The organism is Enterococcus sp. AZ170, assembly GCF_050545135.1.
In the GTDB taxonomy this organism is placed as follows: domain Bacteria; phylum Bacillota; class Bacilli; order Lactobacillales; family Enterococcaceae; genus Enterococcus_L; species Enterococcus_L ureilyticus.
In genome coordinates, this window is record NZ_CP172947.1 from 1,268,773 (window position 1) to 1,730,145 (window position 461,373).

The 461,373-nt window shown below is 36.3% G+C and carries 425 protein-coding genes, 15 tRNA genes, 3 rRNA genes, 2 other RNA genes, 9 pseudogenes, 2 riboswitches and 1 other annotated feature (1 of these 457 only partly in view); of the genes and pseudogenes, 345 read left to right on the top strand and 109 right to left on the bottom strand.

Translation table 11 applies throughout. The annotated features are described in order from the left end of the window. Nucleotides 1–22 precede the first annotated feature (22 nt). The 6 genes from IGJ55_RS06110 to IGJ55_RS06135 form a co-directional block, all read right to left on the bottom strand. Nucleotides 23–223, bottom strand: coding sequence for a cold-shock protein (locus IGJ55_RS06110; protein WP_010760878.1), 201 nt, complete (start codon nt 221–223; stop codon nt 23–25). A 488-nt stretch (nt 224–711) separates the two neighbouring features. Beyond that, complete coding sequence (locus tag IGJ55_RS06115) at nt 712–1,842, bottom strand: hypothetical protein (protein ID WP_207120756.1); 1,131 nt, start codon at nt 1,840–1,842, stop codon at nt 712–714. A gap of 918 nt (nt 1,843–2,760) precedes the next feature. After that, complete coding sequence (locus IGJ55_RS06120; RefSeq protein WP_429950772.1) at nt 2,761–2,946, bottom strand: hypothetical protein; 186 nt, start codon at nt 2,944–2,946, stop codon at nt 2,761–2,763. Between the two features lie 852 nt (nt 2,947–3,798). Further along, on the bottom strand, nt 3,799–4,158 hold the full coding sequence (locus IGJ55_RS06125; RefSeq protein ID WP_429950773.1) for a hypothetical protein: 360 nt from the start codon (nt 4,156–4,158) through the stop codon (nt 3,799–3,801). Nucleotides 4,159–4,289: 131 nt separating this feature from the next. Continuing rightward, a complete protein-coding gene (locus IGJ55_RS06130; RefSeq protein WP_430607745.1) occupies nt 4,290–4,580 on the bottom strand; it encodes a hypothetical protein in 291 nt (96 codons plus the stop codon). A gap of 149 nt (nt 4,581–4,729) precedes the next feature. Then, nucleotides 4,730–5,080, bottom strand: a complete 351-nt coding sequence (locus IGJ55_RS06135) for a hypothetical protein (protein ID WP_207120760.1) — start codon at nt 5,078–5,080, stop codon at nt 4,730–4,732. A 202-nt stretch (nt 5,081–5,282) separates the two neighbouring features. Between IGJ55_RS06135 and IGJ55_RS06140 the strand changes: the two genes are divergently transcribed. Continuing rightward, a complete protein-coding gene (locus IGJ55_RS06140) occupies nt 5,283–6,056 on the top strand; it encodes a CPBP family intramembrane glutamic endopeptidase (protein WP_069638682.1) in 774 nt (257 codons plus the stop codon). A gap of 55 nt (nt 6,057–6,111) precedes the next feature. On the opposite strand, the gene IGJ55_RS06145 is transcribed toward IGJ55_RS06140, so the two are convergent. The 3 genes from IGJ55_RS06145 to IGJ55_RS06155 form a co-directional block, all read right to left on the bottom strand. Further along, entirely contained in the window at nt 6,112–7,119 is a 1,008-nt protein-coding gene (locus IGJ55_RS06145) for an IS30 family transposase (protein WP_430607747.1), read from the bottom strand. A 1,102-nt stretch (nt 7,120–8,221) separates the two neighbouring features. Then, nucleotides 8,222–8,899 carry an ImmA/IrrE family metallo-endopeptidase gene (locus IGJ55_RS06150; protein ID WP_430607749.1) on the bottom strand — a complete coding sequence of 226 codons (678 nt, stop codon included), beginning with the start codon at nt 8,897–8,899 and terminating at the stop codon, nt 8,222–8,224. Nucleotides 8,900–8,903: 4 nt separating this feature from the next. Beyond that, a complete protein-coding gene (locus tag IGJ55_RS06155) occupies nt 8,904–9,281 on the bottom strand; it encodes a helix-turn-helix domain-containing protein (protein WP_069638679.1) in 378 nt (125 codons plus the stop codon). A 309-nt stretch (nt 9,282–9,590) separates the two neighbouring features. Here IGJ55_RS06155 and IGJ55_RS06160 point away from each other — a divergent pair, with 309 nt between their 5' ends. The 3 genes from IGJ55_RS06160 (at nt 9,591) to IGJ55_RS06170 (ending at nt 10,795) form a co-directional block, all read left to right on the top strand. Continuing rightward, the gene (locus tag IGJ55_RS06160; RefSeq protein ID WP_277990878.1) at nt 9,591–9,722 is read left to right on the top strand and encodes a hypothetical protein; all 132 of its coding nucleotides are present in this window, start codon (nt 9,591–9,593) and stop codon (nt 9,720–9,722) included. A gap of 92 nt (nt 9,723–9,814) precedes the next feature. Further along, complete coding sequence (locus IGJ55_RS06165; protein ID WP_083244269.1) at nt 9,815–10,234, top strand: ArpU family phage packaging/lysis transcriptional regulator; 420 nt, start codon at nt 9,815–9,817, stop codon at nt 10,232–10,234. A 177-nt stretch (nt 10,235–10,411) separates the two neighbouring features. Next, complete coding sequence (locus IGJ55_RS06170; protein WP_069638830.1) at nt 10,412–10,795, top strand: phage holin family protein; 384 nt, start codon at nt 10,412–10,414, stop codon at nt 10,793–10,795. Nucleotides 10,796–10,871: 76 nt separating this feature from the next. Here the strand turns inward: IGJ55_RS06170 and IGJ55_RS06175 are convergent, their stop codons facing one another. Then, nucleotides 10,872–12,314, bottom strand: coding sequence for an MFS transporter (locus IGJ55_RS06175; protein WP_430607752.1), 1,443 nt, complete (start codon nt 12,312–12,314; stop codon nt 10,872–10,874). 484 nt (nt 12,315–12,798) lie between these two features. Here IGJ55_RS06175 and IGJ55_RS06180 point away from each other — a divergent pair, with 484 nt between their 5' ends. From IGJ55_RS06180 to IGJ55_RS06205, 6 genes are all read left to right on the top strand, one after another. Further along, nucleotides 12,799–14,121 carry a DRTGG domain-containing protein gene (locus IGJ55_RS06180; protein ID WP_069638678.1) on the top strand — a complete coding sequence of 441 codons (1,323 nt, stop codon included), beginning with the start codon at nt 12,799–12,801 and terminating at the stop codon, nt 14,119–14,121. Between the two features lie 11 nt (nt 14,122–14,132). Next, a complete protein-coding gene (locus tag IGJ55_RS06185) occupies nt 14,133–15,083 on the top strand; it encodes a DHH family phosphoesterase (RefSeq protein ID WP_430607754.1) in 951 nt (316 codons plus the stop codon). A gap of 203 nt (nt 15,084–15,286) precedes the next feature. Next, complete coding sequence (locus IGJ55_RS06190) at nt 15,287–16,129, top strand: histidine phosphatase family protein (RefSeq protein ID WP_429950780.1); 843 nt, start codon at nt 15,287–15,289, stop codon at nt 16,127–16,129. 117 nt (nt 16,130–16,246) lie between these two features. After that, a complete protein-coding gene (locus IGJ55_RS06195; RefSeq protein WP_069638675.1) occupies nt 16,247–16,591 on the top strand; it encodes a zinc ribbon domain-containing protein YjdM in 345 nt (114 codons plus the stop codon). A gap of 352 nt (nt 16,592–16,943) precedes the next feature. Beyond that, entirely contained in the window at nt 16,944–18,239 is a 1,296-nt protein-coding gene (locus IGJ55_RS06200) for a serine hydrolase domain-containing protein (RefSeq protein ID WP_430607755.1), read from the top strand. Nucleotides 18,240–18,283: 44 nt separating this feature from the next. Then, nucleotides 18,284–18,736 carry a hypothetical protein gene (locus IGJ55_RS06205; protein ID WP_429950784.1) on the top strand — a complete coding sequence of 151 codons (453 nt, stop codon included), beginning with the start codon at nt 18,284–18,286 and terminating at the stop codon, nt 18,734–18,736. Nucleotides 18,737–18,989: 253 nt separating this feature from the next. Here IGJ55_RS06205 and IGJ55_RS06210 read toward each other — a convergent pair. Beyond that, a pseudogene (locus IGJ55_RS06210) lies at nt 18,990–19,404 on the bottom strand (cytidine deaminase family protein). Between the two features lie 134 nt (nt 19,405–19,538). After that, nucleotides 19,539–19,862: a hypothetical protein gene (locus IGJ55_RS06215; RefSeq protein WP_429950785.1), complete on the bottom strand. Its 324-nt coding sequence runs from the start codon at nt 19,860–19,862 to the stop codon at nt 19,539–19,541. Nucleotides 19,863–20,046: 184 nt separating this feature from the next. On the opposite strand from IGJ55_RS06215, the gene IGJ55_RS06220 reads away from it, so the two are divergent. Together IGJ55_RS06220 and IGJ55_RS06225 are read left to right on the top strand one after the other, a co-directional pair. Further along, on the top strand, nt 20,047–21,222 hold the full coding sequence (locus tag IGJ55_RS06220; RefSeq protein WP_429950786.1) for a VanZ family protein: 1,176 nt from the start codon (nt 20,047–20,049) through the stop codon (nt 21,220–21,222). 66 nt (nt 21,223–21,288) lie between these two features. Next, entirely contained in the window at nt 21,289–22,641 is a 1,353-nt protein-coding gene (locus IGJ55_RS06225; RefSeq protein WP_069638663.1) for a DEAD/DEAH box helicase, read from the top strand. A 28-nt stretch (nt 22,642–22,669) separates the two neighbouring features. Here the strand turns inward: IGJ55_RS06225 and IGJ55_RS06230 are convergent, their stop codons facing one another. Further along, nucleotides 22,670–23,104, bottom strand: a complete 435-nt coding sequence (locus IGJ55_RS06230; RefSeq protein WP_430607758.1) for a GNAT family N-acetyltransferase — start codon at nt 23,102–23,104, stop codon at nt 22,670–22,672. A gap of 127 nt (nt 23,105–23,231) precedes the next feature. On the opposite strand from IGJ55_RS06230, the gene IGJ55_RS06235 reads away from it, so the two are divergent. The 38 genes from IGJ55_RS06235 to IGJ55_RS06420 all read left to right on the top strand — a co-directional run bounded on the left by IGJ55_RS06235 (nt 23,232) and on the right by IGJ55_RS06420 (nt 69,688). After that, entirely contained in the window at nt 23,232–24,338 is a 1,107-nt protein-coding gene (locus IGJ55_RS06235; protein WP_069638661.1) for a DUF7278 family profilin-like fold-containing protein, read from the top strand. Nucleotides 24,339–24,532: 194 nt separating this feature from the next. Continuing rightward, nucleotides 24,533–25,246, top strand: coding sequence for a shikimate kinase (locus tag IGJ55_RS06240; protein ID WP_204638586.1), 714 nt, complete (start codon nt 24,533–24,535; stop codon nt 25,244–25,246). Nucleotides 25,247–25,309: 63 nt separating this feature from the next. Beyond that, complete coding sequence (gene alaS / locus IGJ55_RS06245) at nt 25,310–27,952, top strand: alanine--tRNA ligase (protein ID WP_430607761.1); 2,643 nt, start codon at nt 25,310–25,312, stop codon at nt 27,950–27,952. A gap of 268 nt (nt 27,953–28,220) precedes the next feature. Beyond that, a complete protein-coding gene (glgB, locus tag IGJ55_RS06250; RefSeq protein ID WP_430607763.1) occupies nt 28,221–30,110 on the top strand; it encodes a 1,4-alpha-glucan branching protein GlgB in 1,890 nt (629 codons plus the stop codon). 108 nt (nt 30,111–30,218) lie between these two features. Next, a complete protein-coding gene (locus tag IGJ55_RS06255; protein WP_069638657.1) occupies nt 30,219–31,361 on the top strand; it encodes a glucose-1-phosphate adenylyltransferase in 1,143 nt (380 codons plus the stop codon). Further along, nucleotides 31,351–32,505 (top strand): glucose-1-phosphate adenylyltransferase subunit GlgD, encoded by a 1,155-nt coding sequence (gene glgD, locus IGJ55_RS06260; RefSeq protein ID WP_069638656.1) that lies wholly within the window; start codon nt 31,351–31,353, stop codon nt 32,503–32,505. Before IGJ55_RS06255 ends, glgD begins: the two co-directional genes overlap by 11 nt. Then, nucleotides 32,502–33,932, top strand: a complete 1,431-nt coding sequence (glgA, locus tag IGJ55_RS06265) for a glycogen synthase GlgA (RefSeq protein ID WP_429950793.1) — start codon at nt 32,502–32,504, stop codon at nt 33,930–33,932. Before glgD ends, glgA begins: the two co-directional genes overlap by 4 nt. Before the next feature lie 383 nt (nt 33,933–34,315). After that, a complete protein-coding gene (locus tag IGJ55_RS06270) occupies nt 34,316–36,220 on the top strand; it encodes an endonuclease MutS2 (protein ID WP_430607765.1) in 1,905 nt (634 codons plus the stop codon). 148 nt (nt 36,221–36,368) lie between these two features. Further along, nucleotides 36,369–37,079: a tRNA (adenine(22)-N(1))-methyltransferase gene (locus IGJ55_RS06275; RefSeq protein WP_429950797.1), complete on the top strand. Its 711-nt coding sequence runs from the start codon at nt 36,369–36,371 to the stop codon at nt 37,077–37,079. Next, a complete protein-coding gene (locus IGJ55_RS06280; protein WP_429950800.1) occupies nt 37,069–38,187 on the top strand; it encodes a Nif3-like dinuclear metal center hexameric protein in 1,119 nt (372 codons plus the stop codon). Before IGJ55_RS06275 ends, IGJ55_RS06280 begins: the two co-directional genes overlap by 11 nt. A gap of 22 nt (nt 38,188–38,209) precedes the next feature. Further along, complete coding sequence (gene pepT / locus IGJ55_RS06285; protein WP_207120783.1) at nt 38,210–39,439, top strand: peptidase T; 1,230 nt, start codon at nt 38,210–38,212, stop codon at nt 39,437–39,439. A gap of 196 nt (nt 39,440–39,635) precedes the next feature. Then, complete coding sequence (locus IGJ55_RS06290; RefSeq protein ID WP_069638651.1) at nt 39,636–40,547, top strand: diacylglycerol/lipid kinase family protein; 912 nt, start codon at nt 39,636–39,638, stop codon at nt 40,545–40,547. Between the two features lie 76 nt (nt 40,548–40,623). Further along, entirely contained in the window at nt 40,624–40,920 is a 297-nt protein-coding gene (locus IGJ55_RS06295; protein ID WP_069638650.1) for a DUF1294 domain-containing protein, read from the top strand. Between the two features lie 12 nt (nt 40,921–40,932). After that, complete coding sequence (locus IGJ55_RS06300) at nt 40,933–41,979, top strand: lysylphosphatidylglycerol synthase transmembrane domain-containing protein (RefSeq protein WP_069638649.1); 1,047 nt, start codon at nt 40,933–40,935, stop codon at nt 41,977–41,979. 261 nt (nt 41,980–42,240) lie between these two features. Beyond that, entirely contained in the window at nt 42,241–42,609 is a 369-nt protein-coding gene (locus IGJ55_RS06305) for a GntR family transcriptional regulator (protein WP_429950806.1), read from the top strand. Beyond that, the gene (locus IGJ55_RS06310; protein ID WP_069638647.1) at nt 42,606–43,304 is read left to right on the top strand and encodes an ATP-binding cassette domain-containing protein; all 699 of its coding nucleotides are present in this window, start codon (nt 42,606–42,608) and stop codon (nt 43,302–43,304) included. Before IGJ55_RS06305 ends, IGJ55_RS06310 begins: the two co-directional genes overlap by 4 nt. 326 nt (nt 43,305–43,630) lie before the next feature. Continuing rightward, on the top strand, nt 43,631–44,002 hold the full coding sequence (locus IGJ55_RS06315; RefSeq protein ID WP_239574073.1) for a hypothetical protein: 372 nt from the start codon (nt 43,631–43,633) through the stop codon (nt 44,000–44,002). After that, a complete protein-coding gene (locus IGJ55_RS06320; protein WP_429950808.1) occupies nt 44,003–44,734 on the top strand; it encodes a hypothetical protein in 732 nt (243 codons plus the stop codon). Nucleotides 44,735–44,737: 3 nt separating this feature from the next. Continuing rightward, complete coding sequence (locus tag IGJ55_RS06325) at nt 44,738–45,652, top strand: ABC transporter ATP-binding protein (protein WP_069638644.1); 915 nt, start codon at nt 44,738–44,740, stop codon at nt 45,650–45,652. A gap of 1 nt (nt 45,653) precedes the next feature. Then, nucleotides 45,654–46,466 carry an ABC transporter permease gene (locus tag IGJ55_RS06330; RefSeq protein WP_429950810.1) on the top strand — a complete coding sequence of 271 codons (813 nt, stop codon included), beginning with the start codon at nt 45,654–45,656 and terminating at the stop codon, nt 46,464–46,466. Nucleotides 46,467–46,745: 279 nt separating this feature from the next. After that, nucleotides 46,746–48,188, top strand: coding sequence for an APC family permease (locus tag IGJ55_RS06335; protein ID WP_429950812.1), 1,443 nt, complete (start codon nt 46,746–46,748; stop codon nt 48,186–48,188). Between the two features lie 87 nt (nt 48,189–48,275). Next, nucleotides 48,276–48,851, top strand: coding sequence for a transposase (locus IGJ55_RS06340; protein ID WP_430606831.1), 576 nt, complete (start codon nt 48,276–48,278; stop codon nt 48,849–48,851). Then, complete coding sequence (locus tag IGJ55_RS06345; protein ID WP_430608100.1) at nt 48,821–49,696, top strand: IS3 family transposase; 876 nt, start codon at nt 48,821–48,823, stop codon at nt 49,694–49,696. The genes IGJ55_RS06340 and IGJ55_RS06345 overlap by 31 nt, the downstream gene beginning before the upstream one ends. A 323-nt stretch (nt 49,697–50,019) precedes the next feature. Continuing rightward, nucleotides 50,020–51,567 carry a hypothetical protein gene (locus IGJ55_RS06350; protein WP_430607767.1) on the top strand — a complete coding sequence of 516 codons (1,548 nt, stop codon included), beginning with the start codon at nt 50,020–50,022 and terminating at the stop codon, nt 51,565–51,567. A gap of 855 nt (nt 51,568–52,422) precedes the next feature. Beyond that, nucleotides 52,423–53,136, top strand: a complete 714-nt coding sequence (locus tag IGJ55_RS06355; protein ID WP_069638639.1) for a YcjF family protein — start codon at nt 52,423–52,425, stop codon at nt 53,134–53,136. Nucleotides 53,137–53,263: 127 nt separating this feature from the next. After that, nucleotides 53,264–53,974 (top strand): SDR family NAD(P)-dependent oxidoreductase, encoded by a 711-nt coding sequence (locus tag IGJ55_RS06360; protein ID WP_204638587.1) that lies wholly within the window; start codon nt 53,264–53,266, stop codon nt 53,972–53,974. A 212-nt stretch (nt 53,975–54,186) separates the two neighbouring features. Continuing rightward, nucleotides 54,187–54,363, top strand: coding sequence for a hypothetical protein (locus IGJ55_RS06365; RefSeq protein ID WP_429950985.1), 177 nt, complete (start codon nt 54,187–54,189; stop codon nt 54,361–54,363). A 240-nt stretch (nt 54,364–54,603) separates the two neighbouring features. Continuing rightward, nucleotides 54,604–57,372: a helicase C-terminal domain-containing protein gene (locus IGJ55_RS06370; protein ID WP_430607769.1), complete on the top strand. Its 2,769-nt coding sequence runs from the start codon at nt 54,604–54,606 to the stop codon at nt 57,370–57,372. A 76-nt stretch (nt 57,373–57,448) separates the two neighbouring features. Then, nucleotides 57,449–57,955: a DUF5590 domain-containing protein gene (locus tag IGJ55_RS06375; RefSeq protein ID WP_069638636.1), complete on the top strand. Its 507-nt coding sequence runs from the start codon at nt 57,449–57,451 to the stop codon at nt 57,953–57,955. A 103-nt stretch (nt 57,956–58,058) separates the two neighbouring features. Further along, complete coding sequence (locus IGJ55_RS06380; RefSeq protein ID WP_429950817.1) at nt 58,059–59,249, top strand: pyridoxal phosphate-dependent aminotransferase; 1,191 nt, start codon at nt 58,059–58,061, stop codon at nt 59,247–59,249. 49 nt (nt 59,250–59,298) lie between these two features. Next, nucleotides 59,299–60,597, top strand: a complete 1,299-nt coding sequence (gene asnS / locus IGJ55_RS06385) for an asparagine--tRNA ligase (protein ID WP_069638828.1) — start codon at nt 59,299–59,301, stop codon at nt 60,595–60,597. 180 nt (nt 60,598–60,777) lie between these two features. Further along, entirely contained in the window at nt 60,778–61,677 is a 900-nt protein-coding gene (locus IGJ55_RS06390; RefSeq protein ID WP_069638634.1) for a hypothetical protein, read from the top strand. Nucleotides 61,678–61,894: 217 nt separating this feature from the next. Further along, the gene (murC, locus tag IGJ55_RS06395; RefSeq protein WP_207120790.1) at nt 61,895–63,232 is read left to right on the top strand and encodes a UDP-N-acetylmuramate--L-alanine ligase; all 1,338 of its coding nucleotides are present in this window, start codon (nt 61,895–61,897) and stop codon (nt 63,230–63,232) included. Nucleotides 63,233–63,366: 134 nt separating this feature from the next. Further along, the gene (locus tag IGJ55_RS06400) at nt 63,367–63,849 is read left to right on the top strand and encodes a MaoC family dehydratase (RefSeq protein ID WP_069638632.1); all 483 of its coding nucleotides are present in this window, start codon (nt 63,367–63,369) and stop codon (nt 63,847–63,849) included. Continuing rightward, nucleotides 63,842–64,522, top strand: coding sequence for a Bax inhibitor-1/YccA family protein (locus IGJ55_RS06405; protein WP_069638631.1), 681 nt, complete (start codon nt 63,842–63,844; stop codon nt 64,520–64,522). The genes IGJ55_RS06400 and IGJ55_RS06405 overlap by 8 nt, the downstream gene beginning before the upstream one ends. Before the next feature lie 354 nt (nt 64,523–64,876). Next, nucleotides 64,877–66,034, top strand: a complete 1,158-nt coding sequence (gene argJ / locus IGJ55_RS06410) for a bifunctional glutamate N-acetyltransferase/amino-acid acetyltransferase ArgJ (protein WP_430607773.1) — start codon at nt 64,877–64,879, stop codon at nt 66,032–66,034. A gap of 149 nt (nt 66,035–66,183) precedes the next feature. Then, nucleotides 66,184–68,541, top strand: a complete 2,358-nt coding sequence (locus tag IGJ55_RS06415) for an ATP-dependent DNA helicase (RefSeq protein ID WP_429950820.1) — start codon at nt 66,184–66,186, stop codon at nt 68,539–68,541. A 181-nt stretch (nt 68,542–68,722) separates the two neighbouring features. Then, a complete protein-coding gene (locus IGJ55_RS06420; protein WP_069638628.1) occupies nt 68,723–69,688 on the top strand; it encodes an asparaginase in 966 nt (321 codons plus the stop codon). Nucleotides 69,689–69,735: 47 nt separating this feature from the next. On the opposite strand, the gene IGJ55_RS06425 is transcribed toward IGJ55_RS06420, so the two are convergent. Beyond that, nucleotides 69,736–70,230, bottom strand: coding sequence for a YajQ family cyclic di-GMP-binding protein (locus tag IGJ55_RS06425; RefSeq protein WP_069638627.1), 495 nt, complete (start codon nt 70,228–70,230; stop codon nt 69,736–69,738). 268 nt (nt 70,231–70,498) lie between these two features. Here IGJ55_RS06425 and IGJ55_RS06430 point away from each other — a divergent pair, with 268 nt between their 5' ends. The 15 genes and pseudogenes from IGJ55_RS06430 to IGJ55_RS06500 all read left to right on the top strand — a co-directional run bounded on the left by IGJ55_RS06430 (nt 70,499) and on the right by IGJ55_RS06500 (nt 85,556). After that, on the top strand, nt 70,499–71,434 hold the full coding sequence (locus IGJ55_RS06430; protein ID WP_207121864.1) for a YitT family protein: 936 nt from the start codon (nt 70,499–70,501) through the stop codon (nt 71,432–71,434). Between the two features lie 219 nt (nt 71,435–71,653). Then, nucleotides 71,654–73,267: an alpha-glucoside-specific PTS transporter subunit IIBC gene (locus IGJ55_RS06435; protein ID WP_430607777.1), complete on the top strand. Its 1,614-nt coding sequence runs from the start codon at nt 71,654–71,656 to the stop codon at nt 73,265–73,267. Nucleotides 73,268–73,289: 22 nt separating this feature from the next. Beyond that, nucleotides 73,290–74,621, top strand: a complete 1,332-nt coding sequence (locus IGJ55_RS06440) for a 6-phospho-alpha-glucosidase (RefSeq protein ID WP_430607779.1) — start codon at nt 73,290–73,292, stop codon at nt 74,619–74,621. Nucleotides 74,622–74,748: 127 nt separating this feature from the next. Further along, nucleotides 74,749–75,525, top strand: a complete 777-nt coding sequence (locus IGJ55_RS06445; RefSeq protein ID WP_207121861.1) for a MurR/RpiR family transcriptional regulator — start codon at nt 74,749–74,751, stop codon at nt 75,523–75,525. Further along, nucleotides 75,522–75,731 (top strand): hypothetical protein, encoded by a 210-nt coding sequence (locus IGJ55_RS06450; protein WP_430607781.1) that lies wholly within the window; start codon nt 75,522–75,524, stop codon nt 75,729–75,731. The genes IGJ55_RS06445 and IGJ55_RS06450 overlap by 4 nt, the downstream gene beginning before the upstream one ends. Before the next feature lie 58 nt (nt 75,732–75,789). Next, the gene (locus IGJ55_RS06455; protein ID WP_430607783.1) at nt 75,790–75,975 is read left to right on the top strand and encodes a hypothetical protein; all 186 of its coding nucleotides are present in this window, start codon (nt 75,790–75,792) and stop codon (nt 75,973–75,975) included. A 215-nt stretch (nt 75,976–76,190) separates the two neighbouring features. After that, entirely contained in the window at nt 76,191–77,057 is an 867-nt protein-coding gene (locus tag IGJ55_RS06460) for a class II fructose-bisphosphate aldolase (RefSeq protein WP_010760933.1), read from the top strand. Nucleotides 77,058–77,345: 288 nt separating this feature from the next. Beyond that, a complete protein-coding gene (locus IGJ55_RS06465; protein ID WP_430607785.1) occupies nt 77,346–78,626 on the top strand; it encodes a UDP-N-acetylglucosamine 1-carboxyvinyltransferase in 1,281 nt (426 codons plus the stop codon). Next, nucleotides 78,623–79,915, top strand: a complete 1,293-nt coding sequence (gene rho, locus IGJ55_RS06470) for a transcription termination factor Rho (protein WP_069638621.1) — start codon at nt 78,623–78,625, stop codon at nt 79,913–79,915. Before IGJ55_RS06465 ends, rho begins: the two co-directional genes overlap by 4 nt. Nucleotides 79,916–80,013: 98 nt before the next feature. After that, a complete protein-coding gene (locus IGJ55_RS06475; protein WP_025870994.1) occupies nt 80,014–80,283 on the top strand; it encodes a type B 50S ribosomal protein L31 in 270 nt (89 codons plus the stop codon). A 178-nt stretch (nt 80,284–80,461) separates the two neighbouring features. Further along, nucleotides 80,462–81,517, top strand: coding sequence for an aldose epimerase family protein (locus IGJ55_RS06480; protein ID WP_430607787.1), 1,056 nt, complete (start codon nt 80,462–80,464; stop codon nt 81,515–81,517). 40 nt (nt 81,518–81,557) lie between these two features. Next, nucleotides 81,558–81,668: pseudogene (locus tag IGJ55_RS06485) on the top strand (fructokinase); the annotation flags it as partial. A 236-nt stretch (nt 81,669–81,904) separates the two neighbouring features. After that, nucleotides 81,905–82,513 (top strand): alpha/beta hydrolase, encoded by a 609-nt coding sequence (locus IGJ55_RS06490; protein WP_430607789.1) that lies wholly within the window; start codon nt 81,905–81,907, stop codon nt 82,511–82,513. Nucleotides 82,514–82,601: 88 nt separating this feature from the next. Then, entirely contained in the window at nt 82,602–82,856 is a 255-nt protein-coding gene (locus IGJ55_RS06495; RefSeq protein WP_069638619.1) for a CsbD family protein, read from the top strand. 306 nt (nt 82,857–83,162) lie between these two features. Next, on the top strand, nt 83,163–85,556 hold the full coding sequence (locus IGJ55_RS06500; RefSeq protein ID WP_430607792.1) for a MucBP domain-containing protein: 2,394 nt from the start codon (nt 83,163–83,165) through the stop codon (nt 85,554–85,556). Between the two features lie 125 nt (nt 85,557–85,681). On the opposite strand, the gene spxB is transcribed toward IGJ55_RS06500, so the two are convergent. Further along, nucleotides 85,682–87,409, bottom strand: coding sequence for a pyruvate oxidase (spxB, locus tag IGJ55_RS06505; RefSeq protein WP_430607794.1), 1,728 nt, complete (start codon nt 87,407–87,409; stop codon nt 85,682–85,684). A 160-nt stretch (nt 87,410–87,569) separates the two neighbouring features. On the opposite strand from spxB, the gene IGJ55_RS06510 reads away from it, so the two are divergent. Further along, nucleotides 87,570–88,388 (top strand): ZIP family metal transporter, encoded by an 819-nt coding sequence (locus tag IGJ55_RS06510; protein WP_430608134.1) that lies wholly within the window; start codon nt 87,570–87,572, stop codon nt 88,386–88,388. A gap of 170 nt (nt 88,389–88,558) precedes the next feature. On the opposite strand, the gene IGJ55_RS06515 is transcribed toward IGJ55_RS06510, so the two are convergent. Both IGJ55_RS06515 and IGJ55_RS06520 read right to left on the bottom strand, forming a co-directional pair. After that, nucleotides 88,559–89,017, bottom strand: coding sequence for an S-ribosylhomocysteine lyase (locus tag IGJ55_RS06515; protein WP_069638616.1), 459 nt, complete (start codon nt 89,015–89,017; stop codon nt 88,559–88,561). 93 nt (nt 89,018–89,110) lie between these two features. Next, on the bottom strand, nt 89,111–90,757 hold the full coding sequence (locus IGJ55_RS06520) for an alpha-keto acid decarboxylase family protein (RefSeq protein ID WP_430607796.1): 1,647 nt from the start codon (nt 90,755–90,757) through the stop codon (nt 89,111–89,113). Nucleotides 90,758–91,128: 371 nt separating this feature from the next. Between IGJ55_RS06520 and IGJ55_RS06525 the strand changes: the two genes are divergently transcribed. From IGJ55_RS06525 to IGJ55_RS06555, 7 genes are all read left to right on the top strand, one after another. After that, nucleotides 91,129–92,184: an aspartate-semialdehyde dehydrogenase gene (locus IGJ55_RS06525; RefSeq protein ID WP_430607798.1), complete on the top strand. Its 1,056-nt coding sequence runs from the start codon at nt 91,129–91,131 to the stop codon at nt 92,182–92,184. A 140-nt stretch (nt 92,185–92,324) separates the two neighbouring features. After that, nucleotides 92,325–93,197, top strand: a complete 873-nt coding sequence (gene dapA / locus IGJ55_RS06530; protein WP_207121850.1) for a 4-hydroxy-tetrahydrodipicolinate synthase — start codon at nt 92,325–92,327, stop codon at nt 93,195–93,197. 31 nt (nt 93,198–93,228) lie between these two features. After that, nucleotides 93,229–94,917: an RNase J family beta-CASP ribonuclease gene (locus tag IGJ55_RS06535; RefSeq protein WP_207121849.1), complete on the top strand. Its 1,689-nt coding sequence runs from the start codon at nt 93,229–93,231 to the stop codon at nt 94,915–94,917. 237 nt (nt 94,918–95,154) lie between these two features. Continuing rightward, entirely contained in the window at nt 95,155–96,336 is a 1,182-nt protein-coding gene (locus IGJ55_RS06540) for an AI-2E family transporter (protein WP_069638611.1), read from the top strand. Nucleotides 96,337–96,536: 200 nt separating this feature from the next. Continuing rightward, complete coding sequence (gene amaP, locus IGJ55_RS06545; RefSeq protein ID WP_429950842.1) at nt 96,537–97,100, top strand: alkaline shock response membrane anchor protein AmaP; 564 nt, start codon at nt 96,537–96,539, stop codon at nt 97,098–97,100. 12 nt (nt 97,101–97,112) lie between these two features. Further along, entirely contained in the window at nt 97,113–97,346 is a 234-nt protein-coding gene (locus IGJ55_RS06550) for a DUF2273 domain-containing protein (RefSeq protein ID WP_069638609.1), read from the top strand. 27 nt (nt 97,347–97,373) lie between these two features. Then, nucleotides 97,374–97,796 carry an Asp23/Gls24 family envelope stress response protein gene (locus IGJ55_RS06555; RefSeq protein WP_069638824.1) on the top strand — a complete coding sequence of 141 codons (423 nt, stop codon included), beginning with the start codon at nt 97,374–97,376 and terminating at the stop codon, nt 97,794–97,796. Nucleotides 97,797–97,911: 115 nt separating this feature from the next. Here IGJ55_RS06555 and IGJ55_RS06560 read toward each other — a convergent pair whose 3' ends face one another. Further along, nucleotides 97,912–98,370 (bottom strand): methylated-DNA--[protein]-cysteine S-methyltransferase, encoded by a 459-nt coding sequence (locus IGJ55_RS06560; protein WP_429950844.1) that lies wholly within the window; start codon nt 98,368–98,370, stop codon nt 97,912–97,914. 91 nt (nt 98,371–98,461) lie between these two features. Between IGJ55_RS06560 and IGJ55_RS06565 the strand changes: the two genes are divergently transcribed. From IGJ55_RS06565 to IGJ55_RS06595, 7 genes are all read left to right on the top strand, one after another. After that, entirely contained in the window at nt 98,462–99,841 is a 1,380-nt protein-coding gene (locus IGJ55_RS06565; protein WP_069638607.1) for a bifunctional metallophosphatase/5'-nucleotidase, read from the top strand. Between the two features lie 34 nt (nt 99,842–99,875). After that, complete coding sequence (locus tag IGJ55_RS06570; protein ID WP_069638606.1) at nt 99,876–100,535, top strand: YutD family protein; 660 nt, start codon at nt 99,876–99,878, stop codon at nt 100,533–100,535. 6 nt (nt 100,536–100,541) lie between these two features. Continuing rightward, the gene (locus IGJ55_RS06575) at nt 100,542–101,312 is read left to right on the top strand and encodes a TIGR01457 family HAD-type hydrolase (RefSeq protein ID WP_429950846.1); all 771 of its coding nucleotides are present in this window, start codon (nt 100,542–100,544) and stop codon (nt 101,310–101,312) included. A gap of 1 nt (nt 101,313) precedes the next feature. Then, a complete protein-coding gene (locus IGJ55_RS06580; protein WP_429950848.1) occupies nt 101,314–101,961 on the top strand; it encodes a TIGR01906 family membrane protein in 648 nt (215 codons plus the stop codon). A gap of 188 nt (nt 101,962–102,149) precedes the next feature. Next, nucleotides 102,150–102,779, top strand: a complete 630-nt coding sequence (locus IGJ55_RS06585) for a MarR family winged helix-turn-helix transcriptional regulator (protein ID WP_069638603.1) — start codon at nt 102,150–102,152, stop codon at nt 102,777–102,779. Nucleotides 102,780–102,920: 141 nt separating this feature from the next. Next, entirely contained in the window at nt 102,921–103,490 is a 570-nt protein-coding gene (locus tag IGJ55_RS06590; RefSeq protein WP_069638602.1) for a DUF1836 domain-containing protein, read from the top strand. After that, entirely contained in the window at nt 103,483–104,340 is an 858-nt protein-coding gene (locus tag IGJ55_RS06595) for a DegV family protein (RefSeq protein ID WP_069638601.1), read from the top strand. The genes IGJ55_RS06590 and IGJ55_RS06595 overlap by 8 nt, the downstream gene beginning before the upstream one ends. Before the next feature lie 459 nt (nt 104,341–104,799). On the opposite strand, the gene IGJ55_RS06600 is transcribed toward IGJ55_RS06595, so the two are convergent. After that, nucleotides 104,800–105,567 carry an SDR family NAD(P)-dependent oxidoreductase gene (locus IGJ55_RS06600; RefSeq protein ID WP_207121305.1) on the bottom strand — a complete coding sequence of 256 codons (768 nt, stop codon included), beginning with the start codon at nt 105,565–105,567 and terminating at the stop codon, nt 104,800–104,802. A gap of 94 nt (nt 105,568–105,661) precedes the next feature. On the opposite strand from IGJ55_RS06600, the gene IGJ55_RS06605 reads away from it, so the two are divergent. Continuing rightward, entirely contained in the window at nt 105,662–106,027 is a 366-nt protein-coding gene (locus tag IGJ55_RS06605) for a MerR family transcriptional regulator (protein ID WP_069638599.1), read from the top strand. A gap of 57 nt (nt 106,028–106,084) precedes the next feature. Here IGJ55_RS06605 and IGJ55_RS06610 read toward each other — a convergent pair whose 3' ends face one another. Further along, nucleotides 106,085–107,044 carry a S66 family peptidase gene (locus IGJ55_RS06610; RefSeq protein WP_430607803.1) on the bottom strand — a complete coding sequence of 320 codons (960 nt, stop codon included), beginning with the start codon at nt 107,042–107,044 and terminating at the stop codon, nt 106,085–106,087. Nucleotides 107,045–107,230: 186 nt separating this feature from the next. On the opposite strand from IGJ55_RS06610, the gene yycF reads away from it, so the two are divergent. The 7 genes from yycF to IGJ55_RS06645 all read left to right on the top strand — a co-directional run bounded on the left by yycF (nt 107,231) and on the right by IGJ55_RS06645 (nt 114,781). Then, complete coding sequence (yycF, locus tag IGJ55_RS06615; protein ID WP_069638823.1) at nt 107,231–107,935, top strand: response regulator YycF; 705 nt, start codon at nt 107,231–107,233, stop codon at nt 107,933–107,935. Between the two features lie 6 nt (nt 107,936–107,941). Then, nucleotides 107,942–109,771: a cell wall metabolism sensor histidine kinase WalK gene (gene walK, locus IGJ55_RS06620; RefSeq protein WP_430607805.1), complete on the top strand. Its 1,830-nt coding sequence runs from the start codon at nt 107,942–107,944 to the stop codon at nt 109,769–109,771. Beyond that, a complete protein-coding gene (locus tag IGJ55_RS06625) occupies nt 109,768–111,075 on the top strand; it encodes a YycH family regulatory protein (protein ID WP_430607807.1) in 1,308 nt (435 codons plus the stop codon). The genes walK and IGJ55_RS06625 overlap by 4 nt, the downstream gene beginning before the upstream one ends. Continuing rightward, entirely contained in the window at nt 111,075–111,953 is an 879-nt protein-coding gene (locus IGJ55_RS06630; RefSeq protein ID WP_430607809.1) for a two-component system regulatory protein YycI, read from the top strand. The genes IGJ55_RS06625 and IGJ55_RS06630 overlap by 1 nt, the downstream gene beginning before the upstream one ends. A 55-nt stretch (nt 111,954–112,008) precedes the next feature. Next, nucleotides 112,009–112,815 carry an MBL fold metallo-hydrolase gene (locus IGJ55_RS06635; RefSeq protein WP_430607811.1) on the top strand — a complete coding sequence of 269 codons (807 nt, stop codon included), beginning with the start codon at nt 112,009–112,011 and terminating at the stop codon, nt 112,813–112,815. 203 nt (nt 112,816–113,018) lie between these two features. After that, on the top strand, nt 113,019–113,924 hold the full coding sequence (locus IGJ55_RS06640) for a permease (protein WP_069638592.1): 906 nt from the start codon (nt 113,019–113,021) through the stop codon (nt 113,922–113,924). A 14-nt stretch (nt 113,925–113,938) separates the two neighbouring features. Continuing rightward, complete coding sequence (locus IGJ55_RS06645) at nt 113,939–114,781, top strand: TIGR03943 family putative permease subunit (protein ID WP_069638591.1); 843 nt, start codon at nt 113,939–113,941, stop codon at nt 114,779–114,781. Between the two features lie 71 nt (nt 114,782–114,852). Here the strand turns inward: IGJ55_RS06645 and IGJ55_RS06650 are convergent, their stop codons facing one another. The 3 genes from IGJ55_RS06650 to IGJ55_RS06660 form a co-directional block, all read right to left on the bottom strand. Beyond that, nucleotides 114,853–115,281 carry a GNAT family N-acetyltransferase gene (locus IGJ55_RS06650; RefSeq protein ID WP_207121301.1) on the bottom strand — a complete coding sequence of 143 codons (429 nt, stop codon included), beginning with the start codon at nt 115,279–115,281 and terminating at the stop codon, nt 114,853–114,855. A 90-nt stretch (nt 115,282–115,371) separates the two neighbouring features. Further along, the gene (locus tag IGJ55_RS06655) at nt 115,372–115,848 is read right to left on the bottom strand and encodes a threonine/serine exporter family protein (RefSeq protein ID WP_069638589.1); all 477 of its coding nucleotides are present in this window, start codon (nt 115,846–115,848) and stop codon (nt 115,372–115,374) included. Between the two features lie 53 nt (nt 115,849–115,901). After that, nucleotides 115,902–116,654, bottom strand: coding sequence for a threonine/serine exporter family protein (locus tag IGJ55_RS06660; RefSeq protein ID WP_207121300.1), 753 nt, complete (start codon nt 116,652–116,654; stop codon nt 115,902–115,904). Nucleotides 116,655–116,905: 251 nt separating this feature from the next. Here IGJ55_RS06660 and IGJ55_RS06665 point away from each other — a divergent pair, with 251 nt between their 5' ends. From IGJ55_RS06665 to argF, 6 genes are all read left to right on the top strand, one after another. Beyond that, complete coding sequence (locus IGJ55_RS06665; RefSeq protein WP_207121299.1) at nt 116,906–117,604, top strand: DUF554 domain-containing protein; 699 nt, start codon at nt 116,906–116,908, stop codon at nt 117,602–117,604. A gap of 83 nt (nt 117,605–117,687) precedes the next feature. Then, the gene (locus IGJ55_RS06670; RefSeq protein ID WP_207121298.1) at nt 117,688–118,077 is read left to right on the top strand and encodes a GyrI-like domain-containing protein; all 390 of its coding nucleotides are present in this window, start codon (nt 117,688–117,690) and stop codon (nt 118,075–118,077) included. 292 nt (nt 118,078–118,369) lie between these two features. Beyond that, complete coding sequence (gene argC / locus IGJ55_RS06675) at nt 118,370–119,401, top strand: N-acetyl-gamma-glutamyl-phosphate reductase (protein ID WP_207121297.1); 1,032 nt, start codon at nt 118,370–118,372, stop codon at nt 119,399–119,401. Between the two features lie 52 nt (nt 119,402–119,453). After that, nucleotides 119,454–120,206 carry an acetylglutamate kinase gene (argB, locus tag IGJ55_RS06680; protein WP_069638584.1) on the top strand — a complete coding sequence of 251 codons (753 nt, stop codon included), beginning with the start codon at nt 119,454–119,456 and terminating at the stop codon, nt 120,204–120,206. Next, nucleotides 120,203–121,372: an acetylornithine transaminase gene (locus IGJ55_RS06685; protein ID WP_207121296.1), complete on the top strand. Its 1,170-nt coding sequence runs from the start codon at nt 120,203–120,205 to the stop codon at nt 121,370–121,372. The genes argB and IGJ55_RS06685 overlap by 4 nt, the downstream gene beginning before the upstream one ends. 15 nt (nt 121,373–121,387) lie before the next feature. Then, on the top strand, nt 121,388–122,323 hold the full coding sequence (gene argF, locus IGJ55_RS06690) for an ornithine carbamoyltransferase (protein ID WP_430607813.1): 936 nt from the start codon (nt 121,388–121,390) through the stop codon (nt 122,321–122,323). 36 nt (nt 122,324–122,359) lie between these two features. Here argF and IGJ55_RS06695 read toward each other — a convergent pair whose 3' ends face one another. Further along, a complete protein-coding gene (locus IGJ55_RS06695; protein ID WP_207121294.1) occupies nt 122,360–122,983 on the bottom strand; it encodes a class I SAM-dependent methyltransferase in 624 nt (207 codons plus the stop codon). A 255-nt stretch (nt 122,984–123,238) separates the two neighbouring features. Here IGJ55_RS06695 and IGJ55_RS06700 point away from each other — a divergent pair, with 255 nt between their 5' ends. The 5 genes from IGJ55_RS06700 (at nt 123,239) to IGJ55_RS06720 (ending at nt 125,832) form a co-directional block, all read left to right on the top strand. Further along, entirely contained in the window at nt 123,239–123,508 is a 270-nt protein-coding gene (locus IGJ55_RS06700) for an IreB family regulatory phosphoprotein (protein WP_069634732.1), read from the top strand. Beyond that, a complete protein-coding gene (gene ruvX, locus IGJ55_RS06705) occupies nt 123,505–123,933 on the top strand; it encodes a Holliday junction resolvase RuvX (RefSeq protein WP_069638580.1) in 429 nt (142 codons plus the stop codon). Before IGJ55_RS06700 ends, ruvX begins: the two co-directional genes overlap by 4 nt. Before the next feature lie 45 nt (nt 123,934–123,978). Continuing rightward, nucleotides 123,979–124,281 (top strand): DUF1292 domain-containing protein, encoded by a 303-nt coding sequence (locus IGJ55_RS06710; protein ID WP_069638579.1) that lies wholly within the window; start codon nt 123,979–123,981, stop codon nt 124,279–124,281. A 321-nt stretch (nt 124,282–124,602) separates the two neighbouring features. After that, nucleotides 124,603–124,980: a hypothetical protein gene (locus IGJ55_RS06715; RefSeq protein WP_207121293.1), complete on the top strand. Its 378-nt coding sequence runs from the start codon at nt 124,603–124,605 to the stop codon at nt 124,978–124,980. A 66-nt stretch (nt 124,981–125,046) separates the two neighbouring features. Continuing rightward, the gene (locus tag IGJ55_RS06720) at nt 125,047–125,832 is read left to right on the top strand and encodes a hypothetical protein (RefSeq protein WP_207121292.1); all 786 of its coding nucleotides are present in this window, start codon (nt 125,047–125,049) and stop codon (nt 125,830–125,832) included. Nucleotides 125,833–125,907: 75 nt separating this feature from the next. On the opposite strand, the gene IGJ55_RS06725 is transcribed toward IGJ55_RS06720, so the two are convergent. From IGJ55_RS06725 to IGJ55_RS06735, 3 genes are read right to left on the bottom strand one after another with little or no spacing between them, the layout of a single operon-like run. Then, complete coding sequence (locus IGJ55_RS06725; protein ID WP_430607817.1) at nt 125,908–127,089, bottom strand: FtsW/RodA/SpoVE family cell cycle protein; 1,182 nt, start codon at nt 127,087–127,089, stop codon at nt 125,908–125,910. Further along, the gene (locus tag IGJ55_RS06730) at nt 127,086–128,267 is read right to left on the bottom strand and encodes an FtsW/RodA/SpoVE family cell cycle protein (RefSeq protein WP_207121290.1); all 1,182 of its coding nucleotides are present in this window, start codon (nt 128,265–128,267) and stop codon (nt 127,086–127,088) included. Before IGJ55_RS06730 ends, IGJ55_RS06725 begins: the two co-directional genes overlap by 4 nt. Next, nucleotides 128,264–129,190, bottom strand: a complete 927-nt coding sequence (locus IGJ55_RS06735; protein WP_429950879.1) for an LCP family protein — start codon at nt 129,188–129,190, stop codon at nt 128,264–128,266. The genes IGJ55_RS06730 and IGJ55_RS06735 overlap by 4 nt, the downstream gene beginning before the upstream one ends. Nucleotides 129,191–129,448: 258 nt before the next feature. Beyond that, nucleotides 129,449–129,618: riboswitch (M-box (ykoK) riboswitch) on the bottom strand. A 363-nt stretch (nt 129,619–129,981) separates the two neighbouring features. Here IGJ55_RS06735 and IGJ55_RS06740 point away from each other — a divergent pair. The 3 genes from IGJ55_RS06740 (at nt 129,982) to budA (ending at nt 134,864) form a co-directional block, all read left to right on the top strand. After that, nucleotides 129,982–132,204 carry a glycoside hydrolase family 3 N-terminal domain-containing protein gene (locus IGJ55_RS06740; protein WP_430607820.1) on the top strand — a complete coding sequence of 741 codons (2,223 nt, stop codon included), beginning with the start codon at nt 129,982–129,984 and terminating at the stop codon, nt 132,202–132,204. A gap of 268 nt (nt 132,205–132,472) precedes the next feature. Further along, the gene (alsS, locus tag IGJ55_RS06745) at nt 132,473–134,137 is read left to right on the top strand and encodes an acetolactate synthase AlsS (protein WP_430607822.1); all 1,665 of its coding nucleotides are present in this window, start codon (nt 132,473–132,475) and stop codon (nt 134,135–134,137) included. 13 nt (nt 134,138–134,150) lie between these two features. Further along, nucleotides 134,151–134,864: an acetolactate decarboxylase gene (gene budA, locus IGJ55_RS06750; RefSeq protein ID WP_069638571.1), complete on the top strand. Its 714-nt coding sequence runs from the start codon at nt 134,151–134,153 to the stop codon at nt 134,862–134,864. Nucleotides 134,865–134,905: 41 nt separating this feature from the next. Here budA and rnhC read toward each other — a convergent pair whose 3' ends face one another. Further along, entirely contained in the window at nt 134,906–135,835 is a 930-nt protein-coding gene (gene rnhC / locus IGJ55_RS06755) for a ribonuclease HIII (protein ID WP_430607823.1), read from the bottom strand. 479 nt (nt 135,836–136,314) lie between these two features. Between rnhC and rimP the strand changes: the two genes are divergently transcribed. From rimP to dnaJ, 15 genes and pseudogenes are all read left to right on the top strand, one after another. Further along, the gene (rimP, locus tag IGJ55_RS06760) at nt 136,315–136,788 is read left to right on the top strand and encodes a ribosome maturation factor RimP (protein WP_429950889.1); all 474 of its coding nucleotides are present in this window, start codon (nt 136,315–136,317) and stop codon (nt 136,786–136,788) included. Between the two features lie 124 nt (nt 136,789–136,912). After that, the gene (gene nusA / locus IGJ55_RS06765) at nt 136,913–138,094 is read left to right on the top strand and encodes a transcription termination factor NusA (protein WP_429950892.1); all 1,182 of its coding nucleotides are present in this window, start codon (nt 136,913–136,915) and stop codon (nt 138,092–138,094) included. Between the two features lie 18 nt (nt 138,095–138,112). Next, the gene (gene rnpM, locus IGJ55_RS06770) at nt 138,113–138,409 is read left to right on the top strand and encodes an RNase P modulator RnpM (protein ID WP_069638567.1); all 297 of its coding nucleotides are present in this window, start codon (nt 138,113–138,115) and stop codon (nt 138,407–138,409) included. Beyond that, the gene (locus IGJ55_RS06775; RefSeq protein ID WP_069638566.1) at nt 138,402–138,704 is read left to right on the top strand and encodes a YlxQ-related RNA-binding protein; all 303 of its coding nucleotides are present in this window, start codon (nt 138,402–138,404) and stop codon (nt 138,702–138,704) included. Before rnpM ends, IGJ55_RS06775 begins: the two co-directional genes overlap by 8 nt. Before the next feature lie 12 nt (nt 138,705–138,716). Continuing rightward, a complete protein-coding gene (gene infB, locus IGJ55_RS06780) occupies nt 138,717–141,326 on the top strand; it encodes a translation initiation factor IF-2 (RefSeq protein WP_430607826.1) in 2,610 nt (869 codons plus the stop codon). Nucleotides 141,327–141,359: 33 nt separating this feature from the next. Beyond that, a complete protein-coding gene (gene rbfA / locus IGJ55_RS06785; protein ID WP_069638564.1) occupies nt 141,360–141,710 on the top strand; it encodes a 30S ribosome-binding factor RbfA in 351 nt (116 codons plus the stop codon). 236 nt (nt 141,711–141,946) lie between these two features. After that, nucleotides 141,947–143,191 carry a PcsB-like coiled-coil domain-containing protein gene (locus IGJ55_RS06790; RefSeq protein WP_430607828.1) on the top strand — a complete coding sequence of 415 codons (1,245 nt, stop codon included), beginning with the start codon at nt 141,947–141,949 and terminating at the stop codon, nt 143,189–143,191. A gap of 223 nt (nt 143,192–143,414) precedes the next feature. Then, a complete protein-coding gene (gene truB, locus IGJ55_RS06795; protein WP_069638562.1) occupies nt 143,415–144,335 on the top strand; it encodes a tRNA pseudouridine(55) synthase TruB in 921 nt (306 codons plus the stop codon). 17 nt (nt 144,336–144,352) lie between these two features. Continuing rightward, nucleotides 144,353–145,288 carry a riboflavin biosynthesis protein RibF gene (gene ribF / locus IGJ55_RS06800; protein ID WP_069638561.1) on the top strand — a complete coding sequence of 312 codons (936 nt, stop codon included), beginning with the start codon at nt 144,353–144,355 and terminating at the stop codon, nt 145,286–145,288. Nucleotides 145,289–145,534: 246 nt separating this feature from the next. After that, nucleotides 145,535–146,015, top strand: a pseudogene (locus IGJ55_RS06805) (magnesium-translocating P-type ATPase); the annotation flags it as partial. Nucleotides 146,016–146,266: 251 nt separating this feature from the next. Continuing rightward, nucleotides 146,267–147,427 carry a radical SAM family heme chaperone HemW gene (hemW, locus tag IGJ55_RS06810; protein ID WP_069638559.1) on the top strand — a complete coding sequence of 387 codons (1,161 nt, stop codon included), beginning with the start codon at nt 146,267–146,269 and terminating at the stop codon, nt 147,425–147,427. A gap of 192 nt (nt 147,428–147,619) precedes the next feature. Continuing rightward, the gene (gene hrcA / locus IGJ55_RS06815) at nt 147,620–148,663 is read left to right on the top strand and encodes a heat-inducible transcriptional repressor HrcA (RefSeq protein ID WP_207121288.1); all 1,044 of its coding nucleotides are present in this window, start codon (nt 147,620–147,622) and stop codon (nt 148,661–148,663) included. Nucleotides 148,664–148,725: 62 nt separating this feature from the next. Beyond that, entirely contained in the window at nt 148,726–149,268 is a 543-nt protein-coding gene (grpE, locus tag IGJ55_RS06820; RefSeq protein ID WP_069638557.1) for a nucleotide exchange factor GrpE, read from the top strand. Between the two features lie 74 nt (nt 149,269–149,342). Continuing rightward, entirely contained in the window at nt 149,343–151,172 is a 1,830-nt protein-coding gene (gene dnaK / locus IGJ55_RS06825) for a molecular chaperone DnaK (protein ID WP_069638556.1), read from the top strand. Between the two features lie 204 nt (nt 151,173–151,376). Continuing rightward, nucleotides 151,377–152,546, top strand: a complete 1,170-nt coding sequence (gene dnaJ / locus IGJ55_RS06830; protein WP_430607831.1) for a molecular chaperone DnaJ — start codon at nt 151,377–151,379, stop codon at nt 152,544–152,546. Between the two features lie 64 nt (nt 152,547–152,610). On the opposite strand, the gene IGJ55_RS06835 is transcribed toward dnaJ, so the two are convergent. Then, nucleotides 152,611–153,546: a helix-turn-helix transcriptional regulator gene (locus tag IGJ55_RS06835; protein WP_069638554.1), complete on the bottom strand. Its 936-nt coding sequence runs from the start codon at nt 153,544–153,546 to the stop codon at nt 152,611–152,613. A gap of 280 nt (nt 153,547–153,826) precedes the next feature. On the opposite strand from IGJ55_RS06835, the gene IGJ55_RS06840 reads away from it, so the two are divergent. From IGJ55_RS06840 to IGJ55_RS06865, 6 genes are all read left to right on the top strand, one after another. Then, the gene (locus IGJ55_RS06840; RefSeq protein WP_429950906.1) at nt 153,827–154,714 is read left to right on the top strand and encodes an energy-coupling factor transporter transmembrane component T; all 888 of its coding nucleotides are present in this window, start codon (nt 153,827–153,829) and stop codon (nt 154,712–154,714) included. Continuing rightward, nucleotides 154,687–156,363 carry an ABC transporter ATP-binding protein gene (locus IGJ55_RS06845; RefSeq protein ID WP_430607833.1) on the top strand — a complete coding sequence of 559 codons (1,677 nt, stop codon included), beginning with the start codon at nt 154,687–154,689 and terminating at the stop codon, nt 156,361–156,363. Before IGJ55_RS06840 ends, IGJ55_RS06845 begins: the two co-directional genes overlap by 28 nt. Beyond that, nucleotides 156,344–157,033, top strand: coding sequence for an ECF transporter S component (locus IGJ55_RS06850; RefSeq protein WP_430607834.1), 690 nt, complete (start codon nt 156,344–156,346; stop codon nt 157,031–157,033). Before IGJ55_RS06845 ends, IGJ55_RS06850 begins: the two co-directional genes overlap by 20 nt. A gap of 24 nt (nt 157,034–157,057) precedes the next feature. Next, on the top strand, nt 157,058–157,441 hold the full coding sequence (locus IGJ55_RS06855; RefSeq protein ID WP_069638551.1) for a DUF4430 domain-containing protein: 384 nt from the start codon (nt 157,058–157,060) through the stop codon (nt 157,439–157,441). Nucleotides 157,442–157,533: 92 nt separating this feature from the next. Continuing rightward, on the top strand, nt 157,534–157,962 hold the full coding sequence (locus tag IGJ55_RS06860) for a pyridoxamine 5'-phosphate oxidase family protein (RefSeq protein WP_430607837.1): 429 nt from the start codon (nt 157,534–157,536) through the stop codon (nt 157,960–157,962). Nucleotides 157,963–157,977: 15 nt separating this feature from the next. Next, on the top strand, nt 157,978–158,388 hold the full coding sequence (locus tag IGJ55_RS06865; RefSeq protein WP_430607838.1) for an EVE domain-containing protein: 411 nt from the start codon (nt 157,978–157,980) through the stop codon (nt 158,386–158,388). 64 nt (nt 158,389–158,452) lie between these two features. Here the strand turns inward: IGJ55_RS06865 and IGJ55_RS06870 are convergent. The 4 genes and pseudogenes from IGJ55_RS06870 to IGJ55_RS06885 all read right to left on the bottom strand — a co-directional run. Further along, a pseudogene (locus IGJ55_RS06870) lies at nt 158,453–158,824 on the bottom strand (ABC transporter permease); the annotation flags it as partial. Between the two features lie 168 nt (nt 158,825–158,992). After that, nucleotides 158,993–159,676: pseudogene (locus IGJ55_RS06875) on the bottom strand (ABC transporter permease); the annotation flags it as partial. 14 nt (nt 159,677–159,690) lie between these two features. Continuing rightward, a complete protein-coding gene (locus IGJ55_RS06880) occupies nt 159,691–160,383 on the bottom strand; it encodes an ABC transporter ATP-binding protein (protein ID WP_430607840.1) in 693 nt (230 codons plus the stop codon). An 11-nt stretch (nt 160,384–160,394) separates the two neighbouring features. Next, nucleotides 160,395–161,255, bottom strand: coding sequence for an efflux RND transporter periplasmic adaptor subunit (locus tag IGJ55_RS06885; protein ID WP_069638546.1), 861 nt, complete (start codon nt 161,253–161,255; stop codon nt 160,395–160,397). Between the two features lie 194 nt (nt 161,256–161,449). Between IGJ55_RS06885 and IGJ55_RS06890 the strand changes: the two genes are divergently transcribed. From IGJ55_RS06890 to IGJ55_RS06935, 10 genes are all read left to right on the top strand, one after another. Then, on the top strand, nt 161,450–162,184 hold the full coding sequence (locus IGJ55_RS06890; protein ID WP_429950915.1) for a metallophosphoesterase: 735 nt from the start codon (nt 161,450–161,452) through the stop codon (nt 162,182–162,184). Between the two features lie 125 nt (nt 162,185–162,309). Further along, nucleotides 162,310–164,502 (top strand): Tex family protein, encoded by a 2,193-nt coding sequence (locus tag IGJ55_RS06895; RefSeq protein WP_430607842.1) that lies wholly within the window; start codon nt 162,310–162,312, stop codon nt 164,500–164,502. Nucleotides 164,503–164,504: 2 nt separating this feature from the next. Then, nucleotides 164,505–164,993, top strand: coding sequence for a SprT family protein (locus IGJ55_RS06900; protein ID WP_069638543.1), 489 nt, complete (start codon nt 164,505–164,507; stop codon nt 164,991–164,993). A gap of 86 nt (nt 164,994–165,079) precedes the next feature. After that, entirely contained in the window at nt 165,080–165,805 is a 726-nt protein-coding gene (locus IGJ55_RS06905; protein ID WP_207121283.1) for an ElyC/SanA/YdcF family protein, read from the top strand. Nucleotides 165,806–165,925: 120 nt separating this feature from the next. Further along, nucleotides 165,926–166,008: transfer RNA gene (locus IGJ55_RS06910), tRNA-Leu, on the top strand. A gap of 455 nt (nt 166,009–166,463) precedes the next feature. Further along, nucleotides 166,464–167,225, top strand: a complete 762-nt coding sequence (locus IGJ55_RS06915; RefSeq protein WP_430607845.1) for a tandem-type lipoprotein — start codon at nt 166,464–166,466, stop codon at nt 167,223–167,225. 400 nt (nt 167,226–167,625) lie between these two features. After that, nucleotides 167,626–168,387: a tandem-type lipoprotein gene (locus IGJ55_RS06920; RefSeq protein WP_207121281.1), complete on the top strand. Its 762-nt coding sequence runs from the start codon at nt 167,626–167,628 to the stop codon at nt 168,385–168,387. Continuing rightward, nucleotides 168,380–169,654, top strand: coding sequence for a hypothetical protein (locus tag IGJ55_RS06925; RefSeq protein ID WP_430607847.1), 1,275 nt, complete (start codon nt 168,380–168,382; stop codon nt 169,652–169,654). The genes IGJ55_RS06920 and IGJ55_RS06925 overlap by 8 nt, the downstream gene beginning before the upstream one ends. Nucleotides 169,655–169,660: 6 nt before the next feature. Then, nucleotides 169,661–170,032: a hypothetical protein gene (locus IGJ55_RS06930; protein ID WP_207121279.1), complete on the top strand. Its 372-nt coding sequence runs from the start codon at nt 169,661–169,663 to the stop codon at nt 170,030–170,032. Continuing rightward, nucleotides 170,025–170,312, top strand: coding sequence for a hypothetical protein (locus tag IGJ55_RS06935; protein WP_207121278.1), 288 nt, complete (start codon nt 170,025–170,027; stop codon nt 170,310–170,312). The genes IGJ55_RS06930 and IGJ55_RS06935 overlap by 8 nt, the downstream gene beginning before the upstream one ends. Nucleotides 170,313–170,451: 139 nt before the next feature. On the opposite strand, the gene IGJ55_RS06940 is transcribed toward IGJ55_RS06935, so the two are convergent. Next, the gene (locus IGJ55_RS06940; protein WP_430607848.1) at nt 170,452–171,027 is read right to left on the bottom strand and encodes a hypothetical protein; all 576 of its coding nucleotides are present in this window, start codon (nt 171,025–171,027) and stop codon (nt 170,452–170,454) included. 274 nt (nt 171,028–171,301) lie between these two features. Between IGJ55_RS06940 and IGJ55_RS06945 the strand changes: the two genes are divergently transcribed. Next, on the top strand, nt 171,302–172,042 hold the full coding sequence (locus tag IGJ55_RS06945) for a glucose 1-dehydrogenase (RefSeq protein ID WP_207121276.1): 741 nt from the start codon (nt 171,302–171,304) through the stop codon (nt 172,040–172,042). Nucleotides 172,043–172,430: 388 nt separating this feature from the next. After that, entirely contained in the window at nt 172,431–174,080 is a 1,650-nt protein-coding gene (locus tag IGJ55_RS06950; RefSeq protein WP_069638535.1) for a glycoside hydrolase family 13 protein, read from the top strand. Between the two features lie 50 nt (nt 174,081–174,130). On the opposite strand, the gene IGJ55_RS06955 is transcribed toward IGJ55_RS06950, so the two are convergent. After that, nucleotides 174,131–174,670, bottom strand: a complete 540-nt coding sequence (locus IGJ55_RS06955; RefSeq protein ID WP_429950932.1) for an STM3941 family protein — start codon at nt 174,668–174,670, stop codon at nt 174,131–174,133. Between the two features lie 172 nt (nt 174,671–174,842). On the opposite strand from IGJ55_RS06955, the gene IGJ55_RS06960 reads away from it, so the two are divergent. Then, complete coding sequence (locus IGJ55_RS06960; RefSeq protein WP_069638533.1) at nt 174,843–176,060, top strand: pyridoxal phosphate-dependent aminotransferase; 1,218 nt, start codon at nt 174,843–174,845, stop codon at nt 176,058–176,060. Nucleotides 176,061–176,163: 103 nt separating this feature from the next. On the opposite strand, the gene IGJ55_RS06965 is transcribed toward IGJ55_RS06960, so the two are convergent. After that, nucleotides 176,164–176,340 carry a hypothetical protein gene (locus IGJ55_RS06965; protein ID WP_167351657.1) on the bottom strand — a complete coding sequence of 59 codons (177 nt, stop codon included), beginning with the start codon at nt 176,338–176,340 and terminating at the stop codon, nt 176,164–176,166. A gap of 191 nt (nt 176,341–176,531) precedes the next feature. Between IGJ55_RS06965 and IGJ55_RS06970 the strand changes: the two genes are divergently transcribed. Together IGJ55_RS06970 and nagA are read left to right on the top strand one after the other, a co-directional pair. Beyond that, nucleotides 176,532–177,359: a helix-turn-helix domain-containing protein gene (locus tag IGJ55_RS06970; RefSeq protein ID WP_069638532.1), complete on the top strand. Its 828-nt coding sequence runs from the start codon at nt 176,532–176,534 to the stop codon at nt 177,357–177,359. Nucleotides 177,360–177,462: 103 nt separating this feature from the next. Then, complete coding sequence (gene nagA, locus IGJ55_RS06975; protein WP_069638531.1) at nt 177,463–178,611, top strand: N-acetylglucosamine-6-phosphate deacetylase; 1,149 nt, start codon at nt 177,463–177,465, stop codon at nt 178,609–178,611. A gap of 45 nt (nt 178,612–178,656) precedes the next feature. Here nagA and IGJ55_RS06980 read toward each other — a convergent pair whose 3' ends face one another. Next, nucleotides 178,657–179,040, bottom strand: a complete 384-nt coding sequence (locus IGJ55_RS06980; protein ID WP_430607851.1) for a hypothetical protein — start codon at nt 179,038–179,040, stop codon at nt 178,657–178,659. A 23-nt stretch (nt 179,041–179,063) separates the two neighbouring features. Beyond that, nucleotides 179,064–179,732 (bottom strand): DNA/RNA non-specific endonuclease, encoded by a 669-nt coding sequence (locus tag IGJ55_RS06985; RefSeq protein WP_430607853.1) that lies wholly within the window; start codon nt 179,730–179,732, stop codon nt 179,064–179,066. A gap of 198 nt (nt 179,733–179,930) precedes the next feature. Here IGJ55_RS06985 and IGJ55_RS06990 point away from each other — a divergent pair, with 198 nt between their 5' ends. The 4 genes from IGJ55_RS06990 to IGJ55_RS07005 all read left to right on the top strand — a co-directional run bounded on the left by IGJ55_RS06990 (nt 179,931) and on the right by IGJ55_RS07005 (nt 186,403). Further along, a complete protein-coding gene (locus tag IGJ55_RS06990; RefSeq protein WP_069638528.1) occupies nt 179,931–180,632 on the top strand; it encodes an ABC transporter ATP-binding protein in 702 nt (233 codons plus the stop codon). Further along, nucleotides 180,633–184,067 carry an FtsX-like permease family protein gene (locus tag IGJ55_RS06995; protein WP_430607857.1) on the top strand — a complete coding sequence of 1,145 codons (3,435 nt, stop codon included), beginning with the start codon at nt 180,633–180,635 and terminating at the stop codon, nt 184,065–184,067. It begins immediately after the preceding gene. 312 nt (nt 184,068–184,379) lie between these two features. Next, nucleotides 184,380–184,904 carry a hypothetical protein gene (locus IGJ55_RS07000; RefSeq protein WP_430608135.1) on the top strand — a complete coding sequence of 175 codons (525 nt, stop codon included), beginning with the start codon at nt 184,380–184,382 and terminating at the stop codon, nt 184,902–184,904. 20 nt (nt 184,905–184,924) lie between these two features. Then, nucleotides 184,925–186,403 (top strand): flotillin family protein, encoded by a 1,479-nt coding sequence (locus tag IGJ55_RS07005; RefSeq protein WP_069638525.1) that lies wholly within the window; start codon nt 184,925–184,927, stop codon nt 186,401–186,403. Nucleotides 186,404–186,645: 242 nt separating this feature from the next. Here IGJ55_RS07005 and IGJ55_RS07010 read toward each other — a convergent pair whose 3' ends face one another. After that, nucleotides 186,646–187,254, bottom strand: a complete 609-nt coding sequence (locus IGJ55_RS07010; protein ID WP_069638524.1) for an FUSC family protein — start codon at nt 187,252–187,254, stop codon at nt 186,646–186,648. Between the two features lie 116 nt (nt 187,255–187,370). On the opposite strand from IGJ55_RS07010, the gene IGJ55_RS07015 reads away from it, so the two are divergent. Continuing rightward, the gene (locus tag IGJ55_RS07015; protein WP_430607860.1) at nt 187,371–188,330 is read left to right on the top strand and encodes an aromatic acid exporter family protein; all 960 of its coding nucleotides are present in this window, start codon (nt 187,371–187,373) and stop codon (nt 188,328–188,330) included. 183 nt (nt 188,331–188,513) lie between these two features. Beyond that, entirely contained in the window at nt 188,514–189,017 is a 504-nt protein-coding gene (locus IGJ55_RS07020; protein ID WP_069638522.1) for an HD domain-containing protein, read from the top strand. Nucleotides 189,018–189,067: 50 nt separating this feature from the next. Here IGJ55_RS07020 and IGJ55_RS07025 read toward each other — a convergent pair whose 3' ends face one another. Then, nucleotides 189,068–190,435, bottom strand: coding sequence for an MATE family efflux transporter (locus IGJ55_RS07025; protein ID WP_430607863.1), 1,368 nt, complete (start codon nt 190,433–190,435; stop codon nt 189,068–189,070). 259 nt (nt 190,436–190,694) lie between these two features. Here IGJ55_RS07025 and IGJ55_RS07030 point away from each other — a divergent pair, with 259 nt between their 5' ends. The 5 genes from IGJ55_RS07030 to recQ all read left to right on the top strand — a co-directional run bounded on the left by IGJ55_RS07030 (nt 190,695) and on the right by recQ (nt 197,197). Continuing rightward, complete coding sequence (locus IGJ55_RS07030; RefSeq protein ID WP_430607866.1) at nt 190,695–191,963, top strand: voltage-gated chloride channel family protein; 1,269 nt, start codon at nt 190,695–190,697, stop codon at nt 191,961–191,963. Between the two features lie 56 nt (nt 191,964–192,019). Further along, nucleotides 192,020–192,298, top strand: a complete 279-nt coding sequence (locus IGJ55_RS07035) for a UPF0223 family protein (protein WP_429950950.1) — start codon at nt 192,020–192,022, stop codon at nt 192,296–192,298. A 1-nt stretch (nt 192,299) separates the two neighbouring features. Continuing rightward, entirely contained in the window at nt 192,300–193,079 is a 780-nt protein-coding gene (locus IGJ55_RS07040; RefSeq protein WP_207121599.1) for an inositol monophosphatase family protein, read from the top strand. 237 nt (nt 193,080–193,316) lie between these two features. Then, entirely contained in the window at nt 193,317–195,152 is a 1,836-nt protein-coding gene (gene typA / locus IGJ55_RS07045) for a translational GTPase TypA (RefSeq protein WP_069638518.1), read from the top strand. 257 nt (nt 195,153–195,409) lie between these two features. Next, nucleotides 195,410–197,197, top strand: coding sequence for a DNA helicase RecQ (recQ, locus tag IGJ55_RS07050; RefSeq protein ID WP_430607870.1), 1,788 nt, complete (start codon nt 195,410–195,412; stop codon nt 197,195–197,197). Nucleotides 197,198–197,349: 152 nt separating this feature from the next. On the opposite strand, the gene IGJ55_RS07055 is transcribed toward recQ, so the two are convergent. Next, nucleotides 197,350–198,129, bottom strand: a complete 780-nt coding sequence (locus IGJ55_RS07055) for an ABC transporter ATP-binding protein (protein WP_069638516.1) — start codon at nt 198,127–198,129, stop codon at nt 197,350–197,352. Nucleotides 198,130–198,285: 156 nt separating this feature from the next. Between IGJ55_RS07055 and IGJ55_RS07060 the strand changes: the two genes are divergently transcribed. The 22 genes from IGJ55_RS07060 (at nt 198,286) to IGJ55_RS07165 (ending at nt 209,960) form a co-directional block, all read left to right on the top strand. Beyond that, nucleotides 198,286–198,855: a YceD family protein gene (locus IGJ55_RS07060; RefSeq protein ID WP_429950957.1), complete on the top strand. Its 570-nt coding sequence runs from the start codon at nt 198,286–198,288 to the stop codon at nt 198,853–198,855. A gap of 56 nt (nt 198,856–198,911) precedes the next feature. Further along, nucleotides 198,912–199,091: a 50S ribosomal protein L32 gene (gene rpmF / locus IGJ55_RS07065; protein ID WP_010763436.1), complete on the top strand. Its 180-nt coding sequence runs from the start codon at nt 198,912–198,914 to the stop codon at nt 199,089–199,091. A gap of 244 nt (nt 199,092–199,335) precedes the next feature. Beyond that, nucleotides 199,336–200,757 carry an NADP-dependent phosphogluconate dehydrogenase gene (gene gndA, locus IGJ55_RS07070; RefSeq protein WP_069638514.1) on the top strand — a complete coding sequence of 474 codons (1,422 nt, stop codon included), beginning with the start codon at nt 199,336–199,338 and terminating at the stop codon, nt 200,755–200,757. A 148-nt stretch (nt 200,758–200,905) separates the two neighbouring features. Beyond that, on the top strand, nt 200,906–201,592 hold the full coding sequence (locus tag IGJ55_RS07075) for a response regulator transcription factor (RefSeq protein ID WP_010765234.1): 687 nt from the start codon (nt 200,906–200,908) through the stop codon (nt 201,590–201,592). A gap of 11 nt (nt 201,593–201,603) precedes the next feature. Next, the gene (locus IGJ55_RS07080; protein ID WP_069638820.1) at nt 201,604–203,106 is read left to right on the top strand and encodes a sensor histidine kinase; all 1,503 of its coding nucleotides are present in this window, start codon (nt 201,604–201,606) and stop codon (nt 203,104–203,106) included. Nucleotides 203,107–203,734: 628 nt separating this feature from the next. Continuing rightward, a 16S ribosomal RNA gene (locus IGJ55_RS07085) occupies nt 203,735–205,295 on the top strand. An 83-nt stretch (nt 205,296–205,378) separates the two neighbouring features. Continuing rightward, nucleotides 205,379–205,451: transfer RNA gene (locus IGJ55_RS07090), tRNA-Ala, on the top strand. Between the two features lie 178 nt (nt 205,452–205,629). Beyond that, a 23S ribosomal RNA gene (locus IGJ55_RS07095) occupies nt 205,630–208,541 on the top strand. Nucleotides 208,542–208,638: 97 nt separating this feature from the next. After that, nucleotides 208,639–208,754: ribosomal RNA gene (rrf, locus tag IGJ55_RS07100) — 5S ribosomal RNA — on the top strand. Together the 16S, 23S and 5S rRNA genes with 14 tRNA genes alongside form the textbook arrangement of a ribosomal RNA operon. 7 nt (nt 208,755–208,761) lie before the next feature. Continuing rightward, a tRNA-Asn gene (locus tag IGJ55_RS07105) sits at nt 208,762–208,835 on the top strand. 47 nt (nt 208,836–208,882) lie between these two features. Next, a tRNA-Ser gene (locus IGJ55_RS07110) sits at nt 208,883–208,971 on the top strand. A 15-nt stretch (nt 208,972–208,986) separates the two neighbouring features. Beyond that, nucleotides 208,987–209,058 (top strand) — tRNA-Glu (locus tag IGJ55_RS07115). A gap of 12 nt (nt 209,059–209,070) precedes the next feature. After that, nucleotides 209,071–209,143, top strand: a tRNA-Val gene (locus tag IGJ55_RS07120). A 9-nt stretch (nt 209,144–209,152) separates the two neighbouring features. Continuing rightward, nucleotides 209,153–209,226, top strand: a tRNA-Asp gene (locus IGJ55_RS07125). Nucleotides 209,227–209,239: 13 nt separating this feature from the next. Further along, nucleotides 209,240–209,312: transfer RNA gene (locus IGJ55_RS07130), tRNA-Phe, on the top strand. 3 nt (nt 209,313–209,315) lie between these two features. Next, nucleotides 209,316–209,396 (top strand) — tRNA-Tyr (locus IGJ55_RS07135). Between the two features lie 10 nt (nt 209,397–209,406). Next, a tRNA-Trp gene (locus tag IGJ55_RS07140) sits at nt 209,407–209,477 on the top strand. Nucleotides 209,478–209,490: 13 nt separating this feature from the next. After that, a tRNA-His gene (locus IGJ55_RS07145) sits at nt 209,491–209,563 on the top strand. A gap of 32 nt (nt 209,564–209,595) precedes the next feature. Next, nucleotides 209,596–209,668 (top strand) — tRNA-His (locus IGJ55_RS07150). 14 nt (nt 209,669–209,682) lie between these two features. Next, nucleotides 209,683–209,754: transfer RNA gene (locus IGJ55_RS07155), tRNA-Gln, on the top strand. 35 nt (nt 209,755–209,789) lie between these two features. Beyond that, nucleotides 209,790–209,860 (top strand) — tRNA-Cys (locus IGJ55_RS07160). A 16-nt stretch (nt 209,861–209,876) separates the two neighbouring features. Then, nucleotides 209,877–209,960, top strand: a tRNA-Leu gene (locus tag IGJ55_RS07165). A 219-nt stretch (nt 209,961–210,179) separates the two neighbouring features. Here IGJ55_RS07165 and IGJ55_RS07170 read toward each other — a convergent pair. Continuing rightward, nucleotides 210,180–211,085 (bottom strand): transposase, encoded by a 906-nt coding sequence (locus IGJ55_RS07170; protein WP_430607875.1) that lies wholly within the window; start codon nt 211,083–211,085, stop codon nt 210,180–210,182. A 245-nt stretch (nt 211,086–211,330) separates the two neighbouring features. Then, complete coding sequence (locus IGJ55_RS07175) at nt 211,331–213,994, bottom strand: sigma 54-interacting transcriptional regulator (protein ID WP_430607879.1); 2,664 nt, start codon at nt 213,992–213,994, stop codon at nt 211,331–211,333. A gap of 255 nt (nt 213,995–214,249) precedes the next feature. Between IGJ55_RS07175 and IGJ55_RS07180 the strand changes: the two genes are divergently transcribed. The 12 genes from IGJ55_RS07180 (at nt 214,250) to IGJ55_RS07235 (ending at nt 225,061) form a co-directional block, all read left to right on the top strand. Continuing rightward, nucleotides 214,250–214,585 (top strand): PTS lactose/cellobiose transporter subunit IIA, encoded by a 336-nt coding sequence (locus IGJ55_RS07180; protein WP_069640234.1) that lies wholly within the window; start codon nt 214,250–214,252, stop codon nt 214,583–214,585. A 25-nt stretch (nt 214,586–214,610) separates the two neighbouring features. After that, nucleotides 214,611–214,913 (top strand): PTS sugar transporter subunit IIB, encoded by a 303-nt coding sequence (locus IGJ55_RS07185; RefSeq protein ID WP_069640239.1) that lies wholly within the window; start codon nt 214,611–214,613, stop codon nt 214,911–214,913. Between the two features lie 24 nt (nt 214,914–214,937). Then, nucleotides 214,938–216,197 carry a PTS sugar transporter subunit IIC gene (locus IGJ55_RS07190; protein WP_207121837.1) on the top strand — a complete coding sequence of 420 codons (1,260 nt, stop codon included), beginning with the start codon at nt 214,938–214,940 and terminating at the stop codon, nt 216,195–216,197. 12 nt (nt 216,198–216,209) lie between these two features. Beyond that, nucleotides 216,210–217,253, top strand: coding sequence for a tyrosine-protein phosphatase (locus tag IGJ55_RS07195; protein WP_430607884.1), 1,044 nt, complete (start codon nt 216,210–216,212; stop codon nt 217,251–217,253). 264 nt (nt 217,254–217,517) lie between these two features. Beyond that, the gene (gene licT, locus IGJ55_RS07200; RefSeq protein WP_430607885.1) at nt 217,518–218,354 is read left to right on the top strand and encodes a BglG family transcription antiterminator LicT; all 837 of its coding nucleotides are present in this window, start codon (nt 217,518–217,520) and stop codon (nt 218,352–218,354) included. Nucleotides 218,355–218,556: 202 nt separating this feature from the next. Further along, nucleotides 218,557–220,437, top strand: a complete 1,881-nt coding sequence (locus IGJ55_RS07205) for a beta-glucoside-specific PTS transporter subunit IIABC (RefSeq protein ID WP_430607888.1) — start codon at nt 218,557–218,559, stop codon at nt 220,435–220,437. 41 nt (nt 220,438–220,478) lie between these two features. Next, nucleotides 220,479–221,909, top strand: a complete 1,431-nt coding sequence (locus tag IGJ55_RS07210; RefSeq protein WP_429949994.1) for a 6-phospho-beta-glucosidase — start codon at nt 220,479–220,481, stop codon at nt 221,907–221,909. Between the two features lie 571 nt (nt 221,910–222,480). After that, complete coding sequence (locus IGJ55_RS07215) at nt 222,481–222,960, top strand: GAF domain-containing protein (protein ID WP_069639658.1); 480 nt, start codon at nt 222,481–222,483, stop codon at nt 222,958–222,960. A gap of 164 nt (nt 222,961–223,124) precedes the next feature. Next, nucleotides 223,125–223,457, top strand: coding sequence for a VOC family protein (locus IGJ55_RS07220; RefSeq protein WP_430607892.1), 333 nt, complete (start codon nt 223,125–223,127; stop codon nt 223,455–223,457). 111 nt (nt 223,458–223,568) lie between these two features. Beyond that, nucleotides 223,569–223,892 (top strand): DMT family transporter, encoded by a 324-nt coding sequence (locus tag IGJ55_RS07225; protein WP_069639707.1) that lies wholly within the window; start codon nt 223,569–223,571, stop codon nt 223,890–223,892. 141 nt (nt 223,893–224,033) lie between these two features. After that, nucleotides 224,034–224,401: a transfer-messenger RNA gene (gene ssrA / locus IGJ55_RS07230) on the top strand. A 327-nt stretch (nt 224,402–224,728) separates the two neighbouring features. After that, the gene (locus IGJ55_RS07235; RefSeq protein WP_430607894.1) at nt 224,729–225,061 is read left to right on the top strand and encodes a hypothetical protein; all 333 of its coding nucleotides are present in this window, start codon (nt 224,729–224,731) and stop codon (nt 225,059–225,061) included. 272 nt (nt 225,062–225,333) lie between these two features. On the opposite strand, the gene IGJ55_RS07240 is transcribed toward IGJ55_RS07235, so the two are convergent. Next, nucleotides 225,334–226,203, bottom strand: a complete 870-nt coding sequence (locus tag IGJ55_RS07240) for a LysR family transcriptional regulator (RefSeq protein ID WP_207121450.1) — start codon at nt 226,201–226,203, stop codon at nt 225,334–225,336. A 125-nt stretch (nt 226,204–226,328) separates the two neighbouring features. Here IGJ55_RS07240 and IGJ55_RS07245 point away from each other — a divergent pair, with 125 nt between their 5' ends. Further along, on the top strand, nt 226,329–226,907 hold the full coding sequence (locus IGJ55_RS07245; protein WP_069639660.1) for a DapH/DapD/GlmU-related protein: 579 nt from the start codon (nt 226,329–226,331) through the stop codon (nt 226,905–226,907). A 400-nt stretch (nt 226,908–227,307) separates the two neighbouring features. Here the strand turns inward: IGJ55_RS07245 and IGJ55_RS07250 are convergent, their stop codons facing one another. From IGJ55_RS07250 to IGJ55_RS07260, 3 genes are all read right to left on the bottom strand, one after another. Continuing rightward, the gene (locus tag IGJ55_RS07250; RefSeq protein WP_429949988.1) at nt 227,308–228,951 is read right to left on the bottom strand and encodes a YfhO family protein; all 1,644 of its coding nucleotides are present in this window, start codon (nt 228,949–228,951) and stop codon (nt 227,308–227,310) included. Nucleotides 228,952–229,218: 267 nt separating this feature from the next. Next, entirely contained in the window at nt 229,219–230,133 is a 915-nt protein-coding gene (locus IGJ55_RS07255; protein ID WP_207121452.1) for a helix-turn-helix domain-containing protein, read from the bottom strand. A gap of 496 nt (nt 230,134–230,629) precedes the next feature. Beyond that, nucleotides 230,630–230,941, bottom strand: a complete 312-nt coding sequence (locus IGJ55_RS07260) for a hypothetical protein (RefSeq protein WP_430607899.1) — start codon at nt 230,939–230,941, stop codon at nt 230,630–230,632. Between the two features lie 191 nt (nt 230,942–231,132). Here IGJ55_RS07260 and IGJ55_RS07265 point away from each other — a divergent pair, with 191 nt between their 5' ends. The 10 genes from IGJ55_RS07265 (at nt 231,133) to IGJ55_RS07310 (ending at nt 240,559) form a co-directional block, all read left to right on the top strand. Further along, nucleotides 231,133–231,450, top strand: coding sequence for a hypothetical protein (locus tag IGJ55_RS07265; RefSeq protein WP_069639663.1), 318 nt, complete (start codon nt 231,133–231,135; stop codon nt 231,448–231,450). A gap of 159 nt (nt 231,451–231,609) precedes the next feature. Beyond that, nucleotides 231,610–231,657 (top strand) — a sequence feature (sodium ion sensor (DUF1646 type); this cis-regulatory element may regulate processes involved in with the transportation of sodium ions). Nucleotides 231,658–231,815: 158 nt separating this feature from the next. Continuing rightward, on the top strand, nt 231,816–232,142 hold the full coding sequence (locus IGJ55_RS07270) for a hypothetical protein (RefSeq protein WP_207121455.1): 327 nt from the start codon (nt 231,816–231,818) through the stop codon (nt 232,140–232,142). Then, nucleotides 232,129–234,132 carry a V-type ATP synthase subunit I gene (locus IGJ55_RS07275; RefSeq protein WP_430607904.1) on the top strand — a complete coding sequence of 668 codons (2,004 nt, stop codon included), beginning with the start codon at nt 232,129–232,131 and terminating at the stop codon, nt 234,130–234,132. Before IGJ55_RS07270 ends, IGJ55_RS07275 begins: the two co-directional genes overlap by 14 nt. Before the next feature lie 16 nt (nt 234,133–234,148). Further along, nucleotides 234,149–234,622: a V-type ATP synthase subunit K gene (locus IGJ55_RS07280; protein WP_069639666.1), complete on the top strand. Its 474-nt coding sequence runs from the start codon at nt 234,149–234,151 to the stop codon at nt 234,620–234,622. Between the two features lie 13 nt (nt 234,623–234,635). Further along, the gene (locus IGJ55_RS07285; protein WP_069639667.1) at nt 234,636–235,217 is read left to right on the top strand and encodes a hypothetical protein; all 582 of its coding nucleotides are present in this window, start codon (nt 234,636–234,638) and stop codon (nt 235,215–235,217) included. A 108-nt stretch (nt 235,218–235,325) separates the two neighbouring features. Next, nucleotides 235,326–236,327: a V-type ATPase subunit gene (locus IGJ55_RS07290; protein WP_069639668.1), complete on the top strand. Its 1,002-nt coding sequence runs from the start codon at nt 235,326–235,328 to the stop codon at nt 236,325–236,327. Then, nucleotides 236,317–236,628: a V-type ATP synthase subunit F gene (locus IGJ55_RS07295; RefSeq protein ID WP_069639669.1), complete on the top strand. Its 312-nt coding sequence runs from the start codon at nt 236,317–236,319 to the stop codon at nt 236,626–236,628. The genes IGJ55_RS07290 and IGJ55_RS07295 overlap by 11 nt, the downstream gene beginning before the upstream one ends. Before the next feature lie 144 nt (nt 236,629–236,772). Further along, a complete protein-coding gene (locus IGJ55_RS07300) occupies nt 236,773–238,554 on the top strand; it encodes a V-type ATP synthase subunit A (protein WP_430607910.1) in 1,782 nt (593 codons plus the stop codon). Further along, nucleotides 238,547–239,923: a V-type ATP synthase subunit B gene (locus IGJ55_RS07305; RefSeq protein ID WP_069639671.1), complete on the top strand. Its 1,377-nt coding sequence runs from the start codon at nt 238,547–238,549 to the stop codon at nt 239,921–239,923. The genes IGJ55_RS07300 and IGJ55_RS07305 overlap by 8 nt, the downstream gene beginning before the upstream one ends. Nucleotides 239,924–239,929: 6 nt before the next feature. Continuing rightward, nucleotides 239,930–240,559, top strand: coding sequence for a V-type ATP synthase subunit D (locus tag IGJ55_RS07310; RefSeq protein ID WP_430607914.1), 630 nt, complete (start codon nt 239,930–239,932; stop codon nt 240,557–240,559). 345 nt (nt 240,560–240,904) lie between these two features. Here IGJ55_RS07310 and IGJ55_RS07315 read toward each other — a convergent pair whose 3' ends face one another. Continuing rightward, the gene (locus IGJ55_RS07315; RefSeq protein ID WP_430607916.1) at nt 240,905–242,353 is read right to left on the bottom strand and encodes a lectin like domain-containing protein; all 1,449 of its coding nucleotides are present in this window, start codon (nt 242,351–242,353) and stop codon (nt 240,905–240,907) included. A 178-nt stretch (nt 242,354–242,531) separates the two neighbouring features. Beyond that, complete coding sequence (locus tag IGJ55_RS07320) at nt 242,532–243,473, bottom strand: serine hydrolase (protein ID WP_430607918.1); 942 nt, start codon at nt 243,471–243,473, stop codon at nt 242,532–242,534. 332 nt (nt 243,474–243,805) lie between these two features. Here IGJ55_RS07320 and IGJ55_RS07325 point away from each other — a divergent pair, with 332 nt between their 5' ends. Both IGJ55_RS07325 and IGJ55_RS07330 read left to right on the top strand, forming a co-directional pair. Then, nucleotides 243,806–245,335, top strand: coding sequence for an ABC transporter permease (locus tag IGJ55_RS07325; protein ID WP_430607921.1), 1,530 nt, complete (start codon nt 243,806–243,808; stop codon nt 245,333–245,335). Between the two features lie 15 nt (nt 245,336–245,350). Then, a complete protein-coding gene (locus tag IGJ55_RS07330; protein WP_069639675.1) occupies nt 245,351–246,010 on the top strand; it encodes an ABC transporter ATP-binding protein in 660 nt (219 codons plus the stop codon). A gap of 54 nt (nt 246,011–246,064) precedes the next feature. On the opposite strand, the gene IGJ55_RS07335 is transcribed toward IGJ55_RS07330, so the two are convergent. From IGJ55_RS07335 to IGJ55_RS07345, 3 genes are read right to left on the bottom strand one after another with little or no spacing between them, the layout of a single operon-like run. After that, nucleotides 246,065–247,957, bottom strand: a complete 1,893-nt coding sequence (locus tag IGJ55_RS07335; protein ID WP_429949967.1) for a fructose-1,6-bisphosphatase — start codon at nt 247,955–247,957, stop codon at nt 246,065–246,067. A 15-nt stretch (nt 247,958–247,972) separates the two neighbouring features. Then, complete coding sequence (locus IGJ55_RS07340) at nt 247,973–248,785, bottom strand: pyruvate, water dikinase regulatory protein (RefSeq protein ID WP_069639677.1); 813 nt, start codon at nt 248,783–248,785, stop codon at nt 247,973–247,975. 51 nt (nt 248,786–248,836) lie between these two features. After that, complete coding sequence (locus IGJ55_RS07345; RefSeq protein WP_430607924.1) at nt 248,837–249,472, bottom strand: helix-turn-helix transcriptional regulator; 636 nt, start codon at nt 249,470–249,472, stop codon at nt 248,837–248,839. A gap of 171 nt (nt 249,473–249,643) precedes the next feature. On the opposite strand from IGJ55_RS07345, the gene ppdK reads away from it, so the two are divergent. From ppdK to IGJ55_RS07375, 6 genes are all read left to right on the top strand, one after another. Next, nucleotides 249,644–252,250: a pyruvate, phosphate dikinase gene (ppdK, locus tag IGJ55_RS07350; RefSeq protein WP_430607927.1), complete on the top strand. Its 2,607-nt coding sequence runs from the start codon at nt 249,644–249,646 to the stop codon at nt 252,248–252,250. 155 nt (nt 252,251–252,405) lie between these two features. Then, the gene (locus tag IGJ55_RS07355; protein ID WP_430607929.1) at nt 252,406–253,497 is read left to right on the top strand and encodes a serine hydrolase domain-containing protein; all 1,092 of its coding nucleotides are present in this window, start codon (nt 252,406–252,408) and stop codon (nt 253,495–253,497) included. Nucleotides 253,498–253,587: 90 nt separating this feature from the next. Beyond that, nucleotides 253,588–254,889 carry a diaminopimelate decarboxylase gene (gene lysA / locus IGJ55_RS07360; protein ID WP_430607931.1) on the top strand — a complete coding sequence of 434 codons (1,302 nt, stop codon included), beginning with the start codon at nt 253,588–253,590 and terminating at the stop codon, nt 254,887–254,889. 185 nt (nt 254,890–255,074) lie between these two features. Further along, nucleotides 255,075–256,043, top strand: coding sequence for an alpha/beta hydrolase (locus IGJ55_RS07365; RefSeq protein ID WP_430607933.1), 969 nt, complete (start codon nt 255,075–255,077; stop codon nt 256,041–256,043). A gap of 16 nt (nt 256,044–256,059) precedes the next feature. After that, nucleotides 256,060–256,428, top strand: a complete 369-nt coding sequence (locus IGJ55_RS07370; RefSeq protein ID WP_069639683.1) for an EamA family transporter — start codon at nt 256,060–256,062, stop codon at nt 256,426–256,428. Continuing rightward, nucleotides 256,425–256,772, top strand: coding sequence for an EamA family transporter (locus tag IGJ55_RS07375; protein WP_069639684.1), 348 nt, complete (start codon nt 256,425–256,427; stop codon nt 256,770–256,772). Before IGJ55_RS07370 ends, IGJ55_RS07375 begins: the two co-directional genes overlap by 4 nt. A gap of 377 nt (nt 256,773–257,149) precedes the next feature. On the opposite strand, the gene IGJ55_RS07380 is transcribed toward IGJ55_RS07375, so the two are convergent. Next, nucleotides 257,150–257,491: a metal-sulfur cluster assembly factor gene (locus tag IGJ55_RS07380; protein WP_069639685.1), complete on the bottom strand. Its 342-nt coding sequence runs from the start codon at nt 257,489–257,491 to the stop codon at nt 257,150–257,152. Nucleotides 257,492–257,676: 185 nt separating this feature from the next. Beyond that, entirely contained in the window at nt 257,677–258,246 is a 570-nt protein-coding gene (locus IGJ55_RS07385) for a helix-turn-helix domain-containing protein (protein ID WP_429949959.1), read from the bottom strand. Between the two features lie 289 nt (nt 258,247–258,535). Between IGJ55_RS07385 and IGJ55_RS07390 the strand changes: the two genes are divergently transcribed. From IGJ55_RS07390 to IGJ55_RS07405, 4 genes are all read left to right on the top strand, one after another. After that, nucleotides 258,536–259,600: a dipeptide epimerase gene (locus tag IGJ55_RS07390; protein ID WP_069639709.1), complete on the top strand. Its 1,065-nt coding sequence runs from the start codon at nt 258,536–258,538 to the stop codon at nt 259,598–259,600. Between the two features lie 16 nt (nt 259,601–259,616). Next, the gene (locus IGJ55_RS07395; protein WP_430607940.1) at nt 259,617–260,987 is read left to right on the top strand and encodes a transglutaminase domain-containing protein; all 1,371 of its coding nucleotides are present in this window, start codon (nt 259,617–259,619) and stop codon (nt 260,985–260,987) included. Nucleotides 260,988–261,017: 30 nt separating this feature from the next. Next, nucleotides 261,018–262,688 carry a peptide ABC transporter substrate-binding protein gene (locus IGJ55_RS07400; RefSeq protein ID WP_069639688.1) on the top strand — a complete coding sequence of 557 codons (1,671 nt, stop codon included), beginning with the start codon at nt 261,018–261,020 and terminating at the stop codon, nt 262,686–262,688. Nucleotides 262,689–262,931: 243 nt separating this feature from the next. Further along, nucleotides 262,932–264,533 (top strand): CTP synthase, encoded by a 1,602-nt coding sequence (locus IGJ55_RS07405; RefSeq protein WP_069639689.1) that lies wholly within the window; start codon nt 262,932–262,934, stop codon nt 264,531–264,533. 53 nt (nt 264,534–264,586) lie between these two features. Here the strand turns inward: IGJ55_RS07405 and IGJ55_RS07410 are convergent, their stop codons facing one another. Next, nucleotides 264,587–266,914, bottom strand: a complete 2,328-nt coding sequence (locus IGJ55_RS07410; protein ID WP_430607943.1) for a PBP1A family penicillin-binding protein — start codon at nt 266,912–266,914, stop codon at nt 264,587–264,589. Continuing rightward, nucleotides 266,904–267,545, bottom strand: coding sequence for a Holliday junction resolvase RecU (gene recU, locus IGJ55_RS07415; protein WP_069639691.1), 642 nt, complete (start codon nt 267,543–267,545; stop codon nt 266,904–266,906). Before recU ends, IGJ55_RS07410 begins: the two co-directional genes overlap by 11 nt. 61 nt (nt 267,546–267,606) lie before the next feature. Between recU and IGJ55_RS07420 the strand changes: the two genes are divergently transcribed. From IGJ55_RS07420 to nth, 7 genes are all read left to right on the top strand, one after another. After that, nucleotides 267,607–268,149 (top strand): DUF1273 domain-containing protein, encoded by a 543-nt coding sequence (locus tag IGJ55_RS07420; protein WP_429949953.1) that lies wholly within the window; start codon nt 267,607–267,609, stop codon nt 268,147–268,149. 93 nt (nt 268,150–268,242) lie between these two features. Further along, a complete protein-coding gene (gene gpsB, locus IGJ55_RS07425; protein WP_069639693.1) occupies nt 268,243–268,674 on the top strand; it encodes a cell division regulator GpsB in 432 nt (143 codons plus the stop codon). Between the two features lie 22 nt (nt 268,675–268,696). Then, an RNA gene (gene rnpB / locus IGJ55_RS07430) (RNase P RNA component class B) lies at nt 268,697–269,072 on the top strand. 124 nt (nt 269,073–269,196) lie between these two features. Continuing rightward, nucleotides 269,197–270,360 carry a THUMP domain-containing class I SAM-dependent RNA methyltransferase gene (locus IGJ55_RS07435; protein ID WP_207121470.1) on the top strand — a complete coding sequence of 388 codons (1,164 nt, stop codon included), beginning with the start codon at nt 269,197–269,199 and terminating at the stop codon, nt 270,358–270,360. Between the two features lie 10 nt (nt 270,361–270,370). Next, on the top strand, nt 270,371–271,870 hold the full coding sequence (locus IGJ55_RS07440) for a carboxypeptidase M32 (RefSeq protein WP_430607948.1): 1,500 nt from the start codon (nt 270,371–270,373) through the stop codon (nt 271,868–271,870). Nucleotides 271,871–271,905: 35 nt separating this feature from the next. Continuing rightward, the gene (locus IGJ55_RS07445; RefSeq protein ID WP_069639696.1) at nt 271,906–272,622 is read left to right on the top strand and encodes a DnaD domain protein; all 717 of its coding nucleotides are present in this window, start codon (nt 271,906–271,908) and stop codon (nt 272,620–272,622) included. An 11-nt stretch (nt 272,623–272,633) separates the two neighbouring features. Continuing rightward, nucleotides 272,634–273,281 carry an endonuclease III gene (gene nth, locus IGJ55_RS07450; RefSeq protein ID WP_430607952.1) on the top strand — a complete coding sequence of 216 codons (648 nt, stop codon included), beginning with the start codon at nt 272,634–272,636 and terminating at the stop codon, nt 273,279–273,281. A gap of 42 nt (nt 273,282–273,323) precedes the next feature. Here the strand turns inward: nth and IGJ55_RS07455 are convergent, their stop codons facing one another. Continuing rightward, on the bottom strand, nt 273,324–275,126 hold the full coding sequence (locus IGJ55_RS07455; RefSeq protein ID WP_069639698.1) for a glycerophosphoryl diester phosphodiesterase membrane domain-containing protein: 1,803 nt from the start codon (nt 275,124–275,126) through the stop codon (nt 273,324–273,326). A gap of 91 nt (nt 275,127–275,217) precedes the next feature. After that, nucleotides 275,218–275,607: pseudogene (locus tag IGJ55_RS07460) on the bottom strand (TVP38/TMEM64 family protein); the annotation flags it as partial. 501 nt (nt 275,608–276,108) lie between these two features. Here IGJ55_RS07460 and IGJ55_RS07465 point away from each other — a divergent pair. From IGJ55_RS07465 to IGJ55_RS07520, 12 genes and pseudogenes are all read left to right on the top strand, one after another. After that, nucleotides 276,109–277,476, top strand: coding sequence for an Nramp family divalent metal transporter (locus tag IGJ55_RS07465; protein WP_430608137.1), 1,368 nt, complete (start codon nt 276,109–276,111; stop codon nt 277,474–277,476). Between the two features lie 118 nt (nt 277,477–277,594). Continuing rightward, nucleotides 277,595–278,119 carry a ribosome maturation factor RimM gene (rimM, locus tag IGJ55_RS07470; protein ID WP_069639700.1) on the top strand — a complete coding sequence of 175 codons (525 nt, stop codon included), beginning with the start codon at nt 277,595–277,597 and terminating at the stop codon, nt 278,117–278,119. Next, entirely contained in the window at nt 278,109–278,846 is a 738-nt protein-coding gene (gene trmD, locus IGJ55_RS07475; protein WP_069639701.1) for a tRNA (guanosine(37)-N1)-methyltransferase TrmD, read from the top strand. The genes rimM and trmD overlap by 11 nt, the downstream gene beginning before the upstream one ends. Before the next feature lie 39 nt (nt 278,847–278,885). Beyond that, nucleotides 278,886–279,539 (top strand): annotated as a pseudogene (locus IGJ55_RS07480) (CatA-like O-acetyltransferase). Between the two features lie 134 nt (nt 279,540–279,673). Beyond that, nucleotides 279,674–280,021, top strand: a complete 348-nt coding sequence (rplS, locus tag IGJ55_RS07485) for a 50S ribosomal protein L19 (RefSeq protein ID WP_010761540.1) — start codon at nt 279,674–279,676, stop codon at nt 280,019–280,021. A 437-nt stretch (nt 280,022–280,458) separates the two neighbouring features. Beyond that, nucleotides 280,459–280,686 (top strand): annotated as a pseudogene (locus IGJ55_RS07490) (hypothetical protein); the annotation flags it as partial. 244 nt (nt 280,687–280,930) lie between these two features. Then, nucleotides 280,931–281,299 carry a winged helix-turn-helix transcriptional regulator gene (locus IGJ55_RS07495; RefSeq protein ID WP_429949946.1) on the top strand — a complete coding sequence of 123 codons (369 nt, stop codon included), beginning with the start codon at nt 280,931–280,933 and terminating at the stop codon, nt 281,297–281,299. A gap of 45 nt (nt 281,300–281,344) precedes the next feature. After that, nucleotides 281,345–281,989, top strand: coding sequence for an endonuclease III domain-containing protein (locus IGJ55_RS07500; RefSeq protein WP_429949945.1), 645 nt, complete (start codon nt 281,345–281,347; stop codon nt 281,987–281,989). 103 nt (nt 281,990–282,092) lie between these two features. Then, nucleotides 282,093–282,623: a YbhB/YbcL family Raf kinase inhibitor-like protein gene (locus IGJ55_RS07505; protein ID WP_430607955.1), complete on the top strand. Its 531-nt coding sequence runs from the start codon at nt 282,093–282,095 to the stop codon at nt 282,621–282,623. A 29-nt stretch (nt 282,624–282,652) separates the two neighbouring features. Next, nucleotides 282,653–283,735: an L-dopachrome tautomerase-related protein gene (locus IGJ55_RS07510; RefSeq protein ID WP_430607958.1), complete on the top strand. Its 1,083-nt coding sequence runs from the start codon at nt 282,653–282,655 to the stop codon at nt 283,733–283,735. Nucleotides 283,736–283,911: 176 nt separating this feature from the next. After that, a complete protein-coding gene (locus IGJ55_RS07515; protein WP_430607960.1) occupies nt 283,912–284,955 on the top strand; it encodes a zinc-binding alcohol dehydrogenase family protein in 1,044 nt (347 codons plus the stop codon). A 277-nt stretch (nt 284,956–285,232) separates the two neighbouring features. Beyond that, nucleotides 285,233–285,364 carry a hypothetical protein gene (locus tag IGJ55_RS07520; protein ID WP_430607962.1) on the top strand — a complete coding sequence of 44 codons (132 nt, stop codon included), beginning with the start codon at nt 285,233–285,235 and terminating at the stop codon, nt 285,362–285,364. Here IGJ55_RS07520 and IGJ55_RS07525 read toward each other — a convergent pair. Further along, entirely contained in the window at nt 285,361–285,672 is a 312-nt protein-coding gene (locus tag IGJ55_RS07525) for a hypothetical protein (RefSeq protein WP_207121540.1), read from the bottom strand. The genes IGJ55_RS07520 and IGJ55_RS07525 overlap by 4 nt on opposite strands. 482 nt (nt 285,673–286,154) lie before the next feature. Between IGJ55_RS07525 and IGJ55_RS07530 the strand changes: the two genes are divergently transcribed. The 7 genes from IGJ55_RS07530 (at nt 286,155) to IGJ55_RS07560 (ending at nt 294,513) form a co-directional block, all read left to right on the top strand. Beyond that, entirely contained in the window at nt 286,155–286,997 is an 843-nt protein-coding gene (locus IGJ55_RS07530; protein WP_207121541.1) for an efflux RND transporter periplasmic adaptor subunit, read from the top strand. After that, nucleotides 286,994–287,680: an ABC transporter ATP-binding protein gene (locus IGJ55_RS07535; protein ID WP_069641254.1), complete on the top strand. Its 687-nt coding sequence runs from the start codon at nt 286,994–286,996 to the stop codon at nt 287,678–287,680. Before IGJ55_RS07530 ends, IGJ55_RS07535 begins: the two co-directional genes overlap by 4 nt. Continuing rightward, on the top strand, nt 287,670–288,881 hold the full coding sequence (locus tag IGJ55_RS07540; protein WP_069641255.1) for an ABC transporter permease: 1,212 nt from the start codon (nt 287,670–287,672) through the stop codon (nt 288,879–288,881). Before IGJ55_RS07535 ends, IGJ55_RS07540 begins: the two co-directional genes overlap by 11 nt. Nucleotides 288,882–289,230: 349 nt before the next feature. After that, the gene (locus IGJ55_RS07545; RefSeq protein WP_429949936.1) at nt 289,231–290,166 is read left to right on the top strand and encodes an ABC transporter ATP-binding protein; all 936 of its coding nucleotides are present in this window, start codon (nt 289,231–289,233) and stop codon (nt 290,164–290,166) included. A gap of 13 nt (nt 290,167–290,179) precedes the next feature. Beyond that, nucleotides 290,180–290,923 (top strand): ABC transporter permease, encoded by a 744-nt coding sequence (locus tag IGJ55_RS07550; RefSeq protein ID WP_429949934.1) that lies wholly within the window; start codon nt 290,180–290,182, stop codon nt 290,921–290,923. Beyond that, the gene (locus tag IGJ55_RS07555; protein WP_430607966.1) at nt 290,920–291,888 is read left to right on the top strand and encodes an ABC transporter permease; all 969 of its coding nucleotides are present in this window, start codon (nt 290,920–290,922) and stop codon (nt 291,886–291,888) included. The genes IGJ55_RS07550 and IGJ55_RS07555 overlap by 4 nt, the downstream gene beginning before the upstream one ends. Before the next feature lie 51 nt (nt 291,889–291,939). Continuing rightward, complete coding sequence (locus IGJ55_RS07560) at nt 291,940–294,513, top strand: LuxR C-terminal-related transcriptional regulator (RefSeq protein ID WP_430607968.1); 2,574 nt, start codon at nt 291,940–291,942, stop codon at nt 294,511–294,513. A 154-nt stretch (nt 294,514–294,667) separates the two neighbouring features. On the opposite strand, the gene IGJ55_RS07565 is transcribed toward IGJ55_RS07560, so the two are convergent. Beyond that, nucleotides 294,668–297,085, bottom strand: coding sequence for a hydroxymethylglutaryl-CoA reductase, degradative (locus IGJ55_RS07565; RefSeq protein WP_430607969.1), 2,418 nt, complete (start codon nt 297,083–297,085; stop codon nt 294,668–294,670). 184 nt (nt 297,086–297,269) lie between these two features. Between IGJ55_RS07565 and IGJ55_RS07570 the strand changes: the two genes are divergently transcribed. From IGJ55_RS07570 to IGJ55_RS07580, 3 genes are all read left to right on the top strand, one after another. Next, nucleotides 297,270–298,421 (top strand): hydroxymethylglutaryl-CoA synthase, encoded by a 1,152-nt coding sequence (locus IGJ55_RS07570; RefSeq protein WP_069641257.1) that lies wholly within the window; start codon nt 297,270–297,272, stop codon nt 298,419–298,421. A 619-nt stretch (nt 298,422–299,040) separates the two neighbouring features. Next, entirely contained in the window at nt 299,041–299,469 is a 429-nt protein-coding gene (locus IGJ55_RS07575) for a MarR family winged helix-turn-helix transcriptional regulator (protein ID WP_069641258.1), read from the top strand. A gap of 34 nt (nt 299,470–299,503) precedes the next feature. Next, nucleotides 299,504–300,409, top strand: coding sequence for a magnesium transporter CorA family protein (locus IGJ55_RS07580; protein ID WP_069641259.1), 906 nt, complete (start codon nt 299,504–299,506; stop codon nt 300,407–300,409). Between the two features lie 240 nt (nt 300,410–300,649). Here IGJ55_RS07580 and IGJ55_RS07585 read toward each other — a convergent pair whose 3' ends face one another. Further along, on the bottom strand, nt 300,650–301,306 hold the full coding sequence (locus IGJ55_RS07585) for a DUF998 domain-containing protein (RefSeq protein ID WP_430607972.1): 657 nt from the start codon (nt 301,304–301,306) through the stop codon (nt 300,650–300,652). A gap of 244 nt (nt 301,307–301,550) precedes the next feature. On the opposite strand from IGJ55_RS07585, the gene IGJ55_RS07590 reads away from it, so the two are divergent. After that, nucleotides 301,551–302,999, top strand: a complete 1,449-nt coding sequence (locus tag IGJ55_RS07590) for a DEAD/DEAH box helicase (RefSeq protein WP_430607974.1) — start codon at nt 301,551–301,553, stop codon at nt 302,997–302,999. 209 nt (nt 303,000–303,208) lie between these two features. Here IGJ55_RS07590 and IGJ55_RS07595 read toward each other — a convergent pair whose 3' ends face one another. Beyond that, complete coding sequence (locus tag IGJ55_RS07595) at nt 303,209–304,045, bottom strand: oxidoreductase (RefSeq protein ID WP_430607976.1); 837 nt, start codon at nt 304,043–304,045, stop codon at nt 303,209–303,211. Nucleotides 304,046–304,174: 129 nt separating this feature from the next. Between IGJ55_RS07595 and IGJ55_RS07600 the strand changes: the two genes are divergently transcribed. Together IGJ55_RS07600 and IGJ55_RS07605 are read left to right on the top strand one after the other, a co-directional pair. Then, nucleotides 304,175–304,570, top strand: a complete 396-nt coding sequence (locus tag IGJ55_RS07600) for a MerR family transcriptional regulator (RefSeq protein WP_430607978.1) — start codon at nt 304,175–304,177, stop codon at nt 304,568–304,570. A 128-nt stretch (nt 304,571–304,698) separates the two neighbouring features. Further along, complete coding sequence (locus IGJ55_RS07605; protein ID WP_430607980.1) at nt 304,699–306,510, top strand: penicillin-binding transpeptidase domain-containing protein; 1,812 nt, start codon at nt 304,699–304,701, stop codon at nt 306,508–306,510. Between the two features lie 85 nt (nt 306,511–306,595). On the opposite strand, the gene efbA is transcribed toward IGJ55_RS07605, so the two are convergent. After that, nucleotides 306,596–308,317, bottom strand: coding sequence for a fibronectin-binding protein EfbA (gene efbA, locus IGJ55_RS07610; RefSeq protein WP_430607981.1), 1,722 nt, complete (start codon nt 308,315–308,317; stop codon nt 306,596–306,598). Nucleotides 308,318–308,703: 386 nt separating this feature from the next. On the opposite strand from efbA, the gene IGJ55_RS07615 reads away from it, so the two are divergent. Beyond that, nucleotides 308,704–309,648: a haloacid dehalogenase-like hydrolase gene (locus IGJ55_RS07615; protein ID WP_429949918.1), complete on the top strand. Its 945-nt coding sequence runs from the start codon at nt 308,704–308,706 to the stop codon at nt 309,646–309,648. A gap of 48 nt (nt 309,649–309,696) precedes the next feature. Here IGJ55_RS07615 and IGJ55_RS07620 read toward each other — a convergent pair whose 3' ends face one another. Further along, nucleotides 309,697–310,818 (bottom strand): 5-methyltetrahydropteroyltriglutamate--homocysteine S-methyltransferase, encoded by a 1,122-nt coding sequence (locus IGJ55_RS07620; RefSeq protein WP_429949917.1) that lies wholly within the window; start codon nt 310,816–310,818, stop codon nt 309,697–309,699. 19 nt (nt 310,819–310,837) lie between these two features. Further along, on the bottom strand, nt 310,838–311,956 hold the full coding sequence (locus IGJ55_RS07625) for a 5-methyltetrahydropteroyltriglutamate--homocysteine S-methyltransferase (protein WP_430607983.1): 1,119 nt from the start codon (nt 311,954–311,956) through the stop codon (nt 310,838–310,840). Between the two features lie 529 nt (nt 311,957–312,485). Between IGJ55_RS07625 and IGJ55_RS07630 the strand changes: the two genes are divergently transcribed. The 5 genes from IGJ55_RS07630 to IGJ55_RS07650 all read left to right on the top strand — a co-directional run bounded on the left by IGJ55_RS07630 (nt 312,486) and on the right by IGJ55_RS07650 (nt 316,896). Continuing rightward, nucleotides 312,486–313,145, top strand: a complete 660-nt coding sequence (locus IGJ55_RS07630; protein ID WP_429949914.1) for a hypothetical protein — start codon at nt 312,486–312,488, stop codon at nt 313,143–313,145. Nucleotides 313,146–313,256: 111 nt separating this feature from the next. After that, complete coding sequence (locus tag IGJ55_RS07635) at nt 313,257–313,844, top strand: GNAT family N-acetyltransferase (RefSeq protein ID WP_429949913.1); 588 nt, start codon at nt 313,257–313,259, stop codon at nt 313,842–313,844. Nucleotides 313,845–314,224: 380 nt separating this feature from the next. Next, a complete protein-coding gene (trpX, locus tag IGJ55_RS07640; RefSeq protein WP_429949911.1) occupies nt 314,225–315,214 on the top strand; it encodes a tryptophan ABC transporter substrate-binding protein in 990 nt (329 codons plus the stop codon). A gap of 12 nt (nt 315,215–315,226) precedes the next feature. Further along, nucleotides 315,227–316,114, top strand: coding sequence for an ABC transporter permease (locus IGJ55_RS07645; RefSeq protein ID WP_207121651.1), 888 nt, complete (start codon nt 315,227–315,229; stop codon nt 316,112–316,114). Further along, nucleotides 316,111–316,896: an ABC transporter ATP-binding protein gene (locus tag IGJ55_RS07650; RefSeq protein ID WP_207121650.1), complete on the top strand. Its 786-nt coding sequence runs from the start codon at nt 316,111–316,113 to the stop codon at nt 316,894–316,896. Before IGJ55_RS07645 ends, IGJ55_RS07650 begins: the two co-directional genes overlap by 4 nt. 131 nt (nt 316,897–317,027) lie before the next feature. On the opposite strand, the gene IGJ55_RS07655 is transcribed toward IGJ55_RS07650, so the two are convergent. Beyond that, nucleotides 317,028–317,486, bottom strand: a complete 459-nt coding sequence (locus IGJ55_RS07655; RefSeq protein ID WP_207121649.1) for a threonine/serine exporter family protein — start codon at nt 317,484–317,486, stop codon at nt 317,028–317,030. A 12-nt stretch (nt 317,487–317,498) separates the two neighbouring features. Then, nucleotides 317,499–318,260, bottom strand: coding sequence for a threonine/serine exporter family protein (locus tag IGJ55_RS07660; protein ID WP_207121648.1), 762 nt, complete (start codon nt 318,258–318,260; stop codon nt 317,499–317,501). Between the two features lie 243 nt (nt 318,261–318,503). Between IGJ55_RS07660 and IGJ55_RS07665 the strand changes: the two genes are divergently transcribed. Then, complete coding sequence (locus tag IGJ55_RS07665) at nt 318,504–318,692, top strand: hypothetical protein (RefSeq protein WP_069641275.1); 189 nt, start codon at nt 318,504–318,506, stop codon at nt 318,690–318,692. A gap of 39 nt (nt 318,693–318,731) precedes the next feature. Here the strand turns inward: IGJ55_RS07665 and IGJ55_RS07670 are convergent, their stop codons facing one another. Further along, the gene (locus IGJ55_RS07670; RefSeq protein WP_069641276.1) at nt 318,732–319,505 is read right to left on the bottom strand and encodes a Cof-type HAD-IIB family hydrolase; all 774 of its coding nucleotides are present in this window, start codon (nt 319,503–319,505) and stop codon (nt 318,732–318,734) included. 150 nt (nt 319,506–319,655) lie between these two features. On the opposite strand from IGJ55_RS07670, the gene IGJ55_RS07675 reads away from it, so the two are divergent. Together IGJ55_RS07675 and IGJ55_RS07680 are read left to right on the top strand one after the other, a co-directional pair. Further along, nucleotides 319,656–320,375 (top strand): response regulator transcription factor, encoded by a 720-nt coding sequence (locus tag IGJ55_RS07675; RefSeq protein WP_069641277.1) that lies wholly within the window; start codon nt 319,656–319,658, stop codon nt 320,373–320,375. Next, nucleotides 320,376–321,845, top strand: coding sequence for a sensor histidine kinase (locus IGJ55_RS07680; RefSeq protein WP_069641278.1), 1,470 nt, complete (start codon nt 320,376–320,378; stop codon nt 321,843–321,845). Between the two features lie 38 nt (nt 321,846–321,883). Here the strand turns inward: IGJ55_RS07680 and IGJ55_RS07685 are convergent, their stop codons facing one another. The 3 genes from IGJ55_RS07685 to IGJ55_RS07695 form a co-directional block, all read right to left on the bottom strand. Continuing rightward, nucleotides 321,884–322,435: a hypothetical protein gene (locus tag IGJ55_RS07685; RefSeq protein WP_069641425.1), complete on the bottom strand. Its 552-nt coding sequence runs from the start codon at nt 322,433–322,435 to the stop codon at nt 321,884–321,886. 4 nt (nt 322,436–322,439) lie between these two features. Continuing rightward, nucleotides 322,440–323,150: a hypothetical protein gene (locus tag IGJ55_RS07690; protein WP_430607989.1), complete on the bottom strand. Its 711-nt coding sequence runs from the start codon at nt 323,148–323,150 to the stop codon at nt 322,440–322,442. 107 nt (nt 323,151–323,257) lie between these two features. Beyond that, nucleotides 323,258–325,366: an LTA synthase family protein gene (locus tag IGJ55_RS07695; RefSeq protein WP_430608138.1), complete on the bottom strand. Its 2,109-nt coding sequence runs from the start codon at nt 325,364–325,366 to the stop codon at nt 323,258–323,260. Between the two features lie 295 nt (nt 325,367–325,661). On the opposite strand from IGJ55_RS07695, the gene IGJ55_RS07700 reads away from it, so the two are divergent. Next, nucleotides 325,662–326,834, top strand: coding sequence for a class I SAM-dependent rRNA methyltransferase (locus tag IGJ55_RS07700; RefSeq protein ID WP_429949903.1), 1,173 nt, complete (start codon nt 325,662–325,664; stop codon nt 326,832–326,834). Nucleotides 326,835–326,872: 38 nt separating this feature from the next. Here the strand turns inward: IGJ55_RS07700 and IGJ55_RS07705 are convergent, their stop codons facing one another. Beyond that, nucleotides 326,873–327,769 (bottom strand): LysR family transcriptional regulator, encoded by an 897-nt coding sequence (locus tag IGJ55_RS07705; RefSeq protein ID WP_207121643.1) that lies wholly within the window; start codon nt 327,767–327,769, stop codon nt 326,873–326,875. A gap of 335 nt (nt 327,770–328,104) precedes the next feature. Between IGJ55_RS07705 and IGJ55_RS07710 the strand changes: the two genes are divergently transcribed. From IGJ55_RS07710 to ybaK, 5 genes are all read left to right on the top strand, one after another. Beyond that, on the top strand, nt 328,105–330,162 hold the full coding sequence (locus IGJ55_RS07710) for an FAD-dependent oxidoreductase (RefSeq protein ID WP_207121642.1): 2,058 nt from the start codon (nt 328,105–328,107) through the stop codon (nt 330,160–330,162). 16 nt (nt 330,163–330,178) lie between these two features. Continuing rightward, on the top strand, nt 330,179–331,051 hold the full coding sequence (locus tag IGJ55_RS07715; RefSeq protein ID WP_069641283.1) for a shikimate dehydrogenase: 873 nt from the start codon (nt 330,179–330,181) through the stop codon (nt 331,049–331,051). A gap of 34 nt (nt 331,052–331,085) precedes the next feature. Continuing rightward, nucleotides 331,086–332,288, top strand: a complete 1,203-nt coding sequence (locus tag IGJ55_RS07720; protein ID WP_069641284.1) for an MFS transporter — start codon at nt 331,086–331,088, stop codon at nt 332,286–332,288. Between the two features lie 13 nt (nt 332,289–332,301). Next, on the top strand, nt 332,302–333,057 hold the full coding sequence (aroD, locus tag IGJ55_RS07725) for a type I 3-dehydroquinate dehydratase (protein ID WP_430607991.1): 756 nt from the start codon (nt 332,302–332,304) through the stop codon (nt 333,055–333,057). Nucleotides 333,058–333,193: 136 nt separating this feature from the next. Beyond that, nucleotides 333,194–333,646, top strand: coding sequence for a Cys-tRNA(Pro) deacylase (gene ybaK, locus IGJ55_RS07730; RefSeq protein ID WP_069641427.1), 453 nt, complete (start codon nt 333,194–333,196; stop codon nt 333,644–333,646). A 7-nt stretch (nt 333,647–333,653) separates the two neighbouring features. Here the strand turns inward: ybaK and IGJ55_RS07735 are convergent, their stop codons facing one another. Further along, a complete protein-coding gene (locus tag IGJ55_RS07735; RefSeq protein ID WP_430607993.1) occupies nt 333,654–334,049 on the bottom strand; it encodes a ribonuclease HI family protein in 396 nt (131 codons plus the stop codon). 82 nt (nt 334,050–334,131) lie between these two features. Between IGJ55_RS07735 and IGJ55_RS07740 the strand changes: the two genes are divergently transcribed. Beyond that, complete coding sequence (locus tag IGJ55_RS07740) at nt 334,132–334,575, top strand: EbsA family protein (RefSeq protein WP_430607995.1); 444 nt, start codon at nt 334,132–334,134, stop codon at nt 334,573–334,575. A gap of 38 nt (nt 334,576–334,613) precedes the next feature. Here IGJ55_RS07740 and IGJ55_RS07745 read toward each other — a convergent pair whose 3' ends face one another. Continuing rightward, nucleotides 334,614–334,814 (bottom strand): cold-shock protein, encoded by a 201-nt coding sequence (locus IGJ55_RS07745; RefSeq protein ID WP_025869040.1) that lies wholly within the window; start codon nt 334,812–334,814, stop codon nt 334,614–334,616. A 308-nt stretch (nt 334,815–335,122) separates the two neighbouring features. On the opposite strand from IGJ55_RS07745, the gene IGJ55_RS07750 reads away from it, so the two are divergent. The 17 genes from IGJ55_RS07750 to IGJ55_RS07830 all read left to right on the top strand — a co-directional run bounded on the left by IGJ55_RS07750 (nt 335,123) and on the right by IGJ55_RS07830 (nt 352,129). Continuing rightward, nucleotides 335,123–335,506 carry a hypothetical protein gene (locus IGJ55_RS07750; RefSeq protein ID WP_069641288.1) on the top strand — a complete coding sequence of 128 codons (384 nt, stop codon included), beginning with the start codon at nt 335,123–335,125 and terminating at the stop codon, nt 335,504–335,506. Beyond that, nucleotides 335,506–336,207 (top strand): CBS domain-containing protein, encoded by a 702-nt coding sequence (locus tag IGJ55_RS07755; RefSeq protein ID WP_069641289.1) that lies wholly within the window; start codon nt 335,506–335,508, stop codon nt 336,205–336,207. Before IGJ55_RS07750 ends, IGJ55_RS07755 begins: the two co-directional genes overlap by 1 nt. A gap of 5 nt (nt 336,208–336,212) precedes the next feature. Next, on the top strand, nt 336,213–336,689 hold the full coding sequence (lspA, locus tag IGJ55_RS07760) for a signal peptidase II (protein WP_069641428.1): 477 nt from the start codon (nt 336,213–336,215) through the stop codon (nt 336,687–336,689). Then, nucleotides 336,676–337,581 (top strand): RluA family pseudouridine synthase, encoded by a 906-nt coding sequence (locus IGJ55_RS07765; RefSeq protein ID WP_069641290.1) that lies wholly within the window; start codon nt 336,676–336,678, stop codon nt 337,579–337,581. The genes lspA and IGJ55_RS07765 overlap by 14 nt, the downstream gene beginning before the upstream one ends. A gap of 415 nt (nt 337,582–337,996) precedes the next feature. Further along, complete coding sequence (gene pyrR, locus IGJ55_RS07770) at nt 337,997–338,554, top strand: bifunctional pyr operon transcriptional regulator/uracil phosphoribosyltransferase PyrR (RefSeq protein ID WP_069641292.1); 558 nt, start codon at nt 337,997–337,999, stop codon at nt 338,552–338,554. A gap of 34 nt (nt 338,555–338,588) precedes the next feature. Then, a complete protein-coding gene (locus IGJ55_RS07775; RefSeq protein WP_069641293.1) occupies nt 338,589–339,875 on the top strand; it encodes a solute carrier family 23 protein in 1,287 nt (428 codons plus the stop codon). 77 nt (nt 339,876–339,952) lie between these two features. Beyond that, nucleotides 339,953–340,879, top strand: a complete 927-nt coding sequence (locus IGJ55_RS07780; RefSeq protein ID WP_069641294.1) for an aspartate carbamoyltransferase catalytic subunit — start codon at nt 339,953–339,955, stop codon at nt 340,877–340,879. 9 nt (nt 340,880–340,888) lie between these two features. Beyond that, nucleotides 340,889–342,172, top strand: coding sequence for a dihydroorotase (locus tag IGJ55_RS07785; protein ID WP_430608140.1), 1,284 nt, complete (start codon nt 340,889–340,891; stop codon nt 342,170–342,172). 2 nt (nt 342,173–342,174) lie between these two features. Continuing rightward, on the top strand, nt 342,175–343,254 hold the full coding sequence (locus IGJ55_RS07790; RefSeq protein WP_429949898.1) for a carbamoyl phosphate synthase small subunit: 1,080 nt from the start codon (nt 342,175–342,177) through the stop codon (nt 343,252–343,254). Continuing rightward, nucleotides 343,254–346,433 carry a carbamoyl-phosphate synthase large subunit gene (carB, locus tag IGJ55_RS07795; RefSeq protein ID WP_430607998.1) on the top strand — a complete coding sequence of 1,060 codons (3,180 nt, stop codon included), beginning with the start codon at nt 343,254–343,256 and terminating at the stop codon, nt 346,431–346,433. The genes IGJ55_RS07790 and carB overlap by 1 nt, the downstream gene beginning before the upstream one ends. 125 nt (nt 346,434–346,558) lie before the next feature. Beyond that, complete coding sequence (locus tag IGJ55_RS07800; RefSeq protein WP_430607999.1) at nt 346,559–347,341, top strand: dihydroorotate dehydrogenase electron transfer subunit; 783 nt, start codon at nt 346,559–346,561, stop codon at nt 347,339–347,341. After that, nucleotides 347,341–348,267 carry a dihydroorotate dehydrogenase gene (locus IGJ55_RS07805; protein ID WP_430608001.1) on the top strand — a complete coding sequence of 309 codons (927 nt, stop codon included), beginning with the start codon at nt 347,341–347,343 and terminating at the stop codon, nt 348,265–348,267. The genes IGJ55_RS07800 and IGJ55_RS07805 overlap by 1 nt, the downstream gene beginning before the upstream one ends. Further along, entirely contained in the window at nt 348,264–348,983 is a 720-nt protein-coding gene (gene pyrF / locus IGJ55_RS07810; protein ID WP_207121635.1) for an orotidine-5'-phosphate decarboxylase, read from the top strand. Before IGJ55_RS07805 ends, pyrF begins: the two co-directional genes overlap by 4 nt. Further along, nucleotides 348,980–349,615 (top strand): orotate phosphoribosyltransferase, encoded by a 636-nt coding sequence (pyrE, locus tag IGJ55_RS07815; protein WP_069641301.1) that lies wholly within the window; start codon nt 348,980–348,982, stop codon nt 349,613–349,615. The genes pyrF and pyrE overlap by 4 nt, the downstream gene beginning before the upstream one ends. A 182-nt stretch (nt 349,616–349,797) precedes the next feature. Further along, a complete protein-coding gene (locus IGJ55_RS07820) occupies nt 349,798–350,499 on the top strand; it encodes a carbonic anhydrase family protein (protein ID WP_069641302.1) in 702 nt (233 codons plus the stop codon). A gap of 14 nt (nt 350,500–350,513) precedes the next feature. After that, a complete protein-coding gene (locus tag IGJ55_RS07825; RefSeq protein WP_069641303.1) occupies nt 350,514–351,404 on the top strand; it encodes a LysR family transcriptional regulator in 891 nt (296 codons plus the stop codon). A gap of 110 nt (nt 351,405–351,514) precedes the next feature. Beyond that, nucleotides 351,515–352,129 (top strand): hypothetical protein, encoded by a 615-nt coding sequence (locus tag IGJ55_RS07830; protein ID WP_069641304.1) that lies wholly within the window; start codon nt 351,515–351,517, stop codon nt 352,127–352,129. Nucleotides 352,130–352,203: 74 nt separating this feature from the next. Here IGJ55_RS07830 and hisC read toward each other — a convergent pair whose 3' ends face one another. After that, nucleotides 352,204–353,262: a histidinol-phosphate transaminase gene (gene hisC, locus IGJ55_RS07835; protein ID WP_430608005.1), complete on the bottom strand. Its 1,059-nt coding sequence runs from the start codon at nt 353,260–353,262 to the stop codon at nt 352,204–352,206. 221 nt (nt 353,263–353,483) lie between these two features. Between hisC and IGJ55_RS07840 the strand changes: the two genes are divergently transcribed. Both IGJ55_RS07840 and IGJ55_RS07845 read left to right on the top strand, forming a co-directional pair. Next, nucleotides 353,484–354,656, top strand: a complete 1,173-nt coding sequence (locus IGJ55_RS07840) for a pyridoxal phosphate-dependent aminotransferase (RefSeq protein ID WP_207121630.1) — start codon at nt 353,484–353,486, stop codon at nt 354,654–354,656. A gap of 161 nt (nt 354,657–354,817) precedes the next feature. After that, nucleotides 354,818–355,726 (top strand): phosphate ABC transporter substrate-binding protein PstS family protein, encoded by a 909-nt coding sequence (locus IGJ55_RS07845; RefSeq protein WP_069641307.1) that lies wholly within the window; start codon nt 354,818–354,820, stop codon nt 355,724–355,726. Between the two features lie 49 nt (nt 355,727–355,775). Here the strand turns inward: IGJ55_RS07845 and IGJ55_RS07850 are convergent, their stop codons facing one another. Together IGJ55_RS07850 and IGJ55_RS07855 are read right to left on the bottom strand one after the other, a co-directional pair. Continuing rightward, nucleotides 355,776–357,536: an ATP-binding protein gene (locus IGJ55_RS07850; RefSeq protein ID WP_430608007.1), complete on the bottom strand. Its 1,761-nt coding sequence runs from the start codon at nt 357,534–357,536 to the stop codon at nt 355,776–355,778. After that, nucleotides 357,533–358,246 carry a response regulator transcription factor gene (locus tag IGJ55_RS07855; RefSeq protein ID WP_430608009.1) on the bottom strand — a complete coding sequence of 238 codons (714 nt, stop codon included), beginning with the start codon at nt 358,244–358,246 and terminating at the stop codon, nt 357,533–357,535. The genes IGJ55_RS07850 and IGJ55_RS07855 overlap by 4 nt, the downstream gene beginning before the upstream one ends. 144 nt (nt 358,247–358,390) lie before the next feature. On the opposite strand from IGJ55_RS07855, the gene IGJ55_RS07860 reads away from it, so the two are divergent. The 4 genes from IGJ55_RS07860 to ffh are packed head-to-tail and all read left to right on the top strand — an operon-like array spanning nt 358,391 to nt 361,318. Continuing rightward, nucleotides 358,391–358,861 carry a DUF523 domain-containing protein gene (locus tag IGJ55_RS07860; protein WP_430608011.1) on the top strand — a complete coding sequence of 157 codons (471 nt, stop codon included), beginning with the start codon at nt 358,391–358,393 and terminating at the stop codon, nt 358,859–358,861. After that, the gene (locus tag IGJ55_RS07865; protein ID WP_430608012.1) at nt 358,862–359,506 is read left to right on the top strand and encodes an NUDIX hydrolase; all 645 of its coding nucleotides are present in this window, start codon (nt 358,862–358,864) and stop codon (nt 359,504–359,506) included. It abuts the gene before it with no gap. Nucleotides 359,507–359,556: 50 nt separating this feature from the next. Continuing rightward, nucleotides 359,557–359,895, top strand: a complete 339-nt coding sequence (locus IGJ55_RS07870) for a putative DNA-binding protein (protein WP_430608013.1) — start codon at nt 359,557–359,559, stop codon at nt 359,893–359,895. A 4-nt stretch (nt 359,896–359,899) separates the two neighbouring features. After that, complete coding sequence (ffh, locus tag IGJ55_RS07875) at nt 359,900–361,318, top strand: signal recognition particle protein (RefSeq protein WP_430608015.1); 1,419 nt, start codon at nt 359,900–359,902, stop codon at nt 361,316–361,318. A 68-nt stretch (nt 361,319–361,386) separates the two neighbouring features. On the opposite strand, the gene IGJ55_RS07880 is transcribed toward ffh, so the two are convergent. From IGJ55_RS07880 to IGJ55_RS07890, 3 genes are read right to left on the bottom strand one after another with little or no spacing between them, the layout of a single operon-like run. Continuing rightward, nucleotides 361,387–362,553: an ABC transporter permease gene (locus IGJ55_RS07880; RefSeq protein ID WP_430608017.1), complete on the bottom strand. Its 1,167-nt coding sequence runs from the start codon at nt 362,551–362,553 to the stop codon at nt 361,387–361,389. After that, nucleotides 362,550–363,449: an ATP-binding cassette domain-containing protein gene (locus IGJ55_RS07885; protein WP_430608018.1), complete on the bottom strand. Its 900-nt coding sequence runs from the start codon at nt 363,447–363,449 to the stop codon at nt 362,550–362,552. Before IGJ55_RS07885 ends, IGJ55_RS07880 begins: the two co-directional genes overlap by 4 nt. After that, complete coding sequence (locus IGJ55_RS07890; RefSeq protein ID WP_207120518.1) at nt 363,446–363,832, bottom strand: GntR family transcriptional regulator; 387 nt, start codon at nt 363,830–363,832, stop codon at nt 363,446–363,448. The genes IGJ55_RS07885 and IGJ55_RS07890 overlap by 4 nt, the downstream gene beginning before the upstream one ends. Nucleotides 363,833–363,933: 101 nt before the next feature. Here IGJ55_RS07890 and IGJ55_RS07895 point away from each other — a divergent pair. Next, nucleotides 363,934–364,529 (top strand): annotated as a pseudogene (locus IGJ55_RS07895) (DNA-3-methyladenine glycosylase I). A gap of 56 nt (nt 364,530–364,585) precedes the next feature. Here IGJ55_RS07895 and IGJ55_RS07900 read toward each other — a convergent pair. Continuing rightward, entirely contained in the window at nt 364,586–365,137 is a 552-nt protein-coding gene (locus tag IGJ55_RS07900) for an NADPH-dependent FMN reductase (RefSeq protein WP_430608019.1), read from the bottom strand. A gap of 272 nt (nt 365,138–365,409) precedes the next feature. Here IGJ55_RS07900 and IGJ55_RS07905 point away from each other — a divergent pair, with 272 nt between their 5' ends. The 3 genes from IGJ55_RS07905 (at nt 365,410) to IGJ55_RS07915 (ending at nt 367,026) form a co-directional block, all read left to right on the top strand. Beyond that, nucleotides 365,410–366,246: a GNAT family N-acetyltransferase gene (locus IGJ55_RS07905; protein ID WP_430608022.1), complete on the top strand. Its 837-nt coding sequence runs from the start codon at nt 365,410–365,412 to the stop codon at nt 366,244–366,246. Between the two features lie 247 nt (nt 366,247–366,493). After that, nucleotides 366,494–366,769, top strand: coding sequence for a 30S ribosomal protein S16 (rpsP, locus tag IGJ55_RS07910; protein ID WP_010761445.1), 276 nt, complete (start codon nt 366,494–366,496; stop codon nt 366,767–366,769). Between the two features lie 11 nt (nt 366,770–366,780). Then, nucleotides 366,781–367,026 (top strand): KH domain-containing protein, encoded by a 246-nt coding sequence (locus IGJ55_RS07915; protein WP_069641319.1) that lies wholly within the window; start codon nt 366,781–366,783, stop codon nt 367,024–367,026. 153 nt (nt 367,027–367,179) lie between these two features. On the opposite strand, the gene IGJ55_RS07920 is transcribed toward IGJ55_RS07915, so the two are convergent. Further along, nucleotides 367,180–367,518: a hypothetical protein gene (locus IGJ55_RS07920; protein ID WP_429949871.1), complete on the bottom strand. Its 339-nt coding sequence runs from the start codon at nt 367,516–367,518 to the stop codon at nt 367,180–367,182. Beyond that, the gene (locus IGJ55_RS07925) at nt 367,496–368,824 is read right to left on the bottom strand and encodes a DUF1576 domain-containing protein (protein WP_430608024.1); all 1,329 of its coding nucleotides are present in this window, start codon (nt 368,822–368,824) and stop codon (nt 367,496–367,498) included. The genes IGJ55_RS07920 and IGJ55_RS07925 overlap by 23 nt, the downstream gene beginning before the upstream one ends. Before the next feature lie 197 nt (nt 368,825–369,021). Here IGJ55_RS07925 and IGJ55_RS07930 point away from each other — a divergent pair, with 197 nt between their 5' ends. After that, entirely contained in the window at nt 369,022–369,576 is a 555-nt protein-coding gene (locus IGJ55_RS07930; RefSeq protein ID WP_430608025.1) for a TetR/AcrR family transcriptional regulator, read from the top strand. A gap of 215 nt (nt 369,577–369,791) precedes the next feature. After that, a complete protein-coding gene (locus IGJ55_RS07935; RefSeq protein ID WP_069641323.1) occupies nt 369,792–370,163 on the top strand; it encodes a YxeA family protein in 372 nt (123 codons plus the stop codon). Nucleotides 370,164–370,237: 74 nt separating this feature from the next. Here IGJ55_RS07935 and IGJ55_RS07940 read toward each other — a convergent pair whose 3' ends face one another. From IGJ55_RS07940 to IGJ55_RS07950, 3 genes are all read right to left on the bottom strand, one after another. After that, a complete protein-coding gene (locus tag IGJ55_RS07940; protein WP_430608026.1) occupies nt 370,238–370,453 on the bottom strand; it encodes a hypothetical protein in 216 nt (71 codons plus the stop codon). A 104-nt stretch (nt 370,454–370,557) separates the two neighbouring features. Continuing rightward, entirely contained in the window at nt 370,558–371,064 is a 507-nt protein-coding gene (locus IGJ55_RS07945; protein WP_207121426.1) for a hypothetical protein, read from the bottom strand. Nucleotides 371,065–371,120: 56 nt separating this feature from the next. Beyond that, nucleotides 371,121–371,885 (bottom strand): peptidylprolyl isomerase, encoded by a 765-nt coding sequence (locus IGJ55_RS07950; RefSeq protein ID WP_430608029.1) that lies wholly within the window; start codon nt 371,883–371,885, stop codon nt 371,121–371,123. A gap of 177 nt (nt 371,886–372,062) precedes the next feature. Here IGJ55_RS07950 and IGJ55_RS07955 point away from each other — a divergent pair, with 177 nt between their 5' ends. The 10 genes from IGJ55_RS07955 to IGJ55_RS08000 all read left to right on the top strand — a co-directional run bounded on the left by IGJ55_RS07955 (nt 372,063) and on the right by IGJ55_RS08000 (nt 381,128). Then, nucleotides 372,063–373,157: a DUF871 domain-containing protein gene (locus tag IGJ55_RS07955; protein WP_429949864.1), complete on the top strand. Its 1,095-nt coding sequence runs from the start codon at nt 372,063–372,065 to the stop codon at nt 373,155–373,157. A gap of 131 nt (nt 373,158–373,288) precedes the next feature. Further along, nucleotides 373,289–373,918: an NUDIX hydrolase N-terminal domain-containing protein gene (locus IGJ55_RS07960; RefSeq protein ID WP_430608031.1), complete on the top strand. Its 630-nt coding sequence runs from the start codon at nt 373,289–373,291 to the stop codon at nt 373,916–373,918. Between the two features lie 120 nt (nt 373,919–374,038). Continuing rightward, nucleotides 374,039–374,971, top strand: coding sequence for an alpha/beta hydrolase (locus IGJ55_RS07965; protein WP_430608033.1), 933 nt, complete (start codon nt 374,039–374,041; stop codon nt 374,969–374,971). 169 nt (nt 374,972–375,140) lie between these two features. Then, complete coding sequence (gene xerD / locus IGJ55_RS07970; RefSeq protein WP_069641330.1) at nt 375,141–376,031, top strand: site-specific tyrosine recombinase XerD; 891 nt, start codon at nt 375,141–375,143, stop codon at nt 376,029–376,031. Between the two features lie 29 nt (nt 376,032–376,060). Further along, a complete protein-coding gene (locus IGJ55_RS07975; RefSeq protein ID WP_069641331.1) occupies nt 376,061–376,423 on the top strand; it encodes a GNAT family N-acetyltransferase in 363 nt (120 codons plus the stop codon). Between the two features lie 44 nt (nt 376,424–376,467). Then, nucleotides 376,468–377,247, top strand: coding sequence for a segregation/condensation protein A (locus IGJ55_RS07980; RefSeq protein WP_069641429.1), 780 nt, complete (start codon nt 376,468–376,470; stop codon nt 377,245–377,247). Then, nucleotides 377,244–377,861, top strand: a complete 618-nt coding sequence (scpB, locus tag IGJ55_RS07985; RefSeq protein WP_069641332.1) for an SMC-Scp complex subunit ScpB — start codon at nt 377,244–377,246, stop codon at nt 377,859–377,861. Before IGJ55_RS07980 ends, scpB begins: the two co-directional genes overlap by 4 nt. After that, nucleotides 377,862–378,578, top strand: a complete 717-nt coding sequence (locus tag IGJ55_RS07990) for a pseudouridine synthase (RefSeq protein WP_430608037.1) — start codon at nt 377,862–377,864, stop codon at nt 378,576–378,578. 172 nt (nt 378,579–378,750) lie between these two features. Continuing rightward, a riboswitch (FMN riboswitch) is annotated at nt 378,751–378,875 on the top strand. A gap of 638 nt (nt 378,876–379,513) precedes the next feature. Continuing rightward, nucleotides 379,514–380,122, top strand: coding sequence for an ECF transporter S component (locus IGJ55_RS07995; RefSeq protein ID WP_069641334.1), 609 nt, complete (start codon nt 379,514–379,516; stop codon nt 380,120–380,122). Nucleotides 380,123–380,402: 280 nt separating this feature from the next. After that, nucleotides 380,403–381,128 (top strand): alpha/beta hydrolase, encoded by a 726-nt coding sequence (locus IGJ55_RS08000; protein ID WP_069641335.1) that lies wholly within the window; start codon nt 380,403–380,405, stop codon nt 381,126–381,128. Nucleotides 381,129–381,204: 76 nt separating this feature from the next. On the opposite strand, the gene IGJ55_RS08005 is transcribed toward IGJ55_RS08000, so the two are convergent. Next, on the bottom strand, nt 381,205–381,417 hold the full coding sequence (locus tag IGJ55_RS08005) for a ferredoxin (RefSeq protein ID WP_069641336.1): 213 nt from the start codon (nt 381,415–381,417) through the stop codon (nt 381,205–381,207). A 39-nt stretch (nt 381,418–381,456) separates the two neighbouring features. Here IGJ55_RS08005 and IGJ55_RS08010 point away from each other — a divergent pair, with 39 nt between their 5' ends. The 5 genes from IGJ55_RS08010 to rpsA all read left to right on the top strand — a co-directional run bounded on the left by IGJ55_RS08010 (nt 381,457) and on the right by rpsA (nt 386,719). After that, entirely contained in the window at nt 381,457–382,485 is a 1,029-nt protein-coding gene (locus IGJ55_RS08010; protein WP_430608039.1) for a helix-turn-helix domain-containing protein, read from the top strand. Further along, nucleotides 382,485–383,927: a RecQ family ATP-dependent DNA helicase gene (locus IGJ55_RS08015; RefSeq protein ID WP_430608041.1), complete on the top strand. Its 1,443-nt coding sequence runs from the start codon at nt 382,485–382,487 to the stop codon at nt 383,925–383,927. The genes IGJ55_RS08010 and IGJ55_RS08015 overlap by 1 nt, the downstream gene beginning before the upstream one ends. A 79-nt stretch (nt 383,928–384,006) precedes the next feature. Then, nucleotides 384,007–384,525, top strand: a complete 519-nt coding sequence (locus tag IGJ55_RS08020) for an SAG1386/EF1546 family surface-associated protein (protein ID WP_207121433.1) — start codon at nt 384,007–384,009, stop codon at nt 384,523–384,525. 102 nt (nt 384,526–384,627) lie between these two features. Then, the gene (gene cmk, locus IGJ55_RS08025; protein ID WP_430608044.1) at nt 384,628–385,296 is read left to right on the top strand and encodes a (d)CMP kinase; all 669 of its coding nucleotides are present in this window, start codon (nt 384,628–384,630) and stop codon (nt 385,294–385,296) included. A 211-nt stretch (nt 385,297–385,507) separates the two neighbouring features. Further along, nucleotides 385,508–386,719, top strand: coding sequence for a 30S ribosomal protein S1 (gene rpsA, locus IGJ55_RS08030; RefSeq protein ID WP_430608046.1), 1,212 nt, complete (start codon nt 385,508–385,510; stop codon nt 386,717–386,719). A gap of 110 nt (nt 386,720–386,829) precedes the next feature. On the opposite strand, the gene IGJ55_RS08035 is transcribed toward rpsA, so the two are convergent. Beyond that, nucleotides 386,830–387,606 carry a helix-turn-helix transcriptional regulator gene (locus tag IGJ55_RS08035; RefSeq protein WP_069641342.1) on the bottom strand — a complete coding sequence of 259 codons (777 nt, stop codon included), beginning with the start codon at nt 387,604–387,606 and terminating at the stop codon, nt 386,830–386,832. 284 nt (nt 387,607–387,890) lie between these two features. On the opposite strand from IGJ55_RS08035, the gene IGJ55_RS08040 reads away from it, so the two are divergent. From IGJ55_RS08040 to IGJ55_RS08065, 6 genes are all read left to right on the top strand, one after another. Continuing rightward, a complete protein-coding gene (locus IGJ55_RS08040) occupies nt 387,891–389,231 on the top strand; it encodes an aldehyde dehydrogenase family protein (protein ID WP_069641343.1) in 1,341 nt (446 codons plus the stop codon). Nucleotides 389,232–389,422: 191 nt separating this feature from the next. Beyond that, nucleotides 389,423–390,733, top strand: a complete 1,311-nt coding sequence (gene der, locus IGJ55_RS08045; protein ID WP_069641344.1) for a ribosome biogenesis GTPase Der — start codon at nt 389,423–389,425, stop codon at nt 390,731–390,733. A 248-nt stretch (nt 390,734–390,981) separates the two neighbouring features. After that, complete coding sequence (locus IGJ55_RS08050) at nt 390,982–391,257, top strand: HU family DNA-binding protein (protein ID WP_010761417.1); 276 nt, start codon at nt 390,982–390,984, stop codon at nt 391,255–391,257. 460 nt (nt 391,258–391,717) lie between these two features. Then, entirely contained in the window at nt 391,718–392,764 is a 1,047-nt protein-coding gene (locus IGJ55_RS08055) for a hypothetical protein (RefSeq protein WP_069641345.1), read from the top strand. Between the two features lie 3 nt (nt 392,765–392,767). Beyond that, nucleotides 392,768–394,027, top strand: coding sequence for a tetratricopeptide repeat protein (locus IGJ55_RS08060; RefSeq protein WP_430608049.1), 1,260 nt, complete (start codon nt 392,768–392,770; stop codon nt 394,025–394,027). A gap of 8 nt (nt 394,028–394,035) precedes the next feature. Beyond that, a complete protein-coding gene (locus IGJ55_RS08065) occupies nt 394,036–394,569 on the top strand; it encodes a ReoY family proteolytic degradation factor (RefSeq protein WP_069641347.1) in 534 nt (177 codons plus the stop codon). Between the two features lie 58 nt (nt 394,570–394,627). Here the strand turns inward: IGJ55_RS08065 and IGJ55_RS08070 are convergent, their stop codons facing one another. Then, nucleotides 394,628–395,518 carry a YitT family protein gene (locus IGJ55_RS08070; protein WP_204638598.1) on the bottom strand — a complete coding sequence of 297 codons (891 nt, stop codon included), beginning with the start codon at nt 395,516–395,518 and terminating at the stop codon, nt 394,628–394,630. A gap of 151 nt (nt 395,519–395,669) precedes the next feature. Here IGJ55_RS08070 and IGJ55_RS08075 point away from each other — a divergent pair, with 151 nt between their 5' ends. From IGJ55_RS08075 to IGJ55_RS08185, 23 genes are all read left to right on the top strand, one after another. Beyond that, on the top strand, nt 395,670–396,017 hold the full coding sequence (locus IGJ55_RS08075; RefSeq protein WP_069641348.1) for a nucleotide pyrophosphohydrolase: 348 nt from the start codon (nt 395,670–395,672) through the stop codon (nt 396,015–396,017). Next, complete coding sequence (dapB, locus tag IGJ55_RS08080) at nt 396,010–396,798, top strand: 4-hydroxy-tetrahydrodipicolinate reductase (protein WP_207121438.1); 789 nt, start codon at nt 396,010–396,012, stop codon at nt 396,796–396,798. The genes IGJ55_RS08075 and dapB overlap by 8 nt, the downstream gene beginning before the upstream one ends. Next, a complete protein-coding gene (locus tag IGJ55_RS08085; RefSeq protein ID WP_430608052.1) occupies nt 396,795–398,006 on the top strand; it encodes a CCA tRNA nucleotidyltransferase in 1,212 nt (403 codons plus the stop codon). Before dapB ends, IGJ55_RS08085 begins: the two co-directional genes overlap by 4 nt. 5 nt (nt 398,007–398,011) lie before the next feature. Further along, complete coding sequence (locus tag IGJ55_RS08090; protein WP_069641351.1) at nt 398,012–398,383, top strand: thioesterase family protein; 372 nt, start codon at nt 398,012–398,014, stop codon at nt 398,381–398,383. 83 nt (nt 398,384–398,466) lie between these two features. Further along, complete coding sequence (locus IGJ55_RS08095; protein WP_010772458.1) at nt 398,467–398,919, top strand: hypothetical protein; 453 nt, start codon at nt 398,467–398,469, stop codon at nt 398,917–398,919. A 74-nt stretch (nt 398,920–398,993) separates the two neighbouring features. Beyond that, nucleotides 398,994–399,974 carry an NAD(P)H-quinone oxidoreductase gene (locus tag IGJ55_RS08100; RefSeq protein WP_430608053.1) on the top strand — a complete coding sequence of 327 codons (981 nt, stop codon included), beginning with the start codon at nt 398,994–398,996 and terminating at the stop codon, nt 399,972–399,974. Nucleotides 399,975–400,420: 446 nt separating this feature from the next. Next, entirely contained in the window at nt 400,421–401,290 is an 870-nt protein-coding gene (aroE, locus tag IGJ55_RS08105) for a shikimate dehydrogenase (protein WP_207121440.1), read from the top strand. Nucleotides 401,291–401,318: 28 nt separating this feature from the next. Then, a complete protein-coding gene (gene aroF / locus IGJ55_RS08110) occupies nt 401,319–402,341 on the top strand; it encodes a 3-deoxy-7-phosphoheptulonate synthase (RefSeq protein WP_430608055.1) in 1,023 nt (340 codons plus the stop codon). Nucleotides 402,342–402,392: 51 nt separating this feature from the next. Continuing rightward, entirely contained in the window at nt 402,393–403,454 is a 1,062-nt protein-coding gene (aroB, locus tag IGJ55_RS08115) for a 3-dehydroquinate synthase (RefSeq protein ID WP_207121442.1), read from the top strand. An 11-nt stretch (nt 403,455–403,465) separates the two neighbouring features. Continuing rightward, nucleotides 403,466–404,632, top strand: a complete 1,167-nt coding sequence (aroC, locus tag IGJ55_RS08120; RefSeq protein WP_430608057.1) for a chorismate synthase — start codon at nt 403,466–403,468, stop codon at nt 404,630–404,632. A gap of 30 nt (nt 404,633–404,662) precedes the next feature. After that, entirely contained in the window at nt 404,663–405,760 is a 1,098-nt protein-coding gene (locus tag IGJ55_RS08125; protein ID WP_069641358.1) for a prephenate dehydrogenase, read from the top strand. 42 nt (nt 405,761–405,802) lie between these two features. Further along, the gene (gene aroA / locus IGJ55_RS08130) at nt 405,803–407,086 is read left to right on the top strand and encodes a 3-phosphoshikimate 1-carboxyvinyltransferase (RefSeq protein WP_069641359.1); all 1,284 of its coding nucleotides are present in this window, start codon (nt 405,803–405,805) and stop codon (nt 407,084–407,086) included. Between the two features lie 14 nt (nt 407,087–407,100). Further along, entirely contained in the window at nt 407,101–407,604 is a 504-nt protein-coding gene (locus IGJ55_RS08135; protein ID WP_069641360.1) for a shikimate kinase, read from the top strand. Between the two features lie 8 nt (nt 407,605–407,612). Further along, on the top strand, nt 407,613–408,461 hold the full coding sequence (gene pheA, locus IGJ55_RS08140) for a prephenate dehydratase (protein WP_430608060.1): 849 nt from the start codon (nt 407,613–407,615) through the stop codon (nt 408,459–408,461). Between the two features lie 111 nt (nt 408,462–408,572). Further along, nucleotides 408,573–409,703, top strand: a complete 1,131-nt coding sequence (locus IGJ55_RS08145; RefSeq protein ID WP_069641362.1) for an LCP family protein — start codon at nt 408,573–408,575, stop codon at nt 409,701–409,703. A gap of 76 nt (nt 409,704–409,779) precedes the next feature. Next, entirely contained in the window at nt 409,780–410,628 is an 849-nt protein-coding gene (locus IGJ55_RS08150) for a DegV family protein (RefSeq protein WP_069641363.1), read from the top strand. A 224-nt stretch (nt 410,629–410,852) separates the two neighbouring features. Next, nucleotides 410,853–411,044 carry a hypothetical protein gene (locus IGJ55_RS08155; protein WP_025868968.1) on the top strand — a complete coding sequence of 64 codons (192 nt, stop codon included), beginning with the start codon at nt 410,853–410,855 and terminating at the stop codon, nt 411,042–411,044. Between the two features lie 77 nt (nt 411,045–411,121). Next, nucleotides 411,122–411,604 carry a hypothetical protein gene (locus IGJ55_RS08160; RefSeq protein ID WP_083244425.1) on the top strand — a complete coding sequence of 161 codons (483 nt, stop codon included), beginning with the start codon at nt 411,122–411,124 and terminating at the stop codon, nt 411,602–411,604. 178 nt (nt 411,605–411,782) lie between these two features. Further along, nucleotides 411,783–412,061 carry a hypothetical protein gene (locus IGJ55_RS08165; RefSeq protein WP_069641364.1) on the top strand — a complete coding sequence of 93 codons (279 nt, stop codon included), beginning with the start codon at nt 411,783–411,785 and terminating at the stop codon, nt 412,059–412,061. A gap of 19 nt (nt 412,062–412,080) precedes the next feature. Next, nucleotides 412,081–414,135, top strand: coding sequence for a cation:proton antiporter (locus IGJ55_RS08170; RefSeq protein WP_430608063.1), 2,055 nt, complete (start codon nt 412,081–412,083; stop codon nt 414,133–414,135). A gap of 65 nt (nt 414,136–414,200) precedes the next feature. After that, nucleotides 414,201–416,087 (top strand): ribosomal protection-like ABC-F family protein, encoded by a 1,887-nt coding sequence (gene abc-f, locus IGJ55_RS08175; protein ID WP_430608065.1) that lies wholly within the window; start codon nt 414,201–414,203, stop codon nt 416,085–416,087. Between the two features lie 12 nt (nt 416,088–416,099). Beyond that, nucleotides 416,100–417,047, top strand: coding sequence for a thymidylate synthase (locus tag IGJ55_RS08180; protein ID WP_069641367.1), 948 nt, complete (start codon nt 416,100–416,102; stop codon nt 417,045–417,047). Nucleotides 417,048–417,065: 18 nt separating this feature from the next. After that, nucleotides 417,066–417,566: a dihydrofolate reductase gene (locus IGJ55_RS08185; protein WP_430608068.1), complete on the top strand. Its 501-nt coding sequence runs from the start codon at nt 417,066–417,068 to the stop codon at nt 417,564–417,566. Between the two features lie 70 nt (nt 417,567–417,636). Here the strand turns inward: IGJ55_RS08185 and lexA are convergent, their stop codons facing one another. Further along, nucleotides 417,637–418,266, bottom strand: coding sequence for a transcriptional repressor LexA (lexA, locus tag IGJ55_RS08190; protein ID WP_100630371.1), 630 nt, complete (start codon nt 418,264–418,266; stop codon nt 417,637–417,639). 298 nt (nt 418,267–418,564) lie between these two features. Here lexA and IGJ55_RS08195 point away from each other — a divergent pair, with 298 nt between their 5' ends. The 3 genes from IGJ55_RS08195 to IGJ55_RS08205 all read left to right on the top strand — a co-directional run bounded on the left by IGJ55_RS08195 (nt 418,565) and on the right by IGJ55_RS08205 (nt 422,147). Beyond that, nucleotides 418,565–418,807 (top strand): DUF896 family protein, encoded by a 243-nt coding sequence (locus IGJ55_RS08195; protein ID WP_069641370.1) that lies wholly within the window; start codon nt 418,565–418,567, stop codon nt 418,805–418,807. Between the two features lie 98 nt (nt 418,808–418,905). Continuing rightward, entirely contained in the window at nt 418,906–420,900 is a 1,995-nt protein-coding gene (gene tkt / locus IGJ55_RS08200) for a transketolase (RefSeq protein WP_430608070.1), read from the top strand. 383 nt (nt 420,901–421,283) lie between these two features. After that, complete coding sequence (locus IGJ55_RS08205; RefSeq protein ID WP_069641372.1) at nt 421,284–422,147, top strand: glucosaminidase domain-containing protein; 864 nt, start codon at nt 421,284–421,286, stop codon at nt 422,145–422,147. 51 nt (nt 422,148–422,198) lie between these two features. Here IGJ55_RS08205 and IGJ55_RS08210 read toward each other — a convergent pair whose 3' ends face one another. Beyond that, complete coding sequence (locus IGJ55_RS08210; RefSeq protein WP_429949823.1) at nt 422,199–423,194, bottom strand: 4-hydroxy-3-methylbut-2-enyl diphosphate reductase; 996 nt, start codon at nt 423,192–423,194, stop codon at nt 422,199–422,201. A gap of 679 nt (nt 423,195–423,873) precedes the next feature. Here IGJ55_RS08210 and cysK point away from each other — a divergent pair. The 13 genes from cysK (at nt 423,874) to IGJ55_RS08275 (ending at nt 436,255) form a co-directional block, all read left to right on the top strand. Continuing rightward, nucleotides 423,874–424,803, top strand: a complete 930-nt coding sequence (gene cysK / locus IGJ55_RS08215) for a cysteine synthase A (RefSeq protein WP_069641374.1) — start codon at nt 423,874–423,876, stop codon at nt 424,801–424,803. A 202-nt stretch (nt 424,804–425,005) separates the two neighbouring features. After that, a complete protein-coding gene (perR, locus tag IGJ55_RS08220) occupies nt 425,006–425,452 on the top strand; it encodes a peroxide-responsive transcriptional repressor PerR (protein WP_429949821.1) in 447 nt (148 codons plus the stop codon). 4 nt (nt 425,453–425,456) lie between these two features. After that, nucleotides 425,457–425,840, top strand: coding sequence for a RidA family protein (locus IGJ55_RS08225; protein WP_069641432.1), 384 nt, complete (start codon nt 425,457–425,459; stop codon nt 425,838–425,840). A gap of 251 nt (nt 425,841–426,091) precedes the next feature. Next, entirely contained in the window at nt 426,092–427,444 is a 1,353-nt protein-coding gene (locus IGJ55_RS08230) for an NADH oxidase (protein ID WP_430608073.1), read from the top strand. 260 nt (nt 427,445–427,704) lie between these two features. Then, nucleotides 427,705–428,346, top strand: coding sequence for a YczE/YyaS/YitT family protein (locus IGJ55_RS08235; protein WP_069641377.1), 642 nt, complete (start codon nt 427,705–427,707; stop codon nt 428,344–428,346). A gap of 342 nt (nt 428,347–428,688) precedes the next feature. Continuing rightward, nucleotides 428,689–428,757: an LPXTG cell wall anchor domain-containing protein gene (locus tag IGJ55_RS08240; protein ID WP_430608141.1), complete on the top strand. Its 69-nt coding sequence runs from the start codon at nt 428,689–428,691 to the stop codon at nt 428,755–428,757. Between the two features lie 190 nt (nt 428,758–428,947). Next, nucleotides 428,948–429,883: a homoserine O-acetyltransferase MetA gene (metA, locus tag IGJ55_RS08245; protein WP_430608075.1), complete on the top strand. Its 936-nt coding sequence runs from the start codon at nt 428,948–428,950 to the stop codon at nt 429,881–429,883. Between the two features lie 278 nt (nt 429,884–430,161). Then, complete coding sequence (locus tag IGJ55_RS08250) at nt 430,162–431,517, top strand: citrate transporter (protein ID WP_430608077.1); 1,356 nt, start codon at nt 430,162–430,164, stop codon at nt 431,515–431,517. Between the two features lie 26 nt (nt 431,518–431,543). Then, nucleotides 431,544–432,767: an amidohydrolase family protein gene (locus tag IGJ55_RS08255; protein ID WP_430608079.1), complete on the top strand. Its 1,224-nt coding sequence runs from the start codon at nt 431,544–431,546 to the stop codon at nt 432,765–432,767. 231 nt (nt 432,768–432,998) lie between these two features. Next, nucleotides 432,999–434,342 carry an FAD-dependent oxidoreductase gene (locus IGJ55_RS08260; RefSeq protein WP_069641382.1) on the top strand — a complete coding sequence of 448 codons (1,344 nt, stop codon included), beginning with the start codon at nt 432,999–433,001 and terminating at the stop codon, nt 434,340–434,342. 102 nt (nt 434,343–434,444) lie between these two features. Further along, a complete protein-coding gene (locus IGJ55_RS08265) occupies nt 434,445–434,921 on the top strand; it encodes a GNAT family N-acetyltransferase (RefSeq protein WP_083244426.1) in 477 nt (158 codons plus the stop codon). Nucleotides 434,922–434,954: 33 nt separating this feature from the next. Beyond that, on the top strand, nt 434,955–435,404 hold the full coding sequence (locus tag IGJ55_RS08270; RefSeq protein WP_242551084.1) for a nucleoside deaminase: 450 nt from the start codon (nt 434,955–434,957) through the stop codon (nt 435,402–435,404). 50 nt (nt 435,405–435,454) lie between these two features. Continuing rightward, nucleotides 435,455–436,255, top strand: coding sequence for an alpha/beta fold hydrolase (locus IGJ55_RS08275; RefSeq protein WP_430608081.1), 801 nt, complete (start codon nt 435,455–435,457; stop codon nt 436,253–436,255). 863 nt (nt 436,256–437,118) lie between these two features. On the opposite strand, the gene cls is transcribed toward IGJ55_RS08275, so the two are convergent. Next, nucleotides 437,119–438,579: a cardiolipin synthase gene (cls, locus tag IGJ55_RS08280; RefSeq protein WP_069641384.1), complete on the bottom strand. Its 1,461-nt coding sequence runs from the start codon at nt 438,577–438,579 to the stop codon at nt 437,119–437,121. Between the two features lie 189 nt (nt 438,580–438,768). On the opposite strand from cls, the gene IGJ55_RS08285 reads away from it, so the two are divergent. Beyond that, the gene (locus tag IGJ55_RS08285) at nt 438,769–439,308 is read left to right on the top strand and encodes a DUF2179 domain-containing protein (protein ID WP_100630374.1); all 540 of its coding nucleotides are present in this window, start codon (nt 438,769–438,771) and stop codon (nt 439,306–439,308) included. A gap of 86 nt (nt 439,309–439,394) precedes the next feature. Here the strand turns inward: IGJ55_RS08285 and IGJ55_RS08290 are convergent, their stop codons facing one another. From IGJ55_RS08290 to IGJ55_RS08320, 7 genes are all read right to left on the bottom strand, one after another. Further along, nucleotides 439,395–440,330 (bottom strand): DUF1803 domain-containing protein, encoded by a 936-nt coding sequence (locus tag IGJ55_RS08290; protein WP_429949808.1) that lies wholly within the window; start codon nt 440,328–440,330, stop codon nt 439,395–439,397. Nucleotides 440,331–440,434: 104 nt separating this feature from the next. Next, nucleotides 440,435–441,361 (bottom strand): manganese-dependent inorganic pyrophosphatase, encoded by a 927-nt coding sequence (locus IGJ55_RS08295; protein ID WP_430608084.1) that lies wholly within the window; start codon nt 441,359–441,361, stop codon nt 440,435–440,437. Nucleotides 441,362–441,457: 96 nt separating this feature from the next. Then, complete coding sequence (gene pflA, locus IGJ55_RS08300; RefSeq protein ID WP_207120344.1) at nt 441,458–442,222, bottom strand: pyruvate formate-lyase-activating protein; 765 nt, start codon at nt 442,220–442,222, stop codon at nt 441,458–441,460. Nucleotides 442,223–442,287: 65 nt separating this feature from the next. Further along, on the bottom strand, nt 442,288–444,534 hold the full coding sequence (gene pflB / locus IGJ55_RS08305; RefSeq protein ID WP_069641389.1) for a formate C-acetyltransferase: 2,247 nt from the start codon (nt 444,532–444,534) through the stop codon (nt 442,288–442,290). A gap of 287 nt (nt 444,535–444,821) precedes the next feature. Further along, the gene (parC, locus tag IGJ55_RS08310; protein WP_430608085.1) at nt 444,822–447,293 is read right to left on the bottom strand and encodes a DNA topoisomerase IV subunit A; all 2,472 of its coding nucleotides are present in this window, start codon (nt 447,291–447,293) and stop codon (nt 444,822–444,824) included. A 12-nt stretch (nt 447,294–447,305) separates the two neighbouring features. Further along, the gene (parE, locus tag IGJ55_RS08315; RefSeq protein WP_069641391.1) at nt 447,306–449,384 is read right to left on the bottom strand and encodes a DNA topoisomerase IV subunit B; all 2,079 of its coding nucleotides are present in this window, start codon (nt 449,382–449,384) and stop codon (nt 447,306–447,308) included. A gap of 122 nt (nt 449,385–449,506) precedes the next feature. Next, nucleotides 449,507–449,932 carry a CoA-binding protein gene (locus IGJ55_RS08320; RefSeq protein WP_069641392.1) on the bottom strand — a complete coding sequence of 142 codons (426 nt, stop codon included), beginning with the start codon at nt 449,930–449,932 and terminating at the stop codon, nt 449,507–449,509. Between the two features lie 116 nt (nt 449,933–450,048). Between IGJ55_RS08320 and plsY the strand changes: the two genes are divergently transcribed. Next, nucleotides 450,049–450,708 carry a glycerol-3-phosphate 1-O-acyltransferase PlsY gene (gene plsY, locus IGJ55_RS08325; RefSeq protein ID WP_069641393.1) on the top strand — a complete coding sequence of 220 codons (660 nt, stop codon included), beginning with the start codon at nt 450,049–450,051 and terminating at the stop codon, nt 450,706–450,708. Nucleotides 450,709–450,742: 34 nt separating this feature from the next. On the opposite strand, the gene IGJ55_RS08330 is transcribed toward plsY, so the two are convergent. From IGJ55_RS08330 to ylqF, 10 genes are all read right to left on the bottom strand, one after another. Then, the gene (locus IGJ55_RS08330; RefSeq protein ID WP_429949802.1) at nt 450,743–451,618 is read right to left on the bottom strand and encodes an aldose 1-epimerase family protein; all 876 of its coding nucleotides are present in this window, start codon (nt 451,616–451,618) and stop codon (nt 450,743–450,745) included. 12 nt (nt 451,619–451,630) lie between these two features. Beyond that, nucleotides 451,631–452,422: a GTP-sensing pleiotropic transcriptional regulator CodY gene (gene codY, locus IGJ55_RS08335; protein ID WP_069641395.1), complete on the bottom strand. Its 792-nt coding sequence runs from the start codon at nt 452,420–452,422 to the stop codon at nt 451,631–451,633. A 161-nt stretch (nt 452,423–452,583) separates the two neighbouring features. Beyond that, nucleotides 452,584–453,987, bottom strand: a complete 1,404-nt coding sequence (gene hslU / locus IGJ55_RS08340; RefSeq protein ID WP_429949800.1) for an ATP-dependent protease ATPase subunit HslU — start codon at nt 453,985–453,987, stop codon at nt 452,584–452,586. A 16-nt stretch (nt 453,988–454,003) separates the two neighbouring features. Continuing rightward, complete coding sequence (gene hslV / locus IGJ55_RS08345; protein ID WP_429949798.1) at nt 454,004–454,552, bottom strand: ATP-dependent protease subunit HslV; 549 nt, start codon at nt 454,550–454,552, stop codon at nt 454,004–454,006. A gap of 117 nt (nt 454,553–454,669) precedes the next feature. After that, complete coding sequence (xerC, locus tag IGJ55_RS08350) at nt 454,670–455,569, bottom strand: tyrosine recombinase XerC (protein WP_430608087.1); 900 nt, start codon at nt 455,567–455,569, stop codon at nt 454,670–454,672. A 224-nt stretch (nt 455,570–455,793) separates the two neighbouring features. After that, nucleotides 455,794–457,119 carry an FADH(2)-oxidizing methylenetetrahydrofolate--tRNA-(uracil(54)-C(5))-methyltransferase TrmFO gene (trmFO, locus tag IGJ55_RS08355; RefSeq protein ID WP_429949795.1) on the bottom strand — a complete coding sequence of 442 codons (1,326 nt, stop codon included), beginning with the start codon at nt 457,117–457,119 and terminating at the stop codon, nt 455,794–455,796. Between the two features lie 55 nt (nt 457,120–457,174). Then, nucleotides 457,175–459,253, bottom strand: a complete 2,079-nt coding sequence (gene topA, locus IGJ55_RS08360; protein WP_069641400.1) for a type I DNA topoisomerase — start codon at nt 459,251–459,253, stop codon at nt 457,175–457,177. A 120-nt stretch (nt 459,254–459,373) separates the two neighbouring features. After that, the gene (gene dprA, locus IGJ55_RS08365) at nt 459,374–460,255 is read right to left on the bottom strand and encodes a DNA-processing protein DprA (protein ID WP_429949794.1); all 882 of its coding nucleotides are present in this window, start codon (nt 460,253–460,255) and stop codon (nt 459,374–459,376) included. A 66-nt stretch (nt 460,256–460,321) separates the two neighbouring features. Further along, nucleotides 460,322–461,089 carry a ribonuclease HII gene (locus IGJ55_RS08370; RefSeq protein WP_429949793.1) on the bottom strand — a complete coding sequence of 256 codons (768 nt, stop codon included), beginning with the start codon at nt 461,087–461,089 and terminating at the stop codon, nt 460,322–460,324. Beyond that, nucleotides 461,079–461,373, bottom strand: the 3' end of a protein-coding gene (ylqF, locus tag IGJ55_RS08375; RefSeq protein WP_069641403.1) for a ribosome biogenesis GTPase YlqF. 569 nt of this gene lie beyond the right edge of the window; the window shows 295 of its 864 coding nt (coding positions 570–864); the start codon falls outside the window, past its right edge; the stop codon is at nt 461,079–461,081. Before ylqF ends, IGJ55_RS08370 begins: the two co-directional genes overlap by 11 nt.

Consider the following 461,373-nt stretch of genomic DNA (forward strand, 5'->3'; position numbering starts at 1 on the left):
GAATTTACTAATGTTAAGTTGATTATGCTTTGTTAACGTTAGTAGCTTGAGGACCACGTTGGCCTTCTTCAACGTCGAAAGTCACTGCTTGACCTTCTTCTAAAGTTTTGAATCCGTCGCCTTGGATAGCTGAGAAATGTACGAATACATCGTTACCATTTTCTGCAGTGATAAATCCAAAACCTTTGTCTGAGTTAAACCATTTTACTGTACCTGTTTCCATAATAAAAATCCTCCTTGTGATAAACACATATTTTGCAATTACTTGAAAGGTGAAAATGTGGAAGATGTTTATTTGAAACAGCTACACATATATTACCGAACAAAAACTACACTCTTAATATACCATATTTAACGCTACTTGACTAGTAATATCTCTCTTTAAACTAAAAATTTGTTAAGAAATAGAGATTAATTGTCAAAAAAAACTTATTTCTGTTATAGTATAGGAGTATTGAGCGTTAAATATGAAAGTAATGATAGATTTATATTGTAGAAATCTATTCCGAAGGCGCAGCCGTGGAGCTGCATAGATTTGAAAGTAGGAAGGGTTCAGATTGTTTAGATGAGAATAAGGTTATCCTTACTAATAGATAGTTTTACATGGTTTTATAGCTAACAAAATATTTAATCAACTTAATTAAAGAGCCACTCGACAAATTTGTCGAGTGGCTCTTGTCCATTATTCTACTCTAGCTAGATGTTATTCGTTTAATAACGTAGCACGGCTAATAACGATTTTTCATCAGGAGCCGCTTTTTGATCTAATACAAAAACGTTCCCGCCAGTTTTAAGAACATTATCGGTAATTTTGTTCAAGACTTTGCGACGATCAAACTCTTCTGTGGACATCTCTGTTGTTTCATTAACAAGATTAGCCGTTGAAATAAAGAAGTGTGAAATTTTACCTTCATCTGATGCAGGTACGATATCAACAAGTTGATCGACAAATTTTTTGTCTAATAAGTGATTGTAACTAGCTGTTTCGAGCGCTTCTAATTCTTGATTGATCTTCAATGCTCCTTTTTCTATCTCTTGAAAAGAAACCTGTGCAGGAGATAGTGTGATAGAAGCATCAGTCACTAAATAAGGATTTTTAGCAATTTTTTTGAACAAGGTTTGATTTTCTGACAGCGCATATAACCGGATTGGCAGATTATCAGAGTTTACAAATGTATCTTTCAAATAGTTATCGATTGCTTGGTAATAATTTGTCCAGTCGATTTTGACTTCTTCATCTTTCGTATTAACACCGTGATAAGCGACGCCTTCTTTAGAGGAACCATTGTAGCCAGCTCCACCTTGAATAGAATAATTCATACTACCGCCCGTTAGCTCGTCACCTAATGTGCTGACTAAATCGGTTGGTGCATCTTCTGGTAAAGCTACAGCAGTCACACGATCCTTCTCAACGAGATAAAGTTGCATAGAATCTCGGTTCAAAGCCATTAAGTAATAACGATAATTAAATTGATTATTTTTAATGATACCTAGGAGATAAGGTCGATCATCAACATAGTATTGATTGTCTACAGGGACACTTAATCGGTGAATAAAAATGTCCTTCTCGCTAATAATGATGGATACACTTTTAGTAGCATTTCGCCAAAATGAAGAGTCTGCCAGCAAGGCATCGATTTTCTCTTGAAAAGGTGCCCAAGTTAGCTCTGTATATTTTTTTTCAAAACGAACTTTCGCTGCTTTGGCAAAATTTTTAAGGGCTAGAGAATCTTTTTCGACATCTTGATGCGCGACATGAGTATTTAGAATAAATGTTACAAAGGGACCTTGAACTTCGTCAGAGAATAGAACAGATAAATTGTCTTTTTCTTGATCTAGCATAATACATTCCTCCTAAATTTTAAAGCGGAACAAATCGGTGGATCCTTTAGAAAGTTAGCATGAAAACGTTGGTTGTTTCATTGAAAGCTTATTTACGTTCTAAAGGATTGATTTGGACAGCTATCTATAATTTAAAAACTGAATTTCAAGGAGCAAGATAATGATTGAATACATTTCATTGCTACTAATAAAAGTGTAGCACAGGCATAAAAATGTTGGAACTAATAAGATTTGAAAGAATAAGAACTAAATGAAAACGCAAAAAGTTACTCTATGAGTAATTCCTCATGATTTTTTTATGAAATACAAAATGGGCGTTCATTTTCATTTTAAATAGAGATGCTAATATGTCCTCATGCCAATTATCCCGAATTGGTTTTTCATACTTACTCCTACCAAGAGTAAATAACAACCTTCATTTCCACCACAGACGACGGTCGTGGTGGTTTTTTTGTGTTATTAAAAGCTAATTTTAACGACTTTTGTTTATGTTTAGTAGTTATTTTATACTTGTTTATTTATTTGCCAAAAATTACTTTTCCACAAATTTTCCAAAGTAAAGGATAAAAAAATTAAAGCCTATCAAGGATTTCACCGAACATATCACCTGTTTCAGTTTCTTTGTTTTTCAATAGGAGAGAATACGCATCTAATGTTGTGGTAATTTTCTTGTTGCCTAATCGTTCCGATACATATTTTGGATATGCTCCTTCAGCAAGTAAAAAAGGAGCATGAGTGTACATCAAATCATGGGTAGTGATATTTCTTATTAAAGTCTTTTTATTTTAATCATTTATTGTAGTGATGATTCTGTCGAAAGCATATCGAGCATTAACCGGACTATATGGATTAAGTATAGAGCGTGGCTAATCAAGACTGAAAATATGTATAAAGCTATCTGAAGATAGCCAGAAATTATTATTTCTTTTTTTGTAAAAATGCAATGATGAAGAATAACATTGGGAATAGGATTGCGCTAAGAACGGTACCAATATTGTATGCAAATGGGTCTGTTGGACTAGTTAATGAACCATTTAGAAATCGGTAAATTGAATTAACAGTAAATAGAATACCAATAACAAAAGCGGGTTTACATTTAATCATACTTTCACCTCCGTAAAAAAGTATATCAAATAAAAAAAATACACAACTTCATAATCGGCTAAATCACCAGTTAGAATTACTAAATGAGGTGGAGTGAATACAGTTACTCGGCTTCCTTTAAAAGCTCATTTGCATGACTGCGACTAATGATAATTAGGGACAGTAATGGATTTAAAACGCAATAACTCATACCTGTAACTGATATAAGAGTGGTTTCAATTAGACGAGAAGAGTCTGGGATACCGTTGAAAATGTACATCATGAAGAATAACAAAAATAAGGGAACCGAAAATATTATTAAAAATATAAATAAAATAGCAAGAAAGAAAAACTGATTATACTTTAACAAAGTATAGAAAATTGAAAGCCAAGTCAACGCTCCTATTACTAGCGTCAAATTAAAGATAGAGATTCCTGAATATAAAGAGACTGTGCAAAATAGAAGGTTAACAAAAAATATGGAAATGTATAAAGATCTATTTAACAAAATATAACAACTCCTTTATGCATTAATTATAGCATAAAGTGATCGTTTTAAATGATTGAAAGTGTAGATGAGGATTGAGATGCAGTTGTGAATTACAACCAAGAAGGACCTTTATCAACGAGAGACTATAAATGCAAAGGTGCTCTTTACCTTGACCTCATCCAAACAGCCGAAAAACTGCAGGTGGTTGAAAATAAAAAAGAGCCCGATTAAAGGCTCTTAAGGGAATTAAATCCATGCTGAATAAAAAATTGACGTTTTTTCAATTACATTTTCACTAGTTCCAAATCTCGAAACTGGCAGTTTATAACTATATCTGTAAGTAATTTTAACAAGTCTGTGCATTTCGTTATTGTAAAAATTTGTTACGCTAATATTTCCATCAGTATCAAGTATTTCTTCTGATGGCACATCAATCCACTCTGAATCATCCGCATATAAGAAGACTTTATCTGAAATGTCATATCAAAAACAGCAGGTTCTACAGAATTTCCATTAGGATCAGTCACATTGGTAATAGCTGATTTAGGGTCGAATATACGGTCTTTTAGGTTGGCTGAAGAGATGACTTCCAAACTAGCTTTGTCATCTACTTGTCGCGAGCTTGAACCGATTAAATCCTTGATGTCAATAGCGCCAGTCGCCAATGCAACCGTTGTGCCAGCAAGTAAAACAACTAAAGTACTAAGAACAACAAGAATACCAACAAATTTCTTTTTTAACATAATTTAACAACCTTTATAATTTATAACAAAATTATATCGTAAATATATGACAAAAGATATAAAAAGTAACTTAATGGAAAGGAATGGATAAGGATGAAAGTAAGGACGAATATCACTAAGGAAAGTAGGGATCAAGCTATGCTTGTCATAGGTTTTAAAACAAACTCACGAACAAAGCTGTCAGGATTTTTAACAGTAAATTTCTTGATCACAAATTGCTTGCGATCGTTGTAATGACCAAAGGTAGCAAGTTCAAACTTTCCGTCCTCAAGAAAAAGAATAAGGTTAGCTAGTTCTTTTTTGCTGACTAAGCAATTTATGTCAGCAGAAGGAGTGTGTAGTGTGAAACGCACTAGCATACCAGGGAATGACTTTATAACTCTAATCTTGTCAATTACACCTACATAACTATTTTTCTGCATAATATTTGTCCTCCTCAGCGTTTAAATAAAAAACAAATTTATCTAATCCAACATTGTTAATTAAACGTTGGCCACAACCCCATATATAATTTTGGAACTCCTTGTAAGTTGGTAGTCTAGCCTCGTATTCATCAATTAAATTCATCATGTCACTTCCGTTCATCGTAATTCCACTGATCAAATATATATTCCACACGCCTTGTTTCCATTTTGAAATCAGTCAGTTTATAGTTTTTTTTACTCGATAAAGTCAAATATTGATAGGGATCGGTATATTCTAAAACAAGAAAGTGGTCGATCTTTTCAAGCGGGAATGCTGCTAAATAGTCTTTTTTCTTTATCTTAGGAAATGACCATAGATTATAAATCGTTCCCTCTATGTATAGGCGCTTAGAGGACACTTTGTGAAATGGCACAAGTTGTAACGAGTAAAAGTATTGTGCTGGTCGTAGATGCTCCTTTAAATGTACTGTTTTTACATATCTCATTTTCATCACCATGACTTTTGCTCAAGAATATTATACGAACAATCGTTCTGTTTGTCCACTAGAATTATCAAATTAAGTGCAACATTTGATTTGTAGGCTAGAATTTCCTCAAGAATTCAGTCCTAAGTCTCACATTTTTTAAATCTGATTATGATAAAATACTAGAAGGAAAATAAAACATAATAAAAAAATTACTTAATTAGGAGATTTAATTATGAATTGGAAAAATTTTTTTAGAACTATTGTAGTAATGTGGGGAACTTTTTTACTCTATAAAACAGTTACGTTAAGTCTCTTGTATACTCTACCAAATTTACAAAGTAAACCTTACTATGAATTTATTTATTTCTTAATCGTAACTGTAATTTCTATCTTTATTGTTAGATTGGCTAAAAATTTATTTGGTATTGAAATAAATTTCTCTCCAGTAATCAAAAAGCGTAAGAAGACTATCTTTATTTTCGTGATTCCTTTTATTCTTTATGGAATTGATTTTATTGGTGGAATTGCTGATATTTTTAGACAACCAATCTACCTTATCATCGTCTCTTTTGCTAGTGCGTTAGGTGCAGGCCTATTCGAGGAAATAAGGGATAGGGGGTTTGGTACTATAGGATTTAATAACTCTTTCCCTAATTCAAAGTGGAAACCCCTAATAATTGCCTTTTGTACTTCATTTCTATTTTGTACGACACACTATTTAAACTTACTGATGCCAATAGCTCCTTCTCTGGAGGCTGTAAATCAACAAGTAATTTATACTTTCTTCCTAGGCATGGTTTTTTCTGTGCTATCAATGAGAACAGGTACAATATTTTATGCTATTCTATTTCATTCTATGAATAATCTGGTCCCTTGGACACCTACATCAGATTTGTCCTCTGTTAGCTCGTGGTCTAACTTACTTATTATATATGGGCTAGTTCCTCTTCTGTACACACTATGGTGCTTGCGGCCAAGTAAAGAAATTCAAATTAATAATTCATAAACATAGAAGGTAAAAAAATCCTATTGATTTATGTTGGGAAAAATTTAGAAATCATTTAGTAATCTCGCTTAGTTAAAAATAATGACTTATTATAAAATATCTCATAAGGTGTTTTCCAATTTAAGCATTTTCTAGGTCGATTATTTAACTTATTAGCGACAGTCTCAATATATTCTTCTGAGATAGGTGTCATATCTGTACGCTTTGGTAAGTATTCACGTATCAATCCATTTGTATTTTCATTTGTTCCACGTTGCCATGGAGACCAAGGATCTACAAAATAACAATCAATACCGCACAATCTACTGAAATACTTGTACTTTGCAAATTCTGGTCCCCTGTCTGGCGTAATAGTTTTGCGTTGCTTTTTATTTAGAGGAGACAATAATTTTACAATCATATCCCGTACACAAATTGAATCATTTTTAGGAATTCTCCCAGTTAGTAAAAACCGAGATTTTCGATCAACTAATGTTACAAGACAGGATTTTCCTCGGTGGCCCAATACAGTATCCGCTTCCCAGTGTCCCAGTTCTTCTCGATTTTCGGCTTTTATTGGGCGTTCATGTATCGTTTTCACATCAGTAAATCTTCCACGACGATCACCGATTCTTTTATTCACTGATTTTCTTCCTTTTCGTCGCAGTATTTTTCGAGCTCCAGGGCTTCCTTCTGGAAAAACCTGATCAAATAGACCCTTGTAAATAGAGCGATAAATAGTAGGATAGCTGATAATAGATTCATTATTCTCTAAGTTAATTCTATTCGCTATCTGTTCTGGAGACCATTGCTCTTCAAAAAGTAGTTTACGAATGATTTCTTTGTAAGGTGACTGATCCAAAATTCTCTTTCTCCCGCATTTCTGCTTGTTCTTATGATACGATTTTTGTGCTAGAGAAGGAGAATATGTTCTAAACTTTGTAGTATTCCTTTTAAGTTCCCTCATAACAGTTGACGGACTTCTTTTGATCAAGCGCCCAATTCTACGAATAGTAAATCCAAAACCATGATAAAGAAAAATCATTTCCCGCTCGCGTATAGTAAGGTGTGTGTATGAAGTCACAACTGAATACCTCCTAGTAGATATAATTCGTCAACACCATCATAGCAGGCTTTTTCACCTTCCATTTTTAGTGTTGCACTTAAATTATACATTCTAGCAGAATGAGCGACTTAACCTATTGATTATAAAAATAACCACAGAATTTTCCGCACTCTGCGGTTAATTGGATGTTAGTTGAAGTAAATAGTAATGTTAAAATCTTAATTTGACGGCATTTTACATCGTTATAAAGAGCAAGGAAATAACTACCAAGAGTAAATAACAACCTTCATTTCAACTACAGACGACGGTCGTAGTGTGTTTTTACGTTTAGATATTATGAATTGATAGGATGGCTTTTGTGTGTTTAATAGTGGGGGAATTTATCTTTTATAGAAGAAGGGAATTCTTATAGCAACTATATTGTCTTATATAGGGTGATAATATATTTTTAACGAATCAACCTGAGATTAACGTAGGTTTAATAAAATAGAGATTAGAATCTAGTTAATATTTTTATTTTTGGATAGGTAAATAAGTTGGAACAGCTCCTAATTATTACGAAATCTATGGAGTGTTCCAACTTAAAGTGTTAGTTTGTCGTTTTGAAACGTTTCTAACAATTAAAAATCATTTTAATTATATTAAGGTGATCAGCGCAGTATCAATTGCTTTCATTCTTAATGCTTTACCAATTGTTTGGACATTTTGTAACCAGCCTGTCCATTTTTGCCTTGGATATAAGTTCTATACATCACTCTATACCAACCGAAGCTCTGCATTTGTACGTTACCATATAAATTGCCATAGAGTCCTCTTTGCAAACCTGATAGCTCCTCAAGCTTATAGTCCTTTGGAATCGCATTCATTAATTCCTGCTGTTCTGTGGAAGTTCTACTAATAGTTTGGATAGGCGATTCCTCTGCTTTACTTTCATCTGAAAAAAAAGCACACAAAATAATCCAACAAACAATCCGTATAAACAGTGGGAGCAGAAGCAATCCCGAGAAATAAGTAGGAATTCACGAAAATTGCTCTTCAAATTTTTGTGAATTTCAGCTTATTTCTCGGGATTTAACACTCTTGTCCCAAGCTCTTTTTATTCAATAAAACTCATAATAGATCACAATGCCTCAATAAAACGATTTGTCCTAAATAACCGTGCTTCTAAATTAGTTCCAAGTTCAATAGCAGCATGTTGGCCTTTACCGCTAAACTTATACCGAATAGCATCTGCATTTGTTTTAGCAGCAACATAAGACACACCAAAATTTGCCTGCATTGTATGGATCAAACGAACATACAGAGCGCTTTCTGATATGCCGAAACGATTGGAAAGTTGAGATAAGTTCCAACCTTCTTTTAAAAAACGAAAGAAAACAACATCCGGCACAAGAATCGCAGAAGCCCCAATATTGGCTTGAAATTCATGAAGCACTTCATTATAGGAATAATGTAAACTGCGAGCTGTGTCAGTAAAAATCGTCTCATTATCAGTCATATGGAATAAATAGTGAGTGATTTCATGACTGATAGTAAAGTTCTTTCTTTTCTCACTCATGTTTTGATTATAACCAATCGTTGTCTCTAAGGAGTCTTTAACAATCATACCGGAAATACGATCTCTTGCTACACCATTGAATGGAAAACTACGCATTGAAACGCCCTTAGATTTTACGAAATCCCAAAGATATGAACAGTCATAATTTTCATAACCGATATTATGTGCGACCATTATCGCTGAGATATAATCGTTTATTTTATCTGAAAAACTAAGATATTCATCAATTTGCTCTGTCATCCAATCACGCCTTGTCGTCTTGTTTTAATTCCCGTTCTCGTTCGATCTCAGATCTTCTAAAACGAAGAAAACGATCGACTTCATCTTTCAATTCATCCACTTCATTTTCAGATAAACCATCAGTGTTCATCCGAAACATGATTTGTGAAGAAAGATTTTCTTCTTGAGGGGGTTCTTTAATAGAAGGAACCTCAGATCTTCCTAATAAATAATCTGTAGAGACATCAAAGTAATCAGCTACTTTTTGGATATTTTCTATTTTAGGAGATGAAGTGTCCCAACGACGAATCTGTCCATTTGAAATCCCAGTATTTCGTTCGATTTCTGCAAAAGTAACCTTTTTCTTGTCTGCAAGTTCTTTTATTCTGTAAGTTAAACTCATGTTTTTCAACCTTTCATAAGCTCAAATGAAAAAGATATTAGCTTTTAAGCTATTTTTAGTTGACAATTAGCTTTTAAGCTATTAAAATGTTCTTATAAGCTAATTTATCAGTGAATAGTTAGCGAAGCCTTTTTAGTAGTCCTTTTCAGAAAGAAGAAAGTGACAAACGTAGAAGAGCGCTTATTTAACTATACTTATATAATAGCGTAAATGCTAATTCTAGTCAATTGTTTTCTCATGTATTAGCTAATTTACTAAATAAGGAAATAGAATCGCTGCACATTTTTTTAAGGGAGGTAGGAAAAAGGGATGAAACGCAAACAAAAAAGCAAACTGCTTACTTATTATTTGAATCTAGCGGAGTTGGGAGATCAACAAGCTGCTAAAAAGGCGGAATTACTTGCTAAGACAATTTTTCAAGAAAAGAAAAAAACGAAATAATTCATTAGAAACAAAGCATTCGTATAGCTAAGAAGGAACTTTTGAAAATTTGTAAGTAGTTGACTATTGAGAGAAAAGGAGAGGATAAAATAATGCTATTATTTCCCGAGATTGATCGAAAAAAAACTAGAAAAACGGTTCATGACCTATTAAAAACATATCGTTCTTTAGTCAGAATCGCTGGTGAAAAACATTCACCTAAAGTAACGGCTGCCTATACCTTTGAAATGAACGGCAGTGAAGTAGAGTTCTCCCATAAAACAGAACAGATGATGGATCGAAAGTATTTAGCTGAAACAGAATTAATGAAGATCATAAATGCTATGAATCAACTAGATTCTTATGATCGGCAACTTTTATATGACAAATATATGGATCGGAATTTTACAACAAATATTGCGATCTATATGAAGCATCATATGAGCGAAAGTAAGTTTTATCGAGAATTGGACAAAGCCTTGATTCGATTTGGGGAGTCTTATGAAAGTGGACAACTATTGATAGAAAAGTGACATTTTTATGGGAGAAGAACGCAAGTTTTACGAATAAACTATCGGCTAAACTAAAGTTGTACCGTTAGTTGAAATAGTGTTCAATCGAAAATGAAAAGAGACAGTTAGAAGAAACTATCGGAGGAAGTTACAACGCAACATCAGGTAAAAAATAGTGAAAAGGTGGTAATTATGAAGATGTTTGAGTATCTCGATCGATTTTTAGTAGATGCAGATCACAAAGCCATTTACGTTTTGACATTGATTTGTATTGCAATGATCATTGATTTTTTAAGTGGTAGCTTAGCGGCTAAAATCAATCCCAAAATTAACTTTTTAAGCAAAGTAGGAATCAACGGTATCTTACGAAAAGTAGCTAGTATGGTACTATTGATGTTTTTTATTCCCTTGGCGCCATTGATTCCAGGAGGAGCGGGTGTTGGACTGATTTATGTTTTATACGTAGGGTATCTACTAATGGAACTAAAATCGATTCTTGAGAATTATAAAAAAATGGGCATTGGTACGGAGTTATTTGAAGAATTTATCAAGAATATCAAAAGTGGCAAAGAGGATGAGTAAGCGAAAGTAAGCTGTTTTTTAGCTAAGTAAAAAATGAAACTGAGCCATTAGATTCTGTACTCAGTTTCATTTTTTATTAAGTATTATTTTTTTCAGCTTTTAATGCGCGGAATAACGTCAGCGCTAAAGCTGTTAAGCATAAAATAAAGGAACCAAAGAATGTGATTCTCATCCCTGCAATAAAGATGTCGGGACGCTCGCTTATATAGGTGGTCACACGTTGTCCGTAAAAAACACTCATCGCGTTATATAAAATTGTCGTAGCCAAAGCAATCCCTAACACCATTCCTAAATTCCGAGCAAAAGAGTTCATACTCCCTGCAACTCCTAAATTTTTCTTGGAAACACTGCTCATGACAGTTGTATTGTTAGGAGATTGAAACAGTGCATTGCCTAGTCCCATAATACCAGTTGCTAAAATATAGTACCAAAGAGGGGTTCCTTGATTTAAAAACATATACATCAAAGATGTAATCGATAATAAAATCAGTCCAGAAAAAGTTAACAGCTTAGTCCCGATTTTATCTGTTAAAAATCCACTGACTGGTGACCCGACAACCATCAACAAAGGAAAGACCATCATCAATAAGCCCGCTTTGCTCGCCGGTAATCCCCGAGCGTTTTGTAAATAAAAAGGGATCACAACATTGACAAAAAAGTTAGATGAAAAAATCAACACTGCGGTGAGCAAACTCATCGTAAAAACGTTGTTTTTAAAAATTGAAAAAGTGATCAATGGCATACTGACACGTTTTTCCACTAAGATAAAAATGATAAAAGAAAGTAGTGCAAAACCAAATAATAGTATAGATAAAGTCGCGTTAAAGCCGATCTCTTGACCGATAAAAATACTACCAAAGAACGTCATAATAAAGATAGCGAATAAGCTAAAACCAAGTAAGTCCACTTTTTTTCCACTTTTGGTAATATCTTTTGGCAAGAATTTCTCACCTATCAAAATAGTGAGGATGCCAATAGGAACGTTGATCCAAAAAATATAAGGCCAAGAAAATTGTGAAAGAATCAAGCCGCCGATGCCAGGTCCGGCAATGGAACCTAAAGAGACAAAAGCACCAATTGAGCCTAACGCTCGCCCTCGTTCTTTAAAAGGAAAGACTTCGGTAATAATACCAGAATTTGTGGCCATCGTCATACTTGAACCAATCCCTTGAACGATACGTGCAAACAATAAAAAACTCAATGATTGATTGAAGCCGCATAGTAATGAACCAATCGTAAAAATGATTGTACCGATCCGATACACTTTGATTTTTCCCAAACTATCTCCGATTTTTCCAAAAAGCAATAAACAGGAACAGACGACCATCAAATAAATCGAAACGATCAATTCGGATTGATTCATCGGAACATTCATGTCCTTTGAAATTGTCGGTAAAGCTATATTAACAATGCTGGCATCTAAGGTAGACATAAACGTAAACATAGCGACCGAGACTAAAATCCACCAGCGATTTTTTTGTACTTTAGCATTTTCTTGAAAACTATTCACGGTTTCCATCCACTCATCTCCTTAAAAAAATGTAAATAATCCGCTATTATCATACTCCTTTTTTAAAAAAAATGTCAGTAAAATGAGAAAAAACTAGTCGGAAATACTATCTTTATATTTGGAATATAGCACTGGCTTAATCCAATTTAAAAAAAGATCATTTCCTATAAGAAAAAGTTGCTTCGTTTATTTTTAACTTCTGTTACAATAGAAGAAGAATAACTGTACTAAAATAACTAATTTTTTGTTATACTTTTTAAGTGAAGTCAATCAACAAGAATGCTAAAGCTGTCTTAGTAATGATTTTCAATGAATTAAAACAGAATGGCGCTACAGAAACGCATTACGTTTTTTAAATATCTAGTTGCTCGGGTTAGAGACGATACTCTAAAAGTCTTAGAAAAAAAGAAAAAGTCTATATGTTGAAAATAAAAAGCATGACAATCGATTTTTCCTATAGAGCCCATTACGCTTTTAAAACAAGGAGGATATTATGGCTACGAAACATGATCAAATATTAAAATACATTGAAGGATTACCGATTGGGGACCGTATCTCAGTTCGAAGCATTGCAAAAAATCTTGGTGTGAGTGAAGGAACAGCGTATCGGGCAATTAAAGATGCCGAAAATATCGGCTTAGTGTCAACGATTCAGCGCGTTGGAACAATTCGAATCGAGCGCAAATTAAAAAAACATATTGAAAAACTAACCTTTGGGGAAGTCGTTCGTATTATTGAAGGTGACATATTGGGTGGCTCAGCAGGATTAGATAAAGTTCTCAATAAGTTTGTGATCGGTGCGATGACTGAAAAAGCGATGACGCGTTACATAACACCAGGTTCATTAATGATTGTGGGGAATCGTCAAGGCGTACAAAAATTAGCACTAGAAAATGGTGCAGCAGTCTTAATCACGGGTGGTTTTGAAACAGAAAGCGAAATAGCTGATTTAGCTGATGAACTGGAAATGCCGGTTTTAAGAACAACATACGATACATTTACGGTCGCAACCATGATCAATCGGGCATTGAGTGATCAATTGATTAAAAAGGATATCATGTTGGTTAGCGATATTTATACGACCTTGGAAAAAACCAATTATCTATTTTCAACGAATACAATTACTGATTATCAAAAACTTTCTGAAAAGACGCATCATTCACGTTTTCCAGTAGTGAATAAGAACTTGCGTTTAGTTGGGATCGTCACGGCCAAAGATGTTTTAGGGAAAAGTGAAACCTTAACGATGGATAAAGTGATGACAAAAGATCCAATTGTTGTCAAAAAAATGATGAGTGTGGCTAGCGTCAGCCATCAAATGATTTGGGATGGTTTAGAAGTGATGCCGGTGGTCGAAGATGATTTATCTTTAGTTGGTTTTGTATCTAGACAAGATGTAATGAAGGCAATGCAACTGGTTCAACGTCAGCCACAGATTGCAGATACAATTTCTGACCAAATCTCAGGTGAAGTGATGCCAATAGAAGAGAATGGTAAAGCAGATGGCTCACAATTTAAGTTTTCGGTTACGCCGCAAATGGTCAATAGCGTAGGAACCATTTCTTTTGGTGTATTAAGTGAGATTATCGCCAATGTGACCCAACGTACGATGATCACCAATCAAAGAAGAAATGTACTGATTGAGCAAATGAGTTTGCATTACTTGCGTTTGATTCAATTGGAAAGTGAATTAGATATCCGGCCAAGAGTTTTAGAAATCGGTCGTCGCTCGGCCAAACTAGATATTGAAATTTATTTGGAAAATGCGTTGGTTGCCAAAGCAATCGTCGTTTGCCAAGTAATGGAACGGACTTAGGAGGAAATAACATGAACGTCGTAAAAGACATTTTAGAAAAAATCAAAGCCTACCAAACAATCATCATTCATCGCCATCAACGACCAGATCCAGATGCAATTGGATCACAAGTTGGACTGGCAGAAATTTTGAGAGCAAGTTTTCCTGACAAGCAAGTATATCAAGCTGGAGGACCTGTTGAAGGGTTAGAGTTTTTAGCAGAGATGGATGATGTATCGGATGAAATGTATCAAAATGCGTTAGTTATTGTCACGGATACTGCGAATTCACCTAGAATCAGTGATAATCGTTACCAATTAGGTGCTGAATTGATTAAAATTGATCATCATCCTAACGATGATCCCTATGGAGATTTAGTCTGGGTCAATCCAAAAGCAAGTAGCTGTAGTGAAATCATAGCTGATTTTTATCATCTTTATCAAGAGGAATTGAGCATGAATAATAATGCAGCTCGTTTGCTGTATGCTGGAATTATTGGTGACACGGGTAGATTTTTATACCCGTCAACCACGCCTCATACTTTAGAGATAGCAGCCAAACTGATGACATATGAATTTAACGCAGCTGAACTGAATCGTGAATTAGAACAAATCCCAATGAGTGTTGCCAAATTAGCTGGATATGTATATCAAAATATTGAAGTAGATGAGCATGGCGCTGCTATGGTGATGTTGCCGCAATCTTTACTTACTGAATATGGCATCGTAGATTCAGAAACAGCTGCGATCGTTTCTTTACCTGGAGTGATCGACGAGGTTTTAGCATGGGGGATTTTTGTAGAGCAACCAGAAGGGTATTATCGTGTTCGTTTACGTTCAAAAGGACCAGTGATCAATGAGTTAGCAAAAAAACATCATGGGGGCGGACATCCTCTGGCTAGTGGTGCTAATGCTAAAAATCAAACAGAAGTCGATGAAATCTACAATGAAATTCAACTGTTATGCAAAGAATATAAAAAATAACAACTGAAAGCATTTACATTTAGAATGACATCCGTTATACTAAAATCAGTTAAATAGTGGATAGTGATTGTCTTAGACAAGCTAAACCTGATTATACCAACTAGTTTTATTTGGTATAGTTAGGTTTTTTCTTTTTTCTGTTAATCAAATGATCCCAATATTATTTAACTAAAAATAAGGAATAGTGTGGAGGAGAAAGTGTTATGAAATTGAAAAAGATAGTTGTTGGTGTAGCAATGTTATCGATGTCTTTAATTGGGTGCAGCAATAATGCCGCCAATGAAGAAAAGAAAGCTGACACAAAAGAAAAGGATAATTCAGAAGTAGTGATCTACCTTGCTCGTCATGGTAAAACGATGTTGAATACTGTCGACCGTTCTCAAGGATGGATCGATGCACCGCTGACACCAGCTGGCGTTGAAGTAGCTGAACAATTAGGTAAAGGGCTGTCGGATGTTAAATTTGATAAAGTAGTGACGAGTGACAGTGGCAGAGCAATTGAAACGGCTGAATTAGTCTTGAAAAATAATGGACAAGAAAAGTTAACAAAGGAAATGACAAAAGACAAACGTTTAAGAGAGTATAATTTTGGCACCTATGAAGGCCTGATGAATGAAGAGATGCTGACAGCAGTAGCAAAAGAACAAGGCAAGACCTATGAAGAATATAATGAATGGATGAAAGAAGTTGGTTTCTATAAAGGAATCATTGAATTTGCTGATGTATTATCTGACTTAGATAAGAAAAATGTTGAAGAAGGCGTCAACTGGCCAGCAGAAGATAGTAAAACAATCGTCGCTCGTTTAACAGCTGGATTAGATGATATTGTGAAGGATGCTGAAAAAGAAGGTGCAAATAATGTCTTGGTCGTGTCTCACGGAATGAGTATTATTACCTTGTTAGGTGAATTAGATGCAAATGCAGACCTACCAGATGGCGGATTGAAAAATGCGAGTGTCTCAAAAGTAACGTATAAAGATGGGAAATACACAATCGATAGCGTAAATGATCTTTCTTATGTAGAACAAGGGAAAGAAAGTAAATAGCGCTGACTTACCTTACTATTTGTAAATATAATAATTCTTTTCTTTCGTTTAGAAGTAGGATAAAATGAAGTGATAACACTTTAAAAGAGAACGATAATGAAGGAGAGTTTAAGCTAAATGGAAAATTTACCAAGTTGCCCTGAATGTGGCTCAACATACACTTACGAGGATCGCGGCATGATGATTTGTCCTGAGTGCGGACACGAATGGTCACCAACAGATGCTACAGAGGACACAACGGCTGTCATCAAAGATTCAAATGGCAATGTGTTAGCTGATGGTGATAACGTGACAGTTATCAAAGACTTAAAAGTCAAAGGGGCAAGTGGTGCGATCAAACAAGGAACCAAGGTTAAAGGCATTCGTTTAGTGCTTGATGCGGCAGATGGTCATAATATCGATTGTAAAGTCGATGGGTTTGGTCCGATGAAGTTAAAATCTGAGTTTGTGAAAAAGAATTAAAAGATACGCGAAGTTAATGCAAGTTGCTCATTTTTATAAAGTGTCGGAATTATATTTCTGGCACTTTTTTTAGATGGTAGTATGTTCGTCAGACGTTTTGTTGAATGAAGTGAAGATAATTTACTAACATTCTTTTTTATTTTATGTCTGAACAAAACCTTGAAGTGCTAGTAGATAAACGAAAGAAGCAAAAAGAATCTCCCTTTAAAAATTACTGCCAAAGCGTTATAAAGATAAAGAGACAGGAGCCTCTCATAAGGTTTCTTTTTTTCTAAACATATTAAATTTCTTTAAATGATAAAGATTTTTTTGAAACAACCTATCAAAAAAGAACGAAATGGAGGGGACAAAATTGAGCCATGAACACTTTCATGCATTTATTGACTATTATGAAAAAAACAATTATTTACAAGGAAATCTATTAATTTGGCATAAGGGTAACATTATACATAATAGCAGCTATGGATCAGCAAATATAGAAATGAATGTACCTCATGATGATAGAAAACGCTTTAAGATTGCTTCTTTAACAAAAGCTTTTACCGCAATGCTAGTGTTTTGTTTACATGATAAAGGTTTATTAAATATCTATGACTCAGTAAAGAAATATCTTCCTCTTTTGGAAAAGTATAAATCGGTTACACTATATCATTGCCTAACTTGTTCCTCTGGAATTCCAGATTTTGCAAGTAAGTCTGATTATTGGGATAAAAACATGAGGATACCACAAGATATAAGTAATGTTATTGAAGAAATTTATCAAGATGAGTTGAATTTTACTCCTGGTACTGCTTATGAGTATTCTTCAACAGGGTATTTAATTATCACAAAAATTATTGAGAGCGTAACAAAATTAAGCTATGATGAGGCACTTAAAAAATATATTTTAATTCCTTTAGAGTTGAAGGATACAGGTTGTATGAATAATGTTGATGTTGTGCCTAATCTGGTTGACAGTTATGGATTTTGGGTTGAGGACATTCAAGCTGCAAAAACAGATATGTCGTTTCCAACAGGAGCGGCAGGTATGTATTCCACAACCAATGACCTGTCGAAATGGGGAAGAGCTATTATTGACAAACGGTTAATCCCAGAAGCGCTCTATCAAATTTATGAGACTGCTTATAAAGCAAGCTATGCATGTTGCTGGGACGTGACGACCATTGAACAAAAGGAAGTTATACAACATCAAGGGGACTTAGATGGTTTTGCTACAAGTATCAAAATTTGTCGTGAAGAAGAGATAGTAGTCGTTTTTCTTTCTAATCAAGAAATTATCCCAGTCACGAATATTACTAAAAGAGCTGTGGCACATCTATTAGGCAACCGTTTTTTAATAACACCCTTAAAAAAAGTAAGTATTTCAAAAGAAATTTTATTAAAACTAACGAATAGCTATCACTACTACGATTCTACACATTCGATTCATAAAGAATTAGAAGTTGCTTTGGAAGGTGAACAGTTATTTTTATACTGCTTTAAACGATATGATATTCAGTATAAATTTAGGCTAAATTCTTTTTTGGATGAAGATGAAAATGTTGTCTTAAAAGCGGAAAAAATCGATGAAAGAATCATTTTTATGCCAAATGAGAATCCAACATATATCACGTTCAATGATGAAAAATTTAGTTTAGAACAATTGTAGCGAGACAAAAAATTCCCCAAAAAATGATCAGAAAGGGTGATAGAATGAAAAAATGTAGATATATATTCATGATTGTAGGAGTTATCTTACTATCAGGCTGTACTAAAAGAGAGGAAATCAAAGAAATTTCGTATACAACTTCGGGCTTTGGGATTATATTGAAGGCAATTACAGTCAATACAGAGGAACGGACTAAAAAAATATTTATAAATGATGATTATACTAAAGGAGGAGCGCCAAGAGAAATGAGTGAGATTCCAGAGAAGGAGTTTGACGTTTATGATATCAACGATGTTGAAACGTTGATGAAAGAAATGAATAAAGCAAATATTCTTCATTGGAAAGATAGATATGATAATAAGAATATCATGGATGGCGAGCAATGGTCGTTAACGGTTACATACAAAGAAGGGAAGACGAAGTCGATTTACGGCAGTAATGATAAGCCTAGGAAGTTAGATGAATTGATCCGTGTATTGTTTGATACAGAAAAGTAATGTGCCTCAATTTATGAAAAAGGATACCAAATTACAAATAATGGGTAATTTACTATCTGTCCTTAATACTGTAGGATAATAAAAAATAGAGAAAATCTAACCATAAACTGATTCATTTCTATGCTAGAATAAATTCGTAAAGAGGATATGCGCTAATCTATCCTTTTCGACAGAGCCGTTTAAGACAGTAACCAGATTAGATTATTTTTTCTATTTGGAATCGACTATTTTCAATAATGGTCTAAACAGTTATCTATTCATACCTCATCCAACCCCACCAATTTGGAACGAGTTCTTCAAGCGTAATCGTTTCTCGTTTCTGATAATCAACCATGATTTCTGTCTCTTTATTCTTCGGAGAAAACTGTAGCAATAATTCTCTACAAGCGCCACAGGGCATTCCACCCAGTCCTTCAGGTGCTTCACTGCGAAAGGTGATGATACGTTTTATAACAGTTTGATCACTATTTATAAACATATTCAATACGGCGATCCGCTCAGCACATAAATCCAGCACGCCACTGCAACTTTCAATACAAAAACCAGTGTAAATTTCACCGTTTTCACTTTCTAAAGCACTGACTACATGGTGCGTATAAATAAATGGTGTGACTTCTGTGGGATAATATTTTTTTCGCTTTTTCATACAAGGGTTCCCAGATATCCATAAATTTACCTCCGTTGCTTAGTAATAGTCTTAATTATAGCAAGGGGTTACTATAACAGACAGTGAAGGTTTATAATAAAAAATGCTGAAATGAAGATATATCTTCATTCCAGCCACATACTCTCTATCTATTCTTTAATTGGATTCTTCCCGAAAAGACTTCACTCTCTTTACCCCTCTCCAAAGGTTGAGAATTGCCAACACTGCACCTAAAATAAGTGGAATCCATAGTATTTCTGGCGCATAGCCTAATTTTTCTAGTTGTGCAGTAGCATGACTCTCTTCCAAAGTCCATAGCCCCTGTAATACTTGAAAACTAAAAGTCATCATAAATGTAGCAATCAATAAAAGGACGAAACCGATATAATGAAGACTGCTTTTTCTTCGAATAAGCGCAAATACGATATATAAAAAGAGTAGAAAAATGGGAACGCCAAAAGCAAAGTATGGATTTAACATAATAAAACCTCCGTATTTAAAAGTTGCTGCGTGATTATTAGGGAATTTGGTTGTTGAAGCGCTACAATTCAATCATACTGCAATTTTTCTGATTTGCAAAATATATTTTTTGCTAAAGGAGTGGCTATCTTAAATGACAAAGTGCTTATTTTTTACTAAACTAAAGTAGAAGGGGGAGTGTTTTATGTCAGCTTATGCTGCACCAATCAAAACAGCCTTGATTGTATTTCCATTTTTAGCTTTTGCCATTTCATTTATTCTTGTTATTCGTGAATATCGGAAATACGGTACTTTTTTATTTAGACGGGCGCTTATTTTATATTCATTTATTTTCTATTTACTCTGTGCGTATTTTTTGGTTATTTTACCATTGCCGCCTCGAGCTGAGGTAGCGCAATATACGAGCCAAGTTTTAGAATTGCGGCCATTTTATTTTGTCAGTCGCTTTTTACAAGATACGGTATTGAATAGCCATGATCCAAGTACGTTTATCCCAGCACTTAGACAAAGTGTTGTGTTAGAGCCTGTGTTCAATGTCTTGTTGCTCGTGCCATTTGGGGTCTATTTACGTTATTATTACAAGTTATCATTCAAAAAAGTAGTGCTGGCCAGTTTTCTCTTGTCGTTGTTTTTTGAGTTAACGCAGTTGAGTGGGTTGTATTTTATTTATCCTAGACCTTATCGGTTAGCGGATGTAAATGATTTGATCAATAATACATTTGGTGGGATGGTTGGTTATGCGATCACACCGATGTTGACCTTTTTATTTCCAACAAGAGACGAGTTGGATGAAGCCGCCTATGAAAAAGGGCAGTCTGTTAGTCTATTTCGGCGTTTTGTGGCTTTTTTGATTGATTGGTTTGTGATTTCGATCGTGCAAGCGATCGGGCTGCTTATGCTCAATTTAATCCCAGAATACAGACAATGGTTTATAGGATATCCTGCATTAGAACAACGTCTTTGGTTCTTTATTATGGTCTTTTTAGTCTTTATGGTATTACCAAAGCTTACCAATGGAGAAACACTTGGTAAAAAGGTTGTCCGAATTCAAGTAGTAGAGGAAGGACATGAAAAAATTCGTTTTAGAGCTTTATTTATCCGTTATGGTTATTTGTATGTTGTGTATGGTTTGATCAGTTCTTACATGACTAGTTCAGCTGATTTGCTCAATTCTAGTAATCGGATGTTGCAGCTGGTAAGTTTTATGTTATTTCTATTTTGTTCATTTTTATTATTGCTGTTTATCGTTAATATTATTTACGTATTGGTCAGAAGAAAACGTCGTTTGTTCTATGAAAAAGCAAGTCATACTTATACGGTCAGTACAATAAAAAGAGAGGAAAATACAGAAAATCAATAAGAATTTACCCTTTTTGTGGTATAATGCATGAGGACTTACACAACAAGTTTGAAAGAGGTGAGGTAAATGAGTTCATTTAAACAATTTCAGTTCAACGATTTTATCATGGAAGCACTAGCAGATAAAGGGTTTGAGCAACCAACAGAAGTACAAGAAAAATTGATCCCTGTCATTAAAAAAGGTAAGAGTGTGATTGGTCAATCACAAACCGGAAGCGGTAAGACCCACACCTTTTTATTACCATTGATGAATAAAGTAAATCCTCAATTGGATGAAGTACAAATTCTAATTACGGCCCCTAGCCGAGAGTTAGCGAATCAAATTTATCAAGAAGCGATTCAAATCGCTAAATTCAGTCAACCAGAAATGCGTGTGACAAATTTTGTGGGTGGAACGGACAAACAACGACAAGTTGCGAAGCTGAAAAAACAACAACCCCATGTGGTGATTGGAACGCCGGGACGTATTTTAGATTTGATGAATGAACAAGCGTTAAAAGCACATACGGCATTTGCTTTCGTTGTCGATGAAGCGGACATGACGTTAGATATGGGCTTTTTAGAAGAGGTCGATCAGATTGCTGGGCGTTTACCAGACAAATTACAAATGCTGGTTTTCTCCGCAACGATTCCTGAAAAGTTAAAACCCTTCTTAAAAAAATATATGGAAAACCCTGTTATCGAGCATATTAAACCTAAAAATATCATTTCCGAAACGATTGATAATTGGCTGATTTCTACAAAAGGAAAAGATAAAAATCGTTTGATTTATCAATTATTAACGATTGGTCATCCGTATTTAGTGATTATATTTGCGAATACGAAACAACGTGTGGATGAAATTACTGATTACTTAAAAGATCAAGGCTTGAAAGTCGCAAAAATTCATGGGGATATTTCTCCTAGAGAACGTAAACGTGTGATGCGCCAAGTTCAAGATCTAGAATTTCAATATGTCGTTGCGACGGATTTAGCTGCGCGTGGAATTGACATTGAAGGTGTTTCTCACGTGATCAATGCAGAAGTTCCAAGTGATTTGGATTTCTTTATTCATCGAGTAGGTAGAACTGGGCGTAACGGATTAGACGGAACCGCCATTACGTTGTATTCACCAGCTGATGAAGAAGCAATTTCTGAGGTTGAGGACTTGGGTATCAAGTTCCAACCAAAAGAAATCAAAAATGGCGAGATTATTGATACGTATGATCGTAATCGTCGAACAAAACGTGAAAAGTCTAAAGATGCCTTAGAAGACCCAACATTGATTGGTTTGGTCAAAAAGAAAAAGAAAAAAATCAAACCAGGGTATAAAAAGAAAATTGAATGGGCAATTTCAGCTAGCAATAAGCAAAAGCGTAAAGTTGAACGCCGTCAACAAACTAGAACAGCGAAAAAGTCTAAAAAAAATAGTTATAAATAAAAATCAGCAGCAAGATGAGCAAGTCATCTTAGCTGCTGATTTTTTTGATCATTTCTACACAAACAAGGCCGTCTTCTATGTACTCATCAGAGTTTACTTCGTAGTTCAACGATTGGTAAAAAGATACAGCGGTTTTTTCTGCAGATAAAATACTGAATATAAAGCCTTCTTTCGTAGTTTTATCTTCTAATAGTCGAAGTAATGTTCGACCAATTCCCTTGTTGCGATGCTCTTTTCTTACACAAAAACGGTCTGGTTGAATTGTGTCCCCATCTTTTTTCTGATAACGAATGGTTGCGACTGCTAGTGAGTGGTCATAAACAACAAAATAATTTCGCTCTGGTGTATCTAGTTCATCAAATTCATCTTGTAATGAAATGCCTTGTTCTAAAACAAAAACATCATAACGCAAAGCAAATGCTGCCGCCTGATGCCAGCGTTCACAGCCAAAGTGAGTGTGCATATAAGCCCTCCAGATAATTTTCTTAGTGAAAGATTCATTCAATGGTATACTTAATCATAACAGATAGATTTGATGTCATCTAGCAATACTTGCTAGCTCTGCTTTTAAAATACGAGGAGGGTTTAACTTGGACCTATTTGAACAAATTGAGTGGGCAAATTGGAAGAACTTAAAAGATGCTGAAAAAGAAATACTTTTACACCAACTATTGATGTATTTTGTTCCGCCAACAATAGAAGTTAATACAATTGAATTAGTAAATTTTGAACTATATGGCATTAAATGCCGCACCTTTGAATTGGAATTAAACGGTGAACTATTTGTTTTCATTCCAGGCAATAACGAAGCGATCCTTGGCTGGAATTTAGGGGCAGAAGGCTTAAGAGCACATGAATTGTTAGGGTTTGATGTAGAGCATTTAGCAAAGAATACATTTAAAACAACATTGACGAACGAAGCAATTGATTCTGCCGCTGAGTGGAATGAAGCAGAAATGAGCTATGATTTAACTTCCTTAGAAGGGATTTCTGATTACATAAATGAGCATACGACCGATTTAAGAAAAGTTAAAATTCCTGCTATGTTTGTTCAAAAATACGCATTACCGGCAGGAACAGAATTTTTGGGGATTTTTGATACCGTCACAGGAACGTTTGAAGGAGAAATAGAACAATTTTTCCCCCATGAAAAGCAGATTTGCGAAAAATTATTTCCAAGGCTATCAGCTGCTGAAAGTCTTAGTTGGTCATTTCCAAAAACACTTTTGGAGAAAGACAAATTTTATTTAGAATTTTTACCTGAGTCTGATTATTATTTTGTTTATAGCCATTCAGATTGTACTCATGCGGAATTAAAATTATCGCTTAAACGAGAGGGATTTGGTTTATTATCAGAAGATCAATGGGAATTTGCTGTAGGTGCGGGAACCAGACGCTTATTCCGTTGGGGCAATGAATTGCTCATTCAAGAAAATGAATCCGGCCGCCATATTAAAAGTAAAATGGATGGTGCGAATATGTTCGGTTTAGTGATCGATACGCAAAGGGATCGTTATGAATTGACGTCTAATCCGACCGCTATAAAGTTGACTCAAAAAGGATCGAATCAGAGTAGCTTGATTGAAGAGATGCTGCCGTTATCGACTTATTTTACTTCAGATCATGTTATTTTACCTGAACAAAAATTAGGCCCAACCGACTATTTGTATCGAAAAGCGATTCTAATTGAAAATTAAAATAGAAAGCATTGACTTTTTTTTGTTCTTTCCTTATAATTTGTAGGGAATCTAAAGGATATGATTCGTTTTTTAGTGTTTACAGAAAGTTCTTCAGTGCTGAAAGAAGAATAGCACGGAAATGTAATTGCTCCCTTTACATAAGTTTTGATAGAAATATCAACGAGACTCTGCGTTATGGAGATTAAGAGGTAATGATAAACATCATTGCAATCAAGGTGGTACCGCGAGCATTCGTCCTTGACTGCAATGATGTTTTTGCGCGTTTTATACTAGTTTGGCAGAACAGTATAAAAAGAGACGGCTGGAGCATGAAATCATTATCTAGAGAAAGGAGTAGTTCTTTGAAAGTATTTTTCATTTTTGGTCCTCAGGCTGTTGGGAAAATGACTATTGGAGAAATTATTGCAGATAAATTAAGGCTTCCATTACTTCATAATCATATGACTTTGGAGTTGCTTCAACCCTTATTTGGCTGGACTCCTGCGACTTTCAGTCTTTCAAGAGAATTTCGTGAAGCCATCTTTAGTAAGATTGCAAAAGAGTCAATTGGAAATGGTTTAGTCTTTACTTTTGTTTTGGGGTTTGATTTAAAAGAGGACATTGAAGAATTTAATCAATATAAGGCAATTTTTTCTGATAAAGGAATCGACATTTATTTTATCGAACTAGAAGCTGAACTAGAAGAACGAGTGTACAGAAACAAAACAGAATATCGTTTGAGTAAAAAAGCTTCAAAGCAGAATGTCGCTCATTCGGAAAAAGAACTTTTATTAGCTAATGAACAGCATCGATTGAACTCGTTTCCAGGTGAAATTGATGAAAAATATTATTATCGACTAGATGTTACAAAGCTGACGGCCCAGCAAGCGGCTGATCAAATTTTAGAACAGTTTGAATTAAATTAAAGTAGAATAATGTTTTGTTTTATAAAATACCAATCACTTATTTTAGAAAGTAGGAATCGAACAATGAAACAATTATCAAGTAGTCAAGTTCGTCAAATGTATTTAGACTTTTTCAAATCAAAAGGACATTCTGTGGAGCCAAGTGCGTCTTTAGTGCCTGTCAATGATCCAACCTTATTATGGATCAATTCAGGTGTTGCAACGTTGAAGAAATATTTTGATGGCTCAGTCGTTCCAGAAAATCCAAGAATCACGAATGCGCAAAAATCGATTCGGACCAATGATATTGAAAACGTTGGGAAAACAGCGCGTCACCATACCATGTTTGAAATGTTAGGGAACTTCTCGATCGGTGATTATTTTAAAACAGAAGCGATCCATTGGGCATGGGAATTTTTAACGTCTCCTGAATGGATGGCCTTTGATCCTGAAAAATTATATGTCACAGTTTACCCAAAAGATACGGAAGCAAAACGGATTTGGCATGAAGAAGTTGGGTTATCAATGGATCATATCATTGATATTGAAGATAATTTTTGGGATATCGGTGCGGGGCCTTGTGGTCCAGATTCAGAAATTTTCTATGATCGTGGGGAGTCGTTTAACGATGTTGCAGAAGATGATCCAGAAAATTATCCTGGTGGTGAAAATGAACGTTATTTAGAAATTTGGAACTTAGTATTTTCTGAGTTTAACCACCAAGCAGATGATACTTACGAGCCGTTACCGCATAAAAATATTGATACGGGCATGGGCTTAGAGCGCATGGTTTCCATTGTTCAAAATGCACCGACGAACTTTGAAACAGATTTATTTATGCCGATCATACACGCAGTAGAAAAATTAAGCGGACAAGTAACCTATGGCCAATCACCGCAAACGGATATTTCATTTAAAGTCATTGCTGACCATATCCGTGCCTTATCGTTTGCAATCGGTGATGGAGCGTTACCATCAAATGAAGGTCGTGGCTATGTCTTGCGTCGTTTATTACGTCGTGCGGTTATGCATGGTAAAAAATTAGGAGTTAACGAAGCTTTCTTGTACAAACTAGTTCCGGTAGTTGGCGAAGTAATGGTAAGTTATTATCCAGAAGTACTACAACAAAAAGAATTCATCGAAAAAGTAGTGCGCACAGAAGAAGAACGTTTCCATGAAACAATCAATGAAGGATTAGATATTTTAAATGAGTTAATTGAAAAAGTAAAAGCGACTAGTGAAGATACGTTAAATGGAAAAGATATCTTCAAATTGTACGATACGTATGGTTTCCCTGTGGAATTAACAGAAGAAGTTGCAGAAGATTCAGGCTTGAAAGTAGATCATGCTGGATTTGAAAAAGAAATGGAAGCTCAAAGAGCACGGGCTCGTTCTGCTAGAAGTAAAGCAACATCAATGGGTGTTCAATCGGCTGTTCTAACGGATATTAAAGTTGAGAGTAAATTTGTCGGGTATAGTCATTTAGAAGCGACAAGCAAACTTTTAATTATTTTAAAAGAGGAAGAAATTATTAGCGAGCTTTCAGAAGGGACAGCTCAACTGATCTTTGCTGAAACGCCTTTCTATGCGGAAATGGGAGGACAAGTTGCCGATCACGGAACAATCAAAGATCAAAACGGCACCATTGTAGCTCACGTAGAAAATGTCTTAAAAGCACCAAATGGCCAATTTTTACACACGGTTCAAGTAACAGGAAAATTAACTGAAGGTGCAACGTATGAACTACACGTTGATGAAAAAATGCGTAATCGTATTTTGAAAAATCATACAGCAACACACCTATTGCATCGTGCCTTGAAAGATATTTTAGGGGATCATGCCAATCAAGCTGGTTCATTAGTTGCTCCAGGACATTTACGTTTTGACTTCACTCATTTTGGTCAAGTGACAGCTGAAGAGTTAGTTCAAATGGAAGCAATCGTGAACGAAAAAATTTGGGAGGCAATTCCTGTTGAAACAGTCGAAACAGATATCGACACAGCGAAAAATATGGGTGCTATGGCTTTATTTGGTGAAAAATACGGGAAAGAAGTCCGTGTTGTCAATATAGGTGGCTATTCAATCGAGCTTTGTGGAGGGACACATGTCACAAACACAGAAGATATCGGTATTTTCAAAATCGTTTCTGAATCAGGAATCGGTGCAGGCGTTCGTCGTATCGAAGCTGTTACAAGTAAAGAAGCGTATGAGTTAATGAATGAAGAAGAAAAACAATTAAAAGCCATTGCAGGGATCGTTAAATCACCTCAATTAAAAGAAGTTGTCTCAAAAACAGAACAATTACAACAACAATTACGTGATCTACAAAAAGAAAATGAACAACTTGCTGGAAAATTAGCGAACCAACAAGCAGGAGACATTTTCAAAGATATCAAAGAAATCAATGGCACGACATATATTGCTGCAAAAGTAAATGTTAAAGATATGAATCAATTACGTCAATTAGCGGATCAATGGAAGCAAAAAGAACTTTCTGACGTATTGGTTTTAGCAACAGCACAAGAGGATAAAGTAAGCTTGTTAGCAGCTATATCTAAAGGAGCCAATGAAAAAGGGCTAAAAGCTGGTGATTTAATCAAAACAATTGCACCAAAAATTGGCGGCGGTGGCGGCGGTCGTCCGGATATGGCTCAAGCAGGTGGGAAAAATCGAGATGGGATCAACGATGCCTTAACGGAAGTCGCAAATTGGTTATCTCAATCATAGAATAAATAGTGAGCATACAGCTAGTTTTGCCTAGTCTTATTAGCTACTAAAAAAAAGTTAGAACCCCAAGTAAAACTAAATTTAGTTTTACTTGGGGTTCTATTTATTTTGATGTTCCAGAGGTCTATTTCTTTCTTTTTTTTTATTTTGTTGTTAGATTTAAGATAGTGACACTCAGAATTATTTAATAAATCGTTTTTGGCTACAAGATAATGTTGAGCGAATGAACGTTAACTCGATTCACAGTTTGAAAAAGCGAGGGCTGCCGATGTCTGATAAAAAAAGTTCAATCGAATTATTTGAAACAGGTGAAAATTTTTATAGTCAAAATTTCTTTGGCTGTCATCAAACAGAGCAAGACAAGCAAAAAGGGTGTATTTTTAGAGTTTGGGCGCCCAATGCTCAGAATGTCTGGTTAGTTGGCGATTTTAACGGCTGGGATCGCTCATTATTATTGAAGAAAGTAGTACAGGTCGGTGTCTGGGAAATTTTTACTATAAAGCCAAACGAGGGTGATTTTTATAAATATTTAGTGAAGCAGGCAGATGGGCGAGAAGTATATAAAATAGATCCATTTGCTATCGCTTTCGAAAAACGTCCGAATAATGCAGCAGTGATCCAGAGATTACCTGAGAAGCAATGGCATGATGAGGTTTGGCAAAGTCAAAACAGTCAAGGAACACATTTTGACCAACCCTTGGCTATCTATGAAGTACATGCAAGTTCTTGGCAACGTGAAACAGATGGAACACCGTATACGTTTGGACAATTAAAAGAAATCTTGATTCCTTATGTTAAAGAAATGGGCTTTACTCATATTGAGTTTATGCCGTTGATGGAGCATCCTTTAGGCGAATCTTGGGGCTATCAGTTGACCGGGTACTTCGCACTATGTGCACATTATGGAACGATAAGTGAGTTTCAAGAGTTCGTGGAGGCGTGTCATTTAAATAATCTTGGTGTTTTGGTTGATTGGGTGCCAGGGCATTTTTGTGTTAACGATGATAGCTTGGCTTATTTTGACGGAACTCCTCAATTTGAATACACCGATCCGACTCAGGCGGAAAACATTCGTTGGGGCGCACTTAATTTCGATTTAGGAAAGCCACAAGTCCAGAGCTTTCTGATTTCTAGTGCACTATATTGGATCGAGCTATTTCATATTGACGGGATTCGAGTAGATGCTGTTTCGAATATGTTGTATTTAGACTATGATGAGGGTTCTACTAACTTGAATGCTGACGGGAACAATCGTAACTGGGCTGGTTTCTATTTTTTACAAAAATTAAATGCTGTAGTCAAATCGATCCATCCCAATGTGATGATGATCGCCGAAGAAAGCTCAGCGGAAACGAAAATCACTGGAATGCTGGAAAGTGGTGCTTTAGGTTTTGATTACAAATGGAATTTAGGATGGATGAATGATACCTTGCGTTTTTATGAAATGGATGCTGCCTTCCGTAAATCTAATTTTCAACTCCTTACCTTTTCATTTATGTACATGATGAATGAACAGTATATTTTACCATTCTCTCATGATGAAGTGGTTCATGGGAAAAGAAGCTTGATGCATAAAATGTGGGGGGATCGGTATAAACAATTTGCTCAACTACGTAATTTATATGTCTACCTGATGACGTATCCCGGGAAAAAATTATTATTCATGGGTAGTGAATGGGGGCAGTTTTTGGAATGGAGATATGATCAACGTTTAGAATGGACAGATCTTGCGGATGAAATGAATGCTAGTATGCAGCAGTTCACCAAACAGCTGAATCTGTTTTATAAAAAAGAAAAAGCCTTATGGGAATTGGATCATCTGCCGCAATCTATTGAAATCATTGATGCTGATAATAGTGAAGAGACAATTCTAAGTTTTATTCGTCAAGGAAAAAAGGACACTGATTTTTTGATTATTGTGTTAAATTTTGCTCCAGTTGAAAGACAAAATTTCGCGATTGGTGTCCCGTTTTCTGGCACATATGAAGAAGTACTTAACACAGAGTTAAAAGAATATGGCGGTACATGGACTAAAGGAAATCAAACAAGTTACACAACGAAGCAATCGTTTAAACAATTTTCTTATCAAATCCAAACAATCGTCCCTTCATTGGGGGCAATCATCCTAAAACCTCAAAAGATCGACAGGAGAAGTTAAAAGCATAATGGATTTTTTCAAAGAAAAATCAAAACAAAGAGGCTGTTTGACCTGTACACAGAAAATCACTTTTGAAAGGGGGCAGGGTGCAACGTCACCCGAAACAAAATGAAAACAGAAATGCTTGGAATGATTTTAGCAGGAGGACAAGGAACTCGTCTAGGAAAGTTAACCAAGAATATAGCCAAACCAGCTGTGCCTTTTGGCGGTAGATATCGTATTATTGATTTTACCTTAAGTAACTGTGTCAATTCAGGCATCAAAAATGTCGGTATCGTGACTCAATATCAGCCCTTAGCGTTAAATAATCATATTGGGAATGGTTCTAGCTGGGGGTTGGACGGCATTGATTCTGGTGTGACGATTTTACAACCGTTTTCAAGTTCGGACGGTGAGAAATGGTTTGAAGGTACGGCCCATGCTATTTATCAAAATATTGCGTTTATTGACCAGATGGACCCTCAATATGTCTTGATTTTATCTGGGGATCATATTTACAAAATGAATTATGAAGCAATGCTGGAAGAACACATTGCCAATAACGCTTCATTAACGGTAGCAGTGATTGAGGTTCCTTTGAAAGAAGCGTCACGTTTTGGCATCATGAACACAGATGACAATCAGCGAATCATTGAATTTGATGAAAAACCTGCGGAACCGAAAAGTAATTTGGCTTCTATGGGGATTTATATCTTTAACTGGGGCCGGTTACGCAATGTATTGCTAGATAGCTATTCTAAAGATGGACAAATGCTGGATTTTGGAAAACATGTGATTCCTTCGTATTTAGAAGCTGACGAAAATGTGTACGCCTATCATTTTGACGGGTATTGGAAAGATGTTGGAACGATCGATTCTTTGTGGGAAGCGAATATGGAATTTATTGGTTTAGAGAATGCGTTGAATATGAGGGATAAAAACTGGCGTATCTACTCTAAAAATAATATCTCACCACCACATTTTATTACTAAAACAGCTTCAGTCAAAACTTCGTTGATTGTTGATGGCTGTTTTATTTCAGGAACGATCACAGATAGTATTCTTTCAACTGGCGTAAAAGTAAAGAGCGGATCAACTATTGAAAACAGCGTGATCATGCCAGGAGCAGTTATTGGTAAAAATGTCCAAATCAAAAATGCAATCATTGGTGAGAACGCAATTATTGGTGATAATTCAGTTGTTTACAATGAAAATGAAATTGAAGTGATCGGTTATTCTGAAGTGATTGGAGTGCAAAGTGATGAAGACTAAAAAAATGTGTGCTATTTTAGGGAATGTCTCAACGTTTGAAGGATTATCGCCATTAACTGAAAATCGTCCTTTAGACACACTGCCTTTTGATTGTAAATATCGACTGATCGACTTTCCTCTTTCTAGCATTGCAAATGCAAATATCAACTCGATTTTTATGATATTCAATGAAGGTGAGACACGGTCTGTATTTGATCATATCGGTGGTGGGAAAGAGTGGAATCTCGATTCACTGCAAAATAGTTATTTTGTTTATTTTTATCAGGATTTATTAAAACAAAAAGCGCAAGGCTTGCCTTATTATGCTTCAGTGATTGACTATCTAGCAAAATCAGAAGCAGAATATACTGTTTTTATGGGAAGTAATATGCTGAGTTCGATCGATCTTCGGGCGGTCTTGACCTATCATCGCGCACACAAAAATAAAATGACCGTTGTGTATAAAAAAATGGACCCTACAAAACTATTCGCAGAGGATCAAATTCTTGATGTCGATTCTGCGGGAAATGTTGCACAGGTAAAAACTTTTGCACAAACGTTTGAAAAAGAGGAGCGTTTAAATCTGTCGATGAATACCTACATTGTCCAAACTAAATGGCTGATGGACCAACTGAGAATCGAACAAAAACAGGATGGAACGACCACTCTTCATGGACTTTTGGCAGAAAAAGTAGTTCCTATTCAAGCGTCAGCGTATGAATATACAGGCTATTTAAGTAATATTCAGGATGTTCCTTCCTATTATCAGGCGAACCTAGATATGTTGACTGAAAAAAAATTCAACGACTTGATGTACAAAGGACAAAAAATATATACGAAACGTAAAAATGAAGTACCAACCTATTATTCAGAAGCTTCCAAAGTAACCAATAGTCAGTGTGCCACAGGGTGTATTATTGAAGGCAGCTTAGAAAGCAGTCTCATTTCAAGAAGAGCAATCATTAAAAAGGGCGCTAAAATCAAACAAGCGATCATTATGTCAAATGCTCAGATCGAAGAAGATGCAGAGATCAGCTATGCCATATTGGATAAATATGTGACAGTAAAACCAGGTGTTAGAATTATTGGAAGCGCACAAAATCCTGTGGTAATCCCCAAAAATCAAGTGGTTGAAAATGACGTTATTGGAGGACTGGAGTTATGAATATCCTATTTACATCGGCTGAGTGTGCGCCTTTTTTTAAAACAGGCGGATTAGGGGATGTAGCGTTTGCTTTACCGAAAGAACTGGCTAAAAAAGGGGCAAAACTTGCGGTTGTTTTGCCCTATTTTACTAAAATGCCTGAAACATTTAAAGCACGATGTGAAACATTTGCCGATTTTTATGTTGAGGTTGGTTGGCGCCATCAAGTATGTAGCGTGAAGCGTTTGATCATGAATGATATCACCTATTACTTTATCGAAAATGCTTATTATTTTGATCGTGAGACGTTATATGGTTATGAGGATGATGGAGAGCGCTTTGCCTTTTTTTCTTTGGCGATCATTGAAATGTTAAACAAACTGGAAAGCATCCCAGATATTATTCATGTAAATGATTTTCATACAGCGATGATCCCTTTTTTATTGAAGGAAAAATATCAATCCGTTAAAACTTATCAGCCAATCAAAAGCATTTTAACCATCCATAATATTGAATTTCAAGGAGCGTACAGTCGAGAGTTGTTATCTGATTATTTTGGAATGGATCCTGTTCTTTATAAAAATGAATTTAATGAGTCGCTCAATTATTTGAAAGCTGGGATACTTTATGCTGATCGCGTGAATACAGTCAGCCCCTCATACGCAGAAGAAATAAAAACGCCTGAGTACGGGTTTGGCTTAGATGAAGTTTTACGTTTAGAACAAGCAAAGCTAAGTGGCATTTTGAATGGAATTGATTATGAACTGAATGATCCAAAGTCCGATCAAACGATTCCAGCTAAATTTTCAATAGAAGATTTAGCTGGAAAAAAGGCCAACAAACAAGTTTTGCAAAAAAAACTGGGACTTTCTGCGCATGAAAATGTGCCGTTGATTGGAATCGTCAGTCGATTGACTAATCAAAAAGGGTTTCAATTAGTCGTAGATAGTTTAACGAAATTGCTAGACAAAGAGATCCAGTTCGTTATTCTAGGAACAGGTGACGCTGAAATTGAACATTCTCTTACAGCGTTTTCAAAACGTTATCCAGATAAGTTCAAAGCGGTCATCACTTTTGATGTAGCCTTGGCCCAATTGATTTACGCCGGCTCTGATTTATTTATGATGCCGTCTTTAACAGAACCTTGTGGCCTTTCACAAATGATTGCCATGCGCTACGGCACACTTCCTATTGTACATGAGGTTGGCGGTTTAAAAGATACGGTGATTCCTTTCAACCCAATCACGAAGGAAGGAACAGGTTTTGGTTTTTCTGCTGTTCGTTTTGAGGACTTGCTGTCTAGTACTAATCTTGCAATCGATTTATATCAGCACGATCAAGAAACCTGGCAGCAACTGATGAATGCTGCAATGAGAAAAGATTTCAGTTGGGAAAAGTCTGGTCAATTATACTTAGAGGTCTATCGAAAGTTACTTCAACTATCCTAACTTATGATTGCATAATGGAAGTTTATGATTGACGAGTCTGTAAAACCAAGGTATACTTTTAGCGAGAAATGAATAGTCAAAGAAAATTATGAGGTGTTTTTGTGAGTGTAAGTATCTAACTTAAGGAAATGAATAACTGAAGAAACAACCATTTTTAGATGGCTTCTTTAGTATACCTAAGTTGATACCTATCTTAACTCATAAAAAATGCTTGATAGACTGTAATATAGCTATCTTTTATTGATTGATTATTGAGGGATGAAGGGCACACTTCGTCTCTTTTTTTATTTTTTTAAATTAATAAAAGCAATGCAGTGAACAAGTAAAATCTTTGTCTTATTCAAAAAGATGGGTATCTTTCAATTAAAGAAGGAGAGATACACGTGAATCAAGAAACTTATACAAAAACACAATTTAATCAAATCAAAGAAAAGCTAATCACTTATGCCATCAGTTACTATGGCAAAAAACGAATCTGCGCGCTACAACCTAGCACTCGCATAGAGGTTGTAAAAAAGCGTCTGCAGGAAACAGCTGAAGCGAAAGCGTTGCTTATGGCGAATTTACATGTTCCATTTATGGGGTTAAATAATATTGAACACTTGACGAATCAAGTCGAAAAAGGATTTATATTAGAGCCAAACGAGTTAGTCAATTACGCTGACTTTCTTAGAAGCAGTCGATTAATTCAAGCGTTTATGCAAAAAAATCAATTTATTGCGCCGCTTTTAGCTAGATATAGCGGTTCGTTGCAGTTATTTTCGGATATAGAAAATCAAATTTATCAGGTTATCCGCAATAATCAAGTGGAAAATGATGCGAGTCGTACGCTGCGTAAAATTCGTAGAGCGATTCAGGAGTGTGAAAAGGAAATTGAGTCAAAGTTACATGCCTTTCTTCGAAATAGTCAAAATAAACCAAAAATTCAAGAAGCAATGATTGTAAGGAAAAATGAACGGTACACAGTACCAATCAAAGCAAGTTATAAAAACCAAATATCAGGGAATGTGGTAGATACTTCAGCAAAAGGTACAACAGTCTTTATTGAACCTTTATCAGTAGCCAAGCTAAACGACAAATTGTATCAGTTGAAAATGGAGGAAGCAACAGAAGTCTATCAAATTTTATTTGGACTCACAGGGTTGATTGCAGAAAAAATGTCGTCGATCCAGTCAAATCTAGAAGTCGTTGCGCAATATGATATGATTTTTGCAAGAGCCAAATACAGTCGAGAAATAAATGGTATCGAACCTACTGTCAATCAAGACGGAATTATCGAATTTGTCAATGTAAAACACACTTTATTAGGTGAAGCAGCAGTCCCTCTGAATGTTTCGCTAGGGAAAGAATACCGCGGTTTAACAATTACTGGACCTAACGCTGGCGGAAAAACAGTTGTATTGAAAACGATTGGTTTGATCTCATTGCAAACGATGATTGGTGTCCAAATTATTGCAGAACCAGGAACGAATATTGCGATTTTTGATCAAATTTTTGTCGATATTGGGGATCAGCAGAGTATTGAAAATGCACTTAGTACATTCTCAGGCCATATGCACAATATTTCTGTAATCTTGGCGAAAGCAAAGCAAAATAGCTTGATTTTATTAGACGAAATTGGGAGTGGAACAGAGCCAAATGAAGGAGCTGCCTTAGCAATCGCAATTATGGAAGCTTTCTATAAAAAAGGGAGTATCATTATTACAACCACTCATTATGGAGAAATCAAACGCTTTTCCGAGCAACATGAAGACTTTCTAACAGCTGCAATGGCATTCGATTCGGAAAATTTAACACCAAAATATCAACTGATTTTAGGCCAAATAGGAGAAAGTAATGCCTTTTGGATCGCGAATAAAATGAATTTAGACAAACAAGTGGTCAAACAAGCACAAAATTATTTACATGACCGCAATTATTCAACAAAAAAAGAGCCGTTCCATCACAAAATCAGAAGACCAAAAGAGCGAACGAAATTTCCCACATATGAAAAAGGTGATTGTGTGTTTTGGACAGAGAGGAAGAAAAGTGCTTTAGTCTACGAAACAAGTGAGATGAGCGATGAGATAGTTATTTTTACAGAAGATAAAAAAATCAGAGTCCATAAACGTCAGCTAAAACTAGAGCAAAGTGCCAAAGATCTTTATCCGCCAAATTATGATCTGGAAACGTTGTTTGAAGACTTTCATGATCGCAAAAAAATCAGATACTTAGAACGAGGATCAAAAAAAGCGCATAAACAATTAAGAAAAGAAATGCTGGAAAGACAAGGAAAAAAGGAAGAATAAGTTTTTCTTATTGATAAAGGGAGGCTAGCAGAGTAGGAGCTATTTTAGTACAGTAGCGTTCCATCTTTTGATAAAAGCGAAAATACCTGCTTTCAAAGTTTTCAACCTCATTTTACAATGGTATAATAGCGACGGAGGAATTTGACGAATGAATGAAAATCAATTATCAAAACGTTTGGCACGCGTGGGGGAATTAGTCCCTGAACAAAGCCGTTTAGCAGATATTGGATCGGATCATGCGTATTTACCTGTTGCATTAGTTTTACAAAAAAAAATTAATTTTGCGGTAGCTGGGGAAGTTGTTAAGGGTCCTTTTGAAGCAGCCAAAAAACAAGTGAAAAAAAATGGTCTGAATGATCAAATCACTGTTCGCTTAGCAGATGGTATAGATGCTGTTGAAGAGACAGATAAAATCACGGCTGTCACGATTTGCGGCATGGGTGGTGTGTTGATTCGTGACATTTTAGAAGCAGGTTGGAAGAATCAACGGTTGCAAGGCAATGAGCGCCTAGTTTTACAACCAAATATTGGGGAGAAGCCATTACGTGATTGGTTGACAGTCCATGGCTATACAATCATCGATGAAGATATTCTGGAAGAAAATAATAAAATCTATGAAATCATCGTAGCTTGTAGACAAGAAGTGAGAGTTGCTTATTCTGAAAAAGAGCGCCTTTTCGGGCCCATTTTACTAAAAAAACGGTCTTCTATTTTTCAAAGAAAATGGCAAGGTGAAGTAAAACAACGTGAAACTATTTTAGCGCAACTAGCCAAAGCTTCTGGTGATCAGCAAGCTAGAATCCAACAAATAGAAAAAGAAATCACTGAGATCAAGGAGGTTTTATCAAATGAGTCTTGATGGCAATGTATTTATTGAACGGTTTGAAGCGTATTGTCCCCAGTGGCTCGCTGAAGCAGGAGATCCTGTAGGGTTACACATCGGTACATTGAATAAAAAACTAAATCGAGTTTTAGTAACATTGGATGTTCGTCCAGAAGTCGTTGCAGAAGCTATCGAAAAGCAAGTTGACTTGATCATTGCAAAACATCCACCTATCTTTAGACCAGTGAGACGCTTAGATACAGATGATTTACAAACGAAAATGTATGCGGATTTACTAAAGCATGATATTGCTGTTTTTGCAGCACATACCAATATGGATATTATTGACAATGGATTAAATGATTGGTTTTGTGAACTTTTAGGGATTGAAGATACGACCTATTTAACTAAAACCCATACTGTTGGCTATAAAAAATTAGCTGTTTTTGTTCCTATAGATGATGCAGCGAAGATGCGCAAAGTATTAGGTCAAGCAGGGGCCGGACTTCAAGGGGATTATACAAATACAAGCTATTCATTGATCGGAACAGGCAGATTTACACCGGTTATGGGCGCTAATCCAACACTTGGTACGATCGGTCAAGAAGAGGCTGTACAAGAAGCAAAAATTGAAGTGATCTTTCCAGAAACAATCGAAACACAGGTCATCAAAGCCATGTTAGCCGCACATCCTTATGAAGAACCAGCCTATGATGTGTATCAAATAGAAAATATTACCAAAGAGTACGGTTTAGGACGAGTGGGACAATTAAAAAAGGCAGTTCCATTAAAGGAGTTTGTCTCTACGATCAAAGAAGTTTTTGACTTAGAGGGATTACGAATTGTAGCAAAAGACGAGACAAAAATGATTCAGCGTGTTGCAATTTGCGGGGGCAGTGGTGAAAAATTTTTCCGCGATGCCATCAAAAAACAAGCAGATGTTTATATCACAGGCGATGTCTATTATCATACGGGACATGATATGTTGACAGAAGGCTTATCTGTGATCGATCCTGGACATTATATCGAACAATTATGTAAACCAAAGTTGGTCGAACTATTCAATCAGTGGAAAAAAGATTATAATTGGGATGTAACCTTTATCGAATCAGAGGTCAATACGAATCCGTTTAAATTTAGATAATGTGGAAAGAAGGAATCTACTCATGTATGAGAATTTATTACCGCGTTTTTTACGCTATGTAAAAACAGAAACACGTTCTAATCCAAAAAGTCAAACAACCCCGTCAACGCAAACGCAAGTCGCTTTTGCACAAACGTTGAAAAAAGAATTGGAAGAGATCGGGATGAGCGATGTTTTATATAATGAAAAAAATGGTTTTGTGATCGCTACTTTACCCAGTAATGTAGACAAAGAAGTTCGTTCAATCGGATTTATCGCTCATATGGATACGGCTGATTTCAATGCTGTTAATGTCAATCCGCAAATTATTGAAAATTATGACGGTGAATCAACGATCAAACTAGATAGCGAAGGGAAATTTACATTAAATACTACCGACTTTCCTAATCTAAAAAATTATACGAATCAAACCTTGATTACAACAGATGGTACAACGCTCCTAGGAGCTGATGATAAATCAGGGATCGCTGAAATCATGACTGCAATGGAAATTTTGATCAACAATCCATCTATCAAACATGGGACGATACGTGTCGCATTTGGTCCTGACGAAGAAATTGGTGTTGGGGCGGATAAATTCGACGTAGAACAATTTAACGTTGATTTTGCTTATACGATGGATGGCGGTCCAGTGGGCGAATTACAATATGAAACCTTCAACGCAGCGCAAGCAGAGGTAACGATCCAAGGAAAAAATGTCCATCCTGGAACGGCGAAAGATACGATGATCAATGCCTTACAATTAGCGATTGATTTCCATAACCAATTACCGCAAAATGAAGTGCCAGAAAAAACAGATGGCTATGAAGGATTCTTTCATTTAGCGCAAATGAGCGGTACTCCGGAAGAAGCACAAATGACATACATTATTCGTGATCATGATCGTGAAAAATTTGAAGCACGCAAAGCCTTGATTCTTAAAATTCAAGAGATCATCAACCAACCATTCGGTCAAGAACGTGTTCAAATCGATCTTTTTGATCAATATTACAATATGGGCGAAGTAATTGAAAAAGATATGAGTATTATTGAATTAGCTAAAAATGCTATGATCGAACTCAATATTGAACCGTTGATCGAACCTGTTCGTGGTGGAACAGATGGCTCAAAGATTTCGTATTTAGGGATTCCAACACCGAATATTTTTGCTGGTGGTGAAAATATGCATGGGCGTTTTGAGTTTGTTTCATTACAAGCGATGGAAAAAGCGACGGATGTCATCGTTAAAATTGCAGAATCTAATGCTAAGTAAAAAGTGTAACTAGTGATAATAATAGTAAAAATTGAAAAGAGGGAGTAAAGTTACAGGTAGTGACTTACTTCCTGTTTTTCTGTCGAGGTTGAACGAGTCCAGTTCACTTTTGCTTTGAAATACAGCATAGTGAATAAAATGATGTTGAGAAATACAAAGTGAAACATTGTTACCATTTATATAAGGAGGAACTTAGATGGAAAATGTAATGATTCTTTTTAATGAAACATCTGGTAAAGATAAAGGGAAAGAATTAGCGAATCAGTTTGTCGATTATGCGAAAAATCATGGACATGCGGAGACTCATTTTCTATTAGAACAAGTGGGGCCGGATTGTGACAGTCGCAAAACAGTTGAAAAAGCGAAGTCTGAAAATATTGATACATTGGTATTCATCGGCGGCGATGGGACAATCAATCACAATGTGGCAGATTTTAAAGACGAATTACCCCATCTAAAAGTTGGGTTACTACCTGGTGGCACAGTGAATAATATGGCTAGGGTTTTAGGAATACCAGTAAAATTTGAAGAGGCGGCTGCTGTTATTTTAGAGGGGGCAACTAGAAAAATCGACTATGGTATGATCAACCAAAAAGTCATTATTAGTACAATGACAATCGGACTTTTAGCTGATACTGCTGCCCGCATCAGTCAGAAAGAGAAACAAAAATATGGCAAACTTATTTTTGTAAAGAATTTTTTTAAATTATTGGCCAAAAAGAAGCGTTATCGTTTAGATATCAAAACGGAAAACGAACAGTGGCAGGGGAAAACGCAGTTGGTTACCGTCACGATGACCAATTCAGTTGGAGGGTACACAAATTTTGATGCTTCTGCATCGCCTGATGATGGTTTGTTTCATTTAACAATTTTACCCAAATTGAATTTTTTTAAGTTGGCTTTTTATTTACCAAAAATCATTTTAGGTAAAATCTATGAAATTCCTGGGTTAAAGTATATAACTGCATCAGAGATATCAATTAAAAGCATTTCTGAAAAGAAAGTCGGTACACGTGTAGATGGAGATCCTAGTGAGAATTTACCTATTCAGATGAAAATGATTAAACAGGGGTTGACTGTGTTTGTGCCAGCTTCTAAAAACAATTGATTTTTTGTTGAATTAACTTTACATTGCATACTCTTTCAAGGTATCCTATAAGGAGTTTAATTCAGGAGGAAAAAGGATGAGTGGGTTGTTGAAGCATTTACCATGGATCTATTTAGTCATCGTAAATGGGTTTGAATTTTTTGCAATGTATTTTGATAAACAAAGAGCGAAACAAAAAAAATGGCGTATACCTGAATTCGATCTTCTTTTTATAGGACTGATTGGAGGAGGAATTGGTGGCTTGCTGGCGCAACAGCTCTTTCATCATAAAACGAGAAAATTTCGCTTTTATTTTATCTTTATTTTTGGTACACTTGTGACTATTGCAATTATTTATTTTAGTTATAAAAGAGAACCGCGAATACATTTTTAGTGGGGAGAAACCATGAAAAGTAATTCTAAAGCAAAAATTTTCTTGAATATTGGCTTGTTGGCGATTATGATCGGCGTGATCATTTATGTGATGGATAATTCCCTCAGTGATATATTTGCTCAATTAATGAAAACAAGCTGGATCGTTGTCGGTTTAGTCATTTTATTAGGCGTCATCTACCAAATTGTCGAAGGCCGCTCGATCAAAGAAATCGCGTCTTATTTTCAGAAGGATTTTACAACAAAAGATGGCTTTTTTACATCTTGTTATGTTGCATTTTATCGTGTGATCTCCTTTGGAACAGGAACGCTTCTTTCAGAAATTTATTTCTATAAGAAAAAAGGCTTGGCTGTTTCTCAAGGCGTTGGTGTGACCGCTTTGCATATGATTATGTATAAGGTTGCTGTGATTTTCTTATCAGTCCTTGGCTTGATTTTCCAGTTTTCCTTATTTTATGAGCGTGCACCTAAAATGATCCCTTTTATTTTAATAGGTGTCGTCTTGACCTTTGTCATCATTTTTTCATTGCTTGTTCTTTCAAGCAGCATTAATCTCCAAGTTTTTCTAATCAAATGGACAAACAAATACTTTAAACGAAAAAAACTACGCGATTGGGTAGACAAATGCAATCTGCAAATCTACTCTTTGAGAGAAACAGTTCAGACAATTACGAAAGATCGTTCTGCTATGCTTCGGATTTTTAGCTGGAATGTTGCAAAGCTTATTTTTTGGTATGTGATTCCTTATGTCGTATTAGTTGAGAATCATCCAACGATCGATTTTCTATTAGTCGTCTCTTTTACCAGTTTTGCAGTTATTTTATCGGGCGTATTTCCAACGCCTGCTGGTATTGGACCATTTGAATTTGTCTATCTCTTGTTATTCAAACCTTTAGTTGGAACGGTTGATGCAGTCTCATCTTTACTTTTGTATCGTTTTGGGAGTTTTGTCTTACCTTTTCTGATTGGTTTTGTTTTCGTCGTGATTCAAAAAAGAAAAGATATAAAATCAGACCTTCATGCAGTTAGGGAGGAAAAACAAAAAACATTAGAAGAATAGCAAATTTGACAAAATTTAGACTGTTCTATGAATTTGAGTTTACTCTAAGAGAAAAAGGTATTGGACAAGAGCTTTAAAGCAATGTCTAGTGCCTTTTTTTGTGGATCAGAAAAGTTATAGCGTTCTTTAGATAAATATTAGAGCAGTTGGTTTTACTCAATCTTTTTCTACGTATCAAAAAAAAGATTGTTTTTTTTTAAGTATTGGTGTACTATCTAACTAGAACACTAGTGGAGAGTGAAGGGAATTGGAGGTAAAGTCATGGATTTTCTTACAGACCGACCGATTTATTTACAGATAATGGACTTTATCACGCAGCAAATTATTTCAGGAAAATTAGAGCCTGGAGCAAAAGTGAAAGCTGTCAGAGAACTAGCTGTTGCATTAGCAACAAATCCAAATACTGTCCAGCGAGCTTTACAAGAATTAGAGCGTGAGGGTATTTTATTTTCTAAACGCGGATTGGGGCGTTTTGTAACAAAAGATACTGAAAAAATCAGCCATTTACAAGATCAGGCAGTAGGACAAGTGATTGAAACTTTTTTTGCTGAGATGAAAAAATTTGGTTGGACACAAGAACAAGCGAAAGATCTACTACAGGAGTATGTCGAAAGGGAGAACGATTTATGAATGATTTAGTGAAAGTAGAGCAATTAAGTTATCGTAAAGGAATGAAGCAAATTTTTAATGCATTGGATTTTTCTATTCAATCAGGGAAAATTATCGCCTTGATTGGTGAAAATGGTTCTGGAAAAACCACAATCATGCGATTACTAGCAGGTTTAGCATTGAATTGGAAAGGTCAGATTTTGATTGATGGCTGTGTTGTTGGAACAAAAACAAAATCTTTTGTGGCTTATTTAGAAGATAAAAATAATTATCAACCTAATCAGCGGTTAGAAGAAATTATTTCATTTTATGATCGTTTTTATACAGACTTTGATAAGCGAAGAGCCTATGAATTATTGCGCTTTATGAACCTAAGTGAATCAGAAAAAATCGGCAATTTGTCAAAAGGGAATGCGGAAAAGTTTGCTTTAAGTATGACCTTAGCAAGAAGAGCAAAGTTATATTTACTGGATGAACCGTTAAGTGGTGTTGATCTGTTATCAAGAGAAAAAATTATTCAATCTTTATTGCAGTGGTTTGAAGAAGACAGTTCGATCATTATTACCACGCATCAGTTAAGAGAAATCGAAAATATTATTGATGAAGTCCTGTTTTTGCGCGATGGCAAAATCATTCTTCATGAATCCTTAGAAACGATGAAAGAAGTCAAACATAAGGATTTAGAAGCATTATATCGTGAGGTGTACGAAATATGACCCATTTATTTCGATTATTTTATTCAAAGACACTGTTCTTAGCTTACGGAGTGTCTTTATTCATTAGTTTTTTAATGGGTTTGGCCAATGTTTATAGTGGTAGACAGCAGTCCGTTGATTTAAGTTTCGCACTCTTTCTATTTTCAATTATCCTTTATTTTATTCTATTTTTTGTGTTGGAATCAAACCGTATCTATCAGTTTTTTCGAACATCGGATTTTCGGTTACTACCTATTAGTACCAGGAAGTTGTATCGTTGCAATTTATTATTTAGTGGGATCGTCGGAATTGTTTTTTTTATAGGAACGTTTTTGGTAAGTGTGATTATGAACTATACAATTATAAACATCCCGTTTCAAATTGGGATCACGTGGAGTGGTATAATCGTTGCTGCTATTGATATTTTCGTGTTGTTTTTAATTGTTCAATTTCTCGTTTATCTATCATCAACAGCTAAGTATTTTGTTCAAAAAAGATATCGGTGGATTTTGGAAATTGTCCTATTTATTGTGTTTTGGATTTTATTCGAGTGGCTTTTAAGTTTTGGGTTTGATCTATTAGAAGGAAACATGTTGCATTACTTCGGATTAAAAGATAATGTCTATTCTAAAGTGATTGTTCAGCTGATTTCAGCGTGTATTTACTTTAACCTTAGTATTTGGGTGATCGATCGATATATGGAAGCAGGTGATCGCTAAATGTATCAGTTGTGGAAGGAATATAGTAAAGAAAGTCGTCAATTTTGGTTTTTTAGTATGGCTGGTTTCTTATTTTTAAGTGGGTATATGATTTACAAACTAGGAATCAAGCAAATCCATATACAAGGCATCTCTCAAGTTGTTTTAGTGGCCGTTTTTTTCTTCTTTTTTGCACAGTTTATTTGGGAAATGTATAGGCAAATCAAGAGTTGGAAAAATAGTCAGTATCGTTTACTGCCCATTAGTGAAACCAAATTTTATTTCAGTAATATCCTATTTAGCTGGCTTACAAGTACGATTTTTCTGTTTAGCTATTATTGCTGCTTAGTTGGCTTGGTGTTTCTTTTAGATCACCAAGTACAAATGTCGCATTTTCAAGAGTATTGGAAACACCTTTTAATTGTTAGTTATTTTTTCTTATCTGCATCGGTTTATATTCAGCTGGTTTATTTATTAAGTAGTGGGATCAGTATGAATGCGCCAAACAAATTACAAAAAGGATCGAAGTATGTTCTCTTTGTCCTGTTGATAGGGGGAGAGATGACGGTTAGTGAGCAACTATTGAGCGGCTATAGGAAGTTAGCCTTTATCAAGAGCCATCAGTTTAAAATCACGTTAGGATATATTCCGTTGTATCTTGATGATTTAGTGTTTGATTTTGTGTTCGTCGGTATATGTATTGTGCTTAGTATTTTTATCTTAAAAAAATATATTGAAGCGGAAAGAAGGTAAATGATGGAAAAACAACAAGTATTAGAAGTGAAAAATATTTCAAAACGCGTAGGGAAAAAAATGATTATCAATGATGCTTCATTTACAGTTGAACGTGGAAAAGTCACTGGCTTGTTAGGACCTAACGGCGCTGGTAAAACCACTATTATTCGTATGTTGGTCGGATTGATGAGTCATGATGAAGGGTCAATTAGGATTGATAGTCAAGTTTTATCAACGAACTTTAAAGAAGCGATGACACATGTTGGGGCAATTGTTGAAAATCCAGAGTTTTATAATTACATGACAGGGATGGAGAATTTAAAACAATATGCGAGGATGGCGCCAAAAACAATCACAGATGACAAGTTAAATCAGGTGATTCGGAGTGTTCATTTGGAAAACAATATAGATCAAAAGGTGAAAACCTATTCTTTAGGAATGCGTCAAAGATTAGGTGTAGCACAAGCTATATTACATCAGCCGGATTTGCTGCTTTTGGATGAGCCGATGAATGGATTGGACCCAAAGGGAATGCGTGAGTTTCGTGAGATGATTCAAAATCTGAAAAACCATGGTGTAGGCGTTCTGATTTCAAGTCATCAATTAAGTGATATGGAGTTATTATGCGATAATTTAGTAATTGTACAAAAAGGTGAAATCACATACGTGGGGCCAATGGACAATCCAGAAGAAGAAAGTAAGCTCATTGTCTTATTGGAGACAGATAAACAAGAGCAAGCACAGACGATCTTACTAGCAGACCATTATAATGTAACTGTAGCAGGTAGCTATCTTAAAATCGAATTGAACGAAGATACTAGAACAACGCTTGTCAAACAATTAGTTGACGCTGGTATTGGCATCAAAGAGTTAAAAGTCCATGTAGATTCTCTAGAAGAGAACTTTTTACGCTGGACAGAAGATGGAGGATTATGACATGAGCATCTTGATAAAAAATGAATGGACAAAATTGATCAAAAAAAAATCAGCCTGGATCATGTGGCTGCTATTAGTTGCTATGACGTTTGCGCTCACATTCTTAGTGAGAACAACGGCGAAATCTGAAAGTGGCGAAGTGATGATGAAAGCCAACGATTTATTTGCAAGTTTGACTGAAATGACGTCATTTCTGAATTTATTTATTGTTGTTGTTGCCGCATCAATCGTTGCGGAAGAATTTAGTCGGGGGACGATTAAATTTTTACTAATCCGTCCTTTCACGAGAAGTCAAATTCTTTTTTCAAAATTTGTTGTCTGTTTGATTTATGCGCTGATCGGAACTGTGATTTTGTATATGACCAGTTTAGTATCCGCTAACCTGTTGTTAAATAGTCAGTCTCCTTTTACTGTTGTTAAGGGATATCATGGTTGGAATGCGTTGACTGTTGCAGGTGCTTATGCAGGGGCAAATCTCTTGCTTATTCTTTTGTATGTTACAATTACTTTATTTATATCAGCGGCGATTCGTTCTCAAAGTTTAGCAGTAGGTGTGGGGTTAGGTGTTCTATTTGGCAGTAGCATCATCAATTCTTTTTTAAATGTTGTTATGGCAAAATACCAGTGGCTGAGATGGAATCCCTTCAATATGCTCAGTATCAAGAACACAATTATGGAAAAAATGGGATCGGAAATCAATTCTCCGGCATACTTGAATTTTTGGCAGATGGCTGGCGGAATTTGCGTGTATAGTGTACTTATTTATTTAGCAATGCAGCAGCTGTTCAAGAAAAGAGATGTTTCGTTAAATTAATTGTTTATCCCGTTGAATAACCATATTCTCATGTTAAATGAGAATATGGTTATTCATTAGATCGTGAAAAAATGGCTGAAACTTTGTGTAATCAAGGTTTTAGTTCTTTTTTTTTGAAGAGTGTAAATTTTTTTATTAGAGAAAATAGAAAGTTTCTTTTTTTATCTAATAAATTACTGATAAAATCGATATTTATACATGTGAATGCTTGTTTAAACCCTTAAAAATGATTATGATTAGAAAGAAATTTTATACTTAATTATGATAAGGAGTGGTTTAATGGAACAAAAGCAATTAAGATGGTTCACTGTTGGTCTGATCGCTTTCAACATGGTTTGGGGCTTAGGGAATGTCGTGAATAACTATGCACAACAAGGGATTTCTGTTGTGACATCTTGGGTCTTGATTTTGGTCTTATATTTTATTCCCTATGCATTGATCGTAGGTCAACTGGGCTCAACGTTTAAAGATAGCAGCGGCGGAGTTAGTTCTTGGGTTCAAAATACAAGTACAAAACGATTAGCCTATTATGCTGCGTGGACGTATTGGGTGGTGCATATCCCCTATTTGGCACAGAAACCTCAATTAGTTCTGATTGCATTTGGTTGGGCGATCCAAGGAAATGGTAATATTGTCAATAATTTTTCTGTTGTGGGGATTACCTTGATTTCATTAGCTATTTTTCTAGTGTTCTTACTCCTATCGACAAAAGGGTTGATGACACTAAAAGTAATTGGCGGGATGGCGGGAACCGCGATTTTCGTCATGTCTATGCTGTTTATTTTGCTAGCAGTCGGAGCACCAATGATGAATTCTACTGTTGAATTTGCAACACCTCATATGAACAAGATCAGCACGTATATTCCAAAATTCGATTTTAGTTATTTTACCACGGTTTCCATGCTGGTATTTGCGGTTGGCGGAGCTGAAAAAATTTCACCTTATGTCAATTCCATGAGAAATCCAGCGAAAGAATTTCCTAAAGGAATGATTTTTCTAGCTGCCATGGTTGGAGTGTCCGCTGTTTTAGGTTCGTTTGCGATGGGCATGTTGTTTGCAAGTAATAATATCCCAGAAGATTTAATGGCTAACGGTGCTTATACAGCGTTTCAATTATTGGGAGAATATTATGGTGTGGGGAATTTATTGATGATCATTTACGCCATTACCAATGGTATTGGTCAAATTTCTGCTTTAGCATTCTCAATCGATGCACCTTTACAAATTCTTTTAGCAGATGCAGATCCTGACTTCGTACCAGCTTCTTTACGTAAGAGAAGCAAAAAAGGGACATTGGTAAACGGATATTTACTGACGGGTATTTTAGTTAGTATCATTATCGTCTTGCCGATGTTTGGGATTGATAATATTAAAGAGTTAGTCAAATGGTTAACGAACTTAAACTCTGTTGTGATGCCAATGCGTTATTTATGGGTATTCTTTGCTTATATGATGTTGAATAAGGCATATAAAAACTACACATCAGAATATAAGTTTATTAAAAATCCGAAAATTGCCTTTGGTTTTGGGTTATGGTGTTTCTTATTTACAGCGTTTGCTTGTATTTTAGGTATGGTACCAAAAATTGATTTTGCGGCTGATCCTAAAGCGTGGTTCTTTCAATTAGCGTCTAATGTGATAACACCTGTTGTGTTGATTTTATTAGGAATGATCCTGCCAGCTTTAGCTCGTCGTGATAAAAAGAAAGCTCAAATCAACTAGTTTAAAGAGAGAAAAGACTCGATAGGAGTTTGAACCGACCCCAAAAAGTTAGACCAAAAATCTAATTTTTTGGAGGTCGGTATTTTTATGTCTAAATATAGCTTTGAACTTAAACTAAAAATTGTTCAAGAATATCTGGTAGGGAAAGGAGGAATACAAGCTTTAGCAAATAAGCATGGGGTTAAAGCGGCGGAACAAGTCCATAGGTGGATCAATGCTTATCAAGAATTTGGTGAAGAAGGTCTTTTACGAAAACGTCAAAATCAGAATTATTCTGTTCAATTCAAGCTAAATGCGATAGAGTTATATCAAACAAGTGAGCTCTCCTATCGTGAAGTTGCCAATATTCTTGAAATGAATAATCCAACTCTTATTGCCAACTGGATGCGAAAATTCCGAAAAGAAGGAATCGATGGGCTCTCAAAAGAGAAAGGGCGTCTATCTACCGTGCCAAAAAAAGAAGAACAGACAAAGAAGCATTTAATGAAAGAAACGCTAGAAGAACAGAATCGCATCAAAGAATTAGAAAAGCAGGTTCGTACTCTTCAAATTGAAAATGCCTTTTTAAAAGAACTGAGGAAGCTGCGAAAACAGGAAGCTCAACAACGACGAGTGAATCAATCGCGCGAATCATCGCAAGCCTCCGAGGACAGTTCAAATTAGTTGAGCTTCTTGAAGCATTGAATTTTTCTAAATCAACCTTTATGTATTGGCAAAAACGATTTGACCGAAAAAATCCAAATCAGGAAATTGAAACAGAGATGCTTCATATTCGTCAAAAGCATAAAGATTACGGCTGTTTACGAATGACGAACGAACTAAGGAGCCGAGGATTCCACGTGAATAAAAAGAAAGTTCAACGCTTAATTCGAAAGCTAAGGATTGAAGTCCGCTCTTATACACGGAAATCCCGTCGCTATAGCTCGTATCGTGGAAAAGTTGGAACGATTGCCAAGAACCGAATCCAACGTCGCTTTTACACGAGTGTTTGTCATCAAAAAATAACGACAGATACAACAGAATTAAAGTATTTTGATTGTGATCCCAAAGGAATCATTCGTCAAAAAAAGTTATACTTAGATCCTTTTATGGATATGTATAATAGTGAAATTCTTTCTTATCGTATCTCAGAAAAACCAAATGCACTGGCAATAATGGAAGGATTAGAAGAAGCAATCAGACTGACGAATGATTGTCCTTATCGTCGCACCTTTCACTCAGATCAAGGTTGGGCGTATCAAATGAAAGCTTACAGCTATAAACTGAAGAAACAGAACATTTTTCAAAGTATGTCTCGAAAAGGCAATTGTCTAGATAACTCAATCATGGAGAACTTCTTTAGTCTTTTAAAACAAGAAATTTATCACGGGAAAACCTATTCTGGTTTTGAAGAACTAAAAATGGCAATTGATAACTATATCTATTATTACAACAACGAACGAATGAAAAAGAAACTGAACTGGAAAAGTCCTGTACAGTTTCGAATAGCCGAAAGTAAAGCAGCTTAATAACGAATAAAAAACGGAGTAGATTTCTCTACTCCGAAAAAAGTCTAACTTTTTGGGGTCACTACAGTTTCTTCTCTCTTTTTTTAGTGCGACAAATAATCAATTCGTTTTACGAGAAAAAAGACTAAAATCGCTAAATAAATCATTTGCTAAAATTATATTAAGGTGTTTAAATTCGAATTTAAATATCCTGTTTTTCTTTTAATTACGCATTTTTAGAAAAAAATGAGAACATTTTTCCCTTTTTATCGGTATAATAGAAGGGAAGTCTGTTCTTTTTTCTAAAAAAATGATACGATTTATAAAGGAAAAAATATGAGGAAGTGAGAACGATTAGTAAGCGACAACGTCAAACAGAAAAAGAAGAAAAAACAACCTATCTTTGTAAAGAAGTTGATCCAAATTATTTAGGTCGTGAAATTTATGCCGATAATGTAGATACGCCCTACTCATTTTATTTAGTTCGAAAGTTAAACCTAGCGAAAGACTATCAAAATTTAGCCGAAGGTGAAGCTTTTTTTGACGCAATTTGCGATAGCTGGGACGAAACAGAAGAATTTGAAGAGTTAGTCGTTAAAAAAATCTATATGTATGTTGAAACTGAAATGATGTACTATACCTTGCATATGGGAAGTTTTGAACCAACACGAAGAGAACTTCGTATGAACTTGAAAAAATGGTTCGAAGAGATTAGCTTAGAAAAACAAGAACGTTCTCTGATTTATAAAGGAGAAACTGGGATAAATTCTGGAGAAGTGCAAGGTATGATGAAGCAAATGCTTGAGACTTCAAATGAGATTTTCCGTCTACGCAAAATGATCACTGATTTAACTGATACAATCAATCAGGGGAAAATCGAATTGCATGCAAGTAAAAGTGATCCCATCATCTCTCGAAGTATTCAAACGATCCATCTTAAACGGGCACAACCGTTAGTAATTGAAGAAAGTAAAACGGAAGATGCTAAAGTTGTGACAGCCGATGTCGATGAAGTGATAGATGTAGCTGCGCAATTGGTTGATAAAGACACTCATGAAACATCTGTTACAATTACACCAGTGACAGAAACAACAGGTGAGCCAAAGGAAGTAGTAGGAGAAGAACCGGAAAAAAAGTTGGAGAACGAATTGGCGAAAAAACCAGTTCAAGAAGATTTCCAAGCCGAAGAAGATCCTACAGTTTTTCCAATCAAAGAACCAGAAAATGAGAAACAGACCAAACAAGCTTCTCCTATGAAAAAAGGACGTCATTCAATCAAGTTGAAACGTGAACAGCTAGAAAAAGAACAAGTAATCCAATCAGCGGAAGCAAAGACCTCTGCGGCAAACGTTGTGAAAAATCAACCGTTAGATCTTAGTTTGCTCGTTTTTAAAAAGAAAAAGACGCAAAAAGCAACACCAAGTAATTGGCCGCGTTTTTCGAAACAACTAAAAGCAAGTAAAGGGCTAATAGCACCAGCAAAAATTCCTAATTTTTCCAAAAGTGAAATGGAGAATTTAGAAGATGAAATTTACTTGTGTTTTATGAATAAGCGAATGCGTTTAGGAACAAAGAAAAATGCCGCTCAGAAGAAAAGTATTTTACGCTCAGACTTACTTGCACAAATCAATCAAGCAGAATATTTAAATTATTCGTGGGGGCAAGTTCTAAGACAACGCAAAGAAGATGTCATGATTTGTGGACGTTTAAGTTGTGGTGGATTAATTTCGTCTTTAGATGAATTTTTACAGGAAATGCGAGAAATTGCTTATAGCCGTTCTCTATTCGGTAAGAAAGTTCGTTGTTCCGTTGATTTACTACGGCGTTTAGAAGGGTATATTTTAATGGATCAGTACATGCAAAATCTAAGCATGGTGCCAGTTGAAAAATAAGTTTAAATAGATGAAGTAGGAACAGGTTAAGTTTCTACTTTATCTATTTTTTTGTAGAAACTATTTAATGAAATTAGATCAAATTGGCGGGCTTGGAAGATTGATTATAGGTGCTGTTAAGTGGTATAAATACATTTTTTTCAAGCGACCGGCATGGTATCTGAACCTGATGATAAGGAGAATCGACATAAAAAGTTGGTACGTTATAAAATGAATTTTGTTAGTAATGATTCGCTTTTTTGATCAATCCGTGACTGAAAGTTTAGGTAACTCGGTAGGAGAAAACGGTGTAACAGATAGAACTCCACTGGAAAATTTAAGTGGGTTAGACTATTTTCCTAAGTTTAAAGACCTATTAATACTAAGTGTTGTATCCATGGGTGATTATACTCCAATTAAAAAATGGATAGAAGAGAAATATTTCTTATAACTAAATAAGGAATATAACGCCATTATCTAAATTGATTGTAATAAATCATTTTGTCTTGAATAATAACACTCTTTCTGATGTATCTCCATCACAGAATATGACAGTGGGGAGGGGAACTTATTTTAACGGGTAATTTACTCGATAATTTATCATCTGTGCGCTATTTAAGCTACTATTTTTAATGAGTAATCTGCTAAATTAGTGTACACATGATTATATTATAGTAAAGAGTTACATGAAAGAAATATATAAAATAAATAGATTGAACCGTTGTGATCGTAGCGATGTCGCTGTGTTTATCTTTCCCTTTTTTTATAACGAGCAAACTATCGAATCAAAAGTGCTGAGCTTTGGTAAAATAAGATTTCTAATGTATGATTAGTATATAAAAAAAAGGATAAACCATCATAACGGAGGTAATTGGGATGAAGAAAATCTTTAAGAAAAAAACAACTGATGACAAAAATTCAGACTTAAAAAAAGCGGCAAAACGTCTTTCTGAAAAAGAACAGAAATCTGTAGATGCAGATGAAAAAGAATTTGACTCTTTTTTTTCTGAAGTAATAAAAAAATTCCCTCAAAAAACAGCATCAATTATTTTAAATAGTTATGGGAAATCAAAAAAACGTGCTGAAAATATAGTGTCAAAAAGTACAAGCCAATTTGATCGCATTTTTGATGAATTTTTAGAAGGAGTGGATGATGATACACGTAAAAAATGTCACAAAACAATCCATGCAGCCTCTTTAACAGCTGCAATCGTGGGGTGTTCACCGATTCCCTTTTCTGATGCATTGTTGCTTGTTCCTATCCAATTAACAATGATGGCTCGTTTGCATAAAATATTTGGACAATCTTGGTCTGAAAGTATGGGCAAAAGTTTAGGAAAAGAAATCGTAGTCGTAGGTTTGGGCAAAAGTGCAGTTGGCAATATAATAAAGCTTATTCCCGCAGTAGGTACGGTCGCAGGCGCTGCAATCAACGCTACGGTTGCAAGTACAATCACAGAAACATTGGGATGGGTGACTGTGAAAATGTTGAACGACGGAGAGGATATCTTCGAACAAACAATGACCTTTAAAGGACAATTTAAAACGTTATTTAATGCTGTGCAAAATTCTAGTAAAAAGTCAAAATAGAATGTGGACATAAGTGATGGTTGAGTAAAATAATCTAGTCCAATACTGATTTAGTTTATTGAAAAGAAGCTTGTAAAGGTATCCAGTAAGAGATAAGGTAAACACGTATAAAGGGAGGGAAATAAAATTGAAAAAGATAATTGTAACGGGTGCTGGTGGAGGGCTCGGAACGGCTATTTGCGAAAGAAGCGCAAAGGAAGGGTTTGGTATTATTGCAATAGATATTAATGCGGATTCATTAAAGTCACTTGACCATTTGCCTGATATTGAAACTAAAATTCTTGATATTAGCAATTATAACGAAGTACAAAGTTTTTTTACGCAGTTAAAAGAGGATGAGTCTATCGTAGCATTGGTGAATAACGCAGGGATTTATAATGCGCTAAGTCTTCTCGAGTATGATGAGGAAATGATGGATACTCTATTGAATGTCAATATCAAAGGTCCCACGATTTGTTCAAAGTTCTTCATTCAACATTTACAAGCAAATAATCGTAAGGGAAAAATCATCAATATTTCTTCTATTTCAGGGCAAGAAGGAAGCTCAGATGCCCTATATGGACTGTCAAAAGCTGCAATTATCGGACTCACTAAAAGTCTGGCGTTACGTTTTTCTCCCACTGTTTTGGTTAATGCTATTGCACCAACGATGATCGAAACAAAAATGATGGAAAAAATTCCAGAATGGCGAAAAGAAGAGTATCAGGCACATCACTTGATCAAAGAGCCGATAACGGCTAAAGACGTTGCTAACACGGTACATTTTCTTTTATCAGATGAGAGTAGCCATTTTACGGGCGCTACCTTTGATTTAAACAATGGCGGTTATTTGAGATAAAGATGAATTTAAAAAAGCTACGAGTTTTTTAGTATTGTCCATCGATGCAAAAATCATTATGGGTATCAGTAATGTTATGCTAAAAAAACACGTTTTGCACCATTTTTTCCAGTTCTCTTTCTTCTAATCATTATTGATGTTGGCAATTTGCTAGTGAGTTATTTTAATTTTAAGAATTGATGCTTACTTTGGCGAACAGTGGTTCTAGGAGAATGGAATTGCAGTCAAATGGTTGGAGTGCTAAAACACGTGATGGTAGTTTGAGCTGTCAATATGAGTATGGCATAGTGATTACAAAAGAAGGTCCAATGATTTTAACGTCTCAAGGAGAAGAAGGAACACATGAATGTTTTGCCTTGGCTTATACTAGCTATTCAAATTTCAAGTGACTGAAGCATAACTCTACGAGTCATGTCTCAGTTTTTTTGATTCTAAAAAAATTGTTTAAGTCGTTCCAGTCATCTGCTTTTATTGAATAGAAAAAAGCCATATTTGAAGAATAACTAAACCGTAACTTACTCAATCAACGACTAAAATCTCTTTGCAACAAAAGGATTCAAACTAAGACTAAAAAAAACTTTGATTTTGTAGTATAATTTTCAAGGATAGAGGAAAGGCGGGAAAAGCCAGTGAAAAGCAAACAGACCTATGCGGTAGTTGATATAGAAACAACCGGTACCGATCCAAAGGTCGATCGGATCATTCAATTCGGCTGTGTATTGATTCAAGAAGGAGTTATCGTTTCCCGTTTTGCTACAGATATCAATCCCAATCAGGCCATTTCCAAGCAAATTCAGCAACTTACAGGTATTAGTAATGCACGTGTGCAAAAAGCACCATATTTTGAAGATGTTGCGTTAACGATCTACAATTTATTAGCGGATACTGTTTTTGTTGCACACAATATTTATTTTGATTATCCTTTTCTAGCACAGGAGCTAACCAGATGCGGTACGCCCAAATTAAAAATTCCAGGGATTGATACAGTTGAATTAGCTCAAATCTTTTTACCGACAGAAAAGAGTTTTCGCTTGGGGGACTTATCTGAACGTTTAGGCTTGATCCATGATAATCCGCACCAAGCAGATAGTGATGCCCAAGTGACGGCAGAACTGTTATTATTGATCGAACGTAAAATGCGTCAATTGCCTTTGATCACGATGGAAGCTATTGCGTCATTGAGTCAGCAAACAGGGATGGATACTAGTGCTTATATTCACCAAATATATCGTGAAATGAAAAAAGATATTCAGCCGCTTTCAAAACAACAGCACGTTGTTTCAGGAATTGCTTTGAGAAATAAAACCGTTCCATTATTTGAAGAAAAATTATATGGAAACCCAATCTTCCCACAAAAGAAAAAGGCTAAAGAAAAACTTTTTGCAAATCTAATTGGCTATCGAGCAGAGCAAAGCCGAATGATGAATTTAGTTTATGAACACTTTACCAACGAGGAAAATAAGAATTTATTTATTGAAGCTGCAACTGGCACAGGAAAAACGTTGGGGTATCTATTTCCGCTAAGTTATCTAGCAACACCTGAGGATCCAGTGATTATTAGTACCGTCTCAATCGTCTTGCAAAATCAATTAATCGAAAAAGACATTCCGTTAGCAAATCAAATTTGTCCCAAACCGTTGCAAGCTACAATCATCAAAAGCCATCGACATTATCTCGATCTGCAACGGTTTAAAGCCACATTAAAAAAACCGGTGCAGCAAAAACAATATGCCTTGTATCAAATGGGTGTCTTGGTTTGGTTATTGGAAACACAAACAGGGGACTTAGATGAATTGCAGTTGATCAATCTGAATCATGCTTTTTGGAGAGATGTTGCGCATCGTGGTGTTGATTTTTTATCAGATCAAGATCCGTTGTATCAAGAAGATTTTGTGCGCTTTCTTTACAAAAAGGTCAAACAAAGCAATGTGTTGATCGTTAATCATGCCTTTTTAGCGCAAGAAACCTTAAGAGAAGTCCCGATACTGCCAAAAAGCTCTTATCTAATTCTTGATGAAGCTCATCACTTGCCTGATATTGCTGGGAAAATTGCGAATCGTCAATTTAATTTTATTTCGTTTAAAAAGCAGGCAGCTATCTATTTAGAAGAAGACCAATTAATTGACCAAGTAAACCAAATTTTTGAAAATGAAAGTCAAGAACAGCGACTGCTCCGTATCTACGCTAAAGCGTTGAGTGATTTAGTGGAAGAATTTAGTGATTTATTTTATGAAATAAATCAACTATTTCCGAAAAATGATCAGCAAGCTCTTGTGTCTAATTTGTTAACTAAGGCTATATTTGATCAATTATCGTTGGATGGGGAACTTTCAATCCAAAAAATCGAAATTCTTTTAACTGAAATGCAGGAAATTCAATATAGATTGCGACGCTCAATTATTGAGCAACTTGAAAAGTACACAGCTTCTCAACGGATTATCTTTGTTAGTTTGCTACAATTTTTTGAACGGATCGAATTTTTATTCGAAAGTTTTGATCTGTATGTCAATGAATGGCAGCCACGTTGGATCAAAGAATATAGTGTGACGCCTCAAGGCTATGGCATGTTTGCAATCAATGATCTGGAAGCCAGCATTTTACCAGAAACAACTTGGTATGATCGATATCAACGAATTTTGTATACTGGGGGAACGTTAAAATTTGGTAATGATAAAAAATATCTCCCTAATAAATTAGGCTTAACCAATGTTTTGTTTAAAACACTCCCTGATCCTTATGATTATGAAGCAAATGCTCGTTTGTATATCCCAAAAGAAGCAATTGCAATCAGCCAGGCCAATGGAACCGAGTTTGCGGCATACATTGCTTCAGTGATTCAAGAGCTAGCCCAACAGCAAGATCGTTCTATGTTGGTATTATTCACATCACATGAAATTTTGAGTAGTGTGTATTATCGGTTACATCCGCAATTTTTAAATGCAGGTAGAGAACTTTTAGCGCAAGGAATCAGTGGTAGCCGCGAGAAAATTTTAAAGCGGTTTTCACAGTCGAAAAATAGTATCTTACTAGGTGCTGATAGTTTCTGGGAAGGGGTGGATTTGCCAGGAGAGGCATTGTCGATTCTGATTGTGACACGTCTGCCTTTTGAAAATCCAAAGCGACCTTTTGTGAAAGCGCGCTATGATTATCTTGAAGAAAAAGGAATTCAAGCCTTTACGCATGAAAGTTTGCCCAAAGCCGCACTGCGCTTACGGCAAGCATTAGGACGCTTGATACGTTCAGATAGTGATAAAGGAGCGTTGATTGTTTTGGATCGTCGTTTGGTAACGGCTAAATACGGAAAACGCATGTTAAAAGCTCTACCAAAGAATCTACCGATGAAAGAAGAAACACTAGCTGAAATAGTATCAGAACTAAAAGAATTCTTAAATAAATAAATTTAGCTGCTATCTATTAAATCGTACTGATTTTCTGCTATAATGGTAGCCAGTAAGTTTGGAAAGGGCGAGTCGATTGCAGGAACAAGAAGAACGAAATGAAGCAAGAAAAAACAAGATTCTTTTGAGCATAGTCGCAGTTTTATTAGTGATTATTGTGACGATGGCTATTTTTTATGTTCGCTCCACACATCCAAGAACACAAGCGAAGCGAGAAGCAACCAAAATTGCAAAAGAATCTGCCCATTTGGAATCAGTCGATAACTTTTATTGGTTTACCAGAAAAGAGACTTATTTTAGTGTTACTGGGAAAGACGATAAAGGAGAAGCCATTGCAGTGATCATACCCAAAGCAGGTGAGAAGATCACGGTACTGAATCAAAAAGATGGAGTAGACGAACAGCAAGTCCGTCAGATCATTGAGACTGACTATAAAGAAAAGAGTATCCAAAAAGTCAGTTTAGGCATGTATAATGATAAACCAACATGGGAAGTCGTGACAAAAAACGATGATGGATTACTAAGTTATTATTTATTATCATTCGAAAAAGCGGAAGAAATTATGGTTATTAAAAATGTCTGACGAGACAATTTGATTGAGTTATTTTAAATGAAACAAGAAGAGATTGACGACGACAGTAGAGACTTCGTCCAAGGTTCTGATAAAAAATGAATGGAGCGATCATATGGACATATCAAAACGTGCACAGAAATTAGAACCCTCTGTTACGCTAGCCGCAGCAGCCAAAGCTAATGCATTAAAGGCGGCAGGTAAAGATGTTCTAAGTTTAACTGTTGGCGAACCAGATTTTACGACACCAAAAAATATTCAACAAGCAGCTATTTGCGCAATTGAAAGCGGAAAAGCCAGTTACTATACACCTTCTGCAGGTATCAAGGAATTACGAGAAGCGGTGGTCAAGCACATTGAAACCTACTATCAACTGAGTTATGAAGCAAATAATGTCATTGTCACAGATGGTGCTAAATTTGCATTATATCTTTTATTTCAAGCAGTATTGAATCCAAATGACGAAGTGATCATTCCCGTTCCATATTGGGTAAGTTATGGTGAACAAGTTAAATTAGCAGAAGGAGTTCCCGTATTTATCTCCTGTGCGCAAGAAAAAGAATTTAAAGTAACCGTAGAACAGCTAGAAGCAGCTAGAACGAATAAGACAAAATTACTGATTTTAAATTCTCCTTCTAATCCAACTGGAATGATTTACTCTGAAGCTGAGCTACGTAAAATTGGTGAGTGGGCTGTATTGAATGATATCTTGATCGTATCAGATGATATCTATGGCAGACTAGTTTATAATGGAGCCACTTTCACCCCAATAGCAACTTTATCTGAAGCAATTCAAAAACAGACGATCATTATCAATGGCGTCTCTAAAAGCTATGCGATGACAGGTTGGCGGATTGGCTACGCGGTTGGGGATGCAACCATTATTTCAGCAATGAATGATATCGCTTCGCAATCAACAAGCAATCCAACTGCCGTTAGTCAATATGCAGCGATTGAAGCACTGATTGGTAAGCAAGATACCGTGGAAACCATGAGACAAGCTTTTGAAGCACGTCTGAATGAGATTTACCCATTGTTTGCTGCGTTACCTGGATTTAAAATGGAAAAACCGCATGGTGCGTTTTATCTATTTCCAAATATCAAAGAAACCTTAACGGTGTGCGGCTATACGGATGTCACTAAATGGGTCGATGATCTATTAGCAGAGGCTCAAGTTGCGCTTGTTACAGGTGCGGGTTTTGGTGCTCCTGAAAATGTTCGGATTAGTTATGCAACTGATTTAGAGACATTAAAAGAAGCTGTTAAACGTATTAATGCTTTTATAGAAAAGAAATCAACAAAATAAAACGACTTAATTCGGGATAGGTAAAAACTAAATGGATGGAGAGACGATCGTGGAACAAATTCAAATTATCGATTCAAAGAATCATGTGGGAGAAACAGTAAAAATAGGTGCTTGGATTGCGAATAAGCGTTCAAGTGGAAAAATTGCTTTTCTACAATTACGTGATGGAACAGCTTATTTTCAAGGAATCGTTGTCAAAAGCGAAGTACCAGAAGAAGTGTTTCAACTGGCAAAAGGACTAACTCAAGAGACTTCAGTTTGGATCACAGGTGAAATCAGAGAAGACAGCCGTTCAAAATTCGGTTATGAGATCGGTGTAACAGGTATTGAAGTGATCGGTGAAAGCCATGATTACCCAATTACACCAAAAGAACACGGAACAGACTTTTTGATGGATCATCGTCATTTATGGTTGCGTTCTTCGAGACAACATGCAATCATGCAAATCCGTAACGAAATTATTCGTGCAACATACGAGTTTTTTAACAACAATAATTTTGTTAAAATCGATCCGCCGATCCTAACTGCAAGTACAGCCGAAGGAACAACTGATTTATTTGAAACAAACTATTTTGATCAAAAAGCATATTTATCTCAAAGTGGACAACTATATATGGAAGCAGCAGCCTTAGCTTTTGGTAAAGTGTTTTCATTTGGCCCAACGTTTAGAGCGGAAAAATCAAAAACGCGTCGTCACTTGATCGAGTTCTGGATGATCGAACCAGAAATGGCTTTTATGCATCAAGAAGAAAGTTTAGAAGTGCAAGAACAATACGTTGCTTTCTTAGTGCAAAGTGTATTGGACAATTGTGACCAGGCTTTAGATGTGTTGGAACGTGATAGAGAAGTCTTGAAGAAATATACACAATTACCATTTCCACGTATTTCTTATGATGAAGCAGTTGAGTTATTGAAGAAAAATGGTTTTGACGATATTGAGTGGGGCGATGATTTTGGCTCACCACACGAAACATTTATCGCAAATTCATTTGACCGTCCAGTCTTTATTTTAAACTATCCAAAAGCAATCAAAGCTTTTTATATGAAACCACACCCAACTCGGGATGATGTCGTGATTTGCGCGGATATGATTGCACCTGAGGGTTACGGAGAAATTATAGGTGGTTCTGAAAGAGCGATCGATCATGATTACTTATTAGAACAAATTCGTAAGCACAATCTAGATGAAAAAGAATATTCTTGGTATTTAGATTTACGTCGTTATGGTTCAGTACCGCATTCAGGATTTGGTTTAGGCTTAGAACGTACGGTCACTTGGTTGGCAGGAATCGAACATGTACGTGAAGCAAGCCCATTTCCACGTTTGTTAAACCGTATTTATCCATAAAACTGTTATCGTTAGTCGATGAAAGAAGCGTTATATTTTCTTTCTTCGGCTAATTTTTTTAGAAAAATGTTTCACTAGATCAAATTAGAGATAAGAATCTAGAAAAAGTAAGGTAAATTGTTTAGAATTCCCCTTTTTTATGGTAGAATTGACAGAAAGTAGAATAAAGGAATGACTTGAATGGAAAACCCAACACAAATCAAAAGAAAACATTTTCGTTTTCCAGCTTATGATGATGACTTAGGCGTGAAATTAGTTTCTGAAAATAAACGTACATTGTTTCAAGAAGAACCAATGCTTACTAAAACAACAACGCAAACACAAAAAAATGCGCCTGTAATCGATCCAGTAACAGTGCAGCCAGTGATGCCAAAACAACCAACACAAACAAACAAACAACATGTCTCACATAGTCAAGAACAAGTAGCAGAGCTAGCTCGACATAAATCTAATCTACCTAACTATATGATGACCCATAATAAAACAACCACAAAAACGCAAAAGCCGAATTTATTTGGTTCGATGCCAAAGAGAAGTTCATATGGTTTTGGCTCACAGCAAACGCCTAAAAAAAATAAAGCGGCATTTTCAAAAGATTTTACGTACGATACGCGCTCTTATTTTGTGCCGAAATACATTCCAGCTTCTGTGATTCCAGAAGAGCAGACACCTGTAGTAACAGAGCAGGAATTAACTGATGCGATGAAAAAAGATCAAAGTTCTTATTTACTTTTTGATGAGGAGCCAGCAGCGTTCCAAGTAAAAGGCAATGAAGATCCAACTGTTCAAAAATTTAATATCCCAAAAGGATCACCAGAAATTCCAGTCACAAGACGTCAATATCAACAAATCAAACCTGATATGGAACGCTTTGGCAAAGAAGGCGATATTAGCCATACATTACCCCGCTCTCGTAAAGAACTAAAGACAGCGAAAGAAAAGGCGAAAAGTCAAACAGCATACGGACAAAAAGTAGCTGAAGCAGAGCATGAAAAAAAACGGGGCATATTGGATAAATCATTGAGTGGTATTATTGAAGATTCAAGTATGGAGATGGAAAATAGCAAGTATTTTAATTAAATCACTATCTGAGACAAAACGAAAGTTGGTTTTGTCTCAGCTTTTTACTGTCAGCTTTATAGGTGCTTTTTTGAGAGATAATTTGAACAGAGCAAGCAATAAACGGATCATTTTTTAGTTGATTATTTCATAAATTTATACGATAATGGGTTGCATACGTTTGAGAAGTGTTTAAAAAACCTACGTTTTATATAGATATTAAGAGAAGAGGATTAGAATGAGCAATCAAGAAAATAAATTACATCATTTTGTTGGGATCAAAGGTTCAGGAATGAGTTCATTGGCACTTGTGTTATTTGAAAAAGGGTACCATGTGCAAGGATCAGATGTTGACGAGTATTTTTTCACACAACGTGATTTAGAAAAAGCTGGTATTTCGATTTTGCCGTTCAATGCGGATAATATTACAAAAGATATGGTTGTTATCGCAGGAAATGCATTTCCTGATACACACGAAGAATTAAGTCGTGCCAAAGAATTAGGTGCTGAAATTATTCGTTATCATGATTTTATTGGGCGTTTCATTCAGCCATACACAAGCGTTGCCGTTACGGGTTCTCATGGGAAGACAAGTACGACAGGGTTACTATCCCATGTATTGACTGGTATTGCACCAACTAGCTATTTAATTGGAGATGGAACTGGACATGGCGATCCAAACGCTGAATTTTTTGCTTTTGAAGCGTGTGAGTATCGTCGTCATTTTCTAGCCTATTCTCCAGATTATGCAATCATGACGAATATCGACTTTGATCATCCTGATTATTTTAAGAGCATTGAAGATGTGTTTTCTGCCTTTCAAATAATGGCAAAACAAGTTAAAAAAGCAATTTTTGCTTATGGTGACGATAAATATTTACGCAAGTTGGAAACGGATATTCCGATTTATTACTACGGCTTAACAAACGAAGATGATATCCAAGCTAGAAATATTGAGCGAACAACTCAAGGTTCTTCTTTTGACGTTTACCATAAAGAACAATTGATTGGGCACTTTGTATTACCGGCTTTCGGTCAGCACAATATCATGAATGCTTTAGGAGTGATTGCTGTTGCCTACTTTGAAAAGCTAGATATGAATAAAGTGGCTGAGGAAATGTTAACTTTTGAAGGGGTAAAACGTCGTTTTACTGAGAAAAAGGTTTCTGATATGATCATCGTGGATGATTATGCCCATCACCCAACAGAGATTATAGCTACAATCGATGGAGCACGTCAAAAATACCCAGAAAAAGAAATCATCGCAGTCTTTCAACCGCACACATTTACTCGGACGATCGCATTGATGGATGAGTTTGCGGAGGCCCTGGATTTAGCGGATGCCGTTTATCTTTGTGATATTTTTGGTTCGGCTAGAGAGCAACAAGGAGATGTCAAAATCGAGGATTTAGGAAACAAAATCCAAAAAGGCGGACAAGTGATCAAAGAAGAGAATGTATCACCACTTTTGGACCATGAAAATGCTGTAATGGTCTTTATGGGAGCAGGAGATGTTCAGAAATTTGAACAAGCTTATGAAACATTATTGAGTAATACAACGAGAAGTGTTTTATAATAGAGAGCCTTTAGCTTGAACTTCCAAGAGTCAGTAGGAGAATCATAGGGTGATTCTACTGACTCTTTCTTTTTAACTTGCCTTTTGTCGTCATTTTGGTACAATTATCTTATCATTAGTGGAGGTGTACTAATTTGAATATCGGAAAACCGAGAAAATTAGGCAAAACCATCGAAGATATTGAGGAAGGCGATTCGCTATCTTTAACCGAATCGATCGAAGATAAAGAGTTACTTCTTTATTTGGGCTTAACAAACGATGCCAATCCCTTATATATCCAACATGATTATGCCCAAAAAACAGAATATGGCAAACCAATCGTACCATCGATCATGCTGATGGGAATCATTACTAGTGCAATTTCAAAACATTTACCAGGACCAGGCTCTCATGTGGTCAATTTTTCAGTCAACTTTGTGGAACCTGTTTTTCATTATGAAACGTTGACATTCCAGTTTGAAGTGATCAAGGTTGATAAGATGAAAGACGTTGTAACGATTTCGATCGAGGTCGTCAATGAAGAAGAAGATCGAGTACTTGATGCGGTCGTAATGGTTCAACCCCCTCAAGTGACAATAGAGGATTTAGAAGAGAAAGAAGGAGATATAAATGAATAACGGAGCAGTAGCAAATGTCGGCTTGAATAAATTTTATTCAAAAATATATGCATTTTTAGCAATGGGAATCGGGGTCAGCGCATTAGTATCGTATCTGATTTTGACCGTTTATCCAATTGTTTTAGTCACACTTTTGAAGTCCACACCTTTATTTATAGGATTATGGCTCCTTCAAATTGGCTTAGTGTTATTTTTGGGCGTTAGAGCACAAAAAAATCCGAGTTTAGCGATTAGCGGTTTCTTAGTTTATTCGGTATTAAACGGGATAACAATCTCTGCGACGTTACTAATGTACGCTCAAGCAACAGTGGTTAGCGCTTTTGTTAGTGCTGCTGCAACATTTGGCGCAATGTCATTAGTTGGAATGTTTACGAAGAAAGATCTATCAGCAATGGGACATGCGGCTTATAGTGCCTTGATCGGAATTATCATTGCAATGGTTATCAATTTCTTCTTCTTACGTAGCAGCGCCGTTTCTTTTTTCATTTCAATTTTGATGGTGTTGATTTTCGCTGGAATTACAGCTTATGACAATCAAAGAATTCGTCAAGTGTATAATGAAACTGCTGGTCAAGCTGGAACTGGCTTAGCTGTATTTTTCGCTTTACAACTTTATCTTGATTTCATCAACCTATTCTTAGCATTTTTACGTATTTTCGGTAAAAATAATTAAAATACGGATGAATGAGGTTGGGACAGAAGAGTTTAACTCCGAGAAATAAGAAGGAATTCACGAAAATTGTTTTTCAAATTTTCGTGAATTTCAGTTTATTTCCGAAGGAGTTGCTTCTGCTCCCACTGTTTATTGGGATTCCTTGAGGATGAGATGTAACTCATAGAGTTATGTCTCATCCTCTTTTTTTGTTTTTATATTCAAAATTACCACTAATTTCGGTTTTATATTGTATTAAAATACATTTTTATGGTTAATTTTGGCATAAAATACATTGACTATCTTAGCCCTTTGATTTATACTTTTATAAAATTAGAAAAATATAGCTGATTATGATACGGGATGGTGTAAAAAATGGAAAAGTATGAAAAAATACCAAAAGGGTTTAAGTTTTATGGGACGCATGTCGGGATTAAGAAAAAAAGAAAAGATTTTGGATTGATTGTAGCCGATGAACTTTGTCATGCTGCCGCCGTTTTTACAAAGAATACATTTTGCGGCGAATGTATTCCAATCGGGAAAGAGAATGTAAAAGATGGAAAATTACAAGCGGTCGTAGTGACCAGCGGTATTGCGAATGTTGCAACCGGCAAGACAGGTAGAGCAAATGAATATAAAATCATGGAGAAACTAGCAGAAAAATTAACCATCGATCAAGAAAATATTTTACCTTCGTCCACAGGCGTGATCGGTCCTCAATTGCCGATTAAACGGATTGAAGAATTTTTGACGCAAGAAGTGCTTGAATTGGAGCAAAACTACGAAAATTTTGCTCACGCTATTTTAACAACGGATCAACGGATCAAGGTTCATAGCTTAAAAGTCGGTGATGCGACAATTTTAGGGATCGTTAAAGGCTCAGGTATGATCGAGCCAAACATGGCAACAATGCTAGCGTATATTTTGACAGATGCTAAGGTGGACAAAGAGGTGATCTATCCGATGCTGAAGGCGGCTGCCGATCAATCTTTTAATACGATCAGTATTGATTCTGATACAAGTACTAGTGATACCGTAGCATTTTTGGCCAGCGGACATTATGATGTTGAACAAACAGCGCTACAAGCTGGCTTAAATCAGATCAGTAAGGAATTAGCGTTAGCCGTTGTAAAAGACGCTGAAGGGGCTACTAAGACAATGTTTGTCACTGTGAAAAATGCGCAAAGTCAAGAACAAGCAAAAAATGCAGGAAAGTCGATCATTAATTCGCCATTAGTAAAAACAGCATTGTTTGGCAATGATCCTAATTGGGGACGAATTGCAATGGCTCTTGGTAAAACAGAAGGATTGCTATTTGACCAAAATAAAGTAGAAATCTATTATGGCAAGTATCCGATTTTTTCAAATAATAAGGAGGAGCAACAAAATAGTAACAATATCACAACCTATATTGAACAAAATGATGAGATTTATTTAACGATCGATCTCCATCAAGGAACCGAAAGTTTTCAAGTGATCGGCTGTGATTTAAGTTATGATTATGTTAAAATAAATAGCGATTATTCGACTTGAAGCAACCGCAAAAAGATCAGATTGTGATGAGAGATAGCCAATCTGATTTTTTCGTTTTTCTTGCAGATAAAACGAAACTTGTCTTATTCTTTCCCTTTTATTTTACGAATGTATGTTCTATAATAAGGAGATGATAGGTGGGGAGAACTATGCTAAATACGCAAAGAATCGCAGTTCGCAGATTAGTGGAATTTATTTTACGTAAAGGCAGTATTGATGCTAGACACACAAGTGAGCATACGGCATTAGAAGGAGCCAAAATCCATCGGAAACTGCAAAAATCTGCTGGCGAGAACTATCAAAAGGAAATCAAACTTGCGATCAACATAGAATTAAATCAACAAACATACATAATTGAAGGCCGAGCTGATGGCATTTTTCTGGATGAACAAAAACGAACCGTGATCGATGAAATCAAGACATCGGAACCAGCCTTTTCGGAATTGTTGAAAGAACAAGTGGAGATGTATTGGTATCAAGTGATGTGTTACGGACATATCTATTGCCAACAAGAAGACTTAGAAGTGATTACTTTACAATTAACTTATTATCAAACAACGACAGAAGAAATCACTAGGCAAACAAAAGAATTTACTAAAGAAGAATTGAATACTTTTTTTGAAGATCTGACACAAAAATATGAGCAGTGGCTGATTTTTAAAGCGAATTGGCGTATGACACGTAATCATTCTTTACAGCAGTTGCCTTTTCCATACGGAGATTATCGATCTGGCCAAAGAGAACTTGCAGTTGCTGTGTACAAAACAATCTTAAGCGACCAAAAACTGTTTGTTGAAGCACCAACTGGAACAGGCAAGACGATATCGACCTTGTTTCCGACTTTAAAAGCAATCGGTGAAGAGCAAGCGGAAAGAGCATTTTATCTAACGGCTAAAACAATTACACGTCAAGTTGCAGAAGATGCTGTGGAAGCGATGAAGCAAAAGGAAATGCGGTTAAAAAGTGTGACAGTAACAGCAAAAGATAAAATTTGTTTTTTAACAGAAAGAAATTGTATTCCAGAAGCCTGTCCATTTGCTAATGGTTATTATGATCGTTTGAATGAGGGATTGTGGGATTTACTAAATCATGAAGATCAGTTTACTCGTGATGTTATTGAACGCTATGCTCGTAAGCACACACTGTGTCCATTTGAACTTTCTTTGGATGTTAGCTTATGGTGTGATTTAGTGATTTGTGATTACAATTATTTATTTGATCCTGTTGTTTACCTAAGGCGCTTTTTTGAAGAGCAGGCAGAAGAGAAAGAAAACTTGTTTTTAGTAGATGAAGTCCATAATCTAGTCAATCGTTCACGGGAAATGTATTCAGCTGTATTGTCTAAGAGTATGTTTTCTACTTTAAAAAACACACTTGAAAAAAGACAAATAAAAGTGATTCGAGCACTGAAAAAAATCGAAAACGAATTTGATAAGATAAAACAAGTCTGTAAGGAGGAAGGGAAAGACTTTATACAGCAGCAAGCACCAATCGATAGTCTAGTCAAAGTAGCCTATTCGCTTGCTGAAACGATCAAGGAGTGGTTACCTGAAAATCAAGATCATACCGAAATCAATCAAATGCTCTCTGTTTATTTTGATTTGCTGAATTATACGAAGATCAGTGAAGGGTATGATGACCATTATTGTACCTATGTCAATTGCCAGAATCATGAGATCATGGTCAAGCAGTTTTGTATTGATCCTAGCTACTTATTACAGCAAAAACTAGACAAAGGAAAGTCTAGTATTTTATTTTCTGCAAGTTTAACGCCGTTGGATTATTATCAAGAAGTTTTAGGTGGAGGGAAGGACAGTCTTCGGTATCGTATTCCTAGTCCTTTTCCAAAAGAAAATCAATTGTTAGTAGTTGAAAGCTACATCCAAACGACTTACAGAGAACGTGCGCATAGCTATGGGAAAATTGTTGACAGTCTGACGAATATGATCCAGCAAAAAGAAGGAAATTATTTTGTATTTTTCCCTTCCTATTCTTATATGGATATCATTTATGAACTCTTCCGACAAAAAAATCCTTATGTGAAGACCAAGATTCAAGCAAGCATGATGACGGAAGTGGAGCGGGAGGCCTTTTTAGCCGATTTTGTGGCAGAACCAGCAGAAACTCTACTTGGTTTTTGTGTCTTAGGAGGTATTTTTTCAGAAGGGATCGATTTAAAAGGGAGTCGTTTGATTGGTACAGCAATTGTGGGTGTTGGGTTACCTCAGATCAACCATGAACAAGAATTAATCAAGGGCTATTATGATCAAGAAAAAAATCAAGGCTTTCAATTTGCTTATCAAATTCCTGGGATGAATAAAGTGTTGCAGGCTGCTGGCAGAGTCATTAGGGATACAGATGATCGCGGTGTAGTTCTATTGTTGGATCAACGTTTTCAAACAAATGCTGTCCAACGCTTTTTCCCACCTCATTGGCATCAGGTTCAGACTTCCAATTCTTCAGAACAGACAAAACAACTCTTGCAACAATTTTGGTCATTAGACTGATCGAGTGAGAATGGGAAAAACAATCACTTACTGGTATACTAACATAAGTACTGACTGATGAAAGTAGTATTTATTTTTAAGAAAGTATAGCAATAAAAGCAGCCGAGGTTTAGTTTATCGGCTCTTTTTTGAGAAAAAGCTTACAATACCTCTAAACTAACGAAGCATAAGGAGACGAAAGATGAAAAATATCCTTGTATTACATACAGGCGGCACGATTTCAATGTCAAAAGAAGCAGATGGAAATGTAACCACTAATTCCATGAATCCATTGCTAGACCAAGAAGAATTATTAGCAGGAAAAGTAAACCTGATTGTAGAACCAATTTTCAATATTCCTTCACCACAGATGACCTTAGAACGAATGTTGGAGTTAAAGCAACGGATTCAAAAGGCGTATACTGAAGCGATCGATGGAGTAGTCATTACGCATGGTACAGATACTTTAGAAGAGACAGCTTATTTTTTAGATAGTACACTAGAAAATAAAATGCCGATCGTCTTAACAGGTGCGATGCGTTCCAGTAATGAAATTGGTACAGATGGATTATATAATTTTATCAGCGCTGTTTGGACGGCTTGTTCAGATGAGTCTTTTGATAAAGGGGTCCTTGTTGTAATGAATGATGAAATCCATACGGCCCGTTATGTAACAAAAACACATACAACAAATGTAGCCACTTTTCGAACTCCAACATTCGGCCCCATCGGGATGATTGCGAAGGAACGAACTTTTTTCGCCAGTGAAGTGCGTCGGCAATCAGTCTGTGATATCCAAAGCGTCACTGGTGAAGTCTATGTGATTAAAGCATATGCTGGAATGGATGGCAGCTTGTTTGATTTAGTGAACAACGATCAAACCGATGGCATCGTAATAGAAGCTTTAGGGGCAGGTAATCTCCCTCCTGAAACATTACCTGCCTTGGAAAGACTTTTAGCTAGAAATATTCCGATCGTCTTAGTTTCTCGTTGTTCTAATGGTATTGCTGAAGACATTTATGATTATGATGGCGGTGGTGTTAATTTGAAGAAAATGGGTATTATCTTTTCTAGAGGATTAAATGGGCCAAAAGCTCGAATTCGCTTGATTGTTGGTCTAAATAGTAATAAAAATAGACAGGAATTATCTGAGTTTTTAAGTGAATAAAAAAATGTATAACTAGCTAAAAAATAGTAGCTAGTTATACATTTTTTTTAACGGAAATTAGTAAATTGTAACTCTACAGGTAATTCTAAATTACGAAGTAAGGCAATCACTTTTTGCAAATCATCACGGCTTTTTCCTGTCACTCTGATTTGGTCTTCTTGAATTTGAGATTTCACTTTGATGCCAGAATTTTTGATTGCCACGTTGATTTTTTTGGCATTCTCTTTATCGATGCCACTAATCAACTCACCATATTGACGGGCAGCGCCACCAAGCGCTTTTTCACTTGTTGAGAAGTGAATATTTTTAATGGGTACTGCGCGTTTCACTAATTTGCTAAATAAAACATCTTTCACTTGTTCGACTTTATAATCATCTTCAGCCATGACGACTAGTTTATTGTTTTCTAACTTTATATCTGCAATCGACCCTTTGAAATCAAATCGATTCTTGATTTCTTTCAGTGCGATTTGGATCGAGTTTTTGACTTCTTCCATATTTATTTCAGATGTTACATCAAAACTTGCTTCTTTTGCGGCCATTTGAAAAGCTCCTCTCATTATTTCTTACTTTTATAGTACCATTAAATAGAGAAGAAACAAGTCTAAATCTTTTTTTGAGAGCTGGAGTAACAAAAGGTGTGAAAAGCCAGTGTCTAATTAAAATAAGAGAATAAAATAATCCTCATTTTCTACTTTTTTTCTTTTCTTTTTTTGAGCAACCTGTTATCCTGATTCGAGGGATTTTTCTTAAGAAATAAAGATACTGCTCTATGGGTGAGCAGTTTCATAAAGGATGGGGAGGTTCTAGATGAGTAAATGGGTCATCACATATAAACAAAGTGAGACAGTAAAAAAGTTTGCAGTTATTTTTGTTACCGGTATTTTAGTAGCGATCAGCTTGAACTTTTTTTTGATCCCTGCTAAAGTTTTTTCGGCGGGAATGAATGGAGTCGCGCAAATTATTGCAACATTATTGTATACACATCTTGGTATTACAATCGACACAGGATTATTTATTTTATTATTGAATATTCCAATTTTTCTTTTAGGATTCTTAAAATTAGGTAAAGAGTCAACGATTTATAGTTTTTTGAATGTTGCCTGGGTTTCTTTAACAACGATTTTGATCCCAATTGAAGTTGTAACGACGAATCCATTGATGAATGCGATTGCTGGTGGTGTATTGATTGGAATCGGGGCTGGTTTGTCCTTGAAAATGGGGTTTACAACTGGCGGTATGGATGTTATTTCATTGGTGCTATCAAAGACAACGGGGAAAACAGTTGGTAATTATATGTTTATGCTCAACGGAATCATTGTGGCAATTGCTGGTTTTGTTTTTGATTGGGAAAGTGCATTGTATACGATTATTTCGATTTATTGTATGACCCAAGTAGTCGATACAATCCATACTAGCCATCAAAAAATCACCGCGATGATCGTAACCGTTCAACCAGAAGTTGTGACACAAGCCATTTCAAAACAGATGATTCGAGGGATGACGTTGCTCCCATCGATGGGTGGTTATTCTGGTGTTGAAGGACGGATGATCATGATGGTGATTACGCGTTATGAGTTGTATGATTTGGAACAAATCGTTTATGAAGTAGATGAGAATGCGTTTATGAATATTATTCCTACGCATTCTGTACTAGGACGATTTGCAAATGAAGATGAACAGCGGATTTTTAAAAGTACTGGAAGTTTCCCAGAAATGAAGAAACATAAAACAAAACAGAAATAGCGTTACTCTTTCAAGTTCATCAAAAATCTGATTGAAAGCAGATTTTTGATGAACTTTTTTAGCGTGTCAAGGATTGATGTGGTAAATTTCCCAAACATTGACACTTTTTCTCTATCAAACAACTGACTTCCCAGAACTTCTTTGAAGTATTGATAGCGTATTCATACGGTGGTATAACTAATTTGTAAAACAAGCAAATAGAAGGAGGGTGTTTCACTAGTGATGGAGAAAGTGCAGCGGTTTGGAGGAGCAATGTTTACCCCGGTCTTGTTATTCTCGTTTTCAGGAATTATGGTAGCGCTCGCTATTATATTTAAAAATCCAATGATCGTTGGAAGTATTGCCAATGAAGGAAGCGTTTGGTATGGTGTCTGGTCTGTTTTGGAAAGTGGGGCTTGGACTGTTTTTAATCAGATGGAGTTGCTGTTTGTGATTGGTTTACCGATTGGATTAGCTAAAAAGGCCAATGCTCGAGCAGCCATGGAAGCTTTTGTGATTTATCTGACTTGCAATTATTTTATCAGCAGTATGTTGGAATATTTCGGTGTGTTCTTTGGGGTTGATTTTGCCCAAGAACTCGGGGGCGATAGTGGAATGAAGATGATTGCGGGGATCAAAACGCTGGATACTGGTATTATCGGTGCTATTTTTATTTCAGCAATTGTGGTTTGGCTGCATAATCGTTACTTTGATACTAAATTGCCAGATTTTTTAGGAATCTTTCAGGGATCATCTTTGATTGCGATTTTAGGTTTCTTCGCTATGTTACCAATCGCTTTTCTAATTTGTCTGATTTGGCCGAAAATTCAAATGGGGATTGGTTCGATGCAGACTTTCTTAGCAAGTGCTGGAACATTTGGTGTTTGGTTGTATACGTTCTTAGAAAGAATTTTGATTCCTACAGGATTACATCATTTTATTTACACACCGTTTGTCTTTGGTCCGGCAGTTGTTGAAAATGGTATCACTAAATACTGGATGGCACACTTAAATGAATATGCGCAGACAACGACGCCAATCAAACAATTATTCCCACAAGGCGGTTTTGCTTTACACGGGAATTCAAAGATCTTTGCTTCACCGGGTATTGCAGCGGCATTTTATTTTACTGCAAAACCCGATAAGCGGAAAAAGGTCTTAGCAATTTTGATTCCTGTAACTTTAACGGCTGTTTTAGCTGGCATTACGGAACCGTTGGAATTTACGTTTTTATTTGTTGCACCACCGCTATTTGTATTACATGCTGTGTTAGCAGCAACGATGGCTGCGACGATGTATTTCTTTGGTGTCGTAGGGGATATGGGTGGTGGCTTCATCGATTTATTGGCGAAAAACTGGATTCCACTATTTGCAAATCATAAAGGAATGATTTTCACGCAATTGATTATTGGTCTATCCTTCACACTGATCTATTTCGTCGTTTTTCGTGCATTGATTTTGAAGTTTAACTTTGCAACACCTGGAAGAGAAGAAGACCAAGAAGTTAAATTGTATAGTAAAAAAGAGTATAAGGAGGCAAAAAAAGCTGGAACTATAGGAGATGTAGCGATTGCTGGAGCGAATCAGTATACAGAGCAAGCAGCGGTCTATTTAGAAGCTTTTGGTGGTAGTGATAACATCGAAAAGGTCAATAATTGTGCGACTCGTTTGAGAATTACGGTGAAAGAGGAAGGAATCGTTGCCCCAGATAGTGCCTTTAAAGAAGGTGGTGCACACGGTGTTGTTAGAAATGGGACAGCCTTTCAAGTAATCGTCGGCTTAGATGTCCCTCAAGTGAGAGAGCAATTTGAGAATTTATTAGCATTAGGAAATGACAATCAAGTAAATGAATAAAGCTAAAGGAGCTGGACAAAAAATGAAAAAATTTTCAATCGTAATTGCAGGTGGAGGAAGTACATTTACTCCCGGAATCGTATTAATGTTACTGGACAACTTAGAGAAATTTCCAATTCGACAAATCAAATTTTATGATAATGATCCACAAAGACAAAAGCAAATTGCAGATGCTTGCGAAATCATTATTAAAGAACAAGCCCCCGATATTGAATTTTTAGCAACAACAGACCCTAAAACGGCCTTTACAGATATTGATTTTGTTATGGCTCACATTCGCGTCGGTTTATATGCGATGCGGGAAAAAGATGAAAAAATCCCTTTAAAATACGGGGTGATTGGTCAAGAAACATGTGGACCAGGAGGCATTGCTTACGGTATGCGTTCAATCGGCGGTGTTTTAGAATTGATTGATTATATGGAAAAATACTCACCAGAAGCTTGGATGTTAAATTACTCTAATCCAGCGGCAATCGTAGCCGAAGCAACTAGAAAATTACGCCCAGAATCGAAGATCATCAATATTTGTGATATGCCAGTGGGGATCGAAGAACGGATGGCTAAAGCTGTCGGGCTAAGCTCTAGAAAAGAGATGGTCGTACGTTACTATGGCTTGAATCATTTTGGCTGGTGGACAGATATTCGTGATCAAGAAGGCAATGATTTAATGCCGAAAATCAAAGCACATGTAAAAGAGTATGGCTATTCATTAAAAGAAGAAATCGAAGAATCACAGCATATGGACGCTAGTTGGATGCACACGTTTGCCAAAGCGAAAGAAGTATATGCGGTCGATCCAACGACATTACCAAATACGTATTTGAAATATTATTTTTATCCGCAAGATGAAGTAGCTCATGCAAATCCAGAATATACGCGGGCAAATGAAGTAATGGCTGGACGTGAAAAACATGTGTTTGGTGAATGTAATCGGATCACAAAGGCTGGTACAGCACAAGGAACAACGTTAGAAGTAGATGAACATGCTTCTTATATAGTCGATCTTGCCAGAGCAATTGCCTATAATACTCATGAAAGAATGTTATTGATCGTTGAAAACCAAGGAGCAGTTGTAAACTTTGAAGAAACTGCGATGGTGGAAGTGCCATGTATTGTGGGAAGTAATGGGCCAGAACCGATTGTACAAGGAAAAATTTCTCGTTTTCAAAAAGGCTTGATGGAACAACAAGTTGCTGTTGAAAAGTTGGTTGTTGAGGCTTGGACGGAAGGTTCGTATCAAAAATTATGGCAGGCATTGACCTTATCACGCATTGTTCCCAATGCTCGTATTGCCCAAGAAATTTTAGATGATTTAATAGAAGTAAACAAAGAATTTTGGCCTGAGCTGCGTTAATCACTGAGGCAGGAGATATAGGTAGATACTATTTTCTCCTGCCTATTCCCTTATATATCTACCTAGTTTCCGTTTTGGACGTTATCCATTATAATGAGGAAAAATAAGTGAGGTAAGAAGGGTGAAGATGAATCTAGAATCGTTAATGCAAAAACATCAAAAGAATCTCAGTGAAATGGATTGGGCAATCTTAGGCTACATTTTAGAAAATGAGCAGGAAATTTTCCAGTTGAGTATTGTTGAGCTGGGCAAAAAAGTTCATAGTTCCAAATCATCCATTTTACGCTTAACCAAAAAACTGGGTTTTTCTGGTTATTCAGAATTTAAATATTTTATGCGACAATCTCAAAAAGCTGAAATTGGGACTATTAGCGCTGATCTAGTTGGTATACAAGCGAAAGATATTGAAAACACAGTCAAATTAGCTCAACAGACAGATTTCACCTCATTTAGTCAAGCGCTTCAAAATGCCAATACAGTCTATTGCTATGCTACAGGCTATTCACAGCGTAAAGTGGTTGAAGAGCTGTCAAAAATGTTGATGATCTGTGATAAACGATCAATTGTAATTCCTGTAAAAACCGAACTAGATATCAGTATGTCGATGATCACAAAAGAAGATCTTGTTTTATTTGTTTCTTTAAGTGGAGAAACAGATGACATCAAAGAGAATATTCTTTCTTTGAATGCTAGAAAAATACCTGTTGCTGCAATCACAGCATTTTCACATAATTTTTTTGCAGAACATGCACAATACGCTTATTTTTATTATTCAACGCCTTTTGCTGTTTCTGGAAAAAATCATATTGCCCAATCTTTAGTTGGACTAAGTGTGTTGGTGGATTTGATTTTCAGAAAATATGTTACGTATTTAAACAAAAGTTATGAGGAGGAAAGCAGATGACTAGACTGTTGTTAGAACCTATTAAAATGAAACGCCTATTATTTGGTTATTGGTTGCTCGTACCGTGTTTATACGTGGTCTATCTGTTTACTTTAGCGGCGGTTCAACAGACAACGGTTAGTATCATTTTTGCAACAATTCCAAGTTTGACATTGACGACGATCATCGTCTTGTTATTTATTTTTTCAATTATTCGCGTTGTATAAACTGATTGATTCTAGCGACTACCGTGCTTCATTACTTGGTAATTTTTTGAAATTTAGTATGATTCAACAACTTTTCTCATTAAATATCATTGGAATCATCTTGTGTATTTTAGTCTATCGTAGCTTGCTACCGACCAAAGACGAGCTTATTTTGCCAAAATCTGAACAATGGATAGTATATGGTGTCATGACATTTGTCGGATGTGTCACAGTGATCGTCTTGTTGATTCGTATTTCATTATAATCTTTGACGAACTGACGCCAGAATTCATTGGTTGGGGTACTCGATTTTTAGACAAAAAGCGAGTAGTGTCTTTAGTTATGTGAAAGTCTGGACAAAAATTTTCTGAAAAAGGCAATTTTAGTAGAAAAGTACTAAAAAGTCTGCTAAAATATAACTGTTGGTTAAGGATATCCTTAACAAATAAAGTTTTTTTAAAACTTAGGAGGAATTTTATTATGCCATTAGTATCAGGAACAGAATTTCTTAAAGCAGCACGCAAAGGCGGCTACGGTGTCGGAGGATTCAACACAAACAACCTAGAATGGACAAAAGCGATTCTTGAAGCTGCAGAAGCTAAAAAAGCGCCAGTTTTGATCCAAACTTCTATGGGTGCTGCTAAATACATGGGCGGTTACCAAGTATGTTACGATTTAGTAAAAGACTTAATCGATTCAATGGGCATTACTGTACCAGTAGCTCTTCACTTAGACCACGGTGAATATGAAGATGCATTAGAATGTATCGAAATCGGCTACACTTCAGTTATGTTTGATGGTTCACACTTACCATTCGAAGAAAACATCGAAAAAGCAAAAGATGTTGTTGCCAAAGCACACGCTAAAGGCGTTTCTGTAGAATGTGAAGTGGGTTCAATCGGCGGAGAAGAAGACGGAATCATCGGTTCTGGCGAATTAGCTGACGTACAAGAATGTGTACAAATGGTTGCTACAGGTATTGATTACCTAGCATGCGGAATCGGTAACATCCACGGTTCATACCCAGACAACTGGACTGGATTAGCATTTGACCACTTACAAGAAATCGCTGACGCTGTTGGTGACATTCCATTAGTATTACACGGTGGATCAGGTATTCCTTTAGAGCAAGTTCAAAAAGCAATCTCTATGGGCGTTTCTAAAATCAACGTGAATACTGAGTGTCAAGAAGTATTTGCTGCAGCAACGCGCAAATACATCGAAGAAGGCAAAGATCTTGAAGGTAAAGGCTTTGACCCTCGTAAATTATTAGCACCAGGAACAAAAGCTGTGACTGAATTAGTAGAACAACGTATCGAATGGTTCGGTTCTGCTAACAAAGCATAATTAATTTCTATACTAGTTATAAAAACTGGAACAACGGATAAACTGTTGTTTCAGTTTTTTTGACGAAAAAATGAATGTCCAATTTAAAAATTGTCTCTAGCCTGCCGATTTATCTATCCAGTTTCTCTAGATTTTATGTGAAAATGATAGAAAAACAAACAATTGATGAAAAACAATCAAAAGCGAATGGCTGTTGGCTTTTTTATTGTCCCTGAATGTGTTAGAATAGTTTGGGTATATTACAAAAAAATAAAACTATTTGTTTTACATAGATAGGTGAGAATATAAATGAAAAAAATCGTAATCAATGGCAATCGTCCATTAACCGGAGAAGTATGTATCAGCGGCGCAAAAAACAGTGCAGTGGCATTGATTCCCGCAGCTATCTTAGCTGATTCACCAGTAACGTTAGATGGTGTACCTGATATTCAAGATGTTCATTCATTAATTGAAATTTTAGAAATCATGGGTGCTAAAACAACCTTTACAGATAATACCTTAGTCATCGATCCAACAGAAATTGTGTCTGTTCCAATGCCTAAAGGCAAAATCAATAGTTTGCGTGCTTCCTATTACTTTATGGGGTCATTATTAGGAAAGTTTGGTGAAGGGGTTGTTGGGTTACCTGGTGGCTGTTATTTAGGACCTCGTCCGATCGATTTACACATCAAAGGCTTTGAAGCACTGGGCGCTGATGTGACCAACGAGCATGGTGCGATGTATTTAAGAACCAATGGTGGACTGCATGGAACGAGAATCTTTATGGATATGGTTTCGATTGGCGCGACGATCAATGTGATGTTAGCTGCTGTGAAAGCCGAAGGAAAAACCATTATTGAGAATGCTGCTCGTGAACCTGAAATCATCGATGTGGCTACATTATTGAACAATATGGGGGCAAATATCAAAGGTGCTGGAACAGATATTATTAGAATCGAGGGCGTTGAAACATTACACGGCTGCCGTCATTCAATCATTCCTGATCGTATCGAAGCAGGGACTTATTTAGCTTTAGCGGCTGCAATGGGTGAAGGGGTAAAAGTTCGTAACGTAATTTACGAACATCTAGAAAGCTTTATTGCAAAATTACAAGAAATGGGCGTTAAGATGACGATCGAAGAAGATATGATCGAAGTCCATCCTTCTCATGATTTAAAAATGACGACAGTTAAAACCTATCCATATCCAGGTTTTGCAACAGACCTACAACAACCGATCACGCCATTGATGTTAAAGGCTAAAGGAACGGGTGAAGTTATTGATAGTATCTATGCACAACGGACAAAGCATATTCCGGAGCTAGTACGCATGGGGGCAGATGCATCGATCGAAGGCAATATGATCGTGATCAATGGTCCTGCACAATTACATGGGGCAGAAGTTGTTGCCTCAGACCTTCGAGCTGGTGCTTGTTTAGTGATAGCGGGCTTGATGGCTACAGGGACTACAACGATTCATAATGTCGAATATATTTTACGTGGTTATGACCATATTATTGAAAAATTAACAGCACTGGGTGCTGATATCCAAATGATCGAAACAGAAGAAGAAATCGAGGTGGCTAAATGAGTGACTATTTAACGATGGCGGAACTTGAAAATAGTACGTTAAAAGATATTTATTCTTATGCGAAAGAATTCAAGATCCCATATTATAGTCAAATGAATAAAAAAGAGTTATCTCTGGCAGTTATTCGAGCGCAAGCTGAGAAACAAGGATTTTTCTTCATGGAAGGAATTTTAGATATTGTATCTCAAGATGGCTATGGTTTTTTGCGTCCAATCAATTATGGACCAAGTGCAGAAGATATTTATATCTCATCTTCACAAATTCGCCGATTTGGTTTACGCAATGGTGACAAAGTTGCTGGAAAAGCACGTCCTCCAAAAGAATCAGAACGTTATTATGGCTTGATGCATGTTGAAAGTGTCAATGGGAAAGACCCAGAAGAAGCTAAAGAACGTCCGCATTTCCCAGCCTTAACACCGCTTTACCCCGAAAAACAAATCAAACTAGAAACAACTTCTGGTAGATTATCGACACGTATGATTGATATCTTTTCGCCTGTTGGATTTGGTCAACGTGGCCTGATTGTTGCACCGCCAAAAGCTGGTAAGACTAGTGTGCTAAAAGAAATTGCCAACGGTATCTCAGAAAATTATCCAGAGGTAGAATTAATTTTATTATTGATCGATGAACGACCAGAAGAAGTGACTGATTTAGAGCGTAGTGTTAAAGGGGACGTTGTTTCTTCAACATTCGATCAACAACCGCAAAATCATACTCGCGTTTCCGAATTAGTATTAGAACGAGCGATGCGCTTAGTTGAAGACAAACGAGATGTGGTTATCTTGATGGATAGTATTACACGTTTAGCTCGTGCGTATAACTTAGTGATTCCAGCTAGCGGTCGTACATTGAGTGGCGGGATCGACCCAGCAGCTTTTTATAAACCTAAGCGATTTTTTGGTGCTGCTCGAAATATTGAAGAAGGCGGTAGTTTGACGATTCTTGCTACAGCTTTAGTGGATACTGGTAGTCGCATGGATGATGTTATCTTTGAAGAATTCAAAGGAACTGGAAATATGGAACTGCACTTATCTCGTGATTTAGCTGATCGACGTATTTTCCCAGCCATTGATATCAAGAAATCTGGAACACGTAAAGAAGACTTGTTAATGTCAAGCGAGCAGTTAGAGGAAATATGGAAGCTGCGTAATCATATGACAGGCGATTCTTTAGAATACACGGAGCAATTCGTTAAATTTTTACGTAAAACGAAAAACAATCAGAAATTCTTCGAGGAATTCCACGATGTCTCTTTTGGCAGACAAGCGAAAAAAAATATTAAAAGATAATTGCATCGATAAACGAATCATGCTATTATAGTACTGTTGTATACCGACAAATAAACTCTGATGCAGCAAATGGATCAGGGCAAAGGAGCGAAAAGACTATGAAACAAGATATCCATCCAGAATATCACCCAGTTATTTTTATGGACTCAACAACTGGTTTTAAATTTTTATCAGGTTCTACTAAGCACTCTGATGAAACAGTTGAATGGGAAGACGGAAACACTTACCCTGTAATCCGTGTCGAAGTTACATCTGACTCTCATCCATTTTACACTGGACGTCAAAAATTTACACAAGCAGACGGACGTGTGGATCGTTTCAACAAAAAGTATGGTATCAAAGATGCCAACGCCAATCCAGAAGCTTAATTCAAACAGCAATGGTTATAAGACCCCACTCATTTATGAGCGAGGTCTTATTTTTTTTCTTCAAGTGTAACTTGATAGAATTATTGTAAAATCAAACAAAAGTAGTTTAAAATATAAAATGAAGATTAAAATGAATTAAGAAATGATAAAATAGTTTTAGTTGAGAGATTAGAAGGGAATGGGGTACTTGAAAGTTAGCAAAAGAAAATTTGGCGAAACAGCTCTTTTATATTCGCTTACGAATGATTCAGGAATTACGATGAATGTGACTGATTTAGGTGCAAGAATTGTTGATTTGATCGTACCTGTTAATGGAAAAAAACGAAATATTGTTTTAGGCTTTGATTCTGCGGAAGAATATATGGAGAAAGATAAGTATTTTGGCGCAACGATCGGTCGTGTTGCAGGTAGAATTAAGCATGGTACATTTTCAATCGATCAGCAAAATTATCAATTGCCTGTTGATCCCAAAAGTGGTCATACGCTACATGGTGGCTTAGAAAGTTTTGAGACAAAATTATGGAGCGCTGCAACAGAGCAAACGAGTGAACGAGTTTCTGTCTTATTTTCCTATCTAAGCCCAGCAGGAGAAAATGGTTTTCCAGGAGAATTAAAAGCTAGTGTAACCTATTCGTTAACAAACGAAAATGAATGGATCATAGATTATCAAGCATCTACCAATCAACCCACATTGTACAATCCAACAAATCATGTGTATTTCAATTTGACAGGCAAACCATCGCAAGCTGTTGACGAACATGAAGTGTTTGTTGATGCTGATAAGTTTGCAGTAGTAGCCGAGGATACTACTGTTACAGGTGAACTACGTACTGTGGTAAATACACCTTTTGATTTTAGAAGACCTAAAAAGATGATACAAGTGTTTCAGACGAATTATGAACAAAATCGTTTAGTAAATGGATTAGATCATCCGTTTATCTTGAATCAGTCAGGTTTTGATAAGTCCCAAGCGATCATTAGTGCTCCAGAAAAGGATCTTTCAATAGAGATGTATACGGATCGTCCAGCAGTTGTGATTTTTACTGCCCAGTTTGGTGATGAAGGACCAGAAGTTCGAGGGGAAAAAATGTGTCATCATGGCGCTCTTACTTTGGAAACCCAAGTCAGTCCTGGAGCCTGTGAATTTGAAGAGTTTGGTACTATTATCTTATACCCAGAAACACCCTACCAAAGTCGGACAATTTATAAAATCAATGTAACAGATGATAACTGAACCTCCTTGATGAAAAAAATATGTTTAGAAGTGGTAAAAAATAACGAAAAAATTTTTAGGCAGTATTGAAGCATGCGGTACAAAATTTGTTTGCGGTGTCGGCAATGATCAACTCAAAATTATTGAAAAAATTCGTTTTCCTGCAACAACCTGCGTTTTGAAAATATCATGAGAATAAAACGAAATTTAGTGCTAACTACTTGCTTCATTTTCATTGGAAAATTGTTCAGAGTAAGCTAAAACACTTACCAAAAAACGCTTCAAAAAGTGCTGACAAAGTGACAAATACAATCGAACGTGTTAAACTGATTTTTAAGCTTACTAAAAGTAAGTTTATTAGTGGTAATTAATTTGCCTTTAAGCATAATGTAGGGAGATGAGTTAAACATGCAGTACATATTTGATAAAGGGAGTCTTCACGGGAAAAATTTATTATTACTTCATGGAACTGGTGGCGATGAAACGTCGTTACTAGATATTGCTCGTTTCTTAGATGAAGAGGCTACATTGCTTTCTTTTCGTGGAACTGTTCAAGAGTCTGGAATGAACCGTTTTTTTAAGAGGAATGGCTTGAATCAATTTGACTTGATCAGCTTAGAAGAAGAAAGTGATAAACTCATTCAAGAAATTAGGTTTGTCAGTAAAGAAAAAGGTATATCGTTAGAAGAATGGACCATTGTTGGTTATTCAAACGGAGCGAATATCGCGGCACATATTTTATTAGAACGTCACTTTGCTGTTAAGCAGGCTATTTTATTTCACCCAATGTCTTTAGGGGTAGATATGCAGAAATTTAAGTTATCCGATAAAAAAATCTGGTTATCAGTGGGTGAAAATGATCCTATCGTGCCTAAAGTAGCGTCAGACCAATTGGTCCAACAATTGGAAAAGAGACAGGCGGCTGTTACTATTGCTTCAACAAATGCAGGGCATCAAATAACAATGGATGAAATCAATCAGGCAAAACGGTGGTTAAGTGAGCGCGAAACAGTATAGTTATAAAAACAAAGCGAATCGTTTGTAGCAAGTTAAAAATGATGCTATGCTAGTTATGTAATATAAATTAACTAGGGGGGATTTTCACATGGCAGATTTAAATGGACGCGTAAATGATGCAAAAGACAAAGTTGAAGGAACAGCTAAAGAAGTTCAAGGTAAAGTAACAGACGATAAAGGTAAAGAAATTGAAGGTAAAGCACAATCAGCTTTTGGCGATGTAAAAGATAAAGCTCGCGATGCCGGTGATGATATGAAAGATGGCGCTGAAAAATTAGGCGACAAAATCAAAGAAGGCTTTGAAGATATCAAAGAAAAATTCCATAAACACGACGATAAATAATAATCGATTTTGTCGATTGAAATTTATAGAGGAGTGAGGTAGAATTCTATCTCGCTCCTCTTTTTTTATTGAGAAATAGATGGAAATTTATAATAAAAGAAAACAGAGCAGATACCGATAGACTTTGTAACTGTTTTTCATTTTGGATGAAAGTACAAACTAATACATTTATATTTTTTACTTGAAGGAAATTATCTTTTTTTTAGATTATTGTCTAAAAAGAAGAGAAAAGAATGGTTTCAAATGCGATATAATTAGTATTGAAAATATATATGTATTTAAAAACCATAAAAAGGAAGAGAAAATATGGAAAAATGGACACACACACTATTAGTTTCAACATTAGTTTTGGGTACATTACCATATGGTACAATGAATTCTTCGGTTCAAGCAATTGCAGAAGAAATAGAGAAGCAAGAAATGACCGAAGCATCAGGAGAAACAGCTAAGGAGTTTGAAGGTGAGAGTCTTACGAGCTCAGTTAAGCAAACTACAAGTGATTCAAAACAAGTAATGTCAGAAGTAACCACTTCAACTGAGATAATGGAGGAAGGTGCTAAGTCAAATGAAGTTGTTGGGCATTCGCAACTAGCTTTAGCTCAGGAGAATAAATCTGAGGGAATGAATCAAGTTATGCCTCGAAATATAGGGGACTTTATCATAACTGTTGATGGTGTTGTTCTTCCAGTACAAGAGATTGACTATCAATACACAAATGCAGTACATATAAATTTTGTACGTAAGGATCCTGATAATCCTTTTGCCAAAAGTTATCAATATGAATTTCTTTCTGGCGGCGGAATTCAGAGTGGTAATAATGTCGATATGACTGCTTATTTAACTGGTCCAGAGGGGATTTATGAATTTCGTCTGCAAGGTTTAGATGCCAGAGGAGGTTCAGATACAGGTTATTTTGCAAACAATATTCAAAGAACCGCCTCCTCAATAAACATTGATGGCGTAATTAATCAATCAGAAACAGTTGTTGAAGATCCATCTTCGATTATAGTAGGAAGAGATGTCGCGGATACTTATGGTGACTATAGCTATTCCTGGGTAATTAAAGATGCAAGTGGTGATGTTGTTCAATTTGGTGAAACTGGTGAACAACCAGATATCGATCAATTAGCTACTGGTGAATATACAATCACAAATATTGTAACAGAAACGCCGCCAGCTGGTTATGTTTCGACAGCACCAATTACTGACACAACATCTGGTAAGTTCAAAATTACAGCAGGAAAAGTTATCGTTGAACATATTTTAGTCGATTCAGATGGCAATCAAGTGAAAATCTATAGTACAGATGATACTAGTTATTCCGGTAAAATTGGGCTGGGTTACGCAACAACACCAATAGAGATTACTGGATACGAACTAGTTGTAGAAAAAATGCCAGCTAACCAAAACGGAACCTATACCAAAGCAGATCAAACGGTTAAATATTACTATAAAAAAGTCAAAACCAATATCAACATTGAATATGTGAACGAAAAAGGCGAACCACTTTCAACAGGAGATATAATTCTTGGTGAGTATGAAGATCCTTACAAAACCACCGCAAAAGATATTCAAGGATATGAGTTAGTGACAACACCAAATAATGCAACAGGCAATCACACAGACAAAGATCAAACAGTCAGCTATGTCTATAAAAAGAAAGCAACAAAAGTAAACGTTCATTATGTCGATGAAAAGGGCAACCCACTTGCGGATAGTGACTTGATCGACGGATTTTTCGATGATCCTTATAATACAGCCTCTAAAGAAATCGAAGGATATACTGTCAAAACGATTCCGTCAAATGCACAAGGGAATCATACCGTTGATCCAACTGATGTAACGTACGTTTATACAAAAATCAAAAGCAATATCAATGTGGAATATGTTGACGAAAAGGGTAACTCGATTTCACCTAATGAACTAGTCCCAGGAGAATATGGAGATGACTATAAGACCACAGCAAAAGACATTCCAGGATATGAGATAGTGACGGTTCCTGTGAATAATGAGGGCACCTATACAGACAAAGACCAAACGGTTAAATACGTTTATAAAAAGAAACCAACAAAAGTAACGGTTCATTATGTCGATGAAAAGGGAAAACCACTCGCAGAGAGCGGTTTACTTGATGGATTTTTTGATGATCCATATAATACGACACCTAAGCCAATTTCAGGCTATATTTTAATGGCAGTACCGAGAAATGCTTCTGGTAAATATGATGTCGATCCGACAGAAGTCACGTATATCTATAAAAAAATTGAAGCACCAACCGTTGATGATGCAGTAGAAGGAGCAAAAGAAGTTACTGGTAATGGGATGCCTAATTCTAAAGTAATCGTAACATTTCCTGATGGCACTACGGTAACTGTAGATGTCGCTAAAGATGGAAAATGGAAAACAGCTGTTCCAGAAGGAATAGAACTGAGAAAAGGCGATAAATTAACAGCAGTTACGCTAGATCCTCTAACGGGTACATTGTCAGATCCAGGGACGGGCAAAGTGACACCATTATCTAATAAAGTACCAGAAACAACAACTAAACCAAGTAATACCAGCAATACATCAAGTACTCAAACTAAGAACAAACTGCCAAATACAGGCGAAACTAATAATACGGATGTCATGACGATGGGTTTATTAAGTTTAGTATTGGCTTTCTTCGGAAAGTTTCTACAAAAGAAAAAAGCGGAATAAAAAAATAGCTTAAAGCAAAGCAACTGTAACGAAATCCCACCTTAGGCTCATACAAATAGACTCCCCCCTGCCCAATGCATAGAGAGCGTATTGGGCAGGGGGGAGTTAAGCACGTTTATTATTAATTAGCTTTTTAATAATTCTTTCAAAATAGGTAAATCATGGACTTCATATTGCTTTTTAAAAGCATCAATTTCTTCTTCACTGAAAGTTTCGGGATCTAAAACCAATGCTTCAACAGGTAAAGGACGTGTATTTCTGATTTTTATATCAATGACAACCGGACGCTCGCTTTTTTTAGCAGCTGTAAAGGCAGGCTCTAATTGCGTATAGTCTGTTATTGTAAAGCCCTGTGCCCCGAGTGCTTCGCCAACTTTACCAAAATCGGCTCCTTCTAATGAAACACCAAATTTCTTCTGTTCACTATCTTCTTGTTCTGCCTCGATAAAGCCGAAAGACTCATTTGAAAAAACGATATTGATAATTGGCAGTTTGTATTTTACCTGAGTGATGATATCTTGCATGACCATTGCAAATGCGCCATCTCCACTCAAGGTGAAGACTTGTCGATCTGGATAGCTCAATTGGGCAGCGATTCCTCCTGGGATACCATTGCCCATCGTAGCAAACCAGCCTGATGTAGTAAATTTTTGTTTACCATTCATCTCAAGCAGTCGAATAGCATGGATTGTGGTGTTCCCAACATCTGTTACAAAGATGGCTTCTTTATCAGCAATTCGACGAATTTCTTTAAAAACAGGTTCTACCCGAAGGGGTTTATCCTCTTGATTTTCAAAACTTCTTAACCAACTGACCCAGTTTACTTTATTTTTTTGATTGGCTTTTAGCCAGCGATCAAATGGGCGTGATTCACCTAATTCCACCATGCGTTTTAGAGACTCTTTAGCATCTCCTAAAATAGCGACATCTGTTTTATGACGGCGACCTAATTTAGTAGAATCAGTATCGACTTGAATAAATTTTGCACTCGGATTAAAGAAATTGGCCGCAAATGGAAAATCACTACCGACAAAGACAATCAAATCAGTTTCTGCTAAGGCTTCATTTGCGGGTTTAGTTGCAACTCGAGCGGCAAAGCCAAGAAAATTTTCATAAGCATCAGGGACAATTCCTTTGCCTAGGACAGCAGAGACCACAGGCATTGAAAAGTGCTCTGAAAATGCTTTGATTTCTGGCCAGGCATTACGACAGCCTTGTCCAATGTAAAGAAGGGGTTTTTCAGCAGCATTGATCAAAGGCATTGCTTTTTTTAGATCATGATAATTTGGCATGACCAAACCTTTTCGGTGATTTTCAGCTGTTGAACTATTGTGTGCTGGGATTTCTTTTGTTCCAAAATCAACTGGAATCGTTACAACAGCAACACCGTTATAGTTATAAGCCGTTTTGATTGCTTCATCCACGACATGAGGTAAACTTTCTGGGGTCATAACGGTTCGATTGTAGACACTCACGTCAGCAAACATAGGGTTTTCATTTAATTCTTGAAAGGAGTTGTAATTCATTGAATCGCTCGCAACTTGCCCCAAAAGAGCTAGGACAGGAACATGATCCATTTTAGCATCATACAAACCATTGATTAAATGAGTCGCACCAGGTCCAGCAGAGCCAAAAGCTACACCAATTTTTCCGGTTAGTTTAGCATCAGCGGCAGCAGCTAGCGCGCCAACTTCTTCGTGACGGACTTGGATAAAGTTGATGCTGTTTTTTTCTTGATATAAGGCATCCATCGTGGAGTTGAAGGAACCACCTGGTATGCCATAAATGTGATCGATGCCCCAACTTTCTAAAACGTTGATCATCGCAACAGCAGCATTGATTGTTTCGACCATTTTACTCACTCCATTTCTTAATTTTCTTTCTATCTAAAGTATACTCGTTCTAGATTTTTGTACCAAACGAAAGCCTTTTTTGCATTATGCGTGGTTATAAAATCACTGATATGATAAAGTTAAGGGAAGAAAAGAATTTGGGGAAGATGGGGTGTTTATAATTATTGATTGGCTGTTATCTTTGGAAGCTTGGCAGCAAGCATTGGTGGGGACAGGTTTTACTTATTTTATGACGGCTTTAGGAGCTGGCTTGGTCTTCTTTTTTAAGGATATTAAAAAAGAAATTCTGAATATGATGCTCGGATTTGCGGCTGGTGTGATGATTGCAGCAAGTTTTTGGTCATTACTAGATCCGGCAATCAAGCAGGCGGAAGAAAATGGGAGTATTGCTTGGCTGGTCGTTAGTTTTGGCTTTGGGTTAGGTGGGTTGTTTCTTTATATTGCAGACAAGACTTTGCCACATATGCATTTTGGGCCGAATCATGAAAAAGAAGGATTGCCAAGTCATTTAAAACGGACGATTTTATTGGTTTTTTCAATTACGTTACACAATATTCCAGAAGGTTTAGCTGTGGGCGTTGCATTTGGTGCAGCGAGTTCCGCTGATGATCCTAAAAAAGCAGTATTGGCAGCTATTTCTGTAGCGTTAGGGATCGGTATCCAAAACTTTCCAGAAGGTGCTGCTGTTTCAATTCCATTGCGACAAGAAAATTTAAGTCGTAAAAAAGCTTTTCTTTACGGACAAGCATCAGGAATTGTTGAACCAATAGCAGGAATCATCGGGGCTGTTTTAGTAAGTAAAGTAACATTGCTGTTGCCGTATGCCTTAGCATTTGCAGCGGGAGCGATGATTTACGTTGTAGTAGAAGAATTAATTCCAGAAGCACAACAAACCGTGACTAGTAAGCGTCATTTTGCAGTATTTGGTGTGATGTTAGGGTTTATTATTATGATGATTTTAGATGTGGCTTTGGGATGATTTTCTTTAATTGATTTAGAAATATAGTCTAGTTTTAGAATGTATCGGGATGAGAAAATAAGCAATAAAAGGTTGTGGGAATGAAGAGACAAATTATAGCACATAATAAAAAACGAGTAAGCAGGAAATACCATTTCCTGCTTGCTCGTTTTCTTTAGTCAAATAAAGTTTTACATCACGCGTTCAAACGGATCCAAACTAATTCCTTTTTCTAAAACGATCTTTGCATATTCTTGTGCGGAAAATAAAGAATGATCTTTATAGTTACCGCATTCTTTAGCAGAAACTGCGGGAACAAAATCTGTTTCTGCGATAAAGGTCAAGACTTTAACCAATGCATCACGAATTTCTTTTGGTGAATGTTCATTCCACATGATCATGTAAAAACCAGTGCGACAACCCATTGGCGAGATATCGATGATACCTTCCAGGTGATCACGTAAGTTTACAGCTAATAGGTGTTCTAATGTGTGAACTGCAGCAGTCGGTAATTCGTCTTCATTCGGTTGTAAGAAACGTAAATCGTATTTTTCAATCAACGCCTCACCATTTTTTTCAGTACCCGCTAAACGAACATAAGGGGCTTTTACTGTATTATGGTCTAATTCAAAACTTTCAACACGTGCCATGTTATTCACTCCTTCAAATTAAGTAAATGTCGCTTTTAACTATAACAAAACACTTTATAAAGTCAATAGATTTATCTTTATCTGTGGATTCTGTTAAGAATTTTGTTGGGCAAATATTTTGGCTAATTTTTTTAATAAAACAGGTGCATCATCTTGATCCATTATAACTTCGATCCATTGGAGACGGGTATTATCTTGTCTGGCCGCTGTCATGGCTTTGTTAAGTTCCTTTTCAGTGGTGACTTTATAGACGGTGACATTGTTAGTTGTTCCGCCGAAAACAAACGGAAGGTTCTGATAATCCCACATTGGAATATCGTTGTATTGCTCCGTAGCACCATGAATTTCTCGCTCCACAGTATAGCCATTATTATTGATCACAAAAATAATTGGTGTTAGTTTTTCTCTTAAAGCAGTTCCTAATTCTTGCACAGTTAATTGCAGTGAACCGTCTCCGATAAACAATAAATGACGGCTGGTTTTATTGGCAATTTGACTTCCTAAAAGAGAAGGGAATGTATACCCAATCGATCCCCACAATGGCTGACCAATAAAACGCATTTCTTTTTTTAGCGGTACGTTCGTCATACCAAAAAAGGAAGTCCCTTGTTCGCTGACTACTGTATCTCCTTTTACAAGAAATGCTTCCACTCTCTTCCAAAAATATTTTTGAGTAATCTTATTATCTTTGATTTCTAGATCTAACTGCCGTTTTACTGGAAGAATGTCGTCTGTAAATCTAGAAAAAGATAATGTTGCGAGCGCAGCAACAAAGCGGTCTAGCTGGACTTTTTGGTGTTTTTCTCCATAAAATAAAACTTCTGTACTTCCAATTGAGATGATTTGTTTTTCTGTAAAACCAAAACTAAAGCCGGATGTTGCAGAATCTGTTAGTTTTACACCTAAAAGTAACACTAAATCTGCTGTATCGACACGGCTTCTTAAAGGTTCTGCAGTAGTTGAGCCTGTGTAGGTTCCTAGATAATGAGCATCTTCTTCATTGAATGCACTTTTTCCAAGGGGTAAAGTAGTGATCGGCAGATTAAATTTTTGGATAAATTCATCTAAGTGTTGTTCGATATGATAACTTAATATCTCATGACCAGCAATGATAACCGGATTTTCAGCCTGCTGTAATGCGTCTTCGATTTTACTTAAAATAGCTACTTCTACATCCGTCAGTTTACTTGTTAATTGATTTAAGGGTGCTTGAGGCTTGGTGGCATGAACGTCAGCAATATCAATTGGCAAATTGATATAGACTGGACGTTTGCTGGTTAGGGCAATCGTAAGAACGCGATCGATCTCAGTTAAAGCATTTTCAGCAGTTAAATGAGCAATCGCAGAGGTCACTTCTTCGTGCATTTTTTCAAAACGAAGAAAGTTTCCGTCTCCTAAGGTATGATGAACTAATTTTTTTGTTTCTTGGATGCTAGTAGTGGGCGAGCCTACGATCTCGACCACTGGAACATTTTCGGCAAAACTGCCAGCTAAGCCATTGACCGCACTCAATTCTCCTACACCAAACGTAGTAACAAAAGCTGCGATTCCTTTAGTGCGAGCGTAGCCGTCAGCCATATAGGCAGCATTCAACTCATTAGCAGTACCAACCCATTTAAGATCTTTTCTTGCAGTAATATGGTCTAAGAACTGTAAATTATAATCACCTGGGACCCCAAAAATCTCATCAATACCGAGTTCCTTTAAGCGGTCTAGTAAATAATCTGCTACAGTGTACATCTGATCATCCTCCTAAATTTAAAAGCGTAGCGGGCTCATCTCACTTTGACAGGAAAAGAGGAAAAACTACCTAAGATATTTTTCCCTCATTTAACTTCCATCTTTTTCCCAAAATGCTAGGACGTGAAGCGAACATCCTACTATTTTTATTCGTGCCCTAGTTTTAAAGCAAGTATAAAACTGCAAAATCGTTTAGTCGACTATCCTGCTCGAATAATAAGAAAGCTATTAAAGTTGAATTTGAAAGAGATTATTTATCTTTTTCTGAAAAGATAGCAAAATCATTTTACTTCCTATGTAGTAAAAGCCGATATTATGTTAAAATAGAAAAAGCAACTTTCTTCAGGAATTTGAGAGGAGATCAATTAAGTATGAAAAAAATGTATAATGTTGCCGTGGTAGGCGCAACGGGTGCTGTTGGCACAAAAATGATCGAAATGTTAGCAGAAACATCTTTACCAATCAATCAGGTGAAATTATTAGCGTCAAAACGTTCAGCGGGAAAAGAAGTAACGTTTAAAGGGCAGACACTTGTCATCGAAGAGCTAATACCTGACTCATTTACGGATGTGGATATTGCTTTATTTAGCGCCGGTGGAACGATTTCTAAACAATTTGCCCCTGAAGCGGTCAAGCGTGGAGCAGTCGTGGTGGATAATACAAGTCATTACAGAATGAACGCGGATGTTCCTTTGGTTGTACCAGAAGTCAATCCTGAGGCACTAAAAAGACACAAAGGAATCATCGCAAATCCAAATTGTTCGACGATTCAAATGATGGTAGCACTTGAACCAATTCGTCAAGCATATGGTTTAGATCGTGTGATCGTTTCAACCTATCAAGCAGTTAGTGGCGCAGGGATCAACGCGATGGACGAGTTAAAATCACAAGCGACAGCATATATCAAGGGAACACCTGCAGATCAATTGACGGCAACGATTTTGCCGTGTGGTGGTGATAAAAAGCATTATCCAATCGCATTCAATGCATTACCACAGATCGATGTTTTTGCAGACGCTGATTATACGTATGAAGAATGGAAAATGATTAACGAAACGAAGAAAATCATGGAAGATGACAGCATCAAAGTTGTTGCGACGTGTGTCCGTATTCCGGTACTATCTGGCCATTCTGAATCAATTTACATTGAGGTTAAAGAAGAGGGTTCTAATGTTGCCAAAATCAAAGAGTTGATTGCAAAAGCACCGGGAGCCGTTTTACAAGATGATCCAAGTCAACAACTTTATCCGCAAGCTTTAACGAGCATTGACCGCAAAGAAACATTTGTTGGAAGAATTCGTCAAGATATCGATATTGATAAAGGCTACCATATGTGGGTTGTTTCTGATAACTTATTAAAAGGCGCTGCTTGGAATTCAGTTCAAATTGCGGAAACATTACATGAGATGGATTTGGTAAGGGTTTAAATGTCATTTAGCGATGCAGGCTAAAATCATAGAAAAAGAATAAACTATGTTTGTGATAAAAAGCGTCGCAACGTTATTTCCCCTTTTTTCTATAAGGTCGATTGAGCCTGTTACGCTACTTAAAATAGGAGGTAGTAAGTATGAATTTAGAAAATGCAACGATAATTACAGCAATGGTCACACCTTTTGATGAAAGCGGCGCAATCGATTTTGCGAAGCTGCCCCAATTAGTGAAACACTTGCTTGATCATCATACAGAAGGAATTATTTTAGCAGGAACAACAGGGGAATCGCCAACGTTGACTCATGATGAAGAAATCGAGTTATTCAACGAAGTGATTCGTTTGGTTGATGGACGAGTACCGATCATCTGTGGTGTGGGAACCAATGATACAAGGGACTCTATTGAATTTGTGCAGGAGATTTCAGCAATCAGAGGGATCGATGCTGGTTTGGCTGTAGTCCCTTATTACAATAAACCAAATCAAGAAGGCTTGTATCAGCATTTCAAAGCAATTGCTGAAGCGAGTGATTTACCGATCATTTTATATAATGTACCTGGCAGAACGGTCGCAAACCTTGATGTAGCAACGAGTTTGCGTTTAGCCGAATTAGATAATATTATCGCGATCAAAGAATGTTTCGGGCTAGATGCGTTGACTGAGTTGATAGAAAAGGCACCAAAAGACTTTTTAGTGTATACTGGAGAAGACTCCTTAGCATTTTCCAATAAAGCTTTGGGTGGACAAGGGGTAATATCAGTTGCTAGTCATGTGTTTGGCACTGAAATGTATGAGATGTTTCAAGCGTTGGATCATGGAGAAATCAAGCAAGCTGCAAGTATTCAACGGCAATTATTGCCGAAGATGGATGCCTTGTTTTCAGCTCCTTCACCGGCACCTGTGAAAGCAGTTCTAAATCACATGGGCATCTCTGTTGGTGACCTACGTTTACCTCTTGTATCCTGTACTTCTGAAGAAAAAGCGAAAATTTTAAGCATACTGGATATTTGATTCAGTATAAGAATATAGAGAGGTGAAGTAAGTGAGTACAATAAAAATCGTTCCTTTAGGCGGCGTTCGTGAAAATGGAAAAAATATGTACATCGCAGAAGTGGAAGATGAAATTTTTGTACTGGATTGTGGATTAAAATATCCAGAAAATGAGCTATTAGGAATTGATGTGGTGATTCCCGATTTTACGTATTTAGTGGAAAACATCGACCGTGTTGCAGGAATTTTCTTAACGCATGGTCACGCCGATGCAATCGGGGCGTTACCGTATCTTTTATCGAAAGTTCATGTACCAGTATTTGGGACAGAATTAACGATCGAGTTAGCAAAATTAAACGTAGGAGATCATGCAGATTCTAAAGACTTTAATGATTTTCACGTAGTCGATGCTCATACAGAAATTGACTTTGAGCATGCTACCATCAGTTTTTTCCGCACAACACATACGATTCCTGATTCGATCGGAATCAATTTAAAGACAAAAGAAGGTAACATTGTTTACACAGGAGATTTCAAGTTTGATCAGAGTGCGATTCCGATGTATCAAACAGATTTTGGCCGTGTAGCAGAGATTGGCAGAGAAGGTGTTTTGGCTTTACTGAGTGACTCTTCTAATGCTGAAAATCCGGCTCAAGTTGTTTCAGAGCTACAAATTGCTGATGAAGTTTTTGATACGATTCGGTATTGGGAAGGTCGTATTATCGTAGCCTGTGTAGCTAGTAATTTGCAGCGTGTCCAACAAGTGTTAGATGCGGCACACCGTTCAGATCGTAAAATCGTATTGACAGGTCAAGATTTTCAACGGATCATCAATACTGCGATTAAACTGGATAAATTAAAATTACCAAGTGAAGATTTGATTATTACTGTGAAGGATATGAAAAAATATCAAGCAGAGCAGCTAGTTATTTTAGAAACTGGCACAATGGGAGAACCAATCAAGTCATTACAAAAAATGGCTAATGGGACACATCGTGTGGTCAAAATTCAAGAAGGCGATTTGGTATACATTACAACGACGCCGACAACGGCTATGGAAACTGCTGTTGCTAAAACCGAAGATATCGTTTACCGTGCTGGTGGCGTGGTCAAACAAATATCAGATAACATGCGTGTCTCAGGTCACGCTAATCCTAATGATCTACAATTGATGTTAAATTTGATCAAACCTAAATATTTTGTTCCTATTCAAGGAGAGTACCGTCAATTAGCAGCACATGCTGATTTAGCTCATGAATTAGGGATTCCATACAAAAATATTTTCATTACTGGTCGAGGAGATATCCTTGAATATAGCAAGCAAAAAATGAATGTCGCTGGCAGTACAACTGCTGATAATATCATGATCGATGGTATTGGCGTTGGTGATATTGGAAATATTGTCCTGCGTGACCGTAGAATTTTATCAGAAGATGGTATTTTTGTCGCTGTAGTTACGATCAATCGTCGTGAAAAACGAATCGTATCACCTGCAAAGATTACCTCAAGAGGGTTTGTTTATGTGAAAACTAGCAAAGACTTGATGAAGGAAAGCAGTCATATTGTGACGGAGATCGTTGAAAAGCATCTTGAAAGCAGCGATTTTGAATGGAGTAAACTAAAACAAGATATTCGCGAGCAATTAAGCCGTTACTTGTTTGAACAAACGAAAAGACGTCCAGTGATTCTTCCTGTGATCATGGAAGCAACTCAACGTAAAGGGCGCAAAGCTACCAATTAAAGAAATCATTCACTCAGTCAGTTTACGGTGGCTGAGTGATTTTTATTTCTGATAGTAAAAAACAAAGCAATTATTTTTTTACAGATATCATTTTTTTCGATACAATAAAGAATGGAAATAACGAGTTCTATGGGCTAAGTTTTTAGGAAAAGCGCTGACGGTAGCTGAAATGTCACTTGTTTATCTTTTTGAAAGTTAATTAAGTCCTGTAGACGTCGATTTTGAGGAGTGATAACAATGGAAAAGAAGCAAGAAACCCGCTGGATCAAGTTTCTTGGGGGTAAAAATTTATTATTCACATTAGTAGCCTTATTATTACTGGGTGCTGTGATTTTTGTTTTTCATGAAGTGGGGTTTATTTTTGGACCAATTGGAGTTGTCTTTAAAACAATTATTGGGCCAACGATTTTAGCATTGATTTTATATTATTTGTTCAATCCAGTGGTCAACTGGTTAGAGAGACATAAAATAAAACGAGTTTATGGTGTTTCAGCTATTTTTATTGTCTTGATTGCGTTGATTGTGATCGGGATCATCTTAGTTGTACCACTCCTACAAAAGCAAGTAGAGGGATTGATCGAAAGTTTTCCGCAGTATATGAATGACTTAAACAAAATGGTCACTGATTTTTTCCACAATTCTGCATTAGAAAAACCATTAGCCAATGCCTTAGATGGAATTCAGCGTTGGTTTGATAATGTTTCAGATGGGATCGGAAGTTATTTTAGCAAAGCTGTTGAAGGGGCGTCTACGGTATTTTCAACCTTAACGGGTTTTGCACTTGTGATGGTGACAGCACCGATCATTACCTTTTTCTTATTGAAAGATGATCAAAAGTTTTTTTCCTTTGTTTTAAATATTATACCACCACGCTTTAGAAGTGATGCCAAAGAAATCGGTACAACAATGAGTAGTCAAGTGGGTGCCTATTTAAAAGGGCAGATACTAGTCTCAATCGCAATTGGTATCTTGACCTTCATTGGTTTTTGGTTAATCAAAGTACCTTATTCAGGAACCTTGTCGATCATTGTGGGGATTACAGCCGTGATTCCTTATATTGGACCAGTGATAGCATTTATACCAGCGGCAATCGTTGCTTTGATGGTTTCGTTTGGAATGTTTATTAAGATGAGCTTAGTCTGGATGCTTGTTCAAATGCTGAATGGTCATTTGATTGCACCACAAGTAATGGGGAAACGTCTAGTTGTGCATCCATTAACAATCGTGATTGTTTTATTGGTGATGGGTGATTTGTTAGGGATGTTCGGATTGATTTTTGGGATTCCAATTTATGCGATTGCTAAAGTCTTTGTGACTTATGTTTTTCGTAAGTTCAAACAACGATATAATCATTTCTATGGTGACAGTGGTGAATATGAAGATACTGAATTTTCTAAAGAAGAGTATTTAGATGAATAATTAGAAAAAGAGTAATTGATTTTGACTAAAAGAGCAATTTTTTGTTGGGACTTATAATCAATTACTCTTTTTTTACTTGTTGTATTAGCGTTAAACTCCCACTTCGTGGAAAATGATAATTCGTATCTTTTGTAATACTTTTTTTTAGGCGTTACAATTTAGATATGAACAAAATAATGAATGATAGGGGAGGGTAATAGATGAAACGATTACTGAAAATTATTATTGGATTCGTGATTCTTCTTTTATTTATTGGCACGTTGACTATACTTAGCCAATTGATCACTATTCCTTGGTTATCTTATGAAGTAGAAGCGCTTATTTATCAGTATCCTAAATTGTTCATGGTTTTTGAAGGAACATTACTTATATTAGGAGGACTGTTGGTTTTGGGCTTGCTGGTTGTGTTATCCGTTTCTGGAAGTAGAAGACGTCTGGTGATAAAAGAAGGCAAAAATCAAATTGAGATCCCAAAAAGCACGATCGAACAAATCGTACAAGAATCATATGGTACGATCATTCATCCAGATAAAACGAAGATGATGGTTAAAATCAAAGGAAAAGAAAAAGTAGCGGTGAAAGTAAGGATCGATGTTCGAAGTAAAGAACGCTTTAAGCCAATGGCCGAAGAAATCACCCAACAGCTACAAAATACATTAGCTGAGACACTTGAATCGATTGATAGTCGAGTAACGGTTTACTTAAGAGAAAAAGAGCCTACAGAGTCCTCAGCTTTTAGTAAAAAACAATCACGAGTGGTTTAGGAGGGGAAAATGATGGACCAAGAAAAGAAAGACCGTTGGGAAAAATTGCTTAAACCTTACCGCTTTCGGATCATTTGGACAATGGTATTTCTGCTATTAGCCTTATTGTTATTATTGATCGGGTTCTGGAAAACACTTGTCCTCGTGATTTTTGCAGGGGTCGGATATGTTATCGGGAAAATGCGTGATGAAGACTTGGATATTTATTCCTTGATAGATTCAGTTAGGTCTATGATAGGGATTTAAAAAATTATTTAGAAGGAGTCGATGCAAATGGTAGACGCAGTAGAAAGAAATTCAGGGGAGTTAAAAGCAAAATTAACATTTGAAGATGTTGTGATTAAAAAAATCGTTGGTGTCGTTATTTCAGATATTGATGGTATTCTAGGGTTGAGCGGCAATCTATTCAGTGATTTTGCTGATCGTTTTAGAGAGAATGAGGACATTACAAAAGGAGTCAGTGTTGAAGTTGGTACGAAGCAGGTAGCTGTTGATGTAGCAGTAATCTGCAAATATGATGTAAATATTGCACAAGTATTTGATCAAACAGTTGAAAAAGTAAAAGAATCTATTCATCATATGACAGGTTTAGATCTTGTAGAATTTAATATGAATGTAGATGATGTCATGACTAAAGAACAATACTTGGAGAAATATCGCGGTAAAGATAGCGATCAAAATACCGATCGTAATTAATATTTTTTGAACGAATTTTCATTCTATATAAAGCAACAATCAATTGATAAAGTATTTACTTTCGTTTAAAGGGTGAAGCAAAACTAGAAAAAGTCTTGCTTCACCCTTATTCTTTTTAGCGTGTTACATGCTCTAATTGTAACAAAAATTCTTTTATACTAAGACCGTCATGCTCGATACTACCTAAATAGCCTGTTAGTTTACCGTTTTTACCGATTACTCGATGGCAAGGTACAATGATCGGTAGCGGATTTTTACTATTTGCTTGTCCAATAGCTCGCACAGCTTTTGGTGACGCGATAGCCTGTGCAATAGCTTGATAACTGCGTGTTTCACCAAAGGGAATCTGAGCAAGTGCATCCCAGACAGCTCTTTGAAAATCGGTCCCGGTATTGATCGATAAGGGAACTGAAAATACTTTTCGTTTACCTGAGAAATATTCTGCAAGTTCTTTTGCTGCAAGTTCTGTATACTGGTTCGTCTGATGGTCAGCAAGTTCAAAAAAAGCGACAGTTGTGAGGCCTTTATCATCAGCATCTAACCAAAGCGAACCAAAAGGTACAGTTATTTTCATAGTTTTCTCCTTTATTTAAATCGTTACTTTATTATACTCCATCTTGAAGTGTGGTACTATATTTTTATAGATTGAAATTGGGGGCGATACAATGGAAGATATCATCATCTTTCATACAAATGATTTACATTCCCATTTAGAGAATTGGCCTAAAATCAGACGCTATTTGACTCTTCAAAAGAAAAAATATACCGAGGCAGGAAAGACTGTTTTGACTGTTGATTTAGGTGATTTTATTGATCGTTGGCATCCTTTGACAGAAGCGACAGATGGTCAAGCAAATATAGCATTGATGAATGAAGTCGACTATGATGCAGCGACGATTGGGAATAATGAAGGGGTCGGTAACTCAAAAGAGCAGTTGAATCAGTTGTATGATCATGCGGATTTTCCGGTTTTATTAGGTAACTTGTTTGATTTAACGACACATCAAGCGCCAGCTTGGACGAGTTCATATAAAATCATCGAAACAAAAGAGCAGACAAAAATCGGCTTGATTGCGTTGACTGCGCCATTTCCTTTAACCTATGCACCAAATGGTTGGGAGATTCGCTCGATTAAAGAAGTATTGCCGCAATTGATTAGAGAAGTTCAGCCGAAGTGTGATATCTTAGTTTTAATGAGTCACTTAGGAATTGATGAAGACCTTAAAATTGCAAATGCATTCCCAGAGATCAATGTGTTGCTAGGTTCACACACACATCATTTGTTTAAGTATGGTGAAAAAATTAATGGGACACAGCTTTCTGCTGCAGGCAAATTTGGTAATTATATAGGTGAAGTACAGTTATCAGTGGACAAAGGGCAAATTATTCAGAGTGGAGCAAAAGCGATTGCAACGGCTGAATTACCTACATTAGTGCAAGATCAAAAGGAAATCGATGATTATCTAACTTTAGGGCATCATTTACTGAAAACAAAAAAAATTGCTAAAATTCCTCATTCATTGTTGAGTGATTTGAATGCAGAACACCCTTTAATGGTCACGGCATTAAAAGCGTTAAAAGAAAAAGGGCAAACCGAAGTCGCAATTTTAAATAATGGCTTATTTTTAACAGATATACCAAAGGGAATCGTAAATGCTGATCAACTGCATGAAGCTTTACCACATCCGATGCATCTGATCCGTGTGACGTTATCAGGTCACGACTTGGTTCGTATGGTCAAAGAAATGGAAAAAAATCGTGATTATTTGCGTAAGTTTCCGATCATGGGAATGGGTTTTCGCGGCAAGGTTTTTGGGGAGCTTTATTATGATGGTCTTGCTTACAATAAGCAAAAGGAAGAAGTTTTATGGAATCATCGACCCATTGAACTAGAAAGTAACTACACGTTTACAACAATCGACCATTTCATGTTTATTCCTTTTTTTCCAACAATCGAATTAGCTGGATCTGTTGACTTTATTTTTCCAGAATTTTTGCGAACCGTATTAGGAAACTACTTGAAGACGCACTACCCAATCCTTTAAAAACAAGGTATAATAAAATTTAGGCGGTGAAAAAATGACAGATAAAGTAAAAAAAACATATAAATCAACCAAACCAGTTAAACATAAAGAAGAACCAGCAGCAACCTTAACGGAAGAAATCACAGCTGTTCTTGAAGAAATCAAAGAAGAACCTGTCAAAGAAAAGAAAAAAGGTGAGATCGTTTCGCTTATTGATGAGAAACATGTAACGATCGGCGAACGTCAGTACCTTTTAGTAAAAAATCATCGAGAAGCATTTGATGCTGAAAGATTGGGCGAACGTTTTAGTGATGTTCTTTCAAGATATGATTATATCGTTGGTGATTGGGGATATGATCAACTTCGTTTAAAAGGGTTTTTCAATGAGACGAATCGTAAAGCGGCACCTGAGCAGAGAATTGATACGTTGGAAGACTATTTATATGAATATTGTAATTTTGGTTGTGCCTATTTTGTCATTGAGCGCGTTGGCGGCAAAAGAGAAAAGCAACAAACACGACGTAAAAAAACAACTAAAAAACCAGCTTATCAAAACCAAGCACATACAGAGGAAAAACGTATACCTGTATCAAATAAAACAAAACCAGTAATTAAAAATCGCAAAGAAAACCAACCTAAAAAAGCAATCATTGGCAATCAAGAGAAAAGCGTCGGTAAAGGACGTTCATTTACAATTCGTCAACGTGAGGAGTAATCATCTGTGAAAAAACATTATCAAGGATATTTGATCGATCTAGACGGTACAATTTATTTAGGCAAAGAAGTGATTCCAGCAGGAAAAAGATTTGTTGAACAATTGCAAGAATTGAACATCCCTTTCCTTTTTGTGACGAATAATACGACAAAGACTCCAATAGCGGTTGCTAAACGACTTAGTGAAGAGTTTGATATTCAGGTTCCCGCTAAGACGATTTATACAGCGAGCTTGGCAACTATTGACTATATGAAAGAACAAGGCAAAGGGAAGCGCGTTTATGTGATTGGAGAATCAGGGCTAGTGGATTTGATTTTGTCTGCTGGATTTGTCTGGGATGAAGAGTCACCAGACTATGTTGTCGTTGGCTTGGATACTGAGATCAATTATGAAAAGCTTGCCGTTGCTTCTCTTTGTATCAGAAATGGCGCTCTGTTCATCGGAACGAATCCTGACAAAAGTATTCCAACTGAACGTGGATTGTTACCAGGTGCAGGTTCATTTATTTCGTTGATTCAAACCTCTTCGCAAACAGATCCTGTCATGATTGGAAAACCAAATGCAATCATTATGGATGAAGCTTTAAAAGTGATGGGCTTAAACAAAGATGATGTAATCATGGTCGGTGATAATTATGAAACGGACATTCAATCGGGACTTCAAAATAATATCGATAGTTTACTAGTCCTATCTGGATTTACAGCAAAATCTGCAGTTCCACATTTAGCTGAACAGCCAACATATGTTGTTGATTCTTTAGACGAATGGGTTTTTTGAGATGAAAAGGGCAAAGAGCAACTGGATCTGGGTTGAACGTTTAGGGATCGCGTGTTTGATTCTAACGATTATTGCGTTGAGTATTACCATAACAATCAATTTTCGACCATTGTATAGTAGCGATATTGATTCTTTGGCTATTTTAGACTATGTTTCAATTGATAAACCAACATTACTAAAAAACTATGGACAATTGATGGGATATTTGAATAATCCTTTTAATCATATATTACAACTATCAGATTTCCCTGTTTCAAAAAGTGGAGCCTTTCATTTTTATGAAGTAAAGCGTCTGTTTTTACTTTGTTATGCAGTGTTGGTCATTACGGTGATTCCAAGTGGTCTTTTTGTTTTCCGCTTGATTAAGGAAAAAAGAGTGTGGCGCTTGATTCGTCCATTTCAATGGGGAATGATCATACCAGTATTTTTTGCAGTGTTGATGGCGATTGGCTTTGATCAGTTTTTTGTGGCGTTTCATGGTGTATTTTTTAATAATGATGATTGGTTATTTGATCCGGCTACAGATCCAATTATCAATGCTTTACCGGAAGTATTTTTTATGCATAGCTTTATTTTATTTTTTATTTTGTTGGAATTGTTTTTCTTGATCGGTATTATTTTTGGAAAACGAGAACTAAAAATGTTATAAAGAAGGTTAGGTTACGAGAAATAACTCATAGAGTATATTTCTCGTAACCTTTTTTTGATCAGGTAGCTTCTTAAAAAAAATGAAATGAAATAGTAACGTTTATATTTAATTGTTGACATTTAATGTAGGTACCTTTACAATATAAGACAGGTACCTGATTTATATTCTGTTTAATGGAGGAATCACCGATGGAAGAACAAACATTAATGGAACAGTTTCTAAGCTTACAAGCAATGATGCAACGCTATTTTATGAAACGTCGTAGAGAACATGGACCTTTTGGTAATCCACATAGGGGACAAGGCAGAGTATTGAATTTGTTGAAACTTAAACCTGAAACGACTCAAAAAGAATTGTCTTATCTTTTAGATATGCGCCCTCAATCTTTAGGTGAGTTATTAGTCAAGTTAGAAAAGAATGGTTATATCAGCCGAGAGCCGCTCGAAAGTGATCGCCGTGTGATGGTGATCCGATTAACTGAAGCTGGGAGAGCGGCTGCTGAAAATAGCAAACAAGATGAAGAAACGATCTTTGATGTGTTATCTGAATCAGAACAAGAAGAATTTAAAAGCATCATGAGCAAATTACTTGAAGCTTTAGAAGCTGAAATTCCTGAAGCAGAGCGTGATTTTAGAGGACCGCATATGAGTGGTAGACATGGAGGGCGCGCAAGAGGATTTAGTGATGCACATGGAAAAATGGCCCCAGATTTTGATCCGCGCAACCTTTTTGGTGCAGTAGGTTTTCAAAAAAGCAGAAAATTTGCTTTTGACCCGTTCAAACAAACGGATGAAGAAGAGGGCTTTGATGATTTTTAAGAAATTACAATATTTGACGTTAAACAAGTTTTCTTTTAAAGAAAGCTTGTTTTTTATTAAATTCAATCTAGTTTTTAAAACTAGATTGAATGTTTTTCGAAATAATGTTAAACTGTTTTAGTAAATAGAAGGAGGGATCTTATGAATGAAATAAAATCCTCTTTACAAGTATGGGGCAAAGCGTTGGTAGATGTTCATTTGCCAAGATGGCATGAATTACCCGAGCTGGAATTGTATATGGATCAAGTGATCACATTGGTTGAGCGTTACCTATCGCCAGTTATATTAAAAGAAAAACACACATTATTGACCTCTTCGATGGTCAATAATTATGTGAAATTAGGGCTGATTCCACCACCTAATAAAAAACGCTATAATCAAAAGCACTTAGCTTTTTTGATTGCGATTACTTTATTAAAACAAGTACTAACAATACCAGAAATCAAACAAGGTATTTTATATCAAGGAGCAGCGGTTGGTATTCGTGAAGCATATGATCTATTTTGCGATGAGCAAGAAGCAGCTATAGCAGTAGTTGTTGCCCAAGCTTTGGGGAATGAACCCGTCGCAGCTTTCGATCAATCGATTCCAGTAGAATTTATGATCGTCAAAGGGGCTACCTTGTCATTTGCAACAAAGTTGTTCACTGAAAAAGTTATTGAGTTAGCACAAAAAAACATAGAAGAAAATGGAGAATATGAGAATGAATAAAGAAAAGATTGCTCTATTAGTGGATTCAGGGACAGATGTTCCGCAAGAATTAGTGGAACAATATGGAATGTATATGATCCCTTTACAAATTATTTATAAAGATCGTATTTATACAGATAAAGTAGACATTACACCTGAAGAAGTATACGAGGGTTTAGCTGTTGAAATTCCTAGTACCTCGTTACCTGATGGCGAAACCATTACCAATATTTTTGAAAAAATCAAAACAGATGGTTATGAAAAAGTATTGGCTGTTACGATTTCTAGTGGATTGAGTGGGACATATAATGTTGTTCGCTTAATTGCAGAAGAATTTGAAGGATTAGAAACATACGTTTTAGACACAAAAAACATTGGGATCGGCAGTGGTCTCCAAGCAATTGAAGCCGCAAAGTTAATAGAGGCAGGTCATTCGTGGAACGAAATCAAAACAACGTTGACTGCTAATGTAGGAAAAGCAAAAGTTTATTTTAACGTTGCTACTCTTGAATATCTTCAAAAAGGCGGACGCATTGGGTTGGTTGCTTCCATCTTAGGAAATGCGTTAAAATTGAACCCGATCATTTCTTGTAACGGAGAGGGAGTTTATCATACGGTCGCCAAAGCTCGCGGTAGGAAGAAAAGCTTAGAAAAGACGTTTGATTTAGTGAAGGCTTTTATTGGCGATCATAAAAAATTTGTTTTAGCAGTTGCCCAAGGACAAGCGGTTGAAGAGGCCGAAGCATTCTATGCTAAATTAAAAGAACAATTTCCTCAAGCAGAAAAAATTTATTTTGGAACGATCAGTCCAGCTTTAGTTGTTCATACAGGACCGGGACTATTAGGGATCGGCATTCAACTTTTAGATTAAAGTTAACTACCAGCAAAAGGCATTTAATCAAATGACTTTGCTGGTAATTTTTTCATTTGCTTTTTATCAAAAAATTGAGAGATTACTCACTGGATTTACGCTATTATATAGAAGGTGGTTTGGACAGGAGTGTTTAATCCCGAGAACCACGTAGGTACTGAGCAACATAAACTCATACTTCGTTGTGTTTTACAGCAATAAGAAGAAATTCACGAAAATGACAAGAAACACGGAATGTTTAATTAAGATGTTGAATGCTTCCTAATTGGTACTCTTCAAATTTTTGTGACCAAGTAGGTATTGTGTAACATCAGTTCATAACGTTCACGGTGTTTTACAACAATTTCAGCTTATTTCTGAAGCCTTCAAATGTTAGTGCTTTAGCACTTAGAATTTGATATGATCGAAGCGAAGCGTAGTGATTGCTTCTGCTCCACCGTTTATACAGACTCCTTCTTTTTATATATTTTTTATTCCTGTTTGATAATGATCAAAGAGCGGTCCGGATAAGTGAAAGTTAAATGTGTTTCGATCAACGAGACCTACGACTTCTTGGCTTTGGTACAGCTTGATAAGAAATTCTGCTATTTCTCTCGCTGTATGAAAGGTTGTGAAGCCTTTAGTATAATCATAAGAGTTTGAGCCATTCGCTATTTGTGCAAATTCTGTTTCTGTTGCTGCAGGAGCTAAAACTTTTGCTTTGAGAGGTGCGCCTTTAGCTTGTAGTTCTAACGCGATTCCTTCTGTAAAAGCACTGACATAAAACTTTGTTGCGCAATAAGTGACAGCGTTAGGGACATTTTTATAACCACCTGCCGAAGAAATATTGATTAATTGAGCACCAGCTACATTTTCATAATCGGTGACATAAAGCGTGGATAATAAAGTCACAGCTTCAATATTTAAACGTAGCATTTGACTAACCGTATTTAAACTTTGATCTGATACACCATGATAATAACCAAATCCAGCATTATTGATCCAAGTTTCAATATCATATGATTTCAAATTATTGTACAAAGTAAAAATATTTTTTTCTTGAGATAAGTCAACTGTTTGAAGAACGATGTCAAGTGTAGGGAAGTCGACAAGTATTTCTTCTTTTAAATGCTTAAGTAGCTCTGTTCTTCGTGCAATCAAAATTAAATTTTTTCCCTGCTTACTAAATGCTTTTGCTGTTTCCCAGCCAATACCTGAACTAGCACCTGTGATAACTGTATACTTCATGATTTCTTCCTCCTGAAAAGTAAAATTGATGTTACACTCATAGTATAGGGGTTCGAGCCATCTCTAAAGCAAGCAAAAAAAGGATGTGAAAACAATGTATACGATTAGTGAATTTGCTGAGAAGATTGGGATTAGTGTTTATACATTAAGATATTATGAAAAAGAAGGGTTGATTGAACCTGTCAGAAATGAATATAATTATCGTGTTTATGGAGAAGAGGATCTGGATTGGGCTAATTTTGTGATTAAACTAAAAAATACGGGCATTTCTTTGAAAGAGATCAAAAAGTATACTCAGTTAAGAAAAATTGGTGATACCACGATTCCCGAGCGCAAACAGTTATTGCTGAACCATCGCATACAGATCATGGCTGAATATGAAAAAGTCAAAAGTCATCTTGAATTGTTAGATAATAAAATTAGTTTGTATGAGCAAATGGAAGCAGCACTTAAAAAATAAAAATCCCTTAAGGAGAGGCGCTATTTGTCAGCAAAACCTCGACTAGGGATTGTTTACTTAGAAAAAGGTGATTTTCTTTTGTGCGGTATCAACGGTTGCTTTATCCCCAATGGGAATTGTAAAAATCGGCTGTGTATGCCCAAAATTCATATCATAAATGACAGGGATTTCCCGTAACAGAGGATACTTCGACAAAATAGCCAAAAGGCGTTCCTCGGTCATTTCAGTTTCTTTAGGGAAACGGCCGATCAATAACGCTTTTGGATGATGCACTACTTGCAATAACGCGGCTAAGCCTCGGGCAAAATCGTGGTAGTCATCTTCTTCGGCATTTTCCACAAATAGAATAGCTTGTTCAAGATCAGGTAAAAAACGAGTCCCGAAAAGTAGTTGGAAAGTTCCTAAATTTCCCCCATAACAAGTACCTGTGACAGGTTTTGCGTGACTATAGATTTTCCATTCATTCGCAAATAAATGACGAGTTGGTTCAGGTAAGTACCATTCATCTTGGCTCCACGACTTGGAGGCTGAAACGTCAAAAGCGGTTTGGGTTGCCGTAGCTTGTAAAAAAGCTTCTGTTTGATAGGGTTGCAGTTCATCCATTTGAAAACTAGAGAAGTGTGGGCCAACATAAGTAAGTAGTTTTGTTTTAGTGGTAATAGCATTGCATAAAGCAGTGATATCACTGTAACCGCAAAAAATTTTAGGATGTCTTTTAATTAATTCAAAGTCAAGATAGGGCAATAATTCATTACTATTAAATCCGCCAATGGCCGTTAAGATTCCTTTGACATTTTCATCTGAAAAGGCTTCGTGTAAATCTTTTACCCGACTCATAATCGAAGAAGAACCCAAGATATCTTGCTCATCCGTATGTTTAGAAAAAGTGATGTTGAATCCTAAATCAGTTAATTTTTGAACAGCTACCTGAACGCCTAAATCTGTTAAGCGCAAGAAACTGCTAGATGGCGCAATGACTCGGATTTCATCACCTACTTGTAATCGAGGTGCTTTCATTTTTATCGCTTCCTTTAAAAAACTTATTTCTAATTATAGTCAGAAAACCTTGATTTTTGCAAGGTATAGATGAGAAAGAGTAAGCCCTCTTAATGTCAAAGGTGAAACGGTGGACAAAATAAGGTATAATGGGAGAGAATAAGATTAAATAATCTAAAGATGAAAGAAAAAAGAGGTGCCTCTTATATGAAAAAAATATTAGTTGTGGATGATGAAAAGCCGATTTCAGAAATTGTGAAATACAATCTTACTAAAGAAGGATATGAAGTTTTTACAGCGTATGATGGGGAAGAAGCGGTTGAGAAGGTCAAGGAGGTTGAACCAGATTTAATTATCCTTGATCTGATGCTACCGAAAATGGACGGACTAGAAGTTGCTAGAGAAGTTCGCAAAACTTACGATATGCCGATCATTATGGTGACAGCTAAAGATTCTGAAATCGATAAAGTTTTAGGATTAGAGCTGGGTGCCGATGACTATGTAACAAAACCATTTTCAAATCGTGAACTTGTAGCACGCGTTAAAGCAAATCTACGCCGTGGTGCATCAAGTGCGAAAGAAGCAGAATCAACCACTCAATCAGAATTGACAATTGGAGACTTAACCATTCACCCAGATGCTTATATGGTATCAAAACGTGGCGGTAAGATCGAATTGACTCATCGTGAATTTGAATTGCTATTTTATTTAGCAAAACATATTGGACAAGTGATGACGCGTGAACATCTATTACAGACTGTTTGGGGCTATGATTATTTTGGAGACGTTCGTACGGTAGATGTGACTGTCCGTCGTTTAAGAGAGAAAATCGAAGATAGTCCAAGCCATCCGACGTACTTAGTGACTCGTCGCGGTGTTGGGTATTATCTTCGAAATCCTGAACAGGAGTAGTGCTTTATGAAAAAAAAGGTTCACTTTTTTCAATCAGTAAACTTTAAGATCGCCTTGTCATTTATTTTGTTATTATTGATTGCGATTCAAATCATTGGTGGCTACTTTATTCGAGAACTAGAGTCGACCACAATCAAAGACTATAAAAAAAATGTTGATTCCCAAGTCCTCCAACTAGCAAGTACGTTAAGTCCTAAACTAGGCGAAAAAGACCGAGATCGTACCGAAATCGATGCGGATCTCAAGAAAACTTTAAGTGACTTCTCAGCGTCTGAAACGATAGAGGCCCGTATAGTTGATGATAAAGGAATCGTAAGAGCGACAAGTGATTTGAATCAGCAGGGAATCGTTGGGAAGAAAAATGATTATCGTGATTTGAATGATTTTAGTGCGAAAAAATATTCAGCGATGGATAAAGATAAGCGCGTATATATTAATGTTCAGCCTATCCAATCCCCGACTGGCGATACAGTCATCGGGGTTCTTTATGTTAAGAGTAATATCGAAGGAAAATACAAAGAAATTACCGATACTGCACGGATATTTTTTACAGCATCGATCATCGCTGGTGCAATCTCGATCATTGTCACGCTCTTGATTGCTAGATCAATCACACAGCCGATTGGTGAGATGCGTGAACAAGCGTTACGGATTGCCAAAGGAGATTATAGTGGAAAGGTCAAAGTCTATGGTAAAGATGAATTAGGACAACTGGCTGAAACCTTTAATCAACTATCAGAACGAATTGAAGAAGCGCAGGAAACTATGGAGGCCGAACGAAATCGGTTAGACAGTGTCCTTGCTCATATGACTGATGGTGTGATTGCGACCGATAGGCGAGGAAAAGTAATTACAATCAATGAAATGGCTTTGTCCTTGTTAAATGTCAAAGATGAAGATGTGATTGGGATTTCTTTATTGGAACTACTAGATATTGAGACAGACTATACGCTACGTAAGCTATTAGAAGAACCTGAAGAAATATTGATCGACCGTTCTTTATCTTCAATGGAAGAAGAACAAATGATCATTCGTGTTGATTTTGCAATGATTCGTCGAGAATCTGGTTTTATTACAGGTCTTGTTTGCGTACTTCATGACGTAACAGAACAAGAGAAAAATGAACGTGAACGCCGAGAATTTGTTTCGAACGTTTCTCATGAATTGCGGACACCCTTAACGAGTATGCGAAGCTATATAGAGGCGTTGAGTGAAGGTGCGTGGGAAAACCCTGAAATTGCTCCTAACTTTTTAAAAGTGACTTTAGAAGAGACCGATCGCATGATTCGTATGATCAATGATTTGCTGAATCTTTCAAGAATGGATTCTGGTAATGGACAGTTGCAGTTAGAATACGTTAATTTCAATGAATTGATCAATTTTGTTTTAGATCGATTTGATATGATGGTTGAAGCAAATGACAAAAATTATACGATTCACCGTGAATTTACGAAACGTGATTTGTGGGTAGAGTTAGACACCGACAAAGTAATCCAAGTCTTAGATAATATTTTAAACAATGCAATCAAATACTCTCCTGACGGTGGGGAAATTACTTGCCGTTTACTTGAAACTCATAACAATGTGGTCTTTAGTGTAACGGATCAAGGCTTAGGAATTCCTAAAAAGGATATCAATAAAGTCTTTGAACGTTTTTATCGTGTGGATAAAGCGCGTGCTAGAGAACAAGGTGGCACCGGACTTGGGCTTGCAATTTCAAGAGAAGTTGTCAAAGCACATAATGGCGCGATTTGGGTGGAAAGTCAGGAAGGTCAAGGGTCAACGTTTTATATATCCTTACCTTATGAGCCATATGAGGAGGATTGGTGGGAATGAAAATAGCAGAAAGAATTGTACGGATCGGCTTGATTTTTTTAGTATTGCTTAGCATGTACTTTTCAGTCAGCATTTGGACCAGCTCTTCCAAAAAAGATCAGTCGGTTAAAACGGATGCACAAACGACAACAGCTGTTGTGAATGAACGAATGGATACAGATGTATTTTTACCGTTACGTTTAGTGCGTATGCAGAATGGAACATCAGAAATGAATAATAGTGAAAATTTGATTACTAATGTTCAAAATGAAATTAAACATAGTACATTTGGTCTCTTGACCCAGACTGTGCAAGGAGACGGCGAGCAGTTTGACAAACATCTATTAATCAATCAAGGATTTGAATTGCTGTATGAAGGTCCATTTTTACTGAGTGAATATCTCTCTGTTTATGATTTAGATCTTAAAACGACAGAACTCAATGCAGATGAAATTTTCTTTACCTGTATCCAAGTTGATTTAGATCAAAGTAAGATTCGTTTCTTGGATTTTAGTCGCAAAGATGTTTATGAAGCTCAGATCACGATCAATCGTGAAAAAGTCTTGAGCTTAATGAATAAGGTTGGTGTGCAATACAACCCAATCTCAGAACAACAAGTTGTTGCGGGCAAACATTATTATCTATCAGAAGATTTAAAAATGAAAAAGTACAGTTACATTTTAGCGTCTCAGCCTGTGACTAAGTTTCGAAACGCTTTTTTCTCCAATGTTGAGAATGTTCAAACCAATGAAGATAGTCAAGATTTGTCTTATACTAGCGGTAGTGAACGATTGACAGCGGATGAAAAACTAGGCACGATCCACTTTACTGGAGAATTAAGTGCTAGAGGTGCTAAAGACAATATTTATTCGGACAGTTTTAGTTATATAAAAAAATTAGGCACTAGTATGGGGAATATCCGTTATTTTGATCGGACAAATGCTGAGATGAATTATCGGACCTTTGTAGAAGGATTTCCTGTTTTTAGTGAAAATGATAAAGGTCAGGTTCGGATCACGATCGGTAATGATCAAGTTGAACAATCAAGTGTAGCGATCCAAACCAGTGTAGATACAATTCAAGTTCCTATTCCGTCAGAAGAAGAAATTGTTTTGAAAAGTACTGAAAGTTTGTTAGAGCAACTAACACTCAATGGTGCTGATTTGTCGAAAATCAATTCAATGGTTATTGGGTATACTTGGCACAAAATTGAAGAAGTGACACAAGTGGTCGATCTCACTCCAGAGTGGTATATTCGCTATGATAATAAATGGTATCCAGAACGTGAATTACTGGAAAAATTAGCGAATTTGGAGGTGGAATAATGGACTTCAAACGAATCGAGTGGATTTTCTTTTTGGTTTTTTTAGGCTTGAACATGTTTTTGTTTGGAATCTATCAAGAAGGACTTAAAGAAGAAAATAATGTCTCCTTTTCTGATCAAACGGATAGTATCGAAAAAAGACTCGACAAAGATGGAATCACATATAAAGGAACGCTTTCTAATGAGAAAAGAGAGGGGTATTATTTAAGTGGAGAACAAACGAATTTTTATGATGCCATCCATACTGAACGTGAAACAAGAGATCGTAATTTTTTTAAGAATGGCACTGAGTTAGTGGATTATTCATTAACGGTATATCCGCAGATGAATTATGCTCAAACTAGCTACTTTATCGATGAGAAAAACGTTGAAAAATCTTTAGAAGCATTCTTAAAGGATAAAGATAGTGTATTATTTGGTAGTCAATATCAATATTTACCTGATTTTTCTTCATTAGATGGTGAATTTCCGGAAGTCGTTGTGTCTCAAAATTATAAGAATATTCCTTTTAAAGATGATACAGCGCAAATTTCATTAAAGCTAGAAAAATCAGATGAATCTGCTAGTATACACAAGATTTACAAGTATACTCAAACTCATATTCAAGGAATTGAAGAGTTGCGGGATAAGAGTGATCTATTTTCTGAACGTGATGCAGTCGAAACCTTATATATCAATAACAAGATTCCTAGTAATGCGAAAATTACTTTTATAGAATTAGCATATACTAGAATTTACAAAATTCGTGAGAAGAATGTTTATGTACCAGTCTGGTTTGTGGGAATCAAATCTAGCGGCAGTAATCTGCAGATTGAACAAGTTAATGCGATGAGCAATACAATCATTACAAATAATATTGTGCCAAAGGTAGAAAATTAGCAGGGATGGTTGTATAATAAGGAGCTGTAGACTAGAAGGGAAGCGGATAGAAAAAATGAGTCAAGATAAGGCATTTAACATTAGCATTCTTGCCAGCGGCAGCACAGGCAATTCCCTTTTTATTGAAACTGAGAACAAAAAGTTGCTTATTGATGCAGGATTAAGTGGGAAAAAAATCACTTCATTGCTGGCAGAGGTCGATCGAAAACCAGAAGATTTAGATGCTATCTTAGTAACACATGAGCATCGGGATCATATTCATGGTGTGGGGGTCTTAGCTAGAAAATATAAATTAGATGTTTATGCAAATGAAAAAACTTGGGCCGCGATGGATCCTTTGATCGGAAATGTTGCTGTTGGGCAAAAGCATATTTTTGATATGGGAAAGGTTTTAACGTTTGGTGATATGGATATTGAGAGTTTCGGTGTCTCTCATGATGCAGCAGCTCCTCAGTTTTATCGTTTCTTCAAAGATAACCGTTCGTTTGTTATGTTGACAGATACAGGCTATTGTAGTGATCATGTTCGTGGTACAATCAAGGATGCGGATGCATATTTAATTGAGAGCAATCATGAATTAGAGATTTTACGCATGGGCCCTTATCCATGGAGTTTGAAACAACGCATTTTAGGGGATAAAGGTCATTTGTCGAATGATGATGGTGCTCTAACAATGGTGGATGTAATTGGTGACCATACTAAACGTATCTATTTAGGACATTTAAGTAAGGAAAATAATACCAAAGAACATGCTAGGATGGCTATGGAATCGATTTTGGCTGAAAAAGGCTTAGGTGTCAATTTTGATTTTAATGTCTATGATACAGATCCAGAATCAGCATCAGAATTATTTTCAATTTAAATAAGAGTGAGGCAGAACTGTTGCTCAGTTTTTGTCTCATTTTTTTTAGGATTCGATGAATATCTTATAGTTGTTTTAATAAATTTTGGCAGCTCTTGAATTTTTGCAAGGGGTGCAGTATAGTTAACTATATTTTTGAATGTTAAAAAAACAGATACTGGTATAGAATTGCTGGTGTTATTTTTAGCAGTGGGAGGAATTTGATGTTTCAATTTTTACCTCATTCAGTATTGCAAATGGGCACTATTTTTTTATCGATCGTGATTGAAGCATTACCGTTTGTTATGCTTGGTTGTGTGATATCGGGTGCGTTACACGTTTTTTTAACACCTGAGCGGGTCAAAAAATTATTACCGAAAAATAAAGTGTTATCGATTATTGTTGGGAGTCTTTTAGGGTTCTTTTTCCCTTCTTGTGAGTGTGGGATTGTTCCAATCGTTCATCAGTTTGTCAAAAAAGATGTTCCGACCTATACAGCATTCGCTTTTATGATAACAGCACCGATCATTAACCCGATCGTTCTTTTCTCAACCTATATTGCATTTGGAAATTCGATAAAATTTGTTGTTTGGCGTGTTGTCGGCAGTATGTTGGTAGCGCTAGTTGTTGGTGTTTGGTTAGCGTATATTAATAAGGAAAACATTTTACAACAAACAACTTTTGAGGCGGATTGCACTCTTGAAGAAACTGAGCATACACATGAAAAAGAAACCTTTTGGCATAAGTGCTGGTCTGTTTTAACTCATGGAATTGATGAGTTTTTCGATACGGGTCGTTACTTGATTTTCGGTTCTTTGATGGCTGCTGCAATGCAAACCTATTTACCAACTGGTGCAATGTTGCAATTAGGTCATACCAAAATTTTAGCAATTTTAGTTATGTTGGTTTTAGCTGCGACGTTGTCGTTATGTTCTGAGGCAGATGCATTTATTGGGTCCTCGTTATTGAGCTTGTTTGGCAATGGACCAGTTGTTGGTTTTCTTGTTTTTGGGCCGATGGTAGATATCAAGAATCTTTTGATGATGAAGCGTTATTTTAAAACGTCATTTATGTTGAAATTTGTAGGAATTGTCACGGTTGTCGTCAGTCTCTATGCATTAGCGATTTAAGGAGGAAAGAGTAGATGATTCGATTTTTAATCTTGATTGGCTACACGATATTGATGATGTTTTTGCAAGTATCGGGTAGGTTGAATCAATATATAAATGTTCATTATCGTTACTTGGCGATTATTTCGATGGCTCTTTCTTTTATCTTAGCAATCGTTCAGTTGATCCTTTGGAATAAGGAGGAAGATAAAGAATCCACAGAGCACCATCACCATGATGAGCATGATCACGGGTTGGATAAACCGTATCAAAGAGGAATAGCTTATCTTTTGTTAGCTTTGCCGTTAATGGTTGGTTTTTTGTTTCCGACAGTTAGCCTGGATACGTCTATCGTGGAAGCAAAGGGTTTTAATTTTCCATTAAGTAAAGAATCAGTAGGGGACCCAGATGTAGAAACGCAGTATTTAAAGCCAGATACGAGCATTTATTTTGATAAAACAGATTATGATAAACAGATGAAACAAGCATTATCTCACTATATCAAAGACGATCATGTGAAAGTAACGGAGGAAAATTATTTAGAAGTGATGGAGCTGATTTATAATTATCCGAGTGAATTTATTGGAAAAACAATTACTTACAAAGGCTTTGCTTTTAATGCAGCACAAAAAGAGCAGTCTGATTTATTTGTTTTTCGTTTTGGGATCATTCATTGTGTGGCGGATTCCGGTGTATTTGGATTATTAACAAAAATGCCAGATGGTCAGACTTTCGAAAATAACGAGTGGTTGGAGCTAACAGGAACCATTCATTCTGGCTATTATGCACCGTTTAAGCGAGAAATCCCAATGGTGGATGTGACAAAGGTGACATCAATAGAAGAACCCAAAAATCAATATGTTTATCGTTCGTTTTAAAAAACGAAGTAATCAATTAATTTTAGTGGGAGAGAGAAAACGAATGCATCGTTTTCTCTCTCCCACCTTTCTTATTTTTCCCAGACCAACTGATACTCTAGCTCACCAGTGCTGTCAAATTGTTCATGCACCTTTTGGAAGCCTTGCCTTTGATAGAAATGAAGGGCTTGCTTGTTTTTTGCATAAACGCAAAGACTTAATGAAGTAGTCGAACGTTTTGCTTCAGTTAAAAGTTTTGAACCGATTCCTTGACCGCGGTAGTCATTTTTTACAAAAATTCCAGCAATATATGTGCCAGTCATCCCTAAAAATGCACTAATTTGATCGCTCTCACTATAAGTATAAAGATCAGCTTGAGGTAGTTGTTCTTTTACAGAACTAAGATTCTTTTGCCAATAAGACTTTGGAATAAAGGGATGGGCTTCACAGTTGGCTGTCAGCCAAATGCCTAAAATAGCCTCTAACTCTGAGACCGTTAGATGATCGATTTTTTTGATCATGATTGTTTATCCTTTCTTTTTAAACGTATGAAAGAATCGCTAGTGCACTCATTTATTCACCCCTTACATTGATAGTATAAAAAAGCCTTGTTATTTCTCTTCATTTTTTCTGATTAAACTCAAAATCTCTCGTTTTTCTCTAAAGTTACGTATATTGTGATTTAACACCTCAGATAAAACCAAACCTAAAGCAATCGCACCTGCGATCATGATCGCTTGAACAGCAGAATTGATCGCCGTTTCATAATTGCCGATGACCAAGTTTCTGACAGCTTGATAAGCAAGCCCTCCAGGGACTAAAGGAACCATCCCAGGAATATTAAAAATCGTAACAGGTAATTTGAGCGCTCTTGAACAGATAAAACTTACTGCCGCTACACTCAAAGCACCCAATAAGGAGCCTAAAGCTGCATTAGCACCAAATTGAACGGCAAACCAATAAATCATCCAACCTGATGCACCCGATAGGCCGCAAGCGATAAGAGAGCGTCTAGGAACATTGGTGATGATCGCATATGCAGCAGAGGCTAGGAAACTAAAGATAAATTGAACGAATAGATCAAACATTTTAAACCCTCCAAATTCTTCTTACTATACGGAACAAACGCTACAGCGACAGTTTAATAAAATAATTGAAAAACAAAAGCAATTGCAAAACCAATCATAGAAGCGGTCATCATCGCTTCTGTTCCTCTTGAAACACCTGAAAGATAATGACCTGCAAGCAAATCTCTCAGGGCATTAGTCATCTGAACACCGGGAACAAGGGGCATCACACAACCAATAATGATCATATCTTGATTGATACCTAATCCGCTTTGACTACTTAAAAGCGCTGCACAGCCAATAAAAAGGGCTGCTAAAAACTCAGAGAGAAATTTAATACGCAAGATTTTTAAACTGGAATAATAAAGCATATAGCCCACGCCTCCAATCAAACAGGTCAAAAATAAATCTGCCCAAACACCGCCGAATAAAATCATGATCGTACCACTGACGACCGCCGCACTGACAAATCTCAACCATAAAGAAAAGAATTTTCGTTCTTGTTCTACTATTTTTAATTGCTCTAATAATTCATCAAGGGTAAAAATACCAGTTACATATTCTCTAGAAAGCTGGTTGATCCTAGAGACTTTTTCTAAGTTGATCGAACGATTCAAAATTTGCACCATGCGAATTGTGGAAGTCCCGTCAAGCCCTACAAAAAGCCCTGTCTGGGTGACGTAACTGACTAAGCGATAATCGCCGGACGCCAAAGCAATACGGCTCATTGTATCTTCCACACGATACATTTCGGCATCACTTTCTAGCATGAGCTTGCCTGCTAATAAACATGTTTCTAAGACTTTTTCTATATCTAACGTTGCCATTTATTTTCCTCACTTTACCGTTCTATCCTACTTATCTAAGATTAGTATAGTTGATTATAGCCTGAAAAAATAGCACGGAACAGTAAAAATATAAATATCCCTCAACATTATGCACAAAGATCAAAACGATTGGTGTTCTATGATATATTCTCAATTGTAAGAATGTTTCGATAATTTGATATCGCTTTAGAACTTCTTAGCGTATAATAATAAAAAAGTATGAAACTATAAGAGGATTGGGATGATAAAAAATGATCTTACTGGGGTCTTTGATCAACGGGTTAGCCATTGTATTAGGAAGTTTACTAGGAGCAGTTTTGCGAAATATTTCAGAACAAATGAAAGAAACAGTCACGAAGGGAATTGGCTTAGGTGTCTTGGTCTTAGGGGTTCAAATGGCATTTAAAACTTCCTCTTTTATTGTGATCTTGATTAGTTTATGTGTTGGGGCAATGGTCGGCGAAGGGGTGGGAATTGAAGATAAAATGAACGTTTTTGGCTTGGAATTAGAAAAGCGATATGCTAAACCAGGTAGTAATTTTGCTGAGGGGTTTATAACTGCCGCCTTGATCTTTCTGATTGGCTCAATGGGGATCATTGGCGCAATCGAAAGCGGTGTGGCGAATAATCATCAAACGCTATTTACAAAAGCCGTCATGGATGGGTTTATGTCGATCATGTTAACCGCAACTTTAGGCGTCGGTGTCCTGTTTTCAGCGGTGCCTGTTTTTCTGTATCAAGGAATCATCGCCGTAGCTGCTAGTATTTTGATGCGTTATATTCCTAAAGAACTCTTAGACGTGTTAATGGAGGAATTAAGTGCAATCGGTGGGTTGATGATATTAGGGATTGGGCTGAATATTATGGGAATCACCAAAATCAGAGTGTCTAACTATCTGCCAGGCATTCCTATTTTGATCCTCATCGTAACAGTATTATTTTACTTTTAAGTAAAAATGAGGATAAATTGTGACACACTGTTGTCATTATTAATATGATAAAGTCAATTTAACAAATCAAAGGAGTGGTCTAAATGACGATTCAATTAATCGAAAAAAATATCAGAGGAAAGAAAATCCGTACGAATAATAATCGTATAGATGAGATTATCGCTTTATGGAATCAAGTGCCAACAATGCAACTTAAAGGAGAGTTTTTTGCTGTGTATTCAAACTATGAAAGTAATTTTAAAGGAGAATATGATTTGTTGATTGGTAATGAACAGGCGGATTATCCTGACCAGTCACAAATCAAAGGCGGAGAGTATGTCGCAATTAAAGTTGAAGTTGCTAGTCCCGAAGGTGTGGGAGCCGCTTGGCAGAAAATTTGGAAAGATGAAGCTTTAGAAAAAAGACGTACTTATTTGGCAGACATAGAACATTACCAAGAAGATGGTTCAATTATGATTTATCTTTCTGTTTGAAATCAGCTATACTGTAGATAAAAAATTTAACCGATTTAGAAAATGAGGTTGGGACAGGAGTGTTTAAACCCGAAGGGATTGCTTCTGCTCCCACCGTTTATACGGATTCCTTGAGTCTGAGAGATAACTCGTAGAGTTATGTCCCAGACTCTTTTTTTATGTATATTATGTATAAATATTTATTTTTGTTGAATAAATTAATAAAAAACCGTTGACTTGTAAAAAGAAAAAACTTATACTAGGATCAATAACAAGTGTTTAATAAAAAATAAGCAGAAAAGAAGTGAAGTGGATGAAGGTTTCGATTATTGGTGTGACTGGATATAGTGGGTTAGAACTTTTAAGATATCTCCGGCAACATCCATTCGTTGAGATTGTATCGATTCATAGTCATTCAATGAATAAAAAATCATTAGAGGTAATCAATCCGCATTTGAAGCAGCTGATTTCTTTACCTCTAGAAGTGATTGATCCTAAAAAAATCATGCAAAAAAGTGAGCTAGTTTTATTAGCAACACCATCTGGAGTAGCCAAAGAGTTAGCCTTACCTTTCATTGAAGCAGATTTTCCGGTGATCGATTTATCAGGTGACTTTCGTTTAAAGAATCCAGGTAGCTATGAAAAATGGTATGGATCGACAGCTCCACCAATGGAAAGTGTCAAAAAATTTGATTATGGATTAGCAGAATATAGAGAAAATCCTAAGTCAAAATGGATCGCAAATCCAGGTTGTTATGCAACGGCAGCAGAGTTGTCATTAGCACCATTATTGAAAGATGGAAAAATTGAATTAGATTCAATTATTATCGATGCTAAATCGGGAATTTCTGGCGCTGGTAAAAGCCTCTCGCAAACAACCCATTTTTCAGAGGCACATGATAATATGACACTTTATAAAATGAATAGTCATCAACACATTCCAGAAATCATGGAGCAGTTGAACAAATGGCAGCCTAATCTTTCAGCGATTCAGTTTTCAACATCATTGATCCCAGTCACTAGAGGTATTTTTTTAACCGCTTATGCAAAATCGACGGAACCGATTTCTGACGAGAAATTAGTCCAACTTTATCAAAATCATTTTGAAAAAAATTCATTTATTCGCATTCAAGAGGCTGGACATTACCCTGCACTCAAGCAAGTAATAGGCTCTAATTATTGTGATATGGGGCTTGCTTACAATCCCAAAACGAATTGCATCACGATTGTATGTGTGATTGATAATTTAGGGAAAGGGGCAGCTGGACAAGCTGTTCAGAATTTGAATATTTTTGCAGGCTACGATGAGCGATGCGGATTGGATCAATTACCGATTTATCCATAAATAATGACGAAATAACAAATAGAAAGTTTTAAATACAAAGGGAGCGGCAAACATGAAGAAGGTTATTGTTATAAAAATGGGCGGAGTAGCCAGTGACAACCTAACAAAATCATTTTTTGATCAAATTGATCAGTGGCAAAAAGAAGGCAAAAAAGTTGTGATTATTCATGGCGGTGGACACTATATTTCCGAGATGATGCAGCGTTTAGATGTGCCGGTAATGATTCAAGATGGTTTGCGGGTAACAACAGAAGAAACGTTAAAGATCACGCAAATGGTTTTGATTGGTCAAGTTCAACCAATGATCACAACTCATTTTCAGCAAGAAGGTTTTTCGGTTGTTGGACTAAATGCATCATGTGGCCAAATCATCACGGGAACTTTTCTAGATAAAAATACTCTAGGTGCTGTTGGTGAAGTTCAGCAAGTGGATACTGAATTACTGGAGCATTTACTTGAAACCAAACACATTCCGATCATTGCGCCTCTAGGTTTAACTAAAACAGGTGAGTGGTTGAATATTAATGCGGATCATGTCGCTTGTAAAGTAGCGGAGGAATTAAAAGCTGAAAAACTATACCTATTGACAGATGTTCCAGGAGTAAAGAAGGAAGATCAGTGGTTAAAAGAAATTTATACCAGTGAAGTCTCAAAACTAAAAATGGCAAACATCATCAAAGGTGGGATGTTGCCAAAATTAGAAAGTGCCGTTTCCGCAATCAAAGGTGGGGTAAAAGAAGTTCATATCACAAACCGACTTCAATATGCAGGAACGATCATCAAATCAAAGGGGGTTTATGCATGAGCTACTTATTTCCTAACTACCAAAGAAAAGCCATAGAATTGCTCAAAGGAGCAGGTAATACACTGACTGATAAGGAGGGGAAAAATTATCTTGATTTCACGAGTGGGATCGGGGTGATGAATTTAGGTTACAATGATCCTGAATTGAATCAAGCGTTATCTGATCAAGCGAATCTTATATGGCACACGCCAAATCTATATGAAAATCATTTACAAGAAATCACGGCGAAGAAATTGGCGAATGGAAAAGAGTATATCAGCTATTTTTGTAATAGTGGAGCTGAAGCCAATGAAGCGGCAATAAAATTAGCTCGTAAAGCTACAGGTAAAAGTAAAATCATAACGTTCACTAATTCTTTTCATGGTCGAACCTATGGAGCAATGAGTGCAACTGGCCAAGCAAGTATTCATACAGGCTTTACGCCTTTAGTTCCGGATTTTATTTATGTCCCTTTTAATCAATTAACTCCTTTAGAAAGTGCAATAGATCATCAAACAGCTGCAGTCATGCTAGAGCTGATTCAAGGAGAAGGAGGCGTGTTGCCAGCAGATTTGACATGGATTCAATCTGTTCAGGCTCTTTGCCAGGAATATGGCGCTTTGCTGATCATTGATGAAATTCAAACAGGAATCGGTCGTACTGGTACTTTTTATGCATATGAACAGTATCAAATCGAACCAGATATTTTCACATTAGCAAAAGGGTTAGGGAATGGGATACCAGTTGGAGCGATGGTTGGTAAGACTGAATTAGCTAGTTTTTTTGGACCAGGTAGTCATGGGTCGACTTTCGGCGGGAATAAGTTAGCAATGAGTGTGGCGAGCAAAGTAATCGATCGAATCAACCAGCCTGATTTTTTAGAAGAGGTTCAAGCAAAAGGAGAAGCGTTACTGATTGGTTTAAATGAAATTGCAAAAAATAATCTGCTGATTGAAGCTGTCCGCGGTAAAGGATTGATGTTGGGGCTAGTGTTTTCAGATCAAGAAGTATTGAAACAAGCTATGGAACAATTAGAAGCAGAAGGCCTACTCACCTTGAAAGCAGGTCAAACCGTTTTACGTCTCTTACCCCCATTAACAATCACCTATGAGGAGATCAATCAAGCATTGCTGATAGTAGAAAAAGTAATAGACAACCTAACAGCACAGAAAAAAGATAAAAATTGAAAGTGAGAAAAGTAGATGATTAATTCCTTGTATGGTAAAAGTATTTTAAATCTGACAGAGTTAACAAAAGAAGAATTTCTAGCAATCATTGAATTAGCTGTAGCGATAAAAACGAATCCAGAGGCTTATCGTGGTGTTTTAGCTGGAAAGATTTTAGCGATGATTTTTGAAAAAAATAGTACACGTACACGGGTCTCTTTTGAAGCAGGAATTATTCAATTAGGTGGACAGGCGATTGTTTTAGACTCTAAAAGCACACAAATGGGCCGCGGTGAACCAATCAAAGATACAGCAAACGTGCTGTCTAGTTACGTAGATGCAATCATGATCCGAACCTATTCAGATCAGATGGTCGAAGAATTAGCAAAAGAAGCCTCTATCCCAATTATCAATGGCTTGACAGATGATCATCATCCCTGCCAAATTTTGGCGGACTTTCAAACCATTTATGAACAAAAGGGCAAACTTGAGGGCCTTAAATTAGCCTATATTGGTGATGGCAATAACATGGCTCATTCCTTTTTGCTAGGCGGAAGTTTAGTGGGTATGGACATAAGTATTGTAACACCTAAAGGATATGAACCCCGATCTGAATTCGTTGAACAGGCTCAAAAAAATGCAGAAATAAGCGGCAGTAAGATCGAAATTTTAAATGATCCGACTCAAGCTGTAAAGAATGCAGATGTTCTAGTGACTGATGTCTGGGCAAGTATGGGAGATGAAGCCGAGCAGAAAGAACGGGAAAAAAATTTTAAATCATTCCAAGTCAACAATCGATTGGCTGTCCAAGCAAAGAAAGATTATCTATTCTTGCATTGCCTTCCAACTCACCGAGGGGAAGAGGTAACGGCAGATATTATCGATGGAACCCATTCAGCAATTTATCAAGAAGCAGCTAATCGTCTCCATGCACAAAAAGCCTTACTAGTCAAAGTGATGGCTAATCTATAGAAGTTGAAATGACACTGAACGATTTTCGTTAAAGTGTCATTTTATTTTTTTACAGGTATACATAGTCCATTGACTTGTGGTCTGCTGATTGATCAAGGAAAAATCAAATGTAGATAAATATCTTTGGAAATCTGCAGAGTTTTTTAATTTAGGTAAAAAGTAATTGATTTTAGCAGTCTCACAGGCAAAGATGACAACACCATTTGGTTTAAGTACTCGATAAATTTCTCGTAAAGCTCGGTCTAAATCACTCCAGTGGAAATGCGTTTGAAAAGCCGTCACTAAATCAAAAGTTTCAGCGGTAAAAGTAAGATGATGAACATCCATTGATTCAAAGTTAATTTTATTGTCTGGATATTTTTTGTAAGCTTGCGAAATAGCAGCTTCAGAAAGATCAATGCCTGTAATGGATAGGGAATTCTTTCGTTGTAAAAGATAGGCGCTCGAAGCCCCATTGCCGACGCCAATATCCAAAACAGCTGAATGATCATTTAAATTAACGTTGTTTATTGCCCACTCAACTAAAGGCAGATAAACACCATTCCAAAGACGCATCATTAAAATTCCAATCAAACCAGTAGGTTTTTTTGATTGACTTAATAAAAACCAAAACAGAAAAATCAATACTAACATAACGATGACTAGTCCCAAAATAAACATCAAAAAACTCCTTTGTTTTATCTTTTACTCTTTCAAATAGTATACAATAAAAAAACAGCTTTCAGAAAAAAGAATGATCAATATCCATTATAATTACGCCTAAAATCGAATTATCCTCTTACTATTCCGTCAATTCTGTCAAAATTAAAGGAAATCTTTAATATATGGCAGGAAATATTAAGTTTTGTTTGTAGTTTTGCCTTGTTTTTAGTAGAATGGAACTGTATGAATAGAATAAAAGTGAGGTGTAGATAAATGGGTTTTACAGATGAAACTGTACGTTTTGATTTTGATGACAGCCGTAAGAAGGAAGTAAGTGAAACTCTGGCTACTGTATACAAGGCTTTAGAGGAAAAAGGATATAATCCGATCAATCAGATTGTGGGCTATTTACTTTCTGGAGACCCGGCCTACATTCCTCGTTATCAAGACGCTCGAAATTTGATTCGTCGTCACGAACGAGATGAAATCATGGAAGAGCTAGTTAAATATTACTTATCTAATCATGGGATCACTATTCGATGAGAGTAATGGGACTTGATGTAGGGTCAAAAACGGTAGGAATTGCTGTTAGTGATCCCTTTGGCTGGACAGCACAAGGTGTGGAGATCATTCGGATCAATGAAGTTCAGGAAGAATTTGGTTTTGAACGGTTAGCAGAATTAGTGAAAGAATATGAGGTAACGCGCTTTGTGGTGGGTTTACCCAAGAATATGAATAATTCGATCGGCCCAAGAGCGGAAGCATCAATGGCTTACGGCAAAAAGATCGAAGACATGTTTCACATTCCTGTTACGTATCAAGATGAACGTTTGACGACAGTTCAGGCAGAACGCATGTTAGTTGAACAAGCGAACACCTCAAGAGCGAAAAGAAAAAAAGTAATCGATAAAGTAGCAGCTGTCATGATTTTACAAAATTATCTAGATGGTGCTAGCAATAAAATTTAAACGACTTGTTGGAAAACAAGTATCAGATAAAAGGAGAGCATAACAATGACAGAAGAGCATAACCACGATCACGAAGGACATGAACACATCACGCTGGTTGATGAACAAGGCAACGAAACACTATACGAAATTCTTTTAACCGTCGATGGACAAGAAGAATTTGGTAAAAATTACGTACTGCTATATCCAGCTGGCGTTCCAGAGGAAGAAGATGTTGAATTACAAGCATATGCTTACATCGAAAACAACGAAGGAACAGAAGGCGAATTACAACAAATCGAAACAGACGCTGAATGGGATATGATTGAAGAAGTTTTCAATACATTCATGGCGGAAGAAGAAGAATAGAGTTAAAAAGTGAGCTGAACCCTTGAGACATAGGGGTTCAGCTTTTTTATTTTACCAACGAATCTAAAGAAAAACAATTCAAAAGTAATTCTACATATATTCATAGTTTCCTTTAATCATTTCCTCATATTCATATTTTATTCAGTATATGTTAAACTGAATAAGAAAATATAAAAAAACAGAAGATAGAAATAAATTCTTAAAATCTGATTCAAAGGACTGTGAATCAATAGATTCAATTAAGCAAGGATAGTTACACATGATTTTATTGTAAATATTTATAAATAATATAAAACCTAAAAGTAGATGGTGAAGAAATAAATGCATTCAATTCATGACTATGAAATAGAGAGCTACCGTGTTGATTTCAAAAAGAATACAATAATATTGGATATATCTTATAATCAAGACAAAAAACAGCTCATATTTTATGATGTTTTTTGCTATAGATTTTACGAAGAAATGCCGTATAGTATCTTCTTTGATTTGGAGAAAAGACCAATAGAAAATTTCTTTAGCGAGAATAAGGAGTTGCTAATCCAAGGGCAAAGATATGCATGGCCAATAATGTACGATTCATTACAAGAGTTAGAAGTACAGATAAAAAATTCTTCCTTACATTATCATGTACTCACGTCCTCTTATGGATTAAATGGCTGGATTCTAGCTGAACGAGTCGATATTATTACGGCTAAGTAAAGGATGATAAAATCAAAAAAGGCTCTATCCTAATGAGGGATACCCAGATAAAAAAGGAGTTTCACTATGAAAAAAATGATTATCTTATTCAGTACGTTCTTAATAATTACACTGACAGGTTGTTCTTTGGATAAAAAAACGAATCCATCTATCGATTCTTCCAATGATACACGGACTACTTCTGAAAAAGAACAAGTAAGTATTTCCCAAAAGGATTACACGTCACTTGTTGGACTGTGGGCGTGTTTAGATGAAGCAGCAATTGGTGATCAAGTATCTATCAAACAAAACGATGATGGATTAACGATTCAATATGCTGGTGAAGAGGAGACCGTGACAGAATTTATCGAAAAAAAATCAGAAAAAAATAGCAGCTATTTCAGATTTGAAAACAAAAATGATGAAACGGCCTATATGATTGATTTAAAAGCAGACGGAACGATAATCCTTAACCGAGGCACAACTAATGCTGAAATGACAGGGGAAAGTAAACCGATGGCATATAAGAAAGTAAAAGATACTACGGACGAAAAGCCAAAGAACAATAAAGGAGCAGCTAATTTTACTTTACAAGCTATCAAAGAAGAAGTAGAAAAAACTGGGGATTTTGAGATGTTCAAAAAGGATTTAGATTTTGATGATGATGATTTTAAAGTATTAGCAATTCAAGAAAGTGATGGGTATAGTTTTATTAGTGGTCCTGATAACGGAGAACCCGCAGCGATTGTTAAAGATGAAAGCGGCAATACAATTCGGGAAGACAATCCCTCAACAGATTCTAGAGCAACAACACTTAAAGAGGCAAGGGAATTGATTGAGACATTGAAAAATAACCAAGTAAATCATAATTAAATGGTTGCGTTGTTTTTTCTCTAAAACAAAGAGCTGAAATTCGGTATCGAGTTTCAGCTCTTTTCTGCATAATAATCAAGTCTCGATTTCATTTTTTTCTTTTTGATAATACATGGAAAGAATCAACCCAATTCCAATGAAATTAGCTAAATAAGCAGTTCCGCCTTGGCTGATAAAAGGCAGTGGGATACCAGTTAAGGGCAGCAAACCAATATTAGAGCCAATATTTTCAAGAATATGGAACAAGAAATACATGATCACTCCTGTTGTAATATAAGCATAAAACTCTCGCTTAGCGTGTAACGTACAGATCAGCATTTGATAAATCAAATAGAAGAAAAGTAAAATCAATAAACAAGTTCCAAGAAAGCCGTAAGCTTCTCCAATCACTGTAAAAATCATATCCGATTCCCTAACTGGTACATAAACTTGCAAATTTGTCAGTCCTTTTCCGACTAATTCACCAGAACCGATCGCTGTCAGTCCGCGCGCTTGCTGAAAAGAAATAGAATCAGCGTATTCAAAGGGATTAAGCCAAGCGTGGATTCGATTAAATTGATAAGGTTTAAAATGGAGATAAGAAAGTAGTTTTTGACCTTGTTCAGTTAAAACCAGTAGAATTCCGCTAATCCCAACGATGCTTAGCCCAGCGAATCCAACTGTTAAAATTTTCCACGAACAGCCAGAAACGACAACCATGCCTAAAAAAATGGAGACAAAGACTAAACTTGTTCCAAAATCTTTTTGATAAAACATTAATGCCAATATTGGTAAACTAACCAGACTCATTGCGCCTAATAAACGGAAATCATCTTTTAGAATAGAGGACGTTTGTGTTTGTTGTCTTTTTTTGGTAATAATGTAGGCTAGCATTAAAATATAGCCAAGTTTCATGAATTCTGATGGTTGAAATGAAAAAGGACCTAAACGAATCCAACGCTTGGTACCTGTAGCAGCGGCCATAACGGGATCATGAAATTTTATCAGTAAGCTCATTAAAAGCAAAGAGAGACTGTAAAAGACAGGGGTCAATTTCCATAAATAGTTAATTGGAATAAACATTGTGGCAAACATTGAAAGAATGCCCAATATTGTCCATAAAAGTTGTTTTTTCAATAAAGGAAATACAGAATCCACCGTTGGGTCAGCTTGAAATGCACCGTATTGTGCAATAAACCCAACTAAGATTAGAAGAAAAACAGGTAAAAGTAATGCATAATTTACAGGTTCCCTTTTAGAAGGCAAGGCTCGTTTCATGTTGTCCCTCCTTGTGCTTGGAATGTCTCTCTGATTTCTGTGGCGCGTGCATTTAAAGCTAGTCCGAGTGTCACGCTTAATATCAGCAAACTAGAGCCGCCGTAACTAATAAAAGGGAAGGTCAGACCGGTCATTGGAATGTAGCCTAAAAGACTACCGACATTCACAGAAACTTGCAGACAAAGCAGCGTACCGCAGCCAATATAAAGATAAGAATAATAAAGAGTTTTTGACTTTATTGCTAACAAAAATAAACGACCCACAATAAAGAAAACCAAAAATAAAATACCTAAAGAAACAATCAGGCCCAATTCTTCAATACAAATAGCAAAGATAAAATCTGTATCTGCTGCAGGTAAAAAGCCTTTTTTCTGAATACTATTACCTAAACCACGCCCGAAAAATCCGCCGTTGTGTATAGCGTAATAAGCATTTGACGTTTGAAACCCTTTACCTGTAGGATCGATGAAAGGGTTTTGCATCACTTCAAAACGTGTGACGAGATAACTAAATTTTTGCGGCATCCAGTTTTTTGGTATGGCTAATAAAAGAACAGTTCCCAAACGTTTGAGTGCCATAAAACTGATCAAAGCCAATGACATAAATAGTGGGGATAGCCCGCTGGATAAAAATAAGGTTAAAACCAGAATGAAAATCATTGATGCCCCAGCTATATTGGGTTGAATCGCAACAAAACACATAAAGAAAAGCGACACCATAAGGGATCGTTTGTGATTTTTGATTGTGAAAGGACGTAAAACATTATCTTTGGCTAAGTTTGCTGCTAGATAAAGAACTAGGATCAACGGGACTAATTCAGAGGGTTGAAATAAAAGGACACCTAAATTGATCCACCGTTTTGCTCCACCTACAGTAGTTCCAATCAATGGCAAAGCAGCGATTGAAAGAAAGGTGAGAAAAAGTAACATGAATAATAGTTTAGGTTTGCGCAGTACATTTAAGTGAATCCGATAAACAATACTCATGCAAAGTAAACTAAAAAGGAAATACATGGTTTGCTTGATGGCTTTACTAGCAGTGCCTAACTCACTGTCTAACAAGTGATAAGAGCTAGAACTGTAAACCATTAAAATGCCGATGATACAAAGAATCAGATACGGAAGCAAAATATAAAAATCTAGATACTGTAGTTTGGATGGTCTGCTAAGCCGTTTCATCTTTTTGCTCCATCATTCAAAAAATCGTGAATGGCAAGTTGATTTTGTTCCTCGTCAATTTCCAAGACACTGCCAGCTTCGGTATAATCATTAAACGCCCAGCTACCTGAGACTGGGATGGAAAGGGTCTCTAGATTTTTGACTTTACCAGTTAGAAAATCTTTTGCTAAATCGACAAGGACATCTGCTGGAATGTTTGTATCCAAGTAGCCAACAGCTTCACCAGCAATTTTAGGTAATTGTAAGAACGAAACGGCATTTTTAGACTGCTTTGCTAATGCATCCATCACTTGCTGCTGCCTCCTCACTCGACCAAAATCTCCTTCTTCATCCATTCTAAAACGAGCATACTGTAACAACGTATTACCATCCATGACTTGGATACCTTTTTTGATATCAACATTGTCTAAATTAATATCTTTTTCTGCATCAATTTCGATTCCTTTAGGATAAAGCTCATTGATCAAACGGATAAAATTATTAAAGTCGGCTGAAATGTAATAATTGATCGGTAAGCCGAAAGAATCGTTAAGGACTTTTCTAGTTAACTCTGCTCCACCAAACGCATAAGCGGCATTGATTTTCTCTAAACCATATTCTGGGATTTTGACATAAGAATCCCTCATGATCGAAACAAGTTTTGGTTGTTTGGTCTCGCTATTATAATGAGCGACCATCAGCGTATCTGCTCGACCGCCATCTTCATCATCTTCACGACCATCATCACCAATCAGCATAATGGTGATTTCTTTCATATTTGTTTGTTGATCACCGGAAAAATCTTTGTTTTTCGTAGGATTTACTTGAGATTGTGCTGCTTTTTTTCCATTATGGAAGCTGATTACAGTGTAACTGCCGATTGCTGCAAAAAGGAGAACAATACAAAGCAGCGTACAAATTACGATTTTGTTCACTAGTTTCATTTTTTATTCCTCGCTAATCATTTTAATTGATCATCAAATAAAGTGTGCATTAGGAAATCGACTTAGATGTCGGTATAAAAAGATAGTTGTGCTACATATAAAAGGTATTAACAGCTTTATATCAAAAAAACGTTGATATCTCTGCTTATTCACCTCCTGCTAATTAAAAAGCTGAGAAATACCTTATTTATTAAAACAAAAAACCTTCGCTTAACTAACTCAGCGAAGGTGGATTGATTGCAGCACAAATAGAGCTTTTCATCATTCTCATCGTTGAGTTTTAGCACTATGAAACGTAAAAAGCTGAGCTTTTAGCTACTTTGTGAAAAGCCTTAATTCGACAATTCCTGTCCTACCCATGCCTGTCTTTCGACATTTTTGAGCAGTAGCCTGTGTTTTCATAGGAGCCTCACCTAACAAGTTATTCAGATCGCCTTAAATATAGTGAAGATCTTGACTAAAGTCAATAAAGTGAATATTAAATTTTTTATAATAAAACGTTGTGAAATATGCTGACAGGTGTTATTTTATCTAAGCTAAAATAGCACTTTAACCATTAAGGGCACGGTTTTCACTTATCTGATAAGGTTCTACTTTTATATGATTTTGATTTGGAAAAGTTTAATGGTCATTTCTTTACATTTTCTTAAACATATACAGACAAAATACACACGTTTGTAAAACAGAAGCAAATAAAATCCCAAATAGACATCGCATCGGGTTAACATTTATTGTAAGATAGAAAGAAGTGAAAGAATGCGTTTACGGCATAATGAAATGGGGAAAAATAAATGGGCTACAAAAAGACTTCTCAAGGAAATTGGATACTGGTCGAGAATGAAAATGGTGCAACTCTGGGTTATTCAACGGCTTCAGGTGTTACTTTGATAGAAGAAGATGGTTTTGCTTTTAAAGATTTAAATAAGAATGGACTTTTAGATCCTTATGAAGATTGGCGCTTGCCGCTTGAGGAGAGAATTGAAGATTTAACTGCAAAATTGACGATCGATCAGATTGCTGGATTAATGTTGTATAGTAGGCATCAAACGGTTTCTAAAAGTCAGAATCATTTTGTGGAAATGTTCTCAGGAACGTATGACGGAAAATCGCTAGATCATTATAGCGGATCTATTGCGAATTTAACGGATCAGCAAAAAGAATTTTTAGAAAAAGATCATATTCGTCATGTCTTATTAACTCTGGTGGATGCTCCTCAAATTGCTGCTGAGTGGTCGAATAATTTACAAGCAATGGCTGAAAGTTTAGATTTGGGTATTCCAGTAAACGTCAGCTCAGATCCAAGACATAGCACTAGTGCTGATACAGAATTTAATGCAGGTGCTGGTGGGGATATTTCAAAATGGCCAGAGCAATTGGGCTTAGCTGCAACATTCGATCCTGGCTTGGTAAAGCAATTTGGTGAAGTCGCAAGTCAAGAATACAGGGCACTTGGCATCACAACTGCCTTATCTCCGCAAATTGATTTAGCGACAGAGCCACGCTGGATGCGTTTTTCTGGAACATTTGGAGAAGGGGTCAAATTAGTCACCGATTTGGCTAAAGCTTATTGTGATGGTTTTCAAACAACTGAATATGAAACGGATGGCTGGGGCAGTGAAAGCGTCAATGCAATGGTCAAGCACTGGCCTGGTGGCGGAAGCGGTGAAGCTGGTCGTGATGGTCATTATGGTTATGGTAAATATGCAGTTTATCCTGGTAATAATTTTAGTGAACATTTAAAACCATTTCTTCATGGTGCATTTGATCTAGAAGCAGGAACCAAAAAAGCTTCTGCTGTGATGCCTTATTACACAATTTCTTATGATCAAGATCAAAAAAATCACGAAGATGTCGGAAATGGATTTAGTGAATATATCATCAATGATTTATTGCGTAAAAAGTATGCGTATGACGGAGTTGTTTGTACAGATTGGTCGATTACAGCAGACGCGGTCAAATTAGATCAATTTATTGGTGGAAAAAGCTGGGGCGTAGAAAGCTTAACGGTGGAAGAACGTCATTATAAAGCATTGGCAGCAGGTGTTGATCAGTTCGGTGGAAATAATGAGATAGCGCCGGTTTTGGCTGCTTATGAATTAGGTATCGCTGAACATAGCGAGCAAGTGATGAAAGAAAGATTTCGTATCTCAGCTCGTCGAATATTGAAAAATATTTTTCAAACAGGTCTATTTGAAAATCCCTATTTGATACCGAAGCGATCAGAAGAAATAGTAGGTAATCCTGAATTTATGGAACGTGGCTACAAGGCACAGCAAAAATCTTTAGTTTTACTAAAAAATAAACATCACTTGTTGCCGTTAAAAAAACAAACAAAAGTGTATATTCCTAAACAAAAAATTGGTGAATCCTCAGATTGGTTTGGTAATGTTCAGCCTGCTTGTGAAAAAAAACCGGTTAATCCTGCTATCGTAGAAAAGTATTTTCAAGTAGTAGAATCTCCAGATAAAGCGGATGTTGTGCTTGTTTTCTTAGACTCACCGAAAACAGTTGGTTATGCTAGTGACGCTGAGGGAAATGGCTATTTGCCGATTAGCTTACAATATTTACCTTATACTGCTAAATACGCTCGGAAAGAAAGTTTGGCTGGTGAAGACCGTTCCTATTTTGATAAAAGCAATACAGCAGCTAACAATCAAGATATTGAAACGATTATGACAATAAGAAAAGATTTTCCAGACTTACCGATTGTCGTTTCTCTCCTGATGAAAAATCCCACAATAGTGAAAGAATTCGAGCAGCTTGTGGATGGAATTATCGCAGATTTTGGTGTCCAAACACAAGCGATATTGAGTGTTTTGAGTGGTGAGGCTACGCCTTCCGGATTATTGCCGTTTCAGATGCCTAAAAATATGGAAACGGTTGAACAACAACAAGAAGATGTTCCATTTGACATGATTTGCTACAAAGATGAACTAGGTCATGTATATGATTTTGGTTACGGCATGGATTTTGAGCATCAAATTAAAGACAAGCGCTTGAATTATCGAAACTAAAATGGTTGAGAGGTTGCTTTTGCTCCCACCGTTTATTCGCATTCTAGGTGACTGAGGTGTAACTCGCAGAGTTATGTCTCAGTCACTTTTCCTTTTTGCCAAACAAATCGTTAAACAAAAAGAAGCTTCCATGCTATAATCATAAAAAATGATACAGGTTTTAAAACTGTATTATAAAATTTTGTATTTAGTGATTTTATTCAATGAAAAATTCTTTCTTAAGGTTATTTATATGTAATGAAACACTATTGAATAGGGAGTGTAACACGTGGCGGATAAAAGCAGAAATGGTGCTGAAGTGATTGTAGAAAGTTTAAAAAATCATCAAGTTGATTATGTCTTTGGGATTCCAGGAGCAAAGATCGACGGCTTGTTTAATGCATTAGTTGATGACGGCCCAGAATTAATCGTAACGCGGCACGAGCAAAATGCGGCATTTATGGCGGCAGCGGTTGGACGCTTGACCGGACATCCTGGCGTAGTAGTTGCAACAAGTGGTCCAGGTGCCAGTAATCTTGCAACAGGTTTAGTCACAGCAACAGCAGAAGGTGATCCTGTATTGGCGATTGGCGGTCAAGTGAAACGACGTGACTTGTTAAAATTAACGCATCAAAGTATGAACAACGCTGCCTTATTTGAGCCAATTACGAAATATAGTGCAGAAATTCAAGATCCAGAAACTATTTCTGAAGTGTTAGCAAATGCTTATCGGTTGGCGAAATCGTCAAAAAGGGGAGCCAGTTTTATCAGTATTCCTCAAGATGTAGTGGATAGTTCAGTTGAATCAGCTAGTATCAAGCCGCTAAGTGATCCAAAAATCGGATCAGCTTCACCTGAAGACATTCAGTATCTGTCTGAATTAATTCAAGGAGCTGAGTTACCTGTTTTATTAGTTGGCATGAGAGCATCAACTGCAAAAGAAGCAAAAGCAATTCGTGACATTGTTGCCAAAACCAAAATTCCAGTGGTGGAAACATTCCAAGCAGCAGGTGTGATTTCTAGACAATTAGAAGATCATTTCTTTGGACGAATCGGCTTGTTCCGTAATCAACCTGGCGATATGCTATTAAAACGTAGTGATTTAGTCATTGCGGTTGGGTACGATCCGATTGAGTATGAGGCTAGAAATTGGAACGCAGAAGGGGAATCTAAAATTATAGTAATTGATGATACACCAGCTGAAATCGATCAATATTTCCAACCAGAAAAAGAATTGATTGGCGATATTGCACAGACATTAACGGTTCTTTTACCAAATATCGAGGCTAAAACGTTGTCAAAGAAAACAAGAGACTATTTGAATGTCTTACATGAGAAATTAGTTAAACGAGATGATATCAAAGAACGAGCGACGAATGGCTTGATTCATCCTTTGGAGGTTATTGAAACGTTACAAACTATTGTGACGGACGAGATGACGGTTACGGTGGATGTAGGCAGTCATTATATTTGGATGGCTCGTCATTTTAGAAGCTATGAACCGAGACATTTACTTTTTAGTAATGGTATGCAAACACTAGGTGTGGCACTTCCATGGGCGATTTCTGCTGCGTTAGTTCGTCCGAATACACAAATCATCTCTGTGTCAGGAGACGGGGGTTTCTTATTTTCTGCCCAAGATCTTGAAACAGCAGTTCGTAAAAAATTGAAAATCATCCATTTGATTTGGAATGATGGGCGCTATAATATGGTTGAATTTCAAGAACAGCTAAAATACCATCGGATTTCGGGTGTAGACTTTGGACCAGTCGATTTTGTGAAATACGCTGAAGCTTTTGGTGCAAAAGGCATAAGAGCAGAAAATAGTGATGAACTAAGAGAGGCAATTTTAACTGGTATCAAAACAGAAGGTCCAGTCGTGATCGATATTCCAATTGATTACCAAGACAACGAAAAACTTGGTGAAACGATTTTGCCGGATCAGTTTTATTAGAAAGGTGATAGCAATGACAAAAGAAGCAATTTTATACCAGCATGGGACGCTAGGTGCATTAATGGCTGGTTTAATGGATGGTACGGAAACAATTGCTAATATTTTGGAAAAAGGTGATTTTGGGATTGGCACTTTAGCTGGCCTAGATGGAGAACTGATTATTCTAGATGGAAAAGCGTATCAAGGGAGAGAAGATGGTGCTTTGATCGCCATTAATGAAGAACAAAAGACCCCTTATGCAGCAGTAACGAACTTTAAGCCGACAATCAAGTTTCCCATTGAGCACTCTGCAAATAACCTGCAAATCAATACGTTGATTCGTGAACAATTAAAGAGTGAAAACCTTTTTCACGCAATCAAAATTCATGGGAAATTTAAAGAAGTACGTATACGAGCAATGCCTAAGCAAGAAAAACCATATAAACGATTAGTTGAAGTGTCTAAAGAACAACCTGAGTTTGTTAAAAGAGATGTTTCTGGTACGATCATTGGCTTCTTTACTCCTGAATTGTTTCAAGGCGTTGCGGCAGCGGATTTTCATTTGCACTTTATTGACGATGAGGAGACGTTTGGTGGTCATTTGATGGATTTTGAATTAGAATCTGGAACAATTGAAATCGAACCAATGGATTCTTTATTGCAGCATTTTCCCAAAAATGATGAGACATTTATTCATACTGAAATCGATTATGCTGATTTGGATAAGGAAATTCAAGAAGCAGAGTAAAACTTGCCTAAGACAGTTGGTCAAACCGTCTTAGGCAAGTTTTATTTGGCAGCGATTTTTTTCGCTTTTTCAGTATTCGCAAAATGAAGTTTGGCATATTTACTTAGTAATTCGATTCCGCCTTTGGCTAATATGGCAGCTGCAACTTTATCCGAAGTGGCGCCAGCTCCAGAAGGAACGTTCATTCCTAATTCTTTTGCTTCTTTGTCTAGTTCTTCTAAGAAGGCTGCTCGGCTAATAATCGACGCAGCTGCAACTGCGACATGGTATTGTTCGCCTTTGGTAATAAAGTACAGCTTTTCAGTGACCTGATTTTGTTCACTGTGAACATACTTTTTATAATTGGTTTCTGGTGTAAATTGATCGATCAAGATGGCTTCTGGTTTTATAGGGGCAATCTCTTTCAATAATAAATAAATAGCCTGATTATGAAGAGCGACTTTCATATGGACTGCATTGTATTTAGGCTGGATTTGATTATATTTTTCTGGTTCAACAATTAGCAATCTGTGTGGGATCAGCTCTTTAATAACTGAAGAAAGCTTTACGATCTGTGGATCAGTCAACTCTTTTGAATCTCTAACACCAAGTGCTTTTAACTTTGTAACCATTGTTTTATCTACATAAGCAGCACAGACTGTGACAGGTCCAAAATAACTACCGTTACCAACTTCGTCGCTACCTAAGACAGAAAGCTGACTAAAGTTGGCAGGCAATATCGTTGTCTTTTTTGAAGAGGCGTTATGCGCTTTTTTACCGGGCACAGCGTTTACCCATCTAGCGGCAGCTTTTTCAGCATCAGGTCCTTGAAAAACGATTTTACCTGAGGTGTAGGCGGTAATAGTGATGCTTCCGACTTTTGCTACAAAATCAGTATAAGGAACAGTTTTATTTAGTAGATTATTTTTATAAAAGGCGTGCATTTTTTTTATCGTATCTTTCGTAACTTTAATTACCTGTGTTTGTGACATGGAGGTACTCCTTTCAAATCTTCCTATTCATAGTAAAACAAAAAAATAGAAAAGTGAAGTAAGATTCTTTGATAATTTGAAAAAGTAAATGAAGAGAAAAGCCAGTTTAATAACCTAGATTTGAGTTTTCAGTCAATCTATGATAGAATACATTATAAGTAATGATACTAGTTTGAGTGAGCGGATTTCTGCTCACTCTTTTTAATGGAGTAACATAAAATAATAGTTGTTGAAACGTTGATTTAGTTCACTTTTCAATATTCAGTTATGTGAATCAGCCCTTTTCAATCAGAGTAATAGAGCACTCGACAAAGAAATGTCGAAAGTCAAAATACCTGTTTTTTATTAGAGCTGCAATATATACTCCGCTTTTCTATTGTCTAGTTGTATGAAGCCGTTTTTAAGCAACACCTCGGCACGATTCATTCTTCTTTTCTAAAAACTAGTACGTTACATAAATCTCGAAGGAGGCGAAAATTTTGAGTAGTGTTGTGGAAACTGTTACCGAGTTAGTCACACCAATCTTAGAAAAACAAAATTTTGAACTTGTAGAAGTCGAGTTTGTCAAGGAAGGAAGAGACTGGTTTCTCCGTGTCTTTATTGATAAAGAAGGCGGTATTGATATCTTAGATTGCGCACTTGTCAGTGAGCAGCTAGATGAAAAGCTTGATGCTATGGATCCAGATCCGATTCCTCAAGCGTACTTTCTGGAAGTGTCCTCTCCGGGAGCTGAACGTCCGTTGAAGAAGGAAAGCGACTATGAACAAGCAGTTGGAGAATACATTCATGTTTCACTTTATCAAACAATTGATGGTGAAAAACAATTTGAAGGTGTCTTAAAATCAGTTGATAAAGATCAGTTGACCTTGACAGTCAAAATCAAAACAAGAGTCAAAGATTATACATTTGAACGAAAAAACATTGCAAAAGCTCGTTTGGCAATTCAGTTTTAATCAGTAAAAATAAAAAGCAGAACGTTCCAGTTTTTGCTTATCACAGGATGCAAGAATCGACTCATAAGAAGTTGATCCGCTCCGTTCACCTTTCATTTAGACAGTAGGAGGAAATGATAAAAAAATGAGCAAAGAAATGTTAAATGCACTGGATGCATTAGAAGCTGAAAAAGGTATTTCTAAAGAGATTGTGATTGACGCATTGGAAGCAGCCTTAGTTTCCGCATATAAAAGACATTATGGACAAGCACAAAACGTTGAAGTCGAATTTGATGGAAAAAAAGGAAACATCCATGTTTATGCCGTTAAAGAAGTAACAGAAGAAGTATTTGACTCACAGCTTGAAGTATCGTTGAAAGAAGCAATGGAAGTCAATAAAGCGTATGAAATGGGTGACAAAATTCGGTTTGAAGTAACACCCAAAGATTTTGGCCGCATTGCAGCGCAAACAGCAAAACAAGTTATTTTACAACGCGTTCGTGAAGCAGAAAGAAACATTATCTACAACGAATTCAGTGCATATGAAAATGACATTATGCAAGGAATCGTCGAAAGACAAGACCGTCGTTATATTTATGTAAACTTAGGCAAGATCGAAGCAGTGTTATCTAAACAAGATCAAATGCCAAATGAATTTTATCAACCACATGATCGTATCAAAGTGTACGTTTCAAAAGTTGAAAATACCTCAAAAGGTCCGCAAGTTTTCGTTAGCCGTAGTCATCCTGATTTATTGAAGCGATTATTTGAACAAGAAATCCCAGAAGTGTATGATGGAATAGTAGAGATCGTCAGTATTGCTCGTGAAGCGGGTGACCGTTCTAAAGTTTCTGTCCGTTCAACTGATTCCAATATTGACCCTGTTGGAACGTGTGTAGGACCAAAAGGACAACGTGTTCAAGCTATCGTGAACGAATTAAAAGGGGAGAATATGGATATCGTTGAATGGAGTGAAGACCCAGCTGTTTTCATCAGCAACGCACTGAATCCGGCCCAAGTAGTCGATGTTATCTTTGATCCAAACAACAGCAAAGCTTGTACAGTTGTGGTTCCTGACTATCAGTTATCACTTGCTATCGGTAAAAGAGGTCAAAATGCACGTCTAGCAGCAAAATTAACTGGCTTTAAGATCGATATCAAACCTGAATCTGAAATGGAAACTTATTATGCTGAACAAGCAGAAAATCAAGCAACCGTTGAAGAAGATGCATTTGACGAGGCAATCGTGGCATCTGACATGACTGCAGATGATTATGAAAATGTGGCATTTGAAGAAGAAACAGTAGAAGACGAAGAACAAGTTTAACGATTTGGAGGGAATGAAATGAAAAAAAGAAAAGTCCCGATGCGTAAATCTGTTGTTTCAGGTGAAATGAAACCGAAAAAAGAATTAGTTCGAATCACACGCTCTAAAGAAGGTGAAGTTGCAATCGATCCCACAGGTAAAATGCCGGGTCGAGGTGCTTATGTTTCACTTGAACCTAAAGAAGTCCAAGCTGCATGGGACAAACGAATTTTAGATCGTGTGTTGGAGACAACATTAACGGATGTTTTTTACCAAGAATTATTAGACTATGTTGAACACCAAAAAGCACGTAAAGAGCTGTTTGGCAATGAATAAAGAAAAAATATTAAATTTATTAGGTTTGGCTATGAGAGCTGGAAAACTAGTGACCGGTGAAGAATTGACAATCGGTGATATCCGTAGTAATAAAGCAAAATTTGTTTTTGTTGCCTCAGATGCTAGTGAAAATACAAGAAAGAAAATTAAGGATAAATGTTCTTATTACAATGTTCCATACAATGAGTCGCTTTTACATGCAGAATTAAGTCACGCAATCGGTAGAACGCGTATGGTGATCGGCATCAATGATCAAGGCTTTGCGACCAAGTTCAAGGAACTAATCAAAGGTTAGGAAGGTGATTGCATGGGGAAAAAAAGAATTTATGAATTAGCAAAAGAAATCAATCAATCGAGTAAAGATGTTGTTGAAAAAGCACATGCTTTAGGTATGGATGTGAAAAATCACATGGGCGCAATTTCTTCTGAGGACGAATCAAAACTTCGCAACTCATTTGGAGGAAACAAGCCTGCACCAACACAACAAAAAACAGCAGCAAAACCACAAGCAGCACAAAGTGGTCAAGGACAAACAAAACCAGCAAATCCAAAACCAGCTAACCAAAATGGAAATAGACCAAACCAAACTCAACAAAGACCGCAACATCAAAACGGACAACAAAATCGTCCGCAGCAAAACAATCAAAACCGTCCAGCGCAACAAGGACAACAAAACAATCAAAACCGTAACAACCAAAATCGTAACATGCAAGGAAGCAGCCAAAATATGACTCAAAACCGTTCAAACCAAGGACAACAAAATCGTCCGCAGCAAAACAATCAAAACCGTCCAGCTCAAACAGGACAACAAAATAATCAAAACCGTAACAATAATCAAAATCGTCCAGCGCAAAGCAATACGCAAAATACGAACCAAAATCGTCCAAACCAAAGTACAACTCAAAATCGTCCTGCACAAACAGGACAACAAAACCGTCCGCAACAAGGACAAGGCAACACTAATGCACAAGGAAATCAAAACCGTAATAATACAAACTCTGGAAACCGCAACAATAGTTTTGGCGGAGGAGGCGGTGGTCAAAATCGTAACCGTAACGGCTACAATAACCAAAACCGCAACAGATTCAATAAAAAAGGCAAAAAAGGGAAATACCAAGAATCAACAAAACCAGCAGTTCCTGCTCGTAAATTCCGTGAATTGCCAGATGTATTAGAATATACAGAAGGAATGAACGTAGCTGATATCGCAAAGAAAATTCACCGCGAGCCAGCTGAAATTATCAAAAAGTTATTTATGATGGGCGTTATGGTCAACCAAAACCAATCACTAGATAAAGAAACAATTGAACTATTAGCCGTAGATTATGGCATGGAACCACAAGAAAAAGTTCAAGTTGATGTCGCTGATATCGACAAATTCTTCGAGCCAGAAGCGTTAGTTGAAGAAAATCTTGTAACACGTCCACCCGTTGTAACCATCATGGGTCACGTTGACCATGGTAAAACAACATTGCTTGATACATTACGTAATTCACGTGTAACCTCAGGCGAAGCAGGTGGGATCACGCAACATATTGGTGCCTACCAAATCGATATCGACGGTAAACCAATTACATTCCTAGATACACCAGGACATGCTGCGTTTACAAGTATGCGTGCTCGTGGAGCTGGTATCACAGATATTACGATTTTAGTCGTTGCAGCAGATGATGGTGTTATGCCACAAACTGTCGAAGCGATCAACCATGCGAAAGCGGCAGAAGTGCCAATTATTGTGGCAGTCAATAAAGTGGATAAACCAGGTGCTAACCCTGATCACGTAAAACAAGAATTAAGTGAACACGGCTTGATTCCAGAAGAATGGGGCGGAGATACGATCTTCGTAAACATTTCAGCTAAATTCAATCAAAATATTGACGAGTTACTAGAAAATATTCTATTAATTGCTGAAGTAGAAGACTTGAAAGCTGATCCAACCCAACGTGCGATTGGTACAGTAATCGAAGCTCGTTTGGATAAAGGAAAAGGACCTGTTGCGACATTACTTGTTCAGCAAGGTTCATTACGCGTTGGTGATCCGATTGTTGTCGGAAATACATTCGGACGTGTCCGTGTGATGACTAATGATATCGGCCGTCGTGATAAAGCAGTAGGACCTGCAACACCAGTCGAAATCACTGGTTTGAATGATGTGCCGCAAGCAGGCGATCGTTTCGTAGTCTTTGAAGATGAAAAAACAGCTCGTCAAGCAGGTGAAGAACGTGGCAAACGTGCACAACTTGAACAACGTTCATCAAATAATCGTGTAACATTAGATAACTTGTTTGAAAGTCTAAAAGAAGGCGAATTGAAAGACGTTAACGTGATTATCAAAGCAGATGTACAAGGGACGGCTGAAGCTCTTGCAGCAAGCTTACAAAAAATCGAAGTTGCTGGTGTTCGTGTGAAAATCGTTCACTCGGCTGTTGGTGCAATCAATGAAAGTGACGTGACACTTGCTGCAGCAAGTAATGCGATCATCATTGGCTTTAACGTTCGCCCAACACCACAAGCAAAACAACAATCAGATCAAGAAGAAGTAGATATCCGTTTACACCGTATCATCTACAAAGCAATTGAAGAAATCGAAACAGCAATGAAAGGGATGCTAGATCCAGAATTTGAAGAAAAAATTACGGGTCAAATGACGGTTCGTGAACTTTACAAAGTATCTAAAGTTGGAACGATTGCTGGTTGTTATGTCACAGAAGGTTCTATCCGTCGTGATAGTGGTGTTCGTGTGATTCGTGACGGAATCGTTATCTTTGAAGGCAAACTTTCTAGCTTGAAACGCTTCAAAGATGATGCCAAAGAAGTGAAACTTGGCTTTGAATGTGGTGCGATGGTTGAAAACTTCAATGATCTTAAAGTTGACGATGTAATTGAAGGCTTTGTTATGGAAGAAATCAAACAATAACACCAAATAAAGTAAGAAAGAAGGAGAAACAGTATGGCAAATTATCGTGACCGCCGAGTAGGTCAAGAAATCATGCGTGAAATCAATGATATATTGAGAAAACGTGTCAGAGACCCACGTGTGCAAGATATTACAATTACCGATGTTCGAGTAACTGGCGATCTGCAACAAGCGACGATTTATTACAGTTTGTTATCTGATCTAGCTTCTGATCACCAAAAAGCGCAACAAGGATTAGATAAAGCCAAAGGATTGATCCGTAAAGAATTAGGACAGCATTTAACATTGTATAAAACGCCGGAACTGATTTTTGAAAAGGATGAGTCTGTTCAATATGGTAATCATATTGATGAATTGATTCGTAAATTGAATCAAGGAGAATAAAAAACGCAGTGAAATTGTGTATCACTAGAGCTGGAGAGGATGATCCTCTTCAGCTTTTTTAGTCTATTTCTAAAAAGAATAGCAAGAGAGTAAGATTTTCTTGTAATAGACTTATTTTTTGTAATTAAACTGAAAGAAAATGTAACAAATTTAACAATTAAATAAGACGTATTTGTGCTATCATATTAGAATATGAGTATCATTAAGAAATTGTTGAAGAAAATGGAGGGGCAATAGTGAAGAAAAAAAGCTTGTCATTATTAATTGTTAGTTTGGTTACAGTTGGAGGCACAATAGCGCCAATCAGTTCATTAGCTGAGACGACTGATAAAAAAATAGAACAGCAAGATAAAGAAATTTCTGCTTTAAAAGAAAAACAAAAAGGTGTAGCAGCACAAATTACAACCTTAGAAAATGAAATTTCTTCGATTTTTGATGATGGAATTGCTCTAAATAAACAAAAAACAGCTTTAACCGAAGAATCTGAACAACTAAAAAAAGATATTGAAGCATTAGATATACGTATTAACAAACGTACCGAAGCAATTCAAAAACAAGGTAGAAATGTTCAAGTAAATGGACAAGGTACACAAATTCTTGATATGCTTTTAAACGCTGAATCAATTTCAGACGCAGTTGGTCGCGTCCAAGCGATTTCATCAATTTTAACAGCGAATAATGACTTAGTGAAACAACAAAAAGAAGACAAAACACTTGTTGAAACTAAAAAATCAGATATTCAAAAAAACTTAGCGGATATTGAAGAAGCAACGGCTCAGCTTGAAAAAGAAAAAGAAAATCTTGTGGCAAAGCAGGCAGATTTAAATGTGTTGAAGGCAGAGGTAGATTCAGAAACATCCGGAGCGGAAAGCTCAAAAAATACCTTGCTGAAACAACAACAAGAAGCACTAAAAGCGCAACTTGAAAGTGAAGCAAAAAAGAAGACGGAGAAAAAAGCAACAGCATCTAGTCAACCTGAAAAACAAGCTGCTCAAAGTCAAGTAACAGATGAGCAGACGACAACAACTACTAACAATACAACAGACACAAATAATACAGGAGATACCAATTCAAGTGGAAGTAATTCAAACAATCAAGAAGTGACAAAACCTTCCGAAACACCTAAGCAGCCAGTGGTACCACCTGTTACTTCTGGTGACGCAACATTCCAAGCATTAAATGCCTTACGTACAGCTAACGGATTAAATCCAGTTAGTTGGGATGCAGGACTTGCAGCTGCAGCGACTAGTCGAGCGGCAATCATGCAAAACTATCAAGTGCCTTCAGATCACTGGAATAGAGGAGACGAAGTGATTGCGTTCATGTTCGCCCCAGGAAATTCTGTGATCATGGCTTGGTATAATGAAACGAATATGTCATCACCATCAGGAACAGGTCACAGAGACTGGGAAATGAATCCTAATATGACACGAGTTGGATTTGGTTATGTAGGAGATGTAATTGTGGGACATTCTGCTTAGTCCTTACTCTTTACTACAAATGAATTCAAGCAAAAAACACACGATCGGAGCGTAAGATAAGACTATTACTTAGTTTTATTTTATGCTTTTTTAGTTTTAGAAAAAATAGACTATTCAATGGACAAAAACAGTCATGCTTTAACTAGAACTTACTTTTAAAAAATGAATTTCTGAGTTCTTCTGTGCTATAATAAATAAGTTAATAATCTAATGGAGGAAAACAATGGACGGTATTTTACCTTTATGGAAAGAAGCTGGCATGACAAGTCATGACTGTGTTTTTAAACTAAGAAAAATTTTACATACGAAAAAAATCGGTCACGGCGGTACATTAGATCCAGATGTATCTGGAGTGCTACCTATTTGTATCGGCAAAGGAACGAAGGTAATCGAATATATGGTGGATTCTGGGAAAACATATGAAGGCGAGATTACATTAGGTTTTTCTACGACAACGGAGGATGCAAGTGGAGAAATCGTTGAACAAGAGACACTTGCCCAACCTTTTTCAAACGAAGAAATCGACGCCGCAATGAAAAATATGACTGGTACGATTACGCAAATTCCACCTATGTTTTCTGCAGTCAAAGTTAATGGTAAGCGTCTTTATGAGTATGCTAGAAATGGTGAAGAGGTTGAACGCCCAACCAGAAAAGCGATGATTTATTCTTTTGAACGTCTAAATGAACCTGAATTCGATGCCATAAAAGGAACTCAAAGCTGGCGATTTAAAGTGGTCTGTGGTAAAGGGACCTATGTTCGAACCTTGTCTGTGGATACAGGACTTATTTTAGGAGTGCCCGCACATATGTCTGACTTAACTCGAACTGCAAGTGGCGGCTTAACAGCAGAGCAAAGTTTAACGTTAGCGCAAGTGGCAGAAATTATGGAAAAAGAGACGATCGATGAGACATTGCTTCCAATCGAAATAGCAATCGAGCGTTTCCCAAGAATTGATTTATCTGAAAAACTTTATCAAAAAGTGAAAAATGGGGTCCGTTTTACCCCTGATGAACTTGGCTTAAAAGAAATGCCACGCGATTTAGTAGCATTATTTTATCAAGAGCAAGTGGTAAGCTTGTATATGGCCCATCCAACGAAACCCAATGTATTAAAACCTAGCAAGGTGCTAAGAAATAATTAATAGAAAGAAGTTTTATCATGCAAATCATTCCAATTAGACATCCGTACACTATAGACCAAATTCCAACGGATGAAGTCGTAATGGTCTTAGGTTTTTTTGATGGTGTTCATCGTGGACATCAAAAAGTGATTGAAACAGGAAAACAAATCGCGCAAGAAAAAGGCCTGAAATTAGCTGTAATGACCTTTAATCAGCATCCGTCTATCGTTTTTCAAAAAGTCTTGCCTGAAAATATGAAATATTTAAACAGCTTAGAACAAAAAGAACGATTGATGGCAAGTAAGGGTGTAGATATTTTATATGTAATTGAATTCACTTCCGCATTTGCTCATTTAGCGCCACAAGAATTTGTGGATCAATACATTGTCGGCTTACATGCCAAAGTGGCAGTATCTGGTTTTGATTATACATACGGTCCTAAAGAGATTGCCGATGTTGCTCACTTACCAGATTATGCTAAAGAGCGTTTTGAGATTGTTACTGTGAGCAAAGAAGAGCTTGACGGTGCAAAAATTAGTTCGACACGGATTCGTGAATTAATGGAAGCTGGCAAGATGGAGGAGGTCACTGAGTTATTAGGTTACGTCTATGAAACAGACGGAACGGTTGTTCACGGTGATGCTAGAGGTCGTTTATTAGGATTTCCTACTGCAAATATCAAGGTGAAAAGTACTGTGCGCCTGCCGCGAATCGGTGTTTATGCTGTGCAAATTCAAATAGGCAATAAATGGTATGTTGGTATGGGATCGATTGGGCATAATGACACGTTTGGTGATGGTCGTGATCTCACAGTTGAAGTATATATTTTAGATTTTCATCAAGATATATATGGGGAACAGGTCACTGTTAGGTGGACTCATTATTTACGCGATCAGGTTAAATTTGATGGAGCAGAAAGTTTGATTGTACAGCTGAAACAAGATGAACAAGATGCAGCAAATTATTTTTTATAAGCTTTTAGAGACTGGTTTAATATTTACCAGTTTTAAATAAAAAGACTAAATAGTCAGCCGATTTTCAAGGCTAACTATTTAGTCTTTTAGTTTACATTAGTGATAATGAGCTGAACAATGTAGAATTTGTTTCTTTTTGTTTTGTTCGTTGACAAGAGATGTTAGTTAGTGATGATAGAATTTTCTGTAAATGAGAAGACATATACGTATTTTAGGAATAAATAGACATGACTCGAAGTGGGAGGCTTTACAAAAGTAACCCCTGATCAAAAAACAAAAATCGTTAAAGCGTTGAAAAGAATGAACAAACAGTTGGCTTTATGGGAGACGGAATCAATGATGCTGGAGCGATGAAAGTGTCAGATGTTATTGTATTACAAAAAGACTTGATGGTTTTAAAAAAGGTATTATATCAGGTCGACGAGTCTTCAGCAATACAATGAAATATATCAAAATAACCGCAAGTTCTAATTTTGGTAATGTGTTTTTTGTTATTCCAGCAAGTATCTTTTTACCGTTTCTACCAGTAGCACCAATCCAATCACTCTTTTTAAATTTGGTTCATAATACGTCAGACATGTGTGGTCCGTGGGATATTGCGGGTGCTAAGTATGTAGAAAAAACTAAAAAATGGGAAGCTAAATCGATGGGTTCATTCATGAGATGGTTTGGCCGGACAAGTTCGATTTTTGAAATCGTAACGTATTTATTTTTAGTCAGATTGGTCAAAAAAATCTATATGAAAAAATATCGAAAATTGTTATAGAAAAAATAATGTTTATTTGCAAAATAGTATAACGAATGAATGGCATTTTGAGCTCTTTAAAGAATTAAATTGCCATTTTGTTTGTCTCTAATGGGTAATGAGTGATTATTGACTCAATTTAAACTATTTTATGGCTGAATATGTTAAGATAAGAGGCGTCTTCTATAGAATAGTCTATAAATTAGAGGACTTGTAAATTGGAGGAATAAAAATTGAAAAACAAAAATACAAAGATTTCAGCTTATATACATATCCCGTTTTGTGAACATATCTGTTTCTACTGCGATTTTAATAAAGTTTTTCTGGAAGGTCAACCAGTTGATGAATATATCCAAAGCCTTTTGAAAGAGATTCGTCTGACCAAAGAGCAATATCCCAGCAAAACGACCGAAACGATTTACATAGGAGGCGGTACGCCAACTTCTTTATCAGCTAAACAGTTAGATGTATTATTAAAAGGTGTTCGTGAATTACTGCCGATCGACCCAGCAAATGAATTTACTATAGAAGCTAATCCAGGTGATCTAACCCAAGAAAAGCTACAAGTGATGAAAGAATATGGGGTAAATCGGTTATCCATGGGGGTTCAAACTTTTGATAATCAGCTGTTGAAAAAAATTGGACGCAAACATACTGCAGAAGATGTCTATGAGACTATGAAATTTTTAGAAAAAGAAGATTTTTTAAATGTGAGTATCGATTTGATCTATGCCTTACCTGGTCAAACGCTAGAAGGTTTTCAAGATACCTTGAAGCGGGCAATCGAACTTGACTTACCACACTATTCACTTTACTCTTTGATTTTGGAAAATAAAACAATGTTTATGAATTGGGTTCGCCAAGGTCGCCTACAGTTGCCAGATCAAGATGTGGAAGCCCAAATGTTTGAAGAAACAATCATTGCAATGGAAAAGGCCGGACGTCATCAATATGAAGTAAGCAATTTTGCTTTGAAAGGCCAGGAAAGTCAGCATAATTTAGTTTATTGGAATAATGATCACTACTATGGTTTTGGCGCAGGAGCAAGCGGCTACTTAGGTCATACTCGTTATCGAAATCATGGACCGATTCAGCATTATTTAAAACCATTAAAAGCAAACCAGCTACCCACTGTTGAAACAGAAATCCTGACATTGAATAATCAAATGGAAGAAGAGCTGTTCTTGGGTTTGCGAAAAATGAATGGTGTGTCAAAGAGAAAATTCGAAGAAAAATTTGGACGAGCGTTAAATCAAGTCTACAAAAAGACGATTCCTGACTTGGTTCAAAAAGGTTTGTTGCTGGAAAGTGACGGACATATAAAATTGACTGAACAAGGGCTTTTCATAGGGAATGACGTATTTGAAGCATTTCTTATTGATAAAGAAGAATAAGCTTAAGCTGTATGTTTAAGAACGAAACTAAGCATTAGTCTGCTTTAGTTTCGTTCTTTTTACGGTTTTTAGCACTCGTATACAAAGAGTGCTAAAAAATGTGTTTTTCTCTTGACAATTCTAACAGAACTTGCTATATTAATAATTGTATTAGCACTTGAATAACATGAGTGCTAATGAAGGGTGGTAACTATGATAACAGATAGACAAAAGAATATTTTGCGACTTATCATCCAAGAATACACGAATACAGGGACACCTGTAGGATCAAAGAAGTTGATGGAAGAAGGAATCAAGTCAAGTTCTGCAACGATCCGCAATGACATGAAAGCCTTGGAAGAACATGGGTTGCTATTAAAAACACATTCTTCTTCAGGTAGAATACCTTCAATGGATGGTTATCGCTACTATGTGGATCATCTACTAAGTCCGACAGAAGTTGAGCATGATGAATTAGAAACGATTCGTCATTCTTTTGGAAGAGAGTTTCATGAGATCAATGATATCATTGAGCAATCTGCTGAAATTCTTTCTAATTTGACTAGTTATACCGCTTTTTCTTTAGGACCAGAAGTGAAAGAACGAAAGCTAACAGGTTTTCGAATTGTTCCGCTGAATGAGCGGCAAATCATTGCGGTGATTGTCACAGATAAAGGCAATGTTGAAAGCCAAGTATTTGCAATTCCAGCATCAGTCTCCAGTCAAGATTTGGAAAAAATGACGCAAATTATCAATGATAAGCTTGTTGGTCAGCCTTTACTGACCGTATATCATCGTTTGCGAACGGAAATCCCGATGATTTTACATCGTTATTTTCAAACACCAGACGGCATGATGCGTTTATTCGATGCAATGTTAGGTCATGCATTTGAAGAAAAAGTATTTGTTAGCGGACGCATGAACGTGCTAGATTTTGGTTTAAAAGAAGACATCAATCAATTAAAGTCAGTTTACTCATTTATGAAAAATACAGATGCGCTTACACATTTGTTAACGACTGAAGATCAAGAGGATTCAGCGATTGCTATTCGAATCGGATCGGAAATCGGAAATGATTTACTGGATAACATGAGTATGATCACGGCGACATATGAAGTATCTGGACACGGTAAAGGAACGATTGCTCTATTAGGTCCAACAAGTATGCCATATTCAAAAATGTTTAGTTTAGTGGATGTATTCCGCGATGAGCTAGCTTCAAAACTTGGTGCTTATTATCGTTTCCTTGATGAATAGCCATAAGTTGAAAATATAGAATTCTAATTAATTCTACGAAATTGAGAAGGGAAGTTGCCAGAGTGAGTAATAAAGAAGAAACGAATGAGGAATTACAGGAAGAACACATGGAAGCAATCGATGATTCCGGTGTTTCAGAGGTAGAAGCCGAAATGACAGAGTTAGAGAATGCCAAAGCAGAATTTTCTGAAATGGAAGATAAATTCTTAAGAGCGCGTGCCGAAATTGCTAATATGAGCAATCGTTTCAAAAATGAGCGTGAACTTTTAGTTCGCTATCGTTCACAAGATTTAGGTAAAAAATTATTACCTTCACTTGATAATTTAGAACGTGCGATGGCAATCGAAGTTGATGATGAACAAGGTGCAAGCCTGAAAAAAGGCATCTCGATGGTTTTAGAAAGTGTACAGGCTGCTTTGAAAGAAGAAGGCATCGAAGAAATTCCAACGATGGGTGAAGTTTTCGATCCTAATTTACATCAGGCAGTTCAAACGATTCCAGCGAGTGATGAAACACCAGCTGATACAATCGTTGAAGTCTTACAAAAAGGCTACAAATTACATGACCGCGTTTTACGAGCAAGCATGGTAATTGTTGCGCAGTAAACAACAAGATAAAATGCTTGTATTATATAAATTGAAAAATCAAAAATTAAAATGAAGATAGGAGATCATTAATTATGAGTAAAATTATTGGTATTGACTTAGGAACAACAAACTCAGCAGTTGCAGTATTAGAAGGCGGAGAAGCAAAAATCATTGCAAATCCAGAAGGAAATCGTACGACACCTTCAGTCGTATCATTCAAAAATGGTGAAATCCAAGTTGGTGAAGTCGCAAAACGTCAAGCCGTGACAAATCCACATACAATTGCCTCAATCAAACGTCATATGGGCGAAGCTGGCTATAAGGTAGAAGCTGATGGCAAATCTTATACACCGCAAGAAATTTCTGCAATGATCTTGCAATATTTAAAAGGGTTCGCAGAAGATTATCTTGGTGAAAAAGTGGATAAAGCCGTTATCACAGTTCCAGCTTACTTCAACGATGCACAACGTCAAGCAACAAAAGACGCTGGTAAAATCGCTGGTCTAGAAGTAGAACGTATCGTAAACGAACCAACAGCTGCTGCATTAGCATATGGTTTAGACAAAACAGATAAAGACGAAAAAGTATTAGTATTTGACCTTGGTGGTGGTACATTTGACGTATCGATCCTTGAATTAGGGGATGGCGTATTCGACGTATTATCAACTGCCGGAGATAATGAATTAGGTGGAGATGACTTTGACAACAAAATCATCGACTATATGGTAGCGGAATTCAAAAAAGAAAACGGTGTTGACTTATCTAAAGATAAAATGGCTGTTCAACGTTTGAAAGATGCTGCTGAAAAAGCGAAAAAAGATTTATCAGGTGTAACATCAACACAAATCAGCTTACCATTTATCACAGCAGGAGATGCTGGTCCATTGCACTTAGAAATGAACTTAACTCGTGCGAAATTCGATGAATTAACAAGTGATTTAGTAGAACGTACAAAAACTCCAGTACGCCAAGCGTTGAAAGATGCTGGTTTGAACCCATCTGAAATTGACGAAGTAATCTTGGTTGGTGGATCTACACGTATCCCGGCTGTTGTAGAAGCTGTACGTAAAGAAACAAACAAAGAACCAAACAAATCAGTAAACCCAGATGAAGTAGTTGCAATGGGAGCTGCGATCCAAGGTGGGGTTATTACAGGTGATGTGAAAGACGTTGTATTATTAGACGTAACACCATTATCATTAGGTATCGAAACAATGGGTGGCGTATTTACTAAGTTGATCGATCGTAATACAACGATCCCAACAAGTAAATCACAAGTATTTTCAACAGCAGCGGACAATCAACCAGCTGTAGATATTCATGTATTACAAGGCGAACGTCCAATGGCTGCGGACAATAAAACATTAGGTCGTTTCCAATTGACAGATATTCCAGCGGCTCCTCGTGGTGTGCCTCAAATCGAAGTAAGTTTTGATATCGATAAAAATGGTATCGTAAACGTACGTGCAAAAGATTTAGGAACGCAAAAAGAGCAAACAATCACAATCAAATCTTCTTCAGGTTTATCAGACGATGAAATCGAACGTATGGTGAAAGATGCTGAATCAAATGCTGAAGCTGATAAAGCACGTAAAGAAGAAGTTGATTTACGTAACGACGTTGACGCTTTATTATTCACTGTTGATAAAACATTGAAAGAATTAGAAGGTAAAGTAGACGCAGACGAAGTGAAAAAAGCAGAAGATGCTCGTGATGAGTTAAAAGCAGCTGTTGAAGCAAACGATATCGAACAAATGAAAGAAAAACGTGATTCATTAAACGAGATCGTTCAAAACTTAACTGTAAAACTTTATGAACAAGCAGCGCAACAACAAGCAGAAGAAAATCCAGAAGCTGCACAAGGTGGAGCAGACGATGTTGTAGATGCTGACTTTGAAGAAGTAGAAGGCGACGACAAATAATCCTTGATCGTTAACAAGCTGGCAAAGACCAAAGTCATCGCTTTGGTCTTTGCCTATCTTTATTTCTAGATAAAGATAGGCAAATCAAGGGAAGCTATTTTGCTTTTACTTAATTTGTGGTATGATTACAACGATGTTTTTATACAAATAAGTTGGCGTCGATCCTATTTTAGAATAAATGGAATAATAGTTGGAGGGGAACTAATGGCTACGAAAAGAGATTATTATGAAGTGCTTGGCCTTGCCAAAGGCGCTTCAGATGATGAAATAAAAAAAGCGTATCGTAAGCTTTCAAAACAATATCACCCAGATATCAATAAAGAAGCAGATGCAGAAGAAAAATTCAAAGAAGTTTCAGAAGCCTATGAAGTATTAAGTGATCCACAAAAAAAATCAGCCTACGATCAATATGGACATGCAGGCACTGATCCCAATTATGGCGGTGGCGCTGGTGGTTTCGGTGGTTTTGGCGGCGGCGGATTCAGTGGTGGCGGTGGTTTTGGTGGTTTTGAAGATATCTTCGATTCTTTCTTTGGCGGCGGCTCACGTAGTGTCGATCCAACTGCACCAAGACAAGGGGCTGATTTACAATATACTGTCAACCTTAAGTTTGAAGAAGCGATATTTGGTGTTGAAAAAGAAATCAAATATAACCGTGAAGATAACTGTGAAACCTGTGGAGGAAATGGTGCCAAACCAGGAACTCATCCTGAAACTTGCCACAAGTGTCATGGTTCTGGCTCGATCAATGTGGAACGTCAAACTCCACTTGGCCGAGTGATGAGTCGTCAAACCTGTGATGTGTGTCATGGTACTGGAAAAGAAATCAAAGATCCTTGCCCAACCTGTCACGGAACGGGACATGAGAAAAAAGCGCATAAAGTCAAAGTTAATGTTCCAGCTGGAGTAGAAGATGGACAACAAATGCGTTTAGCTAATCAAGGAGAAGCTGGTATAAATGGCGGACCTTACGGGGATCTTTATGTTGTATTCAGCGTAGAAGATAGCAACATTTTTGACCGTGAAGGCTCAGAGATTTACTATGATTTACCATTAAGCTTTGTTCAAGCAGCACTTGGTGATGAAATCAAAGTACCAACTGTTCACGGAGATGTAAAATTAAAAATCCCTGCTGGTACTCAAACAGAAACGAATTTCCGTTTACGCGGTAAAGGGGCACCGCGCTTACGTGGCGGAGCTAATGGTGACCAGCATGTCAAGGTTAAAATCATTACGCCGAAAAACTTAAATGAGGAACAAAAAGAAGCCTTACGCACATTTGCTAAAGCTGGCGGTCAAACTGTAAGTGAGCAGCAAGAAGAAGGTTTCTTTGATAAAATGAAAGATGCCTTTGGCGGAAAGAAAAAAAAATAAAATAAAAGACTTCTCAACTTGTACTAGAGTAGTATAGGTTGAGAAGCTTTTTTGCTTATAATGATTATGCTTGATACTGCTCCAGTAACTTTTCAATCCGCCTTTTCAGTTCTGCTCTAACATGAATCGGGGCAAGACACTCACACTGGTTGCCAAAGCCTAAAAGTAAATTGTACCCAAACTCATCTTCCATAAAAGGAAAGTGAACGATTTGTTTATCAGGATCATTTGAAGGAGAAAAGGTCAGCTGCCCAAATTTGTCTATTAATTGTTCTTTGACTTTATGCGTCACTTTTAAAGTTGTAAGTGTAAAGTCACTACCGAAAAACGGCTCTTTCCCTAATGGTTTTGCTTGGAAGGCTCTAGGAATAAACGCTTCAGTCGATAACTGCAAATCAACTATTCTAGAAATCTTAAATATTCTGAAATCATTTTTGTTTAAACAGTAGGCTTGTAAATACCAACTGATCTCTTTTAAAACAAGACGATACGGTTCTACATACCGTTTAGTCTTTCGTCCCAGATTGTCTTCATACTCGAAATAAAGTAATCGTTGTTGATCCATAGCTGTCTTGATGATTTCCAAAAATGGCTGCAAGGTATGATTACTAGTCCAAGGTGTTAAATCAATTACAATTTGATTTGTTTTAAACTGAATCTCTTCTGAAAATTGAGTTGGAACAAGAGTTTTTATTTTTTCAACTGTTTGGCTAATCTGAATCGGAGAGATGGTGTTAGACAAACTTTCTAATGCAATCAACAAAGCAGTAATATCAGATGAAGTAAAAAATTGTTTATCTATTTTATAATTATCCATGATTTGGATGCCACCATTGACACCAGGAGATGAAGTTACGGGTATTCCCGCTTCGCTTAATGAGTTAATGTCTCGATAAATAGTCCGAACAGAGACCTCTAGTATGTTGGCTAATCTTGAAGCGCTAATTTGTTTTCGATCTAATAATATCATGATGATTGCAAGTAGTCGTTCTGTTTTCATAAAAGCACCTTCTTTGATTTTCATTGGGAGTTAATTATCTTATTATAACGAAAAATGGGATCGCTTTGTGAAAATGAACAAAAATTATGTTGAATAATGTTGTAAAATTCCAAATTTTTGAATGATTGACTTTAGTAATTTTGGTTTATATAATGTTACTGTTGCGTAAAAACGTGCTAATTAATTGAGAGTTTGTACTAATATTTAAAATTGGCAAATGATGATAGCAACTATTTTTATTAATCTAATGTAAAAATTTAGTTGAGAAAGGAAGTCTAATATGCATCCATCTTTTTTTAGACAAACTCATCCGTTTGCTACGTCCAGTTATTATATAGCGGCATTATTGATCGTTATGAGTACAACAAACCCTGTGATCATTACTTGCTTTTTTTTGAGTAATGTATTACTTCGGCTACTTGACTTAAATGGTAAATCGAAAAAGTCGATGTTGTATCCGTTGTTTTTTATAGGAATGATCACTGTGACGAATCCACTATTTGTTCATAGAGGAGCCACAGTTATTTTCTTTTTTCTGAATAAGCCGATTACTGTGGAAGCTTTTATTTATGGTTTTTTTATGGGAATGACGATTGCTACAGTGATTTATTTATTTCAAAATTTTCAAAAGGCTGTTGACTCAGAACAGTTTTTCTATCTTTTTGGTAAACGATTTCCAAAATCTGGGTTGATTTTAGTATTGGTTTTGCGCTTGCTCCCCTTACTACAAAAATACCATCAAGAGTTGAATCAGATACAAAAAAATTTTCAGCAAACACATAGGCGGCATTTTTTTGAGCGCGCTAGGTATGGGTTAGATTTATTTGGTCATTTATTTTCATGGTCGTTGGAAAATGCGATGGACACAGCCGATTCGATGAGAGCACGCGGATATGGTGTTTCTACTAGAAGCAGTTGTTTAACCTATCGTTGGCAGAAAAAAGATACCTTATTTTTGACAGCGATTGTCCTAGCATGCCTTTTTTTTATGGTTAGTATGATAAAAGGATTTTATCAGTTTAATTATTATCCTTATCACGATAACGTTTATAGACTGATGCAAAAAAATTGGTTGAGTTACTTATTTCTTTTTGGAGTAGCATGGCTCCCCTTATTGAAGCGCTTAAAGGAGGTAATAGTATGGAATATCTTGAAATCAAAGATCTAACATTTCAATATGCCGGAAGCAATAACTTGGTTTTGGACAACCTGTCGTTATCAATCACTCAAGGTGAATTTATTTTGATTTGCGGCACTTCTGGTAGTGGAAAGTCCACGTTATTGAAATTATTAAAGCCACAATTGGCACCAAACGGGAAGCAGACTGGGACAATTTATCTAAATAATGAATCAATCGACGCACTGCCAGCAGACTTTTCGACTGGTAAAATCGGCTATGTCATGCAAAATCCTGAAAACCAGATCGTGACGGAAAGTGTTTGGCAGGAATTAGCTTTTGGGCTAGAAAATCTAGGCACTCCTCCTTCAGAAATCAAGAGTCGGATTGCAGAAATGGTTAATTTTCTAGGTATTGAGGAACTGCTAGAACATCAAACGAGTGAATTATCTGGTGGTCAAATGCAGTTATTAAATCTAACTTCAGTTTTGCTCATGAAACCAGATATCTTGATTTTGGATGAACCGACAACACAGCTTGATCCGATAACTTCACAAAAATTTATCGATCTAATAGTACGATTAAATCGAGAAATGGGTCTCACAATTTTATTAGTTGAACATAGCTTAGAATCAGTATTTGCTTTGGCTGATCAAGTCATTATTTTGGATGATGGACAAGTGATTTTTGCGGGTGAGCCAAGGTCTATTTCTAATGGAATGAAGAAGAACAAAAACGTTGACCGTTTTGTTTATAGTCTACCCAGTGCTGTCCAAATATATCTCAATAGTAGTGTAGATGATGACTGCCCGCTAACTGTGGTTGAAGGGAAACGATTTTTGGCGCGTTATTTTCCATTCAGATCATTTTTGCAGAAAGAAACCTTAACCAAAAAGAAAATGGTAAAAAGTATTCAGTTAAAAAACTGCTGGTTCCGTTATGAAAAAAAGAGTCGAGATATTTTAGCTGGCATTGATTTTGAGGTGTATACAGGAGAAATTTTTTCTTTAGTTGGAGGTAATGGGTCAGGGAAGACGACATTGTTGAAAGTAATCGCTGGTATTTTGGACTGTTACCACGGGAAACTCTCACTTTTTGAGCAATCGATTAAAAAGAATAAGGGAGTAGTAGGGTATTTACCGCAAGAGTCTCAAATGCTTTTTCTGAAAGACTCGGTAATTGAAGAGTACAAAATGTATTTACAGAACCAAAATGTGGCTGAGGAAGACCAAAAAATACGCATTAAAAACGTTACAACGCTACTTGATTTAACGAAGATTTTAACGCAACATCCACTAGATTTAAGTGGAGGGGAGTGTCAAAGGGCAGCATTAGGGAAATTACTTTTAACTGATTCAAAAATTTTATTATTAGATGAACCAACAAAAGGCATCGATAATTTTGAGAAGAAGCAACTGATAAAATTATTAAAGGAGCTATCAAAACAAGGGAAAACTATTTTAGTCGTAACCCACGATTTAGATTTTGCTGCAGAATTATCAGACCGCTGCGGGTTATTGTTCCAAAATAAGTTAGTGACGACAGCCGAACCAACAGCATTTTTTAGTCATCATACATTTTACACAACGGCAGCTAGTCGCATATCACGGGATAATTTTGAGGGCTTAGTCACGACTGAGCAAGTTATCAAGGCATGTAGGCTAGTCAAAGGAGCTTCAGATGAACCAAGAAGAGATTAAACGAGTTGTGTTTAGAATAGCGACTATGCTGTTCTTGTTGATTATTGGGCTTGTGCTATTTCAAGCGAGTCAATACCAGATAATTTCTATGCTGTTAGTGATAGCTGCTTGTTTGCCAATTTATTACCGATATGAAAGAAAGCAGATTAATATTAAAGAATTAGTCTTGATCGCTATATTAACAGCGCTTGCTGTGCTAGGTAGGTTTTTATTTTATATGATTCCGGCAGTCACCCCAATGACAGCGATTATCATAATTTCAGGTATTTGTTTAGGTGCTGAAGTCGGTTTTTTAGTAGGTTCATTGTCAGCAATCACCTCAAATATGTTATTTGGTCAAGGTCCGTGGACACCATTTCAAATGTTTTCTTGGGGACTAATTGGTCTGGTGGCTGGATTGCCTTGGATGCAAACCATACTAAAAAAAAGTTATTTGTTTTTAGTCCTTTATGGAATAGCAGCCGGTTTTTTCTTTTCCTTTTTCATGGATCTATGGACGGTCTTTTCCATCGATCGTTTTTTTTTCTGGCAAAGGTATCTGGCACTCCTATTAAGTGCTGCGCCCTATACAATTTCTTATTGTTTTTCAAATGCTTTTTTCTCATGTTTACTTTTTCGATCTATCCAAACAAAACTTCAACGGATTTTAATTAAGTATGATATAAAATAATTCAAATTAAAGGTGGAACTATTAATGAAAAAAATGATAAAAGCATCGCTGATAGTAATACTACTCTTTTTCTTAGGCGCTTGTGGTAAAATAACGGATAAAAAAAATACAACGAACACAAGTGAAGAATCAATTAAGGTGACGATCATTTTAAAAGAAGATGACAAAGAATTTGATAAAAAAGAATTGGACATAAAAAAATCTGAGTCACTTCAAACGGTCATGGAGACAAACTATACAATTGAAATGGAGAAAGATTTTATCAGTGGTATTGATGGTCACTTGCAAGATGCTAAAGACAGTAAATATTGGCTGTATGATGTTAATGGTAAACAACCAGATGTAGGTGCGGTCGAATATTTTCTGAAAAATGGCGATACTGTTACTTGGACATTGAATAAAATATAAACGAATGAAACAAACCCTGACAATCAGTTGTCAGGGTTTGTTTGTTAGAATGAATTTGTCAGATAAATAATTGAAAAATAAAGGAGCAGACAATGATGAAAACAACAGAAGCATTTAAGCAAATCATGAATGAACAAACAGAAATTGCCTTAGCAACAAGTGTAGATGAAATGCCCAATGTCCGAATCGTTAACTTTATTTACGATGAAGCCAAGAAATGTCTATTTTTCTCAACATTTAAAGGAAACGACAAAATCATTGAGTTTCAAAAGAATTCAAACGTCTCATTTACAACGATTCCAACTGATAATACGAATCATGTTCGTGTTCACTATGCCAAAGTCAAAAAGAGTGACCTCACTGTATATGACGTTGCAGAACAATGGATTAAAAAAATTCCAAGTTATGAGGAAAATATTAGACAAGTAGGTCCAATGCTTGAGCTATACGAAATTCATTTTTCAAAAGTGATTGTGATTTTAGGTATGAATAGTAAAGAAACGCTCGAATTATACTGTTGAAAAGGAGAGGTTAATATGAATTATTGGATTGGTGTTGCATCTAAAGATCATGTAGAGCTTGGAGTAGCTGGAGGCTTTTGTCAGTTATGTCATGGTAAATCGGCACCTTTGAATAAAATGAAAGCAGGAGATTGGCTAATTTATTATGCGCCAAAGCTGAGTTTACAAACAAGAGAAGTATGCCAGGAATTCATTGCAATCGGTCAGGTTTTACCAGGAGATACGTATTCATTTGAAATGGCACCAGGTTTTGTCCCTTTTAGAAAAGACATAGCTTTTTTAAAAAATATCAGATCGGTTCCATTACGTATTGTATCAGAGTTTCCCTTGTGGCAGAAGTATCGATCCCGTTTAAGATTTGGTCATTTTCAAATTCCAAAAGAGTTGTTTGAATTTATTGCTTCCAGTATGAAACAATCAGATTAAATAAAAAATCAGGACTAGAAGAAATGTTCTTTGTCCTGATTTTTTCGTACCCTAATTTGACTAATTACTCGTAACGTAATGCTTCAATAGGATCAAGTTTAGCCGCTTTTCGTGCGGGATAAACACCAAAGAATATCCCAATAGCACTAGAAAATAAGAGAACAGCTAAAATTGAACTTAATGTAAATTGAGCGGAAATATCTAACGCACTAGCAACACCTAGGGCCAAGAGTGCACCCAATGTCAGACCAATCAAGCCGCCGATCAAACATAAAATCACAGATTCTGTTAGGAATTGGAATAAAATATTGCTGTCTGTTGCGCCCAAGGCCTTTCTTGTGCCGATTTCCCTTGTTCGTTCTGTAACTGAAACGAGCATAATGTTCATCACGCCTATTCCCCCTACGAGTAGCGCAATTGCGGCAACAGCAGCTATGAAGTTGATAAATAAGCCTAAAACATTATTTACTTGATCAAGTGCTTGTAAGAAGTTTGTTGCGGTATAAACTTTTTCACCAACAGCGTTATGACGTACAGAAAGAATATTGACGATTTGCTTAGAAACAGAGTCGATATCATCTTTTGATTTAGCAATGACGGTCAAACTAGTGATTTTAGTTGCATCCGGATTTAGATTGTTCGCTGTTGTGAGTGGAATCGAGATATACCCCATCATTTCCTCTTCGTCAAAGGAGCCGACCATTTTTTCTACAGTACTTTTGGTAACACCGATGATTCTTACGCTGATTTGCCCTTTTTGCCCACGTAAATTTATCTTCTCGCCAACCACATTTTCACGTCCATTAAAAAAATAACGCGCTGTATCAGCACTGATGACAGCGACTTTACTGCCTTCTGAATATTCAGTTGTATTAAAATAACGCCCATAAACGATCGCTTTATCCATTGTTTGATTCGTATATTGCAAATCTGGGGTTCCAGCCATGATCAAAGTTGCTTTGGATTTTTCATTGGCTGCGCCAACAGCTTGAATCGAAACAACAGGTGAAAGATGATCAATTTGCGGGATACCATCTTTTAAAGCTTTGATATCTTGACTCGTGATTTTTTGGCTATCTGTTGCATCTCGACTGGTTGAAACGGAAATCGTGGAAGCCCCTAAATCACTAAAAGTACCAGTAATTTGGCTCGTTGCACCATTCCCCACAGCTAAAATAGCAATAACGGCGGCAATTCCGATAATGATTCCCAGCATGGTTAGAAATGAACGCATTTTATTGGCTAAAATACTATCGATCGCCATTTTGAAACTTTCAATAATGCCCATAAGAAGGCTCCTTTCTAGACTGTTTTTCGGTCAGTTACAGGCTGATCATTAATGATCTCACCATCTTTAAAAGACACGATTCGTTTTGTATATTGCGCCACATCTGGTTCGTGAGTAACCATTACAACAGTTGTGCCTGCATCATTTAAATCTTGGAAGATTTTCATGATCTCCAAGGTTGTTTTTGAATCTAAATTACCAGTAGGTTCATCTGCCATCAAAACAGCAGGATCATTCACTATGGCGCGAGCAATGGCCACACGTTGTTTTTGTCCGCCCGAAATAGCGTTTGGGCGATGGGTGACACGATCAGCCAAGCCAACTTTTTTTAAGGCTTCTAAAGCTCGCTCCTTCCGATCTTTTGCTGAGATACCAGAATAAACCATAGGCAACGCAACATTATCTAAAAGAGACATCCGCGGCATTAAGTTGAACGATTGAAAAACAAAACCTATTTCTTTATTTCTGACATGAGCACTTTCATTACTAGAAAGGTTAGTGACGTCTTTTCCATTTAAAAAATAATTCCCTTCATCGAAACGATCCAATAAACCAAGAATATTCATCATTGTTGATTTACCAGAACCGCTAGGACCCATAATAGAAGTAAATTCTCCTTGGGCAATATGTAAAGAAATATTTTTTAAAGCGATCAACTCTTCGCCACCAGTCTGGTAAATTTTTACTACATTTTTTAAATCAATCATTGTTTCACCTTCTATTCTTTGGTTACTGCAGTATTGTTTTTGATATCAGAGCTAGGAGAGAGGATAACTGTTTCGCCTTCTTTTAGACCACTTTTGATTTCAATCAATTTATCCGATTGAATTCCAATAGTGATTTTTGTTTCTTTGGCTTTTCCATCCTTAATAAGATAGACTATGGGATCATTTTTACTATTGTAAGTTAGTGCCTCAATTGGTAAAGCAAGTACATTCTCTGCGGTGTTTGTCGTGATATCAACATCAACATCGAATCCCGAAAACAGATTTTCAGGTGCTTGATCAAATGTCACAATTGCACCTAGACTAGTAGAGGTTCCTGCAGTTGACTGAGTGCTTAGTGCTACAGGATCTTTCTCAGCAACTTTCCCTGAAAATGTTTGATTGCCGCTTATAATGTTCGCTTTCTGATCGATCGTTACAGCAGAAGCTTCAGAATTTGTTAAGGATAATTGAACCTTTAAAGTAGAAAGGTCATCTAATTGAATAGAGGGTTTCCCTTGTTGGGCATTTGTATCCGCCTGTTTTGCGACAATATTAACTTGGGTGATGGTCCCGCTAAAAGCCGCCGTTAATTGCAATCCGTTATCATACGTTGCTAAAACTTTATCTTTGTCCACATGATCACCAACAGATACGCTGACTTCGATAACGTTGCCCGTCCCCATTAAAGATTGGGTTTGATTCGGAATCAAGGTGCCAGTTGTAGAAAGGGTCTCGACAATGGTTTCTGTTTTGACTTCACCAGTTCGGACTTTACTTGCATTCGTTTTTCCAGAATTTCCTTGAACGAACAAGAGAATAATGATCACAACAGCAAGAAGTGCAATGATACTAAAAATTGTTTTTTTCTTCATGAGTGTCAACTCTTTTCTATTAATTTTCTGACAAGATGTCATTTATGTAAGCTTACCCTTTTTTTTATGAAAAGTCTAAGATTTATTTCAATTTTTTATAAGCATTATCGAAAAAAACGAATAACTGGTCTTTTTTAACAGTCTTTACTATTTGCGTTATAATAAAGAAAAAAAGACTGTAAGGAGAGCTGATAATGAAAGACTATGTCTATGCAATCAGTGATATTCATGGGGAATATGATCTGTTCCAAGCGTTGACGCGATATTATGATCCAGCGCTGCATCAATTGGTATTGATCGGTGATCTTAATGACCGCGGACCAAAAACGAAAGAGTGTTTTCTATTAGGGAAAGAGCTGACTGAAAAATATGGTGCTGTGTATTTAAGAGGAAATCATGAAGAATACTTTCTGCGATTTTTGCAAAGTCCAGAAGATTGGTTTCCTAGTTATATTCGTAATGGAGGGAAAGAAACGCTTGAAAGTTTATTACATAAGGGGGCATTAGAGGAGTATTCCCCTACTGAAATGAGCATGATGATCCGTAGTCGATACAAAGAATTGATTGATTTTTTAGTCGAACGTCCATTGTATTTTGAATGGGGGAAATACGTATTTGTTCATGCTGGAGTGGATTTAACCAAGAAGGATTGGCATCAAACAAGTCCTCATGATTTTATTTGGATTAGAGAAGCATTTCATCAAGAAAAAAATAATACAGGCAAAACAATCGTTTTTGGTCATACGATCACACCGATGCTTCATGGTGATATGGAGACAACTAATCTGTGGCTTTCAGATAATAAAATTGGGATTGATGGCGGTGCCGTGTTTGGTGGCTCTGTTCATGGCGTGATTTTTGATCAAAATGGTATTGTACAGGATATTGAATATCAAAATTTAACTGGGCCATGGCAGCCAGATTTTTAAACTGATGTGAATTTTATTTGTATCACAGGAATGTAAAACCTTGTTTAAGCTTTTCCTCGTCCTATATTTCAAGTCAAAAATATGCTAAAATGAAAAGGTATGTTAATGAAAAGAGGTATCTATATATGGCAGAAGCTTATAGTCAAGAAGTAGTTGATTTACTTCAAAAAGAATTGACGGAATATCGTTCAAAACAACTAACGACAGTGCTGACTTTATTAAATGAAGGAAACACTGTTCCTTTTATTGCACGTTATCGTAAAGAAATGACAGGTAGTTTAGATGAGGTACAAATTCGTGAAATCGAAGAACGGTATACGTATTTAGGCAATCTAGAAAAACGTAAAGAAGAAGTTTTACGTTTGATCGAAGAACAAGATAAACTAACAGAAGACTTAGCCAAATCTATTCAAAAAGCCACAAAAATGCAGCAAGTAGAAGATTTATATCGTCCTTACAAACAAAAACGCCGGACCAAAGCAACCATTGCAAAAGAAAAAGGACTTGAACCTTTGGCAGATTGGCTACAAAGTTTTCCTGTAGAAGCAGATGTTACGTTAGAAGCGGAAAAATATATCGATTTGGAAAAAGAAGTCGCTTCCGCTGAGGCTGCACTCCAAGGGGCACATGAAGTCATCGCTGAGCGTGTGAGCGATGAGCCTAAATTTAGAAGTTGGATTCGTGATTTTACGTTCAAACAAGGACAATACATCAGCACAGTAAAAAATGAAGAAAAAGATGAAAAATCAGTTTATGAAATGTATTATGATTTTTCCGAACCGGTCAGCAAAATGGTTTCCCACAGAGTATTGGCCACAAATCGCGGTGAAAAAGAAGATATTTTAAAGGTAGCAATTTTAGTCGACGAGGAAAAAATCAGCTCTTATTTGGAACGTCAATTGATTGGGAACAATAAACAATCGACTACTGTTCCTTATGTTGAAGCTGCCTATTTAGATAGCTATAAACGCTTTATCGGTCCAGCCATCGAACGCGAAATTCGTAATGAATTAACTGAAAAAGCAGATGAACAAGCCATCAATATTTTTGGAGAAAACTTACGTAATCTATTACTGCAACCACCATTGAAAGGCAAAGTGGTTTTAGGATTTGACCCAGCCTATCGTACAGGCTGTAAATTAGCAATCGTCGATGCGACTGGAAAAGTTTTAGCCATTCAAGTGATTTATCCGCATAAACCAGCATCTGGAGAAAAACGTGCCGCAGCAGGACCTGCTTTCAATAAATTGATCGAAGAGCATCAAGTTGAAATGGTAGCAATCGGAAATGGAACCGCTAGTCGTGAATCAGAATTATTTGTTGCTGAACAGCTTAAACAAATCAAACGAGAAGTTTTTTATGTGATCGTCAATGAAGCCGGAGCTTCTGTTTATTCGGCAAGTGATGTAGCAAGAGCTGAATTTCCAGAACTACAAGTCGAAGAAAGAAGTGCCGTCAGCATCGCTCGTCGTTTGCAAGATCCTCTAGCTGAATTAGTAAAAATCGATCCTAAAGCCGTTGGTGTAGGTCAATATCAACATGATGTGTCACAAAAACGTTTAGCAGAACAATTAGATTTCGTTGTAGAAACGGCGGTTAACCAAGTTGGCGTCAACGTAAATACCGCTAGCCCACAATTATTGCAACACATCTCTGGGTTAAACAAAACGACAGCCCAAAATTTAATGGCTTATCGTGATGAAAATGGCGCTTTTACTGCTCGTAATCAAGTAAAAAAAGTACCGCGTTTAGGACCAAAAGCCTATGAGCAAGCGATTGGTTTCTTACGAATTCCAAATGGAAAGAATATTTTGGACAATACCGGTATTCACCCTGAAAGTTATGACGTAGCAAAAGGAATTTTAGAAAAAGCAAACGTTCAATTAGCAGAGCTTGGAACAAATGAAGCAATCCAAAAGATGAAGGCATTACCCTTAACCGAGTTAGAAACTGAGTTTGCCGTCGGTCGTGAAACACTAAAAGATATTATTGCCGCGCTAGTGCAACCAGGAAGAGATATGCGTGATGAAATGCCTGCACCTCTTTTAAGAAAAGATGTTTTATCTATGGAAGACCTTAAATCGGGTATGGAGCTACAAGGAACCGTACGTAATGTAATCGATTTTGGCGCGTTTGTTGATATCGGTGTGAAGCAAGATGGTTTAGTGCATATCTCAAAACTTAGCACAAAATTTGTGAAACATCCGACAGACATTGTTGCGGTAGGAGACGTTGTGACCGTTTGGGTGGAAGATGTTGATACGAAGAAAGGGCGCATCAGTTTAACGATGCTGCCACAAGCTGAAAGGAAAGAATAGTCTTGAGCAGTTTTTCTAAAGAAGAAAAACCAACCAAACAAGTGTTGACAGATGATCAATTACAAGTATTGGTAGAAGAAATTTCATTGAGCTTTTTCAGGAAAAAGTTTCAGCACAAAGCTTTTTTTAACCGACGTCTGAGAACAACTGGAGGACGTTATCATTTAGGATCCCATAACATTGATTTTAATCCGAAAGTGTTTGAACGTTATGGTGAAATCGAATTGATCAATGTTATCAAACACGAATTGTGTCACTATCACCTTCACTTAGAAGGTAAAGGGTACCAACATAAAGATGCAGAGTTTAAATCGCTGTTAAAAAAAACAGGTGGTAGTCGTTATGTTCGCCCTTTGGTAGACCAAAAAGCGCAATCGTATCATCAATATCAGTGTAAAAAATGTCAAACATTGATTTTACGCAAAAGAAGAATCAACACGCAACGTTATGTTTGCGGAAAATGTAGCGGAAAATTAGTGGAATTGAATTAGAAAATGTAGCTAGACTATACCGTCTTTTCTTTTAGCAGATAAGGCGGTATTACTATAGAAACAAGTAAAAAAGGTAGGGAATTGAGATGATCACACATTGGAATACGGTTATCAACTTTCTGTCAGCTAAAGAAAAAGTAACTGGGAAATATGATTTGGCCATTCTAGCTGGAAATAGTTTACCTTATTTAGCAGATGAGCTGATCCATTTATATAAACAAGAAATGGTGTCTGCTGTTATGTTAGTTGGAGGCATTGGTCATGCTACGCCATTTTTGCGTCACAATTTCCAACGTAAGGGAATTAAGTTAGCGGCTGCTAGTGAAACTGAGATGTACTTAGAATACTTTAAGTTAAAGTACGGTTTAGATAAGATGTTATTTTTAACAGAGCAGACATCAACCAATTCAGGTGAAAATGCTGTTTTTTCACTAAATATAATAAAAGCTGCTGGTTTAAATCCTAAGAAGGTTTTGCTGTTGCAAGATCCATTATTACAAAGAAGAATCAAAGCAACTTTTGAAAAAGAATGGCAAAACACTGATACGCTCTTTACCAATTATGTGCCGATCGTACCATTCATTCAATCATTTTCTGATCCGCTTCTATTCGAAGACGATCAGCTGAACGGATTGTGGAGTAAAGAGTATTTTCTGTCTTTAGTTTTAGGTGAGATTCCTCGACTAAGAAATGACGAATTTGGTTATGGACCTAACGGGGCTAACTATATTGATGCAATTGAAATCCCAGAAAGCGTCAATCAGTCCTACGAAAAATTATGTCAAGTTTATGATTATGAATATCAGAGATAGGCGATCAGAGCTTATTAAGCAGTCATTTAAAAGAAAAAGCATCATCGCCTTATTGAAATATTGACAAAATGAAGGACCTATTTTATCATAGATTGAGATAGCTATTATGAAGTATCGTATGCGGTCATGGCGGAATGGCAGACGCGCCAGCTTGAGGGGCTGGTGGGGGCAACCCCGTGGAAGTTCGAGTCTTCTTGGCCGCATAGTTTAGTGGTAAACCTTGATATGATAAGGTTTATCACTCTTTTTTTATGCCTGTATAAAAGTTCTGATGCACCTAGTGAAACAATGATTTATAGAAAATATAGGTATGTCAATAACCTTTGATACTGAAACAAAATAAGAAGTTGAGGAGTAAGTAGCAAGTAAATAGAAGCCAACTGCTAGAAGTCTATAATTTAGTATATGTTAATCAGTAGGCTATTAATAATGTCATTATCGCCTGAAAATAAGCAATTAATAAGCTAGTATAATATTGATGTAAGAGATAGTAAGTTTAAAAGCATACTATCTCTTTTTTATTCATAAATCAGTAACATTATATAAAATTAAATAACGAAAATATCATATATAACTATCTATATATATCTGCTTTTGGTAAAATAAATATTGATTAAGGTTTAAATAAGTTTCATCCTGTTCAGAAGGAGATAATATTTTGAAAAAATTATATTTATTTTTAGGAGAACTAATTATAATGAGTGGATTAACTGGTTGTGAAACAAAAAATAAAGCAAAAATTGAACAAAGTTTTGATAAAATATTAGCAATATATCCAACACCAAATCTGGAAAGTTTCTACGATACGGAAGGGTACCGAGATGATGAATTTGATAAAGATGATAAGGGAGTTTGGGTGTTAAATTCTGACTTTTCATTGAGTAAAACAGAAGAAGGAGATTTATTCACAGAAGGCATGTTACTAAGAATCAATAGAAATACAAGAAAAGCAAAAGGATTTTATTATACTAGAAAAACTTCTAATGATTTAAGTAAGCCTATTGAGAAAGAAAAGTATCCAGTTATATATGATGATAGTGGTTTTCATTTATTAGGAGATGTCCAAGGAGAAGAAACTAAAAAGAAGGTTGAAAAATTCAAGTTCTTTGTTCAGTATGGAAACTTTGATAAATTAGATAAATATAAAAATATAAAAAAAATGTATAATCCAGAAGTTCCAATTTATGAATTAGAATATCAATTAATGAATGAAGATTCAAATGTTCAAGCATTGAGAAGTAAGTACGATATTGTTACGGATAAATCTCCTACTTTATTGCTGAAAGGAACTGGGGACTTAGAAGGTAATTCAATTGGCTATAAACAGTTAGAATTTAGATTTGATAAGAAGTTAAGCATATTTTTCACAGATTCTATAGATTTCCAACCTGTCTCGCAGGAGGATATCATAAATGAGTGATTATAAATTCAAATTCATTTGCCGAAAATATAGGTATGTCAATAACCTTTGATACTGAAACAAAACAAGAAGTTGAAGAGCAAGTAGCAGAAATTGCAACAGTAAATAAAAGCTAACTGCTAGAAGTCGATAATTTAGTATATGCTAATCAGTTGGCTATTGATAATGCACTATTGCAGTGCAAAAAGTAGTTAATAAGTTAGTATAATATCAAAATATTAATATAAGAGATAATCAGTTGCAAAACAAACTTTCTCTTTTTTATTCATAAATCAGTAACATTATTTAAAATTAAATAACGAAAATGTAATATAAAACTATCTATTTCAGTCTATTTTTGGTAAAATAAATATTGATTAAGGTATAAATAAATTTCATCCTGTTTAGGAGGATAAATATTTTGAAAAAATTATATTTGTTTATAGGAGGACTAATTATAATGAGTGGATTAACTGGGTGTGAAACAAAAAATAAAGCAGAAATTGAACAAAGTTTTGATAAAGTATTAGCAATGTATCCAACACCAAATCTAGAAAGTTTCTATGATATGGAAGGCTATCGAGATGATGAATTTGCTAAGGATGATAAGGGCGTTTGGTTACTGCATTCCAGTATGTCTATTAGTGAATCGGAAGATTCAGGTTTAGTTACAGAAGGAATGGTTTTACGAATGAATCGTAATAATAGAAAAGCAAAAGGATATTACTATACAGCAACATATTGGAATGATTTAAGCAAATCTACAGGGGAAATGAAGTATGCTGTTACCTATGAAGATGATAGTTTTCATTTGGTAGAAGATATTGATGATGCTGAATTAAAAGAGAAAATCTTGAATTTCCAATTTTTTGTTCAATACGGAAATTTTGACAAATTGGACTCTTATGAAAATATCAGAAAAATGTACAATGCGGAAGTGCCGATGTATGAATTAGATTATCAATTAACGAATCAGGATAAAAATGTTGAAGCATTAAGAGAACGTTATGATATTCCAACAGAGAAAGCACCTACGCTGTTGCTAAAAGGAAGAGGAACTCTGGACGGAAGTTCTGTAGGTTATAAGCAATTAGAATTTACTTTTGATAAAAAGATAGATATTTTTTTTAGGGATTCAATTGATTTCCAACCGTTGTCAGTGGAGGACGTAATTAATGAGTAATTATGAGTTTAATGATGATAAAATAAAAGACTTAAATAGTAATAGTGAAAATACTAGCGCAGTATCTACAATTTCTTATGAAATAGAGAATGCATTAGTTCACAATACTTCACCTCAAAATATTAATAGTCAAATTCAGGATTTACAAAAAAATGGTAAGTTTCCAACGAGTCTTGATTTTATAGATTCATTCTACGACCCTGAAACAAGTTCAAGTGGTGTAGCTTTTCTAGATAACAATACTGGAAAGGTAGTTGTAGGTTTTGCAGGAACAAATGGGGAAAATGGAAAACAAGATGAAAACAAAGATAGAGCGCAGTGGGTTAATATTGCTTTAGAAGGTGATGGCCCCTCTTCTTCATATTTTAATGCAAGTCATACATTTATGAACGACTTAAAGGCAGCTGGGTATGATGTAGGAACAGTTACAGGTCATTCTCTGGGCGGTCGAAATGGAGCGATTATGGGAATGTCTCATGGAGTACCCCATATTGTTCTTTATAACTCTGCACCTCTAATGAATATGTTAGTAGGAATACCTACACCGAGGGCGCTAGCCAATGTAAATGAGCTAGAAAATTTATTAAAAGAATATAAAGGAGAAGTTATCTATTTTGTTTCAGAAAAGGATATTTTAAATAACATTGCTGGGATAGGAAACTCAAGCTTGTATCCTGGGAAAATTTACGTGTTAAAAAACGGAAAACCGCATGATATTACGGGATTTTTGACAAAAAAAGAACAAGAATTTATTCGTCAACATACACCAAACTTAAACAAAATCAATATTGCTATAAAAAAAGTTCATGATAACACAAGCAAACAATTGAATGACCTAGTTAATTTACGTTTAAAATTCTTGAGAAGCGGAGGAGGATTATCTGCCTCAGAGGAAATTTATTTAGATGCATCTGAAGCATTGATTTTAACTAAAGGAATGAGAGATACACTGCAAATTGAGATAGATGATATCAAAAAAATGTATCAAGAAGCAAAGAAAGATTTTGATAAGTTATGGACGAATACAGTCAAAATGGGAGATTCTGTGGGGGCCACATTAGTTCAAGGCGAAGTAGTTGATTCTTTAAATGCAGGTGGAGCAACAGAACCATTTGTCCGAATAGAACCAAAAGAAGAATTTGAACAAAAGATTTCAGAACTCACTGCAATTCAACAAGAATATCATGAATTAATCGGGCAAATACAAACATCTATCAACAAACAAGTAGAAACAGACCAAGAGCTAGCAAGACAAATAGGGGGATAAATTCTCATGGAGAGAACATATATAAATCAACTAGCAGATTTAGAATCCGAGTATGAAAAGAACCAAAGAAAGAGTGAAGAAGAGGTAGAAGAAGCCTTTTATGAAAAGCAAAAATTTGGTCGTGAGTTAGAAAATCTTTCAGAAAATTATTGCTATCATTATCAGCAAGCCGACTATAGTGAACCAGTAAATATGAGCAGAGTACACCATCTATTAGAACAATGTAAAGAGGATGGGGATAGGGTTGTCGATCAAAGAATGAAAGAATTAGAAAATAAACAAGAAGAAAATACGATTCATTATAAAAAACAAACCCGATTAATAGAAGATGAACTTACTCTTTTAAAAGAGAAGGAGAGAAAAAAAGAAAATGAGTAGTGAAAAAATGAAAATGGAGTTAAAAAGATTAAGAAAAGAATTGGAAAAAGCACTGATACGTGGCATGGTTGCTCCGCCATGTGTTCAAACGGCAGAAACGAAAAAGCAACTAGTTAAAAGCATGGGACAAGCTAGAGTAGAACGATTAAAAAATAGTAGTGCAAACTATATTTCAAACTTTCAATCCTCAGCTAAAGGGGCGTGGGTAACAAAAGTAAAGACAACGTTTGAAAATACCTCAAAAAAACTAACAACTATCACAGAAGAAGGAAAACGATGAGCTTCTAAAAGTTCATCATTTTTTTGTATCGTTTAGAAAAGAGTGTGATGTAATACGCAACAACCAGATAATCAAGATCAAGGTTCTTTTTTATCCATTAAGAAATAAGACAAGGTAACATAGTGTGCTACAACTAATACTACACCTGCTCTATCATTCGTCGAATAAAGAAGAATGTTGAAAAAAATATAACCACACAAGAGAAGAAGATTAGTAAAATAATAAAAAACAAATCATTTAATTGAGTTAAATTTAACTCAAGAGTACTCATAAAATCTGAAATAAATTGATTAACGATTATTTTTCCAACAACAGCAGATAGTGGTAAAAGTATACTTAAACAAATGACAGGTTGAATGGCAAATTCAAAACTCAGGATAGAAAAAGGAAGCCCAATAAAACTCATAGTGCGAATATCATCTTTTTGCATGAAGAAAAATGAACGAAAAGCATTTCTGGTATAGAAAATCAAAAAAAGAAATGACGTAAAAAAGATAATAGCAATTAAAAAATGAAAAATATTAACAGGAATCAATGTAATAAAATTATCTTCATTCATCAGCGTGTTTTTCCAAGAATTAAAAAGACTGAATAAGTAGTAACTTGTAAAAGTAAAAGAACCAATTAAAAAAATGATAAGTATAGTAAAAAGTAATTCTTTTGTTCGAACTAAATTTTTTATAGCATTTTCAATAGAGTAGAGTAAGTGATACATTTCTGATCCTCCAAATACGACGTATAGTTAAAAAACTAAATATTTTTCATCAATTAATTATAGTATACTCTTTTTTATATAGTAGAAAGATTACACAGTATGTCATTCCAATTAAAATGATTACAGATTAAAATAGTCTTGGCTAAAGAGTATTTTTTATTTTGTCTAATAGTAGCTAAGAACCATTTACAAAAGTATATTTAGCGTTATAATGAGTGTAAATGTTTTTTAACATTTTTAGTTTTATTCTATTTTAGGATTGGAGGATTATTTAATGAGATTAGAAGGCAAAATTGCGTTGATCACTGGTGCTTCAATGGGGATGGGGAAAGAACATGCTACCTTATTCAGCAAGGAAGGTGCGACCGTTTATATTGCAGACATTGATGACGAAAAAGGAAGTAAGACCGCTGCTGCGTTAGGAGACAAGGCCCATTTTCTGCATTTAGATGTTACCAAAGAAGAGCAATGGCAAGCTGCAATAGAGCAAATTGAAAAAGAAAAAGGTGTTTTAGATATTCTTGTTAATAATGCAGGAATTAGTGTATTTAATGAATTGATCAATACCAGTCAAGAAGAATTTATGAGAACGATAGAGATTAATCAATTATCTGTCTTTTTAGGAATGAAGACAGCTGTATCACTTATGGAAAAAAGTCGTTCTGCTTCGATTATTAATATATCTTCGATTGAAGGATTTGAAGGGAGTATTGGCGGTTACGGTTACGTCAGTTCGAAATTTGCAGTTAGGGGACTAACAAAATGTGCTGCGTTAGAATTTGCAGATAAGAATATTCGAGTAAATTCTGTTCATCCAGGCGGCGTTATCACACCAATGGTGACCCAAGCGACTGGAGAACAAAAAAAAGCTATTGAACAATTCGAACAAACAATTCCTATGAAAAGAATGGCAGAGCCAAAGGAAATTTCAAAATTAGTTTTATTTTTAGCTTCGGATGATTCTTCCTATTCAACAGGCAGTGAATTTATAGCAGATGGTGGGATTTTAGCTTAATCATTAGATTTTATTCAATTGTAACTTGAGGCTTAGACAGAAGTGTTTAACTTCAAGAAATAAGAGGAAATTTACGAAAATGACAAGAACACGGAATTTTCAATTTCGATGTGAGCTGATTCCTAATTGTTGTTCTTCAAATGTTTGTGACCAAGTAAGTACTGTACAATATCAACATATTTCCGAAGGAGTTGCTTCCTGCTCCCACCGGTTATTCGGATTCCTTGAGTCTGAGAGATAACTCGTAGAGTTATTTCCCAGACTCAAGTTTTTTCTTTAAAAGAGTGAACTATAAATTTATCTAAAGGCGTTGCCGTTGTGTGCATTTCAGATACGTTTTTTCTATACATCTTATATAATGAAGAAAATATAGTTAGGAGGGTATGATATGGTAATCAAACGAACATGGTGGAAGGAAGCTGTTGGATATCAGATCTATCCGGCTAGTTTTATGGATACAAATAACGATGGGATCGGTGATTTAAATGGGATTCGTTCAAAACTAGATTATCTCAAGGATTTGGGCATTGGTTTTATCTGGATTACCCCTATTTACGAATCTCCTAATGTGGACAATGGCTATGATATCAGTGACTATCAAAACATTATGGGACTATTTGGTACAATGGAAGAATTTGATTTATTGTTATCAGAAGCCCACGAATATGGAATCAAGGTAATCATGGATTTAGTGATTAATCATACTTCTAATCAACACTCTTGGTTTATTGAATCAAGATCTTCTGTAAAAGATGATTATCGAGACTACTATATTTGGGCAGATGGTACAATAGATGGACCGCCAAATGATTGGTTATCTATTTTTGGAGGATCTGCTTGGGAATATGATGAAACAACTAAGCAGTATTATCTCCATGTTTTTGCCAAGGAACAGCCCGATCTGAATTGGGAAAATCCTCGTGTCAAAAGAGATTTATTTACTATGGTCAATTGGTGGTTGGATAAAGGAATCGATGGATTTCGTGTCGATGCCATTTCTCATATTAAAAAGGCGCCATTTACAACAAGCTTAACGGAAGATCCTTTTGCGGTATTTAAAAATGTTCCAGGAATTGAAACACATTTAGAAGAGTTAAGGGATATTTTTAAAAAAAGGGACATTCTAACAGTAGGAGAAGCCAATGGCGTAAGTGCGGCTGAAGCGCATAACTGGGTAGGCGAGTCAGAAGGGTATTTCAATATGCTTTTTGAATTTGACCACATTTCTCTCTGGAACAAAGAGGAACAGGAAGGCTTAGATGTTATCCAGTTTAAACAAGCGCTCACTGCTTGGCAAAATGCCTTAGCAGATGGAAAAGGCTGGAACGCTCTTTATATGGAAAATCATGATATTCCACGCTCAGTATCTAGTTTTGGCAGTGAGGAGGCCGTTTTCTGGCAAGCGTCTGCTAAAGCGTTAGCTTTAACGTTTCTTTTGTTGCAGGGAACCCCGTTTATTTATCAAGGGCAAGAAATTGGAATGACCAATATGCCATTTGCTTCGATCGATGATATCGATGCAGTTGATACTAAAAACTTTTATCATGAAATGATTCAAGCTGGGGTTACACCGCAAAAAGCGATGAATGTGATTCGTAAAACGGCTAGAGATAATGCAAGAACACCCATGCAGTGGACAGCAGAAGAATACGCTGGTTTCTCAAAAAGAGAGCCATGGATGGTGATCAACCCAAATAAGCAAGTGATCAATGTGTTGGATGAATTAACAGATCCAGCATCTGTTATAAATTTTTATAAAGAAGTAATTCAGCTGAGAAATCATAGCGACGCATTAATTTATGGTGGATATACATTATATTTGCCTGACCACCCTCAGCTTTTTGTGTATGGTCGTTATTTAGCTGATGAACGATATGTTGTCATCATCAATTTATCCAATGAATTTGCTTCGGCTGATTTACCAGACAATGTTCAGATTGAAGACTGGGTGCTGCAATTGTGTAATTTAGATGATCATCCGATTCACCAACACACAATGTTTGCTCCATATGAAGCAAGGGTATATAAACACAAATAAAAAGCGAGTGTAAAACAAAAGTGAATTTTATTTTTGTTTTACACTCGCTTTTATTCAGTTGCTTCAAGAAACGTAAACATTCGTTCAAGTAATTCCTCTAAAGAAACGTCCTTAGCACTTTGCATTGTGATGTTGATTTCATATGAACCTAACTTTAAGTTTGCTTGGGTGGCTTTTCGTGCGATTGGACTTAACGACGCTAAGAATGCTTCTCTATTTTTAAGTCTAATCGTGATGAAATTTTGACCAGAAATAGTAAAAATACCGATATCAGAGACGTCGTCCCAAGGAATCAAATGATCTTTTGTAGCCATAGCACTAGAATAATCATAAAAACCTTGTTTTGTTAAGACGACAACTGGCTTTTCCGAAAATAATTGCTTTATAGAATAGATAGAAAAAAAACCAAATAAAGTAACGCCGATTATGCCAATCAACGTAATAATATAAGTTGAACTTGAGCCTAAAAAATCGATTTCAAAATCCTTAGTAAAAATCAAGAAAATAGATACAATAGTCATCATAATCGCTAACATAACCAATAAAAACTGTTTTCCTTTACTTCGATACACAACAAATTCTTCTTTCATAGTACGCTCCTTTAATAACTTTTTCCTATTTATCATAGCATAAATTTCAGTTGAAAAATCGAGCTGAAAGAAAATGGGAAAAAATTTTTAGAAAATTGCTAATTTTTCATTGCTTTTTTTTTCTACGTAGCGTAACTTTAAAGATATAAATTTTGAAAATGAGGGATACTGTATGAGAAATTTTGAGAAATCTAATAAACTTGATGGTGTCAGTTATGATGTGCGTGGTCCGGTTTTAGAAGAAGCGGACAGAATGCATGAAGAGGGCATTCGTATTTTGAAACTTAATACCGGTAATCCCGCTCCGTTTGGTTTTGATGCACCAAATGAAGTAGTCCGCGATATGATCATGAATGTTCGTAATTCAGAAGGGTATTCGGATTCAAAAGGAATTTTCTCGGCCCGTAAAGCAATTGAGCAGTATTGCCAAGTCAAAGGATTTCCTAATGTGACAATCAATGATATTTATACAGGCAACGGCGTAAGTGAACTAATTTCAATGTGCATGCAAGGACTGTTGAACAATGGGGATGAAGTGCTAGTACCAATGCCAGATTACCCTTTATGGACGGCTTCGGTGTCATTAGCTGGTGGAAATCCTGTTCATTATATTTGTGATGAACAATCAGAATGGTATCCAGATATCGCAGATATCAAAGAGAAAGTGACAACTAATACAAAAGCAATTGTTTTAATTAATCCAAATAATCCAACAGGAGCATTGTATCCGAAAGAAATCTTGGAACAAATCGTTGAAGTGGCAAGACAAAATGATTTGATCATCTTCTCAGATGAAATTTATGATCGTTTAGTGATGGATGGCTTAACACATATTCCAATTGCTACACTCGCTCCTGATTTGTTTGTAGTTACACTAAATGGGTTATCTAAATCACATAGAGTTGCTGGGTTCCGTTGTGGTTGGATGGTACTGAGCGGCAATAAGAAACATGTCAAAGGATATATCGAAGGATTGAATATGTTAGCTTCGATGCGTTTATGCTCTAATGTATTGTCACAACAAATTATTCAAACAGCTTTAGGCGGTTACCAAAGTGTCGATGATCTATTACTGCCAGGTGGAAGGATTTATGAGCAACGGGAGTATATCTACAATGCGATCAATGATATTCCAGGACTTTCAGCTGTAAAACCAAAAGCCGCTTTTTATATATTTCCTAAAATCGATACCGCTCGATTTAATATCTATGACGATGAAAAATTTGTTTTAGATTTTCTTCATGAGCATCATATCTTGCTGGTACATGGTGGTGGATTTAACTGGACACAGCCAGATCATTTTAGAATCGTCTATTTACCAAAAATGGAAGACTTGAAATTTACAACGAAAAAAATGCGAGAGTTTTTAAGTACGTATAAGCAAAAATAAAACGGATGACATTTGAATAGAAAAAGAGTGACTCAAAACTGGAAAGCTTTGAGTCACTCTTTTTGTAAGAATGCAATAATCAAAATAAGTCTAAAAAATTAGATTATTCTGTCGTTTGACAATCTTTTTTACTAATTACCATACGATTTGTATATTTTTCTTCCATATCCGGACTGGGGTCCGAAACAACAACCAAATAAGCATTTTCATATTCTTTTTCGACATAGCCCATGTAACTATTTTTATCCCAACTAAAGCTAATTCGTTTCTCCTGTGTCATGAGTAACACCCCTTATTTGTAAAGTAAAATTATTTTAAATCGTTTCGGTCTAGTAGTAGGTAATGTTCTTGCAGTATATTATGCATTAAAGTACAATAAATGCATAATGCGAATTCGCATATTTTGATTTTTTCATAGAACACGACTTTTTACTATTGAAAGATAAATGAAATCGGTTTAGGAGTGAAGGCATGGATTCTTTTGGAGCAGTTATTAAGGAAATTCGTAAGAATAGAAAATTAACACAAAAAATGTTATCAGAAGACATTTGTTCACAAAGTGTATTGAGCAGAATCGAAAATAATGAAGAGTTACCAAATGTAGTAGTGATGCAGCAGATTTGTCAGCGCTTAGGTGTGACGATGGATCAAATTATGCAGTTCAAATCGGATGAAGTTCGATTGATCACGCAGATATTTGAAAAGATAGCTGATTATTTTCGCCATAAAGAATATAAAAAAATCATGACGTATATGAAAGACACTCAAATCGAAGAGCGATTACATTTAGATACAGATTGGCAACGCTACTATTATTATTTAGGTAGCTGCAAATTTTATCTTTGTAATGATTATGAGCAGGCAATCATCGACTTGAAAAAAGGACTTTCTTATACTTATCAAGCCAATAAAGTTAATTTATCAGATTTTGAAATTCAAGTGATTAGCTGTATTGGCAGTACCTATAGCAGTATTGGGAAAATCACCGAAGCAGAAAAATACTTAAAATTGAGCATTCATTATTTTCATAAATTACCTAACGGACGCGTAACAGCTGAATTGACAAAGATATTTTATAACTATTCCAAATTTCTAACTGATCAAAATCGTTTAGAAGAAGCGCAAATTTATATCGATCAAGGAATTGTTTGGTCGAGGCATAAAAATAGTTACTACTATTTAAGTGAGTTATTTCAGCTGAAAAGTCAGTTGATGCATGTTAAAGGAAGTACAGAAAAAGCAGAAGAATACCAAACTTTATCCGAACAAATCCGTCGCATTGAAACGATTAGAATCTAAAGAAAGTTAAGTAAATTTTTTTAGAAAAGGTCTACACCATTCTTGACTTTGACTGATTTTAAGAGTACGTTTAAAGTAGAAAATTAAAGAAAGAAGGATGAAGATGAGAACGTTTATCTTTGCTGAAAAGTTCTTTTTAAAAAGTGATGTAAAAGGACCTGGCTATTTAGAAATCACAGATGGTCTATTTGGGGATTTTTATAAAGAGGTTCCCGACAATGAGGCTAAAATAATTAAAGAAGAAGGAAAATGGATTGCACCTGGTTTAGTAGATACGCATATTCATGGTTATATGAATCATGATGTGATGGACAGTGATGCAGACGGATTAAAAGTTATGTCTGAAGGGCTGCTCTCTTGTGGTGTTACCTCATTTTTACCTACGACTTTAACTTCAAGTAAGGAACGTTTGAAGGATGTTGCTAAGACCATTGGTGGTGTGTATCAAGAAGTTCCAGGAGCAAAAGTCCAAGGAATTTATTTTGAAGGACCATTTTTTACAGAAGAGCATAAAGGTGCACAAAATCCAAGTTATTTTGGTGATCCAGATTTGGCGACTTTTAACGAATGGCAAGAAGCATCCGGCGGCTTGATCAAAAAAATAGCCTTAGCGCCAGAACGTAATGGAGTAAAAGAATTTGTAAAAGCTGTCACAGATGAAGGCGTTGTTGTTGCTTTAGGACATAGTGATGCAACTTTAGAGCAAGCAACGGATGCTGTTGAAGCAGGAGCTAGTGTCTTTGTTCATGCTTACAATGGAATGCGCGGATTAAATCATCGTGAGCCGGGCATGGTTGGTGCTTTGATGTCATTAAAGCATGTTTTTTCTGAATTGATTTGTGATGGTCATCATGTTCATCCAAACGCAGCAGATATTTTAATGGAAAAAGCAGGCCATGATCATGTAGCATTGATCACTGATTGTATGATGGCTGGTGGTATGCCAGACGGTGATTATAACTTGGGTGAATTTCCGGTGGTCGTAAAAGATGGGACTGCTCGCTTAGAGTCTGGCAATCTAGCTGGTAGTATTCTAAAATTAAAAGAAGCTATCAAAAATGTTGTGGATTGGGAAATTGCGACACCTGAACAAGCAATCATGATGGCAACTTTGGTTCCTGCTATTAGCTGTAAAATCGATGATAAGTGTGGGCTGATAGCGAATGGACGAGATGCTGATTTTATCGTATTGAATCCAAATATGGACTTAGAAGCAACTTATTTAGATGGCGTAGAACGTTATCGTGTTTAATAAAAAAGATTTCAGCAAACTTTGCTGAAATCTTTTTTATTCTGCTTATTTTGGTAACAGTGCCGATTTCAACGTATTATTAGTGTATTCAATGAAAAAATCAGGCAATTTTAAATCGAAAACTTCTATATCCGTTTTATAAAGGGACGCCGGGATGACTAATGTTTGGTGAATAGTTCCTGCAATATAATCACCATCGATTGTTTGTGCTATGACTAAGAATTCGGATTTTTTCCAAGTAGCGACATCCTCTGAAGAAATTGTTTCTTCAGAGGCAAGGTATTGAATATTTTGCTCAAACTGTTTTTCTAATTGTTGACTGAAAATTATTGAACTATCTTCATCTTGCTCATTCGTTAACACGGCTGTTAAAAACTTTTGCGGAGTATACATAGTTAGTTGATTTTTCACTTTTTGAAAATCCATCATTTTGCCTCCTTCATAGCCAATTGCTATTTTTCATTTAAAATTGTCACGCGAAAATCAACTGTTGTATTTTTGTTCAAACCCTTTGCTTCTATATCAATTTGCTTACATAACAATTCTGTTCCCTCATAAACCGGTGTAACGCGATAACGAATTGTTTCACCTTTGTCGAGAGCTTGACGAACTTGATTTTCATATTTTGTCATGAAAGGTGTATTGACCGGTGTTTGATAAAGGGTGGTAAGATTTCTGGCATCATCACCTGAACCACCTAATTGGCGTCCAATCAAATGTCCTCGAGAATGGTTCGTCGGATCTAAGCCGGAAATAAAACCAGGTGGCCGAATATCCTTATTTGCAGAGGTACCAGTATTCACCATTGCGGGTTTTAATAGAGCTTCAGCGCCTGTTGCTCGGCCAAGTGAGTCTAGAGAGTGGTAGTCAATCCAGCCTGATTTGCTATCTGTCAATTCATTTGTTGAAAAAGTAGCTGGTCCCAATTCTTTTGGACCTGGATTCGTTGAAGAGACAGACGTTGTTGTGGTCGGTTTTGATTGCTGTTGGGTATGAACACCAAACATTTCTTGAATAGTGTCTGGAACTTGAACACCAAATACACCTAAAACTAAAATAAGTAAAACCGTCACAAGCATAATTGCCGGACTAAAAGGCGGTTTTTGTTTTTTTCTTGCCATATTTTTTCTCCTAACTAGTAACTATGGTAGAGGAATCAATTTAATCAAAACAATTTAGTATTTATTTTGCGCCTCTTTAAGATTACGCTCATTTCTCTATTATACGAAAAAAAAAGCAAAAATCAAAACGCTTTTGACTTGTAAGAGGACTTGTTTGTCTTCTTATGATAAAATTCTTTTGAGAGGGGATTGAAAAAAATGGCTTATATAGATGTAATAAATGAATATAAACGATATCATATGGGAGATACCACAATCGCTGCAAATGATGGGATCAGTTTTTCAGTAGAAAAAGGCGAAGTTGCCGTTATTCTAGGACCAAGTGGTGCAGGGAAATCCACTGTGTTGAATATTTTAGGTGGAATGGATTCTTGTGACGAAGGACAAATCGTAATCGATGGAACTGATATTGCAAAATTCAACGAAAAACAATTGACTACCTATCGTAGAAATGACGTTGGCTTTGTTTTTCAATTCTACAACTTAGTACCTAATCTAACGACTAAAGAAAATGTTGAACTAGCATCTCAAATCGTTTCTAATGCCTTGAATCCAGAAGAAGTACTGCAATCAGTTGGTTTAGGAGCTCGACTAGATAACTTTCCAGCACAATTATCTGGAGGTGAACAGCAACGAGTAACGATTGCTAGAGCGATTGCTAAACGACCTAAATTATTATTGTGTGATGAACCTACGGGAGCATTAGACTATGAAACAGGGAAACAAATCCTAACGATCTTACAAGATACTGCTCGTAAAACAGGAACAACTGTCATCATAATCACACATAATTCAGCCATTGCCCCAATGGCTGACCGCGTAATCCGTATCAATGATGCCAAAGTTCGAAGTGTGACGATCAACGATGAACCAAAACCTGTATCTGAGATAGAATGGTAGGTGGCTACATTGAAAAAAACAGCGTTACTTAAAACAAGTTTTCGTGAAATCAAACAATCAAAAACCCGGTTTATATCAATTATGGGGATCATTTTTCTTGGTGTCATGGTTTTTGTCGGACTAAAAGCAACAGGACCGGACATGACCCAAACTGCATCAAACTATTATCAAAACCAAAAACTACCGGATGCACGAATTGTCTCTACACAGGGTTTAACGGAAAAAGATGTTGAACAAGCTAAACAGGATAAAGAGGTGGCGACCGTTTTTCCTAGATACACAAAGGATATTGCCATCAGTGAGCGAAATGTAGCAGTAAAATTTGTTAGTTATGACTTAGATGAAAAGCAGCCAATGATTGATTATCGAGTGATTGAAGGTCGGATGCCTAAAAAGAGTGGCGAAATCGTTCTAGATGATTTAGCTCAATCGCGAGGACACTATAAACTAGGTGAAACACTGACCCTTTCAAAGGAAGATGACAAAGACAAGTCACTAAAAAAACAAACCTTTAAAATCGTTGGCTTTGTGCAATCACCGGAATATATCGAGAATACCTCTCGAGGAAATACGACAATTGGCAAAGGATCACTAGATTTTTTTGCTGTAGTGCCTAAAGAAGATATGGCTCTTTCCGCCTATACAGAGATTCTTTTATCGTTTAAAGGTCTAAATGATTTAGACAGCTATTCCAAAGAGTACAAAGACAAACGACAAAAAGCACTCACGTCAGTCAAACAAACACTAAAAAATCGTCCAGAGCAACGAGCAGAAGAAATTCGTCAAGAATCAAAAGCGTCATTTGAAAAAGCGCAAAAAGAGATTTCAGATGGGGAAAACGCGCTGAAAGATGCTGAAAATAACCTTAACACGAGCGAACAGGAATTAGCAGCAGGCAAGCAAGAACTAACGCAAGCACAAGCGACCTACACGGAACAAATCGCAGCGGCAGAGAACGAACTCGTAGCAAATCAAGCAACAATCATAACGGGTGAAAATGAACTTGCTGCACAAAAAAGTGTACTTGAACAAAAGCAAAATGAATTAACGCAAGCCCAAACTCAAGTTGCGCAAGGTCAAAATGCTTTACCAGGATTACAACAACAACGGAATGAGTTAGCAGGATCGAGCGAATCATTAAATCAGTTAGTCAATGGTTACCAAAGTTTAGCCGCCACTGTTGCTCTTTTAGATCGAGTACCAGATGATACATTAGCAGAAAGTATTGCAGATGCAGCACCACAAATACAAGCAGCTGTACAAGCTTTAGGATCGCCAGGAGAGATCACTGCCGCGACTAATCAGTTAATCTCTCAACCTGAAAGAGCCAATATTGCTGTTGTTATGGGAACAATCAATGGTGCTTTAGCCAATCTAGCGTCGCAACAAGCTCAGGTTGCTCAAGGTCTACAAACCCTTGATCAAAATATCAATACGATCAATCAATCGATTGCACAATATACAGAAGGGCAACAACAACTTGCAGTGGCTGAAACGCAAATCAATCAAGCCGAAGCGCAGTTAACTTCTGGGAAAGAACAACTAGCAGCTGGGCGGGCGCAATTGGAACAGTCCAAAATTGACGGTCAAGCAAAATTAAACGAGGCGCAAGCAAAAATAGATGAAGGGCAAAAAGCCTACGAAGAAGGGTTGGCAGAGTTTCAAAAGAAAAAGGCAGAAACGTCAACAAAACTAAATGACGCAAAAACAGAATTAGAAAAAAAACAAAAAGAATTAGCAGACCTAAAAGCGGCTGATTATTATTATTTTACAAGAGATGACAATCCTGGTTATTCTGAATATGAAGATAATGCCAATCGAATTTCTTCCTTATCAACTGTTTTCCCAATTTTCTTTTTCTTGATTGCAGCATTAGTGAGTTTAACAACAATGACGCGAATGGTTGAGGAAAAACGGATGGAAATCGGTAGCCTCAAAGCATTAGGGTATAGAAATGGAGAAATTGCGTTTAAATTTTTAGTTTATGCAGCATTCGCAAGTCTATGTGGTGCCGTTTTAGGATTATTCGTTGGCTATTATTTATTCCCAACGATCATCTTTGATGCGTACGGACAATTATACAATGTGCCAGATTTTGTTGCGCCATGGTATTTAAGTTATAGTCTGATCGGAATAGTCGTGTCGGTTATCTGTACGGCAGGCGCTGCGATGGTGGTTTTACGAATTGACTTATTCAGTACACCTGCGATCTTACTCCGTCCTAAGGCACCTAAAGCCGGACAAAGAATCTGGCTGGAGCGGATTAAACCGATATGGAATCGATTAAGTTTTATACAAAAAGTTACGGCGCGAAATTTGTTCCGTTATAAACAACGAATGTTAATGACCGTTTTAGGTATAGCAGGCTGTATGGCTTTGATCATCACAGGTTTTGGTTTAAAAGATTCTATTTCAGATATCGTAGATGTCCAATTTAATAAAATTTGGCACTATCAGGCAATCGTGACGTTTAAAGAAGATAAATCCGAAAAAAATGAGCAAAACTACCAAGCTGTATTGGATAAAGTCGATGGTTTGAAAGAGACGATGCCGTTATACACTGAATCTTTAAAAACTACGAAAAAGTCTAATGCTAAACAAGATGTTTCTATCTATGTACCTGAAAAGCCAAAAGAAATCGACCAATTTATTTTATTCAATGATCGACAATCAGGTGAAAAGTACCAGCTAACCAATGATGGTGTGATCATTAACGAAAAATTAGCGAATCTATTCCACTATAAAACGGGTGACACACTTGTTTTGAAAAATAGTGACAATCAGGAATACAAGCTTAAAATCAATGCTATTGCTGAAAATTATACAGGACACTTTGCGTACATTTCTCCGGATTATTATGAAAAAATCTTTAAAAAAGCCCCTAGCTACAATACAGACTTTTTACTTTTTGACAAAGCGCCTAGTGAAAAAGTAGAAAACAAAATTGGAAAAGAATTGATGGAAAACCAAAACGTTTTAAATGTTTCGTTTCTATCTCTATCGAGTGATGCTTTAGATGACACGATTCATAGTTTGAATATTGTGGTGTGGGTCTTGATCACGGTTTCTGGTTTATTGGCTTTTATTGTGTTATATAATTTAACAAATATCAATATTTCAGAACGGATCAGAGAACTTTCAACAATCAAAGTTTTAGGCTTTTATGATAAAGAGGTTACAATGTATGTGTATCGTGAAAATATAATTTTGACAATAATTGGTATCTTTTTTGGTTGTTTCTTTGGAAAAATTGTTCACAGCTATGTGCTGACAACAGTGGAAGTAGATATGCTGATGTTTTCACCAACGATCCATTGGCTAAGTTATCTTTATTCAGCTTTGATCACATTGTTCTTTACTTTGCTGGTGATGATCTTTATGCATCGAAAACTGATGAAGGTTGATATGATCGAAGCGTTGAAATCCAATGAATAAATAGTTTGAAAAATAAAACGAACAAGCCTTTTACTTTGTGGCTGTTTCGTTTTATTTTTTTGCGAGAACAGAGCTATCATTCGGTTAATATTTTAAGATTTGCTGTCATTTTGTACAAAGTATTGGTAAAATATAAGTACGTTCAAAAAAAATTCGGGAGAAAGTGGAATAAGTTGGGAAGTGACACTAAATCTAGATACAAAGTGATGTAGAAATAGCGAACGCTACACGAATGTTTCGATCGTAACAAATTCTAAGTGCTAAAGCACTAAGAGTTGCAGGACGGACCTATAAGTGAAAGGAAGTGAGAACATGATCCAAGGTATTCAAATTGAAACGATTTATCTTTATGTTTTGATTGTTTGTGCTGTAATTGCTGTTTTACTTGTCATTTTTGGAGATATATTTGATTTTGATGGACCAATCGATCCTATGTTGTTGATTCCTTGGTTGGCTTTTACTTCGCTATTTGGTTATCTAGGAGAACGATTGTTTGAGTGGGATCATTTGCTATTATTTTTAGCAAGTGGTGTGATTGCTTCAATACTAGTTTTTTTCTTGAATTTTTATGTGCTGATGCCGATGAAAAATGCCGAAGCAACAATTTCGATTTCTGAAAAAGATATGGAAGGCAATACAGCAACTGTTATCACTCCGATTCCAGTTGGTGGAATGGGTGAGATTCAATTAAAGAGTGTCACAGGTTCGATAAGTCGACCAGCGGCTTTCTATTCGGCTCAAGATCAACCGATTGAACAAGGGGAACAAGTGCTGATCATCGAAATCAGAAAGCGTGTGTGTTATGTGGTTCCTTACAAGGGAAGTTTACAATTATAAAAAAGAAGGGGTAGAAGAGAATGGAGTTAGGAATTTTGGGACCAATTGCTCTGGTTGTATTTATCTTATTGATGTTATTGATCGTTTTTATTTCAAAATATCAAACAGCTAAACCAGATGAAGCATTGATTATTAGTGGGAGTTACTTAGGCAGTAAAAATGTTCATGCAGATGAGAGTGGTAATAAAATTAAGATTGTTCGTGGCGGAGGGGCTTTTGTACTTCCTGTTTTCCAGCGATCAAACCGGATCAGCCTACTATCAAGTAAGTTGGATGTATCAACTCCCGAGGTGTACACAGAACAAGGGGTTCCTGTAATGTGTGATGGAACATCGATCATTAAAATCGGTTCTTCAGTAGAAGAAATAGCAACAGCTGCAGAACAATTCTTAGGTAAAACACGTGAAGAATTGGAGAATGAGGCCCGTGAAGTACTAGAGGGTCATTTACGTTCGATCTTAGGTTCAATGACTGTAGAAGAAATTTATCAAAATCGTGATAAATTTAGCCAAAGCGTCCAAGAAGTTGCTAGTGTAGATTTAGCGAAAATGGGTTTGATCATCGTATCGTTCACTATCAAAGAAGTTCGCGATAAAAATGGTTATTTGGATTCTTTAGGTAAACCTAGAATTGCACAAGTAAAACGTGATGCAGATATTGCTGAAGCCGAGGCTTGGAAGGAAACACGTATCAAGAAAGCTGAAGCAGAAAAAGAATCGCAACAAGCTGAATTACAACGTCAAACAGAAATTGCTGAAGCGTCTAAAGAAAAAGAATTGAAGTTGGCTACGTATAAAGAAGCGCAAGATATCGCTAAAGCCAAAGCCGACCAAGCTTACAATCTAGAAACGGCTAAAGCCCAACAAGAAGTTATTGCCCAAGAGATGGAAGTTAAAGTCATCGAGCGTCAAAAACAAATTGAATTAGAAGAAAAAGAAATCGTTCGTCGTGAGAAACAATACGATTCGGAAGTGAAGAAAAAAGCCGATGCTGATCGTTATGCGAAAGAACAAGAAGCGTTAGCACAAAAAGCTCGCGAAGTAGCCGAAGCCGAAGCCGAACGTTTCCGTGTGGAATCCTTAGCAGAAGCGGAAGCAAACCAAACTCGACTAGCAGGTCAAGCCGAAGCTGAATCAATTTTAGCTCGCGGTGCAGCAGAAGCGGAAGCGAAACAAAAAATTGCGGACGCCTTCAAGGAATATGGCGAAGCGGCTGTCTTAAGCATGGTGATGGAAATGTTACCGCAATTGATGAAAGAAGCTGCCCAACCACTTAGCAACATTGATAAAATCTCTGTTGTCGATACAGGAGGCGGCGGTGAAAATGCAGGAGCGAACCGCATTACCAATTACGCAACGAATTTATTAGCGGGAACACAAGAAACTTTAAAAGAAACAACCGGCTTAGATGTGAAAGAATTGATTGAAAACTTCTCTAAAAAAGGAACGAACAGCAATGTGAATTTCTATGGCGAAGATTCATCTAGCGAAAAAGAATAATAAAAAGCGAGGTTGGGACAGGAGTGTTTAATCCCGAGAAATAAGAAGGAATTCACGAAAATTGCTCTTCAAATTTTTGTGAATTTCAACTTATTTCCGAAGCCTTCAAATCTTAGTGCTTTAGCACTTAGAATTTGATGTGATCGAAGCGAAGCGTAGTGATTGCTTCTGCTCCCACCGTTTATACGAATTCCTTGAGTCTGAGAGATAACTCGTAGAGTTATGTCCCAGACTCGCTTTTTCTATTTTTTATTTCCATCAGTTTTTTTTTCGACTTTAACACGTTCCTGGACTTTCTTTTTAAGCTCTTCTAATTCTTTTTCCTTCTTTGCCAGCTCAGCAAGATCTTCCTCGATTTCATGTTTTTCTTCGATTGGTTTTGGTTTGAAAAAGAAATTTAGGCCAATACCAATAAACGTACCAATGAACGTATCGATTACTCTAGATAGAGCAAAATAAAAGGACTCACCCTGTGGTATACTTAAAGAAATCAATAACAATGTTGCAATCGCAGAAATGATTCCAGAATTATTGTTCATACCATCAGAGACGACGATCACGATTATCACCAAAAAAGGCAGAAAAAATAATTCTACCATAAAATCATTAGAAAAAAGATCCTTCACTAAAAAATACACAATAGCTAAACCGCCACCTAGGGTATTTCCTAGAATCCTGGATTTACCAAAAGTCAGACTAGTTGTTAAATCTTGCCGAAGCGAAAAAACAGCGGCTAGAGCTGCAATCATCGGTGCCCCTCTATCCAATACTTTAAATAAAATAATACATATCATAACAGCTAATGCCGTTTTCAATGTCCGCATACCCAAACGAAAAGGACCGACTTCCATGAGCTTTCTCTCCTATAATCAAGATTTAATCAGTTTTCTATTTCATGATAACCGAAATAGAGGTAAAATTACTAGTATTAATACAAAGAATTAAACATTTTATGAGGAGCAAACAAATGAAAATTGGATTACGAACAGTAAAAACCGCGGTAAGTGCGACGTTGTCCATGATCGTGGCAAGTAGCTTGGGGTTATTATACCCTGCTTCAGCGGGAATCATTTCTGTATTGAGTGTGACAAATACAAAAAAAACTTCTTTATTAACAGGATTTTATCGTCTGCTTTCTTTAGCTTTGGCTACAATTATTGCGTTTCTTTGTTTTTCGATTTTAGGTTTTAATGCGATTGCATTTGGGGTTTACTTACTGTTATTTATCCCTGGAGCCGTTTACTTCAAGCTTTCAGACGGGATCGTTGTAAGTTCAGTTTTAGTGACCCAGTATTTAGTAGAAAAGGATTTATCTTGGTCAATCATTGGCAATGAGTTTTTATTGATGGCGATCGGAGTTGGTTTTGCTTTATTGATGAATCTTTATATGCCAGATACTGAAAAGCGTTTAAAAGAAGATCAAGAAGTCATTGAAACCATGTTTCGTAAAATTTTAAACAATATGGCTGCCTATCTAAATCAGCATGGTAAAGAGCGCAATCTGTTTGAAAAATGTGATGATTTAAAAGCGTTTATTCAAACAGGAGAAAATTGGGCAAAAAATCATGCGGAAAACCAATTGATTGCATCTAATCACTATTATATAGAATACTTTACCATGAGACGGCTACAAAGCAATCGTTTAAAAGATATGCTGCGAATTTTAGAAAATATTACCGTTGAACCAGAACAAGTAGGCAATATTCAAGAACTATTGCAATATACTGCTGAAACATTTGCTGAAAATAACGATGGCAAAGATATCTTAGATAAAATCACACAAGTGTATGAAATTTATCGCAACAAAGAATTACCCAAAACAAGAGATGAGTTTGAAAATCGAGCACAGTTATTTCAGTTTTTACAAGTATTTCAAACATTCATAGAGATTAAAGCAGAATTTGCTAAGCATCAAAATGAAAAATAGCAATGAAGAACGGAACAGTCTATTCGTCATTTATAAAGCAAATATTAAAGTTTAGTTACGGAATTTAAAAATCCTAGTATTTATAAAATCAAGGTGCTATACTTTCATCAAGTTCAAAAAAAGACTTTTCTCAAAATAAACACTAACAAACATTAAGTCTCTAAAAAGGTGGAACCAGAATTAATGACTGAAAAATGGCGTGAAGATCAAGAATATATGTCTTATGTGGAAGATTTGTTGGAAACCGAAGAAGTACAGCGTTTAGGTAACTATACACAGCATGTTCACTCAACTCGTTTAGATCATTCAATCAGCGTTTCTTACTTTAGTTATAAGTTAGCTAAAAAGTGGAATGGTGATGCTAGAGCAACGGCTCGTGCTGGGCTTTTACATGATTTATTCTATTACGATTGGCGGACAACGAAATTCGATGAAGGGTCGCATGCGTACATGCATCCGAGAATTGCTGTGAAAAATGCTGAAAAACTAACAGAACTTTCAGACTTAGAACGTGATATTATCATTAAACATATGTGGGGTGCAACAATTGCTCCGCCCAAATACAAAGAAAGCTATATTGTGACAATGGTTGACAAATATTGTGCCGTTAAAGAAGCATCTGAACCGATGACGAATTCGGTGAAAGCAAAATGGCGTCAATATTTTCCAAGAAAACAATCTGTATAAAAAAACGATCGATTTTCTTTTTGAAAATCGGTCGTTTTTTTGTATTTAAGTTAATGAGAAAGTTGTTGTGTTTCAATTATCTGTTCGTGCTCTAATTTTTTCAATCGCTTGATTGATTTAAAATAAGAAGCCAATAAAACGATAACAGAACCAGCCCAAGCAAGTGGTGAAGCCAATGCAGCACCGACAAATCCTAAAGAAGCGGTCAAAATAATTGCCGCAAATGAACGCATGATCAATTCCATGATTCCAGCGAGTGTTGGAATCATAATTTGACCAAGACCTTGCAAGGTATAACGCAAAATAAATAAGATTGCTAATAACCAGTACATACTACCGTTCACATTAAAGTAAGTTTGAGACAAATTAAGCACTTCCGTTTCTTTTCCACTAACGAAAAGAGTAACCAGATTCTGACCAAAAAGAATCACGATTCCTCCGGCTAATAAGCTAAAACCAATGCTCATCCCAAGACATTGATTTACACCTTGAAGAATTCGTTTGTATTTTTTTGCCCCATAATTTTGAGCAGTAAAAGTTGCCATAGCAATCCCAAAGGACATCATAGGTTGTGTTGCAAACTGTTCAATTTTTCCAGAGGCCGCTTGCGCCGCAACAACATCCGTTCCCAAACTGTTTAAAGCCGCTTGTAAGATAATCGCACCAATTGCAATAATTGACGATTGAAAGGCCATGGGCAGTGCGATATTAAGATGGACACGAAATTCATCTTTATCAATTAAAAAATCTTTTTTACGCAATTGAAGATTAGGAATCTTTAAGCGAATGTATATCACACACAATAGACTGGATACGATTTGCGCTGTAACAGTCGCAATACCAGCTCCGGCAACCCCCATATGAAAGTTGATGATTAAAATTAAATCAAGTACAACATTGATAATACTTGCAATGATCAAAAACAACAAAGGCGTCCGACTATCTCCTAGTGCGCGGATGACATTGGATAATAGATTAAAAGCCATAGCTGCAAAAATACCGATAAAGATAATTGAGATAAACGTCTGAGCATCGTCAATGATTTCTGGTGGTGTTTGCATAAGTTTCAACATCGGACGAACAAATAATAAGCTTACGGCCGTTAAGATAATCGTCACACCACCGCTGATGAGAATGCCTGTCGCAAAACTTTTCTTGACACCACGATAATCTTGTCCACCAAAGCGTTGGGATGTTAGAATCGAAAGACCAGCCGTCAAACCTTGAGCAAAACCAATGATTAAAAAGGTAATACTTCCAGTAGAACCAACAGCTGCTAGTGCATCCTTTCCTAAAGTTTGTCCAACGATGATCATATCAGCCATATTATAAAATTGTTGAAAAATATTGCCGATTAATAAAGGGATCGTAAAGAAAAAAATCAATTTTGCGGGATTGCCATGTGTTAATTCTTTCAATGAAAACATCCTTTCATTAGGAGAGAATAATCGATAGGCAGATTTTCTCTAAAATTTAACGTCAAATGGAATAAATAGAGCAATTATAATAAAAATTTCCTATTTATAGTAGCACAATATTAGGGTTTTGCAAGTGCTTTACTACGATAGAATTATTTTTATTTCTCGTTTCTTTTAGGAAAAATTGATATAATGGAGCAACATGGTTTTGAGAAGTGGTATTATGGAATAGTTGAGATGTTTATAAGGAGTTGACTAAATGGAGAGTAAACTAAATAGGCCAGTGAAAATCAGCATTTATATGATCAAATGGCTGTTGATTACTTCATTGATTGGATTAGTCATGGGAGTGCTCTCTGCTTTTTTTCTAAAAAGTTTGGACGCAGTGACACGAATTAGATTGGAACACTCATGGTTGCTCTTTTTATTACCGATTAGTGGAGCTGTTTTTGCTTTTTTATATAAAAAATATGGGAAGAACGCAATCCGAGGTAATAATCTTGTGATCGAGCAGGCCAATGGAGAGCAGGAAAATATTCCATTACGTTTGATTCCGTTGACCTTGTTTGGGACTATCACGACACATTTGTTCGGTGGTTCAGTTGGTCGTGAAGGAACAGCGGTTCAGATGGGTGGAACAGTTGCAAATGCAATTGGTCGCCTCTTCCGATTAGACAAAATCGAACGAGAAATCGTGATCATTAGTGGAATCAGTGCTGGGTTTAGTTCTGTTTTTGGCACACCTTTGGCAGGTACGATTTTCGGATTGGAAGTGCTTATAGTCGGTCGACTAAGATCAGAGGGGCTTTTTCCAAGTTTCTTTGCCGCTTTTTTTGCTAATGGTGTAACGGAGTTACTTGGTGTGACACATACACATTATAATATGGGGTCCATCCCAAATTGGAGCCTGTCATTATTTGCTAAATTACTGTTGGCTGGCATTTGTTTTGGTTTAGTTGGCTGGCTTTTTAGTCGTTCAATTGTGTTGCTTAAGAAAATATATGCGCGTTGGTTTGAAAATGTTGTCTTACGGAATTTTATTGGTGGATTAGTTGTAGTAGCTGCCGTATTTATTTTGCAAACACAACGTTATTTAGGCTTAAGCCTGCCGCTATTAAAGGATGCCTTTAATGGCGATAGCTATAGGTTTGATTTTATTGGAAAACTTTTTTTTACGGTGTTATCATTAGGCGCAGGCTTTCAAGGTGGGGAAGTAACGCCTCTATTTGAAATTGGTGCAACGCTGGGAAGTAGTTTAGCCGTGATTCTTCAGCTGTCTGTTCCGTTTTTAGCTGGATTAGGCTTTATTGGTGTATTTTCTGGTGCGACGAATACACCGATTGCCTGCTTCATTATGGGCATCGAATTATTTGGTAGTGAAGCAGCTTTATTTTTCTTTATGATTTGTTTGATCAGCTATATGTGCTCGGGAAATGCTGGTATTTATTCTGCTCAAAAAGTAGAGATAGAAAAAGGGGTGTTATTTTTACCGATTTGGAATAAGTGGCAAAAAGAACATAAGGAATAACGTTTTATAGAACAATATTCTTAACCTATGATAAACTAATTAAATGAGGTGAAGACATGAAAGAGTATCAGTATCCGTTGGATTTAGATTGGACAACAGATGAAATGGTGATCGTTACCGATATGTGGTCTGCCGTTGAAGAAGCATACGAATCAGGAATCGATACCGTACGTTTTTTAAATACCCATAAAGAGTTTAAAACGGTAGTGAAAAGTATTGGGGAAGAAAAACGTTTAGGAAATGAGTTCGAAAAGGCGTCAGGTTATTCACTATACCGCACTGTTCAGCAAGCCAAAAAACAAGGCTCAGGTAAATTAAAACTAGGAGTTGTCTAAAATGACTTCAGAAAAAATGATTATTGAAATCAAAGAATGGCTTAAAGAAGCCGCTGGATTTATACAAGTAAGCCTAACGCAGAAACTTAGAGTTTCACAAAAGTCAGGCCGAACTGATTTAGTCACAAATATCGATGAAGAAACGCAATCATTTCTTGTAAAAAAAATTAAGCAACACTATCCAGATGATCGAATTTTAGCAGAAGAAAGAGGCTTTGACAAGATTGAGTCTTTAAACGGCCGGGTCTGGATCATTGACCCAATCGACGGTACGATGAATTTTGTACTTGAGCAAGAGAATTTTTGTATTATGCTAGCTGTTTTTGAAGAAGGAATCGGTCAACTTGGCTTTATTTATGATGTAATGAAAGAGGAGTTATATTGGGGCGGTAAAAATCGGGGTGTTTTTCTTAATGATCAACCGATGGTGCGGCCAAAAGATGCTTCTTTATCTGAAGGGTTACTAGGAATGAATGCTTATATGTACGGAAAAAATATTCATTCTGCAGGAGAAATTGGTCACGCCAGTATGGGGATTAGAGTGAGCGGTTGTGCTGGGGTAGAACTAATTGCGATGCTCAAAGGCAATCATATTGGCTATATTTCGAATTTAAGTCCTTGGGACTACGCCGCAGGCTTAGTCTTAATGGATGAGTTTGGTTTTAGATATTCTAATATAGAAGGAAAACCCTTAGCATTTTCCAAGCGCGAATATTTTTTAGCAGCCACCCCAAAAGCATATACTGAAATTCAAGAACATTTTATCCAAAACAGCAAGTAGTTGTTCTTTATAGTAGTGTAGGAAGCTAAAATTTACCTAATAAAATGAACAATGGCTAAAAGAAACCATTGCTTTTTTTCTGTAAATATGTTATTTTTTCAAAAAAAGGCAATAAAATATGAAGTTTTCACAACTTTTGAAAGCTTTAGACTATATTTCATGAAAAAAATTTGTTATAATAAAAAGTCGGATTTAATGAACAAGTGACGTAAGGCAAAAGGATAAGGAGCAATTACATTGAAATACAGAGAAGATATTAGAAACGTGGCAATCATCGCCCACGTCGATCACGGTAAAACAACATTAGTAGATGAACTTTTAAAACAATCAGATACTTTAGATGGCCACACACAATTACAAGAACGTGCGATGGATTCAAATGCGATTGAAAGCGAACGTGGAATCACGATCTTAGCTAAAAATACAGCAGTTGATTACAAGGGCACTCGTATCAATATTTTAGATACACCTGGACATGCCGATTTCGGTGGTGAAGTTGAGCGTATCATGAAAATGGTAGACGGTGTCGTTTTAGTTGTGGATGCGTATGAAGGAACAATGCCTCAAACACGTTTCGTACTGAAAAAAGCATTGGAACAAAAAGTAACACCGATTGTTGTTGTAAATAAAATTGATAAACCATCAGCACGTCCTGAGCACGTTGTTGATGAAGTATTAGAATTATTTATCGAATTAGGTGCAGATGATGATCAATTAGACTTCCCAGTTATTTATGCATCAGCATTAAACGGAACGTCAAGTGATTCAGATAACCCTGAAGATCAAGAACCAACAATGGCACCTATTTTTGATCAAATCATTGAACACGTACCAGCACCAGTTGATAACTCAGACGAACCATTACAATTCCAAGTATCATTGTTAGATTACAATGATTACGTTGGCCGTATTGGTATTGGCCGTGTGTTCCGCGGAACAATGAAAGTCGGCGACCAAGTTGCCTTAATGAAATTAGATGGCAGCGTGAAGAATTTCCGTGTCACGAAAATCTTTGGTTTCTTTGGCTTACAACGTGTTGAAATCAATGAAGCAAAAGCAGGCGATTTGATTGCTGTTTCCGGTATGGAAGATATCTTCGTTGGTGAAACTGTTGCTGACGTAGCAAACCAAGAAGCTTTGCCGATTTTGCACATCGATGAACCAACATTACAAATGACATTTTTAGTAAATAACTCTCCATTTGCTGGTCGTGAAGGGAAATATGTCACTTCTCGTAAAATCGAAGAGCGTTTGATGTCTGAATTACAAACCGATGTCTCCTTACGGGTTGAACCAATTGGTCCGGATTCTTGGACGGTATCTGGTCGTGGCGAATTACATTTATCAATCTTGATTGAAAATATGCGTCGTGAAGGGTACGAATTACAAGTTTCTCGTCCTGAAGTTATCGAACGTGAGATAGAAGGTGTAAAATGTGAACCGTTTGAACGTGTTCAAATTGATACGCCAGAAGAATATATGGGTAGCGTGATCGAATCATTAAGCTTGCGCAAAGGTGAAATGCAAGATATGATCCACACTGGTAATGGTCAAATCCGTTTGATCTTCTTAGCACCCGCTCGTGGTTTGATCGGTTATACAACTGAATTCTTATCAATGACTCGCGGATATGGTATCATGCACCACACCTTTGACCAATATCTACCAATGATCCAAGGAACAATCGGCGGACGTCATCAAGGTGCGTTGGTTTCAATCGATACAGGTAAAGCCACAACTTACAGTATCATGAGTATTGAAGAACGTGGAACTGTCTTTGTAGAACCTACAACTGACGTTTATGAAGGCATGATCATCGGTGAAAATAACCGGGATAATGATTTAACTGTAAATATCACAAGAGCAAAACAAATGACTAACGTTCGTTCTGCTAACAAAGATCAAACCTCAGTAATCAAAAAAGCAAAAATCCTTACATTAGAAGAATCCTTAGAATTCTTGAATGATGATGAATATTGTGAAGTAACACCGGAAAGCATTCGTTTAAGAAAGCAAATTCTTAATAAAAACGAACGTGAAAAAGCAAGTAAAAAGAGAAAAGTAGCCGAATAAACAATTAAACTGGGATGTAACTCACAGAGTTATGTGCCAGTTTTTTTATTTAATGTGGATAACTTTTGCAGAATCTGTTAAAAAAATGCGTATCTTATTATAGAAACCTTGGTAAATAGAGTTTTTAATTATTAATATAAAGAGTTGTATGTTTCACATAAATCAAATTGTTTCACGGACAGGAAAAAATCCTCCCTTGAATTGCCCTATGACGCATGCTAAAATAACAAGCATACACAAAGAACGGAGAGAATTTCATGATTGACATCAAAGGTTTACTAAAAGAAAAATTTGGATACGATGAATTTCGTCAAGGACAAGAAGAAATTATCAATCATGTTTTACATAAAGAAAATGTTTTAGGTATCATGCCGACAGGTGGAGGTAAGTCGATTTGTTATCAGTTACCAGCCCTTCTGTTAGAAAATCTGACTTTAGTGATTTCTCCTTTGATTTCTTTAATGAAAGATCAGGTTGATGCACTTAATATGATGGGGATTCCAGCTACATTCATCAATAGTACAATTTCACAGTTGGAAATGAATAAACGTGTTCAAATGGCTGTTAATCGTGAGGTAAAGCTACTGTACATTGCACCAGAACGCTTGGAATCTTTTGATTTTCAGCAATTGCTATTACATGTACCGATTGATTTATTAGCAGTTGATGAAGCCCACTGTATTTCTCAATGGGGGCACGATTTTCGCCCAAGTTATTTACGTTTAGCTGAGATTATTGAACACTTTCAGCAGCAGCCTTCAGTTATTGCGCTTACAGCCACTGCGACTCCACAAGTAGCAGAAGACATCCTGAAACAGTTGCATATCCCAAAAGAAAATCAAGTACAGACTGGTTTTGCTCGGGAGAATTTGTCTTTTCAAGTTGTTAAAGACCAAAATCGAGATGTTTTCCTTCTAGAGTATTTAAAGTTGAATCAAGGACAATCTGGTATTGTTTATGCCAGTACTAGAAAAGAAGTTGAGCGGATTTATCATTTATTACAGAGTAAAAAAATCACTGTCGGTATGTATCATGGCGGCATGAATGAGAAGGATCGCAATCATAATCAAGAAGAGTTTTTATTCGATAAGCTTCAAGTAATGGTTGCGACCAATGCATTTGGCATGGGCATTAATAAAAGTAATGTTCGATTTGTTATCCATGCGCAGATTCCTGGGAATATTGAGTCGTATTATCAAGAAGCAGGACGTGCAGGACGAGATGGACTGCCAAGTGATGCTGTTTTACTATATGCACCTCAAGATCTTCAAATTCAACAATTTTTTATTGATCAGTCAGAAATGACGATTGATTACAAGCAAAAAGAATATATGAAATTAAGAGAAATGTCACAATATGCAAGTGCCCAAATGTGTTTACAAAAATTTATTTTGCGCTATTTTGGTGAAAACGGTTCTGAGTGTGGACGATGTTCTAATTGTTTAGATGAGCGGGAACTAGTAGATATCACAGTAGATGTTCAGAAAGTTTTATCGTGTGTCAAACGGATGGGAGAAAAATTTGGTAAAGGCTTAGTTGGTAAAGTATTAACAGGTTCAAAAGATCAAAAGATTGATCAATGGCATTTCCATCGCTTGCCGACCTACGGCTTGATGAAAGATCGCACACAAAAGGAAGTCAATCAATTGATTGATTACCTAACGGCTGAAAGATATTTAAATCCTTCAGATGGACAATATCCATTGTTATCTGTTTCGCCCACGGGTGTTCAAGTGTTATTAGGGAAACAGACGGTATTTAGAAAAGAAGATCAACGAGTTCGTAAAGTTGTTGTCAATGATATTCTTTTTGAAACATTGCGAGAACTACGAATGGACTTAGCTCAAGAAGCAGGTGTACCGCCATACTTGATCTTCTCAGATAGTACTTTAAAGGAAATGTGTGAAAAACTTCCGAAAAATTCTATTCAATTATTACAAGTGAAAGGTGTCGGACAAAACAAATTAGATAAGTATGGTGAAAAATTCTTAGCAGCCATTGAAAAATTTGAACACAATGAAGAAGAAAAAAAGGCTATTACTTAGAAGGTATTCAATACAGATGGATTTAAGGGGCTGGGATACAACTCAAAGAGTTATATCCCAGCCCCTTAAATCCGAATAAACGGTAGTGATAAAGCAGTTACTTTTGAATAAGCCTAAAATTCTCGAAGCAAGGTACTTTTGTCAGGATTACTTTATTTAGGATAAACGGCAAAACGTCCATCCTTCAATGGAATGATTTGAATTGGTTCAGCATAAAAATCTGCAAATGTCTCTTCGTTAAAAAGTTTAGACTGTGTTCCTTTCGCGAAAATTTCACCCTCTTTTAGCAGCATCAAATGATTGAAACACGGCAGGATTTCCTCAGTATGATGAGTAACATAAAGCAATGTTGGGTGGTTGTCTTGTTCGGCAATCTGCTGGATTTGAGTCAATAATTTTTCTCTAGCAAATAAATCCAAACCGTTGCAAGGTTCATCTAAAATTAATAGTTCTGGATTCGCCATCAAAGCTCTAGAAATCAAAACCAATTGACGTTCCCCTTGAGATAAAACTTCATATTTTTTACCGATCAAGGATTCGCCGCCAGCATTTTTTAGAATTGCTTTGGCTTGATCTAGTTCTTCTTGGGTATAGTGTTGATAGATGCCGATACTTGCAAATTTTCCTGAAAGAACAATTTTTTCTGCCGATTCCCAATTTTTCATACGGTACTGTAAAGCAGTACTGACCCAACCGATTCGTTTTTGCAACTCTGGAATAGAAGCCTGACCAAACACTTGGTCTAAAACTGCCAAACGACCTTTCGATGGCCAAAGATAGCCACAAATCAATTGTAAAAGTAATGTTTTCCCAGCACCATTTAATCCAAGAATTGCCCAGTTTTCAGAAGATTCTACTGTCCAACTTACGTTATTTAACAGGCTTTTTTTATCTCGAATAAAAGAAACATTATTAAATTCAAAAGCTTTCATACTAACTCCTCCTTTGCTTTATTTTACCATTAATAAACAAGAATAGAATAGTGAGGCTTAAAAAAATGAAAGAAGAAAACACTGTCAAGAAAATTTCATTGACAAAGCTTTCAAAGCCTTGTATAATTGCTTTTGTTGCGTTATGAGGTGATGAATATGAAATGGTCTTTACTAGAGTTAAACAAATACAAAGATGAACCATGTGAATTTTCAGAGACACTGGATTTAAAAGCGTCCTTGATTAAAAGAGATAATCTGATTCTAGATGTTAGTCCTGTAAAAGCAACAGGGATTTTAACAGTTGGTAAAGAAGAGTATTTGCTTCATTATAGAATTGATGTTATTGTAACAGTCCCATCTTCACGTTCCTTAACACCTGTTCCATTAAAGCTAATGATTGATGTTGATGAAGTTTTCATGACTCCTGAACAGTATCAGCAAAAAGATGGACGTTTGGCGGATGAAGAGATCATCTTGTTGGAAAAACCAACAATTGATTTAGATGAGTCAGTCGAAGATAACATTCTTTTGTCAATTCCGATCCAAGTACTGTCAGACGAAGAACAAGCCAATCAAGATATGCCAAAAGGGCATGATTGGGAAGTTTTATCAGAAGAAGAATACGAACAGAAAAGACAAATAGAAGCACAACAAACAATGGATCCTCGTCTTGCTAAACTATCTGAATTATTCGGTGAAACGACTGAAGAGGAAGATAAGCAGTAAGATTGGAATATATCGTGCATTTTATGCACACATCTTTACAAGGAGGTGGAACACCAATGGCAGTACCAGCTAGAAGAACTTCAAAAGCTAAAAAGGGCAAACGCCGTACTCATTACAAATTAACAATCAAAGGTTTGAATGCATGTTCAAATTGTGGTGAAATGAGAAAGAGCCATCACGTATGTCCAGCATGTGGACATTACGATGGAAAAGACGTAATCTCTAAAGAAGCATAAAACATTTTTTGAAAATGTTAAAATCCCCTAGGCTAACCATGGAGCCTAGGGGATTTATTTTTTGTTAGGATTCTCTAATTAGAGTGACAACTATCTGTAATTGTCTAAATTCAATCAAATAAACAAGAATAAATAAAATTAATGGAACTATTTTGTTTTCATATCAAGCATTCTACGTTATAATGATGTAGATTATAAGGAATTTCTAATGAACTTCTTTTCAAAGTTAGTGGGAGGATACAAGATGACAAAACAACAATTTGGCGTAGTCGGAATGGCCGTAATGGGAAAAAATTTAGCCTTAAATATCGAAAGCAGAGGGTACACAGTAGCTTTATTCAATCGTACGGGTTCAAAAACAACGGATGTTGTTGAAGAACATCCAAATAAAAATTTTAAAGCGACTTATACAATTGAAGAGTTTGTAGCCTCTATTGAAAAACCACGCCGCATTATGCTGATGGTTCAAGCTGGTTTTGCTACAGACGCAACGATTCAAGAGTTATTGCCTCATTTAGATAAAGGAGATATCTTGATCGATGGTGGGAATACTTTCTTTAAAGATACGATTCGTAGAAATGAAGAGTTAGCTAACTCAGGCATCAACTTTATTGGAACAGGTGTTTCCGGTGGTGAAGAAGGCGCATTAAAAGGACCTTCAATCATGCCTGGTGGTCAAAAAGAAGCCTATGAATTAGTTGCGCCAATTTTAGAGAAAATTTCAGCTAAGGCCGAGGATGGCGAATCTTGTGTTACCTATATTGGTCCAAATGGTGCGGGTCACTATGTTAAAATGGTGCATAATGGAATCGAATATGGAGACATGCAACTAATTGCTGAGTCGTATGACTTAATGAAAAATATTCTAGGCGTTTCAGTTGATGAAATGGCTGAAATTTTCAAAGAATGGAATCATGGCGAACTTGATAGTTATCTTGTAGAAATTACAGCGGATATCTTAACTCGTAAAGATGATGAAGGAACGGGGAAACCCATCGTTGATGTTATTATGGACGCTGCTGGTAATAAAGGAACAGGTAAATGGACAAGTCAAAGTGCTTTGGATTTAGGTGTACCATTACCATTGATCACAGAATCTGTATTTGCTCGTTTTATTTCTGCGTATAAAGATGAACGTGTGAAAGCAAGCAAAGTTTTAGCGAAACCTGAAGCACCAGCCTATCAAGGGGATAAAAAAGAATTGATCGAAAAAATTCGAGAAGCCCTTTACTTCAGTAAAATCATGAGTTATGCGCAAGGATTCGCTCAACTACGTGTCGCTTCAGAAGATTATGAGTGGGACTTACCGTTTGGTCAAATCGCTAAAATTTGGCGTGCAGGTTGTATCATTCGTGCTCAGTTCTTACAGAAAATCACAGATGCATACGATAAAAATCCAACCATCGAGAACTTACTATTAGATGAGTACTTCATTGATATTACAAAAAAATATCAACAATCTGTCCGTGATGTTGTATCGATTGCTGTTCAAGCAGGTGTTCCAGTTCCAACATTTGCATCAGCGATTGCTTATTATGATTCATACCGTTCAGAGCGTTTGCCAGCAAATCTAATTCAGGCTCAAAGAGATTACTTTGGCGCCCACACATATCAACGTGTTGATAAAGAAGGAACTTACCACTATAGTTGGTATAACGAAGAATAATATGTTGGAAAACCATGGGATTCAAATAAATTCTCATGGTTTTCTCTCTGCTATTGTGAAATATAGGTTGTTACTAGCTTTTTGGAGTGAAAGTGGGTATAATAGGTAAGCTTTAAGATAGCTTTTAAAGAGAAAGGACAAATAACCAATGAGTAATATTCTAATTATTGAAGATGAAAAAAACTTAGCGCGTTTTGTAGAACTGGAACTGAAACATGAGGGCTATACTACGGAAGTTCACTACAACGGACGCACTGGTTTGGAAGCGGCTTTAAATAATGATTGGGATGCTATCCTTTTAGATTTGATGTTGCCTGAGTTGAATGGGCTTGAAGTTTGTCGACGTGTACGTCAAGTGAAAAACACACCAATCATTATGATGACTGCACGTGATTCTGTGATCGATCGAGTTTCTGGCTTGGATCATGGGGCAGACGATTATATTGTTAAACCATTTGCAATAGAAGAGTTACTAGCACGTTTGCGTGCATTACTTCGTCGAATTGATATCGAAGGGGATAAAAATGTAGCGAAACAAACAACTATTACATATCGTGATTTAACGATTGAGAAAGAAAATCGAGTTGTTCGTCGTAATTCTGAGATGATTGAACTAACGAAACGTGAATATGAATTATTATTAACGTTAATGGAAAATGTAAATGTTGTGTTGGCTCGTGATGTGTTACTTAATAAAGTTTGGGGTTATGAGACAGAAGTTGAAACCAACGTTGTTGATGTTTATATCCGCTACTTACGTAATAAAATCGATGTTCCAGGTGAAGAGAGCTACATCCAAACTGTTCGTGGAACAGGTTATGTGATGCGCTCGTGAAAACAATAAAAATGAAAAAAGTAGCACAAAAAGAACTGAAGGGGCCTTCCTTGACAATCAAGTGGGCCTCTGCAAGTTCTTTCTTCATATTTGTGGTATTCACAATTTTTGCAGTGATTACATATAAATCCTCCGTTAATCTTATTGTTGAAAAAGAACGTGAGAATGCAGAACGAACCGTTGCTGAAGTTGGTAATCGTTTAGCTAATGCAAAAGAGAATTTAACAGTTTCAGATGTCTATGACAAATTGAAATCACCTAGTGTGGACGAAAATGATTTGAACAGTAAAAAACTTACTGTAGAAGGTTCGTTGATGGAAATGGATAGTATGATTTCTGAATTAGGACAGCCGGCTTTATTTTTATCCATTTATGATACAAAAGGAACGTTGATCTTCGAGACACAAAGGGTACAAAGTCAACTAATAAAAAAGGAAAAGCAAGATGCTGAAATCAGAACACTTGATGATAAGACAGGTTTTTTGATTATTCAACCGGTCTACTCGAAAGAAAATAGAGAAAAGGTCGGATATATACAAGGCTTTTATGAATTGTCATCATTTTATGAAATTAGAAATCGACTTTTACTCACACTAATTGTTTTAGAGGTCATTTCATTGATCTTAAGTAGTATATTAGGCTTTATTTTGTCATCATACTTTTTAAAACCATTAAAAGTTTTACGTGATACAATGGATACGATTAGAAAAGATCCGCAGTCCGACATTCATATGCCGAATATTCATTCTAATGATGAGTTAGCAGATCTTGCGGAAATCTTTAATGAAATGTTGGATCGGATGAGACGATATATTGAGCAGCAAGAGCAATTTGTGGAAGATGTTTCTCATGAACTTCGTACGCCAGTTGCGATTATAGAAGGACACTTGAACTTGCTGAATCGCTGGGGGAAAGAAGATCCAGAAGTACTAGATGAATCTTTGGAAGCAAGTTTACAAGAGATTGTACGTATGAAGAGCCTTGTTCAAGAAATGCTGGACCTCTCTCGAGCAGAACAGGTAGATGTTCAATATTCAAATCATACAACAAATGCGAAGCAAGTTGTTTATCAAGTATTTAATAACTTTAAAATCTTATATCCAGATTTTGTTATTACATTAGATGATGATCTTTTACATGAAGTAACGCTTGGAATTTATCGCAATCACTTTGAGCAACTATTGATCGTTATCTTAGATAATGCAGTAAAATATTCAACCAGTCGAAAAGAAGTTCATATTTCTATTTCAAAAACATTAAATGAATTTGAAATTGCTATTCAAGACTTCGGTGAAGGAATTCCAGAAGAAGATTTAGATAAAATTTTTAATCGTTTTTATCGAGTAGATAAAGCACGTGCCCGCAATAAAGGCGGAAATGGTTTAGGGTTATCGATTGCTAAACAATTAGTAGAAAACTATAAAGGAAGAATAGATGCTGAAAGTGTTGTTCATCAGGGGACGATTTTTAGAATTTATATCCCAATAGTAGAAAAAAACGAAATAGTAGAGTAGGAGCAAAAGACTCCTATTCTTTTTTTGATATTTAAACGAATAATCTGTTTGCTATAGCGAAAAATGATATAGAAAAAACGAATACTAAAATGAAGTATAAGTAATTTGTTCGCAATGAAAAAAAAGAATCAAAATTAGTTATTTTATAGTTGCATTTTATGATAAGTATTGTTATATTTATAAATGTTCTGATGATTGTTTTTTGGTGAAATGAACTAACAAAAAAATATCTTATTTTTCTTCTTGACGAATGGATTGCAATCATGATAGAATAACAAAGTTGTTAATTCAAAACAGCTAAAATATCTTGAGAAATCAGGAAAATACTTGTTGACAAATAACAACAAACCTGATAAACTAATGGAGTTGTCGACGAAACATTCGATAACATCAAGCAGAAAAGACTTTGAAACTTTTGAAGAAAAGTGTTGACATCAAATCAAAGATTTGATATGATATAAAAGTTGCTGCGAGGTAACACAGTAGACCTTTGAAAACTGAACAAAGTAAGACGAACCAAATGTGTAGGTTGTTTTTACAACGGTAAAAACAAACAACAATTTTTAACAAGCAAGCAATATGCTAGCAACCAAATGAGCTTATCGATCGCAAGATCGTGTTCAACTTTTATTATGAGAGTTTGATCCTGGCTCAGGACGAACGCTGGCGGCGTGCCTAATACATGCAAGTCGAACGCTTCTTTTCTACCGAGTGCTTGCACTCATTTGAAAAGAAGAGTGGCGGACGGGTGAGTAACACGTGGGTAACCTACCCATCAGAGGGGGATAACACTTGGAAACAGGTGCTAATACCGCATAATAGTCGACACCGCATGGTGTTGATTTGAAAGACGCTTTCGGGTGTCACTGATGGATGGACCCGCGGTGCATTAGCTAGTTGGTGAGGTAACGGCTCACCAAGGCCATGATGCATAGCCGACCTGAGAGGGTGATCGGCCACACTGGGACTGAGACACGGCCCAGACTCCTACGGGAGGCAGCAGTAGGGAATCTTCGGCAATGGACGAAAGTCTGACCGAGCAACGCCGCGTGAGTGAAGAAGGTTTTCGGATCGTAAAACTCTGTTGTTAGAGAAGAACAAGTAGGAGAGTAACTGCTCTTACCTTGACGGTATCTAACCAGAAAGCCACGGCTAACTACGTGCCAGCAGCCGCGGTAATACGTAGGTGGCAAGCGTTGTCCGGATTTATTGGGCGTAAAGCGAGCGCAGGCGGTTTCTTAAGTCTGATGTGAAAGCCCCCGGCTCAACCGGGGAGGGTCATTGGAAACTGGGAGACTTGAGTGCAGAAGAGGAGAGTGGAATTCCATGTGTAGCGGTGAAATGCGTAGATATATGGAGGAACACCAGTGGCGAAGGCGACTCTCTGGTCTGTAACTGACGCTGAGGCTCGAAAGCGTGGGGAGCAAACAGGATTAGATACCCTGGTAGTCCACGCCGTAAACGATGAGTGCTAAGTGTTGGAGGGTTTCCGCCCTTCAGTGCTGCAGCTAACGCATTAAGCACTCCGCCTGGGGAGTACGACCGCAAGGTTGAAACTCAAAGGAATTGACGGGGGCCCGCACAAGCGGTGGAGCATGTGGTTTAATTCGAAGCAACGCGAAGAACCTTACCAGGTCTTGACATCCTTTGACCACTCGAGAGATCGAGCTTTCCCTTCGGGGACAAAGTGACAGGTGGTGCATGGTTGTCGTCAGCTCGTGTCGTGAGATGTTGGGTTAAGTCCCGCAACGAGCGCAACCCTTATTGTTAGTTGCCATCATTCAGTTGGGCACTCTAGCGAGACTGCCGGTGACAAACCGGAGGAAGGTGGGGATGACGTCAAATCATCATGCCCCTTATGACCTGGGCTACACACGTGCTACAATGGGAAGTACAACGAGTCGCTAGGCCGCGAGGTCATGCAAATCTCTTAAAGCTTCTCTCAGTTCGGATTGTAGGCTGCAACTCGCCTACATGAAGCCGGAATCGCTAGTAATCGCGGATCAGCACGCCGCGGTGAATACGTTCCCGGGCCTTGTACACACCGCCCGTCACACCACGAAAGTTTGTAACACCCGAAGTCGGTGAGGTAACCCTTGTGGAGCCAGCCGCCTAAGGTGGGATAGATGATTGGGGTGAAGTCGTAACAAGGTAGCCGTATCGGAAGGTGCGGCTGGATCACCTCCTTTCTAAGGAATATTACGGAAACTTACACATTCGTCGACACTTTGTTCAGTTTTGAGAGGTTTACTCTCATTTTAATAAGTACCACGGGGCCTTAGCTCAGCTGGGAGAGCGCCTGCTTTGCACGCAGGAGGTCAGCGGTTCGATCCCGCTAGGCTCCATTAGTAACCAATGGTTACTAATTATTGTTCATTGAAAACTGGATATTGAAGTAAAAAAGTAATCAAAACAAACCGAGAACACCGCGTTGAAGAGTTAATTAACTGTTCGAAGCTTATTTTATTGGTGACGCCTCTATCGCTAGAGAAACGAACCAAACAATTGACCGTAAGGTCATAAGGTTAAGTGAATAAGGGCGCACGGTGGATGCCTTGGCATTAGGAGCCGATGAAGGACGGGACTAACACCGATATGCTTTGGGGAGCTGTAAGTGAGCTATGATCCAGAGATTTCCGAATGGGGAAACCCAACATCTTTTATAGGATGTTACTTTCCAGTGAATACATAGCTGGTTAGAGGTAGACGCAGAGAACTGAAACATCTTAGTACCTGCAGGAAGAGAAAGAAAATTCGATTCCCTGAGTAGCGGCGAGCGAAACGGGAAGAGCCCAAACCAACAAGCTTGCTTGTTGGGGTTGTAGGACTCCGTTGTGGTAGTCTGTCAAGATAGTCGAAGAACCTGGAAAGGTTCGCCAAAGTGGGTAATAGCCCCGTAGACGAAATGTTGGCAACACCTAGGAGGATCCTGAGTACGGCGGAACACGAGAAATTCCGTCGGAATCCGCGGGGACCATCCCGCAAGGCTAAATACTCCCTAATGACCGATAGTGAACCAGTACCGTGAGGGAAAGGTGAAAAGCACCCCGGAAGGGGAGTGAAATAGATCCTGAAACCGTGTGCCTACAACAAGTCAAAGCCCGTTAATGGGTAATGGCGTGCCTTTTGTAGAATGAACCGGCGAGTTACGATTGCATGCGAGGTTAAGGTGAAGAGCCGGAGCCGCAGCGAAAGCGAGTCTGAATAGGGCGAATGAGTATGTAGTCGTAGACCCGAAACCATGTGATCTACCCATGGCCAGGTTGAAGGTGTGGTAAAACGCACTGGAGGACCGAACCCACGTACGTTGAAAAGTGCGGGGATGAGCTGTGGGTAGCGGAGAAATTCCAAACGAACTTGGAGATAGCTGGTTCTCTCCGAAATAGCTTTAGGGCTAGCGTCGAAGTTAAGAATGATGGAGGTAGAGCACTGTTTGGACTAGGGGCCCATCTCGGGTTACCGAATTCAGATAAACTCCGAATGCCATTCATTCATATTCGGCAGTCAGACTGCGAGTGATAAGATCCGTAGTCGAAAGGGAAACAGCCCAGACCACCAGCTAAGGTCCCAAAATATATGTTAAGTGGAAAAGGATGTGGGGTTGCACAGACAACTAGGATGTTGGCTCAGAAGCAGCCACCATTTAAAGAGTGCGTAATAGCTCACTAGTCGAGTGACCCTGCGCCGAAAATGTACCGGGGCTAAACATATTACCGAAGCTGTGGATCACACCTCTGGTGTGATGGTAGGAGAGCGTTCTAAGGGCGTCGAAGCTAGATCGTGAGGACTAGTGGAGCGCTTAGAAGTGAGAATGCCGGTATGAGTAGCGAAAGACGGGTGAGAATCCCGTCCACCGTATGACTAAGGTTTCCTGGGGAAGGCTCGTCCGCCCAGGGTTAGTCGGGACCTAAGCCAAGGCCGAAAGGCGTAGGCGATGGACAACAGGTTGATATTCCTGTACCAGTTGTTTTTGTTTGAGCAATGGAGGGACGCAGGAGGCTAAGGAATGCATGCGACTGGAAGTGCATGTCCAAGCAGTAAGTCTTGAGTAGAGTCAAATGCTTTACTCTGTACGGACAAGCTGTGATGGGGAGGGAAATAATAGTACCGAAGTTCCTGATGTCACACTGTCAAGAAAAGCTTCTAGTGAGAAAACAACTGCCCGTACCGTAAACCGACACAGGTAGTCGAGGAGAGTATCCTAAGGTGAGCGAGCGAACTCTCGTTAAGGAACTCGGCAAAATGACCCCGTAACTTCGGGAGAAGGGGTGCTGACTTCGGTCAGCCGCAGTGAATAGGCCCAAGCGACTGTTTATCAAAAACACAGGTCTCTGCAAAATCGAAAGATGAAGTATAGGGGCTGACGCCTGCCCGGTGCTGGAAGGTTAAGAGGATGGGTTAGCTTCGGCGAAGCTCAGAATTGAAGCCCCAGTAAACGGCGGCCGTAACTATAACGGTCCTAAGGTAGCGAAATTCCTTGTCGGGTAAGTTCCGACCCGCACGAAAGGCGTAACGATTTGGGCACTGTCTCAACGAGAGACTCGGTGAAATTTTAGTACCTGTGAAGATGCAGGTTACCCGCGACAGGACGGAAAGACCCCATGGAGCTTTACTGTAGCTTGATATTGAGTGTTTGTACCACATGTACAGGATAGGTAGGAGCCGATGAACCCGGAACGCTAGTTTCGGTGGAGGCGCTGGTGGGATACTACCCTTGTGTTATGAACCCTCTAACCCGCACCACTTATCGTGGTGGGAGACAGTGTCAGGTGGGCAGTTTGACTGGGGCGGTCGCCTCCTAAAGAGTAACGGAGGCGCCCAAAGGTTCCCTCAGAATGGTTGGAAATCATTCGCAGAGTGTAAAGGCAGAAGGGAGCTTGACTGCGAGACTTACAAGTCGAGCAGGGACGAAAGTCGGGCTTAGTGATCCGGTGGTTCCGCATGGAAGGGCCATCGCTCAACGGATAAAAGCTACCCTGGGGATAACAGGCTTATCTCCCCCAAGAGTCCACATCGACGGGGAGGTTTGGCACCTCGATGTCGGCTCGTCGCATCCTGGGGCTGTAGTCGGTCCCAAGGGTTGGGCTGTTCGCCCATTAAAGCGGCACGCGAGCTGGGTTCAGAACGTCGTGAGACAGTTCGGTCCCTATCCGTCGCGGGCGTTGGAAATTTGAGAGGAGCTGTCCTTAGTACGAGAGGACCGGGATGGACTTACCGCTGGTGTACCAGTTGTTCTGCCAAGGGCATTGCTGGGTAGCTATGTAGGGAAGGGATAAACGCTGAAAGCATCTAAGTGTGAAGCCCACCTCAAGATGAGATTTCCCATTTCTTTAAGAAAGTAAGACCCCTCAGAGATGATGAGGTAGATAGGTTGGAAGTGGAAGTGCAGTGATGTACGGAGCGGACCAATACTAATCGGTCGAGGACTTAACCAAAGAAACGAAATAAAAAAGTTTTTCGGAATGTTTGATTCTATTACTTCAATCCAGTTTTGAGTGAATAATCACTCAACTAAATAGCAACAACACCCAGTGTGGTGGCGATAGCGAGAAGGATACACCTGTTCCCATGCCGAACACAGAAGTTAAGCTTCTTAGCGCCGATTGTAGTGAAGGGTTTCCCTTTGTGAGAGTAGGACGTCGCCACGCTAATTATTCCGGCATAGCTCAGTTGGTAGTAGCGCATGACTGTTAATCATGATGTCGTAGGTTCGAGTCCTACTGCCGGAGTTCCTTAATATAGGACTTATGAGTAATACTTTGCTTCCTTTAACTCTGGAGAGTTGTCCGAGTGGCCGAAGGAGCATGATTGGAAATCATGTAGACGGTTAACGCTGTCTCAAGGGTTCGAATCCCTTACTCTCCGTATTAAGTTTTTATTGGCCCGTTGGTCAAGCGGTTAAGACACCGCCCTTTCACGGCGGTATCACGGGTTCGATTCCCGTACGGGTCATTTATATTTTTTGGAGGTTTAGCTCAGCTGGGAGAGCACCTGCCTTACAAGCAGGGGGTCGGCGGTTCGATCCCGTCAACCTCCATTAAATTACGGTTTGGTAGTTCAGCTGGTTAGAATGCCTGCCTGTCACGCAGGAGGTCGCGGGTTCGAGTCCCGTCCAGACCGTTTTACATTTTTTGGCGCAGTAGCTCAGTTGGTAGAGCAACGGATTGAAGCTCCGTGTGTCGGCAGTTCGATTCTGTCTTGCGCCATTTGGAGGAATAGCGAAGTGGCTAAACGCGACGGACTGTAAATCCGTTCCTTAGGGTTCAGTGGTTCGAATCCACTTTCCTCCATTATCTTAGTAGGGATATAGTTAAACGGTATAACTACGGTCTCCAAAACCGTCATTGTGGGTTCGATTCCTACTATCCCTGTTAATAGTTTATGGCGATTGTGGTGAAGTGGTTAACACAGCGGATTGTGGTTCCGCCATGCGTGGGTTCGATCCCCATCAGTCGCCCTTAGCTTTTAATTTTTATTATATGTTTTATGGCGATTGTGGTGAAGTGGTTAACACAGCGGATTGTGGTTCCGCCACGCGTGGGTTCGATTCCCATCAGTCGCCCTTAGTTCTAATTTTGGGGTATAGCCAAGCGGTAAGGCAACAGGTTTTGATCCTGTCATGCGTTGGTTCGAATCCAGCTACCCCAGTTTTCTCTTTTAGAGATTGTTTTATAGTTAAATATGGCGGTATAGCCAAGTGGTAAGGCAGAGGTCTGCAAAACCTTCATCACCGGTTCAAATCCGGTTACCGCCTTGCAAAATTATTTCATGCCGGCGTGGCGGAATTGGCAGACGCGCTGGACTCAAAATCCAGTGCCCGCGAGGGCGTGCCGGTTCGACCCCGGCCGCCGGTATAAAAAAACTACGATGATCATCGTAGTTTTTTTTATGAAATTATGAAATATCGGCTCTTTGTCAACTAATGTTGGTAAAGAAAAACCAAAGAATTAAATCGATTAGTATGATCCCTAGAGGAACTTTCCTCTAGGTTTTTTGGCTCTTTGTCAACTAATGTTGGTGAAGAAAATCTAAAGAATTAAATCGATTAATATGATTCCTAGAGGAAATTTCCTCTAGGTTTTTCTATTTTCTTGAAAAAGAATAGTGCCAAAACATAAAGAAATTCTCAACTTAAAATTGTAAAAATTACGAAACCCATAAGCATTTCTCTTCAACACTTTAATATGGTTGTTTAAACATTCCAATGGTCCATTAGAATAAGGCAATTCTAGCGCATTTTTAATTTCATTTTTGTACTTCTTAAAAGTACCAATAGTCGTTTGATAATAGGTAGGAAGACGACAAAAATCTTCGTCTAATAGTGCACAAAACCGAGCAAAATCTCTTGTCTGTACGGCATAAAGAAAGTCCTGATAACAGGTGTAGCCACTTTTCAATTCGTCATCATACGCAAGTAATCGATCCACGACTTTTGTTTCAGTTAAATAAGTGCGGAAGGTGAGTCGATTGATTTTTTTAGGTTCATAAAATCGTTTCAAGACACGGTAAACAGAGGAAACTGAGACCTTCTTTTGACGCGCAATTTCACTCATAGAGGAAACTGAGACCTTCTTTTGACGCGCAATTTCACTCATAGAAGTGGTTTTTCTGAGCAGATCGGCAATGGATAACTTCACTTTAGTTGAAATCGAACAATGTTTTTCAACAAGACTCGTTTTAGCAACGAACGATCGATTGCAGGATTGACAGAAGAAACGGCGTTTCTTCAAGCGTAAATGAGTTTGATACTCCGAAACATCATTCAATAAAATCAGACAGCTTGTAAAGCCCCAACGGATAATCGCCTCCTTTTCTTCTCCCTCATAGTGAGGACAAACATGAGCAGCATAATCGAGCGTACCAGAGAAGACCTGACAAATTCTTCCTTTGATCGATTCATTTTTTAAGCAAATTTCATTAAAAGTGATGTTTAAGTCTAGAATATCTAAGGTTTCTTTGATAAGATTTGTATAGGACATCTTGATTTCTCCTTTTTGAATGGTTTTAGACGACTTAATTCTAAAGGATATCAGGGTGTCTTTTCTATTATTTTGCATTAAAAAAGATGCCGGTGATTTCTCACCAACATCAGAAAGTATAGAGCCGAAATATCAAATTGTCTTTTTTCTTTTTCTATTCAGTTGAAAATAGTTGATCAACTCATTCTTTTATAAACTAAAAAAGTGGGAAATCAGAAGAAAATGATTTTTCACTTTTTTTAGTTTTAAAATAAAGATTCATTCATAAAAAATGCGGTAATATAAAAGATTTCATCTTCTGGAATTACAATGGCATAGTATGTTTCTAAAAATTGACTATTTTTTCGAACACTGGCAATTTCAGTTGAATATTTTTTTTTGAAAGCTAATGTTTTTGGAAAACTACTAACACTTTTATCCTTTTTTAGTCGATCAATCATGCAGACGACATGACAAGCTAAACCTACTTTTATTTCGTAAGAAACATTTGGATTGATTTCAGCAGCTATTGCTTCAACCCACTCTCGAACAGAGATTATTAGTTCTTTTCCGTGTTCATATTCTAGCATATTTGCGATATTATGTTGCATACCGTCAAAAGCAATCTCATAATCGATCAGTGATTGAATATTTTTAGTTTTAGTCTCATCTAAAGCATCTGTAATCGTAAAGTGTGGCGAAGTTAAGGAAAGTTGAAAAGTACCAATTGTACAAATGATTTTTCCAGAAAGAGTTAAATTTTTAAGCGTTTGTTCCAGTAATTTTTCGTCAGTAATTTGTAATGATATAAGTTCACAAGCATCTCCACGAAAGTTTAAGCGGTTACTCAGCATTTTTTTGATCAATTGAGCTGAGCCTTCACCAGTTGTACACAGTGTTAGAATATATAACTTTGATTCCTTTCGTTCATCGTCACTATTTTTTTGATAAGTAGAAAGGCCTTTAATGTTTCTGGTCGATTCAAATACCTCATTAAGTTCGTAACCTAGAGAAGCTTTTCTGCTCGCTTCCAGCACATGAAGAGTGCTGACTAGCTCAATACAGCGAATGTCAATACGCAGTTTTTGTTGCAACTCATCGCTAAAGTTGATTAACGACCCCATATCAACTAATAATAGGACGTCTTTTAGTTGATCTTTTGCTATTAGATAATTTTTAATATTGTTTAGAGTTACGATTGGTTTTTCCTCAAGAGACATATCAAAACCTACGGCAATTTGTTCCCCAAGTAATTTGTTGACAACACTTGCCATGCTAGTTGCAGTTGAATCACCGTGAGCAACAACGATGACTTCGACTTTCGCTCTTTTTTTATTTTTGTTTTCGTAAGAGGTAAAAAATAAGGCAAGAAAGCCAGCTTCATCTTCTGGAAGCTGAATACTAAAATCCGCTTCTATAACTGAGAGACAGTGTTGGGCTGTTTTGAAAAGGGTGGCATGTTCCTTTTTTATTTCTGTTATTCGAGGATTAATGATTCTTTGACCTCTCTTAACTCGTTGAATCGTATTATACAAATGAAGTGCCAATCCATAGCGAACATTATCAGATAAATGAAGATTTAACAATCGGGAAGCTTTTTCACATACTTTATTCGCCGTTGCAACAATCTCTGAACCGACGATTTGTTCAAGGTTCTTTAAATCAATGACTGAATCAGTATTATAGGAATGATAATAATTTGTTATCGTGGTATCAATGATTTCAGATGTTTGCGAAGTATCAAGGCCGATTCGCTCCATATCACTCATTTTTTGCTCGATGATTTGGTAGATATCATTATTTTTAGTGTCTTTTTGTAAAAATAAGGTTGTATCTTCATCATTAAACATGAAAAAACGTGCATTCATATTCGGAAGTAGTAGCCAAATTTTTGGACGATCTTCCGTGTTATAAAGGCCTTCACGGATGTAATGAGGCAGTTCATAACTACTGATTTTGATAGTTTCTTCTTGTCGAGCGATAAAGTGAGAATAGGCTTTTGCACAAAGTAGCTGTATATCGGCTTTTAGTTGACCTACATTATTAGGACAATGATAGCCCAATAATGCTCGAATCGTATTCGTAGAAACTTCTATCGGTGTTTTTAATTTCTTGGTTTCAGCTTGAAAAAAAGTTGAAATCAAGCTTAGCCGTTCGTCTAAACCACGATCTATTAAACTAGGAATTTTAATTCGCATGGGAATTCTACGGATAAACGTTTGTAGCAATGAAGAGGAAGTATCTTCAGTTGTTGCACAGACCAATAATACTTGGGCAGTTCTTTCACTATTGGTTTCACCAAGCCTTCGATAGATACCGCGATCAATAAAGGTGAACAGCATTTCCTGACCTTCAGGAGGGAGCCGATGAATTTCATCTAGAAAGAGAATACCGCCATTCGCTTTTTCCAATAGCCCGATACGATCATTATCTGCACCCGTGTAAGCACCTTTAAGAATACCAAAAATAGAACCTACTAATAATTGAGGATTGTTCGCATAATCGGCACAATTGAACGTAATAAAGTTAGAATCCGCTTTCAATTTAGCTTGGGAAACGGCATAGCTATAAATCAGTTCGGCAAACATACTTTTCCCGACACCTGTTTCTCCAGTCAATAATATATGCATGCCATTTGGCGGATATAGCACAGCTGCTTTAGCCTGTTCACCACAGTGAAATAGGCTAGGGCTTTTTTTGATGAAATCATCTAAAATAGTGCTTGTTTGTTTTTCTTTTGGACTTGTTGAACAAAAATAAATTGGTTTAGTACCACTTTTTTTAGCTTTTCCTAGCTTGACTAATTGATTCAAGTCACTGCTAACATTTGCACGTGTAAGATTCAATTGTTTAGCAATCTCACTGGCGGTTACCAGTTGATCTTCAGAATATTGTCCTAACAATTCTGCTATTTTTTCAATTCTTTTCATTTTTTTCCGACCTTTGATGAATAGTGTTTTTTTGTTCTATGCCCTTAAGTATAATGTTGAATAGTGAAATAGTCAAAGTCATCTGTTTTTGTATGCGTTAATGTGTTTTAATTTGTTGTTAAAATGTGTTTCGAAAATTATTTCTGGGAAACACATACAAGTGAAATCCTGCTTTATAGAGATTTTCTGTGTTTGGCACACTAGTTGCTTATATTAATATGAAAACGTAATTAGTGTTTGAAGGGAGACGGTCAAATGATTTCAGAGACAGATGTGATGCAAATCATCGTTTATGCAGGTAATGCAAAATCGCTGGCAATGAACGCAATTAAAGAAGCAAAAGGTGGAGAGATCACCGAGGCAAAAAGAATATTGGAGGAAAGCAAAGACAATTTAAAAATTGCCCATCAACATCATACAAACATTTTAAAAACCTTTGCAAGTAATCCAGATGAACCAGTAAATATGTTTTTGACTCATGCGCAAGATCATATGATGGCAGCAATTACAGCAACTGATTTTACAAAAGAATTTATTGAGTTACATGAAGAAATACAAGAATTGCGTACTTTAATTAAAGAGAATGCATAAAATCAAAATAGAAAAGGTGATCAGGATGAAAATTACATTAGCATGTGCAGGTGGAATGTCAACAGGAATGTTAGTTAAAAAAATGGAGGAGTATGCAAAATCCCAAGGAATCGAAGCGGATATTTCTGCATGCGGACTAAGTGAGCTAGAAGAAAAAGTAACAGGTTCAGATATCATTTTACTAGGCCCACAAGTGGGGTATCAATTAGATGATGTAAAAAATGAGTATCCAGATATTCCTGTATTGGTGATTGAAATGATGGATTACGGCATGATGAATGGGGAAAAAGTATTTAAAAATGCACAGGAAGTTATTGCATCGAGATAAGAATGAGTTAGGGGAGGATTACAAATGTCAGAAACAAAAAGAAGTTCATTTATCAACGGGTTGAATGTCTTTGTCAACAAATTTTCAAATAATACCTTTGTTAAAAGTATTGCGAATGGAATGATGATGACACTGCCGATTACTATTGTGGGAAGTCTGACAACGATTATTGGAATGATTCCAGGGTTGCCAGATATTGTTATGAAGGCTTGTTCATTAGGGACCTCAATTTCCAGTAATTTGATTACAATCTATGTAATTATTGGTATCTCTTGTGCAATGGCAAGAGAGAAAAAGGGCGATACGATTGCTTCAATCATTTTGTCTTTAGCTGCGTTCTTTGTTTTGACACCGATCACAGCTTTTGATATTGGGCAAGAGAAACCAGTCATGGCTTTTGAATTAACTTACCTAGGCTCAAAAGGTATTTTCGTTGGAATGATCGTGGCACTTATTGTGACTTGGGTCTTCGCAAAAATGGTAGAAAAGCGCATTACGTTTAGAATGCCCGAAAGTGTCCCAACGGCGATTGCTAAAACTTTTGAAGCAATTGTTCCAGCAGCTATTATTTTTATTGTGGTTATTATGATTAGTACGGCTTTTGCCGAAACTAAGTTCGGAAATATCCATGACTTTATTTATACGAATTTACAAACCCCTCTAGAAGCGTTAGGTGGATCGATTTGGTCAGCATTATTTATTATGTTTTTATCAGAATTGTTGTGGTTCTTTGGAATTCATGGAAGTATGGTAGTAAGTTCTGTCATTGCTGTTTTGTTTACAACTCAGGCTTATGCCAATATGGAAGCAGTTGCGGCAGGTGAAGTAGCTACAAATATTATTAATTCATTTTTCTTAGATGCATTTAAAGGACCAAGAGCATTGGCATTAGCTGTGATTTTAGTTTGGATGAGTAGAAGTGAAAAATTCAAATCAATTGGAAAAATTTCACTAATTCCAAGTATCTTTGGTATCACGGAACCAATGAAATTTGGTATACCAATGATCATGAACGCAATTATTTTCATCCCTTTGACACTTTCAGCTGCGATTTGTGTCGGTATTGCATATCTTGCAACGATTATTGGCTTTTTACCAGTTATTAGTGTAAATGTTCCCAAAAATCTACCGACGTTCTTATCTGGGTTTATGGCTGCTGGCTGGCAGGGATTAGTTGTACAGTTAATTCAATTTGTTGTGGTACTATTATTATATCTACCATTCATGAAAAAATTGGATAGCCAAGGAGTCACAGAAGAAGAAGCAACGCTTCAAAATCAATAGGAGAGTGAAATAATGCAAGCACTTCAAGTGAAAAGAATTGGGGATGAACTTGAGATTTGTATTCCTGATACAGTACAATTACCTGTGAAAGTGTATTATGGAACAGGTAGTACAACTGAAAATAAAACTGGATATTTAGAATTTACTGAAAAAGGGTGGCAAAAGACAAAAGATCCCAATTTTCAAGAACGACTTTATTTTCAACTACAAACCGATTCTGAACTATTTATTGGAGCAGAACGCCGTTTGCCATTAAATAATTTGTACAATTGTCGTGATATGGGCGGTTATCTTACTACAGATGGTCGATTAACAAGATGGGGGCAGGTTTTTCGATCAGATGCGTTACATCAAATTGATTCTCAAGGACAAGTTTATATGGAACGGATGGTTATAAAAAAGATTATTGATTTTCGTTCACCAGAAGAAATAGTGAAAGATCCTAACAAAATGATTTCAACGAGTGAGACGTTTAATTTTAATCCTCATGCTGATGTAGCGCAGCAGGCGAGTACACAATCTATTTCCAAAAAAGATGAAGATAAAATCGCTCATTTAGAACAACTAGTTCAGACTGAAGCAGGTCGAAACCAGTTGTATAAGAATCGAAATATGATGATCAAACAAATGGAACAATTGGTGATAGGAACAAATGCGATCGAGGCGTACAAACAATTTTTTAAAGTCCTATTGCAAGCTGATGTGACTCCTCTTATTTTTCATTGCCAAGGTGGCAAGGATCGAACTGGTTGGGCAGCTGCTTTGTATCTGGCTGCCTTAGGTGTGGATAAAGAGACAATTTATCAAGATTATTTACTAACAGATAAAATGAATGCACCTAGAAATGCCAAACGAATGGCTATTTATAAAAAATATACGGACAATGAAGAAGTTTTGCTATTTCTAGCATCGCTGCAGCAAACTAGAAAAGACTATTTAGATGGTGCTTATAAAACTGTGGAAGAACAGTATGGCACGATGACGAATTACTTAAAAGAAGTACTAGGGATAGACAGTGATCACTTAGAAATACTTAGAAATAAATATTTATATTAGTATTGTGTATGGAGGGAAATAACAAGGTAGACAAATAAAAGCTACCTTGTTATTTGTTTGCTATACGTTTCGTAACAATAATAGTTTAGTATTATTATTACCTGGTCTAAAAAAAAGCGTTCTTTTTTCCTTTGTTGACAACGCTTTATTTTCATGTTTTAATAACAAGAGAAATCAAGATTGTTACTGAATGTTCAGGCTATACTTAATTTCTTTTATAGACATTTTATTAGCTAGCTGATCTAATCTCATTGAGGAGATATTATGGAAGTAAAAAAAGTAATCAATAATAATATTGTAAAGTCTCTTGATGCTGAGGGTCACGAAGTATTAGTGATGGGTAAAGGTATTGGTTTTAAAAAAAAAATTGGTGATATCATTGAAGATACTCTTATTGAAAAAGTGTATACTAGTAATGCTGATTCGAATACAAATAAGCTTACGCAGTTACTTTCCAATGTTTGCTTAGAACATTTACAAGTAGCAAATGACATAATTGGTTTCGCCAAAGTTTCTCTAGGCAAAAAGCTAAATGAGAATATTTATCTTACATTAACTGATCATATTGATTATGCGATTGATCGACATAATAACGGTCTGCCTGTTAGGAATGCACTACTTTGGGAAATCAAGCGATTCTATAATCATGAATATTTGATTGGTAAAGAAGCATTAAACATAATCTCCAATCGTCTAGATATTTCATTACCAGAAGATGAAGCTGGTTTTATTGCATTGCATATTGTGAATGCAGAACTAGATTTGTCACAAGTTAGTCAGGTTTCTGAAATGACAAAAGTCATTCAAACAATTATCAATATTGTTAAATATCATTATAAAACTGATTTAGACGAGTACACATTGAATTATGAACGATTTATTACGCACTTAAAGTTTTTTGTTCAACGCTTATTTAGCGGAATTGAGTTGGATAAAGACAAAGATGAAGGTTTCTTATTTATGTTAAAAGAGAAATATCAAGAAGAATATCTTTGTGCACTGAAAATTCGTGAGTATATCGGCAAAGAATTTGGTCGTGATCTACAAGAAGATGAGATGATCTATCTCACTATCCACATAAGAAGAATAACCAATAATTAGAGGATTGTTACTGCACAAGAGCAGGCTATACCTAAGAAAAATCTCTTCGACATAAGAGGATTCTTAGGTATTTTTTCATGTTGTTTTATGCACTTTATGAGCTGTTTTTTAAAAAAAATAAAAATTTTATTACGACAAAAAAGGATCCCTCTGATTTCAAGGTCAAATGTTTTTATTACACGTTTAATTTAGGAGGAAAGAAATGAACTATCAAGAATTAGCTAAAAAAATTATTGAAACTATTGGTGGAGAAAAAAATGTCAGTGGCTTGACTCACTGCGCAACAAGATTACGTTTTAATTTAAAAGATGAAGGAAAAGCGCAAACTGATGTGCTAAAGAATACAGAAGGGGTCATGGGTGTAGTCTCAAAAGGTGGACAATACCAGGTCATTATCGGTAGTGATGTCGGTAGTGTGTATAAAGAGATCTTGAAAGAAAGTCCATCGTTAGATGAGCAACAAATTGAATCAACAGAAAAAGACGATCGTAGGGCAGCATCGAAAATTATTGATACGATTACTGGTATTTTCACGCCTATTTTACCTGCGATCACAGCAGCCGGAATGTTAAAAGCTGTTCTTTCGTTATTAGTTGTTTTTAATGCAATTGATAAAACTGGGCAAACTTATATCATAATTGATTTTATGGCTGACTCAGCGTTTTACTTTTTACCGATTTTATTAGCAGCCTCTTCTGCTCAAAAGTTTAAAACTAATATGTATTTAGCGATGATGGTCGGTGGTATATTGCTTCATCCTAACTTTGTGGGAATGGTCAATGCAATTAAAGAAGCTGGTGAAGGCGGAATACATCTTTTTGGAATGCCGATTTCGGCTGTAACATATGGCTCATCAGTTATTCCAATTATTTTGTCAGTTTGGTTTATGTCCTATGTAGAACCAATTGCAGATAGAGTATCACCAAAAGTAATCAAGTTCTTCAGTAAACCATTGATTACGATTGCAATTGTCGGAACCGTGTCATTAGTAATCATTGGTCCAATCGGGTATTTGATTAGTGATGGGATCTCAAATGGCATCAAAGCATTAGAAAGTTTTAGTCCCTGGTTAGTACCAACAATTATTGGTGCTTTTACTCCGTTGTTTGTAGCAACAGGGACCCACTATGGACTTGTTCCAATCGGGATTAACAATCGGATGACCACAGGTTACGATACTGTGATTTATCCAGGTATGTTAGCCTCAAATTTAGGTCAAGGTGCTGCATCACTGGCAGTCGGTCTTAAAAGTAAAGATTCAGCAATCAAACAAATGGCGGCCTCAGCTGGTTTGACTGGTTTGTTTGGAATTACTGAACCTGCATTGTACGGAGTTAATTTACGATTTAAAACACCACTTTATGCAGCGATGATCGGCGGCGGATTAGGTGGATTATTTATGGGAATTGGCCGAGTAAAAAACTTTACAGGTGGTTCACCAGGTTTGTTAACACTTCCGAGTTATATTGGAGACGATACGTTAAGACATCTATATTTAGCCTGCATTGGTGCTGCAATTAGTATTACAGTCTCTTTTGTAATCTCTTATATCTTATATAAAGAACCAACTGTCAAAGCAACACAAAATGTTGTGAATGATTCAGCAGTAAATGAAGCCACAGTAGAAAATATCTTAGACGTCGCAAACCCAGTTAAAGGCGAGATCGTTCCTTTAGCATTAGTTGAAGATGGTATGTTTTCAGAAGAAATTTTGGGAAAAGGTTTTGCAGTTAAGCCTATTGAGGGAACTGTTTATGCTCCTTTCTCAGGAATGGTTACTGCTATTTTCGATTCTAAACATGCGATTGGTTTAACAAGTGATTCAGGTGTTGAGTTGTTAATCCATATTGGAATTGACACGGTTCAATTAAATGGAGTCGGTTATGAATATTTTGTTGAAAAAGGAAGAAAAATTCGAACAGGTGATAAATTAATTGAATTTGACTTAGATAAAATTGCTGAAAAAGGCTATAATATAATTACACCCGTTGTTGTAACAAATTCAGCAGATTTTGGTGATATTATTGCATTGACCAAAGCATTGTCTGAACCAGGTGAGCAAGTAATGAAGGTTATTCGATAATAAGAATTCCTTTATTCTAATAAATTGGAGGATGATTTGACATGGCATTTAGAAAAGATTTTTTATGGGGTGGCGCAACTGCAGCCAATCAATGTGAAGGCGGCTATAACGAAGGCGGCCGAGGATTAGCGAACGTGGATCTAGCACCAGTTGGACCAGACCGTTTTCCAGTGATCACAGGTGAGAAAAAGATGTTCGCTTTTGAGGAGGACCATTTTTACCCTGCACAAAATGCGATCGACATGTACCACCGTTATAAAGAAGATATCGCACTATTTGGCGAAATGGGGTTTAAAACTTACCGTTTATCAATTGCCTGGAGCCGTATTTTCCCTCTAGGAGACGAGACAGAGCCCAATGAAGAAGGGTTGAAGTTCTATGAAGATTTGTTCAAAGAATGCCGCAAGCACAATATTGAGCCTCTTGTAACGATCACGCATTTTGATTGTCCAATGCATTTAGTTGAAAAATATGGCGCGTGGCGCAGTCGTGAAATGGTTGGTTTTTATGAGAATCTTTGTCACGCAATTTTCAATCGTTATAAAGGCTTAGTGAAATATTGGTTAACCTTCAACGAAATCAATATGATTTTACATGCACCATTTATGGGTGCAGGTCTTTATTTTGAAGAAGGCGAAAACAAAGAACAAGTCAAATATCAAGCCGCACACCACGAACTATTAGCAAGTGCGATTGCCACAAAAATTGCTCACGAAGTTGATCCAGAAAACCAAGTTGGCTGTATGTTAGCGGCTGGCACAAACTATGCCTATACGTGTAAACCAGAAGATGTTTGGGCAGCGAAAAAAGCTGATCGTGAGAATTTCTTCTTTATCGACGTTCAATCTCGCGGAGAATATCCAGCATATGCGTTGAAAGAATTAGAACGTGAAGGCATCAAATTACCAATTGAAGAAGGCGATTTAGAATTACTGAAAGCACACACAGTAGACTTTATTTCATTTTCTTATTACTCATCACGTGTTCAATCAACGGATCCAGCGATCAATGAAAAAACAGCTGGAAATATCTTTGCCTCAGTGAAAAATCCATATTTAGAAGCAAGTGAATGGGGTTGGCAAATCGATCCACTAGGATTGCGTGTGACAATGAATGACTTATATGATCGTTACCAAAAACCATTATTTATCGTTGAAAACGGCTTAGGTGCAGTGGATGAACCAGATGAAAACGGCAATGTGATCGATGATTACCGAATCGAATATCTAGCGGCACACATCCAAGCGATGAAAGATGCAGTAGAACTTGATGGCGTAGATCTTTTAGGCTATACGACATGGGGCTGTATCGATCTTGTTTCAGCTGGAACTGGCGAAATGAAAAAACGCTATGGATTCATTTATGTCGATCGCGATAACGAAGGAAATGGCACCTTGAAACGTTCGAAGAAAAAATCATTTGACTGGTATAAAAAAGTCATTGCGACAAATGGGGAAGATTTGACGAACTAAGAATTTCTGTTTAAAAGTATACGAAAAAAAGTTGTCTTGGACATGTTTTGCTCAAGACAACTTTCTTATTATAATTTACTATAATCATGGTGAGGTTTCGGACTGTGTTTTAAAAATGAAAGAGCAGCAAACATAATTGCTGATAATGTTGCTCCTGTAACCAAAATCTTTTTCATAATACCTCATTCCTTTCATCAGATTTGTATATAGGATTAAGTACATAGAGTGCACATACGTGGACGGTAGGATTCGAACCTACACCTCATCAGGTCGAGAATAAACATCCGTTAGTCCTCAAAGAGTTTTAACACCACGTTCATCCACAAAATTATTGGTTGTTTACTATGATTAAACTATAGCCTTAATAGATTAAATCAAACATAAAAAAGGTTGAAAAAAGTGTGAATTCATTTGAAGTTGTTATGAAGAGTATGAACTTCAATATGAGAAAAAATGGAAATAAGATACAGAATAATTGAAAATCAATGAAAACTCTTAAAGATAAATTTATGCTATAATAAAATGAATAGCAGTAGTACTGATTCCAGATGGAAAAGAGCGTGAATGAACAATGTGGAAAAGCAAAAAAGAGAAAATAGAGGCGTATGAACTTCTAGTCCAACAACAAGCTGCAATCATTGAAATTGAACAGGATAAAATTGCCAATTTAGCAAATTCTTCAGCATTGTTGGCGGATGCCTTACCGAATACAGTTTTCGCTGGTTATTATTTGTTTACAGGAGAAGAATTAGTTTTGGGACCGTTTCAAGGTAAAGTCTCTTGTACCCGAATCAAAATGGGGAAAGGAGTCTGCGGCGAATCTGCTGAAAAGCGAGAGACGGTGATTGTGACTGATGTGAAAAATCATAAAAACTATATTTCGTGTGATTCTGCTGCACGATCAGAAATTGTTGTACCACTGGTCAAAGCAGGAACGTTGTTTGGTGTTTTAGATTTGGATAGTTCAGTGACAGATGGCTATGATGAAATAGATCAAGAGTATTTGGAACAATTTGTTACAGCGCTCTTAAACAATACAGATTTTTCCTGAAAACGGAGCATTCCTTTCGCCTAATCTATTTTCACATGAGATAATCGAAAGAATAGATTGAGAGGATGATGAACATGTTAAAAGTGTATCTGAACTTTAAGAATGAGGCAGCTGCCGCAATTGCATTTTAAGAAAAAGTATTTGATGTAAAAAGCGAAGAAGTCATGACTTTTACCGATGTTTCCGAAGATCTAGAACACCCCGCACCTGCAGCATGGAAAGACTTGATCGTCAATGCATCGATGACGATAGAAGGAGTTCCGTTTATGTTTTCAGATGTTCCAGACGGAATGGGTCTGACGTTTGTGAGAGGCAATAATGTTTCTTTAGTGATCAATACGGATGATGAAGCAAAGCTTGATCTGTTTTTCGCCAGTTTATCAGAAGATGGGCAAATAACAATGCCGTTTGGGGAAACTTTTTGGTCTAAAAAATATGGGATGGTCATAGATAAATTTGGAATCAACTGGATGTTAAATTACACTGTAGATCGTTGAGTTTATATCGGTGCGATTACATATAATCGAATAAGAATCATCGAGGGATGTTGAATGACTAAATCTTTCGATGATTTTTTAGAGTAAGTAATGGAGGAGGAGAGTTATGTGATTGGATACTTGTATCTATTTGTTGCTATAATAAGTGAGGTCATTGCAACAAATTTATTAAAGGCAACAGATGGGTTCAGCAAATTACTACCATCAGTTGAATGCTTGATTGCTTATATTGTTTGTTTTTACAGTTTATCTAAAGCAATCAAATATATGCCTTTAAATGTAGCCTATGCGTTATGGGGAGCGATCGGGATCATATTGATCACTATTTTTTCCGTGATATATTGGAAAGAACAAATCAATACCCCTACGATCATTGGTATTGGTTTTATTGTGATTGGAACGATTCTTGTCAATACATTTGGGACAGGTCACTGATTTTTAGAATGGTTGCGCCATTGTCAGTTTCTTTTGTTATCATGTATGAATAACGAGGCAGTAAATCAGCCTCTACTCCTTTGAAAGTCTGGAAAAATATGTTATACTAAGCAAAGCATAAAATATGCTATCAATCATAACGGGGACGTTACGGATTCGACAGGCATAGTTGAGCTTGAATCGCGTTTCGTAGGTTACGTCTACGTAAAAACGTTACAGTTAAATATAACTGCTAAAAACGAAAACACTACTTTCGCTCTAGCTGCGTAAAAACAGCGGGTGAAGATCCTCCCGGCATCGCCCATGTGCTCGGGTAAGGGTCTCAAATTAAGTGGGATACGTTAAATTTTTCCGTCTGTAAAATTTAAAAGAGATCATCAGACTAGCGAGAGTTTGGGCCTGTTATGCGGCATGAACTTCAGCGAAGCCTTAAAATAGTATGACTATGAGCGTAGAAGTTTAAGTGACAATGTGTTTGGACGCGGGTTCGACTCCCGCCGTCTCCATTTTTAGTAAATGTGAGAAGAAAAGTTGAAACGAAGAAATAGTTATAAACGCCTTTTTATAAGGGTTTATGGCTGTTTTTTTATTTTTTAGTAAATGGGAGAAAAAGGAAGTAATACAAAAGTTACTGATTTTGTATTAGAAATAAAAAAAACGGCGTTAAGTATCAGCGTAAATTAAATTCATTAATCAATAATTATAGTTCTTGAACTATTAAAAATATTAAGAAGTCGTGAATCCGACAATAAAAAGAAGTAAGTTGGTCTAAATGAATGTTAATGTGCGTTATTCGTGTATTTCTTTTTATCCGTTACATATTTAAACGTTTCTTTGTGAAAAAGAGATTGTTTATAAGTGGTAGTTTAGTAGTTTTTGGGTTAATGTTGAATGCTTTATTACCAGTGGTGGCATCAGCCGAGGATTTATCGCCTAGCGAAGTATTTTATCGAGACCACATAGTCGTGTATAATGTGGCAGCAAAAGCACCACAATTAAAAAATGAGGCACCACTTGATCCAGGAGGTTCATTTATAAGTGGCGGTGGTTTTGTAGGGGCAAGATCAAGTTCAGGTAGATCAAGGCAGACAAGTTCTCGAAGTAATTCAAATTATACATCTTCTAGTAGTAGAAGCTCATCCGGTCTTTTTTCCGCAGGACGGAGATAATAACAAAACAAGGAGATAGCGTAAAAGTTATCTCCTTGTTTTGTTATTACTCAAAGTCTAAATCACCATGATATTAATTTTGGGTGTAATCCTGCTGAAAGCCTACATTATATCCACTTTTGAAAAGAATAATTTTATAGAAATTTCTAAATGATTATCCTTTCTCTCATCAAAATTTTGTATTCACCATCATAAAGCTTCAGCTTAAGGCTATTTTCATAAATAATTGAATTTTATAAAACACGACTTTTGATCGTTATACAAGTGAACGATTACAGTGAAGCTTTAATCATGCGTAAGAATTCTTTTGAAGCTCGTGAAAAGAATTGATCTTTTTTCCAAACAAGATTGACATTTGCACTCAATGGAGGTGAGAAAGGAACAAATGTTAGATTTGTATTGGTTGTATTCACAATACCATCGATACAAAGAACACTGGCGACATTCTCTTTCACCAACAGTGAAGCATTGTAAAGTAAGTTATAAGTACCAATCACATTAAAATGATCCATATTTCCACCAAGCCATTCGGAGAGTTGATTATCAACCAATGATTGGTTTGAAATGAGCAAAGGTGTACGTTGAATATCTTTTGGTTGAACTTTGTCTAGGTTCGCAAGAGGATGCAAGTTATTGACTAATATTCCCCAAGAATCGATTAGAGGCAGCCGAATATATTCGTATTTTTGTTTTTCTACAGGGTCAATAACGAGTCCAAAATCTAAAAGCCCTGTATCAATTTTTTCTAATACATCATCAGCATTTCCACTATAAAGATGGATGTCAATTTCCGGGTAGTCGTTTCTAAGATCGTGAAAAATACGACCAAGAAACTCAAACGCTTGTGTTTCTCCGCCACCGATCGTTATTTGTCCACTGATTATTTCATTTTTAATAAGGTTTGTTGTTGTTGACTCAACTAAAGATAGAATTTCTTTTCCTCTATTCATTAAATAGATACCATCTTCCGTTAAAGTGATAAATCGATTTCCTCTAGTAAATAATGTAACACCTAGCTCTTCTTCTAATTCTTTTAATTGTTTTGAAAGAGTCGGCTGGGACAGATGTAAGACTTCAGCGGCTTTACTAATTGTTTTTTCGCTTGCAACAGTTAAAAAATAGGTTAAAACACGAAGTTCCATTGACTATTCCCTCCTATAACTAAAATGAATAGTTATATATATTTAATTGGTATTAGTTAAGTATAACGGGTTTAGGTATAATTTGGATAGTGAAAAATGAACGAATATGTAAGGAGGGAAAATGAATGTCAGCTTTAGAGTTACAGCAGAAGATTATAGGGAAAGAGATATTAAAAGATTCGCCCTTATTTAAAGAAATCCATTTGGTCAAACAGGATAATGAACGATTAATAATGTTGTTGAATGCAAAATATTATTCCAATGAAGAGGTTTTACAGTATTTAGGGAGAATTACTGGACAAACAATTGATTCATCGGTAAAAATTTCTCAACCTTTCTATACTGATTTTGGGAAACATATCACTTTTGGCAAAGATATTTTTATTAATCAAAATGTTACGTTTGTTGATTTGGGTGGTATTACGATTGAAGATCAGGTGTTAATTGGTCCAGGTTCTAGATTAATTACAGTGAATCATTTGATTTCCCCCGAAAAAAGACGCGGAATTAAAGTAGAGGCGATTTGTATTAAGAAAAATGCGTGGCTTGGGGCAAATGTGACGGTTTTACCAGGCATTACTATTGGAGAGAATTCGATTGTTGCTGCGGATTCAACAGTAACAAAGGATGTTCCTGATAATGTGGTTGTAGTAGGAAGTCCAGCCAAAATAGTGCGAAAGATTGAAGAAGATGACGAAACGTAAAAGAATACGGGGCATTTTACTGCTAAGTGTAATAACTTGCTCTAATTGCACAACAAACGAAAAAATTAAAAGATCCACTTCCAATAAGAATTTGTCCGACTACAATCAACACAAAGTTATTCGCGAAAATTACGGACTGAAAAGCCGTTGATGGAATGTTTAGTTTGAGAAGTAAATCAAAGAAAATACGACTAGACCTCGACTGAGCAAATAGAAGGAAGAAGGCCAGAATAAATCATTTAGCAACTATTTGCGATGGCTGTTCACCTTTTTCGAAAGAAGGACACAGTTCAACTATCTAACGTCAAGAAATAAGAAGAACTTCCATCTTATTTCTTGACGTTTCCTTCGCTTTCAATTGACTGAGTCTATACAGCGAAATTTGAAAAGAGAAACTGTATCACTTGTTGAGTATTTTTTTGCCTATATATTGAAAGCATAGTATCCCAAAAATCAATATTGAAAAAATAACCGAAATTTTTTGAACCAATGTTTTCTTATATGAAATAGAAAGAGCATGCTCCCCTTCATTAAGTTTTACAGTAACGAGTCCTGCTTTATTATAGTTAGGAATCACTTTTTGATTATCAATGACTTCATAGCCTTTATAGAAAAACTTGGGTAGTTGGACTTCTTGAGTACCATTAGTTCGTAACGTAAAGTGGTTATAATTATATTTGTTGCTACTTGGATCAGAAAAATTAGTGGTAGAAGGAACGCCATCAATAATCAGAGCGGGACTGGCAAAATATTTTTTGAAGTCAGTGTCTTTTACTAAATATTCTTTCCCATGACCGATTTCCGATTCATAAAAATCAGAAAAATTTTCATTTGTCACGGTCACATTGTTTTGAATGCGAGCTTGCACTAAATTATTACTATTAAATCCAATTGTTAAAAAAATAGATAATGCAATAAATATTAGAAACTCCTTTTTAGAATCCAGTTGAAATTGTTCGATCAAATAAACTGCAAGTAGACTAGCAAAAAAAGAAGCAAATAATAATAGTCTCCAAGGAAATTGAATCGTTGCTAGGATTGATGTTTTAAAAAATGCCCATGGGAAAAGGTTAGTAGCCAGTAAAATAACAAAAAGAGTCAGTAACGTGAGTCGTTGAGTCGTTTTTGTGAGTTTAGGGTAACTAAATAGAGCAGCGATAATGGTTACTAAGAGAAACAAGCCAATATTCGGTTTTAGTTCGGTAAACGGGGCACTTAAGTTGGTAAGACTATTTATAAATAAATCGCCTAAACTAAAATGCAAACCGTTCGCCCATAATGTGGTGTTGTTAAAATTAAATTTTAGCTGTTCGATTTGTTCTAGATAAGGGAATAAAAACCAGGCGGATAAACCAACTGTTAATAAGAAAGCTTTAGTAAGGCTTTTTAGCTGAGCTAGCTTGCACTTTTTCCAATTGAATATGAGAAAAATAAGTAGCAAGAGAAAAGAATAAAAAGCTGTGATCAAATGACTGGCAATCAACAAGCTCATTCCTATTGCGAGCAGTTTCCAGTGATGTTGATGCGTATAAAAAAGGGTGTAAATACCTAAGACTAATAAAGGTAAAAAGGCAAATGCTAATGTTTCACCAAGTGCAGCTCTAACAGACTGATCGATTAAACGATAGGTAGATAGCGTATAAAAACAAGAAAATAGCAAGGATGATTTTTTTGAATGGTGTATAGAATAGAAAAAATAATAAGAGATAATAGCTGTAATAAAGCTGATAAATAGTTGAAATAGGTAGTAAGAAGATACGAAAGAAAATCCACCAATTCTAAAAAGTGCAAATGGCAGCAATAAAATAGAAGGATAAAATAAATCAGCACCGTATCCAAAATTTAGCCCCATTGTAGGAAAGATGCGTGGGAAAAAATCTAAATGCTTTACCGCTAAGGTGTAGCTTTCTAATCTGGTTCTGTGAAATAAAAGGTCATCTTGACTGAAAATATAGTTATTAAAAAAATAAGGAAAGATAGAAGTAATACTAATCAATATTAAAAATATAATTATAATTCCGTTTTTTCTAAATATAAAATTCAATTTATGTCGCCTTCTTTATCTTTTTTTCTTTATTTTAACAGAAAAAATAATAATTATGAAAATAATTGGACTAGTAGTATCAAAATAGAGAGGCGAAAAGACTTTGAATAAAAAGTGAACTAAAGGGTTGAAATTGATAACATGATGTAGTATTATAAATGTACCCTAACAGTATTTCATTTTACTCAATCCGAGTAATACTCCTTATCCCACCTTGAAAAAGGTGGGATATTCTTGTTTTAAGGTGATTTTAAAACATAAAATAGACTAAGTTTCTTTTAAAAGTCCAACTGAATAGCTGCTTAATAATTTTTCACCATCTTTTTCATGGGTGAGAATCTTTACTTCTTTTTTTACTTGTGCAGCCTGCAAAGTATCTCCAGTATTTTCTAGTAAGTGAATGAAATCATAGACACGTTCCATATAAAAGGGTTCGCCTTCACGAATGTAATTTAGAAGGTTCGACAAATACTGCAAATTCAATTTGAAACTATAATTTTCACTTTGTTTATCTTGTTTCTTGGCTAATCTGATATATTTTTCAGCACCAATATAATCTTTGGCATACAATTTTAAGGAGATTAGATTAATCAGAATATTATAGGCAAATTTTTTAGTAGTGAAGTCTCGCTGTTCCTCATATTTGATGGGAAACATTCGAGCAACCAATAAATCAGCTTGTTTTGCGCTAAAAAAACGAGTTAAGTTCGCAGTGATTACATAGTCATATTGAAGATAAAATGATTTTTTTAATAGTTCTTCAAAAATATCATTGACTTCTTCTGATGTAATTGGCTCGACCTCTTTCCAGTGCGCGTGGAAAAAATTCTTAATCGCTATATAGTTTGACAGTTCTCTTAAGTTTTTTTCTCTTTTATCATTTAATGAATAAAAGTAAGTTAATAATTTTTGTTTGGTTGTTTTATTCTCTAAGTGAGCGCCACAATAATAAAAAAATTCTCTAAAATCTTGTTGCTCTTTGTCGAAAGTTGTAAAACTAAAGAATTCATCCGCATTAATAGAAATCTGTCCTAATATTTCTTCCAATTCATTTACTTTTAAAGAACGCTTACCACTTTCAATTTTTGAATACGTAGAAGGATCTGTGTATTCTGACATCATTTCTCTTTGTGTAAGTTTCAATTTTAATCTAAAAAAACGTAAGGTTTCTATGATATTCAAGCGTTTCTCTCCCTTCTTATGCGATTATAGCATGGAGTAATCATAAAATTCTTGTTTTTAATAAAAAAAGATGTAATATATTAGGTTTTTATGCCAATTTCGCACTTTTCAATATTTCTACTTTATTTTTTCGAGTCTGTTTGTTATTCTTTACTTAAGGAAAATTATTTGTTTGCAAACGTTGATCCGAAAAAAACTGATTTGGGGGTGCGCTAATGCTATCATTAATGGCTCTAGTCTCTAGTGTTATTTCTGTATTTGTTATTACTGGTGGGGGCTAGATAGATTATTAAGATGCCTTATATTTGAGTTTTAGAAGACAATGATGTAAACAAATAATTTAACTAAAAAAAACTAAATGTATAAGTAAAAAGTGCGTAACAAAAAAAGTGCAAAATAATAGCTTCTGATTTACTTTTCCTGTTGAATGAAGTAAATCAGAGGCTATTATTTGTTTTTTTAAGAATCTTTAGCAAAAATGTCTTTGGCTTATGTTTCACTTATATATTGTTCTATCTGATAATTTTCTGCTAAAGATTTTGAGTAAACTTTTTCTTGAACTTTTTTCATATATCATATAATAGAAAAAGGCACTTTCGCTTTCGGTTGGTTCTTCTGTAACCAGAATCTCTTTATAATAAGTTAGTGCAATTTCCTCAGAAAAATAATAAGAATCGTTTTTTAAAATAGACAAACGAAGTGTATCGCCAAATAATATATTATTTTCTTCAGAAAAAAGATCTTTTTTCTGATCGACCAACCATGTATTATGGAAAGTCGTCGTTATTTTGATTAAATTTTGTTTCATTTAGTTGTTCTCCAATCGTTAGCTTAATAGACTCTACTTTTATTATATCAAATAGTCCGTAATTTTAAACAAAAAGATTGTTTAGAAGGATTGTTGTTTTTTCTGAATGATTTAAATAATCATCAGATCAGGAAGAGATATGATAGAATAAGCAGTGGAATAATTCAGTGTATATGGAGGAGCAAATAAATATGAAAAAAATTACACCTAAAATGTTTATCACACTATTAGAAAATAAAGAAGAACGGTTTGTGGTGGTGATCAATCATTGGTTTTATTACATAGAACAAGGACGTATTTATAGATTTCAACAACATAATAACACGAAGATGCTAACACTGTTAAGTTCATTTTATGCAGATGAGATTGATGATCTGTTGATGAAGGATGGGTTGAAAAAGAGTATTATCGATCAAATAAAATATGATTGGTTTACAGACGTCTGGAAAGAGACGCTCATGGAGCGTATCGGACGTTCATACTATGATTTGGAAGTATTTTTTTTCTGAAAAATAGGAGAGTAAGACAAATCTATTCTAACAATAAGTTTTTTGTTTGCTCTCATGAGTAAAACTTCTTTCCTAGCTTTTTTAGTTAGATAAAGTTTACTTGTAAAGAAGTTGTAATTTCAGATTATTTTTGCTAAGATAAGGTTATACAAATAAAATGGTTGGGCGTAAGCTTCAAGGATCAGGTTCTTCAAGGGGTGAGAAGAATGTTTTTTTGAACTTATGCCCTTTTTTATTTTTTAAGGGAATAAGTTTGTGCTTTTTGTCAGTTAAAGTGCAGATTATTCCCTTTTTGATTGTAATAAAGGCTGATACGTACAATAATAAAATGGAAGAAGAACGACTTAAAAGATAGGGGTGAAAAAATGGTTTTAGAAGCTTTGGACAAAATTCGTGAAGCAGAAAAAGACGTAGAAGTAATGAGACAACTAGTTAAAGAAGAACTTACTGTATACGAGCAAGAAAAAACAGATGCTTTAAAGCAAAAAAAAGAGGAAAGTCAAAAAAAAGTAACGTGTTTACTTCAAGAGTTAGAGACACAAAAAGAACAACAACTGCAAAAAGAAAAGGACCTGCTATTAAGTGAAGCAAAAGAACAAAATCAAGATTTCGAAAAAAAATATGAAAAAAATAAAGACTCGATCATTGATTATGTAATAGAAAGGGTGAAAGAAATCTATGGCAGTCAATAAAATGGAAAAAATGACAATTATTGCTGCGTCTGAAAAAGAAGAAGAGATTCTTCAAGCTATACAAGGACTGCAAACGATCGAGGTCAAAGATTTTTTTCATTCAAATGTAGATAGCTCTTATATAGAAAAACATTTTGCTTCAACGTTGTTGAAGGAAGATCCAACGCAGCAAAAACATTTTGAAGCAATGTTATCTGAAATTCAAGAAGCATTAACTTTTATTGAACGATTTTCAGAGAAGTCCTCCAAAAAGAAAAGAATAAAAAGGCAAGTCCTGACTTTGGGTTCGTTAGAAAAAAAGTTTGATGAACCTAAAATCAGTAAGTATCTAAGAGAAATTGCCTTTCTTAAAAATGAGTTAACTAGACTTGCATCAACAAGGAAAGAATTAGTAACAAAAGAAAAATGGTTGGCTCGTTGGCAATATTTAGATGTAGTTCCTAAAAAAAATGTATTAGAAAGTAGCAATCTTTTATTGGGCTCAATCAATGCTGCGAACCAGTCCCTTTTCTTAGCAGATTTAGCAAATGTGAATTCTGTTTATGTAGAGGAAATTTATCACAGCCAAAATCATATATATTACAGTTTACTCTATTTAAAGAATCAAACTGCTGAAGTAGCGGAGGTTATTGCAAAATATAGCTTTAACGAATTTAATTATCCATACGATCGTTTGCCTAAGGAAGCATATCAACAAAATAAAGAAAAACTGGCTGCACTTGTAGAAGAAGAAAAGCAATTAAAAGTTAAATTGTCTTCTTATCATGCTTATTTAGAAGAGTTATATTTAGCTGAAGAGATGACTTACGCTTTTATTCATCGTGAAGCGGCTAAAAATCATTTCTTGAACACTTCTTACTTTTTCATTATGCAGGGGTGGATTCCTGTAGACGAAAAAAACGAGTTATTGACTGTCTTGCAAGAAAATAGGCCAAAAGATGAACTTTACATCGTTTTTGACTTACCTACAGATGATGAAATTCAATTGGATATTCCAGTGAAGTTAAAAAATAATTCTGTAGTAGCACCATTTGAGATGCTGACAGAAATGTATAGTTTGCCCAAATACGATGAGATTGATCCAACGCCGATCATGACGCCTTTTTACATGGTGTTTTTTGGGATGATGGTAGCCGATATTGGCTATGGACTGATTATGTTAGTGGGAGCATTGCTTGCACTCAAGTTAATGGTTTTACCACGTGGAATGAAGCGATTTGCAGATTTCTTTCTGATCTTATCATTTCCGACGATTATCTGGGGGTTTATATATGGCTCGTTTTTTGGTGCTACTTTACCCAAAGTATTATTCGGAATACAGCTCCCGTTTCCTATTTTATCAACCACGGAAGATGTGAATACAATTTTGATTTTATCGGTTGTTTTCGGATTTATCCAGTTATTGACTGGTTTGATGGTCAATGGGATCGAGTTAACGAAGCGTAAGCGTTATTTAGAAAGTATCAGTGAAAGTTTTGCATGGCAAGGGTTACTGATCGGATTAGTGATCGTAGTTTTAGGTATGTTGATTTTTAGTAATGATGGGTTTGTTACAGTGGGAATCGTTGTAGCTGCTATTTCAGCCTTATCGATCATTGTCGTACCAATCATTCAATCAAAATCAAAAGTCAAAGGGTTAGCCAAAGGGTTATATGGCCTATATGGTTTGACAGGGTATATTGGTGATCTAGTTAGCTATACGCGTTTGATGGCTTTAGGTATTTCTGGTGGAAGTATTGCGGCAGCATTTAATATGTTAGTAGAATTTATGCCGCCTGCTGCACGCTTTACCGTTGGGATTGTATTGATCATAGCCTTACATGCATTGAATCTCTTTTTAAGTTTACTAAGTGCTTATGTACATGGTGCACGATTGCAATATGTAGAGTTTTTCGGAAAATTTTATACTGGCGGTGGACGGGCATTTAATCCACTAAAAGCTGAAGAAAAGTATATGAACATTGAAAAAAAATCAAAAGTAAAAGACTGATGGAGGAATAAAAAACATGATAGATTACTTAATTAACAACAATGGCGGCATTCTTTTCGCCGTTTTAGGAATGGCAATGGCAACAATTTTAGCTGGGATCGGTTCTGCTAAAGGGGTTGGTTTTACCGGGGAAGCTGCGGCAGCATTAACGACTGAACAACCAGAAAAATTTGGTCAAGCATTGATTTTACAATTATTACCAGGTACGCAAGGGTTGTACGGATTCGTTATCGCGTTCTTGATTTTTATTAATTTAGATAACAGCATGTCAATGGTTCAGGGATTGGATTATTTTGTAGCGTCTTTACCGATTGCATTTGCGGGTTTGTTTTCTGGTATCGCTCAAGGTCGTGTTGCAGCGGCTGGTATTCAAATTTTAGCTAAAAAACCCGAACACGCAACAAAAGGGATCATTTATGCTGCGATGGTTGAAACATATGCCATTTTAGGGTTTGTTATCTCATTCTTACTTGTACTAAATGTGAAGTAGTAGGAGGATAAAAATGGATGCAATTGAAAAAATTGTCGAACAGATTCTAGAAAAAGGTCGAATAGAAGTTTCTGAGCAAAAAAAAGTAGAAATTATGCGGATCGATCAAGAATATCAAGAACAAGAAGAAGCGTTGTATTTACAAGAAGCAAAACGAATTGAAAAAAATGAAGAGCAAACTATGAAAGCCTTTAAGCAAAAGCAAAACCGTCAACAATTAGACATAAAACAAGCAACTTTAAATCAAAAACAAGGTTATCTAGAACAGCTTTTTACAGAAGCAACTGAACGTATGAATGATTGGTCGGAAGTGGAATTTCAACAGTTTGTAGAACAAATCATTCATCAACTGCCAATAGAAGGACGAGCTGGTCTGAAACTAGGAGAGTTTTCCAAAAATAAACTGTCTGATCAATGGCTACAAGTACATTCGCCAGAGAAACTAGTTTTGGTTTTAGAAAAAGAAGTGATTCCAAACGCTGGAGGCTTTATCGTAGCAAAGGATGGCATTGAGTATAACTTTTTATTTTCTAGCCTTGTGCAAGAAATCAAGAAAATAGATAGTTTTAAGGTAGCGAAATTGCTTTTACAGTAACAAAGGTTCTTTTACTCATAGTGAGTTAAATTGGATAAAAAAGCTTTTTAATAACTAGATATAGAAATAGAAATGATTTGTTTCACTTTTTATGACAGGAGGATCATGATGAAAGAAACTGCGTATAATCAAATCAATCCTTTGATTCGTCTTAAAGAAACAGAACTGCTAAGCAATGCTCAGTACGAGCAATTATTGACTGCAAAAACTGTTGAAGAACTAAAAGATATCTTGAAAAATACAGTTTACAACGCTTATATGACGGATGATTTTGCTGAAAAGTTTGACTATATTTATGCAAAAGAAAAAGGGAAATTGTATGAGTGGCTGTACGAAATGGCACCCGAACCAGAAGTGATCACAATCTATACGTCAAGAGCCACTTTTCATAATTTGAAAGTATTGACGAAAGCAGAGCTAACAGGTAGGGACTTGGATTATTTATTTTTAGATGACGGACGATATTCTATAGAAACGCTAAAAAGTGCGATTCGTACCCGAGTGTCTACAGAATTACCTGAAGCTTTGATGGATGCTATTCTTGAAGTATTGGATTATTTTCAAGAATCATCTACATTGCAAGCAATCGATATCATTTATGATCGGAATTTTTTGACCTTTCAGCGCCAATTAGCTGAATCCTTAGAGAATAAAGATATTGTGAGAGAAGTTGCTGCATTTATTGATTTGACGAATATATCCACGATGGCTAGAGGAATTATTCAAGGGCAGCACGAGAATTTTTTATCAACTGTCTTATCTAGTTCAGGGACGATCGCAAAAGAGAATTTTCTTGCCTATGCCAAACAATCATTACAGGCTTTCACCGATTTTACATTAAATACAGCGTACGGTGGACTGTTAACAGCGATTGTTTCTACTAGTACAAAAGAATTAGATTTAATTGCCTTTGAAAAGGTTAAAGATAATTATTTAACAAGTTTGTATGACAAAGCAAAAATCATGGCCTTTGGGCCGTTGCCACTCTTGGCATTTCTAAATGCTAAGGAAGTGGAGTGGAAGAATTTACGGTTGATTTTAGTTGGGAAACGAAGTGGTTTTCCACTAGAAGTCATTAGAGAAAGGATGAGGATGACAGATGACCTATAAGATCGGCGTAATCGGTGATAGAGACTCTGTGATGCCTTTCAAACTTTTTGGCTTTGAGGTTGTCTACGCAATTTCGGAAAAACAAGTGAGAGAAACGATTGAAATAATGGCCAAAGATGATTTCGGTGTCATTTTTATCACAGAAGATGCTTCTGAATTAGCTGTTGAAACGATTGAACGTTATAAAAGTAAAGTCACACCTGCTATCATTTTGATCCCAAGTCATAATGGGACAAAAGGGATCGGGCTGAAAGAGATACAAGATAATGTGGAGCGAGCAGTAGGGCAAAATATTTTGTAGGATGTTAGAGTACTTTACAATAATATGTGGGATCTAGCTTTACGAGTCAGCTTTCGACTGAGAAACACAAGGAATAACTGAAATGATGTCGAACCGTAACAAGCGACTTTAGGAGCATTACTACATTTGATAGGAGGAATGATTTTGCAAACTGGTACAATTATTAAAGTATCTGGTCCTTTAGTCATGGCAAAAAATATGTCTGATGCAAGTATTCAGGATATTTGCCATGTGGGAGAATTAGGTGTTATCGGAGAAATTATCGAGATGCGGGGAGACGTCGCATCGATTCAAGTATATGAAGAAACAACAGGCATCGGACCAGGTGAGCCTGTCGTAACGACTGGTGAAGCGTTATCGGTTGAATTGGCGCCAGGATTGATTTCAGAAATGTTTGATGGCATTCAGCGGCCACTAGATACATTTGCACAAGTAACAGAAAGTAATTTTTTAAGTAGAGGCGTTCAGATTCCAGCATTAGACAGAAGTAAAAAATGGTTGTTTGAGCCAACTGTTGCTGTAGGAGATAATGTTTCAACAGGAGATATTATTGGGCTCGTCCAAGAAACGAAAGTAATCCCACACAAGATCATGGTTCCATATGGCATCAAAGGGAAGGTCAAAGAAGTGAAACAGGGTGAATTTACCATTGAAGACACCATTTATGTGATTGAAACATCGATAGGAGATCAAGAATTTACAATGATGCAAAAATGGCCTGTTCGCCGCAGTCGTCCGATTCTGGAAAAAGTAAATCCAGATGTTCCTTTATTGACAGGACAACGTGTGATCGATACCTTTTTTCCAGTAACTAAAGGTGGCGCTGCTGCAGTTCCAGGACCTTTCGGAGCTGGTAAAACAGTGGTTCAGCATCAAATTGCGAAATGGGCAGATGTTGATTTAGTGGTTTATGTTGGCTGTGGTGAACGTGGAAATGAAATGACCGATGTGTTGAATGAGTTTCCCGAGTTAATTGATCCAAATACAGGTGAATCTGTTATGGAACGCACCGTTTTGATTGCTAACACGTCTAATATGCCGGTAGCAGCGCGTGAAGCATCGATCTATACAGGAATCACAATTGCTGAATACTTCCGTGATATGGGCTATTCTGTTGCGATCATGGCAGATTCAACTTCCCGGTGGGCAGAGGCACTTCGGGAAATGAGTGGCCGTTTGGAAGAAATGCCAGGGGATGAAGGGTATCCAGCTTATTTAGGCAGTCGTTTGGCAGAATATTATGAACGTGCCGGCAAAGTTGTAGCTTTGGGTAAGGATCATCGTGAAGGCAGTATTACTGCAATCAGTGCAGTTTCGCCATCGGGTGGAGATATTTCTGAACCAGTGACACAAAATACATTGCGTGTGGTCAAAGTATTTTGGGGACTAGATGCGACTTTGGCACAAAAACGTCATTTTCCATCCATTAATTGGCTACAAAGTTATTCTTTGTATGATTCAGAAGTTGGCAAATATTTAGATCAACAGCTTCAGGTGAATTGGTCTGATATGGTGATGGAAGGGATGAGGATTTTACAAGAAGAATCGCAATTGGAAGAAATCGTTCGCCTTGTTGGGATTGATTCGTTATCTGATAAAGATCGTTTGACGCTAGAAGTTGCGAAGTCGATTCGTGAAGATTACTTGCAGCAAAACGCTTTTGATGATGTTGATACCTTTACTTCAAGAGAGAAACAATACAAAATGCTTCGCTTGATTTTGACTTTTTATGAGGAAGGACAAGCTGCGTTGACATTAGGCGCGTATTTGTCTGAGATCATGGCTGGAACCGTTGGATTAAGAGATCAAATAGCTAGAAGTAAATATTTACCAGAAGATGAAATTGATCGATTAGATGGTCTAGTTGATGAAATCAAATTAACTTTAAAACAAATTATTGCAGATGGAGGGATGACAAGTGATTAAAGAGTATCGTACAATCAATGAAGTTGTTGGTCCCTTAATGATCGTTGAAAAAGTGGAAGGTGTTAAATACGAAGAATTGATCGAAGTCCGAATGCAAAATGGAGAGATCAGACGTGGGCAAGTGCTTGAAATCAATGGTGACAAAGCAATGGTTCAAATTTTTGAAGGCACGAGTGGAATCAATCTGCGTGATTCAAAAGTCCGTTTTCTGGGTCATCCATTAGAGTTAGGCGTTTCAGAAGATATGGTTGGTCGAATTTTTGACGGTTTGGGACGTCCTAAAGATAACGGACCTGAAATTTTACCTGAAAAAATGGTGGATATCAATGGTGAAGTGATCAATCCAGTCGCTCGAGACTACCCTGACGAATTTATTCAAACAGGAATTTCAGCGATCGACCATCTAAATACGTTAGTTCGAGGGCAAAAGCTACCAGTTTTTTCTGGATCAGGTTTACCCCATAAAGAATTAGCAGCACAAATTGCCCGCCAAGCCAATGTATTAAACAGTGATGAAGAATTTGCTGTAGTTTTTGCCGCAATTGGGATCACATTTGAAGAAGCTGAGTTTTTCATGGAAGATTTTCGGCAAACTGGCGCTATCGATCGTTCAGTAATGTTTATGAATTTAGCCAATGATCCAGCAATCGAACGGATCGCTACACCAAGAATGGCATTGACGGCAGCTGAATATTTAGCTTATGAAAAAGGCATGCACGTTTTAGTGATCATGACAGACATGACAAACTATTGCGAAGCACTAAGAGAAATCTCTGCAGCGCGTCGTGAAGTCCCAGGGCGTCGTGGCTATCCAGGTTATCTTTATACGAACTTAGCCACATTATATGAACGTGCTGGACGAATTAGGGGATTAAAAGGCTCTGTAACACAGATCCCAATTTTAACAATGCCAGAGGATGATAAAACACATCCAATTCCCGATTTGACCGGATACATTACCGAAGGACAAATCATTTTATCTAGAGAGCTGTATAAAAGCGGGATTCAACCACCAATCGATGTACTGCCGTCATTGTCTCGTTTAAAGGACAAGGGTACCGGAGAAGGAAAAACTCGGATCGATCACGCACCGACAATGAATCAATTATTTGCAGCTTATGCACAAGGGAAGCAAGCGAAGGAATTAGCTGTTGTCCTAGGTGAATCAGCACTTTCAGATGTCGATAAAATCTATGCTAAATTTGCCGATCGTTTTGAAAAAGAGTATGTAAACCAAGGCTTTTATACGAATCGTTCAATTGATGAAACGTTGGATTTAGGCTGGGAACTATTATCGATGTTACCAAGAACGGAATTAAAACGAATCAAAGACGATATGTTGGATGAATACCTGACTGAAGGAGAGTGATCGACCATGGCACGGCTAAATGTGAACCCTACTCGAATGGAACTCTCTCGTCTAAAGAAACAACTAGGCACGGCAACTCGAGGACATAAATTATTAAAAGACAAGCAAGATGAGCTGATGCGTCGCTTTATCTTACTTGTCAAAAAAAATAATCAACTACGGATCGATGTAGAGCAAGAATTAACAACAGCTTTGTCAAATTTTGTGTTAGCGAATGCAACGTTGAATGAAGCTTTTATCGAAGAATTAGTTGCAATTCCAGCAAATGAGGTCACATTAGATGTGATTGAAAAAAATATTATGAGCGTGACTGTACCAATCATGAACTTTCACTATGATGAAACGGTAGTCGAAGCACCGTTGAATTATGGCTATCTAAATTCAAATGCTGAATTAGACGGAGTGTTTGATAAGATTTCGACGATTTTGCCCAAATTGTTGGAATTAGCAGAGGTGGAAAAAACTTGTCAGCTAATGTCAGAAGAAATAGAGAAAACACGTCGGCGAGTGAATGCATTAGAATATATGACGATTCCTCAATTAGAAGAAACAATTTATTATATCCAGATGAAACTGGAAGAAAATGAGCGAAGCGAAATTACTCGTTTGATCAAAATAAAAAATATGGGTAGTTAAATAAAATAGAAGTAAGTGAGAACATTAAAAAATTGATTTGTTCTTACTTACTTCTTCATTTTCTTATGGAAATCGTATAGTTAGTGAGTGAATAATAGTTTTTATTTGAATCAGATAAAGTGGCTAAAACAGGGCTCCCTTCATTTAGAGGAGTAGACGAATTAAAAGAAGTACCGTGATGGTTTACGATTATTTCTTTCGGTGCTTTATATCATGATCATTCAATTTGGCTTTTAGTTGTTGAATTGCTTGAAGTAATGACCGTTTCTAGTTGTCGAGATTCTCCTTTATACATAATCATATTTTTTCTTTTATAGTTAAAAATTCTGATGATACTTCGGGTAATTATTTTAAATCATCCGTATAAACATGGATATAAAAGTCAGTTTTGAGACTTTGAAAATTTAAAGAAGTATCAGAACGGCTAGAAGAATAAAACGATTGATTACTTACATCTACTTTATCAGATATCCAAGTAAACTCAGCAGGAAAATATGCAAGAGCTGCACCATCAGGACGTTTAAACTTGATTACAACTGAAAATTTGTCTTTACTATAAATAGGAATATGTTCTTTCAAACGAACGGTTTCAAAACCTGGTGATTCTTTTATTCCTTCTGCAACTTTGATCAGATTTTTCAGGTTTTTATTTTCAGTACCATTAGGATTTATATAGATTTCATAAGGCGTATTATATTGAACGGTACGAATTCCAATGGCTTTAATAATTTCATGATTATTTTTTGGCGCATCATAGTTGTTACTAAGGTAGTAATGTGGACTATCAATAGAATAACTTGATTCTGTGCTAGGGGTAATGAAATCAGTTTTACTATATTGATGTGCATAATTATTATTGTTTTCAATAGAGCTGATAGCATGTGAGTCGTTCGTCATAAGATGATAATCTTCATATGACACATAAAAATAACCACCATCATTATATGAAGTACCCCAACTGTTTTTTACTATAAACGCACCATTTTGTGATGGCGGGGTAGAAAAATTACTTTTGCTGAAATTATCATCCCAACCAACAATTAGACACACATGATTGATAGCACTTGGATTATTCTTTATCGCAGTAAAGTAAGAATCAGTTTTAGCATTGTAGTGTGCGTTCGTTGATTGTAAATATTTACCATTGTTGCGAAAGGTAACACCACCATTGGTGAGTGTTTCTTTTTTTATTTCATTGACTCTGGCTACTTGTTCAGAATTGGTATAGTCTTTGCTCAATTTTGGTATATCAACAATTCCTTGGACATGGAAAGGAGTTGGTTTATCCAAATCTATCAAGGACAATGGCTTAAGTGATAATTGAAAAGGCATATCTTTTTCTAAAACTGGAGATTTCCATCGAATTGAACTGTAAAACGTAGCGGCTTCTTGTCCACCTGCCCCTAAGTTACGATTATAAGCTAAAGGGTTCTCATTTAAAATAGAAGTGGCATTTCTTGCAAAAAAATAATCACTATGACGTTCAGAAAGGGAAATCGGTGTTCCATTTTTTTTCTCGTAATGATGTTCCAATGCTGCATTTGAAGCGAAGGCCCAGCAGATATTTAAACTGCCTTGGTTTTTAACGGCTAAATTATTTGTGGCTCTTGGATCATGAATTCTTGGTAACGTTGTTCTTGTTTGTCTTTCCAATAGTTTAGGTTGCTCGATTGCAGGACTATTATCAGGAATGACACCATTTGTTGGTGGGGAGGCTAGGACCTCATTTGATGGATACAAGAATAGAACACTAAACAATAACAACCCACTTTGTTTAAACAATCTTTTTTTCATGATTCTCTCCTTTGATTTTATTTTGTCACGTAATTATTATAATATATTTTAATTAATATGTAAAATATATTTAACTTTATTTTTGGTCTATAATTAGTGAATAGGTTTTATTTCCGAAAAAAAATTATTGAGGAAGTTATGAATTGATAACTTCGCTCAATAATCTGTTTAAAAATGATTATTCATTTGGATAATTATTTTTTTGAATCGTCCACAATTGATCAGTGATCGTTGAAATAAAAGCAATACCAGCATCTGTTTGACCCTTTGTAAACACCGTCAAGATAAAAGGCTGTTCTGTTTCCAAAATACCAATGTCATGTAGAAAGCCTTCATAGGAGCCAATTTTATGGGCCACTTTACCTGCGGTTGTTGGAGTCTCCATTCGTTCATGGAAAACAGTGTTTTTCATATAGTCATAAATCGTTTGATACTCCACATTTGATGCTTTTTCTTTATACAAAATTTTAAGAATCTTAGCCGCATCTTCAGAGGTGAATTTTGCGTCATCCCAATCCGTTTCTTTTTGTAAAAAATGAGCATAAAGTGCTTGTTTTGCTTTAACATCACCACCAAAAGTGTCATATAACATGTTTTTTGCAATATTATCAGAATAGGTGATGTTATATTCTTGCAAAGTTCTCACCGAATATTGTGGCTGGATATTATTGATAATGATCCCGGTTCCATCTTCATAATCTTCTTTTTCATTAAAAGTAAGCTGATCTTCCCATTTTAGACTCCCTGATTCAACTTTATCCGCAATCATCATTGCTAAAGGAACTTTAATCGTACTAGCGCTGTAAAATTCTTTCGTTCCATTTACAGAAATTTGCTTGCCTGTAGTTAAGTCAACATAAGTCATACCTATGTCGCCATTAAATGTTTTGGCAGCATCTATCATTGTTTGGTTGATTTTATGGTAGAAATCCGTCAGCTCAGGAGTTTCTATAGTTTTTGGTTCAGGATTTTTGTTTGCCGAAATAGCTGCTGATTTGATTGGAATACTAATTTTTTCACTTATTTCTGCTTCGTTTGCATAATCTACTGTATGAGCAGAAAAAAAGAACGATACGATCAAGAAGAAACAAATAGAGAAAATCATTCCATATAGAGTCATTTTCTTTTTTTCCAAATACCTTTCGTTCCTTTCTAACAATTGTAAGATAGCAATCTTATCTGATACTTATTTATCTAGTTCATTAAAAATAGAGCCACAATCATTTAATCATTTTTCTTGTAGATTTGCAAGGTTAGATATGGACGAAAATAATTGAAATCTGTATTTAAGGTTTGTTTAAGGTCCGTAAACTAAAGTAGTATCTGTCCAGAAGAAATAGTATTAATTGCTTTGGCAAATCATTAATACAGATGGATCAGCTAGAGTTGGCGGATTAATTTTTAGGAACGATAAAATGAGTCCGTTGCGTTTTTTATTTAAGGAGGAATTATATGAATTTTATCAAACGAGCAGCATTAAGTATGAAAGCTAAAAAGGGACGAACATTTTTATTATGTGCTGTTTTTTCAGCGATTTTAATTTTTGTTTTAGCTGGATTAACCATTCAAAGCGCTGCAATCACTGCAACAGAAAATGCCAAGAAAAGTGTTGGTGCCAGTGTCACGCTATCGGCTAATCGTGAAGCTGCGATGAAGAAAAGTCAAGACAGCACTACCAGTACAAAACCAGATCCAGGTAGTTTTAGTTTGACGCCAGTTTCATTAGCAGATGCGCAAAAAATCGCTGCTTTAGACAATGTGAAATCCTATTCATTTTTAGCCTCTTCATCGGCTGGAGCAGGTGATGGGATCACACCGATTTCAACTGATTCGGAAAGTGAGACGACAACTTCTTCAACAAGTAATAATGAACAAGCTGTTAATGAAGGGGAGGAACAAGCTCGAGGTGATGGACAAATGGGCGGTGGACCGATGGCTATGCAGCAGCAAAGCGATTTTCAAGTAAGTGGCGTAATGGATTTGTCGATGTTGAGTGATTTTTCAGACGGCATTGCTGAAATCACAAGTGGTGAAGCAATCAGTGAGGCTGATGTGGAGACAAATAATGTCGTTATTGAGCAAACCCTTGCTGAGGCAAATGAATTAAACGTTGGCGATACATTTAAACTGACAGATCCCGAAGATGAGACGAAAACTTATGAATTAACGATCAAAGGAATTTATAAGACATCTGAAAACGGAAACAGCATGGGGATGCAGTTCAATTTCTTGAATCCAGCGAACACCTTATATACATCATATACCTTTGCAAATACCTTAAAAGGAGATGACGCAACAGGAACGATTGATTCAGCAAGCTACACACTTAGTGATCCAAAAGCAATGGACACCTTTGTTGCCTCTGCTGAAAAGCTGATTGATACAGACAGCTTTAGTTTGCAAACTAACGATCAAGCCTATCAACAAATGCTACAACCTTTGAATAATGTTGCAAGTTTTGCTAAAAATATTGTGATTTTAGTCGCGGTCGCGGGAGTAATTATTTTAACTCTGATCGTCATGATGACAATTAGAGAAAGGCGATATGAAATTGGTGTATTATTATCACTTGGAGAATCACGCTTTAAAGTTGTCTTACAATTTTTCAGTGAGATCATTATTTGTATGGTTGTTGCTTTAGTCATTGCAACATTTAGTGGGAATATTGTCGGAAATGTTGTCGGTGAACAATTGATCAACCAACAATCTCAAAATGCTCAACAAACGGAAACGAATCAAGGTCAACCAGATAAAATGGGCGGTGACGGACAACAGCGCCAAGGCGGGCCAGGAGGAGCCATGGGTCGAATCGGAGCAAGCTCTGTTGAAGCAGCAGAAGCGATCCAAGAGTTAAATATTTCTGTACAACCAAAAGAAATCGCACTATTAGCAGGTTTAGGTATTCTAATCAGTTTCTTCTCGATAGTTTTATCTTCAGTTGGTATTTTGCGATTGCAACCAAAAAAAATCTTGACCACATAGAAAAGAGGAATTGCGATGTTACAAACACAAGAAGTAGGCTATTGGTATAAAAATGAAGACGAATTTCTTTATAAAAATGTGAATTTAACGTTTCAGCGAGGAAAAATGTACGCTATTTTAGGAGCGAGTGGTTCTGGCAAGACGACATTTCTTTCTTTAATTGCAGGACTAGACTTGCCAAAGGCTGGAGAGATCCTTTACAATGAAGAATCCTTGAAAAAAATTGGTCTTAGAAATTATCGTAAAAACGATGTCTCGATTATTTTCCAAGCGTATAATTTACTCCCTTATATGTCAGCGCTGGATAATGTTTTAACAGCTATGTCAATATCAAGTTCAAAACAGGCTGATAAAAAGACCTATGCTCTAGAAAATTTAGCGAATGTTGGGATTGATGAGGTCCTTGCCACTAAGAATGTGACCCAGCTTTCTGGTGGACAACAACAACGTGTGGCAATTGTTAGAGCGTTATGTTGTGACCATGAACTGATTGTAGCCGATGAACCTACCGGGAATTTAGATGAGAAAACATCCAAAGAAATCGTTCAGTTGTTCCAAAAAGTGGCACATGAACAACAAAAATGCATAATTATTGTGACCCATGAACAAGAAGTAGCGAATGCTTGTGATGCGGTTTATGAACTAAAGAATCAACGATTTGAACTGGTTAAGTAAAAAGGAAAAACGTGGAACAAAACTGTACTTTGGTTTTGTTTCACGTTTTTTTAGTTAAAAAGCTGATTGACCAGAATGTTTCAATTGATTGTTTAGCTGCTGTGTTTCTTTGATCAAAGTATGACCAATCGTTGTATCTTTGACCTTTAAACGTTCAATTTTCCGGTCAACGATTTGGCGGGTAGAAATAATATCATCATTTTTTTCGATGGCAGTTTCTTGATCAGAGAAGGGTTTATGGGCGGCTAACTGCATTCCAAAAGAATTATATAAAAGTGTATAACCGCCAATTCCAGTGACTTTTTGATACGCTTTTGAAAAACCGCCATCAATAACGATCATTTTGCCGTCAGCTTTGATTGGTGATTCGCCTTTGATTTGTTTTACAGGAGTATGGCCGTTGATAATGTGGCTATCAGGTTCATTAAGCCCGAAAGCTTTTAAGATATTTTGGCATACTTGAGAATCATTTCTTAATGAGTAATAAGCATTTTTTTCTTCCACGTGGGTTTGACATTCTTCAATAAAATAGCGCTCGAATGTTTTCATTGCTTCTTTTCCAAAGAGTGATGAACGCTCACCACACCATAAGTACCAAACGAGATCTGTTGAAAAATCTTCGGTTAACCATGGTTTTGAAAAGGCCTGTTGTATATTCGTTTCAAAAAAATCTAGTAACGCTTTACCCGCATACTTATTTTTGTTAAAGCTGATTTCTTGAAATGATCCATCATCATTAAGAGGAATACAGCCATGAATCAATAAATTGTGGTTATAAGACAGATACAATGCGCCTTTTTCCATAAGAAAAGTCATGTGCTGTTTTAATTTTGGGGAATTTTGAAACTGCTGCAATAAATCAGTGATGACCAATTCTTCTTCTGCTGATAATTGATAAGGCTGCTTCCAGTCAACTGTTTGAAAACAGGTATTGACTAACTGATAAGCTTGACCATCGATCATAAGCTGATTTTCATGAATCTTGTCTAATAATAATCGATGGTCCATTTGAAATTCGGGACGGCGCTGAATTAATTGTCCTTCTAATTTTTCTTGGATCATTGCCATCGCCTGCTGGATTTTCATTGCATCTGTGCTTTCTAGAGTTGTAAGTTCTCTGTAAGGATTTTTTTTAGGGAAAAAATCCTTATTTTCCTGATAGATTTTACGGCTAAATGATTTTAGTAACTGTAAATCAATACCGTAGGCCTCTTCCAAGAGGTCTAAGTTGCCATAACGGGCACAAATTCGTAATACATTCGCTAAACAAGCTTTAGAGCCGCTGACAGCGCCAAGCCAAATGATATCGTGATTGCCCCATTGAATATCAAGTGAGTGGTAGTCGAGCAAAGAATCCATTATTTTATCAGGGTGAGGTCCTCGATCATAGATATCTCCAATCACGTGAAGATGGTCGATCACAAAACGTTGCGTTAAATAAGACAAGTCGGCTATAAAACGTTCAGCTTCTCCAAGTTCGATGATTTTTTGAATGATTTGTCGATAATAGGCTTTTTTATCTGTGGTTTCATCGTATTGATAAATCAATTCTTCTAAAATATAGGCGTAAGTTTGTGGTAATGCTTTACGGACTTTAGAACGTGTATATTTACTTGATGCAAATCGGACAATGATCAGTAACTGTTCAATCGTTTCAAACCACCAATTTTGCGGTAAACTTTGCGCCTTCTTTAATGACTGTATCTTTGCTTCTGGATAATAGATTAAAAAGCAGAGTTCATCTATTTTGTCTTGAGAAAGTTCTTGACTGAACAGCGTACTTACTTTGTCACGAATACTTCCTGAGCCATTTCTCAAGATATGATTGAAGGCGGCAAACTCACCATGAAGATCACTGATGAAATGTTCCGTTCCTTTTGGTAAATTTAAAATAGCTTCTAAATTAATAATTTCGGCAATCAGCTCATTTGAGTGAAGATTACTCATCAAGAGGACTCCTTACTATTGGTTTTGTGCCAAATCTTCGATTATTGTTGTCGTTTCTTCAATTGATTTTTTATCAACATTGATCACTAGGGCATTATATTTTTCAAAGATTCGATTAGCATAATCTAGCTCTTCTTGGATACGCTGCGCATTTGTATAAGCAGAATCTTCTTTCAATCCCAGTGAATGTAAACGCGATTTGCGAATGCCCATCAAGCTATCAATACTGGTTGTTAATCCGATGATTTTCTTTGGATCGATCTGGTCTAGTTCTGCAGGTAAAGCAACTTCTGGAATCAAAGGTAAATTAGCTACTTTATGATTGCGATTGGCCATATACATACTTAATGGCGTTTTGGATGTACGTGAAACACCTAATAAGACATAATCAGCGTCCAAGAACCCTTTTGCATCTTTTCCATCGTCATATCTTACGGCAAACTCAATTGCAGAAACGCGGCTAAAATACTGTTCGTTTAGCTTGTGAATAGCACCTGGTTCTTGCAAAGGCTGAACCCCAAAAGTTCCCTCAACAATTTCACTTAAAGGACTCATGTAATCAACAAATTGTAATCCAGTTCGAGTAGCGAAATCTTTCACTAAATTGACTAGTTTTTTGTTGACTAGCGTTGTAACAACGATTGCTTTATCGTGAAGGGCATCTTTTAGAATCGGCTGTAATAATTCTTCATCTGTAATAAATGGGAATCGTTGAATATCGCTCATATCAATGCTCGGATATTGAGCTGAGACAGCAGAAATGATTTTTTGTGCGGTTTCTCCAACTGAATCTGAGACTAAATAAATTTTAATTTTATCCTTTTGCATGAATACACTCTCCTAATTTTTAAAGGTTCGGTTGTTTGATCCGTTTTTTGATTAATAATTTTCCTTTTCAATATCATTGCCTGCATTGATAAAATAGGCCATCATTCTCGTTTTTGTGACTTTTCCAATCACTTTTTTTGGTTGATCAAGTGTAACAACGGGCAAGGTATCAATACTATGCTGCATCAATAAGCCGCCAGCTTCTAAAATCGTACGATCACGAGTGATGGTGATGATGTTGGGCATACGACTCATGATAATGGCTACTGGTGTTTTTTCAGTATTTGGATTACTGATAGCTGCTCGAAGCAAATCCTTGCGAGAAAGGATACCATTCAACTCATCATTGTCATCTTTGACGTATAAAGAACCAACATCATACATGAATAAATTGGTTACAGCATCATAAACTGTCGTACTTTGATGAATGAGGATAGGAGGTAACATGATGTCTTCCACCTTTTTTTTGTACAATTTTTCATAGAGTAAGGGTTCAATTGTTTGACCAGTATAAAAATAACCGACTTTTGGTCTAGCATCAAGCAAACCAGTCATCGTCAAAATAGCTAAATCACTGCGCAAGGTCGCCCGACTCAATCCTAGTATTTTTGCAATATTATCACCACTGATCGGTTCATTCTCCTTAACGATTTTGATGATTTCTAATTGCCTTGAGGTAAGTTTCATTTTATTGACCTACTTTCTAAATGTGACACACTAATTATTATATATTTCTTATAAAAATAAAGCAACCATAAAAATAAGATACACTAATAATGATTGACAATAAATGTGATACACAATATAATGATTTTTATACAAATGTGATACACTATTAGAGAGAAGGAGAGTTTGCGAGTGAAATATGTGATTGATTTTTTAGAAGGAAGTAAAGAACAAGCTGATTTGTTAGGAGGTAAAGGAGCAAATTTAGCGGAGATGACGAAATTGAAATTACCTGTTCCTACTGGTTTTACAATCACAACAGAAGCATGTTTAGCTTATTTAAAAGAAAAAGAGCAGGTCTTAAAGGAACTGAATGAAGAGATTCAAGTGCATATTCATAGTATGGAAAAAAGCACGGCAAAAAAAATTGGAAATGTCGCTGATCCATTATTAGTTTCAGTAAGAAGCGGATCCAAATTTTCAATGCCTGGCATGATGGATACTATTTTGAATTTAGGGTTAAATGATGAGACGGTGCTTGGTCTGGCTAAAAAGACTAGTGATGAACGTTTTGCATACGATTGTTATAGGAGATTGTTGCAAATGTTTGGTGATGTTGTTTGTGGTATTGATAAAAATCGTTTTGAAGAACAATTGGATTTTTATAAGTCAAAGAATAACTATCAGTCGGATACAGAGATGCAAGCGGCTGATTGGCAAGAATTGGTAACGGTTTATAAAGATATATTTTTGGAAGTGATCCATCAACCGTTTCCGCAAGATCCTTACGAGCAATTGACTCTAGCAGTTGAAGCTGTTTTTCGTTCGTGGAATAATCGCAGAGCTATCACTTATCGCCGTCTACATGATATTTCTGATTCACTAGGAACGGCGGTCAATATCCAAGAGATGGTCTTTGGTAACTTTGGGACTGATAGTGGAACAGGGGTAGCTTTTACAAGAAATCCTGCTACAGGTGATAAAGGAATTTTTGGAGAATTTTTACTCAATGCACAAGGGGAAGATGTTGTGGCAGGAGTAAGAACGCCACAACCAATCAGTCAACTTGAAACGTTGATGCCAGAAGTTTATCAAGAATTTTTGAAAATAAGTCATTTATTGGAATGTCATTATAAGGATATGCAAGATATTGAGTTTACGATCGAAAATCGAAAATTATATATTTTACAGACGCGAAATGGTAAGCGGACGGCCAAATCTGCGTTTAAGGTCTGTATTCAATTAGTAGAAGAAGGAATTATTTCTAAAAAAGAAGCAATTCAGCGAATTAATCCAACAATGGTGACGCAATTACTCCATCCGGTTTTTGAACCAGATGAATTAGAAAAAGCGACTATTTTTGCGAAAGGTCTGCCAGCAAGTCCAGGTGCTGCTAGTGGAAACATTTATTTTACAGCTGAAGGGGCAAAAAAAGCGAGTGAACAAGGAGAAAAGGTCATCCTAATTCGGCAAGAAACCTCACCAGAAGATATTGAAGGGATGGTAGTGAGTGAAGCAATCGTCACTTCTAGAGGTGGTATGACATCGCATGCTGCAGTAGTCGCTCGTGGGATGGGCGTTTGTTGTGTTGCCGGTTGTGAAGAAATATATGTTGATGAATTTCTAGAGCAAGCCACAGCAGGAAATGTTATTTTACGTCAAGGAGAGACGATTTCTGTCGATGGAACAACAGGAACCATTTATAGAGGTAGTATTCCCTATGTTGAAGGTGATGAATGGCAGTTGCTAGAAACGATCACGGATTGGGCAAAAGAAGAAGCCAGTATTGGTGTGAAAGCAAATGCAGAAACACCCGCAGATATTAAAACTGCGCTAAAATTAGGAGCCGAAGGAATTGGCTTGGCGAGAACAGAGCATATGTTTTTTGGTGAAAAGCGAATATTCGAAATGCGCAAAATGATTTTGGCGGAAAATGAAGAATCACTAATGAAACCGTTAAATAACCTAAAAGAATTTCAAAAAGAAGATTTTCGGACGATGTTTACGTTATTAAAAGGCAAAGCTAGTACAATTCGTTTATTAGACCCACCCTTACATGAATTTTTACCACAGACGGAAGAAGAAATTGCCCATTTAGCCAGTGCGACACAACGAACAATAGAGGAAATCAATCATCGAATTGAAGAACTGCATGAACAAAACCCAATGCTTGGGCACCGTGGTTGTCGTTTGGCGGTTACCACACCACAAATATATGAGATGCAGGTAGCTGCTATTATTGAAAGTGCTTTGGAGATTTCTCAAAAAGAAACAGACAGCGTGATTGTTCCTGAAATCATGATTCCACTGATTGGCAGTCAAGCAGAGATGAAATGGCTAAGAGAACGTTTGGAGCAAACAGTTCAATCAATTTTTTCTAAAACAGGCCAAGCTATTGCTTATAAAATTGGTACGATGTTAGAAATTCCAAGAGCGTGTTTAACTGCAGAAAAAATTGCTGAAGTTGCTGACTTTTTTAGCTTCGGTACAAATGATTTAACGCAGTTGACGTATGGCTTTTCGCGTGATGACTCAGGTAAATTTATCAGTGCGTATCAAGAAAAAAAATTGTTAAAAGAAGATCCCTTTCAACATATTGATGAAGACGGTGTAGGTATTCTAATGAAAATGGCTGTAGATAAAATAAGAAGTTATGATGCTACGATCAAAATTGGCGTTTGTGGAGAAGTAGGTGGAGATCCTCAATCGATTCGTTTCTTGAAAAAAATCGGTGTAGATTACATTTCATGTTCTCCCTATCGCATCCCAGCTGCAATTTTAACAATTGCACAAGAATAGAAGCAACTCATTAATTCAACATTTTTTTCATAGCTTAAAGAGCTGGAATATGACTTATTGAAGTCAGTTCCAGTTTTTCTATTTCTTAGTATTCTTTATTTCAGTCAGCTAATGCTATAATTTAGTGGAAGTAATTGGGAAAGGAAGAGATATTCGTGAATCGACTACGTAAACGAGTTCTTTTAATAAGCGTGTTCTGTTTACTTGTAGTGCTGGTAGGTGGTTGTTTCTTTTACAAAGAGTATCATTTAATTGAAACTAAACAGAGTAAACAAACGGAGACTGATACTACATCCAGTCGGCAAGAAACAATCGATCAAATCATCAATGATTCTCATTTTAAAGGGACGGTCCTATTGATTGACCAACAAACAAAATTCTATGAAAAAAGTTATGGCTATGCAGATGTGAAGAATAAGTATCCAAATAAAATTGAGGGGATTTTTCCTATTGCTTCATTACAAAAAATAATCACAGGAGCCATTATTTTAACATTAGTGAAAGACGGAAAGCTTGAATTAGATGCGACCTTAGATAAATTTTATCCGCAAATCGATTTTAGTCAAACGATTACGATCCGGCAATTACTCGATCATCGTTCTGGTATTTCGATGGCTGAAGAAGCACCAAAACAACTGTTGATTAACGAGGAAAGTCAGTTGGAGAATGCATTGGATACGTTGACTGTAACGCATAATAAAGAATTTGACTATACAAATGGGAACTATACTTTATTAGCTGGAATTATTGCCCAAATCACTGGACAATCATATGAAATGGTTGTAAAAAAAAGGGTGATCGATCCATTATCATTGACTCAAACTTATTTTTGGGATCAGTTACCGACGGATGAAATAACTCCGCAGCCTTATTTTTATACAGGGCAAGATTATCAAGACGATCCTTATCCAGCAAGCAAAAAATTATTTTCTAGCTTATTGGGTGCTGGTAATTTATATATGTCAGCGGAAGATTTTTGGCTAGTTATACAAGGCTTAGCCGACGGTCGACTTTTCCAACAAAGAGAGTATGAACAACTTGCTGATATCGATCAAGAAGGATATCGGGCAGGGCTGATTTATTTTGATGATTTAAAATATTCTCAAGGAAGTCTTGGTGGGTACGAAACGGCCGTGTATGGTGATCAGGATAATCAAAAACTAGTGATTCTTTTTGCAAATCAGCCAGCTTTTGATGGCATGAGAAAGCTAAGCGAAAAGTTATATGAGCATTTGTCACAAATTTGAATGGTTCGTTATAAAAAAATGGAAAATAGATAGGAAGTTTTTCATTTTTGTGCTATTATTTTTAATAAATCTGTTGAAGAAGGTGAAGAGATGCCACTATTATTTGGAACGGCAAAATTTAATGAACAAAAACATTTAACAATCGGTGGATGTGATACCGTTGTTTTAGCTGAAAAATACGGAACACCGTTATTTGTTTATGATGTTGCCCATATTCGTGAACGCGCACGAGGATTTAAACAAACATTCAATTCTTTAGGCGTAAAAAATAAGGTGATTTATGCCAGCAAAGCTTTTTGTTGCTTGGCTATGTACAAACTTTTAGAAGAAGAAGAATTAGGTTGTGACGTGGTTTCTGGTGGAGAACTCTATACGGCAATCAAAGGTGGGATGTCTCCTGAAAATATTGAATTCCATGGAAACAATAAAACAAAAGAAGAACTAAGTTATGCAGTAGATCAAAATGTTGGGATGATCATCATTGATAACTTTTATGAGATCGATTTATTAAGTACTATTTTAAAAGAAAAAGGAAAGCAGCAAAAAGTGATGTTTCGTATTACACCTGGTGTGGATGCCGAAACCCATGAATATATCCTAACTGGACAGGTCGATTCAAAATTTGGTTTCGATGTTATGAGCGGACAAGCGACAGACGCGCTAGAAAAAATCTTAGCGGATGAGAATTTGTTACTAAAAGGAGTGCATTGTCATATTGGCTCACAAATTTTTTCTGCAGAAGGATTTTTGGCGGCTGTTGAGAAGATGTTGTTGATTTTGAATGATTGGAAAAAAACGTTTGATTATACTGTAGATATTTTAAATATGGGTGGTGGTTTTGGTGTTCAGTACACTGAGGCTGATGATCCGCTAGAGCCAGAAGCGTTCGTCAAAGCAATTGTCAATGGCGTAAAAGGTCAATGTGAATTGTTGGATTATGCGTTTCCAGAAATTTGGATTGAGCCAGGTCGTAGTATTATTGCAGAAGCAGGAACTACGATTTATTCCATTGGATCGCAAAAAATGATACCAGATGTCCGTCACTATGTTTCAGTAGATGGTGGTATGGGTGATAATATCCGACCAGCATTGTATGATGCTATATATGATGGTTTTTTAGCTAATCGAATTAGTACAGAGGCGACCCAAGAGAGTAGAATTGTTGGGAAGTATTGTGAATCAGGTGATGTTCTAATCAAAAACATCGAGTTACCTCCAATGAATCCAGAAGATTTGTTTGCGATGACTAGTACCGGTGCCTATGGTTATTCAATGGCAAACAATTATAATCGTAATTTAAAACCAGCCGTTGTTTTCGTGGAAAATGGTCAAGACAAACTAGCCATTCGACGTGAAACATTTGAGGACCTAATTGCATTAGATTGTGAATAAATAGAGTATTTCTAAATCGTATAATGAAAACCAGCATACTGCAGATAATGCAGAGGCTGGTTTTTAATTTAGTCCCGCAGAAATCGAATTTTTTACTTTTTTGTTTTTGAGTACATTCATACTTTTTTTCTTAAATAGGAGTATACTTAAGAGAGAAATGAAAATAAAGAATCGAGGTGTCATTATTGAAGTGGATTGTGTTTGGTTTAGTGATTGTAGTGATTTTCATCGTTGCGGCTTCATTTTATGCGGCTAATTTTTTCTTGAGCGTAGCTCTTTTTAGAAACAATAAGTGGTATGACAAAACAGGTCACAAGATGATGAATCCAGATAATTTTAATAAAGGGACATCAAAGTATGACCTAACTGAAGAGCAGCAAAATCAACAAGGAGAAGTTTTTTGGCAGCAAGAAGTAGCTAAAGATCATTGGTTGGAAATAGGTCGTGAAAAGCTATATAGTCGTTTGATCGTTTCCCATCCTGATAGCAAAAAATGGGTGATTTGTGTTCATGGTTATCGCTCATATGGTAAACGGGACATGGCTTTTGTTGCTTCAAAATTTTCTGATCAACAGTATAATATTTTAGTTCCGGACTTAAGAGCCCATGGTAAAAGTACAGGTAACGTGATCGGCATGGGGTGGTTAGATCGTTTAGATTTACTAAAATGGATTCAAGAAGTGATCACGATCGAACCATTGGCTGAAATCGTTTTATTTGGTGGGTCGATGGGTGCATCTACTGTGATGATGACAAGTGGGGAGAGACTACCTAAAAATGTCAAAGGATTAGTGGTTGATTGTGGGTATTCTTCGGTTTATAGTGAATTTGGCGCGATGCTGAGTTCGGCCTTCAAATTGCCTGCCTTTCCCATTTTGACTATTGCCAATCATTTAGCGAAAAGAAAAGTGGGCTATTCACTGAAAGAGGCGTCCTCAATTTCTCAACTGGCACAGAACAAATTACCGACGTTGTTTATTCATGGGACAGGAGATAAATTTGTCCCACATCAAATGCTCTATGAAAATATGGAAGCTACAAAAGGCGTAAAAGAAAGTTTGATAGTGGAACAGGCACCGCATTTGTCTTCGTTTATTTATGAACCAGATCACTATTTTGACACTGTTTTTGAATTTATTCATCGTTATTGTTAAGTGAGGGGGAAGTGGGATGGATGAAAGAAATAAACAACAGAAATTAAGTTTGGGTATTTTACTGATTTTGATTGCTGCAACATTAAGTAGTTTAGGTCAATTGGCATGGAAATTTGGCGCTGATGGAGTTGGGAGTTATGCAATTATACTCTATGCTATTGGTTTCGTAGCAGCAGGAGCAGGAATGTTTGTGATGATGGCCGCTTTTCGTTACGGTGAAGTTTCCATTTTACAGCCAATGATGAGCTTAGGTTTTGCACTGTCAATTGTTTTAGGGGCATTATTCCTAAATGAGAGCATTACGTGGTATAAATTGTTGGGAACAGGCTTCATCATTGTAGGCTCGATCCTTTTAGGAATCGAAGGGAATGAGGAAAAAATATGATCAATTATGCAGCGATTTTAACGATTTTGATCATTACGACTTTTTCGGGGAGTGCTGGGGCTTTAGCACTTAAAAAAGGGATGAATGATTTGCCTCAAATGAGTCTTAAGTTAGTATTGACTAATGCCTGGATTTATTTAGGGTCTTTCTTATATATTTTGAGTGCTGTGACGAATATTGTGTTATTGAAATTTTTAGATTATTCAATTGCGTTTCCGATGACGTCATTGACGTATGTTTGGACAGTTATTATTAGTTATTTTATTTTTAAAGAAAAGCTAAGTATTCGTAAAGTATTAGCGGTTGTGTTCATTATTATTGGGGTGTTTATTATCAGTCAATGAAGCGATTTATTGGTAATGATTTTGTTCTAGTTGTACTATAGAGATAGAAACAACAGGAGGGGTTACTATGACCGTCAAATCAAAAGGTATTGATAAAATCAAATTGGTTCAGGCAGTTACAACGATTGTCACAGGAATCATTATGTTGAATGCCGTATTAAAAGCAAATAAAAAATAAGTGGATACATTAACCAGATTACTGTGGAAACTCATCTGTAGAGTATCTACAGTTTCGATCCGATTGCTCATGACAGCTAATGGTTTCTAAAACAGCTTGAAAGAGAGTAATGAGAGTATCAAAAAGCTTTCTAGCAACTATTATTGAGGTAGTTACTAGAAAGCTTTTTGTTGTGTCTTAATGGTAATGTTAGCTAGTATCAACGGATTCCTAATGCAATTCGTGCGTAGCGGCTCATCTTATCAGTCGTCCAAGCTGGATACCAAACAAGTTTTACTTCTGGATTTTTTACTTCTGGAATTTCTTTTAATGCTTCATGGATTTGTTCAGTAAGAACGTCAGCTAATGGGCAACCCATCGTTGTAAGGGTCATTTTGATGACAGTATCACCAGTTTGTGCAAATTCTACTTCGTAAATCAATCCTAAATTAACGATATCGATCCCAAGTTCAGGGTCGATCACTGTTTCTAGAGCTGTTAAAATCTGCTCTTTGATATCTTCAATCTCTTCAGCAGACCATTCTTGATTTGTTTCAGTCATTGTATCTACTCCTTTTTCTTAGTCGTCCGTTTGATCAATGCGCGCATATTTGCGGGAATAACGGCACTCCTTTACAGTTTGTTCTTCCAATATAATACCTTTTTTTAAATACTTTGTAAATGAGAATCTTTTTCAATAAAATAGGAGCACCAAGCAGTTTCAGTTAGTGTAAATAACTAAAAAAATCAAAATTGCAGCGTAAACAGCATTAATTCATTTTCCGTTGCATTAACAACATTATGTTGAGTGTATGCTTCTAAAAAGATTGCATCGCCTTCGTGTAAAGTAAGTACTTCATCTTTTAGTTCGATGGTGGCTTCACCTTTTAGAATGTAGTTGATTTCACAAAGATTATGAGCGATTTTTCTACCGCTAGATGATGATTGAGCATCAATTGAAATTTTTGAGATAACCATGTTATCCGTATGTACGGGTAAATTAAATAAAGTATCATAATAAGTAGAATTTGTATGCCATGGATTATAGATAGTACCTGAAGAGTTTCGAATTACTTTATAACCATTTTCAGTCGTTTCATCTTCGTGTTGGATAACTTGAGGGGCTTCATTTGCCAAAAGATAAGCGACAGTGACATTTAGTGCATCAGCGATTTTTCTTAATGCTTCCAGTGATGGGCGATTGATACCACGTTCGATTTGTGATAAAAAGCTAGCAGAGTAACCTGTTTTTTCTCCTAATTCAGTTAATGTAATCCTTTTTTCTTTTCGTAAATTCTTGATTTTTCTAAATTCCATCTATAGCCGTCCTTTGTTTAGAGTCCTTTTTTCATTCATATTATCTCGAATTCGTTACAAAATTACAAGCACTTAGATTTTAATGAAAAAAACCACAGTTAATTCTCATTAATATGTTGACAATTCCATAGAGGAAACTTAAAATTGGAACTAATAATTCAAAATCTTCAATAAAATTTAACTAGAAATTAAAAAAAGAACGTTTAATATTTCTTTGAGAATGATTTAAATATTAAAGAGTAATTAGAGATGCGAATGAAATATAATGATGACTACTGGGGGAAATATTTTGAAAATCACGAAAATTAATGTAGCGGCAAAAGCGGTAAAGTTAAAAGAACCAATTACGATTTCATTAGGAACGATCGAGCATTCAATGAGCGCAATCGTTGAAATCGAAACAGATGAAGGGATTGTTGGCTATGGTGAAGGCTCACCTGGAATCTTGATTACAGGTGAAACCTTAAAGGGGACAACTGAGTGTATTCAATTATTTGAAAAACAGTTACTAGGTACTGATCCTTTAGATATAGAAAAAGTTCACAACGTCATGAATTCTGTTGCAGCAATGGCGCCTTCTGCAAAGACTGCAATTGATATTGCTTGTTATGACTTACTTGGAAAAAAAGCTAACCTACCAGTGTATAAACTTTTAGGGGGATTTGATTCTGCGGTCAAAACAGATATGACGATCGGACTTGATACACCTGAGATCATGACTGAAAAGGCGAAATTGGCTGTTTCTCAAGGATTTGATACGTTGAAAATCAAAGTAGGAACGGGTTTTGCAGCGGATCTTGCACGAATTAAGGCGATTAGAGAAGCGATCGGTAGTCAAATAAATCTGCGATTAGATGCCAATCAAGGTTGGAAACCAAAAGAAGCTGTAAATACAATCAATCGTTTAGCAGAATATGGTATTGAGTTAGTTGAACAGCCGGTAGCCTATCATGATATTGAAGGGTTGACCTTTGTTACAAATCACGTATCAACGCCGATTATGTCTGATGAAAGTTGTTTTAATTCTAAAGATGCACTACGTTTGATCAAAGCACATGCTGTTGATTTTGTGAATATTAAACTAATGAAATGCGGTGGAATTCATGAAGCACTTAAAATCAATAGTATTTGTGAAGCAGCTGGAGTTGAGTGTATGATCGGTTGTATGGTTGAAGAAACCAACATTGGTGTAACTGCCGCAGCGCATTTGGCCGCCGCAACTAAAAATATTACAAGAGCTGATTTAGATGCAACTTTTGGATTGAATGAAGTCGCGATTCCAGGTGGTGTTGGCTTAGAACCGACCAGCTTGATTACGTTATCCGCAAAGGCAGGCTTAGGTTTGAGTAAATAAGAAAGGGGAATACAAGATGTATTATGAGTTAAACTATATGAGCGTACCGTTACCAGAAGACGTAATCAAATTAAAAAATTATGGGGATTTTGATGGTGCTGGGAAATTGATTGACTATCTACTTGAAAGTGAATTACCACAAGCTTTAAAAAAACGCTTAGAGATCGAACAAGATATTATTCGAATCGTTGGCATTAATGAATATCCATTTGACTTCGTCGAAGCAAATAAAATGATGAAGGAAACCTTTAAAGAGTATCAGGAGCAGGAACTAACTATTTTGAAGGAAACAGGAAAAGTTGATTGGCTCTATATAGATGGCAAGGTCCATTTCCAACGACGTTTCTTAATGAACCTGATCAAAACTCAAGCCGATTATGAAGCAAGATTGATCGTCAAAGAAGATAATGAGACAGATCGTCTACGCAAACAAGAGTTAACTCAAAATATTCAGCTAATGAAAGAACGTGGCTATCGGAAAGTAAAACTACATTTGAAAACAAGTATTCAAGTAAAAAAAGAATACGAACGACCAGGAGAAACAGTCAAGGTTTATTTACCATTGCCAAAAGACTGTAAACAAATTTCGGATATACAAATCATAAAGACAACACCTGAGGCAAGTTTTATTGCTCCTGAAAATGAAGCACAGCGTACTGTTTGTTTTGAAACAGTTTTACAAGAAGATCAAACTTTTTCAATAGAATATAGCTATGTCAATCAAGTCGATTATGTTGATTTAGATCCGAACAAAGCCTCAGAGCTACAACCAGAATTCGAATTAAGCGAGCAACTTCCGCATATTCGCTTTACGCCGTACTTGGAACAAGTGTTAGCAGAGATTTTAGCAGGGGAGACTAATCCAATTATCAAAGCACGTAAAATCTATGACTTTATTACAACAAAAGTCAATTATTCGTTTATGCGGGAATATTTTACAATTGAGAACATATCGGAGTATGCTGCTGTCAATTTAAAGGGCGATTGCGGTGTTCAAGCAATCTTGTTTATCACCTTATGCCGAATGGCTAAAATTCCGGCAAAATGGCAATCAGGCCTATATGTGTCCCAATATTATACCGGCTGTCATGATTGGGCGCAATTTTATATTGCACCGTATGGTTGGCTTTTCGCAGATTTATCATTTGGCGGCGGTGCTCGTAGAAATGGTGATTTAGATCGTTGGAATTATTATTTTGGTAATTTAGATATTTTTAGAATGCCAGCAAATAGCGAAATTCAAACCGATTTTAATCCACCAAAACAATCTCTCAGAGCTGATCCCATCGACAATCAGCGGGGAGAATTCGAATATGAGAACCAAGGACTTCCATATGCCTATTTGGATGTAAAACAAGAGTTAGTTGCTATGGAAGAACTTGTCTAATAAATAAAAATGAAGGAAAAGGTGGAACGTATGAAAAAAGGGTTAAAACAAAGTTTAACAGTGTTAACAACAGTGCTGCTGCTTTCGGCTTGCGGGGGAAATTCAAGCGATAAATCAGCAAACAGTACAGACAAGAAGAATGAAACTGGGCAAAAATCAGCAAAAGTCTTAAACTTGATGGAAGCTTCAGAAGTAGGATCGATGGACACGATTTTCACGCAAGATGAACCAAGTGTCAATGCCCAATCCAATGTTTTTGAAGGACTCTATCAATTAGATGAAAAAGATACAATCATTCCTGCTGTAGCAAAAGAATTACCAGAAATTTCGGCAGATGGTAAAACATACACTATTAAACTTAGAGATGATGCGAAATGGTCAAATGGAGATAACGTAACAGCCAACGATTTTGTTTTTGCTTGGAAAAAGATGGCTGACCCTAAAAATCAGGCAAACTACTTCTTCTTGATGGATGGCACGATTCTCAACGGGACAGAAATCGTAAATGAAGAAAAATCAGCAGATGAACTAGGCGTAACAGCTATTGATGATTACACACTTGAAATCAAAATGGAAAAGCCTGTTACTTATTTCACTTCATTATTAGCATTTTCACCTTTCTTTCCGCAAAATGAAAAATTTGTAACGGAAAAAGGTAAAGAATACGGAACATCTAGTGAAAATATTGTATCTAATGGCCCATTCTTGATGGAAAACTGGGATCAATCATCAATGTCTTGGGATTTGGTTGAAAATCCAAATTATTATGATGCAGATAAAGTCAAATCAGAAAAAATCCATTTTGAAGTGTTAAAAGAAACCAATACGGTTTTCAATCTATATGAATCAGGCGAATTAGATGTAGCGATTCTGACAGGAGATTTCGCTAAGCAAAATAAAGATAATCCTGATTATGAAGCAGTTCAACGCTCAAAAGTGTATTCTTTACGAATGAATCAAAAAAGAAACGACAAGCCATCGATCTTTGCAAACGAAAATGTACGTAAAGCTGTTGCCTATGCGCTTGATAAGAAGAGCCTAGTAGAAAATATCTTAGCAGATGGTTCCAAAGATATTTATGGTTATATTCCAAAAGACTTTGTTGCAAATCCTGAAACAGGAGAAGATTTTAGAAAAGAAGCTGGGGATCTAGTGAAAACAGATGAAAAATTAGCCAAGGAATATTTAGAAAAAGCGAAAAAAGAATTAAATGGAGACGTGACCATCGAATTATTATCTAAAGATGGTGATGGCGATAAAAAAGTGGCAGAATTCATTCAAGGTCAATTAGAAAAAACACTACCAGGTTTAAAAATCAATGTGAAGACAGTTCCATTGAACAACTCCATCGAACTGATGAAAAAAGGGGACTATGAACTTTCTGTCAGCATGTGGGGTCCAGATTATCAAGACCCTATGACCTTTTTAGAAAGCTCAGTTAGTACCAAGAATAAAACTAGCTATCGTAGTGAAAAATATGATCAATTAATCGATGATGCGTCGAACAAATATGCAAACGAACCGGAAAAACGTTGGGAAACATTGATTGCAGCTGAAAAAGTCTTGGTAGAAGAAGATGTTGCATTGATTCCATTATACCAACAAGCAAGAGGACAATTAGTTCGACCGGGTGTCGAAGGAATCGAGTACCATAACTTTGGTGCAACTAGCACGTATAAAAACGCTTTTATCAAAGAGTAAACGAATATCGATTTAAGATTTTACTAAAAAACTAAACATCTTCGATCAGAAACACTTGACCTCAAATTGATTTGCTTGTATTATACTACTTGGGCACCTTTGAGAAGGTCAGAAGTTTACAACGAATTTCAGCTCCCTATTCATTTTGGATAGGGAGCTTTTGCTTTTTGTTTTCAGAAAAAGAAACAGTTCATTGTTTGCTTCTCTCTACAAATCTATTTTAAGAAAGGGTTTTTTTATATTATGACAAAATATATCTTTGTTACAGGCGGCGTAGTTTCTTCGATTGGTAAGGGAATTGTCGCAGCATCTCTAGGACGTTTATTAAAAAATCGTGGCTTGAAAGTAACGATTCAAAAATTTGATCCATATATCAATGTGGATCCAGGAACAATGAGTCCTTATCAACATGGAGAAGTTTTTGTCACAGATGATGGTGCCGAAACAGATTTGGATTTAGGTCATTATGAACGATTTATTGATATCAACTTAAATAAATATTCAAACGTGACAACAGGGAAGATCTATTCAGAAGTATTAAGAAAAGAACGTAAAGGTGAATACTTAGGCGCAACAGTACAAGTGATTCCTCATATTACAAATGAAATCAAAGATAAAATCATGCGTGCAGCTAGTATGACGGATGCGGATATCATTATTACAGAAGTTGGTGGAACGGTTGGTGATATTGAATCATTACCTTTCTTAGAAGCTTTACGCCAAATGAAAGCAGAAGTAGGCAGTGATAACGTGATGTATATCCATACGACCTTGATCCCTTACTTAAAAGCAGCTGGCGAAATGAAAACAAAACCAACCCAACATAGCGTAAAAGAATTACGCAGCTTAGGAATCCAACCAAACATTCTAGTTGTTCGTACAGAATTACCTGTTTCTCAAGGGACAAAAAATAAATTAGCGCAATTTTGTGATGTAGAACCAGAAGCAGTTATTGAATCACGTGATGTAGAAACACTTTATTCTATTCCATTAGCCCTACAGGCGCAAAACATGGATCAAATTGTTTGTGATCATTTAAAACTAGATGTACCTGTTGCTGATATGACAGAATGGCGTACATTGGAAGAAAAAGTTTTAGGCTTGAAGAAAACGACAAGAATTGCTCTAGTCGGAAAGTATGTCGAATTACCTGATGCCTATCTGTCAGTAGTCGAAGCATTGAAACACGCTGGTTTTGCTTTTGATTCAGACATTGTGATCGATTGGATCGATTCACAAGAATTGACTGCAGAAAATACTGCAGAAATTTTAAAAGATGCCGATGGAATCTTGGTGCCAGGTGGATTTGGTGATCGTGGTGTGGAAGGGAAGATCGAAGCGATTCGTTTTGCCCGTGAAAATGATGTGCCGTTTTTGGGAATTTGTTTAGGCATGCAAATGGCCTGTGTTGAATTTGCGCGCAATGTCGTTAAATTAGAAGATGCTGGTTCTGCTGAAAACAATCCAGAGATTTTAAATAACATTATTGATTTGATGGCAGATCAAGAAAACGTTGAAAATCTTGGCGGAACATTACGCTTAGGCTTATATCCATGCAAACTTAAAAAAGGCAGTGTCACTGCAACTGCATATGAAGGACAAGAAGTCGTGCAAGAGCGTCATCGTCATCGTTATGAGTTCAATAATAAATACCGTCAATTATTTGAGGAAAAGGGCTTAGTCTTTTCGGGTGTATCGCCAGATAATCGTCTAGTTGAAATTGTTGAGCTGCCAGAGAAAAAATTCTTCGTCGCTTGTCAATTCCATCCGGAATTGATTTCTAGACCAAACAGACCACAACTTTTGATCAAAGGGTTTGTTGAAGCAGCTTTAAATAATCAATAAGCTAAAAAGGTACGCTATCATGAATAGATAGCGTACCTTTTTTTGTTTCTATATCAGTCAGAAGTCGAACGCCTTCTGACTGAATTATTTTGTATAACAGGAGGAACAGATGATTGTTCTGGCGGATCACTACTTGGCAATACCTCGCTTGGGGATGTTGACACCGGTGGCTCAGGTTGCTGCGTAGAAGTAGCAGGAATTTCATTAGGCTCTGTTGCAGAAGGTTCAGTTTGTGAAGGCATTGTCGAGCTGCTAGACGTCGAATCAGAACTTGTTGAACCTTCAGAAGATGAAGAAGTTACAGAGCCTGTATTTGAAGGCAATAGTTGTTCTTCATAAGCACCTTTAACATACAACTCGCTACCAGAACGTATCACCGTATCCGGCATGACCCAATCATCATTAGAAACGCCTTCTGAAAGATAAGTCATCATTTCTCGATAAACGTCTGAAGCTGTTCCCCAGTATTCGTAAGGAATAGGGGTTAAGCGCTGCTTATAGCCTGTCCAAACCGAAACTGCATAATGAGGAGTATACCCAACAAAAGTGCTGTCAGGGGCAATGCTGGACGATTCAGAAGCGCCTATTTTTGCAAGATCCTCCTCTGTATAATTGGCTGTACCTGTTTTCCCAGCTTGTATCAAACCAGGAATGCCTGCATTGAATGCTGTACCGCCAGATATAACGTCTTTTAGCATGTCAGTCATCATATAAGCTGTGGAATCTTTCATTGCTCGTTTACTTTCAGTTTCTGTGACATCTTCAGAACCGTCTTGATAAACAACTTTATTCACGTAATAAGGTTTATTATAGACACCCATATTAGCAAATGCAGCATAGGCAGCTGCTAATTTTAAAGAAGAAACACCATATTTATTGCCATCTAGTTCACTGGTGTTACTAGAGATCGCATTTGCGGCAACAATTTCTTTAAATTCAATACCTAAATCTTTTAGGAAGGCAGCAGATTTATCACTACCAACAGCGTCAAATGTTTGAATAGCTGTTGTATTACGAGAATACATAATGGCTTTACGCATCGTTAATGCACCATAATATTGCATGTCCGCATTGGTAACTGGAATAGTTGTTCCTTCATAAGTAGTAGGTTTATCCATCATGATACGACCAGTTGAATAGTTCAGGTTTTCGATAGCTGGACCATAATCTGCAATAGGTTTCATCGTTGAACCAACATCTCGATCGGTTTCGATAGCAGAATTTGTACCTAATTGTACATCATCAGGGATATTCCGTCCGCCAATTTGAGCTTTGACTTGCCCGGTTTTGACATCGATGACGGTTGAAGCAACTTGGAAATCGGGATCAGGATATTGGACATAAGTGTCACTGTTAATAATATCATAGAGTCGTTTTTGGGCATTCATATCAAGATTTGTATGGATATCTAAACCATCGGTGTAGACATTTTTCCCCATAGCTTCGACTTCAGCGATCACTTCTCGGATATAATTATCAACGATTTTACGATTTTCATTCGATTGTTTTAGTGGTTGTAGGCCATCATCGATTGGAGTCGCTTTAGCTTCATCATATTCTTTTTGTGAGATTTTTTCATTTTCTTTCATGGTGTATAACACAACGTCACGTCGTTCTTTTGCGACATCCGGGTTGACATATGGGTCGTAATCATTGGGCGCTTGCGGCATACCAGCTAGTAAGGCAGTTTGTGGAAGGGTTAGTTCAGCTAACGGTTTTCCATAATAAGATTGAGCTGCCGTTTCCATGCCATATAAACCATTGGCCATATATACTTTGTTAATATAATAGGTTAGAATCTCTTCTTTTGATTTTTCTTTTTCTAGTTTCATTGCTAGCCAAGCTTCTTGTGCTTTTCGTTTAAGATTTTGATCTTTTTCTTTGGTAGAAAAATAGGAAAGTTTGATAAGCTGCTGGGTTAGTGTACTACCACCTTGCAGACCGCCTGTTTTAAAGTTTGAAAAGGCCGAACCAATGATTCGGATCGGATCAACACCGCTATGCTTATAAAAACGTTTATCTTCAACAGACACAACAGCATCTTTCAGTAAGTCTGGAACGTCCGTAGGTTTGATGATTTCGCGTTTTTCAGCACCTAATTCTTCAAAAACTTCATTATTTGCGTCATACAATTTGGAAGATACAGTTGCACTTAGTTTATCATCTTCTAATTTTGGTGCGTCCTTTGCATAGGACCAGAAGAGTCCAAGGCCTGCAAGGAAGCCTAGAATACCAAGCAGAACTAATCCAAGAAAGAGTTTCAGAAAGATTCTTTTTTTCTTAGGTTTTTTGCCACCATTAGAGGGCGGAATGTCAGCGCCTGTGGATGTAGGTATATGCCCGTGTCTGGCAGCGCGTGATCCTATTTCATCAGTTGTCATTAATCGCAACTCCTTTGTTTGATTGAATATGTTGCCGAACTGCGTCTAAATAAGGGATTCTTGGCGCAATTCCAATTTGGATTTCTATCCCATTTTTTTCAATAATAGATAAAGGCAACGATTTTTTTCCAGTGCTTTCTTGTTCTGACCAATAGGTTACTAATTCTTCTCCGCTAAAAAAGAAACATTTATTCAATGAAGAAAACCACAATAAAACAAAGCAAATTCCTTTTTGCGCTAAGCACTGCTCCATATGATCAATCTGGTGTTGGTGAAAGTTTTTTAAAGGAAAAGAAGTTTTATTCTTAGTTTCCTTTGCTTCAAAATCCAGATAGTAACCATTATAAACACCATTATAATCAGTTGTAGAGGCTTGTCTAAAATAAGCTTCCTTGATCACAGCGGCACTGCGGCTTGGATAATCAACTTTGACAATTTGAACAGGAGTAGGTTTTTTGTGGACAACCGCAGTATTGCGCATTAAATAGTACGCATTACTTTTATTGATTTCTTCCTCAAAATCCATGCCACGTTTACCAAATTGAATTGATTTTTGTTTTTTTACTTGTTTTTTTGATTGGGGTGCTTCATGATTATTGTAGGGAGTACCATTAGGATAATGAAAAGCCATTTCTATCACACTCCTAGCCAACATTATAACAAAAAATCTTTATGAAAGAAAAGGAATGTCTATGGAAATTGTAAAAACACTTTATGTGACTGGCTATAAAAGCTTTGAAATCGGGGCTTTTCAAGACAATGACCCTAAAATTACAGTTATTAAAAATCTATTAAAAAAGGAAATCATAGGCTATTTAGACATTGGATTAGAGTGGGTTTTGGTTTCTGGTAACCTTGGAACAGAGATTTGGGCAGCAGAAGTCGTTGCGGAGTTAAAGAATGATTATCCAGAACTAAAATTAGGGCTTGTTTATCCTTTTAAAGACTTTGGTAGTAACTGGAACGAAAAGAATCGAGCAAATTTAGAAAAAATCGAACTATTAGCCGACTTTGTAGATTCAGTAAGCCACCAGCCTTATAAATCACCGGCACAATTAAAAATGCATACCAAATTTTTACTAGAACATTCTGGTGCTGCTTTATTGATATACGATAAGGAATATCCAGGTAAAACGGAGTATTTTCTTAAGGATGCGGAACGTTTTTCTGAAAAATTTCCTTACGAAATCCGCCTGATAACGATGGATGATTTACAAAACTCGATGGATTTGTGATAATCTGTTTGATTTTCTGACGATTTTCCGATACAATAATGCTGTTGAACTATGAACTTTTATCCTAATCAAAGAAAATAATGAGGTGTAAGTATGGCAAATTTAGTATACAGTCCAAAAGATATTTTACAAAAAGAATTTAAAACAAAAATGCGCGGTTATGATCCAGTGGAAGTTGATGAATTTTTAGATAATGTAATCAAAGATTATGAAGCTTATAATAAAGAGCTTCTAACTTTACAAGAAGAAAACAACCGTTTATTAGCTAAACTTGATCAAGCGTCTAAGGTACAACAAGCAATGCCAACACGCGGCGCCCAAGAGATGCCGAAAAGTGCTGCTGTTACTAACTTTGACATTCTAAAGCGTTTGTCTAATTTAGAGCGTGAAGTATTCGGGAAAAAATTGGATGATACTCCTGCTTCAAATCCAATTTCAGGTATGAGTCATTCTAACCCATATGAAAGTAATCTACACAATTCTTATGAACGTGAAATCGACCACTCAGAAACACGTCAGTTTTAATTGATAAACATCAAATTTTGTAATTTTCGGGTGATCGCGGTTTGAATTTTATTCAAGCTGAGGAAAGTCCATGCTCGCACAGACTGAGATGTCTGTAGTGTTCGTGCTTAGCGAAATCATAAGCTAAGGTATTCTAGTAATAGAATAACGGCAGGAAAAATGACTAAGGTTTCGGCTACGTCAAAGTACCCTTGAAAGTGCCACAGTGACGAAGCAATTTTGGAAACGGAATTGGTGGAACGCGGTAAACCCCTCGAGCGAGCAACCCAAACAATGGTAGGGGCACTCTTCTAAAGGAAATGAACGAGTAGAAGAGGCAGATTAATTTCTGCAGATAGATGATGACCGTCGAATGTTTTCTCCTGAGAGGCATTCGATACAGAACATGGCTTACAGAAAATTACAAGTATTCAGGATGACCTTCCAACTTTGTTGTGAAGGCTTTTTTTAAAGTAAGAGATAAATAGAGTTACGAAGTTCTTAACGATAACAAGAACAAGAACAAGAACAAGAGGAGATATAATGACAAAAGAAAAAACATTTAAACTTGTTGCAACGGCAGCAAGTGGTCTAGAAGCGTTAGTAGGAAAAGAATTACGTGATTTAGGTATTCCTTGTGAAGTAGAAAATGGCAAAGCCTTGTTTGAAGGAACCATGGAAACAATTGCGACAGCAAACTTATGGCTCCGTACAGCAGACCGTATTAAAATTATTGTCGGTGAGTTTGATGCCTTTAGCTTTGATGAGCTATTTGAAAAAGTCAAAGCGTTGCCTTGGGAAGATTATCTACCGATGGATGCTGAATTTCCTGTGGCTGGAAAATCAATTAAGTCCAAATTATATAGCACACCTGATTGTCAATCCATTACGAAAAAGGCCATCGTTAATCGCTTGAGAGAAGTGTATCATCGTCCAGCAACAGTGCCATTGGCTGAAACAGGTGCTTTTTTTCAATTAGAAGTGGCTCTTTTAAAAGATCATGTTACTGTAACGATCGACACGACTGGTCCGAGCTTATTTAAACGTGGTTATCGTATTGAAAAAGGTGGAGCACCACTAAAAGAGAATATGGCTGCAGCCTTAGTGATGTTAACGAATTGGCGCAAAGACCGACCATTCTTTGATCCTGTGTGTGGGTCTGGGACGATTTGTATTGAAGCCGCACTTATCGGACATAATATTGCGCCAGGCTTTAACCGTGAATTTGTCTGTGAAACATGGGATTGGTTTGATGCTGCTGTTTTCGAAAAAGTTCGTAAAGAAGCAGATGAAAAAGCCGATTATGATATCGAATTAGACATCATGGGTTCAGATATCAATGGAAAAATGATCGAAATCGCCAAAGCAAATGCAGAAGAAATCGGATTGGGTGACTCAATTACCTTCAAGCAATTAGCTGTGCATGATTTTACAACAGAAAAAGAATACGGTGTAATGGTTGCAAATCCACCTTATGGAGAACGACTTGGGGAAGAAGAATCTGTTCGTAAACTTTATAAAGAGATGGGAGAGGTTTTCCGTCCCCTTAAAACTTGGAGTAAATATATCTTAACGAGTGATTTAACATTTGAACAATATTATGGGGCTAGAGCAACCAAGAAAAGAAAACTTTATAATGGTGCCCTGCGTACCGATTTATTCCAATATTGGGGCGAAAGACCGCCAAGAAGACCAAGAGAAGAGTAGGTAAAATAATATGAAAGAACAAGAATTTTTACAAGAGATAAAAGAAATCGAATTGCTGAAGGAAGCATTGGGATTACTGGAGTGGGATAGCCAAACAGGAATGCCAGAAGCTAGTAGTGCCTTTCGCGGAGAAACTGTAGGCTATCTATCTGGGATGGCATTTGAGCGCAGCGTTGGGCCAAAAATTCAAGAAGGATTGACTTATTTTGACACACATTCGGATGAGCTATCAGAACTAGGATTAGCGGTTTACAAAAAGGTCAAAGAAGAGTATGAGCTAAATCACAGTATTCCAACGAATCGGATGCAAGCTTACAATACGGCACTTACTAACGCGCATAATGCTTGGCTACAGGCTAGGAAATCTAAAGATTTTGCTCAGATGAAAAATGAAATTCAAACAATCGTTGATTTTTTGAAAGAGTTCATTCCATATTGGAAGAAAGACGAAGCCACAAATTATGATGTGCTATTAAATCAATACGAACCAGACCTAAGTGTTGAAAAACTAGATCAGATTTTTGGGCAAGTGAAATCTGGTATTATGGAGATCAGAGCGAAAATTGCTGAAAAAGGAACGATACCACGTACAGATTTTTTATCGAGACGTGTCACAAAGGAGCAGCAAAGAACCTTTGTTATAGGAGTTGCAGAGCAGTTAGGCTATGATTTTTCTCGAGGACGTTTAGATGATACCGTTCATCCATTTATGTTGGATTTAAATCGGAATGATGCGCGAATCACGACACGTTGGGATGAGTTAAATTTTGCGATGGCAACATTTGGCGTTATTCATGAAGCCGGTCATGGTATTTATGAACAAAGTATTGACCCAAAATATGATCATACACCCCTTTCGGCAGGTGCTTCGATGGGAATCCATGAATCTCAGTCGCTATTTAATGAAATTATTCTTGGAAGTAATAAACATTTTTGGAAAAAACAGTTCCTTTTTTTCCAAAAATGTACAGAAGGTACTTTTGATGATATTGAATTTGAGACTTTCTACGATTCCTTAAAGGAAACGAAAGCAAGTTTAGTCCGAATTGAGGCAGATAGTTTAACCTATCCACTGCATATCATCATTCGTTATGAAATAGAGAAGATGATTTTTAATGAAGGGGTTTCTGTAGCGGACTTACCACAAATCTGGAATGACAAATATGAAGAGTATTTAGGCATTCGTCCGATTAATGACTTAGAAGGAATTGTTCAAGATGTTCATTGGTCAGGCGGTAGTTTTGGCTATTTTCCTTCGTATGCTTTAGGTTATATGTACGCTGCGCAATTACGTCATGCGATGGGCAAAGAAATCAATGTAGATGCCGTTTTAGCTAGTGCAGATTACTCATCGATCAAAGACTGGTTAACAGAGCATATCCACCAATATGGTGCTTCGAGAAAGCCAAATCAATTGATCTTAGATGCAACAGGTGAAACGCTGAATCCACAATATTTGATCGATTATATGAAATCAATTTATTATGATGTCTATAAAATTAAAGAGTAATGCTGTTATTGAGCAACAGAAACGAGGGAGCGGTTATGTTATCAATCAAAGAATACCTAAATGCTGGTGAAACAACTGTCTCCAATTTAGTAATCGAGAACTATCAGAAAATTGGTCTAACCGATGAAGAGTTTCTATTTTGGCTACAATTATTTCGTTCTCAAGCTAAAGGAGATTTATTTCCAGATTTGGCTGAGATCAGTTTGATCATGGGAAAACCTATAGATGTTATCTATAAATTATTGAATCAACTTGTTTCACGTGGATTTTTAATCATTGAAACAAAACAGAATGATCAAGGCCAAATGATGGATACGTATGATTTACTACCCATTTTTGAAAAGATCGGTCTTTTACAACAAAAGCAGATAGAAAAACAAAAAGAAATCACATCAGAAGAAACAATCAAACAGCTTTATCAAGGATTTGAAAAAGAGTTTGGTCGCCAACTATCGCCAATCGAGCTTGAGATGATCGGTCAGTGGTTAGAAACAGATCACTACCAACCGGAACTTATTCGATTAGCATTAAGAGAAGCAGTGTTAAATCAAGCTTATAGCTTAAAATATATCGATCGGATCTTATTAGCTTGGGAGCGTAAAAATATTACGACAAAAGAACAAGTTGCAGAAGATCAAAAACGACGAAAACAAGTGCTTATCCAAAAAGAAATCGAACAACAAGGTGCTCAAAATGAGCCAATTCCAAAAGTTACCTTACACAATTGGCTTAATCCAGAAGATAGTGAGTAGGAGGTAGATAAATGCTTTCTAAAGAGAAAACAATGGAAGCGATAGAAATCATGTATGATATGTTCCCAGAAGCAGCATGCGAACTTACACATAAAAGTCCATTTCAACTATTAATTGCTGTTATTTTAAGTGCCCAAGCTACGGATGTTTCTGTTAATAAGGCCACACCTGCCTTATTTGCTGCATATCCAACACCTGAGGCCCTTGCGGTAGCACCAATAGACGATATCATTCAAAAAATCAAAACGATTGGCTTGTATCGAAATAAAGCAAAGAATATTAAAGCTTGTGCTGTACAATTATTAGATCAGTTTGATGGAAAAGTGCCTGAAACTCGTGAAGAGCTGGTATCTTTACCAGGCGTCGGCCGTAAAACGGCAAATGTTGTGATGGGTGATGCATTTGGAGAACCTGCGATTGCAGTTGATACACATGTAGAGCGCGTATCAAAGCGTTTATGCATTTGTAAATTAGAGGCAAATGTTATGGAAGTAGAAAAAACATTGATGAGAAAAATTCCTAAAGAATTATGGGTCAAAACACACCATACGATGATTTTTTTCGGTCGTTACCACTGTTTAGCTCGAAATCCTAAATGTAATATTTGTCCGCTTCTATACCTGTGCCAAGAGGGGAAAACTCGAATGGCTTCTAAATAAAAAAGAGTGAACTATAAAAAAATTATAGTTCGCTCTTTTTATTTAGCCAATGCCAATAACAAAATGAAGTAATTTATCTGAATAAGTTAGCTCATCTAAATCAGTTTTAATTGTTTTATTAAGTAATTTCAATTCATCGGTAACAATGCCGTCCACGCCATAAAACATCATACGTGTCATCGTATCTTCATCATTAACAGTCCAAGCATAGACTTTTTTACCATCATTATGGGCTGCATTAATAAAGTTTCGGTTTAATGTCGTATATTCCATTGTAAAAAAATCTACGTTTGAAACAGGCGGCCCAACGATATTGAATGGCAAAATATAACCAACATAAAATTGCGGTTCCAGTTCCTTTAGTTCTGTTGCTGTACTAAATGTCAACGTTTGTAGAATATGCTTCTCAGATAAAATAATCGGGCGGTATTTCTTGGTAAAACGGGCAACTAAATCTGGACTATCTTGCGGTGTCGTTTTGATTTCAATCAATAACTTCTGCTTGAGTTGTTTGGCTTTAGTTAAATATTGATCAAAAGAGCAAACACTCGCCTCCATCCCATTCTCCTTGGCAGTCAGTTGAGTCAATTCAGCTAATGTTAATTGATTAGGTCTTTTATCTATACCAGTCAGTTTTTTTAGATTGAAATCATGCATCACGACAAATTGTTTGTCTTTTGTTTCCTGAACGTCCATTTCTATATAACTGGGCTTCTCTAAACTTGTCTTCTCAAGAGCAGTCAAAGTATTTTGAACACCATTTGCTGCATCGACTCCTCTGTGAGAAATGGTTAATGGCTCTGTTAACGAGGGTCTACTTAGAAAGTCTGTATTATAAGCTCCCACACCAATACCAAAAATCGTTGCAATAAAGGCAAATGTTCCAACTTTTATGGCTGTCCATTCCTTTTTTTGCTGTTGTGGCTGATCAAAAAACCACTGGGGTAAATCTGGCAAAAAGCCTTGGTCATCCATATAATCGATTGTTACATAGAAGATTCCCACAGTAGAGAAGACAATATTAAGTAGCAAAATAAACTGTAAAAGCGTCATTCCAATAACGGCACTCACTAAAGCGTAGTTTGGGAATGTTGTTTCAATAATTGCTTGAACACTTAAGATCACTGTCGAACTGATAATAAAAACCAGAAGAATGCTACCACCGATCACGATAAACTGTCCTAAGATTTTAAAGAAATGCTGTTTTGTTGAGCGCCAACTTTCAGTAACAGCTTGACGAAAGGGAACATCCCTTAAAATCATTTCTGGTAAGGCAAAAATCAAACGAATAGACAGATAGAAAAAGAGCAAATAGCCTAAGATAACGAATGCAATGATTGTTACACGATTGGCAAAGATAAAGTCCATAATAAATGCTGGAATCTTTATTTTTGCAAGTAAATCTGAGTTAAAACCCAATCCACTCAATGGCAAAACCAAGAAAAAATAAAATAAAAAAAACAAAATGGTACTGAATTTAAGTTTCTTTAGTTGAAGAAGTGTTCCTTTAAGCAAATTAGTCAGTGCAATTGGTTCTTTTTTCTTTATGAAAAAAATGCTCAAAAGCAAAAAAGTATATTCAAAAAAAACAGCAATGACAATCATCAATAAGACAATAATCAAAGCAAGTAGAACGACTGGATGTCTTGTCAAAATAACTGGAATCGTATCATAAGATAAATAACTGATATTTCCTTGTTTTAATATAAAACGAGTAGAACTAGCTAAAAGCGGTAAGAGAACAAAAAGCATAAAACCATGCATCAATAAAACATCACGAAAATACGCTGAAGTCCCTGAGAAAAAATCTAACATATTTTTAAAACTATTTTTTAAGTATTTCATCATCTGATCCACCCTTATACAAATTAGAAGAAAAGAAAATAGGATACAATTGCATCCTATCATTACAGTTTCTATTATATATTTTTACGCTCTAAAAGCCTAATAAACCGTTTAAAAATGTGCCGCCATAGATCAAAGCTAAACTATATAAGAAAATGGAAACAGGTTTTGCTAAAATAATGATCAATGTAAATTTCTTTAAAGACATTTTAGTTAAGCCTGCCATCAAACAGAGCGCATCATCAGGAGCTATTGGCAGAAAAATTGCTAAAGCGAATAAACGCTCAAAACGTTTTTCATTATCCAACCAGCCAATGTATTTATTATAAGTCTTATCACTAACTAAACTTAAAATAAACGGTTTTCCATACTGACGACCTAATAAGAAAATGATGACAGAGCCAATCGCAATCCCTACATAATTATAGATGAATCCTGCGAAGGGACCAAAGATCAGTACACCAGCAGCACAACTAATGCCTCCAGGAATAATCGGGATCACCACTTGAATAATCTGGATCAGCATGAATAGTATTGGACCTAAGATAACTGAGTCACCGACTAACCCTCTCAAAGCGTCTACATCTTTAAAAACACCTAATCGTATAAAATAAATCGTCACAGCAATTGTGGCTATAATCCCCACGATTGAAATGCAATTGATAATTTTTCTTGAAAGCGCGATGCTCATTTGTATCATCTCCTTAAAATTACTATCTATAGTATAAAAGTCTTCTACCTATTTTACCATTGTTATTTATCAAATCTTACGAACAAAGTTGTAAGGAGGTAACTTATCTAAAAACATTATACAAAAAAGAACGACTAGAAACATCCTACTTTAGCCCTAAATAAAAAAATAGCTAAAGGTTTTCTATTTACAAGCAACAATGAGAGGTCTATAATTATGTTAAATATTATGGTGTCCCTAAAAAATAAATAATATAAACCTGATGATTTATAGTTGGAAGAAGGATAAATGATGAAAGAGGAAAAAAAGGAAGCAGAAAAGTTGTTGGATTACGCAAATGGTCCTAGTTTAGAAGAAATTAATAATACTGTTGATGTTCCCAAAAATGCTAGTTTTTGGCGGACATTGATGGCTTATAGCGGCCCCGGTGCATTAGTAGCAGTGGGATATATGGACCCAGGGAACTGGATTACTTCCATTGCTGGCGGTGCTGAATATAAATATGCATTATTGAGTGTTGTTTTATTATCGAGTTTGATTGCTATGCTACTTCAAAGTATGGCAGCCAAGTTAGGGATTGTTACAGGTAGAGACTTAGCCCAAGCGACACGCGAACATACTAATAAGAAAACTGGGTTCGTTTTATGGATTATTACAGAGTTGGCAATCATGGCCACAGATATTGCCGAAGTGATTGGCGGCGCGGTCGCTTTGCAATTATTATTTGGTTTTCCATTATTGATTGGTGTATTGATTACGACATTCGATGTTTTGTTATTATTGCTTTTAACAAAGCTAGGATTTAGAAAAATTGAGGCAATTGTAGCCTGTTTAATTGCTGTTATCTTTTTTGTATTTGCATATGAAGTAGCACTGGCTGATCCAAATATTGGCGAAGTACTTCGTGGCTTTATCCCCGATCCCAAAATTGCTAGTGACAAATCAATGCTTTTTTTGGCGTTAGGGATTGTTGGGGCAACTGTTATGCCTCATAACCTATATTTACACTCTTCAATTGCCCAAGCAAGAAAATTCGATCGTAATGATGATAAAGAAAAAGCCAAAGCCATTCGTTTCACGATTTGGGATTCAAATATCCAATTAACTGTGGCTTTTATCGTCAACTGCCTATTACTGATTCTAGGTGGCGCTTTATTTTATGGAACAAATAGTGACTTAGGCAAATTTGTAGATTTGTTCGATGCATTAAAAAACCCAGATATTGTTGGGAATATTGCTAGTCCGGTTTTAAGTATCTTATTTGCAGTTGCATTACTTGCTTCTGGTCAAAATTCTACGATTACAGGCACACTTTCTGGACAAATCGTTATGGAAGGCTTCATTCATTTAAAAATGCCTTTATGGATGCGTAGAGTCGTCACACGTCTGATTGCGATCGTACCGGTGATTATATGTGTCATTCTTTATGGTGGTAGAGAATCAGCAGTGGAAGATCTATTATTGTATACCCAAGTATTCTTAAGCATCGCATTACCAATTTCAATTATTCCCTTAACGATGTATACAAGTGATAAAAAAATTATGGGCAAATTTGCCAATCCTATGTGGGTCAAAGTGCTAGCTTGGATCATCGCTGTTGTTTTAACTGCCTTGAATTTATTCTTGATCTATGGAACAGTAACAGGAGTTAACGCTTAATAGGATAAAAAAGAAAGTAATTCTTTTTAGAATGGCTTTCTTTTTATTCTATATAATAGAATTCGTTCTATAGAAATGGTAGAATGAAAAAGACAAAATATTGAAATGAGGGTTTTAAGTGACTGAATATTTAAACGTTGGAAAAATCGTCAATACTCAAGGCTTGAAGGGAGAAGTTCGTGTGATCTCACAAACTGATTTTCCAGAGCTGCGTTATAAAAAAGGATCGGTATTGATGCTATTTCAAGAAAAAAAGGAACCAATTGAATTAACGATCAAAACCCATCGGAAACATAAAAATTTTGATATTGTGACTTTTGAAGATCATTTTTCGATCAATGATGTTGAAAAGTATCGTGATGGGATTTTGAAAGTGTCAAAAGAGGACCTGACAGATTTACCTGGGGATGAATTTTATTATCACGAAATCATTGGTTTGACTGTTGTGGATGAAAATAACAAAGAGTTGGGAAAGATAAAAGAAATTCTTTCACCTGGCGCAAATGATGTCTGGGTTGTTCAAAGACCGAAGAAAAAAGATGTGTTGATTCCTTATATCGAATCTGTTGTTAAATCTATTGATTTAGAATCAGGCATCGTTCGTGTAGAAATTCCTGAAGGTTTGATTGACGATGAAAATTGATGTATTGACGCTTTTTCCAAGAATGTTTGAAGGCCCAATGGGGGAGTCGATCATTGGGAAAGCTGTAGAGAAAAATTTACTGGAAATCAATATTTCCAATTTTCGTGATTACTCAGATAATAAGCATCAGTCAGTGGATGATTATCCTTATGGCGGTGGTGCTGGGATGCTTTTAAAGGTTCAGCCGATTTATGATAATTTACGAAGGATCGAAGAAGTATCACCAGAAACTGAAAAACGTGTGATTTTGCTAGATCCAGCGGGGAAACGATTCAATCAAAAAATGGCGGAGGAATTTTCTGAAGAAGAGCATCTAGTTTTTATTTGTGGTCATTATGAAGGATACGATGAACGGATTCGTTCTCTTGTTACGGATGAAGTTTCTTTGGGAGATTATGTTTTGACAGGCGGTGAGTTAGGTGCGATGGTTATGATTGATGCAACGGTTCGTTTGTTGCCAGATGTATTAGGGAATAAATTGTCCGCTCAAACTGACTCGCATTCAACAGGTTTATTGGAACACCCGCAATATACCCGTCCTGCTGAATTCAATGGTATGAACGTGCCAGAAGTACTTACAAATGGAAATCATAAATTAATTGATGAATGGCAGCAAAAAGAGTCGTTACGAAGAACCTTTGAGCGTAGACCAGATATGCTTAAAAAAGTAGAATTAACTGGACAACAATTAAAATGGTTAGAAGAAATCTACAATGAAAAAGTGTAGCATTAGCCTAAATTGAATCATATTAGAGGAGGTGTATCGATGGTCATACCAGCAACAGTTATTGATCAAAATAAATGGGAGCGTAAAGAACACTTTGATTTTTTCTCTAGTAATAGCCTACCTCTGTATGATATCACGACTCAAATTGACGTAACGCATTTTTATCACTACGCAAAATGCAATGAGATTTCCTTTTATTATGGCTTGGTATATGCAACGACCAAAATCATTAATCGCATCGAAAACTTTCGTTATAAAATTTGTGACAATTAGGTAGTTTTGCTCGATTATCTAATTCCTAGTTTTACTGATTTAAAAGCAAACAGTGAACTATTCCATATTATGACACTTGATTTTGAAGGAACGATGAAGGAATTTTCTGATGAAGCGAAAAAAGTAAGTGCTGCCCAACAGATGTATTTTCCTAAATCAGAGTACCCGCAAGATACAATGATACAGTTTTCTTGTCTACCGTGGTTTTCATTTACAAATTTAGGGAATGAATTAAGTTTAGACCGAGATGATTCGATTCCAAAAGTAATATGGGGTAAGTTTGAAAAACATGGGAATCATTTGTTATTACCCTATTCAGTTCAAGTTAATCACCGTCTTATTGATGGCATTCACCTAGGTAAGTTGATAAATCAATTGCAACAATATTTGGATCTGCTTGTGATAGAAGGGACTATTTAAAGTGTAACAAGAAAAATCTCTTTACAGCAAAGAATAGCTATGTTACACTATTTCAGTGAGTGCAAAGCGCTCAACTATTACGATATTCCGCTGTGGCAGTGCCATAAGAATGTTTGGAATGAGGAGAAAAAAGAATGAATCCATTAATTCAAGAATTAACACAAGAACAACTACGTACGGATATTCCTGCGTTTCGTCCTGGAGACACTGTTCGCGTACATGCGAAAGTGGTCGAAGGAACACGCGAACGTATCCAATTATTTGAGGGAGTTGTTATCGGTCGCCGTGGCGCTGGTATCAGTGAAACTTATACAGTACGTAAAATTTCTAATGGTGTTGGTGTGGAACGTACATTCCCATTACACACACCACGTGTTGCTCAAATCGAAGTAGTTCGTTATGGTAAAGTTCGTCGTGCGAAACTTTATTACTTACGTGCATTACATGGTAAAGCAGCTCGTATTAAAGAAATTAGAAGATAAGTGTTTCTTAGATTGCCCGAGTAAGAAAAAAGTGCGAAAGTCCTTGATATCAAGGGCTTTTTCTTTTGGCTTTGTTTAAGAAAATCGTGCGTATTTGCTGTGATTGTCCTTGATTATCCCAACTTGACTACCTGTGTTGTCAGAAAACAGGTGGAAATCATAGGTGAAATTGACGACAAAAAGGATTCCTAAAATACCAAAACGATGCCCCAATTTAGTAGATTAGGGGATGAGTCTACTAAATATAGAGAAGAACCTGTGCAGTTGGTGCAGGTGTAAAATGGACAAGCCAAAGTACTTTTTTACAAATGAAAGGGTGAGTGGCTGATGACAGTAAAAGATCATCGAACAATTTGGAAAGAAAAAAATGATTTAGAATTGATGGTATTAATTCAAGAATTTATTGAATTTGAAGGTATCACAAGTGAAGGTTTGTAACAGATTTTGAACTCTTAACAAGCCTGAAAAATTAAATTGTTCGATTGAACTTGGAAGAAAGCTTATCTATGACCGAATTTAGGAAAAGATACGATAGAGAAGCCTTACCATCAATTGATACGATTATGAGACGAATAAATAAAAATTGGGAAGAGCTACTAACTGAAATTGGGTACGATTATCGACCAATTAAGATAAGTAGACTTTTACAAAATTTAGAAAATTAAATAGTAGAAACAAGTGAACATCAGAAACTTGAAGCATGACACTAGAGCAAGATTTTGTACTTAAAAATCTTGCTCTTTTTTTCAAAGAATAAATAAAACAAGTAAATAGTCAATATAAAAACTTTTTGTAAATCAGGGTTTTTTTTATACTTTCATTTCTTGATGGAAGGAGTTGAATTGTTTTACAAAAAGTAAGTAATCACTTATTATAATCGCAGACATAACTAAGAGGAGCAAAGTTATTATGACAAGAAAAATATACAATTGCGAAAATGGTTGTTCTGTTGAATCAACCTTACAATTAATTTCAGGTCGTTGGAAAAGTGTTATTTTATACCATTTGATGTTTGATGGCGAATGTCGCTATAACAAGTTGCAGAAGCTTATTCCAGGAATAACTAGAAGAATGATTTCTCTACAATTGAAAGATTTAGAAAGGGATGGTTTGATTTATCGCAAGGTAGTTCAAGAGAAGCCCCTAATGGTTGTATATGGTATGACCGAATATGGTAATTCATTAAAAAATGTGATTGAACAATTATACAGTTGGGGAGAGGAATTTAATCACAAAAATGCGGGTACCCTTGAAGAAGAATGTTTAAATTGCTATTAATCAAAGAAACTTGGAATAACGAGGGCTATTTTCAAAGGAGAAAAAATGATTACAAATATCGAAGAATTATATCAAACATTGAGTGAAGCGATGGATCACTCTATCTGGTGGAATACGGAGAATCCATGGGAAATCGTGGTAGGTTCAATTTTAGTTCAGAATACTAGTTGGAAAAATGTTGATTATTCATTAATTAATATTAGAAATGAAATTGGCTTTATACCGAAAAAATTAGCGGAGATTGATCTGTTGGTACTGCAGGACTTAATCCGTCCTAGCGGGTTTTACAAAAATAAATCACAGACGTTAAAGGAAGTCTTTGTCTGGTTTCGAAGCTACGATTATAACATTGCCACTTTACAAGAAAAAGATTTGACTGTGTTGCGTGAAGAGCTATTGAATATTCAGGGGATCGGACATGAAACTGCCGATGTATTACTGGTTTTTGTTTTTAAGAAAATCGTATTTATTGCTGATAAATACGCACAACGAATTTTTAACCATTTAGGACTAGAAGAGGCGCTCACCTATCTTAAATTACAGTCGTTAATTGAGCTACCATCTGACTTTACCAATCAACAGGCGCAGAACTTGCATGGATGGCTGGTTGATTATGGTCAGGTTTATTTGAAATCAGAAGAAATCTGGCAAACAGGATTTTTGAGTAATTTTAAACTAGTGCTAGCATAAGGATCAAAGGTATAAAAAAATTCCCTAATTTACATTTTATTTGGTGAGGTTTAATCTAGTGATGTCACAAAATAGAATGTTAGTTATCAAAGGAGGATGTAATATGAATGATCCATTTTTAGGTTTACAAGACGTCTCATCATTCGAGGTTACAAGTAAAGATATTGTTGATGGCGCACTTTCCAATGTGAAATTTATGTCTGGTGATTTCGGTATCGAAGGTGGTCAAGATATTTCCCCAGAGATTAGCTGGTCAGGCGCTCCAAATACCACGAAGAGCTTCGTTGTTACCTTGTACGATCCAGATGCACCCACCGGATCAGGATTCTGGCACTGGGCAGTATTAAATATTTCGGCCTCAGTTAGTGAATTGCCACAGGATGCTGGCAACAAATCCAACTCAAAATTGCCATCAGGAGCGATTCAGTTGCCAAATGATGCGCGTGTAAAAAAATATATCGGTGCTGCACCTCCTAAAGGCCATGGTGTACATCACTATTTCTTAACTGTTTGGGCTTTAGATATTGATAAAGTAGAAATTCCTGAGGATTCTACCCCTGCATTTTTAGGCTTTAATATGTTTGGTCATGTCTTAGCATGTGGTGTTTTAAATTTTGAAGTAGAAGTGAAATAATTTTTATCCGTTAGAAAGGGAGATACAAGATGAATTATCCAAAAGAAAAATATTTTGGCGAACTAGAACAAGTCCATGCATTTTACGACGAAATGCCAACTGGTGTTAGTATATCAGAAACTGGAAGAATTTTTATAAATTTCCCTGAATGGGGCGACAATGTCAAAGCAACCGTGGTCGAAATAGTGGATGATAAATTAGTTCCTTATCCTAGTCAAGAAGCTAATATTTTTGATCCAAAAAATCCTGAAAGTGGATTCCTAAGTGTACAAAGTATTGTTGCTGACGGCGAAGGTACTTTGTGGGTATTGGATACTGCTGCACCCAATTTTGATGTTCCTGTTAAAGGAGGAGCAAAATTGGTTGCGGTTGACCTAAGTACAAATCAAATTCGCAAGATATATACATTCTCAACAGATGTAGTTCTTGATTCTACTTACTTGAATGATGTACGGATTGATTTGCGTCGTGGTTCTGAAGGCGTAGCATATATTACCGATTCTTCCATTACCGGACCAGGTGCGTTGATTGTGGTTGATTTAGGTACTGGTGATGCGTTTCGTATTTTGGATGGGACTCACTCAACTGCGGTTGATCCAGAATTTGTTCCTAAAGTAGAAGGTGAAATTTTGATGAATCGTGAAGCTGATGGCTCAACTTCCGCTTGGCAAGTAGCGGCTGATGGGATTGCAATTTCTCACGATGGCGATACCTTGTTCTTCAGTCCCTTGTCTAGTCGGCATTTGTACTCACTCGAAACTGACTTGATCTTTAACAAAGACATTGATGACGTTGAACTAGAGTCACATGTTAAAGACTGGGGTGAGAAAGGGGCTTCTGATGGCATGATTACAGCAGAAGATGGTACCCTATATGCAGGTGACTATGAAAATAATAGTATTCGCGTCATCAATCCCGACGGCTCAATGGAAACCTTAACCCACGACCCTCGTATTTTGTGGCCTGACACCTTATCAATTGGTCCTGATCAATATTTATATTTTAATGACAACCAATTACAGCGACAAGCTGGCTTTCACAAGGGTGAAGACCAACGAGAAAAACCTTACTGTTTATTCCGGATATTCATTGGTAAGAACCCTGCAAAGTAAAATAATTACGGTCTCTAAATTCGAACGCTGTAAACGAAATCGGTTTTTATGGTTGAAAAGTAACGATAACTGCTGGCTGTCTAGATGCTAGTTCCAACATTTTCTTAATTCATAATTTGTTTAGCCGCTTAAAATAAAGAATAGGCATTTTCTTACAAAGAACAGGAGGAATTTTTATGTCAGATAAAAAAAATATGCATGTAATTGGCTTCTTCGAAGGTCTGCCAATTGAGGATTCTCACAGCTTTATTGATGAAAAAGAAGGAATACCTGATCTAGAACCTCGTGATTTATTAATAAAAGTAAAGGCCGTTTCTGTCAATCCAGTAGACATAAAATTACGTCAAGATACTCTTAAAAGAAATGCACTGCGCGTTTTAGGCTTTGATGCGGTCGGTGAAGTAGTCGCTATCGGAGAAGAAGTAGAAAAATTTGAATTAGGCGATCGAGTTTTCTATGCAGGAACCACTACACGAGCAGGAAGCAATCAAGAATATCAAGCAGTCGATGAACGGATCGTTGCTTTGGCTCCTAAAACTCTATCCGACGAAGAAGCAGCTGCATTGCCATTGACCTCATTAACCGCTTATGAATTACTTTTTGAAAAATTTGGCTTGATTCCCGAAGAAAATGCCAATCAAGGTAAAAGTATTCTGGTTATTAACGGTGCTGGCGGCGTCGGTTCAATATTAAATCAGCTGGCTCATTGGGCTGGTTTGACAATTTATGCTACCTCTAGTCCTGAAAACTTTGAATGGTTGAAAAAAATAGGCGTGGATTATCCTCTAGATTATCATAAAGATCTAAGGAGTAGTTTTCGAGAACTAGGAGTTCTTGATGTAAATCATATCGCTGTATTGTTTGACATTACACGTTACTTAGATCAAATCAGATATTTGGTGAAACCGTTTGGTCATGTGGGAACAATTGTCGGGATCCATGAACCGATTGATTTAAGTGAATGGAAAAACTTGTCTGTTAGTTTTGACTGGGAGTATGTGTTTGCTAAAACAGATCATGATTATGCAATTGAAACGCAAGGTCAGGCTTTGGGAGTGATTGCCGAGCTAGCAAATAAGGGCAAGCTGACTACAACTTTGAGTAAAGTGTATTCAGACGGGATCAATGCAGCTAATCTGAAACGAGCAACTAAAGATGTTGAAAGTGGTCACATGCTTGGCAAAGTAGTTATTAGCGGTCGGTTCAATGGTAATGATTAAAGAAATTAGAAGATAAGTGTTTTTTAGATTGCCCGAGTAAAAAAGTGTGAAAGAGCTTGGGACGCATAAGTCCCAATAAAAAAGCTAGATACCAGTCGAATTGATTGGCATCTGGCTTATTTTTTGTATAAAAATAAGAACACCTTTAATCATGATGCAAAAGAAGTGTTCATGAGCATGAATAAATAAAAATGTTTAAACGTGGCGAACGCTTTTCCATTAAATGGCGGGATCTGGATGAGTTTCGTGTGGAAATTAGATATGGAGAAGAATGCCATTGACAGGTTTACTCATCACCCTAAAGAGGGGGATTTACAAATTTAATAATGTATTAATCGAACCAACATATTCAGTAACACTCATTCAAATAGTCGAAGAATTGCAAGAGACAGCACGAGCTGATAATTAAATTTTAAAGCTTAAAATTACCAGGGCTACATAAGCTAGAATACAAATACCTGCTACAACAATAACAATAGGCCAATCAACATTATGGATAAACTGTTTAAACGTTTGGGATTTTTTACCATTTGCTTTATTTTCAAGGTATTGTTGATAATTGGATTCTGCTATAGATATGATTACAAAAAGAATAAATAGCCCAGAAACAAAAGAGGGCAAACGATCAAATTTATTAATGGAATAAAAATAAGCAGCAACAATTACTAGGTAAGAAAATAAATGACGAGAGATTAAACGACTAATAAATTTTGGCAAAACAATCACTCCTTTTTTAATAATTGTATCACCAGTAGAGCAGGAAAGAAATACACATTCGAATGAAAGGAAAGAGTAGGAATCAAAAAAATCTCTATTACTTATCCCAATCAAGATAAAAAAATAGACCGCTATTGGTTCGAAGACGCACCGATTGAATGGTGATGTTCTATTTTTTTATCAATAAAGGCAGTATGTAAAGTCTAATTTCATATTGGGCTTTTTTTTCCTTATATAAGTATTTTGATTAAATCTATCAAACTTTTTGTGAGTTTACTTGTATCTGTGGATTTAATCGCAATTTTTAATGTTTTTTCAGTCCTCAGTTGTTATTAATCTATTTACAAAAGATCACTAGGGTTATGATTAAAAAAACTCCACCTAAAGTCCTCTATAAAATCAGGCTATAGAATGATGATAAAAAAACATTCGTTATTTATAATGACTAAGTAAACAAAATAATGAAAGTAGGAGATTGAGAAATGAAAAAGAAATTGTTGATAGGGGCAGGAGCTATTATTATTTTAGGAGTAGGTGTTTTTGTCTATCAGAATACACAGTCAAAAGAAACTGAAACAGCTAAGAGTATTAGCCTATATGAGGTAGAAAAACAAACACCACTTCATCTAAAAGGACAAGTCCAAGCTAAGTGGACTCAGTCTGTTTTACTAAGTACAGACAAAGGACCAGTCAAAACAATTCATTATAATTTAGGAGACCATGTAACCAAAGATGCTGTCTTAGTAACCTATGAATGGGGCGAAAAAATTAAAGCTGAAAGAGACAGTATTATCGCCACAATGAATCAAGATGCAAAAAATGATCCTTCTAAACCCGTAATGGTATTAAAAAGTACTGAAAATGAAATTAAAGGTACGGTTACAGAATACGACAAAGAGAAATTAAGTAAAGACATGGAGATTAAAATCGACTATGTAAATCAAAATAAATCAGTAACTGGGAAAATCACTACAATTTCTGAAATAAATGCTATTGATGACACTAGTTCAACAAATGCAACAAGCAATTCAGCTACCATTGTAAACTATGATTTTACTGCGCAACCAGATGAGAATATTCCGTTAGGCTACAGTGTAGAAATCCTAATTCCTCGAAATGAGATTCATTTGCCAACGAAAAGTATTCAGGAAAAAGATGGGAAATTTTTTGCTTATCTGATTAAAGATAAAAAAGCACAACAAAAAGAAGTAACTGTCAAGGAAGAAGATGGCTTTTACACTTTGGAAAGCGGCTTAGACGAAGGAAATAAAATTATTAAAAACGTTAAAGGAATCAAAGATGGAATGGAAGTGGCAGTTCAATGATCAAAATGGAGCATGTCAACAAATATTATTCATTAGATCAAGAAAGAATTCATGTTTTAAAAGATATTAATTTAGAAATACAAGAACATGAATTTGTTGCGATCATGGGACCATCAGGGTCAGGAAAATCCACTTTGATGAATACAATAAGTTTTTTAGACGGTAGTTTTGAAGGGAGTTATCTTTTCAATGGCGAAGATGCTTATAGCTATAATGACAATAAGCTATCAAAAATTCGGAATAAATCAGTAGGGTTTGTTTTTCAATCGTTTCAATTGATTGAAAATAATACGGTTTTTGAAAACGTCGCTTTACCCTTGTTATACGGAGGAATGAGGTATGGAAATACCAAAGAATTGGTAATGAAAGCTTTAGAAAAAGTTGGCATTCCAGACAAATACAACAAACTGCCAAAACAACTTTCTGGTGGGCAGCAGCAAAGAGTTGCAATTGCCAGAGCGATTGTTGGAAATCCTAATTTTATTGTGGCGGATGAACCGACTGGCGCTTTGGACACTCATACTTCAGCTGATATTATGGAATTATTCCAACGATTGAATGATGAAGAAAAAGTTACGATATTGATGGTTACCCATGATAGTGAAGCCGCCCAATACTGCAAACGGATCATCACTGTTCGAGATGGTGAGATTATTGAAGGAGGAGCAGGCTATGCGTTTTAGTGAAATTTGGAAAACATCGTTGAAATCTATTTTGAAAAATAAAAGGCGCAGTTTTCTAACGATGATCGGTTTGATCATCGGAGTTTCTTCGGTTATTACGATTTTTTCAATTGGACGTGGATTTGAGCGGTATGCGGCTGATTTTATAGGATTGGATAATTACGACTCCAGCGTGTATTTTAACTTTGCTCCGAAAGATCAATCGTTTTATGAAACTAATTTAGCTTCTTTTTCTGAAATTGATTTCGAGCGGATTGAAAATGTGGACGGTGTTAAATCCGTTGAGTACTATGATAACGAAGAGAAAGGTGCTAAGTACTATTCACAGCAAATTGATGAAGCAAGCACTGCATCAACGCAAGGCTCATTTAAATTACTAGGATCAGATGGTACAGAAACTATTTATGGGCGAAAAATAAAGAGCACGGATAATATCAATCGAAATAAAGTAATTGTCATTAATGAAACGATTGCCAAAGCTATAAAAAAAGACAATCCTGAATCATTGATTGGGAAAAGTGTAACGATTCAAGGACAGCTTTTTGAAGTTATCGGTATCATGGAAGATCGTGATAATTCTGGATTTATTTCAACACAAGAAGATTATGTTGTTGTAGAAGTACCTTCAGCAAGTTATGAAGAATATTTTGAAAGTCCGAAAGATTCGATTTTGGTTAAATTAGATACGGTTGCTGATCCTAAATTAGTAACAAAGGACATAGAAAAAATGTTGGATAAATATGGATCACTTAGAAATATGGGCGCATATGAAAGCCAAGACCTTGCTGGACAAGTTAGTCAACTTAGGATGATTCTAACTGGAATTACCGCTATTGTTTCAATAATTGGTGGTATTTCATTGTTTATTTCAGGGATTGGTGTTATGAACATGATTTATATCTCTGTATCTGAACGAACGAAAGAGATTGGTGTCCGTCGTGCGATGGGTGGGACTAAAAATAATATCATGATGCAATTTTTGCTGGAAGGCATCACACTGACTTTGATTGGTGGCGCAATTGGGTATGCATTTGGCATGTTGATTGGTTATGTAGTCGGAATGGTTACACCGTTTACAATCGTTCCAGATTTCTTTACGGCTATGTTAGCTTTAATTCTTTCGATTGGAATCGGGATTATTTTTAGTTGGTTACCAGCCAAAAGTGCTGCGAAGAAAGATATTGTTTCGTTGATTCGTTAGGTTATCCAGTTTTGAAAACAGGGCTGACAAAAAGTTTCTTAGTAAACAATACAAAGTAGTTAAAGTAAGAAAATATAAATAGAAGGCCTATGATAGTAATTTTATCATAGGTTTTTTCTTATTTCCTGTGAAAATGAAGGTGTACAAAGTATGTTAGTTATCAGTAATAGTTGGTTTCCTTTCAGCACCATAACTATACCAAGCATCTCTTATTTGGTCTCTTAACCAATTAGTAACTATTTCTTAAATCAAGAAAATATAATAAACATTTTTTTAAAATATCATCCGTTCGGTTGATAGGCAGTTTATAGTTCTTTTTCTATACTAAAGACATAAAGGAGATGGACAAATGCAACCATTAATAGAAGTAAGACATTTAGAAAAAAGTTATCAAGCAAAACAAGTCATACAAGGGATATCGTTTGAAATTAAGCAGGGAGAAATTTTATGTCTTCTAGGCCCCAATGGTGCTGCTAAAAGTACGACAATCAATATTATCTGTGGCGCTTTAGGCTATGATTCAGGCGAAATCTTATATCAAGGGAAACCGATTGAGAAGAACATCAAAGGCTTCAAAGAGAAGCTAGGAATGGTGCCACAAGATTTAGCATTATATGAAGATTTAACCGCAGAGCAAAATATTCGTTTTTTTGCCTCATTATATGGACTAAAAGGCACTGCATTAGCAGAAGGAATTGAGTTTGCTTTACATTCGGTAGGGTTGACTGCACACCGTAAAGAAAAAGCCAATACATTTTCAGGGGGGATGAAGCGTCGTTTAAATATTGCTTGCGCCATTGCTCATCAACCAAAATTATTGATTATGGATGAGCCAACCGTGGGCATTGATCCTCAATCTCGTAATCATATTTTAGCTGCCATTCGTAAAATGCAAAAAAATGGGATGACCATTTTATATACCACGCATTATATGGAAGAAGTTGAAGAAATCTCTACCAGGATTATTATTATGGATCATGGAAAAATGATTGCAGAAGGAACAAAAGAATCCTTAAAAGCCTTATCAGGTGAAAAAAATATTGTCATTGAATTAGCAACTAGCACAGTCTTTTCCTTAGATGATTTTTATCACATTGAGGGGCTTAAAGAAGTGAAAATGGAGAAGCAACAATTAATCGCGACAACGATTCAAGGAGTCGAAAACTTAGATAAAATCATCAGTGTTTTAATTCAATTAAATCAAAAAATTCAAAATGTTGAGATACAATCAAATAATTTGGAAACCGTCTTTTTAGATTTAACAGGACGTTCCTTAAGAGATTAGGAGGGGTTCAATCATGTATCGTTTTCTAAGAATTGTTCAAAGAGATACCATTAATTTATTTATTAACCCAATGTGGCTATTTTTTGGCATTGGCTTTCCCTTCTTATTAACAGCTGTTTTAGGCGTCTTGAATGAAGGGGTATATGGGAATAGTATTACAAGCTATGATTATTATGGTGTGACAATGTTGCTCTATAGTACCTTATATGCTGCTACTTTTTCGGCCAATTCTTTTTTAGAGGAAAGAATTAGGCAGCCTAATTTGCGGATTATCTATTCACCCATCAAAAAATTTTATATTCCCCTATCCAAAATAATTGCCACCTTCCTTTTTACCACCGTTTTTTATACGATTGCTGGGGGCATCCTGCATATTATCTTAGGTGTAAACTTTGGCAGTGCGCACCTTGGAAAAATTTGGGCACTGTTTTTAGCAGTAGACTTTTTCTTTAGTTGCGTTGGTGTTTTAATGTGTTGCCTCTTTAAAAGTGAAGGGGTTGCCAATCAAATTATTGGGATTGTGACCACTTTATTTGCCATCTTATCTGGTTTGTTTTTTCCAATAGCAAGTCTTGGTGAACAAGTGGTAGCCGTCAGCAAGTTTTCACCCATAACAAAAGTCGTAGATTTGATCTTTTCACTCATTTACGATACTGCTACAACTGGCTTTTTTAAAACAATGTGCCTACTTATAGGTGTGTCCATGTTACTTATTTTATGCTGTGGTGGCTTATTTAAAGGAGAGGATTACTTATGAAAACGACTATTAAAAATGATTGTCGTAGAGCTTTGGAAAATAAAGCACGTATTTTAGTGATGTTTGCTTTAATGATAGTGGTACTTGGTGTTGCTATCTTTATGAGTGGGCATTCGAAAGAGACGTTACGCATTGGGTTTGTTGGAGAGCCAAATGAATGGACAGTTTCATCAGAAGCACTGGATGTAACCTACTTAAAAGCAGTGCCACTAACTTCAGAGCTAATTAAAGGAACCTATGATGCAGTCGTTCAAAAAGAAGAGGAGCATCTTACAGTACAAACAATAAAAAATGAGGCACTTCAAGTAAAGTTAGAACAGTTACTAGCAGGAACTGCTGAAAATGAGACGACACTCACTGCCTCAAGAGGCGTAGGTAGCATGATTATTGGTTATTTACTCATGTTCTTATTAATGGCCAGTTTAACAAATATGTTTACTTTTAGTGAAGATAAAGAGAAGCATCTACTTGAACGGATTACCACAACGCCCACTTCTTTAATGCAGGTTTTACTAGGACATACCGTATTTTCCTTTACCTTGTTATTTCTGCCACTCCTATGTATGATTGTGGGGGCTAAGTTTATTTTCCAAGTAGATATTGGTTTCGGATTATTTGAGTATCTTTATTTGTTCGGATTCATTTGTCTATTTGCGACAGCTTTCTCTTTATTTATGGCTTCACTCTTTAATGATAGTGATCGTTCAAATATGTTAGGCTCTATTCTTGTCATTATTACCACAATGCTTTCTGGTAGCTTTTTCTCTTTTAAAGATGGGAACAAATGGCTAGATTCCTTGATTCAATTTTTACCACAAAAAAGGTATTTAGACATCGTTACAAATTTAGAAAATGGGGCATCAATGACGACCATGGTAACAAATATCTCCTATTTGCTTATTATTACCATTATCTTATTCCTATTTGCCTTATTGAAAACACGAAAAGATTATGTGAGAAGATAAGAATTCCTGTTATACTAGAAGTAATATTAGCAGGTAAAAGGAGTAGTCAGCATGGAAAAAAGAATATTAAATGGTAGAATCAGACAACCTGAAATTCGAAAAAAATTAGTCAATCGACCATTGTTGGTGAATAAAATTCATGGGATTACTGCTAAAAAATTACTTGTGGTAGAAGCAGGAGCAGGTCGAGGAAAAACCACAGTCGTAACAGCTTTTTTGTCAGATTATCCAAAGGAGCAGGTAAAATGGGTGAGTTTAGGCAAAGATTGTAATCATCTTTACGTTTTTTGGAGCTATTTAGTTGAAGTTTTACAAACACAATTAGGGGAATTAAAACAGGAATTTTTAGTCTTTTTCCAGGCAACAGTAAATAAGGAAACAATAGAAGATGGGGTGTCATTTTTAAGTAATGGTTTATTTGAAAGTGATGATTTCTTTTTAGTCTTAGATGATTTTCATTTGATAGAAAATGAAGAAGTGCTGCAATCATTTGAACTATTTTTATCACAAATGCCAGCTACCGTACATGTTTTACTTTTAACCAGACATCGTCCTAAGCTTTATTTAGGCGATCTTGAAATGGATGACCAATTACAATATATTGCTGAAAAGGATTTTTTTTTATCACAGAATGAGGCACGCCTATTTGTTGAAGCTGCTGCGGGAACAGCTTTAACGCAAGCAGAGAAGCAACAATTCATCACGATTGCAGATGGTTGGATAGGTGGTTTACAGCTCTTAGTAGCGGCCAATCTTCGAACAGGCATGATGAAGCTAAAAGAATTAGAAAAAAATGATAAAGTGCTATCTGATTATTTATCTAAAGAGATTTTTCAGCAATTAACAACAGAAGAACAGGTGTTTTTAATAAATACGGCTTCTTTTTCTTATTTAAATGAAGCCCTTAGTGGTGCGATTTTACCTGAAATAAGCTTTCATCAACAGATGGTTCATTTAATGCATAAAAATTTGTTGATTGAATGTGTCGATATCAGCCATCAAATTTATCAGTATCATCCAATTTTAAAAGATTTTTTAATGATCAAGTTTGAAAAGCAAGCTTTAGCAGAACAAATAAGGATTAAACAAGCTGCTGCAAGCTCATTTATTCAGCAAGGAGATTTAGATGAAGGAATGCGGTTACTACTTGAAATCCAAGATTATACGCAGCTGATGGAGATCATGCTAAGCTTGCCACAAACGATTCGCTCTGCTTATTATGTTGGAATGGTTCCCATCTCTAAAGCCATTCAAAATATTGATTTTGCCTATCAAAAGCTTTTTTATCATCATTCGAATTTAGAGTATTCGGTTTGTCAACAACTCATTGATGCCTTAGAAAAAAAGTATCCTGAAAAAAATGAAATTAAGGCGATTGCCGGAATTAAAGTATTATTAGGTATCCATGAATTTACAATTGAACAACTACCGATTCCTGTTGGCAAAATTCATCAATTACAGCTAACATCCACATCAAAAGCGTTTATTTTATTAAAAAACGCAACGATTCTATACTTTCGCGATCAATTTGTTAGAGCTATTGAATTAGTTGAAGGAAGTATGGCTTTAAATCAAGTGACTAAGAATTCGTTTTTACTTTACTATAATCAAACCCTCTTGGCTCAGTTATATGAAGAAATTGGGGAATTAAATAAAAGTTTGATGTTATTAAAAACAACCAAACAAACAATTGAAGCAGGAAAATATGGCAAATCCATTCAAAGGAATTATTTACTCACTTTTCATATCACCATTTCTGGAATTTATCTGAAACGCTTAGATTTAGAAAATGCTGAAAAAAATTTACTGAAAGTGAGTCAGCAACAGCATGAACATGTTAGGTCAGTCTATCTTTATAATCAAGCAGAGTTCTTATATTTAGCTAATCGACCAGCTGAAGCCTTTCAAGTAGTTCAAAAAATAGAGGATGAGTCATCTGGACACTATGATGTGTTAGCAAAATCTATTTTGTTGAAATATTGTTTAAAGCACAATCAATTAAGCAAAGCTTTTCAAGACTCTTTTGTAGCGCAATATCATCAAGATATCACGAATCAAAGTTTAAATAATCAGCTATTTTATAGTATGATTTTAGTGAAACGACAACAGCCCAAGCAAGCATTAGAAGTGATTGATCAGATCCTGATCAAAAGTCGTAAAAATCAGATTTTTCTTAAGATTATTGAAGCGAATTTATTAAAGTTATCCATTCTTTTAGCGCAACCTAATGCTGATCAACGCCTACTGAAAAATGTATATTCTGAAAGCTTGTATTATGCCAGTGATAATGAAATCAAAGCCCCATTTTTTTTCTATAAAGAAGTGATTTGTCAGGTTGATACACAGTTTAGTCAAGAGCTTGCCACACAATTGGAACCCAAAGAACAAGCGTTTCATCAGCAGTTATTAGCTGTTTGTGATGTAACAGAAAAAAATTTATTGACTGTCAGAGAGCATGAAGTGTTAATTGAAATTGCAAAGGGAGCGACAAATAAACAGATGGCAGGAAAACTTTTTATCTCAGAAGCTACCGTCAAGACACATATTCTAAATATCTACCGCAAGCTTGAGGTAAATTCACGAATTACAGCTGTGTCGAAAGCACGAGAAAAAAAGCTGCTATAGAGGGTGATGGAGAGCTATTTAAGTTTAAGCGTTAGACGATAGAATAAAAGACTAAAAAAAATAACCGTTCAGGCTCGTCACGGTTATTTTTTTATTAGTTTACAACAGATCATTTGTTTCGAGCGTTTTGGCAATATATTGTTCTAAAAAGAGATTACTGCCTTAAATCAGTTAAAAGGTTTAAAGCTTGTTCTTGATTCATCAAACCTATTTTTAGTTTTTCTGCAATGATATCGATTTCTGTCCCTTTTGCACCAACAGACATAGCCAAAGAACGAGCTTGTAAAGACATATGACCTTGTTGAATTCCTTCTGTGACTAAAGCACGCAATGCAGCTAAATTTTGTGCTAAACCAACAGCAGCTATTATCTCTGCTAACTCTTTTGCAGTCTTTACATTTAAGATGTCTAAAGCGGCTTGTGCTTTAGGTAATACACGAATTGCTCCGCCAACTGTTCCGATAGCCAACGGTAATTTAATTGTCCCTTTTAAGCCATCTTCTACAAGTTCCCATTGGCTTAACCCACGATAATTTTCTTTCACAGCATATGCATGAGCCGCTGCTGCAACAGCTCGAGTATCATTGCCAGTGGCTAAAACTACCGCTTCAATTCCGTTCATAATGCCTTTATTGTGGGTTGCAGCACGATAAGGATCTAGTTGAGCTACTTTTGAAGCTGCAGCAATCTTTTCTGCAATTAATTTTCCAGAAGCCAAATCTCCTGTTTTACTCAAACTAGCAAATGGAATGGTGCAAGTTGCTGTTACTAGTGATTCGGTTGCATAATTACTTAGGATACTAAATAGAATTTCCTCATCAAACCATTGACGGAATAGATTGGCTACGCCTTCTAAAATAGAATTTAGAATGTTCGCTCCCATCGCATCTTTTGTATCAACAAGTAAATCCACTGATAAATACCTATCATCTTCTGGAAACTGACGGACTTGAATTCGTTTTAAACCACCACCACGTTTTACAATAGAAGGATAGCTTTTTTCAGCTTGAATGAAAATTTCGTTAGAAGAGCGTTCGATGCGCTCTTTTATGACAGTGCCATTAGTAACGTTCATAAAGACGATTTGCCCTCTTAGTAGTCCTTCGGCAAGTTTACTTTGAATACCACCGTTTTTTCGCAACATTTTAAACCCATTGCTGCATGCGGCAATAACGGAGGGTTCTTCTGTTGCCATAGGGACTTGATAATGTTTATCATTTACTAAAACATCCGTAACAACGCCCATAGGCAACGCCAGTTCACTGATTTGATTTTCGATTAAGTGATTAGCAACATCTTCATCTAAAGACATATTTTCTAACTCTTGTCTGTTTTCTGGAGAGAGGTGTCCATTATCTTGTAAAAAAGTTAATCGTTCGTCTCTTGATAGTTGATAAAACTTTTTATCAGCTGTTTTTTTTTTAGGTCGTTCAATAAGCATCGCAAGCCCTAAACCGCCGCCAACGCAAAGCGAAGCTACACCATATTGCGTGTCCGTGTCTTCTAATTGGTGAGCTAAAGTCGAGACGATTCGAGCACCGGAAGCGCCGATCGGATGTCCTAAAGCAATGCCACCGCCCCAAATATTGAGTTTTTCTTCTGGAATTGCTAATTCATTTTGAACAACGATAGAAGAAGCAGCGAAAGCTTCATTGATTTCAAATAGATCAATATCTTTGACATTCATATTATTTCGTTCCAATAGGGACTGGATCGCCTTTATGGGTGAAATTCCCATTATACTTGGATCAATTCCGATTTCAGTCACATCTTTTATGATGGCAAGATAAGGAATATGATGTTTTTGTGCAAAAGCTTTTGAGGTCAGCAGCATTGCTGAAGCACCATCATTGATTGTCGATGCATTTCCAGCTGTGACTGAACCATCTTCTTTAAACACGGTTTTTAAGGTATTTAATTTTTCAAAAGTACTCTCTTTTCGAATACCTTCATCATGCTCAAAAACAGTACCCTCAATATTCAATGGAACGATTTCTTTCACAAATTTGCCGTCGGTTTGCGCTTTGGCAGCTTTTATTTGCGAGTGAAGCGCAAAGGTATCCTGCATTTCACGAGTAACATTAAATTGTTCTGCAACATTTTCTGCTGTCATTCCCATCGCTTTTCCACTAAATGCATCTGTTAAACCGTCTACAATCATAGTGGGAACAGGTTTCGAATAAGTATCATCTTCTTTATACGTGATAGCGGGAGCTGTTGTCATACTTTCTGTTCCGCCAGCTAAAACGACATCCGCTTCACCTAATTGAATCGCTTGTTTTGCTAAACTGAGCGCTTTCATTCCAGATCCGCAAACTTCATTTACTGTAAAAGCAGGGATTTCAAAACTTAATCCACTATTGATAGCAATTTGTCTTGCAGGATTTTGCCCATTTCCTGCTTGCAATACATTGCCAAAGACGACTTTTTTTATATGTTTTGCTACGTTTGTATTTCTTGTAAGTAACTCTTTTGTCACAACCGTTCCTAGCTCAACTGCTGATAATGATTTTAATTGTCCTCGATACTTCCCTATAGGTGTTCTCAAGGCGTCGATAATTACGATTTCCACGACGTCACCTCCAATATGAAATATACCATGGTTTGTGAAAAAAGAATACTCTATAAATCATAATAAAAAAACTTCTTAAATTCTTTAACAAATTTTAAATTATCCTTTTTTCTACCAATCTTCCTCGATTATATGATAAATTATAGGAGGTAATGAATGAGAATAATGACAAAGGAGATATAAAATGAACGTTGGCATAGATAAAATTAGTTTTTTTGTCCCACCATATTATGTGGATATGACCGATTTAGCATTAGCAAGAGAGGTCGATCCAAATAAATTCCATATCGGAATCGGACAAGATAAAATGGCTGTTAATAAAAAAACACAAGATATCGTGACCTTTGCTGCAAATGCTGCAAAAAATATTTTAACAGAAGAAGATCAAGCACAAATCGATATGGTAATCGTAGGAACGGAGTCTGGTATTGATGAATCGAAGGCCTCAGCTGTCGTTTTACATCGTTTGTTAGGGATTCAACCGTTTGCACGTGCATTCGAAATAAAAGAAGCTTGTTATGCAGGAACCGCAGCTCTACAATTTGCTTTAGCCCATATTCAACGTCATCCCAAAAGTAAGGTATTAGTAGTCGCATCTGATATTGCGAAGTACGGATTAGCTTCCGGTGGCGAACCAACTCAAGGAGCTGGGGCTGTTGCTATGTTAATCTCAACTAATCCAAGAATTTTGGAATTAAATGATGATAGTGTGGCATTAACACAAGATATTTATGACTTTTGGCGACCTGTGGGTCATGATTACCCGATGGTTGATGGACAATTGTCGAATGAAACCTACATTGAAGCTTTTCAAAAAGTTTGGGATGAATATCAAGAACGACATAAAAAGACAATCAAGGATTTTCAAGCACTAGCTTTTCATATACCTTATACAAAAATGGGGAAGAAAGCCTTATTAGCTGCGTTGGAAGCTGAATCATCAAAAGAACAAGAACGTATTCTAACAAAATATGAAGCAAGTATTACCTATAGTCGCCAAGTCGGTAATCTTTATACTGGATCTTTGTATCTTGGGTTGATTTCGTTGTTGGAAAATGGTCAGTTGAATGCAGGAGATGAAATTGGTCTTTTTAGTTATGGATCTGGTGCTGTAGCTGAATTCTTCAGTGGGAAACTTGTTGAGGGTTATGAAGAATATTTATTGACTGATCTTCATCAAAAACAACTAGATGAACGACAAATCCTGTCGATTTCAGAGTATGAAGAGATGTTCAATGACCATTTGGATATTAATTTAGATCAAGACTATGAAGATTCGCTTTTGTATAGTATTGTCTCTGTTTCAAATACAGTAAGATTTTATAGGGAAAAATAACTAATTTAGTAAAAAAGTCGATCGATAATGTTGCGTATTAAAGTGCTGTGAAAAACAGTCAATACGCTGCATTATCGATTTTTTATTACCAATCTAATTCGCAGTCAAGGGAACGACAGACTTCAATAAACTTATTATCAGGTTTTTGATCAAGAATGAGGGTGTCGATCGCTGCATAGGTTGAAAATGTAAAAAAATTTTTCTTATATGATTTAGAGAGATCGCTCATTAATATCGCAGTTTTAGCTTGCGAAATCATATTGTTCTTTAAATACCCACTTGTGATGAGTAAAGGACTTAAAATGTATCCACTTATAATTATTGTCTTGGTGTTGATCACAGGGCAGATGTTTGGATTAAATGGAATGATTGTTATTTTACCGGGGATAGCAGTATTATGGATTGATGATTATTCGTGAAAGTAAAAAAGAAAAAACAACCGTAGAAAAATAAGAGTACATGTTGTTTTATTAGAATTAAAAAAATAAATACGCAAGAAAAAATCAGAACATGATGCTTAAAATGATGTTTTGGTTTTTCTTTGAATAAATTCGATTATTAAATAGTTGTAAAATAAAGTGTTGTGTTTTAAACTGATAAGTGAGAGGTGATGATAATTATGATTTTTAATCTAGAAAGTTTAGCAGAAAGGATTTATCAACTTAGTATTTTGCAGCAAAATGAAGTCCTTACGCAATTAAAAAAGGTACAATTAAATAGTTTACAGGCTCGCAGCCTTACATATATTAGCCAATATCCTGGAACGATGCAGCGTGATGTAGCCATTTACTTAGGCAAAAAACAAGCAACGGTTACGAATATCTTAAAAGGATTGCAAGAAAGACAATTTATCTATCGTGAAATCCCTAAAGACAATGAACGACAAAAAAATATTTTTCTTACCAGAGAAGGAAAGCAAATCGTCAGTCAAGTAAATCAAATTTTTGAGCAATTAGATGAGAAGGTACGTAGTGGTTTGACGAAAGAAGAACAAAAACAGCTAAAAGAGAATTTACTCAAAGTTGAAAATCATTTTAAAGAGCAATAGTAGTTTTTTTTTAAATGACATTGGAGGTTTTTTTATGATGACAGAAAGACAATTCGGCAGTGGAGACAATTTTTGGGTCAATATCAATTCTGATCAAGTAGCGATCGATTCAGATTTATATAAGCAATATGGCATTGATAGTGAAATTATTTCTTATGCACTAGATAAAAATGAGCGCGCCCGTATCGAGTATAATAGTGAATTGAATGCATTTATTTTGATTTATAATGTTCCTCAAAATAAAAAGAGTGATAGCCATTATGAAGCAACACCAATGACATTTTTAATAAAAAATAACCAATTATTGACTATAACTAATCATCAAAATGTGTACATTACCCAATATATGGAGAAATTTTTGAATGATAATCCTGATATTTCTGTTTTTAAATTTCTTTTTTCAAGTTTATTTATGATTACTGACAAATTCTTTCCAGTAATAGAAGAGATGAACCGCGAACGAAATCATATCAATGATATGTTGAGAGAAAAAACATCCAAAAAGAATTTATTAGCATTGTCAGATGTAGAGACAGGTGTTGCGTATTTTATCTCCGCAACAAAACAAAATGCGGTTTTACTTGAACAAATAAAAACAAATGTTATTTTTCGGTCGCTCAATGAGATCGAAAAAGAACAGTGGGAAGACACCTTGATTGAAGCCAGACAACTTGTTGAGATGGCTCAATTGACTTCTCAAGTTTTACAGCAATTATCTGGAACATATAATAACATCTTGAATAATAATTTGAATGATACGATGAAAATTTTGACAATTCTTTCCATCTTATTAACAATTCCGACAATCGTGACAGGCTTCTTTGGTATGAATATGCCTCTACCGTTAGAGCATAATATTTTAGGCTGGGTGATAGCTATTGGTATAAGTTTGATTGGGTGGTTTGGTTTATCATTTATTTTGCGTCTTATTCTAAAGTAAAGATTTATTGTGATAGTTCAACTTAAAATGTAAATGTACTAGAATATGTGTGTTTTTTATATAATAATCGATTTGAAATAATTTTTAGTTATAAAATAAACTTGTAATGAACATAATGATGTGCTGTTGTTATGACAAAGAGATATAAACGGAAGATTCATTCTGGATAATGGGAAGTTGAGGACTAGATTCCGACAGAGAAGGTGGGAAAAGAAAAGACAATAAGACTTTAGCATGATGCTAAAGTCTTATTGTCTTTTGATTGTTTCTATATAGATTTTTAATAGCGACAAGAAAGAAAGGCAAATATAAAAAAAGTAAATTTGCTCGTTGCCAAAGTCCGCGATAGGGAATGTGCAATTGAGTTACAAGAGGGATTTTAGGTGCGGCAAATAAAAACATAAAAAAACAAGAGCAGAAAAAAATAACAATCAGGATTCTGACAAATAAATAATGATGCTCTAAAGTATAGAGCTTGATCAAAAAGAATGTCGCCATTAGTAGTGCAATAAAACCAACACCAGATAAGTAGTCATGAATGAGGGCTTCAACATCTAGTTGAGTCGTATTAGTTGTGCGATCAAAAATAGCTGTCACTAAGCAATCTCCAATAGAAAAAATAGCTATGGTGATACTCAACCATGTTGCTAGTGGCTTAGAAGTGTTGTTGAACCGTGCATAAAAGCTTGGAATCGTTAAAATAAATAGACTACCATCAACTAATTGCCAAACTTTAAAGACTAGTTTTACAGGACTTCCATCTTCACCAAAATCACTGATCAACATTGTTACTGGATTATAATTGGGGTAAAAATGAGCAAAAATCAAAGGGAATGTTAGTTCACTAATGATAACTAGAATCATAATACCGAATCCATATCTTTTTAAAAAATTCATGGAAAAACCTTCTTTTCTTTCAAACGTTTTAGTCAATTTTTATTATACTACAGACTTATTTTTTAAAGAACAATAATGATGTAAACCAAACAGGAAAAGACCGCTCCAGACTATTTAAAAAGATTAATTCAGCCTCTTGCAGTTCTACATCTTTTCGTGGATAATAAGGAGCTGAATCTAAATAGTAAAAATAGACGTTTCGTTAACATTAGTTTAAGCAATAAACGAAAAGAATGGGGAAACAATGAATAATATAAATTTTAGCAGCTATCCGCTAAGCGATGTAATCTTAAAAGCAATTTCTGATTTAGGCTACGAAATACCTACACCGGTCCAACAGCAAGTTATTCCAGCTGTTCTGGCTGGGAACGATGTTTTAGTTCAATCTCAAACTGGTAGTGGCAAAACGGCTAGTTTTGGCATTCCTTTGTGCGAAAAAGTTGATTGGATCGAGAATAAGCCCCAAATTCTTGTACTGGAACCGACAAGAGAGTTAGCACAGCAAGTGCAAGAAGACTTGATCAATATTGGTCGCTATAAACGGATCAAAGCAACAGCAGTTTATGGAAAAGCATCTTATGTAAAACAAAAGTCAGAGCTAAAGCAAAAAAGTCATATTGTGGTTGGAACACCTGGACGAGTATTGGATCATATTATCAAAGGGAGTCTCCCGCTTGAAAAAATCAACTGTTTAGTCATTGATGAGGCAGATGAAATGCTTAATATGGGGTTCATCGATCAAGTAAAAGAAATTATTGCGGCGTTACCAAAAATGAAAAATACATTATTATTCTCTGCAACAATGCCACAGACGATTGAACGTATGAGTATTGCCTATCTACATGAGCCAATCGTTGTAAAAATTGAAGCAACAGAGAAAACAACGCCTAAAATTCAACATGCTTTTTTAGATACCACAGATGAAAACAAACTGACCGCTTTAGAAGCTGTAACGATCATGGAAAATCCAGATACCTGCATTATTTTTGCTAACACACAAGAGAAGGTTAATGTTACCTATGATTTCTTAGTAAAGGCTGGATATCCTGTTGGCAAATTACATGGTGGCATGATGCAAGAAGATCGTTTTGATGTAATGGATGCGTTTAGAAAAGCTAAGTTTCGCTATCTTGTCGCAACAGATGTAGCAGCCCGAGGCATTGATATTGAGAATATCACGCATGTTATTAATTTAGATATTCCTTATGAAAAAGAAAGCTATATTCATCGTGTCGGTCGAACCGGACGTGCTGGCAAAGAAGGCTTTGCTTTAACGTTTGTAACCCCGAAAGAAGGCGCACTAAAAAGAGAAATCGAAACATTTGGCGAACTAACGATGACTCAAATTACCCTGCCCAATGCTAAGCTAGTTGCGCGCAGCAAATCTGCTTTTGAAGCGAAAATAACGACAAAACAAAAAATAAAACAGCCTAAAGCGAAACGAGTGAACGAAGAAATTACTAAAGTCTATTTCAACGGTGGGAAGAAAAAGAAATTACGTGCACTTGATTTTGTCGGGACTATTTCAAAAATTGAAGGAATCACAGCAGAAGATATTGGCATTATCACCATTCAAGAAAATGTAACCTATATTGATATCTTAAATGGCAAAGGACAACTTGTGATTCAAGCAATGAAAGAGCGGACGATCAAAGGAAAACAATTGAAAGTTCATGTGGCAAGAAAAAAATAATGCTACTAAGGTATTAGGTCGAGACAAAAGTATTCAGCTTATTGCCAAAGACCGTCAACTCTTAGAGCTCTAGCTCTTAGAAGTTGATGTAATCGAAGCACAGCGTAGTCTACTTATTTCTCGCCATTTATTCGGATATAGAGAGCGAAACAAAACTGATTTTTAGTTTTGTCCCGCTCTCTTCCTTTTTTATTCAACTATATAAAATATTAATAATCTGTTGTCATGGTTAAGGATTTCCAATTTTCAATATCTATTTGCGCTAGTTCTATTCTTCGATTAGCATGTAGATAGGCATCACTTCCTAATAAAAGGCGAAGAGGTGGTTCCAGTGAATTTTCAGTTATTTGGATCATTGCCTCAGCAGCTAATTCTGGATTGCCTGGTTGATGTCCGCTCAATTGTCTAAGACCATGAATATTTTTTCCAGCTGTCTTATCATAATCAGAAATGTTCCTCCTACTTTCTTTTGCTGATCGTCCAGCAAAATCGGTCTTAAAATCTCCTGGCTCAATCAACGTTACATGTATCCCTAATGGTAAGACCTCTTGGTAGAGCGACTCAGAGTATCCTTCAATTCCAAATTTTGTTGCATGATAATAACCAAATCCTGGAAAAGCGATGAGTCCACCAACAGAAGAAATATTTAAAATATGTCCTGTTTGTGCTGTTCTCATGTAAGGCAACACCTGATTTGTTACATTTGCTAAGCCAAAAAAATTCACATCAAATAATTTTCGCACTGCCATTTTGTCTGCCTCTTCAATCGAAGAAAAATACCCAATTCCAGCGTTGTTTACGAGTACATCGATATGACCGAAATACTCGATCGCACGATGTACAGCCTGTTTGATTTGGCTTTCTTTTGTGACATCTAATGGCAAAACTAAGATATCAGTTTCAGTTGTAAGATAATTCTCAATATCTTGGGTATTTCTTGCTGTAGCAACAACACGATAGTGATATTCCAATAATTTTAACGTAAGTGCTTTTCCTAATCCTGTTGATGCACCAGTGATAAACCAGACTTTTTCATTATTTTCCATGATGATTTCTTCCTCGAAATTATATTGTATTTGAGCGCGATAATGAACCTAATTTTCTCGTGCTCTAGTGACACTATAGCCCCTTAGAGTAACTCTCAGTCAACTAGCAAATAGAAAGAAGATGATAGAATGTACACAGTACATGACGTAGCTAAAAAGATGACTATTTCACCACATACGTTGCGCTTCTATGAAAATCAAGGATTATTCCCGCATGTGACAAGAAATCATGCGAACGTTCGTCAATTTTCAAATGAAGACTTGGAGTGGGTCAGGATTGTTCAAGCATTAAGATTGACTGGTATGAGCTTGTCAGAAGTGAAACGGTATATCATGCTTTGTGAGGCGGAAAATCCAACGATTGATGAACGCTCTCAACTTATTACAACACAACGAGAACGTGCAGAAAAAGAGTTAATAAACATCAAAGAAAAAATCAAAGTATTAGAAGAAAAAGAACAGTATTATCAAGACTTAGCTTTACAGGTAAGAAGAGATTACAGAAATCCTAAGCTAAAGTACTAAATTTACTTTTAGTGGGAGAATACTCTAATTTTTGTTTAAGATGAGTAGTGTGAATAAAAAAAAGCAGATAAAAGAGGTAAAATACAAAGGGATAATCATTTAAAAATAGAACTTGGAGATAAGCTAGAATGAAAAAAATAAAAGACTGGTTTGCGCATCATAATCTTTCTACAACTAAAAACCGAAAAAGAGTAGGGATCACTGTTTTATTTTTGACTATTCTGATTTTTGTACTATTTACGGTACGTTTATCTTCAATTTTAATAACTGGTAAAGTTGCTGGAACTACCCTTTCAGAAAAGACAAAAGATCTTTATGAAGTCCATGAAACATTGGAAGCTAAAAGAGGGACGATCTTTGATAAAGATGGGAATGTGTTAGTCGAAGACTCAAGTGCATTTTCACTATATGCTATTTTAGATAAAAACTATACTGATTTAGAAGGTAAAAAATTGTATGTACAAGAAAAGGATTGGTCGACAATCGCTGAAATTTTTGAAAAATATGTCAAAATTGATAAAGAGACAACACTAAAACAGTTAAGACCGAGTGTCAATGAGTCAGGGGAGCCTATAACGACCGTTGAATTTGGAACTAATGGTAAAAACTTGAACTTTGAAACAAAAAGGCAGATTCAAGAAGATCTAGATAAACAAAATATTTCAGGTATTTATTTTAGAGAAGAAAGAAAACGTGCGTATCAAGCAGGAAATTTTGCCTCCTTTTTTATAGGCTACACGCAACAAGACGATAAAGGCGATGAGCTGGGAGTTATGGGCATCGAGGAGGCTTATAATAATCAGTTATCAGGTGTCAATGGCTCTAGGAGTTACGAAATAAACTCTGCAAAAGGCGATGTAAAACCAGGAAGTGTGAAAGAGAAAAAGAAAGTTGATGGCAGTAATATCTACACGACATTAGATAGTAATCTTCAATTCTATTTGGAGGAGCTATTGGATGATGCTGCTAAAAATTATCAACCAGAGCATATCACCGCAACGTTGATGGAAGCTAAAACAGGAAACATACTAGCAACCGCTCAACGCCCCTCTTTTGAACTGGATACAAGAAACGGTGTCGATGATCCAAATTTCAAGTGGCGCAATATTATTGTTGAAGATGCCTTTGAACCAGGTTCGACAATGAAAAGTCTGCTGATGGCAACGGCCATTCAGGAAAATAAATTTGATGAAAACGAGCAATTTACTTCAGGCAGTATTAAAGTGGATGATGCGACGATTAATGATTGGAATAACGGTGTTGGTGCAGGGAACATGACCTTTAGACAAGGTCTTGCGTGGTCAAGTAATGTAGGAATGGTGACGCTTCAGGAACGCATGCCTGAACTGTGGCAAGACTATCTCACAAGGTTTGGCTTTGGCAAAAGTACTGATTTCGGCTTATCTGGTGAAGCGGCTGGTGAAATTCAGAATAAAACAACAGTTGATCGAGCGATGACGGCTTACGGACAAGGAATCTCAGTAACGCATTTACAAATGCTTCAGGCCTATACAGCAATTGCAAATGGTGGAGAAATGTTGAAACCGACGATTATCAATAAAATCGTAAACGCCAATGGCGAAGAAACAATGACACAACCAGAAGTTGTAGGCACACCAATATCACGCGAAACGGCTGATAAAATTTTAGAGTACATGAAAGATGTGACGATTGATCCTAAATTTGGTATGGGAAAAGAATATGCCATCGAAGGACTGAATGTTTCAGCTAAAACAGGAACAGCAGAGTTTTTTGAAAATGGTAGTTATCAAAAACAAGAATATTTACATTCTGTGGTTACGATTACTCCAACTGAAGAGCCAAAGTACATTTTTTATATGACGATCAAAAAGCCTGTATTACAAGGTGTATCAGCCAATAAAATCATTTCGGATGTGTCAAATAAACTAGTACAGCATGCAATGGCTGCTCGAAATTAGTTTAAAAAAGCTTCGAACTAAAGCACTTGTCGGCTTTGTTCGAAGCTTTAATTCTTGTGTTCATAACGAAATTGGCTGTTTCTTATCAATTAGAACGAAACGTTGTTGGATTACTTTCTTTTAGAGTCTCTAATAACTGTTCATCAGGGGTTACATAAAGTGTTTTTTGGTTCTCATAAATCACATATCCTGGTTTTGCGCCGTTTGGTTTGTGGACATGTTTGACTTGAACATAGTCAACTGGTACTTGAGCAGAAAGACGATATTTAGAATAATAAGCGGCAAGATTAGCAGCTTCCATCAATGTTTTATCAGAAGGTGCAGCATTTTTAATGATTACATGTGATCCAGGAATATCTTTTGCATGTAGCCAAACATCGGTTTTCTTTGCTGTTCTTAGTGTAAGCTGATCATTTTGCAGGTTATTCCGACCAACTAGAATTAAATCACCTTCACTTGAATAGAATTCTTCTGGTTTGCTCTTTTTTAATTGTTTTTGTTTTTTAGCACCACGTTTTTTTACATATCCTTGTTCGATCAATTCCTCACGAATCATCTCAATATCCATAGGACCAGCTATTTCTAATTGTGATAAGACAGATTCTAAGTAGCTGATTTCTTTAGTTGCTTGTTCAATTTGTCCATGAACGACTTTTACTGCATTTTTTAGCTTTTGATATTTTTGAAAATATTTTTGTGCATTTTGATTAGGTGTTAGAGCAGGATTTAATTTTATGGGTAATAATTGATCTTCCTCATAATAGTTTGGCAATTCAACGAACTCAGCGCCTTTAGGAACTTGAGCCATAAAGGTAGTTAATAGTTCACCATCGCGACGATAATTTTCAGCATGTTCTGTGTCAGCTAAGGTTTGTTGAAGTTTTACAACTTTACTTTGATTACGTTTTAATTCGTTTTCGATTTTATGGATCAATTCACCGCCTTGTTGTTTGACGCGGTCTTTTTCAGCTTTCCCACCATAAAAGACATCAAGTAACTCACTTAGCGTGTTAAAGGATTGTTGCTTTCCTTCAAGTGAAATGAAGGGAAGTGGGGTAAAGTATTCTTTTTTTGCAGCTATTGTCAATGTCGGTGCAACTTCGTTTTCAAGGGAGGCCCAAAAAGATTGCCATACAAGCATTTTTTCATTTGGATGTTCCTTTAAACGAAAGGCTAATTCATCGGCAGTGTCTTTCCCTAAGCCTTGAAATTGACTTTGTAAGTATTTCCCATTGATTTCACTGGTTTTAGAAAGAAGCTCAAAAACCTTTTCCTTACTTGCTGAGAAGGGATTTTGTTGTTCTTGTTTTGGTGGTTCGATGTATTCGACGCCAGGAAGCAAAGAACGATAACTATTTTGAGAGCTACCAATATGTTTGATGGCATCCAAGATTTTTCCATTTTCTTTATTCATCAACACGATGGTGCTGTGTCTGCCCATCAATTCAACAATTAGCACGATATTTTGCAAATCACCTAACTCATCTCGTTTTGTAAATGTAAAATGGATCACCCGATCATTCTCTACCTGATGAATGTGTTCTAAAATAGCACCTTCGAGAAACTTGCGTAACATCATCACAAAGTTAGGTGGTGTATCAGGATTCGCATAAGCAATTGCTGTCAATTGTACACGAGCATAACTAGGATGAGCAGATAAAAGTAATTTATGATTTTTTCCTTTAGAGCGGATCACTAAAACAATTTCATTTTCATACGGCTGATGAATTTTAGAAATTCGGCCAGCTACTAACTTCTCAGACAATTCTGAGATCATTCCATGAGTAAATACGCCATCAAATGACATAAACATCCCTCAATTCTATATACATAATAGTATTATTATAACGGAGTTCTTTTTAATTATAAAGGAAGTGGAAAAGAAAAGTCATAGAATGAGAGTTTATTTCATTTGATACATAAATGACTGCGCTTTCCTGTTGTTTTTAGTATAATAGAGTTAAAGTAATTTATTTATTCTTTTAAAGGCTATCCTTTTTGGAATATAGTTTCCTATTTTTCAGTCAGAACTAAACGAGCCCATTACGCTTTTATGTTATCTAGCTGCATGGGCTAGTTCTTCGGAAAAAAGAGAAGCTAAAAAGGAGGTAAAAAACACCTCAATTTTAGTTTCCTATTTTTCAGTCAGAACTTAAAGAGCCCATTACGCTTTTAAAATAAGGAGGAGTCAATATGGTCAAGCGGTTAATTAGTGCAAGTTATAGTGAAGTGGCAAAAATGACGGGTGAAGAGTTGAAGCAGTCGATTAAGGCAAGTGAGGGGCGGACGATTTTATCTGAAAATGTTGTTGTAGCTTCTCCCCAAGCCGGAGATATCAGTAATGCGGAGGTTGCAGCGGCATTTGGCGCGGATTTGATTTTATTAAATGTTTTTGATTGTTTTAATCCAATCGTCCAAGGAATTCCCGGGATGTCTATGGAAGAGATCATGACCTATTGGCAAAATCCAGAAAAAAATAAAATCAACCCTATACCGATCTTGAAAGAATTAGTGGGACGTCCGATTGGTGTGAATTTAGAACCAGTAGATGATTCATCTACCATGTTCAGCGAAAAATTGACCATCAGCAATGGCCGGACAAGTTCAAAAGAAACTATTCAAAAAGCTGAAAAAATGGGGATCGATTTTATTTGTTTGACAGGAAATCCAGGAACCGGTGTAACGAATTTAGAAATCGCTAAAGCTGTGAAAGTTGCAAAAGAACATTTTTCTGGTTTGATCATTGCTGGGAAAATGCATAGCGCAGGCTCAGATGAACCTGTCGTTTCTACAGAAGCAGTAGAAGCGTACGCTAAAGCTGGAGCTGACATCTTATTATTGCCAGCTGTAGGAACTGTTCAAGGCTTTACGGAAGCGGATATGAAAGAAGCCGTGGCAATTGCTAAAAAGTATGATTTGTTAACAATGTCAGCAATCGGAACAAGTCAGGAAAGTGCAAGCAAAGAAACGATTCGCCAAATTGCATTGACAAATAAAATTTGTGGCGTAGATATTCAACATATAGGAGACGCTGGTTATGGCGGACTAGCACCTGCAGAAAATATTTACGAAATGTCTGTTGCAATTCGAGGAATGCGCCATACCATCAATCGCATGGCTCGTTCAGTTAATCGATAAAATAACAAAAAACAAGAAGCTGGTTTGCACCAAACTTCTTGTTTTTTGTTATGCATCTTGCCAAACACGTTTAGCGGTATCAACAACTAGTCTGACTTTGGCCCATTGCTCGGCTTCAGTCAGATGATTTCCTTCTTCAGTAGAAGCAAATCCGCATTGTGGAGACAGACAAAGATTTTCCAATGGGATAAAGGGGGTTGCTTCATTAATTCTGTTGATTAAACCTTCTTCTGATTCTAAAATAGGAAACTTGGAAGTTATTAACCCTAAAACTACTTTTTTTGTAGGATTATTTTTAAAGATTTGCCCTAACGGTTCAAATCCACCAGAACGATCATCATCGTATTCTAAGAAATAGCCATCGATATTTAATTGGGCTAGATAAGTAGCAACATGATCATAAGGTCCAGCGATGGCCCAATCAGATTTATAATTACCGCGACAAACATGCATGGTAATGATTAAATCATCCGGTAGTCCTTTAAGTAACTGGTTAATAACAGTAACGCCGGCTTCACATTGTTGATGCCAATGCTTGATTTCTTCTTCTGATTTAGCATTTTCGATAAATCCTGTATACATTCCCCAAGAAGTATCATCCAATTGAAGATAACGACAACCTAGATCGTAAAATTTTTGGATAGTTTTATGATAGGCTGTGGCTAAATCATCAATAAAAACTTTTTCATCTGTGTAACTCGCATAAGTAAAAGTATCACTTTTTCGATTAAAAAGTAGTGTGGGTGAAGGAATTGTCGCTTTAGGTATGATTCCTTCTGGTGTATGCTCCTTTAAGAACGTGAAAGCTTCAAAAAAGGGATGATCTGGGTTGAAAGTGACTTTATCTGATATCTGATATGAAGCAGCTCTAGTTTCTACTTGATTGAATTGATAGCCATGCTCAGGTATGAGTTGATCAACACCATTCAATCCCCATAAAAAATCTAGATGCCACCAGCTACGACGAAATTCACCGTCTGTCACAGCCTTCAAACCATTGTAGACTTGTTTGTTGATCAGTTCAATAATTGCTTGGTCTTCGACTGATTTCAGCTCAGCCACAGAAATTGTTTGCTTTAGAAAATTTTCTCGAGCTGTTTTTAGTGCATCAGGGCGTAAGAAACTCCCTACTTGGTCGTAGCGAAATGGAATATCTTTGATAGCGGTCATGTTATTACCTCCTTTTTATTTAAGCATCTTGCCAAACTGTTTCAGCCACGGTTTTTAAAAGTTCGATTTTTTGCCATTGGTCGTCCTCAGTTAAGTGATTGCCTTCGTGAGTTGAGGCAAATCCACACTGTGGCGATAAACAAATTTGCTCCAACGGTACAAATTGAGCAGCTTCGTTGATTCGTTCAACAAGCATGTCTGAACTTTCTAGTTGACCATTTTTTGTTGTAATCAATCCTAGAACAATTCGTTGGTCCTTTAATTCTTTCAGAGGCTCAAAGCCGCCAGAACGTTCATCATCATATTCTAAGAAAAAACCGTCAAAGGCATCGATTGAAAATAAATTTTTAGCGATTTTTTCATAAGAACCATTATAAAGCCAATGGGATTGGAAATTTCCTTTACAGAAGTGGAAGGTAACAGCTAGATCAGCAGGTTTGTTTGCTAAAGAGTTTTCAGTTACTTCTTGAAAATCAGTTAATAGTTGATCAGCATCTAAGCCATTCGCTTTAATCATTTCACGGAATCGATCATCGAATAAACCACCCCAACTTGTATCATCCAGTTGTAAATAGCGACAACCCGCATCATAAAAAGCTTGGATCGCATTTTGGTATGTTTGGATCAAATCTTTTTTGAATGCTTCTAATGAATCATAGATTGGTTGTTCATTGTATTGCTTTGATAAAATCAAGGAATCCAAGAAAATCATATTTGGCCCCGGAATTGTTTGCTTCGCTAAAGCGGGTGAAGCATATTTTTGTGTAAAGCGAAAGTGCTCAAGGAAAGGATGATTGTCAGAAAACGATAGAGGACCACTAACGTATGTCCCTTGAGCTTCCGTAGTTAAACCAAAGGCAGTTGTTTGGAAATCATAAACAGTAATACCATTTAAACCAGCAATAAAATCTAAATGCCACCAACGACGGCGAAATTCACCATCAGTTACAGCGTAGAGTCCAGCTGTCTTTTGTTTTTCAATTAATTCGATAATCGCTTTATCTTCTACTTTGGTTAATTCTTCCTTAGAAAGATCACCGTCGGCGAATGCAGTACGTGCATTTTTTAAGTGTTCTGGTCGTAGAAAGCTGCCTACGATATCGTAACGAAAAGGGATTTTTTTGTTGCTGTTTGGCATAATATTTCCTCCATTTTTTAGTCAGATTTAGTTGAAAATAAAAAAAGCCCTCTACTTTTTTTTGCAAAAGTAAAGGACGACTGAGCGTGTTACCACCTTTATTCAAAAATCTCTCACAAGATTCTTCTCAATGAGTACAAATCTATTTAATCAATACTCGGACGCTGTATTGGGCGTTCCCAAACTTGGCTGTACAGTGTTGACCAAGATTTACTTAAAGACCATCTTCCTGTTTTTTCAAATTACCTCTTTTCAGCTACCGAGACTCTCTAATCAACTTTCTAAAACAGTACTCTTCTTTTCATTGTATTTTAATATATTTATCATTAATGAAAGTATAGGATAGCGCATCCGTTTTGTCAACAGGTGAATGAATCAATCATAATATTATTGTTTTTTAATATTTAGGTGTATATAAGTAGAAAAATATCCTTTTTTTATTAAATATCAACTGCTCATTGTTTGTTATACTAGGCAAAGGAATCAACTACTAGTATAATAAGAGTATAAGTTGTAGAGGAGCAGACCCATGAAGAAGAATTTTGTTGATGTTAAAGATGATTTTGTAGCATCTATAAACAAACAGAAAAAACTGAGTGCGATTATTTTAGTAGTGCTTGTTTTATTTATTATTAGTCTATTTATAGTGGTGCCTAAAGTACAGGCTAATATTCGATCATCTGAGATCAACTCTTTAGTAAATCAAGAAAGGCTTACTAAAAAAGCCAATTATTTAGAGGCGAAAACAGCTGATAAAACAATTAGTGAAAAGACTGCAATGACTGTTTTATTTTCAGTACCAAGTGGGAAAACATACGAAAATGTCATCGCTGTTTTAAAAGATTCAAATCAAATGAAAGAATTTAATCATAGTATTTATATTTATCCAATTGTTTATGAAGCCGAAAAAATTGAAAAAAAATATAATATCAAAAAAAATGAAGTCACGATTCTTTTCTTTGAAAATGGGAAAGAAAAAAATAGAATCACCGTGGATGAAAGTTTAGACACTAAAACAATGTTGATTCCTGCTTTAAATCAGTTGCCATTGTCTGGTGTAGGGCAAAGCGTTCAACCTCCTACAACAACTTCAACAGAAGAAACAACAGAAACAACAAAGGAAGATCAAACCATCAATGAAGAAACAGTGGATGATCCGAATACAGAAGCTGATTCTATAGTGCAATAAATCAATTTTGGAAAGAAGGGCTTGATATGAAAGAATTTATTTTATTCAGTTTATTGGGACTTTTTACAATGAAACCTAGATTGCAACGTGTATACGTAAGAAGTGAACGACGTGACAAGTATTAAATGGCGGACTTTAGCGACTGACTTAATAAGAAAGAGGACTCAGCCTAAAACTGAGTCCTCTTTCAAACGTAATAGGTCTAAAAAAATTCAAATAACAGAAAAAATCTATTTAATCCCCTTTGATAAGCTTCGTAAAGAATCATTAAAATGGTATCAAGATCCAGAGAGTATGTATCATATCGTGGGTGCTAAAATCACGTATTCAGAAGAACAAATTCAACAAATGTATGAATGGCAAGATGAGCATGGGTTACTTTATTACATTGAATATAAAAACGGCGACCTTGTTCAAATAATCGGTGATGTCTGGCTAGCAAAAGATGATTATGCCATTGTGATCGATCAAGCGTTTCGCAATCGGCATATTGGACGGGCGGTCACAAAATACTTTATCTACAAATCAAAAAAATTAGGTAGAGAATTTATCATGGTAAGTGAAATTTTTGATTGGAATAAAGCATCTAAGCAAATGTTCACAAGTTTGAATTTTTATCCGTTCAAAGAAAATAAAGATAGTTGGAGCTATCGAAGACAGTTGAAAAAGAGCAAAAGAACCAGTGAAGAGTCAAAATAATTTCTATTTAATACATTTTTAGACTTGACGAATAAATTCTCTATAGTGTACACTTGCTGTAACAGAAAAAACTTGTAGGAGTGATTACATGAACCAACTATCAAAACCAATTAGCAAATTGAATCATTCATGGCAAAACTGGCGTAGATAGTTGTATGTATGAGACTCTCATAGATACAACTTTAGAAGATGATTTCTAAATTTTGTATCTATGTCGGTATATTAAAGCTGTATTTTTGACCGCATAGATGATTAGTCTATGCGGTTTTTGTTGAAAAGACAACGACTGCTCCTTTTTAGGAATTGTCGTTGTCTTTTTTTAATACTTTCATACAGAGCTAAAGAAGCCAACTACGTATTCACATTTAGGAGGAGAATTTATGAGAAAAAATCGTTTATCATTTGTTGTAGCAATTATTGTTATTTTTTTAATTGGTTCATTTTTTTTCGAAAAAAAAGAGACGTTCAAAGAGGAGTTGCCAACCGTTGGTGTACTGCAATTTGTTAGTCATCCTGCACTGGATCAAATCTATAAAGGCATCCAGACGGGGTTGAAAGAAGAAGGCTATGAAGATGGTAAGAATATAACCATTGCTTTTCAAAACGGACAAGCTGATCAAAGTAAATTAGCTACGATGAGTCAACAATTAGTGCAAGAAAAAAAATCTAATGTCTTGATAGGAATCGCTACACCAGCAGCACAAGCTTTAGCTAATACAACTTCTGAAATCCCAATCGTTCTTGGTGCGATTACTGATCCGGTTAGTGCTGGACTTGTAAAAAATGATCAACAGCCTGGTGGCAATATAACGGGTGTCAGTGATAAATCACCAGTTGATGCACAATTTGAGTTAGTAAAAGAAATTTTGCCGGAAAGTAAAAAGGTCGGTATATTATATGCTTCATCTGAAGAAAATTCTAAGTATCAGGTTGAGGAAGCAAAAAAAATTGCTGAAAATCAAGGATGGAGTGTTAAGACCTATGCAGTCCCTTCCAGTAATGAAATTGCGCAAACAGTTCAAGTCATGACAAGTGAAGTCGATTTTATTTATATTCCCACTGATAATACGATTGCCAATGCAATGCAGACGGTTGTGAATGAGGCAAATAAAAGCAAAACACCCATTATTCCATCCGTAGATACGATGGTTGAACAAGGTGGACTTGCTACTGTTGGAATCAATCAATTTGATTTGGGTATACAGACAGGTAAAATGGCGGCTGATATTTTATCAGGAAAAGCCAAACCTGCAACAACGCCAATTTATACATTTAAAACGGGAGATATTATCATCAACGAAAAACAAGCTGCTAAATTAGGAATTTCAATTCCTGAAAATATCAAGTCAAAAGCAACGATTATAGAATAGGGAGAGGATCAAATGATTGTTTCAGCGATTGGACAAGGAATGTTATGGGCAATATTAGGGTTAGGGATTTTTATGACATATCGTATATTAAATTTTCCGGATATGACAACAGAGGGGTCATTTCCTTTAGGTGGTGCAGTTTGCGTTACGGCAATTACATCCGGTATCCATCCGATTTTAGCAACATTACTAGGTGTTTTAGCGGGGATGTGTGCAGGTTTAGTAACAGGTTTACTATTTACTAAAGGAAAAATTCCCGTAATCTTAGCGGGGATTTTGGTTATGTCAGGTTTGAATTCTGTTATTCTTTATGTGATGCAAACACCAAATTTATCTTTATTGAATAAACCAAAAATTCAAGATTTCTTTTTACAACTAAACTTACCTAATTATTATGATATTATTTTTTTAGGTGTGATTGTTTTAGCCATCATCATCAGTTTACTACTGTTTTTCTTTAACACGAATTTAGGTCAAGCATATATTGCAACTGGAGATAACGAGCATATGGCCCGTTCGATCGGAATCAAGACGGATTCTATGAAAATATTAGGGTTGACATTATCAAATGGTGTCATTGCATTGTCTGGGGCGCTAATTGCACAAAATGATGGCTACGCGGATGTCAATAAAGGAACTGGCGTAATTGTCATTGGTTTGGCTTCCATCATTATTGGAGAGGTCCTCTTTGGTGAACTGACATTTGCTGAACGTCTTGTGGCAATTGTCGTAGGAAGCATCATTTATCAACTACTTATTTTGCTTGTCATTAAACTGGGCTTCGACACAACGTATTTAAAAATCTTTTCAGCAGTGATATTGGCGGCATGTTTAATGATTCCACAACTAAAAAAAGCATTGAATCTTCACTTTTTACCACAAAAGGAGGCAGACAAATGAGTACAGTGTTAGAGCTTAAAAATGCGACAAAACAAATTGATAATGGCTTAAATGAAACAAAACTGATTTTGAATCATGTAAATTTAAAAATTGCACAAGGTGAATTTGTCACGGTACTTGGTGGGAATGGTGCGGGGAAAAGTACGTTATTTAATAGTATTGCAGGAACTTTGGACCTAAGTGAAGGGGAGCTTTTTATAGACGGTCAGAATATTACAAATTATTCTGAAGAAAAGCGCGCAAAGTACTTTTCTCGAGTGTTTCAAGATCCAAAAATGGGAACGGCCCCAAGGATGACAGTTGCAGAGAATTTATTATTAGCATTACATCGAGGCAAAAGACGAGGGTTACGTTTACGAAAGCTGAATGAAGAAAGAACTTTTTTTACAAAGATTTGTAGTGAAGTTGGCAATGGTCTGGAAAATCATTTAGATACGCCAACTGGAAATCTATCAGGCGGACAAAGACAAGCTTTAAGTTTATTGATGGCAACGTTGACCAAACCCGAGCTATTACTTTTAGATGAGCATACAGCTGCGTTAGATCCTAAAACATCAAAACAGTTGATGCAACTGACAGATCAACGAATCAAAGAAGGTCAGTTGACCTGTTTGATGATTACGCATCGTATGGAAGATGCACTACACTATGGCAATCGTTTGATCGTCCTACAAAAAGGAAAAATTATTAAAGATTTAAATAAGGCAGAAAAAGAAAAACTAAGCTTACAAGATCTATTATTATTCTTCGAAGAAGCAGCTGAAGAAATTTCGGTTGATTAAAAAAGGCGAGATAAAAGCGTTTAGCTCCGAAGGATTTACTTTTTCCGCGCTGTTTATTCGAATTTAGAGCGCGAAACAAAACTGACCTTTAGTTTTGTCTTGCGCTCCTGCTTTTTTTTTCTGTTTTTATCTTATGAATTATTGATTGTCGATCTATTTTTATCAAAAAATTTTTTCAATAAACGTTCAACGATACCAGTCACCATAAAACCAGCAGCAATTGCACCGGCTGTCAGGATTACTTTGATGATCGAGTGAAATCCTCCAACATAATCACCTAAAACGATGCTTCTAACTGCTTGATAGGCAGCTCCACCAGGTACTAATGGAACTAAGCTGGGAATATTAAAGATCGTCATCGGCATTTTTTTTCTACGTGAAAAATAAATACTTAACAAACCAATACCAATAGCACCCAGAAAATTAGCAAAAATTTCTCCTGCTTCCAAATTTTTCGTGAACCAAAAAATCATCCAGCCTACAGCACCAGTGAGGCCGCAAGCGTTTAAAACTTTTCTAGGGACATTTGTAACAATTCCAAAGGTTACCGTACTCAGATAACTAAATAAGCAATGTATAATAACTTCCACAGAATTTTCTCCTTACATAAATAATTTAAACACAATGGCGATCCCAATCCCAATCGAGCCGGCCACAAAGATGGCTTCGGTGGCTCGTGCAGTTCCACTCAAAAGATGGCCGGCTAAGATATCTCTAAACGAGTTTGTAATAGCTACTCCAGGCACAAGTGGCATGACGGCACCGATAATAATATTATCGATATTTTCAGCTACATGAAACTTTACTGCTAGATAAGCTAAAAATCCAATTGAAAAAGCCGCAAGAAAATCATCTAAAAACTTGATATTTAACCACTCTTTAGTAAAAAAAGCTACACTAAAACCGATCATACCGATGAAAAAAGTAGCGAAAAAATCATTCCAAGTACCACCAAATATATACATCAACATACAGCTGACCACTCCTGCTGAAAGAATTTGCAGAAGAGTAGAATAAGTGGGTGCTTCATGAGTGATGTTTTTTAGCTTTCGATTAAGTTCTTCCAATGTAATTTCTTTGTTAGCAAATTTTCGGGAAAGGTCATTAACGATCGCAACATTTTCTAAATTGATACTTCGTTCTGTAACATTTTCTAATTGGGTATAATTACTAGAACGAAAGCCCATAAAAAGTCCTGTCGCTGTAACGTAGCTGACACTTTCTTTTTGACCGGCATTTTCAGCAATACGATTCATCGTATCTTCAACTCGATATACTTCAGAGCCACTTTCGGTCATGATTTTTCCAGCCATTAAGCACGTATCTAAAATAAGTTGTATTGTTGATTGTTTATCTGTTCTCATAATAAAAAAACTCCTTACCCTAAAGGTTACAATAAGGTTAGTGTATCACTTTTTTATCCTGTTTGAAATGACTAGCGTATTATCTAGAAAAATACCAACGAGCAGAAATATTTAGAATTCTCTTAGAATTATAAGGAAACCCTAAAAAATTGTAGAAAACTTCACAGATAGCTAAAAGTTCCTTGCTTTTTCCAAGTAAAAGTCCTATCCTTATAGATAACAAACCGAAGGGGTCTAGATATTATGGATAAGCAATGGTCACTTTATTCAGTAAGCAGTCTGATTTTACTTGTATTGTTAAAAAGAACGTTCGATCAGGGACATATGGGATTAAGCATAATCCTGCTTCTTCTCTTACTGATTCAAGTGACAGGAACCGTTATCTGTGTTCATCAAAAAAGACATAAAAAAGAAATCCCATCTTCTAAATAAGAAGTGGGATTTTTTAGTGTAATTTAGTAGAGCACTTCGTTAAATCAAGTCAAAATGTTTCAACGCATGAACAATTCCGCCGTCAGTATTTTTTTTGGTGATAAAGCTAGAACGTTCTTTTAATTCGCTACGTGCATTGCCCATCGCAATTTTATGGTCACAAGCTTCAAATAATGCAAGATCATTAATCCCATCTCCAAATGCAAAAGTTGGAACTTTAGGCAGTTCTAGTGTCTTAAATAGATTTTGAACACCACTGCCTTTAGAGACACCTTTTCTTACAGTATCAATTGAATAAGGACCATTACGATAAAAGGTCATTTCTGGGAACTGCTTTAGATAATGCTCATCCCCATCTTCGGATAGTACTAACATCATATTTACAGTTTTCTCAGCCAAATTGGATCGATCAATATCAGGAACGTCAGAATGAATAAAAGCATAGGCATTTCTTAAGATGTCGCTGTGACCAGAACACCAAATTTGTTGATCATTATAAAAAGAAATCTCATGTCCAAGACTTTTGACCTGTTCATACATTTTTAGACATTCTTCATAGGAGAATTCATCTGAATAAACTTTCTTTCCTTCTACTTGAATAAATTGACCATTCATTACAATCGCAGAATCAATGCCGCTATCTTTCATAATATGCTCAATTTCTACAACGGTTCGTCCAGTCGCGATCATTGGTAAAATTTGATTGGCTTTTAATGCACGAATTGCGCTTGTAATCTCGGGTGTGATTTGGGACTTATCATTCAATAAGGTTCCATCCAAATCAAAAAAAGCAACTGCTTGTATATTTTCCATGAATTTTCAACGTCCTTTCAACACTTATCTTATCAAAGATTGAATAAAAGACAAAGCTTTTTTGAAGAAAGGTAGAAGTTATTGGAGCTAAGCCAATTTTAGAGTATAATATAAATGACGTTAAACTAGAAGGGAAGAGGCGATTAGATAATGAATGTCTTAATGATAGAAGATAATGAATCTGTTTCAGAAATGATGCAAATGTTTTTCTTAAATGAGGGGTGGGAGGCAACATTTAAATATGATGGGAAGGAAGGTTTAGATGCTTTTTTAGAAAATCCTGAGAAATGGGATATGATCACTCTAGACTTAAACTTGCCTACAATGGACGGAATGGCGGTCTGTCGTGAGGTCCGTAAAGTTTCAAATTCGGTTCCAATCATTATGTTAACAGCACGTGATTCAGAAAGCGATCAAGTAATCGGATTAGAGATGGGAGCAGATGATTATGTTACAAAACCGTTTAGCCCGCTAACGTTGATTGCTCGAATAAAAGCCTTGCATCGCCGCTCTGAAATTGGAGAACATAATTTAGATGGCGCAGACCGTTCAGATGATCAGTTCGATGTCGAAACAGATCACTTTAAGATGAATACGAAGACAAGAGAGGCCTATCTTGATAATCAGCCAATCGATGGATTAACACCAAAAGAATTTGATCTTTTATATACGTTAGCTAAAAAGCCGCGACAAGTATTTTCACGTGAGCAGTTGCTTGAAATGGTTTGGGATTATCAATATTTTGGAGACGAACGTACAGTTGATGCGCATATAAAAAAATTGCGTCAAAAAATTGAAAAAGTTGGACCACAAGTAATTCAAACGGTTTGGGGCGTAGGGTATAAATTTGACGATTCTGGAGTAGCTTAGATGAAATATTTATACCAACAATTACTAGCTTTTTGGGGTGTGATCATACTGATCATTTTAATTGTGGGCACATCCTTTACACAACTAACTAAAAAAACGATGCAAGATACAAATTATGAGCAGCTTAGAGGGTATGCGCAATCAGCTTGGCAAACAAAAGATTCGATCAATCGCTACCCAGGAATGACTGAACAAGAGCTGCTAAATATGTCGTTTACTTTATCTGAAAGCGTATTGAGCAATCAGGATGTTCAGTTTATATTTATAGATCATGATATGACGATCCAATATCCTGTGAACACTAAAAAGAAGTTTGATTATTCTCTGATAGAAGAAAATTGGGCCAACTTGATGCAAGGTCAACAGGAATATACTACAATCGATAAAGATATTTATGGAAATAAACATATGTCTTCCTATGTGATGATGCCAGTTACGAAGACCAATGTTCAAACAAATGAAAATTCAATCGTCGGTGCATTAGTGGTTACGCAACCTGCTAAAAATGTTTCTGATAGTGTGGATGCCATAACTGCAAACTTGTTCAAAGGATTTATCATATCAAGTATTGTAGGCTTAATTTTAAGTTACTTTTTTGCTAGTTTCCAAGTGAAACGGATCAATCGTATGAGAAAGGCTACTAAAGAGATAACTAGTGGGAATTTTGATGTCAAATTAGTCACACATGATAAAGATGAATTTGATGATCTAGCAGAAGACTTCAATAAAATGGCCGAGTCCTTGAAAGAATCCCGAGAAGAAATCGATCGGCAAGAAGATCGCCGGCGCCAATTCATGGCAGATGCTTCTCATGAGATGAGAACGCCATTAACGACGATCAATGGTTTATTGGAAGGTCTTCAGTATAATGCGATCCCCGAAGGTCAAAGAGAAAATGCCATTAAACTTATGCAAAATGAAACCTCACGTTTGATTCGACTTGTAAATGAAAATTTAGACTATGAAAAGATTCGAACCAATCAAATCAGTATTGTCGTCAAAAAATTTGATGCCACAGAGACATTGAAGAATATTCTTACGCAATTAGAGGGGAAAGCAGAATCAGCAAACGATAAACTTATCTTGGAAGCTGAGAATGCAATCGATGTATATGCTGATTATGATCGATTTGTTCAGATCATGGTCAATATTATTCAAAACGCAATACAATTTACTCGTGACGGTGAGATTCGAGTTCGTCTGCAAAAAGGTTATTTAGAGACGATTGTAACGATTTCGGATACAGGTATTGGGATGACAGAAGAGCAAGTCCAAAATATTTGGGATCGGTACTATAAAGTCGATCCTTCAAGGAAAAATACAAAATATGGTGAATCTGGTTTGGGCTTATCGATCGTACAACAATTAGTTCGTTTGCATAAGGGAAAAATCAGTGTAACAAGTGAAGAGGGCAAAGGAACAAGTTTTACTATTTCTTTTCCTGATGTGGAAATAGAAGATGAAATGTAAAAAGTACCGGTTAAACAATTTTGTTTAACCGGTACTTTTTATGCAATTTTGATAACTTTATCCATGTAAGGACTTTCAGCGATCTGAATGTCATTTGTTAAAACCAAAATGGCTTTTTGTTTTTCTTTTGCTATTTTTTGAAGCAAAGGTAGGAGCTCTTGTCTTTGACCAATAGACAGTTTTTGGAAAATGTCATCAATAATGATAACATCTTTTTCTATGAGCATAAGCTGAACTAAATGAAGCTTAATTTGCTCAAAAGAAGTTAGTTCTTCTTCTGATTTGTTTAGTACATTTGTAGCAAGTCCCACATAAATAAATAGATCATCAAGCCGTTTCTTTTTATCCTTTTCTTTGATGGAAGAACCTACAAACAAATTGTCTCTGATAGATAGATAAGGTAAGAAAGTATTTTCAGATGAAATAAAGCCCACAGCCATCGATTGTTTCATCTCAAATGTTTTATCAATAAGAAAGTAAAAATCGGCTTGAATACTACTTTGGTCTTCTAAAACAACGGTCATATGTTGTTGTTGAAATAATTCCTTAAAACTTTCTTCAGTCCAATTTTTTGCTAAAGGAAAATTCATACACTCACGTCCTAAATACTTTTTTTGAATTTCTTGAAAGAAAATAGGTTGAAGCAAAAGTAACTCCAGTTGTAATCGATAATAATAAAAGACAATTTTTTGAAAAAGCCTTGAAAATCGAAGCAATCGGTAAACTGCTAATTCTTAGGGATAAAAAGTGTGTTTCTCCAGTTGAATTCATCACTTGGTTAGGTGTGCTTTCTATAAGTACATTAGAAGAGAAAAATGCCACACGTTTAATTCCCAGTCCTTTTGCAAGTAGTGGTCTAACTTGTAATAAAATAAATTCATATGTATGCTGACAGACAATAAGAACTACTCCAGTGGTGATTATTCCAACTGTAATTGGAATGATACTTTCTAAAATAGATTGCTTCACAATAAAACGATTTGAAAAGCCCATAATACGCCATTTCATCATATCTTGTTTTTTTATATTTAATGAAATAAAAACTAACAGAGTAATTAGCATTGCCCACAGTAATATAAAAACTAAATATAAAGTAGAATACAGCTGCATAATTTTTTGATAGTTAGAATGGTACTCAGAGTTATTGATTAAGTCGCTTACTTGATCATATAAAGACGTTTCTAGATCTTTCAAATTCAACAGACTAGTCAATAAAAATAGAAAAAAAGCAGAGCAAACACCAATACAAAAAGAAATCCTTTTATGATAAGAAACGCTGGCAAACGCGTAACGAATATTTTTCAAATAGGTTCACCTCACTAACGTAAGTATAAAAGAAGAATATGAATTAATTATGAATAAGATTTAAAAAAGCTTGAGTAATTTACTCAAGCTTTCATGATTGTTCTGTGTTATTGTCCAGATTTTAAATAGTCTTGATAAGATTCGGTATGGTATTTATCAACGGTAGAGGTGTTATCATTTTTGCTGTAAACACTTGTTGATTTTTGCCCTTTATCTGCTTCTATTTTTTCTAGTTGTTCCAATTGATCTTTGTAATTATAATCGTCTGGATTGACAGGCGTCAATCCGCTATTTGTATAGAAACGGAGCAAGTCACCATTTGTTGTTTGATCAGACATTTCAAGTTGTAAGTTCGCTTTGTCTTTCAAGGCTTGCGCTTCTTGTTTCTGTTGTTCAGTTGGTTCTTCGATCAAACGACCAGTTGCCGTGTCATAGATACTAGAACCTAGCATTGTATACTTAGGTGAAACATAATTTCCGTTTCTAAAAGCAACAAGTTGTGCATTTTCTTTAGAGAATAAATCTTGTCCCATTTGAATATAATTTTTAGTATCGATACCCATTAGATGTAATAAAGTAGGTAAAGCGTCGATTTGACCACCATAAGTATGATTGATCCCGCCATTTGTTTGTCCTGGAATATGAATCATATAAGGAACGCGTTGCATTGTTGAATTGTCAAAATCATTCCAATTTGATTTTGATTTCCCAACAAGTTCTGCTAAGTTTTGATTTCTAGAAGTAGAAACGCCATAGTGATCACCATAAAGTACGATCACAGAATTTTCATATAATCCAGAAGCTTTCAAATAATTAAAGAATTCTTCAACTGCTTTGTCAAGATAATTTGCTGTAGCAAAGTAGCCGTTGATCGTTTCATCATTTGTTTGTGCAATCGGGAACCCAGCTTCATTGTTTGTAAATTGTGAATAAGGGTAGTGATTTGAAACAGCAATAAATTTAGAATAAAACGGTTGTTGTAAATGTTCCAAGTATTGGGCTGACTGTTGGAAAAACGGTTTGTCATGCAAACCATATTGGAACGAATTATCTTCATTCACATCATAGTAGTTTGCATCAAAGAAATAATTATATCCTAAGTGTTTATACGTTTCGTTACGATTCCAAAAGTTACCAGCATTTCCATGAAAGACAGCACTGGTGTAACCTGCTTCTTGACCCAAGATAGCCGGAGCTGCTTCAAAAGTATTTTTACCACCCACTTGGGTGAATAAAGAACCTTGATCTAAACCAAATAATGAATTTTCGAACATAGTTTCAGCATCACTTGTTTTTCCTTGTCCCACTTGGTGGAAGAAGTTATCAAAACTATAGGTGCTATTGCTGTGATACAAGCTATTGATGAAAGGAGTTACAACGTGTTCAACACCTTGCTCATCTTTCAATTTGTAATCGATCAAAAATTGTTGGAAACTTTCTAAGTGAATGTAAATCACATTTTTACCTTTAGCAATCCCAAAGGTATCTGGATTTGGTGCAGCGTGATGTTCTTTAACGTAATCAGCTACAGCATCCATATCATTTTCACTCGCTTCGGCACGAACCTGGTTAGTTTGATAAGTTGTCACACCATCATAGACCGTAAAGGCATTCAAACCTAAAAATTTAACGATATAATCTCGAGAAAATTGGCGACCTAATAATTGCGGACGAGCTGTTTCAGCTAATGTTAAATTGGTAACGAAAAATAAAGCAGACAACATCGTAATGGAAACAGCGACACGTGCTCGAACAGGACGTTCATCCATTTTGATCTTTTTAGTGAGCAATAACACACCGATAATAATGAAGTCGATCCAATAAAGTACGTCATAAGGTCTAAACAAACGTAAAGCACTTTCGCCAAGACCGCTAGCAACTTTTCCAGCACCAAGCATTGTGTTGACAGTGATAAAGTCAGTAAATTCTCTATAGTAAACGACATTTGAAAAGACCAGTAATGTCATCAAGAAATAGATCACCATCATAGTAATATATGAGGCTCTCTTTCTTCTAACATACAAAGCGATAGCCAATAAGAAAAAGGTTGAGGCGATTGGATTAATAAAGAGAATGAAATACTCGAAAGCATTTTCGATTCTTAAATGGAAATCAACCGTATAGGCAAAAATATTTTTTAGCCAGATTAATACTGCCACAAACCCAAACAGTCCTAGTCTAGTGTTTAAAAAATTAGGCATATGTATTTTTTTTATATTATTCAAAATAAACGTATCCTTTCCGAAGTCAAATCTAAAGGAAAGCCTAAGAAACAATTCTAAGAGCTTTCCGTATACTGTTCTAATTCTACTCTGTCTACAATTCGATGTCAATTTAAATCAGGATTGTCCTCATAAAAGTTAATGAAATTTTACTTTTCTTAAGATTATCAGACCCAATCAGTTGATAATGTCTGGCGACAGAAGAAATAATTTTTGCTATACTAGCAAATGGTGAGCTCTATAGTAGTTTTTACTAAGGAATCAAATTTGGCAAAGGAAGTAACGAAAAATGAATATAATGGTAACAAAGAAATCAGAAAAAAAATTTAAGGGAAGATACCCGCTAATTCAAAAAGAAGATTTATTGGAAATACCGAAAACATTCACTGATGAGTGGATCAGATTCGTGGATAGTCAAGGAAAGTTTCTTGCTACAGGATATCTTGGTAAGCAAAATAAAGGAATTGGCTGGTTGGTTAATTGGGAAGGAACGATTGATTCACTTTTTCTAGAAAATTTATTTTTAAAAGCGAAAGATCAACGGCAAGTTTTTGATCAAGAGGAAGCTACGACGGCTTACCGTTTATTTAATGGAGAAGGGGATGGGTTAGGCGGATTGATCATTGATCGTTACGATAAATTCGCTGTTTTCTCTTGGTATAACGAAACCTTGTATCAGAAAAAAGCAACGATCATTCAAGCGTTTAGAAATAGCTTTCCAGAAATTAAAGGAGCCTATGAAAAAGTCCGCTTTACGAGTGATACATTACCTGAATCTCAAAAATTATTTGGGTTAGAGGCACCTGAACCGCTATTCGTCTATGAGAACGGTGTAAGGTATGCTACGTATTTAAATGATGGATTGATGACAGGGATTTTTCTAGACCAAAAAGAAGTAAGAGGGCGTTTAGTTGAAGGCGTAGTAGCTGGCAAGACAGTCTTGAATATGTTTAGCTATACAGGCGCATTTTCAGTTGCCAGCGCAATGGGCGGCTCTAGTACAACGACTAGTGTAGACTTGGCAAAACGAAGTTTACCGAAAACAAAAGAACAATTTGAAGTGAATCATTTAGCCGTAGACGATCAAAAAATCATCGTTATGGACGTTTTCGACTACTTTAAATATGCGTCACGTAAGCAGTTACATTATGATGTAATCATTTTAGATCCGCCAAGTTTTGCTCGAAATAAGAAGAAAGTATTTTCCGTAGCTAAAAATTATGGGGATTTAGTGAAAGATTCAGTAGATATTTTAGAACAAGAAGGCTTATTGATTGCTTCAACAAATGCTGCAAATATTTCTTTAGAGAAATATAAACACATGATAGTTCAGGCATTAGAAGAAAAGCAAGTTCGGTATCAATTTAAAGAAACCTATCAACTACCGAATGATTTTAGAACCAATAAGCATTTTGAAGAAGGTAACTATCTAAAAGTATTTTTCATTGAAATTATAAAATAGCAAAAAGAATCGTTCTCTCTCAGGAACGATTCTTTTTGCTATTCATAAAACATATTTTGAGCAAACGAGACGATAAATTCTTTAAAGCGTAAGGCAGCAGGTGATAAAAAATGATCTTTTTTCGTAGCTAAATAGATGTAGCGAGGAAAAAAATTATCTTCAAGGGTAATCATTTTGACATTATAGGCTGAAATTGAAGGGATTTTAGGCATCAAAGCTATTCCATAATTGTGGGCAACAAATCCAAGCATGGTGTGATCTTCTTCCACTTCACAAATAATATTTGGTGTAACAGAGGCGGCTGTTAACATCTTATCAAGGTAAGGGCGCAAACCACTTCTCTGATTAAAGTAAACAAAGGGATAAGCACTTGTTTCTTTTAAAGAAATACTGTCGTAGCTTGCCAGGGGATGGTCAACAGGTACAATCAAAACGATTTCCTGCTCTGTTAAAATTTCATAATTTAGTTGTTCATCTTCTTTTAACTTAGAAGTGATTGCAAGATCAACATCTTCTTTTAATAATAAATCAGTCATATCTGAAGAATTTCCTTGAAATAAATGAAAACGAATTTGCTCATTACCTGGGTATGCAGAGAATTCTTTCATCAACATAGGAGCTAAAAAAGAGCCAGCAGTATAAATAAAACCAAAGTCGATCAACCCTTTTTCAGGACTGACTAATTCTTTTAAGGCACGTTCACCTTTCGCTAATTCTTCTAAAGCAGTTGACACATAGGTGTAGAAAAATTTTCCGTATTTGGTCAGTTGAATATTTCTGCCTTTTTTTTCAAAAAGTTGGGCGTCTAATTCTTTCTCTAGTTCAGACATAGAGTGACTTAAATTGGGCTGTGTTGTATTTAATAATTTTGCTGCGTGGGTCATATGTTGGGTATCAGCTAACATTCTAAAAAATTCTAGTTGTCGCAAATTCATAGGTAAAAACTCCTTATTGGTCATTCATAAGCATAGTTTATCAATAAATACTCAAACATGCATCAAAAAAACCAAAATCATTTTAAAACAATGTATAAATATTGTTTATCGGAAACATAAAAAACATTCATTGGAATTTATTGATCGACTGGATTACAATAAAATCACAGTAATTGTGAAATGTTTAACAATTGATGGAATTGATATTTCGAATCAAATAATTACATAGAAGTAGGAGACATCTATTTTTTTATAAAATAAAATAGATTCAAGTTAGCTTTTTCACGATCAATTTTTGTAGCTAATCTATTCTACTTTAAAAATAGGAGGAAATCATGAATAATTATCAAGCAATTTTTGAACCATTAAGTGTAAAACGAATGACTTTAAAAAATCGGGTTGTCATGCCGCCAATGGGGACGAATTTCGCTAACATGGATGGTACTTTCAGTATGCAGCATGTTTCTTATTACGAACAACGTGCTAAAGGTGGAACCGGTCTGATTACGCTAGAAAATGTTTGCATCGATTATCCAATGGGAACCAATGGGGCTCGCCAGCTAAGGATGGATAATGATCAATATATTTCAGGTCTATGGAACTTTAATGAAAAAATGCATGCTTATGGAGCGTGTACTTCTGTACAGATCAACCATGCTGGAGCATCGGCTTATGGTTTACGTTTAGATGGAGAGCAACCAGTCTCAGCATCTAATATACCCTCTAAAAAAGGGAACCCGATTCCACGACCTTTAACAGAAGAAGAGATTTATGGAATTGTTGACCGTTATGCAGATGGGGCTTTAAGAGCGCAAAGAGCTGGTTTTGATTGTGTAGAAATTCACGCAGGGCATTCTTATCTGTTAAGTCAATTTTTATCTCCATTATATAATAAGCGAACAGATAAATTTGGAGGTAGTCCGGAAAATCGTGCACGCTTAACGAAACTAGTGGTAGAAGCTGTTCGAAAAGCTGTAGGGCCATTTTTCCCAATCTCACTACGTTTTAGTGCGGATGAATTACTAGAAGGTGGTAATACTTTAGAAGATACGATTGATATTTTAAGCTACTTTGCGGAAGAAGTAGATATTTTGAATGTCTCAGCTGCATTGAACGACAGTTTGCAATATCAAATCGATAAAATGAACTTACCAGATGGCTGGCGTGCCTATATGTCAAAAGCTGTGAAGGAACGTTTTCCTGATAAAATAACAGTTACTTCTGGAAATATTCGTAGTCCTAAAAGAGCGACAGAAATTTTAGAATCAGGTGATGCCGACCTACTTGCGATGGGACGTGGTTTGATTGCTGAGCCGAATTGGGTCAATAAAGTTGCGAACGGACAAGAAGATTTACTTAGAAAATGTATTTCCTGTAATATTGGTTGTGCTGATCATCGCATTGCGAAAGCACGTCCAATGCGTTGTACGGTTAATCCAGATTTACATTATGAAGATGACTACAAAATGAAACCAATTTTGCATCCAACCAAAATGGTTGTGATCGGTGGAGGGACTACAGGGCTTGAAGCTGCTGCAACAGCTGCTGAAGTGGGCGTTAATGTGGAACTTTTTGAACAAAAAAATTATCTAGGTGGTTTAGGGCACGAGATTGCTCGCTTCCCTGATAAAAAAAGAATCGACGATTTTATTACCTATCAAATCAATCGTTGTAAAGAGCTCGACAACTTAGCGATTCATTTGAATCAGCCTGCATCACTAGCTGATATTGAAGCCATTGGACCGGATATTATTGTTAATGCAACGGGGGCAAAACCATTATTACCACCTATAAATGGATTAAAAGAACAGTTAGCTAATCCAAATCGGAAAATTTTCTCTATTTTTGATATTTTGGATGATATGACGAAATTTCAAGAGTTTGAAGGCAAAGAAATCGTTGTAATCGGTGGTGGTGCTGTTGGGCTTGATGTGGTGGAATATTACGCTGAACGTGGAGCGAAAAAAGTTAGTATCGTGGAAATGCAAGGAGAAATCGGGAAAGATTTAGATTTGATCACAAAATTAGCAATGATGGAAATTGTTGAGAAATTTGGTGTGGAAGTCCATGTAGAGACTAAGTTGACAGAAGTTAGAGAAAGTAGCTTCTTAGTTGAAAAAGATGGTGAGTTAATGGAACTACCATTCGATTTAGGCTTTGTCTGTCTTGGCATGCGTGCAGAGGCACCTTTGATTCGAGAACTAGATAATTATGCTAGAAGCAATGGAGCTGTTCTATTGAATATGGGGGATAGCAAGGTAGCAAGACGAATTATGGAAGGAACTCGGGAAGCACGAGATATTTTAAAAACAATCGAAGTCTTAGAAAATACAAGAACGCAAAAAATGCTATTCGAACAAACAAAGAGCTTACAAGCAACACAAACTATATAAAGTGAGGGAATTTAAAATGACAGAAAGAATTGACGGACACACATTATTAATCAGTTTGATTGCAACACCGATTCGCCACAGTTTATCACCAACCATGCACAATGAAGCTTTTGCTAAGCTAGGCTTAGATTATGCTTATATGGCGTTTGAAGTTGGAAACGAAGAGTTAAAAGATGCTGTTCAAGGGATTCGTGCGCTAGGAATTCGTGGTTCGAACGTTTCAATGCCTAATAAGCAAGCCATCATTCCTTATTTAGATGAACTTTCACCAGCAGCGGAATTAGTTGGTGCAGTGAATACAGTGACCAATAAAGAGGGTAAAGGGCACTTAGTTGGTCATGTAACAGATGGTACGGGGGCAATGCGGGCCTTAAAAGAAGAGGGTGTTGAAGTGAAGGGGCAAATCGTTACGATGACCGGTGCAGGAGGCGCTGGAACAGCAATTGCGATCCAAGCTGCTTTAGATGGGGTAAAAGAATTACGGATTTTCAATATCAATGATCAACACTATCAAACAGCAGAAGAAACGGTTAAAAAAATCAACGGAAACACAGAATGTGTTGCAACATTGACAGACTTATCTGACCAAGCAGCATTTAAGCAATCTATCAGCGAGAGCAGTATTTACATCGATGCAACAGGTGTAGGGATGAAACCATTACAAGAAGAAAGTCTAATTAATGATCCAGAAGTAATTCGTCCAGATTTAGTTGTTTTTGATGTAGTCTATATTCCAAAAGAAACAAAATTATTAAAATTTGCCCGTGAACATGGCGCAAAGAAAACGATTAATGGCCTTGGCATGATGCTTTATCAAGGTGCTGAAGCGTTCAAACATTTTACTGGTGAAGATATGCCAGTTGATTATATTCGTGAGCTATTATTTTAAACAAAAAACAATGTTACTTACAGGAGAGAAATGAATGAAAAATAAATATGTACCAACAGCGTTAGGGCTGTATATCAACTATATTGTGCATGGGATGGGCGTTTTGATCATCATGCAAAACAAAGATGCATTAGCTGCACAATGGAACACGAATATTGAAGGTGTATCTGGTGTTGTGGCAATGCTCGGGATTGGGCGATTAGTCGCGATTTTGATTTCTGGCTGGTTATCAGATAAATTTGGTCGTAAGCCGTTTGTTTATCTAGGTATGCTGATTTATGCATTATTTTTTGTTGGAATTTTATTCAGTCCAAGTGTACCAGTTGCGATGGCATTTGGTGTGATTGCAGGAATTGCTAATTCTTGTTTGGATTCAGGAACTTATCCTGCTTTAATGGAGTCTTTTCCTAAAACAGCTGGGACAGCAAGTGTGTTAATCAAAGCAGCTGTCCAAATTGGTCAATTCGCTTTACCATTTATTATTGCCTTTTTAGGAAGCAGTGGTTTATGGTTCGGCTGGTCCTTTGTTGTGTGTCTTGTTTTATTATGTGTCAACGCTTTGTTCTTATTAAAACTACCTTTTCCAGATTCAGATAATAAAGAAGCTGAAAAAGAAGGCATTGAAATTGAAGCAGCTCCAGTTACAATATTCAAAAGTAAACCTAAAATGCATATCGAAGGCGTTGCATTTGTCATTTATGGCTTTATTTCTCAAGCAACATTTTATCTGATTAGTCAATATATTGCAGTATATGGACAAGAAGTTGCAGCTATGTCAGAAAACTCAGCCAAGTTACTTGTTTCATATTATTCAACAGGTTCATTAGTCTGTGTTGGTGTAACGGCAGTTGTTGCAGCTAAGGTTCGTCCAGTCAATCTAGTATTGCCATACACGCTCGCTTCATTTTTATCCATTACAGCTATGTGGTTGTTCCCAACACCGACAGTATTGATTGTTGGAGCCGTTTTAGTTGGATTCTTTGCAGCCGGTGGTGTAATGCAGTTAGGATTAACAGTTATGGGAGAAATGTTCCCAGCTGGTAAAGGCACGATAACTGGAATTTTTTATACATTCGGAAGTATTGCTTCCTTTGCTATTCCTGTTGTTTCTGGTAGAATCGCTAGTAGCAACCCTCGTGGCATTATGCTATTAGATACAATCATTGCGGGAATCGGTTTTGTCTTAGCGGTCATTATTTTTATCCGCTATCGTCAAACGATCGATACATCTAAATAGGGAGGAAAAACAAATGAATACCGTCACAGTTAAAAACGTGACTCTCGGAAGTGGGAGTCCTAAGATTATTGTTCCTCTAGTAGGTAAAAATGAAAAAGAATTAATAGAAGAGGCGAAACATTTAGTAACGATTGATTGCGATCTTGTTGAATGGCGTGTTGACTTTTTTGATCAAGTAGCAGATTTTCAAGCGACGGCAGAAATGTCTAAAAAAATTGCAGAGATTTTATCGGATAAGCCAGTTCTGTTCACATTCCGCACGAAACAAGAAGGTGGAGAAATTGCATTTTCAGATCAGCAATATTTTGATTTATATAAAACAGTTATTGAAAATGGCGTAATTGACTTATTAGATGTTGAATTGTTTATGGAAGAAGATGCTGTCCAAGAAATCATTCAATTAGCGCACCAAAAAACAATCAAAATCGTGATGTGTAATCATGATTTTGACAAAACGCCAAGCAAAGAGGAAATCGTTTCAAGATTATGTACAATGCAAGAAAAAAATGCAGATATCTGTAAAATTGCTGTAATGCCTCAATCATCAGATGATGTTTTAACCCTTTTAGAAGCTACCAATGAAATGCAAACAAAACATGCAAATCGTCCGATTGTCACTATGTCGATGGGTCAAAAAGGGATGGTCAGCAGAATGTGCGGTGAAGTTTTTGGATCAGCAATGACTTTTGGTGCTGCCAAAAAAGCATCTGCCCCTGGTCAAGTACCTGTAGGTGAATTGCGTGAGGTTCTTAACACATTAGCGTTATAAGAATAAGACTAGCTTAGAAATGAAAGACTAATTTCTAAACTAGTCTTTTTTCTTGCATCCATAACGTTCTTTGATACACTTAAGTATGAGGTGAGTAGAATTGGCCAAGAAAAAGAAAACACAAAAAACAAATGCGATGCGCATCGTGGAACAACATAAGATAGCTTATAAGGAATATGAATTTGAGTGGAGTGAGGATCACTTAAGTGCAGATAGCGTTGCAGAAAAACTAGCGATAGAAGAGGGGAAAATCTTTAAAACCTTAGTTACTGTAGGGAATAAAACAGGACCAGTTGTCGCTGTTATCCCAGGTAATAAGGAACTAGATTTGAAAAAACTGGCTAGTGCAAGCGGTAATAAGAAAGTTGAAATGCTCCATCTGAAAGACTTGGAAGAAACAACTGGATACATCAGAGGAGGTTGTTCACCCATTGGCATGAAAAAGTTGTTTCCAACTTATCTTGCTAAAGAAGCCTCTGATTACACTACAATCATTGTCTCAGCAGGTAAAAGAGGCCTGCAAATTGAATTACCTGCTGCTTCGATTCTTCAAGTAACAAATGGAGCCATAGTTGATTTGACAACGTAAAACAAGATTATTGATATTTTTGCAAAGCTTGTCGCGCTAAGCTATCAGCACCTTTATTTTGACTTTCAGGAATCCATTTTATTAAAAGTAAAGGAAAGTTCTTCTCCAATTGTTGGAACGTCTCTAAATAAGGTTGAAATAAAAGATTCTTAGTATATCGTTTTTCAATCGTTTGAACAACGATTTTACTATCAGAATGAATTAAGATTGTTTGATCATTAAACTCTTTATCGATCAGTAGTTGAAGAGCATTCATAAAAACTTTAAATTCTGCTTCATGATTTGAGTGCTCACCAAGTGGAACGTGAAATTGTTCGTGAATCCCGTCACCAACAACCACAATTCCACCGCCGCTTGGACCTGGATTTCCTTTTGTTGCAGCATCGACATATATTCGTAACATAAATATCTCCTTATTTCTTTTCGTTAAAAGTTGAAGTATGTTACTATTATAACATACTGAATTTTTATTAAGGGGTCGCTACATGAAGAAAAAAGTCTATCATTGGCAACCAGAATTATCAACAGCGATAATTTATTGGTCTTGTACATTTGGCATTTTATTTTTAAGTTTGATTTTAACATTAGAACATACTCGTCCTTACTTAACAAGTAATATTATCTTGGGTATTTTTATTTTCTTTGTCTTTTTAGGATGCAATCGTTATTTTATAATAGACGGAAAATACTTGGTCGTTCATGCTTTATTACCAGTGAGACGAAAAAAAATTACATTGAGTGCAATTGAAGCTATTCGAGTGGGACCTAAATGCATTGAACTAAAATCGTGTGATTTCAAAGAAGGAACACAGATGTTTATTATGACTAAAAAGAATAAAAACGCATTTATAGAAACAATCAAGCAGCATAAATCATTTAAGGCAACAATTATAGATGATCCTGAGCTGACTATTAGTAAACATTATTAAAAAAACAGCATCCTGTATTTATACAGGATGCTGTTTTTCTATATTTTCTTCACATGAGCTGCTTGTAACCCACGTGTGCCTTCCATTACTTCAAATTCGACTGCCTGATTTTCTTCTAACGACTTAAAGCCATCTTCTTCAATTGCTGTGAAATGAACAAAGATTTCCTCGTCTTCATTGTAACCAATAAAGCCGTAACCTTTTCTATTATCGAACCACTTGACGAACCCTTTTTCCATTCAAATCACGCTCCTTTATTTTCTAAAGTCTAGCATCATTATAAAGTGAAAAAACGAAGCCGTCAATCTTTTGTAAAAAAGTAATGTTTGTGATAAAACGCTCCATGTGGAAACGTTTAAATTGGTGGCAGCTTAATAAATTTTATTAAATGAGAACAAAAAGTTCGGGAATAGAGAATTTTGATGCTGGTTGATACAGAAATTTATCAAGAAATCGATTTATTACTTATAAAATAAAAGCAACTTCTTTCTTCCAGTCTACGGTTTTTTGTTATATACTTTAAACTAAAGCTCGAGGAGGGATATACATGATGATTCGTTGTACTAGAAATACCGGATTTTATGGAATGGGTAGTCCGATCGAGATTAAAAAAGAGCAGAAAAAATGGTTTTACTTAAGTCAAAATCAAACGAAACAAGTTGAGTTAGATGAAATGAAATGTACCATTCAAGCTCAATTCTCTTTTTTAAAGAGCGCTCCTTTTACAGTTGAAGACAGTGGGCAATTGATTGAGTTAGAAATAACGATGAATCCAACCTTGATAGTTGTTTATGTTATACTCTTTGTGGGGATGTTTATGATTCCTGTGCTACATTTATCGTTGTGGGGTATCTTGTTGCTCATGATCCTTTATTTTATCTTTGTATTTTTTATGCTAAATAAAGCGTATATAATTAAGGAGAAAACTTAATGGGTGAAAGAGCAGAGGCGTTTTTAAGTAGTTTCAATCGTATTGAAAAATGGCTTCGTGAGCAGTTGAATAACTCAACAAATATAGGGTTCAGTGAAATGGTTCGGCGTTTAGCTAGAAAAAGAGAAAGTCAAATTTCGTTGTTCCAAGATGATTTACTCCAAATGGCTCAATTAAGAAATGCAATTGTACATGAACAAATCTCAGCGGATTTTGTTATCGCTGAACCAAATGAATGGGCAGTCAAACGTTTGCAGGAAATTGAAAAAGCGTTGATTAGTCCTGAAAAAGTTCTGCCGCGTTTTTTAAAAAAAGTAACAGGTTTTGATGTCAATATCTCAATTCAAGAGATTTTATCGATTGTGGCCCGCAAACAATATTCGCAATTTCCAATTTATGATAATGGTCAATTTAATGGTTTGATCACCGTTCGTGGTTTAGGGATTTGGCTAGCTGTTGAAAGTTCTAAAGGAGCTATTCAATTAGACGGAAGAAAAGCATCAGAGCTTTTAGTTAGTAATTATAAAGAAAGCAATTATCGATTTGTAGATAAAGAAACAACTGTCTTTCAAGTAGAAGAACTGTTTGCGCATCACATTCGATTAGAAGCAATATTGATTACAAAAGATGGGAATCCAAATGGCAGTTTACTTGGAATTATTCGCCCAAGAGATTTATACAATAATTTAGAGAAGGAATGAAGCATTTGTTAGCAATTTATTTGATTATCAGTGCCGCATTGATTGGGCTCGATCAATGGGTAAAATATTTAACGGTAGCCAATATCCAACTAGGAGACACAAAAGAATTTATTCCTGGGTTTTTATCCTTTACGTATATTCGTAATACAGGTGCAGCTTGGAGTCTTTTAGAAGGGAAAATGTGGTTCTTTTACATTGTGACGGTAATCGTAGTCGCCGTCGTTTTGTACATTCTCGTTAAAAATATTAATGGAAGCAAGTGGTTTACGGTCGGTTTGACTTTAGTCTTAGCAGGAGCGATCGGAAATTTTATCGATCGTGTACGTCTAGGTTTTGTGGTTGACATGTTCCAAACGGAATTTATCAGCTTTCCTATATTCAATGTTGCTGACTCAGCGCTAGTTATTGGCGTAATATGTATTTTTATTTATCTTATTTTAGACGAAAAAGCAGCGAAGGATGGAAAAAATGAAGCAAATTAATGTAAAAATCAAACAAGAAAAAGGACGGATCGACAAAGTTTTAAGTGATCTATTAAAAGAGCATTCCCGTTCGCAAATTCAACAATGGTTAAAAGATGAACACATAACGGTCAATGGTGAAGTGACTCGTTCTAATTATAAAGTCAAGGAGCAAGATGAGATTAGTATCGATGTACCAGAACCTGAAGAATTGAATGTTCTAGCTGAAGATATCCCAATTGAAATCGTTTATGAAGATGATGATGTATTAGTCGTCAATAAACCACAAGGGATGGTCGTACATCCATCAGCTGGACATCAGCATGGCACATTAGTAAATGCATTGCTATACCATATCAAGGACTTATCCTCGATCAATGGTATCATTCGTCCAGGAATCGTTCATCGCATTGACAAGGACACTTCGGGTTTATTAATGGTTGCCAAAAATGATCAAGCACATGTTGCATTAGCAGAACAATTAAAAGATAAAACGTCCCTTAGAAAATATATCGCTTTAGTTCATGGAGAAATTGCACATGATAAAGGTGAAATCAATGCACCGATCGGCCGCTCTAAAAATGATCGAAAGATGCAAGCGGTAATAGAAGGTGGAAAGCCAGCTGTTACGCATTTTGAAGTGTTAGAGCGCTTTGAGGGCTATACATTAGTTCAATTACAATTAGAAACAGGTCGAACGCATCAAATTCGCGTTCATATGAAGTATATTGGCTATCCAGTTGCCGGGGACCCATTATACGGGCCAAGAAAAACCTTAAAAGGCAACGGACAATTTTTACATGCTGAAATGCTAGGATTCAAACACCCGACAACTGGGCAAATGATGGTTTTTGAAGCACCGCTACCCGACCTTTTTGAAAAAACTTTAGATCAATTAAGAAATAATGATTGATTTATTTAAAAAGAAAAGGTAAACTGATTTGAGAAAGAAAATTAAATAAGTAATCCTTTAAGAGTAGTCCCGTGAGGCTAAGAAGGAAACATGCAGAACAATATCTAGGTGCGCTTAGAAAAAATCTGTGTGAAATGAATAGTATCTTTGTATAGATAAATTCAATCCTCCTATCCGAACACGGGTGGGAGGATTTTTGTATGCTTTGAATCACTAAGATTGCTTCATAGAGCAGATGATGAACAAGGCTTGGCGAATGAAGTGAGAGAAGTCACCGTACAAAAGCGCTAACTACTCCATATTAGGAAGAACAAGCACCAACACCAAACGAAAAAGAGTAAGTGTAACGCCTTTACGCTGAAACAAGTCACGCATAAGGTGGCAAGAAAAACTATATTTTCAGGAGGAGACAAAAATGCAAACAAAAGAAGTCGTTGATGCAGTTACTATGAAACGTGCCTTAACCAGAATCACATATGAAATCATCGAAAGAAACAAAGGAGTCCAAGATATCGTATTAGTAGGAATCAAAACGCGAGGGATCTATATTGCACAACGAATTGCTGAGCGGTTGAAACAATTAGAACAAATCGAGGTTCCTGTAGGTGAGCTTGATATCACATTATACCGTGATGATATGGATGGTCAGACAATGAAAGAACGCTCTTTGGAAGAACCAGAATTGCACTCGTCAGACATACCTGTTTCATTAGAAGGAAAAGAGGTTATTTTAATTGATGATGTCCTGTTTACAGGTCGGACGATCCGAGCAGCAATGGATGCAGTCATGGATCTGGGACGACCAAGAAAAATTTCATTAGCAGTCTTAGTAGACAGAGGACATAGGGAACTTCCAATCAGAGCTGACTACGTTGGAAAGAATATTCCAACATCAATGGCTGAAGAAATCATTGTGGAAGTAGAAGAAAAAGACGGAACAGATCGAATTTTGATCGCTAGTATAGAAGAGTAAACAAATAGATTAGTAAAAGATAGGGTAGGTTGAGATGACAGAAAAAGAATTTCGTAATGAAGAAGCAGTTTTAGATATACATGATAGACCGAAGACAATACATTGGATAGGTTTGAGTTTACAGCATTTATTCACCATGTTTGGTGCAACAGTTTTGGTTCCGATTTTAGTAGGAATCGATCCAGGGATTGCCTTAGTAAGTTCTGGATTAGGAACAATCGTCTATCTGTTTGTGACGAAAGGGAAAATTCCTGCATACTTAGGAAGTAGCTTTGCTTTTATAGCTGCCATGCAGATGCTGATGAAAACTGACGGTTATCCAGCAATCGCCCAAGGAGCGATCACAACGGGTCTCGTTTACCTAATTGTATCAATCATCATTAGTAAAATTGGTTCAAGCTGGCTAGATAAAATTTTACCGCCAATCGTCGTTGGCCCCGTGGTTATGGTGATTGGGTTGGGACTCGCATCAAACGCGGCAAATAATGCCATGTTCAATAATGGTGAGTACGATTTTAGCTATATTGCAGTAGCACTTATTACACTAGGCTTAACCATTTTTTATAACATGTTTTTCAAAGGATTCCTCGGTTTGATTCCCATTTTACTAGGGATTGTGAGCGGATATCTAGTGGCTTTGTTATTCGGGATCGTTGATGTCGAACCGATCAAGGCAGCTGCATGGTTTGCCATGCCGAATTTTGAAATTCCATTTGTGCAGTATCAGCCAAAATTACATTTAAATGCTATCACAACGATGGCACCAATTGCCTTCGTTACAATGACAGAACATATCGGGCACTTAATGGTCTTAAATAAGCTGACCAAACGCAACTATTTTCAAGATCCCGGTTTATCCAAAACACTAATGGGCGACGGAGCGGCTCAAATTGTCGCAGGGCTAGTCGGTGGCCCTCCCGTAACTAGTTATGGTGAAAATATCGGAGTTTTAGCCATTACTCGGGTTCACAGCGTCTTTGTGATTGGCGGAGCGGCAGTTTTCGCTGTTGGACTTGGTTTTGTTGGGAAATTAAGCGCCATTATCCTAAGCATCCCTGGTCCAGTGATTTCCGGTATCAGCTTCGTTTTATTCGGAGTGATTGCTGCTAGTGGATTAAAAATCTTGATTGACAATCAAATCAATTTTGATAAGAAAAAGAACTTATTGATCGCTTCTGTAATCTTAGTGATAGGAATCGGGGGATTAGTTTTTAAGCTAGATACGTTTGAATTATCATCAATGGCATTGGCTACAGTTTTAGGAATTATTCTAAATTTAATTTTACCAGAAACAGCACGCAGTGAAGAAAAGTCCATCTAGCAACAGGAATGAATAAGTTGTCTAGTTTCAAGGCTGAATGAGTTCTTTCAGCTTTTAAAATAGGGAGGAATGAACGTATGATCATCACATCTGAACGTATTAGCTTGAAACACCTTTTAACTGTAGAAGCATTAAGTGATCAAGAAGTTATGGGGTTGATCCGACGTGCACAGGAATTTAAACAAGGAGCGACGTGGCAGCCGGAAAAGAAACAGTACTTTGCGACAAACTTATTCTTTGAAAATAGTACACGAACACATAAAAGTTTTGATGTAGCTGAAAAGAAACTTGGGATTGAAGTCATAGAATTTGAAGAGAGTATGAGTTCAGTCAAAAAAGGTGAGACGCTTTATGATACGGTGCTGACAATGTCGGCAATCGGAGTTGATGTGGCGGTTATTCGTCATAGTGAAGAAAATTATTACGATGAATTGATCCAAAGTAAAACGATTCAATGCGCTATTATCAATGGTGGTGATGGCAGTGGGCAACATCCTACACAATGTTTATTGGATTTGATGACTATCTACGAAGAATTTGGACACTTTGAAGGACTCAATATAGCTATCGTTGGCGATATCACCCATTCACGTGTAGCTAAATCGAACATGCAGATGCTAAAGCGACTTGGCGCAAAAATCTTTTTCTCAGGTCCAGAAGAATGGTATGACAAACAATTTGAAGCCTATGGACACTACATGCCACTTGATGAAGTTGTGGAAACTGTTGATGTGATGATGATGCTTCGAGTACAACATGAGCGGCATGACGGTTCAGAAATATTTTCGAAAGAGGAATATCATAAAAATTTTGGGTTAACCATCGAACGAGCAAAACATTTGCAAAAACAAGCAATCATCATGCATCCAGCACCAATTAATCGTGATGTTGAATTAGCAGACTCGCTTGTTGAAGGAATCCAGTCGCGGATCATTCAACAAATGAGTAATGGCGTATATATGAGAATGGCTATTTTAGAAGCAGTACTACAAGGGAAGGCATAGGTGAACAACATGAAAACACTTATCAAAAATGGGAAAATTATCAAAAAAGACAATCAACTGATTACAGCAGAAATATGGATCGAAGATGGCAGAATCAGGGCGATTGGAGAGTCCTTTGACGAGACTACTTTTACCGAAGTTTATGATGCTAAAGGTCAATTGATCACACCAGGCTTAGTTGATGTTCATGTCCATCTAAGAGAACCGGGCTTTACCTATAAAGAAACAATCGCTACTGGTAGTAAATCAGCAGCCAGAGGCGGATATACTACTGTTTGCGCTATGCCTAACTTGAACCCGGTTCCAGATACTGCTGAAAAATTAAAAGAAGTTTATCAAATCATAGAAAAAAATGCAGTAGTGAAAGTGTTGCAATATGCTCCTATTACCGAAGAGTTACGTAGTGAACGATTAACGGATCAAAAAGCATTGAAAGAAGTTGGCGCCTTCGCTTTTACCAATGATGGCGTTGGTGTGCAGACCGCAGGCACGATGCACCTTGCAATGAAAGAAGCAGCAGCACTTGATATGGCAATCGTAGCACATACAGAAGATGAATCGTTATTATTCGGTGGTGTGATGCATGAAGGTGAGGTTTCTAAAAAATTAGGATTACCAGGTATTTTAAGTTCGACTGAAGCATCACAAATCGCACGAGACGTTGTGTTAGCTGGTGAAACAGGCGTTCATTATCATGTTTGTCATGTTTCAACCAAAGAAAGTGTCCGCGTGATCCGTGACGCTAAACGTGCTGGAATTAATGTAACGGCAGAAGTTGCGCCTCATCACTTGATTTTGGTTGACGAAGATATCCCCGAAGACAATGGTTTTTGGAAAATGAATCCGCCGCTAAGAGCTACTTCTGATCGCAATGCACTTATTGAAGGCTTACTTGATGGCACGATCGATTGTATCGCAACAGACCACGCACCACATGGGTTGGAGGAGAAGAATCAAACATTCTTAAAAGCTCCGTTTGGGATTGTTGGTAGTGAAACGGCTTTTCAACTGATTTATACGCACTTTGTCATACCAGGCAAATTTACTCTTGAACAAGTTATCAATTGGATGGCAACAAAACCAGCCGAAATATTTGGCTTAGATGCGGGGACATTAACAATCGGCAGTCCGGCAGATATTGCAGTATTTGATTTGCTAGCAGAAGAGGCAATCGATGATAAAAAATTCGAATCACTAGGGGTCAATACACCTTTTGTTGGCTGGAAAGTCAAAGGGAATACATTAATGACTTTTGTTGATGGACAGTCAGCTTGGTCTAAAGGAGATGCATAAGTTTGAAGCGATTATTGATACTAGAAGACGGTACTGTTTTTGAAGGAAAAGCATTTGGTGCAGATGTTAATGTTGTTGGAGAAGTTGTTTTTACAACTAGTATGACAGGCTATCAAGAAACCATCACTGACCAAAGTTTCAATGGTCAGATCATTACGTTTACTTACCCAATGGTTGGTAATTATGGTATCAATCGCGACGATTATGAATCGATTTCTCCAACTTGTAAAGGAGTTGTAGTCAAAGAGCAGGCTCGCTTGGCTTCTAATTGGCGGGCCCAAATGTCACTAGACGAATTTTTAAAAAGAAAAGGTATTCCGGGAATTGCTGGAATTGATACACGGGCTTTAACAAGAAAACTTCGTTCTGTCGGGACGATGAAAGCGGCATTTGTAGATGCTGATGACGATTTGACTCATGAATTTGATCAGTTGAAGGCGACGGTTTTACCTAAAAATCAAGTCGCACAAGTTTCAACAACCAAACCATATCCTAGTCCTGGAATTGGTCGTAATGTAGTAGTAGTGGACTTTGGCTTAAAACACAGTATTTTAAGGGAATTATCAAAGCGCCATTGCAATTTAACTGTTTTACCCTATAACACAGATGCAGAAACAATTTTAGAACTTTCACCAGATGGTGTCATGCTGACAAATGGGCCTGGGGATCCTAAAGATGTACCAGAAGCAATTGAAATGATTCAAGGAATTCAAGGAAAAGTACCGATTTTTGGTATTTGCCTAGGTCATCAGCTATTTGCCTTAGCAAATGGAGCGGATACGTACAAGATGAAGTTTGGTCATCGAGGGTTAAATCATCCTGTTAGAGAAGTGGCGACAGGTAGAATCGATTTTACTTCACAGAATCATGGCTATGCAGTAGCTGAAGCAACGGTCGATCCTGAGAAATTACTGGTGACACATGTCGAAGTTAATGATGGTTCGGTTGAAGGCGTCAGACATCGTCAGTATCCAGCATTCACTGTTCAGTATCATCCCGATGCTGCACCGGGGCCACATGATGGTCTGCATTTGTTTGATGAATTTATGGAATTAATGGATGCATGGAAGGAGCAAGACTAATGCCAAAAAGAATAGATATCAAAAAAATCATGGTAATTGGTTCCGGTCCAATCATCATTGGACAAGCCGCAGAATTTGACTATGCAGGCACGCAGGCTTGTCTTGCTTTAAGAGAAGAAGGCTATCAAGTTGTGTTAGTCAACTCAAATCCAGCAACGATCATGACTGATAAAGAAATTGCTGATCAAGTATATATCGAACCAATCACATTAGAGTTTGTTTCACGAATTTTACGAAAAGAGCGCCCAGATGCATTATTACCTACCTTAGGTGGCCAAACAGGATTAAACATGGCGATGGAGCTAGCTGCTTCAGGAATTTTGGATGAACTGAATGTAGAATTATTGGGAACAAAATTAAATGCGATCGATCAAGCTGAAGATCGTGATCTATTTAAACAATTAATGAACGATTTAGATCAGCCAATTCCAGAAAGTGACATTGTGAATACTGTTGAGCAAGCTGTCGAATTTGCAAATAAGATCGGCTATCCTATCATTGTTCGTCCAGCTTTCACCTTAGGAGGAACTGGCGGTGGGATGTGTGATAATGAAGAGGAACTAAGAACAATTGCCGAAAACGGCTTAAAATTATCTCCAGTGACTCAATGCTTAATTGAAAGAAGTATAGCTGGTTTCAAAGAAATTGAGTATGAAGTAATGCGTGATTCAGCAGATAATGCAATCGTTGTTTGTAACATGGAAAATTTTGATCCTGTAGGAATTCATACAGGGGATTCGATTGTTTTTGCCCCAAGTCAAACCTTATCAGACCATGAATACCAAATGCTTCGTGATGCATCTTTGAAAATTATTCGGGCATTAAAAATAGAAGGTGGCTGTAACGTCCAATTAGCTCTTGATCCTCATAGCTTCAATTATTATGTCATCGAAGTAAATCCACGTGTTTCTCGTTCATCGGCCTTGGCTAGCAAAGCAACCGGTTATCCTATCGCGAAATTAGCTGCTAAAATCGCAGTTGGTCTGACTTTGGATGAGATGAAAAATCCAGTCACAGAAACGACTTATGCAGAATTTGAGCCAGCCTTAGATTATGTGGTAGCGAAAATCCCGCGCTGGCCTTTTGATAAATTTGAAAAGGGCGAACGTCGCTTAGGAACGCAAATGAAAGCAACAGGAGAAGTCATGGCAATCGGTCGAAATATTGAAGAATCGTTGCTGAAAGCTGTTCGTTCACTTGAAATTGGGGCCTATCATAATGAATTAAAAGAGCTGCAAGATGTTAGCGACGAATTATTGACTGAGAAAATCGTGAAAGCACAAGATGATCGATTGTTCTATTTATCAGAAGCAATTAGACGCAATTACACAATCGAAGAGTTGGCAACACTTACTAAGATCGATTTATTTTTCCTCGATAAACTGCTGCATATTGTTGAATTAGAAACTGCACTACAAGAAAATATCAAGGACCTTGACACGCTGAAAGAAGCCAAGCAAAATGGTTTCACTGATCGAAAAATTGCTGAACTATGGCAGATGACCGAACAAGAAGTTACGGATTATCGCCATGAACAAAAAGTTTTGCCCGTTTATAAAATGGTTGATACTTGCGCCGCAGAATTCGAGTCTCAAACGCCTTATTTTTATGGCACTTACGAATTTGAAAATGAAAGTATTCGTTCTGAAAAGCCTTCAGTATTAGTTCTAGGTTCAGGGCCAATTAGGATTGGCCAAGGTGTGGAATTTGATTATGCAACGGTTCACTCAGTTAAAGCGATTCAAGAAGCAGGGTTTGAAGCCATTATTATGAATAGTAATCCGGAGACCGTCTCAACAGATTTCTCGATTTCTGATAAACTCTATTTTGAACCATTGACTTTAGAAGATGTGATGAATGTCATTGAATTAGAACAACCAACAGGCGTTATCGTACAGTTTGGTGGGCAAACAGCCATAAACTTGGCAGAGCCGCTAGTCAAGCAAGGGGTCAAAATCTTAGGAACGTCCATCGAAGATTTAGATCGGGCGGAAAACCGAGATTTATTTGAACAAGCGTTACAAGAATTAGATATTCCTCAACCTCTGGGAGATACGGCAACTAGTGCAAAAGAAGCAGTAGCTGTGGCAAATAAAATTGGCTATCCTGTCTTGGTTCGACCAAGTTATGTACTTGGTGGGCGTGCGATGGAAATCGTAGAAAACCGAAAGGACCTAGAAGATTATATGCGTAACGCGGTAAAAGCTTCACCAGAGCATCCAGTCTTGGTGGATCGTTATCTTTTAGGAAAAGAATGTGAAGTTGATGCAATTTGTGATGGGCAAACCGTTTTAATACCGGGCATTATGGAACATATTGAACGTGCGGGTGTTCATTCAGGAGATTCAATGGCGGTTTATCCACCACAAAACTTATCAAAAGAGATCCAGAAAACAATTGCTGATTATACAAAAAAATTGGCGATCGGGTTAAATTGTATCGGGATGATGAATATTCAATTCGTGATTCATGAGGAAAAAGTGTACGTAATAGAAGTCAATCCGCGGGCTAGCCGGACAGTTCCATTTTTAAGCAAGATTACAGGAATTCCAATGGCTCAAGTGGCTACTAAAGTAATTCTCGGTCAAAAATTAAAAGATCTAAACTATCAAGATGGCTTGTATCCAGAAAGTCAGCAGGTACACATTAAAGCCCCAGTATTTTCTTTTACAAAACTACAAAAAGTCGATACGTATTTAGGACCTGAAATGAAATCGACAGGTGAAGTGATGGGTTCTGATTATAGTTTAGAAAAGGCCTTGTACAAAGCATTTGAAGCATCTGGTCTTCATTTGCCAAGTTTTGGTGCAGTCTTGTTTACGATTGCAGACGAAACGAAAGCAGAAGCACTGTTTTTGGCGAAACGTTTCAATGCAATCGGCTATAGCCTGATTGCAACACAAGGAACTGCAGAATTTTTGGAAAGCTATGGCTTACAGGTCAAATCCGTTCTTAAAATCAATCAAGGCGGTGAAACAGTTCTTGATCTTATTCGTAGCGGAGAGGCGCAAGTTGTGGTGAATACGATGGATAAAAATAGATCAGATTTAAATCAAGATGGATTTCTGATTCGTCGCGAGGCTGTCGAGCATGGCGTTCCATTGTTTACTTCACTAGACACAGCAGAAGCTATCTTAAAAGTGTTAGAATCACGAGCATTTTCATCAGAGCCGATTTAATTTGAAAAGGTTAAAATGAAATAAAAGTGTTTACTCTGAGAACCAATTCATTACTGTTTGTTACAAGTTTTCGCTTATCTTAGACATTTTTACTACATTAATAACGTTGTAAAGGAGAAACATACATGAAACAAGAAATAATGACGATCATCTCTCAACAACAATTAGCGCCTAGAATTTTTCAAATGACCTTAACAGGTGATTTAGTTAATGAAATGGAAAAGCCAGGGCAATTCATCCATATAAAAGTGCCTAGAGCAGATATGCTTTTAAGACGCCCAATCAGTATCAATCAAATAGATAAGCAAGCAAAAACATGCACCATCATTTATCGTACAGATGGAGATGGGACAAAAGTTTTTTCAGAGTTAGTATCGGGTGATACTTTAGATGTTATGGGACCTTTGGGGAATGGATTTGATGTTGACTGTATAGCAGCTGGTCAAAAAGCATATGTCATCGGCGGCGGAATTGGGATTCCGCCAATGTATGAATTATCAAAGCAACTAAAACAAAAAGGTATCGAAGTCATCCATTTTCTTGGCTATGCTTCTAAAGAAGTTGCTTATTTTCAAGATGAATTCATTGATTTAGGGGAAACACGTTTTGCAACAGATGATGGTTCGTTTGGTGTTGAAGGAAATGTGGGTAACCTTTTATTAGAAGCAATAAAAAAAGAAGAGCCTGACGCTGTTTATGCGTGCGGTGCAAACGGTATGTTAAAAATGGTTGCTCAAGTCTTTTCAGATAATCCAAACGTTTTTCTATCTTTAGAGCAACGCATGGCTTGTGGCATGGGCGTTTGTTACGCTTGTGTTTGTCATGTACCAGATGATGAAACTGGCACTAAAAGTGTTAAAGTGTGTGATGAAGGGCCAATTTTTAGAGCCAGTGAGGTGGTATTATAATGAACAATCCTTTAGCAATCAATATTCCTGGTTTAGCATTGAAAAATCCAATCATCCCTGCTAGTGGCTGTTTTGGTTTTGGTGAAGAATATGCTCAATATTATGATCTAGGTAAGTTAGGATCGATCATGATCAAAGCAACGACTCCTCAAGCCCGCTTTGGTAATGCAACACCACGAGTTGCAGAAACACCTAGTGGAATGCTGAATGCCATTGGACTACAAAATCCAGGATTGGATGTGGTTATGACGACCAAACTCCCAGCTTTAGAAGCATATGATGTACCGATCATTGCCAATGTTGCAGGGGCTTGTGAAGAAGATTATGTTGAAGTTTGCAGTAAAATTGGTGACGCGCCGAATGTCAAAGCCATTGAATTAAATATTTCTTGTCCCAATGTTAAACATGGCGGGATCGCTTTTGGAACGGATCCAGATGTCGCATTTCAGTTGACTCAAGCCGTAAAAAAGGTCTCGACTGTTCCGATTTACGTAAAACTTTCTCCGAATGTGACAGATATTGTTTCAATCGCACAAGCCATAGAAGCTGGTGGAGCAGATGGTTTTTCAATGATCAATACGCTCTTAGGGATGCGGATTGATTTAAAAACACGTCGTCCAATCCTAGCGAATCAAACTGGAGGATTATCAGGTCCTGCGATTAAGCCAGTTGCGATTCGTCTAATTCATCAGGTCTCTCAGATTTCCAACTTGCCGATTATTGGTATGGGTGGTGTTCAAACAGTAGATGATGTTTTAGAAATGTTTATGGCTGGAGCAAGTGCAGTCGCTGTTGGAACGGCCAATTTTACGGATCCTTATATTTGTCCTAAACTAATTGAGGCATTACCAATACGAATGGCGGAACTAGGGATCGAATCATTAGAACAATTGATCAAAGAAGTCAGGGAGGCAAAAAATCAATGAGTCAACGACCAATCATCGCATTAGATTTCCCTTCAAAAGTTGAAGTAGAAAGTTTTTTAGAAAATTTCCCTGTTAAAGAGTCACTTTTTGTTAAAGTAGGGATGGAATTGTTTTATCAAGAAGGACCAGAAATTGTTCGTTGGCTAAAAACATTAGGCCATTCTGTTTTTCTTGATTTAAAGTTGCACGATATACCAAATACTGTTGAAAAGGCAATGATCGGCTTAGCTAAGCTTGGTGTTGATATGACGAATGTTCATGCAGCAGGTGGTGTAAAAATGATGGCTGCGGCCAAAGCAGGTTTGTTAAAGGGAACAAAAGAAGGTGCAGAGGTTCCTCTACTGATTGCTGTTACTCAATTGACTTCAACAAGTGAAACTGAAATGCAACAAGATCAATTGATCAAAGTCTCATTACAAGATAGCGTGATCCATTATGCAAAATGTGCTGAACAAGCAGGATTAGTTGGAGTTGTGTGCTCTGCTTTAGAAGCACAAGATATCCATAGTGCAACGAGTGAAGAATTTATTTGTTTAACGCCGGGCATTCGTCCAAGCGGTAGTGCTGTAGGAGATCAGAAACGCATTGTGACGCCGACAAACGCTAAAAAAATGGGTTCAACTTATATCGTAGTTGGTCGCCCCATCACACAAGCTAAAGCACCCTATAAAGCCTATCAACAGATCAAAAATGAATGGAATGGAGTAAACCAATGACCGAATTAGCAAAAATCATCGCCAAAGATTTATTAGAAATTGAAGCAGTATTTTTAAGTCCAAATGAACCCTTTACTTGGGCGAGCGGAATCAAGAGTCCAATCTATTGTGATAATCGAATAACAATGAGTTATCCTGTTGTCCGTAAAGATATCGCCAAAGGACTTGCTGATAAAATAAAAACAGCATTTCCCGATGTACAAGTGATTGCTGGAACAGCTACAGCAGGAATTCCTCATGCAGCATGGGTAGCAGATATTTTAGATTTACCAATGGTGTATATTCGTAGTAAAGCAAAAGAACATGGCAAAGGCAATCAAATTGAGGGCCGAATTTTCAAAGGTCAAAAAATGGTCATTATTGAGGATTTAATTTCAACTGGTGGCAGTGTATTGGAAGCAGCTGATGCAGCAAAACGTGAAGGTGCCGAAGTCTTAGGCGTTGCTGCGATCTTTACGTATGAATTACCTAAAGGCAAAGAAAATTTTGAAGAACACAAGATGGATCTGCTTACATTGACTAATTATTCAACACTGATTGAGGCAGCTTTAGAATCAAACTACATTGAAGAAAAAGATGTTGTATTATTAAAAAATTGGAAACAAGATCCGCAAAATTGGTTAATAGGATAAATAAGAGAATTCAAGCATGATTTTTGATCATTTTTCAAAGATCATGTTTTTTCATGATTTCACGAATTATCCATGTATGCTATACTTTGATTACCAAAAATGTCAAAAAAGTTTTGAAAATTGACTGTTGATTCTAAATAAGCTACAGTTATTCAAATGATAAAATCAGAAGGTGGGGTTTGATGAGAAATATTCGAAATATGGATGTAGAGTGGGGCTATGAAGGGGAACTTGGCCCAGATCATTGGCACACATTATGTGATTGGTTTTCAACAGGTGCCAAATATCCCTATCAATCACCAATTAATTTATCGAACGACTTAGTCAATGGTCAATCTGCGAATCGTGCAATTGATTTTTGTTATAAAACAGAAGAATTTACAGAAAAAGAATTTAAAAATACGTTTCACTTTGTTCCGCCAAATACAGAAAGTTATGTCATTTTTGAAGAGGAAAAATATTATTTAACAGATATCCATTTCCATACTCCAAGTGAGCATACTTTTGATGGAGAACATTCGCCATTGGAGTTTCATCTGGTTCATATGAATAATTCTGGTGAGAATTTGGTTGTGGGCTGTTTGTTTACAATCACAACACATGACAATAAATTTTCAAAAAAGCGTTCAACGATTGAATGGAACTTAGAAACGCACCAACAATGGTTCGATCCGTCGATATTTTTACCTGAACAAAAAACTCATTTTCATTATTTAGGGTCACTAACAACACCACCAACAAAAGGACCTGTCCATTGGTTTGTTTTCGATACTATCCAAGAAATGGATCGTGATTTTTTTGAACGGATCGATGAAGGGATGCTGAAATTCAATAATCGTCCAGTTCAAGCGCTGAATGGACGCAAAATCTATTTTTCTGAATAAAGTGGAGGAAAACGATGAATATCCAACAAATGAAATATGTTGTGGCTGTTGCAAACAATGGTAGTTTTAGAGAAGCGGCGAAAAAACTCTTTATTACTCAACCCAGTCTGTCAAATGGTATTCGTGAGCTTGAAGAAGAAATCGGTGTCACTTTATTTATCCGCACGAATAAAGGAGCTTCCTTGACTGAAGAAGGGTTGACTTTTTTAGAGCACGCTGAAAAAATCTTGACCCAGATGGAAATGATAGAAAATCGCTATCAAGAAGTAACGAAGAGCGAACGTTTTTCAATTTCTTCTCAACATTATGATTTTTTAGGAGAAGTAATGGGAAAAGTGATCCAACAATTCAAAGATCAATATAAAAATTTTCGTGTGTTCGAAACAACAACGCTGAAAGTTATCGAAGATGTGAAAAGTTATCATAGTGAGCTTGGAATTATTTATTTAAACAATCAAAATCAATCGGGCATTGAGCGGTATTTAGAACAAGCAAATTTAACGTATGATGTTGTTGGAAGTTTTAAAACACATATTTTTCTTGGTAGAAACCATCCCCTGGCGAAACAAACTAAAATCGAATTAGAACAATTATGTTGTTATCCTCAAGTTCGTTTTACGCAAGAAGGGAGTAATTTTGCTTATTTTTCAGAAGATCTCATTGAAAATCAAGAACAAGAAACGGTGATTTATACAAATGATCGCGGTACCCTGATGAATTTACTGGTGGAAACCGATGCGTATGCTTCAGGTTCAGGTGTTGTCACTGGTTTTACCAAAAAAGAAATTCGTTTAGTTCCACTAGCTGAAAGTCCAAACAATAAAATCTGTGTTTTATCTCAAAAAAATAGAACAATCAGTACGATTGGACAATACTTTATTAAAGAGTTGAAGCAATTATTTTAAACTCTGTTGTGGATTTATTTTGTATTGTATGTTCACTTGTAATGATTTATAATCGATTTAATTGGCTTTATGAGCCGATTTTATTTTGTAGGAGTAAAGGGGAGTTACAAATGAAAAGAAAACAACTAGAAAAAGCTGTCATTGTTTTGGGATTAGGGGTTCTTTTAACCGGTTGTGGTACAGTCGCAAAAGAGAGCCAAGAAGTGAAGCACTCTGAAAAAATTGAAAAGAAAAAAGACCCAATCAAAGCAAAAGACGATTCTTCGACTAAAACAACGGTAGAAGCATCTGAAGAAGTGATTGAAACTGAAAACGGAACATTTTCCGTTCAGCTACCTGATGGATGGGAAGAAATTGAACCAACCGATTTAAACGATGAAGCTGACATAGGTCTTGAAAATGAAGAGAAATCTCTTTATTTGGCAGTTTTAAGTGAATCCGAAGAAGATTATGATGGATTTGACGGATATAAAGAAGCCATTGAGTTTTCTTTAGATGTTGTAGAAGAAACGGAAAAACCAATCGATCTTAATGGCTGGAAAGGTACACGTCGTTTCATAACGGCTAAAGTTGACGGAATGAAGGCCTACTATGTCTATGATGTCGTTGCGTCAGATGCTGGTCACTACGCTCAAAGAATGGCTTGGACAATGAATAGTAAGAAAGATAAGTATGGAAAAGAATTAGAATCTGTGTTGGATTCTATTAAAGATGTCACAAAATAATAGACCCTAAAAAATCATCCTGGATTAGGGTGATTTTTTTATGGTCTAAATACTGGTAAGCATCCAACAATTTATCATTTATCATTATTTTGTAAATAATTAACGAGTAATTGCTGGACTTTTTCCATTTCTTCTTGTGTTCCAATAGATACTCTTAAATAATTTTTCAAACGGTCAATAGTAGAGAAATAACGAACAAAAACGTCTTGGCTCTCCAGATAGTGGTAAAGCTCTGTTATTACTATGTCTGGATGAGTTAAAAGTATAAAATTCGTTTGTGAAGATAACGCCTGAAATCCTAGATTACTAATGCTCGTTGTGAACCAGTTTCGAGTTTCACAAATCTTATTCGTTATTTTTGTATAGTATGTATCATCCTCAAGCGCTGCCACAGCTAAACATTCAGCTAACATATCAACAGAATAGGGATTAAAAGATGATTTTATACTTTCGACAACTTGGATATAGATGGGGTTGCCAATTGCATAGCCCACACGCAATCCTGCTAAAGAACTGGACTTAGATAAGGTTCGAACGATTACTAAGTTTGGATAGTTATCAAGCAACGAAACTGCGGATTCAGTTGCAAAATCAATATAGGCCTCATCAATAATTACGATGACATCTGGATTCATTTCCAATAATTGTTTTATTTCGGCAATTGGCTTGAATAGCCCTGTTGGCGCATTTGGATTCGCAATAATGATGCCGCCATTTGTTTGTGTATAGTCCTTTAAATCAATAGCAAATTGTTCATTCAAAGGCAACTCTCTATAAGGAATGTGGAACAAATCAGCCCAAACTTTGTAAAAACCATAGGTGATATCAGGAAATAAAAGTGGGTCTGAACTGTTAAAAAAAGCAAGAAAACAGAAAGCCAAGACTTCATCAGACCCATTACCAATGATAAAATGCTTTGGCGATAACCCATGTTTAGTTGCTAAAGCGGCTTTTACATCCGGATTATTGATAGAGCTATATCGTTTTAATTGTTCAGTATCAAAATTATTTAAGGCAGCCTTCACTTTTGGTGAGGGCGGGTAAGGGTTCTCATTTGTATTTAATTTGATCATATCTGAGTAATTGGGCTGCTCTCCAGGAACATAGGGGGTGATTTTTCTAATACCTTTCATTTAGCTGGCTCCCTTCGTTTCTTATAACTATAAAGAAGACTAAAACGTTTAGCAAGTATAATCTGTGAATTTGAAAAGAAAATAGTGTTTTTTGAAATACAAATTTCATTTTCGCTTGAATTATGCTATTATAAATCCATTAATAAATTTAGGATGACTATACTAGCGCTTTGATCTCAGCAGTTTGAACGTTGGATCAGCAGTTAAGAGGAGAGGGTTACATGGATTTAACAAAAAGATTTAATAAACAAGTAGACAAGATCGCTGTTTCAATGATTCGTCAATTTGATGAACAAGTATCGGATATTAGAGGAATCATAAAATTGACATTGGGAGAACCGGATTTTAATACGCCTGACCATGTAAAAACGGCAGCTCATGATGCCATTAAAAATAATTTTTCCCATTATTCTGGTATGGCAGGGTTAACGGATGTACGTGAAGCCGCCACTTTTTTTATCAAAGAAAAATACAATTTATCCTACAAACCAACATCAGAAGTTTTAGTGACAGTTGGAGCAACTGAGGCTATTTCAGCAAGCCTATTATCTATTTTAGAGCCTGGAGATAAAGTCTTATTACCCGCTCCGATCTATCCAGGATATGAACCTGTCATTACTCTGGCGCAAGCAGAACCGATATATATTGATACCACCTCAAACCAGTTTGTGTTGACTCCTGAAATGATTGAAGCCGCAATGGTAGAGCACGGTAACCAAGTGAAAGCCATTATTTTAAACTATCCAAGTAATCCAACAGGTGTTACCTATGATCGACAAGAAGTGAAGGCCATTGCAGATGTTCTGAAAAATTATCCGATTTTTGTGATCAGTGATGAAATATATAGTGAGTTGACCTATGATGAGCAACATGTATCAATTGCTGAATTTATTCCAGATCAAACAATTTTGATCAATGGTCTATCAAAATCTCATGCAATGACTGGCTGGAGAATCGGCTTTATTTTTGGTCCTGAGCAGTTGATTACTGAAATCATTAAAGTGCATCAATACTTAGTTACAGCAGCATCCACCATTTCACAAAAAGCAGCTGTTCGAGCCTTAATAGAGGGGATGGATGATGCAGCTGTTATGAAAAAAGAATACCGTAAACGGCGAGATTTTGTGTATGAACAAATGACATCTTTTGGTTTTGAAGTAGCTCGACCTAATGGTGCTTTTTATATTTTTGCTAAGATTCCCAAAGGTTACGAACAAGATTCGATGAAATTTTGTGTAGATTTAGCCCAAAAGCAAGCCATTGCGATTATTCCAGGTGTTGCTTTTGGTAAAGAGGCTGAAGGCTATGTCCGAATCAGCTATGCAGCTGATTTTGATACATTAAGAGAAGCGATGGATAGAATTGGGAACTATATGATCAGCGCACTAGATTAAACACATAAAAAAGTAGTATGAAACTAGATTTTAGTTTTGTGCTACTTTTTTAGTACACAAAAGCTTTACATTCCTTTACTCATTATTTACAGAACGTTGAAGTAGACTTAACATCCAATTGCTAAACTAAGCTTGTAACTAATTGAAAAGGACGTGTAGGAATGAAGAAACGTTTATTATCGGCAGTAGTTTTAAGTGTAGGACTTTTAATCGCAGGTTGTGGCAATCAAGGTGCCGCAACTGGTGAGAGTAATAATAAATTGAAAGATAGCGCGAGTAATAACAGCGAACCTGTTAAAATCGTGGCGGTTGGGTCTACTGCATTACAACCTTTAGTCGATGCGGCAAAAGATCAATTTGTTGTGGAGCACCCCAACTATACGATATCTGTCCAAGGTGGAGGCAGCGGCACTGGACTTTCTCAAGTTAGCGATGGAGCTGTTACCATTGGAAATTCAGATGTTTTTGCAGAAGAAAAATCTGGCGTCGATGCGTCTAAGCTTGTTGATCATCGTGTTGCTGTCGTAGGTATGGGACCAGTTGTTAATAAAGAAGTAGGGGTAAATAATATCAGTAAACAAGAGCTGATCGCTATTTTTACTGGAAAAACAAAAAATTGGAAAGAGCTTGGTGGTAAAGATCAAGAAATTGCAGTAATTAATCGTCCAAGCGGAAGTGGGACAAGAGCAACATTTGAAAAGTGGGGCTTGGATGGAGCTAGTGCTGTACAATCACAAGAGCAAGATTCATCAGGAACTGTTCGCCAAATCGTCGCACAAACACCAGGTGCCATCAGCTACCTCGCTTTTTCTTATATGGACGATTCTACCACAGCGTTAAGTATAGATGATGTAAAACCAACAGAAGAGAATGTTGCAGACAACTCTTGGAAAATTTGGTCATATGAACATATGTACACCAAAGGGCAGCCTGATGATAATGTCAAAGCCTTCTTAGATTATATGCTGTCAGATGAGGTACAAGATGGTGTTGTCAAAGAGTTAGGTTACTTACCGATGACAGGGATGAAAGTTGAAAGAGATGTCTCTGGAGCGATTACAACGAAATAGATTTTCTCAAACAAAAAAGGCTGAATGTGAAAAACATTCGCCTTTTTTTTTACGTTGTTTTGGGTAAGTTTACGGTAAAAGTTGAACCTAACCCTAAATGACTAACTATTGTTACGGTGCCTCCTAGTAGTTCAGTATAATTATGAACGATCGATAAACCTAAACCTGTACCGCCAGAATGTCGGCTTCTTGCTTTATCGACTCGATAAAACCGTTCAAAAATCCGTTCTTGATCTTTTGTACTAATCCCAATTCCGCTATCTTTCACCATAAAAAAGAATTGTTCTTTATAGCCAAAATCAATTGTAATCGTTCCACCAGTTTTAGAGTACTGAATCGCATTTTCAATCAAATTTTTAACAATAGGGTAAAAGAGTTCATATTTTGTTGTATATGTGAGAGTATCTGCTCCTAAAATGGTTATTTTCAAATTCTTCTCTTTAATTGTTTTACGATAGGAGCTCAGAATTTCTTGCGTGAAAGAAAATAACATCACTTGCTGATCATCATAGGTTATATTTTTTCCATCTCGTGAAAGCTGTAAAATTTCTTGAATCAATTGTTGCAGACGCAAAGCATCTTTTTGCATGATTTCTAAAAACTGTGTCAGTGTTTCAGGATCTTCTTTGGCACCATCTAATAAAGTTTCTGTAAAACCTAGAAGAGAAGTAACGGGCGTTTTTAATTCATGAGAAACATTGCTTACAAAATCTTTTTGCATTTTTTCTAATTGCCGAACACGAGTTAAATCATAGGCAATCCCTAAGACTTGATAGTCGTTGCCATCTTCTTCGATGAAGCGTAAAGACATATCTAGAATCGTTTCATTTAATAAGTTCGTTAGTTTGATTTCTTGATGGACTGTGTTTTTTTCTGTCATAACATGATGGATCAAATGAATGAGTGCAGGTTCTTTGATTACATCAAAATAATCTTTGCCAGCATCACTCTTATCAAGCATCAAGATATCGGTCATTTTAGGATTGATCAATTGTAATTTTCCGTCAATATCAATAATAAATACACCAATCATCAATTCATCCAGCAACGCATGGAATTGTTCATCGGTTGAGGTATATGCTAAATACGTTTGGCTCATTTGCTGACTCAAAAGATTAACCGTTTGATAGAGTTCGTTCCACTCTGGAGAATCTTGGATGATAGAACGAGCTTCATCAGGATACTTCACGATTTTTTTTAATACTGGTAAAACTGTAACGAGAGGTTCGTTTTTTTGATGCAGTAATAAAAAAACAAATGCAGTAATAATCAAAAATAAAATACCTAAGGTAAATAAAATGTAGCGGCGAAATGACTGAATACTATTAGAAAATTGTGTTGTTTCCTCTGCCACACGAATAATACCGATAAGCTTGCCATTTTCCTGAACAGGCAATGCTAGATAAAGCAATTCTTCTTTTAACGTTGCACTTTTTCTTAAAGCAGAACCAAAATCAGCACCAGAAAGAATCGCCTTGATTTCAGGTCGATTACGGCGTGATTCATGGAGTGCAGACGGTACACTATCATAAAAAATTTCTCCTGCCGCATTCATCAACGTCAGTCGCTCATTTTGATCAACGGAGTAATGATCAATGAGTTTTTTTTCTTGTGAAGAAAAATCTTGTTTCAAAAATAAATTGGGAGACAGCTGATCAATTAACAACATTCCCTTTTTTTGTAAATATTCTTCCTGTTGAGAAAGTAATTCTTGCTTAAAAAAATGATTGGTTAAAAAGACACTTCCGATAAATAAGGCCAACATCATGATTCCAACAAACAAATATTCAATTCGTTGTCTTTTTTTCATTTTTTAGGCTCCTGAAAACGATAACCAAAACCTCTAACGGTGATCAAATAGGCAGGGCGTTTTGGATCAATTTCAATTTTATCTCTTAGATGGCTGACATGTACATCAACAATCCGACTTTGGCCAGCAAAATCATAATTCCAAATTCGGTCTAATAAAGTATTACGGTCAATCACACGATCTTTACGTTTGATAAAGTAGACCAGTAACTCAAATTCTTTTGGGGTCAATTCGATTTTTTGACCACGAACAATCACTTCATAATTTTGTTCATCCACAACAATCTCGCCTAATGTTAAAGGCGCTTTTACCATTTCGTTAAACTCTTCTGTTTTTGTCGAAGTTGGTGTTAAGCGTCTAAAAATAGCTTTCATTCTCGCTAAAACTTCTCTAGGACTAAATGGTTTTGTTAAATAATCATCCGCTCCTATTTCTAACCCGATAATCTTGTCAACTTGATCATCTTTAGCAGTCAGGATCAAAATCGGTGTATCGATTTTTTCTCGTCGTAATGATTTTGTGATTTCTAAACCATCCATATTGGGCAGCATAACATCTAAAATAATGAAATCAAATTTGTTGGATAAGGCCAGTTCATAGCCGACAGCACCATCAAAGGCGGTCATCACTTCATAGCCGTCTTTTTCTAAATTAAAGGTTAACAACGTTACAATCGACGGTTCATCATCGACAACTAATACTTTTTTCATTGATTGGCTCCTTTAGATATGAAATGAATACAACGTCATTTTATCACAAATCCTTCGGTATCAAAAACTTTATGGAATGTTTCTAAAACTACTTTCAAAGCAAAAGAAATGGTATAATAATGAAGACTGAAATGAGGGAAGTAAATGATTGGAATCAGCGCATGCTTGGGTGGTGTTTGTTGTCGTTATGATGGTCAAGCAAAAGAGATCTCAGCTTTAAAAAAATTAGTAGCAAGTGGTCAAGCAATATTGGTTTGTCCAGAAGTTTTAGGAGGCTTGCCAATACCTAGAGAGCCTGCTGAAATTATTGGTGGAGATGGATTTGATGTGTGGAATGATACTGCACAAGTTTTGACGAATACTGGAGAAGATGTGACCGATCTATTTAAACAAGGAGCAATCACTGCTTATCAAAAATTGAGGGAAGAAAAGATCACAACGATTATTTTGAAAGAAAACAGTCCATCATGTGGAAACAATACGATTTACGATGGCACATTTTCCGGCAACCATCGAAGCGGGCCAGGAGTAGCGGCTGCATATTTTATCCTTAAAGGGCTAGAAGTGTTTTCAGAAAGTGATTGGCGCATTGTTATGGACCGTGAGGAAGTTTAGATGTCAGAAAATGAAGTATTAAAAACGTTTGATAGCCATTATCGACAAATTGGTACCGCAACAAGACAAGCGGCGCATACTTATGGCTTCTGGCATGAAACATTTCATTGCTGGTTTTATATCATAAAAGAACATGAACTTTTCATTTATTTTCAAAAGCGTTCAGCTACAAAGAAAGATTTTCCTAATCAATTAGATATTACCGCCGCTGGTCACTTATTAGCAGAAGAATCTGTGACGGATGGTTTTAGAGAAGTAAAGGAAGAATTAGGGATTGAGATCACAATTGATCAAGCGGAATGTTTAGGTGTGTTCCCAGTTGAAATTTGTTTGAAAAACTTTATTGATAATGAATTTACAAATGTTTACTTAGTAGAACAAGAAATCTTATTAGGAGATTTTCAATTACAAGAAGAAGAGGTAGATAGCTTATTTTCTATCTCGTTGGCTAGTTTAAAAAAACTATTTAATGATCCTAGTGCAAAAATGACTTTAACTGGGTATCGACAGAAAAATCTACATCAAGAAGTAGTGGAAGAGAGCTTTTTTAAGCAAGATTTTTGTACCAATGCACAAAGTTATTATAACCGACTGATTGTCTCTTTTGAAAAAATCCTTGAAAATCAAAGAAGAACTATTGACTAATCACGCTGAAATCGGTAACCTAAAAGGGATTGAAGATAGGAGTAACAATTATGGAAATTGAAAAAACCAATCGAATGAATGCTTTATTTGAATTTTACTCCACTTTGTTGACCGAAAAACAAATGAATTATATGGAGATGTATTACGCGGATGATTTTTCTTTAGGTGAAATTGCTGAAGAATATGATATCAGTCGACAAGCAGTTTATGATAATATTAAGCGTACTGAAAAAATTTTAGAAGAGTATGAGAAAAAACTTCATTTATTTTCTGATTACATCGTACGTGGTGAATTACTAGATAATTTAAAAAAGTACGTGAAAGAGACCTATCCGAAAGATATAACGATCGTCCAATATATAGAACAAATACAAGAAGTAGAGGAATGAGATTATGGCTTTTGAAAGTTTAACAGATCGCCTACAACAGGCAATGAGCAAATTACGTCGTAAAGGAAAAGTATCTGAAGCTGACGTAAAAGAAATGATGAGAGAAATACGTTTGGCTTTATTAGAAGCCGATGTAAATTTACAAGTGGTGAAAGATTTTACCAAGCGTGTTCGTGAACGTGCGGTTGGAGTCGAGGTTCTTGAAAGCCTATCACCAGCGCAACAAATCGTTAAAATTGTTGATGAGGAATTAACAGCAACATTAGGTTCAGAAACAGTAGGTTTGAACAGGTCAGAGCGCATTCCAACAGTGATCATGATGGTCGGACTACAAGGGGCTGGTAAAACAACTTTTGGTGGTAAATTAGCCAATCATTTGATTAAAATAGAAAAGGCTCGTCCATTAATGATTGCAGCCGATGTTTATCGTCCAGCAGCGATTGATCAATTGAAAGTATTAGGTCAGCAATTAGATGTACCCGTTTTTGATATGGGCACAGAGGTTAGTCCAGTAGAAATTGTTCGTCAAGGAATGGAACTAGCCAAAGAAAAGAAAAATGATTATGTCCTGATCGATACGGCTGGACGTCTACATATTGATGAGACGTTGATGGATGAACTAAAACAAATTAAAGAAATCGCACAACCAGATGATATTTTGCTTGTTGTTGATGCAATGACAGGGCAAGATGCGGTCAATGTTGCGGATAGTTTTAATCAGCAATTAGGAATTACAGGGGTTGTGATCACTAAACTTGATGGGGATACGCGAGGCGGTGCGGCACTTTCTATTCGTTCTGTCACGGGCGCACCAATCAAATTTATCGGTTCTGGTGAAAAACTAACCGATTTAGAAATTTTCCACCCAGATCGTATGTCCAGCCGTATTTTAGGGATGGGCGATATGCTGACCTTGATTGAAAAAGCCCAACAAGATTACGATGAGAAAAAAGCTGAAGAACTTGCAATAAAAATGAAAGAAAACAGCTTTGACTTTAATGATTTTATTGAGCAGCTAGACCAAGTAATGGGGATGGGACCAATTGAAGATTTATTGAAAATGATTCCCGGCATGAATAATATGCCTGGCTTAGAAAATGTCAAAGTCGATCCTAAAGATGTAGCGCGTAAAAAAGCAATGGTCCTTTCAATGACACCTGCTGAAAGAGAAAATCCGGATTTATTGAATCCAAGCCGCCGTCGTCGAATTGCTGCTGGTTCTGGTAATAATGTTGTTGAAGTTAATCGAATGATCAAACAATTTAAAGAATCTAAAAAAATGATGCAGCAAATGTCTAAAGGCAACATGGATATTCCGGGCATGGATCAAATGCTTGGTGGAGGTATTAAAGGAAAACTTGGAAAAATGGCCATGAATCGCATGGTGAAGAAAAACAAGAAGAAGAAAAAGAAGAAAAAATAGAGACAAAAATAAAGCTGTCCAAAATCTAAAGATTTTGACAGCTTTATTTTTGTAGAGAGTAGTAACTATTATTCAATACGAATACTATCTTTGATTTGCTGTTTCTGATTGAACCATTCCTGAAATTCTTTTCTAAAAACCAGATATGTTCCAATCATAGCTGTGATGATTCCATAAATTAACAAAGCAGGAATAGGGGATGGCTGGTCTTCACCATAATAAATGCCTTGACTGAATACAAGAACGATTGGAACATAAATCGTCATGGCAACAATAACGGGTATTTTCAGCTTGTCAAACAGTAAATAGTTTCCTCTCTTCTCCAACGTAAGGGAAGGAAATAAAATAGCACCTAAAACAAATAGCAGTAATGATGAAACAACAGCTAACATAATTGGAACAGTAGAAATCGGATCTTTTGTGACGGTGTAGACGAAAAATTTTCCTGTTATATATACATCTGTTGTCGCGTGAGTGAAGTAATACCACGCATTTGTGATACCAGTGATGAAAAACTCTAATGACACACAAAAGCCAAAAGCCGTAAGCGGTCCTAACAACATGTTCCCTGTTACTAGCCCAATAAAAACCGAAACAAAGAAATAGAGAATACAAGTGGTCCAACTGGCTAAAATATTCTTAGCGAGATCCGTCATACTAATATTCACAAACTCAGCAGGAATTCCTGTTGTAATAATTCCAACAAATAGAATTTTTGCTAAAAGGATACTAAGTAAAATTGGCAAAGCAATCAAAACGAGTTTCGAGTAATAGATCCTCCGCTTAGAAACACCTAATGAGAAAAGAAATTCATTGAAAGAAGTTTTTAAATCAGCAAAAAATAGAAAGAATCCAATTGTTGACACAACTGCGATTAAGAGCAGCGAGTTTTCATTAAAATACATAGAGTAATAGGGTTGATCTTTGTCAGAATCGGAAATTATTTTTCCTTGTTCATCATAAGAATTCGTTTGATAAAATAAGCTTAATCCTTCTTTTTTATCTAAAGCTAGGCGTTCATCTACTGACAAGCCTTTATATCTAGGATTTTCTTCGTCTGCTATCTCATTTAAATCTTTGATGTATTGTTCGGAGTCATAATAACTTTCCATTGCTTTCCAGCGATTAACGTCATTAATTCCTAGATAGCCATAAAATACTAAAATCAAGAGACTTGTAACGATCAAAGCAAGTCCATAGCGTTTTTTCAAAATAATCATTAATTGTTTATTCATAAAATTACTCCTCCCAAAGAATTGACTTCGTTCTTATTGGCAAGATTTGCTTCAAAGACATCTTCTAGTGTCAAGGGCAGTTCCTCAAATAAGATAGGTTGCTCAGCTTGTATCAATGTTTGTAATTCTTCTGTATAATTTTCAAAAATGGCTGTAATAACGCGTCCTTGAAAATGTAGAAGCTGACTATTTTCTTTAACGAGAGTTGGGACTTTTTTTGTTTTGAAAACCAGTTGGATTTTGCGAGCGTTCTCTCTTAATGCTTCTAGGTGATAATCCAATTGAATCCTTGTATGTTTTAAAATCAATGCACGATCGATAATACTTTCTAACTCATTTAAATTGTGAGAAGAGATAATGATCGAACGATTATTTTCACTGACATCATCTAAAAGAATCCCTAAAACATTTTTTTTAACAATCACATCGAGCCCATCTAAAGGTTCATCTAGCAAAAGATACTCAGCATTCGAACAAATAGCCAAAATCGTCTTATAAAGTCCCTGCATTCCTTTAGACATTGCGCGATATTTAAGGTGAGGATGTAGCTTGTTTTTCTTAGTCAAGCTTAAATATTTTTCTTTGTTAAAGCCGGCATAAGCATGTTGATAAAAGAACAATAGTTTGTTTAATGAATAGCTTGAGAGAAAGTTGTATTGTTCATCGATATAAAATATTTTTTGTCTAAGTATTTTATTGATTTGAATGTCTTCTTGATTGATAAAGATTTTCCCTTGATCCAACTCGTAGTGACCAGCTAGAGATCTAAAGAAGGTAGTTTTACCAGAACCGTTCCGACCAATCAAGCCCACGATTTCTCCTTGTTTAAATGTCAAATTGATATCTTGTAAGATGTCTTGTTGATCAATTCCTTTTTGTAAATTCTCTATTTTCATATAGATTCTCCTTTCAGCTGTTGATCACTTTCCTCCAGCCAGTGCGTTAATTCGTCTTTAGAAACGTTTAGATAATTCGCTTCAATAATTAGCTCGTTAAATTTATTTTTGATTTTTTGTATTTGGTATTCGTCACGGAGTGTTGGATCAATTTTTTTTACATAAGTGCCTTTGCCTTTAACCGTAACGATGACTTCTTGTGCTTCTAATAGTTTATAGGCCTTACTAACTGTATTAGGGTTCATCATAAGCTGACGAGCCATTTCTCGTACGGAGGGGAGGCGGTCACCAGATTGTAATAAACCGTTCAGGATATCTTCTTTGATCCCTAACATTAATTGCTCATAATAAGGTTTACTACTAGTTTTATTAATAGAAACCATAGATGTCTCCTTTCTAAAAAGAGTGTTTGTTGTGTACTAGTATACATAGTACAGTTCGGGTTGTAAACATTTTTTTAGAAATTTTGGTAAAATAAAGAGAAATGACTAAAATCAAAGTCTTGGGAGGGGATCAGTTGAAACAGAGATGTTCTTGGGCACAAGAAAATGAAAAAATGAAACTCTATCATGATACGATTTGGGGTATTCCTTTATATGACGACCAGCGCCTATTTAGAAAGTTGAGTTTAGATATCAATCAAGCAGGTCTAAGTTGGCAAACTATTTTAAATAAAGAAGATCATTTCGATGAGGCATTTGATGAGTTTAACTTAAAGAAAGTTGCAGCTTATGATGAAAAAAAGTCGAAGAACTTTTAACTAATCCAGGAATCATCCGTAATCGCAGGAAAATCGAAGCCACTATTCACAACGCTCAAAAAGTTATTGAAATTCAAAAAGAATTTGGTTCGTTCTCAGATTATTTATGGGCATTCAATCAGCATAAAGTTTTAAAAAATGCTTACACTGACCAGACAGAAGTTCCCACAACAAATGATTTATCTGATACCATTACGAAAGATTTAAAGAGAATAGGCTTTAAGTTTGTTGGTAGTACGATTATCTATGCTTTCTTGGAAGCCGTGGGCATCATCAATGATCATGTAACAACTTGCTTTCGATATGAAGAAATCCAATAATAAATAAGCTAAACCAAAACTGAATACCGTTTTGATTTAGCCTATTTATTATTGGATTAACTATTTTTTTCTAAAAAAACAAGGTAAGAGTCAACAATGGTTTTGAAAAAGCTCATGGTATTTTCAGTAATCGTCCCATCCTCATTAATTAGGCTGACAACATTTCCAATATAAGCTTCTGGCTGTTGTAAAGTTGGTACATTAAGGAAAACAAGTGATTGACGCAAATGATGGTTTGCACCGAAGGCACTTAGAGCACCAGGCGATACACTGACAACAAGCCCCGGTTTGCCATCCCAAACATTTTGACCGTAAGGACGTGAGCCAACATCTAAAGCATTTTTCAACACGCCCGGAACAGAGCGATTATATTCTGGTGTGACAAAAACAAGTCCTGAAAGTTCTTTGACTTCTGCTCTAAACTTTGTCCAAGCTGCAGGAGGGGTCCCTTCATCATCTAAATCCTGATTATACATCTCTAAATTATCCAAATGAATAAAAATAGGTTCATAATCCTCTGGGAATAAACTGGCAAGAGCAGTTGCTACGGTTTTACAATAAGAGCCTTTTCTCAAACTTCCGACAAAAAAACCAATTTTTTTCTTCATAAATTATTCCTCCATTCGATAAATAACATAGTTTATTAAATTTTAAATCTAAAAGCTTGGTTTTGCAAGAATTCACTCTTTTTCTCAGCAATCAATCTACGTTATGTAAGTAATGAAAGATAGATCTAGTTAAGTTACTGAAACGAAATCTCGTAAATTAATCAAGGATTGGAAAAGAGACAAATTGAAAAATGAGGATGGAATGTTTCATTGTTTTTCTTTGAACGTTCCTATATAATCAACCTAACTTAGGAGACAGGAAAGGAGCAAGTATGACAATAAGACAAACAATTCAAAAAAAACTAAAGGCATATGAAGTCAACGCTATCCAAACATTAAAGGAAAACAATAGCTCACTTTACTCTATTGAATACAAACTTGATTTAAGTTTTTTTAAATTTCAAAATAACAAAATAAATCACTTGTTATACTGGGATAAAGATGAATTAGTCGGCTATGCTGCGATGAGCAATTTTGATCCTGAAGCACTAGAGGTAACACTCATTGTGAGACCTGATCAAAAAATTCTCAACGAAATGAATAAGACAATACGGACGTTTAGCCAACAAGAAAAAATCAATAAAATTTTATTAATCACAGATCGAAAGGATACTTTTTTTAGGAGTTATATGGAAGGGGGAAATCGGTATAAATATGTCTTTTCAGAATACTCAATGATTTTAGTAATCAATCAATTTGAGCCCAAATCTACTAATGTTTCGCTAGAACCTGCAAAAAAAGAGGAAGCAGGGATGATTGCTTCGTTAGAAGAAAATCAACTAGCGAATGAGACTATGCCATTAGATCCTGAAGATTTAGAAAAGACACTTGTTCTAAGAAAAAATGAGCAAGTCATCGCAAGTATCAGAGTAGAAAATGAAGGGAATTCTTCTGGACTTTACGGTTTTGTGGTAAGATCAGAATTTCGAAATCAAGGAATAGGTAGAAAAGTAATCAGCCAGACCATCCAAGAATTACTGGAAAAACAAGCAAAAAACATTTATTTAGAAGTAGAATCAACGAATGAAACAGCGCTTCATTTATATCGCTCCATAGGATTTAAGGAGCAGACGCTTTTTGATTACTATATTTACGAAATAACTGACTAAGATAATCTAAAAACAAGCTACGAACGACGACAAAGAATTACCTTTTTTTCGTTCATAGCTTATTTTTGTTAAGCAAGTGTTGATTGCCCCTGCCAAGGTGAAATAAGTATACCATATGAAGTTAAAAGTGCCAAAAATCAGTGCTTTAAAGGTTTTTATAAGGTGTCAAGAAAAAACTCTTTACAGGTGATTGGAAATCTGTTAAACTAACATTTGTGATTAAGTTAATGGAGGTGTAATATATAAAATGTCAGTAAAAATTCGTTTAAAACGCATGGGTTCTAAAAAAAGTCCTTTTTACCGTATTGTAGTTGCAGATTCTCGTTCTCCTCGTGATGGACGTTTCATCGAAACTGTTGGAACTTACAATCCTTTAAAAGATCCTGCAGAAGTAGTTTTAAAAGAAGATTTAGTTTTAGACTGGTTGTCTAAAGGCGCTCAGCCTTCAGATACAGTTCGTAACATCCTTTCAAAAGAAGGCGTTATGAAAAAACACCATGAAGCTAAACTTGAAAAGAAATAAGGTGATCGATGATGACAGATGTGAAAGAGTTAGTCTTAACTATCGTTCGTCCATTAGTCAGTCAACCTGAGATGGTCAAATTAGAAATAGAAGAATCTGATGTTTTTTTAGAGTATAATCTGACTGTATCACCTGAAGATATTGGCCGTATCATTGGCAAACAAGGACGTGTAGCGAAAGCAATTCGTACAATTGTTTACAGTGTGCGTGTGGATGGGCCTAAAAAAGTTCGTTTAAATATCGTAGATGGTAAATAACTTCAAATTAAAACACTCAATTATTTGGGTGTTTTTTCTTTGACTTACAAGAAATCAAAGAAAGTAGTGGACTTGTGCGAAATATAAATAAAAAGGCAGAAAAGCTAGTCAATGTGAGGCAATGGCTAGTTCTTCTGCCTTTTTAAAATACCGTTACTTTTTTCTAAATACTTTAATTTCGAAAAGAGGAGCATCAAAACTAATTTCTGCTTCGTCGATCATTAAACCTAATAAATGATAATCTTCTTCTTCATGATGGGTGATCCCAAGCAATTCATCATAATAACTTTCAATACTTAGATCCCTAGGTGTATTGAGTAGCTCTAATAAATGAAGGAGATTGTCAGGCTCTTGTTCAGTTTTCCCTTGTATGCTTATATAAAAACCTTCCAATGTAAAATCTACGCCAATTCGGATTTCTTCAATATCGTTTGAAAAGAAGTAAGTCAATAATTCATCTATAATTCGCTTAGCCTTGTCTCTTTCTTGCATGTTGTTTCACCTTTCTGATCTGTAAAATATTATCAAGTAATGGTACCATGACTGCTGCGACAAAACCAGTAGAAAACCCGTTATTATAAAGATTTAGTCCACCATGAAGATAGCTGACATTTGTGACCAATGACATATGTAAAAATCCTGCAATTAGGCCAAAAGTAATACCATAATACCCAGCAATCGGAGCTAAGCTAGTCCCGAAAATGCCAGCAAGTACGACGGTTGTTTGGCTAACTTCAAAGACCGAAGACCACAAAGCTGTTAAATAGACGCTGATTAGTAGCGGTAGACTGTTAAAAAGATGATTCCCAAAGGCACTGAACCCAACAGCAGACAAAATTGCCCCCACAATTGGACCATTAAGAGTAGTTTGACTAACTTGAGTGTAGCCAACAAGTAATAATCCCATTAGAGCCATATTCATCATAGTAGCACCAACACCTGCTATCGAAATGAAATCAGTAATTAATTTTCCAGACGTTTTACTGATCTCTTTTAATCCATTCAGTGAACGATGATTAACAAAAAAACCAACTAAAAACATCAGAATAAACAAAAATATCAGAAAGAAAAGAAGTCTAGTATGGTACGCAGTAGAAACCAAATTTTTCCCTTCGATTTTCCAGCCAAACATCCTGAGGATTCCAGTGAACATCATTGCAATAAGCCCCGAAGTAAAGCCAACATTATACAAAGAAAAACCTTGATGAAATGTTAGAATATGAGAAGCTAAAGGAGGTAAAATCAAGCCGATAAAAATTCCTACTAAGTAACCTAATGGAATCGAATAGATTAAAGGTAACGAAATACCGAATGTAAGATAACTAATAATAGGGGATAAGGCACTGCCAAATAAGCTAACGACGATAAACTGTGAAAAAGGTTTTTTCACAAATTTTGCATAAAATAGTCCGCCAATAATGATCGGAATCGAATTATATAAATTTTTTCCAAAAAAAGAACACCCAGAAACAGTAAATAATGCTGCAATCATAGGCCCGTTGATTGGTATTTTTTCTTTTTTAGCTAGTAAGACGCTGATCAAAGTAAGCAAACCGCTGTTGACAAAAGCACTGCCAAAGGTTCCAAGTTCAATATAATCAGTCAACAAGTTACTAGGTGAGGTCAAAATACGTGACATTCCTGACCATAAGATCCCTTGTGGTTCACTGAACAATCCAATAACAATTAAAATGAAACAATAGCCTATCAGAAAATAATAGCTAAAATTTTTTTCTTTCAAGCTTGACTGTTTTTTATCTGTATGTAAAAAAAGTGTCTGGCTATCATTTTTAGCCATAAAAAAATACCCCCGTTATCTATCATTAACTTAACTATAGCCTTTATAGCGTTCATTGGTCAATGATATTTCAACAAAGTTTTCAAAATTATCAGCTTTTTTCAAGATAGTGGTAATTATTGAAAAAATAAGGCGTTAAAAGAGTGTAAAATGAGTACTAGTAACCAGTAAAATGGATAAAGGTAACCGATAAAGGAGTGATTTTTTTGGTTAGAAAAAAAGTATACAAAAAACAACATATTTTAGCAGCTGCTCAAGAGCTATTGATTGAACAAGGATTTTCAGCAATCACTGCGCGAAATGTAGCTGAGTATATGGGAATTTCAACTCAACCTATTTATCTTGAATTCAAAAGTATGGAAGAATTAAAATTGACATTGTTAAAAACAACTCATAAACATTTGGAAGCCAAATTCTTATCTAAGACGCAAACAGCAAATCAGATTGTTGATTTCGGATTAAATTATATCGATTTAGCAACTTCAAACAGCAAATTGTACATATCTTTATATATAGATCAACATTCGTACGGTCAAGAGTTACGTGAATTATCATTTTTAGCGTTTCAAAAATCACTTCAAAAAGAAGAGAGATACGCAACCGCTACCAAAGAGCAACTTGAGCAGCTGCATTTAGATTTATGGATTGTTGTCACCGGAATAGCCTCGTTAAGTCTTTCTGGAATAGTAGACAGAACACCAGAGCAACTAAAGGTGATTTTTGAAACAATTGAACAAAATTGTACTATTTAACTAAAACAGTTGAACTAGATTGCCTTTTGGTTGATTTAGCTCAACTGTTTTTATATTTTTATATAAAGACGATCGCAGTATAACTAGCATCTATTTACAGCGACCGAGAAGTTTCTATGCCAAAAGTATTAAATGAATGTCATGAATTCGACTGATTTATTTTGTTTGCTTTACTGCTAAAATAAGTTTATTAAATGAAACATGGAGGAAATAATGTGAAAACAATCAAAGCATTCGTTCTACTTATTCTACTTGGAGGAGCTGCTCTTTTCGGAGCAACAGTATATACAAATAATCAATCAGATGAGCTTTCTGGAACAATTGATCAGCTGAACCCACTTGTTAGCAAAGGGGAGGTATATGTTAAAACCAAAAAGGCAGATCAAATTATTGAACATGGCATTACGATCTATACACAAGAAGCTGTAAACAAGGATGGGAAAAAAAGAGAGATCACCTTTAAAGCAGATCATGAATTGATCACCGACCGTTACCTGAAAATATACAATAAAGGTGCGCACGTAGAGACGTACGAAGAGGTTTCTAGAGAAGCAGTTCCAGAGAAAGCATTGCAACTAATAGATTAAATAATAAAAAGACTGCATATATAATCCGACAAATGTCTCGATTATATATGCAGTCTTTTCTGTAATCAATTTGTTCAAATAGCCTGAGGTATAAAGTCAATTGTACATAAATCATTATAATGAAAATGGATCGTTGCCCGAATTCGTCCATCTTCAATTAATTTTTGTGCAGTGTCTTTTACGTCTTCTTGGTCAAATTGCTGAAAATTGATTACCTTTGCTACGAAATGAGGAGCTTTCCGACTGGAAGCCTCAAGGATGAGCGTTTCTACTCGTGGATTGAACGTCATTAGCTTTCACCTCTTTTGTTAACAGTAACACTTTATTCGTAAATTGGATAGTCATTTCACTGTAGTATGAGGATATGGAAAGAAATAGTTTCACAATCTCTTTGCTAATCGTTTGTTCTATAAGATGAAAAAGCATTATGATTTTTTAACACAGTTAGCTTTTTATGAGAAGAATCAGTTAGTTTTTGTAGTTCGTAGATATTCTTTTGCTCAAAATGATGATTCCAAATAAACATCTTTATTAATAAATGGAGAGAAGGTTGGTAATGCGCTTTTTCTTGCTTTGTGATTTGTTTGATATAGCGACTAACGATTCGATACACTCGAGTAGAATAGGGAGGTAGCAATAAAAAAATAGTATCAGCAGAATCTATTGCAGCCTTGATCCAGTCTTTCGTAGTAGTACCTTCGATAATCCAACGATCATTTGTTAAAATTACTTGTAATTTTTTTGAGGATTCTTCTTCAGAATATGGTTTATCTCCTGAGGGGTGTCGATTCCAAATTAAATTGTCTAGTTCATAATAAGGAACAGCAATTTTAGCAGACAATTGCTTGGCAAATGTCGTTTTTCCACTACCAACAGGACCTACAATCATTATTTTATTCAATTTAAACCTCCATGAAGAAAAAAAGAATGGCAACGAAGCACCATTCTTTTAACGATTTACTTTTTTGCTTCCTGTAAAATGTTGATTTTTTCAATTTTAATATCTTTAACTGGAACGCTCTTTTCAGAACCAGATTCATTCATTTTTGTTTCAGTATCACTGATTTTGTTCACAATATCCATCCCTTTGATGACTTGTCCAAACACGGAGTAGTTAAAATCTAGGGCTGGTGTTCCACCATTTTTATATGCTTCGATAATTTTTTCAGGATACTCGTCTTTAAGCAGACCATCTGATTTATTCTCCTCATTTTGAACAATATAGAATTGACTTCCTTGTGTTTTATCCGTTACAGGACCGCCAGTTCTTGCCATTGCTAAAGCACCATTTAAGTGGTAAAGATTTGGTGAAATTTCTGGAGCAAATTCTTCATTCCAAATGCTCTCGCCACCAGTTCCATCACCTTTTGGATCACCACTTTGAATCATAAAGTCTTTCACGATTCGATGGAATGTTACATTGTCGTAATAACCATCTTTTGCATGTGTCATAAAGTTTTCAACTGCTTTTGGTGCATATTTTGGAAATAATTTGATTTCAATTGTTCCTTCAGTTGTGACCATTTCTACTAAATCTTCATCTTCACCGACAGTTTCTGACAACTGTGGTAAGTCTAATGCATTTAAATCGACCGATTCAGACGTCTTTGTTTCAGTAGAAGAAGAATCCGCTGATTTTTTCTCATTCTTAGGTCCGCAAGCTGCAAATAAGAGTAATGAAGTTACAAGCGCTGTAGCAGCAATGAATTTTTTTGTTTTCATAAGGTTAAGTCTTCCTTTCAAAAATAGGTACAATTCATAATAACAAATCCTTTATAGAACTGCTAGTCAAAACGGAAAATTTTTAAGATTTACAAAAGGTGTAGACCACTTTTTTTTATTCTGCTATAATGAAAATGGATACATTATAATCAATACAAATCTTAGGAGGCAGTAATAATGGGAAAATTAGGTATTTCTATTTATCCAGAACGTTCAACTTTTGAAAAGGACAAAGCATATCTCGATTTAGCACACAAGTATGGATTTAAACGTGTTTTTACAAGTTTACTTCAAATTACAGACGATAAAGAAAAGGTCTTGGCGGAGTTTAAAAAAGTTGTGGATTATGCTAATAGTCTAGGGATGGAAGTGATGGTGGACATTAATCCTGCCTTATTTGAACAATTAGATATCTCTTATGATGATTTGTCATTCTTTGATGATATGGGCGCTTATGGGGTACGTTTAGATGTTGGTTTCACTGGCGCAGAAGAAGCAAAAATGACACGTAATCCATATGGAATCAAAATCGAAATCAATATGAGTACTGGCACTAGCTATGTCGATAATATTATGAGCTATTCACCAAACACGGATAACTTATTGGGATCACATAATTTTTATCCACATCGTTATTCTGGATTGGGATACGATCATTTTGTTTTCTGTTCTGAAAAATTCAGAAAATATAATTTAAATACAATGGCTTTTGTTAATTCACATGACGCTACATTTGGTCCTTGGCCAACTCAAGATGGACTATGCTCTTTAGAAGATCATCGTGATTTAGAAATCGCAACACAAGTGAAACATCTTGTCTTAACTGGTTTGATCGACGATATTTTGATAGGTAATGCCTATGCTTCAGAAGCTGAATTAAAAGCCATGGCGGATGCATTCAACGCAGAATATCCTTCAATAAAAGTGGATACTGCGTCAGATATCACTGCTGATGAAAAAGAAGTATTGTTTACTAGTCTGCATAGCTATCGTGGTGATCGTTCTGAATATATTTTACGTTCTACGATGACACGTATTCACTTTAAAGACCGCGATTTCCCAGCTCATAATACAAAAGATATGACGAAAGGGGACGTATTGATCGATAATGTTGATTATGGACAATATAAAGGCGAAACACAAATTGCCTTAAAGCCAATGAAAAATGATGGACGTGTAAACGTTGTGGGTCGTATTTCAGAAGATGAGCTATTTTTATTAGACTTTTTGAAACCATGGTCTAGTTTTAAATTGATCGAAAATAAAAAATAATAGTAGAAATGAGCACAAGCTGAAATGATCTTCATTTTAACTTAGGCTCATTTTTTCTTTCTTAAGATTTTACCTAAAGTCTACTTTACAACTCTTTTTTCGATAAAATGGAAAGAAACGAGGTGAAACACATGGAAAAAGAATTAAGCATTTTGCTAACCAAGCTTCAAGGGATTGCTCAAACTGGAAAAAGATATGGAAAAGATGTCTTTGATCAAGAACGTTACGAAGAACTGTCTCAAGTAACGAAACAGCTGATGGCATGTCTTTATCCAACTGTCACAAAGCGAGAAATAGAGATTTTAGTTGACCGAGATGAAGGATACGCAACACCAAAAGTTGATGTTCGAGCGGTTGTATTCAATCAAGAAGGAAAGCTATTATTAGTGAAGGAGAAGAGTGATCACTCTTGGGCATTACCCGGCGGCTGGGCCGACATTGGCTACTCACCTAAAGAAATTGCAGAAAAAGAAACGCTGGAAGAAGCTGGAATCACTGTTAAAGCAAAACGCTTAATTGCAGTATTGGATAAAGCTAAACACCCCTATCCGCCAGCCTTAACATATGTTTATAAATTTTTTATTCGCTGTGAACCTCTTGCGGGCACTATTCAAACAGGAATCGAAACAAGTGATGTTGGCTATTTTTCACTTTCAGAAATTTACACCCTTTCTTTATCAAAAGAGCGTACGATTATGGAGAATTATCAGATGATTTTTGCTGATTATCAAAAAGAAAAGAATGAAATAGTTTGTGATTAATATTGCGAAAACTCCTATAAAACATTATACTATTAAAGATTTGAAAAAAATCTGCATCATTTGTCAGTGAAATTGATACGAAATAAACGACATAGATGCTTTTTAACAAGGAGTAATTGGATGAATCGTGTAGTAAAAATCTTAATCGCTTTGGTAGTACTGATCGTTATCGTTTTGTTAGGAGCAGGAATGTACTTCTATAATTATGCAGTAGTTCCCTCACAAAAAGATTTTCTGGCTGGAGATACGCCAGGAACAGATGTTGAAACGAAAAAGCCAGAAGAAAAATGGTTTCAAAATGAACACAATCGTTCTTATTGGGATTTGACCTCTAAAGACGGCTTAAAACTGAAAGCCATCTATCTACCTGCTGAAGCAAAAACTGATAAAAATGTTATTATGGCACATGGCTATATGGGGAGTGCTGAAACAATGGCAAGTTTTGCAAAAATGTATCACGACTGGGGTTATAACGTGTTAGTGCCAGATGCTCGTGGGCATGGTGAGAGTGAAGGAGATTATATTGGCTTTGGCTGGCCTGAAAGAAAAGATTATCTTCAGTGGATCGATAAAGTTATAACTGAAAATGGTAAAGAAGCCCAAATCACGTTATATGGCATTAGTATGGGTGGTGCTACCGTTATGATGACAAGTGGTGAAACGTTACCTAACAATGTCAAAGCAATCGTCGAGGACTGTGGTTACTCAACGGTCAATAGCGAACTTGCTTATCAATTAAAAGATATGTTTAATTTACCTTCGTTCCCATTAGTGCCAGTTACAAGTATGATCACTAAAATTCGTGCAGGCTATTTCTTTGGTGAAGCCAGTTCTGTTGCACAATTGAAGAAAAATACGCTTCCGATATTGTTTATTCATGGTGATGCGGATAAGTTTGTTCCGTTTGAAATGCTGGATGACGTCTATAATGCTACAAATGGGCCAAAAGAGAAATATGTTGTTTCAGGTGCTGCACATGCTAAAGCCTTTACAGTCGATCCTAAAACCTATCAAGAAACAGTTGCAGCCTTTTTAAAAAAATATGTAAATTGACAATTATCGTCATTCAGTTAAAACTGGATGATGATCTTTTTTAATGCAAAATTTTCTTTATTTTGCCTAAAACTTCATTCTAAAAATCTATTCTTATTAATTTTATGATTTTACTATACATAAGCTAGAATTCTTTGATATGATAATAAATAGAAATGAGGTAAAATAGATGGAAGAACAAATCATTGACTACTTGCATTTTTTACAAATAGAACGAGGCCTTTCTCTTAATACTAGGAAGAGCTATGAACGAGACTTAAACAAATATTTGGCATTTTTAAAAAATCAAAAAATCGATACTTGGCAGCTAATTGATCGCTATATAGTCATGGAATACTTACAACAGTTACATAATGAAGATAACTCATCAGCAACTATTATTCGCATGATTTCAAGTTTAAGAGGGTTTCACCAATTCTTAAGACAAGAACGAATCACCGACCATGACCCTATGCAACATATTGATTCTCCTAAAAAAGCGCAAAAACTTCCTAGTACACTTTCTGTCGAAGAAGTTACTTTATTGATTGAAACACCAGATACAACGAAACCTTTAGGGATAAGAAATCGGACGATCTTAGAAGTAATGTATGCAACAGGACTACGTGTCAGTGAATTAGTAGACTTGAAAATAGGTGATTTACACTTATCGATTGGCTTGTTGCAAACGATTGGTAAAGGAGACAAAGAACGCATCATTCCGTTAGGAGACTACGCAATTCAATGGATCGAAAAATACATGGAAGAAGCACGACCTATTTTGATCAAAAAAAATCAAAATGAGACCCGTTTATTTGTGAATCATCATGGGAAACCATTATCACGTCAAGGTGTTTGGAAAAATCTAAATCAAATTGTCCAAACTGCTGGAATCACTAAGAATATCACTCCTCACACACTCCGACATAGCTTTGCAACACATCTATTAGAAAACGGCGCCGATTTGAGAATCGTTCAGGAACTTTTAGGACATGCAGATATCTCGACGACACAAATTTATACTCATATTACGAAACAGCGAATGGCAGATGTTTATAAGCAACATTTCCCTAGAGCTTAATAATCAAAAAGCGAAAAGAAGGTGAGATCATGTTAAACTATTATCGAAAAGAGCAACGAAAGATTGCGCTCGGCTTATTGAGCTTTCATCAAAAAATGACAGAATACCAGTCGCTTTTAAAAGAACTTGATATGTATGAATCAGAAGAGAATTTACATCTACTTTTTTGGGTTCCGACCGGTGAACAAAATATTCAAGGAATCATTGGATTTGAAATAGAAACGTCTGAAGAGATGATAATACATGACATATCGATCAATCCTTCTTTTAGAGGTGAAAAATTTGGATTTGATTTGCTGGACGAAGTGGTAAAATTATATCCTGAAACAAAAGTTTACGGGACTTTGGCCACATCTAATTATTTATCTAAGTGGAAAGAACACAACACTTGATTTTTATGGTAAACTAAAGAGCTGAAAAAGAAAGTTGGATGAACTTGCAGGAAATTAATGTAAAATTAGATGTATTTGAAGGACCGCTGGATCTTCTTTTACATTTGATTCAAAAATTGGAAATCGATATTTATGATATTCCAATCGCTGCGGTAACAGAACAGTATATGACCTATATCCATACAATGAAAACATTGGAGTTAGAAATTGCTGGTGAATATTTAGTGATGGCAGCCACATTGATGGCAATTAAAAGTAAAATGCTCTTACCAAAGCAAGAGTTGGAAATGACAGAAGACGATGAAATTCTCGATGGCGAAGATCCGCGAGATGCTTTAGTTGCCCAGTTATTAGAATATCGTAAATTTAAATATGCGGCTGGTCTATTGCATGAAAAAGAGTCGGAAAGAAGTCTTTATTACACGAAAGAGCCGATGGATATTGATGAATATAAAGAGGACAACCCGTTATTAGAACCAAACCAATTAAATACAATTGATTTATTTTTAGCTTTTCATGCGATGTTGGAAAAGAAAAAAGGTCGCCAACCGGTAGAAACAACTGTTACTGGTGATGATGTGTCAATCGAAGAAAAAATTACAACGATTGCTAATAAAATGGCTCGACTCGACCGAGATACCCCGATAAACTTTGAATCGTTTTTCACAACGTATTCTAAGCAAGAAGTTGTGACCACTTTTATGGCTTTATTGGAATTGATGAAAAAAGGTCGCATTCATGTAGAGCAAGAAGACAATTACAGTACAATTTTATTATACAATAGATCTGAAGAGATTGAATCAAGTACGGAGGAAACAGCGTGACCACAGTTAGTCAAATCGAAGCGATTCTATTTGTTGTTGGTGAAGAAGGAATTGGATTAGAAGAATTATCTTTTCTATTAGGATTATCTACTGCCAAAACATACGAAGCATTGACCGCTTTAAAAGAACGCTATGAATCAGATAAACAAACCGCATTAAATATTTTAGAAGTCGGCAATCACTTTATATTGTCTACTAAAAAAACATTTGCGCCGTTACTCAAAAAATATGCGCAATCACCTATCTCAAATTCTCTATCTCAAGCTGCTCTTGAAACCTTGTCAATCGTGGCGTACAAGCAACCCATTTCAAGAGTAGAAGTAGATGAGATTAGAGGCGTGCAGTCAGCAGGTTCGATGCAAAAACTTGTTGCTCGTCAACTCATTGAAGAAAAAGGCCGGGTGGACGGACCTGGTCGAGCCATTTTGTATGGAACAACTGCTTATTTCATGGATTATTTTGGGTTGAAAAACTTAGAGGAGTTACCGGATATCCAGCAAATGGAAGAAGAAATCGCTGAAGAGTTACCTTTAGACCTCTTTTTCGACCGTTACAAAGAATTAAATGAAGAAGATGCAACAACGGACACAAACGAATCGGAGGAAAAAAACTAGATGGAAAGACTTCAAAAAGTAATTGCGCATGCAGGAATCGCATCACGCAGAAAAGCAGAAGAGTATATCGTCAATGGACGTGTGAAAGTAAATGGTAAAATCGTTCGTGAATTAGGCACGCAAGTCGGAAAAAGCGACAAAGTCGAAGTAGACGATGTGCCGATTTATAAAGAAGAATATGGGTATTATCTTTTTTACAAACCAAAAGGGGTCATTTCTGCTGTTTCTGATGATAAAGGCAGAAAAGTTGTTACAGATTTTTTCTCTCACATCAAAGAACGGATTTATCCTGTCGGTCGATTGGATTATGATACATCGGGCTTGTTATTGTTAACAAATGACGGTGAATTTTCGCAAAAATTAACCCATCCAAGCCATGAAATTGATAAAGTGTATGTTGCAAAAGTAAAGGGATTAGCGAAAAAACATGATTTACTTCCATTAACTAAAGGAATGAAGATCGAAGGCTATAAAACAGCACCCGCGGCTTTTGAGATTATATCTGTTGACCTTAAGACAAATACAAGTATTGTAGAGTTAACAATACACGAGGGACGCAATCACCAAGTGAAAAAAATGTTGCAAGCAGTGGGCTACCCTGTTCAAAAATTAAAAAGAGAAAAATATGGTGATCTCACCTTAAAAGGACTACGTCCAGGTGAATATCGTAATTTGAATAAAAAAGAAATTAGTATACTCTTGAATCAATCAAAATAAGCATATGTTAAAGAGTATCGGCTAGCAATATAGTCTAATTTAGGCTGAGCAACAAAATGGATCGATTATTTTGTTGTTCAGTTTATTTAATTTTCAGATTCAGCTGAAAAACTAAAAGATTGCTTTTTTGTAATATCATTGTATAATGAACTTGTACAAAAATTTAATAAAGGTTCGTCTTCAGGGGCAGGGTGAAATTCCCGACCGGTGGTTATAGTCCACGACCTACTTCATTTGAAGTGGCTGAATTGGTGAAATTCCAATACCGACAGTAAAGTCTGGATAAAGAAGATAGGGCTTATTTGAATTGGCATTTTTCAGATAAGATAACTCTACTCTATTTTCCCTGTTGGAAAATAGAGTTTTTGCTGTGAATCACTACGACTGGCTTCGCCAGAGTAGATGATGAACAGTACTTGGCGAGCGTAGCCGAGCGAAGTGACTATACAAAAGAATCACAATCAGTTAGCTAACATCTCAAGAAATACGTGGTTGAAAGGCATCATCAGAGTAGATGATGAACAGTACTTGGCGAGCGTAGCCGAGCGAAGTGACCATACAAAAGAATCACAACCAGTTAGCTAACATTTCAAGAAATACGTGTTGAAAGGCATCATCAGAGTAGATGATGAACAGTACTTGGCGAGCGTAGCCGAGCGAAGTGACTATACAAAAGAATCACAACCAGTTAGCTAACATTTCAAGAAATACGTGGTTGAAAGGCATCATCAGAGTAGATGATGAACAGTACTTCTCAGAGCTAACATTCATACTAAAATACTGAAAAACTAAAAATGAGTGACTCTTTGGCACAATACACGCTCAATGGCTGTTGAACATTAGCCAAACAAACACAGCAAATCAAGAAGAATCAACTGAAAAAGTCAATTTAGAAAAGTTCGTTTGAAGATGGGTCCTTAACAGGAGGATTTCATATGCGGAACAACAAGGTACAAAAAATGGTAAGTGTAGCAATGTTAGCAGCAATCGGCGTCGTTTTACAATTTGTGGCATTTCCGATCATCCCTACTTTCAATTTTTTGAAAATCGATTTTAGCGATATTCCAGTGATGATCAGTATGTTTTTATTTGGACCATTAGCAGGAATTACAACAGCTTTTATTCGATCACTATTGCATCTATTCACTACAGGAGCATCACCGCAAAATTTAGTAGGAGATGTAGCGAGCTTTTTCGCAACAACTGTTTTCACCTTACCAATGTATTATTTTTTCAAGCGGGGAAGTAATAAGCTTTCTAACAAAGTATTAGGGGTTTTAACTGGGATCATCGCTTTGACAGTCTTTATGAGTGTAGCGAATTACTTTGTGATCACACCAATTTACTTAAAATTATTTGGCGCATCTGCTAGCGAGTACTTACAAATGTCTTTAGCGAAATATGTGACAATCGGTATTTTGCCCTTTAATTTGATTAAAGGAGCAATCGTAAGTGCTGTTTTTTTAGTTCTTCATGCCAAACTTTTACCATGGCTTACTAGAAAACAATATCAGCTAGGGAATAAAAATACGCTAATCAAATAACTTAATAATAAAATAAGGAAAGCGAGGCTGGGACAGAAGTGTTTAATCACGAGAAATAAGAAGGGATTCACGAAAATTGATCTTCAAATTTTTGTGAATTTCAGCTTTTTTCCAAAGGGATTGCTTCTGCTCCCACCGTTTATCCGGATTCTGTGTGAGTGGGATATGACTCAAAGAGTTATGTCCCACTCACGTTTTTTTAGGATCAAGTCAAAATCGTCTATCTCTTAGAGCGTTTCTGATAAAATAGAAATGACGAAAAATTGGAGGGGAACTAAAAATGAAAAAATGGCAAAAAAGAGTACTTTGGCTAATCGGAGTCATTGCTGCGTTGATTCTAGTTGCACTTTTCTATATTAAAACGATTACCTACACGCCTACGACAGCTGCTATAGAGAGTGCGGAAAAAGCAACTGTCGAAAATGGAACTTTGGCTTTTAAAGGTGATCAAGAAAAGCCAGCTCTGATTTTTTATCAAGGCGCATTGGTTGAAAATACAAGCTACAGTATTTGGGCTAAAAAAGTAGCTGAGGCAGGTTTTTCTGTTTATCTGGTAAAAGAGCCGTTAAACCTTGCTGTTTTAGGTCAAAATAAAGCAGAAACGATCATTCAAAGCAATCATCTGACGAGTTACGTGATAGGTGGACATTCTCTTGGCGGAGTTATGGCTAGTCGCTTCGCAGCCGAACAAATGAAGGATAATGAATTGAAAGGGGTCTTTTTTTTAGCAAGCTATCCAGATGAAAAGGGGAGTTTGAAATCTTTTCAAGGCCAAGTTCTTTCATTAACAGGCTCTAAAGATGGTGTTTTAAATTGGGATGCGTATAACAAAGCTAAAAAATATTTACCTGAACAAACAATGTATCACGAAATTTCAGGAGGCAATCATGCTGGATTCGGTAGTTATGGTGAACAAAAAGGGGATAAATCTGCGCAAGTAAATAACGATGAGCAACAAGAATGGATAGCGTATCAACTTATTGAATGGCTGAAAACAATCAACTAAAACACTGAGAAGAGAACTTCTGTATCTTAGGAGGTTCTCTTCTCAGTGTTTTATCCCATAAATTATTCGCTTTTCTTTATTTTTCATCGATCTCTATTGCACGAACAGGACATTTGCGGTACGCTGTTAACGCATTGTTTCTTTCTTTTTCAGGAACAAATTCTTGATAAGCAGAATGATCATTTTTTAAAATGACGATACCATCGTCATTATAATCAAAAATTTCTGGTGCATAAACTTGGCATAATCCACAGGCAATACACTTTTCAGGTATTATTTTACATAACATATAAGCACATCCTATTCTATCATTGAAAGAGGTGAAGAGATGAACCCCACCTTTATTTTAGCGTTGTTACAACATGGATACAAGGTAAGAACATCAACTTTGTATCACTTATTAAAAGGCAAACGCACAAGTTCAGTGTTACTCTATGGTTTTTTATATGAAAATTTACGATTTTTTCAATTCACTCCCGACTTGTCTGAAAGTAAATTTAATCAACTAATAACTCGTTTAATCGAGCAAAAACTACTCTACCAAACGTCTGACGATAAAGTACAGATTACGGCGCAGGGTGAGATGCTAGTTCAAGCAGCTGATAAAGATTTTTCACAGATCGATAATTACCGTTTCGGTAAAACCGATGAAGCAATTTGGCGCTTATTACAGTTCACTGTACAGGTCGTTTCTCATCTATCCTATGTAAATAAAGACTACATTCCACTAGAACAATCGCCATTGTATCAAAAGCAAGTGAAAATGTACATAAAATCAATGCCTAAATCACTACTGATCAAAAATATTAAAGAAGAATGGCATTACATTTTTTCTTGTTTAGGCCGAGAAGATGCCAATTTTTTTGCGCAACAATTTTCTGGCTATGAACGAACAGGTAAAGCTTCTTTTCAATTGATGGAGTCCAGACAGAAAGCGTTTGAACAGTTCTTGATCAAAAAAGCAAAGTTACATCATTTACTATTTGTGATGGAGCAGCTACCAGAACGCAGTTTCCTAAAAAGGTTGGTTGCACCGCTGATCAATCAAAATGAAAATAAAAGTATGGCAGAAACTAGGATGTATTTAAAAACAGAAAGTTCACTAGAAATATTAGCGCAACAAAGGGGCATAAAAGTCAGCACGATCAAAGATCATTTAATGGAATTGGCGTTGACCAACGATTTTCCTTTTGAGCGATTTATATCAAATAAGACTGGTCGCATACTAGCTGAGCAGTCAAAGCCTTATCAGGAATGGGAGTATCGAACGATCAAAAATATTTTTCCAGAACTAGACTACTTCGAATTTCGTTTGTATCAAATTCAAAAACTTCGGAAAGAAAGAGAATATAGCTAATGAAGATTGATTTAGAGCAATTATTATATGATAAATTCGGGTTCAGTAGCTTTAAACCAGGGCAAAAAGAAGTAATTGAACATTTGTTGGAAAAACACGATACGCTAGCCGTTTTACCAACAGGTACAGGGAAATCTTTATGTTATCAAATGGTGGGACAACTTGTCCAAGGAACAGTTATTATTGTTTCACCATTGCTGTCTTTGATGGAAGATCAAGTAATTCAATTACAAAAAAAAGGTGAAAACCGTGTGATTGCTTTAAATAGCAGTCTATCATTTTTAGAAAAGCAATATGTATTGAATCATTTAAGTGAGTATAAATTTATTTTGATCAGTCCAGAAACACTCACACAAAAAGAGGTTCGCAACAAAATAGCGAACGTGAATATTGCCTTATTTGTAATTGATGAAGCCCATTGTGTGTCACAATGGGGAGTCGATTTTAGACCCGAATATACGAAATTGGCTAAAATACAGGAAGAATGCGGTTTTCCATTAACCTTAGCATTGACTGCGACGGCAACACCTAATGTAAAAAAAGAAATCCTCAAACAAGTATTTACTCAGCAAAAGGCTGTTTCTGAAGTGGTTTTCTCTGTGGATCGGCCTAACATTGGATTGATCGTCAATCGAACACTAGAAAAAAATGAGACGCTGCTTTCATACGTAACACAGTTGAAAAGCAAGGGAATCGTTTATTGTGCCACAAGGAAAAACACCGAAAAGATCAATCAACTGATTAATGAACAAACCGATTTGAAGTCTGCTTTTTATCATGGCGGCTTGACAACAAATGAACGGAGTTTGTTACAGCAACAATTTGTATCGAATCAATTAGATGTTCTTTGTGCAACAAATGCTTTTGGCATGGGCATCGATAAACCGGATGTCCGTTTTGTTATCCATTATGATTGTCCTGATAGTCTAGAAAATTATGTTCAGGAAATTGGGCGCGCCGGGCGAGATCAACAACCTAGCATCGCGGTTTTGCTTTATCAAAAAGGGGATGAATCGATTCACTATTATTTTCAGTCAGAAAGTCGGCTTGATCGCACGCTTTTAAATGATTTAGCAGTAAACCAAACAGAAGATACAAAAAAAATAATGCCAGAACTGAATGAAATTCAACAAAAATGGCTGCAGGGATATTTGGAAAAGGAATATACTATTGAGGAACTAGAACAGAGATTATTAAGAAAAGAGAAAGAACGTCAACAGCAGTTAAATGTTATGCTAAACTACATTAAAGAAGAAAAATGCCGTCGCACCTTTATTCAGAGGTATTTTTCTGAGGAGGTCACGAAATCATTACCAGAAAGATGTTGTGATCGTTGTGGCTTATCCTTTGACAACTTCAAACGACAGATAGTACAATCACCAGAAGAAAAAGAAATCCCCGAACAATGGGAGGACATTTTGATAAGATTATTTAAAGAATAAAAATAATCTTTTTTTAGACTGCAGTTGATAAAAAGCTGTGGTATAATAGCAAACGAGAGAATTTTAGGAGGAACGATACGTGAGTAAAAAAGATAATAGAAAACCATCAGGTGCACGTGAACCTTGGGAGCAGTCAATCTATGATACAGATAAAAATACTGGGGGTTCCCGCTCAGAAAAACGTCAACAAAAAAAAGGGAATACGGTTTTCCTAACAATTTTAGTTATCTTATTACTGTTGATCATTACTCTGCCTGTCGGAACATACCTTTATGTGATGAGAGATAAACCGAGTGATAACAAACAAGCGAGTCAACCATCTTCTTCTGTTGTTGTTCAATCATCAACAAAAGAAAGTTCGGAACAACCATCATCAAGTACGTCACAAGAAGTTTCAGAGTCAAGCAGTAGTGGAGTAGAAGAGACAACACCAACAAGTTCAGTAGAAGAGGCAGCAGCCTACACAGAGGTACTCAATGGTGAAGGACCAAATCAAGTTGCGACAAGAAATGGTATCTCAACTGAAGAATTATTACAATTAAATGGCTTGGGCTTGGATTCTGTATTACAACCTGGGCAATCACTACGTGTCAAATAACAATCAAGCAACAGTTGACTGATTACTTTTAAGGGTCTGAAACAAAACAATCAACGTTTTGTACCAGACTCTTTTACTATGTGACAAATAAAGGAGTTCAACATGAAAAAGATAAGCATTGCAATCGATGGACCAGCCTCTTCAGGAAAAAGTACAGTAGCGAAGATATTGGCTAAAAAATTAGGTTATATTTATTGTGATACAGGAGCAATGTATCGGGCATTGACCTATTTAGCAATTACAAAAAATATTGATTTTGAAGATGAAAAAGCACTAGTTGATCTGTGCCTTGAGCATAGGATTTCATTTGAGCAGACGGAAAAAGAACAATTAGTTTTCATTGATGGTGCGCAAGTTACAGAAGCTATCAGACAACCTGATGTGACGAACGCTGTTTCGATCGTTGCAAAACATGGTGCTGTACGAGCAAAAATGGTTGAACTGCAGCAAATGATTGGACGCGCAGGTGGTGTTGTGATGGACGGACGAGATATCGGTACAGCGGTACTGCCGGATGCAGAAGTCAAAATATTCTTAGTCGCTAGTGTGATTGAACGTGCGCAAAGACGTTACAAAGAAAATCAAGAAAAAGGAATCTCAACTGATTTTGAGACCTTAAAGAAAGAAATCGAACAACGTGATTATCTTGATTCAACGAGAAAAGTATCTCCTTTAAAACAAGCAGTTGATGCTATTAAAATCGATACGACTGGGATGGGCATCGAGGAAGTTGTCAAAGCGATTGAAGAGATTATTTCAACCAAAAACTAAATGCTTTGTTCTAATTAACTTGCAATCAAGAAAGTATGACTCAAGTGAAAGTTATACTTTCTTTGTCTTAAAGCAAGAAAATCTCCTCTTATTTGCAAGAAAAAAAAGAAAATGAGAGAAATCGCTTTATTTTTCTTGCAAAATCCCTTACTATTAAAGGAGTAGGTCAGTTTTTTACGAATTTTTTGGTGGCATAGGAGGATAAGTATTCATGACAGAAGACAAAAAAGTGGAAATCAGCAATGAAACAATGGAAGATGCAATGAACAGTTTTCAAGAAGTGAGTGTTGGCGACATTGTAAAAGGTGAAGTGCTAGCAGTCGAAGACAAACAAGTAATTGTTGGAATTGAAGGTGCTGGCGTTGAAGGTGTGGTACCAGCAAAAGAATTATCTACGACACAAGTTGAAGATATCAATGAATTAGTGAGTGTTGGTGATACTTTAGAATTAGTTGTCATCACTTCAATTGGTAAAGATAAAGAGAATGGCAGCTATTTACTATCTAAACGTCGTTTAGATGCTAAAAAAGTTTGGGAAGAAATCGAAAAAGACTTCCAAGCAGGCAAAATCATCGAAGCGCCCGTTACAAACGTTGTAAAAGGCGGTTTAGTGGTTGATGTTGGTGTCCGCGGATTTGTTCCGGCATCAATGGTAGAAGATCATTTTGTCGCTGATTTTTCTGAATACAAAGGTCAAACCTTGACATTCAAAATCATTGAGATCGAACCTTCAGAAAATCGTTTAATCTTATCTCATAAAGCGGTTGTTGCAGCAGAGAAAAATTCTAAGAAGAAAGATATCTTAGCAACTCTTCATGATGGAGATATTGTTGACGGAAAAGTTGCTCGCTTAACTGATTTTGGTGCGTTTATTGATTTAGGCGGCATCGATGGGTTAGTTCATGTTTCTGAAATTGCTCATCAACACGTCGGTAAACCAAGTGACGTGTTAACAGTAGGGGATGATGTAAAGGTTAAGATTCTTTCAATCAATCCAGATGAAGAACGTGTTTCTCTATCAATCAAAGAAACTTTAGCTGGTCCATGGGAAGATATCGAAAACAAAGCAGCTGTCGGATCTGTTCTTGATGGAACAGTGAAACGTTTGACTAGCTTTGGGGCATTTGTTGAAGTATTTCCTGGTGTGGAAGGTTTGGTGCACATTTCTCAAATTTCACATAAACACATTGCAACACCACACGAAGTGTTACAAGAAGGCGATGTAGTTCAAGTGAAAGTCTTGGAAGTTAATCCGGATGAACATCGGATTGCATTGAGTATTAAAGCGTTAGAAGCAAAACCTGAATCGCAAGAAGAACCAAAAGATGTGCAAGAATATGAGTTGCCAGAAGAAAATACTGGCTTCACAATGGGCGATATCTTAGGTGAGGCTTTAAAATCACAAGAGTCTGATTCAGAATGATTTGAATGAAATCAAATGGAACGAAGGGGAACCTTCGTTCTTTTTTGTTGCTTAGATAATAGTAAAATGGCTTGACTAAGCAGGTTTAGTCAAGCCATTTTACTCGATGATTAATTATAAATTACGCGCAAATCAGCTGGAGTATGCTCTCCTCGATAATATTTACGAAACTGATGAGGAGATTGTCCTACTTTTTTCTTAAATAATTTACTAAAATAGGTAGAATCAATGTAACCTACTGTTCCAGAAATTTCAGTAATAGATTCCTCAGTTTTCATCAATAGTTGTTTTGCTTTTTCAATTCGATAAGCAGTGAGATAGTCAATAAAATTCATACCAACTGCCTCTTTAAAGAAGCGGCTGACATAATGACGGTTTAAATGCATAATATCCGCTAATGTCGTCAAGTTGATCTCTTCATTATAGTGGTCATGAATATAATCCAAGATCGTATTGATTTGTTCTTTCGCTAAAACAGTTGGTTTATTGCTAAAGACATCCATTAAAGAGACTTGATTAAGAGCTTTCACACAACGATCGATGGCAAATTTTAGTTCATTAAAATCAATTGGCGTTAGTAAATAATCAATCACGCCACATCTTAAGGCTTGATGAATACTTTGAAAGTTATCTCGTTTTGTCAAGATTATCACCTTAATATTTGGCAGGTGCTGTACTATTTTACGTTTAACGACAAAACCATCGATATCTAAATGATCGATTGCTATCAAAAGAATTTCCGGTAGAAGCTTTTCAGAAATAGCCAAAGCTTCTTGTTCCGTTTCAGCAGGAGGTAACACTTTTATATTCATAAATGAATCATTGATAGAACGTTGCAATGTTTCTTGTTCGTTTAAATCATTACTGACAATCAATAATCGGCACATGAGCAAACCCTCTTTTCTTTGATATATAATAGTCTTTTGTTTGTGAAATTTCATCTACTACTCTATAATACCCTGAATAAAATCAGCTTTCAAGTGGAATTGTTTGTGAAAAAAATTCGTGAATAGGTAGATTTTGTCCATAATCTCCTTAAAATATTCCCTAACATATTGAATTAAATAGATTAAACTAGACTTGTAAGCGTTTAAAAAGAAAAATTGCTATCCCGTATACTTTAATAGTAGGTAGCGAAGAGTAACTCACAAAAAATAAAGGAGTGTTTGAAATGACTGAAGACATCAAAGTAAAAGAAATTGAAACACTAGTCACAACAGCAAAGAAAGCCCAAGCAAACTATGAAAACTATACACAAGAGCAGGTAGATGCTATCGTCAAAAATATCTATCAAAAAACACTTGATAATGCAGAAAAATTAGCTGTTTCAGCAAATAAAGAAACTGGTTTTGGTAAAGTTTCGGATAAAATAATTAAAAATACTTTTGCTAGTGAACAAGTATATGACAGTATTAAAGATTTGCCAACGGTTGGAGTGATTAATCGCCGTAAAGAGGATAAAATTATTGAGATTGGTATTCCTTTAGGCGTTGTAGCTGGTCTAATTCCTTCAACGAATCCAACTGCAACGGTTATCTTCAAATCGTTGATTGCGTTGAAAACTAGAAATGCGATTATCTTTTCTCCACACCCAAAGGCACTAAAATCAATCTTAATGGCAGCAGAAATCATTGAGCAAGCTGCTGTTGAAGCGGGGGCGCCAGCAGGTTTAGTCCAAGTAATTCAGGAGCCTACCTTGGATGCTACAAGTGCGTTGATGAAGCATACAGATGTGTCCTTGATTCTTGCGACAGGTGGTAAAGCGATGGTTCAAGCAGCCTATAGTTCAGGCAACCCAGCCATCGGGGTGGGTCCTGGTAATGTTCCTGTATTGATTGATGCAACAGCGGATATTGCTCAGGCAATTGATTGCGTGGTCAGAAGCAAGACATTCGATAACGGAATCATTTGTGCATCAGAGCAGGCATTGGTTGTTGATGCTTCAATAAAAGCTGAGGTAATTGAGCAGCTGAAAGCGAAGAAAGCGTACTTTATGAATAAAGACGAATCAGCAAAAGTGAGTAAATTTATTTTGAGAGAGACAGGGGCATTAAACCCTGATATTGTCGGGAAAAGTGCATCAGACGTCGCAAAATTAGTTGGAATCTCTGTCCCAGAAGAGACAACTATTTTGATCTCAGAACAAAGTGAAATCGGCCACCATAATCCTTATTCAAGAGAAAAACTAACACCAATTTTGGGATTATTTACTGTAGATTCTTTTGAAGCAGGTGTAGAAACATGTAAAGCGTTACTAGTTAATGAAGGAACCGGGCACACCGCTGTCATCCACACTACATCGGATGTTAATGCCGAAACATTTGGATTAGAGATGAGAGCATCGCGGATTTTAGTCAATACCTTAGGTGCATTAGGCGCGATTGGTGCGACGACAAAATTAGCTCCTTCAATGACACTAGGTTGTGGAGCAATGGGTGGAAGTAGTACAACAGATAATGTAACAGCTCATCATTTAATGAATGTAAAACGCATTGCTTACGGTGTAGAATAAAAACAAACAGATAAACTATTTTGAATTAAATCAACGTATCCTGTAATTGCCGATGATCTGAAGTGGCAATTGCAGGATATTATTGTTGAAGTAAGTGGTTTAATTAACTTATTTCACTAGTTTTTCTTGCATCTTAGACAAGCTTTAGGTAAACTAGTAAAGATTGAAAACTTGTCAAGGAGGTAATTTGAATGGCAAATCCAACAATTGCAATTGTCGGGCGTCCCAATGTAGGCAAATCGACGATTTTTAACCGTATAGCTGGTGAGAGAATCTCAATTGTAGAAGATACACCAGGTGTAACAAGAGACCGTATTTACGCCACGGGAGAGTGGTTAGGGCGTGAATTTAGTATTATTGATACAGGTGGTATCGAACTCAGTGACGAACCATTTATGGAGCAAATCAAACATCAGGCTGAAATCGCAATCGAAGAAGCAGATGTGATCATTTTTGTAGCGAGCGGTAGGGAAGGGGTTACTGATGCAGATGAATTAGTAGCCAGAATTTTATACCGAAGCAACAAACCAGTGATTTTAGCTGTCAATAAAGTGGATAATCCTGAGATGAGAAATGATATTTATGAATTTTATTCTCTAGGGTTAGGCGATCCATTTCCAATTTCCGGAAGCCATGGATTGGGTATCGGAGATGTTTTAGATGAAGCAGTTAAACATTTTTCAACCGAAATCGAAGAAGAAGATGACGAGACAATCAAATTTAGTTTGATTGGACGTCCGAATGTTGGTAAATCATCACTGATCAATGCCATTCTAGGTGAAGATCGTGTGATTGTATCAGAAATCGAAGGAACAACTCGTGATGCAATCGATACTCATTTTGAATCTGAAGATGGGCAAAAATTCTTAATGATTGATACGGCTGGTATGCGTAAACGTGGCAAGGTCTATGAATCAACAGAAAAATATAGTGTCATGCGTGCCATGCGCGCTATTGAACGCTCAGATATTGTTTTGATGGTTTTAAATGCCGAAGAAGGCATTCGTGAACAAGACAAGAAAGTTGCTGGATACGCTCATGAAGCAGGGCGTGGTATTATTATCGTAGTCAATAAATGGGATACAGTTGAAAAAGAAACGAACACCATGCGTGATTTTGAAGAAGAAATTCGAGATGAGTTCCAATATCTTGATTATGCGCCAATCATATTTGTATCTGCATTAACGAAACAACGGTTAAATAAATTGCCAGAACTAATTGAATTAGTTAGCATGAATCAAAATCTACGCATACCATCTGCGTTATTGAACGATGTTGTGATGGATGCGATTGCAATCAATCCAACACCGACGGATAAAGGAAAACGCCTAAAAGTCTTTTATGGCACACAGGTAGCAATCAAGCCGCCAACTTTTGTTATTTTTGTGAACGAAGAGGAATTGATGCACTTTTCATATGCTAGATTCTTAGAAAATCAAATTCGAAAAGCGTTCACCTTTGAAGGGACACCAATTAAGATTATCCCAAGAAGACGAAAGTAGAGCATTTTACCATACTTGTTTCAAATGTACAAACAAATTCATTGAGTTATAAAAAAAAATGATATTTTTAGAAAAAACTGGTTAAAACGCATCAAAAACCTTGCTATTACAAGCTTCCTATGATATCGTGATAACAGAATATTGATCCATTTCAATATTTGTACGTGATTTTTTGGACCACTCAAAAATAAACGTAAAGTAGATATCTTTTAGATATCCTATCCCTTGTGGAGGAGGTGAAATAATCCATGGCAAATAAAGCAGAATTAATCGAAAACGTTGCATCTTCAACTGGTTTAACTAAAAAAGACGCAACTGCAGCAGTGGATGCTGTATTTTCAACAATCCAAGAATCTCTTGCTAAAGGTGAAAAAGTTCAATTAATCGGTTTTGGTAACTTCGAAGTTCGCGAACGTGCGGCTCGTAAAGGACGTAACCCACAAACTGGTAAAGAAATTCAAATCGCTGCAAGTAAAGTACCTGCGTTCAAACCAGGTAAAGCCTTGAAAGATGCTGTTAAATAAGACAGTTCTTAGAACCCTTGACTAGTCGAGGGTTCTTTCTTTGTTTACAAATGAGAAGACGTGATAAAAAGCCAATCTTTTTTAGATTGACTAAATGGATGCAGAATAACGAGCTATGTTAAAAATTGATTGACCTATGAACAATGTAAAATGCTCGTTATTCTGATTTGACTGAATCACTTATGTTTCTTAAAAATAGACAATTTTTAAAAAGTGCGCTATTTTTCTTAAAAATCAGCTATCTCTTGAAACAACCTTATTATACTTGCTAATTAAGTTTTTTTTACATATAAAATTGGAATAATACATATAGAACAGTGAATCAATAATGCCTGTTCTTTAAGAAAATTAAAAGAACAGGCATTATTGATTGACGATGAGTGCTTTTTTACGAATAAAGTTCATCACCCTTTTGGTTTTCCTAGAACTAATGGTAAAATAATAAAAAGGAGTGTTGTCAATGGAATGGGTTTACCATAAAAAACAGCTACAAACAAGCATTATCTATGGTGAAACATTTGCTTCACAGCTGAAATCAATTTCAGTTAGCAATAAGCATCTGTTTTTGATTACGAATCAACGATATTATGATCTATTTTCAGACAAATTGATTCAGCTTTTTGATGACAAACTAGAATTAGATTGGTATATTTGTAAGAATGACTCTCGTTGTAATAATTTAAATGAATTGAAAAACTTATTAGACTTTATAACAGAGTTTAATCAGCAAGAGGAGTTCATTTTTTTAGGTGTTGGAAACGAAGGAGTCGTTCAATTGACAACTTTTTTGTATAAAACATCGATGCTACTTTCTGATTGCTGGTTATTACCGTTATCCGTTCAGGCATTGAGCAAAGCCCTAATTACAGAAGCTCAAATAGAATTCAAAAATCAGCCAGTCTTACAAAGTTCCGTACTTGCAGAAAAAATTATTTATGATCATACGTTAATGACTAACCAAGGAGAAGGGAAACTAGTTGATTTTCTTGTGTTTATCAGATGCGGATTAGTATGTAGCCATGATTTTTTACGAATGCTGTTTAAAAATTACAGTGATACAACACGATTAAACCAACAGTCGTTCAATGGTATGTTGGATGAAATGATTCGTTATTACGAAAAAGACGGTGACATGATCGATCAATTTGGACGTCTTTTTGAACAAGGGTTTTTAGAAACTGCGAATGGACATTTATTGTCCGCTCACATGAAACGATTTTTAGGCTGTTTATTACAGCTGCTTTGGTCTCAAGAGGTCAATGAGTTTTCATTTCACTATAAGAACTTTATAATATGGTTGATTCACCTAGGTTTCCCAGTTGATTTTCCTGAGCAGATCTTAGTTAGTGATTATGTAGAAGGTATGGTGAAATGTATCACTCGTGGTGAAACGGCTGCTCTATTAGAAGAAGTGGGGGAAGTTGCTCAGTACCAACAACCTAAAGTAGAAGAATTATTAAAGACCGTAGAAAAATATAAAACTATTTTAAAAGAGATTAGAGGATAAATTATGACAACCTATAGTGAAAAAATGCTACAAGCATTACATGAAGAAGAATTGGCTCAAGCGCAGTTGATGTTGGCAGAAGCGGTTAGAAAAGATGACGATGATACGCTGGCTGATTTAGGGGAAGAATTGTTATCCCTCGGCTTTTTAGAGGAAGCTAAATTAGTTTTTGAGCATTTAGTGACGATTTTCCCAGAAGCTGACGGCTTAAATATTCCTTTAGCTGAAATTGCAATCGAAAATAACTTGATCGATGATGCATTCGCTTATCTAGAAAAAGTAGAAAAAGACAGTGATAGTTATGTTCAAAGTTTGCTAGTAACAGCAGACCTATATCAAGTGATCGGGATTCCAGAAGTAAGTGAAGCTAAATTGAAAGAAGCCAAACGTCTGATGCCAGACGAGCCATTGATTTCATTTGCATTAGGAGAGCTGTATTTTTCTAATGGACAGTTCCAAGAGGCCTCAGTTGCCTATCAAGAGCTACTTCTAGCCCAAGTATCAGAAATCTCAAGTGTATCGATCAATGAACGTTTAGGAAGCGCATATAGCATGTCAGGTGATTTTGAAGAGGCGATTTCATTTCTAGAAAAAGCCTTGGAAGAAGGGCAGACAGATGATCGTTTATTCCAATTAGCCTTCACCTATCTTCAATTACATGAAAACCAAAAAGCTATCGCACTTTTGCAACAGCTAAGAGCGTTAAATCCGCATTATCAATCTTTATATTTCTCTTTAGGCGAAGCATTACAAGAAGAAGAACAGCTTGAAGAAGCTAGAATTGTTTTAGCAGAAGGTATCAAGGAGAATCCGTTCCAAGTGGATCTTTATCAACTTGCATCTGAAAATGCCTATCGTTTACATGATACAAAACAAGCGGAGCAATTATTAAAACAAGCCTTAGAGCTTGGAGAAAAAACAGACGAGACAAGACTGACACTAAGTAATTTATATTTGAATGAACAGCGTTTTGACGAAGTGATTGATGTTGTACAACAAATGGAAGAACAAGGACATCCATATGGAGAATGGAACTTAGCCCATGCATACAATGAACTGGAAGAATTTGATTTAGCTAAAGTACATTATGAACAGGCGTATCAAGAATTAGCGCATGAACCTGAATTTTTAAAGGAATATGCTGTTTTTCTTCGTGAAGATGGACAATTAGAGAAGGCTAAAGAACTGCTGCAACACTATCTTCAACACGAGCCAGGTGATAATGACGCGCAATCATTGTTAGATGATATTGAAGAAAGATAGGTGATCAAATGTTTGTTAATGTTGCTGATAAAAAGGAATTTTTAGTTTGGTTAGTTAATAATATTTCCTTCAGTCAAAGAGAAATTTTATGGATTTTAAATTATTTAATCAATCATGAAGCCATTTTAAATAATGTGCATTTTATAGAGCAAGCGGATAAAACAGTTCGAGGCTTAAAAATTACCTCAAAAGAAATAGAGAAGGAACCGATCGGATTGTTTTTAGCAGGAAAAAAATTTACGGACACAGATCAGATTTTCCATGAGATTCGTATGAATTGGAAAGAAGCACTTTACGTGGAATGTATTTTTGATGGATCTTGGCAAAACAGTCAATATTTATCGATTTTAGAAGATAATCCCTATGCTCGGTGGAATGAACAGGTTAGTGAAGAGGTGGTCGAAAGTATCAACGATTTCTTTGCACACGAAGAAAAACAGGCCAAAATCGATTTATTGTATAGTCAAATTGATTTAGCTTTAGAAGATAATAATTATGAGGCATTTTTAGAGTTAACAGACGAATTGAATCGTTTAAGCTAATAAAAAAGGGGAAATAGATCAGTAAGAAAGCTGTCTATTTCCCCTTTTTTATTGATTTCTAATTAAGTTTTTTTCTTTTAAAAAGCATTTTTGCTGGTCTAGCATAGGTAAACCCTTCTCCAATAGCTTCATGGACATTAATAACTGAAAGAAATGCCTTCTTATCCAGTTCATGGACGATACGTTTGATCTCTATGATTTCACTAGGGCTGACTACCACATACAGGACTTTTTTATCCACTTGGGAATACCCTCCTTGACCATCTAAATAGGTGACGCCGCGTTCTAATAAGGCCATGATCACTTCGCCAATATCGTCAGAATGATCCGAAATCACCAAAATTCCTTTGGCTGCATATGCGCCATCTAACACTGAATCGACAACTTTACTGAATACAAAAGAAACAATTAAGGTGTACATCATTCGTTTAACATCAATATAACTTAAAGACAAAATCAACACTAAAATATCAAAGATCAGCAAAGAACGCCCCATACTGATACCATAATTTTTTTCTAAAATCCGGGCGATCACATCGGTTCCACCGGTTGTTCCGCCCACACGATAGACTAATCCACTACCAATCCCTGCAGCTAAACCAGCGAGTAAAGATGCGATCAATAAATCATGATCTAAATTGACTTCGATGGGGAATCGCTGCCATAACCATAAAAATACAGATAAAGATACTGTACCTAATATAGTGTAATAGAATGAGTGCTTCCCTAAAACTTTCCCACCAATCAAAATCAAAGGAATATTGATAACTAAGGTTGAATATGCTGGATCAATATAAAAAAGCGCTCGTAAAATCAGAGTGATCCCAGTGACGCCACCTTCTGCTAAATCATTAGCGATATTAAACGTAACTAAACCAAACCCATAAAGACAGGTGCCTGCTAAAATCAATAAGACATCCTTCACATAAAACTTTTTTTCTTCAATCATAATCATCACTCCTAAAACATAGTGGGTCGCTTTTATACCCAAAAACCCATATCCAGTACTCACTCTATCATTCCTATTATGAAACAACAAGTAGAACCTTTTCAGATGGCGTAGTTTTTGATAAGATATGTAATAGAAAGGTTGGGGTAAAATGAAAGACGAAAATCAATCTCTGCATTCTATGCAAGCAGAAGTGGATACGTATATCCAGCAATTTAAAACCGGTTATTTTTCTCCATTAAGCCAAATGGCACGCTTAACAGAAGAAGTTGGTGAACTTGCCAGAGAAATCAATCACTATTATGGTGAAAAGCCTAAAAAAACAGATGAACAACCTAAAACCGTTTCTGAAGAATTAGGAGATGTATTATTTGTCACAATGATCATGGCAAATTCATTAGATATAGATTTAACTGAAGCATTTCAAAAAAATATGGAAAAATTCAATCAAAGGGATAAATATCGATTTGAGCGGAAGGATGGGCAAAGACATGATTAAAATTTTAGTCGCAGGTTTTAAAGGGAAAATGGGGGCTACTGCAACCAAAATGGTTTTAGAACATGATGATTTCGAGCTAGTGGGGGTTTTAGATCCATTTGAAGACAACACAAATCTTAAGCAAATGGCGGAGTATCCAGAAATAGATGTGCCGATTTTTAAACAAAAAGAAGACGTTCTTTCAGTTGAACCGGATGTTTGGATCGATTTCACCATTCCCAAAGTTGCCTATGAAAATACACGCTTCGCTATTGACCATAAAATTGCGCCTGTTGTAGGCACCACGGGTTTAACAGAAGAACAACTAGTTGAGTTAACCGCTCGGTCAGAATCCGTAAAAATTGGCGGCTTGATTGCGCCTAATTTTGCAGTGGGCGCCGTTTTGATGATGCAGTTTGCGCAAAAAGCAGCTGAATATTTCCCTGATGTTGAAATTATCGAACTCCATCATGATAATAAATTAGATGCACCTAGCGGAACAGCAATCAAAACTGCAGAAATGATGAGTGAAGTTCGTACACACAAAAAACAAGGACACCCAGAAGAACAGGAATTGATCAAAGGAGCTCGAGGCGCTGACTTTGAAGGAATGAAAATTCACAGTGTACGCTTACCAGGCATGATCGCACACCAGCAAGTTCAATTTGGCGGTGTCGGTGAAGGGTTAACGATCAGACATGATTCTTATGATCGCAGTTCGTTTATGACCGGCGTTGCCTTGGGCTGTAAAAAAGTTGTCCAATTAGAAAAACTAGTTTATGGACTGGAAAATCTATTATGAAATTAGATACAATACCAGATGAATTTACTAAGGCAGAAAGAGTTTTAAGAGAGATTCAAGCACAAGGATTTGAGGCTTACTTTGTTGGAGGAAGTGTTAGGGATGCCTTATTAAATCAACCGATCCACGATGTCGATATTGCAACAAGTGCTTATCCAGAAGAAATCAAAGAAATTTTCCATCGAACAGTCGATGTTGGAATCGATCATGGGACGGTTCTTGTTTTAATAGGGGAAGAGCAGTATGAAATCACAACTTTTAGAACTGAATCAACGTATCAAGACTTTAGACGTCCAGATACGGTAACATTTGTCCGATCATTGAAGGAAGATTTGAAACGTCGAGACTTTACGATCAATGCCTTAGCAATGAATGTCGATGGAGAAATCATTGACTTATTCGACGGTATAAATGATTTAGAGCACCAAATCATTCGAGCAGTCGGCAACCCTAGAGAACGTTTTCATGAAGATGCTCTGCGAATGATGCGAGGCTTGCGGTTTGCCAGTCAATTAGATTTTTCGATTGAGCCTGAAACACTATCAGCTATTGAAGATTTTCACTCATTATTAGATAAAATCTCGGTTGAACGAATTGCCGTAGAGTTTATAAAATTATTATTAGGAAAAAACAGACGTGCAGCATTACGTCCGTTCATTAAAACCGAATGCTATCAGTATTGCCCAGAGTTAAGAGGAAAAGGTGCAATGTTATTTGATTTTGCTGAACTTCCAAATAAACAAATCGAATCGGAAAGCCAGGCTTGGGCACTATTGATCAAAACAATCGGTCTAAAAGAAAATGCTATTCGCAGTTTTCTAAAATCTTGGAAACAATCTAATCAAATGATCTATGAGGTACAACAACTGGTTTATGGCTTAAATCAGCGTTTATTAGGTGATTGGGAAGTGATTGATTTGTTCAACTTAGGACTGGATGCGGTATTATCCGTAGAAAAACTATTGTTTTATTATGAGCAAAAGAGTAAACTTGAAGAAGCAAAAGAACGTTATTTAAGTTTGCCCATTCATAATAGAAAAGAGTTGGCTATTACTGGGAATGATGTATTAGCTTATTTCGATAAAACACCTGGCAAATGGGTAGGTGAAATGATCGAGATGATTGAAACTGCTGTTGTGAATCGTCAAATTATAAATAATAAGAAAGTGCTGCTTGCGTTTGCAAAGGACATGATTGATAAGGAGTGATAGCCATGGAAGAGTTTTTAAAAGAATTTGTTGTTGGTTCCAAGGATACCGCAAAAGAAATCGGATCTGGTGATTTAGAAGTCTTGGCAACACCGGCAATGCTTGCAATGGTGGAGAACACGGCTAAAGAACATTTACATCAAGAACTAGCACCTGAAGAAACAAGTGTTGGAACGTGGATCGAGGCGAAGCATTTACGTCCTTCTAAAGTTGGGGCGCAGATTGTTGTCAAAATAGAAGTTGAATCACAAGAAAAATCGAAAATTACTTTTTCATTCAACGTTCTGGATAATGAACAAATCATCGCTACTGGTACTCATCAAAGAGCTGTTATCTTAACAGATGTTTTTTTAGATAAATTAGCTCTTCCTAAGTAAAGAGGCGAATAGGATGACCTGGCGAAAAAGTTATGCTAAACTTAACGTTGTAGAAATTATTTTTAGATAAGGAGACTTATATTATGAGTAGAGAAATGACAGGATTAAAATTTTATTTTAGAAATGGTGAAACTTGGACGATTGGTCGTCGTTTTATTGGAGATTTATGGATCAAACAAATCACAACTAGTTTTGGACGTATTCATGGAAGTGAATTTATGGAAATTCATCCGTGTGAAGGGTTTAAAATCGAAATCTTCCAAGAAGGAGATCACGTTCAAACACATGATATCAATCTTGGGGGTCTTGAATTAGGCATGTTCGCCCGCGCTTTAAAATATGAAGATATTGAACGTATGGAAATTTTATACAAAACTGGTACACCTGATTTAGTATACTTCCCATACAAAGATAAGACTGACGAAGGTTTAGATAATGTTTACCAATCTACTAAAGTTAGCGAAAAAACTAAAAGCTTATATATCGTAATTGACCCAACGCAAACTGTTGATGATGTATATGGCGAAGAACTTTAATAAGTAAAGTTTGACCGTGGATTTCTTTTAAAAGATTCTACGGTTTTTTATTAGACATAGAAAGGCGTGGGAAGATGAAAGCAATAGAAAGAATAGTTTTTGATGAGCAAGTACGATTAAAACTGACCCAAGAGACCGAAGTGCCAACTAGAGCGGAAAATCAACTGTTGATAAAAGTTGCTGCAGCAGCGATTAATCGGACAGATTTGCTTGCTAAAGAGACGGGCAGACTCCCACAAGGGAATTCTATTTTAGGAGTTGAAGTTTCGGGAATTGTAGTTGAAAGTGATTCTGAGCTTTTTCCATGTGGAAGTCGTGTGATGGGGCTTGTAAATGGTGGCGGTTATGCCGAGTATGCTGTAATGAACTCAGGTAATGCCATGATATTACCAGCTCAATTGACATTTGAAGAAGGAGCTGCGATTCCAGAAGTATTTCTTACCGCTTACCAGACGCTCTTTTGGCTTGGAAAACTGTCTTCTACTCAGAATGTATTGATTCATGCAGGAGCTAGTGGTGTTGGTCTAGCTGCAATTCAATTAGCAAAACAATTAACATCTGCCAAAATATTGGTGACAGCAAGCTCTCCTGAAAAACTTAAACTATGTGAAAATTTAGGTGCGGATGTTCTTATAAACTATAAGAAAGAAGCATTTGAAGAAAAAGTGTTGCAAGCAACATCGGGACAAGGCGCAGATGTTATTTTAGATTTTATTGGTGCTGCTTATTGGGAAAAAAATCTTACTAGTCTAGCTTACGATGGACGATTGATCTTAATCGGTATTTTAGGAGGGCCCGTTGTAGATAAGGTAGATTTGCTGACATTGTTAGAAAAAAGAATAACAATCAAAGGCACATTGTTAACACCGCGAAGTGATTCTTATAAAACGGATTTAACGAAAGAATTTTGGGACAAAACAGCAAACCTATTTGAAGCAGGAATACTAAAACCTGTAGTTGATTCAATCTTTTCACTTGAAAATGTTGAAGAAGCTCATCAATATATGGCTAGTAACAAAAGTAAAGGGAAGATTATTTTAAAAGTTACTCCTTAATAAATTTTGACAAAACTGACTAAAGATAATAGTCAGAAATCTTTATTTTCAAGATTTCTCACTAAAAAAGATGATTATTTTAAATTTAAAAGAAAAAAATGGTTGACACTGGGCATTCTTAGAGATATACTGAGAACAATTCTTAAATAAATCAGTTACGGAGTGATTCATATGACAACGATGAAGCATAACCAAATACAACTGAATAATTATTACTTTAGCTATTTTAGATGAGTTTGTATTCATAACATTATGGATGCAAGCTAGCAAGTTTGTATCTATGATGGCTAGGGGATTTTGAGATGACTTTCAGCCGCGTAGATGAGAAAATCTATAGTGGCTTTTATATTACCAATTTTTGTGAGGTGTTCACTGTAGATTTTTCTGAAAATTTACGTGAATACCTTTTTTGTTTGAAGAAAAAAATCTTTGAGGAGGATTTTTAGATGGAAAATAAGATCACAGGCCATACCAAGCTAGCTGCGTTATTTGCTACACCAATCCGTCACAGTGTTTCACCTATGATTCAAAATACAGCCTTTCAAGCGTTAGGAATCGATGCTGTGTACCTTGCTTTTGAGGTAGATACACAAGGATTGGAAAAAGCCATTGATTCAATCAGAAATTTAGAAATGATCGGTGCGAATCTATCGATGCCCAATAAAATCTTAGCGGTTGAATATATGGATGAACTGAGTGAAGCTGCCCGTCTCATTGGAGCTGTCAATACAATCACGAATGAGCAAGGAAAATTAACTGGTCACAACACAGATGGCATTGGTTTTATGAGAAGCTTGCAAGATATAGAGGTTGATATCATCGGGAAAAAAATGACGATCATCGGTGCTGGTGGAGCTGCAACAGCTATTATCGTTCAAGCGGCTTTGGATGGTGTGAAAGAAATTACGGTGTATAATCGAAAAGATGATTTTTATGACAAAATCATGGAAAAACTAGCGTATATCTCTGAAAATACACAATGTATGATCACACTTCATGATTTATCTGATGACCAAGCACTTGCGAGAGATGTTGGTGAGAGTGCCTTATTATTGAATGCAACTGGCGTAGGTATGAAACCATTAGAAACTCAAACGCCGATTCAAGATTTTTCAATCATACGGCCAGATTTAGCGGTTTGCGATGTCATTTACACGCCAAGGGAAACAGAATTTCTCAAACAAGCTCGTCTGCGTGGTGCGAAAACAAATAATGGCTTAGGCATGTTACTTTATCAAGGTGCCGCAGCATTTGAAAAATGGACAGGACAAGAAATGCCAATAGAAATTGTTAAACCAATTATTGAAAATAACTAATTAGTATTTACTGAAGGAGAGCAAAATAATGATCGTAATTATGAAATCAGAAGCAACCAAGGCACAAATTAAATCAGTGATCGAACGAGTAAAAAAAGAAGGGTTGGAAGTGCACCTAAGTGAAGGGGAAGAACAAACCATCATTGGTTTGGTTGGAGACACACGAAAAATGCAGGATGTCGCATTTAATAGTTATGATGGCGTTGAAAATGCAGTGCGAATTTCATTGACATACAAATTAACTAGTCGTGAGTTTCATCCAGAAAATACAGTAGTGAATGTTGATGGTGTCAAAATTGGAGACGGTAGTATGACAATGATGGCAGGCCCCTGTTCAGTTGAAAGCTCAGATCAGATCCGCGAATGTGCTAGAATCGCTAAAGCAGGAGGCGCAACAATTTTGCGTGGTGGGGCATTTAAACCAAGAACATCCCCGTATGCTTTTCAAGGATTGGAAGAAGAAGGATTAAAATATATTCGTCAAGCGGCCGATGAATTTGATATGAAAGTCATTACTGAAGTAATGGATGAAGCCCACATCGACATGATTGCTGAATACAGTGATATTTTACAAATTGGTGCTAGAAACATGCAAAATTTCAAATTATTACAAGCTGTCGGAAAAACAGGTAAACCAATTGGTTTAAAACGTGGTATTTCTGGTACAATTGATGAGTGGTTAAATGCAGCTGAATATATCGCTGCCCAAGGGAATTTTAATGTGATATTCATTGAACGTGGTATTCGCACATACGAAACCGCAACCCGGAATACCCTTGACTTAAGTGCTGTTCCACTGATTAAAAAATTAAGCCATTTTCCAATCATTGTTGATCCAAGTCATGGCGTAGGGATTTGGGATTTAGTTCCTTCGATGGCAAGAGCTGGTGTAGCAGCTGGAGCTGATGGATTGATTGTTGAAATCCATCCAGATCCAATCAATGCTTGGTCAGATGGACCTCAATCATTAAATGAAAAAACTTACATGCGTATGATGGAAGAAGTTCATATTATTGAAAAAGCAATGAAAGAAATCAATGCACTCGGCTGATCATGTCAATCTGTTAGAATCCTTTTATAAAAAAAACAGGAGTTGAAAAAAATGAAACTCACAGTAACTTTACCAAATCATGCTTATGATTTGACGATTGAAAAAGGGTTGTTGTCAGGTATTGGACAGTGGGCCAAAACATTATGGTCTCCGCAGAAAATCGTGATCATTACAGATTCCAATGTTCAACCTTTATACGGAAATAAAGTGAAAAAAAGTTTGGAAGAAGCTGGTTTTGATCCAACGACTTTTGTAATCGATGCAGGAGAACAAAGTAAAAGTTTAAGCGTTGCCGCTGAAATTTATGATTTCCTTGCCGATGAAGGGCTGACAAGAAGTGACGGCATCATCGCTTTAGGTGGCGGTGTTGTTGGTGATTTGGCTGGATTTGTTGCTTCGACATATATGCGTGGCATTCATTTTCTTCAAGTTCCAACGACCTTATTAGCTCAAGTTGATAGCAGTATTGGCGGAAAAACAGCCGTCAATACGAAAAAGGCTAAAAATTTAGTCGGAACCTTTGCGCAACCAGATGGTGTTTTGATTGATCCGGATACATTAAACACATTAGAAGTCAGAAGAGTTCGAGAAGGGATTGCTGAAATCATTAAATCAGCTGCGATTGCCGATGAAGAGTTATGGCAAAAATTAGAGATATTAACGGATGAACATGACTTATTAGTACATGCTACTGAAATCATCGCTGCTTGCTGTAAAATCAAACGGAAAGTTGTAGAAGAAGACGAACTTGATAATGGTGTTCGGCTACTACTGAATTTTGGTCACACAATTGGTCATGCTTTAGAGAATACTGTTGGCTATGGCAATTTAACTCACGGTGAAGGTGTTGCAATCGGGATGAGCCAAATCACAAGAATTGCCGAAAATAAGCAATTAACGCCAACAGGTACAACAAAACAATTGAATAAAATGATTCAAAAATTTCAGCTACCGATTCAATCAGATCTTTGGGATCAAGATCAACTGTACTTGGCATTAACACATGATAAAAAAGCACGTGGCGGGAAAATCAATATTATTTTATTAGAAGCGATTGGAAAAGCCAAAATCGTTCGTATTCCAATTGAACAAATGAAGAGTTATTTAGACTAGGAGGAATTTAGATGCGTTTTATTACTGCAGGAGAATCACATGGCCCAGAATTAACAGCCATTATTGAAGGCTTACCAGCGGGCTTACCGTTATCACCAGAAGATATTAATTTAGAATTAGCTAGAAGACAAGGTGGTTATGGTCGTGGCGGGAGAATGTTGATTGAAAAAGATCAAGTAAGAATCACGTCAGGCATTCGCCATGGAAAAACACTCGGTTCACCAGTTACGCTTGTTGTAGAAAATAAAGACTGGAAAAATTGGACGTCTGTTATGTCAATTGAAGAAGTCACTGAAAAAGAGAAGAAAATCCGCCGTGTAAACAAGCCACGTCCAGGCCATGCAGATTTAGTTGGTGGTATCAAATATCAACATGCTGATCTTAGAAATGTATTAGAACGTTCTTCAGCACGTGAAACGACGATGCGTGTTGCAATCGGGGCGGTTGCTAAAAAACTACTAAAAGAACTGGACATTGAGGTTGCTGGGCATGTCGCCATTTTAGGTGGGATTAAGGCGGAGATCCCTGATAATTTAACTGTCGAAGAAATTAAAAAGATTTCTGAAAACTCTGATGTACGTGTACTTGATCCTTCCGTTGAACAAGCTATTCGCGACCTAATTGACAAAACTAAGAAAAATGGGGATACCATCGGCGGGGTTGTTGAAGTGGTGGTCGGAGGCGTACCAATTGGTCTAGGAAGTTATGTTCAATGGGATCGGAAACTAGATGCCAAAATTGCTCAAGCTGTTACCAGTATTAACGCGTTTAAAGGAGTTGAATTTGGGCTTGGTTTTGAAATGGGCTACAGACCCGGCAGTCAAGTTATGGATGAAATTGTTTGGGACAAAGCAACTGGTTATACAAGAACATCTAATAACTTAGGCGGCTTTGAAGGAGGTATGACAAACGGTATGCCAATCGTCGTTAGAGGGGTTATGAAGCCTATTCCAACCTTATATAAACCGCTGCAAAGTGTTAATATTGATACAAAAGAACCTTATAAGGCTAGCGTTGAGCGTTCTGATAGTACAGCAGTACCCGCTGCTAGTGTTGTTTGTGAGGCTGTTGTTGCAACTGAAATTGCCCAAGCAATGCTGGAAAAATTTGGTAGTGATGCCTTTGAACAAATGAAAGAGGAAGTTGAATCATACCGTCGCTATACTCAAATGTTTTAATCAAAAATATAAGATGGAGAGTGACGTGGAATGAATAAAAAGGTATTGATCATCGGTTTAGGCTTGATTGGTAGTTCGTTAGCATTATGCATAAAAAAAGAGCACCCTTTGGTAACAATTATAGGGATAGATAGTCAAAAATCTTCGGAAGATTTTGCCTTAAAACGAAAAATAATTGATGAAAAAGGTACCTCTATAAAAGTAGCTGCGATCGAGGCAGATATTATTATTTTGTGTACTCCTGTTAAAAGCATGTTGAAACAATTAAGCTTACTTGGAACATTGCCATTAAAAAGTGGCGTAATTATATCTGATGTCGGCAGTACTAAATTAGAACTCATTGAAGCTGCTCGAAAAGTTGGCTTAAAATCTTTCATTGGTGGTCATCCAATGGCGGGTTCACATAAATCTGGGGTGACTGCGGCAGATGAAAATTTATTTGAAAATGCCTACTATATTTTAACTTCTTCAGAACCGGAAAAACAAAAGCAAGTCAAGGAATTGCAAAAACTATTACAAGGAACAAGAGCAAAATTTGTGGTTCTTACAGCCAAAGAGCATGATCAAATTACAGGAATGCTTAGTCACTTGCCTCATATTATTGCAGCGGGCTTAGTGAACCAAAGTAAGATTTTTAATGAAGCGCATCCACGCTCACGACAGTTAGCCGCGGGCGGTTTTCGAGATATTACTCGAATTGCTTCTTCTGATCCACAAATGTGGACGGATATTTTATTGAGTAATAAAGAAGCCTTATTAGCATTGATGATATCTTGGCAAAAAGAGATGCAGCAAGTCACAACTTGGCTTCAGACTGAAAACAAGGAAGCGATTTTCCAATTTTTCTATGAAGCGAAAGAAACTAGAAATCAAATGCCTGTGCATAAAGAAGGAGCAATTCCAGCCTTCTATGATTTATTTGTTGACGTACCTGATGTTCCAGGGGTGATTGCAGAGATCACAGGCTTACTGGGTAAGGCAAAACTTTCATTAATTAATTTGAAAATTCTTGAAACTCGGGAGGATATTTATGGTATCTTACAATTAACCTTTAAAAGACAGGACGATTTAGAAAGAGCAAAAGAATTGATTGAAAAGGAAACAACTTATCTAACTTATGAAAAATAAGCTGAATGAGGCAACAAACATTTAAAAATTAGGAGGGATTTTTTGGAATTAGCAATCAATAAAGTGAGTTTAAATGGTAGTATCGATATTCCTAGTGACAAGTCAATTTCTCATAGAAGCATTATGTTCGGAGCCATTGCACAAGGGAAAACGACGATTAAAAACTTTTTACGTGGTGACGACTGTTTAAGTACGTTACAAGCTTTTAAAGATTTAGGAGTGGAAATCGAAGATGATGGGGAAGTTATTACTGTTTATGGAACTGGTTTTTCCGGTTTAAAGCAGTCAAAAAAAGCAATTGATGTCGGAAATTCTGGCACTACGATCCGCTTGATTATGGGGATTTTAGCTGGAACAACCTTTGTTACGGAACTGTTCGGCGATCATTCTATTGCAAAACGTCCAATGAATCGAGTGATGTTACCTATCAATCAGATGGGTGCAAGCTGTACAGGACATGATGGAACAGAATTTCCTCCACTTACAGTCAAAGGAACAGAAAACTTACAACCAATTGAATATCACATGCCAGTTGCCAGCGCACAAGTGAAATCAGCAATTCTATTCGCTGCACTACAAGCCCATGGTGAATCAGTCATTGTAGAAAAAGAAAAAACAAGAGATCACACTGAAGATATGATTCGTCAGTTTGGTGGTGATATTACTGTTTTAGGAAAAGAAATTAGGCTAAAAGGGCCGCAAAAACTAAATGGGCAAGAAGTGATTGTGCCAGGAGATATTTCTTCTGCGGCGTTCTTCTTAGTAGCTGGTTTGATTATTCCAGATAGTCAAATTATCTTGAATAATGTCGGCTTAAATCCGACACGGACAGGTATTATTGATGTTATTCAACAAATGGGTGGGAAATTAACAATCAAAGAAACTGGCAATAAAGCAAACAAAGCTGGTACTTTAACTGTGGAAACGAGTGTATTGAAAGGAATCGAAATCAGTGGAGAAATCATTCCTAGATTGATCGATGAATTACCAATTATTGCTTTATTGGCTACCCAAGCACAGGGGAAAACAATTATTCGCAATGCTGAAGAATTGAAAGTAAAAGAAACAAATCGTATTGATGCTGTTGCAACTGAGCTAAATAAAATGGGTGCCAATATCGAGCCGACGGAAGACGGTTTGATCATTCATGGTAACACCGCTTTACATAACGCAAAAGTTACGAGTTACGGTGATCATCGTATAGGCATGATGTTGCAAATTGCCGCCCTTTTAGTAAAAGACGGCACAGTAGAATTAGAAAAAGCAGAAGCAATTTCTGTTTCTTATCCAAGCTTTTTTGATGACTTGGCTAAACTATATCAATAAATGGAGGCACAAAGATGAAGGGGATTATTTTAATTGGTTTTATGGGAGCAGGAAAAACCACTGTAGGTAAATTACTCTCAAAAGAAACAGGGATGGAGCATATCGACTTTGATGATAAAATCGTTGAAGAAATTGGGATGACCATCCAAGAATATTTTGATTTACATGGTGAAGAAGCCTTTAGAGAAAAAGAAACGAATGTCTTAAAACGCTATTTAGATCATGATCAAGTAGTCTCAACAGGTGGTGGAATCGTGATGAGAGAGGAAAATCGAACCTTACTAAAACAAATGGCGCCTGTTGTTTATTTACAAACCAAGCCAGAAGTGTTCATTCCTAGGTTGAAACAAGATCACACGACAATCAGACCACTGGTTGTATCGAAATCTCCTGAAGAGATCAGAGAAGTGTTTGAACCCAGGATTCCTTTTTATGAAGAAAGTGCTAGCTTAGTAATTGCAACAGATGATCGAACACCAGAAGAAATCGTATCAGAAATTTTAGAGAATATTAAGTAGGTGAGACAATGAAAGTCGGTTTTTTAGGTCCAGAAGCTTCCTTTACACATAACGCCACTAGAACAGCTTTTCCTGATGAAGAGTTGGTATCGTATCATTCAATTCCAGCTTGTATCAAAGGCGTTGAGTTTGGCGAAGTTGATCTTGGGGTTGTCCCAATTGAAAATACAATTGAAGGATCTGTCAATACAACCGTAGACTATCTGTTTCACCAAACAACGATCCCGGTAGGGGCAGAAATTGTTTTACCAATCTATCAACAATTAATGGTGGCCAGAAGTAACAAAGATAGTTGGCAGGATGCAACAAAAATTTTATCTCATCCTCAAGCTTTAGCACAATCACAAGAATTTATCCGTAACGAGTTTCCAATGGCAGAGCTTGAAGCAACACCGTCTACTGCCTATGCTGCCAATTATGTTGCAAGTCATCCCGATCAAAAAATTGCGGCGATTGCACCCAAACTTTCTGCAGAAATGTATGATTTAGCTATTGTTGGCACAGATATTCAGGATGTTGCGATCAATCAAACGCGTTTTTGGGTAATAGGTGCTGAGAAAATTGAATTGCCTATCGGGTCAAATGAAGAAAAATTAACGATTGCCTTAACGATGCCCAATAATATTCCCGGTGCTTTGCATAAGGCATTAGCTGTATTTAGTTGGCGTGAGATTGATTTAAGCAAAATCGAATCTCGACCATTGAAAACAACACTCGGTGAATATTTCTTTTTGATCGATATCAATGTTCAAAAACCGCAACAATTAATAGAAAATGCTTTAGAAGAAATACGTTTGATGGGTGGTAAGGTGAAAATATTCGGAAATTATGCTATTCACCCAATTAACGGAGTATAAAGATCTGAAAAGGTCTTTTTATTTTTTGTTAAATTTCAACTATCTAATAGGAATTTCTAGTAAAATAAGGTATGCTTATAATTGTTGTTAATTTAAAATGAGGTGGACATAATGAGCCGTGTGGATCGCTATAAACATATACATGATAAAGCAAAACCAGTAGAAGAAAAAAATAAATTTAATCCTAGAAAAGAAAAAAATTATACAGAAGAACCTAGAAATAGTCATTATAACGAACAAGAAACATTAAATGAACCAAATCAGCAATTCGAGCAAAATAATAATCCAAATGGGCATCCCAACCCACTGTCTAAAAAAGGAAAGAAACCGAAAAAAATAAGAAAAAAACGACGGTTTAGTTGGCCTAAAAGAATTTTATTATTTTTCGTATTGTTGCTTGTTTTAGCAGTAGGTTTCTTTTTTAAAGGAAAATCATATGCCGAAAATGATAACTCGTTACCTAAAGAAGCACTTGAAACATTTAATGGTGTAAAAAGTGAAAATGGTGCGAATAATATTTTGATTCTAGGTAGTGATACGAGAGGTGAAGATTCTGGTCGAGCAGATACGATCATGGTTTTACAACTAGACGGACCTTCTAAAAAACCTAAGTTGATTTCCTTTATGCGTGATACTTTCGTTGATATTCCTGGATATGATGCCAATAAAATCAACGCTTCCTACGCACTAGGAGGAGCAGATTTAGTTCGTCAAACCTTAGCAGAGAATTTTAATATTCAGTGTAGGTATTATGCAAAAGTTGATTTTCAATCATTTGAAAAGATCATTGATTCAATGTTCCCGAGTGGCGTCAAAATGGATGCGGAAAAAGAGTTGAATTTAGATGGTGTAGATATTTTTAAAGGTGAGCAGAAAATGGATGGGCATACACTTTTACAATATGCTCGTTTTAGAAAAGATGAGGAAGGCGATTTTGGTCGAGTTCGTCGTCAACAACAAGTAATGACGGCTGTGATGAGCCAATTGAAAAATCCTTTAGCACTACTTCGGACACCTGAGTCATTGGGCCGTTTAGTTGGCTACATGTCAACAGATGTACCTACTAGTTTCATGTTGAAAAATGGACCGTCATTGATCCTAAAAGGTGGTAGCGGGATTGAACGACTAACGATTCCAGTTGAAAATTCTTGGAGCAATGTTGACTATGATTACGCTGGAAGTGTGCTAGAAATTGATTTAGCAACCAATCAAACCGCTGTTCAAAATTTCCTTGGACAATAAGTATTTTATTTAATTCTGGATTGATTTATGCTATATTTAACTATACTGTGCAAAATTACTGAAACGAGGTTACAAAATGAAAATTGCTATTGTGACAGATAGTACAGCTTATTTACCTGAGCGAATCAAGCATTCGCCCAATCTCTTTGTTATTCCCATCCCTGTTATTTTAGATGGTAAGATATATAACGAAGGTGTCGATATCGAAGCTGATGAATATTACAACTTATTGAATAATAGCAATGAGTTTCCGACAACTTCTCAACCGGCTTTAGGTGAGGTTATTGAATTGTACAAAGATATTGCTGCTAAAGGGTATGATACGATCATTAGTATCCATCTTTCATCAGGTATTTCAGGTTTCGTGAATACATTATTTTCATTAACTGATTCGATTGAAGGGATAACACTTTATCCCTATGATTCGAAAATCACAAGCGTACCGATGGGGCATATGGTGGAAGCTGCGTTAGATTTAGTGAAAGAAAAGGCTAGTTTGGAAGAGATATTTGCTAAATTAGACATTATTCGCGATAACACCTACGCTTATTTGATTGTTGAAGATTTAAATAATCTAGTACGAGGCGGTAGATTAACAAATGGAGCGGCTTTGATTGCTGGATTATTGAAGATTAAGCCGATTTTGACTTTTGAAGATGGTAAGATCGTTCTATTTGAAAAGATTCGTTCAACTAAAAAAGCCTTTGCTCGTGCAGAAGAAATCATTGGCAAACGTGACAAAGAAATCAACAGACCTGTCAAATTATATGTTATTCATGCAAATAATTTAACGGTTGCTGAAGAAGAAAAAATAAAACTTCAAAAAAAATATCCAGATGCAATTATTGAAATTGGTCATTTTAACCCAGTTATCGGGACACATTTAGGTGAAAAAGCGATTGCGCTATGTATTTCAGCACAATAGAAATAAGGATGAAACAAAGTTACTTTTGACTTTTGTTTCATCCTTATTTCTTCTTCATCAAATGAGCAAAACAGAAAGTATGTTCGTAAAATAACCAAAAAAGTAATAATGTGATACAATAACAACTAAATCGGACTTTTTTGGTCGATTATTGTTAAAAATAACGATTCAAATGTCACTTTCTTTTAAAAGTAAGGTATACTTAAAGAAAAGGAGGCGAGTGGATGAGTCTAGCTGAAGAACGCTTACAAAAAGAAAAAATGAAACAAGTTCAACTACTCGCTGCATATTATCAAGTAGTTAATCGTTTACCACTTGGTGTTAAAAGAGATCAGATGATCCGTGATATATTAGCTTGTAAAGACAAAATAAAAAAAATCAATCAGCAATTGACAGAATTAAATAAAAAGGATTAACTAGTTCATCCAGTTATATCTGCTTTGTTTTTAGTGTAAACAAAAAGAGTAAAGTTCATTTTTAAAAGGAGTATATTTTGGTTATAGATTTTTTTACTTTATTACTTGCAGCGTTTGTTGTGATTATGTATATTTATTTGTATTTGGTCAGAGATAGTGTGTTGATTAAAAGTCTTAAAAGAACAATTTTTTATGCTTTAGTGATTGGGTGCAGTGGATTTATCCTAATCATCACAATAATAACAGAGCAGACAATGGATCAAAGAATTCGGGGAATTCTTTCTGGTTTGTTGATGTTGAGTTTTTTATTGGATACAAAAGGTCTTTCTGAAGATCGGCTTATTTTAGGGCCATTCGACAGGAACGGTGTGTTGTATCGAGATATAGATAAGATGGCTTTGTTACTTAAGAACCAAGAAATCCGTTTAAATTATTTCAAAAATGGGCGTCGTGGACCGATGATGAAATTTTCTATACCCTTAGAAGATTTACTAGCTTTTCTTTCTGAACGCTTGAATGAAGAGACTGAAATCAGTATTTTAGTTGAAGAAGATACTTAAATCAAGACCATAGGAGGAAAATAACAGACAACACAAGAATTTTATTTTCACCTACTGTTTAATTTTTTTAGCAGAAATTCTATTCAAAAAGATTTTTTTAAATAATAGTCAATTTTAGTAGGTATTTCTTAAACTGTTTGCTATAATGTGCAGAGAAATTCTGAAAGGAAGTATTGTTGTGAGTAAAGAAATAGAGCAACGAATTGCTGAATTACGTGAAAAATATAAAGCATTACCCCCAGAGAAAAAAGCAGAATGGGAACGGCATATAAAAAAGAGAAATTTTTTGAACTATAAAAAAATAGAATTGATCAAATCTGAATTATTACGTTTAGAAGCCCGTCGTGCTCAGCTAGAGTTATGTGATAAAGAAAAAGAACTTGGATTAATTGAGAAAAAAATTACCTGTAAAAAAGAAAAATTATTACGGTATTTAGGAAAACAACTCAATCATTAATTTATAAGGGGGATACAAGATGGAGTTTGTTTCTTTAATTATTGTTTTTGTTTTAGCCATTACTTTTTCAAATGTCTTTAATCGAATTGTACCAATTATTCCATTGCCAATCGTACAAATAATTGTTGGCGTTTTGATTGGAGTAACAGATATGGGACGTGAAATAACGTTTGAACCAGAAATATTTTTGGTAATGATCATTGCACCATTATTGTTTCGAGAAGGAGAACGCAATGATATTTCTGCTACGATGAAGAATTTTAGTGTGATATTATTTTTAGCGTTCATAGGGGTTTTGATCACACTTGTAAGTGTGGGGTGGGCATTACATATGGTTATACCTGCTTTGCCGATAGCAGCTTGTTTCGCTTTAGGTGCAGCACTGGGGCCTACAGATGCAGTAGCTGTAGGTTCTTTATCTGGAAAGATTCAGATCCCGCATAAAGCAATGCATATTTTAGAAGGTGAAGGACTGATCAATGATGCTTCTGGCGTTACGGCTTTTCAATTTGCGTTAGCGGCTTTATTAACTGGTAGTTTTTCAGCAGCTGATGCTGGTATCACCTTAATTGTCTCTAGTATTGGCGGTGCGATCGTAGGCGCGATTTTAGTAATGATCAAACGACAAGTCGTGATGATCCTAGAAAAAGCATCTGCAAGAGATGTTACGGGTTACTTACTATTAGAACTATTACTCCCTTTTTTAGCTTATATGGTTGCAGAGCTGTTTCATGTTTCTGGAATTATTGCGGCCGTTGTAGCAGGTGTCATGCAAGCTGCTAGTTTTAAAAAGGTTTCATTATTCGAAGCAGAACTTTCAAATGTTTCAGAAAGTACATGGGGAACGATCACATTTACCTTGAATGCGTTAGTTTTTCTTTTCTTAGGTATTGAACTATCTCAAGTTTTTTCACCTATTTGGAATAGCGAAACATACTCTAATAGTTTCTTGATGGTCGTTATTTTGATTTTAAGTGTCACGTTATTCGTTGCTCGTTTTTTCTCTATTTTCTTGATTTATAGTGTAAAAAACGGCCTAAAGAATGTATGGCAATCAATGAACGAAATGCTGATACTAACATTTGGTGGTGTTAAAGGAACCGTCAGTTTAGCAACGATTTTTATTTTACCATTGACAATTAATGGTAATGATTTTCCTGAACGTTCTCTGCTATTGTTCATTACTGCTTGTGTGATTTTGGTCACATTAGTTGGCGGTATTCTTGTTTTACCGTTTTTAACAGAATCTGACGAAGTAGAAAGCACGAATGTCCAAGGAATCACATTGTTGCAGGACGTGATTGAACGGCTAAAAAAAATCAACAAGGAAGATCCTCATGTCGAAATGAATGTTGTGATCGAAAACTATCAAGATCGTGTCAAAGAATTATATACCGAGCAATTACCATCGGAACAACGACAAGAAGTCCAAGAATTGCGAGCGCTAATTGTCTCGATTGAACGTGATGGTTTAGAAGAAAGTTTTCGTCAAAAGGAAATCGGAATCGAAGGCTATCGTTTGTATGAGCGCCTAATTTCCAGGATGGAACGTTCGATTGCGAGACAATTGCTCTCTATTATTGGTTTTTGGTTATTGTTTGTACGCCAAATCATAGCATTTTTTGTTCATCCCAAATTATCTTGGGCTAAAAAAGATGAAGAAAATCGGCGAGAATTTCAAATAGAAGAATTGGAAAATGTACGCCAAGTCTTTTTACAAAATACAGAAGTAATCTTAAAAAGTTTAGATAACTTAAAAGGTGTTTATGATGAAGAAATTATTCGTTTCTTCATTGAGGGACGATTACAACTTGCTCATCGATTGGAAGATGGTACCTTTATTGATTCTTTTCTCGTTCGTTCTCAATCCAATTATGTAAAAGAACTTATAATTGGCTATCAAGAGGAGCGGCGAGTGATCGATGAATATGAAATTTCTGAAAAAATTTCTTCTTTTGAAGCAAATGAATATCGAAAAAATGTTAACTTACTTGAATCTTATTCAATCAATGACATTTCTGGTGGCGTTCCATTGAGAAAGTTGACCAGAGAATTAAAAAAAGAAGCGGACTAAGAAAACTAGCTTCTTTTTTTTACATTTTTTTGATACAATAAGCAGGATGAAAAGGGCGTGAGCAGATGAATGAGTTAAAAGTAAATAATTTAACTAAAACATATGGAGAAAAAACATTATTTGATGCTATTTCTTTCTACATCCATGATAAAGATCGTATAGGTTTAATTGGGACAAATGGCACTGGAAAAACTAGCTTGTTGAATATTCTAGCTGGCAAAGATAGTGGTGATGGCGATATTTCTGCCATTCAACAACCAAGTGATTATCAAATCGGCTATCTTTCTCAAGACAAAGAATTTAATCCTGAATTGACAGTAGTAGAAGCTGTTTTCCAAGGTGATACACCGACTATACAGGCGGTAAAAAATTATGAGCTGGCATTGCTGGCACTAGGGGAAGATGGTCTTAGTGAGGCAGCACAAAAGCAATATGCACAAGCAGAAGAACGAATGAACACCGAAGATGCGTGGACAGCTGATACAGATGCTAAAATCATTTTACAAAAATTAGGAATCGAAACATTGCATAAAAAAATCGGCGAGCTATCCGGCGGACAAAAAAAACGGGTCAGTTTAGCCCAAGTTTTGATTGAATCGCCTGATCTATTGCTATTGGATGAACCAACGAACCATTTAGATTATGAGGCGATCAACTGGTTAGAAAGCTTTTTGAATGGCTATCGTGGCGCTATTTTAATGGTGACGCATGATCGTTATTTTTTAGATAGAGTAACCAATCGAATTTTTGAACTTTCTTTTGGAAAGTTACATGAATATAAAGGCAATTACGAAGCTTATATTATTGCTAGAGCAGAACGTGAACGTGTTGGTGTTGAACAAGAGGAAAAAAGAAAACAATTATATAAGCAAGAATTAGAATGGATGCGTGCGGGGGTCAAAGCTCGTGGCACGAAACAACAAGCCCGTCAAGATCGTTTTCATGATCTTAAAGAAAATCTTCACCAAGTACATCAAAAAGGCCAGTTAGAGATAGATATTGCGACACAAAGATTGGGAAAAAAAGTCTTAGAAATCAAAGCCGGCAGTTATCAAATTGAACAAAAAACAATTTTAAAAGATTTTGATTTACTAATTCAGGCAAAAGATCGAATAGGCATCACGGGAAAAAATGGCGCAGGTAAATCCACTCTTTTGAATCTATTAGCTGGACGTTTGCTATTAGATAATGGTCTGTACTCTATCGGAGAAACGGTTCGTTTAGCCTATTACACACAGCAAAATGAAGCAATGGATCCAAATCAACGGATGATTTCATACTTACAGGAAGCTGCAGAACAAGTTCGGCGCACAGATGGCACAACAATTAGTGTTGCTGAATTGTTAGAACGCTTTTTATTCCCACGTTTTATGCATGGAACAGTGATTGGGAAACTTTCTGGTGGGGAAAAACGTCGTTTGTATTTATTAAAACTACTGATTGGACAGCCAAATGTGTTATTATTGGACGAACCAACAAATGATCTTGACATAGATACTCTAACGATCCTAGAGGATTATCTCCAAACCTTTAAAGGAGCTGTAATTGCCGTTTCCCATGATCGTTATTTCCTTGATAAAACAATGGACAAATTACTTGTGTTTGAGGGAGACGGTCAAATAGTGACCTATTTCGGTTCTATGAGTGAATACTTACTTGGAAATAAAGAAGAGTCGAAGAAAACTATTAAATATGAAACGAAACCAATTAAAGAAACTGAAAAAAAGGAAAAAAAGAAATTAACTTATATGGAACAAAAAGAGTGGGCAACAATCGAAGCTGATATTGCAGTACTTGAGGATCGAGCTGTTCTGCTTGCAAAAGAGATGAACCATCAAGGGGATGACTTTACTAAATTGCAAGAACTACAATCAGAGTTATCTATTGTAGAACAAGAACTTGAGGAAAAAATGGAACGTTGGGAATACTTGAGTGAATTTGCAGAAAATTAGGAGGCAGTAATTATGGAAGAGGCTTACTTAGCATTAGGTCGCAAAATTTTAACCGATGGTCACTTAAAAGAAGATCGCACAGGGACAGGAACACGAAGTATTTTTGGACATCAAATGCGTTTTGACCTATCAAAAGGGTTTCCTTTATTGACGACGAAACGAGTTCCTTTTGGTTTAATCAAAAGCGAACTTTTATGGTTTTTAAAAGGCGACACAAATATCCGTTATCTCCTACAGCATAACAACCATATTTGGGACGAGTGGGCTTTTGAGCGTTATATTAAAAGTGATGACTATAATGGGCCGGATATGACTGATTTTGGTCGTCGTGTTTTAACGGATGAAGTATTTAAAGAAAGTTATGAAAAAGAGCACAAAGAATTCTGCAATAATATGTTGTCTGATGATGATTTTGCAGCGAAGTATGGTGAATTAGGTAATATTTATGGAGCTCAGTGGCGTCATTGGGAAACGAAAGAAGGCAACTTTATTGATCAACTTAAAAATGTTATCGATATGATCAAGCAAACACCTGACTCTAGACGCCTGATCGTGTCCGCCTGGAATCCAGAAGATGTCCCTTCCATGGCATTACCACCATGTCACACGATGTTTCAATTTTATGTAAATGATGGGAAATTAAGTTGCCAGTTGTATCAACGTAGTGGAGATGTTTTTTTGGGCGTTCCATTTAATATTGCTAGTTACGCACTATTGACTCACTTGATTGCTCATGAAACTGGTTTGGAAGTGGGCGATTTCGTTCATACTTTGGGGGATGCCCATTTATATACGAATCATATTGACCAAATGAATGAACAACTGACTCGAGACATTCGTTCGTTTCCTACACTAAAATTGAATCAAGATAAAAAATCAGTTTTTGAATTTGAAATGGACGATATTGTAATTGAAGGATATGATCCTCATCCAGCAATCAAGGCACCAATTGCCGTTTAATTCGAAAGGGGTTCTCCAATGTTAGCAGCCATATGGGCACAAGATGAGCAAGGGACAATCGGTAAAGAGAATCGATTACCTTGGCATTTGCCAAATGATTTGAAATTTTTTAAACAAATGACTGAAGACAACACCATTGTTATAGGAAGAAAAACTTTTGAGGGGATGGGCGCTCGGCCGTTACCAAATCGTCAAACGATTGTTCTAACTAGAGACAAAAGCTATCAGGCAAAAGGAGTCATTGTTTTTCATACTGTGGATGAAGTTCTTGATTATGCCAAAACGTTTTCTGGTATTACGTTTATTGCGGGTGGTTCAGCAGTATACGAGGATTTTTTGCAATATTGTGACGTATTGTATAGAACAGTTATCTATCATTCGTTTGATGGAGATACAAAATTTCCTTTTGTAGATTGGGATGATTGGACATTGATTAATTTAAGCGCAGGCGAACAAGACGAAGCAAATGGTTATGCGTATCAGTTTGAAACATATCAACGTAAAGTCACAGCGGATTAAAAGATCTTGTCTAATTCAAACGAAAAGATAACAAAAAAACATACTAATAGTTAGTATGTTTTTTTGTTATTTAAATATGATTGCGGTATAGGCCAACAACTTTGCCTAAAATGCTTACGTTGTTCAAAATAATCGGTTTTAATGCATCATTTTCTGGTTGTAAACGAACATGGTCTGCCTCTTTAAAGAATCGTTTACACGTCGCTTCATCTTCATCTGTCATTGCAATCACTATATCACCATTTGAAGCCGCGCTTTGTTTACGAACAATAACTTGGTCGCCGTCTAAAATACCAGCATTGATCATACTTTCACCTCTGATAGTCAGCATGAACAAAGCATTTTCTTCTGCCATTAAATCAGGTGGAAGAGGAAAAAAGTCAGAAGCTTCTTCTACAGCTAAGATTGGCTCACCTGCTGTAACAACACCAAGCATCGGGATAACTGTCGGTCTCACACCGATTCTTTCAAGTCCGTCTGCGGTCAATTCAATTGCCCTTGGTTTTGTAGGATCACGTAAAATGAGTCCTTTTTTCTCTAATCGTGCTAAATGTCCGTGAACGGTTGAGGTTGAGGAAAGATCAACTGCTTTTCCGATTTCTCTTACGGTCGGGGGATAACCTTTAAGCTCAACCTGTTCATATATATATTTTAATACTTCGATTTGTCTTGTGTCTGTACGTTTCACCACAACCCGCACCTTCTTTCGATTTATATTTTTAGTGTACCATAGTTTTATACAGGAATCAAACAAGCGTTCGTGTTTTTTTTAGAAAGTATATTTCTGTGAATCACAAGGGAAAATATCTGAGGTAGGGAATCGGAATTTCTATAAATAAACACAATCGTTTCTGATTTTTAATAAGAATATAGTTGTATTTCTTGTGCTCATCTTATAAGATAGACATGGAAAGTAAACTTGTCTAGCTACAGGGCTAGCCTTTCAAAAAAGCTTGAAATATGCCGATTAAATTTTTAAAATAAGGAGGCCAAAATAGATGTTATCAACAGAAAAAATGAACCGTATCAATGAACTTGCTAAAAAAGCGAAAGAAAAAGAATTAACTGCGAAAGAAAAGGAAGAGCAAAAAGTACTTCGTCAAGAATATTTGGCTGCTTTTCGTGGTGGGATGCGCCATCATATAGAAGGAATGAAAGTGGTCGATCCTAAAGGAAATGATGTAACACCAGATAAATTGAAAGAGATTCAAAAAGCTAAAGGATTGCATAATAGAAAGTAATTTTAGTTTTTTTTACTAAAGGTAATTGCTTTCATGAGCGAAATGCGATAAAATGTAGTTAATAAAGGTAAAAAAAACCTAAATAGGAGATGATTTTTTTGTTCGACAACACTGATCAGTTAGGCGTTAACACGATTCGTACATTAAGTATTGAAGCAGTACAAAAAGCAAATTCTGGGCATCCAGGATTACCAATGGGTGCTGCACCTATGGCTTATGCACTTTGGACAAAACACTTAAAAGTAAACCCGAAAACTTCAAGAAACTGGGTAGATAGAGACCGTTTTATTCTTTCTGCTGGTCATGGTTCTGCAATGTTATACAGCTTACTTCATTTAGCTGGCTACGATGTGACTATGGATGATCTAAAAAATTTCCGTCAATGGAATAGTAGAACACCAGGGCATCCAGAAGTACATCATACTGATGGTGTTGAAGCAACAACTGGTCCATTAGGTCAAGGTATCGCAATGGCTGTCGGTATGGCGATGGCAGAAGCACATACTGCTGCGACTTATAATCGTGATAGCTTTCCTGTAATAGATCACTATACGTTTGCGTTATGCGGTGATGGTGATTTGATGGAAGGTGTTTCTCAAGAAGCTAGTTCAATGGCTGGACACATGAAATTAGGTAAACTGATCGTGTTATACGATTCAAATGATATCTCTTTAGACGGTCCAACATCAAAAGCGTTTACTGAAAATGTTGGCGCTCGTTATGAAGCATATGGTTGGCAACATATCTTAGTGAAAGACGGTAATGATTTAGAAGAAATTTCTCAAGCGATAGAAGCTGCAAAGGCTGAAGCAGATAAACCAACTTTGATCGAAGTAAAAACAGTCATCGGCTACGGCGCACCAAAAGAAGGTACTTCATCTGTACATGGCGCACCTATCGGAGCAGATGGCATTACCGCAGCTAAAGCTGTTTATGGTTGGGAATACCCAGACTTTACTGTTCCAGATGAAGTTGCTGCACGCTTTAAAGAAACGATGATAGAAGAAGGCGAGAAAGCAGAAGATCAATGGAATAAGATGTTTGCAAATTATTCAAAAGAGCATCCTGATTTGGCAAAACAATTTAAACAAGCTTTTTCTGATGAACTTCCTGAAAATTGGGATAGCGAGTTACCAACCTATGAAATAGGTTCGAGTGCAGCTAGTCGTGTGACAAGTAAAGAAACGATTCAAGCAATTTCTAAAACTGTACCAGGTTTCTGGGGCGGTTCAGCTGATTTGTCTGCTTCAAATAATACAATGGTCGCTGCAGAAAAAGATTTTGAGCCTGGTCAATACGAAGGTCGCAATATTTGGTTTGGTGTCCGTGAGTTTGCCATGGCAGCAGCGATGAACGGAATCCAATTACATGGTGGAAGTCGCGTTTACGGCGGAACATTCTTTGTATTTACAGATTATTTGCGCCCAGCAGTCCGCTTAGCTGCAATCCAAAATACTCCTGTGACATATGTATTAACACATGATTCTGTGGCAGTGGGTGAAGATGGACCAACACATGAACCTGTTGAACAATTAGCAAGTATTCGTTGTATGCCTGGTGTACAAGTCATTCGTCCAGCTGATGGTAACGAAACTGTTGCGGCTTGGAAAATTGCGATGACAACAAAAGATGCGCCAACGGTCTTAGTTTTAAGTCGTCAAAATTTACCAGTTATTGAAGGAACTAAAGAACATGCTGATACACTTGTTCAAAAAGGTGCATATGTCATTTCTAAACAAAAAGGCGAAAAACCAGAAGGGATCTTAATTGCAACTGGTTCAGAAGTGAATTTAGCAATTGAAGCCCAAAAAGCATTAGCTGAACAAGGGAAAGATGTTTCTGTCGTTTCGATGCCAAGTTTTGATTTGTTTGAAAAGCAAACAGCAGATTACAAAGAATCTGTTTTACCTAAAGATATAACTAAACGAGTTGCGATTGAAGCTGCTTCACCATTTGGTTGGGAACGTTATGTTGGAACTGCAGGCACAACTGTAACGATTGATCATTTTGGTGCTTCAGCTCCAGGTGATTTAGTCTTGAAAGAATTTGGTTTTACAGTTGATAACGTTGTATCAAAGTATACTAATTTATAAAATAAACTAGTTTTTAATAAAAAAGTAGACATTCACAAACTATGAATGTCTACTTTTTTATTTATGAAAAAATTGCTAAAATCGGATAAATTGTACTTTTATACAAAATAACTGCGTAATAAATGTAATATGATAGAAATATCCAGTAATGTTCTTAAAACGAATACATAAACAACAAAATAAAGGGATTTACCAAAAGAAACAGTTTGAATAACAGACATCATGTAAATTGATTGAAACAAATACAATTTAATTAATAAAACAAAAATTTCAACAGGATTACGCCCACTTTAAAACTTCAAAATTGAGGATCAAATAATTGTTTATAAAAAATTACCCGAGTAGAATGATGATATGATGTTCTATTGAGGAGGAACAAATGAATGAATGAGACAAAAACAAGAAGTAGCAGACACCAACAAAAAGAGTTGAAAAACAATACAAAACGAGTTGCATCTGTTATAGGTACTTCATTAGTACTTCTTCCGGTTGTGGGGAATTTGTTGCCACTAAGTGTTCAAGCCACAGAGACAGTGACCCAAGAAGCTATTTCAGAGCAAGCATTTATTGATTCTATTGGTTATTCAGCGGCTTCTGTAGCAGATGCTAATGATTTATATGCATCTGTAATGATTGCTCAAGCATTATTAGAGAGTAGTTATGGTACATCTGGTTTAGCAGCCGCACCAAATTATAATTTATTTGGCGTCAAAGGAAGTTATGGTGGACAAACAGTCTATATGCCAACTTCTGAATATTTAAATGGGCAATGGGTGACAGTGACTGAACCTTTTAGAAGTTATCCTTCATATACTGAATCTTTCCAGGATCATGCTAACGTACTTAAAACAACCTTAGCATCCAGTGGTGATTATCATTATTCTGGGGTATGGAAAAGCAACACGACTAGTTATATGGACGCTACAGCTGCTTTAGCTGGGCGTTATGCAACAGATCCTAATTATGCCAGTAAATTAAATTGGTTAATTGCAAATTACGGTTTAACTGCTTATGATTGGGAAATGGCAGGAACTGTATCGTCAGAGGAAAATATAACTGCAAATCAATCAACAATTGGTCAAAGTAGTGCGACAACAACTGTAACAGCCCAATCTTATACAGTTGTCTCAGGTGATACTCTTTGGGGGATTGCAGAAAAATTTGGACTTTCGGTTGATCAACTTATGGCTTTAAATGGCATAACAGCTGAATTGATTACTGTAGGACAATCGCTACAGGTTGCATAATAAAACAACGTTCAACGAATTGCCAATCTCATGACAAATCGTTGAACGTTTTTATCTTTTTCCTAAGCGTAATTCTTCTAAACGTCGTTGTCGGTTTTTAGTTAAATCCTTAACCCTAGGTTTAGGCAGAATCGCTTCAGCAGTTGTGGTTGAGCTTTTTTGATATGTTTCGGGATTCGTTGCATCGAATTTTTTTAAATAATCGATCACTTCACGAACGATTTGAGTAGGGGTAGAAGCACCAGCTGTGACAGCGACTTGCTCGACATCCAACAACCAGTTTGGATTTATCTGGGAAACGTCAGAAATACGATGAGCTGCAACACCTGCTTGTTCAATGGAAACTTGAGCTAAACGATTGCTATTATTACTTTTTGGATCTCCCACAACGATTGTTAAGTCACAACCTTGCGCTTGTTCAACGACAGCCTCTTGGCGGACTTGCGTTGCTTTACAGATATCTTTATGAATAATAACCTGAGGGTATTTAGCTACAATCAACTCCATTAGATCGCTGACATCCCATTGACTCATTGTCGTTTGATTCGTAACAAACACCTTATTTGCAGTTAGCGTCAAAGCAGAAATATCAGCTTGATTTGATACTAAATGAACATGGTCAGGTGAAACACCAAGTGCTCCTTCAGGCTCCGGATGATTTTTCTTGCCAATATAGATAATTTCATAACCTTCGGCTACTTTTTTAGCAATCAATTCATGTGTAATCAGAACATCTGGGCACGTTGCATCGATAACAGCTAAACCTTTTTCAATAGCTAATGTTTTAACTTTTGGAGAAGTGCCATGGGCTGTAAAGATCACCGTTCCTCGATCAACTTGGGCTAAAATTTCTTCACGATTTGTTCCGTCTAATGTATGGATCCCGATACTTTCAAAAGCGTCAGTTACATGTTTGTTATGAACGATCATCCCTAAGATATAAATCGGACGCGGTAAATTTTCATCAAGAGATGCATTTCTAGCAATGACCATAGCATCCACAACACCATAACAATACCCACGTGGACTAATATTTATAATTTTCATAAATGAGTAAACTCCTAATAATCAATTTTAAAGTCTCTTATACTATACAATATTTTTATTAAAATTGTGTTAAGAGAGGATAGTCCTTAATGTTCATTCATTTAGACATTGCTAAATAGCTTCTTGACGAGTATGATTAAGAAGCGAAAAAGATAATTGCACTTGCAATTATCTTTATATTGATACAAGTAGCGGGTCACCTAAAAAATTATCCGGTATTTCGGTTGTAATTGGATTCCACATAGTGTCACCTTCTTTCCTATTTTAGCCTGATATGTAGTCAATCCGTTTTAATTTTGATTAAGGGAATGAACTTATGCTGTAATCCATTCAATGTAAAACATATAAGCATCTCCCTATTTCAACTATATCATATTTTAATCCTATTTTGTAATTCTTATCTTTCTTTTAGATAAAAATTAAGTGTATTTAATTTTTTTGACTACTAAAATAACCACTCTTTATTGAGTAGGTATTATAGACAATTTCAAAAAGTACGCCATTAAAATATTTTGCAGCCATTTCTCCATGTTTTTGAATCACAAATCGGAATAAATTATGGTTATTAAGATTGTTTAAAAAGTATCATTGCAAAATGATAGCCAGATGACTTGATATAAGCTATTATAAACACAAGAAAGATTTTGCTTATACGAATACGAAAATGGAGGAATGGATCATGACTCAAATTTATAATTCAGTAACTGAATTAATCGGTAAAACACCGATTGTCAAATTAGGACGCATAATCCCAGATGGAGTAGCTGATGTTTTTGTAAAGCTAGAATTCTTTAATCCAGGTGGCAGCGTGAAGGATCGAATCGCATTAAGTATGATCGAAAAAGCTGAAAAAAATGGACAAATTAAAGTTGGAGATACAATCGTAGAACCAACTAGTGGAAATACTGGAATCGGCTTGGCAATGGTTGGTGCTGCTAAGGGTTATAATGTAATGATTGTTATGCCAGATACCATGAGTGTAGAACGTAGGAAATTGATGCAAGCTTATGGCGCGAAATTATTGTTAACGCCAGGTGCTGAAGGAATGAAAGGCGCTATTGCAAAAGCGACAGAACTATCTGAAAAAGATGGCTATTTTATGCCTATGCAATTTGATAACCCCGCAAATCCAGAGACACATGAAAAAACGACGGGCAAAGAGATCCAAGACATTTTTGGTCCTAGTGGTTTAGACGCTTTTGTCGCTGGAGTAGGTACGGGTGGAACAATTACAGGTGTTGGAAAAGAATTGAAGCGAGTTTATCCAAATATCTCCATCATTGCAGTTGAACCAACGGAGTCCCCAGTTTTAGATGGCGGAGCGCCGGGACCGCATAAAATCCAAGGAATTGGAGCGGGCTTTATCCCTAAAGTCTTAGAGACAGAAATTTACGGACGAGTCATTTCTGTTCCGAGTGAATCTGCTATGGAAACAGCTCGTCAATTAGCAGTAAAAGAAGGGTTGTTAGTCGGAATATCAGCAGGCGCTGCTGTGTATGCTGCGATTGAAGTGGCGAAAGAATTAGGGAAGGGAAAAAAAGTTTTGACAGTTATTCCTGATAATGGCGAACGTTATTTATCAACAGCTCTTTATAATTTTTCTGAATAAGTAGTACACTAAAAAGGAAGTCTAAATTTATGACTTCCTTTTTAGTGTAAACAAGTGAAGTTGTCAAAAAGCATATAATAGTGTCTTGTTTTGTCATAATTATAGATAAACTTACTCTTTTTAGTACTATTTATCTATTTATTCTTGTCAATACACATTAGAAATAGTATCATTTAAGAAAGAAGACTGGGAGGGGAACCAAATGGATAACATATTGGTAAAAAATGCACTTGAAGAATTAAAAGAAGCCAATATTCGTATTACTCCTCAAAGATATGCAATTTTAGAGTATCTAATTGAGAATCACAGCCATCCGACAGCGGATGAGATTTACCGCTCTTTAGAAGATCGTTTTCCGAATATGAGTGTGGCAACTGTTTATAATAATTTACGTTTGTTTACAGATATTGGTTTTGTACAAGAAATGAACTATGGTGATGCATCAAGTCGCTTTGATTTCAGTTCTAAAAAGCATTACCATGCGATCTGTCAAAATTGTGGTAAGATCGTTGATTTCCATTATCCAGGATTAGAAGACGTGGAGATGGCAGCAAGTAAATTGACTGGTTTTGAAATCAATGAGCATCGTTTAGAGCTATATGGTTTATGTCCAGAATGTCAGAAAAACCAAAAAAAAGGAAATGAGTGATCAGATGAAATCGATTCACACAGATAAGGCGCCAAAAGCAATTGGTCCGTATGTACAAGGGAACATTGTGAACGGCTTATTATTTACCTCAGGTCAAGTTCCTTTAAGTCCTGGAACCGGAGAAGTTGTGGGGACAACTATAGAAGAACAGACTTCGCAAGTCATGAAAAACATCGCAGCTATTTTAACTGAGGTTGGAAGTAGTTTCGATCATGTAGTAAAAACAACTTGTTTTTTAAAAAATATGAATGATTTTGCAGCTTTTAATGAAGTCTACGCACAATCATTTACAAATCAATTACCAGCACGATCTGCCGTTGAAGTCGCCCGTTTACCTAAAGATGTTCTGATTGAAATAGAAATTATTGTATCTATAAATGAGCAGTAGTTTAATTTCACAAGCTGAGAAACTAATGTTTCTCAGCTTTATTTATTGTTAAAACAGCATTTTAAAGTGAGAAATCATTAATCAAGATGGGGATATAGTTAAAAATAGAGAAGTTTGTGAAAAAATAAGTTAGTGATTCACAAGCAAAGAACTCGAATATGCTTTCTTACTTTGTTATATTTTTAATATACCAGTAACTTTATTCTAAATTTATTGGTGAAAAATTTAACTTGAAAGAAGGGATTTACAAAATGAAAGTCGTAGTCGTAGGATGTACGCATGCAGGAACAGCTGCAGTCAAAAGTATTTTAACAAATCACCCAAACGCGGAGGTAACCGTTTATGAACGAAATGATAATGTATCATTTTTATCATGCGGAATTGCCCTTTATGTTGGAGGAGTAGTAAAGGAGGCTGACAGTTTATTCTATTCAAGTCCTGAAGAACTAGCGTCTCTAGGTGCTACAGTTAAAATGGAACATGAAGTCGAAACGATCGATGTTAATCATAAAACAGTTACTGCTAAAGATTTGAACACTGGTAAAATTGAAACAAAAGAATACGATAAATTAGTCATGACAACTGGTTCATGGCCAATTGTTCCGCCAATCAAAGGAATAGAAGCTGAAAATATCTTACTATGTAAAAACTTTAATCAAGCAAATGTCATCATTGAACGCGCTAAAGATGCGAAAAAAGTTGTTGTTGTAGGCGGTGGTTATATTGGGATTGAGCTAGTTGAAGCTTTTGTAGAATCTGGAAAAAAAGTGACATTGATTGATGGTTTAGATCGTATTTTAAACAAATACTTAGATAAGCCATTTACAGATGTTCTAGAAAAAGAACTTGTAGATCGTGGTGTTACACTAGCGTTAGGAGAAAATGTTCAAGAGTTCCAGTCAAATGCAAGCGGACATGTGAATAAAGTAATTACACCAAGCCAAGAGTTTGAAGCGGATATGGTTATTATGTGCGTTGGCTTTAGCCCAAATACAGCATTGCTGAAAGATAAAGTAGATATGTTACCAAATGGTGCAATCGTTGTAGATAAATATATGAAATCAAGTAATCCAGACATTTTTGCTGCAGGTGATAGTGCAGTAGTACACTATAATCCAAGTAATACAACTAATTATATTCCTCTAGCAACAAATGCGGTTCGCCAAGGAATGTTGGTAGGTCATAATTTAGCTGAAGATAAATTAGCTTACCGCGGAACACAGGGAACCTCTGGATTGTATTTATTTGGTTGGAAAATCGGTTCAACTGGTGTTACTTTAGAAAGTGCCAAATTGAACAATTTAGATGTGGCAGCAACACAATTTGAAGATAACTATCGTCCAGAATTTATGCCAACTACTGAAAATGTTATGATGGAATTAGTATACGAAAAAGGAACAAATCGCATTGTAGGCGGACAACTAATGTCTAAGTATGATATTACACAATCAGCTAATACACTTTCGTTAGCTGTTCAAAATAAAATGACTGTTGAAGATCTTGCGTTGTCAGATTTCTTTTTCCAACCACACTTTGATCGTCCTTGGAACTACTTGAACTTATTAGCTCAAGCGGCTCTAAAAGATATTGCCCAAAGTAAATAAGCAAAGAGGTTGGGACAGGAGTGTTTAATCCCGAGAAATAAGAAGGAATTCACGAAAATTGCTCTTCAAATTTTTGTGAATTTCAGCTTATTTCCGAAGGGATTGCTTCTGCTCCCACCGTTTATACGGATTCCTTGAGTCTGAGAGATAACTCGTAGAGTTATGTCTCAGACTCTTTTTTATACAAAAAGATGGAATATTTTGCTTTTTAAGCATTTATTTGAGATGCTTAAAAAGTAAAATTAAATGAGGTGTGAAAAATGAAAAGAAAAAGAACAAAAGAACTGGTCTTTCGCTCTCTTTATGCTTTCATAGGAGTGGCAATTTTAGCATTTGGTGCTGCAACATTACGAATCGGGCAAGTTGGGCTAGATCCATATACAGCAGCGAATATTGGAATCGGATCTGTTTTAGGGCTATCACTCGGTGTCTATCAATTGATCGTCAACATCATTATATTGGTGCTCGTTTTTATTTTTGGACGGCAGTATATTGGGATTGGAACAGTAATCAACATGGTGCTGACAGGTTTTTTCATCGATTTTTATACCTGGATTTATACAACGTTTATTCCAATCAAAATCAATGTTTTTTCCCAAAGTTTATTGCTGATAGTCGGGATCATCATCTTTACTTTTGGCGCATCGTTTTACATGTCTGCTAAATTAGGAAATGCCCCCTATGACGCTATTGCACCAATTATAGTCGAGCGGACAAAAGCATCTTATCGAGTGGTGAGGGTAATACAAGATATTATTTTTGTTATACTAGCTTTTATTTTTGGTGGACCAGTGGGAATAGGAACAATAATTAATGCCTTTTTCACAGGTCCTCTGATTGATTTTTGGAATAAAAACGTTAGTGAACCAATAATTGAAAAAAGTATTAAAGACAAAGTGTAAAAAAGTCTATCAGAAACTTTGATTCTGTAGTGGCCTTCAAAAGTTAGACTTGAAAAACCTAACTTTTGAAGGCTTTTTTATTCTTTTATAACTCGCTTTGTGTTGAACAGGTCGTTTCATTATCGAAACTCCAATTGGTTACCCTCACTATCTTTTTGCAATTGCAAAAAGATAGTGAGGGTAACCAAAGTGAACCAGCTAACTTTAAACTACCGGCTGATCCTGCTGATGGAACTGGCAACGGCGGAAACTTAGGAAATAATGGAAGTACTGGTTTGTAAAACCTAAACGCTACACAAAAAAAATCTTCCTAATAACGGAGAAATTGTGAATAATTGGGGAATGGTGGGTGCCTTATTATTAGGATTATTTGTATTCTTCACCTTCAAACGTAAAAATAAAGAAGAATAACAATGCAAAAAATAACAAGTTTTCTTTCTAAAAGTTGGAACATGAGGTGGTAGTTATCTCCTGCCTCATGTTTTTTAAGGTAAAATTTTATTATTAAAAGATTACTTATCGTTTTCTCAGAAAGAATCTTCCATTTTACTGTTTTCTATCGTAAAATGAAAGTAGACAAACAGAAAGGGAGGATATACGTATGCCGATTCGCGTTCCAAAAGAGCTACCTGCTATTAAAGTATTAGAGAAAGAGAAAATTTTTGTAATGGACGAAGATCGGGCCATGCATCAAGATATTCGCCCTTTAGAAATTTTAATTTTAAATTTAATGCCAAAAAAAGATGAGACGGAAGTTCAGCTCTTGAGACTCTTAAGTAATACACCATTACAAATCAATGTCGAATTTTTGCATATGAGTAGTCACGAAACAAAAAATACATCTAGCGAGCATTTGAACCGTTTTTACCATCAATTTAAAGAAATTAAAAATGAATTCTACGATGGTTTGATTATTACAGGTGCTCCAATTGAACAGATCCCTTTTGAGCAAGTTGATTATTGGGACGAGTTACAAGAAATTTTTGAATGGAGTAAGTCCCATGTCTTTTCAACATTTCATATTTGTTGGGGAGCACAAGCTGGATTGTATTATCATCATAAGATTGACAAGTATCTGCTAAATCAAAAACTAACAGGAATATTTGAACATGATGTATTGAACCATACGTGGAGTATCTTGAAAGGATTTGATGATATATTTTATGCTCCTCATTCGCGTTATACTGGAATTAAACGAAGTGATGTAGATAGGATAGAAGAACTAGAAATTTTGGTTGAATCAAGAGAAGCTGGAATTTTTTTAATTGGAAATAAAAATAATCGCGCATTTTATGCAACTGGGCATTTAGAATATGATCGTGAAACTTTAGAACAAGAATTTAAACGTGATCAACAAAAAGGGTTAAGTCCTAGGCTCCCTAAAAATTATTTCCCAAATGATAACCTAGCTGATCAACCAAAATTACGATGGCACATGGCTGCTTCATTGTTATTTTCTAATTGGTTAAATTATGCAGTTTATCAAAATACACCTTACGATTTAACTGAATTACTTGAAGAAAAAAATAGGAAATAGGCATAACTGAAACAAGATAGAATTCATATTTTGTTTCAGTTATTTTTTTGCTATTGCTATAAAGGTGAAATGGGAACGTTACTTTTTTTTGATCTTATAAATTATAGAAGCATTCTCGTTCCTTTTTTTTAAAAATGAACGTATTATATGAAGGAGAGAGGAGGCAGTATTAATAGTTATTTATTAGAGATACAATTTGAAAAAACTGATTTCAAATGAGCAATTATTACTTGTTAAAAATGAAGTGAGCCTAATTAGCCAAAGTTGGAGGAATAATTATGAAAATACCTAAAAGATTTTTAAGTGGGCTATTACTTTCAGCTCTATTTCTTTTTTCATTTATACCCGCATTTGCACAAGAAATTGGCGAAATTACTGCGCCTACAGGAATAAAAGCTGTGATTGTAGTCATCCCGCTAATTTTAGTTTTGGTATTATTGTTTATGAAAATAGATATGATCATTGCCGGGTTTGTTGGTGGTGTATTGGCTATGATTATCGGTGGAATCGGATTAGAGCAAGCCAATAAGCAACTATTAGAAACGATTCCTACAATGCTTGGTATTACTGTACCAATTATCAATTCGGCCATTGCAATGGCCGTTTTTAAATCGGGTGGATACTCGGCGGCTTTAACTTTAGCAAAAAGGGGAACAAAAGGAAAAGTTGAGTATGTCTCAGCTTTTATTGTGATTTTACTAGCTGCAGCGACTTATATGTCTGGCATTGGTGGTGGTAGTGCAATGGTGATTGCTCCATTGGCCTTTGTAGCAGTTGGAGCAGTTCCAGAGTTGATCGCTGCCATGTCATTGGCAGCAGCAGTTTCATTTACAACCTCTCCAGCATCATTAGAATCAAGTATTGTTTCCAAATTAGGCGATTTTAGTGTAGCTAAGTACGTTTCGGATATGCGTCCGATCTGGCTGCTATTTTGTGCGTTAGCTATTATTCTAGCATTCTGGGGAACGAAGCGGCGGAAGATTGGTTTTAAAGAAAATACCGACGATGAGTATGGAACTATGAGTAATAATGCTCTATTTAAATTAACCATACCGGCCATATTTTTACTATTTGCCGTCATTTTTGGGCCTGTGGTTAATGATTTCGTTGGATTCCCCCTATTAACACCATTAGTCTATATGGTCTTGACACTAGCGTTGATTTTTGTTTGTTCTGATTTCACGCTGAATCAATCAGTGGAAGCGATGGTAGATGGTTCTACTTATATTTTGACAAGATTATTCCAAGTTGGAATTTTCCTAGCCTTTATTAACATCATTGCTCAAACAGGTACATTTGCTGTTATAGCAGGAATTGCTAATGCTGCACCGACAATGATCATGGTACCAGTTGCAATATTAACCGGCATCTTAATTGGAGTGCCAGCTGGCGCATATGTAGGGTCAGTGTTGACTCTTGTGTTACCTGTGGCTGTTTCTTTAGGTTTTTCTTCTATCGGACTGGGATTAGTTGCAGTTGGCGTAGGGTTAGGAAGTCAGATGAGTTTTGTCAACATCACGATGCAAGCGTTATCTTCTGGTTTTCAAATTCCAATTTTAGATGTAGTAAAAGGAAATATTAAATGGATCAGTTTGGCCGCTGTTTTATTAATCGGTATAGGTTTCTTCATTTAATTTAAAAATAGAGAGGGTGCAGCAAGATGGATATTTTGATCAAACAAGCAAGATTAAGTGATAATGAAGAGTTACAGGATGTAGGGATTAAAGACGGAAAAATTGTTGCTATTTCAGGAGATTTAACGGATAAGGCTGTCACAGTAATTGAAGCTCAAGGCCGAGTTCTGATACCTGGTTTAGTAGAAAGTCACATTCACTTAGATAAAGCGCTGATTGCAGATAGAAAACCAAATAAATCAGGGACTTTACAAGAAGCAATCAAAGTGACAGCTGCTTTAAAGCCAACATTTACTGAAACTGATATTTATCTTCGAGCAAAAACTGCTTTGGAAATGATTATTTCTCATGGTGTGACCGCTGTTAGAACACACGCAGAATTTGATCCAGCTCAAGGCTTTTCCGGATTTAAAACAATTATGAAACTAAAGGAAGAGTATCGAGATCTAATCGATATGCAAGTTGTCGCTTTTCCGCAAGAAGGAATTTTTAAAGCACCCGGGACAGAAAAAATGATGTATGAAGCAATGGAAATGGGGGCTGATGTTGTCGGCGGCATCCCCTATAATGATGCACCTGCGGATAAACATATCGATTTAGTTTTTGAGATTGCTAAGAAATATGATAAAGATATTGACTTACATCAAGATTTTAGTGACGAAGCCACAGATATTTCAATAGAATACTTGTGCAAGAAAACAATTACTGAAAACTATCAAGGGAGAGTTTCTGTAGGACACTTAACCGCACTTCATGCTTTGAAACCTGAGCGGTTAAAGGACATTTTAGTATTGATGTCTGAAGCACAAATCAGCGTGATGGCTTTACCAGCAACAGATTTACATTTAGGTGCTAGAAATGATGCATACAATGTTAGAAGAGCTGTGACTCCTATCAGAAAACTCCGTGATGCAGGTGTTAACGTTTGCCTGGCAACAAATAATATTCGTAATGCATTTACACCTTATGGAAATGGTGATTTAATGCAGATCGCAATGTTAGCCATTCCTGTAGGACATCTAGGGGGCGCAGATGACTTACCAACCGTTTTACCTATGATCACAGAGAATCCAGCAAAAGCAATTGGACTCTCAAATTATGGTATTCAAGTTGGTAATAATGCGGATTTAGTTTTGTTAGATACGAAAGTCATGGCCGATGCGATCATCGATATTCCTGAACGAAATTATGTAATAAAAAACGGAAAGATCACAGTTGAAGTAAAAAAAGAAGTGACTATTTTTAAATAATCATGAACAAACAACAATCTTATGAGCATTAGAAAAAAATTAGCTTTTTGTTTTTCTAAACTTTCATTTAACGAAGTAACAATAATTATATTATGTAAACTTATTTTCAGATACTCCCGATTATTCTCAATTAAAGTATTTAATTGAGAATAATCACTCAAATCACTTGTTATTTCATACCTTTATATGATACTCTTTATTATATAATAAATAATATTGGAGGTATATGAAATGAAAGTTATCGTTTTAGGTTCATCGCATGGAGGTTATGAGGCTGTTGAAGAATTATTAAATCTACACCCAGATGCAGAAATCCAATGGTACGAAAAGGGAGATTTTATTTCATTCTTATCTTGTGGTATGCAGCTTTATCTAGAAGGAAAAGTAAAAGATGTAAACGCAGTTCGATATATGACTGGTGAAAAAATGGAAAGCAGAGGTGTGAATGTTTTTTCAAATACAGAAATCACTGCAATCAAAACAGATGCTCATCAAGTTGTGGTCAAAGATTTATTAACAGATACCGAGCGTATTGAAAACTATGATAAATTAATTATCAGTCCAGGAGCAGTTCCATTCGAATTAGATGTACCTGGTAAAGATCTAGAAAATATTTACTTAATGCGCGGCAGAAAATGGGCAATCAAATTAAAAGCAAAAACAGTTGATCCAACTATCAATAATGTTGTTGTTATCGGAAGTGGCTATATCGGTATTGAAGCGGCCGAATCATTTGCTAAAGCTGGTAAAAACGTAACGGTTATTGATATTTTAGACCGACCGTTAGGCGTTTATTTAGACAAAGAGTTTACTGATGTGTTAACAGAAGAAATGGAAGCGAACAATATCAATGTAGTAACAAATGAAACAGTTCAAAGTTACAAAGGTGAGGGAACAGTCAATAAGGTAGTAACTGATAAAGCCGAGTATGATGCTGATCTTGTGGTTGTAGCAGTGGGTGTCCGCCCTAATACAGGTTGGTTGAAAGATACATTAGACCTACATCCTAATGGACTAATCAAAACAGATGAGTACATGCAAACAAGCGCTCCTGATGTTTTTGCTGTCGGAGATGCAACATTGATAAAATATAATCCAGGTGAAACAGAAGTCAACATTGCTCTAGCAACCAATGCTAGAAAGCAAGGACGATTTGCAGTGAAAAATTTACTGGCGCCAGTAAAACCTTTCCCTGGTATTCAAGGATCATCTGGATTAGCTGTTTTTGACTATAAATTTGCTTCAACAGGAATCAATGAAGAAATGGCTAAGAAGTTAAATAAAACAACTAAATCAACTTTAGTTGTTGAAGATTATTTGATGGATTTCAACCCGGATAAACAAAAGGCTTGGTTTAAATTAGTATATGATCCTGAAACAACCCAAATTCTTGGGGCACAGTTGATGTCAAAAGCTGACTTAACAGCGAACATCAATGCGATTTCACTTGCAATCAAGGCGAAAATGACGATTGAAGACTTAGCTTATGCTGACTTTTTCTTCCAACCCTCATTTGATAAACCTTGGAATATCATTAATACAGCTGCCCTAACAGCTTTGAAAAATGAACAATAAATAATTTGAAAAAGTTTGCAGAGAAGTAATTTTCTGTAGACTTTTTTTATATCTTCAAAAATGGTATGATTTAGAAAATAACTAGAATTGGTGGATAAAATAATGGCAATTAAATTAAAAAAAATGACTGTAACTGATTTTGAAAAATACTTATCATTTGCGATTAAAGACTATGCTCAAGATAAAATCATAGCAGGAACTTGGAATGAAGCCGACGCAATTTCATTAGCCACAAAAAGTTTTAATGAGCTTTTACCAAAAGGCAAGGATACTAATAATGAGTATCTTTATTCGATTGAAGAGGACGCTCTTGATGAAAAAGTTGGTTTTTTGTGGGTTCATATCAATAAAACGTTGCAAGACTCAAAATTCTTTATTTATGATTTCATCATATTTGATGAATTTAGGAATCAAGGTTATGGTAGACAAACCATTGCTTGTCTAGAAGAAAAAGCCAAAGAGATGGACGTTTCACAAATTGATTTACACGTTTTTGCTCATAATGAGGGAGCTATTCATTTATATGAAAAAACAGGGTTTGTAGCAACTGATATCAGCATGTCTAAACAAATAAACTGAAAAGCGTCTGTTTATTTTAAAGGAGTTACAGTTATGAATCAACATCCAAGCCATAAAATCATGAATGAAATAATCAACAGACAATGGAAGGATCACTCCATTTATGCAGCTATAGTAAATGAAAAAATGGAAATCATCACTACTGGAAAAACAACAGTTTCTGAAGATCATGACCCAACAGCTCATGCTGAAATCAATGCAATTAGAAGTGCTTGTAAAATTCTAGAAACAGCCAGTTTACCAAGAGGATACTGGCTATATTCCACTTTTGAACCTTGTCCGCTTTGTTCTGCAGCAGCTGTTTGGGCTGGTCTTGATGGTATCGTTTATGCAAATGATCCAAGATTTAAAGGTTCTTTACCAAACTGGTCGTTTATTAAATGTAGGACTATTCTTGAACAAGGTAGAGACATTCATCACGTTCAACTGATTGAAAATTTTATGCTCGATAAAATAAAAGACTATTTTACAAGGCATTTATAAAAAACTTTTTCAATCTAAAGAAATCACAAAGGTTAGGAGTAGAAAACTCAATGTACTATGCGAATGAAAATATAAAACTTTATTATGAAATTATTGGTGAGGGACATCCTTTACTCATTCTTCACGGTTTTTCAATTGATCACAGGGGGGTGAAGGGAATTGTCGAAGAATCTATCGATCCTAATAAGTATCAGCGAATTTATATTGATTTACCAGGGATGGGACAGTCGCCTACTCCGACTAAAATGATCAATGCTGATGATTTAGTTACTAGTTTATTGGAATTCTTAGATTTTCTTATCGGTAATCAATCATTCTCATTGCTAGGATATTCTTACGGTGGCTATCTGTGCTTGGGGATGATGAAGAAGCTTTCCAATCAAGTAAAAAGTTTAGTCTTATTAGCTCCCGTTATAAAAGCAAATTCAGCAGATCGGACATTGCCAGAGAAACCATCAAAACAACTCCATTCATTTGAGATTGCTAATAACCCTATTTTCGATCAATATAAGCATTCAGTTGTCAATGTAACCGAAGAGGGATATGAAAGGTACATCAATGAAATTTATTGCGGACTCAACATTGGTGATCATGATTTTCAAAAGTCTTTTCAAGAGAGTGGGTATAGCTTAAGTTTCGAAAAAAGTCTTTTAGCTGATGCTATTGAATGTGACAGCTTGATTATTTTAGGAGCACAAGATATGACAGTTGGCTTTCAAGATATTTTAAACTATAGAAGTATGTTTTCAAAAGGTAGCTTTATTATTATTGAAACGGCTGGACATAATTTACAGATAGATGAACGGAAGCAAGTTAAAGAGCAGCTCAAACGTTTTTGGGTTGTAGATTAAATATTTTTGATACCCTGTTTTAAGAACTGAAAACTAGATAGATACTGGCTGCCAGTCGTGCACGTTATGACATAGTTTAACGAACTCAACCGACCTATGACTAAAGTGCTAAAGCACCATTTGGTAATCAGTATCACATAATTGCATCCGTTTCTCGTTTTATAGGAAATAAATAAATATACCTAAAAGACTGTTTTCCTATCATAAATATAGTTTTTTTTCGAATTTTTTGATAAAAATAAACAGCTTGTTGTGGCAAACTAATCTAATAAAGAGCTATAATTTATCAAAACTAAAGAAAAAAACTGTAGAACAAATCAACAAGCAATTAAATGAAGTGACCCAAACTATAGAATAAAAACTATACTAGCCTATGGGCGTTGCCTTATGGTCTTTTTTAATCTGTAATGATATAAAATAAATTTCAACCTGTATAAGGGGAATCGTATTTTAAAAAAATATTCTTGTTTTTGGAGTTATTCCTATGATTGGAATAAGATGAAAGTGATAAAAGTTTATGGTTACTACATTCTATAGTCTAATCAGTACATCGGAAGATTCTAGGTTAGCATCAGAGGGGATGTTATTACGTATGAATCGAAATACCAGAAAGGCTAAAGAATTAGAACTCTAACTACTTTGTATAATGTATATTATGTCAACTAGAATAGAAAATAATAAAATGAATCCTATCACCTTCACGAACAAAACGAAAAATAACCATCACGTCTATTTTCACAGATGGTTATTTTTCGTTTTAAAATGTTATGACAGAACCGTTAAATATAGACATAAATACATAAATTATCAATAACACGATTATGAAAAGAAGATAATGAATCGTATCTTATTAGCTTTTCATCTCATAAAATTGGGGATAACAATCTTGAAAAGTTTTGTTTAAATCGTAACCAATGAGACTGTTCTTGAATAATTTTATCGGTCAACAAGGTGCTTTTGGCCATATCTTGTTCAACTATTTGAGTTAATTTCCAAGCAATTCGTGTATCGTAAATAAATGTACTCACTTCAAAATTCAATGCATAGCTTCTAATATCTTGATTGGTTGTCCCGACCATGCAGATTTCATTATCAATAATCATCGTTTTAGCATGCAGGAAACCATTCTCGTACATATAAATCTTGATTCCTCGTTTATGCAGATAATTTGCATAATATTGTGTAGCACGATAAATAAATGGATGATCTGGCATGCATGGGATCATAATTCGAACATCAATACCAGAGCGAACGGCAATCAATAAGGCATTGATCATACTATCATCAGGTATCAAATACGGCGTTTGGATCCAAACGGATTTCTCAGCTGATAAAATCATTTTAATAAAACCGCTTTTCAAAATTTCTTCTTCAGAGTCTGGGCCATCTGAAACAACTTGCAATGACAAATCGCCTAATTCATGATCTTCAGCAATCTGAAAATAGTTTTCTAAATAATCCATTTTATCTGTTTGAAGCTGAACCGAAGCATTCCAGTCCATAATGAAAATTTCTTGAAGTGAAAAGACTGAAGTTCCGACTAAGCGAATATGCGTATCACGCCAATAGCCAAATTTTTTACTATCACCTAAATATTGGTCTCCAACGTTGAATCCCCCAGTCCACCCTATTTTACCATCGATCACAACGATTTTTCTATGCAAATGATAGTTTAAGCGAGTTTTACTGATCATATTCTTCGAGGTGATAAAGGGAGTTACTTTACCACCTAAAGCAACAAATGAGGCAAAAAATTTCTTGTTTGCTCCTGGAGATCCCCACGGATCATAGATCAAATGAACAGATACTCCCTCTTTGACTTTCTCTCCTAATATGTCTAAAAACTGATTACCAATGCGATCGTTAAAAAAAGAATAGTATTCAACGTGAACGGTTTCTTTAGCTTGGCGAATATCTTCAAATAAAGCTTCAAATTTTTCTTTGCCATCAGTATAAATGTTTAAACTATTTCGTTTGCTTAGTGGTGATGCATCCATATTTCTAAAATATTTATTCAGGACACGTGCATCGGTTAATAAATTGATATCTAATTTTCCGTCAGACTTTAGATTATCTTGATCAACCATTCTTTTGATTTCAGAAATTTTTTCTTTGTCATGGGCTGTTAGGTTAAAAACTTTTTGCCCATTGATTCCTCTGCCACAAAATATATAAATGATAAAGCCAATCCCAGGTAAAAATAATAACGTCATAATCCACGCTAAAACACTTGAAATACTTCGTGGTTTCCTAAAAACAGTGATCAGTGCTGCTGTTGTATTTAATAACAATAAACCAACAAGTATGAAGATAAAAATTTGCATCAGATTTCATTTCTCCCTTAAATTACGTAATATATTGATTATAGCAAAAACTATTGATTCATCCAACAAATAACGATAGCTAAAAAGTTGGTAATCAGTATTCAACGATTTCATTTAATTTTAGCTTTCCCTATTCTAATTCTTCCAATCTTGTACTATAATATGCTGATACTTGGAAAAGAGGGATTAATAAAAATGGATATCAAAATGCTTCTTACAATATTTGTAGTTAACTTTTCTTATATTACGTTAAATACGATCCGTTTTATGCTGACTATGAAAGGGTATCGTTTGATTGCGCCACTAGTTAGTATGGCTGAAATAACTATTTATGTCTTAGGCCTTAGCATGGTTCTTAATCGTTTAGATAATCCACTAAATTTGGTTGTTTATGCTTTAGGGTACGCTGTTGGGATTAGTGTGGGCATCAAAATCGAAGATTATTTGGCCCTGGGTTATATCATGGTTACAGCCATCCTACCCTCTTCCACTGAGCAACTGAATTTACCGGAAATTTTACGTGATCATGGGTATGGTGTCACACAAAGCTTTGGTGAAGGTCGTGAGGGCGAACGGATGATATTAGAGATTCTTTCACCGCGCAAAAATGAACGTAGCCTTTATAAACTAATCAATGAAAAAGAGCCTAGAGCTTTTATTATCTCGTATGAACCTAAGTTTATTTCCGGTGGTTTTTGGACTAAGAAGGTTCGTAAAAGAAATACCTAATCAACTAACGTCTCTTCACTTTTAATACATCAAGAGACGTTAGTTGAGTTTCAAGTTTAAAGTTTACATAATAAATTTATTGTAACTTAAAACTTGAAATACTGAATAGATTTCTGATCTGGAAAACAAGTAGTAAAGAGAATACTATAGCATTGCATTTTATAATATTCACGTTGATTAACATCTTCAATTGTTCCCCACAATAAGTTCAATTCTACTTTTAGTTTATCCAAAGTATGTTGGGTTTCTCTTAAAATTTCGATAGCATCCAAACAAACTGCTGTTAATGATAATTGCCCATCCGCACCTCTTAGCAGATCTTCCGTTGTTAACAGCGCTTCTTCGAAAATAGTTTGTTTTCTTACTCTAGATGGATTTCGCTTAACGGATCGAATCACTTTTTGAATTTGAGTGATAAAATAATTGATATCCACATCGCCAATGAGACGTTGTAACTGATTAAACTGTTCAGGAAGTACTTGTCTTTTTGAGAGTATGTTGAAATAGTTTGCAAAGTCTAATGGAATCAAGTCGTCTTGGTATATAGAGACAAATTGTAATGCGCTGTTTCCTGCCTCTCTTTTGCGAAAAAGTGGAAAATTATCTGAAGAAGATACAACGCCAAAAAAATATTCTTTTTGTTCTTCTTCAAAAAACAACCTCCATAACCATTGCCCAAAAATAAAATAATTCGTTTGTAAGGTACTTTCATTTGTCAGGATTTGCAATGTATTTATTATTGAATGAGGAATTTGTATATTTTTTTCTGTGGAATAGATAGGAAATGTTAAAGTATATCTTCTATTTTTTCGTTCCACTAGACCATACTTGATTAATTTATCTAAATATAATTCTATGTTGTCATCAGTGGGAATAGTTGCTTTTATTTGGCGTAAAATAATTTCTGTATCTTTATGATCAAAAAGATAACGCACTATTTTTTTGAATAAAGGATCGAAAATAATGTTATCAAACTTGCTATCAAATTTTTTTGCTGAAAAATAATAGGTCGTATTTGTCACGGTCCACTCACTCTTTCTGTACATTAAATAAAATAAAACTACAGCTGGAGTAATTAAGACGCCACCTGTAGTTTTATTTAAAAGGCTAAATCAAATGTAACTTTCTAACTAAATGCTTCAGTTAATTGAGGAACAACTTGTTTTTTACGAGAAACGACACCATTCAAGAACGTACGGTTGTTGTCTAGTTTCACGTTGAAAGCAGCTTCTACTTTGTCAATTGAATCTCCGATAACTAATAGCTCAGAATCGCTGTTTAAAATATTTGTAATGATCAATACGAACAGGTCATAACCATTTACAGCATTTGCGTTATTCATTGCAGCTTCTAGTTCTGCTTGGCGGTCTAGTACTTCATTTAGGTCAACTGTATTGATTTGAGCGATACGAACGTTTTTATCGCCCATTGGGAAACTTTTAGCATCTAAATCTAATAATATTTCAGCTGATTTATCACTCAAATTCGTACCAGCTTTTAACATATCTAAACCATAGCCATCTAAATTGATGTCTGCGATGTCTGCTAGCTCATTGGCTGCGTCGATATCTTCTTGAGTACAGGTTGGTGATTTGAATAATAAAGTGTCTGAAATGATTGCTGATACCATCATTCCGGCAATTTGTTTTGGAATAGTAATATTGTTTTCTTTAAACATTTTTAAGACGATCGTACTTGTACAGCCTACTGGCTCGGCACGATAATACAAAGGATCTGCTGTTTCGAAATTTGCAATACGATGATGATCAACGACTGCAAGGATATTTAATTCAGAAATATCTGAAATGCTTTGTTGAAATTCATTGTGATCGACAAGCATTACTTGATTTGTTTCCGCTGCAGCACTTTCTACGATTCTTGGCACATCGACATTGAAGTAGTCTAATGCATATTGTGTTTCTTCGCTAGGTGTACCCAATGCTACTGGTTCTGTATCTTTCCCTAGTTCTTTTTGTAAATATGCAAAGCTAATTGCTGCTCCAATTGCATCTGTATCAGGATTTTGGTGTCCAAAAACAAGAATTTTTGACATAATTTTAATTCACTCCTTATTTTTTCTTCATTACTAATAATAACAAAAAATAGAAAAGAAACAACAATAATTGTCGCTCTTTTCTATTTTTCTAAACTATCTTGCTGCATATCCTTGATAGTCATTGACATGAAGCAGTTTCTTCGCATTTGCTACGCGTTCTTCTTTAGGTGGTTCGATCCCATCTAATGGATACTGTAAACCTAATTCATCCCATTTGTACTTACCCATTGTATGATACGGTAACACTTCAACCTTATCGACATTCTTCAGAGTTTTAATAAAGGTGTCTAAACGAATTAAATAGTCATCATAATCGCTACGCTCTGGAACTAGAACGTGACGAATCCAAACAGGCTTGCCAATTTCAGAAAGATATTGAGCCATTTCGAGAATATTTTCATTACCTAATGAAGTTAGTAACTTGTGCTGTTCATTATCAATATGTTTAATGTCAAATAACAACAAGTCAGTATAGTTCATTAATTCTTCAAATTCACTAAAAAAAGGTTCTTCTCTTGTGAATGGTTTGCCGCAAGTATCGATTGTCGTATGTATACCTTTTTCTTTGGCCTTTTTAAATAAGTCAGTTAAAAACTCTAATTGAAGTAATGGTTCGCCACCACTGACAGTGATCCCACCTTTTTCCCCCCAATAAGAACGATATTTAATTGCTTCATCTAAAACTTCATCAGTTGTGACTTCACGTCCACCAGAACCAATTTTCCAAGTATCTGGGTTATGACAAAATTGGCAGCGCATGCGGCACCCTTGTGTAAATACGATAAATCGAACACCGGGTCCATCAACGGTCCCAAAATTTTCTGTAGAGTGAATTCTACCGATAACTGGAGTTGTCATTGTTCGTTCCTCATTTCTTTTAAAAAAAGGGCTGACACGAGGTCAACCCTTCAATTGTTTGTTTATTATAGTCTGTCGTGTGAAGTTCTTGAAATAACGTCTGCTTGTTGTTCAGGAGTTAAATCACGGAATTTCACGGCATATCCAGATACTCGGATTGTTAAGTTCGGGTATTTTTCCGGATGAGCTTGTGCATCTAACAATAATTCGTTTGTGAATACATTAACGTTCAAGTGATAACCACCTTTATCAAAGTAGCCATCCATTACGTTACGCAAGTTATCGATTCTTGTATCATCGTCTTTACCTAAACCATTAGGATTGATAGTTTGTGTGTTAGAAATTCCATCTAATGCACTTGTATATTCTAATCTAGCAGTTGAGTTAAGTGATGCTAACAGGCCATTTTTCTCACCTAAGAATTTACCATCTTGGTAACTTGGGTTAGCACCAGGAGCTAATGGTTTACCAGCGCGACGTCCGTCTGGTGTGTTACCAGTTGCTTTACCGTAAACAACGTTTGAAGTGATTGTTAATAGTGATGTTGTAGGTTTCGCATTACGGTACGTATGTTGACGTCTGATTTGAGTCATAAAGTATTCAAGAATCCAGTTAGCCATTGCATCTGCTTCTTCATTATCGTTACCATAAGTTGGGAACTCATTTTGAGGAACATAATCAATTGCTAAACCATCTTCGTCACGAATTACTTGTACATTACCATGTTTGATTGCCATTACTGAGTCAGCAGCATGTGAAATCCCTGCAATACCAGTTGCAAATGTGCGTTGTAAGTTGCTTTCCATGAAGGCTAATTGTGCTGCTTCATAAGAATATTTATCATGCATATAGTGGATAACATTTAAAGTATTTACATATAATTCAGCTAACCAATCCATAATATCTTTATAACGATCAATGAATTCGTTATAGTCTAAAGTATCACCTGTCATCGGGCGGAATTTAGGAGCTACTTGCATTTTAGTTTTTTCGTCTACACCACCGTTGATTGCGTAAAGAACCGCTTTTGCTAAGTTCGCACGAGCACCGAAGAATTGCATATCTTTACCCATCACTGTTGCAGACACACAACATGCGATTGCGCAGTCGTCAGATCCCCAGTTAGCGCGTAATAAGTCATCATTTTCGAATTGGATAGATGAACTTTGTTTTGCGATTTTAGAGGCAAACGTTCTAAATCCAACTGGTAAATGTGAAGAATATAACACAGTCAAGTTAGGTTCAGGAGATGGACCCATGTTTGTTAGTGTGTGTAAGATTCGGAAATCATTTTTAGTTACTAATGAACGTCCATCCAAGCCCATACCAGCGATTGATAATGTAGCCCAAATTGGATAACCTGAGAATAATTGGTTGTATTCAGGTGTACGAGCAAATTTAACCATACGTAATTTCATGATTAAGTGATCGATCATTTCTTGTGCTTCAAATTCAGTGATCACACCTGCTTCTAAATCACGTTGAATATAGATATCTAAGAATGCAGAGATACGTCCGATAGACATCGCTGCACCGTTTTGTGATTTGATGGCACCTAAGTAACCAAAGTATAACCATTGAATTGCTTCTTTAGCGTTTGCTGCTGGTTTTGAGATATCGAAACCGTAAGTTGAAGCCATTTCTTTAAGATCGGCCATCGCTCTGATTTGTTCAGAAATTTCTTCTCTTAAGCGAATCACGTCATCTGTCATTACTTTATTACCAGTATTACTTAAGTCTTTTTTCTTCTCAGTAATCAAGAAATCCATACCATATAATGCAATACGACGATAGTCACCGATGATACGGCCACGACCATAAGCATCTGGAAGACCTGTGATGATTTTGTTTTTACGAGCGGATCTCATTTCTGGAGTATAGGCATCAAAAACACCTTGGTTGTGAGTTTTTCTCCATTCAGAAAAGATCTTAGACATTTCTGGGTCTACTTCGTAACCATTTGAAGTCAAAGAGTTGTTAGCCATGTTAATGCCACCAAAAGGCATGAATGCTTGTTTCAATGGTACATCTGTTTGTAAACCTACGATTGTTTCTTCTTCTTTGATTAAATATCCAGGTTCATGAGAAGTTACTGTTGCAGGAATATTTGTGTCCATATCGTACACGCCATTTTTTTCATGTTGTACTTCAAATAATTCCTGTAATTTTGTCCATAACTTGTCTGTGCTAGGTGCGATTGGCTCTAGAAAAGAATCATCACCTGTGTACTCAGTGTAGTTTCTTTGAATAAAGTCACGCGTGTCTACTGATGTTTGCCATTTTTCGCCTTTAAAGCCTTTCCATTGCTCCATTTTGGGGCCTCCTTAGTATGCTGAAATCTATTGTAACAGCTTTATGTGATTAGTATAACACATAGTCGTTTTTATGCAAGCCTTTCCTTAATAATTTTTGAGCTAATTAGCGATTCTTTCATTAAAATCCATCAGAAAAACCTATTTAACAGCGTTTTATCTTTGTGATGTATTTAACTAATTTATTATATAAAAAGATAAATAGTAAGAAATCTGTAATATAAAAAGAGATTTCTGTACTAGTACAGAAACCTCTTTTTGCTAATTCTATAGAACAGCTTACTTGTTTAATTAGAATTTTCTGCTGATTTTTGTTCTAATTCAGCAGTATGCATTTCATGAACTTCTAAAATTTCACCGTCTTGTTTTTCATCAAGCATGAAAGAACCATTGGATGTTCGATCATTAATTGGATACTTTTCAGAATCAAGTGTGTATTGTTTGCCGTTTTGTGTCGTAACTAATAATTCTAACGGGCTACTTTCTGACATAAAGGTTACACGATGGGGATTTTTTTTCAATTCTCTAAGAACCATTAGGCCACGTTTAGCACGACCTAATTGCGGTAATTCTTGGGCAAGCATCCGTTTGATGCTTCCTCGTTGAGTCAAAATCACAATCGGTGTATCTCCGTCTTCATGAACAAGCAATCCATTGACTACATAGTCTTGATCTTTTAGATTCATCGCTTTGACACCTGCTGCTTTTGCGCCCACTACGGGTACTTCGTCTAGTGGATATCGTAAGCCAAAACCACGATGACTAACTAAAAAGACATCTAAAACTTTCTGTTCATTCGTTAGGTAAACATTTACGATTTCATCGGAATCAGATTTCAATTTCATACAGTTAGTTGGACGACTCTTATAGGTTCTCCAAGGTTCAAAATCAGTCATCTTACTTTGCTTGATCATACCTTCTTTTGTCATAAAGACAAACGTTTTCGTTGGTGAAAGTTCTTTGTAAGTATAAACAGCGATGATTGATTCATCTACTGAAAGATTTAAAATGGCTTGAGAAATATGTTCTCCTATTTCCTTCCATCTTAGATCTGGAAGTTCGTGGATTGGTCGATAGATCACATTGGCTTTATTTGTAATTAATAAAATATGATCTAATGTGTTGACTTCACCAGTATAAAGAAGGAAATCTCCTTCTTTCATCCCGACTTCTTCTGGTTTTGATGCACTATAGGAACGTAAGCTACTGCGTTTGATGTATCCTTCATGAGTTACAGTGACAATTACATCTTCTTGGGCAATCAAAACTTTGGTATCAATCTTGATTTCTTGGATCTCATCTTCGATCTTAGTTAAGCGAGGATTGCCATATTGTTTTTTGACTTCACGCAATTCTTTTTTCATTACGTTGAATAATTCGTTTTCATCGCTTAGGATTTTAGTTAATTCAGTAACGAGCTGATTTAGCTCATCAGCTTCTTTTTCAAGTTGAGTGATATCTGTATTGGTTAAACGATACAATTGTAATGTTACAATGGCTTCAGCTTGTTCCTCTGTGAAGGCGTAGGCTTTCACTAAGTTCATCTTCGCATCTTTTTTATCTTTACTACCGCGTATTGTTTCGATCACTTTATCTAAAATTGACAACGCTTTGATTAAGCCTGCAACAATATGCTGCCGTTTTTTGGCTTTGTTCAGTTCAAATTGACTTCGGTTTGTGATCACTTGTTTACGGTGAGCAATATAGCTGTCTAAAATTCGTTTTAACCCAACTTGTTGGGGGGTCATATTATCGATTGCAACCATATTGAAATTATAATTGATTTGAAGCTCGGTATTTTTGAAAAGATAATTTAGAATCCCTTCAGCGTTGGTATCTTTTTTCAATTCGATAGCAATCTGTAAGCCTGTACGGTCACTCTCGTCGCGAACTTCAGCAATACCGTCGATTTTTTTATTTAAGCGAACTTCATCCATCTTTTTAACTAAGGTAGCTTTGTTGACCTCATAAGGAATCTCGGTCACAATAATTTGCTGTTTGCCGCCTTTTAAAGATTCGATTCTGGTTTTTGAGCGCAGAATCACTTTTCCACGACCTGTTTCATAGGCTTTTTTGATTTCTTCTTTTCCTTGTAAGATACCACCTGTTGGGAAATCAGGTCCTGGAATGAATTCCAGTAGTTTATCTAAGGTTGCATTAGGATGATCAATCAAATAAATCGTACCATCGATGATTTCTGCTAAATTATGTGTCGGAATTTCCGTTGCATACCCTGCTGAAATCCCTGTAGAACCATTGACTAGTAGATTAGGATATTTCGCTGGTAAAACAGTAGGTTCTTTTTCCGTATCATCAAAGTTCCAAACAAAATCGACCGTTTCTTTTTCGATGTCTTTCAGTAACTCGCCGCTTAATTCAGATAAACGAGCTTCTGTATAACGCATCGCAGCTGGCGGATCCCCATCCATACTCCCATTATTTCCGTGCATTTCGATCAGAACTTCTCGAAGTTTCCAGTCTTGACTTAAGCGCACCATCGCTTCGTAAATACTGCTATCACCATGGGGATGATAATTCCCCATGATATTTCCGACAGATTTAGCGGATTTTCTAAAGCTTTTTTCAAACGTATTACCATCTTTGTTCATGGAGAATAAAATTCTACGTTGTACTGGTTTTAACCCATCACGAATATCTGGTAGGGCACGTTCTTGAATGATATATTTGGAATATCTTCCAAAACGATCGCCCATTACTTCTTCAAGTGTTAATTCTTGAATATCTTGGCGTTTTTCCAAATTCGTCACTCCCTACTCTAAGTCGAATAAACTGATTTCTGCTGCTGCGTCTGTCTCTGCATTTTTACGTTCAGTTTCTTCTTTTTTTTCTTCATCTAATACTTCATTTGAAATGGATGGAGAAATCTCCGTCTCACCATCTTTTCGATCTAAGATACTACCATCTTCTTCTAGTGTGAATTGTACATGGCGTTCGATCCATTTTCTTCTTGGTTCTACTTTATCGCCCATGAGTGTCGTTACACGGCGTTCTGCTTGTGCAGCATCATCTATTCTAACTCGGATCAACGTACGTGTCTCAGGGTCCATTGTAGTCTCCCACAGCTGATCAGCGTTCATTTCCCCTAGACCTTTGTAGCGTTGAAGCATATAGCCTTTACCGACTTGTTCCGTCACGTTAGATAATTCTTCATCTGTCCAAGCATATTCTGTTACTGCTTTTTTGCCAACTCCTTTTGATACTTTATAAAGTGGCGGTAACGCAATATAGATTTTGCCAGCTTCAATCAGTGGTTTCATATAGCGATAGAAAAAGGTTAACAGTAAGACTTGGATATGTGCTCCATCGGTATCCGCATCGGTCATGATGATGACTTTGTCATAATTACAGTCTTCAATTGAAAATTCTGGACCAACACCCGCACCGATTGTGTAGATCATTGTGTTGATTTCTTCGTTTTTTAAAATATCTTGCATTTTGGCTTTTTCAGTATTTAGCACTTTTCCTCGTAAAGGTAAAATCGCTTGGAATTTTCTGTCGCGTCCTTGTTTAGCTGAACCACCGGCAGAGTCTCCTTCGACTAAATATAATTCATTTCTTTTAGGATTTCGTGATTGAGCCGGTGTTAGTTTTCCAGATAAAAGAGATTCGCCTTTTTTCCGTTTTTTGCCATTTCGACTTTCTTCACGGGCTTTGCGTGCTGCTTCACGCGCTTCACGAGCCTTGATCGCCTTACGGATCAATTGTTGACTCATTTCGCTGTTTTCTTGCAGATAAAAGCCCATTTGCTCTCCAACGACATTATCCACTGCATTACGCGCCATTGGCGTCCCAAGTTTTTCTTTGGTTTGACCTTCAAATTGTAATAAGTTTTCCGGAACGCGAATCGATAATACAGCAGCTAATCCTTCGCGGAAGTCACTACCCTCTAAATTTTTATCTTTTTCTTTTAGCAAACCGACTTTTCTTGCATACTCATTGTAAGCTTTTGTCATTGAAGACTTCATCCCTACTTCATGAGTACCACCATCTTTTGTGCGGACATTATTGACAAATGAAAGGACATTTTCTGAATAGCCATCATTATATTGATAAGAAAGCTCAACTTCGATGCCATCTTTTTCCCCTGAAAAATAAACAACAGGTGTTAATGTATCTTTTTCTTCATTAAGGTAGGCAACAAATTCTTTGATTCCCTCATCATAATGGAAGACTTCCTCTTTTGGTTCTTCTCCTCTAAGATCTGTTAGAGAAATTTTGACACCTTTTAATAGAAATGCAGATTCTCTTAATCGCTCTGCTAATGTATCGTATGAAAAATGGATAGTAGAAAAAATAGTATCATCAGGAAGAAAAATTACAGAAGTCCCATTTTTTTTATTCGTTTTTCCTACTTTTTTTAAAGTTCCAACGGGTTTTCCGCCATTTTCAAAACGTTCCATGTATTCAACACCGTCACGGACGATGCGCACTTCTAACCAACTAGATAACGCATTTACTACGCTGGCACCTACACCATGCAGTCCGCCAGAAGTTTTATAACCGCCTTGGCCGAATTTTCCTCCTGCATGTAAAACGGTAAAGATCACTTCTACGGTTGGGATTCCAGATGCGTGCATTCCAACTGGCATTCCGCGGCCAGAGTCAGTGATTTTGATACTATTGTCTTTTTGGATCGTGACACTGATTTCATTTCCATAACCGGATAATGCTTCATCAACTGCGTTATCAACGATCTCATAGACTAAATGATGTAATCCACGGCTGTCTGTGGAGCCGATATACATTCCTGGTCTTTTTCTTACAGCTTCCAATCCTTCTAAAACCTGGATGGAGGCGTCATTGTATTCATTGTTTACTTTTTTCGCCAAAGAAAAAACTCCTTATACTTGAATTATAGGGCCAAAGGCCACATCATTACAATAATACTCTAAAAGCTCTCAAAAAAAAAGAGCTTTCCTAAACGGCCACTCTTTCTTAAGATTATTTACATCTATTTAGGCATTTCGGCTAATTCAATTTTTATGCAACGATTCATTATAATAGCATTTCTTCCTGCATTTTTCAATATTTCCGAAGCTTCTTCACTTTCCAAACCTAATTGGGCCCAAAAGACTTTTGCATCAGTTTCTATGAAATCATGTGCTACTTCAGGTAAAAATTCACTTCGACGGAAAATATCGACAATGTCAATTTGACCTGGTACATCTTGTAATTTTTCATAGACTTTTTCGCCAAGGACTTCTTGCCCAGCTAAAATCGGATTTACAGGAATGATTTCATAGCCATATTCTTGTAGTAATCTAGCAATTTTATAACTTGTGCGGTCTTCTTTGGCACTTAGTCCAACGACTGCGATTCGTTTGGCTTGTTTTAAGTAATTAAAAATTTGTTTTTGTGATGGGTTTTCTATTGGCATTTTGATCATCCTTTCTAATTTCTCTTACTTTCATTATACAACGAATATTTAATTATTGTTAGCTGTTTCTATTCGTGATAAAATAAATGCTAGTTTGAACAGAAAGAGGTTGCTCAATGAAATTCTTTGTGTTATTGATTATAGCTTATCTACTCGGTTCTATCCCTTCCGGTGTTTGGGTCGGAAAACTATTTTTTAAAAAAGATCTTCGTCAATTTGGTAGTGGCAATACAGGAACGACAAATACATTTAGAGTATTGGGAAAAAAAGCTGGTATTGCAGTTTTGTTTATGGATATCTTAAAAGGCACATTAGCCACTAGTTTACCCTTTCTATTTTCTTTAAATGTCAATCCGTTGGTATTTGGTGTTGCAGCTGTTTTAGGTCACACATTTCCAGTTTTTGCACATTTCAAAGGAGGAAAAGCGGTTGCTACGAGTGCAGGGATGATCTTAGCTTACAATCCAGCATTTTTTGTTTATTCTGCCTTAATTTTTATTATTATGTTATACATTACTAGTATGGTTAGCTTAACTAGCATGATCAGCGCAGTATTGATCACTTTGTCAACAGTCGTTTTACCCTTTGCTATTCCAGCGATATTGCCTAAATTTGATTGGTTATTGACCACGATTGCTTTAGCTTTGACCATTTTTATTTTTATTCGCCATAAGGATAATATAAAACGGATCAAAGATGGCACAGAAAGTCGTGTACCTTTTGGACTAGGCTCTAAGCCTGAAAAAGAAACAAAAAATAAAAAAACTAGAATGTGAGGTTTCGACATCTCACGTTCTAGTTTTTTTATTTTTATTTAGCTGTAAGTGTGTAATGGGTTTTGAATACCTCTGATGCAGCTAATTTATTGATCCCTTTTTTATTCACAATATTTCCTGTTGCATTTACTTCGTCTGCAATACCACACCAAGGTTCAATACACACAAAGGGTGCATCTTTTTGGTAAGGAGACCAAATACCTACATAAGGCATGTCAGTATAGCTTAAGCTAATACTGTGGGAGCTTTCATCAGTTTCAATAGTGATCGCATTGGCCCCTTTGGTTTCGAAGATAATGGCATCCTCTTTAAACAATTCTCTTCGAATATCAAGGCTTGTATTTGTTTGACCCAACGTTTTGTGTTCAAAATCGGCAAACGGTCCAACTAGTGGGATCTGAGTACGAGATTTTTTAGGTGAAAAGCTTAAATAATAATCATCGAATGTTAATCCTTGTTCTAGTGGAACATTGAATGCCGGATGTCCACCGATTGAGAAGTACATATCATTAGATCCTGTATTTTCAACTTGGTAACCAACCACTAGGCTCTCTTCTTCTAAAGCATAAGAAAGAATCAACTCAAAATCAAAAGGATAAACTTTCTTCGTTTCTTTATTACTTTTTAAAGATAACGAGACTAGTTCTGTTCCATGCTCGATTACTTCAAAAAGAGCATCTCTAGCAAATCCATGCTGTCCCATGGGATACGTTTGATTCTCATAAGTATATTGATCATTTTTAAGACGGCCAACGACTGGAAATAAGACAGGTGCATGACGTCCCCAAAAAGCTGGGTCTCCTTGCCAGATGTATTCAATATTATTTTTCTTTGATTTCAAGCTGACTAATTCAGCACCATCTTCTGCGATTGTTGCAATCAGAAATTCATTTTCAATTTGTACAGTCATATTTGCTGCCTCCTATTTGTTATCTTTTTCCAATTCTTTGATAAATTGTTTATTTAAGACTTTCAAATAAGTTCCCTTCATTCCAAGAGATCTTGATTCTATGATACCCGCTGATTCTAATTTTCTTAAGGCATTAACGATAACTGAACGAGTAATCCCTATTTCATCAGCAATACTTGACGCAGTCAAGCGACCTTCTTCTCCGTCCAAGGCTTTAAAGATTGCTTGAACAGCTTTTAATTCGCTGTAAGATAATGTATTGATCGCCATTTGAACAGCAGTTGCGCTGCGAACATTGGCTTCGATGTTTCTAGATTGTTGATAAAGGATTTGCATTCCAACAACTGTTGCGCTATATTCAGCTAAAACTAAATCTTCATCGTCAAAGGATTGTTCTACTCTTGCCAAAATAATCGTGCCTAACCGTTCACCTGCACCAAACATTGGTACGATCGTAGTTAAGCCAAAGGGATATTTTTCACGTAACTCAACTGGAAAAGCAGTTAAGTCGCTGGTGATTGAAATATTCGCTTCTGTTTTAGTTAAATTGTCAGCTGCATCTGTATAGCTTTGGGGAAAACGTTTTTCTTCAAACATGTGTTTAACACGTGCATTATTTACATCTAATTTTTCGTTATACCCTAGCAGAACTCCTTCGTTACTGATGATGTAGGCATTACTGTCTAAGACATCCCCTAAAATGACTGCCATCTTGTCGTAGGGTAACTCTGCTTTTTGATCAAATGTATTTTTCTGTTGTAAAAGCTTATTGATTTGACGCGTTTTTTCTAATAAAGTAGCCATTTTTACTCCTCCTAATTTAAAAGCGTAGCTCGTGTAGCTAGATAACACATGGTAATACCATGACACCTTGCTTCCCCTCTTACCAATTAACATCCACTCATTTCTTCGTTGTGTTTCTCGGCCTATTTCAAAGCAACCACTGAAAGAACTGTCAGATCATCCTACAAAATGTAGCGGCTTAAATCCTCGTTTTGAACAATACTGTTTAATTTTTCATTTACGTATGCTTCTGTGATTGTTATTTCACCCATTTGCATATCTGGTGCTTCAAACAATAAGTCTTCCAATAAACGTTCTAAAATTGTATGCAAACGACGAGCACCGATATTGTCTGTGTCGCGATTGACATTGAAAGCAATATTGGCAATTCGCTCGATGGCTTCTTTAGTAAAGATTACTGTGACATTTTCAGTTCCGATCAATGCAATATATTGTTTGATCAATGCGTTATTTGGCTCAGTTAAAATCCGTATAAAATCTTCAGCTGTCAAATCATCTAATTCCACACGGATTGGGAAACGACCTTGTAATTCTGGAATCAAATCACTAGGTTTAGATAAATGGAACGCACCTGATGCAATGAACAAAATATGATCTGTTTGGATTGGTCCATATTTTGTATTGACCTGTGACCCTTCTACAATCGGCAAAATATCACGTTGAACACCTTCGCGAGAAACTTCACCGGAATTTTGCTGACTTTTTGATGTGATTTTATCAAACTCATCGATAAAAATGATCCCACTACTTTCTGCTAAACGAATAGCTTCGCTATGGATATCCGCATCTTTGACGATTTTTGCCGACTCTTCTTTTACTAATAATTCTTGTGCTTCTTTAACGGTTACTGTTCGCTCTACTTTTTTCTTGGGAGATAACGCACCTAACGTTTCGTTTAAGTCAATACCCATCTGTTCCATCCCGTTATTCATTGCAGGCATTGTCTTTTTTGGTTCTTCTATTTCAATTGTAACTTCGCGATTATTTAATAAGCCTTTTTCTAACTGCTCAAGAATCGTTTTGCGGTTTACTTTGATTTCTTCCGTTATCTCTTCTTGTGCTTCTTGCGGTTGTTGTGCACTATTGAACATTTGCATCATTTGTTCAAATTGATTGTTTGATGCTTGTTTGTGCTCTTTTTTGATACCAGGTACTAACACTTTTACCAAGCGATTGTTCGCTTTTTTCAAAGCTTGTGAATAAACACGGCTATATTGTTGTTTCTCAACGATTTGAATGGCTTGTTCTACAAGATCACGGACCATCGATTCGACATCGCGACCCACATAACCAACTTCGGTAAATTTCGTTGCTTCTACTTTGATAAAAGGAGCATTGACGATTTTAGCTAGTCGTCTAGCAATTTCTGTCTTCCCTACACCAGTAGGTCCGATCATCAACATATTTTTAGGCGTTACATCTTGCTGCATTTTTTCGTCGAGTTGTAGACGACGGTATCTATTTCTCAAGGCTACCGCAACAGATTTTTTCGCTGTTTCTTGTCCAATAATGTAGTCATCTAATTCTTTAACGATTTCTCTTGGTGTTTTATTTAGTTCGTTCATGGTTGTTGTCCCCCATTTATAATTCTTCTACAATGATATTGTGATTGGTAAAGACACAAATATCAGCTGCGATGTTCAATGCATTTTTTGCGATATCTTTGGCTGACATTTCTTTGTCACCATAACGTTTCATTGCTCGTGCCGCAGATAGTGCAAAATTACCACCTGAGCCAATCGCTAAGATGCCATCGTCAGGCGTGATCACTTCACCCGTGCCTGATACTAAAAGCATTTCTTTATCATTCATTACGATCAGCATTGCTTCTAATTTTTGCATAGATTGCTGAGTACGCCACTCTTGAGCTAATTCAACTGCCGCCCGAGTTAAGTTTCCGTTATATTCATTTAGTTTTCCTTCGAACTTTTCTTCGAGTGTAAATGCATCTGCTACACTACCCGCAAAGCCGACAACTACTTCATCGTTATAGATTCTACGAACTTTTTTAGCTGTGCCTTTCATAACAACAGATTCTCCCATCGTTACTTGTCCGTCACCAGCCATCGCAAATTTCCCATTTTTTTCAACAGCGCAAATCGTTGTTGAATGAAATTGTGATTCTACCATTACCATTCCTCCTGATTTCAAAGCGAAACAAATCGATTGTGAAAGATTTGTTTCGCTAGATAATTTAAAAAAATAAAACAAACTCGTTTTCAGATAGCTTGGGTCGCTGATCATTTTTTATGCACGAGGATGAAACGTTCGATAATTTTTTTGTAAACTTTCTTTTGTTACATGAGCGTAAATTTGTGTGGTCGATAAATCTGAATGACCTAATAATTCTTGAACAGTTCGCATATCAGCACCATGATTCAATAAGTGAGTCGCAAATGTATGGCGTAACATATGCGGATGGATATCGCTGGTCAATGAACTTTTTTTTATAAGTTGATTCAAGACATATTCGATTCCAGTTGGTGTGATTTGCTCACCATGATGATTCACAAAAACAAAAGCATGTTCTTGTTGGTACTTCTTCATCAAAACTGCTCGACCATTTTCCAAATACTCTTTAAGCGCATCTTGTGCAAAAGAGCCAAAAGGAACATACCGATCTTTATTACCTTTCCCGTGAATCAGTAATACATTAGCAGAAAAATCAATTGCCTGTAAGGTCAAATTCTTACATTCACTAACACGTATCCCCGTTCCATAAAGAATTTCTAGAAGTGCTTGATTTCTTAGCTCTAAAGGTTTTGTTCCTTTCGCACTTTCAAATAAGGCATCAATTTCCTTTTCATAGAAAAAACGTGGAAGTCGTAATTGCTTTTTCTTCATATGTACATAGGAAAAAGGATTTTCTTTCATTACTTCGTTTTTTAGTAAAAATTGATAGAAAGATCGTAGACTGGCAATTTTTCTACTAATAGAATTTCGACTATATTCTTTGTCATAAAGAAAACTGAGGTACGTCCGAATATCTAAATGATCGACGTTTAAATAGTCTGCTTCACCTGAATCTTTTAGAAAATCAAAGAAATTGAGGATATCTTCTTCGTAAGCAATTTTGGTTTTTTCAGAATAGCCTCGTTCAACGATCAAGTAACTTAAAAATAGTTCAGGCCAGTTTTTTTCTTGCATAGTAGGCATCCTCCAATAAATTACAACGTAACTTTAGCATAACCTTTTTGAAAAGACAAATGAATTGTCAGAATTTAATCAATATTTTCAAATTTGGTAACAATTTATTCATATTTGCCTTTAAATCCTCATAAATTATAGGTGTAATTTAATTTTTTTATCCTCTTATTTGTTACTTAATCAAAAGACCGAAGTAAACAGTTGTGCTTACTTCGGTCTTTTGATTAAGTTGTTTGATCTATAATATTTTGTTCTTCAATGACACGTGCTAATGCCGTTAATGCTCTATTTGCAATGGCTTCATAGCGTTCTTTTTTATCCCGAATTCTTTCAGGCATTTCAGGGAATAGTCCAAAGTTAGCATTCATAGGTTGGAAATGTTTTCCCTCAGCATGGGTAATATAATAAGCCATGCTACCTAAAGTTGTTTCTCTTGGAAAAATGATCGTTTCTTCTCCCTTTGCTAAACGAGCAGCATTCATGCCGGCCAATAAACCACTAGCTGCACTTTCTACATACCCTTCAACACCTGTCATTTGTCCAGCAAAAAATAAATTCTCTCTTTTTTGAGATTGATATGTCGGTTTTAGTAATTCTGGTGAGTTCATAAAACTATTTCGATGCATTACACCAAAACGAACAAACTCAGCGTTTTCTAAACCTGGAATCATTTGGAAAACACGCTTTTGTTCTCCCCATTTTAGATGAGTTTGAAATCCTACAAGATTGTATAGAGAAGCTGCTGCGTTATCTTGACGTAATTGAATCACAGCATAGGGACGTTTACCTGTCTTAGGGTCTTCCAAGCCAACTGGTTTTAAGGGACCAAATAGCATTGTTTTGATTCCACGTTTGGCCATTACTTCAATAGGCATACATCCTTCAAAGAATTTCTCTTTTTCAAAAGACTTGAGTGGTGCAACTTCAGCTGAAATCAAGGCTTCGTAAAATGCTTTAAATTCTGATTCGGTCATTGGACAGTTTAAGTAAGCCGCCTCTCCTTTATTGTAACGAGATTTTAAGTATACTTTATCCATATCGATCGTTGCTTTGTCAACGATCGGTGCCGCTGCATCATAAAAATAGAAACCATCCGAGCCGTTGAACTCCTTGATTTGTTCAGCTAACGCTTCTGAGGTTAGTGGACCTGTTGCGATGATTACGATTCCTTCAGGGATTGTTGTGATTTCTTCATTTTTTACAGTAATTAGTGGATGATTTTTTATCTTCTCAGTGATTTCTTGTGAAAAATCATCACGATCAACAGCTAATGCCCCTCCAGCAGGAACAGCTGTTTTGTCTGCACTATTAATGATGATCGAATTTAAACGTCGCATTTCTTCTTTTAAAACGCCAACCGCGTTCGTTAAATTATTTCCTCGTAGAGAGTTTGAACAAACTAATTCAGCAAAATTTTCTGTTTGATGTGCAGGCGTATTTTTTACTGGTCTCATTTCATAAAGTGTGACTGGCACACCCGCTTGGGCAACTTGCCAAGCGGCTTCACTGCCGGCTAAGCCAGCACCGATAACTGTTACAGGAGTAATCATCTATTTCCTCATTTCTTTAAAAAACCAACGGGTTTGTCCGCTGGTTTTAATTTTATTATTTTTGAACGTTTTCTTCATAATCACCGTTGATACAGACGACTTGTTTTCCACCTTTGACTTTCTTCTCAACAAGATATTGCCCACATTTGGGACACGGACGCCCGATTGGTTTATCCCAAGAGGTGAAATCACAGTCTGGATAGCGACTACAGCCGTAGAATAAGCGATTTTTCTTTGATTTACGTTCAATGACTTGACCTTCCTTACATACGGGACAAGTAACACCAATCTCTTTGACGATTGCTTTAGTATTGCGACACTCTGGGAAATTGCTACATGCATAAAATTTGCCGTAACGTCCTAACTTGATGACCATCGGATGGCCACATAGATCACAATCAAAACCAGCAGGTTCATCTTTGATTTGGATTTTTTCGATTTTTTCTTCTGCGTTCGTCAATTCTTTTTCGAAAGGACGATAAAAACGATCGACTACTTCAACCCATTTTTCTTGTCCAATACCAATTTTGTCCAAATCACCTTCCATTGAAGCAGTAAAATGAACATCTACAATTTGTGGGAAGAATTCAACGATCAATGAATTGACGATTTCACCTAATTCAGTAGGTTCAAATCGTTTATTCGTTAGTTTAACATAATAACGTCTTTGAATCGTTTCTAAAGTCGGCGCATAAGTTGATGGACGACCGACACCATTTTCTTCTAACGAACGAATTAATGTAGCTTCACTAAATCTTGCTGGCGGCTGAGTGAAATGTTGTTTTGGTTCAATATCAAGAGCGTTGACTTTATCGCCTTCAACTAGATCAGGTAAAATATTTTCCTTGTCTTCTTTACCATCATCGCGGCCTTCAACATAAACCTGCATAAATCCTTTAAATTTCACTTTGGCACCATTTGCAATAAAAATCACACCATTTTGTTCCAATGTCACTTTCATTGTATCCAAAACAGCAGGTGTCATTTGACTAGCAACTAAACGTGACCAAATCAACGTATAGAGTTTTAATTGATCTTTGTCCAAGTATTGTTTGATTTCATTTGGTGCACGTAAAACACTAGAAGGACGAATGGCTTCATGGGCATCTTGAGCGCCCTGAGCATTTTTCACTTTCCGTCCGCCGTGTGCTGAAAATTCAGAGCCATAATTTTTTTCAATGTATTCGGCTACTTCTGCTTTCGCTGAATCTGCAATTCTAGTGGAATCTGTACGCATATAGGTAATTAAACCTACAGTTCCTTGCTTGCCTAAAGCAATACCTTCATACAGTTGTTGTGCAACCATCATGGTTTTTCGTGTTCTGAAATTTAATTTTCTGGCTGCTTCTTGTTGTAAACTACTGGTTGTAAAAGGTAACGCAGGATTACGTTTCCGCTCTTTCTTTTCAACTTTTGTCACATCGTATTCTTTGCCATTGATTCGAGTAGTTACTTCTTTTACTGCTTCAGCATTCGGTAATTTTTTCTTTTTACCATCCAGCCCCCAGAAATTAGCCTTAAATTTTTTCTTTGCTTTTTGAAAATTACCATCAATGCTCCAATATTCTTCTGGAATAAATTTGCGAATATCATTTTCACGATCAATGATAATTTTAAGTGCTACAGACTGTACTCGACCAGCACTTAAGCCTTTTTTCACTTTGCGCCAAAGAATTGGACTTAGTGAATAACCTACTAAACGATCTAGAATACGACGTGCTTGCTGTGCATCTACTAAATCTAAATTAATCGTACGTGGTTCTTTAAATGCAGATTTCACTGCTTCTTTTGTAATTTCATTAAAAACAACTCGATTTTTATCATTTAAATCCAAGCCGAGAAGGAAAGACAAATGCCAAGCAATAGCCTCTCCTTCTCGGTCTGGATCGGCTGCGAGATAGACTTTTTCGGCTTTTTTAGCAGCCGTTTTTAAACTTTTAATAACGTCGCCCTTACCACGAATAGAGATATAGTGTGGCTCATAATTATTTTCAGTATCTACACCCATTTTACTTTTTGGTAAATCGCGAATATGCCCAACACTGGCAACAACCTTATAGTTTTTCCCTAAGTATTTTTCAATCGTTTTTGCTTTAGCTGGTGATTCCACAATAACAAGATATTTATACGCCATTCAACGTGTGGCTCCTTTCGGTTTTTGTGTTTCTTCTATTATATATATCAAAATGTAGAGAACTCACAAATCGTACTTCATCATATCTATTCGTTACAGGTTTGTCAAGGATAGATGCAGTTAAATCGAAAAAAGTTGAATTTCTTCTAATATATCTTGAGGACAAATAGTACATTTTGCTCCTTCTTGAATAAGGCGATGGCAGCCGTCAGATTGTGTATCAAATAGATTGCCAGGGACTGCAAATACTTCTCGTCCATACTCTAAAGCTGCCTGTGCGGTGATTAAAGACCCGCTTTTTTTACGTGCTTCAATTACACAGGTACCCAAACTCATACCAGCGATAATTCTATTTCGCATCGGGAAGTGATATTTTCTAGGTCCTGCCCCGTTAGGATATTCACTAATGACTAGCTGCTCTTCCATCATTTTTCGTTGAATATGTGCAGTTTCTTTTGGATAGCAAATATCTAGACCAGTTCCGATGACTCCGATCGTATTGCCACCATTTTGCATTGTGACTTGATGGCTGACACTATCGATTCCTTTAGCTAACCCGCTTACAATTGTCAACTCATTACAGATTATCTCTGGAAGTAGTTTTCGAACAACATTTATTCCATAAATAGAAGCCGCTCTTGCTCCGATAAAGGATAAACAATTTTTTTTTAATAGCTTGATATCTCCTTTATAAAATAATACTACTGGGCAATTATAAATTTGCTTTAAGTGATAGGGGTAATTGGGATCCAAAATCGTAATAAACCTGTGTTGAGATTGATATTTTTTCAACTTATCAGGATTGGTTGTCCAGTAATCCCATGAATCAGAAAATAATTTTTGGTAGGTTGTGATACCAGCAATCTGAATAATTTCTTCTTTCGTTAAATCAGTACAGTCGTTGTACTTCATTGAAAAATCCAAAACTTTTAGTATACCTAAGTTGCCAATACCGTTACAAACTGTCAATTTAAATAGTAGGGTTCGTTGTCTTACATCCATAAAAAAACCTTCTTTCGCAAATACTTGTTATAGTAAGTATCCGCAAAAAAAGGGGTTTTTCATTTTTTAATACATATCTTTGATAGGAGCAAAGGTTTTTCTATGGATCGTACATATTCCGTGTTGCTCTAGTCCTAATAAGTGTTCTTTGGTTCCATAACCAGCATTATTTTCAAAGCCATAGCCTGGATACTTTTTAGCATAGTCTTCCATTAATCGATCACGAATGACTTTAGCAACGATACTTGCTGCTGCAATCGATATGGAACGCGCATCACCTTTAATAATACTTTCTTGTGGGATGTCGACATCTAATTTCATCGCATCGATCAATAAATAATCGGGAATGAAGCAAAGGTCTTCCAATGCAATACCCATAGCTAGTTTTGAGGCTTGATAAATATTGATTTCATCGATTTTAGTGTGATCTACCATACCAATTCCAATTGAAATAGCTTGGTTTTGGATTTCATCATAAAGTTTCGCTCTTTTTTTAGCAGATAACTTTTTAGAATCATTTACGCCAAGTAATTGAAAATTTTCCGGTAAGATCACTGCTGCAGCAACAACCGGTCCCGCCAAAGGACCGCGTCCTACCTCATCTATACCTACAATTAATCGATGGCCGGTTGCACGTGCTCTTTTTTCAAACAGCTGCATTTCTTCAAATAATGCTACTTCTTTTTCGTGTCGTTGTAGCCTTCGATCCCATTGAGCAAGAGCTTGTTGAACCCCACTACGTTCATCAGCTTGCCATAACGATATCCGTACATCATCTCTTTTATCAATAGTGGCCAGTAGAGCTTTGATTTGTTGAATTGATTCAGTTTTCATCTTTTGTAGCTCCTAATTCTTCCCAACGATCTAATGTATAGGGTCCCAATTTGCTGCTGCGGATCTCTTGGATGATCATTTCACTCGCACGATCGTAATCATCACGAAATCCTCGTTTTTGACTGATCAACATCAAAAGTTCAGCTCCGGGTAAAAAGGTATCCTCTTTTGATAACTGATAGCGTTCAACTAAACGCTGTGGATAAAAACGTGAAAAAAAAGTTAATCCGTAAATAGCCAAATCATCTAAGTGAAGCAATTGATCTTTAATCGCACCAGTTAAA

Bases quoted from the DNA above. Each gene is read 5' to 3' on its own strand.
- IGJ55_RS06110 (WP_010760878.1), bottom strand. From the start codon at position 223: ATGGAAACAGGTACAGTAAAATGGTTTAACTCAGACAAAGGTTTTGGA.
- IGJ55_RS06115 (WP_207120756.1), bottom strand. From the start codon at position 1,842: ATGCTAGATCAAGAAAAAGACAATTTATCTGTTCTATTCTCTGACGAA.
- IGJ55_RS06120 (WP_429950772.1), bottom strand. From the start codon at position 2,946: ATGATTAAATGTAAACCCGCTTTTGTTATTGGTATTCTATTTACTGTT.
- IGJ55_RS06125 (WP_429950773.1), bottom strand. From the start codon at position 4,158: ATGTTAAAAAAGAAATTTGTTGGTATTCTTGTTGTTCTTAGTACTTTA.
- IGJ55_RS06130 (WP_430607745.1), bottom strand. From the start codon at position 4,580: ATGCAGAAAAATAGTTATGTAGGTGTAATTGACAAGATTAGAGTTATA.
- IGJ55_RS06135 (WP_207120760.1), bottom strand. From the start codon at position 5,080: ATGGTGATGAAAATGAGATATGTAAAAACAGTACATTTAAAGGAGCAT.
- IGJ55_RS06140 (WP_069638682.1), top strand. From the start codon at position 5,283: ATGAATTGGAAAAATTTTTTTAGAACTATTGTAGTAATGTGGGGAACT.
- IGJ55_RS06150 (WP_430607749.1), bottom strand. From the start codon at position 8,899: ATGACAGAGCAAATTGATGAATATCTTAGTTTTTCAGATAAAATAAAC.
- IGJ55_RS06155 (WP_069638679.1), bottom strand. From the start codon at position 9,281: ATGAGTTTAACTTACAGAATAAAAGAACTTGCAGACAAGAAAAAGGTT.
- IGJ55_RS06160 (WP_277990878.1), top strand. From the start codon at position 9,591: ATGAAACGCAAACAAAAAAGCAAACTGCTTACTTATTATTTGAATCTA.
- IGJ55_RS06165 (WP_083244269.1), top strand. From the start codon at position 9,815: ATGCTATTATTTCCCGAGATTGATCGAAAAAAAACTAGAAAAACGGTT.
- IGJ55_RS06170 (WP_069638830.1), top strand. From the start codon at position 10,412: ATGTTTGAGTATCTCGATCGATTTTTAGTAGATGCAGATCACAAAGCC.
- IGJ55_RS06175 (WP_430607752.1), bottom strand. From the start codon at position 12,314: ATGGAAACCGTGAATAGTTTTCAAGAAAATGCTAAAGTACAAAAAAAT.
- IGJ55_RS06180 (WP_069638678.1), top strand. From the start codon at position 12,799: ATGGCTACGAAACATGATCAAATATTAAAATACATTGAAGGATTACCG.
- IGJ55_RS06185 (WP_430607754.1), top strand. From the start codon at position 14,133: ATGAACGTCGTAAAAGACATTTTAGAAAAAATCAAAGCCTACCAAACA.
- IGJ55_RS06190 (WP_429950780.1), top strand. From the start codon at position 15,287: ATGAAATTGAAAAAGATAGTTGTTGGTGTAGCAATGTTATCGATGTCT.
- IGJ55_RS06195 (WP_069638675.1), top strand. From the start codon at position 16,247: ATGGAAAATTTACCAAGTTGCCCTGAATGTGGCTCAACATACACTTAC.
- IGJ55_RS06205 (WP_429950784.1), top strand. From the start codon at position 18,284: ATGAAAAAATGTAGATATATATTCATGATTGTAGGAGTTATCTTACTA.
- IGJ55_RS06215 (WP_429950785.1), bottom strand. From the start codon at position 19,862: ATGTTAAATCCATACTTTGCTTTTGGCGTTCCCATTTTTCTACTCTTT.
- IGJ55_RS06220 (WP_429950786.1), top strand. From the start codon at position 20,047: ATGTCAGCTTATGCTGCACCAATCAAAACAGCCTTGATTGTATTTCCA.
- IGJ55_RS06225 (WP_069638663.1), top strand. From the start codon at position 21,289: ATGAGTTCATTTAAACAATTTCAGTTCAACGATTTTATCATGGAAGCA.
- IGJ55_RS06230 (WP_430607758.1), bottom strand. From the start codon at position 23,104: ATGCACACTCACTTTGGCTGTGAACGCTGGCATCAGGCGGCAGCATTT.
- IGJ55_RS06240 (WP_204638586.1), top strand. From the start codon at position 24,533: ATGATAAACATCATTGCAATCAAGGTGGTACCGCGAGCATTCGTCCTT.
- alaS (WP_430607761.1), top strand. From the start codon at position 25,310: ATGAAACAATTATCAAGTAGTCAAGTTCGTCAAATGTATTTAGACTTT.
- glgB (WP_430607763.1), top strand. From the start codon at position 28,221: ATGTCTGATAAAAAAAGTTCAATCGAATTATTTGAAACAGGTGAAAAT.
- IGJ55_RS06255 (WP_069638657.1), top strand. From the start codon at position 30,219: ATGAAAACAGAAATGCTTGGAATGATTTTAGCAGGAGGACAAGGAACT.
- glgD (WP_069638656.1), top strand. From the start codon at position 31,351: ATGAAGACTAAAAAAATGTGTGCTATTTTAGGGAATGTCTCAACGTTT.
- glgA (WP_429950793.1), top strand. From the start codon at position 32,502: ATGAATATCCTATTTACATCGGCTGAGTGTGCGCCTTTTTTTAAAACA.
- IGJ55_RS06275 (WP_429950797.1), top strand. From the start codon at position 36,369: ATGAATGAAAATCAATTATCAAAACGTTTGGCACGCGTGGGGGAATTA.
- IGJ55_RS06280 (WP_429950800.1), top strand. From the start codon at position 37,069: ATGAGTCTTGATGGCAATGTATTTATTGAACGGTTTGAAGCGTATTGT.
- pepT (WP_207120783.1), top strand. From the start codon at position 38,210: ATGTATGAGAATTTATTACCGCGTTTTTTACGCTATGTAAAAACAGAA.
- IGJ55_RS06290 (WP_069638651.1), top strand. From the start codon at position 39,636: ATGGAAAATGTAATGATTCTTTTTAATGAAACATCTGGTAAAGATAAA.
- IGJ55_RS06295 (WP_069638650.1), top strand. From the start codon at position 40,624: ATGAGTGGGTTGTTGAAGCATTTACCATGGATCTATTTAGTCATCGTA.
- IGJ55_RS06300 (WP_069638649.1), top strand. From the start codon at position 40,933: ATGAAAAGTAATTCTAAAGCAAAAATTTTCTTGAATATTGGCTTGTTG.
- IGJ55_RS06305 (WP_429950806.1), top strand. From the start codon at position 42,241: ATGGATTTTCTTACAGACCGACCGATTTATTTACAGATAATGGACTTT.
- IGJ55_RS06310 (WP_069638647.1), top strand. From the start codon at position 42,606: ATGAATGATTTAGTGAAAGTAGAGCAATTAAGTTATCGTAAAGGAATG.
- IGJ55_RS06315 (WP_239574073.1), top strand. From the start codon at position 43,631: ATGAACTATACAATTATAAACATCCCGTTTCAAATTGGGATCACGTGG.
- IGJ55_RS06320 (WP_429950808.1), top strand. From the start codon at position 44,003: ATGTATCAGTTGTGGAAGGAATATAGTAAAGAAAGTCGTCAATTTTGG.
- IGJ55_RS06325 (WP_069638644.1), top strand. From the start codon at position 44,738: ATGGAAAAACAACAAGTATTAGAAGTGAAAAATATTTCAAAACGCGTA.
- IGJ55_RS06330 (WP_429950810.1), top strand. From the start codon at position 45,654: ATGAGCATCTTGATAAAAAATGAATGGACAAAATTGATCAAAAAAAAA.
- IGJ55_RS06335 (WP_429950812.1), top strand. From the start codon at position 46,746: ATGGAACAAAAGCAATTAAGATGGTTCACTGTTGGTCTGATCGCTTTC.
- IGJ55_RS06340 (WP_430606831.1), top strand. From the start codon at position 48,276: ATGTCTAAATATAGCTTTGAACTTAAACTAAAAATTGTTCAAGAATAT.
- IGJ55_RS06355 (WP_069638639.1), top strand. From the start codon at position 52,423: ATGAAGAAAATCTTTAAGAAAAAAACAACTGATGACAAAAATTCAGAC.
- IGJ55_RS06365 (WP_429950985.1), top strand. From the start codon at position 54,187: ATGGAATTGCAGTCAAATGGTTGGAGTGCTAAAACACGTGATGGTAGT.
- IGJ55_RS06380 (WP_429950817.1), top strand. From the start codon at position 58,059: ATGGACATATCAAAACGTGCACAGAAATTAGAACCCTCTGTTACGCTA.
- IGJ55_RS06390 (WP_069638634.1), top strand. From the start codon at position 60,778: ATGGAAAACCCAACACAAATCAAAAGAAAACATTTTCGTTTTCCAGCT.
- murC (WP_207120790.1), top strand. From the start codon at position 61,895: ATGAGCAATCAAGAAAATAAATTACATCATTTTGTTGGGATCAAAGGT.
- IGJ55_RS06405 (WP_069638631.1), top strand. From the start codon at position 63,842: ATGAATAACGGAGCAGTAGCAAATGTCGGCTTGAATAAATTTTATTCA.
- argJ (WP_430607773.1), top strand. From the start codon at position 64,877: ATGGAAAAGTATGAAAAAATACCAAAAGGGTTTAAGTTTTATGGGACG.
- IGJ55_RS06415 (WP_429950820.1), top strand. From the start codon at position 66,184: ATGCTAAATACGCAAAGAATCGCAGTTCGCAGATTAGTGGAATTTATT.
- IGJ55_RS06420 (WP_069638628.1), top strand. From the start codon at position 68,723: ATGAAAAATATCCTTGTATTACATACAGGCGGCACGATTTCAATGTCA.
- IGJ55_RS06425 (WP_069638627.1), bottom strand. From the start codon at position 70,230: ATGGCCGCAAAAGAAGCAAGTTTTGATGTAACATCTGAAATAAATATG.
- IGJ55_RS06430 (WP_207121864.1), top strand. From the start codon at position 70,499: ATGAGTAAATGGGTCATCACATATAAACAAAGTGAGACAGTAAAAAAG.
- IGJ55_RS06440 (WP_430607779.1), top strand. From the start codon at position 73,290: ATGAAAAAATTTTCAATCGTAATTGCAGGTGGAGGAAGTACATTTACT.
- IGJ55_RS06445 (WP_207121861.1), top strand. From the start codon at position 74,749: ATGAATCTAGAATCGTTAATGCAAAAACATCAAAAGAATCTCAGTGAA.
- IGJ55_RS06450 (WP_430607781.1), top strand. From the start codon at position 75,522: ATGACTAGACTGTTGTTAGAACCTATTAAAATGAAACGCCTATTATTT.
- IGJ55_RS06455 (WP_430607783.1), top strand. From the start codon at position 75,790: ATGATTCAACAACTTTTCTCATTAAATATCATTGGAATCATCTTGTGT.
- IGJ55_RS06460 (WP_010760933.1), top strand. From the start codon at position 76,191: ATGCCATTAGTATCAGGAACAGAATTTCTTAAAGCAGCACGCAAAGGC.
- IGJ55_RS06465 (WP_430607785.1), top strand. From the start codon at position 77,346: ATGAAAAAAATCGTAATCAATGGCAATCGTCCATTAACCGGAGAAGTA.
- rho (WP_069638621.1), top strand. From the start codon at position 78,623: ATGAGTGACTATTTAACGATGGCGGAACTTGAAAATAGTACGTTAAAA.
- IGJ55_RS06475 (WP_025870994.1), top strand. From the start codon at position 80,014: ATGAAACAAGATATCCATCCAGAATATCACCCAGTTATTTTTATGGAC.
- IGJ55_RS06480 (WP_430607787.1), top strand. From the start codon at position 80,462: ATGGGGTACTTGAAAGTTAGCAAAAGAAAATTTGGCGAAACAGCTCTT.
- IGJ55_RS06490 (WP_430607789.1), top strand. From the start codon at position 81,905: ATGCAGTACATATTTGATAAAGGGAGTCTTCACGGGAAAAATTTATTA.
- IGJ55_RS06495 (WP_069638619.1), top strand. From the start codon at position 82,602: ATGGCAGATTTAAATGGACGCGTAAATGATGCAAAAGACAAAGTTGAA.
- IGJ55_RS06500 (WP_430607792.1), top strand. From the start codon at position 83,163: ATGGAAAAATGGACACACACACTATTAGTTTCAACATTAGTTTTGGGT.
- spxB (WP_430607794.1), bottom strand. From the start codon at position 87,409: ATGGTCGAAACAATCAATGCTGCTGTTGCGATGATCAACGTTTTAGAA.
- IGJ55_RS06515 (WP_069638616.1), bottom strand. From the start codon at position 89,017: ATGGCACGTGTTGAAAGTTTTGAATTAGACCATAATACAGTAAAAGCC.
- IGJ55_RS06520 (WP_430607796.1), bottom strand. From the start codon at position 90,757: ATGTACACTGTAGCAGATTATTTACTAGACCGCTTAAAGGAACTCGGT.
- IGJ55_RS06525 (WP_430607798.1), top strand. From the start codon at position 91,129: ATGAAAAAAATGTATAATGTTGCCGTGGTAGGCGCAACGGGTGCTGTT.
- dapA (WP_207121850.1), top strand. From the start codon at position 92,325: ATGAATTTAGAAAATGCAACGATAATTACAGCAATGGTCACACCTTTT.
- IGJ55_RS06540 (WP_069638611.1), top strand. From the start codon at position 95,155: ATGGAAAAGAAGCAAGAAACCCGCTGGATCAAGTTTCTTGGGGGTAAA.
- amaP (WP_429950842.1), top strand. From the start codon at position 96,537: ATGAAACGATTACTGAAAATTATTATTGGATTCGTGATTCTTCTTTTA.
- IGJ55_RS06550 (WP_069638609.1), top strand. From the start codon at position 97,113: ATGGACCAAGAAAAGAAAGACCGTTGGGAAAAATTGCTTAAACCTTAC.
- IGJ55_RS06555 (WP_069638824.1), top strand. From the start codon at position 97,374: ATGGTAGACGCAGTAGAAAGAAATTCAGGGGAGTTAAAAGCAAAATTA.
- IGJ55_RS06560 (WP_429950844.1), bottom strand. From the start codon at position 98,370: ATGAAAATAACTGTACCTTTTGGTTCGCTTTGGTTAGATGCTGATGAT.
- IGJ55_RS06565 (WP_069638607.1), top strand. From the start codon at position 98,462: ATGGAAGATATCATCATCTTTCATACAAATGATTTACATTCCCATTTA.
- IGJ55_RS06570 (WP_069638606.1), top strand. From the start codon at position 99,876: ATGACAGATAAAGTAAAAAAAACATATAAATCAACCAAACCAGTTAAA.
- IGJ55_RS06580 (WP_429950848.1), top strand. From the start codon at position 101,314: ATGAAAAGGGCAAAGAGCAACTGGATCTGGGTTGAACGTTTAGGGATC.
- IGJ55_RS06585 (WP_069638603.1), top strand. From the start codon at position 102,150: ATGGAAGAACAAACATTAATGGAACAGTTTCTAAGCTTACAAGCAATG.
- IGJ55_RS06590 (WP_069638602.1), top strand. From the start codon at position 102,921: ATGAATGAAATAAAATCCTCTTTACAAGTATGGGGCAAAGCGTTGGTA.
- IGJ55_RS06595 (WP_069638601.1), top strand. From the start codon at position 103,483: ATGAATAAAGAAAAGATTGCTCTATTAGTGGATTCAGGGACAGATGTT.
- IGJ55_RS06600 (WP_207121305.1), bottom strand. From the start codon at position 105,567: ATGAAGTATACAGTTATCACAGGTGCTAGTTCAGGTATTGGCTGGGAA.
- IGJ55_RS06605 (WP_069638599.1), top strand. From the start codon at position 105,662: ATGTATACGATTAGTGAATTTGCTGAGAAGATTGGGATTAGTGTTTAT.
- IGJ55_RS06610 (WP_430607803.1), bottom strand. From the start codon at position 107,044: ATGAAAGCACCTCGATTACAAGTAGGTGATGAAATCCGAGTCATTGCG.
- yycF (WP_069638823.1), top strand. From the start codon at position 107,231: ATGAAAAAAATATTAGTTGTGGATGATGAAAAGCCGATTTCAGAAATT.
- walK (WP_430607805.1), top strand. From the start codon at position 107,942: ATGAAAAAAAAGGTTCACTTTTTTCAATCAGTAAACTTTAAGATCGCC.
- IGJ55_RS06625 (WP_430607807.1), top strand. From the start codon at position 109,768: ATGAAAATAGCAGAAAGAATTGTACGGATCGGCTTGATTTTTTTAGTA.
- IGJ55_RS06630 (WP_430607809.1), top strand. From the start codon at position 111,075: ATGGACTTCAAACGAATCGAGTGGATTTTCTTTTTGGTTTTTTTAGGC.
- IGJ55_RS06635 (WP_430607811.1), top strand. From the start codon at position 112,009: ATGAGTCAAGATAAGGCATTTAACATTAGCATTCTTGCCAGCGGCAGC.
- IGJ55_RS06640 (WP_069638592.1), top strand. From the start codon at position 113,019: ATGTTTCAATTTTTACCTCATTCAGTATTGCAAATGGGCACTATTTTT.
- IGJ55_RS06645 (WP_069638591.1), top strand. From the start codon at position 113,939: ATGATTCGATTTTTAATCTTGATTGGCTACACGATATTGATGATGTTT.
- IGJ55_RS06650 (WP_207121301.1), bottom strand. From the start codon at position 115,281: ATGATCAAAAAAATCGATCATCTAACGGTCTCAGAGTTAGAGGCTATT.
- IGJ55_RS06655 (WP_069638589.1), bottom strand. From the start codon at position 115,848: ATGTTTGATCTATTCGTTCAATTTATCTTTAGTTTCCTAGCCTCTGCT.
- IGJ55_RS06660 (WP_207121300.1), bottom strand. From the start codon at position 116,654: ATGGCAACGTTAGATATAGAAAAAGTCTTAGAAACATGTTTATTAGCA.
- IGJ55_RS06665 (WP_207121299.1), top strand. From the start codon at position 116,906: ATGATCTTACTGGGGTCTTTGATCAACGGGTTAGCCATTGTATTAGGA.
- IGJ55_RS06670 (WP_207121298.1), top strand. From the start codon at position 117,688: ATGACGATTCAATTAATCGAAAAAAATATCAGAGGAAAGAAAATCCGT.
- argC (WP_207121297.1), top strand. From the start codon at position 118,370: ATGAAGGTTTCGATTATTGGTGTGACTGGATATAGTGGGTTAGAACTT.
- argB (WP_069638584.1), top strand. From the start codon at position 119,454: ATGAAGAAGGTTATTGTTATAAAAATGGGCGGAGTAGCCAGTGACAAC.
- IGJ55_RS06685 (WP_207121296.1), top strand. From the start codon at position 120,203: ATGAGCTACTTATTTCCTAACTACCAAAGAAAAGCCATAGAATTGCTC.
- argF (WP_430607813.1), top strand. From the start codon at position 121,388: ATGATTAATTCCTTGTATGGTAAAAGTATTTTAAATCTGACAGAGTTA.
- IGJ55_RS06695 (WP_207121294.1), bottom strand. From the start codon at position 122,983: ATGTTTATTTTGGGACTAGTCATCGTTATGTTAGTATTGATTTTTCTG.
- IGJ55_RS06700 (WP_069634732.1), top strand. From the start codon at position 123,239: ATGGGTTTTACAGATGAAACTGTACGTTTTGATTTTGATGACAGCCGT.
- ruvX (WP_069638580.1), top strand. From the start codon at position 123,505: ATGAGAGTAATGGGACTTGATGTAGGGTCAAAAACGGTAGGAATTGCT.
- IGJ55_RS06710 (WP_069638579.1), top strand. From the start codon at position 123,979: ATGACAGAAGAGCATAACCACGATCACGAAGGACATGAACACATCACG.
- IGJ55_RS06715 (WP_207121293.1), top strand. From the start codon at position 124,603: ATGCATTCAATTCATGACTATGAAATAGAGAGCTACCGTGTTGATTTC.
- IGJ55_RS06720 (WP_207121292.1), top strand. From the start codon at position 125,047: ATGAAAAAAATGATTATCTTATTCAGTACGTTCTTAATAATTACACTG.
- IGJ55_RS06725 (WP_430607817.1), bottom strand. From the start codon at position 127,089: ATGAAACGAGCCTTGCCTTCTAAAAGGGAACCTGTAAATTATGCATTA.
- IGJ55_RS06730 (WP_207121290.1), bottom strand. From the start codon at position 128,267: ATGAAACGGCTTAGCAGACCATCCAAACTACAGTATCTAGATTTTTAT.
- IGJ55_RS06735 (WP_429950879.1), bottom strand. From the start codon at position 129,190: ATGAAACTAGTGAACAAAATCGTAATTTGTACGCTGCTTTGTATTGTT.
- IGJ55_RS06740 (WP_430607820.1), top strand. From the start codon at position 129,982: ATGGGCTACAAAAAGACTTCTCAAGGAAATTGGATACTGGTCGAGAAT.
- budA (WP_069638571.1), top strand. From the start codon at position 134,151: ATGACAAAAGAAGCAATTTTATACCAGCATGGGACGCTAGGTGCATTA.
- rnhC (WP_430607823.1), bottom strand. From the start codon at position 135,835: ATGTCACAAACACAGGTAATTAAAGTTACGAAAGATACGATAAAAAAA.
- nusA (WP_429950892.1), top strand. From the start codon at position 136,913: ATGAGCAAAGAAATGTTAAATGCACTGGATGCATTAGAAGCTGAAAAA.
- rnpM (WP_069638567.1), top strand. From the start codon at position 138,113: ATGAAAAAAAGAAAAGTCCCGATGCGTAAATCTGTTGTTTCAGGTGAA.
- IGJ55_RS06775 (WP_069638566.1), top strand. From the start codon at position 138,402: ATGAATAAAGAAAAAATATTAAATTTATTAGGTTTGGCTATGAGAGCT.
- infB (WP_430607826.1), top strand. From the start codon at position 138,717: ATGGGGAAAAAAAGAATTTATGAATTAGCAAAAGAAATCAATCAATCG.
- rbfA (WP_069638564.1), top strand. From the start codon at position 141,360: ATGGCAAATTATCGTGACCGCCGAGTAGGTCAAGAAATCATGCGTGAA.
- truB (WP_069638562.1), top strand. From the start codon at position 143,415: ATGGACGGTATTTTACCTTTATGGAAAGAAGCTGGCATGACAAGTCAT.
- ribF (WP_069638561.1), top strand. From the start codon at position 144,353: ATGCAAATCATTCCAATTAGACATCCGTACACTATAGACCAAATTCCA.
- hrcA (WP_207121288.1), top strand. From the start codon at position 147,620: ATGATAACAGATAGACAAAAGAATATTTTGCGACTTATCATCCAAGAA.
- dnaK (WP_069638556.1), top strand. From the start codon at position 149,343: ATGAGTAAAATTATTGGTATTGACTTAGGAACAACAAACTCAGCAGTT.
- dnaJ (WP_430607831.1), top strand. From the start codon at position 151,377: ATGGCTACGAAAAGAGATTATTATGAAGTGCTTGGCCTTGCCAAAGGC.
- IGJ55_RS06835 (WP_069638554.1), bottom strand. From the start codon at position 153,546: ATGAAAACAGAACGACTACTTGCAATCATCATGATATTATTAGATCGA.
- IGJ55_RS06840 (WP_429950906.1), top strand. From the start codon at position 153,827: ATGCATCCATCTTTTTTTAGACAAACTCATCCGTTTGCTACGTCCAGT.
- IGJ55_RS06845 (WP_430607833.1), top strand. From the start codon at position 154,687: ATGGAATATCTTGAAATCAAAGATCTAACATTTCAATATGCCGGAAGC.
- IGJ55_RS06850 (WP_430607834.1), top strand. From the start codon at position 156,344: ATGAACCAAGAAGAGATTAAACGAGTTGTGTTTAGAATAGCGACTATG.
- IGJ55_RS06855 (WP_069638551.1), top strand. From the start codon at position 157,058: ATGAAAAAAATGATAAAAGCATCGCTGATAGTAATACTACTCTTTTTC.
- IGJ55_RS06860 (WP_430607837.1), top strand. From the start codon at position 157,534: ATGATGAAAACAACAGAAGCATTTAAGCAAATCATGAATGAACAAACA.
- IGJ55_RS06865 (WP_430607838.1), top strand. From the start codon at position 157,978: ATGAATTATTGGATTGGTGTTGCATCTAAAGATCATGTAGAGCTTGGA.
- IGJ55_RS06880 (WP_430607840.1), bottom strand. From the start codon at position 160,383: ATGATTGATTTAAAAAATGTAGTAAAAATTTACCAGACTGGTGGCGAA.
- IGJ55_RS06885 (WP_069638546.1), bottom strand. From the start codon at position 161,255: ATGAAGAAAAAAACAATTTTTAGTATCATTGCACTTCTTGCTGTTGTG.
- IGJ55_RS06890 (WP_429950915.1), top strand. From the start codon at position 161,450: ATGAAAGACTATGTCTATGCAATCAGTGATATTCATGGGGAATATGAT.
- IGJ55_RS06895 (WP_430607842.1), top strand. From the start codon at position 162,310: ATGGCAGAAGCTTATAGTCAAGAAGTAGTTGATTTACTTCAAAAAGAA.
- IGJ55_RS06905 (WP_207121283.1), top strand. From the start codon at position 165,080: ATGATCACACATTGGAATACGGTTATCAACTTTCTGTCAGCTAAAGAA.
- IGJ55_RS06925 (WP_430607847.1), top strand. From the start codon at position 168,380: ATGAGTAATTATGAGTTTAATGATGATAAAATAAAAGACTTAAATAGT.
- IGJ55_RS06930 (WP_207121279.1), top strand. From the start codon at position 169,661: ATGGAGAGAACATATATAAATCAACTAGCAGATTTAGAATCCGAGTAT.
- IGJ55_RS06935 (WP_207121278.1), top strand. From the start codon at position 170,025: ATGAGTAGTGAAAAAATGAAAATGGAGTTAAAAAGATTAAGAAAAGAA.
- IGJ55_RS06940 (WP_430607848.1), bottom strand. From the start codon at position 171,027: ATGTATCACTTACTCTACTCTATTGAAAATGCTATAAAAAATTTAGTT.
- IGJ55_RS06945 (WP_207121276.1), top strand. From the start codon at position 171,302: ATGAGATTAGAAGGCAAAATTGCGTTGATCACTGGTGCTTCAATGGGG.
- IGJ55_RS06950 (WP_069638535.1), top strand. From the start codon at position 172,431: ATGGTAATCAAACGAACATGGTGGAAGGAAGCTGTTGGATATCAGATC.
- IGJ55_RS06955 (WP_429950932.1), bottom strand. From the start codon at position 174,670: ATGAAAGAAGAATTTGTTGTGTATCGAAGTAAAGGAAAACAGTTTTTA.
- IGJ55_RS06960 (WP_069638533.1), top strand. From the start codon at position 174,843: ATGAGAAATTTTGAGAAATCTAATAAACTTGATGGTGTCAGTTATGAT.
- IGJ55_RS06965 (WP_167351657.1), bottom strand. From the start codon at position 176,340: ATGACACAGGAGAAACGAATTAGCTTTAGTTGGGATAAAAATAGTTAC.
- IGJ55_RS06970 (WP_069638532.1), top strand. From the start codon at position 176,532: ATGGATTCTTTTGGAGCAGTTATTAAGGAAATTCGTAAGAATAGAAAA.
- nagA (WP_069638531.1), top strand. From the start codon at position 177,463: ATGAGAACGTTTATCTTTGCTGAAAAGTTCTTTTTAAAAAGTGATGTA.
- IGJ55_RS06980 (WP_430607851.1), bottom strand. From the start codon at position 179,040: ATGATGGATTTTCAAAAAGTGAAAAATCAACTAACTATGTATACTCCG.
- IGJ55_RS06985 (WP_430607853.1), bottom strand. From the start codon at position 179,732: ATGGCAAGAAAAAAACAAAAACCGCCTTTTAGTCCGGCAATTATGCTT.
- IGJ55_RS06990 (WP_069638528.1), top strand. From the start codon at position 179,931: ATGGCTTATATAGATGTAATAAATGAATATAAACGATATCATATGGGA.
- IGJ55_RS07000 (WP_430608135.1), top strand. From the start codon at position 184,380: ATGATCCAAGGTATTCAAATTGAAACGATTTATCTTTATGTTTTGATT.
- IGJ55_RS07005 (WP_069638525.1), top strand. From the start codon at position 184,925: ATGGAGTTAGGAATTTTGGGACCAATTGCTCTGGTTGTATTTATCTTA.
- IGJ55_RS07010 (WP_069638524.1), bottom strand. From the start codon at position 187,254: ATGGAAGTCGGTCCTTTTCGTTTGGGTATGCGGACATTGAAAACGGCA.
- IGJ55_RS07015 (WP_430607860.1), top strand. From the start codon at position 187,371: ATGAAAATTGGATTACGAACAGTAAAAACCGCGGTAAGTGCGACGTTG.
- IGJ55_RS07020 (WP_069638522.1), top strand. From the start codon at position 188,514: ATGACTGAAAAATGGCGTGAAGATCAAGAATATATGTCTTATGTGGAA.
- IGJ55_RS07030 (WP_430607866.1), top strand. From the start codon at position 190,695: ATGGAGAGTAAACTAAATAGGCCAGTGAAAATCAGCATTTATATGATC.
- IGJ55_RS07035 (WP_429950950.1), top strand. From the start codon at position 192,020: ATGAAAGAGTATCAGTATCCGTTGGATTTAGATTGGACAACAGATGAA.
- IGJ55_RS07040 (WP_207121599.1), top strand. From the start codon at position 192,300: ATGACTTCAGAAAAAATGATTATTGAAATCAAAGAATGGCTTAAAGAA.
- recQ (WP_430607870.1), top strand. From the start codon at position 195,410: ATGATTGACATCAAAGGTTTACTAAAAGAAAAATTTGGATACGATGAA.
- IGJ55_RS07055 (WP_069638516.1), bottom strand. From the start codon at position 198,129: ATGAAAGCTTTTGAATTTAATAATGTTTCTTTTATTCGAGATAAAAAA.
- IGJ55_RS07060 (WP_429950957.1), top strand. From the start codon at position 198,286: ATGAAATGGTCTTTACTAGAGTTAAACAAATACAAAGATGAACCATGT.
- rpmF (WP_010763436.1), top strand. From the start codon at position 198,912: ATGGCAGTACCAGCTAGAAGAACTTCAAAAGCTAAAAAGGGCAAACGC.
- gndA (WP_069638514.1), top strand. From the start codon at position 199,336: ATGACAAAACAACAATTTGGCGTAGTCGGAATGGCCGTAATGGGAAAA.
- IGJ55_RS07075 (WP_010765234.1), top strand. From the start codon at position 200,906: ATGAGTAATATTCTAATTATTGAAGATGAAAAAAACTTAGCGCGTTTT.
- IGJ55_RS07080 (WP_069638820.1), top strand. From the start codon at position 201,604: ATGAAAAAAGTAGCACAAAAAGAACTGAAGGGGCCTTCCTTGACAATC.
- IGJ55_RS07170 (WP_430607875.1), bottom strand. From the start codon at position 211,085: ATGTCCTATACAAATCTTATCAAAGAAACCTTAGATATTCTAGACTTA.
- IGJ55_RS07175 (WP_430607879.1), bottom strand. From the start codon at position 213,994: ATGAAAAGAATTGAAAAAATAGCAGAATTGTTAGGACAATATTCTGAA.
- IGJ55_RS07180 (WP_069640234.1), top strand. From the start codon at position 214,250: ATGATTTCAGAGACAGATGTGATGCAAATCATCGTTTATGCAGGTAAT.
- IGJ55_RS07185 (WP_069640239.1), top strand. From the start codon at position 214,611: ATGAAAATTACATTAGCATGTGCAGGTGGAATGTCAACAGGAATGTTA.
- IGJ55_RS07190 (WP_207121837.1), top strand. From the start codon at position 214,938: ATGTCAGAAACAAAAAGAAGTTCATTTATCAACGGGTTGAATGTCTTT.
- IGJ55_RS07195 (WP_430607884.1), top strand. From the start codon at position 216,210: ATGCAAGCACTTCAAGTGAAAAGAATTGGGGATGAACTTGAGATTTGT.
- licT (WP_430607885.1), top strand. From the start codon at position 217,518: ATGGAAGTAAAAAAAGTAATCAATAATAATATTGTAAAGTCTCTTGAT.
- IGJ55_RS07205 (WP_430607888.1), top strand. From the start codon at position 218,557: ATGAACTATCAAGAATTAGCTAAAAAAATTATTGAAACTATTGGTGGA.
- IGJ55_RS07210 (WP_429949994.1), top strand. From the start codon at position 220,479: ATGGCATTTAGAAAAGATTTTTTATGGGGTGGCGCAACTGCAGCCAAT.
- IGJ55_RS07215 (WP_069639658.1), top strand. From the start codon at position 222,481: ATGTGGAAAAGCAAAAAAGAGAAAATAGAGGCGTATGAACTTCTAGTC.
- IGJ55_RS07220 (WP_430607892.1), top strand. From the start codon at position 223,125: ATGACTTTTACCGATGTTTCCGAAGATCTAGAACACCCCGCACCTGCA.
- IGJ55_RS07240 (WP_207121450.1), bottom strand. From the start codon at position 226,203: ATGGAACTTCGTGTTTTAACCTATTTTTTAACTGTTGCAAGCGAAAAA.
- IGJ55_RS07245 (WP_069639660.1), top strand. From the start codon at position 226,329: ATGTCAGCTTTAGAGTTACAGCAGAAGATTATAGGGAAAGAGATATTA.
- IGJ55_RS07260 (WP_430607899.1), bottom strand. From the start codon at position 230,941: ATGAAACAAAATTTAATCAAAATAACGACGACTTTCCATAATACATGG.
- IGJ55_RS07265 (WP_069639663.1), top strand. From the start codon at position 231,133: ATGAAAAAAATTACACCTAAAATGTTTATCACACTATTAGAAAATAAA.
- IGJ55_RS07270 (WP_207121455.1), top strand. From the start codon at position 231,816: ATGGTTTTAGAAGCTTTGGACAAAATTCGTGAAGCAGAAAAAGACGTA.
- IGJ55_RS07275 (WP_430607904.1), top strand. From the start codon at position 232,129: ATGGCAGTCAATAAAATGGAAAAAATGACAATTATTGCTGCGTCTGAA.
- IGJ55_RS07280 (WP_069639666.1), top strand. From the start codon at position 234,149: ATGATAGATTACTTAATTAACAACAATGGCGGCATTCTTTTCGCCGTT.
- IGJ55_RS07285 (WP_069639667.1), top strand. From the start codon at position 234,636: ATGGATGCAATTGAAAAAATTGTCGAACAGATTCTAGAAAAAGGTCGA.
- IGJ55_RS07290 (WP_069639668.1), top strand. From the start codon at position 235,326: ATGAAAGAAACTGCGTATAATCAAATCAATCCTTTGATTCGTCTTAAA.
- IGJ55_RS07295 (WP_069639669.1), top strand. From the start codon at position 236,317: ATGACCTATAAGATCGGCGTAATCGGTGATAGAGACTCTGTGATGCCT.
- IGJ55_RS07310 (WP_430607914.1), top strand. From the start codon at position 239,930: ATGGCACGGCTAAATGTGAACCCTACTCGAATGGAACTCTCTCGTCTA.
- IGJ55_RS07315 (WP_430607916.1), bottom strand. From the start codon at position 242,353: ATGAAAAAAAGATTGTTTAAACAAAGTGGGTTGTTATTGTTTAGTGTT.
- IGJ55_RS07320 (WP_430607918.1), bottom strand. From the start codon at position 243,473: ATGACTCTATATGGAATGATTTTCTCTATTTGTTTCTTCTTGATCGTA.
- IGJ55_RS07325 (WP_430607921.1), top strand. From the start codon at position 243,806: ATGAATTTTATCAAACGAGCAGCATTAAGTATGAAAGCTAAAAAGGGA.
- IGJ55_RS07330 (WP_069639675.1), top strand. From the start codon at position 245,351: ATGTTACAAACACAAGAAGTAGGCTATTGGTATAAAAATGAAGACGAA.
- IGJ55_RS07335 (WP_429949967.1), bottom strand. From the start codon at position 247,957: ATGAGTAATCTTCACTCAAATGAGCTGATTGCCGAAATTATTAATTTA.
- IGJ55_RS07340 (WP_069639677.1), bottom strand. From the start codon at position 248,785: ATGCAAAAGGATAAAATTAAAATTTATTTAGTCTCAGATTCAGTTGGA.
- IGJ55_RS07345 (WP_430607924.1), bottom strand. From the start codon at position 249,472: ATGAAACTTACCTCAAGGCAATTAGAAATCATCAAAATCGTTAAGGAG.
- lysA (WP_430607931.1), top strand. From the start codon at position 253,588: ATGCCACTATTATTTGGAACGGCAAAATTTAATGAACAAAAACATTTA.
- IGJ55_RS07370 (WP_069639683.1), top strand. From the start codon at position 256,060: ATGGATGAAAGAAATAAACAACAGAAATTAAGTTTGGGTATTTTACTG.
- IGJ55_RS07375 (WP_069639684.1), top strand. From the start codon at position 256,425: ATGATCAATTATGCAGCGATTTTAACGATTTTGATCATTACGACTTTT.
- IGJ55_RS07380 (WP_069639685.1), bottom strand. From the start codon at position 257,491: ATGACTGAAACAAATCAAGAATGGTCTGCTGAAGAGATTGAAGATATC.
- IGJ55_RS07385 (WP_429949959.1), bottom strand. From the start codon at position 258,246: ATGGAATTTAGAAAAATCAAGAATTTACGAAAAGAAAAAAGGATTACA.
- IGJ55_RS07395 (WP_430607940.1), top strand. From the start codon at position 259,617: ATGTATTATGAGTTAAACTATATGAGCGTACCGTTACCAGAAGACGTA.
- IGJ55_RS07400 (WP_069639688.1), top strand. From the start codon at position 261,018: ATGAAAAAAGGGTTAAAACAAAGTTTAACAGTGTTAACAACAGTGCTG.
- IGJ55_RS07405 (WP_069639689.1), top strand. From the start codon at position 262,932: ATGACAAAATATATCTTTGTTACAGGCGGCGTAGTTTCTTCGATTGGT.
- IGJ55_RS07410 (WP_430607943.1), bottom strand. From the start codon at position 266,914: ATGACAACTGATGAAATAGGATCACGCGCTGCCAGACACGGGCATATA.
- recU (WP_069639691.1), bottom strand. From the start codon at position 267,545: ATGGCTTTTCATTATCCTAATGGTACTCCCTACAATAATCATGAAGCA.
- IGJ55_RS07420 (WP_429949953.1), top strand. From the start codon at position 267,607: ATGGAAATTGTAAAAACACTTTATGTGACTGGCTATAAAAGCTTTGAA.
- gpsB (WP_069639693.1), top strand. From the start codon at position 268,243: ATGGCAAATTTAGTATACAGTCCAAAAGATATTTTACAAAAAGAATTT.
- IGJ55_RS07435 (WP_207121470.1), top strand. From the start codon at position 269,197: ATGACAAAAGAAAAAACATTTAAACTTGTTGCAACGGCAGCAAGTGGT.
- IGJ55_RS07440 (WP_430607948.1), top strand. From the start codon at position 270,371: ATGAAAGAACAAGAATTTTTACAAGAGATAAAAGAAATCGAATTGCTG.
- IGJ55_RS07445 (WP_069639696.1), top strand. From the start codon at position 271,906: ATGTTATCAATCAAAGAATACCTAAATGCTGGTGAAACAACTGTCTCC.
- nth (WP_430607952.1), top strand. From the start codon at position 272,634: ATGCTTTCTAAAGAGAAAACAATGGAAGCGATAGAAATCATGTATGAT.
- IGJ55_RS07455 (WP_069639698.1), bottom strand. From the start codon at position 275,126: ATGAAATACTTAAAAAATAGTTTTAAAAATATGTTAGATTTTTTCTCA.
- IGJ55_RS07465 (WP_430608137.1), top strand. From the start codon at position 276,109: ATGAAAGAGGAAAAAAAGGAAGCAGAAAAGTTGTTGGATTACGCAAAT.
- trmD (WP_069639701.1), top strand. From the start codon at position 278,109: ATGAAAATTGATGTATTGACGCTTTTTCCAAGAATGTTTGAAGGCCCA.
- rplS (WP_010761540.1), top strand. From the start codon at position 279,674: ATGAATCCATTAATTCAAGAATTAACACAAGAACAACTACGTACGGAT.
- IGJ55_RS07495 (WP_429949946.1), top strand. From the start codon at position 280,931: ATGACAAGAAAAATATACAATTGCGAAAATGGTTGTTCTGTTGAATCA.
- IGJ55_RS07500 (WP_429949945.1), top strand. From the start codon at position 281,345: ATGATTACAAATATCGAAGAATTATATCAAACATTGAGTGAAGCGATG.
- IGJ55_RS07505 (WP_430607955.1), top strand. From the start codon at position 282,093: ATGAATGATCCATTTTTAGGTTTACAAGACGTCTCATCATTCGAGGTT.
- IGJ55_RS07510 (WP_430607958.1), top strand. From the start codon at position 282,653: ATGAATTATCCAAAAGAAAAATATTTTGGCGAACTAGAACAAGTCCAT.
- IGJ55_RS07515 (WP_430607960.1), top strand. From the start codon at position 283,912: ATGTCAGATAAAAAAAATATGCATGTAATTGGCTTCTTCGAAGGTCTG.
- IGJ55_RS07530 (WP_207121541.1), top strand. From the start codon at position 286,155: ATGAAAAAGAAATTGTTGATAGGGGCAGGAGCTATTATTATTTTAGGA.
- IGJ55_RS07535 (WP_069641254.1), top strand. From the start codon at position 286,994: ATGATCAAAATGGAGCATGTCAACAAATATTATTCATTAGATCAAGAA.
- IGJ55_RS07540 (WP_069641255.1), top strand. From the start codon at position 287,670: ATGCGTTTTAGTGAAATTTGGAAAACATCGTTGAAATCTATTTTGAAA.
- IGJ55_RS07545 (WP_429949936.1), top strand. From the start codon at position 289,231: ATGCAACCATTAATAGAAGTAAGACATTTAGAAAAAAGTTATCAAGCA.
- IGJ55_RS07550 (WP_429949934.1), top strand. From the start codon at position 290,180: ATGTATCGTTTTCTAAGAATTGTTCAAAGAGATACCATTAATTTATTT.
- IGJ55_RS07555 (WP_430607966.1), top strand. From the start codon at position 290,920: ATGAAAACGACTATTAAAAATGATTGTCGTAGAGCTTTGGAAAATAAA.
- IGJ55_RS07560 (WP_430607968.1), top strand. From the start codon at position 291,940: ATGGAAAAAAGAATATTAAATGGTAGAATCAGACAACCTGAAATTCGA.
- IGJ55_RS07570 (WP_069641257.1), top strand. From the start codon at position 297,270: ATGAACGTTGGCATAGATAAAATTAGTTTTTTTGTCCCACCATATTAT.
- IGJ55_RS07575 (WP_069641258.1), top strand. From the start codon at position 299,041: ATGATTTTTAATCTAGAAAGTTTAGCAGAAAGGATTTATCAACTTAGT.
- IGJ55_RS07580 (WP_069641259.1), top strand. From the start codon at position 299,504: ATGATGACAGAAAGACAATTCGGCAGTGGAGACAATTTTTGGGTCAAT.
- IGJ55_RS07585 (WP_430607972.1), bottom strand. From the start codon at position 301,306: ATGAATTTTTTAAAAAGATATGGATTCGGTATTATGATTCTAGTTATC.
- IGJ55_RS07590 (WP_430607974.1), top strand. From the start codon at position 301,551: ATGAATAATATAAATTTTAGCAGCTATCCGCTAAGCGATGTAATCTTA.
- IGJ55_RS07595 (WP_430607976.1), bottom strand. From the start codon at position 304,045: ATGGAAAATAATGAAAAAGTCTGGTTTATCACTGGTGCATCAACAGGA.
- IGJ55_RS07600 (WP_430607978.1), top strand. From the start codon at position 304,175: ATGTACACAGTACATGACGTAGCTAAAAAGATGACTATTTCACCACAT.
- IGJ55_RS07605 (WP_430607980.1), top strand. From the start codon at position 304,699: ATGAAAAAAATAAAAGACTGGTTTGCGCATCATAATCTTTCTACAACT.
- efbA (WP_430607981.1), bottom strand. From the start codon at position 308,317: ATGTCATTTGATGGCGTATTTACTCATGGAATGATCTCAGAATTGTCT.
- IGJ55_RS07615 (WP_429949918.1), top strand. From the start codon at position 308,704: ATGGTCAAGCGGTTAATTAGTGCAAGTTATAGTGAAGTGGCAAAAATG.
- IGJ55_RS07620 (WP_429949917.1), bottom strand. From the start codon at position 310,818: ATGACCGCTATCAAAGATATTCCATTTCGCTACGACCAAGTAGGGAGT.
- IGJ55_RS07625 (WP_430607983.1), bottom strand. From the start codon at position 311,956: ATGCCAAACAGCAACAAAAAAATCCCTTTTCGTTACGATATCGTAGGC.
- IGJ55_RS07630 (WP_429949914.1), top strand. From the start codon at position 312,486: ATGAAGAAGAATTTTGTTGATGTTAAAGATGATTTTGTAGCATCTATA.
- trpX (WP_429949911.1), top strand. From the start codon at position 314,225: ATGAGAAAAAATCGTTTATCATTTGTTGTAGCAATTATTGTTATTTTT.
- IGJ55_RS07645 (WP_207121651.1), top strand. From the start codon at position 315,227: ATGATTGTTTCAGCGATTGGACAAGGAATGTTATGGGCAATATTAGGG.
- IGJ55_RS07650 (WP_207121650.1), top strand. From the start codon at position 316,111: ATGAGTACAGTGTTAGAGCTTAAAAATGCGACAAAACAAATTGATAAT.
- IGJ55_RS07660 (WP_207121648.1), bottom strand. From the start codon at position 318,260: ATGAGAACAGATAAACAATCAACAATACAACTTATTTTAGATACGTGC.
- IGJ55_RS07665 (WP_069641275.1), top strand. From the start codon at position 318,504: ATGGATAAGCAATGGTCACTTTATTCAGTAAGCAGTCTGATTTTACTT.
- IGJ55_RS07670 (WP_069641276.1), bottom strand. From the start codon at position 319,505: ATGGAAAATATACAAGCAGTTGCTTTTTTTGATTTGGATGGAACCTTA.
- IGJ55_RS07675 (WP_069641277.1), top strand. From the start codon at position 319,656: ATGAATGTCTTAATGATAGAAGATAATGAATCTGTTTCAGAAATGATG.
- IGJ55_RS07680 (WP_069641278.1), top strand. From the start codon at position 320,376: ATGAAATATTTATACCAACAATTACTAGCTTTTTGGGGTGTGATCATA.
- IGJ55_RS07685 (WP_069641425.1), bottom strand. From the start codon at position 322,435: ATGAATTTTCCTTTAGCAAAAAATTGGACTGAAGAAAGTTTTAAGGAA.
- IGJ55_RS07700 (WP_429949903.1), top strand. From the start codon at position 325,662: ATGAATATAATGGTAACAAAGAAATCAGAAAAAAAATTTAAGGGAAGA.
- IGJ55_RS07705 (WP_207121643.1), bottom strand. From the start codon at position 327,769: ATGAATTTGCGACAACTAGAATTTTTTAGAATGTTAGCTGATACCCAA.
- IGJ55_RS07710 (WP_207121642.1), top strand. From the start codon at position 328,105: ATGAATAATTATCAAGCAATTTTTGAACCATTAAGTGTAAAACGAATG.
- IGJ55_RS07715 (WP_069641283.1), top strand. From the start codon at position 330,179: ATGACAGAAAGAATTGACGGACACACATTATTAATCAGTTTGATTGCA.
- IGJ55_RS07720 (WP_069641284.1), top strand. From the start codon at position 331,086: ATGAAAAATAAATATGTACCAACAGCGTTAGGGCTGTATATCAACTAT.
- aroD (WP_430607991.1), top strand. From the start codon at position 332,302: ATGAATACCGTCACAGTTAAAAACGTGACTCTCGGAAGTGGGAGTCCT.
- ybaK (WP_069641427.1), top strand. From the start codon at position 333,194: ATGCGCATCGTGGAACAACATAAGATAGCTTATAAGGAATATGAATTT.
- IGJ55_RS07735 (WP_430607993.1), bottom strand. From the start codon at position 334,049: ATGTTACGAATATATGTCGATGCTGCAACAAAAGGAAATCCAGGTCCA.
- IGJ55_RS07740 (WP_430607995.1), top strand. From the start codon at position 334,132: ATGAAGAAAAAAGTCTATCATTGGCAACCAGAATTATCAACAGCGATA.
- IGJ55_RS07745 (WP_025869040.1), bottom strand. From the start codon at position 334,814: ATGGAAAAAGGGTTCGTCAAGTGGTTCGATAATAGAAAAGGTTACGGC.
- IGJ55_RS07750 (WP_069641288.1), top strand. From the start codon at position 335,123: ATGATGATTCGTTGTACTAGAAATACCGGATTTTATGGAATGGGTAGT.
- IGJ55_RS07755 (WP_069641289.1), top strand. From the start codon at position 335,506: ATGGGTGAAAGAGCAGAGGCGTTTTTAAGTAGTTTCAATCGTATTGAA.
- IGJ55_RS07765 (WP_069641290.1), top strand. From the start codon at position 336,676: ATGAAGCAAATTAATGTAAAAATCAAACAAGAAAAAGGACGGATCGAC.
- pyrR (WP_069641292.1), top strand. From the start codon at position 337,997: ATGCAAACAAAAGAAGTCGTTGATGCAGTTACTATGAAACGTGCCTTA.
- IGJ55_RS07775 (WP_069641293.1), top strand. From the start codon at position 338,589: ATGACAGAAAAAGAATTTCGTAATGAAGAAGCAGTTTTAGATATACAT.
- IGJ55_RS07780 (WP_069641294.1), top strand. From the start codon at position 339,953: ATGATCATCACATCTGAACGTATTAGCTTGAAACACCTTTTAACTGTA.
- IGJ55_RS07785 (WP_430608140.1), top strand. From the start codon at position 340,889: ATGAAAACACTTATCAAAAATGGGAAAATTATCAAAAAAGACAATCAA.
- carB (WP_430607998.1), top strand. From the start codon at position 343,254: ATGCCAAAAAGAATAGATATCAAAAAAATCATGGTAATTGGTTCCGGT.
- IGJ55_RS07800 (WP_430607999.1), top strand. From the start codon at position 346,559: ATGAAACAAGAAATAATGACGATCATCTCTCAACAACAATTAGCGCCT.
- IGJ55_RS07805 (WP_430608001.1), top strand. From the start codon at position 347,341: ATGAACAATCCTTTAGCAATCAATATTCCTGGTTTAGCATTGAAAAAT.
- pyrF (WP_207121635.1), top strand. From the start codon at position 348,264: ATGAGTCAACGACCAATCATCGCATTAGATTTCCCTTCAAAAGTTGAA.
- pyrE (WP_069641301.1), top strand. From the start codon at position 348,980: ATGACCGAATTAGCAAAAATCATCGCCAAAGATTTATTAGAAATTGAA.
- IGJ55_RS07820 (WP_069641302.1), top strand. From the start codon at position 349,798: ATGAGAAATATTCGAAATATGGATGTAGAGTGGGGCTATGAAGGGGAA.
- IGJ55_RS07825 (WP_069641303.1), top strand. From the start codon at position 350,514: ATGAATATCCAACAAATGAAATATGTTGTGGCTGTTGCAAACAATGGT.
- IGJ55_RS07830 (WP_069641304.1), top strand. From the start codon at position 351,515: ATGAAAAGAAAACAACTAGAAAAAGCTGTCATTGTTTTGGGATTAGGG.
- hisC (WP_430608005.1), bottom strand. From the start codon at position 353,262: ATGAAAGGTATTAGAAAAATCACCCCCTATGTTCCTGGAGAGCAGCCC.
- IGJ55_RS07840 (WP_207121630.1), top strand. From the start codon at position 353,484: ATGGATTTAACAAAAAGATTTAATAAACAAGTAGACAAGATCGCTGTT.
- IGJ55_RS07845 (WP_069641307.1), top strand. From the start codon at position 354,818: ATGAAGAAACGTTTATTATCGGCAGTAGTTTTAAGTGTAGGACTTTTA.
- IGJ55_RS07850 (WP_430608007.1), bottom strand. From the start codon at position 357,536: ATGAAAAAAAGACAACGAATTGAATATTTGTTTGTTGGAATCATGATG.
- IGJ55_RS07855 (WP_430608009.1), bottom strand. From the start codon at position 358,246: ATGAAAAAAGTATTAGTTGTCGATGATGAACCGTCGATTGTAACGTTG.
- IGJ55_RS07860 (WP_430608011.1), top strand. From the start codon at position 358,391: ATGATTGGAATCAGCGCATGCTTGGGTGGTGTTTGTTGTCGTTATGAT.
- IGJ55_RS07865 (WP_430608012.1), top strand. From the start codon at position 358,862: ATGTCAGAAAATGAAGTATTAAAAACGTTTGATAGCCATTATCGACAA.
- IGJ55_RS07870 (WP_430608013.1), top strand. From the start codon at position 359,557: ATGGAAATTGAAAAAACCAATCGAATGAATGCTTTATTTGAATTTTAC.
- ffh (WP_430608015.1), top strand. From the start codon at position 359,900: ATGGCTTTTGAAAGTTTAACAGATCGCCTACAACAGGCAATGAGCAAA.
- IGJ55_RS07880 (WP_430608017.1), bottom strand. From the start codon at position 362,553: ATGAATAAACAATTAATGATTATTTTGAAAAAACGCTATGGACTTGCT.
- IGJ55_RS07885 (WP_430608018.1), bottom strand. From the start codon at position 363,449: ATGAAAATAGAGAATTTACAAAAAGGAATTGATCAACAAGACATCTTA.
- IGJ55_RS07890 (WP_207120518.1), bottom strand. From the start codon at position 363,832: ATGGTTTCTATTAATAAAACTAGTAGTAAACCTTATTATGAGCAATTA.
- IGJ55_RS07900 (WP_430608019.1), bottom strand. From the start codon at position 365,137: ATGAAGAAAAAAATTGGTTTTTTTGTCGGAAGTTTGAGAAAAGGCTCT.
- IGJ55_RS07905 (WP_430608022.1), top strand. From the start codon at position 365,410: ATGACAATAAGACAAACAATTCAAAAAAAACTAAAGGCATATGAAGTC.
- rpsP (WP_010761445.1), top strand. From the start codon at position 366,494: ATGTCAGTAAAAATTCGTTTAAAACGCATGGGTTCTAAAAAAAGTCCT.
- IGJ55_RS07915 (WP_069641319.1), top strand. From the start codon at position 366,781: ATGACAGATGTGAAAGAGTTAGTCTTAACTATCGTTCGTCCATTAGTC.
- IGJ55_RS07920 (WP_429949871.1), bottom strand. From the start codon at position 367,518: ATGCAAGAAAGAGACAAGGCTAAGCGAATTATAGATGAATTATTGACT.
- IGJ55_RS07925 (WP_430608024.1), bottom strand. From the start codon at position 368,824: ATGGCTAAAAATGATAGCCAGACACTTTTTTTACATACAGATAAAAAA.
- IGJ55_RS07940 (WP_430608026.1), bottom strand. From the start codon at position 370,453: ATGACGTTCAATCCACGAGTAGAAACGCTCATCCTTGAGGCTTCCAGT.
- IGJ55_RS07950 (WP_430608029.1), bottom strand. From the start codon at position 371,885: ATGAAAACAAAAAAATTCATTGCTGCTACAGCGCTTGTAACTTCATTA.
- IGJ55_RS07955 (WP_429949864.1), top strand. From the start codon at position 372,063: ATGGGAAAATTAGGTATTTCTATTTATCCAGAACGTTCAACTTTTGAA.
- IGJ55_RS07960 (WP_430608031.1), top strand. From the start codon at position 373,289: ATGGAAAAAGAATTAAGCATTTTGCTAACCAAGCTTCAAGGGATTGCT.
- IGJ55_RS07965 (WP_430608033.1), top strand. From the start codon at position 374,039: ATGAATCGTGTAGTAAAAATCTTAATCGCTTTGGTAGTACTGATCGTT.
- xerD (WP_069641330.1), top strand. From the start codon at position 375,141: ATGGAAGAACAAATCATTGACTACTTGCATTTTTTACAAATAGAACGA.
- IGJ55_RS07975 (WP_069641331.1), top strand. From the start codon at position 376,061: ATGTTAAACTATTATCGAAAAGAGCAACGAAAGATTGCGCTCGGCTTA.
- IGJ55_RS07990 (WP_430608037.1), top strand. From the start codon at position 377,862: ATGGAAAGACTTCAAAAAGTAATTGCGCATGCAGGAATCGCATCACGC.
- IGJ55_RS07995 (WP_069641334.1), top strand. From the start codon at position 379,514: ATGCGGAACAACAAGGTACAAAAAATGGTAAGTGTAGCAATGTTAGCA.
- IGJ55_RS08000 (WP_069641335.1), top strand. From the start codon at position 380,403: ATGAAAAAATGGCAAAAAAGAGTACTTTGGCTAATCGGAGTCATTGCT.
- IGJ55_RS08005 (WP_069641336.1), bottom strand. From the start codon at position 381,417: ATGTTATGTAAAATAATACCTGAAAAGTGTATTGCCTGTGGATTATGC.
- IGJ55_RS08010 (WP_430608039.1), top strand. From the start codon at position 381,457: ATGAACCCCACCTTTATTTTAGCGTTGTTACAACATGGATACAAGGTA.
- IGJ55_RS08015 (WP_430608041.1), top strand. From the start codon at position 382,485: ATGAAGATTGATTTAGAGCAATTATTATATGATAAATTCGGGTTCAGT.
- cmk (WP_430608044.1), top strand. From the start codon at position 384,628: ATGAAAAAGATAAGCATTGCAATCGATGGACCAGCCTCTTCAGGAAAA.
- rpsA (WP_430608046.1), top strand. From the start codon at position 385,508: ATGACAGAAGACAAAAAAGTGGAAATCAGCAATGAAACAATGGAAGAT.
- IGJ55_RS08035 (WP_069641342.1), bottom strand. From the start codon at position 387,606: ATGTGCCGATTATTGATTGTCAGTAATGATTTAAACGAACAAGAAACA.
- IGJ55_RS08040 (WP_069641343.1), top strand. From the start codon at position 387,891: ATGACTGAAGACATCAAAGTAAAAGAAATTGAAACACTAGTCACAACA.
- der (WP_069641344.1), top strand. From the start codon at position 389,423: ATGGCAAATCCAACAATTGCAATTGTCGGGCGTCCCAATGTAGGCAAA.
- IGJ55_RS08050 (WP_010761417.1), top strand. From the start codon at position 390,982: ATGGCAAATAAAGCAGAATTAATCGAAAACGTTGCATCTTCAACTGGT.
- IGJ55_RS08055 (WP_069641345.1), top strand. From the start codon at position 391,718: ATGGAATGGGTTTACCATAAAAAACAGCTACAAACAAGCATTATCTAT.
- IGJ55_RS08060 (WP_430608049.1), top strand. From the start codon at position 392,768: ATGACAACCTATAGTGAAAAAATGCTACAAGCATTACATGAAGAAGAA.
- IGJ55_RS08065 (WP_069641347.1), top strand. From the start codon at position 394,036: ATGTTTGTTAATGTTGCTGATAAAAAGGAATTTTTAGTTTGGTTAGTT.
- IGJ55_RS08070 (WP_204638598.1), bottom strand. From the start codon at position 395,518: ATGATTGAAGAAAAAAAGTTTTATGTGAAGGATGTCTTATTGATTTTA.
- IGJ55_RS08075 (WP_069641348.1), top strand. From the start codon at position 395,670: ATGAAAGACGAAAATCAATCTCTGCATTCTATGCAAGCAGAAGTGGAT.
- dapB (WP_207121438.1), top strand. From the start codon at position 396,010: ATGATTAAAATTTTAGTCGCAGGTTTTAAAGGGAAAATGGGGGCTACT.
- IGJ55_RS08085 (WP_430608052.1), top strand. From the start codon at position 396,795: ATGAAATTAGATACAATACCAGATGAATTTACTAAGGCAGAAAGAGTT.
- IGJ55_RS08090 (WP_069641351.1), top strand. From the start codon at position 398,012: ATGGAAGAGTTTTTAAAAGAATTTGTTGTTGGTTCCAAGGATACCGCA.
- IGJ55_RS08095 (WP_010772458.1), top strand. From the start codon at position 398,467: ATGAGTAGAGAAATGACAGGATTAAAATTTTATTTTAGAAATGGTGAA.
- IGJ55_RS08100 (WP_430608053.1), top strand. From the start codon at position 398,994: ATGAAAGCAATAGAAAGAATAGTTTTTGATGAGCAAGTACGATTAAAA.
- aroE (WP_207121440.1), top strand. From the start codon at position 400,421: ATGGAAAATAAGATCACAGGCCATACCAAGCTAGCTGCGTTATTTGCT.
- aroF (WP_430608055.1), top strand. From the start codon at position 401,319: ATGATCGTAATTATGAAATCAGAAGCAACCAAGGCACAAATTAAATCA.
- aroB (WP_207121442.1), top strand. From the start codon at position 402,393: ATGAAACTCACAGTAACTTTACCAAATCATGCTTATGATTTGACGATT.
- aroC (WP_430608057.1), top strand. From the start codon at position 403,466: ATGCGTTTTATTACTGCAGGAGAATCACATGGCCCAGAATTAACAGCC.
- IGJ55_RS08125 (WP_069641358.1), top strand. From the start codon at position 404,663: ATGAATAAAAAGGTATTGATCATCGGTTTAGGCTTGATTGGTAGTTCG.
- IGJ55_RS08135 (WP_069641360.1), top strand. From the start codon at position 407,101: ATGAAGGGGATTATTTTAATTGGTTTTATGGGAGCAGGAAAAACCACT.
- pheA (WP_430608060.1), top strand. From the start codon at position 407,613: ATGAAAGTCGGTTTTTTAGGTCCAGAAGCTTCCTTTACACATAACGCC.
- IGJ55_RS08145 (WP_069641362.1), top strand. From the start codon at position 408,573: ATGAGCCGTGTGGATCGCTATAAACATATACATGATAAAGCAAAACCA.
- IGJ55_RS08150 (WP_069641363.1), top strand. From the start codon at position 409,780: ATGAAAATTGCTATTGTGACAGATAGTACAGCTTATTTACCTGAGCGA.
- IGJ55_RS08155 (WP_025868968.1), top strand. From the start codon at position 410,853: ATGAGTCTAGCTGAAGAACGCTTACAAAAAGAAAAAATGAAACAAGTT.
- IGJ55_RS08170 (WP_430608063.1), top strand. From the start codon at position 412,081: ATGGAGTTTGTTTCTTTAATTATTGTTTTTGTTTTAGCCATTACTTTT.
- abc-f (WP_430608065.1), top strand. From the start codon at position 414,201: ATGAATGAGTTAAAAGTAAATAATTTAACTAAAACATATGGAGAAAAA.
- IGJ55_RS08180 (WP_069641367.1), top strand. From the start codon at position 416,100: ATGGAAGAGGCTTACTTAGCATTAGGTCGCAAAATTTTAACCGATGGT.
- IGJ55_RS08185 (WP_430608068.1), top strand. From the start codon at position 417,066: ATGTTAGCAGCCATATGGGCACAAGATGAGCAAGGGACAATCGGTAAA.
- IGJ55_RS08195 (WP_069641370.1), top strand. From the start codon at position 418,565: ATGTTATCAACAGAAAAAATGAACCGTATCAATGAACTTGCTAAAAAA.
- IGJ55_RS08205 (WP_069641372.1), top strand. From the start codon at position 421,284: ATGAATGAGACAAAAACAAGAAGTAGCAGACACCAACAAAAAGAGTTG.
- IGJ55_RS08210 (WP_429949823.1), bottom strand. From the start codon at position 423,194: ATGAAAATTATAAATATTAGTCCACGTGGGTATTGTTATGGTGTTGTG.
- cysK (WP_069641374.1), top strand. From the start codon at position 423,874: ATGACTCAAATTTATAATTCAGTAACTGAATTAATCGGTAAAACACCG.
- perR (WP_429949821.1), top strand. From the start codon at position 425,006: ATGGATAACATATTGGTAAAAAATGCACTTGAAGAATTAAAAGAAGCC.
- IGJ55_RS08225 (WP_069641432.1), top strand. From the start codon at position 425,457: ATGAAATCGATTCACACAGATAAGGCGCCAAAAGCAATTGGTCCGTAT.
- IGJ55_RS08230 (WP_430608073.1), top strand. From the start codon at position 426,092: ATGAAAGTCGTAGTCGTAGGATGTACGCATGCAGGAACAGCTGCAGTC.
- IGJ55_RS08235 (WP_069641377.1), top strand. From the start codon at position 427,705: ATGAAAAGAAAAAGAACAAAAGAACTGGTCTTTCGCTCTCTTTATGCT.
- metA (WP_430608075.1), top strand. From the start codon at position 428,948: ATGCCGATTCGCGTTCCAAAAGAGCTACCTGCTATTAAAGTATTAGAG.
- IGJ55_RS08250 (WP_430608077.1), top strand. From the start codon at position 430,162: ATGAAAATACCTAAAAGATTTTTAAGTGGGCTATTACTTTCAGCTCTA.
- IGJ55_RS08255 (WP_430608079.1), top strand. From the start codon at position 431,544: ATGGATATTTTGATCAAACAAGCAAGATTAAGTGATAATGAAGAGTTA.
- IGJ55_RS08260 (WP_069641382.1), top strand. From the start codon at position 432,999: ATGAAAGTTATCGTTTTAGGTTCATCGCATGGAGGTTATGAGGCTGTT.
- IGJ55_RS08265 (WP_083244426.1), top strand. From the start codon at position 434,445: ATGGCAATTAAATTAAAAAAAATGACTGTAACTGATTTTGAAAAATAC.
- IGJ55_RS08270 (WP_242551084.1), top strand. From the start codon at position 434,955: ATGAATCAACATCCAAGCCATAAAATCATGAATGAAATAATCAACAGA.
- IGJ55_RS08275 (WP_430608081.1), top strand. From the start codon at position 435,455: ATGTACTATGCGAATGAAAATATAAAACTTTATTATGAAATTATTGGT.
- cls (WP_069641384.1), bottom strand. From the start codon at position 438,579: ATGCAAATTTTTATCTTCATACTTGTTGGTTTATTGTTATTAAATACA.
- IGJ55_RS08295 (WP_430608084.1), bottom strand. From the start codon at position 441,361: ATGTCAAAAATTCTTGTTTTTGGACACCAAAATCCTGATACAGATGCA.
- pflA (WP_207120344.1), bottom strand. From the start codon at position 442,222: ATGACAACTCCAGTTATCGGTAGAATTCACTCTACAGAAAATTTTGGG.
- pflB (WP_069641389.1), bottom strand. From the start codon at position 444,534: ATGGAGCAATGGAAAGGCTTTAAAGGCGAAAAATGGCAAACATCAGTA.
- IGJ55_RS08320 (WP_069641392.1), bottom strand. From the start codon at position 449,932: ATGCCAATAGAAAACCCATCACAAAAACAAATTTTTAATTACTTAAAA.
- plsY (WP_069641393.1), top strand. From the start codon at position 450,049: ATGAAATTCTTTGTGTTATTGATTATAGCTTATCTACTCGGTTCTATC.
- IGJ55_RS08330 (WP_429949802.1), bottom strand. From the start codon at position 451,618: ATGACTGTACAAATTGAAAATGAATTTCTGATTGCAACAATCGCAGAA.
- codY (WP_069641395.1), bottom strand. From the start codon at position 452,422: ATGGCTACTTTATTAGAAAAAACGCGTCAAATCAATAAGCTTTTACAA.
- hslU (WP_429949800.1), bottom strand. From the start codon at position 453,987: ATGAACGAACTAAATAAAACACCAAGAGAAATCGTTAAAGAATTAGAT.
- hslV (WP_429949798.1), bottom strand. From the start codon at position 454,552: ATGGTAGAATCACAATTTCATTCAACAACGATTTGCGCTGTTGAAAAA.
- xerC (WP_430608087.1), bottom strand. From the start codon at position 455,569: ATGCAAGAAAAAAACTGGCCTGAACTATTTTTAAGTTACTTGATCGTT.
- trmFO (WP_429949795.1), bottom strand. From the start codon at position 457,119: ATGATTACTCCTGTAACAGTTATCGGTGCTGGCTTAGCCGGCAGTGAA.
- topA (WP_069641400.1), bottom strand. From the start codon at position 459,253: ATGGCGTATAAATATCTTGTTATTGTGGAATCACCAGCTAAAGCAAAA.
- dprA (WP_429949794.1), bottom strand. From the start codon at position 460,255: ATGGATGTAAGACAACGAACCCTACTATTTAAATTGACAGTTTGTAAC.
- IGJ55_RS08370 (WP_429949793.1), bottom strand. From the start codon at position 461,089: ATGAAAACTGAATCAATTCAACAAATCAAAGCTCTACTGGCCACTATT.